Origin of the sequence: Variovorax cryoconiti (assembly GCF_051216395.1) — a bacterium.
Lineage (GTDB): Bacteria > Pseudomonadota > Gammaproteobacteria > Burkholderiales > Burkholderiaceae_C > Variovorax.
The window spans coordinates 1-422,912 of sequence record NZ_JBPJZI010000004.1; the positions used below are offsets into that span (position 1 = coordinate 1).

Annotated in this window: 421 protein-coding genes, 3 tRNA genes, 1 pseudogene and 1 riboswitch; of the genes and pseudogenes, 169 read left to right on the plus strand and 256 right to left on the minus strand. The window is 68.4% G+C overall.

Annotated features, from left to right (window positions below; genetic code table 11):
• Window positions 1-317: 317 nt before the first annotated feature.
• Both ACSFA2_RS11730 and ACSFA2_RS11735 read left to right on the plus strand, forming a co-directional pair.
• A complete protein-coding gene (locus tag ACSFA2_RS11730; protein WP_435455514.1) occupies window positions 318-2,216 on the plus strand; it encodes an ATP-binding cassette domain-containing protein in 1,899 nt (632 codons plus the stop codon).
• Between the two features lie 87 nt (window positions 2,217-2,303).
• Window positions 2,304-4,052, plus strand: a complete 1,749-nt coding sequence (locus tag ACSFA2_RS11735) for a phospholipase D family protein (RefSeq protein ID WP_435455515.1) — start codon at window positions 2,304-2,306, stop codon at window positions 4,050-4,052.
• 16 nt (window positions 4,053-4,068) lie between these two features.
• Here the strand turns inward: ACSFA2_RS11735 and ACSFA2_RS11740 are convergent, their stop codons facing one another.
• Together ACSFA2_RS11740 and ACSFA2_RS11745 are read right to left on the minus strand one after the other, a co-directional pair.
• A complete protein-coding gene (locus tag ACSFA2_RS11740; protein WP_435455516.1) occupies window positions 4,069-5,301 on the minus strand; it encodes a DUF445 domain-containing protein in 1,233 nt (410 codons plus the stop codon).
• 16 nt (window positions 5,302-5,317) lie between these two features.
• Window positions 5,318-6,550 (minus strand): M20/M25/M40 family metallo-hydrolase, encoded by a 1,233-nt coding sequence (locus ACSFA2_RS11745; protein ID WP_435455517.1) that lies wholly within the window; start codon window positions 6,548-6,550, stop codon window positions 5,318-5,320.
• Between the two features lie 101 nt (window positions 6,551-6,651).
• Here ACSFA2_RS11745 and ACSFA2_RS11750 point away from each other — a divergent pair, with 101 nt between their 5' ends.
• Genes ACSFA2_RS11750 through ACSFA2_RS11760 form a run of 3 tightly spaced genes read left to right on the plus strand, consistent with a single transcriptional unit; the run spans window position 6,652 to window position 10,228 of the window.
• Window positions 6,652-7,878: a glycerophosphodiester phosphodiesterase gene (locus ACSFA2_RS11750; protein ID WP_435455518.1), complete on the plus strand. Its 1,227-nt coding sequence runs from the start codon at window positions 6,652-6,654 to the stop codon at window positions 7,876-7,878.
• 56 nt (window positions 7,879-7,934) lie between these two features.
• Window positions 7,935-9,137 carry a M20 aminoacylase family protein gene (locus ACSFA2_RS11755; protein ID WP_435455519.1) on the plus strand — a complete coding sequence of 401 codons (1,203 nt, stop codon included), beginning with the start codon at window positions 7,935-7,937 and terminating at the stop codon, window positions 9,135-9,137.
• Window positions 9,134-10,228 (plus strand): M14 family metallopeptidase, encoded by a 1,095-nt coding sequence (locus ACSFA2_RS11760; RefSeq protein WP_435455520.1) that lies wholly within the window; start codon window positions 9,134-9,136, stop codon window positions 10,226-10,228. Before ACSFA2_RS11755 ends, ACSFA2_RS11760 begins: the two co-directional genes overlap by 4 nt.
• Window positions 10,229-10,237: 9 nt before the next feature.
• Here ACSFA2_RS11760 and ACSFA2_RS11765 read toward each other — a convergent pair whose 3' ends face one another.
• Window positions 10,238-11,011, minus strand: coding sequence for a type III pantothenate kinase (locus ACSFA2_RS11765; RefSeq protein WP_435455521.1), 774 nt, complete (start codon window positions 11,009-11,011; stop codon window positions 10,238-10,240).
• A 129-nt stretch (window positions 11,012-11,140) separates the two neighbouring features.
• Here ACSFA2_RS11765 and lysM point away from each other — a divergent pair, with 129 nt between their 5' ends.
• Window positions 11,141-11,611, plus strand: a complete 471-nt coding sequence (lysM, locus tag ACSFA2_RS11770) for a peptidoglycan-binding protein LysM (RefSeq protein ID WP_435455522.1) — start codon at window positions 11,141-11,143, stop codon at window positions 11,609-11,611.
• Between the two features lie 15 nt (window positions 11,612-11,626).
• Here lysM and ACSFA2_RS11775 read toward each other — a convergent pair whose 3' ends face one another.
• The gene (locus ACSFA2_RS11775; protein WP_435455523.1) at window positions 11,627-12,049 is read right to left on the minus strand and encodes a rhodanese-like domain-containing protein; all 423 of its coding nucleotides are present in this window, start codon (window positions 12,047-12,049) and stop codon (window positions 11,627-11,629) included.
• Between the two features lie 177 nt (window positions 12,050-12,226).
• Here ACSFA2_RS11775 and ACSFA2_RS11780 point away from each other — a divergent pair, with 177 nt between their 5' ends.
• The 9 genes from ACSFA2_RS11780 to ACSFA2_RS11820 all read left to right on the plus strand — a co-directional run bounded on the left by ACSFA2_RS11780 (window position 12,227) and on the right by ACSFA2_RS11820 (window position 22,473).
• Complete coding sequence (locus ACSFA2_RS11780) at window positions 12,227-13,339, plus strand: TRAP transporter substrate-binding protein (RefSeq protein WP_435455524.1); 1,113 nt, start codon at window positions 12,227-12,229, stop codon at window positions 13,337-13,339.
• 80 nt (window positions 13,340-13,419) lie between these two features.
• Window positions 13,420-14,040, plus strand: coding sequence for a TRAP transporter small permease subunit (locus tag ACSFA2_RS11785; protein ID WP_435455525.1), 621 nt, complete (start codon window positions 13,420-13,422; stop codon window positions 14,038-14,040).
• Window positions 14,037-15,989: a TRAP transporter large permease gene (locus ACSFA2_RS11790; RefSeq protein WP_435455526.1), complete on the plus strand. Its 1,953-nt coding sequence runs from the start codon at window positions 14,037-14,039 to the stop codon at window positions 15,987-15,989. The genes ACSFA2_RS11785 and ACSFA2_RS11790 overlap by 4 nt, the downstream gene beginning before the upstream one ends.
• 66 nt (window positions 15,990-16,055) lie before the next feature.
• Window positions 16,056-17,420, plus strand: a complete 1,365-nt coding sequence (gene gorA, locus ACSFA2_RS11795) for a glutathione-disulfide reductase (RefSeq protein WP_435455527.1) — start codon at window positions 16,056-16,058, stop codon at window positions 17,418-17,420.
• A gap of 40 nt (window positions 17,421-17,460) precedes the next feature.
• Window positions 17,461-18,945: an AMP nucleosidase gene (locus tag ACSFA2_RS11800; RefSeq protein ID WP_435455528.1), complete on the plus strand. Its 1,485-nt coding sequence runs from the start codon at window positions 17,461-17,463 to the stop codon at window positions 18,943-18,945.
• A gap of 136 nt (window positions 18,946-19,081) precedes the next feature.
• Window positions 19,082-19,639, plus strand: a complete 558-nt coding sequence (locus ACSFA2_RS11805) for a biliverdin-producing heme oxygenase (RefSeq protein ID WP_435455529.1) — start codon at window positions 19,082-19,084, stop codon at window positions 19,637-19,639.
• Window positions 19,636-21,873: an ATP-binding protein gene (locus ACSFA2_RS11810; RefSeq protein WP_435455530.1), complete on the plus strand. Its 2,238-nt coding sequence runs from the start codon at window positions 19,636-19,638 to the stop codon at window positions 21,871-21,873. Before ACSFA2_RS11805 ends, ACSFA2_RS11810 begins: the two co-directional genes overlap by 4 nt.
• Complete coding sequence (locus ACSFA2_RS11815; RefSeq protein ID WP_435455531.1) at window positions 21,870-22,229, plus strand: translation initiation factor Sui1; 360 nt, start codon at window positions 21,870-21,872, stop codon at window positions 22,227-22,229. Before ACSFA2_RS11810 ends, ACSFA2_RS11815 begins: the two co-directional genes overlap by 4 nt.
• 10 nt (window positions 22,230-22,239) lie before the next feature.
• Window positions 22,240-22,473 carry a DUF3820 family protein gene (locus ACSFA2_RS11820; RefSeq protein WP_435455532.1) on the plus strand — a complete coding sequence of 78 codons (234 nt, stop codon included), beginning with the start codon at window positions 22,240-22,242 and terminating at the stop codon, window positions 22,471-22,473.
• On the opposite strand, the gene ACSFA2_RS11825 is transcribed toward ACSFA2_RS11820, so the two are convergent.
• Window positions 22,464-23,729, minus strand: a complete 1,266-nt coding sequence (locus tag ACSFA2_RS11825; RefSeq protein ID WP_435455533.1) for a D-amino acid dehydrogenase — start codon at window positions 23,727-23,729, stop codon at window positions 22,464-22,466. The two genes, ACSFA2_RS11820 and ACSFA2_RS11825, sit on opposite strands and share 10 nt — an antisense overlap.
• Window positions 23,730-23,878: 149 nt before the next feature.
• Between ACSFA2_RS11825 and ACSFA2_RS11830 the strand changes: the two genes are divergently transcribed.
• Entirely contained in the window at window positions 23,879-24,829 is a 951-nt protein-coding gene (locus ACSFA2_RS11830) for an ATP-binding cassette domain-containing protein (RefSeq protein ID WP_435455882.1), read from the plus strand.
• Between the two features lie 46 nt (window positions 24,830-24,875).
• Window positions 24,876-25,637, plus strand: a complete 762-nt coding sequence (locus ACSFA2_RS11835; protein ID WP_435455883.1) for an ABC transporter permease — start codon at window positions 24,876-24,878, stop codon at window positions 25,635-25,637.
• 3 nt (window positions 25,638-25,640) lie between these two features.
• Here the strand turns inward: ACSFA2_RS11835 and ACSFA2_RS11840 are convergent, their stop codons facing one another.
• Complete coding sequence (locus tag ACSFA2_RS11840; RefSeq protein WP_435455534.1) at window positions 25,641-26,894, minus strand: DEAD/DEAH box helicase; 1,254 nt, start codon at window positions 26,892-26,894, stop codon at window positions 25,641-25,643.
• A 304-nt stretch (window positions 26,895-27,198) separates the two neighbouring features.
• On the opposite strand from ACSFA2_RS11840, the gene ACSFA2_RS11845 reads away from it, so the two are divergent.
• The 3 genes from ACSFA2_RS11845 (at window position 27,199) to ACSFA2_RS11855 (ending at window position 29,819) form a co-directional block, all read left to right on the plus strand.
• Window positions 27,199-27,621 carry an RNA recognition motif domain-containing protein gene (locus ACSFA2_RS11845; protein WP_435448880.1) on the plus strand — a complete coding sequence of 141 codons (423 nt, stop codon included), beginning with the start codon at window positions 27,199-27,201 and terminating at the stop codon, window positions 27,619-27,621.
• Between the two features lie 184 nt (window positions 27,622-27,805).
• Complete coding sequence (locus ACSFA2_RS11850) at window positions 27,806-28,294, plus strand: tripartite tricarboxylate transporter TctB family protein (RefSeq protein WP_435455535.1); 489 nt, start codon at window positions 27,806-27,808, stop codon at window positions 28,292-28,294.
• Between the two features lie 13 nt (window positions 28,295-28,307).
• Window positions 28,308-29,819 (plus strand): tripartite tricarboxylate transporter permease, encoded by a 1,512-nt coding sequence (locus ACSFA2_RS11855; RefSeq protein ID WP_435455536.1) that lies wholly within the window; start codon window positions 28,308-28,310, stop codon window positions 29,817-29,819.
• A 60-nt stretch (window positions 29,820-29,879) separates the two neighbouring features.
• Here ACSFA2_RS11855 and purT read toward each other — a convergent pair whose 3' ends face one another.
• Complete coding sequence (gene purT, locus ACSFA2_RS11860) at window positions 29,880-31,085, minus strand: formate-dependent phosphoribosylglycinamide formyltransferase (protein ID WP_435455537.1); 1,206 nt, start codon at window positions 31,083-31,085, stop codon at window positions 29,880-29,882.
• 167 nt (window positions 31,086-31,252) lie between these two features.
• Between purT and ACSFA2_RS11865 the strand changes: the two genes are divergently transcribed.
• The 5 genes from ACSFA2_RS11865 (at window position 31,253) to ACSFA2_RS11885 (ending at window position 35,130) form a co-directional block, all read left to right on the plus strand.
• The gene (locus ACSFA2_RS11865; RefSeq protein ID WP_435455538.1) at window positions 31,253-32,101 is read left to right on the plus strand and encodes a 3-hydroxybutyryl-CoA dehydrogenase; all 849 of its coding nucleotides are present in this window, start codon (window positions 31,253-31,255) and stop codon (window positions 32,099-32,101) included.
• Window positions 32,102-32,161: 60 nt separating this feature from the next.
• Window positions 32,162-32,977 (plus strand): crotonase/enoyl-CoA hydratase family protein, encoded by an 816-nt coding sequence (locus ACSFA2_RS11870; protein WP_435455539.1) that lies wholly within the window; start codon window positions 32,162-32,164, stop codon window positions 32,975-32,977.
• An 81-nt stretch (window positions 32,978-33,058) separates the two neighbouring features.
• Window positions 33,059-33,508 carry a MarR family winged helix-turn-helix transcriptional regulator gene (locus ACSFA2_RS11875; protein ID WP_435455540.1) on the plus strand — a complete coding sequence of 150 codons (450 nt, stop codon included), beginning with the start codon at window positions 33,059-33,061 and terminating at the stop codon, window positions 33,506-33,508.
• 58 nt (window positions 33,509-33,566) lie between these two features.
• On the plus strand, window positions 33,567-33,992 hold the full coding sequence (locus ACSFA2_RS11880; RefSeq protein WP_435455541.1) for an organic hydroperoxide resistance protein: 426 nt from the start codon (window positions 33,567-33,569) through the stop codon (window positions 33,990-33,992).
• Window positions 33,993-34,095: 103 nt separating this feature from the next.
• Complete coding sequence (locus tag ACSFA2_RS11885; RefSeq protein ID WP_435455542.1) at window positions 34,096-35,130, plus strand: serine/threonine protein kinase; 1,035 nt, start codon at window positions 34,096-34,098, stop codon at window positions 35,128-35,130.
• Window positions 35,131-35,187: 57 nt separating this feature from the next.
• Here the strand turns inward: ACSFA2_RS11885 and hpaH are convergent, their stop codons facing one another.
• From hpaH to ACSFA2_RS11910, 5 genes are read right to left on the minus strand one after another with little or no spacing between them, the layout of a single operon-like run.
• Window positions 35,188-36,000, minus strand: coding sequence for a 2-oxo-hept-4-ene-1,7-dioate hydratase (hpaH, locus tag ACSFA2_RS11890; protein ID WP_435455543.1), 813 nt, complete (start codon window positions 35,998-36,000; stop codon window positions 35,188-35,190).
• Complete coding sequence (locus ACSFA2_RS11895) at window positions 35,997-36,884, minus strand: fumarylacetoacetate hydrolase family protein (protein WP_435455544.1); 888 nt, start codon at window positions 36,882-36,884, stop codon at window positions 35,997-35,999. The genes hpaH and ACSFA2_RS11895 overlap by 4 nt, the downstream gene beginning before the upstream one ends.
• The gene (locus tag ACSFA2_RS11900) at window positions 36,881-37,768 is read right to left on the minus strand and encodes an amidohydrolase family protein (RefSeq protein ID WP_435455545.1); all 888 of its coding nucleotides are present in this window, start codon (window positions 37,766-37,768) and stop codon (window positions 36,881-36,883) included. Before ACSFA2_RS11900 ends, ACSFA2_RS11895 begins: the two co-directional genes overlap by 4 nt.
• Before the next feature lie 25 nt (window positions 37,769-37,793).
• A complete protein-coding gene (locus ACSFA2_RS11905; RefSeq protein WP_435455546.1) occupies window positions 37,794-38,216 on the minus strand; it encodes a RidA family protein in 423 nt (140 codons plus the stop codon).
• Window positions 38,213-39,190 carry a Bug family tripartite tricarboxylate transporter substrate binding protein gene (locus ACSFA2_RS11910; RefSeq protein ID WP_435455547.1) on the minus strand — a complete coding sequence of 326 codons (978 nt, stop codon included), beginning with the start codon at window positions 39,188-39,190 and terminating at the stop codon, window positions 38,213-38,215. Before ACSFA2_RS11910 ends, ACSFA2_RS11905 begins: the two co-directional genes overlap by 4 nt.
• 198 nt (window positions 39,191-39,388) lie before the next feature.
• Between ACSFA2_RS11910 and ACSFA2_RS11915 the strand changes: the two genes are divergently transcribed.
• Together ACSFA2_RS11915 and ACSFA2_RS11920 are read left to right on the plus strand one after the other, a co-directional pair.
• Window positions 39,389-40,024, plus strand: coding sequence for a flavin reductase family protein (locus ACSFA2_RS11915; protein ID WP_435455548.1), 636 nt, complete (start codon window positions 39,389-39,391; stop codon window positions 40,022-40,024).
• Window positions 40,005-40,823, plus strand: a complete 819-nt coding sequence (locus ACSFA2_RS11920; protein WP_435455549.1) for an IclR family transcriptional regulator — start codon at window positions 40,005-40,007, stop codon at window positions 40,821-40,823. The genes ACSFA2_RS11915 and ACSFA2_RS11920 overlap by 20 nt, the downstream gene beginning before the upstream one ends.
• A 54-nt stretch (window positions 40,824-40,877) precedes the next feature.
• On the opposite strand, the gene ACSFA2_RS11925 is transcribed toward ACSFA2_RS11920, so the two are convergent.
• The 3 genes from ACSFA2_RS11925 to htpG are packed head-to-tail and all read right to left on the minus strand — an operon-like array spanning window position 40,878 to window position 43,638.
• Window positions 40,878-41,093 (minus strand): 4-oxalocrotonate tautomerase, encoded by a 216-nt coding sequence (locus ACSFA2_RS11925; RefSeq protein WP_435455550.1) that lies wholly within the window; start codon window positions 41,091-41,093, stop codon window positions 40,878-40,880.
• A 57-nt stretch (window positions 41,094-41,150) separates the two neighbouring features.
• Window positions 41,151-41,546: a hypothetical protein gene (locus ACSFA2_RS11930; RefSeq protein ID WP_435455551.1), complete on the minus strand. Its 396-nt coding sequence runs from the start codon at window positions 41,544-41,546 to the stop codon at window positions 41,151-41,153.
• A gap of 55 nt (window positions 41,547-41,601) precedes the next feature.
• Window positions 41,602-43,638, minus strand: a complete 2,037-nt coding sequence (gene htpG / locus ACSFA2_RS11935) for a molecular chaperone HtpG (protein WP_435455552.1) — start codon at window positions 43,636-43,638, stop codon at window positions 41,602-41,604.
• Window positions 43,639-43,839: 201 nt separating this feature from the next.
• On the opposite strand from htpG, the gene aqpZ reads away from it, so the two are divergent.
• Window positions 43,840-44,538, plus strand: a complete 699-nt coding sequence (aqpZ, locus tag ACSFA2_RS11940; RefSeq protein WP_435455553.1) for an aquaporin Z — start codon at window positions 43,840-43,842, stop codon at window positions 44,536-44,538.
• Between the two features lie 24 nt (window positions 44,539-44,562).
• Here aqpZ and ACSFA2_RS11945 read toward each other — a convergent pair whose 3' ends face one another.
• A complete protein-coding gene (locus tag ACSFA2_RS11945) occupies window positions 44,563-45,384 on the minus strand; it encodes a pseudouridine synthase (protein WP_435455554.1) in 822 nt (273 codons plus the stop codon).
• An 85-nt stretch (window positions 45,385-45,469) separates the two neighbouring features.
• Between ACSFA2_RS11945 and ACSFA2_RS11950 the strand changes: the two genes are divergently transcribed.
• Complete coding sequence (locus ACSFA2_RS11950) at window positions 45,470-46,540, plus strand: bifunctional nicotinamide-nucleotide adenylyltransferase/Nudix hydroxylase (protein WP_435455555.1); 1,071 nt, start codon at window positions 45,470-45,472, stop codon at window positions 46,538-46,540.
• A 67-nt stretch (window positions 46,541-46,607) separates the two neighbouring features.
• Window positions 46,608-48,053, plus strand: coding sequence for a nicotinate phosphoribosyltransferase (locus ACSFA2_RS11955; protein ID WP_435455556.1), 1,446 nt, complete (start codon window positions 46,608-46,610; stop codon window positions 48,051-48,053).
• A gap of 38 nt (window positions 48,054-48,091) precedes the next feature.
• On the opposite strand, the gene ACSFA2_RS11960 is transcribed toward ACSFA2_RS11955, so the two are convergent.
• The 4 genes from ACSFA2_RS11960 to ACSFA2_RS11975 all read right to left on the minus strand — a co-directional run bounded on the left by ACSFA2_RS11960 (window position 48,092) and on the right by ACSFA2_RS11975 (window position 51,605).
• Entirely contained in the window at window positions 48,092-48,319 is a 228-nt protein-coding gene (locus ACSFA2_RS11960) for a DUF3606 domain-containing protein (protein WP_435455557.1), read from the minus strand.
• 209 nt (window positions 48,320-48,528) lie between these two features.
• A complete protein-coding gene (locus ACSFA2_RS11965; RefSeq protein ID WP_435455558.1) occupies window positions 48,529-48,873 on the minus strand; it encodes a hypothetical protein in 345 nt (114 codons plus the stop codon).
• 117 nt (window positions 48,874-48,990) lie between these two features.
• A complete protein-coding gene (locus ACSFA2_RS11970) occupies window positions 48,991-50,589 on the minus strand; it encodes a gamma-glutamyltransferase family protein (RefSeq protein WP_435455559.1) in 1,599 nt (532 codons plus the stop codon).
• 35 nt (window positions 50,590-50,624) lie between these two features.
• A complete protein-coding gene (locus ACSFA2_RS11975) occupies window positions 50,625-51,605 on the minus strand; it encodes a Bug family tripartite tricarboxylate transporter substrate binding protein (RefSeq protein ID WP_435455560.1) in 981 nt (326 codons plus the stop codon).
• On the opposite strand from ACSFA2_RS11975, the gene ACSFA2_RS11980 reads away from it, so the two are divergent.
• A complete protein-coding gene (locus ACSFA2_RS11980) occupies window positions 51,493-51,744 on the plus strand; it encodes a hypothetical protein (RefSeq protein WP_435455895.1) in 252 nt (83 codons plus the stop codon). The two genes, ACSFA2_RS11975 and ACSFA2_RS11980, sit on opposite strands and share 113 nt — an antisense overlap.
• A gap of 58 nt (window positions 51,745-51,802) precedes the next feature.
• On the opposite strand, the gene ACSFA2_RS11985 is transcribed toward ACSFA2_RS11980, so the two are convergent.
• Window positions 51,803-52,486: a GntR family transcriptional regulator gene (locus ACSFA2_RS11985; protein ID WP_435455561.1), complete on the minus strand. Its 684-nt coding sequence runs from the start codon at window positions 52,484-52,486 to the stop codon at window positions 51,803-51,805.
• Between the two features lie 115 nt (window positions 52,487-52,601).
• Entirely contained in the window at window positions 52,602-53,321 is a 720-nt protein-coding gene (locus ACSFA2_RS11990; protein ID WP_435455562.1) for a Crp/Fnr family transcriptional regulator, read from the minus strand.
• Between the two features lie 57 nt (window positions 53,322-53,378).
• On the opposite strand from ACSFA2_RS11990, the gene ACSFA2_RS11995 reads away from it, so the two are divergent.
• From ACSFA2_RS11995 to ACSFA2_RS12005, 3 genes are all read left to right on the plus strand, one after another.
• Entirely contained in the window at window positions 53,379-55,028 is a 1,650-nt protein-coding gene (locus ACSFA2_RS11995; protein WP_435455563.1) for an adenylate/guanylate cyclase domain-containing protein, read from the plus strand.
• 108 nt (window positions 55,029-55,136) lie between these two features.
• Window positions 55,137-55,598, plus strand: coding sequence for a DUF4148 domain-containing protein (locus ACSFA2_RS12000; RefSeq protein ID WP_435455564.1), 462 nt, complete (start codon window positions 55,137-55,139; stop codon window positions 55,596-55,598).
• Window positions 55,599-55,601: 3 nt separating this feature from the next.
• The gene (locus ACSFA2_RS12005; RefSeq protein WP_435455565.1) at window positions 55,602-56,015 is read left to right on the plus strand and encodes a DoxX family protein; all 414 of its coding nucleotides are present in this window, start codon (window positions 55,602-55,604) and stop codon (window positions 56,013-56,015) included.
• Window positions 56,016-56,034: 19 nt separating this feature from the next.
• Here the strand turns inward: ACSFA2_RS12005 and kdpE are convergent, their stop codons facing one another.
• Genes kdpE through ACSFA2_RS12040 form a run of 7 tightly spaced genes read right to left on the minus strand, consistent with a single transcriptional unit; the run spans window position 56,035 to window position 64,260 of the window.
• Window positions 56,035-56,739: a two-component system response regulator KdpE gene (kdpE, locus tag ACSFA2_RS12010; protein ID WP_435455566.1), complete on the minus strand. Its 705-nt coding sequence runs from the start codon at window positions 56,737-56,739 to the stop codon at window positions 56,035-56,037.
• A 4-nt stretch (window positions 56,740-56,743) separates the two neighbouring features.
• Complete coding sequence (locus ACSFA2_RS12015; RefSeq protein ID WP_435455567.1) at window positions 56,744-59,521, minus strand: DUF4118 domain-containing protein; 2,778 nt, start codon at window positions 59,519-59,521, stop codon at window positions 56,744-56,746.
• Between the two features lie 9 nt (window positions 59,522-59,530).
• On the minus strand, window positions 59,531-60,103 hold the full coding sequence (kdpC, locus tag ACSFA2_RS12020) for a potassium-transporting ATPase subunit KdpC (protein ID WP_435455568.1): 573 nt from the start codon (window positions 60,101-60,103) through the stop codon (window positions 59,531-59,533).
• A gap of 10 nt (window positions 60,104-60,113) precedes the next feature.
• Window positions 60,114-62,213 (minus strand): potassium-transporting ATPase subunit KdpB, encoded by a 2,100-nt coding sequence (gene kdpB, locus ACSFA2_RS12025; RefSeq protein WP_435455569.1) that lies wholly within the window; start codon window positions 62,211-62,213, stop codon window positions 60,114-60,116.
• 10 nt (window positions 62,214-62,223) lie between these two features.
• On the minus strand, window positions 62,224-64,026 hold the full coding sequence (kdpA, locus tag ACSFA2_RS12030) for a potassium-transporting ATPase subunit KdpA (RefSeq protein ID WP_435455570.1): 1,803 nt from the start codon (window positions 64,024-64,026) through the stop codon (window positions 62,224-62,226).
• 1 nt (window position 64,027) lies between these two features.
• Window positions 64,028-64,126 carry a K(+)-transporting ATPase subunit F gene (gene kdpF, locus ACSFA2_RS12035; protein WP_262073316.1) on the minus strand — a complete coding sequence of 33 codons (99 nt, stop codon included), beginning with the start codon at window positions 64,124-64,126 and terminating at the stop codon, window positions 64,028-64,030.
• Window positions 64,123-64,260 (minus strand): hypothetical protein, encoded by a 138-nt coding sequence (locus ACSFA2_RS12040; protein WP_435455571.1) that lies wholly within the window; start codon window positions 64,258-64,260, stop codon window positions 64,123-64,125. Before ACSFA2_RS12040 ends, kdpF begins: the two co-directional genes overlap by 4 nt.
• A 157-nt stretch (window positions 64,261-64,417) precedes the next feature.
• On the opposite strand from ACSFA2_RS12040, the gene ACSFA2_RS12045 reads away from it, so the two are divergent.
• Complete coding sequence (locus ACSFA2_RS12045; protein WP_435455572.1) at window positions 64,418-64,879, plus strand: GNAT family N-acetyltransferase; 462 nt, start codon at window positions 64,418-64,420, stop codon at window positions 64,877-64,879.
• A gap of 6 nt (window positions 64,880-64,885) precedes the next feature.
• Here ACSFA2_RS12045 and ACSFA2_RS12050 read toward each other — a convergent pair whose 3' ends face one another.
• Both ACSFA2_RS12050 and ACSFA2_RS12055 read right to left on the minus strand, forming a co-directional pair.
• Window positions 64,886-65,278 (minus strand): DUF4189 domain-containing protein, encoded by a 393-nt coding sequence (locus ACSFA2_RS12050; RefSeq protein WP_435455573.1) that lies wholly within the window; start codon window positions 65,276-65,278, stop codon window positions 64,886-64,888.
• Window positions 65,279-65,365: 87 nt separating this feature from the next.
• Window positions 65,366-66,109, minus strand: coding sequence for a response regulator (locus ACSFA2_RS12055; protein WP_435455574.1), 744 nt, complete (start codon window positions 66,107-66,109; stop codon window positions 65,366-65,368).
• A gap of 167 nt (window positions 66,110-66,276) precedes the next feature.
• Here ACSFA2_RS12055 and ACSFA2_RS12060 point away from each other — a divergent pair, with 167 nt between their 5' ends.
• Window positions 66,277-66,630, plus strand: a complete 354-nt coding sequence (locus ACSFA2_RS12060) for a response regulator transcription factor (protein WP_435455575.1) — start codon at window positions 66,277-66,279, stop codon at window positions 66,628-66,630.
• An 18-nt stretch (window positions 66,631-66,648) separates the two neighbouring features.
• Here the strand turns inward: ACSFA2_RS12060 and ACSFA2_RS12065 are convergent, their stop codons facing one another.
• On the minus strand, window positions 66,649-67,266 hold the full coding sequence (locus tag ACSFA2_RS12065; RefSeq protein WP_435455576.1) for a TetR/AcrR family transcriptional regulator: 618 nt from the start codon (window positions 67,264-67,266) through the stop codon (window positions 66,649-66,651).
• A 50-nt stretch (window positions 67,267-67,316) separates the two neighbouring features.
• Complete coding sequence (locus ACSFA2_RS12070; protein ID WP_435455577.1) at window positions 67,317-73,769, minus strand: AAA family ATPase; 6,453 nt, start codon at window positions 73,767-73,769, stop codon at window positions 67,317-67,319.
• A gap of 391 nt (window positions 73,770-74,160) precedes the next feature.
• Here ACSFA2_RS12070 and ACSFA2_RS12075 point away from each other — a divergent pair, with 391 nt between their 5' ends.
• The 3 genes from ACSFA2_RS12075 to ACSFA2_RS12085 are packed head-to-tail and all read left to right on the plus strand — an operon-like array spanning window position 74,161 to window position 76,270.
• On the plus strand, window positions 74,161-74,982 hold the full coding sequence (locus tag ACSFA2_RS12075; protein ID WP_435455884.1) for an alpha/beta fold hydrolase: 822 nt from the start codon (window positions 74,161-74,163) through the stop codon (window positions 74,980-74,982).
• A gap of 19 nt (window positions 74,983-75,001) precedes the next feature.
• Window positions 75,002-75,697 carry a dienelactone hydrolase family protein gene (locus ACSFA2_RS12080; protein ID WP_435455578.1) on the plus strand — a complete coding sequence of 232 codons (696 nt, stop codon included), beginning with the start codon at window positions 75,002-75,004 and terminating at the stop codon, window positions 75,695-75,697.
• Between the two features lie 57 nt (window positions 75,698-75,754).
• Entirely contained in the window at window positions 75,755-76,270 is a 516-nt protein-coding gene (locus ACSFA2_RS12085; protein WP_435455579.1) for a hypothetical protein, read from the plus strand.
• Here ACSFA2_RS12085 and ACSFA2_RS12090 read toward each other — a convergent pair.
• From ACSFA2_RS12090 to ACSFA2_RS12110, 5 genes are all read right to left on the minus strand, one after another.
• On the minus strand, window positions 76,260-77,579 hold the full coding sequence (locus tag ACSFA2_RS12090) for a hybrid sensor histidine kinase/response regulator (RefSeq protein ID WP_435455580.1): 1,320 nt from the start codon (window positions 77,577-77,579) through the stop codon (window positions 76,260-76,262). The genes ACSFA2_RS12085 and ACSFA2_RS12090 overlap by 11 nt on opposite strands.
• A gap of 1 nt (window position 77,580) precedes the next feature.
• On the minus strand, window positions 77,581-79,050 hold the full coding sequence (locus tag ACSFA2_RS12095) for an RAD55 family ATPase (RefSeq protein WP_435455581.1): 1,470 nt from the start codon (window positions 79,048-79,050) through the stop codon (window positions 77,581-77,583).
• Window positions 79,047-79,463, minus strand: coding sequence for a hypothetical protein (locus ACSFA2_RS12100; RefSeq protein WP_435455582.1), 417 nt, complete (start codon window positions 79,461-79,463; stop codon window positions 79,047-79,049). The genes ACSFA2_RS12095 and ACSFA2_RS12100 overlap by 4 nt, the downstream gene beginning before the upstream one ends.
• Before the next feature lie 212 nt (window positions 79,464-79,675).
• Window positions 79,676-81,142, minus strand: coding sequence for an NAD-dependent succinate-semialdehyde dehydrogenase (locus tag ACSFA2_RS12105; protein WP_435455583.1), 1,467 nt, complete (start codon window positions 81,140-81,142; stop codon window positions 79,676-79,678).
• Window positions 81,139-82,407 carry a 4-aminobutyrate--2-oxoglutarate transaminase gene (locus tag ACSFA2_RS12110; RefSeq protein ID WP_435455584.1) on the minus strand — a complete coding sequence of 423 codons (1,269 nt, stop codon included), beginning with the start codon at window positions 82,405-82,407 and terminating at the stop codon, window positions 81,139-81,141. Before ACSFA2_RS12110 ends, ACSFA2_RS12105 begins: the two co-directional genes overlap by 4 nt.
• Before the next feature lie 130 nt (window positions 82,408-82,537).
• Here ACSFA2_RS12110 and pdxR point away from each other — a divergent pair, with 130 nt between their 5' ends.
• Window positions 82,538-84,061 carry a MocR-like pyridoxine biosynthesis transcription factor PdxR gene (gene pdxR, locus ACSFA2_RS12115; RefSeq protein WP_435455585.1) on the plus strand — a complete coding sequence of 508 codons (1,524 nt, stop codon included), beginning with the start codon at window positions 82,538-82,540 and terminating at the stop codon, window positions 84,059-84,061.
• 81 nt (window positions 84,062-84,142) lie between these two features.
• Here pdxR and ACSFA2_RS12120 read toward each other — a convergent pair whose 3' ends face one another.
• From ACSFA2_RS12120 to ACSFA2_RS12140, 5 genes are read right to left on the minus strand one after another with little or no spacing between them, the layout of a single operon-like run.
• On the minus strand, window positions 84,143-84,856 hold the full coding sequence (locus tag ACSFA2_RS12120; protein WP_435455586.1) for an HD domain-containing protein: 714 nt from the start codon (window positions 84,854-84,856) through the stop codon (window positions 84,143-84,145).
• Between the two features lie 5 nt (window positions 84,857-84,861).
• On the minus strand, window positions 84,862-85,317 hold the full coding sequence (locus ACSFA2_RS12125; protein ID WP_435455587.1) for a carboxymuconolactone decarboxylase family protein: 456 nt from the start codon (window positions 85,315-85,317) through the stop codon (window positions 84,862-84,864).
• Window positions 85,318-85,340: 23 nt separating this feature from the next.
• A complete protein-coding gene (locus tag ACSFA2_RS12130; RefSeq protein WP_435455588.1) occupies window positions 85,341-85,763 on the minus strand; it encodes a cupin domain-containing protein in 423 nt (140 codons plus the stop codon).
• The gene (locus ACSFA2_RS12135; protein WP_435455589.1) at window positions 85,760-86,470 is read right to left on the minus strand and encodes a nitroreductase; all 711 of its coding nucleotides are present in this window, start codon (window positions 86,468-86,470) and stop codon (window positions 85,760-85,762) included. Before ACSFA2_RS12135 ends, ACSFA2_RS12130 begins: the two co-directional genes overlap by 4 nt.
• Window positions 86,471-86,473: 3 nt before the next feature.
• Window positions 86,474-87,022, minus strand: a complete 549-nt coding sequence (locus tag ACSFA2_RS12140) for a 4-hydroxylaminobenzoate lyase (RefSeq protein WP_435455590.1) — start codon at window positions 87,020-87,022, stop codon at window positions 86,474-86,476.
• 112 nt (window positions 87,023-87,134) lie between these two features.
• On the opposite strand from ACSFA2_RS12140, the gene ACSFA2_RS12145 reads away from it, so the two are divergent.
• Window positions 87,135-88,160: a LysR family transcriptional regulator gene (locus ACSFA2_RS12145; RefSeq protein ID WP_435455591.1), complete on the plus strand. Its 1,026-nt coding sequence runs from the start codon at window positions 87,135-87,137 to the stop codon at window positions 88,158-88,160.
• A gap of 133 nt (window positions 88,161-88,293) precedes the next feature.
• Window positions 88,294-89,601, plus strand: coding sequence for an ArgE/DapE family deacylase (locus tag ACSFA2_RS12150; RefSeq protein WP_435455592.1), 1,308 nt, complete (start codon window positions 88,294-88,296; stop codon window positions 89,599-89,601).
• Window positions 89,602-89,620: 19 nt separating this feature from the next.
• On the opposite strand, the gene ACSFA2_RS12155 is transcribed toward ACSFA2_RS12150, so the two are convergent.
• The 5 genes from ACSFA2_RS12155 to ACSFA2_RS12175 are packed head-to-tail and all read right to left on the minus strand — an operon-like array spanning window position 89,621 to window position 94,393.
• On the minus strand, window positions 89,621-90,304 hold the full coding sequence (locus ACSFA2_RS12155; RefSeq protein ID WP_435455593.1) for a GntR family transcriptional regulator: 684 nt from the start codon (window positions 90,302-90,304) through the stop codon (window positions 89,621-89,623).
• A 47-nt stretch (window positions 90,305-90,351) separates the two neighbouring features.
• On the minus strand, window positions 90,352-91,332 hold the full coding sequence (locus ACSFA2_RS12160; protein WP_435455594.1) for a tripartite tricarboxylate transporter substrate binding protein: 981 nt from the start codon (window positions 91,330-91,332) through the stop codon (window positions 90,352-90,354).
• A gap of 48 nt (window positions 91,333-91,380) precedes the next feature.
• On the minus strand, window positions 91,381-92,364 hold the full coding sequence (locus tag ACSFA2_RS12165; RefSeq protein WP_435455595.1) for a zinc-binding dehydrogenase: 984 nt from the start codon (window positions 92,362-92,364) through the stop codon (window positions 91,381-91,383).
• Between the two features lie 34 nt (window positions 92,365-92,398).
• The gene (locus tag ACSFA2_RS12170; RefSeq protein ID WP_435455596.1) at window positions 92,399-93,202 is read right to left on the minus strand and encodes an enoyl-CoA hydratase; all 804 of its coding nucleotides are present in this window, start codon (window positions 93,200-93,202) and stop codon (window positions 92,399-92,401) included.
• Window positions 93,203-94,393 (minus strand): CaiB/BaiF CoA transferase family protein, encoded by a 1,191-nt coding sequence (locus ACSFA2_RS12175; protein WP_435455597.1) that lies wholly within the window; start codon window positions 94,391-94,393, stop codon window positions 93,203-93,205.
• Window positions 94,394-94,582: 189 nt separating this feature from the next.
• Between ACSFA2_RS12175 and ACSFA2_RS12180 the strand changes: the two genes are divergently transcribed.
• The 4 genes from ACSFA2_RS12180 to ACSFA2_RS12195 are packed head-to-tail and all read left to right on the plus strand — an operon-like array spanning window position 94,583 to window position 98,784.
• Window positions 94,583-95,554 (plus strand): Bug family tripartite tricarboxylate transporter substrate binding protein, encoded by a 972-nt coding sequence (locus ACSFA2_RS12180; RefSeq protein WP_435455598.1) that lies wholly within the window; start codon window positions 94,583-94,585, stop codon window positions 95,552-95,554.
• Window positions 95,555-95,603: 49 nt separating this feature from the next.
• Window positions 95,604-96,974 carry an MmgE/PrpD family protein gene (locus tag ACSFA2_RS12185; RefSeq protein ID WP_435455599.1) on the plus strand — a complete coding sequence of 457 codons (1,371 nt, stop codon included), beginning with the start codon at window positions 95,604-95,606 and terminating at the stop codon, window positions 96,972-96,974.
• Window positions 96,971-97,798 (plus strand): ABC transporter substrate-binding protein, encoded by an 828-nt coding sequence (locus ACSFA2_RS12190; RefSeq protein WP_435455600.1) that lies wholly within the window; start codon window positions 96,971-96,973, stop codon window positions 97,796-97,798. Before ACSFA2_RS12185 ends, ACSFA2_RS12190 begins: the two co-directional genes overlap by 4 nt.
• A gap of 17 nt (window positions 97,799-97,815) precedes the next feature.
• Window positions 97,816-98,784 carry an MBL fold metallo-hydrolase gene (locus ACSFA2_RS12195; RefSeq protein ID WP_435455601.1) on the plus strand — a complete coding sequence of 323 codons (969 nt, stop codon included), beginning with the start codon at window positions 97,816-97,818 and terminating at the stop codon, window positions 98,782-98,784.
• 25 nt (window positions 98,785-98,809) lie between these two features.
• Here the strand turns inward: ACSFA2_RS12195 and ACSFA2_RS12200 are convergent, their stop codons facing one another.
• The gene (locus ACSFA2_RS12200) at window positions 98,810-99,616 is read right to left on the minus strand and encodes an AraC family transcriptional regulator (RefSeq protein WP_435455602.1); all 807 of its coding nucleotides are present in this window, start codon (window positions 99,614-99,616) and stop codon (window positions 98,810-98,812) included.
• 221 nt (window positions 99,617-99,837) lie between these two features.
• On the opposite strand from ACSFA2_RS12200, the gene ACSFA2_RS12205 reads away from it, so the two are divergent.
• From ACSFA2_RS12205 to ACSFA2_RS12235, 7 genes are all read left to right on the plus strand, one after another.
• Window positions 99,838-101,439: an ABC transporter substrate-binding protein gene (locus ACSFA2_RS12205; RefSeq protein ID WP_435455603.1), complete on the plus strand. Its 1,602-nt coding sequence runs from the start codon at window positions 99,838-99,840 to the stop codon at window positions 101,437-101,439.
• A 12-nt stretch (window positions 101,440-101,451) separates the two neighbouring features.
• Window positions 101,452-102,441, plus strand: a complete 990-nt coding sequence (locus tag ACSFA2_RS12210) for an ABC transporter permease (RefSeq protein ID WP_435455604.1) — start codon at window positions 101,452-101,454, stop codon at window positions 102,439-102,441.
• A gap of 16 nt (window positions 102,442-102,457) precedes the next feature.
• Window positions 102,458-103,288 (plus strand): ABC transporter permease, encoded by an 831-nt coding sequence (locus ACSFA2_RS12215; RefSeq protein ID WP_435455605.1) that lies wholly within the window; start codon window positions 102,458-102,460, stop codon window positions 103,286-103,288.
• Complete coding sequence (locus ACSFA2_RS12220; protein ID WP_435455606.1) at window positions 103,285-104,934, plus strand: ABC transporter ATP-binding protein; 1,650 nt, start codon at window positions 103,285-103,287, stop codon at window positions 104,932-104,934. The genes ACSFA2_RS12215 and ACSFA2_RS12220 overlap by 4 nt, the downstream gene beginning before the upstream one ends.
• A 123-nt stretch (window positions 104,935-105,057) precedes the next feature.
• The gene (locus ACSFA2_RS12225; protein ID WP_435455607.1) at window positions 105,058-105,993 is read left to right on the plus strand and encodes a 2-hydroxyacid dehydrogenase; all 936 of its coding nucleotides are present in this window, start codon (window positions 105,058-105,060) and stop codon (window positions 105,991-105,993) included.
• A 44-nt stretch (window positions 105,994-106,037) separates the two neighbouring features.
• On the plus strand, window positions 106,038-107,024 hold the full coding sequence (locus ACSFA2_RS12230) for an alpha/beta hydrolase (protein ID WP_435455608.1): 987 nt from the start codon (window positions 106,038-106,040) through the stop codon (window positions 107,022-107,024).
• Between the two features lie 49 nt (window positions 107,025-107,073).
• A complete protein-coding gene (locus ACSFA2_RS12235) occupies window positions 107,074-107,796 on the plus strand; it encodes a class II aldolase/adducin family protein (RefSeq protein WP_435455609.1) in 723 nt (240 codons plus the stop codon).
• Window positions 107,797-107,868: 72 nt separating this feature from the next.
• On the opposite strand, the gene ACSFA2_RS12240 is transcribed toward ACSFA2_RS12235, so the two are convergent.
• The 8 genes from ACSFA2_RS12240 to ACSFA2_RS12275 all read right to left on the minus strand — a co-directional run bounded on the left by ACSFA2_RS12240 (window position 107,869) and on the right by ACSFA2_RS12275 (window position 115,003).
• A tRNA-Gly gene (locus ACSFA2_RS12240) sits at window positions 107,869-107,944 on the minus strand.
• A 14-nt stretch (window positions 107,945-107,958) separates the two neighbouring features.
• Window positions 107,959-108,732, minus strand: coding sequence for a hypothetical protein (locus tag ACSFA2_RS12245; RefSeq protein WP_435455610.1), 774 nt, complete (start codon window positions 108,730-108,732; stop codon window positions 107,959-107,961).
• Window positions 108,733-108,810: 78 nt separating this feature from the next.
• Window positions 108,811-109,704 (minus strand): ABC transporter permease, encoded by an 894-nt coding sequence (locus tag ACSFA2_RS12250; RefSeq protein ID WP_435455611.1) that lies wholly within the window; start codon window positions 109,702-109,704, stop codon window positions 108,811-108,813.
• A gap of 2 nt (window positions 109,705-109,706) precedes the next feature.
• Window positions 109,707-110,648, minus strand: a complete 942-nt coding sequence (locus tag ACSFA2_RS12255; RefSeq protein ID WP_435455612.1) for an ABC transporter permease — start codon at window positions 110,646-110,648, stop codon at window positions 109,707-109,709.
• A 17-nt stretch (window positions 110,649-110,665) separates the two neighbouring features.
• Window positions 110,666-112,198 carry an ABC transporter substrate-binding protein gene (locus ACSFA2_RS12260; RefSeq protein ID WP_435455613.1) on the minus strand — a complete coding sequence of 511 codons (1,533 nt, stop codon included), beginning with the start codon at window positions 112,196-112,198 and terminating at the stop codon, window positions 110,666-110,668.
• The gene (locus tag ACSFA2_RS12265) at window positions 112,185-113,282 is read right to left on the minus strand and encodes an ABC transporter ATP-binding protein (RefSeq protein ID WP_435455614.1); all 1,098 of its coding nucleotides are present in this window, start codon (window positions 113,280-113,282) and stop codon (window positions 112,185-112,187) included. The genes ACSFA2_RS12260 and ACSFA2_RS12265 overlap by 14 nt, the downstream gene beginning before the upstream one ends.
• Window positions 113,279-114,292 (minus strand): ABC transporter ATP-binding protein, encoded by a 1,014-nt coding sequence (locus tag ACSFA2_RS12270; RefSeq protein WP_435455615.1) that lies wholly within the window; start codon window positions 114,290-114,292, stop codon window positions 113,279-113,281. The genes ACSFA2_RS12265 and ACSFA2_RS12270 overlap by 4 nt, the downstream gene beginning before the upstream one ends.
• 3 nt (window positions 114,293-114,295) lie before the next feature.
• Entirely contained in the window at window positions 114,296-115,003 is a 708-nt protein-coding gene (locus ACSFA2_RS12275) for a DUF1028 domain-containing protein (RefSeq protein WP_435455616.1), read from the minus strand.
• Between the two features lie 222 nt (window positions 115,004-115,225).
• Here ACSFA2_RS12275 and ACSFA2_RS12280 point away from each other — a divergent pair, with 222 nt between their 5' ends.
• Window positions 115,226-115,645: a hypothetical protein gene (locus ACSFA2_RS12280; protein ID WP_435455617.1), complete on the plus strand. Its 420-nt coding sequence runs from the start codon at window positions 115,226-115,228 to the stop codon at window positions 115,643-115,645.
• On the opposite strand, the gene ACSFA2_RS12285 is transcribed toward ACSFA2_RS12280, so the two are convergent.
• The 6 genes from ACSFA2_RS12285 to ACSFA2_RS12310 form a co-directional block, all read right to left on the minus strand.
• Window positions 115,642-117,000: a sensor histidine kinase gene (locus tag ACSFA2_RS12285; RefSeq protein ID WP_435455618.1), complete on the minus strand. Its 1,359-nt coding sequence runs from the start codon at window positions 116,998-117,000 to the stop codon at window positions 115,642-115,644. The two genes, ACSFA2_RS12280 and ACSFA2_RS12285, sit on opposite strands and share 4 nt — an antisense overlap.
• Entirely contained in the window at window positions 116,990-117,676 is a 687-nt protein-coding gene (locus ACSFA2_RS12290) for a response regulator transcription factor (protein ID WP_435455619.1), read from the minus strand. Before ACSFA2_RS12290 ends, ACSFA2_RS12285 begins: the two co-directional genes overlap by 11 nt.
• A 19-nt stretch (window positions 117,677-117,695) precedes the next feature.
• Window positions 117,696-118,472, minus strand: a complete 777-nt coding sequence (locus ACSFA2_RS12295) for a MipA/OmpV family protein (protein ID WP_435455620.1) — start codon at window positions 118,470-118,472, stop codon at window positions 117,696-117,698.
• A 202-nt stretch (window positions 118,473-118,674) separates the two neighbouring features.
• Window positions 118,675-118,932, minus strand: a complete 258-nt coding sequence (locus ACSFA2_RS12300) for a hypothetical protein (protein WP_435455621.1) — start codon at window positions 118,930-118,932, stop codon at window positions 118,675-118,677.
• 9 nt (window positions 118,933-118,941) lie between these two features.
• Window positions 118,942-119,718 (minus strand): SDR family NAD(P)-dependent oxidoreductase, encoded by a 777-nt coding sequence (locus ACSFA2_RS12305; protein ID WP_435455622.1) that lies wholly within the window; start codon window positions 119,716-119,718, stop codon window positions 118,942-118,944.
• A complete protein-coding gene (locus ACSFA2_RS12310) occupies window positions 119,715-120,482 on the minus strand; it encodes a Crp/Fnr family transcriptional regulator (protein ID WP_435455623.1) in 768 nt (255 codons plus the stop codon). The genes ACSFA2_RS12305 and ACSFA2_RS12310 overlap by 4 nt, the downstream gene beginning before the upstream one ends.
• A gap of 85 nt (window positions 120,483-120,567) precedes the next feature.
• On the opposite strand from ACSFA2_RS12310, the gene ACSFA2_RS12315 reads away from it, so the two are divergent.
• The 8 genes from ACSFA2_RS12315 (at window position 120,568) to ACSFA2_RS12350 (ending at window position 129,502) form a co-directional block, all read left to right on the plus strand.
• Entirely contained in the window at window positions 120,568-122,547 is a 1,980-nt protein-coding gene (locus ACSFA2_RS12315; RefSeq protein ID WP_435455624.1) for an AMP-dependent synthetase/ligase, read from the plus strand.
• Entirely contained in the window at window positions 122,544-123,341 is a 798-nt protein-coding gene (locus tag ACSFA2_RS12320) for an ABC transporter ATP-binding protein (protein WP_140840838.1), read from the plus strand. Before ACSFA2_RS12315 ends, ACSFA2_RS12320 begins: the two co-directional genes overlap by 4 nt.
• Before the next feature lie 2 nt (window positions 123,342-123,343).
• Entirely contained in the window at window positions 123,344-124,273 is a 930-nt protein-coding gene (locus ACSFA2_RS12325) for a branched-chain amino acid ABC transporter permease (RefSeq protein ID WP_435455625.1), read from the plus strand.
• Between the two features lie 13 nt (window positions 124,274-124,286).
• On the plus strand, window positions 124,287-125,351 hold the full coding sequence (locus tag ACSFA2_RS12330; RefSeq protein WP_435455626.1) for a branched-chain amino acid ABC transporter permease: 1,065 nt from the start codon (window positions 124,287-124,289) through the stop codon (window positions 125,349-125,351).
• Window positions 125,352-125,406: 55 nt separating this feature from the next.
• Window positions 125,407-126,723 carry an ABC transporter substrate-binding protein gene (locus ACSFA2_RS12335; RefSeq protein ID WP_435455627.1) on the plus strand — a complete coding sequence of 439 codons (1,317 nt, stop codon included), beginning with the start codon at window positions 125,407-125,409 and terminating at the stop codon, window positions 126,721-126,723.
• A gap of 84 nt (window positions 126,724-126,807) precedes the next feature.
• Complete coding sequence (locus ACSFA2_RS12340; protein WP_435455628.1) at window positions 126,808-127,620, plus strand: ABC transporter ATP-binding protein; 813 nt, start codon at window positions 126,808-126,810, stop codon at window positions 127,618-127,620.
• The gene (locus tag ACSFA2_RS12345; RefSeq protein ID WP_435455629.1) at window positions 127,617-128,861 is read left to right on the plus strand and encodes a phenylacetate--CoA ligase family protein; all 1,245 of its coding nucleotides are present in this window, start codon (window positions 127,617-127,619) and stop codon (window positions 128,859-128,861) included. The genes ACSFA2_RS12340 and ACSFA2_RS12345 overlap by 4 nt, the downstream gene beginning before the upstream one ends.
• A 47-nt stretch (window positions 128,862-128,908) precedes the next feature.
• Window positions 128,909-129,502, plus strand: coding sequence for a GNAT family N-acetyltransferase (locus ACSFA2_RS12350; RefSeq protein WP_435455630.1), 594 nt, complete (start codon window positions 128,909-128,911; stop codon window positions 129,500-129,502).
• 65 nt (window positions 129,503-129,567) lie between these two features.
• Here the strand turns inward: ACSFA2_RS12350 and ACSFA2_RS12355 are convergent, their stop codons facing one another.
• Window positions 129,568-129,960 carry a VOC family protein gene (locus tag ACSFA2_RS12355; RefSeq protein WP_435455631.1) on the minus strand — a complete coding sequence of 131 codons (393 nt, stop codon included), beginning with the start codon at window positions 129,958-129,960 and terminating at the stop codon, window positions 129,568-129,570.
• A gap of 228 nt (window positions 129,961-130,188) precedes the next feature.
• On the opposite strand from ACSFA2_RS12355, the gene ACSFA2_RS12360 reads away from it, so the two are divergent.
• Both ACSFA2_RS12360 and map read left to right on the plus strand, forming a co-directional pair.
• Complete coding sequence (locus ACSFA2_RS12360) at window positions 130,189-130,443, plus strand: ParD-like family protein (RefSeq protein WP_435455632.1); 255 nt, start codon at window positions 130,189-130,191, stop codon at window positions 130,441-130,443.
• Window positions 130,443-131,234 (plus strand): type I methionyl aminopeptidase, encoded by a 792-nt coding sequence (gene map, locus ACSFA2_RS12365; protein WP_435455633.1) that lies wholly within the window; start codon window positions 130,443-130,445, stop codon window positions 131,232-131,234. Before ACSFA2_RS12360 ends, map begins: the two co-directional genes overlap by 1 nt.
• A 3-nt stretch (window positions 131,235-131,237) precedes the next feature.
• Here the strand turns inward: map and ACSFA2_RS12370 are convergent, their stop codons facing one another.
• Window positions 131,238-131,867, minus strand: a complete 630-nt coding sequence (locus ACSFA2_RS12370; RefSeq protein ID WP_435455634.1) for a pyridoxamine 5'-phosphate oxidase family protein — start codon at window positions 131,865-131,867, stop codon at window positions 131,238-131,240.
• Between the two features lie 102 nt (window positions 131,868-131,969).
• Here ACSFA2_RS12370 and ACSFA2_RS12375 point away from each other — a divergent pair, with 102 nt between their 5' ends.
• Window positions 131,970-132,890 carry a LysR family transcriptional regulator gene (locus ACSFA2_RS12375; protein WP_435455635.1) on the plus strand — a complete coding sequence of 307 codons (921 nt, stop codon included), beginning with the start codon at window positions 131,970-131,972 and terminating at the stop codon, window positions 132,888-132,890.
• Here the strand turns inward: ACSFA2_RS12375 and ACSFA2_RS12380 are convergent.
• A complete protein-coding gene (locus ACSFA2_RS12380) occupies window positions 132,811-134,082 on the minus strand; it encodes a glycosyltransferase (RefSeq protein ID WP_435455636.1) in 1,272 nt (423 codons plus the stop codon). The two genes, ACSFA2_RS12375 and ACSFA2_RS12380, sit on opposite strands and share 80 nt — an antisense overlap.
• An 89-nt stretch (window positions 134,083-134,171) precedes the next feature.
• Here ACSFA2_RS12380 and ACSFA2_RS12385 point away from each other — a divergent pair, with 89 nt between their 5' ends.
• Window positions 134,172-135,515: a cytosine deaminase gene (locus ACSFA2_RS12385; RefSeq protein WP_435455637.1), complete on the plus strand. Its 1,344-nt coding sequence runs from the start codon at window positions 134,172-134,174 to the stop codon at window positions 135,513-135,515.
• Window position 135,516: 1 nt separating this feature from the next.
• On the opposite strand, the gene ACSFA2_RS12390 is transcribed toward ACSFA2_RS12385, so the two are convergent.
• Window positions 135,517-136,512, minus strand: a complete 996-nt coding sequence (locus ACSFA2_RS12390) for an SDR family oxidoreductase (protein WP_435455638.1) — start codon at window positions 136,510-136,512, stop codon at window positions 135,517-135,519.
• 190 nt (window positions 136,513-136,702) lie between these two features.
• Here ACSFA2_RS12390 and ACSFA2_RS12395 point away from each other — a divergent pair, with 190 nt between their 5' ends.
• The 4 genes from ACSFA2_RS12395 to ACSFA2_RS12410 all read left to right on the plus strand — a co-directional run bounded on the left by ACSFA2_RS12395 (window position 136,703) and on the right by ACSFA2_RS12410 (window position 140,999).
• Entirely contained in the window at window positions 136,703-137,680 is a 978-nt protein-coding gene (locus ACSFA2_RS12395) for a tripartite tricarboxylate transporter substrate-binding protein (RefSeq protein WP_435455639.1), read from the plus strand.
• Between the two features lie 202 nt (window positions 137,681-137,882).
• Window positions 137,883-138,935, plus strand: coding sequence for a thiamine pyrophosphate-dependent dehydrogenase E1 component subunit alpha (locus ACSFA2_RS12400; protein WP_435455885.1), 1,053 nt, complete (start codon window positions 137,883-137,885; stop codon window positions 138,933-138,935).
• Complete coding sequence (locus ACSFA2_RS12405; protein WP_435455640.1) at window positions 138,926-139,903, plus strand: alpha-ketoacid dehydrogenase subunit beta; 978 nt, start codon at window positions 138,926-138,928, stop codon at window positions 139,901-139,903. Before ACSFA2_RS12400 ends, ACSFA2_RS12405 begins: the two co-directional genes overlap by 10 nt.
• 79 nt (window positions 139,904-139,982) lie before the next feature.
• Window positions 139,983-140,999, plus strand: a complete 1,017-nt coding sequence (locus tag ACSFA2_RS12410) for a Bug family tripartite tricarboxylate transporter substrate binding protein (RefSeq protein ID WP_435455641.1) — start codon at window positions 139,983-139,985, stop codon at window positions 140,997-140,999.
• A gap of 13 nt (window positions 141,000-141,012) precedes the next feature.
• Here the strand turns inward: ACSFA2_RS12410 and ACSFA2_RS12415 are convergent, their stop codons facing one another.
• Both ACSFA2_RS12415 and ACSFA2_RS12420 read right to left on the minus strand, forming a co-directional pair.
• The gene (locus tag ACSFA2_RS12415) at window positions 141,013-141,339 is read right to left on the minus strand and encodes a DUF1840 domain-containing protein (protein ID WP_435455642.1); all 327 of its coding nucleotides are present in this window, start codon (window positions 141,337-141,339) and stop codon (window positions 141,013-141,015) included.
• 5 nt (window positions 141,340-141,344) lie between these two features.
• Window positions 141,345-142,610 carry a class I SAM-dependent methyltransferase gene (locus ACSFA2_RS12420; protein WP_435455643.1) on the minus strand — a complete coding sequence of 422 codons (1,266 nt, stop codon included), beginning with the start codon at window positions 142,608-142,610 and terminating at the stop codon, window positions 141,345-141,347.
• Window positions 142,611-142,709: 99 nt separating this feature from the next.
• Between ACSFA2_RS12420 and ACSFA2_RS12425 the strand changes: the two genes are divergently transcribed.
• From ACSFA2_RS12425 to ACSFA2_RS12450, 6 genes are read left to right on the plus strand one after another with little or no spacing between them, the layout of a single operon-like run.
• Window positions 142,710-145,061, plus strand: coding sequence for a bifunctional salicylyl-CoA 5-hydroxylase/oxidoreductase (locus tag ACSFA2_RS12425; RefSeq protein ID WP_435455644.1), 2,352 nt, complete (start codon window positions 142,710-142,712; stop codon window positions 145,059-145,061).
• Window positions 145,062-145,544 carry a MarR family winged helix-turn-helix transcriptional regulator gene (locus ACSFA2_RS12430; RefSeq protein WP_435455645.1) on the plus strand — a complete coding sequence of 161 codons (483 nt, stop codon included), beginning with the start codon at window positions 145,062-145,064 and terminating at the stop codon, window positions 145,542-145,544.
• Window positions 145,541-146,395 (plus strand): enoyl-CoA hydratase family protein, encoded by an 855-nt coding sequence (locus ACSFA2_RS12435; RefSeq protein WP_435455646.1) that lies wholly within the window; start codon window positions 145,541-145,543, stop codon window positions 146,393-146,395. Before ACSFA2_RS12430 ends, ACSFA2_RS12435 begins: the two co-directional genes overlap by 4 nt.
• A gap of 2 nt (window positions 146,396-146,397) precedes the next feature.
• Entirely contained in the window at window positions 146,398-147,585 is a 1,188-nt protein-coding gene (locus ACSFA2_RS12440; RefSeq protein WP_435455647.1) for an acyl-CoA dehydrogenase family protein, read from the plus strand.
• 3 nt (window positions 147,586-147,588) lie between these two features.
• On the plus strand, window positions 147,589-149,199 hold the full coding sequence (locus ACSFA2_RS12445; RefSeq protein ID WP_435455648.1) for an AMP-binding protein: 1,611 nt from the start codon (window positions 147,589-147,591) through the stop codon (window positions 149,197-149,199).
• Window positions 149,196-149,594: a RidA family protein gene (locus tag ACSFA2_RS12450; protein ID WP_140840873.1), complete on the plus strand. Its 399-nt coding sequence runs from the start codon at window positions 149,196-149,198 to the stop codon at window positions 149,592-149,594. The genes ACSFA2_RS12445 and ACSFA2_RS12450 overlap by 4 nt, the downstream gene beginning before the upstream one ends.
• A 134-nt stretch (window positions 149,595-149,728) precedes the next feature.
• Here the strand turns inward: ACSFA2_RS12450 and ACSFA2_RS12455 are convergent.
• The 18 genes from ACSFA2_RS12455 to rplN all read right to left on the minus strand — a co-directional run bounded on the left by ACSFA2_RS12455 (window position 149,729) and on the right by rplN (window position 158,574).
• Window positions 149,729-149,805, minus strand: a tRNA-Met gene (locus ACSFA2_RS12455).
• 18 nt (window positions 149,806-149,823) lie between these two features.
• The gene (gene rplQ / locus ACSFA2_RS12460) at window positions 149,824-150,225 is read right to left on the minus strand and encodes a 50S ribosomal protein L17 (protein WP_286646968.1); all 402 of its coding nucleotides are present in this window, start codon (window positions 150,223-150,225) and stop codon (window positions 149,824-149,826) included.
• Window positions 150,226-150,308: 83 nt separating this feature from the next.
• Window positions 150,309-151,298 carry a DNA-directed RNA polymerase subunit alpha gene (locus ACSFA2_RS12465; RefSeq protein ID WP_435455649.1) on the minus strand — a complete coding sequence of 330 codons (990 nt, stop codon included), beginning with the start codon at window positions 151,296-151,298 and terminating at the stop codon, window positions 150,309-150,311.
• Between the two features lie 128 nt (window positions 151,299-151,426).
• The gene (gene rpsD, locus ACSFA2_RS12470; RefSeq protein WP_140840879.1) at window positions 151,427-152,050 is read right to left on the minus strand and encodes a 30S ribosomal protein S4; all 624 of its coding nucleotides are present in this window, start codon (window positions 152,048-152,050) and stop codon (window positions 151,427-151,429) included.
• A 129-nt stretch (window positions 152,051-152,179) separates the two neighbouring features.
• Window positions 152,180-152,584, minus strand: coding sequence for a 30S ribosomal protein S11 (gene rpsK / locus ACSFA2_RS12475; RefSeq protein WP_009124825.1), 405 nt, complete (start codon window positions 152,582-152,584; stop codon window positions 152,180-152,182).
• Window positions 152,585-152,597: 13 nt separating this feature from the next.
• The gene (gene rpsM, locus ACSFA2_RS12480) at window positions 152,598-152,963 is read right to left on the minus strand and encodes a 30S ribosomal protein S13 (RefSeq protein ID WP_013544105.1); all 366 of its coding nucleotides are present in this window, start codon (window positions 152,961-152,963) and stop codon (window positions 152,598-152,600) included.
• 22 nt (window positions 152,964-152,985) lie between these two features.
• Window positions 152,986-153,099, minus strand: a complete 114-nt coding sequence (gene rpmJ / locus ACSFA2_RS12485; RefSeq protein WP_068641696.1) for a 50S ribosomal protein L36 — start codon at window positions 153,097-153,099, stop codon at window positions 152,986-152,988.
• Window positions 153,100-153,136: 37 nt separating this feature from the next.
• Window positions 153,137-154,447, minus strand: a complete 1,311-nt coding sequence (gene secY / locus ACSFA2_RS12490; protein WP_286646969.1) for a preprotein translocase subunit SecY — start codon at window positions 154,445-154,447, stop codon at window positions 153,137-153,139.
• Window positions 154,448-154,472: 25 nt separating this feature from the next.
• The gene (gene rplO / locus ACSFA2_RS12495) at window positions 154,473-154,904 is read right to left on the minus strand and encodes a 50S ribosomal protein L15 (RefSeq protein WP_262073261.1); all 432 of its coding nucleotides are present in this window, start codon (window positions 154,902-154,904) and stop codon (window positions 154,473-154,475) included.
• Window positions 154,905-154,915: 11 nt separating this feature from the next.
• Window positions 154,916-155,104 (minus strand): 50S ribosomal protein L30, encoded by a 189-nt coding sequence (gene rpmD, locus ACSFA2_RS12500; RefSeq protein WP_435452352.1) that lies wholly within the window; start codon window positions 155,102-155,104, stop codon window positions 154,916-154,918.
• 14 nt (window positions 155,105-155,118) lie between these two features.
• The gene (gene rpsE, locus ACSFA2_RS12505; protein WP_183028316.1) at window positions 155,119-155,637 is read right to left on the minus strand and encodes a 30S ribosomal protein S5; all 519 of its coding nucleotides are present in this window, start codon (window positions 155,635-155,637) and stop codon (window positions 155,119-155,121) included.
• Window positions 155,638-155,655: 18 nt separating this feature from the next.
• The gene (gene rplR / locus ACSFA2_RS12510; protein WP_262073592.1) at window positions 155,656-156,021 is read right to left on the minus strand and encodes a 50S ribosomal protein L18; all 366 of its coding nucleotides are present in this window, start codon (window positions 156,019-156,021) and stop codon (window positions 155,656-155,658) included.
• Window positions 156,022-156,035: 14 nt separating this feature from the next.
• Window positions 156,036-156,569 (minus strand): 50S ribosomal protein L6, encoded by a 534-nt coding sequence (gene rplF, locus ACSFA2_RS12515; RefSeq protein WP_435455650.1) that lies wholly within the window; start codon window positions 156,567-156,569, stop codon window positions 156,036-156,038.
• A 24-nt stretch (window positions 156,570-156,593) separates the two neighbouring features.
• The gene (gene rpsH / locus ACSFA2_RS12520; protein ID WP_192194037.1) at window positions 156,594-156,989 is read right to left on the minus strand and encodes a 30S ribosomal protein S8; all 396 of its coding nucleotides are present in this window, start codon (window positions 156,987-156,989) and stop codon (window positions 156,594-156,596) included.
• A gap of 20 nt (window positions 156,990-157,009) precedes the next feature.
• Window positions 157,010-157,315 (minus strand): 30S ribosomal protein S14, encoded by a 306-nt coding sequence (gene rpsN / locus ACSFA2_RS12525; RefSeq protein ID WP_093436359.1) that lies wholly within the window; start codon window positions 157,313-157,315, stop codon window positions 157,010-157,012.
• A gap of 8 nt (window positions 157,316-157,323) precedes the next feature.
• Entirely contained in the window at window positions 157,324-157,863 is a 540-nt protein-coding gene (gene rplE, locus ACSFA2_RS12530; RefSeq protein WP_286646972.1) for a 50S ribosomal protein L5, read from the minus strand.
• Between the two features lie 11 nt (window positions 157,864-157,874).
• Window positions 157,875-158,192 (minus strand): 50S ribosomal protein L24, encoded by a 318-nt coding sequence (gene rplX / locus ACSFA2_RS12535; RefSeq protein ID WP_435455651.1) that lies wholly within the window; start codon window positions 158,190-158,192, stop codon window positions 157,875-157,877.
• A 13-nt stretch (window positions 158,193-158,205) separates the two neighbouring features.
• Window positions 158,206-158,574 carry a 50S ribosomal protein L14 gene (gene rplN / locus ACSFA2_RS12540; RefSeq protein WP_262073256.1) on the minus strand — a complete coding sequence of 123 codons (369 nt, stop codon included), beginning with the start codon at window positions 158,572-158,574 and terminating at the stop codon, window positions 158,206-158,208.
• Between the two features lie 253 nt (window positions 158,575-158,827).
• Here rplN and proC point away from each other — a divergent pair, with 253 nt between their 5' ends.
• Window positions 158,828-159,664 carry a pyrroline-5-carboxylate reductase gene (gene proC / locus ACSFA2_RS12545; RefSeq protein ID WP_435455652.1) on the plus strand — a complete coding sequence of 279 codons (837 nt, stop codon included), beginning with the start codon at window positions 158,828-158,830 and terminating at the stop codon, window positions 159,662-159,664.
• 9 nt (window positions 159,665-159,673) lie between these two features.
• Here proC and ubiA read toward each other — a convergent pair whose 3' ends face one another.
• The 5 genes from ubiA to ACSFA2_RS12570 all read right to left on the minus strand — a co-directional run bounded on the left by ubiA (window position 159,674) and on the right by ACSFA2_RS12570 (window position 165,486).
• Window positions 159,674-160,567 carry a 4-hydroxybenzoate octaprenyltransferase gene (gene ubiA / locus ACSFA2_RS12550; RefSeq protein WP_435455653.1) on the minus strand — a complete coding sequence of 298 codons (894 nt, stop codon included), beginning with the start codon at window positions 160,565-160,567 and terminating at the stop codon, window positions 159,674-159,676.
• A 72-nt stretch (window positions 160,568-160,639) separates the two neighbouring features.
• Window positions 160,640-161,245 carry a Dps family protein gene (locus tag ACSFA2_RS12555; protein ID WP_435455654.1) on the minus strand — a complete coding sequence of 202 codons (606 nt, stop codon included), beginning with the start codon at window positions 161,243-161,245 and terminating at the stop codon, window positions 160,640-160,642.
• Window positions 161,246-161,382: 137 nt separating this feature from the next.
• Complete coding sequence (locus tag ACSFA2_RS12560) at window positions 161,383-162,348, minus strand: LysR substrate-binding domain-containing protein (protein ID WP_435455655.1); 966 nt, start codon at window positions 162,346-162,348, stop codon at window positions 161,383-161,385.
• Window positions 162,349-162,388: 40 nt separating this feature from the next.
• On the minus strand, window positions 162,389-164,497 hold the full coding sequence (gene recG, locus ACSFA2_RS12565; protein ID WP_435455656.1) for an ATP-dependent DNA helicase RecG: 2,109 nt from the start codon (window positions 164,495-164,497) through the stop codon (window positions 162,389-162,391).
• A gap of 2 nt (window positions 164,498-164,499) precedes the next feature.
• Window positions 164,500-165,486: a TIGR01777 family oxidoreductase gene (locus ACSFA2_RS12570; protein WP_435455657.1), complete on the minus strand. Its 987-nt coding sequence runs from the start codon at window positions 165,484-165,486 to the stop codon at window positions 164,500-164,502.
• 122 nt (window positions 165,487-165,608) lie between these two features.
• Here ACSFA2_RS12570 and queA point away from each other — a divergent pair, with 122 nt between their 5' ends.
• Window positions 165,609-166,649: a tRNA preQ1(34) S-adenosylmethionine ribosyltransferase-isomerase QueA gene (queA, locus tag ACSFA2_RS12575; RefSeq protein WP_435455658.1), complete on the plus strand. Its 1,041-nt coding sequence runs from the start codon at window positions 165,609-165,611 to the stop codon at window positions 166,647-166,649.
• A 5-nt stretch (window positions 166,650-166,654) separates the two neighbouring features.
• A complete protein-coding gene (gene tgt / locus ACSFA2_RS12580; RefSeq protein WP_435455659.1) occupies window positions 166,655-167,827 on the plus strand; it encodes a tRNA guanosine(34) transglycosylase Tgt in 1,173 nt (390 codons plus the stop codon).
• A gap of 15 nt (window positions 167,828-167,842) precedes the next feature.
• On the opposite strand, the gene ACSFA2_RS12585 is transcribed toward tgt, so the two are convergent.
• From ACSFA2_RS12585 to ACSFA2_RS12625, 9 genes are all read right to left on the minus strand, one after another.
• Complete coding sequence (locus tag ACSFA2_RS12585) at window positions 167,843-168,217, minus strand: hypothetical protein (protein WP_435455660.1); 375 nt, start codon at window positions 168,215-168,217, stop codon at window positions 167,843-167,845.
• Between the two features lie 139 nt (window positions 168,218-168,356).
• Window positions 168,357-168,737, minus strand: a complete 381-nt coding sequence (locus ACSFA2_RS12590; protein WP_435455661.1) for a DUF3597 domain-containing protein — start codon at window positions 168,735-168,737, stop codon at window positions 168,357-168,359.
• Window positions 168,738-168,801: 64 nt separating this feature from the next.
• A complete protein-coding gene (locus tag ACSFA2_RS12595) occupies window positions 168,802-169,884 on the minus strand; it encodes a serine endopeptidase (RefSeq protein ID WP_435455662.1) in 1,083 nt (360 codons plus the stop codon).
• A gap of 18 nt (window positions 169,885-169,902) precedes the next feature.
• Window positions 169,903-170,715 carry a DUF2145 domain-containing protein gene (locus tag ACSFA2_RS12600; protein ID WP_435455886.1) on the minus strand — a complete coding sequence of 271 codons (813 nt, stop codon included), beginning with the start codon at window positions 170,713-170,715 and terminating at the stop codon, window positions 169,903-169,905.
• A gap of 77 nt (window positions 170,716-170,792) precedes the next feature.
• Window positions 170,793-171,230 (minus strand): hypothetical protein, encoded by a 438-nt coding sequence (locus ACSFA2_RS12605; protein ID WP_435455663.1) that lies wholly within the window; start codon window positions 171,228-171,230, stop codon window positions 170,793-170,795.
• Window positions 171,231-171,265: 35 nt separating this feature from the next.
• Window positions 171,266-171,751, minus strand: coding sequence for a YiaA/YiaB family inner membrane protein (locus ACSFA2_RS12610; RefSeq protein ID WP_435455664.1), 486 nt, complete (start codon window positions 171,749-171,751; stop codon window positions 171,266-171,268).
• 128 nt (window positions 171,752-171,879) lie between these two features.
• The gene (locus ACSFA2_RS12615) at window positions 171,880-172,548 is read right to left on the minus strand and encodes a phosphatase PAP2 family protein (protein ID WP_435455665.1); all 669 of its coding nucleotides are present in this window, start codon (window positions 172,546-172,548) and stop codon (window positions 171,880-171,882) included.
• Complete coding sequence (locus ACSFA2_RS12620; RefSeq protein ID WP_435455666.1) at window positions 172,548-174,485, minus strand: MFS transporter; 1,938 nt, start codon at window positions 174,483-174,485, stop codon at window positions 172,548-172,550. Before ACSFA2_RS12620 ends, ACSFA2_RS12615 begins: the two co-directional genes overlap by 1 nt.
• The gene (locus tag ACSFA2_RS12625) at window positions 174,482-175,366 is read right to left on the minus strand and encodes a hypothetical protein (RefSeq protein WP_435455667.1); all 885 of its coding nucleotides are present in this window, start codon (window positions 175,364-175,366) and stop codon (window positions 174,482-174,484) included. Before ACSFA2_RS12625 ends, ACSFA2_RS12620 begins: the two co-directional genes overlap by 4 nt.
• Before the next feature lie 128 nt (window positions 175,367-175,494).
• Between ACSFA2_RS12625 and ACSFA2_RS12630 the strand changes: the two genes are divergently transcribed.
• Window positions 175,495-176,262 (plus strand): helix-turn-helix domain-containing protein, encoded by a 768-nt coding sequence (locus ACSFA2_RS12630; protein ID WP_435455668.1) that lies wholly within the window; start codon window positions 175,495-175,497, stop codon window positions 176,260-176,262.
• 162 nt (window positions 176,263-176,424) lie between these two features.
• Window positions 176,425-176,532: riboswitch (glycine riboswitch) on the plus strand.
• Between the two features lie 81 nt (window positions 176,533-176,613).
• A complete protein-coding gene (locus ACSFA2_RS12635) occupies window positions 176,614-177,840 on the plus strand; it encodes an FAD-dependent oxidoreductase (RefSeq protein ID WP_435455669.1) in 1,227 nt (408 codons plus the stop codon).
• Here ACSFA2_RS12635 and ACSFA2_RS12640 read toward each other — a convergent pair.
• Genes ACSFA2_RS12640 through ACSFA2_RS12650 form a run of 3 tightly spaced genes read right to left on the minus strand, consistent with a single transcriptional unit; the run spans window position 177,837 to window position 180,387 of the window.
• On the minus strand, window positions 177,837-179,099 hold the full coding sequence (locus tag ACSFA2_RS12640; RefSeq protein WP_435455670.1) for an FIST signal transduction protein: 1,263 nt from the start codon (window positions 179,097-179,099) through the stop codon (window positions 177,837-177,839). The genes ACSFA2_RS12635 and ACSFA2_RS12640 overlap by 4 nt on opposite strands.
• Window positions 179,100-179,139: 40 nt before the next feature.
• A complete protein-coding gene (locus ACSFA2_RS12645) occupies window positions 179,140-179,835 on the minus strand; it encodes a PhaM family polyhydroxyalkanoate granule multifunctional regulatory protein (RefSeq protein WP_435455671.1) in 696 nt (231 codons plus the stop codon).
• Window positions 179,836-179,895: 60 nt separating this feature from the next.
• Window positions 179,896-180,387 (minus strand): copper chaperone PCu(A)C, encoded by a 492-nt coding sequence (locus ACSFA2_RS12650; RefSeq protein WP_435455672.1) that lies wholly within the window; start codon window positions 180,385-180,387, stop codon window positions 179,896-179,898.
• Between the two features lie 171 nt (window positions 180,388-180,558).
• Here ACSFA2_RS12650 and ACSFA2_RS12655 point away from each other — a divergent pair, with 171 nt between their 5' ends.
• Both ACSFA2_RS12655 and ACSFA2_RS12660 read left to right on the plus strand, forming a co-directional pair.
• Complete coding sequence (locus ACSFA2_RS12655; RefSeq protein ID WP_435455673.1) at window positions 180,559-181,158, plus strand: MarC family protein; 600 nt, start codon at window positions 180,559-180,561, stop codon at window positions 181,156-181,158.
• On the plus strand, window positions 181,155-182,324 hold the full coding sequence (locus ACSFA2_RS12660) for a toxin-antitoxin system YwqK family antitoxin (RefSeq protein ID WP_435455674.1): 1,170 nt from the start codon (window positions 181,155-181,157) through the stop codon (window positions 182,322-182,324). Before ACSFA2_RS12655 ends, ACSFA2_RS12660 begins: the two co-directional genes overlap by 4 nt.
• A 15-nt stretch (window positions 182,325-182,339) precedes the next feature.
• Here the strand turns inward: ACSFA2_RS12660 and ACSFA2_RS12665 are convergent, their stop codons facing one another.
• Complete coding sequence (locus ACSFA2_RS12665) at window positions 182,340-183,410, minus strand: fumarylacetoacetate hydrolase family protein (protein ID WP_435455675.1); 1,071 nt, start codon at window positions 183,408-183,410, stop codon at window positions 182,340-182,342.
• A 101-nt stretch (window positions 183,411-183,511) separates the two neighbouring features.
• Between ACSFA2_RS12665 and ACSFA2_RS12670 the strand changes: the two genes are divergently transcribed.
• The 3 genes from ACSFA2_RS12670 (at window position 183,512) to ACSFA2_RS12680 (ending at window position 185,864) form a co-directional block, all read left to right on the plus strand.
• Window positions 183,512-184,639, plus strand: a complete 1,128-nt coding sequence (locus ACSFA2_RS12670; protein ID WP_435455676.1) for a DUF3108 domain-containing protein — start codon at window positions 183,512-183,514, stop codon at window positions 184,637-184,639.
• Between the two features lie 74 nt (window positions 184,640-184,713).
• Window positions 184,714-185,025, plus strand: a complete 312-nt coding sequence (locus ACSFA2_RS12675) for a BTH_I0359 family protein (RefSeq protein ID WP_435455677.1) — start codon at window positions 184,714-184,716, stop codon at window positions 185,023-185,025.
• A gap of 14 nt (window positions 185,026-185,039) precedes the next feature.
• Window positions 185,040-185,864: a ChaN family lipoprotein gene (locus tag ACSFA2_RS12680; protein ID WP_435455678.1), complete on the plus strand. Its 825-nt coding sequence runs from the start codon at window positions 185,040-185,042 to the stop codon at window positions 185,862-185,864.
• Here ACSFA2_RS12680 and aptA (ACSFA2_RS12685) read toward each other — a convergent pair.
• The gene (gene aptA, locus ACSFA2_RS12685) at window positions 185,848-187,182 is read right to left on the minus strand and encodes an omega-aminotransferase AptA (RefSeq protein WP_435455679.1); all 1,335 of its coding nucleotides are present in this window, start codon (window positions 187,180-187,182) and stop codon (window positions 185,848-185,850) included. The two genes, ACSFA2_RS12680 and aptA (ACSFA2_RS12685), sit on opposite strands and share 17 nt — an antisense overlap.
• A 94-nt stretch (window positions 187,183-187,276) precedes the next feature.
• On the opposite strand from aptA (ACSFA2_RS12685), the gene purU reads away from it, so the two are divergent.
• From purU to ACSFA2_RS12705, 4 genes are read left to right on the plus strand one after another with little or no spacing between them, the layout of a single operon-like run.
• A complete protein-coding gene (gene purU, locus ACSFA2_RS12690) occupies window positions 187,277-188,122 on the plus strand; it encodes a formyltetrahydrofolate deformylase (RefSeq protein WP_435455680.1) in 846 nt (281 codons plus the stop codon).
• Window positions 188,123-188,166: 44 nt separating this feature from the next.
• Complete coding sequence (locus ACSFA2_RS12695; RefSeq protein WP_435455681.1) at window positions 188,167-189,669, plus strand: FAD-linked oxidase C-terminal domain-containing protein; 1,503 nt, start codon at window positions 188,167-188,169, stop codon at window positions 189,667-189,669.
• A 12-nt stretch (window positions 189,670-189,681) separates the two neighbouring features.
• Complete coding sequence (locus tag ACSFA2_RS12700; RefSeq protein ID WP_435455682.1) at window positions 189,682-190,026, plus strand: CidA/LrgA family protein; 345 nt, start codon at window positions 189,682-189,684, stop codon at window positions 190,024-190,026.
• 4 nt (window positions 190,027-190,030) lie between these two features.
• On the plus strand, window positions 190,031-190,756 hold the full coding sequence (locus ACSFA2_RS12705; protein WP_286647004.1) for an LrgB family protein: 726 nt from the start codon (window positions 190,031-190,033) through the stop codon (window positions 190,754-190,756).
• 107 nt (window positions 190,757-190,863) lie between these two features.
• Here the strand turns inward: ACSFA2_RS12705 and ACSFA2_RS12710 are convergent, their stop codons facing one another.
• The gene (locus ACSFA2_RS12710) at window positions 190,864-191,238 is read right to left on the minus strand and encodes a YXWGXW repeat-containing protein (protein WP_435455683.1); all 375 of its coding nucleotides are present in this window, start codon (window positions 191,236-191,238) and stop codon (window positions 190,864-190,866) included.
• Between the two features lie 195 nt (window positions 191,239-191,433).
• Between ACSFA2_RS12710 and ACSFA2_RS12715 the strand changes: the two genes are divergently transcribed.
• The 3 genes from ACSFA2_RS12715 to ACSFA2_RS12725 all read left to right on the plus strand — a co-directional run bounded on the left by ACSFA2_RS12715 (window position 191,434) and on the right by ACSFA2_RS12725 (window position 193,550).
• On the plus strand, window positions 191,434-192,069 hold the full coding sequence (locus tag ACSFA2_RS12715; RefSeq protein WP_435455684.1) for a TetR/AcrR family transcriptional regulator: 636 nt from the start codon (window positions 191,434-191,436) through the stop codon (window positions 192,067-192,069).
• 63 nt (window positions 192,070-192,132) lie between these two features.
• Window positions 192,133-193,044: an arginase gene (gene rocF / locus ACSFA2_RS12720; RefSeq protein ID WP_435455685.1), complete on the plus strand. Its 912-nt coding sequence runs from the start codon at window positions 192,133-192,135 to the stop codon at window positions 193,042-193,044.
• Window positions 193,045-193,148: 104 nt separating this feature from the next.
• Window positions 193,149-193,550 (plus strand): response regulator, encoded by a 402-nt coding sequence (locus tag ACSFA2_RS12725; RefSeq protein WP_435455686.1) that lies wholly within the window; start codon window positions 193,149-193,151, stop codon window positions 193,548-193,550.
• Window positions 193,551-193,565: 15 nt separating this feature from the next.
• On the opposite strand, the gene ACSFA2_RS12730 is transcribed toward ACSFA2_RS12725, so the two are convergent.
• Both ACSFA2_RS12730 and ACSFA2_RS12735 read right to left on the minus strand, forming a co-directional pair.
• Entirely contained in the window at window positions 193,566-194,288 is a 723-nt protein-coding gene (locus ACSFA2_RS12730; protein WP_435455687.1) for a DUF2242 domain-containing protein, read from the minus strand.
• An 88-nt stretch (window positions 194,289-194,376) separates the two neighbouring features.
• Window positions 194,377-195,651 carry a Glu/Leu/Phe/Val family dehydrogenase gene (locus ACSFA2_RS12735; RefSeq protein WP_435455688.1) on the minus strand — a complete coding sequence of 425 codons (1,275 nt, stop codon included), beginning with the start codon at window positions 195,649-195,651 and terminating at the stop codon, window positions 194,377-194,379.
• Between the two features lie 194 nt (window positions 195,652-195,845).
• Here ACSFA2_RS12735 and ACSFA2_RS12740 point away from each other — a divergent pair, with 194 nt between their 5' ends.
• Window positions 195,846-196,700, plus strand: coding sequence for an IclR family transcriptional regulator (locus ACSFA2_RS12740; RefSeq protein ID WP_435455689.1), 855 nt, complete (start codon window positions 195,846-195,848; stop codon window positions 196,698-196,700).
• A gap of 23 nt (window positions 196,701-196,723) precedes the next feature.
• On the opposite strand, the gene ACSFA2_RS12745 is transcribed toward ACSFA2_RS12740, so the two are convergent.
• The 7 genes from ACSFA2_RS12745 to ACSFA2_RS12775 form a co-directional block, all read right to left on the minus strand.
• The gene (locus tag ACSFA2_RS12745; RefSeq protein ID WP_435455690.1) at window positions 196,724-197,884 is read right to left on the minus strand and encodes an alpha-hydroxy acid oxidase; all 1,161 of its coding nucleotides are present in this window, start codon (window positions 197,882-197,884) and stop codon (window positions 196,724-196,726) included.
• A gap of 18 nt (window positions 197,885-197,902) precedes the next feature.
• Entirely contained in the window at window positions 197,903-198,805 is a 903-nt protein-coding gene (gene dapA / locus ACSFA2_RS12750) for a 4-hydroxy-tetrahydrodipicolinate synthase (RefSeq protein ID WP_435455691.1), read from the minus strand.
• A gap of 40 nt (window positions 198,806-198,845) precedes the next feature.
• Window positions 198,846-200,633, minus strand: coding sequence for an ABC transporter permease subunit (locus ACSFA2_RS12755; RefSeq protein ID WP_435455692.1), 1,788 nt, complete (start codon window positions 200,631-200,633; stop codon window positions 198,846-198,848).
• Between the two features lie 3 nt (window positions 200,634-200,636).
• Window positions 200,637-201,725 carry an ABC transporter ATP-binding protein gene (locus ACSFA2_RS12760; protein ID WP_435455693.1) on the minus strand — a complete coding sequence of 363 codons (1,089 nt, stop codon included), beginning with the start codon at window positions 201,723-201,725 and terminating at the stop codon, window positions 200,637-200,639.
• A 34-nt stretch (window positions 201,726-201,759) separates the two neighbouring features.
• The gene (locus ACSFA2_RS12765; RefSeq protein ID WP_435455694.1) at window positions 201,760-202,845 is read right to left on the minus strand and encodes an ABC transporter substrate-binding protein; all 1,086 of its coding nucleotides are present in this window, start codon (window positions 202,843-202,845) and stop codon (window positions 201,760-201,762) included.
• Between the two features lie 48 nt (window positions 202,846-202,893).
• Window positions 202,894-204,333: an FAD-binding oxidoreductase gene (locus tag ACSFA2_RS12770; protein ID WP_435455695.1), complete on the minus strand. Its 1,440-nt coding sequence runs from the start codon at window positions 204,331-204,333 to the stop codon at window positions 202,894-202,896.
• A gap of 200 nt (window positions 204,334-204,533) precedes the next feature.
• Complete coding sequence (locus tag ACSFA2_RS12775; protein ID WP_435455696.1) at window positions 204,534-207,497, minus strand: L-glutamate gamma-semialdehyde dehydrogenase; 2,964 nt, start codon at window positions 207,495-207,497, stop codon at window positions 204,534-204,536.
• Window positions 207,498-207,591: 94 nt separating this feature from the next.
• On the opposite strand from ACSFA2_RS12775, the gene ACSFA2_RS12780 reads away from it, so the two are divergent.
• The gene (locus ACSFA2_RS12780; RefSeq protein ID WP_435455697.1) at window positions 207,592-208,071 is read left to right on the plus strand and encodes an Lrp/AsnC ligand binding domain-containing protein; all 480 of its coding nucleotides are present in this window, start codon (window positions 207,592-207,594) and stop codon (window positions 208,069-208,071) included.
• 2 nt (window positions 208,072-208,073) lie between these two features.
• Here ACSFA2_RS12780 and ACSFA2_RS12785 read toward each other — a convergent pair whose 3' ends face one another.
• Window positions 208,074-208,985, minus strand: a complete 912-nt coding sequence (locus ACSFA2_RS12785; protein WP_435455698.1) for a LysR family transcriptional regulator — start codon at window positions 208,983-208,985, stop codon at window positions 208,074-208,076.
• A 149-nt stretch (window positions 208,986-209,134) separates the two neighbouring features.
• On the opposite strand from ACSFA2_RS12785, the gene ACSFA2_RS12790 reads away from it, so the two are divergent.
• On the plus strand, window positions 209,135-209,851 hold the full coding sequence (locus tag ACSFA2_RS12790; protein ID WP_435455699.1) for an SDR family NAD(P)-dependent oxidoreductase: 717 nt from the start codon (window positions 209,135-209,137) through the stop codon (window positions 209,849-209,851).
• Window positions 209,852-209,857: 6 nt separating this feature from the next.
• The gene (locus ACSFA2_RS12795; RefSeq protein WP_435455700.1) at window positions 209,858-210,142 is read left to right on the plus strand and encodes a tautomerase family protein; all 285 of its coding nucleotides are present in this window, start codon (window positions 209,858-209,860) and stop codon (window positions 210,140-210,142) included.
• Here the strand turns inward: ACSFA2_RS12795 and ACSFA2_RS12800 are convergent.
• Complete coding sequence (locus tag ACSFA2_RS12800; protein WP_435455701.1) at window positions 210,065-210,751, minus strand: YggS family pyridoxal phosphate-dependent enzyme; 687 nt, start codon at window positions 210,749-210,751, stop codon at window positions 210,065-210,067. The genes ACSFA2_RS12795 and ACSFA2_RS12800 overlap by 78 nt on opposite strands.
• 39 nt (window positions 210,752-210,790) lie before the next feature.
• Between ACSFA2_RS12800 and ACSFA2_RS12805 the strand changes: the two genes are divergently transcribed.
• From ACSFA2_RS12805 to ACSFA2_RS12820, 4 genes are all read left to right on the plus strand, one after another.
• A complete protein-coding gene (locus ACSFA2_RS12805) occupies window positions 210,791-211,834 on the plus strand; it encodes a type IV pilus twitching motility protein PilT (RefSeq protein WP_262073217.1) in 1,044 nt (347 codons plus the stop codon).
• Window positions 211,835-211,998: 164 nt separating this feature from the next.
• Window positions 211,999-213,135, plus strand: coding sequence for a PilT/PilU family type 4a pilus ATPase (locus ACSFA2_RS12810; RefSeq protein WP_435455702.1), 1,137 nt, complete (start codon window positions 211,999-212,001; stop codon window positions 213,133-213,135).
• A 41-nt stretch (window positions 213,136-213,176) separates the two neighbouring features.
• Window positions 213,177-213,875, plus strand: a complete 699-nt coding sequence (pdeM, locus tag ACSFA2_RS12815; protein ID WP_435455703.1) for a ligase-associated DNA damage response endonuclease PdeM — start codon at window positions 213,177-213,179, stop codon at window positions 213,873-213,875.
• Complete coding sequence (locus ACSFA2_RS12820; protein ID WP_435455704.1) at window positions 213,872-214,555, plus strand: Crp/Fnr family transcriptional regulator; 684 nt, start codon at window positions 213,872-213,874, stop codon at window positions 214,553-214,555. The genes pdeM and ACSFA2_RS12820 overlap by 4 nt, the downstream gene beginning before the upstream one ends.
• Window positions 214,556-214,560: 5 nt before the next feature.
• Here ACSFA2_RS12820 and ACSFA2_RS12825 read toward each other — a convergent pair whose 3' ends face one another.
• From ACSFA2_RS12825 to ACSFA2_RS12835, 3 genes are read right to left on the minus strand one after another with little or no spacing between them, the layout of a single operon-like run.
• Window positions 214,561-215,079, minus strand: a complete 519-nt coding sequence (locus ACSFA2_RS12825) for a TPM domain-containing protein (RefSeq protein WP_435455705.1) — start codon at window positions 215,077-215,079, stop codon at window positions 214,561-214,563.
• A 2-nt stretch (window positions 215,080-215,081) separates the two neighbouring features.
• Window positions 215,082-215,999 (minus strand): TPM domain-containing protein, encoded by a 918-nt coding sequence (locus ACSFA2_RS12830; protein WP_435455706.1) that lies wholly within the window; start codon window positions 215,997-215,999, stop codon window positions 215,082-215,084.
• Window positions 216,000-216,009: 10 nt separating this feature from the next.
• The gene (locus ACSFA2_RS12835) at window positions 216,010-216,612 is read right to left on the minus strand and encodes a LemA family protein (RefSeq protein WP_435455707.1); all 603 of its coding nucleotides are present in this window, start codon (window positions 216,610-216,612) and stop codon (window positions 216,010-216,012) included.
• A gap of 128 nt (window positions 216,613-216,740) precedes the next feature.
• Between ACSFA2_RS12835 and ACSFA2_RS12840 the strand changes: the two genes are divergently transcribed.
• From ACSFA2_RS12840 to ACSFA2_RS12850, 3 genes are read left to right on the plus strand one after another with little or no spacing between them, the layout of a single operon-like run.
• The gene (locus ACSFA2_RS12840) at window positions 216,741-217,193 is read left to right on the plus strand and encodes a YybH family protein (RefSeq protein WP_286647029.1); all 453 of its coding nucleotides are present in this window, start codon (window positions 216,741-216,743) and stop codon (window positions 217,191-217,193) included.
• Window positions 217,194-217,203: 10 nt separating this feature from the next.
• Window positions 217,204-218,169, plus strand: coding sequence for a YheT family hydrolase (locus ACSFA2_RS12845; protein ID WP_435455708.1), 966 nt, complete (start codon window positions 217,204-217,206; stop codon window positions 218,167-218,169).
• A 21-nt stretch (window positions 218,170-218,190) separates the two neighbouring features.
• Window positions 218,191-218,721 (plus strand): DUF2946 family protein, encoded by a 531-nt coding sequence (locus ACSFA2_RS12850; protein ID WP_435455709.1) that lies wholly within the window; start codon window positions 218,191-218,193, stop codon window positions 218,719-218,721.
• Window positions 218,722-218,782: 61 nt separating this feature from the next.
• Here ACSFA2_RS12850 and ACSFA2_RS12855 read toward each other — a convergent pair whose 3' ends face one another.
• From ACSFA2_RS12855 to ACSFA2_RS12870, 4 genes are all read right to left on the minus strand, one after another.
• The gene (locus ACSFA2_RS12855) at window positions 218,783-219,391 is read right to left on the minus strand and encodes a c-type cytochrome (protein WP_435455710.1); all 609 of its coding nucleotides are present in this window, start codon (window positions 219,389-219,391) and stop codon (window positions 218,783-218,785) included.
• A 109-nt stretch (window positions 219,392-219,500) separates the two neighbouring features.
• Complete coding sequence (locus ACSFA2_RS12860; protein ID WP_435455711.1) at window positions 219,501-220,931, minus strand: efflux transporter outer membrane subunit; 1,431 nt, start codon at window positions 220,929-220,931, stop codon at window positions 219,501-219,503.
• The gene (locus tag ACSFA2_RS12865) at window positions 220,924-224,082 is read right to left on the minus strand and encodes an efflux RND transporter permease subunit (RefSeq protein WP_435455712.1); all 3,159 of its coding nucleotides are present in this window, start codon (window positions 224,080-224,082) and stop codon (window positions 220,924-220,926) included. The genes ACSFA2_RS12860 and ACSFA2_RS12865 overlap by 8 nt, the downstream gene beginning before the upstream one ends.
• A gap of 15 nt (window positions 224,083-224,097) precedes the next feature.
• Window positions 224,098-225,396, minus strand: a complete 1,299-nt coding sequence (locus ACSFA2_RS12870; protein WP_435455713.1) for an efflux RND transporter periplasmic adaptor subunit — start codon at window positions 225,394-225,396, stop codon at window positions 224,098-224,100.
• A gap of 161 nt (window positions 225,397-225,557) precedes the next feature.
• On the opposite strand from ACSFA2_RS12870, the gene ACSFA2_RS12875 reads away from it, so the two are divergent.
• Window positions 225,558-226,223, plus strand: coding sequence for a TetR family transcriptional regulator (locus ACSFA2_RS12875; RefSeq protein ID WP_435455714.1), 666 nt, complete (start codon window positions 225,558-225,560; stop codon window positions 226,221-226,223).
• 42 nt (window positions 226,224-226,265) lie between these two features.
• A tRNA-Arg gene (locus ACSFA2_RS12880) sits at window positions 226,266-226,340 on the plus strand.
• A 63-nt stretch (window positions 226,341-226,403) separates the two neighbouring features.
• On the opposite strand, the gene rsmI is transcribed toward ACSFA2_RS12880, so the two are convergent.
• A complete protein-coding gene (gene rsmI, locus ACSFA2_RS12885; protein ID WP_435455715.1) occupies window positions 226,404-227,336 on the minus strand; it encodes a 16S rRNA (cytidine(1402)-2'-O)-methyltransferase in 933 nt (310 codons plus the stop codon).
• On the opposite strand from rsmI, the gene ACSFA2_RS12890 reads away from it, so the two are divergent.
• From ACSFA2_RS12890 to ACSFA2_RS12900, 3 genes are all read left to right on the plus strand, one after another.
• Window positions 227,336-227,740, plus strand: coding sequence for a YraN family protein (locus tag ACSFA2_RS12890; protein ID WP_435455716.1), 405 nt, complete (start codon window positions 227,336-227,338; stop codon window positions 227,738-227,740). The genes rsmI and ACSFA2_RS12890 overlap by 1 nt on opposite strands.
• Before the next feature lie 62 nt (window positions 227,741-227,802).
• A complete protein-coding gene (locus ACSFA2_RS12895) occupies window positions 227,803-228,402 on the plus strand; it encodes an SIS domain-containing protein (protein ID WP_435455717.1) in 600 nt (199 codons plus the stop codon).
• Window positions 228,399-229,124: a BON domain-containing protein gene (locus ACSFA2_RS12900; RefSeq protein WP_435455718.1), complete on the plus strand. Its 726-nt coding sequence runs from the start codon at window positions 228,399-228,401 to the stop codon at window positions 229,122-229,124. The genes ACSFA2_RS12895 and ACSFA2_RS12900 overlap by 4 nt, the downstream gene beginning before the upstream one ends.
• A gap of 29 nt (window positions 229,125-229,153) precedes the next feature.
• Here the strand turns inward: ACSFA2_RS12900 and ACSFA2_RS12905 are convergent, their stop codons facing one another.
• From ACSFA2_RS12905 to ACSFA2_RS12925, 5 genes are all read right to left on the minus strand, one after another.
• Window positions 229,154-230,056 carry an NAD(P)-dependent oxidoreductase gene (locus tag ACSFA2_RS12905; RefSeq protein ID WP_435455719.1) on the minus strand — a complete coding sequence of 301 codons (903 nt, stop codon included), beginning with the start codon at window positions 230,054-230,056 and terminating at the stop codon, window positions 229,154-229,156.
• 57 nt (window positions 230,057-230,113) lie between these two features.
• Window positions 230,114-230,419 (minus strand): NIPSNAP family protein, encoded by a 306-nt coding sequence (locus ACSFA2_RS12910; RefSeq protein WP_435455720.1) that lies wholly within the window; start codon window positions 230,417-230,419, stop codon window positions 230,114-230,116.
• Between the two features lie 104 nt (window positions 230,420-230,523).
• Complete coding sequence (locus ACSFA2_RS12915; protein ID WP_435455721.1) at window positions 230,524-233,166, minus strand: ligase-associated DNA damage response DEXH box helicase; 2,643 nt, start codon at window positions 233,164-233,166, stop codon at window positions 230,524-230,526.
• Window positions 233,163-234,824 carry an ATP-dependent DNA ligase gene (locus tag ACSFA2_RS12920; protein ID WP_435455722.1) on the minus strand — a complete coding sequence of 554 codons (1,662 nt, stop codon included), beginning with the start codon at window positions 234,822-234,824 and terminating at the stop codon, window positions 233,163-233,165. Before ACSFA2_RS12920 ends, ACSFA2_RS12915 begins: the two co-directional genes overlap by 4 nt.
• Complete coding sequence (locus ACSFA2_RS12925) at window positions 234,821-235,876, minus strand: ligase-associated DNA damage response exonuclease (RefSeq protein WP_435455723.1); 1,056 nt, start codon at window positions 235,874-235,876, stop codon at window positions 234,821-234,823. Before ACSFA2_RS12925 ends, ACSFA2_RS12920 begins: the two co-directional genes overlap by 4 nt.
• Window positions 235,877-236,080: 204 nt before the next feature.
• Here ACSFA2_RS12925 and ACSFA2_RS12930 point away from each other — a divergent pair, with 204 nt between their 5' ends.
• The 16 genes from ACSFA2_RS12930 to ubiM all read left to right on the plus strand — a co-directional run bounded on the left by ACSFA2_RS12930 (window position 236,081) and on the right by ubiM (window position 252,520).
• Entirely contained in the window at window positions 236,081-238,099 is a 2,019-nt protein-coding gene (locus ACSFA2_RS12930; protein WP_435455724.1) for a sensor domain-containing diguanylate cyclase, read from the plus strand.
• 92 nt (window positions 238,100-238,191) lie between these two features.
• On the plus strand, window positions 238,192-239,172 hold the full coding sequence (locus ACSFA2_RS12935; RefSeq protein WP_435455725.1) for a tripartite tricarboxylate transporter substrate-binding protein: 981 nt from the start codon (window positions 238,192-238,194) through the stop codon (window positions 239,170-239,172).
• A 2-nt stretch (window positions 239,173-239,174) separates the two neighbouring features.
• On the plus strand, window positions 239,175-240,443 hold the full coding sequence (locus tag ACSFA2_RS12940) for a 3-isopropylmalate dehydratase large subunit (protein ID WP_435455726.1): 1,269 nt from the start codon (window positions 239,175-239,177) through the stop codon (window positions 240,441-240,443).
• Window positions 240,440-240,970 carry a LeuD/DmdB family oxidoreductase small subunit gene (locus tag ACSFA2_RS12945; RefSeq protein ID WP_435455727.1) on the plus strand — a complete coding sequence of 177 codons (531 nt, stop codon included), beginning with the start codon at window positions 240,440-240,442 and terminating at the stop codon, window positions 240,968-240,970. Before ACSFA2_RS12940 ends, ACSFA2_RS12945 begins: the two co-directional genes overlap by 4 nt.
• Complete coding sequence (locus ACSFA2_RS12950; protein ID WP_435455728.1) at window positions 240,967-241,821, plus strand: isocitrate lyase/PEP mutase family protein; 855 nt, start codon at window positions 240,967-240,969, stop codon at window positions 241,819-241,821. The genes ACSFA2_RS12945 and ACSFA2_RS12950 overlap by 4 nt, the downstream gene beginning before the upstream one ends.
• Before the next feature lie 56 nt (window positions 241,822-241,877).
• Window positions 241,878-242,699, plus strand: a complete 822-nt coding sequence (locus ACSFA2_RS12955) for a GntR family transcriptional regulator (RefSeq protein WP_435455729.1) — start codon at window positions 241,878-241,880, stop codon at window positions 242,697-242,699.
• A gap of 46 nt (window positions 242,700-242,745) precedes the next feature.
• On the plus strand, window positions 242,746-243,651 hold the full coding sequence (locus ACSFA2_RS12960) for a LysR family transcriptional regulator (protein ID WP_435455730.1): 906 nt from the start codon (window positions 242,746-242,748) through the stop codon (window positions 243,649-243,651).
• A gap of 115 nt (window positions 243,652-243,766) precedes the next feature.
• Window positions 243,767-244,951, plus strand: a complete 1,185-nt coding sequence (gene atzD, locus ACSFA2_RS12965) for a cyanuric acid amidohydrolase (protein WP_435455731.1) — start codon at window positions 243,767-243,769, stop codon at window positions 244,949-244,951.
• 58 nt (window positions 244,952-245,009) lie between these two features.
• Window positions 245,010-246,416 carry an amidase gene (locus tag ACSFA2_RS12970; protein ID WP_435455732.1) on the plus strand — a complete coding sequence of 469 codons (1,407 nt, stop codon included), beginning with the start codon at window positions 245,010-245,012 and terminating at the stop codon, window positions 246,414-246,416.
• Window positions 246,413-247,633 (plus strand): FAD-dependent oxidoreductase, encoded by a 1,221-nt coding sequence (locus ACSFA2_RS12975; RefSeq protein WP_435455733.1) that lies wholly within the window; start codon window positions 246,413-246,415, stop codon window positions 247,631-247,633. Before ACSFA2_RS12970 ends, ACSFA2_RS12975 begins: the two co-directional genes overlap by 4 nt.
• Window positions 247,630-248,148 carry a VOC family protein gene (locus ACSFA2_RS12980; protein ID WP_435455734.1) on the plus strand — a complete coding sequence of 173 codons (519 nt, stop codon included), beginning with the start codon at window positions 247,630-247,632 and terminating at the stop codon, window positions 248,146-248,148. The genes ACSFA2_RS12975 and ACSFA2_RS12980 overlap by 4 nt, the downstream gene beginning before the upstream one ends.
• 6 nt (window positions 248,149-248,154) lie before the next feature.
• Window positions 248,155-249,156 (plus strand): ABC transporter substrate-binding protein, encoded by a 1,002-nt coding sequence (locus ACSFA2_RS12985; RefSeq protein ID WP_435455735.1) that lies wholly within the window; start codon window positions 248,155-248,157, stop codon window positions 249,154-249,156.
• On the plus strand, window positions 249,156-249,998 hold the full coding sequence (locus ACSFA2_RS12990) for an ABC transporter ATP-binding protein (RefSeq protein ID WP_435455736.1): 843 nt from the start codon (window positions 249,156-249,158) through the stop codon (window positions 249,996-249,998). The genes ACSFA2_RS12985 and ACSFA2_RS12990 overlap by 1 nt, the downstream gene beginning before the upstream one ends.
• Window positions 249,995-250,765: an ABC transporter permease gene (locus ACSFA2_RS12995; RefSeq protein ID WP_435455737.1), complete on the plus strand. Its 771-nt coding sequence runs from the start codon at window positions 249,995-249,997 to the stop codon at window positions 250,763-250,765. Before ACSFA2_RS12990 ends, ACSFA2_RS12995 begins: the two co-directional genes overlap by 4 nt.
• Before the next feature lie 4 nt (window positions 250,766-250,769).
• Window positions 250,770-251,159, plus strand: coding sequence for an oxalurate catabolism protein HpxZ (hpxZ, locus tag ACSFA2_RS13000; RefSeq protein WP_435455738.1), 390 nt, complete (start codon window positions 250,770-250,772; stop codon window positions 251,157-251,159).
• Between the two features lie 95 nt (window positions 251,160-251,254).
• Window positions 251,255-252,520 carry a 5-demethoxyubiquinol-8 5-hydroxylase UbiM gene (gene ubiM, locus ACSFA2_RS13005; RefSeq protein ID WP_435455739.1) on the plus strand — a complete coding sequence of 422 codons (1,266 nt, stop codon included), beginning with the start codon at window positions 251,255-251,257 and terminating at the stop codon, window positions 252,518-252,520.
• Here ubiM and ACSFA2_RS13010 read toward each other — a convergent pair.
• The 14 genes from ACSFA2_RS13010 to ACSFA2_RS13075 all read right to left on the minus strand — a co-directional run bounded on the left by ACSFA2_RS13010 (window position 252,501) and on the right by ACSFA2_RS13075 (window position 265,815).
• Window positions 252,501-253,628 (minus strand): Gfo/Idh/MocA family protein, encoded by a 1,128-nt coding sequence (locus ACSFA2_RS13010; protein WP_435455887.1) that lies wholly within the window; start codon window positions 253,626-253,628, stop codon window positions 252,501-252,503. The two genes, ubiM and ACSFA2_RS13010, sit on opposite strands and share 20 nt — an antisense overlap.
• Before the next feature lie 40 nt (window positions 253,629-253,668).
• Complete coding sequence (locus ACSFA2_RS13015) at window positions 253,669-254,631, minus strand: substrate-binding domain-containing protein (RefSeq protein WP_435455740.1); 963 nt, start codon at window positions 254,629-254,631, stop codon at window positions 253,669-253,671.
• A gap of 43 nt (window positions 254,632-254,674) precedes the next feature.
• A complete protein-coding gene (locus ACSFA2_RS13020; protein WP_435455741.1) occupies window positions 254,675-255,682 on the minus strand; it encodes an ABC transporter permease in 1,008 nt (335 codons plus the stop codon).
• Window positions 255,663-257,180, minus strand: coding sequence for a sugar ABC transporter ATP-binding protein (locus tag ACSFA2_RS13025; protein ID WP_435455742.1), 1,518 nt, complete (start codon window positions 257,178-257,180; stop codon window positions 255,663-255,665). Before ACSFA2_RS13025 ends, ACSFA2_RS13020 begins: the two co-directional genes overlap by 20 nt.
• Entirely contained in the window at window positions 257,177-258,346 is a 1,170-nt protein-coding gene (locus ACSFA2_RS13030; RefSeq protein ID WP_435455888.1) for an ROK family protein, read from the minus strand. The genes ACSFA2_RS13025 and ACSFA2_RS13030 overlap by 4 nt, the downstream gene beginning before the upstream one ends.
• A gap of 226 nt (window positions 258,347-258,572) precedes the next feature.
• Window positions 258,573-258,992 (minus strand): F0F1 ATP synthase subunit epsilon, encoded by a 420-nt coding sequence (locus tag ACSFA2_RS13035; RefSeq protein ID WP_435455743.1) that lies wholly within the window; start codon window positions 258,990-258,992, stop codon window positions 258,573-258,575.
• Between the two features lie 130 nt (window positions 258,993-259,122).
• Window positions 259,123-260,538 carry a F0F1 ATP synthase subunit beta gene (atpD, locus tag ACSFA2_RS13040; RefSeq protein WP_435455744.1) on the minus strand — a complete coding sequence of 472 codons (1,416 nt, stop codon included), beginning with the start codon at window positions 260,536-260,538 and terminating at the stop codon, window positions 259,123-259,125.
• Between the two features lie 46 nt (window positions 260,539-260,584).
• Window positions 260,585-261,460 (minus strand): F0F1 ATP synthase subunit gamma, encoded by an 876-nt coding sequence (gene atpG, locus ACSFA2_RS13045; protein WP_435455745.1) that lies wholly within the window; start codon window positions 261,458-261,460, stop codon window positions 260,585-260,587.
• A gap of 32 nt (window positions 261,461-261,492) precedes the next feature.
• Complete coding sequence (gene atpA, locus ACSFA2_RS13050) at window positions 261,493-263,046, minus strand: F0F1 ATP synthase subunit alpha (protein WP_435455746.1); 1,554 nt, start codon at window positions 263,044-263,046, stop codon at window positions 261,493-261,495.
• 45 nt (window positions 263,047-263,091) lie between these two features.
• Window positions 263,092-263,622: a F0F1 ATP synthase subunit delta gene (locus ACSFA2_RS13055; RefSeq protein ID WP_435455747.1), complete on the minus strand. Its 531-nt coding sequence runs from the start codon at window positions 263,620-263,622 to the stop codon at window positions 263,092-263,094.
• Between the two features lie 7 nt (window positions 263,623-263,629).
• Window positions 263,630-264,100: a F0F1 ATP synthase subunit B gene (locus ACSFA2_RS13060; protein WP_435455748.1), complete on the minus strand. Its 471-nt coding sequence runs from the start codon at window positions 264,098-264,100 to the stop codon at window positions 263,630-263,632.
• A 33-nt stretch (window positions 264,101-264,133) separates the two neighbouring features.
• Complete coding sequence (atpE, locus tag ACSFA2_RS13065; protein ID WP_140844704.1) at window positions 264,134-264,403, minus strand: F0F1 ATP synthase subunit C; 270 nt, start codon at window positions 264,401-264,403, stop codon at window positions 264,134-264,136.
• Between the two features lie 64 nt (window positions 264,404-264,467).
• A complete protein-coding gene (gene atpB / locus ACSFA2_RS13070) occupies window positions 264,468-265,346 on the minus strand; it encodes a F0F1 ATP synthase subunit A (protein ID WP_435455749.1) in 879 nt (292 codons plus the stop codon).
• 22 nt (window positions 265,347-265,368) lie between these two features.
• Window positions 265,369-265,815: an ATP synthase subunit I gene (locus ACSFA2_RS13075; protein WP_435455750.1), complete on the minus strand. Its 447-nt coding sequence runs from the start codon at window positions 265,813-265,815 to the stop codon at window positions 265,369-265,371.
• Window positions 265,816-265,980: 165 nt separating this feature from the next.
• Here ACSFA2_RS13075 and ACSFA2_RS13080 point away from each other — a divergent pair, with 165 nt between their 5' ends.
• The 5 genes from ACSFA2_RS13080 to ACSFA2_RS13100 all read left to right on the plus strand — a co-directional run bounded on the left by ACSFA2_RS13080 (window position 265,981) and on the right by ACSFA2_RS13100 (window position 269,710).
• Entirely contained in the window at window positions 265,981-266,283 is a 303-nt protein-coding gene (locus ACSFA2_RS13080; RefSeq protein ID WP_435455751.1) for a YbeD family protein, read from the plus strand.
• Window positions 266,284-266,291: 8 nt separating this feature from the next.
• Window positions 266,292-267,053, plus strand: coding sequence for a lipoyl(octanoyl) transferase LipB (lipB, locus tag ACSFA2_RS13085; RefSeq protein ID WP_435455889.1), 762 nt, complete (start codon window positions 266,292-266,294; stop codon window positions 267,051-267,053).
• 8 nt (window positions 267,054-267,061) lie between these two features.
• Window positions 267,062-268,042 carry a lipoyl synthase gene (gene lipA, locus ACSFA2_RS13090; protein ID WP_435455752.1) on the plus strand — a complete coding sequence of 327 codons (981 nt, stop codon included), beginning with the start codon at window positions 267,062-267,064 and terminating at the stop codon, window positions 268,040-268,042.
• Between the two features lie 10 nt (window positions 268,043-268,052).
• A complete protein-coding gene (locus tag ACSFA2_RS13095) occupies window positions 268,053-268,742 on the plus strand; it encodes an AraC family transcriptional regulator (protein ID WP_435455753.1) in 690 nt (229 codons plus the stop codon).
• A 65-nt stretch (window positions 268,743-268,807) separates the two neighbouring features.
• On the plus strand, window positions 268,808-269,710 hold the full coding sequence (locus ACSFA2_RS13100; protein ID WP_435455754.1) for a DMT family transporter: 903 nt from the start codon (window positions 268,808-268,810) through the stop codon (window positions 269,708-269,710).
• On the opposite strand, the pseudogene ACSFA2_RS13105 reads toward ACSFA2_RS13100, so the two are convergent.
• The 9 genes and pseudogenes from ACSFA2_RS13105 to ACSFA2_RS13145 form a co-directional block, all read right to left on the minus strand.
• Window positions 269,674-271,008, minus strand: a pseudogene (locus ACSFA2_RS13105) (sensor histidine kinase); the annotation flags it as partial. The gene ACSFA2_RS13100 and the pseudogene ACSFA2_RS13105 sit on opposite strands and share 37 nt — an antisense overlap.
• Entirely contained in the window at window positions 271,005-271,685 is a 681-nt protein-coding gene (locus ACSFA2_RS13110; RefSeq protein ID WP_435455890.1) for a response regulator transcription factor, read from the minus strand. The pseudogene ACSFA2_RS13105 and the gene ACSFA2_RS13110, both read right to left, overlap by 4 nt.
• An 87-nt stretch (window positions 271,686-271,772) precedes the next feature.
• A complete protein-coding gene (locus ACSFA2_RS13115; protein WP_435455755.1) occupies window positions 271,773-272,228 on the minus strand; it encodes a Spy/CpxP family protein refolding chaperone in 456 nt (151 codons plus the stop codon).
• A gap of 41 nt (window positions 272,229-272,269) precedes the next feature.
• Complete coding sequence (locus ACSFA2_RS13120; protein ID WP_435455756.1) at window positions 272,270-272,632, minus strand: DUF4148 domain-containing protein; 363 nt, start codon at window positions 272,630-272,632, stop codon at window positions 272,270-272,272.
• A gap of 126 nt (window positions 272,633-272,758) precedes the next feature.
• On the minus strand, window positions 272,759-274,558 hold the full coding sequence (gene ptsP / locus ACSFA2_RS13125; protein ID WP_435455757.1) for a phosphoenolpyruvate--protein phosphotransferase: 1,800 nt from the start codon (window positions 274,556-274,558) through the stop codon (window positions 272,759-272,761).
• A 106-nt stretch (window positions 274,559-274,664) separates the two neighbouring features.
• On the minus strand, window positions 274,665-274,934 hold the full coding sequence (locus ACSFA2_RS13130; protein ID WP_435455758.1) for an HPr family phosphocarrier protein: 270 nt from the start codon (window positions 274,932-274,934) through the stop codon (window positions 274,665-274,667).
• Window positions 274,903-275,358 carry a PTS sugar transporter subunit IIA gene (locus tag ACSFA2_RS13135; RefSeq protein ID WP_286647078.1) on the minus strand — a complete coding sequence of 152 codons (456 nt, stop codon included), beginning with the start codon at window positions 275,356-275,358 and terminating at the stop codon, window positions 274,903-274,905. The genes ACSFA2_RS13130 and ACSFA2_RS13135 overlap by 32 nt, the downstream gene beginning before the upstream one ends.
• Before the next feature lie 70 nt (window positions 275,359-275,428).
• A complete protein-coding gene (locus ACSFA2_RS13140) occupies window positions 275,429-275,953 on the minus strand; it encodes a hypothetical protein (RefSeq protein ID WP_435455759.1) in 525 nt (174 codons plus the stop codon).
• Window positions 275,954-276,003: 50 nt separating this feature from the next.
• Entirely contained in the window at window positions 276,004-276,708 is a 705-nt protein-coding gene (locus ACSFA2_RS13145) for a DUF4197 domain-containing protein (protein ID WP_435455760.1), read from the minus strand.
• Window positions 276,709-276,721: 13 nt separating this feature from the next.
• Between ACSFA2_RS13145 and ACSFA2_RS13150 the strand changes: the two genes are divergently transcribed.
• Window positions 276,722-277,219 (plus strand): TlpA disulfide reductase family protein, encoded by a 498-nt coding sequence (locus ACSFA2_RS13150; protein ID WP_262073163.1) that lies wholly within the window; start codon window positions 276,722-276,724, stop codon window positions 277,217-277,219.
• A gap of 63 nt (window positions 277,220-277,282) precedes the next feature.
• Here the strand turns inward: ACSFA2_RS13150 and ACSFA2_RS13155 are convergent, their stop codons facing one another.
• Window positions 277,283-277,738, minus strand: coding sequence for a c-type cytochrome (locus ACSFA2_RS13155; protein WP_435455761.1), 456 nt, complete (start codon window positions 277,736-277,738; stop codon window positions 277,283-277,285).
• Between the two features lie 146 nt (window positions 277,739-277,884).
• On the opposite strand from ACSFA2_RS13155, the gene ACSFA2_RS13160 reads away from it, so the two are divergent.
• Together ACSFA2_RS13160 and ACSFA2_RS13165 are read left to right on the plus strand one after the other, a co-directional pair.
• Window positions 277,885-278,589, plus strand: a complete 705-nt coding sequence (locus ACSFA2_RS13160) for a cytochrome b/b6 domain-containing protein (RefSeq protein ID WP_435455762.1) — start codon at window positions 277,885-277,887, stop codon at window positions 278,587-278,589.
• On the plus strand, window positions 278,586-279,164 hold the full coding sequence (locus ACSFA2_RS13165; protein ID WP_435455763.1) for a GNAT family N-acetyltransferase: 579 nt from the start codon (window positions 278,586-278,588) through the stop codon (window positions 279,162-279,164). Before ACSFA2_RS13160 ends, ACSFA2_RS13165 begins: the two co-directional genes overlap by 4 nt.
• 13 nt (window positions 279,165-279,177) lie before the next feature.
• Here ACSFA2_RS13165 and ACSFA2_RS13170 read toward each other — a convergent pair whose 3' ends face one another.
• The 23 genes from ACSFA2_RS13170 to ACSFA2_RS13280 all read right to left on the minus strand — a co-directional run bounded on the left by ACSFA2_RS13170 (window position 279,178) and on the right by ACSFA2_RS13280 (window position 296,045).
• A complete protein-coding gene (locus ACSFA2_RS13170; RefSeq protein WP_286647085.1) occupies window positions 279,178-279,684 on the minus strand; it encodes a peroxiredoxin in 507 nt (168 codons plus the stop codon).
• 74 nt (window positions 279,685-279,758) lie between these two features.
• Window positions 279,759-280,028, minus strand: a complete 270-nt coding sequence (gene rpsQ / locus ACSFA2_RS13175; protein ID WP_262073158.1) for a 30S ribosomal protein S17 — start codon at window positions 280,026-280,028, stop codon at window positions 279,759-279,761.
• A 9-nt stretch (window positions 280,029-280,037) separates the two neighbouring features.
• The gene (gene rpmC, locus ACSFA2_RS13180) at window positions 280,038-280,244 is read right to left on the minus strand and encodes a 50S ribosomal protein L29 (protein WP_140844756.1); all 207 of its coding nucleotides are present in this window, start codon (window positions 280,242-280,244) and stop codon (window positions 280,038-280,040) included.
• 62 nt (window positions 280,245-280,306) lie between these two features.
• Window positions 280,307-280,723 carry a 50S ribosomal protein L16 gene (gene rplP / locus ACSFA2_RS13185; RefSeq protein WP_262073157.1) on the minus strand — a complete coding sequence of 139 codons (417 nt, stop codon included), beginning with the start codon at window positions 280,721-280,723 and terminating at the stop codon, window positions 280,307-280,309.
• Window positions 280,724-280,775: 52 nt separating this feature from the next.
• Window positions 280,776-281,699: a 30S ribosomal protein S3 gene (gene rpsC, locus ACSFA2_RS13190; protein WP_262073583.1), complete on the minus strand. Its 924-nt coding sequence runs from the start codon at window positions 281,697-281,699 to the stop codon at window positions 280,776-280,778.
• A gap of 13 nt (window positions 281,700-281,712) precedes the next feature.
• Entirely contained in the window at window positions 281,713-282,045 is a 333-nt protein-coding gene (gene rplV, locus ACSFA2_RS13195; RefSeq protein WP_007838134.1) for a 50S ribosomal protein L22, read from the minus strand.
• Window positions 282,046-282,054: 9 nt separating this feature from the next.
• The gene (rpsS, locus tag ACSFA2_RS13200) at window positions 282,055-282,333 is read right to left on the minus strand and encodes a 30S ribosomal protein S19 (RefSeq protein WP_007838132.1); all 279 of its coding nucleotides are present in this window, start codon (window positions 282,331-282,333) and stop codon (window positions 282,055-282,057) included.
• An 11-nt stretch (window positions 282,334-282,344) separates the two neighbouring features.
• Window positions 282,345-283,169 (minus strand): 50S ribosomal protein L2, encoded by an 825-nt coding sequence (gene rplB, locus ACSFA2_RS13205; protein WP_435452465.1) that lies wholly within the window; start codon window positions 283,167-283,169, stop codon window positions 282,345-282,347.
• A 2-nt stretch (window positions 283,170-283,171) separates the two neighbouring features.
• A complete protein-coding gene (gene rplW / locus ACSFA2_RS13210; protein WP_286647087.1) occupies window positions 283,172-283,510 on the minus strand; it encodes a 50S ribosomal protein L23 in 339 nt (112 codons plus the stop codon).
• The gene (gene rplD, locus ACSFA2_RS13215; protein ID WP_140844740.1) at window positions 283,507-284,127 is read right to left on the minus strand and encodes a 50S ribosomal protein L4; all 621 of its coding nucleotides are present in this window, start codon (window positions 284,125-284,127) and stop codon (window positions 283,507-283,509) included. Before rplD ends, rplW begins: the two co-directional genes overlap by 4 nt.
• Window positions 284,127-284,807 carry a 50S ribosomal protein L3 gene (gene rplC, locus ACSFA2_RS13220; RefSeq protein ID WP_435455891.1) on the minus strand — a complete coding sequence of 227 codons (681 nt, stop codon included), beginning with the start codon at window positions 284,805-284,807 and terminating at the stop codon, window positions 284,127-284,129. Before rplC ends, rplD begins: the two co-directional genes overlap by 1 nt.
• A 194-nt stretch (window positions 284,808-285,001) precedes the next feature.
• Window positions 285,002-285,547, minus strand: coding sequence for a hypothetical protein (locus tag ACSFA2_RS13225; protein WP_435455764.1), 546 nt, complete (start codon window positions 285,545-285,547; stop codon window positions 285,002-285,004).
• 11 nt (window positions 285,548-285,558) lie between these two features.
• Entirely contained in the window at window positions 285,559-287,130 is a 1,572-nt protein-coding gene (locus ACSFA2_RS13230; RefSeq protein ID WP_435455765.1) for a hypothetical protein, read from the minus strand.
• 138 nt (window positions 287,131-287,268) lie between these two features.
• Window positions 287,269-287,583 (minus strand): 30S ribosomal protein S10, encoded by a 315-nt coding sequence (gene rpsJ, locus ACSFA2_RS13235; protein ID WP_028250951.1) that lies wholly within the window; start codon window positions 287,581-287,583, stop codon window positions 287,269-287,271.
• Between the two features lie 21 nt (window positions 287,584-287,604).
• Entirely contained in the window at window positions 287,605-288,798 is a 1,194-nt protein-coding gene (gene tuf, locus ACSFA2_RS13240; RefSeq protein ID WP_435455414.1) for an elongation factor Tu, read from the minus strand.
• 140 nt (window positions 288,799-288,938) lie between these two features.
• Window positions 288,939-291,038 (minus strand): elongation factor G, encoded by a 2,100-nt coding sequence (gene fusA / locus ACSFA2_RS13245; protein ID WP_435455766.1) that lies wholly within the window; start codon window positions 291,036-291,038, stop codon window positions 288,939-288,941.
• A gap of 84 nt (window positions 291,039-291,122) precedes the next feature.
• Window positions 291,123-291,596, minus strand: coding sequence for a 30S ribosomal protein S7 (rpsG, locus tag ACSFA2_RS13250; RefSeq protein WP_114968651.1), 474 nt, complete (start codon window positions 291,594-291,596; stop codon window positions 291,123-291,125).
• 147 nt (window positions 291,597-291,743) lie between these two features.
• A complete protein-coding gene (rpsL, locus tag ACSFA2_RS13255; RefSeq protein WP_013543948.1) occupies window positions 291,744-292,121 on the minus strand; it encodes a 30S ribosomal protein S12 in 378 nt (125 codons plus the stop codon).
• Window positions 292,122-292,258: 137 nt separating this feature from the next.
• On the minus strand, window positions 292,259-293,428 hold the full coding sequence (locus ACSFA2_RS13260) for a D-alanyl-D-alanine carboxypeptidase family protein (protein WP_435455767.1): 1,170 nt from the start codon (window positions 293,426-293,428) through the stop codon (window positions 292,259-292,261).
• A gap of 21 nt (window positions 293,429-293,449) precedes the next feature.
• Window positions 293,450-294,082, minus strand: a complete 633-nt coding sequence (locus ACSFA2_RS13265) for an alpha/beta hydrolase (protein ID WP_435455768.1) — start codon at window positions 294,080-294,082, stop codon at window positions 293,450-293,452.
• Between the two features lie 19 nt (window positions 294,083-294,101).
• Entirely contained in the window at window positions 294,102-294,464 is a 363-nt protein-coding gene (locus tag ACSFA2_RS13270) for a (2Fe-2S) ferredoxin domain-containing protein (protein ID WP_286647096.1), read from the minus strand.
• 9 nt (window positions 294,465-294,473) lie between these two features.
• The gene (locus ACSFA2_RS13275; RefSeq protein WP_435455769.1) at window positions 294,474-295,586 is read right to left on the minus strand and encodes a VanZ family protein; all 1,113 of its coding nucleotides are present in this window, start codon (window positions 295,584-295,586) and stop codon (window positions 294,474-294,476) included.
• A gap of 30 nt (window positions 295,587-295,616) precedes the next feature.
• Complete coding sequence (locus tag ACSFA2_RS13280) at window positions 295,617-296,045, minus strand: CopD family protein (protein WP_435455770.1); 429 nt, start codon at window positions 296,043-296,045, stop codon at window positions 295,617-295,619.
• 339 nt (window positions 296,046-296,384) lie between these two features.
• On the opposite strand from ACSFA2_RS13280, the gene hemB reads away from it, so the two are divergent.
• Both hemB and ACSFA2_RS13290 read left to right on the plus strand, forming a co-directional pair.
• Window positions 296,385-297,392 (plus strand): porphobilinogen synthase, encoded by a 1,008-nt coding sequence (gene hemB / locus ACSFA2_RS13285; RefSeq protein WP_435455771.1) that lies wholly within the window; start codon window positions 296,385-296,387, stop codon window positions 297,390-297,392.
• A 13-nt stretch (window positions 297,393-297,405) separates the two neighbouring features.
• The gene (locus ACSFA2_RS13290) at window positions 297,406-298,545 is read left to right on the plus strand and encodes a magnesium transporter CorA family protein (protein WP_435455772.1); all 1,140 of its coding nucleotides are present in this window, start codon (window positions 297,406-297,408) and stop codon (window positions 298,543-298,545) included.
• A gap of 95 nt (window positions 298,546-298,640) precedes the next feature.
• Here the strand turns inward: ACSFA2_RS13290 and ACSFA2_RS13295 are convergent, their stop codons facing one another.
• Entirely contained in the window at window positions 298,641-298,988 is a 348-nt protein-coding gene (locus ACSFA2_RS13295) for a hypothetical protein (RefSeq protein WP_435455773.1), read from the minus strand.
• Between the two features lie 169 nt (window positions 298,989-299,157).
• Between ACSFA2_RS13295 and ACSFA2_RS13300 the strand changes: the two genes are divergently transcribed.
• Window positions 299,158-300,063, plus strand: coding sequence for a LysR family transcriptional regulator (locus ACSFA2_RS13300; RefSeq protein WP_435455774.1), 906 nt, complete (start codon window positions 299,158-299,160; stop codon window positions 300,061-300,063).
• A 3-nt stretch (window positions 300,064-300,066) separates the two neighbouring features.
• On the opposite strand, the gene ACSFA2_RS13305 is transcribed toward ACSFA2_RS13300, so the two are convergent.
• A complete protein-coding gene (locus ACSFA2_RS13305; protein WP_435455775.1) occupies window positions 300,067-300,750 on the minus strand; it encodes a dienelactone hydrolase family protein in 684 nt (227 codons plus the stop codon).
• A 28-nt stretch (window positions 300,751-300,778) separates the two neighbouring features.
• A complete protein-coding gene (locus tag ACSFA2_RS13310) occupies window positions 300,779-301,387 on the minus strand; it encodes a 2-hydroxychromene-2-carboxylate isomerase (RefSeq protein WP_435455776.1) in 609 nt (202 codons plus the stop codon).
• Between the two features lie 85 nt (window positions 301,388-301,472).
• Here ACSFA2_RS13310 and ACSFA2_RS13315 point away from each other — a divergent pair, with 85 nt between their 5' ends.
• Together ACSFA2_RS13315 and ACSFA2_RS13320 are read left to right on the plus strand one after the other, a co-directional pair.
• On the plus strand, window positions 301,473-302,222 hold the full coding sequence (locus ACSFA2_RS13315) for an SDR family oxidoreductase (protein WP_435455777.1): 750 nt from the start codon (window positions 301,473-301,475) through the stop codon (window positions 302,220-302,222).
• Between the two features lie 14 nt (window positions 302,223-302,236).
• The gene (locus tag ACSFA2_RS13320) at window positions 302,237-302,872 is read left to right on the plus strand and encodes a MarC family protein (protein ID WP_435455892.1); all 636 of its coding nucleotides are present in this window, start codon (window positions 302,237-302,239) and stop codon (window positions 302,870-302,872) included.
• Between the two features lie 21 nt (window positions 302,873-302,893).
• On the opposite strand, the gene ACSFA2_RS13325 is transcribed toward ACSFA2_RS13320, so the two are convergent.
• From ACSFA2_RS13325 to ACSFA2_RS13345, 5 genes are all read right to left on the minus strand, one after another.
• Window positions 302,894-303,535: an ABC-type transport auxiliary lipoprotein family protein gene (locus tag ACSFA2_RS13325; RefSeq protein ID WP_435455778.1), complete on the minus strand. Its 642-nt coding sequence runs from the start codon at window positions 303,533-303,535 to the stop codon at window positions 302,894-302,896.
• Between the two features lie 5 nt (window positions 303,536-303,540).
• Window positions 303,541-304,530, minus strand: a complete 990-nt coding sequence (locus ACSFA2_RS13330) for an MlaD family protein (RefSeq protein ID WP_435455779.1) — start codon at window positions 304,528-304,530, stop codon at window positions 303,541-303,543.
• Window positions 304,531-304,535: 5 nt separating this feature from the next.
• On the minus strand, window positions 304,536-305,357 hold the full coding sequence (locus ACSFA2_RS13335) for an ABC transporter ATP-binding protein (protein WP_435455780.1): 822 nt from the start codon (window positions 305,355-305,357) through the stop codon (window positions 304,536-304,538).
• Window positions 305,354-306,526: an MlaE family ABC transporter permease gene (locus ACSFA2_RS13340; protein ID WP_435455781.1), complete on the minus strand. Its 1,173-nt coding sequence runs from the start codon at window positions 306,524-306,526 to the stop codon at window positions 305,354-305,356. Before ACSFA2_RS13340 ends, ACSFA2_RS13335 begins: the two co-directional genes overlap by 4 nt.
• A gap of 70 nt (window positions 306,527-306,596) precedes the next feature.
• The gene (locus ACSFA2_RS13345; protein ID WP_435455782.1) at window positions 306,597-307,556 is read right to left on the minus strand and encodes a LysR family transcriptional regulator; all 960 of its coding nucleotides are present in this window, start codon (window positions 307,554-307,556) and stop codon (window positions 306,597-306,599) included.
• Window positions 307,557-307,665: 109 nt separating this feature from the next.
• Here ACSFA2_RS13345 and ACSFA2_RS13350 point away from each other — a divergent pair, with 109 nt between their 5' ends.
• Window positions 307,666-309,177, plus strand: coding sequence for a CoA-acylating methylmalonate-semialdehyde dehydrogenase (locus tag ACSFA2_RS13350; protein WP_435455783.1), 1,512 nt, complete (start codon window positions 307,666-307,668; stop codon window positions 309,175-309,177).
• A gap of 336 nt (window positions 309,178-309,513) precedes the next feature.
• On the opposite strand, the gene ACSFA2_RS13355 is transcribed toward ACSFA2_RS13350, so the two are convergent.
• The 7 genes from ACSFA2_RS13355 to ACSFA2_RS13385 are packed head-to-tail and all read right to left on the minus strand — an operon-like array spanning window position 309,514 to window position 317,250.
• On the minus strand, window positions 309,514-310,986 hold the full coding sequence (locus ACSFA2_RS13355) for an amidase (protein WP_435455784.1): 1,473 nt from the start codon (window positions 310,984-310,986) through the stop codon (window positions 309,514-309,516).
• A 30-nt stretch (window positions 310,987-311,016) separates the two neighbouring features.
• Complete coding sequence (locus tag ACSFA2_RS13360) at window positions 311,017-311,358, minus strand: AzlD domain-containing protein (protein WP_435455785.1); 342 nt, start codon at window positions 311,356-311,358, stop codon at window positions 311,017-311,019.
• Window positions 311,358-312,104, minus strand: coding sequence for an AzlC family ABC transporter permease (locus ACSFA2_RS13365; protein ID WP_435455786.1), 747 nt, complete (start codon window positions 312,102-312,104; stop codon window positions 311,358-311,360). The genes ACSFA2_RS13360 and ACSFA2_RS13365 overlap by 1 nt, the downstream gene beginning before the upstream one ends.
• Window positions 312,101-313,744 carry a dipeptide ABC transporter ATP-binding protein gene (locus ACSFA2_RS13370; protein ID WP_435455787.1) on the minus strand — a complete coding sequence of 548 codons (1,644 nt, stop codon included), beginning with the start codon at window positions 313,742-313,744 and terminating at the stop codon, window positions 312,101-312,103. The genes ACSFA2_RS13365 and ACSFA2_RS13370 overlap by 4 nt, the downstream gene beginning before the upstream one ends.
• 21 nt (window positions 313,745-313,765) lie before the next feature.
• Entirely contained in the window at window positions 313,766-314,638 is an 873-nt protein-coding gene (locus tag ACSFA2_RS13375) for an ABC transporter permease (protein ID WP_435455788.1), read from the minus strand.
• A gap of 2 nt (window positions 314,639-314,640) precedes the next feature.
• Window positions 314,641-315,582 carry an ABC transporter permease gene (locus tag ACSFA2_RS13380; RefSeq protein ID WP_435455789.1) on the minus strand — a complete coding sequence of 314 codons (942 nt, stop codon included), beginning with the start codon at window positions 315,580-315,582 and terminating at the stop codon, window positions 314,641-314,643.
• A 51-nt stretch (window positions 315,583-315,633) separates the two neighbouring features.
• Window positions 315,634-317,250, minus strand: coding sequence for an ABC transporter substrate-binding protein (locus ACSFA2_RS13385; protein ID WP_435455790.1), 1,617 nt, complete (start codon window positions 317,248-317,250; stop codon window positions 315,634-315,636).
• A 182-nt stretch (window positions 317,251-317,432) separates the two neighbouring features.
• Here ACSFA2_RS13385 and ACSFA2_RS13390 point away from each other — a divergent pair, with 182 nt between their 5' ends.
• On the plus strand, window positions 317,433-318,863 hold the full coding sequence (locus ACSFA2_RS13390; RefSeq protein ID WP_435455791.1) for an aminotransferase-like domain-containing protein: 1,431 nt from the start codon (window positions 317,433-317,435) through the stop codon (window positions 318,861-318,863).
• Window positions 318,864-318,884: 21 nt separating this feature from the next.
• Here the strand turns inward: ACSFA2_RS13390 and ACSFA2_RS13395 are convergent, their stop codons facing one another.
• Complete coding sequence (locus ACSFA2_RS13395) at window positions 318,885-319,838, minus strand: LysR family transcriptional regulator (protein WP_435455792.1); 954 nt, start codon at window positions 319,836-319,838, stop codon at window positions 318,885-318,887.
• 100 nt (window positions 319,839-319,938) lie between these two features.
• On the opposite strand from ACSFA2_RS13395, the gene aptA (ACSFA2_RS13400) reads away from it, so the two are divergent.
• Together aptA (ACSFA2_RS13400) and ACSFA2_RS13405 are read left to right on the plus strand one after the other, a co-directional pair.
• Complete coding sequence (gene aptA, locus ACSFA2_RS13400) at window positions 319,939-321,291, plus strand: omega-aminotransferase AptA (protein ID WP_435455793.1); 1,353 nt, start codon at window positions 319,939-319,941, stop codon at window positions 321,289-321,291.
• 102 nt (window positions 321,292-321,393) lie between these two features.
• Window positions 321,394-323,034, plus strand: coding sequence for a GMC family oxidoreductase (locus ACSFA2_RS13405; protein WP_435455794.1), 1,641 nt, complete (start codon window positions 321,394-321,396; stop codon window positions 323,032-323,034).
• A 531-nt stretch (window positions 323,035-323,565) separates the two neighbouring features.
• Here ACSFA2_RS13405 and ACSFA2_RS13410 read toward each other — a convergent pair.
• The 7 genes from ACSFA2_RS13410 to ACSFA2_RS13440 all read right to left on the minus strand — a co-directional run bounded on the left by ACSFA2_RS13410 (window position 323,566) and on the right by ACSFA2_RS13440 (window position 330,348).
• A complete protein-coding gene (locus tag ACSFA2_RS13410) occupies window positions 323,566-324,642 on the minus strand; it encodes an ABC transporter substrate-binding protein (RefSeq protein WP_435455795.1) in 1,077 nt (358 codons plus the stop codon).
• A 44-nt stretch (window positions 324,643-324,686) separates the two neighbouring features.
• The gene (locus ACSFA2_RS13415) at window positions 324,687-325,829 is read right to left on the minus strand and encodes an NAD(P)/FAD-dependent oxidoreductase (RefSeq protein ID WP_435455796.1); all 1,143 of its coding nucleotides are present in this window, start codon (window positions 325,827-325,829) and stop codon (window positions 324,687-324,689) included.
• A complete protein-coding gene (locus tag ACSFA2_RS13420; RefSeq protein WP_435455797.1) occupies window positions 325,826-327,229 on the minus strand; it encodes an FAD/NAD(P)-dependent oxidoreductase in 1,404 nt (467 codons plus the stop codon). Before ACSFA2_RS13420 ends, ACSFA2_RS13415 begins: the two co-directional genes overlap by 4 nt.
• Complete coding sequence (locus ACSFA2_RS13425; protein WP_435455798.1) at window positions 327,226-327,531, minus strand: (2Fe-2S)-binding protein; 306 nt, start codon at window positions 327,529-327,531, stop codon at window positions 327,226-327,228. The genes ACSFA2_RS13420 and ACSFA2_RS13425 overlap by 4 nt, the downstream gene beginning before the upstream one ends.
• On the minus strand, window positions 327,528-328,325 hold the full coding sequence (locus ACSFA2_RS13430) for an ABC transporter permease (protein WP_435455799.1): 798 nt from the start codon (window positions 328,323-328,325) through the stop codon (window positions 327,528-327,530). The genes ACSFA2_RS13425 and ACSFA2_RS13430 overlap by 4 nt, the downstream gene beginning before the upstream one ends.
• Window positions 328,326-328,417: 92 nt before the next feature.
• The gene (locus ACSFA2_RS13435; protein WP_435455800.1) at window positions 328,418-329,278 is read right to left on the minus strand and encodes an ABC transporter permease; all 861 of its coding nucleotides are present in this window, start codon (window positions 329,276-329,278) and stop codon (window positions 328,418-328,420) included.
• Window positions 329,275-330,348 (minus strand): ABC transporter ATP-binding protein, encoded by a 1,074-nt coding sequence (locus ACSFA2_RS13440; protein WP_435455801.1) that lies wholly within the window; start codon window positions 330,346-330,348, stop codon window positions 329,275-329,277. Before ACSFA2_RS13440 ends, ACSFA2_RS13435 begins: the two co-directional genes overlap by 4 nt.
• A gap of 188 nt (window positions 330,349-330,536) precedes the next feature.
• On the opposite strand from ACSFA2_RS13440, the gene ACSFA2_RS13445 reads away from it, so the two are divergent.
• Window positions 330,537-331,394: an IclR family transcriptional regulator gene (locus ACSFA2_RS13445; RefSeq protein ID WP_435455802.1), complete on the plus strand. Its 858-nt coding sequence runs from the start codon at window positions 330,537-330,539 to the stop codon at window positions 331,392-331,394.
• Here the strand turns inward: ACSFA2_RS13445 and ACSFA2_RS13450 are convergent.
• Window positions 331,294-332,295: a LysR family transcriptional regulator gene (locus tag ACSFA2_RS13450; RefSeq protein WP_435455803.1), complete on the minus strand. Its 1,002-nt coding sequence runs from the start codon at window positions 332,293-332,295 to the stop codon at window positions 331,294-331,296. The two genes, ACSFA2_RS13445 and ACSFA2_RS13450, sit on opposite strands and share 101 nt — an antisense overlap.
• A gap of 175 nt (window positions 332,296-332,470) precedes the next feature.
• On the opposite strand from ACSFA2_RS13450, the gene amaB reads away from it, so the two are divergent.
• From amaB to ACSFA2_RS13470, 4 genes are all read left to right on the plus strand, one after another.
• Window positions 332,471-334,012 carry an L-piperidine-6-carboxylate dehydrogenase gene (gene amaB, locus ACSFA2_RS13455; protein ID WP_435455804.1) on the plus strand — a complete coding sequence of 514 codons (1,542 nt, stop codon included), beginning with the start codon at window positions 332,471-332,473 and terminating at the stop codon, window positions 334,010-334,012.
• A gap of 12 nt (window positions 334,013-334,024) precedes the next feature.
• Window positions 334,025-335,236, plus strand: a complete 1,212-nt coding sequence (locus ACSFA2_RS13460) for a pyridoxal phosphate-dependent aminotransferase (RefSeq protein ID WP_435455806.1) — start codon at window positions 334,025-334,027, stop codon at window positions 335,234-335,236.
• Window positions 335,237-335,261: 25 nt separating this feature from the next.
• Window positions 335,262-336,935, plus strand: a complete 1,674-nt coding sequence (locus ACSFA2_RS13465) for a thiamine pyrophosphate-binding protein (RefSeq protein ID WP_435455807.1) — start codon at window positions 335,262-335,264, stop codon at window positions 336,933-336,935.
• Between the two features lie 400 nt (window positions 336,936-337,335).
• A complete protein-coding gene (locus ACSFA2_RS13470) occupies window positions 337,336-337,539 on the plus strand; it encodes a hypothetical protein (protein WP_435455808.1) in 204 nt (67 codons plus the stop codon).
• Window positions 337,540-337,542: 3 nt separating this feature from the next.
• Here the strand turns inward: ACSFA2_RS13470 and mrdA are convergent, their stop codons facing one another.
• From mrdA to ACSFA2_RS13490, 4 genes are read right to left on the minus strand one after another with little or no spacing between them, the layout of a single operon-like run.
• Window positions 337,543-339,516, minus strand: a complete 1,974-nt coding sequence (gene mrdA, locus ACSFA2_RS13475) for a penicillin-binding protein 2 (protein ID WP_435455809.1) — start codon at window positions 339,514-339,516, stop codon at window positions 337,543-337,545.
• A gap of 54 nt (window positions 339,517-339,570) precedes the next feature.
• Window positions 339,571-340,092, minus strand: coding sequence for a rod shape-determining protein MreD (mreD, locus tag ACSFA2_RS13480; RefSeq protein ID WP_435455810.1), 522 nt, complete (start codon window positions 340,090-340,092; stop codon window positions 339,571-339,573).
• Entirely contained in the window at window positions 340,089-341,084 is a 996-nt protein-coding gene (gene mreC / locus ACSFA2_RS13485) for a rod shape-determining protein MreC (protein WP_435455811.1), read from the minus strand. The genes mreD and mreC overlap by 4 nt, the downstream gene beginning before the upstream one ends.
• Before the next feature lie 15 nt (window positions 341,085-341,099).
• Window positions 341,100-342,143, minus strand: a complete 1,044-nt coding sequence (locus tag ACSFA2_RS13490; RefSeq protein ID WP_435455812.1) for a rod shape-determining protein — start codon at window positions 342,141-342,143, stop codon at window positions 341,100-341,102.
• Window positions 342,144-342,356: 213 nt separating this feature from the next.
• On the opposite strand from ACSFA2_RS13490, the gene gatC reads away from it, so the two are divergent.
• From gatC to gatB, 3 genes are read left to right on the plus strand one after another with little or no spacing between them, the layout of a single operon-like run.
• The gene (gatC, locus tag ACSFA2_RS13495) at window positions 342,357-342,656 is read left to right on the plus strand and encodes an Asp-tRNA(Asn)/Glu-tRNA(Gln) amidotransferase subunit GatC (protein ID WP_435455813.1); all 300 of its coding nucleotides are present in this window, start codon (window positions 342,357-342,359) and stop codon (window positions 342,654-342,656) included.
• Window positions 342,653-344,143 (plus strand): Asp-tRNA(Asn)/Glu-tRNA(Gln) amidotransferase subunit GatA, encoded by a 1,491-nt coding sequence (gatA, locus tag ACSFA2_RS13500; protein WP_435455814.1) that lies wholly within the window; start codon window positions 342,653-342,655, stop codon window positions 344,141-344,143. The genes gatC and gatA overlap by 4 nt, the downstream gene beginning before the upstream one ends.
• A gap of 11 nt (window positions 344,144-344,154) precedes the next feature.
• On the plus strand, window positions 344,155-345,678 hold the full coding sequence (gatB, locus tag ACSFA2_RS13505; RefSeq protein ID WP_435455815.1) for an Asp-tRNA(Asn)/Glu-tRNA(Gln) amidotransferase subunit GatB: 1,524 nt from the start codon (window positions 344,155-344,157) through the stop codon (window positions 345,676-345,678).
• 6 nt (window positions 345,679-345,684) lie between these two features.
• On the opposite strand, the gene ACSFA2_RS13510 is transcribed toward gatB, so the two are convergent.
• Both ACSFA2_RS13510 and pyrE read right to left on the minus strand, forming a co-directional pair.
• On the minus strand, window positions 345,685-346,344 hold the full coding sequence (locus ACSFA2_RS13510) for a DUF4124 domain-containing protein (RefSeq protein ID WP_435455816.1): 660 nt from the start codon (window positions 346,342-346,344) through the stop codon (window positions 345,685-345,687).
• A 24-nt stretch (window positions 346,345-346,368) separates the two neighbouring features.
• A complete protein-coding gene (gene pyrE / locus ACSFA2_RS13515) occupies window positions 346,369-347,052 on the minus strand; it encodes an orotate phosphoribosyltransferase (protein ID WP_435455817.1) in 684 nt (227 codons plus the stop codon).
• Window positions 347,053-347,064: 12 nt separating this feature from the next.
• Here pyrE and ACSFA2_RS13520 point away from each other — a divergent pair, with 12 nt between their 5' ends.
• Window positions 347,065-347,868: an exodeoxyribonuclease III gene (locus ACSFA2_RS13520; RefSeq protein ID WP_435455818.1), complete on the plus strand. Its 804-nt coding sequence runs from the start codon at window positions 347,065-347,067 to the stop codon at window positions 347,866-347,868.
• Window positions 347,869-347,880: 12 nt separating this feature from the next.
• Here ACSFA2_RS13520 and ACSFA2_RS13525 read toward each other — a convergent pair whose 3' ends face one another.
• Genes ACSFA2_RS13525 through ACSFA2_RS13560 form a run of 8 tightly spaced genes read right to left on the minus strand, consistent with a single transcriptional unit; the run spans window position 347,881 to window position 355,355 of the window.
• Complete coding sequence (locus ACSFA2_RS13525) at window positions 347,881-348,306, minus strand: DUF3830 family protein (RefSeq protein WP_435455819.1); 426 nt, start codon at window positions 348,304-348,306, stop codon at window positions 347,881-347,883.
• A gap of 45 nt (window positions 348,307-348,351) precedes the next feature.
• On the minus strand, window positions 348,352-349,134 hold the full coding sequence (locus tag ACSFA2_RS13530; protein WP_435455820.1) for an ABC transporter permease: 783 nt from the start codon (window positions 349,132-349,134) through the stop codon (window positions 348,352-348,354).
• Window positions 349,131-350,009, minus strand: coding sequence for an ABC transporter ATP-binding protein (locus ACSFA2_RS13535; RefSeq protein WP_435455821.1), 879 nt, complete (start codon window positions 350,007-350,009; stop codon window positions 349,131-349,133). The genes ACSFA2_RS13530 and ACSFA2_RS13535 overlap by 4 nt, the downstream gene beginning before the upstream one ends.
• Window positions 350,010-350,032: 23 nt before the next feature.
• Window positions 350,033-351,151: a cyanuric acid amidohydrolase gene (atzD, locus tag ACSFA2_RS13540; RefSeq protein ID WP_435455822.1), complete on the minus strand. Its 1,119-nt coding sequence runs from the start codon at window positions 351,149-351,151 to the stop codon at window positions 350,033-350,035.
• Window positions 351,148-352,617: a dihydroorotase gene (locus ACSFA2_RS13545; RefSeq protein ID WP_435455823.1), complete on the minus strand. Its 1,470-nt coding sequence runs from the start codon at window positions 352,615-352,617 to the stop codon at window positions 351,148-351,150. Before ACSFA2_RS13545 ends, atzD (ACSFA2_RS13540) begins: the two co-directional genes overlap by 4 nt.
• Before the next feature lie 10 nt (window positions 352,618-352,627).
• Window positions 352,628-353,419, minus strand: a complete 792-nt coding sequence (locus ACSFA2_RS13550; protein WP_435455824.1) for an SDR family NAD(P)-dependent oxidoreductase — start codon at window positions 353,417-353,419, stop codon at window positions 352,628-352,630.
• A gap of 31 nt (window positions 353,420-353,450) precedes the next feature.
• Complete coding sequence (locus ACSFA2_RS13555; protein ID WP_435455825.1) at window positions 353,451-354,485, minus strand: ABC transporter substrate-binding protein; 1,035 nt, start codon at window positions 354,483-354,485, stop codon at window positions 353,451-353,453.
• A 3-nt stretch (window positions 354,486-354,488) separates the two neighbouring features.
• Window positions 354,489-355,355 (minus strand): cysteine hydrolase family protein, encoded by an 867-nt coding sequence (locus tag ACSFA2_RS13560; protein WP_435455826.1) that lies wholly within the window; start codon window positions 355,353-355,355, stop codon window positions 354,489-354,491.
• 118 nt (window positions 355,356-355,473) lie between these two features.
• Between ACSFA2_RS13560 and ACSFA2_RS13565 the strand changes: the two genes are divergently transcribed.
• Window positions 355,474-356,367: a LysR family transcriptional regulator gene (locus tag ACSFA2_RS13565; protein WP_435455827.1), complete on the plus strand. Its 894-nt coding sequence runs from the start codon at window positions 355,474-355,476 to the stop codon at window positions 356,365-356,367.
• 10 nt (window positions 356,368-356,377) lie between these two features.
• Here the strand turns inward: ACSFA2_RS13565 and ACSFA2_RS13570 are convergent, their stop codons facing one another.
• The 17 genes from ACSFA2_RS13570 to ACSFA2_RS13650 all read right to left on the minus strand — a co-directional run bounded on the left by ACSFA2_RS13570 (window position 356,378) and on the right by ACSFA2_RS13650 (window position 374,194).
• A complete protein-coding gene (locus ACSFA2_RS13570) occupies window positions 356,378-357,445 on the minus strand; it encodes a porin (protein ID WP_435455828.1) in 1,068 nt (355 codons plus the stop codon).
• Between the two features lie 167 nt (window positions 357,446-357,612).
• Window positions 357,613-358,344, minus strand: a complete 732-nt coding sequence (locus ACSFA2_RS13575) for a GntR family transcriptional regulator (protein ID WP_435455829.1) — start codon at window positions 358,342-358,344, stop codon at window positions 357,613-357,615.
• Between the two features lie 10 nt (window positions 358,345-358,354).
• Window positions 358,355-359,020, minus strand: coding sequence for a cysteine hydrolase family protein (locus ACSFA2_RS13580; protein ID WP_435455830.1), 666 nt, complete (start codon window positions 359,018-359,020; stop codon window positions 358,355-358,357).
• A gap of 154 nt (window positions 359,021-359,174) precedes the next feature.
• Window positions 359,175-360,776, minus strand: a complete 1,602-nt coding sequence (locus ACSFA2_RS13585; RefSeq protein ID WP_435455831.1) for an ABC transporter ATP-binding protein — start codon at window positions 360,774-360,776, stop codon at window positions 359,175-359,177.
• A gap of 22 nt (window positions 360,777-360,798) precedes the next feature.
• A complete protein-coding gene (gene biuH / locus ACSFA2_RS13590; protein ID WP_435455832.1) occupies window positions 360,799-361,485 on the minus strand; it encodes a biuret amidohydrolase in 687 nt (228 codons plus the stop codon).
• Window positions 361,482-362,567 (minus strand): formamidase, encoded by a 1,086-nt coding sequence (locus tag ACSFA2_RS13595; protein WP_435455833.1) that lies wholly within the window; start codon window positions 362,565-362,567, stop codon window positions 361,482-361,484. Before ACSFA2_RS13595 ends, biuH begins: the two co-directional genes overlap by 4 nt.
• A 255-nt stretch (window positions 362,568-362,822) precedes the next feature.
• Window positions 362,823-363,743 carry an ABC transporter permease gene (locus tag ACSFA2_RS13600; protein WP_435455834.1) on the minus strand — a complete coding sequence of 307 codons (921 nt, stop codon included), beginning with the start codon at window positions 363,741-363,743 and terminating at the stop codon, window positions 362,823-362,825.
• Complete coding sequence (locus ACSFA2_RS13605) at window positions 363,740-364,819, minus strand: ABC transporter permease (RefSeq protein WP_435455835.1); 1,080 nt, start codon at window positions 364,817-364,819, stop codon at window positions 363,740-363,742. The genes ACSFA2_RS13600 and ACSFA2_RS13605 overlap by 4 nt, the downstream gene beginning before the upstream one ends.
• A gap of 10 nt (window positions 364,820-364,829) precedes the next feature.
• Window positions 364,830-365,945, minus strand: coding sequence for a BMP family ABC transporter substrate-binding protein (locus tag ACSFA2_RS13610; RefSeq protein ID WP_435455836.1), 1,116 nt, complete (start codon window positions 365,943-365,945; stop codon window positions 364,830-364,832).
• 64 nt (window positions 365,946-366,009) lie between these two features.
• The gene (locus ACSFA2_RS13615) at window positions 366,010-367,041 is read right to left on the minus strand and encodes a Bug family tripartite tricarboxylate transporter substrate binding protein (protein WP_435455837.1); all 1,032 of its coding nucleotides are present in this window, start codon (window positions 367,039-367,041) and stop codon (window positions 366,010-366,012) included.
• 71 nt (window positions 367,042-367,112) lie between these two features.
• A complete protein-coding gene (locus ACSFA2_RS13620; RefSeq protein ID WP_435455838.1) occupies window positions 367,113-368,540 on the minus strand; it encodes an AtzE family amidohydrolase in 1,428 nt (475 codons plus the stop codon).
• Complete coding sequence (locus ACSFA2_RS13625) at window positions 368,537-368,743, minus strand: DUF4089 domain-containing protein (protein ID WP_435455839.1); 207 nt, start codon at window positions 368,741-368,743, stop codon at window positions 368,537-368,539. The genes ACSFA2_RS13620 and ACSFA2_RS13625 overlap by 4 nt, the downstream gene beginning before the upstream one ends.
• Before the next feature lie 24 nt (window positions 368,744-368,767).
• The gene (locus ACSFA2_RS13630; RefSeq protein WP_435455840.1) at window positions 368,768-369,589 is read right to left on the minus strand and encodes an ABC transporter ATP-binding protein; all 822 of its coding nucleotides are present in this window, start codon (window positions 369,587-369,589) and stop codon (window positions 368,768-368,770) included.
• On the minus strand, window positions 369,586-370,428 hold the full coding sequence (locus tag ACSFA2_RS13635) for an ABC transporter permease (RefSeq protein WP_435455841.1): 843 nt from the start codon (window positions 370,426-370,428) through the stop codon (window positions 369,586-369,588). Before ACSFA2_RS13635 ends, ACSFA2_RS13630 begins: the two co-directional genes overlap by 4 nt.
• A gap of 3 nt (window positions 370,429-370,431) precedes the next feature.
• Window positions 370,432-371,448: an ABC transporter substrate-binding protein gene (locus ACSFA2_RS13640; RefSeq protein WP_435455842.1), complete on the minus strand. Its 1,017-nt coding sequence runs from the start codon at window positions 371,446-371,448 to the stop codon at window positions 370,432-370,434.
• Window positions 371,449-371,500: 52 nt separating this feature from the next.
• Complete coding sequence (gene atzF / locus ACSFA2_RS13645) at window positions 371,501-373,225, minus strand: allophanate hydrolase (protein WP_435455893.1); 1,725 nt, start codon at window positions 373,223-373,225, stop codon at window positions 371,501-371,503.
• Window positions 373,226-373,348: 123 nt separating this feature from the next.
• Window positions 373,349-374,194: a M48 family metallopeptidase gene (locus tag ACSFA2_RS13650; RefSeq protein ID WP_435455843.1), complete on the minus strand. Its 846-nt coding sequence runs from the start codon at window positions 374,192-374,194 to the stop codon at window positions 373,349-373,351.
• 37 nt (window positions 374,195-374,231) lie between these two features.
• Between ACSFA2_RS13650 and ACSFA2_RS13655 the strand changes: the two genes are divergently transcribed.
• The 8 genes from ACSFA2_RS13655 (at window position 374,232) to ACSFA2_RS13690 (ending at window position 383,658) form a co-directional block, all read left to right on the plus strand.
• Complete coding sequence (locus ACSFA2_RS13655; protein ID WP_435455844.1) at window positions 374,232-375,572, plus strand: AmpG family muropeptide MFS transporter; 1,341 nt, start codon at window positions 374,232-374,234, stop codon at window positions 375,570-375,572.
• Between the two features lie 96 nt (window positions 375,573-375,668).
• Window positions 375,669-376,889: a beta-ketoacyl-[acyl-carrier-protein] synthase family protein gene (locus ACSFA2_RS13660; protein ID WP_435455845.1), complete on the plus strand. Its 1,221-nt coding sequence runs from the start codon at window positions 375,669-375,671 to the stop codon at window positions 376,887-376,889.
• On the plus strand, window positions 376,886-377,698 hold the full coding sequence (locus ACSFA2_RS13665; RefSeq protein ID WP_435455846.1) for a beta-ketoacyl synthase chain length factor: 813 nt from the start codon (window positions 376,886-376,888) through the stop codon (window positions 377,696-377,698). Before ACSFA2_RS13660 ends, ACSFA2_RS13665 begins: the two co-directional genes overlap by 4 nt.
• Before the next feature lie 5 nt (window positions 377,699-377,703).
• The gene (locus tag ACSFA2_RS13670; protein WP_435455847.1) at window positions 377,704-379,362 is read left to right on the plus strand and encodes an NAD(P)/FAD-dependent oxidoreductase; all 1,659 of its coding nucleotides are present in this window, start codon (window positions 377,704-377,706) and stop codon (window positions 379,360-379,362) included.
• A 120-nt stretch (window positions 379,363-379,482) separates the two neighbouring features.
• Entirely contained in the window at window positions 379,483-380,205 is a 723-nt protein-coding gene (locus ACSFA2_RS13675) for a response regulator (RefSeq protein ID WP_435455848.1), read from the plus strand.
• 8 nt (window positions 380,206-380,213) lie between these two features.
• Window positions 380,214-381,392, plus strand: a complete 1,179-nt coding sequence (locus tag ACSFA2_RS13680; RefSeq protein WP_435455849.1) for an ATP-binding protein — start codon at window positions 380,214-380,216, stop codon at window positions 381,390-381,392.
• A 125-nt stretch (window positions 381,393-381,517) separates the two neighbouring features.
• Window positions 381,518-382,792, plus strand: coding sequence for an O-antigen ligase family protein (locus ACSFA2_RS13685; protein ID WP_435455850.1), 1,275 nt, complete (start codon window positions 381,518-381,520; stop codon window positions 382,790-382,792).
• Window positions 382,789-383,658, plus strand: coding sequence for a glycosyltransferase family 2 protein (locus ACSFA2_RS13690; RefSeq protein WP_435455851.1), 870 nt, complete (start codon window positions 382,789-382,791; stop codon window positions 383,656-383,658). The genes ACSFA2_RS13685 and ACSFA2_RS13690 overlap by 4 nt, the downstream gene beginning before the upstream one ends.
• A 3-nt stretch (window positions 383,659-383,661) precedes the next feature.
• Here ACSFA2_RS13690 and ACSFA2_RS13695 read toward each other — a convergent pair whose 3' ends face one another.
• The 3 genes from ACSFA2_RS13695 to ACSFA2_RS13705 are packed head-to-tail and all read right to left on the minus strand — an operon-like array spanning window position 383,662 to window position 385,632.
• Window positions 383,662-384,456 carry a glycosyltransferase family 2 protein gene (locus ACSFA2_RS13695; protein WP_435455852.1) on the minus strand — a complete coding sequence of 265 codons (795 nt, stop codon included), beginning with the start codon at window positions 384,454-384,456 and terminating at the stop codon, window positions 383,662-383,664.
• A 10-nt stretch (window positions 384,457-384,466) separates the two neighbouring features.
• Window positions 384,467-384,679 carry a zinc-finger domain-containing protein gene (locus ACSFA2_RS13700; protein ID WP_435455853.1) on the minus strand — a complete coding sequence of 71 codons (213 nt, stop codon included), beginning with the start codon at window positions 384,677-384,679 and terminating at the stop codon, window positions 384,467-384,469.
• Between the two features lie 2 nt (window positions 384,680-384,681).
• Entirely contained in the window at window positions 384,682-385,632 is a 951-nt protein-coding gene (locus ACSFA2_RS13705) for a branched-chain amino acid transaminase (protein ID WP_435455854.1), read from the minus strand.
• A gap of 132 nt (window positions 385,633-385,764) precedes the next feature.
• Between ACSFA2_RS13705 and ACSFA2_RS13710 the strand changes: the two genes are divergently transcribed.
• Window positions 385,765-386,754 (plus strand): recombination-associated protein RdgC, encoded by a 990-nt coding sequence (locus tag ACSFA2_RS13710; RefSeq protein WP_435455855.1) that lies wholly within the window; start codon window positions 385,765-385,767, stop codon window positions 386,752-386,754.
• Here the strand turns inward: ACSFA2_RS13710 and ACSFA2_RS13715 are convergent.
• Window positions 386,751-387,206 (minus strand): glycerate kinase, encoded by a 456-nt coding sequence (locus ACSFA2_RS13715; RefSeq protein ID WP_435455856.1) that lies wholly within the window; start codon window positions 387,204-387,206, stop codon window positions 386,751-386,753. The two genes, ACSFA2_RS13710 and ACSFA2_RS13715, sit on opposite strands and share 4 nt — an antisense overlap.
• A gap of 22 nt (window positions 387,207-387,228) precedes the next feature.
• Window positions 387,229-388,620, minus strand: a complete 1,392-nt coding sequence (gene radA, locus ACSFA2_RS13720; RefSeq protein ID WP_435455857.1) for a DNA repair protein RadA — start codon at window positions 388,618-388,620, stop codon at window positions 387,229-387,231.
• Between the two features lie 71 nt (window positions 388,621-388,691).
• Here radA and ACSFA2_RS13725 point away from each other — a divergent pair, with 71 nt between their 5' ends.
• The 4 genes from ACSFA2_RS13725 (at window position 388,692) to ACSFA2_RS13740 (ending at window position 392,061) form a co-directional block, all read left to right on the plus strand.
• Complete coding sequence (locus tag ACSFA2_RS13725) at window positions 388,692-389,096, plus strand: 5-carboxymethyl-2-hydroxymuconate Delta-isomerase (RefSeq protein WP_435455858.1); 405 nt, start codon at window positions 388,692-388,694, stop codon at window positions 389,094-389,096.
• A 5-nt stretch (window positions 389,097-389,101) separates the two neighbouring features.
• On the plus strand, window positions 389,102-389,917 hold the full coding sequence (gene hpaI, locus ACSFA2_RS13730) for a 4-hydroxy-2-oxoheptanedioate aldolase (RefSeq protein ID WP_435455859.1): 816 nt from the start codon (window positions 389,102-389,104) through the stop codon (window positions 389,915-389,917).
• Between the two features lie 124 nt (window positions 389,918-390,041).
• Window positions 390,042-391,031 carry a Bug family tripartite tricarboxylate transporter substrate binding protein gene (locus ACSFA2_RS13735; RefSeq protein WP_435455860.1) on the plus strand — a complete coding sequence of 330 codons (990 nt, stop codon included), beginning with the start codon at window positions 390,042-390,044 and terminating at the stop codon, window positions 391,029-391,031.
• A gap of 52 nt (window positions 391,032-391,083) precedes the next feature.
• Complete coding sequence (locus ACSFA2_RS13740) at window positions 391,084-392,061, plus strand: 2-dehydropantoate 2-reductase (RefSeq protein ID WP_435455861.1); 978 nt, start codon at window positions 391,084-391,086, stop codon at window positions 392,059-392,061.
• Between the two features lie 18 nt (window positions 392,062-392,079).
• Here the strand turns inward: ACSFA2_RS13740 and ACSFA2_RS13745 are convergent, their stop codons facing one another.
• Window positions 392,080-392,796, minus strand: coding sequence for a hypothetical protein (locus ACSFA2_RS13745; protein WP_435455862.1), 717 nt, complete (start codon window positions 392,794-392,796; stop codon window positions 392,080-392,082).
• Window positions 392,797-392,812: 16 nt separating this feature from the next.
• On the minus strand, window positions 392,813-393,919 hold the full coding sequence (gene alr, locus ACSFA2_RS13750) for an alanine racemase (protein WP_435455863.1): 1,107 nt from the start codon (window positions 393,917-393,919) through the stop codon (window positions 392,813-392,815).
• A gap of 179 nt (window positions 393,920-394,098) precedes the next feature.
• Between alr and lplT the strand changes: the two genes are divergently transcribed.
• Window positions 394,099-395,403 (plus strand): lysophospholipid transporter LplT, encoded by a 1,305-nt coding sequence (gene lplT, locus ACSFA2_RS13755; RefSeq protein WP_435455864.1) that lies wholly within the window; start codon window positions 394,099-394,101, stop codon window positions 395,401-395,403.
• Window positions 395,404-395,447: 44 nt separating this feature from the next.
• Complete coding sequence (locus tag ACSFA2_RS13760; protein ID WP_435455865.1) at window positions 395,448-395,933, plus strand: glutathione peroxidase; 486 nt, start codon at window positions 395,448-395,450, stop codon at window positions 395,931-395,933.
• Window positions 395,934-395,955: 22 nt separating this feature from the next.
• Here the strand turns inward: ACSFA2_RS13760 and ACSFA2_RS13765 are convergent, their stop codons facing one another.
• The 9 genes from ACSFA2_RS13765 to ACSFA2_RS13805 form a co-directional block, all read right to left on the minus strand.
• Window positions 395,956-396,801, minus strand: coding sequence for a DUF1266 domain-containing protein (locus tag ACSFA2_RS13765; RefSeq protein WP_435455866.1), 846 nt, complete (start codon window positions 396,799-396,801; stop codon window positions 395,956-395,958).
• 22 nt (window positions 396,802-396,823) lie between these two features.
• Entirely contained in the window at window positions 396,824-397,384 is a 561-nt protein-coding gene (locus tag ACSFA2_RS13770; RefSeq protein WP_435455867.1) for a hypothetical protein, read from the minus strand.
• Between the two features lie 25 nt (window positions 397,385-397,409).
• Window positions 397,410-397,721 (minus strand): hypothetical protein, encoded by a 312-nt coding sequence (locus tag ACSFA2_RS13775; protein WP_435455868.1) that lies wholly within the window; start codon window positions 397,719-397,721, stop codon window positions 397,410-397,412.
• 240 nt (window positions 397,722-397,961) lie between these two features.
• Window positions 397,962-398,798: an OmpA family protein gene (locus ACSFA2_RS13780; RefSeq protein ID WP_435455869.1), complete on the minus strand. Its 837-nt coding sequence runs from the start codon at window positions 398,796-398,798 to the stop codon at window positions 397,962-397,964.
• A gap of 33 nt (window positions 398,799-398,831) precedes the next feature.
• On the minus strand, window positions 398,832-403,697 hold the full coding sequence (locus tag ACSFA2_RS13785) for a YadA-like family protein (protein WP_435455870.1): 4,866 nt from the start codon (window positions 403,695-403,697) through the stop codon (window positions 398,832-398,834).
• A 345-nt stretch (window positions 403,698-404,042) separates the two neighbouring features.
• On the minus strand, window positions 404,043-404,939 hold the full coding sequence (locus ACSFA2_RS13790) for an OmpA family protein (protein ID WP_435455871.1): 897 nt from the start codon (window positions 404,937-404,939) through the stop codon (window positions 404,043-404,045).
• A 23-nt stretch (window positions 404,940-404,962) separates the two neighbouring features.
• A complete protein-coding gene (locus ACSFA2_RS13795) occupies window positions 404,963-409,033 on the minus strand; it encodes an ESPR-type extended signal peptide-containing protein (protein ID WP_435455872.1) in 4,071 nt (1,356 codons plus the stop codon).
• 371 nt (window positions 409,034-409,404) lie between these two features.
• On the minus strand, window positions 409,405-410,160 hold the full coding sequence (locus tag ACSFA2_RS13800) for an OmpA family protein (RefSeq protein WP_435455873.1): 756 nt from the start codon (window positions 410,158-410,160) through the stop codon (window positions 409,405-409,407).
• Window positions 410,161-410,185: 25 nt separating this feature from the next.
• Window positions 410,186-412,441 (minus strand): YadA family autotransporter adhesin, encoded by a 2,256-nt coding sequence (locus ACSFA2_RS13805; protein ID WP_435455874.1) that lies wholly within the window; start codon window positions 412,439-412,441, stop codon window positions 410,186-410,188.
• A gap of 306 nt (window positions 412,442-412,747) precedes the next feature.
• Between ACSFA2_RS13805 and ACSFA2_RS13810 the strand changes: the two genes are divergently transcribed.
• Complete coding sequence (locus ACSFA2_RS13810) at window positions 412,748-413,512, plus strand: response regulator transcription factor (RefSeq protein WP_435455875.1); 765 nt, start codon at window positions 412,748-412,750, stop codon at window positions 413,510-413,512.
• 19 nt (window positions 413,513-413,531) lie between these two features.
• Window positions 413,532-415,907, plus strand: a complete 2,376-nt coding sequence (locus ACSFA2_RS13815) for a CHASE2 domain-containing protein (protein ID WP_435455876.1) — start codon at window positions 413,532-413,534, stop codon at window positions 415,905-415,907.
• Here ACSFA2_RS13815 and ACSFA2_RS13820 read toward each other — a convergent pair.
• The 7 genes from ACSFA2_RS13820 to glnK form a co-directional block, all read right to left on the minus strand.
• Window positions 415,904-416,344, minus strand: a complete 441-nt coding sequence (locus ACSFA2_RS13820; protein WP_435455877.1) for a peptidase associated/transthyretin-like domain-containing protein — start codon at window positions 416,342-416,344, stop codon at window positions 415,904-415,906. The genes ACSFA2_RS13815 and ACSFA2_RS13820 overlap by 4 nt on opposite strands.
• A 63-nt stretch (window positions 416,345-416,407) precedes the next feature.
• On the minus strand, window positions 416,408-417,637 hold the full coding sequence (gene glcF, locus ACSFA2_RS13825; protein ID WP_435455878.1) for a glycolate oxidase subunit GlcF: 1,230 nt from the start codon (window positions 417,635-417,637) through the stop codon (window positions 416,408-416,410).
• Window positions 417,638-417,673: 36 nt separating this feature from the next.
• On the minus strand, window positions 417,674-418,480 hold the full coding sequence (locus ACSFA2_RS13830) for a YoaK family protein (RefSeq protein ID WP_435455879.1): 807 nt from the start codon (window positions 418,478-418,480) through the stop codon (window positions 417,674-417,676).
• A gap of 21 nt (window positions 418,481-418,501) precedes the next feature.
• Complete coding sequence (gene glcE, locus ACSFA2_RS13835) at window positions 418,502-419,614, minus strand: glycolate oxidase subunit GlcE (protein WP_435455894.1); 1,113 nt, start codon at window positions 419,612-419,614, stop codon at window positions 418,502-418,504.
• 41 nt (window positions 419,615-419,655) lie between these two features.
• On the minus strand, window positions 419,656-420,588 hold the full coding sequence (locus ACSFA2_RS13840; RefSeq protein ID WP_435455880.1) for an SMP-30/gluconolactonase/LRE family protein: 933 nt from the start codon (window positions 420,586-420,588) through the stop codon (window positions 419,656-419,658).
• A 218-nt stretch (window positions 420,589-420,806) separates the two neighbouring features.
• Window positions 420,807-422,366: an ammonium transporter gene (locus ACSFA2_RS13845; RefSeq protein ID WP_435455881.1), complete on the minus strand. Its 1,560-nt coding sequence runs from the start codon at window positions 422,364-422,366 to the stop codon at window positions 420,807-420,809.
• A 30-nt stretch (window positions 422,367-422,396) separates the two neighbouring features.
• Window positions 422,397-422,735, minus strand: a complete 339-nt coding sequence (glnK, locus tag ACSFA2_RS13850; protein WP_140844855.1) for a P-II family nitrogen regulator — start codon at window positions 422,733-422,735, stop codon at window positions 422,397-422,399.
• Window positions 422,736-422,912 lie beyond the last annotated feature (177 nt).

Here is a 422,912-nt window from a genome sequence, read left to right on the forward strand (position 1 = left end):
CGCTTTCAACTTCTTCGTTTGCCAGAACCTCAGTGAAGAGATACTGCGAATCCGTTTCAGCGGAGCCTTCGATTATGACTCGGTTTTGGCAACCTCGTCAACTTTTTTCTGGCTCTTTCTTCGCTCTGCGTGACAGGCCTTGCGGCCTGTCTTGCTGACACTCAGCATCTGCTGTGCGTGTTGAGCGAAGCCCACGAGTATATGCCAAGGTTTCGACTCGACAAGTCCCCCCGCAAGAAAATTTGAGGTTCAGCACCCGCCGCCCTATCTGGACGGCCGCTCGCCGTGCTTGGCGCCCCTTGGATAATCGGTGCCACATGGCACTCATCACACTCCTCGACGCACAACTCGCGTTCGGTCACGTCCCGCTGCTTAATCATGCGGACTTCTCTCTTCTCGCCTCGGAGCGTATCGGTCTCATCGGCCGCAATGGGGCCGGCAAGTCGTCGCTCCTCAAGATCCTGGGGGGCCTGGAGAAGACGGACGATGGCACCCTGCAGTTGCAGCAGAACCTGCGCGTCGCTTACGTGGCACAGGAGCCGGTACTGGACATGGATGCGGACGTGTTTACCGCCGCCAGTGCCGGGCTCGCACCGGTCATCGCCGTGCGGGACCTCTACCTCTCGGGTGCGGAGGGTCTGGATCTGGACGCGCTTCAGTCTCAGATCGAGGCCTTCGATGCCTGGAACTGGGAGCAGCGCGTGGAAGAGACGCTGCATCGCCTTCATCTGGACCGCGATGCGCGCGTCGGATCGCTTTCCGGCGGTACGCGCAAACGCGTGGCGCTGGCACAGGCCCTGGTGGCGGCCCCGGACGTCCTGCTGCTCGACGAGCCGACCAACCACCTGGACCTCGATTCCATCGAGTGGCTGGAAGAACTGCTGATCGACTTCAAGGGCAGCGTCATCACGATCACCCACGACCGGAGCTTTCTCGACCGCGTCGCCACCCGCATCGTCGAGCTGGACCGGGGCAAGCTGAACTCCTACCCCGGCAACTTCGCGCAATATCTCTTGCAGAAGGAAGAGCAACTCGCCCAGGAAGCGGTGATCAGCGCCAAAGCAGACAAGCTGCTGGCGCAAGAAGAGATCTGGATCCGCAAGGGCGTGGAAGCCCGCCGCACCCGGAGCCAGAGCCGCATCGGCCGCCTGGAGGCACTGCGTGCCAGCCGCTCCGCGCGGCGCGAGGTACAGGGCAGCGTCAACATGGACGTGGCCAGCGGCCAGTCGAGCGGCAAGATCGTCGCCGAACTCACCGAAGCGACCAAATCCTTCGGGCCGAAGACCGTGATCCGCAACTTCAGCGGCACCATCCTGCGCGGCGACAAGATCGGCCTGCTCGGCCCCAACGGCGCGGGCAAGACCACCCTGCTGAAGCTCATCCTCGGCCAGCTCGAACCCGACAGCGGCAAGATCCGCCGCGGCACCAACCTGCAGGTCGCCTATTTCGACCAGATGCGCGAGGCGCTGAATCTCGACGCCACGCTGGAAGACTTCATCAGCCCCGGCAGCGAGTGGATCGAGATCGGCAAGCAGCGCAAGCATGTGAAGAGCTACCTGGGCGACTTCCTCTTCTCCCCGGCCCGTGCCAACTCGCCCGTGCGCTCCCTCAGCGGCGGCGAGCGCAACCGGCTGCTGCTGGCCCGCCTCTTCGCGCGGCCGGCCAACGTGCTGGTGCTCGACGAGCCCACCAACGACCTGGACATCGACACCCTCGAGCTGCTCGAAGACCTGCTCCAAAGCTACGACGGCACCGTGTTCCTGGTCAGCCATGACCGGACCTTTCTGGACAACGTCGTGACCAGCACCATCGCCTACGAGGGCGACGGCCACTGGCGCGAGTACGAAGGCAGCGTGCAGGACTGGCTCACCCAGTCCAAGCGCGCCCGCGAGATCGCCGAGCAGCGCGCGGCTGCCGCACCGCCTGTAGCGGCCGCGCCGGTGCCGGCAATGCCCGCGGCGGCCGACACCCGCCCCGTCGCCGCCCGCAAGAAGCTCAGCTACAAGGAGCAGCGCGAACTCGATGCGCTGCCGACCACCATCGCCGCGCTGGAAGAAGAGCAGCAACGCATCAACGAGACGCTGGCGCTCGATGGCGGCGCCATCTACGCGAGCGACGCGACCCACGCCGCGGCGCTGGCCGAGCGCCACGCCCGCATCGACGAGGAACTGCTCGCTGCGCTCGAACGGCAGGAAGCGCTCGGCGCCACGCGCTGAAAGCCGGCGCATCGTCGGCTGCCGTCCGACGATGGCGGCGGGCGGCTTGCGCTATACCCACAGCCTCTCCACAGCCGAACCCACCGCATGCCGTCTTCTCGCGCCTTCACTCGCCACCTTCGCACCGGCGCACTGGCGCTGCTGCTTCCGCTGTTCCTGGCGGTGGGCTGCGCCCAACTGCCCAAGGACGTGGAGCGCCCCGTCTCCAACGCCCTCGCCACACCGGCCGACACCCCGCTGGGCGCCCTGGTGCAGCAACGGCGCGGGGCGGAACGGGCCCGCTTCGACACGGGCTTCGTGCTTCTCAATGGACCCGCCGCCGCCTATGGCAGCCGACTCGCGCTGATCGAAGGCGCCCAGAAAACGCTCGACCTCCAGTACTACGCCATCCATGCCGACGCAAGCACCGGCCGGCTGCTGCGCGGCCTGGTCGACGCGGCCCGGCGCGGCGTGCGCGTGCGGGTGCTGCTCGACGACTTCCACAGCACCGGCCGCAATGCGCTGGTCATGCAGCTGGCCTTCGAACCGAACATCGAGATGCGCATGTTCAACCCGGTGGCCGGTGCGCGCGGCTCGTCCGTGGGGCGCATGTTCAACGCCCTCGGTGACTTCGACCGGGTGCAGCAGCGCATGCACAACAAGCTCTTCATCGCGGACAACGCCATGGGCGTGACCGGCGGCCGCAACCTGGGCGACGCCTATTTCGGCATCGCGCAGACCGGCAACTTCGTCGACGTCGACGTGCTCGCCGCCGGCCCGATCGTGCAGGACATGTCGCGCAGCTTCGACAGCTATTGGAACAACGAGCGCGCCTACCCCGTGCAGTCACTGGTCAAGCGCGAGGAACTGCTCCAGATTCGCGACCGGGTGCGCACGGCCGCCGCCGCGCAGCGCGAGCGAGCCAGCAACGCCGACGGCGCCCAACCGCCGGACGGCGAGCCGCGGCCGTCCGACGCGGGGCCGACGGACGCCCAGCGCGCCGCCGCCTGGGACGAGAAACCGCTCGACCTGCGCACGGTCACGTTCGTCTGGGCGCCGGCCGTGATGCTGGCCGACAAGCCCGCCAAGATCGCCGCCGAATCGGACAGCCCGCCGGACACATCGCCCGCCCCCGCGCTGGTGGTGACGCAGGCCCGCAGCGCCGAGGGCGCCCGCCGCCTGTCGGCGCTGGAAGACGCCTCGGCGAGCGCGGACGGCGGCGAGACCGTGGTGTCGGGCCTGCTGCAGCTGATCGACCAGGCCCAGAAAGACCTGACCATCATCTCGCCCTACTTCGTCCCCGGCCCGGACATGAAGCGCGCCTTCGCCGCCGCCCGCGCACGTGGCGTCCGGGTGCGCGTGCTGACCAACTCGCTGGCCTCCAACGACGCGCCCATCGCGCATGTCGGCTATGCGCGGCATCGCGAAGAACTGCTGCACATGGGGGTCGAGCTGTACGAAATGCGCAGCGAGCAGGCGAGCGTGGGCAGCGCCCTCGGCGCCTCCGGTGCGAGCGCCACCGGCGAATCGCGCTCGATGCTGCACTCCAAGGTGCTGGTGATGGACGGTCGGCTGCTGGTGGTCGGCTCGATGAACCTGGACCTGCGCTCGCAGCTGCAGAACACCGAGCTGGCCCTGCTGATCCGCAGCGTCGAGCTGTCGCGCGCCGCGATCGCGCAGATCGACGAGGTCGTGCAGACCGGTGCCTGGCATGTCGAGCAGGCCGATGGCGGCCTTGTCTGGCGTGCGCCACCGGGCAGCGGCCTGGCGGACGCCCGCACCGAGCCGGATACCAGCGTCGGCCTTCGCCTGCTGCTCAGGCTGGTCGGCCCGCTCGCGCCCGACGAATTGCTGTAGCTGGACGGCGCCGGCGTCAGGCCGCCAGCGCTTGCGTCACGGTGTGGATCAGCAGCCCCACCAACCCGCCCACCAGCGTGCCGTTGACGCGGATGAACTGCAGGTCGCGGCCGATGTGGCGCTCCAGTTCGTCCGTCATCTCCTCTGCGTTCCATTGCGCGACCCGCTCGACGATGTAGCGCCGGATGTCCTCGCGGTAGCGGGCGATCGCCACCGGCGCGGCCTCGGTGATCTGCTCGTTGATCCAGCGGCGGAAGGCTTCGTCTTGCTGCAGCCGCTCGCCCATGGAGCCGGCCAGCGTGGCGATGCGCCGGCGGATGGTCGAATCGTCGCGCGCCAGGTCGTCGTGCAGCCAGGCCAGCAGCGTGTCCCACAGGCCGTGCAGGTAGTCGGTGAGCGCCGGGTGCGCCAGCAGTTCGGCGCGGATCGTCTCACCGCGCGCGTAGAACTCGGGGTCCGATTTCAGGCGCTCGACGAAGTCCGCCATGAAGCCGTCGAAGCGCAGCCGCAGCGGGTGGCCCGGTTCGGCCGCCACGTCGCCCAGCGTGTGCACCAGAGCCGACACGATCTTGCGCGTCGCGGCGCGGGCGGCCACCTGGTCGAGCCCGACATAGCGCAGCGTCTTGATCTCGCGCGCGATCGCCTCGGTGATGTGCTCCTGCACCGTCTCGCCCTGCATCACCTCGGCCACCTGCGTCAGCACGTCGTCGAGCAGCGCCTGGTGCCGCCCGCCGGCGGTGAGCGCGTCCAGCGACTGGCCCAGCAGGCGCGACACGTCGACCTGCGCCAGCCCGGCGGCTGCGGCGCGCCCGACGAAGGCGCGCGCCCGCTCGTCGTCGAAGGCGCTCAGGCCGTAGCGCACCGCAGCCACCGCATGCTGGCCCAGGCGCTCGCCATGCGCGGGCGCGGCCAGCCAGTTCGCCAGGCGCGTCGCCGGGTCGAACTCGCGCAGCTTGGCCAGCACCTGCGGCGTGCTCAGGAAGTTGTCGAGGATGAAGCCGGCCAGCTTGGCGCCGATGCGGTCCTTGTTGGCCGGGATGATGGCCGTGTGCGGAATCGGCAGGCCCAGCGGATGCCGGAACAGCGCCACCACCGCGAACCAGTCGGCGATGGCGCCGACCATGGCCGCTTCGGCGAAAGCCGCGACATAACCCCAGGCCGGGTGCCGCGCCTCCAGCGCATGGGCCACGCCGTACAGCACCGCGGCGCCACACAGCAGGCCGAGCGCGACGCGCTTCATCGCGGTCATCGGAACCCGGCGCGCCTCACGGCAGGCTGCGCGTGTGGGCCAGGCCCCGCAGGAAGACCTCGCAGCGCGCCAGCTGCTCGAGCGTCACGTACTCGTCGGGCTGGTGCGCCTGGGTGATGCTGCCGGGACCGCACACCACGGTCGGGATGCCCGCGCCCTTGAACAGCCCCGCCTCGGTGCCGAAGGCCACCAGCGTGGTGCCCTGCTCGCCCGACAGGCGCTGCGCCAGCTTCGTGATCGGGTCGGTGGCCGAGCCGAGGAAGCTGGGCACCTCGCAGATCGTCTCGAAGCGGAAGCCGGTGTCGGGTGCGACCTTCTTCATCGGGCCTTCGAGCCGGCCGGCGTAGGCCAGCACTTCCTTTTGCATCTGCTGCGCGTCGGCGGTCGGCAGGTTGCGGAATTCGTAGCGGAACTCGGCATCGCGCGGCACCACGTTGTCGGCGATACCGCCGTGGAACTGGCCGACGCTGGCGGTGCTGAAAGGCACGTCGAAGCCGTCGTAACGCCGCTCGTTCTGCTCGAAGTCTTCGGCCATGTCGCGCACCTTGCCGACCACGCGGGCCGCCATCTCGATCGCATTGACCGACTGCGGCGTGAGCGACGAATGCGCCTCCTTGCCGCGCACGCAGCAGCGGTAGCGGTACACGCCCTTGTGGGCGATGGCCGGCACCATGTTGGTGGGCTCGCCGATGATGCAGGCCATCGGCTGGATGTTCTGTTCCTTCATGTCGGCGATCAGCTCGCGAACGCCGAAGCAGCCCACCTCCTCGTCGTAGCTGAAGGCGAAGTGCACCGCGAAGGGCGCGTTGCTTTCCAGGAAGGCCTCGGCGTTCGCCAGCGCCACGGCGATGAAGCCCTTCATGTCGGCGGCGCCGCGGCCGTACAGGCGCGGGCTGCCCAGGGCGGCGAGCTCGTCATGCGGGCCGGCCGGCACCGGGCCGCCGCCTTCGGAAGGCCAGTGCTGCACCATCGCCGACAGCGGGTCGATGCGCCAGTCCTGCCCATCCCAGGGCACCGTGTCGGTGTGGCCCGACAGGATGATGCCGCTGCGCTTGCCGGCGCCGAGCGTGGCGAACAGGTTCGCCTTGGTCTTGTCGGCGTTGTAGGTCAGGCGGCTGCGCACGCCGAGCGCGGCAAGCTGGTCGCGCACGAAGCCGATCAGTTCGAGGTTGCTGTTGGCGCTGACCGTGTTCATGCGCACCAGGGTCTGGGCCAGCTCGAGGCTGCGGGCGGAAAGGACAAGTGACATGCGGCCATTGTCCCCGGAAGTTCGCGCGGGCGGTCCGCCTGGCCGTCTGTCATCGGCTCGGTGTAGGCTGGCCATTCGTTCAATACCACCGGGATCACGCCATGACGCCTTCAACCCGCGACCGCCTCACACGGACCCTTCGCCCCGCCCCGTGGTGGGCCCTGTCGGTGCTTGCCACGCTCGGCCTGGCCGCGTGCACCACGCCGGGCACGCCGGCCGCCCTGCCGACGCTCGATGGCAAGCCGCCACTGGTGGTGGCGCACCGCGGCGCCTCCGGCCAGCTGCCGGAAGAGACGCTGGAAGCCTATGCCCGTGCCATCGAACTGGGCGCCGACGTGATCGAGATGGACCTGCTGTCGACCCAAGACGGCGTGCTGGTCACCCGGCACGACCCCAACCTGGCGATCAGCACCGACGTGGCCAGGCACCCGGAGTTCGCGTCGCGCAAGAAGACGATCCAGGTCGACGGCGAGACGCAGACCGGCTGGTTCGTGCAGGACTTCACCCTGGCCGAACTGCGCACCCTGGGCGCCACCTCGACCGACGCCGAGCGGCCGCAGCAGTTCAACGGCCGCTTCAAGGTGCCGACCTTCCAGGAAGTGGTCGACCTGGCCAAAGCCAAGTCGCGCGAGACCGGCCGCACCATCGCGATCTACCCCGAGACCAAGAACCCGACCTGGTTCCGCGACCTGGGCCTGCCGCTCGAGGAGAAGCTCGTCGCCATCCTGGAGGCCGCAGGCTGGAACAGCAAAAGCGCGCCGGTCTACGTGCAGTCGTTCGAGCCGGGCAGCCTCAAGCGCATGAAGGCGGCCGGCCTGAAGACCAAGCTGATCCAGCTGATCGACGGCGACGGCATCGACATGCGCACCGGCGCCATGACCTATGCGGTGCCGGTCGACCGCCCCTACGAATGGACCAAGGCGGGCGACAAGCGCAACTTCGACGTGATGGTGACGCCCGCCGGCCTGGCGGAGATCGCCACCTACGCCGACGGCATCGGCCCGTGGAAGCGCTACATCGTGAGCGTCAAGGGCACGATCGGCGCCGACGGCAAGCCGGTCGACATCAACGCCGACGGCAAGATCAACGACGCCGACGCCACCTCGACCGTGCCCACCACGCTGGTGGCCGACGCGCATCGGGCCGGCCTCTTCGTGCACCCCTTCACCTTCCGCAACGAGTCGCGCCGACTGGCCCGCGATTACCAGGGCGACCCGAAGAACGAGTACATCGCCTTCTACCGCCTGGGCGTGGACGGCGTCTTCACCGATTTCACCGACACCGCCCTGGCCGCACGGGCCGCCTGGCTGAAGGAAACCGGACGCTGAACTACCGCATGGGCACGGTCTTTGCGGGCATCGCCAGCCCCGCCTAGACTGTGCCTATGAAACTCATCGATTCGCTCGTTACCCAGGCTGCCGGCATCGCGTCGATCCGACGCGACCTGCATGCCCACCCCGAACTCTGCTTCCAGGAAGTCCGCACCGCCGACATCGTCGCGGCCAAGCTGACCGAGTGGGGCATCCCGATCCACCGCGGCCTCGGCACCACCGGCGTGGTCGGCATCGTGAAAAACGGCACCGGCACCCGCGCCATCGGCCTGCGCGCTGACATGGACGCGCTGCCGGTGACCGAGCTCAACACCTTCGCGCACGCCAGCCAGCACCAGGGCAAGATGCACGCCTGCGGCCATGACGGTCACACCGCCATGCTGCTGGCCGCGGCCCAGCACCTGGCCAAGCACCGCAACTTCGACGGCACCGTGTACCTGATCTTCCAGCCGGCGGAAGAAGGCGGCGGCGGCGCACGCGAGATGATCGCGGACGGCCTGTTCGAGAAATTTCCGATGGACGCGGTCTACGGCATGCACAACTGGCCCGGCATGAAGGCCGGCCAGTTCGCCGTGAGCCCCGGCCCGGCGATGGCGTCGAGCAACGAGTTCAAGATCACCATTCACGGCAAGGGCGGCCACGCCGCGCTGCCGCACACCGGCATCGACCCGGTGCCGGTCGCCTGCGAAATGGTGCAGGCCTTCCAGACCATCCTCACGCGCAACAAGAAGCCGACCGACACCGGCCTGATCTCGGTCACGATGATCCACGCCGGCGAGGCCACCAACGTGATCCCCGACACCTGCGAGCTGCAGGGCACGGTGCGCACCTTCTCCCTCGAGGTGCTCGACCTGATCGAGCGCCGCATGAAGCAGATCGCCGAGCACATCGGCGCGGCCCACGACACCGAGGTCGACTTCTACTTCCACCGCAACTACCCGCCGACCATCAACAGCGCCGCCGAGGCCAACTTTGCCCGCGACGTGATGGCCGGCATCGTCGGCGCCGACAACGTGCTGCCGCAGGAGGCCGCGATGACGGCGGAGGACTTCTCCTTCATGCTGCTGGCCAAGCCCGGCGCCTACGCCTTCATCGGCAACGGCGACGGCGCGCACCGCGACATGCACCACGGCGGCGGCCCGTGCACGCTGCACAACGCCAGCTACGACTTCAACGACGACCTGATCCCGCTGGGCGCGACCTGCTGGGTCGAACTGGCCGAGCAGTTCCTCAAGCCCGGCAGGACCGGCGTGTGATCGGCGTCGTCGAGGCCTTCTCGCCGAGCTACGCGCTGGCGCGCCGCAAGTTCCTGCAGGGCTGCGTCGCCGCAGGCCTCACGGTCGAGACGCACCCGCATCCGCTGAAGGGCCGCGACGGCGAAGACCTGGCGATGGACGTCGCCTACGACGGTCCGGCCGACGCGCGGCAGCTGCTCCTGGTAACCAGTGCCTGCCACGGCATCGAGGGCCATTGCGGCAGCGGCGTGCAGGTGTTTGCGCTGCACGACATCGAGTGGCGCGAGATGGCGCGCGCGTCCGGCGTGGGCGTGCTCTACGTGCACGCGCTGAATCCGCACGGCTTCTCGTACGGCCGGCGCGTGACGCAGGAGAACGTCGACCTCAACCGCAACTTCATGGACTTCACGCAGCCGCTGCCGGTCAACGCGGCCTATGCCGAGCTGCACCCCCTGCTGCTGCCCCAGGCCTGGCCGCCTTCGCCCAGGAACCAGGCCGAGATCGATGGCTGGATCGCGTCGCATGGCGTGCCGGCCTACCAGGCCGCCATCTCCGGCGGCCAGTACCAGTTCAATGACGGCCTCTTCTTCGGCGGCAAGGCGCCGACCTGGAGCAACCGCACCCTGCGGCAGGTGCTGCAAAAGCATGCGCAGAAGGCGGCGGCGCTCGCCTGGATCGACCTGCACACCGGCCTCGGCCCGAACGGGCACGGCGAGCGCATCTTCGCCGGACGCGACGACGCGGCGGCCTATGCGCGGGCGAACGCCTGGTGGGGCGGCGAGACGGCGGTGACGTCGATCTACGACGGCTCGTCCACCTCGGCGCTGCTCACCGGCCTGATGTGCGGTGCGATCGACGAGGAATGCCCGCAGGCCGCATACACCGGCATCGCGCTCGAATACGGGACGGAACCGATCCTCTCGGTGATGGGCGCGCTGCGCGCCGACCACTGGCTCCACAAGCACCCGGACGCGGCGCCGGAGCTGGCGGAAGCGATCCAGGCCCGCATGCGCGATGCGTTCTACACCGACACCGACATCTGGAAGGGCCAGGTCATCAGCCAGGCGCGCCAGGCGATGTTCCAGGCCGTGGATGGCCTGTCGAAGGCCTGAGCCTCACCGTCAGATGGCTGCCGCGCGCGCCTCGGCGATCACCAGCAGCCCGTCCATGATGAGCCCGTCGACCAGCTCGAAGGGGCTCACCATCGACGGCGCCATCTTCCAGCCGGCACCGCCGGTCATGTAGCAGGCGGGCTCCGTGCCGCAATGCGCCCTGACGTGCTGGCGCATGCGCTCAACGGCGCCGGCGATGGCATACGTGCCGCCGCTGGTGAGCGCGTCGCTGGTGTTGGTCGGGAAGTCTCGCACCTCGCCGGTCGGCACGTGCAGGCCGGCGGTGCCCGACTCCAGCGCGCGCAGCATGATGCCGTGGCCCGGCAGGATCAGGCCGCCGAGGAACTTGCCATGCACATCGATGGCCTCGACCGTGACCGCGGTGCCGATCATCACGACCACCATCGGCCGCGCCGGCCCTTGCGACAGCATGCGGTGGCGCGCGCCGATCATCGCGACCCAGCGGTCGGCGCCCAGGCGCGTGGGATGGTCGTAGCCGTTGGTCACGCCGGCTTCGGCGGCGCTCGACACCACCCAGCGCGCCGGGCAATCGAAGCGTTCGAACACCTGCTCCTCGGCGCGGCGCCGCACTGCATCGCCCGCCACCGCGCAGCCAAGCATGGCCGTGGGCGACGGCAGCTCGGACCACGCGCCTTCGGCCAGGCGCTCGATGTGGTCGAGGAATTCGGCGCCGCTTGCCAGCAGTTCGGCGCCCGGTTGCCCCGCTGCATAAAGCGCCCACTTGAGCCGCGTGTTGCCGATGTCGATGGCGAGGAAGGTCATGCCGGATTATTTGCGAGTTTGTCGGCGCGTGTGCTTACCCTTGCTTGCAAGCATGCGCCCGGCGCCTACGCCTCGGTGCGGCGGGCCTGCTTACAGTGCACCTTCATCACCACACGAAGGAGCACAACCATGGGTCTGCTGAGTTTCATCAAGGAAGCGGGAGAGAAACTGTTCGGCGGTTCGTCGGCGCACGCGGCCGAGCCGGGCGCCAACCCCGACACGGCGGCCTCGGCCGCCATCAAGACCTACATCGAGACCCAGAACCTCGGCCTCACCGAGCTGAGCGTCGCCTACGCGGGTGCTACCGGCGTGGTCACGCTGTCGGGCAAGGCACCATCGCAGGAGGCGAGCGAGAAGGCGAGTCTGGCCGCCGGCAACGTGGCGAACGTGACCAGTGTCGACAACAACCTGGTGGCGCCGGAGGCACCGCCCGCCCAGTACCACGACGTGGTGCGCGGCGACACGCTGTCAGCCATCTCGAAGAAGTACTACGGCGACGCCAACAAGTACAACGCGATCTTCGAAGCGAACAAGCCGATGCTCACGCATCCGGACAAGATCTACCCCGGCCAGAAGCTGCGCATTCCCTCGCTCAAGTAAGCCGGGCCAGCGCTTTCAGGCCTGCTTCCAGGGCAGGCCGCGAAAGCGCCACCCGCCCGTGCGGCCGCGGTGGCCGTCCGCATCGGGGTTGCCCTCGAAGCCTTCGAGGATGTTGTAGGCCTCGATGCCCAGTTCGGTCGCCCGCTTCGCAGCGGCGATCGAGCGCACGCCACTGCGGCACAGCAGCACGACCTTGCCGCCGGTCGGCACCGCGGCATGCAGGCCCTCGTCGAAGCCCGGGTTCATCGCCATGCCCGGCCACTGCTTCCACGCCAGCGCCACGGCGCCCGGCACATAGCCCACCCACTCGCGCTCGGCGTCGCTTCGGACATCGACCAGCACCGCCTGGCCGGTGGCCACCCACTGCGCGGCCTGCTCGGGGGTGATGTCGCCGGCGTAGCCGTCGGCCGGGGTGAAGGTGGCATCGGCTCGGGTCATTTCAGTCCTCAATCGTCATGGGGTTAATCGAAGCGGTCGGCATCGCTTCAGAGAAGCGAGGCATGCGTGTGACGCCTCAATTCTGGACGCTGCGTGAAAACCCTCTGCGTCACGAATCGATACATGCCAAAGATGGGCGGCCTGGATGTTCCAGACACCACAACGGAGACAAAACGCATGACCGAGCAAACACCGAATCGCCGTCGCAGTCTGTTGAAGGGCGCCGCCGTCGCGGCCGGCGCCATGGCCGCCCCGATGGTCAGCATGGCGCAGACCAGCACGCTGCGCTTCCAGAGCACCTGGCCCGCCAAGGACATCTTCCACGAGTACGCCCAGGACTTCGCCAAGAAGGTGAACGACATGGCGGGCAGCCGACTGAAGATCGAGGTGCTGCCCGCGGGCTCGGTGGTGCCGGCCTTCCAGCTGCTCGACGCGGTGGCCAAAGGCACGCTCGATGGCGGCCACGGCGTGATCGCGTACTGGTACGGCAAGAACTCGGCGCTGGCGCTCTGGGGTTCGGGCCCGGGCTTCGGCATGGACGCCAACATGGTGCTGGCCTGGCACAACTACGGCGGCGGCAAGGCGCTGATCGAGGAGGTCTACAAGAGCCTGAACCTCGACGTGGTGTCCTACCTGTACGGCCCGATGCCGACGCAGCCGCTCGGCTGGTTCAAGAAGCCGGTGGCGAAGGTCGAGGACATGAAGGGCCTCAAGTTCCGCACCGTGGGCCTGGCGGTCGACGTGTTCACCGACATGGGCACCGCCGTGAACCCGCTGCCCGGCGGCGAGATCGTGCCGGCGCTCGACCGCGGCCTGATCGACGCGGCAGAGTTCAACAATGCCTCGAGCGACCGTGTGCTGGGCTTTCCCGACGTCGCGAAGAACTGCATGTTGCAGAGCTTTCACCAGTCGGGCGAGCAGTTCGAGATCCTGTTCAACGGCCCGAAGCTCAAGGCCCTGCCGCCCGAGCTCAAGGCCATCATCGACTACGGTGTGCAGGCCGCCAGCGCCGACATGAGCTGGAAGGCGATCGAGCGCAACTCGCAGGACTACATCGAGCTCAAGAAGGCCGGCGTGAAGTTCTACAAGACGCCCGATGCGATCCTGCGCGCGCAGCTCGCGTCGTGGGACAAAACGGTGGCGAAGAAGTCGGCCGAGAACCCGCTGTTCAAGAAGGTGATCGATTCGCAGCGGGCCTTTGCCGAGCGTGCCGGCCAGTGGCAGAACGACTACACGGTCGATTTCAAGATGGCCTACAACCATTACTTCAGCAAGACGAAGAAGGCCTGAACGCACTGGCTTCTTCCCAAGGGGCGCCGCTGCCGGCGCCCCTTTTCTGTGGCTGGCCGCCCGCGCGGCGAGGGCTCTCGATGCAATCATTCCTGTTGGCGGTCGACCGTTTCTCGACCTGGATCGGCAAGACCTTCGCCTGGTGCGTGGTCCTGCTCACGCTGCTGATCAGCTGGGAGGTGTTCTCCCGCTATGCGCTCAACGAACCGCATGCGTGGGTGCTCGACGCGCAGATCATGCTGTACGGCACCCTGTTCATGACCGCTGGCGCCTACACGCTCTCGAAGAACGGCCACGTGCGGGGCGACGTGCTGTACGGCTTCTTCCGGCAGCGCACGCAGGCGATCTTCGACCTCGCGCTCTACATCCTCTTCTTTCTGCCCGGCATCGTGGCGCTGACCTGGGCCGGCTGGATCTATGCCGGTGAATCGCTGGCCATCCGCGAACAGACCTTCTCGGCCACGCCGCTGCCGCTGTACCCGTTCAAGTACGTGATTCCGCTGGCCGGCATCACGCTGCTGATCCAGGGCTTCGCCGAGATCGTGCGCTGCATCCAGTGCATCCAGACCGGCACCTGGCCTTCGCGCGAGCAGGACGTGGAGGAAGTCGACGTTGACCAGCTGAAGAAGATGGTCAACGTCGACGATGCCGAGATCCAGGCGCTCGATGCCGTGGTGGTCGCCAAGGAGGCGCAGCGATGATCCGCCGCGAATTCTGGTTCGGCCTCGGCTTCATGGCCCTCATCGTCATCGCCGTGGCGGTGCTGCTGTTGCGCGTGGAGACCATCACCGACGGCCATCTCGGCCTGCTGATGCTGTCGCTCGTGGTGGTGGCGATCATGCTCGGCTTCCCGACCGCCTTCACGCTGATGGGCATGGGGATGATCTTCACCTGGTTCGCCTACAACCGGGACATCACACGCACGCTCGACCTGATGGTGCAGGCGGCCTACAAGACCATGGCCAACGACGTGCTGATCGCGGTGCCGCTGTTCGTCTTCATGGGCTACCTGGTGGAGCGCGCCAACCTGATCGAGACGCTCTTCAAGAGCCTGCATCTCGCGATGGCCCGGCTCCCGGGCGCGCTGGCCGTAGCCACGCTGGTGACCTGCACCATCTTCGCCACGGCCACCGGCATCGTCGGCGCGGTGGTCACGCTGATGGGGCTGCTGGCGCTGCCGGCCATGCTGCGCGCGGGCTACAGCATTCCGCTGGCCGCGGGCGCCATCACGGCGGGCGGTTGCCTCGGCATCCTGATTCCGCCCTCGGTGCTGTTGATCGTCTATGGCGCCACGGCGGGCGTGTCGGTGGTGCAGCTCTATGCGGGTGCCTTCTTCCCCGGCCTGATGCTGGCGTCGCTCTACGTGGTGTACGTGATCATCGTCGCCAAGCTCAAGCCGGCCTGGGCGCCGCCGCTCTCCGCAGCAGACCGCATGGTGCCGCTGCCGCCGCTCACCCGTCGGCTCACCGCCGATTCGGGCGCGCACGCGCTGGCCGCACTGATGTCGGCCTTGAAGGGCAAGCGCAATGCCGACGTGCCCACCGGGCACCTGCTGCGCCAGCTCGGCATCGTGCTGCTGCCCGGCCTGCTGTTCGCCCTGCTGGCGGTGACCAGCTACCGCGCCGTGACCACCGTCAATGCCGAAGCGGTCTACGACATCCAGGAAATCGGCGCCTCCCGCAGCAACAACAGCGACGCCGACAGCGGCGGACTGGCGGAGCCCCCCGTTGAGTCGGGCGGGCTCGCGGAGCCACCGTCCGAAGGCGGCGGCCTGGCCGAGCCGCCGGTCGACAGCGGCGGCGCCGTGCAGGAGCCGCCCGGCGCAGCGCCAGCGCCGACAGCCGCGCCCGTCGCTGCGACCGCGGCCGACAGCACCCCGGCTGCCGCCACGCAGCGCCCGGCGCCGACCTGGTGGTGGGTCTGCTTCGCGGTGGCTGGCGCGCTGACGACGCTGTTCTATCTGTTCCTCAGCTTCGCGCGGCTCGAGATCTTCAAGATGCTGCTGGCGTCGTTCTTCCCGCTGATGATCCTGATCCTCTCGGTGCTCGGCTCGATCGTGCTCGGGCTGGCGACCCCCACCGAGGCCGCTGCGATGGGCGCACTCGGTGGCTTCCTGCTGGCCGCGGCCTACCGGCGGCTCACGATGAACGTGCTGAAGGAGTCGGTGTTCCTCACTGCCAAGACCTCGGCCATGGTCTGCTGGCTGTTCGTCGGCTCGGCCATCTTCTCGGCCGCGTTCGCGCTGCTCGGCGGGCAGGCGCTGGTGGAGGAGTGGGTGCTGGGCATGAACCTCAGCAAGGTGCAGTTCCTGATCCTGAGCCAGGTGATCATCTTCGTGCTGGGCTGGCCGCTGGAGTGGACCGAGATCATCGTGATCTTCATGCCGATCTTCATTCCGCTGCTGGACAACTTCGGGGTCGACCCGCTGTTCTTCGGCCTGCTGGTGGCGCTGAACCTGCAGACGGCGTTTCTGTCGCCACCAGTGGCGATGGCCGCCTTCTACCTGAAAGGGGTGAGTCCGCCGCATGTGACGCTGAACCAGATCTTCCTGGGCATGCTGCCGTTCATGGGCATCCAGGTGCTGGCGATCGTGCTGCTTTACATCTGGCCGCAGATCGGGCTCTGGCTGCCGCAGTTGCTGTACAAATAAACAAGGCGCTGCGGGCGTCGAGCGCGTGCCACCTTGCCCGGCTACAGTCGACGCAAGGAACACGACATGCCCACATACGACTTCGATCTCTTCGTCATCGGCGGCGGCAGCGGCGGCGTGCGCGCCGCGCGCATGGCGGCCCAGCGCGGCGCGCGCGTGGCACTGGCGGAGGCCGCCGAACTGGGCGGCACCTGCGTCAACGTGGGCTGCATCCCCAAGAAGCTCTACAGCTACGCGGCCGGCTATGCCGAGGCCTTCGAGGAGGCGCCGGGCTACGGCTGGCAGCTCGGCGAGGCGCGCTTCGACTGGGACGTGCTGAAGGCGAACCGTGCCCGCGAGATCCACCGCCTGAACGGCATCTATGGCGGGCTGCTCGACGCGGCCGGCGTCACGCTCGTCACCGGCTGGGCGCACCTCGAGGATGCGCACACGGTGAAGGTCGGCACGTCGCGCCACACCGCGCGCCGCATCCTCGTGGCGACGGGCGGTCGCCCCTTCGTCCCCGACCTGCCGGGCCGCGCGCACGTGCAGGTGTCCGACGCGATGTTCGACCTGCCGACCTTCCCGAAACGGCTCGTCATCGTGGGCGGCGGCTACATCGCCTGCGAGTTCGCGTCCATCTTCAACGGGCTCGGTGCCCAGGTGACGCTGGTGCAGCGCCAGGCGCACCTGCTGAACAGCTTCGACGAGGACGTGCGCGTGTTCCTGGCGCGCGAGATGGGCAAGGCGGGCGTCGACATCCGGCTCAACGCCGAGGTCGCCTCCGTCGCGCCCAGCCGCGGCAAGGACGCGCCGCTCGCCGTGATGCTGTCGCGCGGCCAGCAGCTGGAAGCTGACACCGTGCTCTACGCCACCGGCCGCGTGCCCAACACCGAGGGGCTGTGCCTGGAGGCCGCCGGCGTCGCGCTGGACGAGCGCGGCGCGGTGAAGGTCGACGCACACTACCGCAGCAGCGTGCCCTCGGTCTACGCGCTGGGCGACGTGTCGACCAAGCTGCAACTCACCCCGGTCGCGCTGGCCGAGGCGATGGCCGTGGTCGATGCGCTCTTCGGCGACGGCAAGCGCAAAGTGGACTACGACTATGTGCCCACCGCCGTCTTCACGCACCCGAACGTCGGCACCTGCGGACTGACCGAGGCCGAGGCGCGCAAGAAGTACGGCAAGGTCACGCTCTTCAGCAGCGAGTTCAAGACGCTGCGCCATACGCTCTCGGGCCGCGACGAGCGCACCTTTTTGAAGCTGATCGTCGATGCCGCCAGCGACCGGGTCGTCGGGCTGCACATGGTCGGCCCCGAGGCCGGCGAGGTGGTGCAAGGCTTTGCGGTCGCGATGCGCGCCGGCGCGACCAAGGCGCACTTCGACACGACCATCGGCATCCACCCGACGGTGGCCGAGGAGTTCGTCACCATGCGGCAGCCGATGCCGGGCTGAGCGCCATCGGCGCGCCCTCGGCGCACTGCACAATGGCGCCATGCCCTACATGCCGCCATTCGTCGCCCCCGCCCGCTTCACCGATGCTGCCGCCGCGCTGGCACAGGTGCAGAAGATCTACCAGCAGGCATTGGCGCACCTGCGGGACTCGATGCTGCGCTTCGTGGCGGGCGAAACACTGCCGGGCCGGGTGCGCGCCTGCTACCCCTTCGTGCGGGTGCACACGCACACCGTCTCGCGCCAGAGCCCGCCGACCACCGCCGGCCTGAGCTACGGCTTCGTCGCGGGGCCGGGCCGCTACGAGACCACGCTGACGCGGCCCGACCTGTTCCACCGCTACTACCTGGAGCAGTTTCGCCTGCTGCTGGAGAACCATGGCGTCGAGCTCGAGATCGGCACGGCGACGCAGCCGATTCCCATTCACTTCTCCTTCGCCGAGAACGACCACATCGAGGGCACGATGAACGCCGAGCGCCGCGCCCTGATGCGCGACGTGTTCGACCTGCCCGACCTGGCCGCGATGGACGACGGCATCGCCAACGGCACCTACGAGCCGAAGGCGGGCGAGCCGCAGCCGCTGGCGCTCTTCACCGGCGCACGGGTGGACTACTCGCTGCACCGGCTGCGCCACTACACGGGCACGGCGCCGGAGTGGTTCCAGAACTTCGTGCTGTTCACCAACTACCAGTTCTACATCGACGAGTTCGTGGCGCTCGGCCACAAGGAAATGGCGAACCCCGACAGCCCCTACGTCGCCTTCATCGAGCCGGGCAACGTCACCACCTACCGCAGCGGCTACGACGGCCCCGAAGGGGGCATCGCGCCGCCGCGGCTGCCGCAGATGCCGGCCTACCACCTGGTGCGCGAAGACCGCGCCGGCATCACGATGGTGAACATCGGCGTCGGCCCGTCGAACGCCAAGACCATCACCGACCACATTGCCGTGCTGCGCCCGCACGCCTGGATGATGCTGGGCCACTGCGCGGGCCTGCGCAACAGCCAGCAGCTGGGCGACTACGTGCTGGCCCACGCCTACGTGCGCGAGGACCATGTGCTCGACGAGGAACTGCCGCTGTGGGTGCCGATCCCGGCGCTGGCCGAGATCCAGCTGGCGCTGGAGAAGGCGGTGGAAGAGGTCACGCAGATCAGCGGCCCCGACCTGAAGACCATCATGCGCACCGGCACCGTGGCCAGCACCGACAACCGCAACTGGGAGTTGCTGCCGCAGAACGAGCCGCAGCGCCGCTTCAGCCAGAGCCGTGCCGTGGCGCTCGACATGGAAAGCGCGACCATCGCGGCCAACGGCTTCCGCTTCCGGGTGCCCTACGGCACGTTGCTGTGCGTGTCCGACAAGCCGCTGCACGGCGAGATCAAGCTGCCGGGCATGGCCAACCATTTCTACCGCGAGCGGGTCGAGCAGCACCTGCGCATCGGCATGAAGGCCATCGAGATCCTGCGCGCCGAAGGCTCGAGCCGGCTGCACAGCCGCAAGCTGCGCAGCTTCGCGGAAGTCGCGTTCCAATAAAAACACTGCCGCTTTTGCACGGTGAGCCGGTGTCTTTTGACATATCGGCGTAGGCTATCGTTCCTGGGCGGTGGGCGCTGTTGGCTCTGGCTCCAACGATCGCCGCGCTCACCCTTCACCCCTTCAGTCCACGCCCTTGGAATCCGACATCCTCGATGCCCTGCGTCAGGCCACCGCCCCCCTGCACGCGCAGGTGGATCGGTGCCTGCCGCTCGCGCGAGCGTCGCCGAGCCTGGCGGACTACCGGTCGCACCTTCGCGTGCTGAATGACTGGCTGCAGCAGCTGGCGCGCATCGAGCCCGCACCGCCGGCATTGGACTCGCACCGCGAACAGCTGGCCGGCGATCTGAACGCCTGCGAGGCGCTGCTGCCGCCCCACGAGCGGACACCCACCCTGCACATGCCACGCACGCCACGCAGCCCGGCGTTCGTGTGGGGCGTCTCGTACGTCCTCGAAGGCTCGCGCCTGGGCGGCCGCGTGCTGTACCGCCAGCTCGCCGAGCGCCTGGCGCCGCATCCGCTGAACTACCTGCAGGGCGCTGGCGACCAGACCGGCGCGCACTGGAAGGCCTTCATCGCGCAGCTGCGTGCACAAGCACTCGGGCCGGCCGAGATGCGCAGCGCCTGCGACGGTGCCGTCCACGCCTTCGAGACGCTGTTGGCCTGCCACCGCGAGACGGAGCGCCTTCAATGAGCGCGACGCTGCCGATCAACCTCGACAACTGCGCCCGCGAGCCGATCCATATCCCGGGGCGGATCCAGTCGCATGGCGCGATGCTGGCACTGGGCACCGACCGCCGCGTGGTCCACGTCAGCACCAACCTGCGCGCGCTGCTCGGCGCCTCGGCACCTGCGGTGGGCGATGCGTTCAGCGCATTGCATTTCGAGGGCGACGAGGCCGTCCACGACGCCCTCAACGAACTGCTCGACGGCACGGACGCGACCGACGGCGTGCCCGCCAGCAGCGAGGTGCGGCTCAACGGCCAGGTGTTCGACCTGGTGGTGCACCACAGCGGCGGGTTGGCGGTCGCCGAGTTCGAGCTGCGCCCCGCAGGTGCCGATGTGAAAGCCGATTTCGCCCTGAAGGCGCACCGCGCCATGGAGCGGCTCAAGCGCCAGAAGTCGATCGCGAGCCTGATGGATTTCGCCGTCGGCGCGGTGCGCCAGCTGACCGGCTTCGACCGCGTGATGGGCTACCGCTTCCGCCATGACGACAGCGGCGACGTGGTCGCCGAAGACCGCGCCGAGACGCTCGAGCCCTTCCTGGGCCGCCGCTATCCGGCCAGCGACATCCCGGCGCAGGCGCGGCGGCTCTACGTGGTCAACACGCTGCGGCTGATCGCCGACGTGCATGCAGCGCCGGTGCCGGTCGAACAGGCGCCGGACGTCCAGCGCCCGCTGGACATGAGCCACAGCGTGCTGCGCAGCGTGTCGCCGATCCACATCGAGTACCTGCAGAACATGGGCGTGGGCGCGTCGATGAGCATCTCGATCGTCGTCAGCGGCCAGCTCTGGGGCATGCTGGCCTGTCACCACATGGGGCCGCTGCAGGTGCCGTATTCGGTGCGCATGGCCTGCGACGTGCTGGCGCAGATCCTCGCGGCGCATGTGCAGAGCCTGGCGGCCGGCGAGCAGGCACGGCGCAGCGCCGACGCGGCGGAACTGCGTACCCGCCTGATCGAAGCGGCCCTGCATGCCGACGACACCGCGTCGGCGCTGGTCGACAAGGCGAAGGACCTGATCGTCGCCTTCCAGGCGCAGGCGGCGATCATCGCGGAGGAGTCGAAGCTGCATGTCGAAGGCGACGTGCCGCACGACTTCGCCGTCCAGCTCATCGCGTGGCTCGACGCGGCGCAGGCGCCGGCCGGCCACCTGCTGTCGACCGCGTCGCTCAAGCAGCTCGCGCCCGCGCTGGCCGGTGGCCCGGGGGTCTGGTGCGGGGTGCTGGCGCTGTCCTTCGACCCCGCCGCCCACGGCTGGCTCGTGCTGCTGCGCAAGGAACAGATCGAGACCATCGACTGGGGCGGCCACCCCGAGAAGACCTACAGGGTCGGCCCGCTCGGCCCGCGCCTCACGCCGCGCGGCTCGTTCGATGTCTGGCGGGAGACGGTGCGCGACACCTCGGTGCCGTGGGACGCCAACGACCTCGAGTTCGGCCGCCGCCTGCTGGACGAACTGCTGCGCGCCCGCTCCGCACGCCTGGCCGAGATCGCACGCGGCCGCACCGAGCTGATGGCCATGCTGGGCCACGACCTGCGCGACCCGCTGCAGTCGATCGCCATGGCCGCGCGCCTGCTCGGCAAGGAGGCCGAGCGCGACGGCGTCGGCGCCAGCACCGGCAGCCGCATGGGCCAGCGCATCCAGGCGTCGAGCACGCGCATGGCGCGGATGATCGGGCAGGTGCTCGACATGTCGCGGCTGCAGGCCGGCAGCGGCGTCGAAATCCGGCACGGCGAGGTGGACCTGACCCTGTTGCTCGACGACCTCCTCGACGAGATGCGCCTGGCGCACCCTGGCGTCAACGTGGCACGCGAGGCGCCGGACCGCCTGATGGCGCAGGTCGACGGCGACCGCATGGCACAGGTCTTCACCAACCTCGTGAGCAACGCCCGTCACCACGGCGCCCCCGGCGCGGCGATCCGCGTGCAGCTCGCCGCGCACGGCGGCCAGGCGATGTTCGAGGTGAGCAACGTCAGCCCGCCGATCCCGGCCGATGTCGAGCCGCAGCTGTTCAACGCCTTCAAGCGGCGCGACCATGCCAACCCGCGCAACCGCAGTGGCCTGGGCCTGGGGCTGTACATCGCGCATGCCATCGTCCAAGCGCATGGCGGCACCATCGTCTACCGCTACGCCGAGCCCTGCGTTGTCTTCAGCGTGCGGGTGCCGCTGGCGCCTGCCGCCCCCGACCTGTCCTCCTCCGCCGCATGACACCCGCATCCTCCAGCCGCCTGGTCTATTCCACCGACAAAGGCCGCGTGTGCCCCGACTGCCGGCAGGCGGCCGCCGACTGCCGCTGCAAGGCCATGGCCGCGGCGCCGAAGGGCGATGGCATCGTGCGCGTGTCGCTCGACACCAAGGGCCGCAAGGGCAAGGGCGTGACGCTGGTGCGCGGCGTGCCGCTCGCGGCCGATGCGCTGACCGCACTCGCCAAGCAGCTCAAGGCGAACTGCGGTTCGGGCGGCACGGTGAAAGACGGCGTGATCGAGATCCAGGGCGACCACCGCGATACCGTGGTCGCCGCGCTGCAGAAGCAGGGCCTGACGGTCAAGCGCGCAGGCGGGTAGGCTCGGTGCGATGAACCCGGAAGACCTCCAGCGCCTCGTCACCCTGCAGATGCCCTTCGGCAAGTACAAGGGCACGCTGATCGCCGACCTGCCCGGCAACTACCTCACCTGGTTCGCCCGCGAGGGCTTTCCCAAGGGCGAGATCGGCCGGCTGCTGCAGCTGATGCACGAGATCGACCACAACGGCCTGAAGCCGCTGCTCGCGCCGCTGCGCAACGGCAGCGCCGGCGCCGCTCAGCGGTAGGCGTTCGGGTAGCGCGCCACGGTCAGGCCATCCATGTCGATGGCCGCCGGCTGGCCGGACATCACGTCGGCGATCACGCGCCCGGTGCCGGCAGCCATCGTCCAACCCAGCGTGCCGTGGCCGGTCGCCAGGAACAGGTTGGGAAAGCGCGTGGCGCCGAGGATGGGGGTGCCGTCGGGCGTCATCGGACGCAGGCCGCACCAGAACTCGGCGCGCGACAGGTCACCGCCGCCCGGGAACAAATCGGACACCACATGCGCCAGCGTCTGGCGGCGCGCCTCGTGCAGCTTGAGCGTGTAGCCCGCGAGCTCGGCGGTGCCGCCGACGCGTATGCGGTCGCCCAGGCGCGTGACCGCGACCTTGTGCGTCTCGTCCATCACGGTCGATTCGGGCGCGCCGGCCGCATCGACGATGGGCACGGTGATCGAGTAGCCCTTGACCGGGTAGACCGGGATGCGGATGCCCACGTCCTTGAGCAGCAGCGGCGAATGGCTGCCGAGCGCGACCAGGTACGCGTCGGCCTTCAACGTGCCGGCATCGGTCACGACGCCGTCGATGGACGCCACCGTGCCGTCGAACCGGCGGATCTGCACGCCGTAGCGAAAGCGCACGCCCAGGTCGGCCGCCATCGCCGCCAGCCGCTGGGTGAACTTGAAGCAGTCGCCGGTCTCGTCACCCGGCAGCAGCAGGCCGCCGACGAACTTCTCGCGCACCGCGGCGAGCGCGGGCTCGTGCCGGATGCAGCCGTCGCGGTCGAGCAGTTCGAAGGGCACGCCGTCGCGCTGCAGCACGGCGATGTCGGCGGCGGTGCCGTCGAGCTGCGCCTGCGTGCGAAAGAGTTGCAGCGTGCCCTGCATGCGCTCGTCGTAGCGGATGCCGGTCTGCGCCCGCAGCGCCTTCAGGCAATCGCGGCTGTACTCGGCCAGCCGCACCATGCGGCTCTTGTTGATGTCGTAGCGGGCGCTGGTGCAGTTGCGCAGCATCGAGAACCCCCAGCGGACCAGCGCCAGGTCGAGCTGCGGGCGGATCACCAGCGGGCGGTGGTGCATCAGCAGCCACTTAACCGCCTTCAGTGGCACGCCGGGCCCAGCCCAGGGCGACGAATAGCCGGGCGACACCTCGCCGGCATTGCCGTAGCTGGTCTCCATCGCCGCGGCGGGCTGGCGGTCGACCACCGTCACCTCGTGCCCCGCCAGCGCCAGCTGGTAGGCCGAACTCACCCCGATGACACCGCTGCCCAGAACCAGAACCTTCATGCCACCCGCTCCTCGTGTGTTGTCGGCGCGCCGGATCGGCGCGTCCTTTTCATGCATCTCGTGCCATGGGCTGGCTGCAAGGAATGGGCCCGGTCTCCGTCCCCGTACGCGCGCATGGCTGACGCAGCATGCCGCCGGCTTCGCCCACAATGCGGCCGGTGAGCATCGCACCCCTCCTTCAGGTCCGGCACCTGCGCAAGCGCTATGGAGAGACAACCGTCGTCGACGACCTGTCCTTCGAGATCGCGCCCGGCGAATGCCTCGGTGTCATCGGCCCCAACGGCGCCGGCAAGACGACCACCCTGCGCATGTGCCTGGGCCTCACGACGCCCGATGACGGCGACATCAGCTACTTCGGCGGCGGTGGCGCGCTGCAGATGCCGCGCGATGCCCTGGCCATCAAGGCGCAGCTCGGCGTGGTGACCCAGTTCGACACGCTCGACCCCGATTTCAGCTGCGCCGAGAACCTGATGGTCTACGGCCGCTACTTCGGCTTTCGCCGTGCAGAGATCGCGCCACGCATCCCCGAACTGCTGGAATTCGCCGCGCTCACGCACAAGGCGGCCGCCAAACCGGGCGAGCTGTCGGGTGGCATGAAGCGACGGCTGTCGCTGGCGCGCGCGCTGGTCAACGACCCCAGGCTGCTGATGCTCGACGAGCCCACCACCGGGCTCGACCCGCAGGCGCGCCACCTGATGTGGGAGCGGCTGCAGGTGCTGCTGCAGCGCGGCAAGTCGATCCTGCTGACCACGCACTTCATGGACGAGGCCGAGCGCCTGTGCACGCGCTTGCTGGTGCTCGACCACGGCCGCAAGATCGCCGAGGGCCGGCCGCGCGACCTGATCGCCGAGCACCTCGAGCCCGACGTGGTCGAGGTCTACGGCAACGGCGCGCTCGAACTGGCCGGCGCGCCCGACCTGGCACCGCTGGCCGCCCGCATCGAGGTCAGCGGCGAGACGGTGTTCTTCTACACGCAGGACGCGCGGCGGCTGCTCGACGCATTGACGCAGCGTGGCGGGCTGCGCACCTTCCATCGCCCGGCCAACCTGGAAGACCTGTTCCTGAAGCTCACCGGGAGGCAGATTCGTGAAGACGGCTGAAGCGACGCATTCCACGCCCTCTGTCTGGCGCCCCCCCACGCTCTCGATGCGCTGGTGGCCGGTGTTTCTGCGGAACTGGCTGGTGTGGCGCAAGCTGGCGATCCCCAGCCTCATCGGCAACATCGCCGAGCCGCTGATCTGGCTGGTGGCCTTCGGCTACGGCATGGGCGCGCTGGTCGGCCAGGTCGAGGTCAACGGCACCAAGGTGCCCTACATCCTGTTCCTCGCGAGTGGTTCGATCTGCATGAGCGCGATGAACGCCGCGAGCTTCGAGGCCCTGTACTCGGCCTTCTCGCGCATGCACGTGCAGAAGACCTGGGACGGCATCATGAACGCGCCCATCGGGCTCGACGACGTGGTGCTGGCCGAGATGCTGTGGGCCGCCTTCAAGGCGATCTTCACGGTGACGGCGATCCTGGCCGTGATGCTCGCATTGGGCATCAGCCACAGTCCCAAGCTGGTCGTCGCGTGGGCAGTGCTGGTGGGTTCGGGCATCACCTTCTCGTCGATCGCGCTGATCTTCAACGCGCTCGCCAAGGGCTACGACTTCTTCACCTACTACTTCACGCTCTTCATGACGCCCATGATGTTCCTGTCGGGCGTGTTCTTCCCGCTGGATCAGTTGCCGGGCTTCGTGCGAACCCTGGCGGCCTGGCTGCCGTTGACCAACGCCGTCGCGCTGGTGCGCCCGCTCTTCATGGACCAGTGGCCGAGCGACGCGCTGCGCCACGGGCTCGTGCTGGCCGTCTATGCGGTGGTCGCGTTCTGGGTCGCGCTGGCGCTGACGCGGCGCCGCTTCAGGGCCTGACGCTCAAGAGGACTTGCCGGCGGCGGCCGCGCGCAGCTTGTCCTTCTTGCTCGGGCGCTTGCCCTTGATGCCCCCGTTGCCCGACGGCGCCACGGCCCCCGGCGCCAGTTCGGCCGGCGGCGCGGGCTCGAAACCGGCGATCTGCTCGCGCGGCACCTTTGCGCCCTGGCGCTTCTCGATCAGGCGGAAGTGCGCCTCGGTCTCGGCGCTGACGAAGCTGACCGCCACACCGCTTTCGCCGGCACGGCCGGTGCGCCCGATGCGATGCACATGGTCGACCGCCGAGCGCGGCAGGTCGTAGTTCACCACCGCCGGCAACTGGACCACGTCGATGCCGCGCGCCGCCAGGTCGGTGGCGACCACCACCTGCACGCGGGAAGCCTTGAAGTCGGTCAGCACCTGGCTGCGCTTGCCCTGGCTCAACACGCCATGGAAGGGCTCGGCCTCCAGCCCGGTCTTGCGCAGCTTGTCGGCCACGATCTCGGCCGCATGCTTGGTCGCGACGAAGACCAGCACACGCGGCCAGGCCTCGTCCTTCACCAGCTTGGCGAGCAGTTGCGTGCGGCGCGACGGGTCGACTTCGATGGCGCGCTGGGCGATGTCGGGGGCGGTTTCGGGCTCGGCCGGCACGTCGATGCGCAGCGGGTCGCGCAGCGCCGAGGTGGCCAATGCGGCAATCGCCGGCGGGAAGGTCGCCGAGAACAGCAGCGTCTGCCGCCGCTCCGGCAGTTGCTCGAGGATGCGCCCCAGCTCTTCGGAAAAGCCCAGGTCGAGCAGCCGATCGGCCTCGTCCAGCACCAGCGTCGCCACGCTGCCCAGCCGCAGCGCGTTGTGGGCGATCAGGTCGATCAGCCGGCCCGGCGTGGCGACCACCAGGTCGGCCCCGCCTCGCAAACCCATGAGTTGCGGATTGATGGAGACGCCCCCGAAAACCACTGCAATGCGCAGCGCTTCGGGCAGGCCGCTGGTCAGTTCCCGCAGGGTTTCGCCCACCTGTTGCGCCAGTTCGCGCGTGGGAACGAGCACCAACGCACGCGGATGGCGTGTTTTTTCGTGGTGACGATCCAACAATCCCTGCAGCAATGGAAGGGCATACGCTGCCGTCTTCCCGGAACCCGTCTGCGCCGACGCCAGGACGTCGCGCCCCGCCAGCACCGCCGGGATGGCCTCGCGCTGGATCGGTGTGGGCACGGCATAACCCCGTCCGGCAGCGGCTTGCGCCAGAGGAGAAATGAGGCCCAAGGCAGTGAATGGCATGCGGCGAAACGATCGAGATGAGGCAGAAAAAAGGCGGGCGCACAGCGCGCCGCGGCAGCCGGGAAGGATAGCCAGCGCCCTCGCCGCGAACGGTTACCGACAGCCGCTCCGCACTTTATTCACGTGTAACGAAAGCTTTTTCCCTAAAAGGGCTGGAGTGAACGACAATGCGTGAGCGTTCCAGACGGGCATCCGTCGGGACGTGAACGGTGATAGGTCAGTTTCGCGCCACAGCGCTTTTCAGTCAGTTGTGATTCTGGGACTCCATCGCTTTGTTATTTTGGTTTGAATTAGGAGTCCCTCCATGGGCAAAAAACTGTACGTAGGCAATCTGTCCTACTCCATCCGCGACAACGATCTGGAACAAGCCTTCGGCGAGTTCGGTGCTGTGACCAGCGCCAAGGTCATGATGGAACGCGAAACCGGCCGCTCCAAGGGCTTCGGCTTCGTGGAAATGGGCACCGACGCTGAAGCGCTGGCTGCCATTGAAGGCCTGAACGGCCACTCCCTCGACGGCCGTGCACTCACCGTGAACGAAGCCCGTCCGATGGAACCCCGTCCTGCTGGCGGCGGCTTCGGCGGCGGTCGCAGTGGCGGCGGCGGTGGTGGCGGCTACGGCGGCGGTGGTGGTGGCGGCGGTTACGGCGGCGGCGGCGGTGGCCGTAGCGGCGGTGGCGGCGGTGGTGGTTACGGCGGCGGTGGCGGCGGTGGCCGCGGCGGCTACTAAGCCCTCTCGCACCTCACAAGAAAAGGCTCCTTCGGGAGCCTTTTTTGCGTTCCGATTGCCTCTCTTTTAAGCAGCCTATCGGATACCCGTACGAGGCGCTACGCGTTACTGCTTAGCCTCGTCGTCAGCCAGAAGTCAGGCGCAACCAACGACCCTCACGCCTCCAATTCACGGGGTCGAGACAATGGGAATCAAGAGTCAGGCTGACTTCTTTTCGGGGGTCATGTTCACTGCCGTCGGCGCCACCTTCGCGGTCGGCGCCACCACTTACAACATCGGGGATGGCGCCCGCATGGGGCCCGGGTACTTCCCGCTCATGCTGGGCATTCTGCTGGCCGTGCTGGGTTTGCTGATCATCTTCCAGGCACTGGTTGTCGAGACGGCCGACGGCGGAAAGATCGGCAAGTGGGCCTGGAAGCCGCTGTTCTTCGTGATCGCCGCCAACGTCGCCTTCGGCGTGCTGCTGGGCGGCCTGCCGAGCATCGGCCTGCCGGCCATGGGGCTGATCATCGCGATCTACGCGCTCACCATCATCGCGAGCCTTGCCGGCGAGCATTTCAAGCTGCGCGACGTGCTGGTGCTCGCCACCATCCTCGCCGTGGGCAGCTACATCGCGTTCATCTGGGCCCTCAAGCTGCAGATCCAGGTCTGGCCGACCTTCATTTCGGGCTGAGGAGACACACGACATGGAACTGTTCCACAACCTGGCGATCGGCTTCGGCGTCGCCTTTACCTTCACCAACCTGCTGTACTGCCTGGTCGGTTGCATCCTGGGCACGCTGATCGGCGTGCTCCCCGGCATCGGCCCGGTCGCGACCATCGCAATGCTGCTGCCCGCCACGTACGCGCTGCCACCTGTGTCGGCGCTGATCATGCTGGCCGGCATCTACTACGGCGCGCAGTACGGCGGCTCGACCACCGCCATCCTGGTGAACCTGCCGGGCGAATCGTCGTCGGTGGTCACCTGCATCGACGGCTACCAGATGGCGCGGCAAGGCCGGGCGGGCCCTGCGCTCGCCGCCGCCGGCCTGGGCTCCTTCTTCGCCGGTTGCGTCGGCACGCTCATCCTTGCCGCCTTCGCGCCACCGCTGACGGAACTGGCCTTCAAGTTCGGCCCCGCCGAGTACTTCTCGCTGATGACGCTGGGCCTGATCGGCGCGGTGGTGCTGGCCTCGGGCTCGCTGCTCAAGGCGGTCGCGATGATCGTGCTGGGCCTGCTGCTGGGCATCGTCGGCACCGACGTGAACTCCGGCGTGGCGCGCTTCAGCTTCGACATCCCCGAACTCACCGACGGCATCGGCTTCGTGGTGATCGCCATGGGCGTGTTCGGCTACGGCGAAATCATCGGCAACCTGTCGCAGCCCGATGACGAGCGCGAGGTGTTCACCGCCAACGTGAAGGGCCTGTTCCCCACGAAGGACGACTTCAAGCGCATGGCCCCAGCCGTGCTGCGCGGCACCGCACTCGGTTCGGCCCTGGGCATCCTGCCAGGCGGCGGCGCCTTGCTGGCAGCCTTCGCGGCCTACGCGCTCGAGAAGAAGATCAAGATGAGCCCCGGCGAAGTGCCTTTCGGCAAGGGCAACATCCGCGGCGTGGCATCGCCCGAGTCGGCCAACAACGCCGGTGCGCAGACCTCCTTCATCCCGCTGCTGACGCTGGGCATTCCGCCCAATGCCGTGATGGCGCTGATGGTCGGCGCGATGACCATCCACAACATCCAGCCCGGCCCGCAGGTCATGACCAGCAACCCGGAACTGTTCTGGGGCCTGATCGCCTCGATGTGGATCGGCAACGCCATGCTGGTGATCCTGAACCTGCCGCTGATCGGCATGTGGATCAAGCTGCTGACGGTGCCCTACAAGTTCCTGTTCCCGGCCATCGTGCTGTTCTGTGCGGTCGGCGTGTACTCGACCAACAACAACACCTTCGACGTATGGATGGTCGCCATCTTCGGCGTGATCGGCTATATCTTCCTGAAGCTCAAGACCGAGCCCGCCCCGCTGCTGCTGGGCTTCATCCTCGGGCCGATGATGGAAGAGAACCTGCGCCGCGCGCTGCTGCTGTCGCGCGGCACCTGGAGCGTGTTCGTCACGCGGCCGCTGTCGGCCGGCCTACTGGTGGCGGCGTGCCTGCTGCTGGGCATCGTGCTGCTGCCGTCGATCAAGGCGAAGCGCGAGGAAGCGTTTGTAGAGGAGTAAGTTCTTCGCGCCAAAAAGAAAGCCGCCCTCGGGCGGCTTTCTGCTTTTGGGCGCCGTGCTCTATGCCGTGCGGGGCTTCACGCGCGAGGCGGCTTCCTTGGCGTTGGTGCGCGCGGTGTCGATGTCGGCCGCATGCGCCAGCGCCACGCCCATGCGGCGCTTGACGAAGCTCTCAGGCTTGCCGAAGAGGCGGATGTCCACGCCGTGCACCTGCAGCGCCTCGGCCACGCCGTCGAAGACGATGCCGGTGGCGTCGACGCCGCCGTAGATCACGGCGCTGGCGCCGGCGCTCTTGAGCGTGGTGTCCACAGGTAGACCGAGGATGGCGCGGGCATGCAGCTCGAACTCGTTCTGCCACTGCGTCGCCATCGTCACCATGCCGGTGTCATGCGGGCGCGGGCTGACTTCGCTGAACCAGACCTCTTCGCCCTTCACGAAGAGCTCGACGCCGAACAGGCCCTGGCCACCGAGGTCGTCGGTCACCGCCTTGGCGATCTGCTGGGCCTTCTTCAGCGCCACCGGCGACATCGGGTGCGGCTGCCAGCTCTCGACATAGTCGCCGCTGACCTGCACGTGCCCGATGGGCTCGCAAAACTGCGTTTGCACAGCGGCTTTGCCGTCGAGCGCGCGCACGGTCAGCAGCGTGATCTCGTAGTCGAAGTCGATGAAGCCTTCGACGATCACGCGGCCATGGCTCACACGGCCGCCGGCCATCGCATAGTCCCACGCCTTCTTCACGTCGGCCGGGCCGTCGATCTTGCTCTGACCCTTGCCGGAGCTGCTCATCACCGGCTTGACGATGCACGGATAACCGATGCCGGCATCGATCGCCGCCTGCAATTCTTCCAGCGAATCGCAGAACTTGTACGGACTCGTCGGCACGCCCAGCGTCTCGGCCGCCAGGCGGCGAATGCCTTCTCGGTCCATCGTGAGGCGCGCCGCGCGGGCGGTCGGAATCACGCGCACGGTGCCGGCGTCTTCCAGCGCCTGCAGCATCGGCGTGGCGATGGCCTCGATCTCCGGCACCACCAGATGCGGCTTCTCGGCCTCGATCAGCGCCTTGAGCTGCGCCGGGTCGCTCATCGTGATGGTGCGCGCGTGGTGCGCGACCTGCTGGCCCGGCGCGTTCTCGTAGCGGTCGACCGCGATGGTCTCCACGCCCAGTCGCTGCAGCGCAATCAGTACCTCCTTGCCGAGCTCGCCGGAGCCGAGCAGCATCACGCGGGTGGCGTGGGGGGACAGGGGGGTGCCGAGGGGGGTCGTCATGAAAAGCGCTCCGAGGGGACTGGAAAACCGGGCACTTTAATCCACCCGCCCCGCCACCTGCGTTGTCGGCTGCGGCACAACGTTTGCACGCCGCGCTGCGACACAATGTCCGGCATCGTGCGGGTACGCCCGCCCTCCCCATTTCCATTCCCTGCAAGGAGCATTTCATGCACATTCAAACCGTCGGCATCATCGGGGCCGGAACCATGGGCAACGGCATCGCGCAGGCCTGCGCGGTCGCCGGCGTGAAGGTCGTGATGGTCGACATCGCGCAAGCCGCCGTCGACAAGGGCCTGGCCACCGTGAGCGGCAGCCTCGACCGGCTGATCAAGAAGGAAAAGCTGACGGCCGAGCAGAAGAGCACGGCACTGGCGCTGATCCAGGGCTCGACGAACTACGAGGACCTGAAGGGCGCGCAACTGGTGATCGAAGCCGCCACCGAAAATTACGAGCTCAAGCTGAAGATCCTCAAGCAGGTCGATGCGCTGCTCGCGCCCGAGGTGATCATCGCGTCGAACACCTCGTCGATCTCGATCACCAAGCTGGCCGCCGCCACCTCGCGCGCCGACCGCTTCATCGGCATGCACTTCTTCAACCCGGTGCCGATGATGGCGCTGGTGGAGATCATCCGCGGCTACCTCACGAGCGACGCCACGCACGACGCGGTGAAGGCGCTGTCGGTGACGCTGGGCAAGTCGCCGATCACCGTGAAGAACGCGCCGGGTTTCGTGGTCAACCGCATCCTGGTGCCGATGATCAACGAGGCCTTCTTCGTGCTGTCCGAAGGCATCGCGACGGCCGAAGACATCGACGCCGGCATGAAGCTCGGTACCAACCAGCCGATCGGCCCGCTGGCCCTGGCCGACATGATCGGCCTGGACGTGTGCCTGGCGGTGATGGACGTGTACCTCGAGGAGTACGGCGACTCCAAGTACCGCCCCTGCCCGCTGCTGAAGGAAATGGTCGCGGCCGGCCAGCTCGGCCGCAAGACCGGCCGCGGCGTCTATACCTATTAAGTGCCACGCGGGCACATCCGCCCGCCGCCCGGCGCGACAGAACAACAACGGAGACAACCGATGACCCCTTCCGCCCCCACGCCGCCACCCGAAGGCTGCATCAACACGCAGGTGCTCGACCACGTGCTGCTGATCGGCATCAACCGCCCCGCCAAGCGCAACGGCTGGACGCCGCGCATGTTCCGCGAACTGGCCGAGGCCTACACGCGGCTTGATGACGACCCCGCCCTGCGCGTGGGTGTGCTGCATGCGCTGGGCGACCACTTCACCGCCGGGCTCGACCTGCCGTCGTTCAGCGAGCTGATGAAGCGCGGCGAGAAGGCCTATCCGCTGGGGCTGGTCGAGCCCAACGACCTCGGCACGCCGGGCTACCGCCGCCGCACCAAGCCGATGGTGGTCGCGGTCAAGGGCATCTGCTTTACCGTTGGCATCGAGCTGATGCTGGCCGCCGACATCGTGGTCGCGGCCGACGACTGCCGCTTCTCGCAGCTCGAGGTGCAGCGCGGGATCATGGCCACCGGCGGCGCCACGCTGCGGATGGCCGAGCGCGCCGGACTCGGCAACGCGATGCTGCACCTGCTGACCGCGGACGAGTTCGACAGTGCCGAGGCGCTGCGCCTGCACTTCGTCCAGAAGGTGGTGCGCGCGGGTGAGGAGCTCGATGCCGCACTGGCCATCGCGCAGCGGATCGCCGCACAGGCGCCGCTCGCGGTCGTCGCCACCCGGCTGAACACGCTGCGTGCCGTCGAGCACGGGCCGCTGGCCGCGATGGCCGAGTTCATCGAGACGCAGCAGCGCCTCGCCCGCAGCGACGACGCGGCCGAGGGCGTGCGTGCCTTCGTCGAACGACGCGCCGCCCGCTTCACCGGCCACTGAGCCTCCCCGACCCTGATCCATACAGGGTCATGCACTGCACCTCAATTGCACGCAATTCAATTGCTCACTATCATTCAGCCCATGCGCTCCGCACCCACCCCCGACGAACTGCTCAAGCTGGACAACCAGCTGTGCTTCGCCGTGTATTCCGCCTCCCTCGCGATGACGCGTCTCTACAAGCCGCTGCTCGAGAAGCTGTCGCTCACCTACCCCCAGTACCTCGTGATGCTGGCCTTGTGGGAAACCGATGGCCCGACGGTGTCGGAACTCGGTGATCGCCTCTCGCTCGACTCCGGCACGCTGACGCCGCTGCTCAAGCGGCTGGAGGCGAACGGCCTGGTGGCGCGGCTGCGCGACGTGGCGGACGAGCGCCGCGTGCACATCACCCTGACATCGGCGGGCCGCAAGCTGAAGGCACGGGCGGCAGACGTTCCGGCCTGCCTGCTGGCCGCGAGCCAGTGTTCGCTCGACGAACTCGCCGGCCTCACGAAGCAGTTGCAGACCCTGCGCGACCGCGTGCGGGCCGCCTGACGATTTTTCTCCGCCTCATCGAAGGCATTTCTTTTCCCTCCACTCCAAAGGAACGACCATGACCACGAAACTCGACAAGGTTCTCTACACCGCCGAAGCCCACACCGTGGGCGGCCGCGACGGCGCCGGCAAGACCAGCGACGGCGTGCTCGACGTGCAGCTGAGCTCGCCCGGTTCGGGCAAGCCGGGCACCAACCCCGAGCAGTTGTTCGCGGTCGGCTACGCCGCCTGCTTCATCGGCGCAATGAAGGCGGTCGGCCCGAAGGTCGGCGTGAAGGTGCCCGATGACGTCGCGATCGACTCGAAGGTCTCGCTCGGCCCGACGAACGGCGGCGCCGCCTACGGCATCAGCGTGCAGCTGGCCATCACGCTGCCCGGCCTCGACGCCGAACAGAAGCAGAAGCTGGTCGACACCGCCCACCAGGTGTGCCCGTACTCGAACGCCACCCGCGGCAACATCGACGTCGAGATCACGATCGCCTGATCGATCCCGTCCGATGAAGGGCGGCGCAGCCTCGCGGCTGTGCCGCCCTTTTCTCATGGCGCTCATTGCACGATGCGGTTCGGTGCGCGCCGACAATCGCGCCATGACATCTTCAAGCGCGCCGGCGAACACCCATCCCTACGAGAGCCTCACGCCCGACGTGGTGCTCGACGCGCTGGCCACGCTCGACCTGCACGGCGACGGCCGACTCACGGCCCTCAACTCCTACGAGAACCGGGTCTACCAGGTCTTCCTCGACCAGCCTGCAGCCTACCCGTCGGTGGTCGTCAAGTTCTACCGGCCGGGGCGCTGGACCTCGGCCGAGATCCTCGAAGAACATGCCTTCTCGCTCGAACTCGCCGCCGCCGACGTGCCCGCCGTGCCGCCGATCGAAGTGCATGGCAGCACACTGCACCACCACGACGGCTTCGCCTTCAGCGTGAGCCCGTACCGTGGCGGTCGCTCGCCGGAGCTGGATGACTTCGAGGTGCTCGAATGGGTCGGCCGCTTCCTCGCGCGCATCCACACCATCGGCGCGGCGCGGCCCTTCGCGGCGAGGCCGACCCTCGACCTGCAGAGCTTCGGCATCGCCTCGCGCGACTGGCTTCTGGGCAACGAGAAAATCCCGCTCGACGTGCAGCGCGAATGGGAGAAGGCCTGCAACGAGGCGCTCGACCGCATCGCCGCGACGGCGTTGTCACCCACCTCCACCGACGCGACGTTGCGCAAGCTGCGCCTGCATGGCGACGTGCACCCCGGCAACATCCTGTGGACACCGACCGACCGGCCCGAGGGCGGCCCGCACTTCGTCGACCTCGACGACGCGCGCACCGGCTACGCGGTGCAGGACCTGTGGATGCTGCTGTCGGGCGACCGTGCCCAGCGCACCGGCCAGCTGAGCGGCCTGCTCGACGGCTACGAGCAGTTCCGATCCTTCGACCGCCGCGAGCTCGCGCTCATCGAGCCGCTGCGCACGCTGCGACTCATCCACTACAGCGCCTGGCTGGCGCGCCGCTGGGAAGACCCGATCTTCCCGATCAACTTCCCGTGGTTCGGCACCAGCGACTACTGGAAGGGCCAGATCCAGATGCTGCAGGACCAGTGCGAGTCGATGGACGAGGAACCGCTGTACGCGTAGCACGGCAGGCAACCATGCGCGCTCCTGAAGTGATCGAAGCGCGCGGACACACGGCGCTCAGCCGAAGTGGCAGGACACGGTGCCGAACTCGCCGTAGTCGGCCACGATGGTGTCGCCCTTCACCACTTCGATCGGCCGGATGAACGAGCCCGCAAGAATCACCTGCCCCGGCTGCAGCGTGACGCCGAAGCGGTGCAGCCGGTTGGCCAGCCACGCCACGCCGTAGCCCGGGTGGTTGAGCACGCCGGCGGCCAGCCCCGTCTCCTCGACCTCGCCGTTGCGGCTCACGATGGCACCGATGCGCCGCATGTCGGCATCGATCACCGCCGGCTTGAAGGGCCGGCCACCCAGCACCAGCGCCGCGTTGGCCGCGTTGTCGGAGATGGTGTCGAACACGTTGCGGGTGCGCTTCGTTTCGGGGTCGATGCGCTGGATGCGCGCGTCGAGGATCTCCAGCGCGGGCGTGACGTAGGCCGTGGCGTCGAGCACGTCGAACAGCGTGCAGTCAGGGCCCGACAGCGGCCTGGCGAGCACGAAGGCCAGCTCGGCCTCGATCTTCAGCTGCAGGAAGCGCTCCGACGGAATCACCGCGCCGTCGCGATAGAACATGTCGTCGAGCAGCGTGCCGTAGTCGGGCTCGGCGATGTTCACCGCGCGCTGCATGGCCTTCGACGTGAGGCCGATCTTGTGCCCCTTCACCGTCCGGCCGTTGCGCAGCTTGAGCTGCATCCAGGCGTGCTGGATCGCGTAGGCGTCGTCGATCGTCATGTCGGGGTAATCGAGCGAGAACTGCCGGCAGGCGACGCGCGTGCGCTCGGCCTCTTCGAGCCGCTCGGCGGCCTGGGCCAGGGTGTTCTGGTCGAGACTCATGCCGTCACCTCTTCAGCCTTCACGACGTTGCGCAGCACGCCCACGCCACTCACCTCGACCTCGACCACGTCGCCCGGCTGCAGGAACTTCGGCGGATCGAAGCGGATGCCCGCGCCGATCGGCGTACCCGTCGCGATGATGTCGCCCGGCTCCAGCGTGGTGAAGGTCGAGAGGTAGCCGACGAGGTAGGCGAAGTCGAACATCAGGTTCGCCGTGGTGTCGTCCTGCCGCGGTTCGCCGTTCACGCGCGTCTGCACGCGCAGGGCGCCGTAGCCGTTGGGAAACTCGTCGGCGGTGGCGATCCACGGGCCGATGGCACCGGACGCGTTCCAGTTCTTGCCCTGCGTCACGTTGAACTTGGCGTGGTGCACCCAGTCGCGGATGGTGCCTTCGTTCATGCAGGTGAGGCCGGCGATGCAGGCCAGCGCGTCATCGCCCTTCACGCGGCGCGCGCGGCGGCCGATGACGATGGCGATCTCGCCCTCGTAGTCGAGCTGTGTCGATTCGAGCGGCTGCTGCAGCGCTTCGCCATGGCCCACGAAGGACTCGGCCACGCGCATGAAGATGCTTGGGTACTTGGGCAGGTCGCTGCCGTCCTTGTACTCGGCGTTGCGGTGCGCGTAGTTCACGCCGATGCAGAAGATGCGGCGCGGCCGAGCGATGGGTGTCTCGACGCGCACATCGGCCAGCGCGTGGTCGGGTGCGGCGCCCTCGGCGGCCGCACGGGCCTGTGCCAGCGCGGCGTCCCCGCCTTCGAGCAGTGCGGCAACGGATGCGAACGCCGGCAAGCGGCGGCCGAGGTCGACGACACCGTCGCCGTTTCTGTCGTCGATAAGGCAGCCCCAGTGCGAGGCCCCGCCGTGGAGGTAGCTGATGAGTTTCATGCGGTCTCGAATCCGAAGAAGCGGGCGGGGTTGTCGACGAGGATCTTCTGCCGCGTGGCGGCGTCGGGCGCAAAGCGATAGAGCAGTTCGAGCAGAGCGCCTTCGTTGGGCGGCTGCTTGACCGACACCGGGTGCGGCCAGTCGCTGCCCCACACGCAGCGGTCGGGGGCAGCATCGATCAGGCGCTGCGCCAGCGGCACCACGTCGCCCCACGGCGCGCCGGCCTTCGAGATCTTTTCGGACAGCGACAGCATCACCCAGAAGTTGCCGCGCTGGAACAGTTCGAGGATGCGCACCAGGCTCGGGTCGGCGTCGCCGCGCGACGGATCGGCCCGGCCCATGTGGTCGAGCAGCACCGGCACGTCGAGCGACTCGAAGGTCGCGAGCTGCTCGGCGATGCCGTTGGGCTCCGGCTGCACCTTGACGTACCAGCCCAGCTCCTTGACGCGGGCGAAGGCGCGTTCCTGCTCGGCCGCCGTCAGGCTGATGCCCAGGCCGCCGCGCGTGAAGCGCGCGCCACGCACACCGGCGTCGTGCAGCTTGTGCAGGTAGGCGTCGTCGCGCTCGGTCAGCACCGCCGCGTTGGCACAGGCCATGTAACGGCGCGGGCCGCCGGCGTTGAGTCCGTCGAGCGCATCGAGCACCACGGTGTGGTCGGCGCCGTAGGTCGTGGCCTGGACGATCACGCCGCGCGCGATGCCTAGCGTGGCGTGGAGCTTCTTCGCGACCTGCCAGGTCGCAGTCGGCATCTCGTAGGCCGCATTGGGCCGCACCGGGTATTGCTCCCGGGGCCCGAAGACGTGGAACTGGCTGTCGCATGCCAGTGCCGGCGGCAACGGCACCGGCGCGCGCGGATGGGGGTCGAAGGGAAGGTAGTCGGGCATGGGGTCGTGGGGCGGTCGGTAGGGATCAGGCGATCCAGGCGGTGAAGCTGCACTCGATCAGCTTCCCCATGTCGAGCTCGGGCGCGATGATCGCGTGGCGTGCGGGCCGCGAGGCGGCATCGGGGAACATCTCGAGCCAGGGCACGTTGAGCGCGGGGCGCTGGCTGCGGTCCTTCATCCAGACGGTGAGCTTCACGATGTCCTGCGTGCTGCCGCCCGCGGCTTCGACGATGCGGCGCACGTTGTCGAGCATGAAGCGGCACTGCGCCTCGATGGTGTCGGCCGGCTTGCCGGTGGCCGGGTCGTTGCCCTGGATGCTGCCGCTCTCGAGCAGCGGGCCGATGCGGCAACCCGCCGGGATCGGGTTCTTGTGGCTGAAGCCCTCGACATAGACGCTGGTGCGGGCGGCCGGTGCGGCGCGCCCCAGGGATGTGGTGGCGGTGCTCATTCGGAGGAGATGTTGGCTTGCTTGATGACCGGCATCCACCGCGCGTCTTCCTTCGCGAGGAACTGGGTGAACTGCTTGGGCGTGCTGCCGCGAGCCTCGGCGCCGAGCGTTTCGAACTTGGCCTGCACGGCCTTGTCGGCCAGGATCTTCTGCAAGGCTTCGGAGAAGCGGGCCAGGATGTCCGGCGGGGTGCCGACAGGCGCCAGGATGCCGGTGAAGGTCTCGGCTTCAAAGCCCTTGAAGCCGGACTCCTGAAGGGTCGGCACGTCCGGCATCGACGGCACGCGTTTGGCCGACGTGACGGCGAGCGCGCGCGTACGGCCCTGCTGGATGAACGGTTGCGCCACCGAGAGCTGGTCGAAGTTGAACTGCACCTGCCCGCCCAGCAGGTCGGTGGTCGCCGGGGCGTTGCCCTTGTAGTGCACGGTCAGCCACTTGGCGCCGCTCTCTTTCTGCAGGTACTCGCTCACCAGGTGGTTGGTAGTGCCGGCGCCGGGCGACGCCATCGTCAGGGCGCTGCCCGGCTTCTTGGCGGCGGCGATGAACTCGCCGATCGTCTTGTACGGCGTGCCGGCGTTCACCTGCAGCACCAGCGGCGTGAACGACACCGAGCTGACGGGCGCGAAGTCCTTCTTCCAGTCGTAGGCGTTGCGCTTGAAGATGGTCGGCGAGAACAGGATCGGCCCGTTCGCCCCCATGAAGAAGGTGTAGCCGTCCGGTGCGGCCTTGGCGACGAACTCGCCGGCGATCATGCCGCCGGCGCCGGGACGGTTGTCGACCAGGAAAGGCTGCTTGAAGATGGCCTGCAACTGCTCGCTGACGATGCGGGCGGCGCCGTCGACGTTGCCGCCCGGCGGGTAGGGCAGCACGAGCTTCACGGGTTTGTCGGGCCAGTTGCTCTGCGCGATGGCGGGCAGAACGGCGAGAGCCGCACAGGCGGCGATGGCGAGGGTGCCGAGGGTCTTCTTGAACATATGTCTCCTGCTCTTGCGCCGGCACCGCAAGTGGCTGCGGTTTCATCGGCGACCCGTTCACTTTAAGAAGGGGCCGCCCGATGCTGCAATGCAATATGTCCAGACTGTTCCGTATCATGGACGTTTTGCCAAAGTGCACCACCCGCGCGCCAGAGCGCTCCCGACAATCGGGGCTCAGCCACCACGGAAGGCCCTCCCATGTTTCTCGATGCCGGCGACCTGTCGCCCGAAGCCACCTACCGCCTGATGAGCGGCATCGTCGTGCCCCGCCCGATCGCCTGGATCACCACCGTCTCCGAAGACGGCGTGGTGAACCTCGCGCCCTTCTCCTGCTTCACCTTCGTGTCGAACAAGCCGCCGATGCTGGGCGTGAACATCGGGCGCAAGGCCGGCCAGCGCAAGGACACTGGAGCCAACATCCATGCAATGCGTGAGTTCGTGGTGAACATCGGCGACGCCTCGCAGATGGTGGCCATCCACGAGAGCAGCGCCGAGCACGCGCCCGACGTGAGCGAGACCGAGCTGCTGGGCCTGGGCACCCTGCCGTGCCAGACCGTGCGTGTGCCGCGCCTGGCCGACGCGCCGGTCAGCATGGAATGCAAGCTCGAGCGCGTGATCGCCTTCGGCCAGACCGGCGCCGAGTTCATCGTCGGCGAGGTCACGGCCTTTCACCTGCGCGATGGGCTGCTGCACGACGGCAAGGTCGACACCCGCGCCCTGAACCCGGTCTGCCGCATCGGCGGACCGAACTACGCGACGCTCGGCGAGATCGTCACGCTGCGCGGCATGCAGCAAACGGCCAAGACGGTGATGGATGGCGGCAGCGGCGGATAAAGACACGGCCGCCACCGCCGGCGCCCAGAGCGTGCGCCGCGCGCTCGCCGTGCTGCGCGTGCTCGCCACCGGCCAGGAGCGCGGCGTGCGCCTGACCGACGTGGTGAGCCACACCGGCCTGAACCGCCCGACGGTGCACCGCATCCTGCGCGTGCTGGTGGAAGAAGGCGCCGTCGAGCAGGACCCCGCCACGCGCCGCTACCTGATCGGCGGCGAGGTCTCGCTGCTCGGGCTCGCGCGCTCGACCCGCTTCCCGATCCGCGCGATTGCCGAACCGCACCTGCGGCACCTCAGCGAGATCCTCGGCGACACGGCCTTCCTCACCATCCGCAACGGCGCCGACTCGGTGTGCATCGACCGCCGGCCCGGCAGCTTTCCGGTCAAGGTGCTGTCGATCGAGATCGGCGCGCGGCGGCCGCTCGGCGTGGGCGTGAGCGGCCTGGTGCTGCTCGCTGCGTTGCCGGCCGAGGAAGCGAACGAGGTGGTGCGGCGCAATGCGCGCCGGCTGCAGGCGCTGCACGTCGACCCGGCCGACCTGCTGGCGCGCGCAGCGCGCACCCGCGCCCAGGGCTATGCCTACGCACCGGTGGGTGTGGTGCCGGGCTCGCGGGCGGTGGCGGTGCCGGTCTGCGTGGCCGACGGCCGCACCGTCGCCGGGTTGGCGATCGCCACCATCACCGAGCGCCTGCCCGACGAGCGCGTGCCGACGGTGGTCGCGCACATGAAGGAACGGGCCGCGCTGATCGGCGCGCAGGCCGCTGAACTCGCACGGCGCAAGAGCAGTCGCAACGGCGGCTGAAACAGAGGGAAGACCCTGCAAGCGTCCATGATATGGACGCATGCGGGAGAAAGATCAGGGCTTCGGGCCGGCAGGCGGCGCAGCGGCCCGGTCGCTGGCCAGCACGCCGGCCGTCGCCCAGTCGTGCTTGGGCACGTCGAAGAACATCACGTCCACCGCATCGGCAGGCGTGCCGAGCGTCTTCATGGTGGCTTCGGTCAACGCGGCGGCCAGCGCGCGCTTCTGCTCGACCGTGCGGCCCTCGAACAGTTCGACGCGGATGAGAGGCATGGGTTCTCCTGGGATGAAAACCGTGACTATGCGCGAAACGCGCACGCACCGCAGGCCTCAGGGCAGGACCGGCGCCGGTGCCGGCGGTGGCGCCACGGCGGTCGGCGGTGCGTTCGGGTCGTGCAGCAGCACGCTCTGCCCGACCCCCACGCCCACCGACGCGCCGCCGCCCACACCCGTGCTGGCACCCACGCCCGCGCCGCCATAGACCTGCCCGCGGGTGTTCACACCGACGCCTGCACCGACCGGGCCCCAGCCGGTGCCGAGCCCCAGGCTCGGCCCGCCCGAGCCGACGCCCACCCCGAGCGACAGGCCCGGGAACAGCGGGATGCCGATGCCCACACCGACGCCGCTGCCGCCGGAGGCGCAGCCCGCCAAGGCCAGCACGGCAAGGAAAACGCCGCCGCGCGAAGCGGCGGCGAGGGTCGTGGAAAGGCGGTGGTTCTTTGTCATGGTGTCGGTCGCTCCCTGGTGATGTGCCATCGAAGCGGCCGACCGGCCCCTTCGCTCAGACCAGCAGCGCGTTGACGCGCCGCACGTAGGCGGCCGGATCTTCCGGCAGGCCGCCTTCGGCCAGCAAGGCCTGGTCGAACAGGATGTTCGCCAGGTCCTCGAAATGTGCCGAACCCTCCAGCTTTTTCACCAGCGGGTGCTCGGCATTGACTTCGAGCACCGGCTTGAGTTCCGGTGCCGGCTGGCCGGCCTGCTTGAGCATGCGGGCCAGCTGCGTGCTCATGCCGCCGTCCTGCACCACCAGGCAGGCGGGCGAGTCGACCAGGCGCGTGGTCACGCGCACGTCCTGGGCCTTGTCCTTGAGGGCTTCCTTGAGCCGATCGAGCACCGGCTTGAAGGTCTCGGCCGCTTCCTCGGCGGCCTTCTTCTCGGCCTCGTCCTGGAGCGTGCCCAGGTCGACCGCACCCTTGGCCACGCTCTGCAGCGGCGTGCCGTCGAAATCCTGCAGGTAGTTCAGCGCCCATTCGTCGACGCGGTCGGTCATCAGCAGCACCTCGATGCCCTTCTTCTTGAAGAGCTCGAGCTGCGGGCTGTTCTTGGCGGCGGCCAGCGAGTCGGCGGTGATGTAGTAGATGGCCTCCTGGCCTTCCTTCATGCGCGCCTTGTAGTCGGCGAAGCCGACGCTCACGGTGTCGGTGGTGGTCGAGGCGAAGCGCAGCAGCTTGGCGATGCGCTCGCGGTTGCCGTGGTCCTCGCCCAGCCCTTCCTTGAGCACCGCGCCGAACTCGGCGTAGAACTTCGCGTACTTGCCCGCGTCCTCGTCGGCCGCGAACTCGGCCGCGGCTTCAGCGGCCGGCACGGCGTCGTTCTTGTCGACCACGTCGGTGACCTCGGTCGGCTCGGGCGCCGGCACTGATTCGCCGGAGCCCACGTCGATCTTGCCGGCCGCGCTGTCGGCCGCGGCCTTCTGCTTCCTGGCCAGGTCTTCCAGCATCGACAGCACGCGCTTGGTGCTGCCCTCGCGGATCGCCTTCACGTCGCGGCTTTCCTGCAGCAGCTCGCGGCTCACGTTGAGCGGCAGGTCGGCCGAGTCGATCACGCCCTTGACGAAGCGCAGGTAGCCGGGCATCAACGCCTCGGCGTCGTCCATGATGAAGACACGTTTGACGTAGAGCTTCACGCCCGCCGTCTTCTCGCGGTTCCACAGGTCCATCGGCGCCTTGGCCGGGATGTAGAGCAACTGCGTGTACTCGGTGCTGCCTTCGACGCGGTTGTGGCTCCAGGCGAGCGGGTCTTCGTAGTCGTGGCTGATGGTCTTGTAGAACTCGGCGTACTGCTCGGCGCTGATGTCCTTCTTGGCCCGCGTCCACAGCGCGCTGGCCTTGTTCACCGGCTCCCATTCGCCGGTCTTGACCATGTCGCCGGGCTGATCGTTCTCGCCTTCCTTCCACTCCTCTTTCTCCATGAGGATCGGCAGCGAGATGTGGTCGGAGTACTTGCCGATGACCTGCTTGAGCTTCCAGGCGTTGAGGTATTCCTCGGCATCGTCCCGCAGGTGCAGCGTGACGCTGGTGCCGCGCTGCGCACGCTCGATGTCGTCGACCTCGAAGTCGCCCGCGCCACCGCTGGCCCAGCGCACGCCCTGGTCCGCCGGCACGCCGGCGCGGCGCGATTCGACCGTGATGCGGTCGGCCACGATGAAGCCCGAATAGAAGCCCACGCCGAACTGGCCGATGAGCTGGGCATCGGCCTTCTGGTCGCCGCTCAGCTTGCTCATGAAATCCTTGGTGCCGCTCTTGGCGATGGTGCCCAGGTTGTCGATGGCTTCCTGCTTCGACAGGCCGATGCCGTTGTCGGCGATGGTGAGCGTGCGGGCGGTCTTGTCGAAGGACACGCGCACTTCGAGGCTGGGCGCGTCCTCGTACAGCGCGGGGTTGTCGATGCCTTCGAAGCGCAGCTTGTCGCAGGCGTCCGAGGCGTTGGAAATCAGTTCACGCAGGAAGATTTCCTTGTTCGAGTAGAGCGAGTGCGTGACGAGGTGCAGCAGCTGGGCCACTTCGGCCTGGAATGGGAGTTTGGTCGTTGCAGTCATGGTTCTCTGGGATCGAAAAAAGAAACGGGAGGCGCACAGCCCCATCGCGACATGTGGCCGGGACCGCCATTTTCAACTGTTGCAACGTGAAGAGATACCGGATGGCGCAATCCGTTTCTCCGTAAGGCGCCGTGCCCTTCCTAGAATCCGCCGCGCAGGGTTCAGCCCGGCATTCATGTCACGGAAACAGGGAGAGAAAAAATGGAAATCAGCAACATCAAGAAATGGTCCGCCGAGTTCGTCGGCACCTTCTGGCTCACGTTCGGTGGATGCGGGAGCGCGGTGCTCGCCGCCGCCTTTCCGCAACTGGGCATCGGCTTCGCCGGCGTCGCCCTGGCCTTCGGGCTCACCGTGCTTACCGGCGCCTACGCGCTCGGCCCGATCTCGGGCGGGCACTTCAACCCGGCCGTATCGGTGGGCCTCGTGGTCGGCGGGCGCTTCAAGGCATCGGCGCTGCCCGGGTACGTCATCGCCCAGGTGCTCGGCGCCATCGTGGCGGCCGGCGTGCTGTACCTGATCGCCACCGGCAAGCCCGGTGCCGAGGTGGGCGGCTTCGCCACCAACGGCTATGGTGAGCACTCGCCCGGCAAGTTCAACATGGCGGCGGCGCTCATCACCGAGGTGGTGCTTACCGCCGTTTTCCTGATCGTCATCCTCGGCGCGACGGCCAAGCGTGCGGCGGCCGGCTTCGGCGGCCTGGCGATCGGCCTGTGCCTCACGTTGATCCACCTGATCTCGATCCCGGTGACCAACACCTCGGTCAACCCGGCCCGCAGCACCGGGCCGGCGCTGTTCGGCCCGTCGTACGCCGTGTCGGAGCTGTGGCTGTTCTGGGTAGCGCCGATCGCCGGCGCCGTGATTGGCGCACTGATCTACAACGTGCTGCTGAAAGACGAGTGAACGCTGGCGGCGCGGGGGGCGCCGTCAGAATTTCTCGTGGGCGCCCAGGTAGCGCCACTGCCCGGCCGGCAGGCTGCCCAGCACCACGCGCCCGATGCGGATGCGCTTCAAGCCCACCACCTTGAGCCCGACCTGCTCGCACATGCGGCGGATCTGCCGCTTCTTGCCTTCGGTCAGCACGAAGCGCAGCTGCTCGGGGTTCTGCCAGTCGACGCGCGCGGGCTTCAGCGGCTGGCCGTCGAGGCTCAGACCATGGCGCAGGCGCGCGAGCATCGCGGGCGGGAAGACCGCCTGCACATTGGTCGTGACGGGATCGTCGTCGTCGATACGCACCAGTTGCCCCAGCGGCGCCGGCTTGTTCGGACCGTGGTAAGCCACGCGCACCAGGTATTCCTTCTCGATGCCCGAGTCCTCGCCGATGAGCTGGCGTGCGACGCGGCCGTCCTGCGTCAGCACCAGCAGCCCGACCGAATCGATGTCCAGCCGCCCGGCCGGCGCCAGGCCGCGCAACTGCGGCGGCGAGAAGCGGTTCGTGCTGGGGTCTTCGCGCCAATGCGTGCGCGGGTTGATGAGCATCACCGCCGGCTCGTGGCCGTCCTCGGCCTGGCCGCTCACGTAACCCATCGGCTTGTGCAGCAGGATGGTCACCTGCTGGGCCTGATGGCCGTGCGCCTTCTTGTCAACCTCGACCTTGTCGGCCGGCGTCACCTTCACGCCCATCTCGGCCGGCTGGCCGTTGACCTTGACCCAGCCCTGCGCGATCCAGTCGTCGGCCTCGCGGCGCGAGCAGATGCCGAGCTCGGCCATGCGTTTGTTGAGGCGGACGGGTTCGGCGGACGTGGTCATGAAAAAGACGTTGAAGGAACGGAGGCGGGCTGCTATTCTGGCGCTACGCCGCAGGTTGACTGCGGCCATTTTGGGGGATTCCCAAGTGAGCACACGCAAGTACCCGTACGCGGTCGTCATCGGCCGTTTCCAGCCGGTCCATTTCGGTCACCAGCGACTCATCGAAGAGGCATTGCGCGCTGCAGAGCGCGTGATCGTCGTCGTCGGGTCCGACCGCAAGCCCCGCAGCTTCAAGAACCCCTTCACCTTCGACGAGCGCGAGCGCATGGTGCGCGCATCGCTGCGCAGCAATGAGCAGATGCGCGTGAGCGTCGTCGGCGTGGGCGACTCGCCCTACAACGACCAGCTCTGGATCGCATCGATCCAGTCGGCGGTCGACCGACTGATCCAGCAGGACGGCGCCGTGGCCGCACAGACCCCGGTCGCGCTCATCGGCCATCTGAAGGACGCGTCGAGCTACTACCTGCGCCTGTTCCCCACCTGGGAGTTCATCGGGCTCGATGGGGTCGAGAGCATCCATGCGACCGATGTGCGCAGCCTCTACTTCGACCCCGAGAACCGCGGTCAGCTGTCGCGTGCCGACCTGCCCGACGGCACCGCCGCCTTCCTCGATCAGTTCGCCGGCACCGACGACTACGCGGCCCTGTGCGACGAGCGTGTCTTCCTGGCCGACTACAAGACCAAGTACCGCTACGCCGGCAGCGACTTCCCGCCGATCTACACCACCGTCGATGCGGTGGTGGTCGAGGCCGGCCACATCCTGCTGGTGCAGCGCAAGTTCCATCCGGGCAAGGGCACGTGGGCGCTGCCCGGTGGCTTCGTCGGCCAGCACGAGCGGCTGCAGGACGCGGCCATCCGCGAGCTGAAGGAAGAGACACGCCTGAAAGTACCGGTGCCGGTGCTGCACGGCAGCATGAAGGCCAGCCACGTGTTCGATGCGCCCGACCGCTCGCAGCGTGGCCGCACGATCACGCACGGCTTCTTCTTCGAGCTCTCCCACAACCAGTGGACCGGCCTGTCGGACGTGCGTGCCGCCGACGACGCGGCCGCGGTGCGCTGGGTGCCGATCGCCGAGTTCCTCGACATGCAGGAGCGCATGTACGAAGACCACTTCTTCATCGCCAACCATTTCCTTGGCGGCCTGGGCAAGAACTAGAAACCCCAGACCATTTCTGCAAGAACGGGCCCTGGTTGACGGGGCCCACGTGAAAGGAGCTTTCACCATGACCCGCAGCACCTCCCCTTCTCCCCTCGGCAGCAACCTGCTGCTGCGCACCGACTCGTACAAGGTGTCGCACTGGATGCAGTACCCGCCCGGCACGCAGACGGTCTTCAGCTACATCGAATCGCGCGGCGGCGCCTTCAGCCATTCCCTCTTCTTCGGCCTGCAGGCCTACCTGCGCGAATACCTCTCCACCCCCGTCACGGTCGCCGACGTCGACGAAGCGGCCGCGCTGATGGCGGTGCACGGCGAGCCCTTCAACCGCGAAGGCTGGATGCGCCTCATCGAGAAGCACGGCGGCTTCATGCCGGTGCGCATCCGCGCCGTGCCCGAAGGCAGCGTGGTGCCGGTGCACAACGTGCTCGCCACCATCGAGAACACCGACCCAGAATTCTTCTGGATCACCAGCTTTCTCGAGACCGAACTGCTGCGTGCCATCTGGTACCCGACCACGGTGGCCACGCTGTCGGGCGCGGCCAAGGCCACGCTGCTGCGCTACCTCGAAGCGACCTGCGACGACCCGCAAGGGCAGATCGCCTTCAAGCTGCACGACTTCGGCGCGCGCGGCGTGTCGAGCCTCGAATCGGCCGCGCTGGGTGGCATGGCGCACCTGGTCAATTTCCTCGGCACCGACACGATCGTCGCGCTGGTCGCGGCACGCCGCTACTACGACTGCGACGTGGCGGGCTTCTCGATTCCTGCGGCCGAGCACAGCACCATCACCGGGTGGGGCCGCGACCAGGAATCGGCGGCCTACCGCAACATGGTCGAGCAGTTCGGCAAGCCCGGCGCCGTGTTCGCGGTGGTGAGCGACAGCTACGACATCTTCAACGCCTGCGACCGGATCTGGGGCACCGAGCTGAAGGACCTGGTGGTGCAGTCCGGCGCCACGCTGGTGGTGCGGCCAGACTCCGGCGACCCGGCCGAGACGGTGCTCAAGGTCGCGCAGATCCTGGCCGCACGCTTCGGCACCACGACCAACGCCAAGGGCTACCGGGTGCTCAACAACGTGCGCATCATCCAGGGCGACGGCATCAACCTCGACGCGTTGCGGCTGTGCCTGTCGAATCTTTATCACAACGGCTTTTCGGCCGAGAACATCGCCTTCGGCATGGGCGGCGGACTGCTGCAACAGGTCAATCGCGACACCATGCAGTGGGCGATGAAGTGCTCGGCGATGCAGGTCGACGGGCAATGGCGCGACGTCTACAAGTCACCGGTGGGTGACCCTGGCAAGGCGTCCAAGAAGGGCCGGCTCACGCTGGTGCGCAATGCCGACGGCGCGATCGAAACGGTGCGTGCGGAGGCACTGCGAGACAGCCAGGACGATCTGCTCGAGACCGTGTTCGAAAACGGCACGGTGCTCAGCAACGTCGGCTTCGAGGCGGTACGTGAACGCGCGGCGGCGGGGGCACGTGCGCTGATCATCTCGCGCGCACCGCTGTAGCGCGTGTTCAGCGCGGGGTGCGTTCGCCGGCCGGACGTTCAGATCTGCTCCGTCTCCTGCAGCGCTTCGACAGGCCGGCTCGCGACGCGTGGAATGCCGAGGTAGCGGCACACCGCCTGCGTCGAGTCGCCGGCCGCGCCGACGGCGGCACGCAGACGCGTTTCGGTCACCGCCAGTGCACGCGTCCAGTAGCGAACCTCGCGCGGCTCGCCCAGATTGATCCAGCCCGTATCGCGGGGGCTGCGGGTTTCGAAATTGGGGGCCATCACCATGTCTCCTAGGGGTTCCTTGATCGCCCCGACACGGTGCGCCTGCACATCAATTGGTGCGACAGGACGGTGCAGATCGCCGATGCAGGACAGGTCCGACAGTGCGCGCAGCGCGGCGAAGCCGTCGCGCTTGCCAATGCACCGACAGGCCGGCCACCGCCAGCGGGATGAAGACACTGCCCAGGGCACACAGGGCGCGCAGCACATCAACCCCCATGGGCCACTCCGCAGCGCTGCAGATGGGCGCGCCAGGAGGTGAGCGCTCCGATCTCGCCGTCCGGCACGCAGGCCAGCACCCCGTGCAGGACTTCTGCGTAGCGCGACAGCGGCAGGCGCACCATGAGCCGCACGCGCGGCGCCGCATGCGCGCTGGCCGCGCTGGCGTGCAGCAGCGGTTCGCAGCGCAGCACGCCCACCCCCTCGCACGCCGCCAGCGCCCGCCGGACGCGGCAGGCATCGACCGAGGCGACCGTGACATCGAGCACGTGGAAGGTCGTCTCGCGGACGGCGGGGGTGGCACCGGGAGGTTCCCGGTAGGCGGCATAGGCCATGGCATTCCTGCTGGAAATGAACAGGAAGCCAGTGTCTGAAAGCGCCCGTCAAAACGGTGCAAAGCCTCCGGGCAGCGGCGTAAAGACGGCGTCAATGCGAGGCGCCAGCGCGCGCTGTCAGCAGCCGACGGCCTGCCCGTCGCGCCGGTGGTCGGAGCCGGCTGCGTACACGATGTCATTCCCATCGGGGCCGGAAGGCAGGCGCTGCGCGAGTTGCGCGGAACCGAAAAGCAGGTTGCCCGGCGCCGTCTTGTCGGGCGCGTGGCCCAGCGCCCGCAGACCCTCGACCACCGCATCGGAGACGGTCGGCTCGACCGTCAGCGTGGCGGCGTCGTTGATGCGCCAGCGCGGCGCGTCGGAGCAGGCCTGCGGGTTGAGGTCTTCGACGACATGCCGCAGCACCATCTGGACATGGCCCTGCGCCTGCATGTTGCCGCCCATCACGCCAAAGGCCATCACGGGCTGGTCGTCCTTGGTCAGAAAGGCTGGAATGATGCTGTGCTGCGGGCGCTTGTTGCCCGCCACCTCGTTCACATGGCCGGGCGTGGTGACGAAGCCCGAGCCGCGGTTGTGCAGCGCGATGCCGGTGCCCGGCACGACCAGGCCCGAGCCGAAGCCGCGGTAGTTCGACTGGATGTACGACACCATCCGGCCCTCGGCGTCGGCGGTGCACAGGTACACGGTGCCACCCACCGGCGGCGCGCCGGCGGCGTAGCGCCCGGCGCGCTTCGGGTCGATCAGGCGCGCGCGTTCGCGCAGGTAGGCGGGGGCTAGCAGTTGCGCCGACGTGAGGCGCATGTGCGCCGGATCGCCCACATGGGTCTGCAGGTCGGCGAAGGCCAGGCGCATGGCTTCGATCTCCAGGTGCATGCGCGCCGCGGAGCCGATGGCCGTGTCGTCGTAGGGCAGGTGCTCCAGGATGCCCAGCGCCATCAGCGCCGCGATGCCCTGCCCGTTCGGCGGGATCTCATGCACCTGGTGGCCGCGGAAGCCGACGCTGATCGGCTCGACCCACTCGCTGCGGTGCGCCGCCAGATCGGCCAGGCCCAGCGCCGCGCCATGCGACGCGGCGAAGGCGCTGATCTCGCGCGCCAGCCGGCCGGTGTAGAACGACTCGCCCCGCGTGCGTGCGATCTCTTCGAGCGTGTCGGCCTGCTGCGCGAAACGCCAGACCTCGCCCGCGGCGGGTGCGCGGCCGCGCGGCATGAAGGCGTCGAAGCCGGGGTAGGTGTGCAGGTCGCGGACGGACTCGGCCCACTGCCCGGCGATGACCGGGCTCACGGGGAAGCCGTCGCGCGCATGGCGGATCGCGTCGACGAACAGGTCGTCGAAAGGCAGCGCGCCGAAGCGCTCCGACAGCGCCGCCCAGCCCGCCACCTGGCCCGGCACGGTGACCGTGTCCCAGCCGCGAGCCGGCATGGCGTCCAGGCCCTTGAAGCGCGCGGCGTCCCAGCCCGCAGGCGAGCGGCCCGAGGCATTGAGGCCGTGCAGCTGGCCGCCGTCCCACACCAGCGCGAAGCCGTCGCCGCCGATGCCGTTCATGACCGGCTCGACCACGGTCAGCGTGATGGCCGCCGCCAGCGCGGCATCGATGGCGTTGCCGCCGCGGGCGAAGGCCGCCGCACCGGCCTGCGCGGCCAGTGGCTGCGAGGTCGCGACGACGTTGCGCGCCAGCACCGGCTGCCGGCCGGACGGATGGGGAAGGGACCAGTTCATGGATCGTTGGGGGAGGGACAAAAGTGGATGGGGCGCTACTGCATGGTCATGCCGGACTGCTTGACCAGCCGTTCGGTCTTGACCAGTTCCTTGGCGATGACCGACTCGAATTCCTTGCGGCCGCCCACGGCGGGCTCCGCGCCGGCGGCGGCGAACTTCAGCTTGAAGTCCGGGTCCTTCATCAGCTTGGTCAGCGATGCATCGAGCTTGTCGAGGATGGGCTTGGGCGTGCCCTGCGGCGCCACGATGCCGTACCAGACCACCACGTCGAAGTCGGGGTAGCCCTGCTCGGCGATCGTGGGGATGCTGGGTGCGATCAGCGAGCGCTGCGGACTGGTCACGCCCAGCGCGCGCAGCTTGCCGTCGGCGACGAAGGGCATGCTGGTCACGATGGTGTCGAAGAACATCGACACCTCGCCGCTCACCACCGCCGGCAGCGCCTGCGCCGCGCCCTTGTACGGCACGTGGAGGATGTCGATGCCCGCCACGGCGCGCAGCATTTCGCCGGCCAGGTGCGAGGTGGTGCCGGCGCCGAAGGACGCATAGGTCAGCTTGCCGGGGTTGGCTTTGGCGTAGGCCACCATTTCCTGCACCGTCTTGAACGGCATCGCCGGGTTCACCACCAGCATGTTGGGCGTATAGGCGACCAGCGCGACCTTCTCGAAGGCTTCGGGGCTGTAGTTGAGCTTCTTGAAGGTGAAGCGGTTCGTCACCATCGACGCCGGACCGGACATCAGCAGCGTGTAGCCGTCGGCCGGCGCGCGGGCCGCCAGCTCGCTGCCGATCAGCGTGGCCGCGCCGGGCTTGTTGTCGACGACGAAGCTCTGCTGCAGGTCGGTCGTCAGGCCGTTGGCGATCAGGCGGGTCAGCTGGTCGGTGCCGCCACCGGCACCGAAGGGGACGATGATCTTCACGGGTTGGGTGGGCCAGGGGGTGGCCGGCGTCTGGGCCATGCCGTGGGACGCGAAAACCGCCGCCAGGAGCGCGACGCAGCGTTGGAGCGAGCGCAATGTCATTGCATACCTCTTGCAGATTGTGGATAAAAAGACATCGACAATTTCGCAATTAGCATGCCTGAATCAATACCTCGAATTGCTGCAATTTCGGAAATACGGAATTGGCACGCGAACCCGCAGGCCGTTTGCACTGAATTGAACGGGGCGCATGAATCGGTGCGCTTTTGACGGCCCGATTGCGTGCGCGGAAGACGGCGCTACGCGTTCTTGGGCGCGTCCGGCGCCATGAATTTCTCGAGGCTGGCGATGGTTCGCTCGGCATGCTGGCGCAGCACCCTCTCGACTTCTTCCGCCGGCCCGGCCCGCAGCGCGTCGATGATGTAGCCATGGGCGCTGCGCGAGCGGTTGGGACGGTCGGACTTTTCCAGCCACAGCCGCATGTGTGGCTCGACCACCGAATGCAGCGATGAAATCTGCCGCATCAGGCGCGGGTTGTGGCTCAGCGAGCACAGGTATTCATGGAATTGACGGTGCAGCGACACCCATTCCTGGACATCGTCCTCGGCCAATTCCATTTGCCGGATCAGGTCCTCCAGCACCGCAATGTGCTTTTCCTGAATCGCGCTGAAAGCGACCCGCGCGGCCAGGCCTTCCAGCACGGCGCGCATCTGGAACACCTCGACCATTTCGGTGGTCGACAATTTGCGCACCACCGCCCCGCGGTGCGGCCGGATGTCGACCAGGCCCTCGGTCGCCAGGCGGCGGAAAGCCTCGCGCACCGGCATGCGGCTGGTGCCGATCTCGGTGGCGATCTCCTCGGGAATCAGCCGGTCGCCCGCCCGGTACTGCCCGCTGCGGATGCGCTGGATGATGTGGCTGTAGGCCTCTTCCTCGGCGGTGAACGACGGCGTCAGGCCGGTCAGGCGGTGGATGTCCGTCATGCGCAACCTCCGGCCCACGGCTCGACCAAACCATGCTGAATGTAACTTTGTATCCACATATACGTGGATGGAGTCTAGGTGGGTTGGCGTGCCGGCGCAAGCCTTCGGGGGGCGCTTAAGAAGAAGCGACGTCGCCGCGCGCGTTCGCCACAGCGCGCGCCAGATGCTGCACGTCAGCCACGACCAGGGCCTTGCCGTCCTTCTGCAGCACACCCCGGCGCACCAGCGCGTTCAGCTCGCGCGTGACCTGTTCGCGGTTGGTGCTGATCTGGCTGGCCAGCGCCGCGTGCTTGGGCGACGGCTCCAGCCGGGCACGGTTGTCCGTCACGCCGGCGGCCTGCGCCATGCGCAGCAGCTCGGCCTGCAGGCGCTGGGGCACCTCGAGCGTGCTGAGGTCGATGATGCGTTCGGACAACTGGCGCACCAGCGACGCCAGCCGGAGCATCACGCGCTCGGCCAGCAGCGGCTCCTCGCGCAGCAGCGTGCGGAAGTCGGCCGGCGCCAGGCTGGCCAGCACGCTGGGCTGCAGCGTGAGCACGTCGGCCGAGCGCGGCCCGCCGTCGATGGCCGCCAGTTCACCGAACAGCTCGCCCTCGCCGCAGTCGCGGAAGGTGACCTGGCGGCCGCTGACGGCGTAGGTGGTGATGCGCACGCGCCCCGACACGATGAAGTAGACGTCGCCCTCGTCCTGCGCCCGCAGCACCAGCGGCTGGTCGGCCTCGACGCTCTGCCAGCGGCAGGCCTGCGCGACGCGGTCGAGCCGGTCGTCGGGCAGCGCGTCGAACAGGGCGACCCGGCGCAGCGCAAGGGAAGAACGGACGGTGGGGTGGGACATGCGGAAGGGGCGCCAGGGCGCGCGGATTATGCTCGGGCGCCCCTTCGAGCCGCCTGCATGCCCGTCCGTTCCCCGCCCCGCCTCACCCTGCCCACACGGCGCAACCTGCGGTGGACCAGCGGCCTGATCCTGCTGGGCTACGTCACCGGCCATCTGCTCAACCATGCGCTGGGCCTGGTGTCGCTGGCCTTCGCCGAAGCGGTGCTGCGGGCGGTGCACGGCTTCTGGCACAGCCTGCCGGGCACGCTGCTGCTGTACGGCGCGGCTGCCACGCACCTGGCGCTGGCGCTGCAGGGCGTGTGGGAGCGCCGCAGCCTGCGCATGCCGCCGATCGAGGCGGTGCGGCTGCTGCTGGGCTTCTCGTTGCCGCTGCTGCTCGCAGCGCACCTGAGCGCCATGCGCTGGGCCTACGAAGTCTTCGCGCTGCAGCCGTCGTATGCGCGGGTGGTGCGTGGGCTGTGGAGCGTCGGCGGAGCGAGTGGCCAGTTCGCACTGATGGCCGCCGCCTGGGCGCATGGTTGCCTCGGCGTGCACCTGGCGCTGCGGGCACAGGCCGACTACCGGCGGCATTCGCACCTGCTGCTGGTCGCGGCGGTGCTGCTGCCGGTGCTGGCCGCGGCCGGTTTCCTCGGCATGGGACGCGAACTGCAATGGTCGGGCACGGTGCCGCCGCAGGTGCCCACGCCAGCGCAGGGCGTGGCGATCGACCGGGCCGAACGCCACATCGAACTCTTCTACGGCCTGCTGCTGCTCGCCGTGTTCGCGGCGCGCGGATTGCGCCTGCGCCGCGAGCGCCGGCCGGGCGCGTCGATCGCGCTGCGCTACCCCGGGCGCAGCGTGCACGTGCCGCGCGGCTGGAGCGTGCTCGAAGCCAGCCGCGCGCACGGCATCGCGCACCTGTCGGTGTGCGGCGGCCGGGCGCGCTGCTCGACCTGCCGCGTGCGCGTGAGCGGCCCCGCAGAACACCTGGACGCGCCGGGCCGCGACGAGCGCCGCACGCTGGCCCGTGTGCGCGCACCGGCCGACGTGCGCCTGGCCTGCCAGTTGCGGCCGCAGGGCGACCTCGCGGTCACACCGCTGTTCGAAACCGGCGCCGCCGCGCAGCCCGCCCGCTTCGGCCGCGAGCGCGACGTGGCGATCCTCTTCGTCGACCTGCGTCGCTGGTCGGGCCTGTCGGAGAACCAGTGGCCCTTCGACCTGGCCTACCTGCTGGAGCGCTACTTCGCCACCGTCGGTGCCGCGGTGCGCGACAGCGGTGGCGTGCCCAACCAGTTCATCGGCGACAGCGTGATGGCGATCTTCGGGCTCGACGTCGACCTGCCCACGGCCTGCCGCCAGGCCATGGATGCCGCCGCGCTGATCGGCGAGCGCATGGACGCCTGGGGCGACGGCTTCGAGGCGCAGTTCGGCCATCGGCTCGACTTCGGCATGGGCCTGCACGCCGGGCGCACTGCCGTCGGTGAGGTCGGTTACCTCGAGACGACCACCTTCACCGCCGTGGGCGAGGTGGTCAACACCGCGAGCCGGCTGCAGGACCATTCGAAGGCGGCCGATGCGCGGCTGGTGGTGTCGGTGTTCGCGGCACGGCAGGCCGGCATGGCCGACCGGTTCGGCGCGGCACACACGGTTCGGCTGCGCGGCCGCGCCGAAGCGCTCGAGGTGCTGCACGTGCCGCGCCCCGCACGAGCCGGCCCCACGGTGACCTGAGGAAAAACGTGCGCCAGCGCACATCGCGCGGACGCACCGGCGAAGAGACTTCATCGGCCAGCCATCGCCGCCCTCGGCGACGGCAACCACCACGAAAGGATCTTCACCATGCAAGCCAAGCAACTCCTCGCCCTCACCGCCCTGGTCGCTGCCGCCGTCACGGCCGGCACCGCCGCCGCGCAGACCGTCCCGGCCGAAGCCTGGGTCGGCACGCCGATCACCGCCACCGGCGCCGTGAATCGCGCCGACGTCGCGGCCGACCTGCAGCGCAACGCGCGCGTCGCTGCGGCAGCGCCCGAAGCCTGGGTCGGCACGCAGGCCTCGGCCGGCATCGCCGCCGGCTCGCTCAGCCGCGCCGAGGTGCAGGCCGATCTGAACCTGTGGCGCCGCGCCGGCCTGGAAACGGCCTCGCTGGCCGACACGAACGACAGCACCAGCCCGGCCCATGCCAAGCAGGTCGCCGCCTACCAGCGCGCCCGCCAGAGCGGCGTCTACACCGCTGAACTGCAACGTGTGCAAGGTGCTACCGGCAGCGCCGCCGCCGGCCAAGCCACGCCCGCGGCGCAGTAAGCGATGGACACCGCACGCACCGACGCACTCGGCAAACTGCTGCTTCGCATCACCCTCGGCGGCCTGCTGCTCGTGCACGGCCTGTGGAAGATCTTCAACGGCGCCGACGGCATCTACCGCATGGTCGGCGCCGCCGGCCTGCCGACCGCCATCGGCCACCTCGTCTACGTCGGCGAGGTGCTCGCACCGTTGCTGGTGCTGGTCGGCCTGTTCGCCCGGCCAGCCGCGCTGGTGATCGCCTTCCACATGGTCGTGGCGCTGCTGCTGGCCCACACCAGCCAGTTCTTCACGCTGTCCAAGAGCGGCGGCTGGGCGCTGGAGCTGCAGGCCTTCTTCCTGCTGAGCGCCCTGGTCATCGCGCTGCAGGGCGCCGGCCCGCTGCGCGTGGGCAAGCCCGCCACCCACTGGTGGCAGTGAGCCCGGCGCCTGCGCCGCGTCAAGGCACCAGCCGGTAGCCCACGGCCGTTTCGGTCAGCAGGTGCTTCGGCTGGGCCGGGTCGGCCTCGAGCTTCTGCCGCAGGTGGCCCATGTAGATGCGCAGGTAGTGGCTCTGTTCCGAATGCGAGGGGCCCCACACCTCGCGCAGCAACTGCCGCTGCGTGATCACCCGGCCCGCGTTCGCCACCAGCACGCCGAGCAACCGGTACTCGGTGGGCGTGAGATGCACCTCGGCGCCCGCGCGCCGCACCAGCCGCGCGGCGCGGTCGACCTCGATCTCGCCGAAGCGGAACAGCGGCTCGCCCACCTCGGCATTCGCCCCGTTGCCCGCCGCCGCGCGCGGCCGGCGCAGGTTGGCCCGCACGCGCGCCAGCAACTCGCCGGTGCCGAAGGGCTTGGTCAGGTAGTCGTCGGCACCGGCGTCGAGCGCGGCGATCTTGTCGGCCTCGTCGATGCGCGCTGACAGCACGATGATCGGCACCGCTGACCAGCCGCGCACGTCGCGGATCAGGCCCACGCCGTCGCCGTCAGGCAGGCCCAGGTCGAGCACCAACAGGTCGGGTTGGCGCGTGCCGGCTGCGGCCAGGCCGTCGCGCAGGGTGCCGGCCTCGTGCACCAGCCAGCCTTCGGACTCCAGCGCGCCGCGCACGAAACGGCGGATCTGCGGTTCGTCCTCGATGACGATGGCAACAGGTGGGGACATGGCTTCAAGAAGGTAGGTCGTCGTCGGCCTCGGCCGATGCGGGAGGTGTTCGGCGCGGCAGCGTGACCGTGAATTCTGCGCCGCCGCCCGAAGCGTTGGCGGCCGTGATGTCGCCGCCGTGCGCGCCGACGATGGCCTTGCAGATCGCAAGCCCCAACCCGACGCCCGGCGTGGCCGACTCGGTCTGCCCGCGCGTGAACTTGTCGAACAGCAACTGCTCGCGGCCGCGCAGCGCCGCCGGCAGCCCCGGGCCGTGGTCGCGCACCGACAGCACCAGCGCATCCGCCGTCGCCTGCGCGCCCACGACGATGGGCGGCGCGCCGTACTTGGCCGCGTTCTCCAGCAGATTGACCAGCACACGCTCGATCAGCACCGCGTCGAACTCGACCAGCGGCAGCGCCGGCGCGAGCGCGGTCTGCACCACGCGACCGCCCAGCGCCGGGCCCGCCGAGCGGATGGCCGCGCCGACCACCTCCTCCACCGATTGCCAGTCGCGCCGCAGGCTCACGGCACCGCCCGCGCCGCCCGCTTCGAGCCGCGCCATGTCGAGCAGGTTGTTGACCAGCGCATGCAGCGCGCGGGCCTGCGCGACGATGGCCTGCGCGGTCTCGCCGCGCTCGCTGGATTCACCCGGCCCGGCCGTCTGCAGCGACTCGGCCAGGCCGATGAGCGCGGTCAGCGGTGTGCGCACGTCGTGCGAGATCGCGCCCAGCAGCGTGTTGCGCAGACGTTCCGATTCCATCTCGACCACGGCCTGCTGCGCCACCTCGACGTAATGCACCCGCTCCAGCGCGATGGCGATCTGCCGCGCCAAGGTTTCCAGTTGCTGCGCCTGTTCGGGGATCAGCAGCCAGCGCGGCTGCGCGGGCTCCAGCGCAAGGACACCGCGGACCCGCATCGGCGCCTTCAATGGCACGTAGTGCCAGGGCTGCGCGGCCAGCGTGGCGGTGGCGAGACCGGCCGGCTGGCCCTGGCGGAAGGCCCAGTCGGCCACGCTGGCATCGAAGCCGGGCGGCGGCGATGCGGGCATGACGAGGCGATCGTTCGCGTCGGTCACCAGCACCAGCGCATGGCCGCCGAAGTGGCCCCGCACCGCCGCCGCGCCGAGTTCGACGACCTGCGCGCTTTCGAGCGCGGCCGACAGCTCGCGCGTGAGTTCGAACAAGGACTGCGCGCGCCGCTCGCGGCTGGTCGACACGCCCGCCGCGAAGCGCAGGCCGGCGGTCAGTTGCCCGACCAGCAGACCGACGCCCAGCATCACCGCGAAGGTGACGACGTACTGCACGTCGCTCACCGCGAACGAGAGCCGCGGCGAGACGAAGAAGAAATCGAAGGCCGCGACGTTGAGCAACGCCGCCAGGGCCGCCGGCCCGCGGCCGAAGCGCATCGCGATGCCAACCACGCCCAGCAGGAACAGCATGACGATGTTCACCTGCTCGAGCACGCCCGAGAGCGGCGTCGCGACCAGCGTGACGGCCACGCCCATGGCCGCGGCCCACAGGTAGCCAGGCCAGCGCGCGTGCGGCCGGTCGGCGTCGTCGGGGATGCCGTCACCGGTCGCCACGTCGCGTGCCGCACCGAGCAAGGTGCGGCCCAGGCGACGTGAGCTTTCCGAACGCGCCGTCTCGACGATGTCGATCGCCGGCTCCAGCCGCGCCAGCTCGCGCGTGAGCGAAGCCGACGGCCACCACCGGCGCCAGCCCGCCACCGGCTCCGCACGTCCCACCACCAGCGTCGCGCAGTTCAACCGCTGCGCCTGCGCGACGAGCGCCTGCGCCACGTCGGCGCCGGTGAGCACCGCGGTCGCCGCGCCCAACTCTTCCGCCAGCTTGAGCACGGCCAGGATCCGGTCGCGCTGCGCGGCCGGCAGGCGCTGCAGCGCCGGCGTCTCGACGTACGCGGCATGCCAGCGCACATTGAGCTGGCCGGCCAGCCGCGCCGCGGTGCGCACCGTCTGCGCCGCACCCTCGTGCGGGCCGACGCAGGCGAGGATCGCGCCCGAGGTGTTCCAGGCCTGCGGGCCGCCTGCGCCATTCTTGCCGTTCGGGCCGGACTGCTCCACCCGCCAGCCGCGCACGTCGTCTTCCACGTGCTCGGCCGTCCGGCGCAAGGCGATCTCGCGCAGCGCGATCAGGTTGCCCTTGCGAAAGAAGTTCTGCGCCGCGCGCTCGGCCTGCTGCGGCAGGTAGACCTTGCCGGCCGCCAGGCGCGCGGTGAGTTCGTCGGGCGTGACGTCGACCAGCACCACCTCGTCGGCCTCGTCGAGCACGGTGTCGGGCACCGTCTCGTGCACCCGCACGCCGGTGATCGCGCCGACGGTGCCGTTGAGGCTCTCGAGATGCTGCACGTTCAGCGCCGACCAGACATCGATGCCGGCGGCCAGCAGTTCCTGCACGTCCTGCCAGCGCTTGGCATGGCGCGAGCCCGGCGCGTTGGAATGCGCGAGCTCGTCGACCAGCAGCACCGCCGGTTGGCGGGCCAGCGCCGCGTCGAGATCGAACTCGGCCAGCGTGCGGCCGCGGTAGGCGATGTCGCGCAGCGGCAGGCGGGCCAGCCCCGTCAGCAGCGCGGCCGTTTCGCTGCGGCCGTGCGTCTCGACCACGCCGATGAGCACGTCGCGGCCGGCCGCGCGTTCGCGCTGTGCGGCGGTGAGCATCGCCCAGGTCTTGCCGACGCCGGCACTCGCGCCGAAGTAGATGCGCAGACGCCCGCGCCGGGCGCGGGCGTCGTCGCTGCGCATCTGCGCGAGCAGCGCGTCGGGGTCGGGGCGGGGGACGTCCATGCGGGGGTTTTACTTCATGGCGTCGAGCGCGAGGTTGAGCGCCAGCACGTTCACGCGCGGCTCGCCGAGGAAGCCGCCGAAGGGCGCTTCGGTGTGGCGTGCGATCAGCGCGTTGACCTGGTCGACCGGCACACCACGCACGCGTGCGACCCGCGGCGCCTGGTAGGCGGCCGCAGCCGGGCTGATGTCCGGGTCCAGCCCGCTGGCCGAGGTGGTGACCAGGTCGACCGGCACCGGCGCCGTGTTGCCCGGGTCGGCCGCACGCAGCGCCTCGACCCGGCCCTTGACCGCATCGACCAACGCCGGGTTCAGCGGCCCCTGGTTGGAGCCGCTCGACGCGGCGGCGTTGTACGCCATCGGCGCGGTAGCGGATGGGCGGCCCCAGAAGTGCTTCGGGTCCGAGAAGCTCTGGCCGATCAGCCGCGAGCCGACGACCTGGCCATCGCGTTCGATCAGGCTGCCGGCCGCCTGGTCGGGGAACACCGCCTTGGCAGCGCCGGTAACGGCCAGGGGGTAGAGCAGCCCGGTGAGCGCGCTCAACAGCACGAAGAGCACGAGGGCGGGACGAAGAATGGTTTTCATGGTGTCTCTTTCAGACGAGGTGCACGGCGACCAGCAGCCAGTCGATCAGCTTGATGCCGATGAAGGGCACGACCAGGCCACCGAGGCCATAGATGGCGAGGTTGCGCCGAAGCAGCGCGGCGGCGCCGACGGGCCGGTAGCGCACGCCCTTCAGTGCCAGCGGGATCAGGAACACGATCACCAGCGCGTTGAAGATCACCGCGCTCAGGATGGCCGACGACGGGCTGGCCAGCTGCATGACGTTGAGCGCACCGAGCTGCGGGTAGGTCGACACGAAGATCGCCGGGATGATCGCGAAGTACTTCGCCACGTCGTTGGCGATCGAGAAGGTGGTGAGCGAGCCGCGCGTCATCAGCAGCGCCTTGCCGGTCTCGACCACCTCGAGCAGCTTGGTCGGGTTGGAGTCGAGGTCGACCATGTTGCCGGCCTCCTTCGCGGCCTGCGTGCCGCTGCCCATCGCCACCGCCACGTCGGCCTGCGCCAGCGCGGGGGCGTCGTTGGTGCCGTCGCCGGTCATCGCCACCAGGCGGCCTTCGGCCTGGTACTTTCGGATCAGCGCCAGCTTGTCTTCGGGCGTGGCCTCGGCCAGGAAGTCGTCGACGCCCGCCTCGGCCGCGATGGCGGCGGCGGTGAGCTTGTTGTCGCCGGTGATCATCACCGTCTTGATGCCCATGGCGCGCAGTTCGGCGAAGCGCGACTGGATGCCGGTCTTGACAATGTCCTTGAGCTCGACAACGCCGAGCACGCGATTGCCTTCGGCCACGGCCAGCGGCGTGCTGCCGCGGCGCGCGACTTCGTCGGCGACGCGCAGCACCTCGGGCGCCATGTGGCCGCCCAGCGCCTCGACATGCTTGCGCACCGCTTCGACGGCGCCTTTGCGCAGCAGGATCGCGTCGGCGTCGAGGCTGTTGGCAGCGGCCGGCAGGTCGACGCCGCTCATGCGCGTCTGCGCCGTGAAGGGCACGAAGCCCGCACCCGCGACGGCGCTGTCGTCGGTACCACCGCGGCGGGCCAGCTCGACGATGCTGCGGCCTTCGGGGGTCTCGTCGGGCAGCGAGGCCAGCAGCGCGGCGCGCGACAGGCGATCGGCCGTCACGCCCGGTGCCGCCATGAAGGCGCTGGCCTGGCGGTTGCCGTGCGTGATGGTGCCGGTCTTGTCGAGCAGCAGCACGTCGACGTCGCCGGCGGCTTCCACCGCGCGGCCCGAGGTGGCGATCACGTTGGCCTGCATCATGCGGCTCATGCCGGCCACGCCCACGGCCGACAGCAGGCCGCCGATGGTGGTCGGGATCAGGCACACCAGCAGCGCGACCAGCGCGGTCAACGACACCACCGAGCCCGTGCCCATCGCGCTCACGCTGAACACCGAGAACGGCAGCAGCGTGACAGTCACCATCAGGAAGACGATGGTCAGTGCGACCAGCAGGATGGTCAGCGCGATCTCGTTGGGCGTCTTGTGGCGCTTGGCGGCCTCGACCATGCCGATCATGCGGTCGAGGAAGGATTCGCCCGGGTTCACCGAGATGCGCACCACCAGCCAGTCCGACAGCACGCGGGTGCCGCCAGTCACGGCCGAGAAATCGCCGCCCGACTCGCGCACCACCGGTGCCGATTCGCCGGTGATGGCGCTTTCGTCGACCGAGGCCACGCCTTCGATGACTTCGCCGTCGAGCGGGATCACGTCGCCCGTCTCGACCAGCACGACGTCGCCCTTGCGGAGGTTCGGCGCCTGCTCGGGAAGGAAGGTCGATCCATGGAACGGCTCCTTGAGCTTCTTGGCCCAGGTGTCCTTGCGCAGCCCGCGCAGCGACGCCGCCTGCGCCTTGCTGCGGCCTTCGGCCAGCGCTTCGGCGAAGTTGGCGAACAGCACCGTGAACCACAGCCAGATGGTGATGGCCAGCACGAAGGCCGGCGGCATGCCCGTGTCACCGGGGAAGCTCAGCGCATGCACCCAGAGCAGCGTCGTGAGGATGCTGCCGATGTAGACGATGAACATCACCGGGTTGCGCCATTGCACCCGCGGGCTCAGCTTGGCGACGGCGCCCCACAACGCGGGCCTGACCAGCGCCATGTCGAAGAGCGAAAGGGAATTTGCAGTTTTCGAGGTCATGGTGCGACCCTCACTTCCAGAGCATCAAGTGCTCGACGACCGGACCCAGCGCGAGCGAGGGCACGTAATTGAGCAGGCCGACCAGCAGCACGGTGCCCACCAGCAGCACGACGAACAGCGGGCCGTGCGTGGGCATGGTGCCGGCCGTGACCGGCAGGCGTTTCTTGGCGGCCAGCGCGCCGGCGATGGCGAGCACCGGCACGATCATCCCGAAGCGGCCGATCCACACGGCCACGCCGAGCAGCGCGTTGTAGAACGGGGTGTTGGCCGACAGGCCCGCGAAGGCGCTGCCGTTGTTGTTGCCGGCCGAGGTCAAGGCGTAGAGGATTTCCGAGAAGCCGTGCGCGCCGGGGTTGGCGATGCCCGCCTTGCCCCCGCCCATGCTCACCGCCAGCGCCGTGCCCGCCAGCACGATGATCGGCGTGATCAGGATGGCGATCGAGGTCAGCTTCATCTCGTGCACCTCGATCTTCTTGCCGAGATACTCGGGTGTGCGGCCGATCATCAGGCCGGCGATGAACACCGCCAGGATCGCGAAGATCAGCATGCCGTAGAGCCCGCTGCCGACACCACCGAAGACCACCTCGCCCAGCTGCATCAGCACGATCGGCACCATGCCGCCCAGCGGCGTGAACGAATCGTGCATGGCGTTCACCGCACCGCACGAGGCCGCCGTGGTGATGGCCGCGAACAGCGCCGACGCGGTGATGCCGAAGCGCGTTTCCTTGCCTTCCATGTTGCCGCCGGCCTGCAGCGCGGACGCCATCTGGTCGACGCCCAGCGGCTGCAGCAAGGGGTTGCCCGCCTGCTCGGCCGGGATGATGACGACCACCGCGGCGACGAACAGCACCGTCATCGCGGCCAGCACCGCCCAGCCCTGGCGCAGGTCGCCGACCACGCGGCCGAAGGCGAAGCACAGCGCCACCGGGATCAGCAGGATCGCCAGCATCTGCATGAAGTTCGAGAGCGCCGTCGGGTTCTCGTAGGGGTGCGCGGAGTTGGCGTTGAAGAAGCCGCCACCGTTGGTGCCGAGCATCTTGATCGCCTCCTGCGACGCGACCGGGCCCATGGCCAGCGTCTGTGTCGTGGTGCTGGCGTCTTCCATCACCGGCGCACCGGACGCATCCTTCAGCGGCTGACCGTCGGCATCGTTCTTCGGCTGCTGGTAGGCGAGCGTCTCGACCGTGGTTACGGTCTTGTACGCGTCGAAGTTCTGGATCACGCCCTGGCCGGCGAAGAAGATCGCCAGCACGAAGGAGATCGGCAGCAGCAGCCAGGCGGTGATGCGTGTGATGTCGACCCAGAAGTTACCGACCGATCCCTGGCCATCGGTGCTGCGCGCAGCGAAGCCGCGGGCCAGCGCGAAGGCCACCGCGATGCCCGTGGCAGCCGACAGGAAGTTCTGCACCGTGAGGCCGAGCATCTGCGTGAGATAGCTCATGGTCGCCTCGCCGGCGTAGCCTTGCCAGTTGGTGTTGGTGACGAAGCTCACCGCCGTGTTGAACGACGAGTCGGGCGACACCGCGGCCATGCCGGCCGGGTTGAGCGGCAGCAGGGCCTGCAGGCGTTGCAGGCCATAGACGGCCAAGGCGCCGATGGCGTTGAAGGCCAGCAGCGCGAAGGCGTAGGTGCGCCAGTGCATCGACTCACCGGGCGCGACGCCCGCGAGCTTGAAGAGTGGCATCTCGACCCGCTGCATCCAGCGCGGCAGGCGGCCGTCGCACAGCGCGGCGATGAAGCGGCCGAGCGGCCAGCCCAGCACGACCAGCACGAGCAGCAGCAGGACCAGCAGGCCCCAGGCAGAAGTGGTCATGTCAGAACTCCTCCGCGCAGATCAGTGCGAAGACGAGGTACGCGAAGAGGATGACGGCGATCAGGCCGCCCGCGCCGTAGAGCACGTCGAGGCTGATCACGGCCGTGCTCCCGATGACGACGCTGCCTGCGTCTTTTCCCGGCCCTTCGGCGACGCGAGCTTGTTCAGCCCCACCACCATCTCGGCAACGGCTACCCACAACACGGCGACCGCCGCGATCCATACGATGTCCATCTGTCACTCCTCTGATCGAGACACGGCCGTGAGTCTCGACAAAGGCCCGTAAAAACGGGGAACAGAGGCGGCGCGGTGCCGTAAAGAAGGCGTAAAAATGGGCGGACGGCTGCGCAGCCGCGCCTCTCCACCACCGACGATCAAACCGGAAACTCTCGTGCCTTCTCCCCTCCGCATCCGCCCCATCGCAGACGCCGACTTTGCGGCCTGGAAACCGCTCTGGGACGGCTACAACACTTTCTACGGACGCAGCGGCGAGACGGCCCTGCCCGAAGCGATCACCCGTGCCACCTGGTCACGCTTTCTCGACCCGCAGGAACCGATGCACGCGCGGGTCGCGGAAAGCGCCGACGGCGTGATCGGCCTGGTGCACTTTCTCTTTCACCGCAGCACGATCCAGCTGAACCCGACCTGCTACCTGCAAGACCTCTTCACGGTGGAGGCCGCACGCGGCCAGGGCGTGGCCCGCGCGCTCATCGAGGAGGTCTACCGCAGTGCCGCCGAGGCCGGCGCCGGGCGGGTGTACTGGCAGACGCACGAAACGAACCACACGGCCATGCGGCTCTACGACCAGGTGGCTGACAAGTCGGGCTTCCTGGTCTACCGCAAGCTGCTGTGACCGCGCTCAGGGCAGCGAGCAGACGCTGACCGCGAGCTTGCAGGGTTCGGTCGGCAGGTGGCCGTCGCATTGCGACACCGCGGCCTGGCCGGCCGCCTTTCGGTCCGGCCCGACGGCCGTGCCCCATTCGCCGAAATTGCCGGTGGCCAGCGCCGCGCAGCTGCGGTCGAAGTAGACGCGCACCTCGCAACGCGTCGAGCGTTCGGCGGCGCCCTCGCACTGGGCACGCGCCAAGCGCTCGGCGGCGGCGCGGCTGGCCTGGTTGAACGAATAGCCGTAGCCGCCGGGACGCGCGGCGATCGCGCCCCAGCTGGGCGCGGCGGCCGACGCGGGCGTTGCGCAAAAATGCAGGCAGGCGAATGCCAGCAGTGCTTGCTTCGTGTACTTCAGGAAATCCATGACGCCGAAGGTTAGCCGCTCGACGGCCGGCACCTTGTAAGCCTTGGGGCCTGTTGACGCTATTTCCGGGAATAGCGTCAACAGGCCCTAATCGCGCACCACGTCCACTGCGGCCTTGAAGACGTAGCCTGCGCCGCGCTCGGTGACGATGAGCGTCGGCGCGCGCGGGTCGGCTTCCATCTTGCGGCGCAGCCGGCCGACCTGCACGTCGACCGAGCGGTCGTACACCTCGGCGTTGTGCAGGCGCGAGAGGTCGAGCAACTGCTCGCGCGCCAGCACGCGCTGGGGCGCCGACAGGAAGGCGATCAGCAGGTTGAACTCGCCGTTGCGCAGCGGCACGGTACGGCCGTCGGGCGCGGCCAGGCGGCGCAGGCGCAGGTTCAGGTCCCAGCCGGCGAAGCGGTAGGCGCGGATGTTGGCCACCGTGTCGGCCAGCGTCTCGTGCATGCGGGTGCGGCGCAGTAGTGCACGGATGCGCGCCAGCAGCACGCGCGGCGAGAAGGGTTTGGTGAGGTAGTCGTCGGCGCCGAGCTCGAGGCCCATCACGCGGTCGGCATCGTCCTGGCGGCCGGTGAGGATGATGATCGGCAGCTTGGACGTGGCCCGCAGCTTGCGCGCGATGTCCATGCCGTCCTCGCCCTTGAGGCGCAGGTCCAGCAGCACCAGGTCGACCGCCTCGCGCGCCAGCACCTTCGACATCTCCTGCTCGTCCGGCACCGCCGTGACGCGCATGTCGTAGTCGCCCAGGTAGGTGGTGATGAGGTCGCGCACGGACGGGTCGTCGTCCACGGCGAGGACGTGCGTCGAACCGGTCTCGCCACTCTCATGCATGGCTCATTTTCCCTCAGCCTCGAACGATTTCACGCCGATTCTGTGTCCGATGACACATCGGGCCATCCGTCGGGCATGCAAAGTGGTCGCGGGCGGTTTTCAATGGCACCACAACACGCGCACCGGCCAAGCCCCCAGCGCCCCATCGGAAAGAGACAGTCGCCACCGTGCCCCATGCCTACCGTATCGCCATCGTCGAGAGCGACGACCTCATGCGCCAGTTGATCGTGCAGTGGTTGACGGAGGCCGGCCACGCGGTGACGGTCGCTCAGCCCGACACGCTGGCCGACCTGCAGGTCGATCTGGTCATCGCCAACGTGTCCAGCCCGCGTTCGGCGGCACCGCTGGTGCGCCGACTGAAGGCGCTGCAGCATGTGCCGCTGATCCTGCTCTCGGCCCGCCTGGGCCGCGGCCAGGGCGCGTCGGCGCCGCTGATCGGCCTGCTCGGCGCCACCGCCGTGCTGCCCAAGCCCTTCACCCACGGCGAGCTGATGCGGGCGGTCGAGACGGCGATGGCCTGACGGGGGCGGGGCGCACGGTCAGCGCGGCGCGGCGCCGCCCAGGAACATGTCGACCGCACGCTCGACCATCGCCGTGATCTGCCGCGCCGACAGCGGCGTCGGGTTCTGCTGGTACAGCCGCAGGTCGGTCTCGGACCTCACAAGTCCCAGGAAGTGCAGCGCCATGACATGCGGATCGGCGCGACGCACTTCGCCACGCTCCATCGCCTTCTTCAGCAGGATCGCGAGCGCCTTGACGCTCTCGCGCGGGCCGGCCTCGTAGAACAACTCGCCGACCGGCGAACGGCCGGCCTCCGCAACCACCATGCGATAGACCGCGAGGGCGCAGGTGTCGTTGGTCAGCACCATCAGCATCCGTTCCCCGAAGCCGACCAGCACGTCGGCGATGGGCAAGGGCACCTCCGGTTCGCGCTGGATTTCTTCCACGGCCTCGCACAGATGCGAGGTGGCCCAGCACCGGACCACCGCGCCGAACAACGCCTCCTTGGACGGGAAGTAGCGGTAGAGCGTGGCCTTGGAGCCTTGCAGACGGGTGGCCAGTTCGTTCATGGAGGCGCCTTCGAAACCGAACTCCTGGAACAGCTGACTCGCCGCTTCCACGATGGCCGTGCGACGCGCTTCGGTCAGTACCTTCATGGCGCTTTCATTTTTTTGACGAAACCCAACTGTACTTTTTTGTTCACGGCTCAGGTGCCGGTGCCCAGCACGCGCGCCAGCGCGCTCGCCAGCTCGTGCCGGGCCACGGGCTTGCCGAGCACCGCATCGGCCCCGGCCTCGCGCGCACGCCGCACCACCGCGGCACCGAGGTAGCCGCTGACCAGCACCACCGGCACGCTCGGCCGCACCTGGCGCAGGGCGCGGATCAGCTCGGCGCCGGACAGGCCCGGCATGCGTTCGTCGGTCAGCACCGCGTCGAAGCGGTCCGGGTGTGCTGTGAAGGCGGCCAACGCCTCCTCGCTCGACGTGAAGCCGACCGGCACATACCCCAGACCGGTGAGCGTATCGGTGGCCAGGCGCACCAGCGCCTCCTCGTCGTCGACCACCAGCACCTGTTCGTGCGCACCGCGCGGCAGCACGTGCGGTGCGCCGTCGACCGGCAGCGGCATGTCGTCGATGCGCGGCAGGTACACGGTGAAGGTGCTGCCCTCGCCGAGTGCGGTGCGCACGTCGAGCGCGCCGCCGAACTCCGACACGATGCCGTGCACCAGCGACAGGCCCAGCCCGGTGCCCGAGCCCACGTCCTTGGTGGTGAAGAAGGGGTCGAAGATGCGCGCGAGGTTCTCCGGGCCGATGCCCGCGCCGGTGTCGGCCACCGACAGCACCAGGTACTCGCCCGGCGCCAGCGTGCCGGTGCTCGCGACCTGCGGCAGCGCGAGCCGCTGCGGCGCCAGGCCGATGCACAGCGTGCCGCCGCCGGGCATGGCCTGCAGCGCGTTGGTGGCCAGGTTCATCAGCACCTGGTGCATCTGCGTCGCATCGCCGCGGATGGCCGCAGCGCCGGCGCGCAGATCGGCCTGCACGCGCACCCCGTCGGGCAGCCCGGCCGACAGCAGGTTGAGCGCCTCCTGCACCACGCCTTCGACGTGCACCGGCACGCGCTCGGTCAGGCCGCTGCGGCTGAAGGCCAGGATGCGCTCGACCAGCGCGCGGCCGCGCTCGCCGGCGGTCAGGATGAACTCGATGTCGCGCCGGGTGCGGCTGCCCGCGCGCGTGCCGCGCAGCGCCATCTCGCCGAAGCCGAGGATGGCGCCGAGGATGTTGTTGAAGTCGTGCGCGATGCCGCCGGCCAGCGTGCCCACCGCCTCCAACCGCTGGGTCTGCTGCAGCGCCGCCTCGGCCCGCTTCTGCAGGTCGATGTCGCTGACCGATCCAGCGAGCCGCGTCGCGCGGCCATTGGCATCGCGCACGCACACCCCGCGGATGCGCAGCCAGCGGTAGACGCCGTCGGGGTGCAGCATGCGCCACTCGCCGTCGCAGGTGGGCAGGCGGCCTTCGAGGTAGCCGAAGATCTTCTCGCTGCGCACCGGCACGTCGTCGGGATGGATCTTCACCAGCATCATCCATTCCCAGCGCGTGCGCATCGTCGGCCCCAGCTCGATGCCGTAGAGGCGCTGGGCCTGCTCCGACATGAACATCTGGTCGCTCAGGATGTCCCAGTCGTAGATGCCGTCGTTGGCGCCCGCCACGGCCAGCGCGAAGCGTTCTTCCGATTCGCGCAGCGCGGCCTCGGCCATGCGGCGCTCGGTGATGTCGGTCGAGATGCCGCTCACGCGCTGCACCTGCCCGTCGGAGATCAGCACGCCGCGCTCGTGGATCCAGCGCACCGCACCGTCGGGCCGCACCACGCGGAACTCCGCGCTCCATGGCGCGTGCGCGCCGCTGCCGATCCAGTCGCCGAAGGTCTCGCCGATGCGGCCGCGGTCCGCCGGGTGGATGCTGTCGATCCACAGGTGCGGCTCGCGGTAGAGGTCTTCCACCTTGCGGCCCCAGATGCGCTCGAAGCTCGGGCTCGCGTAGACCACGCGCTCGGGCACGAGCTCGGTGATCCAGATCACGTCGGGCGTGGCGTCGGCCATGCGGCGAAAGCGCAGCTCGCTGTCCTGCAGCGCGGCCTGCACGCGCGCATTCTCGCGCTCGGCCACGCGGCGCTCGTGGTTCTCGCGCGCCAGGTCGGCGTAGAGCCGCGCGTTCTCCAGGGAGATCGCCGCCTGTGAAGCCATCACCTCCAGCAGGCTCAGCCGCTCGGGCGTGAAGACGCGTGGCGCCAGGTTGTTCTCGAGGTACAGCAGGCCGAGCAGCTGGCCCTGCCGCACCAGCGGCAGCGCCAGCACCGAGCGGCGGCCGGCGCGCTCGTCCCGCCGGTCGGCGCCCTGCGGCGTCAGCACCGGCGCCACCGATGCGTCGTCGAGCAGCATGCGCTTGCGGGTGCGCACCACGTGTTGCAGCATGGTGGTGGGCATGTCGTGCGCGGCCAGCGCCGTGCGACGGAAGTCGACCACCACGCCTTCGCCGTCCCGGCGTGTGTGCGCCTCGGCTTCGACGCGCCAGGCTTCGCCGTCGGACAGCACCAGCAGGCCGCGCTGCGCGCCGGCATGCCCGATGGCCGCGGTCAGCAGCGTGTCGATGAGGCGGTCGAGCACGATCTCGCCCGACAGCGCCTGCGACACGCGGATCATTGCGGCGAGGTCGATGCGCTCGGCCGAGAGCTCGAAGTCCGGCGACACGTCGCTGCCCGTCACCGGCTCGTGCCGCAGGAAGGCGAAGGTCTGCTCCAGCTGCCGCACCTTGGCGTCGGCGCCCCAGCGCAGGTAGGCATGCCGCGCGCTGCGCAGGTAGGTCTCGCTCACGGTGGCCAGGCCTTCGCCGGCGTGGAAGCGGGCCGCGAGTTCGCTGGCGATGGCTTCGTTCTGCAGCAGGCCCTGCGTACGCGCCAGGTCGGTGGCGCGCTGGTAGAGCCGGCCGGCGTCGAGCGTGCGGCCTTCCAGGCGCGCGATCTCGGCGTCGAGCAGCGCCACCTTGTCGGCGAAGGTGGCGGGCGCATGGCTGCCCCAGCCGGCGAGCTGGTCGCGGTAGCCACGCAGGCGCTGCGGCCGGTCGACCACGCGCACGGCCTCCTCGTCGGGCAGGCCGGCCAGGGCCAGACCAGCGAAGTACGGCTGGTTCGCGCACTGCACGTGCACCGCCGACCAGAGCCAGCCTTCGGCGCGCAGCGACGCGTCCCAGGCGCGTTCGGGCCGGCCGGCGATGAAGAAGGACTGGGCGCGCAGCAGCCAGTGCCAGAAGACCATCGTGGGCATGCGGCCGGGGCCGAGCGCGGCTTCGAACGCCGCGGTGTCGAAGCCGTCGCCGTCCCAGTTCTTGATGCTGGTTGTATGGCCGCGCAGCGCGTGCACGAAGCGCTGCTGCGACAGCAGCTCGTCCACCACGTCGCGAAAGCCCGCCTTGCGCACGAAGGCCAGGCCGGTGTCGATGTCGCGCGCCACCGCGTCGAGCGGATGGCCGCGCAGCAGCAGGTCGTTCACCACGTGGTGGCAGGCAAAACAGGCCACGGCCATGTCGCCCTGCGCGGCCGCCGTGCTGAAGGTGGCACGCGCCAGCCGCACCGCGACCTCCAGCGGGCGCGTCCAGCCGCTGGCGATCTCCAGCGAGAACAGGCTCTTGGCCTCGTAGGCGCCGAAGCCGTGGCGCGCCACCAGCGTCTGCGACAGCTGGGCCAGGCGCAGGCCGTCGTCGTGCCGGCCGTAGAAGCGGCCCAGCAGGATGCCGAACCAGGCGAAGCCCTGCGCCGAGCCGGGCGTGATGCCGTGCGCCAGGCTCAGCCGCACCATGTGGCACAGGTGGACGAAGGCCAGACGCTCGTCGGTGAAGCAGGCCGGCGCGAAGAGTTCCGACAGCACGGCCATCGCCGCCTCGACATCGCGGTCGACCGCACGCGGCAGTTCGCTGAGCGATGCGATGGGACGGTCGCCCAGGCGCATCAGCACGTCGGCGTAGGCCGCGTCGCGCTGCGCATCGCTCGGGTGCGGCACCAGGTCGATGCCGAAGTCGGCCAGGCACTCGATCGCCTCGGCCACCGCGCGGGCGTAGTCCGAACACAGCACGTGCATCACCACGCGCAGGCGGTACACCGCCGCCCGCTCGCCCCGGGTACGGGCGCGCGGCAGCAGCGCGGCCAGGCGCAGGTCGGCCTGCGTGGTGAGGCCGGCGAGCAGTTCGCAGTCGCTGCACACCAGGTGCAGCTCGAAGCTCATTGCATGGCGGCGCTGCCAGGACGCGTCGGTCAGCAGCGCGATGCCGGCGCCGAGATAGCCGAGCGCGGAGCCGTAGGCCGCGGCCCGCCGCGCGCGGTGCGCAGCCATCAGGTTGAGTTCGGCCGCCTGCTCGCGCTCCGTCTGGCGCGTCATGGCGCCGGCGCCGCGGTTGAGCTGGTCGACGATGTCGAAGACCGCGGCGATGCGCGCATCCGGCGACGGCATGGCAGCCAGCATGCGCCGCGCGATCTGCAGGTGGTGCCGCGGCCGTGCGGCGGGCGCGATCTGCGCGTACGCCGCCTCGCGCACCTTGTCGTGCTGGAAGACCCAGAGGCTCTGGCGCTGCAGCAGCAAGCCGGCCGCGACCGCCGGATGCAGCAGTGCGGGCAGCGCGTCGGCGTCGCAGGACGCGGCGGTCGCGAGCGCCGCGGTCTCGGCCTGCACGCCGAGGCAGGCCAGCTGCTGCAGCACGGCGCGCGTGGCGGCCGGCAGCCGCCGCAGCTTCTGCGCCATCAGCGCGACCACGCCGTCGGCGCCCGGGTCGACCTCGGCCAGCGCGTCGATACGCGCCATGTCCCAGGTCCAGCGCGCCGTCGACGCGTCGTAGTGCAGCAGCTGCTCGTCGGCCAGTTCGGTGATGAACTGGCCCGTGAAGAAAGGGTTGCCGCCGGTGCGCTCGTGCACCCGCCGCGCCAGCGCGACGACCCGGTGCGTGTCCGTGCGCAGCGTGTCGGCCACCAGCCAGCCGATGTCTGCCACGTCGAGCGGGCGCAGCGCGATCTCGCTGACCGGTGCGCCGTCGCCGCGCATCGCGTCGAGCCGCGCCAGCACACCCGGTGCATCGGCCGGGGCGGCGTCACCGGCGCCATCGCCATCGCCGTCGCGGCAGGCACCGACCAGCAGCAGGTGCGCGCCCTCGGGGGCCGCGAGCAATTGCGCCAGCAGGTCGCTGGTGGCCCGGTCGGCCCACTGCAGGTCGTCGAGGAACAGCACCAGCGGATGCGCGCGCTGCGCGAAGACCTGCAGGAAGCGCCGGAACACCTGGTGGAAGCGGGCCTGCGCATCCTGCGACGAGGGCTCCGGCCCCTCGGGCTGCGGGCCGATCAGCGTTTCCAGCTGCGGCAGCAGCCCGGCGATGAAGTGGCCGTGCGGCTCGACCGCGGTGCGCAGCGCCGCCTGCCACACGGCGCGTTCGGGCTCGGGGCGCCCGAGCACCATGCCCAGCAGGCCCTGCAGCGCCTGCGACAGCGTGGCCAGCGGCACGTCGCGCGTGTACTGGTCGAACTTGCCCGACGCGAACAGCCCGCCCGAACCGAGCAGTGCGCGCTGCAGCTCCCGCACCATCGACGACTTGCCGATGCCCGCGGGCCCGTGCACCAGCACCAGTTCGACCCGGCCCTGGTCTGCCACGCGGTCGAAGGCGGCGCGCAGCGCGGCCACCTCGCGCTCGCGGCCGTAGAGGCGTTCGGGCACCAGCAGTTGCCGCGGCACGTCGGCGGTGCCGAGCACGAAGTCGTCGAGCGCGCCCTGGCGCTCCCAGTCCGACAGGCAGCGCCGCAGGTCGAGCTCCAGCCCCGCGGCGGTCTGGTAGCGGTCCTCTGCGGCCTTGGCCAGCAGCTTCATGACGATGCGCGACAGCGTATGCGGCAGGCTGGGCACGCGCACCCCCGGCGCCACCGGCTGCTGCGCGAGGTGCGCGTGCATCAGCGCGGCCGGGTCGGTCGCCTGGAAGGGCGCGACGCCGGTCAGCATCTCGTAGAAGGTGGCGCCCAGCGCGTACAGGTCGCTGCGCGCGTCGACCGAGCGGTTCATGCGGCCGGTCTGCTCGGGCGCCATGTAGCGCAGCGTGCCGGCGATGATGTCCGAGGCGGCCGCGCTGGCCTGTTCGCGCGGCAGCGCCGAGGCCAGGCCGAAGCCGGTGAGCCAGGCCCGCGCGGCCGCCACGTCGACGAAGAAATGGCCGGGCTGGATGTCCTTGTGGATCAGGCCGCGCGCATGCAGCTGCCCGAGCGCCGCAGCCATGCCGACGGCCACGCGCAGCGCCGCGCGCACCGGCCACGGCCCGCCCATGCGGCGCGACAGCAGCTCGCCGCCCGGGTCGCTGAGCGTGAGCGCAGGGTGCTCGGCGTCGAGGTCAAGGTGGATCGGCCGCGCGGCCCAGCCGTCGTCGAGCCGCTCGCGCAGCGCGTACTCGTGGCGCAGCCGCTCGCGCAGCGCGGCGCCGGGGCGGGCCGCGACGGTGCGCAGGATCAGCACCGACGCGCCGCCGCCGGAGGCGGTGCGCCGCGCCAGCTGCAGCTGGGCGTCGCTGCGCAGCGTGCGGTCGACCAGGCGGCCGAGCGGTTGCGCCCCGCCGGCGGTCACGCCGGCGCGCTGCAGATCTGCCATCGTCCGTCCAGCATGTGTGAGGTTCCTTGCGCCATTCGATCGGGACGGCTCGCCCGCATTGGAGTGCGCCCGTCCGCCCGGCATTGTGACCAGCCGGCGACCCTCTTCGACAGTTGACACATGCCACGACGGCCTGGCAGCCCTGCATCGGCGGTGCCTGCCTCCAAAGGTCGATGCGCCGGCGCGCTGTTCGAGTTCCCATCGAACGCGCCATGCATCAGGAGTCTCCGTGAACGAATTACCCCCCACCTTTCTCGCCGATCTGTCGCGTCGCCAGCTGCTGCTGGCGGGCGGCGCAGCGGCCGTGACCGCCGCCCTGGCCCTGCCGGGCTGCGCCGCAGGTGGCAGCCCCTTCTCATCCTCCCAACCGCTCTCCAAAGGAAACCAACCCATGCCCACCATCACCACCAAAGACGGCACCCAGATCTACTACAAGGACTGGGGCACCGGCCAGCCCCTCGTGTTCTCGCACGGCTGGCCGCTCTCGGCCGACGACTGGGACATCCAGATGCTGTACTTCCTCCAGAAGGGCTACCGCGTGATCGCGCACGACCGCCGCGGCCATGGCCGTTCGACGCAGACCTGGACCGGCAACGACATGGACACCTATGCCGACGACCTGGCCGCGCTGACCGAGGCGCTCGACCTGAAGAACGCGATCCACATCGGCCACTCCACCGGCGGCGGCGAAGTCGCCCACTACATCGGACGCCACGGCACCAAGCGCGTCGCCAAGGCCGTGCTGATCAGTGCCGTGCCGCCGATCATGGTGAAGACCGCGGCCAACCCGGGCGGCCTGCCGATCGAGGTGTTTGACGGCATCCGCGCCGGCGTGGCCGGCAACCGCTCGCAGTTCTACATGGACCTCACGATGCCCTTCTACGGTTACAACCGGCCGAATGCCAAGGTGTCCGAAGGCATGCGCACCGAATGGTGGCGCCAGGGCATGGCCGGCGGCGTGAAGGCGCACTACGACTGCGTCAAGGCCTTTTCTGAAACCGACTTCACCGAAGACCTGAAGAAGATCGACGTGCCGACCCTCGTGATGCATGGCGACGACGACCAGATCGTGCCCTACCAGGACGCGGGCGTGCTGTCGGCCAAGCTGGTGAAAGGCTCGACGCTCAAGATCTACCCGGGCTACCCGCACGGCATGTTCAAGACGCACGCAGACGTCATCAACGCCGACCTGCTGAGCTTCATCAAGGGCTGAGCCCGCAAAGGAGACCGCGATGAACAGCGTGACCATCACCACGCCGGACGGCGACTTCGCGGCCTACGTGGCACGACCGGCAGCGGGCGCGAAGCCCGTGCCCGCCATCGTGGTCTGCCAGGAGATCTTCGGCATCAACGCCGACCTGCGCGCCACCTGCGACGAGCTGGCGGCGCAGGGCTTCATCGCCCTGTGCCCCGACCTGTTCTGGCGCCTCGAACCGGGGCTGGACCTGTCGCCGGACACCGACTGGCCGCGGGCCCTGGCGCTCTACCAGGCCTACGACCTGGACGCCGGCGTGCGCGACGTGGCCGCCACGCTCGAGGCCGCGCGGCACCTGCCGGGTGCGTCGGGCAAGGTCGGGCTCATGGGCTACTGCCTCGGCGGCCTGATGACCTACCTCACGGCCGCGCGCTCGACGCTCGACGCGGCGGTGGCGTACTACGGCGGCCGCACGAACGAGTTTCTGGCCGAGGCGCCAGCGCTGACCGCGCCGCTGCTGATGCACCTGGGCGAGGACGACGAGTTCATCGACAAGCCCGCACAGCAGGCCATCGTCGATGCGCTGGCCGGCAAGCCGAACGTCGAGGTCTACCGCTACCCCGGCTGCATGCACGCGTTTGCGCGGCACGGGGGCACGCACTACGATGCGGCGGCCGCACAGCTGGCCAACGTCCGCACGCACGATTTTTTCAAGACCCGGCTGCAGGCATGACCTGAGCGCAGCAGCCGAGCATCCGCAGCTTCGACCCACCACCCCCAGGAGAAGACCATGTTCGGATTGACAACGCTCGGTGCGATTCACACCGCCATCAGCCTCGTGGCGCTTGCCGCCGGCATCGCTTCCATCCTGCGCTCCGGCGAGATCGCGGCGGGCAGCACGCTCGCGCGCGTGTACGTGTGGGCCACCGTGCTCACCTGCCTCACCGGCTTCGGCATCTTCCAGCGCGGTGGATTCGGCGCACCGCACGTGCTGGGCATCGTCACGCTGGCGGTGCTGGGCATCGCGGCGCTGGCCGGCAGCGGGCGACTCTTCGGCGGCGCGGCGCGCTACGTGGCGACCATCGCCTATTCGACCACCCTGTTCTTCCACATGATCCCGGGCCTGACCGAGACCTTCACCCGTTTTCCGCTGGGCGCACCCTTCTTCTCCAGCCCGGAAGACCCGGCGCTGCAGAAGGCCGTGGGCGTGTGCTTCGTGCTGCTGGTGATCGGCTGCGTCCTGCAGGTCCGGCGCCTGCGCTCACGCCGCACGACGTCGCTTCCCGGCGCCGGCCTCATCGGCTGATCGCAGCGCTGCATCCCGCGGCACCGTTCGTGCGTCTCGCGGCGAAGTGTTGCTGGACCAACGCGAGGATGGCGTCGAAATCAGCGGGCTTCGCCACATGGCAGTCGAAGCCCGACGCCAGCGTTCTGGCCCGGTCGGCGGGGGAGTCATAGCCCGTGAGCGCGATCAGGAGCGGTTCGAGGTCGTCCTCGTTCTTCTCCAGACGCATGCGTTTTCCGACCTCGTAACCGCTCATGCCGGGAAGGCCGATGTCGCACAGCACGACCTGCGACCGCTGCTTCGCAAAGGCGGTCAGGGCGGTGAGCCCGTCGCGGGCGACTTCCACGTCGTGGCCGGACACCTGCAGCAGCAGGGCGAGCATGTCGCCCGCATCCTGGTTGTCGTCGACGACCAGGACGCGCGCGGGGACGAAGCCGAGCGCGCTCGTGTGCGCCGGGGCCGGCTCGGCGACGTGGTCGATTCGCGGGAGCACGACCGTGAATTCGGTGCCTCGACCGATCCCGTCGCTGTGCACCGAGATCGTCCCGCCGTGCAGTTCCACCATGCTGCGCACCACGGCAAGTCCGACACCCAGGCCGCCATGGCTGCGGCTCAGCGAGCGCTCCTCCTGTGTGAAGAGGTCGAAGATGCCCTCGATCGCCTCTTCGGCAATGCCACCGCCGTTGTCCTTCAGGCGCAGCACCACGGAAGCGCCGTCCTGCCAAACGCTCAGGTCGATGGCGCCATCGTCGGGCGTGTACTTGCTCGCGTTGTGCAACAGGTTCCCGACGACCTGCGCCAGGCGCGTGGGGTCGCCGTTCACATAGAGGGGGAATGGAGGCAGTGTCAGCGTGAGCGTCTGATGCTGAGAGTCGATGAGGAAACGGGTCGTCTCGACGGCTGCATCCACGAACTCGGTCACAGAGGTCGGCCTCCGGCGCAAGGTGACTTTGCCGCTGGTCACGCGCGACGCATCGAGCAGATCGTCCAGCAGGCGCGCCATGTGCGCCACCTGCCGGCCGACAATGTCGCTGATCGCCTTGACGCGCGGGTCGACCGGCTCGAGCCGCTCCAGCAGCGCCGCGGCACTGCGGATGGGCGCCAGGGGATTGCGCAGTTCGTGCGCCAGCATCGCGATGAACTCGTCCTGCTGCCGCTTGGCACGCTTGGCGGCCTCGCCGAGCTGCTCGGCGGTGAGGGTCGCGTGAACGAGGTGCGCGTTGGCTTCCTGCAGGTCCTGCAAGCGACGCTCGGCCAGCGCCTGCAGACTCGGCGCCCGATCATTGCTGGCACCGGGTTCGCGCTGAGCGTCACGGGGCCGGTGGTTCATCTCAGTCTCCGGTGCCGATCGGCCGGGGGTGCCCTGTCAGCATGGCGTCCATGGCGGGGATCGGCCCACCGATCACCAGACCGGCATCGGTGATCTCGTAGGGCCGAAGATCGTGGCTGTGGGCGCTGTTGCGCACCTTCACCACGCCCATGACCCGCTTGAGCTGGCCCTTGAGTTCGACGTAGCGCTGCACGATGATCGCGTCGGTCAGAAAAGCCGTGCCGTACGGGCTGAAGCGAAGGTCGGTGTATCGATCTTCCAGTTCGGAAATCAGCAGCACCGCCACGCCCAGGCCCGTGAGCACCGCGATCATGCGATGCATCGACTCCTGGAAATCGGCCCGAAAGGTCGGTGCCAGGGCCAGCTCGAAACCGGAGAGGGAATCGATCACCACCCGGGTGGCACCGGTACGTCCGATCATCTCCGTCAGCGCATACAGCGTTTCGTCGATGGACAGGTCCAGCGCGCGCGTGTCGATCACGCCGACCTGCCCGTTGGCGATCAGTTCGTCCAGCTTGACCTTGTGCGAGCGTGCCGGACTCTTCTCGAACGCGGCGAGGACACCCTTTTCGCCGGCCCGTGCCCCCTCGGCCAGGAACGCCGCCGCGAGTTGCGACTTGCCCGACCCCGACGGGCCGGCGACCAGCAGCGAGTAGCCGGCCGGCAGCCCGCCGCCCATGAGCTCGTCGAGCAGCGGAACGCCCATCGACAGCCGGGCGGGCACCGTGCTCTGCCTGCCGGGGTTGTCGGGCGGCATGTGGCCGCTGGTGATCGTGCGGGGAAAGATGTGCACGCCGTCGCTGCTGATGCGGAAGGTGTGCAGCCCCGGAATCGTGGCGTGTCCGCGCATCTTCATGATCTGGATCTTGCGCACCATCGAGTTGCGCTCGACGCTCTGGGCCATCCACAGGATGCCGTCGGCCACGGTGAAGATGGGGTTGGCTTCCGCCTCGAGGGCGACGTACTCGCCAATCAGGAAGGTGGTGGCCTGCCAGGTGGTCAGCAGCATCCCGAGCCGTTGAATGAATCGCTGAAGATCGAGTTCGTCCTTGCCGACACCCCGTGCAGCCTGCACGACCGATCGGAAGGAGTCGACCATCACCAGGGAGGGCTCGAAGCGCTCCACCTCTTCCACGATCCGCGCGAGCACCTGGTCGTAGTCCCCGGACACCAGTTCATCGGCCAGGTTGATGAAGCGGATCGAATCGTTGACCTTGGCCGCATCGAAGAAGCTGTACTGCTGCTGGTAGCGCAGCATCTTCAGCGGCGGCTCTCCCAGCACGGTGAAGAAGATGGCACGGCGCTCAGGGTTGGCGAGCGCGAACATGATCTGGTGCGCGAGCGTGGTCTTGCCCGAACCAGGCGCCCCGGCGATCAGGTTGAAAGAGAATTCTGCAAGCCCTCCGGTCAGGAGCGCATCGAGGCCCGGGACGCCAGTGGGCAGGCGCTGGATGACAACCTTGTCAATCATTGAAGGCTCTCCTGAGAAGTGAGTTCGGCATCGGGCAGATTCCAGGCGGAATGCAGCATGCGGCGAGTCAAGGGCTGCCCGATCAGGGAGATGAGGTGATCGACCAGGGTGAGAAGCAGGAATTCGCCCGCCGCGCGGCAGCCCGCGGGCGGACGCGCCGCCAGGTCGTCGCGCAACGCGTCGAGTGTCTTGTCGGTGATGACCGCTGCCGACACCAGGGTCCAGCCGACCGTGGTGCGCGTGCGATGCACGGCATGGGCAATCAGCGAGGAAGCCGCCTGCACGCCCACCACCATGGTGAGTTCTGCATGCAGGGACTTCAGCGCGCCAATGATGGACCGCGCAACATCGGCAGATGGCGCGCCGTCGCCGGCACACTGCGAAATCACTCGCTTGACTATTTCGCTTGGCATGGCCCTCCGGCTCAGGGTGTGAAGTGCTCTAGTGCCTGTCCCAGGCAACTGCCATGGAGCATGGTACTGCCAAGCTTTCGAACGGGACCGGGGCTCGAACGGAACCGGGGTGCCTCGACACTACAGCATTTCCACCGGTCCGGTCGTAGGCATTCTGGCCGCATCCGGAGCCATGGAAGCAGATCAGGTGCCGCGGGTCGCAACCGGTGGCGTCAGTCCTGCAGGCAGAGGTACTTGAGCTCGAGGTAGTCCTCGATGCCGTGGCGCGAGCCCTCGCGGCCCAGGCCCGACTGCTTGACGCCGCCGAAGGGCGCGACCTCGTTCGAGATCAGGCCGGTGTTGATGCCGACCATGCCGGTCTCGAGCTGTTCGCTCACGCGCCAGATGCGGCGGCGGTCTTCGGTGAAGAGGTAGGCCGCCAGGCCGAACTCGGTGGCATTGGCCATCGCGATGGCTTCTGCCTCGGTCTCGAAGCGGAAGATCGGCGCCAGCGGGCCGAAGGTTTCTTCGCGCGCCACGCGCATCGCCTGCGTCACGCCGGTGATCACGGTCGGGGTGAAGAAGGTGCCGCCCAGCGCGTGCGCCTGGCCACCGGTGCAGACCTGGGCGCCCTGCGTCAGGGCGTCGTCGATGTGCTGGCGCACCTTGGCGACCGCGCGCGCGTCGATCAGCGGGCCCTGCGTCACGCCGGCTTCGAGGCCGTTGCCCACGGGCATGGCCTCGACCGCCTGCACCAGCCGTTCGACCAGCGCGTCGTGGATGCCGGCCTGCACGTAGATGCGGTTGGCGCACACGCAGGTCTGGCCGGCGTTGCGGAATTTCGACGCGACGATCCCCTGCACGGCCGTCTCGAGATCGGCGTCGTCGAAGACGATCAGCGGCGCATTGCCGCCGAGTTCGAGCGACAGCTTCTTGATCGTCGGCGCGCACTGCTGCATGAGAATGCGGCCGACGCCGGTGGAGCCGGTGAAGCTGAGCTTGCGCACCACGTCGCTTGCGCACAGCGCGCCACCGATGGCGGGTGCATCGCCGGTCACGATCTGCAGCACGCCGGGCGGGAGGCCGGCCTCGATGGCGAGCACGCCGAGCGCAAAGGCGCTCAGCGGCGTGAGCTCGGCCGGCTTGACGACGATGGTGCAGCCCGCGGCCAACGCGGGGCCGACCTTGCGCGTGATCATCGCGGCCGGGAAGTTCCACGGCGTGATGGCGGCGCACACGCCGATGGGTTGCTTCAGCACCACGATGCGCTGGCCGGCGCGCTGCGGCTGCAGCACCTCGCCGTCGACGCGCTTGGCTTCTTCGGCGAACCACTCGAGGAAGGACGCCGCATAGGCGATCTCGCCCCTGGCCTCGGCCAGCGGCTTGCCCTGCTCGAGCGTCATCAGGCGGCCGAGGTCGTCCTGGTGCGCGAGCATCAGGTCGGCCCAGCGGCGCAACACCTGGGCACGGTCGCGCGCGGTGCGGGCGCGCCAGGCGGGCAACGCGGCCGCGGCGCCGGCGATGGCGCGCCCGGTTTCGGCGCGGCCCATGTGCGGCACGGTGGCGATGGCCTGGCCGGTCGCCGGATCGGTCACGTCGACGGTGCGGCCCCCGTCGGCCTGCACCCATTCGCCGTCGATGAGGCCGGCCTGTTTCACCAGGTCGGCACGTGCGAGGCCGAAATCGAATGTTGTGCTCATGCCTTCAGCGCCTCGTCGATGATGTCCAGCGCGCGGTCGAACTGCGCATCGGGAATGGTCAGCGGGTACAGGAAGCGGATCACGTTGCCGTACATGCCGCAGTTCAGCAGCAGCAGGCCCTGTTCCATCGCCCTGGCCTGCACGCGCTTGACCGCGTCGGCATCGTGCGCGCCGGTGGCCGGGTCGCGCAATTCAATGGCGACCATCGAGCCCTGGGCACGCACGTCGGCGATGGCCTGGTTCGATTCCTTCGCGGCCAGCAGGCGCGCGACCAGCTTGGCGCCCAGCGCGGCCGAGCGTTCGCACAGCTTCTCGTCGGCGATCACGTCCAGCACGGCGAGCGCCGAGGCCACCGCCAGCGGGTTGCCGGCGTAGGTGCCGCCCAGGCCGCCGGGTGCAGGCGCGTCCATGATGGCGGCGCGGCCGGCCACGGCCGACAGCGGCATGCCGCCAGCCAGGCTCTTGGCCATGGTGATCAGGTCGGGCTCGACGCCGTGGTGCTGCATCGAGAACAGCTTGCCGGTGCGCGCGAAGCCACTCTGCACTTCGTCGGCGATGAAGACGATGCCGTGCGCATCGCACAGCGCGCGCAGGCCCTTTATCAGCGCGGTCGGCGCGACGTTGAAGCCGCCTTCGCCCTGCACCGGTTCGATGACGATCGCGGCCACGCGCTGCGGGTCGATGTCGGTCTTGAAGAGCTTGGCCAATGCGGCCAGCGCGTCGTCCGCGCTCACGCCTTCGATGGCGCTCGGGAAGGGCACATGGAACACGTCGGCCGGGAAGGGACCGAAGCCGATCTTGTACGGCGCCACCTTGCCGGTCATGGCCAGCGTCATCAGCGTGCGGCCGTGGAAGGCGCCGCCGAAGGTGACGACGCCGGCGCGGCCGGTGTGGGCGCGGGCGATCTTCACCGCGTTTTCCAGCGCTTCGGCGCCGGTGGTGAAGAAGGCGGTCTTCACCGGGCCGCTGATGGGCACCAGCTGGTTCAGGCGCTCGGCCAGCGTGACCACGCTCTCATAAGGAACGATCTGGTAGGCCGTGTGCGTGAACTGCTTGAGTTGCGCCGCGATGGCGGCTTCGATGCGCGGGTGGCGGTGGCCGGTGTTGACCACCGCAATGCCGGCGGCGAAGTCGATGTATTCGCGGCCTTCCACGTCCCACAGGGTCGCGTTCTCGGCGCGCTGGGCATAGAAGTCGCACATCACGCCCACGCCGCGGGGTGTGGCGGCGAGGCGGCGGGTCTGGAGTTCGCTGTTGCGGGTCATGGTCGGGTCCGGTGAAAGGTGGGTCGGGCAGCAGAGGGAAAGCGTGATTGAATGGCGGATTGGCTCTATCGAAAAGATCCGCTTCGTGCGATTGAATGGAGCCAATTCAAACCCACCGTTTTATCCGCCCATGAAGTCCATCTGCGCCGACCTCGTTCTGCAGCGCCTCGCGCCCGACACCGCAGCCGCGCTCAACCGGCAGCTCTACGAGTGCCTCCGCGAAGCCATCCTGGACGGCAGCCTGCCGCCTTCGAGCCCCCTGCCCGCCTCGCGCGACCTGGCGCGCGAGATCGCCATGTCGCGCAACACGGTGCTGCACGCCTATGCGCAGCTGCAGGCCGAGGGCTATGTGCATTCGCGCGTGGGCAGCGGGACCTTCGTGGCAGAGACCGCGCCCGACAGCTTCCTCAGCGCCGGCCGCCCGCTGGCCGCAGCGGCCGTCGACAGCGCGCCCGTGCGGCTGTCGAAACGCGCGCAGGCGCTGCTGGCCAACGCCTCGGCCGCGCCCATGCAATGGGGCGCCTTCATGCCCGGGGTGCCCGACGTCACGCAGTTCCCGCACCGCACCTTCAGCCGCATCCTCACGCGGCTGTGGCGCGCTCCGGCGCCGGAGCTGCTGACCTACGCCACCGGCGGCGGCCACCCCGCGCTGCGCGCCGCCATCGCCGAGCATCTGCGGGTGGCGCGTTCGGTGCGCTGCGCGCCCGACCAGATCCTGGTGACCGAAGGCGTGCACCAGGCCATCGACCTGTCGCTGCGCATGCTGGTCGACCCGCGCGACACGGTGTGGGTCGAAGAGCCCGGCTACTGGGGCTTTCACAAGGTGCTGCAGATGGACGCGGCCCGCGTGCGCCCGCTGCAGGTCGAGACCGCCGACGACGGCCCCGACTGCCGCACGACGGGCTGGCCGCGCGGCGGCAAGGCGCCGCGGCTCATCTTCGTCACGCCTTCGCACCAGTACCCGCTGGGCGCGGTGATGAGCCTGGCGCGGCGGCGCGAGCTGCTTGAGCACGCGCGCGCCGTGGGCGGCTGGATCGTCGAGGACGACTACGACAGCGAATTCCGTTTCGCCGGACGGCCCATCCCCGCCATGCAGGGGCTGGAGGCCGACAGCCCGGTGATCTACATCGGCACCTTCAGCAAGACGCTGTTCCCCGGCCTGCGCGTGGGCTACATGGTGCTGCCGCGCGCGCTGGCACCGGCCTTTCGCACGGCCCATGCCGACCTGTACCGCGAGGGCCACGCCATCACGCAGCAGGCGCTGGCCGAGCTGATCACCGAGGGCCACTACGCCGCGCACATCCGCCGCATGCGGGTGCTCTATGCGCGCCGGCGCGCGCTGCTCGTCGGGCTCATCACCGAGCACCTGGGCAGCGAGTTTCTGCACCCGCAGGCCAGCAATGCGGGGCTGCACCTGGTGCTGCGCCTTCCCGACGGCTGCGACGACGCGGCCATCGCCGCCGCGGCCGAGGCGCAGGGCGTGCTCACGCGACCGCTGTCGGCCTACTACCAGCGCAGCGGCCCTCGCCGCGGGTTGCTGCTGGGCTACGCCTGCGTGCAGGAGGCGCACATCGCGCCGGCGTTCGCGGTGGTGGTGCACTGCCTGCGGGCGGCGGGGATTGGACCGGAAGTGGACATGCGCAACGGATCCTGAGCGGCAGGCGCTCCGCACAGACGGCCAAGACTCGGCATTCGTGCAGCGTGCGGCCTCAACCGCATGCGCCCACCCTCGCCGTCATCGACGGGTGTGACCACGGTCTCCCGTGCCATGCGCAGATCCACAGCCCGCCGGGTGGTCACAGCTTTCGCTGCGTGTCCACGGCGAAGAGAGAATGACGGTGCACAGGTTGATCGGCTGAAATCCCGGATCCTTGAATGCCAGAAAGTCATCGTTGAAGGTGCCGAAGGTGCTGTCGGGGCGGTGCTTCATGCCCTGATAGAAGGCATCGATGATTCCATGCTGAAAGTCAGCCTCTCTCGGAAAGGCGGCGATCACGCCCTCGCGCTGCGCATCCGTGAATTGCTCGTAGCCGCGGCCAGCCACATCCATGCCGGCACCCGCCTGCAGCAGTGCGATCTCCGGGCGCATGAACTGCGGGATGCCAGGCGTTGTATGGAGAGCGACAGCGTTCCAGACCGTCTCGATGTCGCTCGGGGAGATGCCGTGCCCCTGAAGAAAATCACGTGCCGCATTCGCGCCGTCGACCTCGAAACGCAGCTGGCTGCTTTCATAGCGCGCAGTCAGCCCAAGGTCGTGAAACATCGATGCCGTGTAAAGCAGCTCGGCATCGAAGGTCAATCCGCGACGGACACCCGTCAAGCCAGCCCAGTAGAAAACCCGGACCGAATGGTGAAAGAGCAAGGCGCTTTCCGTGTCTCGGATGAACTCTGTTGCTTCGCGCGCGATCTTGCTGTCCGGGATACGCACGCCTGAGATTTCCTTGAGCATCGTGCTTACTCCGACGCGAGTGCTTGCGGGGTGTTGCGGAAACTGATCGCCATGCGGTTGTAGGCATTCATGAGTCCGATGGCAATGGTGAGATCCACCAGTTCGCGCTCGCCGAGGACGGCACGCGCGACCTCGTAGTCGCTGTCGGGAACGCCGGTTTCCGCGACGCGGGTGACCGACTCTGCCCAGGCCAGGGCGGCACGTTCCCGCTCGTCGAAAAGAGGACCTGCTTCCCTCCACGCTTGCAGCAGCGCCAGTTTTTCGATGGCCTGCCCCTTCTTCAACAGGTCACGCGTGTGCATGTCCAGGCAGTAGGCGCAGTTGTTGATCTGCGAAACACGCAAATACACGAGATCGATCAGCACAGGCGACAGGCTGCTTTGCGCGATGTAGCCGTACACGTTGCCGAGTGCCTTGATGCCGGCGGGGGCGATTTGGTTGTAGTCGAGACGCTTGCTCATGGTCGTACTTTCTGAAGATCAGCTCATTCGGTGGAGCTGGTGAGTGCTGTGTCGTCGCTGTCCACCACGAAGACGGCCAGCAGCTTCGCCGGGCGGGTCTTGCTTGCGTTCCGGCTGACCGGATGTCTCGCGCCGGGAGGCTCATAGAAGCTTTGCCCCGCCCGAAGAATCTGCCTTCGGCCATCGTTGACCTGGGATTCGATGGCACCCGCGATCACGTAGCCATAGATGAAAGCAGACTTCGCATGCACATGCGCCGGGGAAGCGCCCCCCGGCGGGTAGTCGACCACCACGGCGATCAGCGACTTGCCGGGAATGTTGGGAATCGCTTGTTTGAGTGCCGGCGTGACCCTTTCCGTCGACGCGTGCGCGCTGGCAGGGGTGGGAGCGAGGGCGCCGATGGCGCATGCCGTGACAGCGGCGACCGCAAGCCAGGAGGTCGTCATGCTGGGAACCCGATCAGCCGCGCGAAATCCTGGACGCGCTCGCGTGGCATCTTGGTCTGGTTCACCTGCGCCACCGGATCGCCATATCCCATGGACATGCCAAAGGCGGTCACTTCGTCCGATGCCATGTGCAGGTGCGAGGCGAGCAGGTCATGGAACGGCGCGAACGCGACCTGCGGGCAGGTGTCGATGCCACGCGCCTTCGCTGCGATCATCACGTTCTGCGCAAACAGGCCGAGATCGATCCAGCTGTGCGACTTCAGTCTGCGATCGATGCTGAAGATGAGCCCGACCGGTGCGCCAAAGAATGCATAGTTCCGTTCGGTCTGGCGCGTGCGCGCCGGAATGTCGTTGCGATCGATTCCGAGCGAAGCGTAATAGCGCCCTCCGAAGTCCGCGAGCCTCGCGCGGAACACCTCCGGCAACGGCTCGGGAAAGTGCGCAGGTGCGGCTGCGGTGCCGGCTCGGGAAGCGGAGATCAGGGCGTCGGCCAGTTCGTCCTTGATCTCTCCGCTGACCACGTACACCCGCCAAGGCTGGATGTTGGCGCCGCTCGGGGCGCAGGCCGCATCTTCCAGAATCTCTTCCACGAGTTCCCGGCGCAGCGGCTGCGCCGTGAAGGCCCGAACCGCGCGACGCGAACGCACGACGGTGGCGACGCATCGTGTGATCGCCGCCTGGGGCCATGGAGTGGTTGTCGGGGCCATGGGTTACTCCTGCGGTGCGTCGTGGTACGAGATCCGGCCGGAGGGCAGGAAGAACAGCGCGATGACTGCGCCGCCTCTTGCTTCCGGATAGTGGTGACTGCCAGGCGCCGGAGCGGTCCAGCCAGCGCTGCACCAGCCATTGGGTCCGTTCAGGGCGGCACCCGGCGTCAATGGCACGACCAGGTTGAACTCGCCGTAGGGATGGCCGTGGTATTGCCCGCGGAATCGGCGGTCGGAATGGCCTTGCTTGTTTCCGGTGCTGTCCATGTACACAGCCGTGATGCTGAAGTAGCAGGTGCGCTCGGTGGGCTCCGCGATGCGGCTGCGGCGATAGGCGGGGCCATCGACCTGGACATTTGCAGCCCAGCCGTCCGCCACGCCGATCCTCACCCAGCAAGCCAGGGTCTGGTAGAGCTCGCTGTCGGGTCCGTACGTCTGGTTCAACCAGTGCTCGACCGCGGTGCCTGTGGTCATGTCCTTCACTTCCTCGAGGAAGTGAATGCAGCGCGCGATCAGCGCCTCCTGTTCTTTGACGGGGGTGTCGAGCATCATGGTTTCGTCTCCTGCTGAATGACTGGACGCGATGATGGGCGATCCCTGAAATGAATGGAACTGATGTATTTGCAGTTCCATAATGCACACGATTCATTGAAGGATCGAGGTCATGAGCATCGGTCGTGTGGACCTGAACCTGTTGAAGGTGTTCGATGCGGTTTACGAGGACCGCAATCTGCTCCTGGCCGGCAGGCGCCTGAATCTGACGCCATCGGCGATCAGTCATGCGCTGCGCAGACTGCGTGAGCTTGTCGGCGACGAACTCTTCATGCGAACCGGCAAGGGCATGGTGCCCACGGGCCGGGCCATCGCGATGGCGCCGGGCCTGCGGGATTCACTGCGCAGCATCGAGGTCGTTCTGGGTGTGGCGCCGTTTTCTCCCGAAAAGTCCAAGCGACGCTTCGTCCTGGCGGCGAACGATCACCTGACGGCCGTGATCGTCGCGCCGTTGTCCCGTGAACTGCAGAAGCTCGCTCCGGCGGTAGATCTCGTCATTCGACCCGCCACACGGCTGGACTTGGCCGAGCAGATCGACCTGGGGCGCATCGACCTGGCCATCGGCATCTTTTCCCAGGTTCCACCCCGCCTGAACGCACGGACGCTGATGTCCCAGGGAGAGGCCATCCTGATGCGCAAGGGACACCCCGCTTCCCGCCGGAAGCTCGCGCTTCGCGACTTGGCGAAGTACCCCCTGGCCACGCTGTCCGTCGGCGGAGAAGAAGAAGGGGCAGTGGGGGGCTTCATTGTCGAGCGCGGCCTCGCACGCCAGTCGGAAATGTTCGACAGGCAGGCGCTGGAGAAGGCGCTCCTTGAAGTGAAGGAGGTGCCGCGTCTGAGAGTCACCGTCCCGCACACGCTCGCCATTCCAGCGCTGCTGCGCGACACCGACATGCTCTCCATCGTGCCCGCATCCTTGGCCGTCGCTCTGACGAAGAGCGGTGATCTGATCCGCCGGCAACCGCCGTACGCCGCGGGAGCGTCGACCATCCGTGCCGTCTGGCATGGCCGCGACGAGCAGGACGTGGGCCACGCCTGGATGCGCGAACGGGTGGTGCAGACAGCGCGGATGGTCGAGGCGGCCGTCGCGAAATCGATGGCCGGACCGCAAGCTCCTGTGCGACTGCGCCCGCGCTGAGCGCTGTTGGCGCGCCACCCGCCGCGCTCCTTCGCTGAAGCGGCATCCTTGCCGTCCCACAAAGGCGCGCTTTCGACAGTGCGCGGCCCGTTTCGAACACTCCTCACCCCGGCCCGGTGAAAGAATGCTTCCCATGCAAGCAACCACCCCCGAAGTCGTGGCGGACGAAGCCGCCATCGCCGCCGCCGCCCATGCCCTGCGGGGCGAGGCCGTCGCCATGCTGAGCGAACTGGTCACGCACCCGTCGCTGCTCGGCCACGAGCAGAGCGCGCAGACCTTCATGGCGAAGGCCTTCGCCGGCCTCGGCCTGCAGGTGGACGAATTCCAGATCGACGAAGAGAAGCTGAAGGCCCACCCGGGCTACTCGCCCTCGATCGTCTCGTACGAGGGCCGCACCAACGTGGTCGGCATCCACCGGCCGGGCGGCCCGTTCAAGGGCAACTCGCTGATCTTCAACGGCCACATCGACGTGGTGCCCACCGGCGCCGAGGTGCTGTGGACCGACGCGCCCTTCTCCGGCAAGGTCGACGGGGACCGGCTGTACGGCCGCGGCGCATCGGACATGAAGGCGGGCATCGTGGCCTACACGATGGCCTTCCAGGCGCTGAAGTCGCTGGGGCTCGAACCCGCGTCGCCGGTGTACTTCCAGTCGGTGATCGAGGAGGAATGCACCGGCAACGGCGCGCTCGCCTGCCTGGTGGAAGGCTACCGCGCCGACGCGGCCGTCATCCCCGAGCCGATCGCCGAGAACGGCGTCATGACCTGCCAGATGGGCGTGCTGTGGCTGGCCATCGAGGTGCTGGGCAAGCCGGTGCACGCCTCGGTCGCGCAGACCGGCGTGGGCGCCATCGACTTCACGATGTACCTCTTCGGCGAGTTGAAGAAGCTCGAAGCCAAGTGGAACGCGCCGAGCGCGCGCTACCGCAGCTACGCGCACCACAACCACCCGGTGAACTTCAACCTGGGGAAGATCAGCGGCGGCGAGTGGGCCTCGTCGGTGCCCTCGGCCTGCCGCGCCGACGTGCGCATCGGCTTCTACCCCGACATGAAGGTCGCCGAGGCCAAGCAGCAGGTCGAGGCCGTGCTGGCCGCCGCCTACGAAGCCCACCCGGCCCATGCGGCGCTGAGCTACAAGCTCGTCTACGAAGGCTTTCAGGCCGACGGCTGCCATGTGCCGGACGACGCGCCCATCGTCGTCGCCATCTCGCAGTGCCACCAGGACGTGGTCGGCCAGACGCTGGTGCCGACCGCCTTCACCGGCACGACGGACACCAAGTTCTTCAACCTCTACGGCGAGACGCCCGCCATCTGCTACGGCCCCTCGGGCGGCGCCAACATCCACGGCATCGACGAGTGGGTGTCGATCGACAGCCTGATGCAGACGACCGCGGTGCTGGCGGTGTTCATGGCGCGCTGGTGCGGCGTCAACCAGCGGGCCTGAGCTGCTGAACGGCTGCGCCTCAGCGCGGCGCCGTGGGCACGGCGCCCTCGAAGTTGGCCAGGAGCCGCGCCCGCCCGGCATGCACGTGCCGCTCGGCCGCGGCCTTCGCCTTGGCGGGGTTCGACGCGACGATGGCCTCGAAGATGGCGCGATGCTCCACGTTCGATCGGCGCATGTTGCCCGGCACGTTGAAATACTTGCGCCGCACCAGGTGCAGTTCCTTCACGTAGTCGTCGTAGGCCTGGTGCGCCCGCTGGTTGTTCGAGATGATCAGGATCAGCGCGTGGAACTGCAGGTTCAACTCGTAGTAGCGGGTGCCGTCCTCGGCGTCGGTGGCCGCGTCCATGGCCGCCAGCAGGGCCTCGAACCGCTTCTTGTGTTCTTCGGTGAAGTGTTCGCAGGCGCGGTCGGCCGCGTAGCCGAACACCAGCGCGCGCAGTTCGTAGATCTCGAGCATCTCGCGCAGCGACAGCTGCCGCACGAACACCCCGCGGTTGGCCACGGCCGTGACGATGCCCAGCCCCGCCAGCACCTTGATCGCCTCGCGGATCGGCCCCCGGCTGGTGCCCATGCGCAGGGCCAGCGCCGCCTCGTTGAGGCGGTCGCCCGGCTGGAACTCGCCCGTGTAGATGAGCTGCTTGAGCTCGTTCACGATGGTGTGCGAGAGACCGGCGCCGCGGGGGTTGGTAGAGGGAGTCGACATGGGCAAATCCTAACGTCAGTGCCCACCTGCCCTGGCGGCCGGTCCGGTCATTCGACCTTGACGTTCGCGCTCTTGACCAGCTTGACCCAGAACTTGCCGTCCTCTGCCAGGAAGGCATTGAAGGCCTCCGGCGATGGCGACACCGACACCTCGGTGCCGTCGCGCGCCAGCGACGCCTTGACCGAAGGCTGCTGCATCGCGGCGACGGTCGCGTCGTAGATCTTCTTGAGCACGGGCGCGGGCGTGTTGGCGGGCGCGAACATGCCGTACCAGAACTCGAGCTGGTAGTCGGGCAAGCCGGCTTCCTTCATGCCCGGCAGCCCGGGCACCAGCGCCGAGCGCTCGCGGGTGCTGACGGCCAGCGCCTTGAGCCGGCCGCCGGTCGCCATGGGCAGCACCGACGGGGAGGTCCCGAAGGTCAGCTGCGTGTCGCCCGCCATCACCGACTGGATGGCCAGGCTGCCGCCGCGGAAGGGGATGTGCGTCATCTCCACGCCAGTGACCTGGCTGAACAGCGCCGCGCCCAGGTGCGGGGCCGAGCCGTTGCCCGAGGTCGAGTAGTTGAGCTTGCCGGGATCCTTCTTCGCCGCCGCGATGAGATCGGCGACGGAATTGATCCCGGTGGCCGGATGCACCGCCAGCACCAGCGGCGAGGTGGTCATCTTCGTGACGGCGGCCAGGTCGCGCGCGGTGTACGGCAGCTTGGGGTTGAGCGCCGGGTTGACCGAGATGCTGCTCGGGCTGGCGATGAGCAGCGTATAGCCGTCGGCCGGCGCCTTGGCGACGATGTCGGCGGCGATGCTGGAACCGTTGCCCGGCTTGTTGTCGATCACCACCGGCTGGCCGAGCGCCTTGCCGAAGGCGTCGCTCATGGCGCGCGCCACGTAGTCGGCCGCCCCGCCGGGCGCGAAACCGACGACCAGCCGGATCGGCTTGCTCGGGTACTCCGCCGGCTGCGCCCCGGCCGGCATGGCGGTGCCCAGGCACAGGCCGAGCACCAGGGCGATCTTCTTGTGGGAGTTGTTCATTCGCTTGTCTCCTTTCGTTGTTGTCGTCTGCCGCGGCCTGCCGGCGATTCAGGTCGCGGCGGGTGGCCGCAGCACGATCTTTCCGACGTGGCCGCCCGCCTCCATGCGGGCCTTGGCCTCGGGCAGCTGTGCGAAGTCGAAGACCTGGTCGATCTGCGGCACGAGGCGCCCCGCCGCCACATGCGGCATGACGTCGGCCACGAAGCCGGGGACGGCGGCGGCGCGCTGCGCCTTGCTGCGCAGCTTGTTCGACACGCCGAAGAGCGTGAGCCGCTTCGAGTGCAGCGCCGCCAGGTCGAGCTCGGCATGCACCACGCCGTCGACATAACCGACGGTGGCCAGCCGGCCCTCGAAGGCCATGGCGCGGATGTTCTCGGGAAAGACGGTGCCGCCCACGGTGTTGATGACCAGGTCGGCGCCATGCTGGCCCGTCGCCTCCATCACCGCCGCCGCGAAGTCCGGTGCGCGCGTGGCGATGCCGATGTCGAGCCCGAGCGGCTTGAGCCGCGCCAGCTTGTCGGCCGAGCCCGAGGTGCCGATGACCTTCGCGCCCAGCACCTTGGCCAGCTGCAGCGACGCCACGCCGACACCGGACGACACGCCGTTGATCAGCACCCATTCACCGGGCTGGATCTGGCCGCGCAGCACCAGCATGTCGTACGCCACGAGGAAGGTCAGCGCGATGCTGGCACCCTCTTCCCACGACAGGCCTTCGGGCATCGCCATGGCCTCGGCGTCTTCCATCAATGCGTATTCCGCGAAGGCGCCCGCGCAGCGACCGAAGACACGATCGCCGGCCCTGAAGCGCGTGACCGCGTCCCCCACGCCGACGACCTCGCCGGCGCCCTCGCCGCCGATCGCCTTCCAGCTGCCGGCCGCCGTCAGGCCGTGGCCCGACACGAACTCACCGCGGTTGAGCGACGCGGCCGCGATACGCACCAGGATCTGCTGCGGGCCGGGCGTCGGCACGGGCGTGTCGCGCACCTCCAGCACGGTGGCGTCGTCGGTCATCTGCATCCAGTAGGCCTGCATGGTGTCTTTCGGTTCGGTCGGGAGGGGTTGGCGGTCAGCGGCCCGTGAAGACCGGCTTGCGCTTCTGCATGAAGGCGGTGCGGCCTTCGGTGTAGTCGGCGCTCTCGAAGCAGCCGCGGATCAGCGAGGTGCACAGGTCCCGGTCGAGCTCGGGCGAAGGCTTGAGGATCTCGCGCGTGATGGCCTTGGCCGCGGCCACCGTGAGCGGCGCGTTCTCGGCGAGCGCGCCGGTGTATTCGGCCAGCAGTGCGTCCAGCCCCTCGGGCGGCGCGATGCGCGAGATGAGGCCCAGCGCCTTCGCCTCGTCCGGGCCGATGCGGCGGGCGGTGAAGAACAGGTCCTTCGCGGCACCGGGGCCGATGAGGTCGACCAGGTTCTTCATCGCCGAGAAGCGGTAACCCAGGCCGAGGCGCGCGGCCGGGATCGCGAACACCGCGTCGCTCGCCGCGATGCGGATGTCGCAGCTGATCGCCACGTTCACGCCGCCGCCGATGCAGTAGCCGCGGATGCAGGCCAGCGTCGGCTTGGGGAAGTCGTGGATGCTCATCAGCGCCTCTTCGGCCATCGCCTCGTAGCGCGTGACGGCATCCCTGGCAGCGCGCATGTCCTCGAACTGCGTGATGTCGGCGCCCGAGACGAAGGCCTTCTCGCCGGCACCGGAGAACACGACCAGGCGCACGCGCTCGTCGGTCTCGGCGACGCGCAGCAGCGGCGGCACCGCCTCCCACATGTCGACCGACAGCGCGTTGTGGCGCACCGGGTTGTTGAAGCGGATGTGCAGGGTGCTGGCGTCGAGCCAGGTCTGCACGCGGTCGGTGGTGGAGGTGTAGGTGGGCATTCAAAAAACTCCGGTGGCCTTCATGCGGCCGAGATCATCCGCGCCGATGCCCAGCTCGCGAAGCACTTCCTCGGTGTGTTCGCCGCGCAGCGGGGCGGCGCGCGTGATGGTGCTGGGCGTGCGTTCGAGCTGCATCGGCTGGCCGACCAGCCGCTGCGGTCCGAGCCGGGCCGACACCACGTCCTTGACCATGCCCAGGTGCTCGATCTGCGGCTCCGCGAAGACTTCACGCATGTCGCTGATGAGGCCGCAGGCCACGCCGCCGTCGTTGAACTGCGCGATCCAGTGGCTGCGGTCGTGCGCGGCAAGACGCTGGTTGATCTCGGCATTGAGCGCATCGCGGTTCACCGAGCGCGACGGCTTGTCGTGGTAGCGCGGGTCGTCGATCCACTCGGGGGCGCCGAGGATGTGGCAGAAGCGCTCCCAGATCTTCGAGCCGAAGACGGCGATGTTCAGGTAGCCGTCGCGCGCCTTGTAGACGCCGGTCGGGATGCTGGTCGGGTGGAAGTTGCCGGCCTGCGTGCCGACCTCGCCGTCGATGAGGTAGCGCGCGGTCTGGAAATCCATCATGTAGACCATCGACTCGAGCAGCGAGGTGTGCAGAAACTGCCCGCGGCCCGACACCTCGCGCTCGAGCAGCGCCACCAGGATGCCCTGCGCCGCGAAGATGCCTGCGCACAGGTCGGCGATCGGGATGCCCACGCGCACCGGCCCGTCACCCTGCAGGCCGGTGACCGACATCAGCCCGCCCATGCCCTGCGCAATCTGGTCGAAGCCCGGGCGCTTGGCGAGCGGGCCGGTCTGGCCGAAACCCGAGATGCTGGCGTAGACCAGGCGGGGGTTGTCGGCGGCCAGGGTCTCGTAGTCGATGCCGAGACGGAATTTCACGTCGGGCCGGAAGTTCTCGACCACCACGTCGGCGCCGGCGATCAGGCGCTTCAGGGTCTCGATGCCTTCGAACTCCTTGAGGTTGAGCGTGATCGAGCGCTTGTTGCGGTGCGTGTACTGGTAGTCGGAGCCGTCCTGCCCGCCGAGCGTGTCGTCGCCGCGCATGTGTTCGGGCATCTGCACCTGGATCACGTCGGCGCCCCAGTCGGCCAGCTGGCGGCAGGCCGTGGGGCCGGCGCGCACCTGGCTCAGGTCGATGACGCGGAAGCGCTGCAGGGCGGAAGAGGCGGGCAAGTGCGGCATGAAAGGGGCAAGGTGGCGAAGCGACGGGCGGCTCCGGATGCCGGCCATTGTTCGGATCGACCACCTAAAGTGTCAACACTTTCAAGATAATCGCAAACCCTTATCGCACAGAGATCGACACTCGTGCAGCATCCACAGGCTTCGAAACGACGGCATCGCTGCATGCCGCGCACCCCCCAGGAGACCGCCATGCAACGCCGCACCTTCGCCTTTGCGATTCCCCCCGCCCTGCTCGGACTGCACGGGGTCGCCACCGCCCAGGACTTTCCGAACAAGCCGATCCGCTACATCGTTCCGGTGGCCGCCGGCGGCGGCAGCGACATGGTCGGCCGCACCGTGACCGAGCGCTGGGGCAAGCTGCTGGCCCAGACCTTCGTGGTCGACAACCAGGGCGGTGGCGGCGGCGTGATCGCCTCGCAGAACACGGCACGCGCGCCGGCCGACGGCTACACGCTGATGCAGGGCTACGTCGCCACGCACGGCACCAGCCCGGCCACGCGCAAGCTGCCCTACGACGCGGTCAAGGACTTCACGCCGATCGGGATGATCGGCGGCACGCCCAACGTACTGGTCGTCAACGTCGACGTGCCGGCCAAGGACTTCCAGCAGTTCGTCGCCTATGCGAAGTCGAACCCCGGCAAGGTGAGCTACGGCTCTGCCGGTGCGGGTTCGCTGACGCACCTGACGATGGAACTCTTCAAGCAGCAGACCGACACGCAGATGACGCACGTACCCTACCGCGGCATCGCGCCGGCCTTCACCGACCTGATGGGCAACCAGACGCAGGCGATGTTCCCGGGGCTCGCCGCCGCCATGCCGCACATCAAGTCGGGCCGCGCCCGGCCGCTGGCCGTGACGGGCAAGACGCGCCATCCACAGCTCAAGGACGTGCCCACGCTCGAGGAGCTCGGGCTCAAGGGCTTCGACGCGATGCAGTGGTACGGCGTGGTCGGCCCGGCCGGCATGCCGGCCGATGTGGTGAAGCGGCTCAACGACACCCTCAACGCCGTGCTCAAGGCGCCGGACCTCAGCGAGAAGCTGTCGGTCGAGGCGGTCGAGCCGATGCCGATGACCCCGAAGCAGTTCGGCGACTACATCCGCGCCGACCTCGCGCGCTGGACGCAACTGGCGCGCGACCGCAAGATCGAACTCGACACCTGAGGCCACGCGCTCCCCGTCTCCCTTTTTCCTTCCCACCTCAGACCTCACCATGGCACGCAACACCCAGGTCCCCGCCGACCACAACGCCCCGCCCATCACCCGCATCCTGGCCGAGTACGTGGCCAACCATCCGTCGCGCGGCTGGAGCGACGCGGTGGATCGCGAGGCGCACCGCACCTTCCTCAACTGGCTGGGCTGCGCCGTCGGTGCCGCCCACCACGAAGCGGCCGACGCAGCGCTGGCCGCCGTGCAGACGCTGCAGCCGGCACCGCAGGCCACCATCCTCGGGCGCGCCGAGAAGGTCGACATCGCGAGCGCGGCGCTGCTCAACGGCATCACCTCGCACACCTTCGACTTCGACGACACGCACCTCAAGACGATCATCCATCCGGCCGGCCCGGTCGCATCGGCGGTGCTCGCGCTGGCCGAGCACACCGGCGCCAGCGGGCGCGCGGTGCTCGACGCGCTGGTGCTGGGCATCGACGTCGCCTGCCGCCTGGGCAACACCGTCTACCCCGAGCACTACGACCGCGGCTGGCACATCACCGGCACCACCGGCATGTTCGGCGCGGCGGCCGCCTGCGCGCGGCTGCTGGGCCTGAACGCCGACCAGACGCAGATGGCGCTGGGCATCGCGGCGTCGCAACCGGTCGGCCTGCGCGAGCAGTTCGGCACCATGACCAAGCCCTTCCACCCCGGCGGCGCCGCCCGCGCCGGCCTGATGTCCGCGTTGATGGCCAAGCACGGCTACACGGCCAGCGCGAAGGCCATCGAGGCGCCGCGCGGCTGGGCCCAGGTGTCGTCGACCAAGTACGCGTGGAACGAGGTCACCGACGAACTGGGCGAGCGTTTCGAGATCTCCTTCAACAGCTACAAGCCCTTCGCCTGCGGCATCGTGATCCACCCGAGCATCGACGCCTGCGTACAGCTGCGCGAGCGCGGCGTGCAACCCGAACAGGTCGAGCGCATCGAGCTCAAGGTGCATTCGCTGGTGCTCGAACTCACCGGCAAGAAGGAGCCGGCCGACGGCCTGAGCGCCAAGTTCAGCGTGTACCACGGCTGCGCTGCGGGCCTGGTCTTCGGGCGCGCCGCGGAAGAGGAATTCGCCGACGACATCGTCAACCGCCCCGACGTGGTCGCGCTGCGCCGCAAGGTGGTCGCGACCGTCGACGACAGCATCGACGAAGCCAGCGCCGACGTGACGGCAGTGCTCACCGATGGCCGCCGCGAGCACGTGTTCGTCGAGCACGCGATCGGCTCGCTGCAGCGCCCCATGAGCGACGCCGACCTGGAGCGCAAGTTCCACGGCATGTCCGACGCGGTCATCGGCGCCGAGGCGACCGACCGCCTGCTGAAGGCCTGCTGGGCATTGGCCGACGCGACGGACGTGCGCAGCCTCACCGCACTGGCACGGCCATGAGCACGAACCCTTCACCGTTTTCCACGGGGCGGCGCCAGCTCTGCGCGGCCGGCGCGCTGCTCCTGGCCGGTTGTGCCAGCACCGCCACCCCACCGCCCGCCGACGCCATCGCCCAACTCGGCAGCACCGGCACGTTGCGCGCCGCCATCAACTTCGGCAACCCGATCCTGGCGAACCGCGGCCCGGCGGGCGAGCCGACCGGCGTCTCGGTCGACCTGGCGCGCGAGGCGGCGCGCCGGCTCGGCCTGCCGATCGAACTCGTGCCCTTCAACTCCGCCGGTGCGGTGGTCGAGGCGGTCAAGGCACGCCAGGTCGACCTGGCCTTCGTCGCCATCGACCCGGTGCGCGCGGCCGACACCGAGTACACGGCACCCTACGTGATCATCGAAGGCGCCTACCTGGTCCGCAACGGCTCCGCGCTGCAGCGCAACGAGGACGTCGACCGCCCCGGCACGCGCGTGGTGGTCGGCCGCGGCAGCGCCTACGACCTGTTCCTCACACGGGAGATCAAGGCCGCCACGCTGGTGCGGGCGCCCACCTCGCCGGCCGTGACCGACATGTTCCTGGCGCAGAACCTCGACGTGGCGGCCGGCGTGCGGCAGCAGCTGGAGGCCGACGCGAAGCGCGTCGGCGGCGTGCGGATGCTGCCGGGCCGCTTCATGGTCATCGAGCAGGCCATGGGCGTGCCCAAGGGCCGCACGGCGGCACAGGCCTGGCTCAGCCGCTACATTGAAGAGATGAAGGCCACCGGCTTCGTGGCGCAGTCCCTGCAACGGCACGCCATCGAAGGCGCTGCCGTGGCCCCGCCTCGCAGCATCCCTTGAACCACGAAAGGACGTCCATGAAGTTGAAGCGTTCCCATGCACTCGCCGCCGTCGCGCTGGCCACCACCCTGGCCCTGCCGGCCGTCGCGCAGACCGTGAAAGTGACGTCGCTCGGCGGCATCGACGGGGAGTTCTGCCCGCAGGACCGTGCACTGGTCTTCGAAGACCCCAACGGCACCCGCATCCTGTACGACCCGGGCCGCACCGTGGCGGGCGCCGCCGACCCGCGGCTGGGCAAGATCGACATCATCCTGGTGAGCCACATGCATGGCGACCACGTCGGCAATGCGCACAACAAGGCGCCGAATTCTGGCAGCTGCGAGAGCCCCGACATGTCGGTCTCGGCCATGCCCAACTCGAGCGCGGTCAACATCGCGCTGGCCAAGAAGTCGAAGATCGTGACGGGCAGCGAGATGCCGCCCTTCTTCGCGGCCAAGCTCAAGGCCAACGGCGGCAACCCGGCGGATTCGATCCTGGCGCGCTTCGGCGGCAGCGTGTCGCTCGGCGGCGTGCGCATCGCCACGGTGAGCGCGCAGCACAGCAACGGCGTCGACCCCGACTACATCGGCGGCGACCTCGGCAAGGCCATGAAGGACGCGGGCATCGCCGGCGACGTCGGCCTGGCCACGGGCTTCGTGCTGCGCTTCAGCAACGGGCTCGTCGCCTACCTGTCGGGCGACACCGGCATCGTGGCCGACCAGGAACGGGTGGTGCGCGACTACTACAAGGCGAAGCTCGCGGTCATGAACATGGGCGACGGCTTCACCACCGGGCCGGCCGAATCGGCCTTCGTGATCAACGAACTGGTCAAGCCGGCGTCGGTGATCGCCTCCCATGCCAACGAGGTCGGCACGGTCAATGGCAAGGCCCGGCCGGGCAGCAAGACCGAGGCCTTCGTGAAGGCGGTGAAGGTGCCCGTGCACATCCCGCTGTCGGGCGTGACCATGGCCTTCGACGCGGCCGGCACCTGCACCGCCGGCTGCTGACGCCGGCCGGTCCCCTTCCGCCGCATCACTCGATGTCGCAGCGCCCCAGGTAGTGCTTGGGCGTCTTGCCCATCACGCGGCGGAACATGGCGGTGAAGGCGCTGGGGCTCTCGTAGCCCAGGTCCATCGCCACGGTGGTGACGGCGGTGCCCATCGAGAGGCGCCGCAGCGCTTCCATCAGGCGCAGTTGCTGGCGCCACATCGTGAAGGTGATGCCGGTCTCGTCGCGGAACAGCCGCGTGAGCGTGCGGCGACCCAAGGCCCCGAAACGCGCCCAGTCCTCGAGGTCGCCTTCGCGGCCCGGGTCGGCCAGCAGCGCCTTGCAGATGCGCAGCAGGCGCGGGTCGTTGGGCATGGGCACATGCAGCGGCACCTTGGGCGCCGCGCAGATCTCGTCGAGGATGAGCCGCATCACGCGGCCGTCGCGCCCCGCCTCGTCGTACAGCAGCGGGATGTCGATGGCCTCGATGATGAGCTGGCGCATCAGCGGCGACACCTCGATCACGCAGCACTCGTCGGGCAGGTCGGGCGACGCATCGGGCTGGATGTAGAGCGAGCGGTTCGACACGGGCTGGCCGCGCGCGTGCATTTCATGCTCGATGCCGCCGGGCACCCACACGGCACGGTTGGGCGGCACCAGCCAGGCGCCTTCCTGAGTGTGCAGCGTGAACATGCCCTTGACCGCATAGGCCAGCTGCGCGCGCGGGTGCGAGTGGCGCGGGACGATCATCGACGGCTCGGGATCGTGCTCCACGATGATCATGGAGACCGGTCGCGGGATGTCCTGGTAATCGACGGCGAGCTGGCTGCGGACGGGATTCGGACTGTGCATCACGGTTCTTTCGCACGCAAGAAATGCGCCAAAACAGGACGGCCGACTCTGGGGCGCGCCACCGAAAAGGTCAAGTCGCCGCCACGATGGCCCGCACGAAACAGAACTCGGCTCGAACCGTGCAAACAGCACAGGGGGGCGTCCCTACACTGAATTCGCCTTTCGACGGACACCGCACTGCCAGTGCACAGCCCCCTCTCCTTCTCTCCCAAGGACACCTCATGAAGAAGCGCGAATTCCACAAGTTGTTGCTAGCGGGCGGCGCCCTGGGCCTGGCCGAATTTCCACTGGGCCTGACGCAGGCTTTCGCCCAGGGAACGGGCGGCGTCAAGGGCGGCACGCTCAACTCCATCGTCCAGCCCGAACCGCCCATTTTGAACCTGGCGGTGAGCCAGCTCACGCCGACGCAGATGGTGTCGGGCAAGATCTTCCTGAGCCTCTTGACCTACGACGTCAACTTGAAGCCGATGCCCAGCCTGGCCAAGAGCTGGACCATCTCGCCCGACGGCAAGACCTACACCTTCAACCTCGAGCCCAAGGCCAAGTGGCACGACGGCAAGCCGCTGACGGCCGAGGACGTGGTCTACACGGCGATGGAATTCCTGCCGCTCACGCACCCGCGCGCCAAGGCGATCTTCGGCCGCTGCGAATCGATCACCGCACCCGACGCCCACACCGTGGTCTTCAAGCTCAAGGAGCCCTTCGGCCCCTTCATCGGCGCCTTCGACATCTCGAACCTGCCGGTCATGCCCAAGCACATCTACGCCGGCACCGACGTGGTCAAGAACCCGGCCAACCTGAACCCGATCGGCTCGGGCCCCTTCAAGCTGAAGGAATGGGTGCGCGGCTCGCACATCCACCTGGTGCGCAACGACGACTACTTCAAGCCCGGCCTGCCCTACCTGGACGCCATCATCTACCGCGTGGTGCCCGACGGTGCCTCGCGCGCCCTGGCGCTGGAGAACGGCACGGTGCAGCTCACGCAATGGACCGACCTGGAGCTGTTCGACGCCCAGCGCCTCTCCAAGAAGCCGAACCTGGCCGTCACGACCAAGGGCTACGAGTACTTCGCGCCCATCATGTGGCTGGAGATCAACAACCGCAATGCGCCGCTGAACGACAAGCGCTTCCGCAAGGCGGTGATGCACGCGATCGACCGCACGTTCATCAAGGACAAGATCCTCTACGGCTTCGGCAAGGTCGCGACCGGCCCGGTCAACTCGAAGACGAAGTTCTACGAGCCGAACGTCACGACCTACGACTTCTCGATCGCCAAGGCCAAGGCGCTGCTCGACGAGATGGGCCTCAAGCCCGACGCCAAGGGCGTGCGCACCACCGTGCGCCTGCCGGTATCGCCCTACGGTGAGATGGTGCAGCGCACCTGCGAATACATCCGCCAGTCGCTCGCCAAGGTGGGCATCGCGGTGGTGCTGGAGTCGACCGACCCGGGCAGCTACACGCAGCGCATCAGCAACTGGGACTTCGACATGAACCTGTCGTGGCTGTACCAGTTCGGGGACCCGGCCCTGGGCGTGACGCGCAACTATGTGTCGAGCAACATCCGCAAGATCCTCTTCACGAACACCGAAGGCTACGTGAACCCGCAGGTCGACAAGCTGGCCGACGAGGCCGCCGTGGCAGTGGAGGATGCGAAGCGCCAGGCGCTCTACAGCGAGATGCAGAAGATCATCGTGGACGAGGTGCCGATCGCCTGGCTGGTCGAGATGGAGTTCCCGACGATCTACGACAAGCGTCTGCAGAACCTGGTGACGAGCGCCATCGGCATCCACGAGAGCTTCGACACGGTCTACTTCAAGGGCTGAGCACCGGCCACCATGAATCTTCAATGGCTCAAAGGCCTGGGCGCACTCGGTGTGCGCCTGGGCAAGATGGTGGCGGTCATCCTGCTGATCGCCATCTTCAATTTCATGCTGGTGCGCGCGGCGCCCGGCGACCCGGCACTCGTGATGGCGGGCCAGTCCGGCGCCACCGACGAGGCCTTCCTCAAGCGCGTGCGTGCCGAATACGGCCTCGACCAGCCGATGCCCACGCAGCTCGCCACCTACCTGGGCAAGGTGGTGCGGCTCGACCTGGGCTATTCGCACCGGCAGCAACGCACCGTGCTCAGCGCCATCCTCGAGCGCCTGCCCGCCACGCTGCTGCTGACCCTCTCGGCCTTCGCCATCTCGCTCGTGGGCGGCGTGGTGCTCGGCAGCCTGGCCGGTGTGCGCGCCGGCAAGCTGTCCGACACGCTCATCAGCCTGCTCGCGCTGGTGATCTATGCGACGCCCGTCTTCTGGCTCGGCCTGATGCTGGTGCTGCTTTTTTCCGTGCAGCTGGGCTGGCTGCCGGCCTTCGGCTACGAAACCATCGGCGTGACGATGAGCACCTGGGCCGGCATCGTGGACAAGCTCAAGCACCTGGCGCTGCCCGCCTTCACGCTGGGCATGCTGTACCTGGCCATCTATGCGCGGCTGATGCGCTCGTCCATCATCGAAGTGAGCCACCAGGACTACGTGAAGACCGCGCGCGCCAAGGGCGCCTCGGACAGCCGCATCCTGTGGCGCCACATGCTGCGCAACGCGCTGCTGCCGGTGGTGACCATGGCCGGCGTGCAGGCCGGCACGCTGATCGGCGGCTCGGTCGTGATCGAGACCGTGTTCGCCTGGCCGGGCCTCGGCCGCCTCACCTACGACGCCGTGCTGCAGCGCGACTACCAGGTGATGCTGGGCGTGTTCCTGGTGCTGTCGGTGCTGGTGATCTTCTTCAACTGGCTGACCGATCTGCTCTACCGGGTGATCGACCCTCGCATCAAGGCCGCATGACAAGGCCGACCACGCGATGAAACAAATCTTCAAATCCTTCCTGCGCCATCCGAGCGGCATGCTCGGCCTGGTGATCCTGGTCGCGGTGATCGTGCTGGCCGTGACGGCGCCGATCTTCTTCCCGGGCGACCCCTGGGACACGGTGGCCGCACCGTTCACGCCGCCGCAGACCGACGGCATGCTGCTGGGCAGCGACAGCCTGGGCCGCGACATCGCCTCGGGCATCGCACACGGCACGCGCGTGTCGCTCATGATCGGCATCACGTCGACGCTGGTCGCGCTGATCATCGGCGTGGTCGTCGGCGCGCTGTCGGGCTACGTGGGCGGCCGCGTCGGCGAGTGGCTGATGCGCTTCACCGAGCTGTTCCAGACCATTCCGGCCTTCATGCTGTGCATCCTGCTGGTGGCGATCCTGCAACCGTCGATCAGCAACATCGTGATCGCCATCGCGCTGGTGAGCTGGCCGCAGGTGGCGCGCCTCACGCGGGGCGAATTCCTTGCGCTGAAGGAGCGCGAGTTCGTGCAGGCTGCACGCTGCCAGGGCGAGTCGCCGCTGTCGCTGATCGTGCGCTACATCCTGCCGAACGCGCTGTCACCGATCATCGTGGCGGGCTCGCTGGCGATCGCCAGCGCGATCCTGATCGAGAGCGCGCTGAGCTTCATGGGCCTGGGCGACCCCAACCTCATGAGCTGGGGTTTCATGATCGGCGCCGCCCGCACCATGCTGCGTCAGGCCTGGTGGATGAGCTTCTTCCCCGGCGTCGCCATCCTGCTCACCGTGCTGGCCATCAACCTGGTCGGCGAAGGACTCAACGACGTGCTGAATCCGAGGATCTCGCGCCAATGACCGCCTCGAATTCATCCTCTCCGCTGCTGTCGATCCAGGACCTGTCGATCGTCCTGCCGAGCTCGGGCGACCGCGCCTACGCGGTGGAGCGCCTGTCGCTGGACATCGCCGAGAACGAGATCGTCTGCCTGGTCGGCGAATCGGGCTCGGGCAAGTCGATGACGGCGCACGCCATCCTCGGCCTGCTGCCGCCGCGCGTGACCATCGACGCCCAGAGCCGCGTGCTGCTCGAAGGCACCGACCTCACGAAGCTCGACGACGCCGCCATGCGCAAGCTGCGCGGCGAGCGCATCGCGATGGTGTTCCAGGAGCCGATGAGTGCGCTCAACCCGCTGCAGCGCATCGGCGCCCAGGTGGCCGAGGCGCTGCAGCTGCACAACACGGCCGGCCTGAGTGCCACGGCCATCGAGGAGCGCTGCATCGCGATCATCGACGCGGTGGGTTTGCCGTCGCCGAAACAGATCGTGCGCAGCTACCCCTTCCAGCTCTCGGGCGGCCAGCGCCAGCGCGTGATGATCGCGATGGCCCTGCTCAACAACCCGCGGCTGCTGCTGGCCGACGAGCCGACCACCGCGCTCGACGTGACCACGCAGCGCCAGATCCTCGACCTGATCCAGACGCTGCAGGCCGAACGCAAGATGGGCGTGCTCTTCATCACCCACGACTTCGGCGTGGTGGCGGACATTGCCGACCGCGTGGTGGTGATGCGCCACGGCCGCGTGGTCGAGCAGGGCACGCGCGACGCGGTGCTGCGCAACCCGCAGCACGCGTACACGCAGGCGCTGATCGCCGCGGTGCCCGGGCGCCATGCGCGCAGCACGGCGCTGTCCGGCAAGACGGCCGAGCCGCTGCTGAAGATCGAGCAGTTGAGGAAGACCTTTGTCTCGAAGTCGGGCCTGTTCTCACCGCCGCGCACGGTGGTGGCGGCCGACGGCATCGACCTGGCGATCCAGGACGGCGAAACAGTGTCGGTGGTCGGCGAATCGGGCTCGGGCAAGTCGACGCTGGGCCGCATGGTGATGCGCCTGATCGAGCCCGACAGCGGCACCATCACCTTCGCCGGCCAGCCGGTGCTGGGGCAGGACGCGGCGGCGCTGCGCGCGTACCGCAAGCAGGTGCAGATCATCTTCCAGGACCCCTTCGCTTCGCTCAATCCGCGGCAGAAGGTGGGCGATGCGATCGCGCGCGGGCCGATGATCTACGGCGCTTCGCGCGCCGAAGCGCTCAAGGCCGCGGCGGCGCTGCTCGATCGCGTGGGGCTTGGCGCCTCGGCCGTGAACCGCTTCCCGCACGAGTTCTCGGGCGGCCAGCGCCAGCGCATCTCGATCGCACGCGCACTGGCGCTCAAGCCGCGCCTGCTGATCGCCGACGAGGCGGTGTCGGCGCTCGACGTGTCGATCCAGTCGCAGGTGCTCGCGCTGCTGGCCGAACTCAAGGCCGAGCTGGGCCTGACCATGATGTTCATCACCCACGACCTGCGCGTGGCCGCCGAGATCTCGAATTCGGTGGTGGTGATGCAGAAGGGCCGGATCGTCGAGCGCGGCGCACCAGGGCAGCTCTTCAGCAACCCGCAGCATGCGTACACGCGCACGCTGCTGGGCGCGATGCCGGGGCTGGACTTCTTCGAACACAGGCTGGCGGCATGAGCATGGCAACCACGGCCAGAATATCGTGCGCGTCGCGTCGCCTTCGAGGACCGCGAGCGCGAACACCGACCTGACCACGCTGCCGGCGTACCACGCGCTGGCCCAACATCTGATATCCGTTTCATGACCGCTCCTACCGTCGTCGCCCTCCTGAGCCACACCGCCAAGCTCGATTTCCTGCGCCCCATGCTGGTGGCGGCCAACCCGTCGCTCGACGTCGTCACCTGGCCCGATCCGCGCTGCTTCGACGCCGAAGTGGCGGTGTGCTGGAACTCCCCGCCCGGCGTCTACGCGAAGATGCCCAGGCTCCGCCTGGTGCACAGCATCGCCGCTGGCGTCGACAACGTCGTCGCCGAGCAGGACGTGAGCGCCTTGCCGGTCTGCCGCGTGGTCGACCCGATGCTGGCCGAGGGCATGCTGCAGTTCGTGCTGTGGGGCGTGCTGCACTTCCACCGCAAGCTCGACCAGGCGATGGCCAGCCAGCGCATCCAGCAATGGAAGCGGCCGCTGCAGACGCCCGCGTCGTCGTGCCGCGTCGGGCTGATGGGCATGGGCGAACTCGGCGGCCACATCGCCAGCCGCCTGCCCTTGCTGGGCTACCCGGTGAGCGGCTGGGCGCGCACGCCGCGCGAGATTCCCGACGTGACGATGTTCAGCGGCGACGCCGGCTACCTCGACTTCCTCGCGCAGACCGACGTGCTGGTGTGCCTGCTGCCGCTCACGGCGCAGACGCGCGGCATCCTCGGCGAACGCACCTTCTCGGCGCTGCCGAAGGGCGCGGCGCTGATCCACGTCGGCCGGGGCGAGCACCTGGTCGAGGACGACCTGGTCGCGGCGCTCGGCAGCGGCCAGTTGCGCGGCGCCATCGTCGACGTGTACGAGAAGGAACCGCTGCCCGCCGACCACCCGCTGTGGACCACACCGGGCCTGGTCGTCACGCCGCACATGGCGACCATGGCCACCTACGACGTCGTGGTGCAGCAGGTGGTGCGCAACATCGCGCAGATGCACGAAGGCGCGCCCTATATCAACCAGGTCGACATGGCGCGCGGGTACTGACGCAGCCCGAACCTCCCGAATCTTCACTCGCCACACCCACCAACATGAGCCATCTCGACCCTGCCTTCGCCGCCTCGACCCAAGGCGCCAAGCCGGCGCCGCTCGACCCGCAAGTCCAGCGCTTCGTCCAGCGGATGTCGGCGGACGCGTCGAAGTTTCCGCGCCGCGACACGGTGTCGATCGCCGAAGGCCGCGCCATCGCCGAGCAGGTGCGCGCACCCTGGGCGGCCGGCGGCCCGGTGATGAAGCGCACCACCGAACAGATGGTGCCCACGCGCCACGGCGAGGTGTTGATCCGCACCTACGAGCCGAAGGAACGCCGCATGCCCGGCGCCTTCTTCTACATCCACGGCGGCGGCTTCGTGCTGTTCAGCATCGACACGCACGACCGGCTGATGCGCGAGTACGCCGAGCGTGCCGGCATCGTGGTGATCGGCATCAACTACACGCGCGCGCCGGAAGCGAAGTTCCCGCAGCCGATCGAGGAGTGCATCGACACGGTGCGCTGGCTCATCGACCACGCAGCCGACGTCGGCTTCGATGCGAAGCAGTTCTTCATTGGCGGCGACTCGGCCGGCGGCAACCTGTCGCTGTGCACCGCGATGCATTTCCGCGACCTGGGCAACAGCCCGATCCGCGGCATGGTGCTCAACTACGCGGGCTGCAGCACCGACCTGTACCAGGACTCGGTGGTGCGCTACGGCGCGGGCGACTACGGCCTGTCGCTGCACATGATGGTGTGGTTCTACCGGAACTACCTGGGCCGCAAGGCCGACTACACCGACCCCCGCATGAACCTGCTGGACGCCGACCTGCACGGCATTCCGCCGGCCTTCCTGGTCATCGCCGAATGCGATCCGTTGTACGACGGCCAGATCGAGATGATCGACACGATGAAGGCCGCCGGCGTCGATGTCGACGCGAAGGTCTACGAGGGCACGGTGCACAGCTTCCTCGAAGCCGTCTCGATCGCCGATGTGGCGAGCGTGGCCTTCGACGACACGGTGCGCTGGCTGCAGCAGCACGCTTGACCCCGCCGCCTCGCATGCACCCCCATAAAAGTACACGGAGCCACCTGACATGACCCACCTCACCGACGCCGAAATCCAGACACGCCGCGACCTCGCGTCGCTCTACCGACTGGTCGCTCATTTCAAGATGACCGACCTGATCGACACGCACATCAGCGCGCGCATTCCAGGCACGCCGGACCACTTCCTCATCAACCGCTACGGCGTGCTGTTCCACGAGATGCGGCCGGAAGACCTGGTGAAGATCGACCCGACCGGCGCGGCGGTCGAGGCCAAGGACACGACGGCACCGGTGAACGCCGCCGGCTTCACCATCCACTCGGCCGTGCACATGGCGCGGCACGACCTGGCCTGCGTGATCCATACGCACACGGCCGACGGCATCGGCGTCTCGTGCCAGGAAGAGGGCCTGCTGCCCATTTCGCAGCACGCCCTGAAGTTCTACGGCCACCTCGCGTACCATGACTACGAAGGCATCGCGCTCGACCTCGGTGAGCGCGACCGCCTGGTCGCCAGCCTGGGCCCGCACCGCGCCATGATCCTGCGCAACCACGGCCTGCTGGCCGCGGGCCGCACGATTGCCGAGGCCTTCCTCAACATCTACTTCCTGGAGCGCGCCTGCCAGGCGCAGACGAAGGCGCTCGGCGGCGGGCAGAAGATCATCTACCCGCCCGTGGCCGTGCGCGAACGGACCGCCGACCAGTTCAACCGCGAGGAAGGCCTGGAACATGCGCAGATGGCGTGGGAATCGGCGCTGCGGCTGATCGCCTGAGCCCAGCCCGGTGCTGGGCGGGCCCGGAAACGAAAAAGGCCACCGGGTGCGGTGGCCTTTTCGATTCGAATGTGGAGCGGGATAAGAGACTCGAACTCTCGACCTATACCTTGGCAAGGTATCGCTCTACCAACTGAGCTAATCCCGCATTCAAGCCTTCGATTATAGCCCAGAAATCGGGCCACCGGAATGCGGTTCGGTGGCTGGTGCGTCGTCGGCGCTTCCGTGGTGCAGGCCCAGGCCCATGCCGGCCGCTGCACCCGCGCCACCACCGCCGCCCTGCCCCCCGCCACGCCCGCCGGCCGCTCCCGACGACTTCGAGGCCGCCCCTCCGCGGGCACTGGACCCGGCCACGCGCACCGGCCCCTGCTTGGGGATCGACAGGTCGCCGGGGATGGCCTCGAGGTCGAGCACATCCCGGATGAACGTGCGCAACGACTTCACCAGTTCTGCGGTCTCGATGGCGCGGCCCGCCACCATGTCGTTGGCCGCCTGCACCGCCAATTCGACCTGCACCTGCGTGCCCAGAAGAATCACGTCGGACAGCGCGGCCTCGACCGCATCGCGGATTCGACGGCGCCGGTCCGTCCCCGTGACGCCGCCTCCCGCGCTGGCGTCGGACGGCGGTGAATCGGCGCCGGCAGCGACCTCGGCCCGTGCCAGCGCAGCGTCGGCCGCATCGGCCTTGATCCGAAGTTCGCGCAGGTGGCTCGGGTCGACCGCCAGGTCGCCCGTGAAGGAGCCGCCCAGCGTCTTGTAGGCGGCGATGAGCGTCTTCAGCCGCTCGTTGATCTGGCGGTTCTGGCGCTCGCGGCGCTGCTGGACGCCGTGCATGACCAGCAGGCGGATGCCCACCGCCACCACCGACACGACGATGAGCCCCAGCAGGGTGGAGATCACGCCTTGCCAGGAACTGAAATCAATGGCGTTGCGCATGGTCAGACCATAACGGCCTGTTCGACCCGGGCGGGTCAGCCAATCCTGACTTTACATACGCGACAAGTGGGCGGGCGCTCAGCGCTGCCGCGGGTCCAGCGCGTCGCGCAGGCCGTCGCCCAGCAGGTTGAAGGACAGCACCAACAGGAAGATCGACAGCCCCGGCCAGATCGCCATCCACGGTGCGTTGTCGATGAAGTTCTTGGCTGTGTTGAGCATGCTGCCCCAGCTCGGTGCCGGCGGCTGCTGGCCCAGGCCGAGGAAAGACAGGCTGGCTTCGGCGATGACGGCCGAGGCGATGGCCAGCGTCGACTGCACCATCACCGGCGCCGTGACGTTGGGCAGCACGTGGCGCAGCGCGATGCGCAGCGGCGAATTGCCGACGGCGCGCGCGGCCTCGATGTAATCCTCGACCTTCACGTTGAGCACCTGCGCACGCGTGAGCCGCACGAAGATCGGTGTCGCCGACACGCCGATGGCGATCATCGCGTTGGTCAGGCTCGGGCCGAGGAAGGCAGCCAGCGCAATGGCGAGGATGAGGAAGGGGCAGGCCAGGAAGGCGTCGGTGATGCGCGAGATCAGGCTGTCAACGAAGCCGCCGAGAAAGCCTGCGGCCAGGCCGATCGGCACGCCCAGCATCAGCGAGATCGATACCGACACCACGCCGGCCAGCAGCGAGGCGCGCGTGCCCCAGATGACGCGCGACAGCACGTCGCGCCCGATCTCGTCGGTGCCGAACCAGTGCTCGGCGCTCGGGGCCTTGCGGATCGCGCTCCAGCTGGTGGCGATCGGGTCCTGCGGCGCGATCCACGGCGCGAACACGGCGAGCGCAACGAAGACCAGCACCACGGCCAGGCCGAGCAGCGCGCCACGGCGGCGCCGCAGCCGGCGCCAGGCGCGACGCCACGGGCCCGCAGGCTGCACCGGTGCGCGCGACGCAGTCGAAGGAAAAGAAGGAAGAACGGCCGACATGTTCAGCGCCTGAGCCTTGGGTTGACCAGAAAGTAAGCCATATCGGCCAGGAGATTCAGCAGGATGTACGCGCTGGCCGTGACCAGCACCACGCCCTGCACCACCGAGTAGTCGCGGTTGAAGACCGAGTCGACGATCAGCTTGCCGAAGCCCGGGATGGTGAACACTTGCTCGGTGAGCACCGCGCCCGACAGCAGCGTGCCGAGCTCCAGCGCGCCCAGCGTGATGATGGGCGTGAGCGCGTTGCGCAGCGCGTGCTTGAGCACCACCGTGCGCTCGCTCAGCCCCTTGGCGCGCGCGGTGCGCACGTAGTCGGCCGACAGCACCTGCAGCATCGCGCTGCGCGTGTGGCGCATCAGCACCGCGGCGATGGCGTTGCCCAGCACGAAGGCCGGCATGATCATCGCGGCCAGGTTGGCGCCCAGGTCTTCGAAGGGGCTCACGTAGCCCGACGCCGGCAGCCAGCCCAGCTGCACCGAGAACAGCAGGATCATCAGGATGCCGAGCCAGAAGTTGGGCGTCGACAGCCCCCACAGCGCGAACACGTTGGCCGCGTAGTCCCAAGGCGTGCCGCGCCCCACCGCCGAGACGATGCCCGCCGGAATGCCGATGACCAGCGCGATCGCGAAGGCCAGCAGCGCGAGCTCGAGCGTGACCGGCAGCTTCTGCAGCACCAGCTCGGTCACCGGCTGCTGGCTGCGGATCGACTCGCCCAGGTCGCCGCGCAGCACCCCGCCGACCCAGTACGCATAACGCACCGGCAGCGGCTCGTCGAGGTGCAGCTTGGTGCGCAGATAGGCGATGACGGTCGGGTCCTGGTCCTCGCCCGCGAGGATCTTCGCCGGATCGCCGGGCAGCAGCTGCTGCAACCCGAAGATCAGCATCGATACGAAGATCAGCGTCGGCACCAGGGTGGCGATGCGCTTGACGAGGTACTCAAACATCGGAGCCGGTCAGCAGGTCACGGTGCCATCGACAGGCCGCTCACGCGCAGCAGGCCGTCGGGGATGTTGCGCACGCCGGTGAGCTTGGGGTTGTAGGCCCACAGCCAGTTGCGGTGGTAGAGGTAGACGATGGGGCGTTCCTTCGTCACCCGCGCCGCGATCTGCTCGAAGACCTTCTTGCGCTCGGCCGGCTCGCGCAGCGAGCGCGACTGGTCGAGCAGCTTGTCGGTCTCGGCATCGCAGTAGCCGGTGTAGTTCAGCGGCTGCTTGCAGCCATGGAAGCTGAACAGGTTGCCGTCCGGGTCGGCACGGCCGCTCCACGACAGCACCAGCGCCTCGAAGTCGCCCTTGTCGGCCATGTTCAGCGAGGTCGCGAATTCGGTCGACTGGATCTTCACGTCGAAGCCGGCCTCGCGCGTCATGGCCTGCACCACCAGCGCGATGCGCTGCGCGTCGGACGTGGTCGGCGTCACCAGCGTGAAGCTCGGGTTGGGCACGCCGGCTTCCTTCAGCAGCGCCTTGGCGCGCGCGATGTCGCGCTTGGGCAGCGGCACGTTCTTCGCGTAATAGGCATTGCCCGGCGCGACCCACTGGTTGCCGGCCGTGGCCTCGTTGTCCATCACGACCTGCACCAGGCCCTGGCGATCGAGCGAGAGCTCGAAGGCTTCGCGAATGCGCGGGTCGCGTGCCAGCACGCTGGTCTTGGCCTTATCGCCCTTGGCCAGGTTCACCGTGATGCCCTGGTAGCCGATCTCGGTGATGCGCGAGGTCTTGAGCTTCTTCTCGGCCAGGATCTTCTCCATGTCGCTCGGCGCCACGCGCTCGATGAAGTCGAGCTGGCCCGAACGCAGGTTGGCCAGGCGCACGGTCGCGTCGGGTATCGGCGTGTAGACCACCTTGTCGAAGTGGATCGCGTCCTTGTTCCAGTACTGCGCATAGCGCTCGAGCACGATGCGGTCCTGCGCGATGCGCTCGGTGAACTTGAATGGGCCCGAGCACACCGGCTTGGTGCCGAACTTGTCGCCGGCCGCTTGCGCCGCCTTGGGCGACACCATCATCCCGGCGCGGTCTGCCAGTTGCGCGAGCAGCGGCGAGAACGGTGCCGACAGGTTGAGCCGCACCGTGGCCGCATCGATCACGTCGACGCTCGCCACCGGCGCGAGTTCGCCGCGACGCGCCGAGCCGGGCAGGTTCTTGTGGCGCTCGATGTTGAACTTGACCGCCGCCGCATCGAACTTCTCGCCATCGTGGAAGGTGACGCCGGGGCGCAGCTTCATCGTGAGCGCCTTGCTGTCGGCCGACCACTCATAGGCGGTGGCCAGCTGCGGCACGATATTGAGCTTGTCGTCGATGTCCAGCAGCTTGTCGCACAGCCCGCTGAACACGATGCGGCCGACGAAGCTGCGGGCCAGCGAGGGGTCGAGCACGTCGGGGTCTTCGGCCAGGCCGACGCGCAGCGTCTGGGCCTGCGCGGTCATCGGCACCAGCGGCAACAGCGGGGCCAGCGCGAGCAGCAGCGCCGGCAGGAAGGTGGGTTTAACGCGTTTCATGGGCGAGGTCTCCAGGAGAAGAAGGAACGACGAAGGCGGACTGCAGCCGTTCGAGCCGGCGTTGCAAGGGGGTGGGGGCGGCGCGGGCGGGCAGCACGGCCGGCGGCGAGATCTCGCGCCAGAAGTGGCAGGCCACCGACTGCGCGCCGGTGTCTTCGAGCTGCGGCGCCTGCTGCGAACACAGTTCGCGCGCATGCGGGCAGCGGGTGTGGAAGTGGCACCCCGTGGGCGGGTTCATCGGGCTGGGCACGTCGCCGGCCAGCACCATGCGCTCGCGCCGCACGCCGGGCTCGGGCAACGGGATGGCCGACAGCAGCGCCTGCGTGTACGGGTGCCGCGGTGCCGCGAAGAGAGAACGCTTGTCGCCGATCTCGACGATGCGGCCGAGGTACATCACGGCGATGCGCGTGGCGATGTGCTTGACTACCGCGAGGTCGTGCGCGATGAACATGTAGGCCAGCCCGTAGCGCCGCTGCAGGTCCTGCAACAGGTTCACCACCTGCGCCTGCACCGACACGTCGAGGGCGGACACGGCCTCGTCACAGACGATCAGCTTGGGCTCGACCGCCAGCGCCCGCGCGATGCCGATGCGCTGGCGCTGCCCGCCCGAGAACTCGTGCGCGTAGCGCTGCGCATGCTCGGGCGCCAGGCCCACGGTGTGCAGCAACTCGGCCACGCGCTCGCGATGTCGCCCCGTGTGCAGGCCGTGCAGCATCAGCGGTTCGGCCAGCGTCTGGCCCACCGTCATGCGCGGGTTCAGCGACGCGTACGGGTCCTGGAAGATGATCTGCATCTCGCGCCGACGGGCGCGCAGCGCGACGGCATCAAGCGTGCCGAGGAGCTTGCCGTCAAGGCGCACGTCGCCGACGGTCGGCTCGATCAGCCGCAGCACCAGCCGGCCCAGCGTCGACTTGCCGCAGCCCGATTCGCCGACCACGCCCAGCGTCTCGCCGCGTTCAATCCGCAGGTCGACGCCATCGACCGCGCGCACCGCGCCTTTCACGCGACCGAGCAGGCCGCGGCGCACCGGGAAGTGCTTGACCAGGCCGTCGACCTGCAGCAGGGGTGTCGTCGCTTCGCTCACGCAGCCACCGCCTCGGCGGCGTGCGCCATCAACACGTCGGGGTCGAGCGGCGCACGCCAGCAGGCGGAGCGATGCTGCGGCGCGACCTCGGTCAACACCGGGTCGTCTTCGCGGCACTTCGCGATGGCGAAGGGGCAGCGCTCCGCAAAGCTGCAGCCCGGCGGCCGACGCAGCGGGCTGGGCACCTGGCCCTCGATGGAAGCGAGGCGCGTGCGCTCGCCGTCGAGACGCGGGATCGAGCCCAGCAGGCCGATCGTGTACGGATGCTGCGGCGCGTCGAACAGCGCCTGCACCGGCGCCTGCTCCACCACACGGCCGGCGTACATCACGACCACTTCGTCCGCCACCTCGGCCACCACGCCCAGATCGTGCGTGATGAGGATGATGGCCGTGCCCGTCTCCTGCTGCAGCTCGCGCATCAGCTCGAGGATCTGCGCCTGGATGGTCACGTCCAGCGCGGTGGTGGGCTCGTCGGCGATCAGCAGGCGCGGATCGCAGGCCAGCGCCATCGCGATCATGGCGCGCTGGCGCATGCCGCCCGAGAGCTTGTGCGGGTGCTCGTGAAAACGCTGCTCGGGCGCCGGGATGCGCACCTTGCGCAGCATGGCGATGGCGCGCTCGGCGGCCTCGGCCCGGCCGATGCGCCGGTGCCGCATCAGCCCTTCGACGATCTGCTCGCCGATGGTGAAGACCGGGTTCAGCGAGGACATCGGCTCCTGGAAGATCATCGCCATGCCGTTGCCGCGCAGGTCCTGCATGTCGCGCTTGGACGCGCCGACCAGCTCGCGGCCCTCGAACACGATCGACCCGCCGCGGATGCGGCCGGGCGGGTTCGGCACCAGGCCCATGATCGACAGCGAGGTCACGCTCTTGCCGCACCCCGATTCGCCGACGATGGCCAGCGTGCGGCCGGCATCCACCGAAAAGCTGACGCCGTCGACCGCCGGGAATTCGCCATCGTCGGTCGTGAAATGCGTGCGCAGGTCGCGCACTTCGAGCAGGGCCGTCATGGGTCAGCGGGGTGTGGCGTGAAAGCGCTCGATGCGCGCTTCGATCTCGGCGCGGTCGATCACGCCGACGGGGTCGTGGCGGCCGGCCAGGCAGGCCATGAAGGGCTGGTAGCGCGTCAGGCTCGTGCGGTAGAGGCGCTGCAGTTCGATGATCGGCTCGGCGTGGTCGTCGACGCGCAGATCGAGCTGCGGGTAGTCCTCGTCCGTGTGGATGCGCAAGGCCGCGGCCTGCTTGCCGCGCTTGTCGCCGCCGGCCGCCTCGCCCGCCGCCATGGCGGCCAGCAGCCGTTCGGCCAGCGGCAGGCCCGCCGTGTCGCGGTACGCCTGGGCGGTCGCCTCGATCACCTGTGGGCCGGCGAGCATGTTGCCGGCGACGCTGAAGTCGTCGCCGATCAGGTGGCCGCACCAGTCGACACAGTGGTCGCCCGTCCACGCCACGGCCGGACCCGTGGCCGGGAGCACTTGCAGCTGGCGTTGCGCGCGCCCGGCGTCGGCCGATGTCAAGGCCTCGACGACTTCGGCGGCCGGACGACCGCCGCTCAGCAGGTCGAGGCCGGCGGGCCCGTACAGGGGGTTCATCAGCGCCTGCGTGGCGATGGCGCCGACGCCGCGCCGCGTGTGGACGCACAGCGCGCCGACGGCAAAGAAGCGGCTGGCGATCGCCACGCCGACATGCCCACGCGCGTCGCGGGCGAGGATCGACCAGGTCATCGCGCTCGGCGAACCGTCAGCCCCGGCCGGCTCATCGAGCCCGTCGCTTTTGCTGCAATGGCATATGTCTCTGGACGCATCGTGCACTCGTGGTGAAAAAACACGATCTTGTGTGCAAGAGCTGTGCCAAGCGCCTTGCCGCGCCCCCCCGGCATCGCCGCCTCGAGACAGACCGTCCGCCGAGCGATATGCTTCGCGGCTTCGCGACTGCGGAGGGTTCAGATGCTTCCCACGGTCATGGCGCTCATGGCGACCGTCGTCCTGCTCGTCTGGATGGGGTTCTTCATGATGGGCTCGCTGCCCCTGCTGGTGCTCAAGCACGACACCCCGCTGGACGCGCGCTTCATCCGGGGCCTGTTCGACGTCTACTACCTGGCCGTGATGCCGACCGCGAGCGCGGCAGCACTCAGCTATGCCTGGACCGGCAGACCGTTTTTCGCGCTGGGCATGGCCTGCATCGCGGCGCTGGCGTTCGCATTGCGCCGCTGGTTCATCATCCCGCGCATGGACGCCCTGCGCGGGACGGCCCCGGCCACCGACGCCGCAATCCTCCAGTTTCGCCGGCTTCACATCGCCGGGATGGTGCTCAACGTGGCGCAGCTCGCCGCCGTGGCCTGGGCGTTGACGCGGCTGGGTCTCTAACCCGGTACTGGCGCCGCGAAGTCGACGCGGAACGCCGTGCCAGGCGGGCGCACCGCATCGCCCACGCTCAGGCGCCAGCCATGCGCCATTGCGATCTCCTCGCAGATGGCCAGGCCCAGGCCGGCGCCTTCATGGGTGCTGCCCGGGCCACGCCAGAAGCGGGTGAAGAGTTTGGGCTTGTCGTCCTTAGCGATGCGCGGACCCGGATTGCGCACGCACAGGCCGCCCGCATCCAGGCGCACGGTCACGGTGTCGCCGGGCGCCGTGTGCTGGATCGCGTTCTCGACCAGGTTCTTGACGAGGATGAACAGCGCGCTGCCATCGGCCTGAAGGGGCACGGGCGCGGGCGGCGGCAGGTGGTCGACGTGCACGCCGTGGCGTTCGCCCAGGCGCGCCAGGTACGACACGGCGTCGGCCACGACGGTCGAGGCATCGCAGTCCTCGAAGGCGTAGTTGCGGGTTTCGCTGACCTCGGCCAGGTGCAGCAGCTGGTGCACCTGTCGCGCCATCAGGTCGACGTCCTTGAGCAGGTGCTCGCGGCCCGGCTGCGCAGCGATCTCGATTTCGGCCCGGATCAGCGCCAGCGGCGTCTTCAGCTCGTGCGCCGCCGATGCGAGAAATTCCTGCTGCACCCGGTAGCCCTTCTCGAGCCGCTCCAGCGCACTGTTGAAGGCGTCGATGAGCGGCGTCAGTTCGCTGGGCAAGCGCTGCGCGTCGAGCCGCGCCGTGAGGTTGCGCGGTGCGATGCCTGCCGCCACCGCGGAAGCGTCCCGCAGCGGCCGCAGGACGCGGCGCGACGTCCACAGCACGAGCAGGCAGAAGAAGAACACGCCCAGCACCATCGCGCCCACACCGGCCATGAGGGCGATCTTTCCGCCGTTGGTCACCAACAGCGAGACCATCCGTTCGCTGCGCGCGACCTGAACGATGTAGGTCTGGCCGTGTTGTCGCACGGTGGTGGTCAAGACGCGCAGCTTGACGCGGTCGATCGTCGTGCTGCTGTAGTGCGCCGCCGTATCGAGGGGCTCACGCTGCAGCGCCGTCAACGCAGGGCCGGCGGGCGACGCGAGCAGGGTGGCGCCCTGCGCATCCATCACGCGGTAGGCGACGTCCTTGGCCAGCCCGTCGTACATGTGGACGATCTTCTCCGGGAGTTCGACCGCCACCAGGCGGTCTGCCGCGTCGAAGACCATGCCTTCTTCCAGCCGCTCCACGTGGCTCGTGAGATCGTCGCGCACCAGCGAAGCGGCTGGCAGCGACATCACCACGGCGACGCCGGCCCCGATCACCGCCATCACGAGCAGCAGCGAGCCGACCGAGATGGTCAGCAGCTGGACCGTGAGGCTACGGGGCAACCGAAGCGGTGCGAAGCGCATAGCCGTGTCCCCGGACATTGACGATCTGCAGCGCGCTGCCGATGGCCAGCAGCTTCTTGCGCAGGCGATGCAGCGCGACATCCAGCGCGTTGGGCGTGACCGCCTCACCCAGGCCCCAGGCCGCGTTCTCGATGACGCTGCGGCGCACGATCAGGCCGGCGGCGCGCACCAGGCTCAGCATGATCTGGAGTTCCGCCGGTGCCAGCGAGATCGTTTCGTCGCCACAGGCCATGCAGGCGGCCTCCGGCCTCACCTGCAGGTCGGCGTAGGCCGGCGCCAGGCTGCGCAGCGCCGCGGGCCGGCGCATCAGCGCACGCACGCGCGCGACCAGCTCTTCCATCGCAAAGGGCTTGGGCAGGTAGTCGTCGGCGCCAGCCTCGAGCCCGGCCACGCGGTCGTGCAGCGCATCGCGCGCGGTGAGCATCAGGCAGGGCACGCGATGGCCGCCCTGCCGAAGGCGCTTGACCAGGTCGAGCCCGTCGCCGTCGGGCAGGCCGCGGTCGACCACCGCCACGGCATAGCCGCCGGCCATCAGTGCCGTGGCGGCCGAGTCGGCGCGGCCGAAGGTGTCGACCTCGATGCCCGAAGCCGCCAAGGCGCGGGCGATCAGTTCGCCCAGACGCGCATGGTCCTCGACCAGGGCCACACGGTTCATCGGCAGGGTTCTCGCGGCTTCAGAAGCGGTAAAGATAGCCGATGGCGACGGCCGGAACGGTCTTCTTGTCGACCAGCGGGCTGTCCTTGATCTCCTTGCCCAGCGTCGTGGCACTGAGGTCGAGGAAGAGCGACTGGTGCGCGTCGAGCACGTACGCCGTGCGCAGGCCGGCCTGGAAATTGACCGTCGACTTGCCGTCGTACGCGGCGCGCGACGCCGTGGCTTCGGCGCCGGTCACGCCGTAGTAGTAGTTGACGTACTTCTTATCGGCCCACAGCACCGACGCGCGCGGCGTGAAGACGAAGCGGCCGGCCGTGAAGCTGCGCTCGATGCCCAGCCGGGCCTGCGTGCCCTTGCTGTTGCCCGACACGTCGCCCAGCACCTCGAGCGACAGCTTGGCGAAGTCGGCGTTCCAGGTGGCGGCGCCGCCGACCCAGAAGCCGGCCTTGCGCTCGTCCATGCCGTAGAGGATGGGCGCGTCGTCGGCCTTGTAGCCATCGGCAAGCGCGTACTTGCCGCGCAGCGCGAAGGTGAACTGCTCGGTCTTGGCGAATTTCCAGTCGGCGGTCAGACCCGAGAGACGGAAGTACTCGCTGTCGTAGGTCAGCAGTGGCAGCAGCCGCTTGTTGTTGTCGATGCCGGTGTAGGGCAGGCGCTCGACGCCAGCGCCGATACCGAGTCCCCAGACACCGGGGGTTCCGGGTTTCCATTCCTGGGCAGCGACCGCGAAAGACACAGAGAGGGTGCACAGCGACAAGGCAAGGGGTGCGCAGCGGCGCAGGGATGGCAAGGGCATGGAATATCCAGGGGAAATGACAGAGGGCCGCATGGTCGCGGCGCCGGACTTACTGACGCCTTACCGGGCTTTCCGGTCGCGCCGGGATGGCGCACGGGGGAACGAAGGGCACACCACATCAACGCGAACATGCAAGGCTCCGGAACTCAAACCGGCATGCTCGGGCGGGCCGTCTTACCCCCGACTTACCGGCCGCCGCCTTTCAGTCCGGGACGAACTTCGCCTTGAACTTGGCCTCGTCGGCCGCGTCCTCGAAGGTGGCGAGCTGGCCAGCCTTGTTGTCCGCGATCCGATGGGCCGCGAACAGGCTGTAGCGGCCCTTCAGGTAGTAGCTCTCCATCTCGATGAACATGTACGGGTAGGGCACGAACACCTGGTGTGCGAACACCACCCGGTGCAGGTTGCGCGGGTTGGGAAAGAGCTTGTACTCCCCCGTGCTGATGGCTTGGGCGGTGGCCATGGCGCGCGCTCAGGCGGGGTCGCGCACGTCGGCGGTCGGCTTGCTGCCGAAGTCCGCGCGCGCGAGGTAGGCCAGCACCTTGCCGGCGGCCGTCGCGGGCGAATCGAGCAGGCCGTCGGCCTTGAGCTTCTCGAAGCGGCCGCGGTCGGGGAACAGCGCCGCATCGGTGCCGCGCATGGCGATCTGCATGTCGGTGTCGATCACACCGGGCGCGAGCGAGACGATCTTCGCGCCGTTGGAGCGCAGCGCCTCTTCCAGCGCGACGGCGCGCGAGAAGTGGTCCATGCCGGCCTTGGCGGCGCAGTACGGGGCCTGGCTGGCCATCGCGTTGCGGCCCAGGCCCGACGAGATGTTCAGCACCTTGCGCACGCCGCGCCAGTCGGCCGTGGCGCGCAGGAAGGCGGCCGTCAGCAGCAGCGGCGCTTCGAGGCCGATGCGCAGCGACTGCACGAGGTCGGTGGCGTCGGCCTTCTCGAGCGGGCCCAGGCGGCCGACCGTGCCGGCGTTGTTGATCAGCGTGACGCTGTCGAAGGCCGGTGCGTCCTGCTCCTTCAGCCAGGCGCCGACGCGCTCGGCGGCGGCTTCGGGTGCGGCCAGGTCGAAAGACCACTGCAGCAGCGTGGCACCGCCGGCCTTGGCTTTGTCGGCCAGTGCGTCGTCGGTCTTGCGCGAGATGCACACGAGCGTGTGGCCGGCGTCGAGCAGTTGCTCGGCCATGGCACGGCCCATGCCGCGGGAGGCGCCGGTGAGGAGGGTGAGATGCGTGGTGCTGTGCGACGTGCTCATTGCGTTTTGTCCTGAGGGAGAGAGGAGGAGGAAGTGGAATTCGGTGTGATCGCGCTGCTGCGCAGGGCCGCGAGGTCGAGCACGCGCAGGCCGCCGTACTCGACCTGGATCATGCCTTGTGCCTCGAGCGTGCGCAGCGCCTCGTTCACGCGCTGGCGCGACAGGCCGATCAGGTAGGCCAGCTCCTGCTGCGTGATGCGCAGCAGCTCGCCCACGCCGGGGAACAGCACCGGGTTGAACAACGCCGCCAGGTTGCGCGCCACACGCACGTCGGGGTTGTTCTGCCGGTCGGCCTCGCGCGCGGCGATGAACTGGCCGAGCCGCTCGTTGAGCTGGTTCATGACGAAGCGGTTGAAGCCGATGGAATGGTCGAGCAGCCAGTGGAAGTCGTCGATCGGCAGACCGGCCACCACACTGCGGCGCAGCGCCTGGATGTTGTAGCGGTAGGGCTCGCGCTTCATCGCCGTGCCCTCGCCGAACCAACCGCCGGGCGGCAGGCCGCTGTAGGTCATCGAGGTGCCGTCGGCGTTGTCGTTGCTCATCTTGAGCAGGCCTTCGACCACGCCGAACCAGTACGTCGGCGAGCCGCCGATGCGGCAGACCAGGTCGCCCGGCTCCGCCTCGCCGACCACCAGGGCGGCCTCGGTGCGGCGGCGCTCGGTAGCGCTCAGGGCGTCGAGCCAGGGGATGTTGCGCAGTTCGTCCGGCCGCGCGGCGCGGGCACGGTCACGGATGGCGTTGCGCCCGCGATCGGCATGAACCATCGGGAAAGTCCGGGGGAGTGGTGACCCTAGGATTGTCGTTGGAACGACAACTTGGCGTCAAAGCGAAGCCTACAGTCCGCCCATCGTGAACCTTCGCACACCGGTCCCCCCTGCCGCCGACACCTTTCCTCGCCTGCTGCTCGCTCACGCGGCACAGCAGCCCGACGCGCCGGCGGTGCGCGAAAAAGATCTCGGCATCTGGCAGACCTGGACCTGGGCCGACGCTGCACAGGCCGTGCGCGAGATGGCCTGCGGCCTGGCGAGCCTGGGCTTCAGACCCTTCGACAACCTGGCCATCGTCGGCGCCAACCGGCCGCACCTGTACATGGCGGTGGTCGCGGCGCAGAGCCTGCGCGGCGTGCCGGTGCCGCTCTACCAGGACGCGGTCGCGGCAGAGATGGTCTTCATGCTGGGCGATGCCTCGATCGAGTTCGTGATTGCCGAAGACCAGGAGCAGGTCGACAAGCTGCTCGAGTGCCGCGAACTGCAGCAGGCGGAGGGCCAGGCCCACGCCGTCCGCCACATCATCTACGACGACCCGCGCGGCCTGCGCCACTACACGCAGCCGGGGTTGATGAGCTTCGAGCAGCTGCGCGAACGCGGGCGCGCCTTCGAAGCCCTGAACCGCGGGTTCTACGACGCGGCCGTGGCCAGCGGTGTGAGCACCGATGTCGGCGTGATCCTCTACACCTCCGGCACCACCGGTCGGCCCAAGGGCGTGTGCCAGACGCATGCGAGCTTCATCGCGGCGGGCCACGGCGGCGTGGTCACCGACAGGCTCGGCCCGGGCGACAACATCATGAGCTACCTGCCGATGGCGTGGGTGGGCGACCACCTGTTCTCGGTGGCGCAATGGCTGGTCGGCGGCTTCACGCTCAACTGCCCCGAGTCGGCCGCCACCGTGATGAACGACATGCGCGAGATCGGCCCGAGCTACTACTTCGGCCCGCCGCGCACCTTCGAGGGGCTGCTGACCGCCGTGTCGATCCGCATGGAAGACGCGGCTGCCCCCAAGCGCTGGCTGTATGCGAAGGCCATGGCGCTGGCGCAGCGCGTGGGCGCCGACATCCTGAACGGCGCGCCGGTGGGCGCCCTCGACCGCTTCAAGTACGCGCTGGGCAACCTGTTCATCTACGGACCGCTGCGCAACGTGCTGGGCATGAGCCGCATCCGCGTGGCCTACACGGCGGGCGCGGCCATCGGGCCGGACCTGTTCCGCTTCTACCGCTCCATCGGCGTCAACCTCAAGCAGTTCTACGGCCAGACCGAGACCTGCGCCTACGTCTGCCTGCAGCAGGACGGCAAGGTCAAGCTGCAGACGGTCGGCACCGCGGCGCCGGGCATGGAACTGCGCATCGCCGACAACGGCGAGGTGCTGGTGCGCGGCGTGTCGGTGCTCAAGGAGTACTACAAGCGCCCCGACGCCACGGCCGAGGTGCTCGATGCCGACGGCTACTTCCACACCGGCGACGCCGGCGTGCTCGACAGCGAAGGCCACCTGCGCATCATCGACCGCGCCAAGGACGTCGGCCGCCTGCACGGCGGCGCGATGTTCGCGCCCAACTACATCGAGAACAAGCTGAAGTTCTTCCCGCAGATCAAGGAAGCCGTGTGCTTCGGCGATGCGCGCGACCAGGTCTGCGCCTTCATCAACATCGACTACGAAGCGGTCGGCAACTGGGCCGAGCGGCGCGGCCTGGCTTACGGCGGCTATGTCGACCTGGCGGGCAAGCCCGAGGTGCTGACGCTGATCGCGGACTGCGTGCAGAAGGTGAATGCCGACCTGGCCGCCGAGACCGGCATGGCCGACACGCAGATCGCCCGCTTCCTGGTGCTGCACAAGGAGCTCGACCCCGACGACGACGAGATGACCCGCACGCGCAAGGTGCGGCGCGGCTTCGTCGCGCAGAAATACGCGGTGCTGGTCGATGCACTGTACGACGGCAAGGCCGCGCAGTTCATCGAGACGCAGGTGAAGTTCGAGGACGGCCGCACCGGCTCGGTCAGCGCGACGCTGCCGATCGTCGATGCGAAGCGTTATCCCGAAGTGAAGGCCGCTGCATGAGCGATCGAAAAACCGGCGACGTCATCCTCGACGTCCAGAACATCAGCCTGAGCTTTGGCGGCGTGAAAGCGCTGACGGACATCAGCTTCGACGTGCGCGAGCACGAGGTGCGCGCCATCATCGGCCCGAACGGCGCGGGCAAGAGCTCGATGCTCAACTGCATCAATGGCGTGTACCAGCCGCAGCAGGGCTCCATCACCTTCCGCGGCCAGGTCTTCAAGCACATGAACTCTCGCCAAGTGGCGCAGATGGGCGTGGCGCGAACGTTCCAGAACCTCGCGCTCTTCAAGGGCATGAGCGCGCTCGACAACATCATGACGGGCCGCAACCTGCAGATGAAGAGCGGCCTGCTCGCGCAAGCTTTCCGCAATCCCTTCGGCTGGGGCTCGGCAGAACGCGAGGAGTTGCAGCAGCGCGAGTTCGTCGAACGCATCATCGACTTCCTCGAGATCCAGGCCTTTCGCAAGACGCCGGTGGGCCAGCTGCCCTACGGCCTGCAGAAGCGCGTCGACCTCGGCCGCGCGCTGGCGATGGAGCCGCAGGTGCTGCTGCTCGACGAGCCGATGGCCGGCATGAACGTGGAAGAAAAGCAGGACATGAGTCGCTTCATCCTCGACGTGAACGACGAGTTCGGCACGACCATCGTCCTGATCGAGCACGACATGGGCGTGGTGATGGACATCTCCGACCGCGTGGTGGTGCTCGACTACGGCAAGAAGATCGGCGACGGCACGCCCGATGAAGTCCGCAACAACGAAGACGTGATCCGGGCATACCTGGGCGTGGAACATTGACCATGGGCTTTTTCCTCGAAACCCTGTTCGGCGGCCTGATGGTCGGCATGCTGTACGCGCTGGTCGCGCTCGGCTTCGTGCTGATCTTCAAGGCTTCCGGCGTCTTCAACTTCGCGCAGGGCGCGATGGTGCTGTTCGCCGCGCTGGCCATGGCGCGCTTCTCGGAATGGTTCCCGCAGTGGTTCCATTTCGACAACAAGCTGCTGGCGAACGTGCTCGGCTTCATCGCGGCCGCGCTGTGCATGGTGGTGGTGGCCTGGGCGGTCGAGCGCTTCGCGCTGCGGCGACTGGTCAACCAGGAAGGCATCACGCTCTTGATGGCGACGCTGGGCATCGCCAACGTGCTCGACGGCGGCGGCCAGCTGATCTTCGGCAGCGCCACCTACAAGATCGACATCGGCATGCCGAAAGACCCGATGCTGGTGCTGGAGAACGTGTTCGAAGGTGGCCTGCTGCTCAACAAGGAAGACCTGTACGCCGCGGTCGCTGCGGCGGCGCTGGTCGCGCTGCTCACCCTCTTCTTCCAGAAGACCCGCACCGGCCGCGCGCTCCGTGCGGTGGCCGACGACCACCAGGCGGCGCAATCGATCGGCATCCCGCTCGGGCGCATCTGGGTCATCGTGTGGTCGGTGGGCGGGCTCGTCGCACTGGTGGCCGGGATCATCTGGGGCAGCAAGCTGGGCGTGCAGTACTCGATCTCGCTGGTGGCGCTGAAGGCCTTCCCTGTCGTGATCCTTGGCGGGCTCACCTCGGTGCCGGGCGCGATCCTGGGCGGTCTGATCATCGGCGTGGGAGAGAAGCTCTCCGAGATCTACCTCGGCCCGTATGTGGGCGGCGGCATCGAGAACTGGTTCGCCTACGTGCTCGCACTCGCCGTGCTGCTGATTCGTCCACAAGGACTGTTCGGCGACAAGATCATCGACCGCGTCTGAAGCAACCGACACCATGTTCTACAGAGAAAACGGTCAATTCAAGAGCAGCTACCGCGCGGACCTGGCGCTGTTCCCGATCGCGCAGGACCGCTGGGCCATGCTGGCGCTGGCGGCGATCTGCTTCGTCGCGGTGCCGATGCTCGTGAGCGACTACGCCTTCCGCGCGGTGCTCATTCCCTTCCTCATCCTCGCGCTGGCAGCCATCGGCCTCAACGTCCTGGTGGGCTACTGCGGCCAGATCTCGCTGGGCACTGGCGCCTTCATGGCCGTGGGTGCCTACGCGGCCTACAACCTGCAGGTGCGCATCGACGGCATGCCGCTGGTGCTGTCGATCCTCGGCGGCGGGGTGGCGGCGATGGCGTTGGGTGTTGTCTTCGGCATTCCGAGCCTGCGCATCCGCGGGCTGTACCTGGCGGTGGCGACGCTGGCCGCGCAGTTCTTCATCGACTGGTTTACCAACCGCGTGAAGTGGGTGACCAACGACTCGCCTTCGGGCTCGGTGGGCGTGCGCTCGTTGCAGATGCTGGGCTATGAGTTCAGTACCCCGGTGCAGAAGTACCTGCTGTGCCTGTGCTTCGTGGTGGTGTTCGGCATGCTCGCGAAGAACCTGGTGCGCGGCGCCATCGGCCGCGAATGGATGGCGATGCGCGACATGGACGTGGCGGCCGCCGTCATCGGCATCCGGCCGGTCTACGCCAAGCTGACGGCCTTCGCGGTCAGCAGCTTCATCGTCGGCGTGGCCGGTGCGCTGTGGGGCTTCGTGCACCTCGGTGCGTGGGAGCCGGCGGCCTTCGGCATCGAGAAGTCGTTTCAGCTGCTGTTCATGATCATCATCGGCGGGCTGGGGTCGATCGCCGGCTGCTTCTTCGGCGCGGCGTTCATCGTGCTGCTGCCGCTCTTGCTGAACTACGTGCCGCACTGGCTCGGTCTGCCGATCTCGACGGCGACGGCGTCGCACCTGGAACACATGATCTTCGGCGCGCTGATCGTGTTCTTCCTGATCGTCGAGCCGCACGGCCTGGCGCGGCTGTGGTCGACCGCGCGGCAGAAGCTGCGGCTCTGGCCCTTCCCACACTGATCCCCCATTGATTTCCGTTCCCGCACACACCGTGCTCATTACAAGGAGACAAGCCATGCAATTCAGGAATCTCGCACGCACCGCGGCGCTCGCCGCTGCGGGGCTTTCGATGGTCGTCGCAGGCACGCTCGCGCAGGCCCAGCCGGCCGAGCAGTTCGTGCCGCTCTTGGTCTACCGCACCGGTCAGTTCGCGCCGCTGGGCATCCCCTGGGCCGACGGCAAGCAGGACTACCTGAAGCTGGTGAACGCGCGCGACGGCGGCGTCAACGGCGTGAAGCTGACCTTCGAGGAATGCGAATTCGCGTACGACGCGGCCAAGGGGGTGGAGTGCTACGAACGCCTGAAGGGCAAGGGCACGGGCGCCTCGGGCTTCGACACGCAATCGACCGGCGTGACCTTCGCGGTGAGCGACAAGGCCATCGTCGACAAGATCCCGGTGGAGACGACCGGCTACGGCCTCTCGCAATCGGCCGACGGCACGGTGTTCGAGTGGAACTTCCCGCTGTTGGGCACCTACTGGACCGCGGCCGACGTGATGATGCAGGACATCGGGAAGAAGGAAAAAGGCAACCTCAAGGGCAAGAAGATCGCGCTGGTCTACCACGACTCGCCCTACGGCAAGGAACCGATCGCGCTGCTGCAGAAGCGGGCCGCCGCGCAGGGCTTCGAGCTGGCGCTGTTCCCGGTCACGCCGCCCGGCGTGGAGCAGAAATCGGTGTGGCTGCAGATCCGCCAGCAGAAGCCCGACTACGTGCTGTTCTGGTCGGCCGGCGTGATGACGCCCGCCGGCATCCGCGAGGCCCAGGCCAGCGGCTACCCGCGCGAGAAGATCTATGCGGTGTGGTGGGCCGGCTCCGACCACGACGTGAAGGACATCGGCGCCGGCGCCAAGGGCTACAACGCGATCACCATCCACAACAGTGCGGCCAAGGACAAGGTGCACGACGAGCTCAAGAAGGCCGTGTACGACAAGGGCCAGGGGACAGGACCGGCCGACAGCATCGGCTCGCTGGCCCACACCCGCGGCATGATGATTTCGATGCTGCAGGTGGAAGCCATCCGCGCCGCGCAGGAGAAGTACGGCAAGGGCAAGTCGCTCACGCCCGAGCAGGTGCGCTGGGGCTTCGAGAACCTGAACCTCACGGCCGACAAGCTCAAGGCACTGGGCTTCGGCGAGATCATGCGGCCGGTGAAGACCTCGTGCGCCAACCACATGGGTGATGACTGGGCGCGCATCGTCCAGTGGGACGGCAGCAAGTGGGAGATCAAGCCCGACTGGTACCAGTCCGACAAGAGCTTCATCGACCCGCTGGTGAAGGAGTACGCGGCCAAGTACGCGAAGGACAAGAACATCAAGCCGCGGACCTGCTGATCGGCCTCTTGCGTGCCGGCTCGCGAGAGCCGGCATGCGAAAGGCTCGCCGCATCGGCGCCTTTCGCATGCTTCGGACACCACCATGAGCGAACCCAACATCCTTCTCAACGTCAACGGCATCGAGGTCATCTACAACCACGTGATCCTGGTGCTCAAGGGCGTGTCGCTGACAGTGCCCGAAGGCGGCATCGTGGCGCTGCTCGGCGGCAACGGCGCGGGCAAGACCACCACGCTGCGCGCCGTGAGCAACCTGCTCGCGGGCGAACGTGGCGCGGTGACCAAGGGCACGATCGAGCTGCGCGGCGAACGCATCGAGGCGCTCACGCCCTCGGCGCTGGTGCAACGCGGCCTGGTGCAGGTGATGGAAGGCCGCCACTGCTTTGCGCACCTCTCCATCGAGGACAACCTGCTGACCGGCGCCTACACACGCACCGACGGCAAGGCCGCGGTGGCCCAGACGCTGGAGAAGGTCTACGCCTATTTCCCGCGGCTGAAGACGCGGCGCACCTCGCAGGCGGCCTACACCTCGGGCGGCGAGCAGCAGATGTGCGCCATCGGCCGCGCGCTGATGGCCAACCCGACGATGGTGCTGCTCGACGAGCCGTCGATGGGCCTGGCGCCGCAGATCGTCGAGGAGGTCTTCGCCATCGTGAAGGACCTCAACGAGAAAGAGCGCGTGACCTTTCTGCTGGCCGAGCAGAACACCAACATGGCGCTGCGCTTCGCGGACTACGGCTACATCCTCGAGAACGGCCGCATCGTGATGGACGGCGAAGCGAAGAGCCTGCGCGAGAACGAGGATGTCAAGGAGTTCTACCTGGGTGTCGGCGGTGGCGACCGAAAGAGCTTCAAGGACGTGAAGAGCTACAAGCGCAGGAAACGGTGGTTGGCATGAGCGACTTCTACGACCGACTCGAAGTGCGCGACCCGGCCGAGCGCGAGGCCGATCTGCTGGCAGCGCTGCCCAAGCAATTGGTGCATGCGCAGACGGCAGCGCCGGCCTTCGCCGAGATCCTCTCGGGCATCGATTGCGCCGCTGTCACCAACCGCGAGGCGCTCGCGCGTCTGCCGGTCACGCGCAAGTCGGAACTGCTGGAGCGCCAGAAGCAGCAGCGCGCGAGCGATCCCTTCGGCGGCTTCAGCGCCACGGTGCGCGGCCCGGCGATGCTGCGCGTGTTCGCCAGCCCCGGCACCATCTACGAGCCTGAGGGCGCAAGCCGCGACTACTGGCGCACGGCACGCGCGTTGTACGCCGCGGGCTTTCGCAGCGGCGACCTGCTGCACAACAGCTTCAGCTACCACATGACGCCGGCCGGCGCGATTCTGGAAAGCGGTGCGCACGCGTTGGGCTGCACCGTGTTCCCCGGCGGCACCGGGCAAACGGAGCAACAACTCGACGCCATGGTCGAGCTGCGGCCCGATGGCTACATCGGCACGCCGAGCTTCCTGCGCATCCTGCTGGAGAAGGCCGCGGCGTCGAACCTGCCACTCCCCAGCCTGACCCGCGCGCTGCTGTCGGGCGAAGCCTTCCCGCCGAGCCTGCGCGACTGGTTGGCCGAGCGCGGCATCGACGGCAAGCAGTGCTACGCCACCGCCGACCTGGGCCTGATCGCCTACGAAACCAGCGCGCGCGAAGGGCTGGTGCTCGACGAGGGCGTGCTGCTGGAGATCGTGCGCCCCGGCACCGGCGACCCGGTCCCCGACGGCGAGGTCGGTGAAGTGGTCGTGACCACCTTCAACCGCGACTACCCGCTGGTGCGCTTCGGCACCGGCGACCTGTCGGCGGTGCTGCCGGGCCCCTGCCCCACGGGCCGCACCAATACCCGCATCAAGGGCTGGATGGGCCGCGCCGATCAGACGACCAAGGTGCGCGGCATGTTCGTGCACCCGGGCCAGGTCGCCAACGTGGTCAAGCGCTTCCCAGAGATCGTGCGTGCTCGCCTGGTGGTGGAAGGCGAGATGGCCGAAGACCGCATGACGCTGAAGGTGGAAGCCGCCGCGCAGGAGGGCCTTGCGCCGCGCATCGCCGACGCGGTGCGAGAGCTGACCAAACTGCGCTGCGCAGTCGAACTGCTGACGCCGGGCATGCTGCCCAACGACGGCAAGGTGATCGAGGACGCGCGCAGCTACAAGTAGGCGCGACGCCGGGCAGCATGAACGTGCTGGCGCGTAAGAATCGCGGCATGCCAACGAACGATGTCGCACCAGAGAGCTCAACGCCGCGGGAGACGGCACGCCTGATCCTGCGCCCATGGCTGGAGCGCGACCGCACGCCGTTCGCCACCCTGTCCGCAGATCCAGAGGTCATGAAGCATCTGCTGCCCTTCGCTTCGCCATCGGCTGCCGATGCCTGGATCGATCGCCAGCAAGCGCATCTCGAGACGCATGGCTTCTGCTTCTGGGCGCTCGAATGGAAGGAGACCGGCGAGTTCATCGGTGCGGCGGGCCTGCTGCGGGTCGGCTACGAGGCGCACTTCGCGCCGGCGGTCGAAGTCGGGTGGCGAATCGTTCGCCGGTTCTGGGGCCGGGGACTGGCCCCCGAGGCCGCGAAGAGCGCCATCGATTTCGGCTTCGAGCACCTCGGACTTCAGGAGATTGTGGCCAACACAGTGCCCGCGAACACGAGCTCGCGCCGCGTGATGGAGAAGCTCGGCATGTCGAGCGATGCGGCGGATGATTTCGACCATCCCCTGGTGCCCATCGAGAATCCGCTGCGACACCAGGTGCTGTACCGGCTGCCGCGGGACCGTTGGGCAGAACTGGACAGCAAGCCCTGAGACCGTTGGACAGCGCTGGGCGCCATCCGCAAGCAGTCAGCGCCGTCTACGCTCCATCGCCGTGGTCAGGCCGCGCGCTCTCGGACCTGAAAGACATTGCCCTCGGGGTCGTATCCATCACAGGCTCTGAAACCGCGAGCCTCCCACTCTTTGCCTTTTGGTTTGACGTTTCCCCCGAGTTCCGCGGCTTTCTCGCGTGCCTGTCCGATGCCCGCGACCGGCAGACATACCTTGATGGGGGTCTCCTCGCGAACCTGTGGCGGCTCGGCGATATGGATCTGAGCGGAGATCGCTTTCGGAATGCCGTGAATGACCACTTGAAAGCCCTCTTGATCGAGCACGATGTGGTCTTTGTCCTGGTGAACCACCGTCATCTCTGCGACCGCCTGATAAAAGTTGGCGAGCCTCGGAACGCTCTTGGCAAATATGACGACGCTTGGCTTTGGTCGTGTAGTCATCTCCACACTCTCTTGCTGCTGAAACTAAGTTGATGGACTGCGATGTTTGGCGATCGACCAGGCCCAGAACGCGGTAAGTCACTCAGCCGCCTCACCGTCACCCAGGTCCCAGCGTTACTTCCGCAGAAGGAAGCTCGCATTTGTAGCAGAGCTGACCGCCAACGACCCGGAGGCTAACGGCCACATGAAACGCATATACTTCATATACGTTTCATACAAAGGCCTTCGATGGGTATCGTCAAGATTTCAGACCTGATGCACGAGAACCTGCGCGTCGCGGGGAATGCCCTCAGCCGGTCGATCAATGCGCAGGCGGAGCACTGGATGCGGGTCGGCATGCTGACCGAGATGCATCCGGAACTGGACCACCGCGAGATCTGTCAGCTGTTGATACGGGCTGAACTCGCGGGGGGGCTGGACATCACCATGGCGGCCACGCCCCAGCCGGGCAAAGCCCGCGCGGCCGTGACGAGAAAGCACTGATGGCGCACGGCGTGCCCATCCAATCCGCCGAGCAACTGGAGATGGCGCGGCGGGCCGGCCAGCTTGCCGCGGAAGTCCTCGGCATGATCGCGCCCCACGTCGTGCCGGGCGTGAGCACGGAGACGCTCGACCGGATCTGCCATGACCACATCGTGAATGTGCAAGGCGCCATTCCGGCCAACGTGGGATACCACGGTTATCCCAAGACCATCCTTACCTCCGTCAACCAGGTGGTGTGCCACGGCATCCCGTCTGCGACCAAGATCCTGAAGAAGGGTGACATCGTCAACATCGATGTCGCGGTCATGAAGGATGGCTGGTTCGGCGACACCAGCCGCATGTACTTCGTCGGCGAGCCCAGCACCCTGGCGCGGCGTCTGGTGGAGACGACCTACGAAGCCCTGCTGGCCGCCATTCGGCAGGTGAAGCCCGGCGCGACGCTGGGCGATGTGGGCCATGCCATCCAGTCGGTCGCGCAACGCGAAGACTTCAGCGTGGTGCGCGAATACTGTGGGCACGGCATCGGGCAGATCTACCACGACGAGCCGCAGGTGCTGCACTACGGGCGGCGCGGGGAAGGCCTCCGGCTCGAGGCGGGGATGGTTTTCACCATCGAGCCGATGCTCAACGCGGGCCAGCGCGAGACCCGTCAATTGCCGGATGGGTGGACGGTCGTGACCAAGGACCGCTCCCTCTCCGCGCAGTGGGAGCACATGGTCGCGGTCACGCCCGAGGGCTATGAGGTGCTGACGCCGTGGCCGGGCGGCACGGGTGCGTACGCGCCGGTCTGACGCTCAACGGGCCTCCTGGCCTTGGGGCCGCGCACGCAGCGCATCGACCTCCGCTTGCAGGGCCTCCAGCCTTTCGCGGAGTGGGCGAACCGCCTCGGTGACCTGCTCCTGCGTGAAGCGCGGCGTGATGTGCTGCGGGCAGTTCCAGTCGAAGGCCTCCAGCCGCACGCGAAAGATGCGCTCGAGCTTGGCTTTGTAGCCCGGCACCGTGACCAGCTCGGTGAGGGCAGGGTCGGCGTCCAGCGCCACGGCTTCGATGTGCGCGTAGATCTTCAGGCGCGCGCGATGGGCATAGTCCATCAGGAACAAGCTCGCGCGGTCGGTGGCCGCGAGGTTGCCCGTGCTGATGTACTGGCGGTTGCCGCGGTAGTCGGCGAAGGCCAGCGTCCGGTCGTCGACCATTTTGAGAAAGCCGCGCGGCCCGCCGCGGTGCTGAACGTAGGGCCATCCCGTTTCCGACACCGTGGCCAGGTAGAAGCTGTCGCGCTCGGCGATGAAGGCGGCCTCGTTCTCGGTGAAGCGGTCGAAGTCGCGGTGTCCCTTGAAGTCCTGCCACAGGTGCTCGGCGCCCATCGACGCTTGCGCCGCCTGCACGCTGGGTGTCGATGCGATGTCCATGAAACCGTATGCCATGCCAACCTCCAATCGGTGAAGGCTTGATGGTGCACTCTTCCATCTAATTGGATAATCCACCAGTTTCAAGAAACTCTCTACCGAATTTCGGAAGGATGATCGATGGACCGCCTGGAGGCCATGTCGATGCTGGTGTCGGTCACCGAGACGGGCAGCCTGTCAGCGGCGGCGCGTGGGTTGCGGGTCCCGCTGGCCACGCTCAGCCGCAAGATTTCGGAGCTCGAGGCGCGGCTGGGTGCGCGGTTGCTGATCCGCACCACGCGCAAGCTCACGCTGACCGATGCCGGCGTGGCCTACGTCGCCGCGGCCCGCCGCATCCTCGAACAGGTCGAGGATGCCGAGCGCACGGCCGCCGGTGAATTCACCGAGCCCAAGGGCGAACTGGTCGTGACCGCGCCCATCATGTTCGGCCGCCTCCACGTGCTGCCCATCGTGGCCGAATTCCTGGCGGCCTTCCCCGCGATCGACGTTCGCCTCACCCTGTCCGACCGCCAGGTGAACCTGGTCGGCGACCACATCGACATGGCCGTGCGCATCGGCCAGCTGCCGGACAGTTCGATGGTGGCGACCGCCATCGGCACGATGCGGATGGTGACCTGTGCCAGCCCGGCGCTGCTCGCGGCGCACGGCGTGCCGAAGGCGCCGGCCGATCTGCTTGGCTTCGCGTGCGTGGCGGTCGACACGCCCCTGCCCTCGCCGTCCTGGCGCTTCCGACACCCGCGCACGGGAGCGGCCATCGATGTACCCATCCGCCCCCGTCTGGCCGTGACGACGACGGAGGCGGCGGCCGATGCAGCGAGCCTGTCCGTCGGCGTGACGCGTCTGTTGCACTACCAGGCCGTCGACGCCATCGCGCGCGGCGCGCTTCGGATCGTTCTGGAAGCCTACGAACCGGAGCCTGCGCCTGTCCACCTCGTGCATGTCTCGCGCGGGCAGATGCCGCTCAAGATGCGCCGGTTTCTCGATGTCGCGGCGCCTCGCCTGCGACAGGCGATCGAGGACGGCCAGTTGCCCTCCGCGTGAGGGCGTCGGCTACTTCGCGCAGCAGCCGCGCGGCATGGTCGGTGTCAGCATCGGCCCAGGAAAAATTGGCGTCGGGGTAGTGGCCCATCCAGTCGCGGTAGCGCACCAGGCCGGCGCGCACGCCGTGGTAGCTCGCGAAGTCCGGGCCGTACTCGGTGTTGGCCGACCAGTGCGTGGCGACCACCGGCGTGCCCATCTCGAGAAATTCGCGGATGTTCAGGCCGTAGGCCTCGGCGCGGTGCAACGACAGATAGACGTCGGCCATCCGTTGGAACGCGACCTGCTCGGCATCGGAGAAGTCCTGCTGCACCAGGCGGATGTTGCCGGCCGCGCCGATCATCTCGCGCAGCTCATGCTCGACCACCCGCGTCGCAGACGAGCAGCGCATCTTGATCAGCAGCACATGCTCGGCGCTGTCGCCGAAGGCCTTCTGCCAAGCCTCGACGTGGGCCCAGGGGTTCTTGCGTTCCGGACACATCTTGATGTCCATGATCGCGATGCCAAGGAACGCGGTGGCGGGCACATCGAACGCGGCGCGGTCGGCCGCCGACACCGAGAGGTCGACCGTGACGTGGTGCGGCACCACGACCACGGGCAACGCCGAGGCGCTGCGGATCGCGGCCTGCGAAAAGGCAGAGGGCGTCCAGACCTCGTCGACGATGCGCAGCGCAAAGCGCCAGGCACGCGGGAAGACCTCGTTCTCCCAGGCCCAAAGGCCGGTGCGGTGAGCCCCGGCGAGCTGCTCGGGGCTGAACAGCCGGAGCGCACGCCGATAGCGATTCGGCTGGCACAGCAGATAGAGGCGTGACACCGTGCCCAGATCATGGCCACCGACTGCAGGCATGCCGGCAGGCTGCGGCGACAAACTGAGCAGGACCAGGCCGGGATGGCGACGCTGCAGCCGCATGGCTTCGTAGTGCGCGGCCCGAGACAGCCCGGTCTTGCCGCCGAAATCCCCGACGGCCACCACGCAGCCCTGGTCTTCGGCCAGCAAGAGCGTCGCCGGATCGCGGCGGTAGGGCTCCGACGCGCGCCAGTTGGCGAGCCCCAGACGCCAGCGCTTGAGCGGTTGGCCGAGCCGGTGCGCGAGCAGTCCGGCCGTCCATCGCCGCAGCGTGCGCGGGAAGCGGCGGAAGGCCAATGGCGAAAGCGGGACGGGAAACAGCGGGTCAGGGTCGAGGGAGGGCATCAAGGCGTGGCGTGCGAGCGGCGGAGCGCGATCCTACCCGCCCGCTCATCCGAAGACGGGCAGCACCGAGCGCCTTCGGCCATACTTTTCCCATGACCCATTCCTTCTTCCAGCCGCCCGCGCAAGACGCCTATGTACTGCGCAACGTGCGCGCCCCGCGCTGCCTGCTCAAGGCCGATCTGCCCGTGGTCGAGCCGCGCAGCGATGGCGACCTGGCCGCCGTCGACCTGCGCATTGCGCACGGCCGCATCGACACCATCGCACCGGCGGGCACCTTCGGCGCGGACAGCGGCCCTGACCTCGACGCCTCGATGGTGCTGCCCGGCATGGTCGACGTGCACACCCACCTCGACAAGGGCCACATCTGGCCGCGCCAGCCCAACCCGACCGGCGACGGAGCCGGCGCCGGTGCGGCGACCGCGCGCGACCGCACGGCCCGCTGGCATGCCGAAGACGTGCGTCGCCGCATGGACTTCGGCCTGCGCACCGCCTACGCCAAGGGCGTGGTCGCGATCCGCACGCACCTCGACTCGCTGGCGCCGCAGGCATCGATCTCGTTCCCGGTATTTCGCGAGATGCGCGAGCGCTGGGCCGGGCGCATCGAGCTGCAGGCTTCCTCCATCGCGCCGCTCAACATCTTTCTGACCGACGAGGGCCGGCAACTGGCCGACATCGTGGCCGCGAGCGGCGGGCGGCTGGGCTGCGTCACCAAGTCGATGACCTACCCCGCCGACACCATGCCGCCCGACCTGGACGAGGCGCTGGTGCGCGTGTTCCAGCTCGCAGCGGAGCGCGGGCTCGACCTCGACCTGCATGTCGACGAGTCGACCGACCCGGCGGCGCGCGCGCTGATTCGCGTCGCGCGCACGGCCATCGCGCAGAAATTCAAGGGCCGCATCCTGTGCGGCCACGTCACCTCGCTGGCACTGCAGACCGACGACTTCATCGACGAGACGATCGCGGCCTGCCAGGAAGCCGGCATCGACATCGTGAGTCTGCCCACCGTCAACATGTACCTGCAGGACCGCAGCCCCGAAGCGCGCACCCCGCGCTGGCGCGGCGTGACGGTGCTGCACGAGATGAAGTCGCGCGGCCTGCGCGTGGCGGTGGCCGGCGACAACTGCCGCGACCCGTTCTATGCCTACGGCGACCACGACATGCTCGACACCTTCACGCAGGCCGTGAAGATCCTGCACCTGGACCATCCGCTGGGCGACTGGATCCGTGCCGCGACCGAAACGCCGGCGGCCATCATGGGCCTCGAGCGCGGCACGCTCAAGGTCGGCGGGCCGGCCGACTTGCTGGTGCTCAAGGCGCGCAGCTATTCGGAGATGCTGGCCCGCACGCAGTTCGACCGCACCGTGATCCGCGCAGGGCGCGCCATCGACACCACGCTGCCCGATTACCGCGAGCTCGACGCGCTGATGGCGGTATGAGTCAGATGGCCGAGACGCTGCCCGTCACCGGCAGCACGATGCCGGTGATGTAGCCCGCGCACACCGGCGAGGCAAGGAACACATACGCCGGCGACAGCTCCTCGGGCTGCGCCACGCGCTTGAAGTCGGTTTCCTTGCCGAACTTCCGCACGTCCGCCGCCTTCTTGTCGGCGGGGTTGAGCGGCGTCCACACCGGCCCCGGTGCCACCGCGTTCACACGGATGCCGCGGTCGATCACGTTCAGCGCCAGCGCCTTGGTGAAGGCATGGATCGCGCCCTTGGTGGCGGAGTAGTCGATGAGGTTCTTGCTGCCCTGCAGGCCGGTGCGCGAGCCCGTGTTGATGATCGACGCGCCGTTCTTCATGTGCGGCAAGGCCGCCCGCGCCATGCGCATGTAGCCGCCGATATTGGTCTGCAGGGTGAGGTCCATGCGTTCGTCGCTGATGTCTTCCAGCGCATCGGCATGCATCTGGAAGGCCGCGTTGTTCACCAGCACGTCGAGCCGGCCGAAGGCCTTGACGGTGCGCTCGACCGCGCGCTGGCAGAAGGCGGACTTGCGCACGTCGCCGGCGATCAGCAGGCAGCGCCGGCCCTCCGCCTCGATGGCAGCCTGGGTTTCCTCGGCGTCGGCCTTCTCCGCGCTCAGGAAGACGATCGCCACGTCGGCGCCCTCGCGTGCGAACAGCACCGCCACGGCACGGCCGATGCCCGAGTCGCCGCCGGTCACGAGGGCGCTCATGCCGGCGAGCTTGCCGCTGCCCTGGTAGCCGGGCGCCGTGTAGCGCGGCCGCAGCGTCATGTCCTTCTCCCGGCCGGGCTTGGCCAGCTTCTGGCCGGTCAGCGTTTCGGGCTGCACGCGAGCGCCGGCCTGCACGGCCTTGGTCTTCTTGCGCGACGCGGGTGCAGCGCGGTCCCGTGCGTCCTGGCTGCGCTGAATGGCGCGGTGGGTGTCGACGAGCGAACGGGTGCTTGTCTTCGAGGCGGGGGTGCGGGCCATGCGGCGACTCCTGGACTGGAAAAGGAAAAAACGATGCTTCTGCCACCGCGTGTGCCGTGCTGTCGTCCAATGCCGCGCGCAACCGGCGAAATGGGCACAAATGCCCGTCGACCAAGGGCTTTTCGGGATTCGTCAGCGTGTGTTCAGCCGATAAGATCGCGCCCTTTCGACCCTCCGGAGTGTTTGCACCATGAAGAAATTGCTCGCCCTGACCGCACTCGCCGCGATTGCCACGGGCGCCCTGGCCCAGGACTTCCCGGGCGGCAAGCCCATCACGATCGTGGTGCCCTTCGCAGCCGGCGGCCCGACCGACCGGGTGGCGCGCGACCTGGCCGAAGCGCTGCGCAAGCCGCTCGACGGTGTCAGCGTGGTGATCGACAACACGGCCGGCGCCGGCAGCACCATCGGCAACGCCAAGGTGGCCCGCGCCAAGAACGACGGCTACACCCTGCTGCTCACGCACGTCGGCATGGCCACGACCCCGGTGCTGTACCGCAAGCTGCCCTACAACTACGAGACCGACTTCGAGTACCTGGGCATGATCAACGACGTGCCCATGACCATCATCGGCAAGCCGCAGCTCGAAGCGAAGAACTTCAAGGAAATGCGCGAGTGGATCGGCAAGAACCCGGGCAAGGTCAACCTGGGCAATGCCGGCATCGGCTCGGCCTCGCATCTGTGCGGCCTGCTGTTCCAGAACGAGCTCAAGACCGAGATGACCACCGTGCCGTACAAGGGCACCGCGCCGGCCATCGCCGACCTGCTGGGCGGCCAGATCGACCTGCTGTGCGACCAGACCACCAACACCACGAGCCAGATCGAGGCCAAGAAGGTCAAGCCCTACGCCGTGACCACGCTCAAGCGCCTGACCACCCCGGCGCTCAAGGACATCCCCACGGCCGACGAGTCGGGCCTCAAGGGCTTCCAGGTGACGATCTGGCACGGCCTGTATGCGCCCAAGGGCACGCCTGCGCCGGTGCTCAAGAAGCTGAACGACGCCCTGAAGGTCGCGCTGAAGGACCCGGAATTCATCAAGAAGGAAGAAGGCCTGGGCGCGGTCGTGGTGACCGACAACCGCGTCGAGCCGGCCGAGCACAAGAAGTTCGTGATGTCCGAAGTCGCGCGCTTCGGCCCGGTCATCAAGGCCGCAGGCGCGTACGCGGACTGATCGCAAGCGCCGTCGCAACGAGCCGCCGCGCCTTCGGGCCCGGCGGCTTTTTTTCGCCCGCGTTCCGGGTTACTCCGCGCAGACCGTCCGGGGTGCGCCGTCTACGATTCCGGCCACGAAAAGCATGCGCCTCGCGTGCGCCGGAGCCCCATTGGATTCGCACTTTCCCGACCCTGGGCGCGCGCTCGCGCTCTACCGCACCATGGCGCGCATCCGCGCCTTCGAGAACGCCGCCGAGATCGCCAGCCAGGGCGGCGTCAGCGCGTACGGCCAGCAGGCCACCGGCAGCGTGCGGGTGCGCGGCCCGCTGCACCTGTCGACCGGGCAGGAGGCCGTGCCCGCCGGCGTGTGCGTCCACCTCAAGCCGGCCGACTACCTCACCTCGACGCATCGCGGCCATGGCCATACGCTGGCCAAGGGCGCCGACCTGGGCCGCATGATGGCCGAGCTCTTCGGCAAGGCGACCGGCTTCAACGGCGGCAAGGGCGGCTCGATGCACATCGCCGATTTCTCGGTCGGCATGCTGGGCGCCAACGGCGTGGTGGCGGCCGGCCTGCCGATCGCCGTCGGTGCGGCGCATGCGCAGAAACTTCAGAAGGCGGCGCTGGGCCGCTCCCGAGCCGCCTTGCCCCCCTCGGGGGGCGGCGCCGGCGAGCCGGCGCCAGGGGGCCCCGTTGATCAGGACGCCATCACCGTGTGCTTCTTCGGCGACGGTGCCATCAACCGCGGGCCCTTTCTCGAATCGCTCAACTGGGCGCAGGTGTATGGCCTGCCGGTGCTCTTCGTCTGCGAGGACAACCGCTGGAGCGCCACCACGGCGAGCGGGCCGATGACGGCCGGCGACGGCGCCTCGGCGCGCGCCGAGGCGCTCGGCATCGCCGCGACGCAGGTCGACGGCAACGACGTGTTTGCGGTGCACGCCGCCGCGGCGCGACTGGTGGACACGGTGCGCAGCGGCAGCGGTCCGCGCCTGCTGCACGCGCTGACCTATCGGGTGAAAGGCCACGTGTCGGTCGACCCCGCGGCCTACCGCAACCCGACCGAGCTGGCCGCGGCGCTGGACACCGACCCGATCGCCCGGGCGCGTGCCGCCTGCCTGCGCGCGGGCATCGCGTCCGCAACCCTCGATGCCACCGACGCCGATGCGCATGCGGAGGTCGAGGCCGCGCTGGCCGCGGCTGGTGCCGCGCCGTGGCCCGACGCCGCGGCCGCCTTCACCGACGTGCAGACCACCGGAGCCGGCCAATGGCGCTGAACGACCACCGGGCCATCGAGATGAGCTATGCCGAAGCCGCCGCGCTGGCGGTGCAGCGCGAGATGGAAGCCGACCCGAACGTGGTGGTGATCGGTGAGGACGTCGGCCGCGGCGGCATCTTCGGCCAGTACAAGGGCCTGCAGCAGCGCTTTGGCGACCAGCGCGTGATCGACACGCCGATCAGCGAGGCGGCGATCATGGGCGCCGGCGTCGGCATGGCACTGGCCGGCCTGCGTCCGGTGGTCGAGATGCGCGTGGTCGACTTCGCGCTGTGCGGCATGGACGAGCTGGTCAACCAGGCCGCCAAGAACCGCTTCATGTTCGGCGGCCAGGGCCGCGTGCCGCTGGTCGCGCGCATGCCGGGCGGCATCTGGGACGCCTCGGCGGCGCAGCATTCGCAGTCGCTCGAGGCCTGGTTCGCGCACATGCCGGGGCTGGTGGTGGTGAGCCCGTCGACGCCGCAGGACAACCACAGCCTGTTGCGCGCGGCGATGCAGTGCGGCGACCCGGTGGTCTACATCGAGCACAAGGCGCTGTGGGGCCTGCGCGGGCCGGTCGACGAGAGCGTCGCGGTCCCGCTGGGACAGGCCGCACGACTGCGCGAAGGCAACGCGCTGACGCTGGTGAGCTGGGGCAAGCAGGTGCACGCCTGCGCCGAGGCCTGCGACGCCCTGGCGGACCAGGGCATCGCCGTCGACCTGATCGACCTGCGCACGCTGTGGCCGTGGGACCGCGAGACGGTGCTCGAATCCTGCGGCCGGACGCAGCGCCTGCTGGTGGTGCACGAGGCGGTACAGGCGGCCGGCTTCGGCGCCGAGATCGCCGCGGCGGCGGCCGAGGCCACCGGCTGTCGCATCGCACGGCTCGGCGCACCGCGCATTCCGGTCGGCTACGCGGCGGTGCTGGAGGCGCAGTCGCGCGTCGGCGCCGAGGCGATCTCGGCGGCGGCGCGCCGGCTGGTCGACTGAGGTTATCGGCATCGCGGCGCTTTTCTGAACGGGGGTTTTACCTGCGACACCGCGCCGGTGTTCGCGGTACAACCCCGGGATGAACTTTTCCACCCGTCGCTCCCGCCGCGCCGTCCTTTCCGCTACGGCGGCCGGCGCCCTTCTCCTGCTGTCCGCGCCGACCTGGGCGCAGGGCGCCTGGCCCAACAAGCCGGTGCGCATCGTCGTGCCTTTCGCGGCCGGCGGCACCACCGACATCCTCGCGCGCGCGATGGCGCCCGAACTCTCGAAGGCGCTCGGTCAGCAGTTCATCGTCGACAACCGCGCGGGCGCCGGCGGCAACGTGGGCAGCGACATCGTCGCCAAGTCGCCGAACGACGGCTACACGCTGCTGATGGGCACCGTGGGCACGCACGGCATCAACCGCGCGCTGTACCCCAAGCTGCCCTTCGACCCGATCAAGGACTTCGTGCCGATCACGCTGGTGGCCGCCGTGCCGAACGTGATGGAGATGAACACCGAGAAGGCGAAGGAACTGAACATCCACAATGTGCAGGACTTCATCAAGTACGCCAAGGCCAACCCGGGCAAGCTGAACATGGCGTCGAGCGGCAGCGGCACCTCGATCCACCTGGCCGGCGAACTGTTCAAGAGCATGACGGGCAGCTTCATGACGCACATCCCGTACAAGGGCTCGGGCCCTGCCCTGATGGACATGGTCGGCGGCAACGCCGACGTGATGTTCGACAACCTGCCGTCGTCGATGCAGCAGATCAAGGGCGGCAAGCTGGTGGCGCTGGCCGTGACCAGTTCGAAGCGATCGCCTGCCCTGCCCAACGTGCCGACGGTGGAAGAAGCCGGCGGCCCTCAGCTCAAGGGCTTCGAGGCCAGCTCATGGTTCGGCCTGCTGGCGCCGGCCGGCACCCCGCCCGAGATCGTGAACCGCATCCAGCAGGAAGTGGCCAAGTCGCTCGGCACCCCGGCGATGCAGGAAAAGCTGCTGGCGCAGGGCGCCATCCCCAGCGGGAACTCACCCGCCGAGTTCGCCAAGCACATCGAGCGCGAGCACGCGAAGTGGGCGAAGGTGGTGAAGGACTCCGGCGCGAAAGTGGACTGAGCGCGGACTGGGGCTAGACGCCCCAGACGACGTCCTTGCCTTCGGCGGCGGAGCGCTTGAGCATGTCGATCAGCGGGGCGGCCCGCTGATGCAGCGCGACATGCTCGCGCTCGGCGGTCTCTTCATGGTTCTCGGCAGCGAACGCATCGCCGTTGTGGCGGTGCTGTTCGTGCTCGCGGCCGACCGCGGCGGCGAGGGCCGAGAGTGCTGCGGGGATCTGCTCGCTGGTGATGATGCCTTGGGCACCCGGCGCCTTGCCGATGATGTCCAGCAACTGGCGCGCGTTGGGTTCGAGCATCACGACATCGGCGGTGGCCTGCGATTTGAAGCGGTAGAGCATGTTGTTTACTTGTAGATGAAGTCTCGGGCGAAAGGGTACACCGATTGCGCACCGCGCATCGGTCCCTTGACCACATCGCCATCCGGTCGCGTGGCCAGCATCTGGTGCAGCGAGATCCACCCCCGCTCGAAACTCATCGCCGAGCCGGCCAGGTACAGCCGGTAGGCGCGCAGGATGCGCTCGGCACGCGCGTCGTCGCCGCTGGTGCGGCGGAGCACGGCGCGGGCCTCGTCGAGCTGCGCTTCCAGCGCGTCGGACCAGGCCCAGAGCGTGCGCGCGTAGTGCGGCCGCAGGTTCTCGGTGTCGACCATCTCCAGCCCGGCGCCGGCCATGTCGCGCAGCACATGGGTCACGTGCAGCAACTCGCCGCCCGGGAAGATGTACTTTTCGATGAAGTCGCCCATGCCGGCGCCCAGTTGCTGGTAGTCGAGCCGACCGGAGGTGATGCCATGATTCATGACCAGGCCGCCGGGGGCCAGCAGCCCGTAGATCTGCTGGAAGTAGGTCGGCATGTTGGTGCGGCCGACGTGCTCGAACATCCCGATCGACGAGATCTTGTCGAAAGGCTGCGCCGGGTCGAGCGCACGGTAGTCGCGCAGCTCGACCCGCACCCGCCCCTGCAGGCCCTTGTCCTCGATGAGCCGCGTGACGTGCGCATGCTGGTTCTTCGACAGCGTGATGCCGGTGGCGTCCACGCCGTATTGCTCGGCCGCCCACAGCAGCAGGCCGCCCCAGCCGGAGCCGATGTCGAGGAAGCGCTCGCCGGGCGCAAGCATGAGCTTGCGGCAGATGTGGTCGAGCTTGGCCTCCTGGGCCTGCGCCAGCGTCAGATCGGGCGTGCGGTAGTAGGCGCAGGAGTACACGCGCCGCGCATCGAGCCAGAGCGCATAGAAATCGTCGGAGACGTCGTAGTGGAACTCGATCTGCGCGGCGTCCTTGCCCAGCGTGTGCGAACCGCGGGACTTGGCCCGGCGCATCATGCGCGACCACCAGCTGGTGTCCGTCTCGACCGGGTTGCCGGGCAGGAGGCCGGCGGCGGCATCGGTCAGGTCGCGCATGGCGCCTTCGATCTGCACCCGCCCCTCGACGTAGGCCTCGCCGATCGCCCCGACCTGTCGCGCGGCCAGCTTGGCGAGCGAGGTCCAGTCGGTGAAGGCCAGCGTCACCCGGGAGCCGGGCTGCGACACGGTCCTGCCGTCAGGCAGCTGAAGCGCGATGGGAACCGGCAGCGACGCCAGTTGCGATTCGATTTTGGGTATCAGGCTGGCCATGTCGATGATTTTTCCCACCACCGTGACGCCCGTCAACCGGCCAGCCGGATGACCCTGTACCCATTGACACCAGAATGTTTATGTCTAAACTATTTATTCATGAACATCCTCGCACCTGGACTCCAGCGCATCCTCTGTATCGGTGGCGGCCCCGCGGGGTTGTATTTCGCCCTGCTGATGAAGGCGCGGCACCCGCAGCTCGAGATCACCGTGGTCGAGCGCAACCGCCCGTTCGACACCTTCGGCTGGGGCGTGGTGCTGAGCGACCAGACGCTGGCCAACCTCCAGGTGGCCGAAGCCGGCACGGCCCGGATGATCGGCGAGTCTTTCCACCATTGGGACGATATCCAGGTCTTCTTCAAGGGCGGGCAGGTACGCTCCGGCGGCCACGGCTTCTGCGGCATCGGTCGCAAGCGCCTGCTGAACATCCTGCAGGAGCGTTGCCTCGAACTGGGCGTGAACCTGGTGTTCGAAACCGACGCTACCGACGACCAGGCCCTGGCCGCGCAGTACCAGGCCGACCTGGTGATCGCCAGCGACGGCCTCAACAGCCGCATCCGCACGCGCTACGCCGAGGTCTACCAGCCCGACATCGACCTGCGCAAATGCCGCTTCGTCTGGCTCGGCACGCACCAGACCTTCGACGCCTTCACCTTCGCCTTCGAAGAAACCGAGCACGGCTGGTTCCAGGCGCACGCCTATCAGTTCGACGACACGACCTCGACCTTCATCATCGAGACGCCGGAAGAAGTCTGGAAGGCCCACGGCCTCGACCAGATGGAGCAGCCCGAAGCGGTCGCTTTCTGCGAGAAGCTGTTCGCCCAGTACCTGGGTGGCCATTCGCTCATCAGCAATGCGTCGCACCTGCGCGGCTCGGCCAACTGGATCCGCTTCCCGCGCGTGATCTGCAAGCACTGGACGCACCGCGTCGACATCGCGGGCAAGACCGTCCCGGTGGTGCTGATGGGCGACGCGGCCCACACCGCGCACTTCTCGATCGGCTCGGGCACCAAGCTGGCGCTCGAAGACGCGATCGACCTGGCCGACGAGTTCGGCCACGGCGGCAGCATCGACGAGGTGCTGACCGGCTACGAGGCGCGCCGCAGCGTCGAGGTGCTGAAGATTCAGAACGCCGCGCGCAATTCGACCGAGTGGTTCGAGAACGTCTCGCGCTACACCGGCATGCAGATCGAGCAGTTCGCCTATTCGATGCTCACGCGCAGCCAGCGCATCAGCCACGAGAACCTGCGGCTGCGCGATGCGAAATGGCTGGGCGGCTACGAGAAGTGGCTGGCCGGCGGTAAGCAGATCCCGCCGATGCTCACGCCGTTCAAGGTGCGCGGGCTCGCGCTCAAGAACCGCATCCTGGTCTCGCCGATGGCGACCTACAGCGCGGTCGACGGCGTGCCGCAGGACTTTCACCTGGTGCACCTGGGCGCACGCGCCATGGGCGGCGCCGCACTGGTCTTCGTCGAGATGACCAGCCCCACGCCCGAAGGCCGCATCACGCCGGCATGCCCCGGCCTGTACACCGACGAGCAAGGGATGGCCTTCAAGCGCATCGTGGACTTCGTGCACACGCAGAGCAGCGCGAAGATCGGCATGCAGCTGGGTCACAGCGGCCCCAAGGGTTCGACGCAGGTCGGCTGGGAAGGCACCGACGAGCCGCTGCCCACCGGCAACTGGCCGCTGATGGCCGCGAGCGCCCTGGCCTATGGCGCGCAGAACCAGACACCGGCCGCGATGACGCGTGCCGACATGGAACGGCTGCGCGACCAGTTCGTGGCGTCGACGAAGCGCTCCGCCGACGCGGGCTTCGACTGGCTCGAGTTGCACTGCGCGCACGGCTACGTGCTCGCGTCCTTCCTCAGCGCGCTCACCAACCAGCGCACCGACGAGTACGGCGGCGACATCGCGGCCCGCGCGCGCTACCCGCTCGAAGTGTTCGCGGCCATGCGCGCCGCCTGGCCGCAAGAGCGCCCGATGAGCGTGCGCATCTCGGCACACGACTGGGCACCCGGCGGCAACACCGACGACGACGCGGTCGCGATCGCGCGCCTGTTCAAGGCCGCGGGTTGCGACTTCATCGACGTGTCGTCCGGCCAGACCACGCGCGACGCCAAGCCGATCTACGGCCGCATGTACCAGACGCCCTTCGCCGACCGCATCCGCAACGAGGTGGGCATCGCGACCATCGCCGTCGGTGCGATCACCGACGCCGACCAGGCCAACAGCATCATCGCGGCCGGCCGAGCCGACCTGTGCGCCGTGGCCCGTCCGCACCTGGCCGACCCGGCCTGGACGCTGCACGAAGCCGCCAAGCTGCAGAGCCGCTACGTCGACTGGCCCAAGCAATACACGGCAGGCCGCGACCAGATGTACCGCGAGATCGCCAAGCAGCAGGCGATGGCGGCGGTGCCGGTGAACGTCGCGAACGAAGAGGAGCGCTGAATGGACCTCGAAGCCCGCGCCCACAGCGAACACCCCGATGAGTTGCGGCTGTGGCTGCGGCTGCTCACCTGCACGCAGCTCATCGAGAAGGAAGTGCGCAACGGCCTGCGCGAGCAGTTCGCGACCACGCTGCCGCGCTTCGACCTGATGGCGCAGCTCGAGCGCTCGCCCGAAGGCCTGAAGATGAACGAGCTGTCGCGCCGCATGATGGTGACCGGCGGCAACGTGACCGGCATCACCGACCAGCTGGTGGCCGAAGAACTGGTCGAGCGCGTCAATGTCGAAGGTGACCGGCGCGCCTGGCGCGTTCGCCTCACCGTGCGCGGCCGCAAGCTCTTCCATGAGATGGCGCAGCAGCACGAGGCCTGGATCGTCGAGGCCTTCGCCGGGCTCAACGCCAAGGAGATCTCGCAGCTTCACAAGCTGCTCGGCAAGGTCAAGCAGCACACCACCCCCTTCACGACAACGACGGAGACGGCATGAAGCATTACATCGGCGCGGGCAATCCCATGCATGGGCAATTCGAGGCGAAGGCCGGCTACACGGCCACGCACTTCCAGTGGTCGTACGAAGACGGCGTGGGCACCGTCACGCTCAACCGGCCCGAGCGCAAGAACCCGCTGACCTTCCAGTCGTACGCCGAACTGCGCGACCTGTTCCGTGCCCTGCACTTCGCAACCGACGTGAAGGCGGTGGTCGTCACCGGCGCCGGCGGCAACTTCTGCTCGGGCGGCGACGTGCACGAGATCATCGGCCCGCTCACGAAGATGAGCATGCCGGAGATGCTGGAGTTCACCCGCATGACCGGCGACCTGGTGAAGGCGATCCGTCAGTGCCCGCAACCGATCATCGGCGCGATCGATGGCATCTGCGCTGGTGCCGGCGCGATGATCGCGCTGGCCTGCGACATCCGCTACGGCACGCCGGCCGCGCGCACCGCCTTCCTGTTCACGCGCGTCGGCCTGGCCGGTGCGGACATGGGTGCCTGCGCCCTGCTGCCGCGCATGATCGGCCAGGGCCGCGCATCGGAGCTGCTTTTCAGTGGCCGCGCGATGACGGCGGACGAAGGTCTGGCCTGGGGCTTCTTCAATGCATTGCACGACAGCGACGCGGTGCTCGGCGCGGCGACGAAGATGGCACGCGAGCTCGCGGCCGGCCCGACCTTCGCGCACGGCATGACCAAGACGATGCTGTCGCAGGAATGGTCGATGACCATCGAGCAGGCGATCGAAGCCGAGGCGCAGGCCCAGGCGATCTGCATGCAGACGGCCGACTTCACGCGCGCCTACGAGGCCTTCGCGGCCAAGCAGAAGCCGGTCTTCGGCGGGGACTGAACATGTCAGCCTCCAAGGTCGACCCTTCGACGGCGCATCTCGCGCTGCCCTTCTTCGACGACACGCACCGCGAACTCGCGCGCGGCCTGCTGCCGTGGGCCGCATCGCAGAACGTGGATGAACGCGACGACCGCGCCGCCTGCCGCGACTGGGTCAAACGCCTCGGCGACGGCGGCTGGCTGCGCTACTGCGTGCCCGCCGCGTTCGGCGGTGCGCTCGAACGCCTGGACTCGCGCGCGCTCGTGCTGCTGCGCGAGACCCTCGCCTTCCACTCGCCACTGGCCGACTTCGCCTTCGCGATGCAGGGCCTGGGCAGCGGTGCGATCACGCTGGCAGGCAGTGCGTCGCAACAAGCCGAATACCTGAGTGCGGTGGCGCGCGGCGACAAGATCGCCGCCTTCGCACTGAGCGAACCCGACGCCGGCTCCGACGTCGGCGCGATGGCGATGCAGGCCGTCGACACCGGCACGGGCTGGCGGTTCGACGGTGCGAAGACGTGGATCAGCAACGGCGGCATCGCCGACTTCTACTGCGTGTTCGCGAAGACCGACGCCGATGCGGGCACGCGCGGCATCACGGCCTTCATCGTCGACGCCAATGCCCAGGGTCTCGATGCGAGCGAGCACATCCAGGTGATGGCACCGCATCCGCTCGCGACGCTGCGCTTTGGTGCCTGCGAGGTGCCACACGGTGCACAGCTGGGCGAACTGAACGGCGGCTTCAAGCTCGCGATGCGCACGCTCGACATCTTTCGTGCATCGGTGGCGGCGGCCGCACTCGGCATGGCACGGCGCGCATTGAGCGAAGCCATCACACACGCGAAGTCGCGTCGCATGTTCGGCCACACCTTGGCCGACTTCCAGCTCACGCAGGCGAAGCTCGGCGACATGGCCGCACTCATCGACAGCGCCGCCTTGCTGACCTATCGCGCGGCATGGATGCGTGACGAAGGCGAACGCACCGGCCGGCCCTTCGGCGACTACACCGCAGCCGCGGCGATGGCCAAGATGTGCGCCACCGAAAACGCGCAGCGCGTGATCGACATGGCGTTGCAGATGCACGGCGGCAGCGGCGTGCAAGTGGGCACGAAAGTTGAGAGTCTCTACCGCGACATCCGCGCGCTTCGCATCTACGAAGGCGCCACGGAAGTCCAGCAATTGATCATCGGCAAATCCGTCCTGCGGGAGTAGACCTTGAGCGCACAAATCGACCGTTTCGTCCACGACGGACTTCCACCCCCGGAGCTGTTGCCGGTCTTCCGCTACGACCTGCCCGAGCTGCAGTTGCCCGACCAGCTGAACCTGGTCGAGGAGCTGCTCGACAAGGCCGCGGCGAAGGGCTTCGCCGACAAGCCGATGCTGCGCTCACCCACGCGCACGCTCACCTATGCGCAGGCCGCGGTGGAAGTGAACCGCATGGCACAGGTGCTGACGGACGACCTCGGCCTGGTGCCGGGCAACCGCGTGCTCCTGCGCGGTGGCAACTCGATCCCGATGGCGCTGGCGTGGCTGGCGGTGGTGAAGGCCGGCCTCATTGCCGTGGCGACGATGCCGCTGCTGCGTGCGCGCGAACTGGGCGACATCATCGACAAGGCGAAGCCGGCGGTCGCGTTGTGCGAAGCCAAGCTCATCGATGAAATGCTGATCTCGCAGCAGGCGAACCCGGTGCTCCGAAAGGTGCTCGCATTCAAGTCCGACGCACCCGATGCACTCGAGGCGCTGGCTGCAAAAAAAAGCGACGTCTTCGCCGCGTGCCCCACTGCCGCGGACGACATCGCGCTGCTCGCCTTCACCTCGGGCACCACCGGCAAGCCCAAGGCGCCGGCCACGACGCACCGCGACGTGCTCGCGATGTGCGAGACCTGGCCGCGCCACATCCTGAAGGCGACCAGCGACGACATCGTGATGGGCTCGCCGCCGCTCGCCTTCACCTTCGGTCTTGGCGGCCTGCTGGTCTACCCGATGTGGGCCGGCTCGTCGATCTACTACCCCGACATCCCGTACACGCCGGAAGGCATGGTCAAGCTGATCAACGAGACCGGCGCGACCATCGTCTACACCGCGCCCACTTTCTACCGACAGATGGCGCCCTTCGCGAAGCAGCATGGCGTACCGACACTGCGCATCACCGTGAGCGCAGGCGAGGCGCTGCCTGACGCCACGCGCCAGTTGTGGAAGGACGCGACCGGCATCGAGATGCTCGACGGCATCGGCGGCACCGAGGTGTTCCACATCTACATCTCGGCCGCCGGCCATGAGGTCAAGCGCGGCGCCATCGGCAAAGCCGTGCCGGGCTTCGTCGCGAAGGTGGTCGACGACGACGGCAACGAGGTGCCGCGCGGCACCGTCGGCAAGCTGGCGATCCAGGGCCCGGTGGGCTGCCGCTACTTCGACGACACGCGCCAGACCGCCTACGTGAAGAACGGCTGGAACTACCCCGGCGATGCCTTCAGCCAGGACGACGACGGCTACTTCTTCTACCAGTCACGCGCCGACGACATGATCATCACCGCCGGCTACAACGTCGGCGGCCCGGAGGTCGAGGACGCGCTGCTGCAGCACCCGGCCGTGGCCGAATGCGGCGTGATCGGCAAACCCGACGACGACCGCGGCATGATCGTCAAGGCCTACTGCGTGCTCAAGCCCGGCCACACCGGCGACGCGGCCCTGTGCAAGGCGCTGCAGGACCACGTCAAGGCCACCATCGCCCCTTACAAATACCCGCGCGAGATCGAATTCGTCGACGTGCTGCCCCGCACCGAGACCGGCAAGCTCCAGCGCTTCAAACTGAGACAGACACCATGATGAACAAGCTTCTTCAACCCGCCGGCTGGTTGCCGCCCAAGGGCTATGCCAACGGCATCGCCGCGCGCGGCACGCAGATCTTCGTGGGCGGCCAGATCGGCTGGAACGGCCAACAGCAGTTCGAGACCGACGACTTCATCGCCCAGTGCGGGCAGGCGTTGCGCAACATCGCCGAAGTGCTGCGCGAGGCCGGTGCCGGGCCGGAGCACATGGTGCGCATGACCTGGTACATCACCGACCGCGACGAGTACAACGCACGTCTGAGCGAGTTGGGACCGGTCTACCGCGATGCAATGGGCAGGAATTTCCCGGCCATGACCTGCGTTCAGGTGGCAGCGCTGGTGGAGGCGCGTGCCAAGGTCGAGATCGAAGTCACGGCGGTGCTGCCGGACTGAGCCGAACAACGTCGACAGAAAAGGGGCCTCGGCCCCTTTTCTTTGGCCTTTTGCCGTTGCGCAGGCCAATATTTTTTGGCGATATTCGTCGCCAACAACAAAAAGGCCCTGTTCAAAAACAGGGCCTTTCAATTTGGTTGCGCGAGCAAGATTTGAACTTGCGACCTTTGGGTTATGAGCCCAACGAGCTACCAGGCTGCTCCATCGCGCGGCAAGATGGAATTATAGCTTATTCTGAAGCGGTCTGCTCATCGGCAGCCACTTCTTTTACTTCGGGACGGTCGACCAGTTCGACGAGCGCCATCGGAGCATTGTCGCCCACGCGGAAGCCCATCTTCAGGATACGCGTGTAGCCGCCCGGACGCGTGTTGTAACGCGGGCCGAGTTCGGCGAAGAGCTTGACGACGCTGTCGCGGCTACGCAGGCGGTCGAAGGCCAGACGCTTGTTGGCGAGCGTGGGCTTCTTGGCCAGCGTGATCATCGGTTCGATGACGCGGCGCAGTTCCTTGGCCTTGGGGACCGTGGTCTTGATGACTTCGTGCTCGATGAGCGAGTTCATCATGTTCTGCAGCATCGCGAGCCGGTGCGAGCTGGTGCGGTTGAGTTTGCGGAGGCCGTGACCGTGACGCATGGTGATGTTCCTTTGAGGTTTTTAATAAAGGCAGCCGTGTCAGGTACTGCCCTTCGCGAATGAACGCTTCGGATTGACTTCGATTAACGCTTGTCGAGACCGGCCGGCGGCCAGCTTTCGAGCTTCATGCCCAAGGTGAGGCCGCGCGATGCGAGGACTTCCTTGATTTCGTTGAGCGACTTGCGACCCAGGTTGGGGGTCTTGAGCAGCTCGTTCTCGGTGCGCTGGATCAGGTCACCGATGTAGTAGATGTTCTCGGCCTTCAGGCAGTTCGCCGAACGAACCGTGAGTTCGAGCTCGTCGACCGGGCGCAGCAGGATCGGATCGAACTGCTGTGCGCTGCGCGGTGCCGGTGCATCGAACGCGGCGAGTTCGCCACCTTCGAGCTGTGCGAACACGGCGAGCTGTTCCACCAGGATCTTGGCCGAGGCACGGACCGCGTCTTCGGCAGTGATGGCGCCGTTGGTCTCGATCTCGATGAGCAGCTTGTCCAGGTCGGTACGCTGCTCGACGCGCGCGCTCTCGACGATGTAGCTCACGCGCTTGACGGGCGAGAACGACGCATCGAGAACGATGCGGCCGATCGACTTGGTCGGTTCGTCCGCATAACGACGCATCGTGCCGGGCACGTAGCCACGACCCTTCTCGACCTTGATCTGCATGTCCAGCTTGCCGCCTTGCGACAGATGGGCGATGACGTGGTCAGGGTTGATGATCTCGACGTCGTGCGGCGTCTGGATGTCGGAGGCCAGCACGGGGCCTTCGCCGTCCTTGCGCAGGCTCAGCGTGACTTCATCGCGGTTGTGGAGCTTGAACACCACGCCCTTGAGGTTCAGCAGGATGTTGACGACGTCTTCCTGGACGCCATCGATCGACGAGTACTCGTGGAGCACGCCGGCGATCGTCACTTCGGTAGCCGAATAACCGACCATCGACGACAGCAGCACGCGACGCAGCGCGTTGCCGAGCGTGTGGCCGTAGCCGCGCTCGAAAGGCTCGAGCGTGACCTTTGCCTTGTTGGCGGCCAGTTGCTCGACCTGGATGGTCTTGGGTTTCAGCAGGGTGGTTTGCATGCAGACTTCCTCTCAATACCCCCGGTTCGTTACACCGGTAAGGCTGGTGAAGCGCCCGGCGCGCGTGCAGAGCGCGCCAGGAACGGGATCAACAAAAACAACTCGCGCCAACAGGCGCAAGCAAGGGATCAACGCGAATAGAGTTCGACGATCAACGATTCGTTGATGTCGGCGGCGAATTCGTCGCGATCCGGAACCTTCTTGAAGGTGCCTTCGGCCTTGTCGGCGTTCACTTCCACCCAGGCCGGCATGCCGACTTGTGCAGCCAGCTGCAGCGCTTCGGCGATGCGGGTCTGCTTCTTGGACTTGTCGCGCACGGCGATCACGTCACCGGTCTTGACCAGGTACGACGCGATGTTGACCGACTGACCGTTCACCGTGATGGCACGGTGCGACACGAGCTGGCGTGCCTCGGCGCGGGTCGAGCCGAAGCCCATGCGATAGACCACGTTGTCCAGGCGCGATTCGAGGATGAACAGCAGGTTGGCGCCGGTGTTGCCACGGCGACGATCGGCTTCCTCGAAGTAGCGGCGGAATTGCTTCTCGAGCACGCCGTACATGCGCTTGACCTTCTGCTTTTCACGCAGTTGCAGGCCGAAGTCAGAGGTGCGCTGACCCGACGTACGACCGTGTTGGCCGGGCTTGGAGTCGAACTTCGACTTGTCCTGGATCGAGCGACGGGCGCTCTTGAGGAACAGGTCGGTGCCTTCACGGCGGGAGAGTTTGGCCTTGGGGCCGAGGTAGCGTGCCACGTGATCTTCCTTTGTGTCATCTGCTGCAGCGGTGATCTGCAGGAGCCATCAGCGGCGTGCCGATGGCGGTGGGCTTGTGAAAACAAAATGCGCAGCCGCCGTGAAGCGGACTGCGCGGTGCGTCGGAGCTTAGATCCGACGACGTTTCTGCGGACGGCAACCGTTGTGCGGAACCGGGGTCACGTCGGCAATGGAATTGATCCGGATGCCGAGCGCCGCCAGGGCGCGCACCGACGACTCACGACCCGGGCCGGGGCCCTTGATCTCGACGTCGAGGTTCTTGATGCCTTGTTCGACAGCAGCACGGCCGGCCACTTCCGACGCCACCTGGGCAGCGAAAGGCGTCGACTTGCGCGAGCCCTTGAAGCCCTGGCCACCCGACGAGGCCCACGACAGGGCGTTGCCCTGGCGGTCCGTGATCGTGATGATCGTGTTGTTGAACGAGGCGTGCACGTGAGCGATCCCGTCCGCAACGTTCTTGCGAACCTTCTTGCGAACGCGCTGTGCGGCGTTATTGGCAGGAGCTTTAGCCATGCTGTTTCAATCCTTATTTCTTCAGGGACTGCGCGGCCTTGCGCGGACCCTTGCGGGTACGGGCATTGGTGCGCGTGCGCTGGCCGCGCATCGGCAGGCCACGGCGATGGCGGAAGCCGCGATAGCAGCCGATGTCCATCAATCGCTTGATGTTCATCGTCGTCTCGCGACGCAGGTCGCCTTCGATGGTGAAGAGAGCGATCTGGTCGCGGATCTTTTCGAGATCGGCGTCGGTCAGATCCTTGATCTTCTTCGAATACTCGATGCCGCTCGCTTCGCAGATTTGACGGGCGCGGGTGCGACCGATACCGAAGATGGCGGTCAGGCCGATCTCAGCGTGCTTGTGCGGCGGAATGTTAATGCCAGCAATACGTGCCATGTGCGTCCTCTAATACTCTCAATCAACCCTGGCGCTGCTTATGGCGCGGGTCGGAACAGATCACACGCACCACACCCTTGCGGCGGATGATCTTGCAATTGCGGCAGATGGTCTTGACCGAAGCCGAAACTCTCATATGACTCTCCTAAAACGTGTTCGTGTTGCAGCAGTGCTCAAGATGTCTTGAAGTTGGCCTTCTTGAGCAGCGATTCGTATTGCTGCGACATCATGTAGTTCTGTACTTGGGCCATGAAGTCCATCGTGACGACCACGATGATCAACAGGGAGGTGCCGCCGAAATAGAACGGCACGTTGTATTTGAGGATCAGGAACTCCGGCAGCAGGCAGACGAAGGTGATGTACACCGCGCCGGCCAACGTCAGGCGAACCAGGATCTTGTCGATGTAGCGCGCCGTCTGGTCACCCGGACGAATGCCCGGAATGAACGCCCCGCTCTTCTTCAGGTTGTCGGCCGTTTCCTTGCTGTTGAACACGAGGGCCGTGTAGAAGAAGCAGAAGAAGACGATCGCAGCCGCGTAGAGCATCACATAGATCGGCTGACCCGGTGTGAGCGCGCCAGCAATGTCCTTGATCCAGCGCATGCTGTCACCGGTGCTGAACCAGCCCACCACGGTGGCCGGCAGCAGAATGATCGACGATGCGAAGATCGGCGGAATCACGCCAGCCATGTTCAGCTTCAGCGGCAGATGCGACGACTGACCGCCATACACCTTGTTGCCCACCTGGCGCCGCGCATAGTTCACGAGGATCTTGCGCTGACCGCGTTCGACGAACACCACGAAATAGGTCACCAGGACCACGACCGCGATGATGAACAAGGCGATGACCGGGTTCATGGCACCGGTGGTCACCAGCGAAGCCAGGCCACCGATGGCGTTTGGCAGACCGGCCGCGATGCCCGCAAAGATCAGGATCGAGATGCCGTTGCCCAGACCGCGTTCGGTGATCTGCTCACCGAGCCACATCAGGAACATCGAACCCGCCGTCAGGCTGACCATGGCGGTGATCCGGAAGCCGAAGCCCGGGGTGATCACCAGACCGGCCGACGATTCGAGTGCGACAGCGATGCTGAAGGACTGGAACAGCGCCAAACCCAGCGCGCCATAACGCGTGTACTGCGTGATCTTGCGACGACCCGACTCGCCTTCCTTCTTCAATTGCTCGAAGCTCGGAAGCACGTAAGTCATCAACTGCATGATGATCGACGCCGAGATGTACGGCATGATGCCCAGCGCGAACACGGTGAAGCGCGACAGCGCACCGCCCGAGAACATGTTGAACAGGCTCAGGATGCCGCCCTGCTGGCCCTGGAACAACTGCGCCAGCTGGTCCGGGTTGATGCCCGGCACAGGGATGTGCGCGCCGATCCGGTAGACCACGAGCGCGAGCAGCAAGAAGACCAGCCGGCGACGGAGGTCACCGAACTTGCCTGTCTTTGCGAGCGTTGCCGCGTTAGTTGCCACGGGGATCTTCTTTCAGTCCGGTCTTTTAGGCGACGCTGCCGCCGGCAGCTTCGATCGCAGCCTTGGCGCCGGCGGTCGCGCCGATGCCCGTCAGCTTGACGGCCTTGGTCAGTTCGCCGGTCTTGATGACCTTGACGACCTTGATCATGTGCGAGACCAGGCCAGCCTGCTTGAGCGTCAGCATGTCGACTTCGGCGGCGCCGAGGACTTCGAGCGACGTCAACGTGACTTCAGCGTTGTACTTGAGCGATTGCGACTTGAAGCCGCGCTTGGGCAGACGGCGCTGCAGCGGCATTTGACCGCCTTCGAAGCCCACCTTATGGAAGCCGCCCGCACGGGACTTCTGACCCTTGTGACCGCGACCCGCGGTCTTGCCGATGCCGGAGCCGATACCGCGGCCGACGCGACGCTTCGCGTGCTTGGCGCCGGCGGCCGGCTTGATGCCATTGAGTTCCATATCAGTCTCTCTTACAGAACTTTGACCAGATAACTGATCTTGTTGATCATGCCGCGCACGGCGGGCGTGTCCTGCAGCTCGCTCACGCTGTTGAGCTTGCGCAGGCCGAGGCCACGCACGGTCGCGCGATGCGACTCCTTGGTGCCGATCGGGCTCTTCACGAGCTGCACCTTGACGGTGGTTTGTTCTTGCGTCGTCATGTCGATGCTCCTGTTCAGGCGAACAGCTCTTCGACCGTCAGACCGCGCTTGGCAGCAACGGCAGACGCGGTCGTCGAGTTCTTCAGGCCGTCCAGCGTGGCACGGACCATGTTGTAGGGGTTCGACGAACCATGGCTCTTGGCCACGATGTCGGTGATGCCCAGGACTTCGAACACGGCGCGCATCGGGCCGCCGGCGATGATGCCGGTACCCTTCGGGGCGGGGATCATGACGACCGAAGCGGCGCCATGGTGACCCGTCACGCGGTGATGCAGCGTGCCGTTCTTGATCGAGATCTGGAACAGGTTGCGGCGTGCTTCTTCCATGGCCTTCTGCACGGCTGCCGGCACTTCCTTCGACTTGCCCTTGCCCATGCCGACCTTGCCGTCGCCATCGCCGACCACGGTGAGTGCGGCGAAACCGAGGATACGACCACCCTTCACCACCTTGGTGACACGGTTGATCGCGATCATCTTCTCGCGCAAACCGTCTTCAGGGCCTTCGTTCTGCGTTCTTGCTTGAATCTTTGCCATTTTGAATCTCGTGTCCGGTTAGAACTGCAGGCCGGCTTCGCGGGCGGCCTCGGCCAGCGCCTTGACGCGGCCGTGGTAGGCGAAACCAGCGCGGTCGAAGGCGACCTTCTCGACACCGGCAGCCTTCGCCTTTTCAGCGATGCGCTTGCCGATGGCGGTGGCTGCAGCGGCGTTGCCGCCCTTGCCCGAACCGCCCAGCGCCGTGCGAACTTCGGCTTCGGCCGTCGATGCAGTGGCGATCACCTTGGTGCCGTCGTCGGAAATGACGGTGGCATAGATGTGCAGGTTGGTGCGGTTCACCGTCAGACGCGCAACGCCTTGCGTCGCGATCCGGATGCGGGTCTGACGCGAGCGGCGCAGACGTTGTGCTTTTTTGGTCAACATCATTTTGCTGCCCCTTACTTCTTCTTGGTCTCTTTGATCACGATCTTCTCGTCCGAATAACGGATGCCCTTGCCCTTGTAAGGCTCAGGCGGACGAACAGCGCGGATCTCAGCGGCGATTTGACCAACGCGCTGACGGTCAGCACCCTTGATCACGATTTCGGTCGGGGTCGCAGTGGCCACCGTGATGCCCTGGGGCATCTCGATGTTGACCGGGTGCGAGTAACCGACTTGCAGGTTCAACTTGTTGTTCGAGGCCGCAGCCTTGAAGCCGACGCCGACGAGGTTGAGCTTCTTCTCGAAGCCCTTCGTCACGCCGACGACCATGTTGTTGACGAGCTGACGGAACGTGCCGCTCATCGCGTTGGCTTCACGCGATTCGTTGGCGGGCTCGAAGCTCAGCTTGCCGTCCTTGTTGACGACATTGACCAGGGCATTGCGCGTCAGCGCGAGCGTGCCGCCCGCGCCCTTCACGTTGATCTGGTCGTCCTTGATCGACACATCCACACCTGCGGGGATGGCGACCGGCATTTTTCCGACTCGGGACATTTCAGTGACTCCTCAATGTCTCGGTTAGGCGACGTAGCACAGGACTTCGCCACCGACACCGGTAGCGCGCGCCTTGCGGTCGGTCATCACGCCCTGGGGGGTCGTGACGATCGCGACGCCGAGGCCGTTCTGGACTTGCGGGATGGCTGCGCTGGCCTTGTAGACGCGCAGGCCGGGGCGGCTCACGCGTTCGATGCGCTCGATGACCGGGCGGCCAGCGTAGTACTTCAGCGTGATGACGAGCTCGGACTTGCCGGCTTCGGTCTTGACTTCGAAACCGTCGATGTAGCCTTCGTCCTTGAGGACTTGTGCGATCGCGGCCTTCACCTTGGAAGACGGGATCGACACGGTGGGCTTCGCCACCATCTGCGCGTTACGGATACGCGTCAGCAGGTCGGCAATGGGATCACTCATGCTCATGTTGTTTGCTCCTGCCTGGCTTACCAGCTGGCCTTGGTGACACCGGGGATGTCGCCAGCGAAAGCCAGTTCACGGATCTTGGCGCGGGCCAGACCGAATTGACGGAAAGTACCGCGGGGGCGACCAGTGATGGCGCAACGGTTGCGCTGACGCGTGGGGTTCGCGTTGCGCGGGAGCTTCTGCAGGCCCAGACGGGCAGCAGCGCGCTCTTCGTCGCTCTTCTTCAGGTCGTTCGAGGCGGCCTTCAGTTCGGCGTGCTTTGCAGCGAACTTGGCGACCAGTTTGTCGCGCTTGAGTTCGCGTTGGATCAGGGATTGTTTAGCCACGGTTCGCCTCAGTTCTTGAACGGGAAACGGAAACCAGCGAGAAGCGCCTTGGCTTCTTCGTCGGTCTTGGCCGTCGTCGTGATGCTGATGTTGAGACCGCGCAGGGCATCGACCTTGTCGTATTCGATCTCGGGGAAAATGATCTGCTCTTTCACGCCGATGTTGTAGTTGCCGCGGCCGTCGAAGGCGCGACCCGAGATCCCGCGGAAGTCACGAACGCGCGGCAGGGCCACGGTCACGAAACGGTCCAGGAACTCATACATCTGCACGCCACGCAGCGTGACCATGCAGCCGATCGGCTGCATTTCGCGGATCTTGAAACCGGCGATGGCCTTCTTCGACTTGGTGACGACCGGCTTCTGGCCGGCGATCTTGGTGAGGTCGCCGACGGCATTGTCGAGAACCTTCTTGTCGGCGACTGCTTCACCCACACCCATGTTGAGCGTGATCTTGGTCAGACGCGGAACCTGCATTGGCGACTTGTAGCCGAACTTCTCGGTCAGGTCCTTCGCGATCTTGTCGCGGTAGATTTGTTGGAGACGTGCCATGTGAGTACCCCTTAGGCGATCTTGATTTCGTCGCCGCTGGACTTGAAGACGCGAACGCGCTTGCCGTCCGCGACCTTGATGCCCACGCGATCGGCCTTGCCGGTCGCGGCATTGAAGATCGCCACGTTCGATTGGTGGATGGGCATGGTCTTTTCGACGATGCCACCGGTCGTACCCTTGAGCGGGTTCGGCTTGGCGTGCTTCTTGACGATGTTGACGCCGTCGACGATCAGGTACGAGTCGTCGGTGCGCAGCGAGACCATGCCGCGCTTGCCCTTGTCGCGCCCGGCCAACACGATGACCTGGTCGCCTTTGCGAATCTTGTTCATGGCGTAGTTGTCCTTACAGAACTTCGGGAGCCAGCGAGACGATCTTCATGAACTTCTCGGTACGCAGTTCGCGCGTCACGGGTCCGAAGATGCGGGTGCCGATCGGCTCCAGCTTGGCGTTGAGCAGCACGGCGGCATTGCCGTCGAACTTGACGAGCGAGCCGTCTGCACGACGGATGCCCTTGGCGGTACGCACCACGACGGCGCTGTAGATCTCGCCCTTCTTGACACGCCCGCGAGGAGCGCATTCCTTGATGCTGACCTTGATGACGTCGCCCACGCTGGCATAGCGCCGCTTGGAGCCACCGAGCACCTTGATACACAGGACGGATTTCGCGCCCGTGTTGTCGGCCACGTCGAGCCGGGATTCAGTTTGGATCATTGCTAGTAGTTCCCAACTTGTACCGAGCAGAACCTCATGGCGCTGCGCGATCAGTCTTGGGCCCGTCGTCCGCACCCCAAACCACTTGGGATGCATCCGTCTGGGCGGAATGCTTCGCCTTTTTGAAGCGAAGCCCGCGATTGTTGCAGCCCTTTCCAGGCTTGTCAACTACCCCTGTGCAAACAGATCGGGGGAGCCGGCGGAGCGACAATCCCGGCTCGCCCGTCCCGACACCCTCATCCGCCACGTCGCCATGCCCGAACTCACCCCTGCCGCCCTGCCCGCCATCGCCTTCATCGGGGGGGGCAACATGGCCAGCGCCATCCTGGGCGGCCTGCTCCGGCAGGGCTTGCCGACCACCTCGGTGGAGGTGGTCGAGCCGTTCGAAGAAGCGCGCGCCCGGTTGACCCGCGACTTCGGCATCACGCCGCAACCCAGTGCCAGCGCCGCACTGGAGCGCTGCCAGGTCGTGGTCTGGGCCGTCAAGCCGCAGACCTTCGCCGACGCGACCCGCCCCGTGCGCGAACGGACCCCGGACGCGCTGCACCTGAGCGTGGCCGCCGGCATTCCGTCGGACAGCATCGCGGGCTGGCTGGGCACCGACAACGTCGTGCGCGCCATGCCCAACACGCCCGCACTCGTCGGCCAGGGGATGAGCGGCCTGTTCGCCCGGCCCGCCGTGACCGCCGTCGGACGGCGCCTGGTCGAACAGGTGCTGGCGCCGACCGGGCAGCTGCTGTGGGTCGACACCGAAGGCGCGCTCGATGCCGTCACGGCCGTTTCCGGCTCGGGCCCGGCCTATGTCTTCTATTTCATCGAAGCGATGACCGAGGCCGGCATCGAGATGGGCCTGCCGCCGGCACAGGCCCAGCAACTGGCCATCGGCACCTTCACCGGCGCGTCGGCACTGGCACAGGCCTCCACCGAACCACCGTCGGTGCTGCGCGAGCGCGTGACGTCCAAGGGCGGCACCACCTATGCGGCCCTGAACGCGATGGAGGCCGCGGGCGTCAAGGCGCAATTCAAGACCGCGATCCGCGCCGCGGAGCAGCGTGCACGCGAGCTGGCGGTGGAGTTCGGCCGCGCCTGAGGCCTGGGTTCAGCGGATCGCGTAGTCCGCCACGATGCCGGCGAAGACGGCGAACCCGACCCAGTGGTTCAACCGGAAGGCCTGGAAGCAGCCTTCGCGGGTGCGATGGCGGATCAGGCGCCAGTGCCAGGCGACCTGCACCGCCGCCGCGGCCAGACCCAGCGCGAAAGCGACGTCCAACCCGGCGCGGAAGCCGACCACGCCCCACAGCATCAGAAACAGGGCATAGCAGAGCATCACGGCCGCCACATCGAAGCGCCCGAAGGTGATGGCCGAGGTCTTCATCCCGATCTTCAGGTCGTCGTCGCGGTCGACCATGGCGTACTCGGTGTCGTAGGCCAGTACCCAGCCCAGGTTGCCCAGCAGCAGCAACCAGCCGACGCCCGGCACCCGCGTGAACGCCTCCGACGCGGGCACCGCCGCGCCGCCCGCGGCACAGAAGGCCATCGGAATGCCGATCGAGAACGCGACGCCCAACACCGCCTGCGGCAGCGAGACGAAGCGCTTGGCGAAAGGGTAGGCCAGCGTCACCGCCAGGCCGATGAACGCCCAGACGATCACGGCCGCATTGGTGGTCAGCGCCAGCCCAAAGGCGATCAGCGCCAGCACGGCGCCGAGACCGAGCGCTTGCTTCACCGAGATGGCGCCGCTGGTCACCGGCCGCTGAGCGGTGCGCTTGACGTGCCGGTCGAAGTCGCGGTCGGCCACGTCGTTGACGCAGCAACCGGCGCTGCGCATGAGCACCGTGCCTCCCACGAAGATGGCCAGCAGATGCCAGCCGGGCCAGCCGCCCGCGGCGAACCACAGCGCCCCCAGCGTCGGCCACAGCAGCAGCAGCCAGCCGGCGGGCCGGTTCCACCGGATCAGATCCAAGTACAGCGCGAGGCGCCCGCCAGCCTTCACGGAAGCTCCAGAAACGAAAAGAGCGGCATTGTGCCGCTCCTGGTCGCGACGGGCCTGCGCCCCCGCGCGAACTTATTCTTCCAGCAGCGAGCGCAGCATCCACGCCGTCTGGTCGTGCACCGTGCAGCGCGCGGTCAGCATGTCTGCGGTCGGATCGTCGCCGGCCTCTTCGGCCACCGGGATGAACTCGCGGGCGATGCGGGACACGGTCTCGTGCCCCTTCACGAGGATGCGCACCATCTCCATGGCCTTGGGCGGCACCGGCGGCACGTCGGGCACCGTCGCGATCTTGCTGAATTCGGCGTACGAGCCCGGCGCGTAGTGGCCCAGGGCGCGGATGCGCTCGGCGATGACGTCGGTCGAGGTCCACAGCTCGGTGTACTGGCCCATGAACATGGCGTGCAGGGAGTTGAAGTGCGGGCCCGTCACATTCCAGTGGAAGTTGTGCGTGGTCAGGTACAGCGTGTACGTGTCGGCCAGCACGCGGCTCAGGCCTTCGGCGATCGCCGCGCGGTCCTGGCGGTCGATGCCGATGTTGATGATCGGCGCGTTGCGGCTGCCCGACTCCTGGGCCACGCGGGCACCGCCCTTCGTGGGCACCTTCCCGGCACCCGCTGCCGGTGCGGACGTGATCGGGGACTTGGTCTTTTTCTGGGGCTTGTTGGGTGCTTTGGCCATGACGACGATTTCCTCGATGGATTGAATAGGGAGACGTTGGCGACTTTAGGAGCCCGCGGGCTGCGTCGCAACAGCGAGACTCTATCGCAGCCATTGCCCGCGCCGCACGCGTGGCACAGGCAACCGCCACGCCTCACTCAGGACAGGCGTTTGACCCCAGGCAATTCGCAGGCGTAGACCGCATTGCGCAGCGCCGCGATCGCCTCGTAGCGCGTGAAGCTCCGGCGCCAGGCCAGCACCACACGTCGCATCGGCGGTTCGCGCCCTTCGCCGTCATGGACGGGCAGGTAGCGCACCATTGGCTCAGGCTCCTTGCGGCCGCGGGCCTTGGGCTTGAGCGCCTCGGCCGGCACCGACAGCCGCGGCACCAGCGTCACGCCCATGCCCGAGGCCACCATGTGCTTGATGGTTTCCAGCGACGAGCCTTCGAAGCTCTTGCGGATGCCCTCGGCGTTGCTCGAGAAACGTGCGAATTCGGGGCACACCTCGAGCACGTGATCGCGGAAGCAATGGCCGGCGCCCAGCAACAGCATCGTCTCGTTCTTGAGCTCGTCCGAGCTGATCGACTCGCGCACCGCCAGCGGGTGGCTCGTCGGCAACACCGCGACGAAGGGCTCGTCGTAGAGCGGCGCCACCGCCAGGCCGGTGTCCGGGAAGGGCTCGGCCATGATGGCGCAATCGATCTCGCCGGCCCGCAGCATCTCGAGCAGCTTGACGGTGAAGTTCTCCTGCAGCATCAGCGGCATCTGCGGCGTGCGCGCGATGTTCTGGCGCACCAGGTCGGGCAGCAGATACGGCCCGATCGTGTAGATGATGCCGAGGTTCAACGCGCCCGCCAGCGGGTCCTTGCCGCGCTTGGCGATCTCCTTGATGCTGGCCGCCTGGTCGAGCACGCTCTGCGCCTGCTGCACGATCTGCTCGCCCAGCGGCGTGACCGTCACTTCGCCGGCACTGCGCTCGAAGAGCTTGACTTCGAGCTCTTCCTCGAGCTTCTTGATCGCCACCGACAAGGTCGGCTGCGAGACGTAGCAGGCGTCCGCCGCCTTGCCGAAATGGCGCTCCCGGGCGACCGCGACGATGTATTTGAGTTCGGTGAGGGTCACCGCGTCGATTATGCGCAAGACCCCTTGCCCGCGGATCGGGCTAGGCTTTCAGGTACTCGGCCTTGCTCCCGAGCCAGCGGTCGACGTGCTTCTGCGCGAGTTCCGGATGCCGGTCGAGCATCTGCGGCGCCAGCTCGCGCGCCCAGTCGAGCAGCAACGCGTCGTCGGTGAGGTCCGCGAAGCGCAGCAGCGGGGCACCCGACTGCTTGGCGCCCAGGAATTCGCCCGGGCCGCGGATTTCCAGGTCGCGCCGTGCGATCTCGAAGCCGTCGCCGGTTTCCGCCATCGCCTTGAGCCGCGCCCGCGCCGTCTCGCCCACGCGCCCGCCTTCGTTCGGCGCGTAGAGCAGCACGCAGGCCGACGCCGCGGCACCGCGCCCGACGCGCCCGCGCAACTGGTGCAGCTGCGACAGGCCGAAGCGCTCTGCATGCTCGATCACCATCAGCGACGCATTGGGCACGTCGACGCCGACCTCGATCACCGTCGTGCTCACCAGCACATGCACCTCGTTGGCCGTGAAGCGCGCCATCACGTCCTGCTTCTCGGCCGTCGGCATGCGCGAGTGCAGCAGGCCGACCTGCACCGCATCGCCCAGCATGCCGGCGAGTTCGTCGCGCGTTTCGGTGGCGTTGCGCAAGTCGACCGCCTCGCTTTCCTCGATCAGCGGGCACACCCAGTACACCTGCCGGCCCTGCGCCAGCTGGTGTCGGATGCGGTCGATGACTTCGTCACGCCGGTGCTCGGCCACCAGCTTGGTGACGATGGGCGTGCGGCCGGGCGGCAGTTCGTCGAGGGTGGAGACATCGAGGTCGGCGTAGTAGCTCATGGCGAGCGTTCGCGGGATGGGGGTGGCGCTCATCATCAGCAGATGGGGCTCCAGATCGCCCCCCGCTTTCTCCCGCAACGCCAGCCGTTGTGCGACGCCGAAGCGGTGCTGCTCATCGATGACGGCCAGCGCCAGGCGCTTGAAGCGCACCTTCTCGGAGATCACGGCATGCGTGCCGATCACCAGCGCCGCCTCGCCGCTCTCGACGGCGGCGGCCATCGCGTCGCGCTCCTTCTTCTTCTGGCTGCCGGTGAGCCAGGCCACGCGCAGGCCGCGCTCGGCCAGCAGCGGGTCGAGCCAGCCGATCAGCTTGCCGAAGTGCTGCGCGGCGAGGATCTCGGTCGGCGCCATCAACGCGCACTGGAAGCCGGCGTCGATGCAGCGCGCCGCCGCGAGCGCGGCGACCACCGTCTTGCCCGACCCGACATCGCCCTGCAGCAGGCGGTGCATCGGCGCCGTGCGCGCCAGGTCGTGGGTGATCTCCTCGCCCACGCGCTGCTGCGCGCCGGTGAGCGCGAAAGGCAGCGCCGCCAGAAGGCGCGCATGCAGCGACTCCGGTGCCGACGACGGCGCCAGCACCGGCGCGCGTTGCGCCGCCCGCTCGCGCCGCGCCTGCAGTTGCGACAACTGCTGCGCCAGCAGTTCTTCAGCCTTCAGGCGCTGCCAGGCCGGGTGGCTGCGGTCTTCCAGCGCGGCGATCGACACGTCGGGCGTCGGGTAGTGCAGGAAGTTCAGCGCATCCCGCAGCGGCCAGGCCCCGCGCAAGCCGATCTGCGCAGGCACCGTCTCGTCGAGCACGGCGCGCGCCAGGCCGGCGCGCACTTCGCGCCGCAGCACCGGCTGCGCGAGGCCGGCGATGGTCGAGTAGACCGGCGTCAGCGCATCGGGCAGCACGGTGCCGGCCGCCTTCACCGTCGGATGCATCATCTGCCGCCCGAGGAAGCCGCCGCGCACCTCGCCCCGCACGCGCACCCGGGCGCCGACCGCCAACTGCTTCTGCTGCGACGGATAGAAATTGAAGAAGCGCAGCTGGCAGGTGTCGCTGCCGTCGTCCACCGTCACGACGAGCTGGCGGCGCGGCCGGAAGCTCACCTCGCTCTCGGTCACCACCGCCTCGATCTGGCCCAGGTCACCGTCGCGCAGGTCGGCCAGGCGGACGAGGCGGGTCTCGTCCTCGTAGCGCATGGGCAGGTAGAGCGCGAAGTCGATGTCGCGCAGCAGGCCGAGCTTGCGCAGCGCGCGCTGCACCAGGCTCGGGCCAGCGCCGGGAGGGCCTACCGGCCTCGACGGATCGGGCGTGGGCGATGACGGCTTGCGGGGCACGTTCAGCAGAGGTCCTGCAGCGCGCTGCGCGCATCGGGGAAACGGAAGCGGAAGCCGGTGTCGGTCAGCCGTTTCGGCGCCACGCGCTGGCCTTCGAGCAGCACATCGGCCTGCTCGCCGAGCGCGAGTCGCACCGGAGCCGCCGGCACGGGCAGCCAGAGCGGCCGGTGCAGCACCTGGGCGGCGGTGCGCATGAAGTCTTCCTGCGCCAGGGCCTCGGGCGCTGTGAAGTTCCAGGCCTGCGGTTCGGCGGGCGCGCCTGGGGTCGCCGCGACATGCCACACATGGGCCATGGCGCCCAGCAGATCCTGCAGGTGGATCCACGACACCCACTGCCGGCCGGTGCCGAGACGGCCGCCGACGCCCATCTTCACCGGCAGCAGAAGCCCCGGCAGCGCACCGCCATGCCCCAGCACCAGGCCGAAGCGCAGGCAGGCGACCCGCACGCCATGCGCGGCAGCGGCATGCGCCGACGCCTCCCACGCCTGGCACAGGCGCGACATGAAGATGGCCTGCGGCGGACTCGACTCGGTGAGTTCCGACGCATCGCCCTGCGGCTGCACGCCGTAGTAGCCGATGGCCGAACCGGACAGCATCAGCCATGGCTTGACCGGTCGGCGGGCGATCCACGCGACCAGCGCGTCGGTCAGCCCCGCGCGGCTCGCAAGCAATGCGGTCTGCCGCGCAGCCGTCCAGCGCAGGCCGACGATGCGCGCGCCGGCCAGGTTGACCACCACGTCGACCGCAGGCGTCGCAGGGATTTCGTCGAGCTGCCGAACGCAGCGCACGGTCGCGCCGAAGCGCCGGGCGGCGGCCGCCACATCGCGTGTCCACACGGTGACGGTGTGGCCGTCGGCCCGCAGCGCCGCGACCAGATGGCGGCCGACGAAGCCGGTGCCGCCGGTGACCAGCACATGCTGCGGCGCATCGCCGAAGCGTGGTGCCGCCAGGCCCGCGGCATCGGGGTTCGGAACGGGTGGCGTGGTCATGCACCGATTCTGCCGCGCCGCCCTGTCGCGCATCCGGCCTTTTCTGCCATGGGAGAATCCTGCCCGCACTTCTGTCCCTCCCCCCGCCTCCTTGGCACGGGCCCGTCCGGCCCTCAAGCACCATGCGCGCCTTCACGCTTTCCGATTTCGATTTCGTCCTGCCGCCCGATCTGGTCGCGCAGCACCCCGCCACCGAACGCACCTCGTCGCGCCTGCTCGACGGCACCGGCGACGCACCGGCCGACCGCATCTTCCGCGACCTGCCCGACCTGCTGCGCAGCGGCGACCTGCTGGTCTTCAACGACACCCGCGTGGTCAAGGCGCGGCTCTTCGGCGAGAAGCCGACCGGCGGCAAACTCGAGCTGCTGGTTGAGCGCGTCCTCACCGGCAACGAGGCCGTCTGCCACATGAAGGTCAGCAAGAAGCCGCCCGTCGGCACCACGCTGCGGATGGTCGGCGGCTTCACCGCCACGCTGCTCGGCCGCTGGCCGGAAGAAGACGGCGCCCTCTTCCGCTTCGCCTTCGCCAGCCCGGCCGGCGAGGACCCGTACGCACTGATGGCGCGCTGTGGCCACGTGCCATTGCCGCCGTACATCGAGCACACCGACTCGGCCGAAGACGAAAGCCGCTACCAGACCGTGTTCGCACGCGTGCCCGGCGCCGTGGCCGCGCCGACCGCGGCGCTGCACTTCGACGAAGGCCTGCTGGCGCAGCTCGAAGCGCGCGGCGTGCAGCGCGCGAGCGTCACGCTGCATGTCGGCGCCGGCACCTTCCAGCCGGTGAAGACCGAGAACATCGCCGAGCACACGATGCACGCCGAGCGCTACGAGGTGCCCGAAGCGACGCAGCGCGCCATCGCCGACTGCAAGGCACGCGGCGGCCGCGTGGTCGCCGTCGGCACGACGACCGTGCGCACGCTCGAGTCGTGGGCCAAGAGCGGCGAGGCGTCGGGCGACACGCGCATCTTCATCACCCCGGGCTTCGCGTTCGAACACGTCGACGTGTTGATCACCAACTTCCACCTGCCCAAAAGCACGCTGATGATGCTGGTGAGTGCCCTGGCCGGCTACGAGCGCGTGATGGCGCTGTACGCCCACGCCATCGCGCACCGCTACCGCTTCTTCAGCTACGGCGACGCCATGCTGCTGGCACGACAGGACTGAACCTCATGCTGAACTTCGAACTGCTCACCACCGACCCAACCAGCCACGCGCGCCGCGGCACGCTGACGCTCAACCACGGCAAGGTGCAGACGCCCATCTTCATGCCCGTGGGCACCTACGGCACCGTCAAGGGCGTGATGCCGCGCAGCCTCGAAGAGATGGGCGCGCAGATCATCCTGGGCAACACCTTCCACCTGTGGATGCGCCCCGGCCTGGACGTGATGGCGAGCTTCGGTGGCCTGCACCAGTTCGAGAAGTGGGACAAGCCGATCCTCACCGACTCGGGCGGCTTCCAGGTGTGGTCGCTGGGCGCGATGCGCAAGATCAGCGAGGAAGGCGTGAAGTTCGCGTCGCCGGTCAACGGCGACAAGCTCTTCCTCACGCCGGAGGTCTCGATGCAGATCCAGACCATCCTCAACAGCGACATCGTCATGCAGTTCGACGAATGCACGCCCTACGACACCAGCGGCCACATCACGACCGAGGCCGAGGCGCGCACGTCGATGGAACTGAGCCTGCGCTGGGCGGCACGCTGCAAGACCGAGTTCCAGAAACTGGAGAACCCGAACGCGCTGTTCGGCATCGTGCAGGGCGGCATGTTCGAGAACCTGCGCGAGGAATCGCTGGCCGCGCTGGTCGAGATGGACTTCCCAGGCTATGCGATTGGGGGGGTCAGTGTGGGCGAGCCCAAGGCCGAGATGCTGCACATCATGGGCCACACGCCGCACCGGTTGCCGGCCGACAAGCCGCGCTACCTGATGGGCGTGGGCACGCCCGAAGACCTGGTGCAGGGCGTCGCCGACGGCGTGGACATGTTCGACTGCGTGATGCCCACCCGCAATGCGCGCAACGGCACGATGTTCACCCGCTTCGGCGACCTGAAGATGCGCAACGCGCGCCACAAGATGGACCCGCAGCCGGTCGACCCGAGCTGCACCTGCCACGCCTGCGCAGGCACCTCGGGCGTCAGCTGGAACGACGGCGGCCGCGAAGGCTTCAGCCGCGCCTACCTGCACCACCTCGACCGCTGCGGCGAGATGCTCGGCCCGATGCTGTGCACCATCCACAACCTGCACTACTACCTGAACCTGATGCGCGAGATCCGCGAGGCGCTCGACGCCGGGCACTTCGCCGAGTTCCGGCAGCAGTTCAAGTCGGACCGCGCCCGCGGCGTGTGAACGGGTCGGCGGCGGCTATTTAGGGGTGGCGAGGAAAGGCTTGATCGGCAGCGGCGTGCTGTAGGGCTCGATGCGCAGCAGATCGCTTTTGAACACCGCGATCTGCCGCAGCGGCGCCTGCACCAGCGCACCGTCCGCCTCCTTGGCGGAGGCATATTGCCAAAGCGTGACCTGGCCCTTCTCGGCCAGCAGTGCGGCCAGCCGCTGCACCGCGGGCTCGCCGCCCCGGCCGAGCTGCTCGACGTCGACACCGACGACGATGTCGTCGCGCGGCGAGACGATCTTGAACAGCTTCACGCCGGCAGTGGCTTCGCCGTGCGCGGTCAGCGCCCAGGCGCTCGCCGAGACGAGGACGAGCCGCACCACGGCACGGCTGTAGGAAAAGGACATCGCAGGATCCCGTCGCATGGAAAGCCGGCAAGCGTAGGCGCGCACGCACGCGCTGCCCATTCGACGGAAGCCATACGCCGCTCGGCCCAGGCGCAAAAAAGCCCGTCGGCGACGGGCTTCGGGTGCAGGCGGGGGCGACTCAGTCGCGCAGTTCTGCCGGCAAGGTACCGCCGTTCGCGGCGATGCGGGTCATCACCTGTTTGTGCAGACCGATGTTCCACTCGGCCGAACCCGGCTCGCCATCGCTGTAGAGGATTTCGCCGGCCAGTTCCTTGCGCGCGGCAAGGCTGCTGTCCAGGCCGAGCAACTTGAGCAGATCGACGATCGACGTGCGCCAGTTCAGACCGGCAGCCCCCGGCATCGCATCCAGGATGGCCGGGACGTCGCCCAGCGGGATCGAGGGTGGCGGTGCCGGCGCCGCGGGCGCGCTGGCCGTAGGTGCAGGCGCCGGGGCGGCCTGGACTTCAGCCGCGTTGGCCGACGGAAAAATCTTGGAAAAAATCTTGCCGAAAATGCTCATGGGTACTCCTTGAATATCAGACTGGTTCTGTGAAACGCGGCGCCGGGCGCCGCACGAGCTTCTATCACGCAGGCAACGCGCCAGTCACTGTTGGCGGGTCCGAAAGTGTTTGCGTTTGTGCCGACGTGCCGCATGCGTGGCAGAACTTCGAGAAGGCGCTCTTGCGCGCATCGCAGGCGCCGCAGTGGTCGAACAGGCCGATGCCGCAGTGCGGGCAGAAGTCGATCGCCGGGTTTTTCAGGTCGACCGGCCGCTCGCAACCGGGGCACACGCTCTTGGCCAGGCGCGCCAGCGCAGTGTCGTAGCTCAACTCCTCGCGCCGCACGATGTCGGGCTGCGCCTCGGCCAGCTTCTGGCGCGCCAGGTAGCGGTTGAGCGCGACGATCGCATAACGCCCGACCAGCACCGTCAGCACGATGCCCACCACGTAGCGCACGTAGCCGCCGTAGCTCGGCAGGTAGGGCACCAGCTCGACGAAGAAGGCGAACAGCGCGAAGAAGATGAAGCCCCAGACGAAGGGCCAGTAGGTGCTCTTGCGCTTCTTCACGAAGAGCCAGCCGCCGATGAGCAGCAGGGGCAGCGTGAGCGCCAGCCGGTAGCCGAACACCCGCAGCTCGACGCGGCGGTATTCGGCACGCAGCTTCTCCTGCGCGTCGGCCTCCAGCACGGCGAGCTTCTGCTGCGCCGCCTCCTGCGCCTGGCGGGCATCGAGCGCGACCTGCTGCTGCGCGTCGACTTTCTGCTGCGCCTCGTCCTCCTTCGCCTTCAGTCCGTCGAGCGCACGGGTCCGCGCGATGAGTTCGGCGTCCTGGTCGGGCTGGGCGGTGGCACGGCGCGTCGCGACCCAGTTGCCGAAGGTCTCGCGGGCCGTGTGGCTGGCCTGCTGGGCGACCGACAGCTTCAGTTCGGCCTGCTCCAGCTCGCGGGCGGCCTGGCGTTCGGTGCGCTCGGCTTCGCGCACGCCGGCGCGCAAGGGCTCCGCCGCCGCGCGGTCGATGAAGTCGTCGAGTTGCAGGGCCCGTTCGACCTGCGGCAGGTCGCCCACCAGCGTGCCGCCGAGCCCGATCAGGAAGCTGGCGAACACCACCGCCACCAGCCACAGCCCGCGTCGAAACCATTTCTCCGAAAGTCGCAGAGATTTGCTCATGAATTCCTCCTCGTTGATCTACAGCCCGAGTGTGACCGGCGCCGCACCCAGCCCGCTGCGCTGCAGCCAGGCGAACACCGAATCGGCCGTGACGGTCTCGATGCGGTCGGAAAAGCGCTTGTCGTTCGGATGGTCGTCGAACGCGACGTTGGCCTTGCTCATGCGGCCGCCCAGCCGCGTGAGCGGGCCGAGCTTGAGCGTGGTCGGCGTGTAGCCCTTCAAGCGCAGCCACGCCTGCGCCTGGCCGCGGTCGGTGATGGTCGACGGCGCCATGGCCAGCGCCAGCGTCTCGATCACCCACTGGTTCGACTGCTGGTACCTGTCGGCCCAGGCATAGCTCACCAGGCTGTAGGCCGGCGTGTGCAGGCGCCCGATGCCATCGACCGGGGCCACGCCCAGCAGCGCGGACAGTTGCGCCTGCACGGCCGGTGTGGGCACCGACCACGCCGCCTCGTAGCGCCACGGGTCGTCGAGGAAGAACTCGCCCAGGCCCTGGCGATAGAGACCGGCCACGGCGGTGCCGCACTGGTTGAGCTTGTGCGCCACGCGCCACGGGCCGGCGTCGGTTTTGTAGGCGATGCCGACATGCGACCAGCGCAGCCCGTACTTGCCGAGATCCTGCCCGGCGCGCGCCAGCAGCACCACGCGCGCGCCGCTGGCGTCCAGCGCCTGCGCCGTGCGTTCGGCCAAGGTCAGGCCCTGCTGCACCTGCTGCGCCGTCGGACGCGCCGGCTCGCACGAGCGGCCCGCGTGCGATTCGGTCGGGAAGAGGAACAGCCCGGCCAGCACGACCGCCGCCACGAGCAGCGCGGTGCGCAGCGCCATCCGCATGCGCCAGGGCCAGCGCGCCGCCTTCACCGGGCGCCCGAAGTCGTCGTACCGGCCGAAGTTGGTGGGTGCGCGCGGGTTCACATCAGCCTCTCGTTGTGCAGCAGCGCGCGGCCGATGGTGTTGGGAATGAAGGCGATCATCTCGCCCGCGGCCGACAGCACGACACCGCTGCCGATCACGCCCACCGTGACGACGGTGCCGACCGCGATCGCGCTGCCCTGCGCGGCAGCGCCGGCGAGGTGAACACTGGCGCGGGCGCCGTCCGACGCGCGCGCCAGCAGGTAGACCGTGCCCTCGGCCGAGGCCTCGACCGCCACCACCGTGAGCGCCGCGCCGCCCACCGACAGGGCGACCGGCACGGCCACCACGGCACTGGCGGTGGCGCCCGCCACCGAGGCGGTGCCGACCACCGACGCCACCGGCAGCAGCGACAGGGCGGCAGAGGCTTCGCTCTGCGCCTGCGCCGAGAACACGGTGCAGGCGGCCAGCAGGGAAACGACAAACATCTTCTTCATGGGAGTGCTCCTGGGAAAGAGGGGGATGTCGCGCGTCATTCCGCGGCGCTGTCGGCGGCTCGCGCTTCGCGGCGGCCTTGCAGGCGGGCCTCGGCCAGGTCGGCCTCGTGGCGGTCGCGCAGCGTCTTGGCCAGGGTGAACGCTGCGCTGATGAGGAACAGCCAGCTCACGCCAAGGAAGGCCTTGTAGGTCTCGTGGATCTCCATGCGCAGCAGGCCCCAGCCGGTCAGCGCCATGGCCGTGAGGAAGCCGCCCCACACCACCAGCTTCCACATCGGCGTGTCGCCGGCGGAGCGGGACGCGCCGTGCTGGTTGTCGCGCACGAACTTCGCCAGCACGAACGCCGCCGACAGGCAGAACACGTAGCCCATCACCATGAAGGCGCGGTCGAGCGCCGCCCCGGGCAGCCAGCCCAGGCCGATGGCGCAGAGCGACACGGCGATGCCGAAGGAGGTCCAGACCTGGAACTGCCAGGCCCGCGTATCGCGCTGAAGGGAGACGGTGGCGGGAAGGTTTTGCATGAGAGCCTCGCGGCGTTGTGAAGGTGATCGGATGATCGACCTCAGCTTGCCGAAAAGGCGCATATCAATGCACCAGACCTCCTATGCAACGCCACCGGTACCGAATTTCGATACCGATGCGGCAGAACTCACATCCGCTGGAGGTCGTCCCGGGTGTAGGGGCGCTCGATGCCGGCCAGCCGGACGGCGATGGCTTCGAGCAGGTCCTGCGTGGGCGCCGGCGCGCCCGGCGTCTGGAACGCCAGCGGCAGCAACAGCCCGAGCAGCATCACCGGCCAGGGCGCCCGGGGTGCCGGCTGGCGGCGCACCAGCCACAGGAACGCGAGGCAGATCGCGATGCCCAGCAGCAGGCCCGCCGCCACTTCCGACACCGAGTGCGCGAAGATCGCCAGGCGCGAGGCGCCGATGGCCGCGCCCAGGGCCCAGCCGGCCGCCACCGCCACGCGGCGCACGGCGGGCGACCGCCGCGCCGCGACCATCCAGAGGGCCACCGACCACACGCTGGTGCTGATCGCCGTGTGGCCGCTGAACCCGGTGAAGTTGAAACGCGCGCTGCCGAGGCCCCAACCCATGAAGGCCAGCTTCGACGCCACGATCAGCGCGCCGCCGACACCGAAGGCCAGGCTCCAGCTGAAGGCGGTCCAGCGTCCGCCACCGGGCGACAGCCACAGCAGCAGCACGATCAGCACCGACGCCGGCAGCAGCAGGCCGCTGTCGCCCAGCCAGGTGAAGGCGTGCCAGTACGCCGGCGGCACCGCGCCGAGAGCGCCCCAGAAAGCGTCGCGCAGCCCCGCCATCAATTGGCGAGGAGCCCGCTCACGCGCGACTGAAGCGACTCGGGCTGCACCTCGGGCCCGGGCACGGCGGGGCCGACATGCAGACCCACGCGGCTGAACAGCCCGCGGCGGAAGGGCCGCACCATCGCGACGTTCTGGCCGTCGCGCCGCTCGATGCGGCTGAAGAAGGAGCCCCACAGGTTGGTGAGCGCCATCGGGATCACGGGCGGGTCGATGCCCTCTTCACGCGCAGCCGCGAGGATCTTCATCACGCCGCCCTTGAAGGGCTGCAGCGTGCCGTCGCGGGTGATGGCGCCCTCGGGGAAGATGGCAAGCAGGTCGCCCTCGCGCAGCACGTCGACCGCCTGCGCAAAGGCGCGCTCGTAGGCAACGGGGTCGTCCTTCTGCGGCGCGATCGGGATCGCCTTGGCCAGCCTGAAGAGCCCGCCCAGCACCGGCACGCGGAAGATGCGGTGGTCCATGATGAAGCGGATCGGCCGCGGGCTGGCCGCCATCAGCAGCACCGCGTCGATGAAGCTCACGTGGTTGCACACCAGCACCGCCGCGCCCTCGGTCGGGATGTGCTCGTCGCCGCGGATGCGGAAGCGGTAGATGAAGTGCGACAGCAGCCAGGACACGAAGCGCAGCAGGTATTCCGGCACCAGCATGAAGATGTAGAAGGCCACCACCGCGTTGGCGATGCCGGTGAACAGGAATATCTGCGGGATGGTGAAGCCGGCCTTGAGCAACGCGCCGGCGATGACCGAGCTGGCGATCATGAAGAGCGCGTTGAGGATGTTGTTCGCCGCGATGATGCGGGCGCGGTGCGTCGGCTGGCTGCGCAGCTGGATCAGCGCGTACATCGGCACGCTGTAGAGCCCGGCGAAGAGCGACAGCAGGCCGAGGTCGGCCATCACGCGCCAGTGCGCCGCCTGCGCCACGAACGCGCCCAGGCCCATCTCCGGCACCGCGGGCAGGCCGCGCGAGGCGAAGTACAGATCGATCGCGAACACGCTCATGCCGATGGCGCCGAGCGGCACCAGGCCGATCTCGACCTGGCGGCGGCTCAATGTTTCGCACAGCAGCGACCCGATGCCGATGCCGATCGAGAACACCACCAAGAGCAGCGAGGCGACCTGCTCGTTGCCGTGCAGCACCTCCTTGGCGAAGCTCGGGAACTGGCTCAGGAAGACGGCGCCGAAGAACCACATCCACGAGATGCCCAGCAGCGAGCGGAACACCACGATGTTGCCGTGCGCCAGCGTGAGGTTGCGCCAGGTTTCGCTGAAGGGGTTCCAGTTGATGACCAGGCCCGGGTCGGTGGCGGGCGCCGGGGGAATCGCCTGCGCCACGCCGCGCCCCACCAGCGCCAGCCCCACGCACGCCGCTGCCACCGTCGTGTGGCCGACGCCCGGCAGCGCCACCAGCAGGCCACCGGCCACCTGCCCGAGCAGGATGGCGACGAAGGTGCCCATCTCGACCATGCCGTTGCCGCCGGTGAGCTCGCGCGCGTCGAGCACCTGCGGCAGGTAGGCGAACTTGACCGGGCCGAACAGCGTGGAATGCAGCCCCATGAGGAACACGCAGCCCAGCAGCACCACCGCATCGGCCCGCACGAAACCCCAGGCAGCGATCGCCATGATGGCGATCTCGAGGTTCTTGACGACGCGAATCATCTTCGTCTTGTCGAACTTGTCGGTCAGCTGCCCGGCGGTGGCCGAGAACAGCAGGAAGGGCAGGATGAACAGTGCGCCGATCGCCAGGCCCGCCATGGCCGGCGGCATCCAGCTCAGCTGGAGCTGGTAGGTCACCATCACGGTGAAGGCAAACTTGAAGAGGTTGTCGTTGGCCGCGCCGGCGAACTGCGTCCAGAAGAAGGGGGCGAAGCGCCGCTGGCCCAGCAGGGCGAACTGGTTCGCGTGGACGTCGGTCGAAGCAGCAGCGGCGGGTGTTGTCATTCGAATGTCCCTGTCGGGGCTCCTCGGACCGTCATGGCAGTGGCGCGTGGATTGTGCCGCAGGGCCCGGCAGGTCAGCCCGTCGACCGCCTGCAACACCGGCCAGGCCGCGCAGGCCGCGACCAGGTGCTTGAGCGTGTGGCCCGAGACGACCTGCCCGGTCGCCTCGAAGATCCAGTGATCGCCCAGCTCAAGGACTTTGGCCACGGCATAGAAGAAGATGACCGCACCGAGCCTGAGGCCCATCGCGCCCGGCACCGGCCGCAGCAGGGCGAGCCCCAGCACCAGCGCCATGCCGCCGAACTGGACCACGGCCCATGGCAGCACATCGCCACGCTCGTGGTAGACCGTCACTGCCATCAGACCGCCTGCGAAGGCGACGCAGGCGGCCGGCCAGCCGGCGCGCAGGCTCACCCGCTCGCACACCGCCAGGCCGAGGATGCCGGCGAAGGCGATCGCCATGCCGGCGCGGTCGGCCGCGAGCCGCAGCGCGTCGGGTTGCAGGTGATAGAAGACCGAACCGGCCGCGGTGAAGATCAAGCCCGCGAAGAACAGCCAGGCGCAGTCCAGCGCGGCGGTCGAGCGCAGGCGCTCGTGCAGGGTGTCGAAGCGCCGCAGCCGCCACAGGCCCCAGAGGCCGAAGGCCGCGAAGGGCAGGTTGCTCAGCACGTCCATCGCGAAAGGCAGGCCGCGCCAGGCGCGCGCATCCGCAAAACCGGCACCTGCCGCTGAGGGGTCCGGCACGGCCGGCCCCAAGCAGGCGATCAGCACGAAGGCCGCGACGAGCCAGAGCAGCGCGCGCTCACGCCCCTCCAGCGGCGGGAGCTGCGGCGCCAGGCGTTGGAACAGCGGCCAGGTCGGAAAGCGCTTGGATCGGTTCATGGGGGACTCCGGTGGTGCGGTGGGAGCGGAATCTAGTTGCCACCGGCACAATTTGGCATCGAAAATCGATACGGTCTGTCAATCCAAGCCGACCGGTATCGAAAATCAGTACCAAGGACCCGTTTCCCATGAGCACCACCGTCGACCTCGTCCAGGCCGTGAAGAACGAACTCAAAAGCGCCCGCATGACCTACGCCGACCTGGCGCGCGGTCTGGGCATGGCCGAATCCAGCGTCAAGCGGATGCTTGCCAAGGGCGACATGCCACTCAGCCGGGTCGACGCGATCTGCCGGGCGCTCAAGATCGACTTCGCCGAACTGGCCCGCCGCGTGGCCGACGCCCAGCCGCTGCTGCGCGAGTTGACGCAGGAGCAGGAGAAGGCGGTGGTGCGCGACAAGAAGCTGCTGCTGGTGGCGATCAACGTGCTGAGCCAGTGGACGCTGGAGCAGATCGTGGCGGCCTACCGCATCACCGAGGCCGAGTGCATCACCTGCCTGGTGCAGCTCGATCGCATCGGCATCATCGAGCTGCGACCGCTCAACCGCTACCGGCTCAAGCTGGCCAAGACCTTCCGCTGGCGGCCGCACGGCCCGGTGATGGACTTCTTTCGCGAGAACGTGGTGCTCGACTACTACCGCGGTGGCTTCGACGGCCCGGCCGAGGGCCTGCTGCTGGTGCACGGCTCGATCAGCCGGGCGCTGGCGCCGTCCTTCCTCGAGCGGCTGCAGCGGGTGGCGCAGGATTTCGCGCAGCAGCATCAGACCGATCAGAAGCTATCGCCCAACGACCGCGAGGGCTACACCCTGCTGCTGGGCATGCGCAACTGGGAGTTCGAGGCCTTCACCCGCTTGCGCCGCAGCGACGCCAAACCCGCCAAGACGGGTCGAGAACCCTGAAAACAACACCCGACCATAGGCCGAATGGCCAGTCGCGCCAAATTGTCAACAAGGGTAAACTCTAGGCCTGCAGGAGAGCGGGTGTTCCCACCCCACCGTACGCGCAAACTCCCATGAACGCCGAGGTGAACCGCATTGCCGGTTCGATGACTGCGTCTATTGATCTAGCCGTCTGGAGAGCCATCGCCCTGGCGCGATGCACCGAAGGAGCAACCCCGCCGCACGTCGCTGCGGGCGAATCTCTCAGGTACCAAGGACAGAGGGAGCGGCAACCCGAACCCCGGATGCGACCAGCGGCCACATGGCTTGTCGTGCATCCGCCGTTTGTGCCATCCCACAAGGATTTGGACCATGCGCGTGATTGTTCTGGGCGGCGGGCTGCTTGGCGTCGCGTCGGCCTACTACCTCCAGCAACTCGGCCACGAGGTGACCGTGATCGACCGCCACGGCACGCCCGCGGCCAAGGTCCGGGGCCTGGTCGACACGCCCACGCCTGCCGGCCCCCTGCCCGCCCAACGTCCCGGCACCTTGTGGCGCTCCGCGTTCGAGCGCGTGCGCAACCGCGTGCATGGCTGGACCGGCTACCTGACCGGCACTGCCCATCGGCCCACGGAACGCATGGAACACCTGGCGCGCCTGGGCGCCTACAGCCGTGAAAGCGTGCGTGCGCTGGGTCGCGAGGCGGGCGTGACGCAGTCGCCGCAAGGCGCAGGCTGGATGCGGATCTACACCGACGCCGAGGCCTTCGCGCAATTCGCGCGCAGCGTGCCGCGCCTCCATGCGCTGGGCTGTGTGCTGCACCTGCTTTCGGCGGACGAGGCCCTGCGCATCGAGCCCTCACTCGAACCCCTGCGCGGCCAACTCGCCGGTGCCGCCTTCACGCGCGAAGGCACGTCGTCCGACGCCGCCGGTTTCGTCGGCAGCGCCATCTTCATGTGCCGTGCCGCCGGGGTTCACTTCCTCATGAACCACACGGTGACCCGGTTGCATGCGCGCGAGGGCCGGATCGACCACGTGGAACTGCGCAACGCCGACGACGAACGCACCACGCTGCGGGCCGACGCTTATGTGATGGCGCTGGGCAGCGGCAGCGCACCGCTGGCGCAGGAACTGGGCGTGCCGCTGCGGCTGCGGCTGGTCCACGAGCATTCGGTGCTGCTGCCGCTGAAGAACCCGGCACGGGCCCCGCAGGTCATGCTGCAGGACCTGGGCAGCCGGCTGCGCCTGCAGCGCGTCACGACGCCGGACGGCGACCGCCTGCGGGTATGGACGACGGTGCGGGCCGGGAGCGCCGCTGCCGCGCTGCGCGACGACGTGCGGCTGGCGCGCATGCTCGCGCGGGTCGAGACCTTGCTCCCCGGCCTGGTCGATACGCGCGGCGCGGTGCTGACCACCACCCCCTATGCACGCAGTGCCAGCGGCCTGCCGCTGATCGGCCGCACCCGCATGCGCAACCTGTTCCTGAACGTCGCACCGGGCGCACCCGGCTGGATCCACGCCTGCGGCGCCGGCAAGTCGATCGCCCGCATCGTCAGCGGGATGTCGCCCGAGGTCGAATTTGCCTTCGCGAAGGGCTAGGCGACGAAGACGGTCAGCACGCCGGTGTAGCCGTACACGTGGTGGCGGGCGATCTCGCCGGCCGCGAAGAAGCCGACGAGCGGCACGTCGCCCAGCGCATGCCGCACGATCTGCATCTCGGCATTGGGGGCGCCGAAGTGCGGCCCGCCCCGGCCCGAGCAGCTGACATACACCGCACCGGCCACCCGGCGCGCCGGATGCGGCGCCGCCTCGGCTTCGCCGGCGGCCACCGCGCGTGCGGTCGCCAGCGTCTGCTCCTCGGGCTCGAGTTCCTCGCGGATCTCGGCGCAGATGCGCATCAGGTCGGCCCGCGCGGCCTGCGCGTTGCGCCGGCAGAAACTCATGCGCATGCCGGCTTCGGCCACGTCGGCGATCGCGATGCCGCGGCGCGTCGGGTCGAGCCCGATGATGTGGCGCACCAGCACGTCGGCCCCGAGGTCGCCGGTGCGGCGGATGCCGTCGCTGCCCGCGTCGACCAGGCCCACCAGCGTCGCGCGCACCGCTTCGATCGCGGCCTGCGGCTCGTCGAGCGACACCTGCAGCTCGGCCAGCAGCACGTCGAGCGCCGGCTCGCCGTCGAGCGTGAGCAGCAGGTTGCCGTCGGCCTCGGTGATCTCGCGTTCGCGCGACACCGGCTGGCAGCCCTGCGTGACGCGCGACACCAGCCGCACGCCTTCGCCGAACAGCACGCCCGACATGCCCCCCGAGAAAACGCCGCCGGCCGCGCCGTGGCCACGGATGTTGCCGTTGCCCCCGATCGCGAACTGCAGCGATTCGTCGCGCCCCGACGAGAGGCCGCCGAACAGGTAGCCGGTGTCGGTGCGACCGGCCATCTCGCCCACCAGTTCGGCGAGCTCGTGCGTGCGCGGGTCGGCATGGACCAGCGCCGTATGCGCCTCGAAGCCGGCCATCTCGGAACTGCCCAGCGGCGCCACGCCGGAGAACACGCGGTACTGGTCGCTGGGCAGCGCGCACAGCATCAGGCTGAGTGCGGGCTCGTCGAAGTACTCGGCGTTGTTGGCCGCCACGCCGACGGCGACGGTGCCGGACCAGTCGGTCACCTCCGGCAGTTCGGCGCTGAGGTGGTCGAGGATCTCCTGCGCGTCGTCCGCGTAGTGGTCGGTGATGTAGAGCAGGCCCAGCGTCGGCGCGGAGGCGTAGTCGGGCAGCGCCATCTGCGCGCGCACCTGGGCCAGGGCGAGGCCGGCCGCCATGAGCCATTGCGGATGGGTGGCGTGGCCGGTGGGAAAGAGTTTCATGCGCGGGGTCCGGAATGTTCGGGAGGGGCGCAAGGCGGCGTCATCGGCTCCGTGAGCGCGATGCGGCCGGCGTCTTGCGCGCGGTGGTCTTGGTGGTCTTCTTCGCTGCGGCCTTCTTCGCCGTGGTGCGCTTCGCGGCGGCCGGCCGGGCGGCCGGTGCGCCAGCCGCGCCAGGCATCTTCAGCTGTCCGGCGTCCTCCACGGCGGTCTGGGCGATCTGCTGGAACTGTTGCGTGAGCGCGTTCCACCACTGCAGCGGGTCGACCACGCCGGGCTTGGCCGCGGTGCTCTTGCCGATCTTGGGCACGGACTCGGCCGGCGACGGTTCGGCCTCGGCCTGTTCGGGAGCGGCCGCCTCGGCGGGTGCGCTCGGCGGTGCCGGCGGGGGTTCCACCGGCTCCGCAACGGCAGCCGTGCGGGTAAAGGCCTTCGCCAGGTCTTCCATCTGCACGTTCATGCCGCGCAGGGTCGACAGCGTCATCTTCTGCACCTCGAGCGCCTGGATGGTCGCCTTGAGCGCATGGCCGTTCTGCTCGAGCCAGTACTGCACCGTCTTGAGTTCCTGGATGCGCTTGTCGACCTCTTCGACCGACAGCGTCGGGGCCACCCAGTTCGACAGGCTGGGCAGGCCGGGAACGGCGCCGCCGCCCGGGTTCGCGCCGCCGGCGAGGTTCTTCAGGAAGTCGAAGCCCGGGACAAACTGGCTGAAGGCGAAAGGGGATGTCGCATCGTTCATGGGTGTCTCCGGCTGTGGGCTCGCCAGCTTACTCCAGGGTGCCCGCAGCGCCGTCGGCGATCAGTGCTTGTGCATGTGCGCCGGGGCCGCGCCGGCGGGCGCCGCCGAGCGCACCGGCGCGTTCAGCGACAGCGTGCTCTTCGCGCCCTGCGCATCCTGGAACTGCAGCGTCAGCGGGACCGTCGTGTCCTTGGCGATCGGCTGCTTCAGGTCCATCAGCATCAGGTGGTAACCGCCGGGCTTGAGCTCGACCGTCTTGTGCTCCGGCAGGTCGAGGCCGGCGACGGCGCGCATGCGCATGGTGTCGCCTTCCATCTTCATCTCGTGCACCTCGGCCACGGCGGCAACCGGCGTCGTGACGCCGACCAGGCGCAGGCCGGCGTGCGACGTGAGCTTCATGAAGGCGCCGGTGCCGCTCTGGCCCGGCACGGCGGCGCGGACCCAGGCGTCCTGCACCTCGACCGGCGCGGCCGGTTGGGCAAGTGTCGACACGCCCGTGGCGGCGAGCGCCATGCACAGCGCGGCGCGGCGCAGCGAGGGGAAGAAAGTCATGCAGGTCTCCAGGAATTCAGAAGGCAGACGGTCCGAGTCGAAGGCGCTGCGCGAGTTCAACCAAGCCGTCTCGTGGTGGGCCGCCAAAGTCTATCGGCACCGGCGACAACGCCCGCGCGACTGATAATCCGCCGCATGAAATGCATCCCGCACCGCACCTGAGCGCCTGCCGTGACCTACACCTTCGCCTCCGCCACGGTCTTGCTGCTGCTCATCTGCGACCCGCTGGGCAACATCCCCATCTTCGCCAACGCGCTGCGGCACGTGGCGCCCGAGCGGCGCGCGGGCGTGATCCTGCGCGAGGTGCTGATCGCCTTCGTGCTGTTGCTGGCCTTCATGTTCGTCGGCGACAGCTTCCTGCGCGTGATGGGGCTGTCGGGCCTGTCGCTGCAGATCGCGGGGGCGGTGGTGCTCTTTCTCATCGCGCTGCGCATGATCTTCCCGAACCACACCGCCTACGAGAGCACCGACACGCGCGAGCCGCTGATCGTGCCGCTCGCCATTCCCGCCCTGGCCGGCCCGTCGGCGCTGGCCACCGTGATGCTGCTGGTGTCGCAGGCGCCGGAACGTCGGCTCGAATGGATCGCCGCGCTCAGCGTGACCATGGCCGTCTGCGCGCTGGTGCTGGTGCTGTCCGACCGCATCCAGCGCCTGATCGGCGACCGGGTGGTGCTGGCGCTCGAACGGCTGATGGGGCTGATCCTGGTGGCGGTCGCGGTGGAGATGATGATCCGCGGCCTCAAGTCGCTGGCACTGGAGATGGGCCGATGAGCACGCGCGGCTTCGTGGCCCGCGCGGCCGTCCTGCTGCTGGCGCTGTCCGGCGCCGCCGCGCATGCCGTGCAGGACTGCGAGCTCAACGGCGAGCGCGTCAACCCGGCCAACGGCAACACGACGCAGGGCAAGACCGGCGTGATGCGCTGCAAGGACCGCGACAGCGGCGAACTGCAGCGCGAGCAGGAGCTGCGCAACGGCGTCTTCATGGGCGCGGTGCGCTACTACGACCGCGGCAAGCTGGCCAAGGAACACAGCGTGAACGCCAAGGGCAACCTGCACGGCCGCGCCCGCGAGTTCTACCCCGACGGCCAGCTGCTGCGCGAGGCGACCTACGACGACGGGCACGAGCTCGGCCTGGTGCGCAGCTTTCACCCCAACGGCCAGTTGCGCCGGGTCGCGTTCTACGGCGATCCGGGCGGCGAGCGCGCGTCGGCCGAGTTCACGCCGACGGGCCAGCTGTCGGCGCTGCGCTGCGCCGACAAGGCGGTGCTCGCGCCGGCGGCGGACGATGCGCGGCTGTGCGGCTTCAGCGGCAGCACGCCATCGCAGGTCGAGCTGTTCGACGCCAAGGGCGGCCTGCGCGCACGCCTGGCCTTCGCGGCCGGCAAGCGGGTGCGCAGCGAGCGCCTCTACGACAACGGCAAGCCCGAATCGATCGACGAGCTCGCGGGCAACCAACGCGTCGAGCAGCGCTTCTCGTCCGAAGGCGTCAAGCGCTACGAGTTGGCGGCGCTGGTGGTCGAGCGCGGCAGCGTGAAGCAGCGCGAGGCCGAGTACTCGGAGCGCGGGTCGCTGGTGCGCGAGCAGCGCTGGAACCCGGCCGGCGCGGCGCTCAGCGACAACAGCTTCTACCTCAACGGCCAGCCGCGCAGCACCACCGTCTACAGCGGCGAGGGCCTGGCGCGCGTGGCCGACATCACTGAATTCCACGACAACGGCCAGCGCGCCGCACAGGGCCGATTCAGCGCCCCCGCACCGCGCGGCCGCCTGCTGCCGGTGGGCCTGCACCGTCGCTTCGACGAAGCGGGCCGCCTGCAGAGCGAGTCGGCCTACGACGACAAGGGCCGCGTCATGCGCGAGCGCACCTGGGACGCCCACGGCCAGCCCGACCGCGACGACGAGGTGTTCCCGGACGGCTCGCGGCGGGCGTACGCGAAGTAGGCACCACCGGCGGCGTCAGTGCTCGGCGTCGGCCTGCGCCTTCAGCGCGCTCGCTGCTGCCGCCGCCGCCCGCTCCCGCCCACCCGGCGCCACGATCTCCTGGTCGATCGCGCCGAAGAGCGAGCGGCCGTCCAGGCCCTTCATCTCGATGCGGATGGTGTCGCCGTAGCGCATGAACTCGGTGCTCGGCTGGCCGTCCTGGATGGTTTCGATGCAGCGCTTTTCGGCGATGCAGGAGTAGCCCTTGGGCCATTCCATGCGGCCATTCTTTTCCACGCCCTTGTTGCTCACGGTGCCGCTGCCGACGATGCTGCCGGCGCGCACGTTGCGGGTCTTGGCGACATGGGCGATGAGCTGACCGAAGTGGAAGGTCATCTCCTCGCCGGCGTCGCACAGGCCGACCTTGCGGCCGTTCCAGCTGCTCTGCAGCGGCAGGTGGACGCGGCCTTCGCGCCACGCGTCGCCCAATTCGTCGAGGGTGACAGCCACGGGGCTGAAGGCGGTGGCGGGCTTGCTCTGGAAGAAGCCGAAGCCCTTGGCCAGTTCGGCGGGGATGAGGTTGCGCAGGCTGACGTCGTTCACCAGCATCACCAGGCGGATGCCGTCGAGCGCCTGCTCGGGCGTGACGCCCATGCGCACGTCGCCGGTGACCACCGCGATCTCGGCCTCGAAGTCGATGCCCATCGATTCGCTCGGCACCACCACGTCGTCCATGGGGCCGATGAAGTCGTCGCTGCCGCCCTGGTACATCAGCGGGTCGGTGTAGAAGCTTTCGGGCACCTCGGCGTTGCGGGCCTTGCGCACCAGTTCCACATGGTTGAGGTACGCCGAGCCGTCGGCCCACTGGTAGGCGCGCGGCAGCGGCGCCATGCACTGGGCGGGGTCAAAGGGGAAGGCGTGGCGCGCGCGGCCGGTGTTGAGCTCGTCGTACAGGTCCTGCAGCTGCGGGCTCATGAAGCCCCAGTCGTCGAGCACCTGCTGCAGCCGACTGGCGATGCCGGTGGCGTAGTGGGCGAGCGTGAGGTCGCGCGAGACGACGACCAGCTGGCCGTCGCGCGAGCCGTCCTTGAGGGTGGCGAGTTTCATGGGAACGGCGGTGCCGGCGGGGGCATCGCAACTAAACTGGTTGAACGGGCGGCAGTGTACCGAGGTGAACCTCCGGCACGCGGCCCGATCCACCTCCGACCATGACGACCGCCCTCCTCCCGCCCCCCGGTGCTGCGCCGCCGGAGCGCCCGCCCTGGCGCACGCTGGCCGCGGTGGCGGCGCTCGTCGTCGCGGCGCATCTGGCGCTGCTGGGCTGGGTGTCGGGCGCGATGCGGCGACCGAGCACGGCCCCGGTCGAGACCTTCATCACGCGGACGATCGTGGTCACGCCGCCCGCGCCGCCGGTGGTGGAGGCGCCGAAGCCGCCACCGCCAAAGCTGGCCGTGACGCCGAAGCCGAAACTACCGCCCAAACCCCGCCCGGCGCCGCCCGCGCCGGCACCCGCCGCCGAGCCGCAGCCCGCCACGATGGCCGAGGCACCGGCTGCACCGGCCGAACCCGACAGCACCGCGACGGCGACCGGGGCGGGCGACGCCGGCCCGGCCCAGGCACCCGCGCCCGACCCGGCGGCAAGCGCGCCGCCCGCAGCATCCGCCGCGACCGAAGCTCCCGCCATCGCCAAGCTGCCCGGTTCGGTCCGGCTGAAGTTCTCGGCCACCGGCCAGCTCGGATCGGCGCCGATGAACCTTTTCGGCGAGCTCGAATGGAAGCAGGACGGGCAGGCCTACGACGCGCGCCTGTCGATGGGCGCGCTCTTCGTCACGCTGCGCTCGCAGCACAGTCAGGGCGTGATCGGCCCGGGCGGCATCGAGCCGACGCGCTTTTCCGACAGCCGCAAGGCCGAGGTGGCATCGCACTTCGTGCGCGACAAGGGCCTGGTCGTGTTCAGCAACAACACGCCGCCGGTCGCCCTCATGCCCGGCGCGCAGGACCGCCTGAGCGTGATGCTGCAGCTGGGCGCGCTGATGGCCGGTGACCCGGCGCGCTACACGACCGACGGGGCGATCGCCATCCAGACCGTGGGCACGCGCGACGCCGACCTCTGGATCTTCAAGATCGGCGAGGAAGAGCAACTGCACCTGCCGGCCGGCGATTTCGTCGCCCGCAAGCTGACCCGCAACGCGCGCAAGCCCTACGACGACACCGTCGAGCTCTGGCTGGCGCCAGCCCTGGGGTATCTCCCGGTACGGTTCAAATTGACACAGGCGAACGGCGACTTCGCCGACATGCGTTTGCGCGAACAACTGCCGGCCGGCGGGCCGAATTGAGGGGTCAATGCCCTTTCGCGCACAGAAACTGCGATGCTTCTTGAAACTGGCGCGTTGATTGCTATCTAACACCCATGAACGCCATCGACATCCTCACCGGCCCCGCCATGAACATGCTGTACGACTCCGAATCGTTCGTCGTCGTGCATGTGCAGCCCACCGAGGGCGACGCCCCCATCGAGCCGCACCTGCCGGTGCTGGCCCGGCACGGCTTCGAGATCGTCGACAAGCGCTCGGGCAAAGAGGTGTACCTCGACGGCTCCTGGGCCGAACTGTTCCAGCAGCAGATCTCGGCCTGGCAACTCAACACCCCGACGCAGGAAGAGGTCGAGGACACGCTCGAGGGCTACGCCGAACTGGCGCACACCCCGGTGCTGGTCCACTGACCCGGCACGCGGCCATGCCTGATCCGCGTCTGGCCGCACACCATTTCGCCCTTCTCGTCTGCTTGGCCGCCCTCGCCGGTTGCGCGGCGGCACCGCCCGCGGCCGACGCACCGGTGGCTCGCCGCATCGCCGCGCTGCTGCCGGCCGATGCGGTGCTGATCGGCGAACAGCACGATGCACCCGAACACCACGTCATCGAGCGCGAAGCCGTCGAGGCGCTGGTCGCGCGCGGCCGGCTGGCCGCGCTGACGCTGGAAATGGCCGACGAAGGCAACGGCACCGGCCACCTGCCGGCCGACGCCACCGAGGCGCAGGTGCAAACCGCGCTGAGCTGGAACGACAAGGCATGGCCTTGGGGCCACTACGGCCCGGCGGTGATGGCTGCGGTGCGCGCCGGCGTGCCGGTGACAGGCGCCAACCTGCCGCGAGCGCGGATGAAGGACGCGATGGCCGACGTGTCGCTCGACGCGCAACTGAGCGACAGCGCCCGTCGGGCGCAGCAGAAGGCCGTGCGCGAGGGCCACTGCAACCTGCTGCCCGAATCGCAGATCGGGCCGATGACGCGCATCCAGATCGCCCGTGACCGCGCCATGGCGCAGGCCATCGTCAAGGCGCGGCAGCCGGGCAAGACGGTGCTGCTGATCGCCGGGGCCGGCCATGTGCTGCGGCCGCTGGGCGTGCCGCAGCATCTGCCGAGCGACATGAAGTTGGCGAGCGTGCAGTTGCTGGCCACGGCGTCAGCGACGCCGGAGGGCCCGACCAGCGACTACGACATCATCTGGTCGACGCCCCCGCTGCCGCCGCAGGACTACTGCGCAGGCGTCAAGCGGCCTTCTTGATCGAATCGGCCAGCGTGTTGACCAGCGTGTCGATGTGCGACTTCTCGACGATGTAGGGCGGCGCGATCACGATCACGTCGCCAGCGGGCCGCACCAGCGCACCCTTGTGGAAGCAGTCCACGAAGATGTCGTAGGCCCGCTTGCCGGGTGCGCCGGCCATCGGCGCGAGTTCCACCGCGGCGGCCAGGCCCAGGCTGCGGATGCCGATCACGTTGGGCAGCCCCTTGAACGCGCTGTGGAAGGCATTGCCCAGGACCGGGCCCATCTCGCCGGCGCGCGAGAAGAGCTGCTCCTTCTGGAACAGCTCGAGCGTGGCGATGGCCGCGGCCGCCGCCACCGGGTGGCCCGAGTAGGTGTAGCCGTGGAAGAACTCGACCACGTGCTCGGGCGCGTCGGTCTTCATCATCGCGTCGTACAGCTTGTCACGGCAGATCACGCCGCCCATCGGGATCACGCCGTTGGTGACCGCCTTGGCGAAGTTCAGCATGTCGGGCACCACGCCGTAGAAATCGGCGCCAAAGTTCGTGCCCAGGCGGCCGAAGCCGGTGATGACCTCGTCGAAGATCAGCAGGATGCCGTGCTTGTCGCAGATCTCGCGCAGGCGCTTGAGGTAGCCCTGCGGCGGCACGTACCAGCCGGCCGAACCGGCGATCGGCTCCACGATGATGGCCGCCACGTTGCTCGGGTCGTGCAACGGGAGGATGCGCTGTTCCAGTTCCAGCAGCGGGTCTTCGGCCCACACCGGCTCCTGGTTGTGGATGTAGGCATGGTTCACCGGGTCGTGGATGAAGCGCATGTGGTCGACGCGCGGCAGGAAGGCCGTGCCGAAGGTCTTGCGGTTGCCCGGAATGCCGCCCACCGACATGCCGCCGAAGCCCACGCCGTGGTAGCCCTTCTCGCGGCCGATGAACACGTTGCGGTGTCCTTCGCCACGGGCGCGGTGGTAGGCCAGCGCCACCTTCAGCGAGGTGTCGGCGGCTTCCGAGCCGGAGTTGCAGAACAGCACCTTGTTCAGGTCGCCCGGCGCCATGGCCGCGATCATCTCGGCGGCCTTGAAAGCCTTGTCGTTGCTGACCTGGAAGGCCGTCGCGTAGTCGAGCGTGTCGAGCTGCTTCTTGATCGCTTCGTTGATGGGCTTGCGGTTGTGGCCCGCGCCCACGCACCACAGCGACGAGATGCCGTCGACGACCTTCTTGCCGTCGTGCGTGGTGAACTCCATGCCGTCGGCGGCCGTGAACACGCGCGGGTCCTTGCGGAAGGCACGGTTGGGGGTGAAGGGCAACCACTGGTTGTCCATGTTGAAGTCGGGGATGGCCATGGGTCGCTCCTCTGCTGAACGGACACGAAGAAAGGGAGGGGTCATTCTGGCACTTCGACCGCAGTGCGGCAGGGCTGCGACAATCTGCGCCCTTATGAGCGCGTACATTCTGACCCTTTCCTGCCCGGACCGCACCGGCATCGTTCACGCCGTCTCGGGCTTCCTGCTCGAGCGCGGCGGCAACATCGAAGAAGCGGCGCAGTACAACGACCACGGCACCGGCCTGTTCTTCATGCGGGTGCGCTTCGCCTGCACGGCGCACGGCCGCGATGCCCTCGCCAAGGAGCTGGGCGAGCTGGCCCAGGGCTTCGGCATGGACTGGAAGCTGCACGACGCCGCCCAGCCGGTGAAGACCGTGATCCTGGTCAGCAAGGAAGGCCACTGCCTCAACGACCTGCTGTTCCGCTGGAAGAGCGGCCTGCTGGCCATCGACGTGCGCGCCATCGTGTCGAACCACCGCGATTTCTACCAGCTGGCCGCCAGCTACAACGTGCCCTTCCACCACATCCCGGTGACGGCCGCGACCAAGCCGCAGGCCGAGGCGAAGCAGCTGGAGATCATCGAAGCCGAAGGCTCCGAACTGGTGGTGCTGGCGCGCTACATGCAGGTGCTGAGCAACGACCTGTGCGCCCAACTGGCCGGCCGCGCCATCAACATCCACCACTCGTTCCTGCCCAGCTTCAAGGGCGCCAAGCCCTACTACCAGGCGCACGACCGCGGCGTGAAGCTGATCGGCGCCACGGCCCACTACGTGACGGCCGACCTCGACGAAGGCCCGATCATCGAGCAGGACGTGGCCCGCGCCGACCACACCGACACGGTCGAAGACCTGACGGCCCGCGGCCGCGACACCGAAAGCCAGGTGCTGGCCCGTGCCGTCAAGTGGCACAGCGAACGCCGGGTGCTGATGAACGGGCACAAGACGGTCATCTTCAAGTAGCCGCTGGCCGCCCATCCGGCCTGGATTCGGCTTAGAGTGACGCCATGAACGCGCCCACCACGCCCAGCCAGCACGACCTGATGCAGCGCAGCGAACGCCAGTCGCAGATCGTGCGCGCCCTGCAGGCCCACCTGCCCGCCCATGCGCTGATCTGGCAGTCGGAGGACACCACGCCCTACGAATGCGACGGCCTCACGGCCTACCGGCAACGACCGCTGGTGGTGGCCCTGCCCGAGACCGAAGCGCAGGTGGCAGCGGTGCTCAAGACCTGCCACGGCCTCGGCGTGCCGGTGGTGGCGCGCGGCGCGGGCACCGGGCTGTCGGGCGGCGCGATGCCGCATGCGATGGGCGTGACGCTGTCGCTCGCCAAGTTCAACCGCATCCTGAAAATCGATCCTTACGCCCGCACCGCCGTCGTGCAGTGCGGCGTGCGCAATCTCGCCATCAGCGAGGCGGCCGCGCCCTTCAACCTCTACTACGCGCCCGACCCGTCGAGCCAGATCGCCTGCACCATCGGCGGCAACGTGGCCGAGAACTCCGGCGGCGTGCACTGCCTGAAGTACGGCCTGACGCTGCACAACGTGCTGCGCGTGCGCGGCTTCACGGCCGACGGCGAGGCGATCGAGTTCGGCAGCGAGGCGCTCGACTGCGCCGGGCTCGACCTGCTCGCGCTGGTCATCGGCAGCGAAGGCATGCTGGCTGTCACCACCGAGGTCACCGTCAAGCTGGTGCCCAAGCCGCAGCTGGCGCGCTGCATCATGGCCAGCTTCGACGATGTGCGCAAAGCCGGCGACGCGGTGGCCGCGGTGATCGCGGCCGGCATCATCCCGGCCGGGCTCGAGATGATGGACAAGCCCATGACGGCTGCCGTCGAGGACTTCGTGAAAGCCGGCTACGACCTCGACGCCGCCGCCATCCTGCTGTGCGAATCCGACGGCACGATCGAAGAGGTCGAGGAAGAGATCGGCCGCATGACCGCCGTGCTGCGCCGGTGCGGCGCCACCGCCATCGCCTGCAGCGAGAACGAGGACGAGCGCCTGAAGTTCTGGAGCGGCCGCAAGAACGCGTTCCCCGCGTCGGGCCGCATCAGCCCCGACTACATGTGCCTCGACTCCACCATCCCGCGCAAGCGGCTGGCCGACATCCTGCTGGCGATCCAGCAGATGGAGATCAAATACAACCTGCGCTGCTGCAACGTGTTCCACGCGGGCGACGGCAACCTGCACCCGCTGGTGCTGTTCGATGCCAACGACCCCGACGAGCTGCACCGCTGCGAGCTCTTCGGCGCCGACATCCTCGAGACCAGCGTCGCCATGGGCGGCACGGTGTCGGGCGAGCACGGCGTGGGGGTCGAAAAGCTCAACAGCATGTGCGTGCAGTTCACCGCGGCCGAGAACGAGCAGATGTTCGGCGTGAAGCGCGCCTTCGACCCCGAAGGCATGCTCAACCCCGGCAAGGTGATCCCGACCCTGCAGCGCTGCGCCGAGTACGGCAAGCAGGTGGTGCGCGGCGGTCGCCTGCCGCACCCGGACCTGCCGCGCTTCTAGCGCCTCTGCCGCATGAAGGGCTTGCGCGGTCTGGCGTGGTTGCTGGTGTTCCAGTCGATCGGCGAGGTGCTCTCGCGCGGCTTCTCGCTGCCACTGCCCGGGCCGGTGCTGGGCCTGATCCTGCTGGTGCCGGCGCTGCGCTTCGCGCTCGTGCGCGAGCCGGTCGCCGACTGCGCGGACTTCCTGCTCTCGCACCTCTCGCTGCTCTTCATCCCGGTGGGCGTGGGCGTGATGACGCACCTGGCGCTGCTGTCGCAGTACGGCGGACGCATGCTGGTGGTGATCGCCCTGTCGACCTGGATCGGCCTGGCCGTCACCGCGCTGGTGCTCTACTGGCCGGACCGGAAAGCCGCCTGACGCCATGCCGCACTTCGTCCAGCTCTGGGTCTACCTTTCTGCGTCGCCGCTGTTCGGACTGACGGCCACGCTGGTGGTGTACCTGCTCGCGCAGGCGGCGTATGTGCGCCTGGGCCATGCGCCCTGGGCCAACCCGGTGCTGTGGTCGATCGTGACGATCGCAGGTGGCCTCACGCTGACGAAGGTCGACTACCCGACCTACTTCGCCGGCGCGCAGTTCATCCACTTCCTCCTGGGGCCGGCGGTCGTCGCGCTGGGCTGGCCGCTGTGGCAGCGCCGCGTCGAATTGCGTGCGCGCTTCGGCCGCGTGCTGCTCGCGGCCCTGCTCGGCGGTGCGGCGGCGGGCGGTTCGGCAGTGGCGCTGGGCTGGGCCGTCGGGCTGCCGCACGACGTGGTGATGTCGCTGGCGCCCAAGTCGGTGACGGCGCCGGTGGCCATGGGCATCGCCGAGAAGATCGGGGGCATCCCGGCGCTGTCGGCGGTCTTCGCGGTGCTGACCGGCTTGATCGGCGCCCTGTCGGGCAAGTACCTGTTCGACGCGCTGCGCATCCGCACCACGCACGCCGGCTGGCGGGCGCGCGGCTTCGCGCTGGGCACCGCGGCGCACGGCATCGGCGCGGCACGCGCGCTGCAGGTGAACGCCGATGCCGGCGCCTATGCCGGTCTGGCGCTCGGCCTGCAGGTCGTGCTTGCCGCCCTGCTGCTGCCGCTGGTCTTCCGGCTTTTCTGACCCGAGCCGGTCATTGCCAGGGCACCCGCGGAACTGGCTTAGCCAGGCCGCTGGGTGCGCCCCCTTAAGGGGGAGGCGCCGCAGGCGCTTCGGGGGTGGGTTTCATTTCAGTTGCGGTTGGGGTTGTTCGGGCGCCGGTCGGCCCGGTTGGGCACACCGTCGCCGTCGCGGTCCCAGCCGCCGCGGGCGTATTCCCAACGGCCACCGCGATCACGCCACTCCGGCGCACGGTAGACATGACCAGGGCGCGCCCGCACGTACTCGCCGCGCACCCACACGTAGCGGCCGCCACGTGCCTCGTAGTGGCCCGGCGCCCAGACATAGCCGCGGCGCGGCGGCGGCACACGTTCGGCGCGCGGCGGCGGCGGGGCGGTCTGGATGAAGATGGACGGCTGCGCCTGGGCGGCGGTCGGCAGCGTCATCGCACCAAGCGGCAGCAGCACGGCGGCGCAGGTCGCGAGGGAGAGCGTGAGTTTTTTCATGATGGAATCTCCGGGTCTCTGGAATGAAGGAAGTTCCATGCTGCGCCTGCCGTGTGAAGACGATGTAAGCCACTCGCGAAATCTTGTGTAGCGCTGTATCGCCGCGACGTGGGGAAGATCAGGGTTTGCGATAGCGTCCGACGCTTGTCACGGCCCAGGGCGCCACCAACAATCCTACCCTTAGGTAGAACAACAATGACAGCACAGCCCTCCCGCTCCACGTCCAAAACCACGGGCCGCCAGCGGGCCGCCACCGACGCGACCGACCTGCAGCGCGAGCGCATCCTGCAAGCCGCGACCACGCTTTTCGCCGAGCAGGGCTATGCCGCCACCACGATGGCGCAGATCGTGCGCAAGCTCGGCGTGACCAAGCCCTTTGTCTACTACTACTTCCGCGACAAGCAGGAGATCTTCGAGCGGTTGTCGTGGCGGCCTGCCGTCGATTGCTTCACGGCCATGGACTTCCCGGCGGACGACACGCGCCCGGCGCGCGCGAAGGTGACCGAAGGCATCGAACGGCTGATCCGCGCCACCATCGCGCACCACCCTTGCGCCGTGTTCCCGTACCGAGAGCCGCAGGCTTACCGCCCGGCCTATCGCGCGGCGCAGAAGAAGCTGGCACGCCATTTCTACGACAAGCTGTGCGCCTTGCTCGAGGAAGGCCGGCGCGATGGCGACTTCGACTTCGACGACACGATGGTCACCGCGCTGGCAGCCTGCAGCCTGCCGGGCTTTCTCTACACCTGGTACCGGCCCGGCGGGCGTCTCACGGCAGAAGAGACCGTGGCAGCCCTGTCCAAGCTCGCCTGGCGCGTGCTCGGCCTGCGCTGAAGCTCTTGCTCTGAGGCGCTTTTCCCACACACGGCGACACGCCTTGTAGGCATCATGGCGTCCATGATCCAGACCGTCGAACTCATCGGTGCACCGACCGACATCGGTGCCAGCGTGCGCGGCGCCGGCATGGGACCGGACGCGCTGCGCGTGGCCGACCTGCCCGGCACCCTCGCGCGACTCGGCTTCGAGGTGGTCGACGCGGGCAACCTGGCCGGCCCGGCAACGCCGTGGAGCGCGCCGTCGGACGGTCTGCGGCATCTCGACGAAGCCGTCGCCTGGAACCGCGCGGTGTACGACGCGGTCGACACCGCGCTCGGCGCCGGCCGGTTGCCGCTGATGATGGGCGGCGACCACAGCCTGGCGATCGGCTCCATCAGCGCGGTCGCCTGGCATGCACGGCAACGCGGCCAGAAGCTGCGGGTGCTGTGGCTCGATGCGCACACCGACGTCAACACCCACGGCACCAGCCCGAGCGGCAACATCCACGGCATGCCGGTCTCCTGCCTGCTCGGGCATGGGCCGGCGGCGCTCACCGGCTGGAGCGGCGAGCGTGCCGCCCTCGGCCCCGAGGCGATCCGCTTCATCGGCATCCGCAGCGTCGACGCCGAGGAGAAGCAGGCCATCCGCGCGCTCGGCCTCACCGTGTTCGACATGCGCCACCTCGACGAGCACGGCATGCGCAACACGATGACCGAGGCGCTGCAGGACGTGGACGACGACACGCACCTGCACGTGAGCTTCGACCTCGACTGCCTGGACCCGGCCGACGCGCCGGGCGTGGGCACGGCGGTGCGCGGCGGCCCCACCTACCGCGAAATGCAGCTGTGCATGGAAATGGCGGCCGACACCGGCCGGCTCGGCTCGCTCGACGTGGTCGAACTCAACCCGGCGCTCGATGTGCGCAACCGCACGGCCGAAGTGGCGGTGGAGTTGATCGAGAGCCTGCTGGGCAAATCGACGTTGGCGCGCTGATCGCGGGGGGTGCTTCAGCGGCCTTCCTACGTGCGAAAGCGACCCGACGGAAGCCTGCGACGACCGCCTGCGCGTAAAGTGGACCTTTCCCAGACCTCCGTGACATGCAATCTTCTGCGCCCCCCACCTCCGCCCCGGCCGACACCGACGCCGTTTCAGGCCTGCGGATCCTGGTGGTCGAGGACGACCCGGCCACGCTGTCCGCCATGGTCGACATGCTGGAGTTGCTGGGGCATTGGGTGGCGGGCGTGAAAAGCGCCGAGGTCGCACGCGACCGCTTCCTCGACGGTGCCTTCGACGTCCTGTTGACCGATATCGGGTTGCCGGCCCTTTCGGGCCTGGATCTGGTGGAAATCTTGCAGGCGCAGCACAAGCTGCGCGTCATCTTCGCCACCGGCCAGCCGCGCCCGGCGAAGCCGATCCCCGGCACGGTCTGGCTGCAGAAACCCTTCGGTGTGGACGAGTTGCAGGCGGCGCTGCGGGGCATCGAACGGCCGGCCGGCTGAGCGCCGGGTCGACGCTCAACCGCGGTTCGGGCTCGGCTCCACGGGCGTACCGACCGGCACGGGGGGTGGGCTCAAAGGCACCGTGACGGGCGCGCTCTGCGGCACCACCGGGGTGATGACCGCCGGCCCGGGCATCGACACCGGGGGCGAAGGCTCTTCCACCTTTTCGTCGACGGCGCCGGGCACCAGGTAGCGGTCGAGCAGCGCGTAGAAGCGGTCGTAGAAGCGTTCGTCGGTGAGCGTCTCGCTGGCCACCTTCACCATCGCGTCGTCGCTGGACGAAAACGGCAGCGACAGCGAGCCGATGACCCCCACGCCCACGCTGGCCGCGTTGTTCGTTTTCTTGATGCCGTAGCGGTCCTGCAGGGCGGTGACGAAGGCGATGCTTTTGCGCTGGCCCTTCGCTGCCGACTGGTCGCGTGCGCAGACCACCCGGAATTCGACCTCGACATGCACCTCGCTGGCCGGCTGGAAGTTCTTGCGGCCGGTCACCAGGTCCGGGTTGGCGGCCGTGATCAGGTAGCCCTGGCTCAGCAGCGCCCGGCGCGCGGCCTCGCAGGTCTGCGCCTCGGTGGCGGCATACCCACGCGCATGGGTGGTGGTCGAATCGAATTCCTCGGGGTCGTAGACGACGCGCTTGGACGTACCGGCGCAGCCGGCCAGGACCAGGAGGACGAGGGCGGCCGCGAGGCGGCCGGAAGCGAAGCGGGAGGAGAGGCGGAAAGAGTGAGGCGACATCGGCGTGGAATGCTACCCGGTGAAGGCCGGCCCGCGGTCAGAGCCGTTTCGCCGCCCGATGTTCCCGCGACCGCGCGCGCGACGGCGTTCAGGGATACAGGCCGCGTTCCTGGCGCGCCATCAGGATGCGCTCGCAGGCCACCGCGTAGGTGGCGGTGCGCAGCGTGATCTTGTGCTTGTCGGCCGTGTCCCAGATGTGGTTGAGCGCATTCATCATGATGCGGTCCAGGCGCACGTTGATCTCGTCCTCGTCCCAGAAGAAGGACGAGAAGTCCTGCACCCATTCGAAGTAGCTCACCGTCACGCCGCCGGCGTTGCAGATCACGTCGGGCACCACCAGCACGCCGCGTTCGGCCAGGATGTCGTCGGCCTCGGGCACGGTCGGGCCGTTGGCCCCTTCCAGCACCAGCTTGGCATGGGTCTTCTTGGCGCGCTCCGCCGTGATCTGGCCTTCGAGCGCCGCAGGAATGAGGATGTCGCAGGCGACGTCCCAGAACTGCTCGTTCGGGACCTTGTCGCCACCTTCGAAGCCGGCCGCACCGGCCGGCGTGCGCGAGATCGGGATGAGCGTCTCGAGGTCCAGCCCGTGCTCGTTGACGACCGTGCCGGTGTGGTCCTGCACCGCGACGATCTTCGCGCCCGCTTCGGCGAAGAGCTCGGCCGCGACCGAGCCCACGTTGCCGAAGCCCTGCACCGCGATGCGTGCGCCGCGCAGGTCGAGGCCGAGCCGGCGCGCCGCCTCGCGCCCGGTGACGAACACGCCGCGACCGGTGGCCTTGACGCGGCCGAGCGAGCCGCCCAGGTGCAGCGGCTTGCCGGTGACGACGCCGGTGGACGTGCCGCCGGTGTTCATCGAATAGGTGTCCATCATCCAGGCCATGATCTGGCCGTTGGTGTTCACGTCGGGCGCCGGGATGTCGGTGTGCGGGCCGATGATGATGCCGATCTCGCTGGTGTAGCGGCGCGTGACCTTCTCCAGCTCTTTCTGCGACAGCTTCTTCGGGTCGACGCGGATGCCGCCCTTGGCGCCGCCGTAGGGCAGGTTCACTGCCGCGGTCTTGACCGTCATCCAGGCCGACAACGCCATCACTTCTTCCAGCGTGACGTCGGGATGGAAGCGCACGCCGCCCTTGCCCGGGCCGCGGCTCATGTTGTGCTGCACGCGGTAGCCCTCGTAATGCGCGATGCGGCCGTCGTCCATCTCGATCGGCACGTCGACGATCAGCGCGCGCTTGGGCCGCTTGAGCGTCTCGGCCCACTTGGCCAGGTCGCCCAGGTACGGCACCACGCGGTCGACTTGCTGCAGGTAGGTGCCCCACGGACTGTTGGGCGTGGGATGGACAAAGGACAGTTTCTCGCTCATGGAAGACCCCTCGGTGGATGGACTGGACGGACGATAGCCGCCGCCCGGCGCCGTGCCAAGGGTTATGCGCCGCTCGGGCGCCTCTATGCACAAGTCGTCACGTGCCGCCGGTCGGCGCTCTCGGCTAAACTCGTTTTTCCCCCGCTGCGGCTTTGGCGGCACGCACCGCGAACCCGGGACCTTTGGACCACCACATGCCAGCGACTCCAGGCGCCCGAGTGCCGCCCCGATCCGACGACGCCAGCGCCGCCCCTGCCGCCAAGAAGGCGCCCCGGACCTCCTCGCTGTTCATCGGATCGACCGAAAAATCGTTCCAGGTGCTGCAGGCCTTCAACGGCTCGCAGCGTCACATGACGCTGGCCGACATCGCGCGCGCCGCCGAGTTGGACCGCAGCGCGACGCAACGCGTGGTCTACACGCTCGAACAGCTGGGCTACCTGCGCCGCATCCCCGAGTCGCGCCACTACGGCTTGACCGCCAAGGTGCTGCAGCTGTCGTACAACTACCTGCGCGCCAACGAACTGATCGACAAGGCCTCGCCCTACCTGCTGGAGATCAGCCGCACGCTGGGCGAGACGGCCAACCTGCATGAGCTCGACGGCATCGACATCGTGTTCGTGGCGCGCTTCCACGGCCAGCATCTGGTGAACATCGACTTCAATGTGGGCGCGCGGCTGCCGGCCTATTTCACCGCGTCGGGCAACGCCATCCTGACGCGCTTCTCGTACGAGGAGCGGGTGGCGATCCTGGAGCGCACGCCGCTGGTGCAGATCACGCCCTTCACCGAGATCGACCCCCAGCGGCTGCTGGCGCGGGTGCAATCGATGGCCGAGAAGGGCTATGCGGTCATGGCCAACGAAAACGTGCTCGGCGACATCTCCGTCGCCGCACCGATCACCGACCACCGCGGATTGGCGGTGGCGGCCATCAACATCTCGGTGCCGACCACGCGCTGGACCGTGGCCCGCGTCGAGAAGGAGCTGGCGCCCCATGTGCAGGTGGCCGCGACCTCGATCTCGAAGGCGAAGTTCGGCGCGTATGCCGGTTAGAACGCGGGGCAACGCACGTCGGGCTACAGCCGCGCGAGCCGCGCCCGGTGGTCCGCCGAGAGCGCGTCGGTGTCGAGGTCGGCCGCACGCGGCACGCCGAGCAGGCGCAGCGTGATCTCGAACTCGTCGCGCAACATCTGCAGCACGTCGGCCACGCCCTGCGGCCCCTGCGCCGCCAGGCCGTAGAGCGGCGCACGCCCGAGCAGCACCGCCTTGGCACCCAGGGCACGGGCCTTGGCGATGTCGCTGCCGCGGCGGATGCCGCCGTCGACGAGGACATCGAGCCCGCTGCCGACGGCGTCGACCACCTCGGGCAGGATTTCCAGCGGACTCGGCGCGCTCTCGAGCTGCCGTCCACCGTGGTTGGACAGGATCACGCCGTCGACGCCATGGCGCCGCGCGGTGCGGGCATCGTCCGTCGACAGCACGCCCTTGAGCAGCACCGGGCCTTCCCAATGCTTGCGCAGCCACGCCACCGCGGACCAGTCGAGCGACATGTCCATCTGACGGCTCATGGCGGCGGCCTGCGCCTGCAGCTCGGCCTTCACACCCGCGCTGCGCGCGAGGTTGACCAGCTGGGGCGAGCCGCCCTGGCGCAGCATGCGGGCGCACCAGCGCGGGTGCGTGGCCAGGTCGAGCAGCAGCTTCGGCGTCACGCGCAGCGGCATGCGGAAGCCGTTGCGCACGTCATGGTCGCGCTTGCCGTGGACCATGGTGTCGACGGTGAGCATCAGCGTCGTGAAGCCGAGGCCGCGCGCGCGCCGCATCATGTCTTCCGCGATGCGGCGGTCCTGCTGGACATAGAGCTGCAGCCATAGCTCGCCATCGGTCGCTTCGCGGACGCTCTCGAGCAGCGAGGTCGACGCGGTCGACATCGCGAAGGGCAGGCCCGCCGCATGGGCTGCGCGGGCCAGCACCTCTTCCGCGCGCGGCCAGTAGAGGCCGTTCAACCCCGTCGGCCCGACCACCGCCGGCATCGCGAGCGTCTGGCCGAACACCTGCACCGAGGGGTCGATGCGGGTCACGTCCTGCAACACGCGGGGCTGGAAGATCAGTTGCTCGTACGCGGCGCGGTTGCGCGACAACGTGCCCCCGTCCTCCGCACCGCCGTCGAGGTAGTCGAAAGCGAAGCGCGACAGGCGGCGACGCGCCAGCGCGCGGTAGTCCTTGACGGCGGGCAGCACCGGGCGCCTCTCAGCCGTTCAGCCCAGGCCTTCGGTGCGCGCGAGCTGCCGCGCGACCTCGACGCGCAGGCGCGCCTGGAGGTCCGCAGCCGGCGCCACCAGCGGCGCGAGCATGCCCGGCGCATCGACGCCGATCAGGTCCATCACCGACTTCATCGGGCCCGGGTTGGTTTCGGCGAAGGCCATGTCCATCAGCGGGATCAGGGCGCGGTGCGCGGCCAGCGCTTCCGCGGTGCGCCCGGCGACAGCCAGTTCGTAGATGGCACGCCAGGCCCGCGGCAGCATGGTCGCCGTCACGACGATGCCGCCGCGCGCGCCGGCGGCGAGATGCAGCGGGAACAGCGAGTCTTCGCCGCTCAGCACTGCAAAGCTCGGGTCCACGCCCGCCACCACGCGCAGGAAGTGGTACATGTCCGTGTTGCAGGCCTTCATGCCGATGATGCGTTCGTGCCGCGACAGTTCGTGCAGCACTTCGGGCTGGATCGCGACGCGCGTGCGGTACGGGATCTCGTAGATCAGGATCGGCAGCGGCGACTCATCGGCGAAGCGCAGGAAGTAGTCGCGCACGCCCGCCTGCGTGGGGTTGGTGTAGTAGGGCGTCACGACCATCAGCGCATCGACGCCGGCATCGGCGAAGGCGCGGCCCGAATCCATCGCGTCGTGGTAGCCCGGGTCGAGCACGCCCGGCACCACCGGCACGCGGCCGCCCACCGCCTCCACGCACAGTGCCGCCATCCTGGCGCGCTCGGCACGCGACAGCGCGCCGTATTCGCCGGTGCCGCCGAGCGGCACCAGGCCGTCGATGCCCTGCTGGAGCAGGTAGGCGATCAGCGTGCGCGTGGCCGCGACATCGATGCTGTCGTCGGCGTGGACGGGGGTGGGGATGGCGGGCAGTACGCCGCGCAGACGGGTCGCGTCCATGGGAGATCCTTGAGGAGTGTCGAGAGAGAAGAGAAAGCGTTCAGCGGGCCAGGCTGCGTCGCCGCAACCGGTCGGCCACGCCGATGAGCACGGCGACGAAGACGAAGAGACAGGTCGAGACGGCCGCGATGACCGGCGAGATCTGCAGCGTGACCTCGTCCCAGAACTGCTTGGGCAGCGTCGAGTTCAGGCCTCCCGAGGCGAACAGCGAGATGGTGAGTTCGTCGAACGAGGTCGCGAAGGCGAACAGGAAGGACGACATCAGGCCCGCCATCAGGATCGGGAAGGTCACGTAGCGCAGCGTCTGCAGCGGCCGTGCACCGAGGCTTTGCGCGGCCAGGTCGAGCCGCGTGTCGTAGTTGCGCAGCACGGCCATCATGGTCATCACCACATAGGGCACCGAGATCACGGTGTGGCCGAGGATGAGCCCCAGCGAGGTGCCGACCAGGCCGACCTTGGCGAACAGGTAGAACATGCCGACGGCGATGATCATGCGCGGCACGATGATCGGCGACAGCACGAAGGCCAGCAGGAACGACTTGCCACGCATCTGCGAACGCGCCAACAGGAACGCCATCGGCGTGCCGATGAGCATCGACAGCACGCCGGCACCGGCGCCGACGATCAGCGAGCGCGTGAGCGCCTGCATCCACAGCGGCGACGCGAACATCTGCTGGTACCACTGCAGCGAGAAGCCGCGCGGCGGCCAGTTGAGGCCCGAGTTGCCGGCGAAGGACAGCGGGATCATCAGCACCGTCGGGATGCTGAGAAAGCCAAGCAGCACCAGCACCACCATCAGCATGCCGCGCGACTGGCCCGGCTCGCTGGCGTGCGCGCGGCGGCGGCGCGGCACGAGGCGCGCGAGCGCATCGCTGGCCTTGCCCAGTGCAGTGAGGATCGCCTCGCCGGCCGCGTGCGACCAGCCCGAGGCCGCCACCGGCCGGGCGCGGTCCGACGCGCTGCCCGTCATCGTCGACAGGCCCAGCAGCCGGTCGTAGAGCGCGAAGACGGCCAGCACCACGATCAGCAGGGCGACAGACACCGCACCGGCGAAGCCCCAGTTCAGCGTCTGCTGCACCTGGTCGATGATGATCTGCGTGATCATGGTTTCGCGGCGGCCGCCCAGGAGCGCCGGGAAGATGAAGAAGCCGATGGCGGTGACAAACACCATGATGGCGGCCGCGGCCACGCCAGGCAGCGAGAGCGGGAAGTACACGCGCCAGAACGCGGAACCCGGCCGTGCGCCCAGCGTGAGCGCGGCGCGCGGCAGGTTGCGGTCGATGTTCTCCATCACCGAGAGCATCGTGAGCACGGCCAGCGGCATCAGCGCATGCACCATGCCGACGAGTGTGCTGCCGAAGCTGTAGAGCAGGCTCATCGGCGCATCGACGATGCCCAGTGCCAGCAGCAGCTGGTTGACCACGCCGTTGCGGCCCAGCAGCACGATCCAGGCGAAGGCGCGCACCAGGAAACTGCTCCAGAACGACAGCAGCACCCAGAACAGCAGCCGCCCCTTCTTCTGCTGCGGCAACGACGAGATGAGGTAGGCCACCGGGTAGCCGGCGAGCACCGAGAAGAAGGTGGTCCAGAGCGAGATCTTCAGTGTGATCAGCAGCACGTTGAGGTACACCGACGACGCGAAGAGTTGCCGGTACGACGCGAGGCTCAGCGCGCCGTCCTTGTAGAAGCTCAGGAGCAGCAGCTGCGCCACCGGGTAGACGAGCAGCGCCAGCAGCAGGAGCAGCATCGGCGCCGCCAGCAGCAGGTTGCGGCGCAGCGCGCGCCCGGCGGGACGCCTGGAAGCGACGGGATGAACAGCCGAGGACATCGCCTACTCCGCGATGGCGACCGCGTCGGCCGCCTGCCAGTGCAGAGAAAGCGTTTCACCGACGCGGTAGCGGGTGCTCTGCTGCGAAGTCGGGAAGGCGACGGTGATCGGCGCCTCGCCGGCGAAGGGCGCCTGCAGGTACAGCTTGGTGAGGCTGCCGGTAATCATCACGTCGAGCACCTGCGCCGACAGCGCAGGCACATCGGGCACGGCGTGCTGCACGCCCAGGTTCTGCGGCCGCACCAGCACCCGCACCTTGTGGCCTGGCGCCGGCAAGGGGCCGTGCACGGCGGCACCCGCCTGCACGCGGCCGCCGTCGAGCGTCACCTGCACAACGTCAGCGTTCGTGCCGGTGACGGTCGCCTCGAACAGGTTCGACTCGCCGAGGAAGTCGGCCACGAAGAGCGTGCGCGGGCGGAAGTACAGGTCGGCCGGCGTGCCGAGTTGCTCGATGCAGCCGCCGTTCATCAGGCAGATGCGGTCGGACATGGTCATCGCCTCTTCCTGGTCGTGCGTGACGTAGACGATGGTCGTGCCCAGCTCGCGGTGGATGCGCTTGATCTCCATCTGCATGTGGTCACGCAGCTTCTTGTCGAGCGCGCCGAGCGGCTCGTCCATCAGGATGATGGCTGGCCGATACACCATGCATCGCGCCAGCGCGATGCGCTGCTGCTGCCCGCCCGAGAGCTCCTTCGGAAAGCGCTGTGCCACGTGCGGCAGGCGCACCATCTCCAGCGCCTCCTGCGCCTGCTTGCGCGCCTCTGCCGGCTTCACGCCGCGCATCTTCAGCGGGAAGGCGATGTTGTCTTCCACCGTCATGTGGGGGAAGAGCGCGTAGTTCTGGAACACCATGCCGATGTCGCGCTCGTACGGCGCGCCGTAGGTCACGTCGACACCATTGATCAACATCGTCCCGCTGTCGGGCTGCGAGAGCCCGGCGATCAGGCTCAGCAACGTCGTCTTGCCGGAACCCGACGGCCCGAGCAGCGTGAGGAACTCGCCGTTGGCGACCTCCAGGTCGGTGGGCGCGAGGGCGGTGACGTCGCCGTAGCGCTTGCACAGGCCGGAGATGGTCAGATTGGACGAAGGCATGGTGTGGACTAGAAGAACGATCGATGCGAAATGGTCAGGCCAGCACCCAGCCGTTGAAGCGCTCGATGACGGCGGCCTGGTTGTCGAGCCAGTAGCGCGCGTTGATCTGCACGCCGCTCTTCATGTTCTCGGGGCTGGTCGGGCTGTTCTTCGCGATCTCGGGCTTCACGTAGTTGAAGGCCTCGGGCTGCGTGAAGCCGGCGGCGAAGAACTCGGCCTGCACCGCCTGGCGCTTCGGGTCGGACGCGAAGCGGATGAACTCGCGGCAGGCGTCGGCGTTGGGCGTGCCCGCGAGGATCGACCAGTTGTCGACGCCCCAGAGGTTCTGGTTCCAGACGATCGTCACGTCGGCGCCCTTGCCGATGGCCTGCTGCGGCCGCGACACCCAGGTGGCGACCATGTCGACCTCGTTCGACATCAGCATCTGCTCGACCTGTGCGCCGGAGTTCCACCAGACGTCGACCTTCGACTTGACCTTGTCCAGGCTGGCGAAGGCACGGTCGAGGTTGGCCGGGTAGACCTGGCCGGGCGCCACGCCGTCGGCCATCAGGGCTTCCTCGATGGTGTCGAAGGGGTGCTTGCGCAGCGAGCGGCGGCCGGGGAAGTCCTTCGTGTTCCAGAAGTCGGCCCACGAATTGGGCGCCTTGCGGCCCTTGAACGCCGCGTTGCGGTAGGCCAGCACGGTGCTGTACACATTGGTGCCCACGCCATAGGGCGACATGTACTGCGCCGGGATTTTCGCGACGTTCGGGTCGGATTCGACACCGTGCTTCTCCAGGTAGACCTTGGGGCCGCTGGTCAGGATGAGGATCGCCGGCTGGCTGATCTTCGCCATGTCCCAGGTGTAGTTGCCGGTCTCGACCATGCTCTTGATCTGCGCGGTGGGCTCGGCATTGGCCTGCACCGGCACGACCTCGATGCCGGTCTTGGCGGTGAAGGGCTTGTAGAACGCGGCCGCGTAGGCCTGGCTGTAGATGCCGCCGTCGTCACGCACCACGATGCGCTTGCTGGCGGCGCGTGCCGGCGTCCAGATCGTGGGCGCGGCAAGGGCGACGATGCCGCTCGCAGCCGCTTTCAGGGCGTTGCGACGGGACGGTTTGCTGGGGGGCAGGGTGTGCATGACGAACTCCTTCGGTGAAAGAAAGGGAAGCAGGGACGGGGACGGGAATCAGGGGGCACGGGGCGGCGGCGCCTCGGGCACCAGGCGGCCCGGGTTGAACAGGTTCTGCGGGTCGATCGCCTGCTTCATGCGGCGCATCAGGCCGAGCTCGACCGGCGACTTGTAGTGCGCCATCTCGTTCAGCAGCGTGCGGCCGACGCCATGCTCCGCGCTGAAGGTGCCGTGCAGGCTGTGCGCCACGTCGTTCACGCTGTGGCGGATGCGCTGGGCCATCGCCTCGGGGTCGGCCACGGCCTCCCATTCGGCGAAGGTGAAGAAGGGGATGAAGTGCACGTTGCCGTCACCCAGGTGTGCCACGATGACGATCGGAAGGCCGGGCACGATGGCGTGCACTGCGGCGGTCGCACGCTCGATGAACGCGGGCACCGACGACACCGGCACGGCGCTGTCGGTGGTCAGGCCCACGCCGGCCTTCTTGTTGGCTTCGGAGACGCTGTGCCGGATCTCCCACATCGCCGCGCGCTGCGCGCCGCTGCTGGCCAGCACCCCGTCGAACAGCAGTTCCTGTTCGGCCGCCTGCCCGAGCACCTGTTCGAGCGTGGCCTGCAGCGCCTCCTGCGCGCTGGTGTCGGACAGCTCGATGAGCACATGCCACGGATGCAATGCCGACAGCGGGTTACGCCGGCTGGGCAGTTGCTCGATGACGATGCGCAACTGGTTCGCATCGATCATCTCGAAGGCCGAGAGGCTGGCGCCGCAGGCCGACTGGAACATGCCCAACAGTTGCAGCGCCGCCGCCGGCGTGCGCGGCGCCACCCAGGCGACGGCGTGCGAGGTCGGCAGCGGATGCAGCTTGAGCGTGGCCGCCGTGACGATGCCCATCGTGCCTTCGGCGCCGATGAACAGGTGCTTCAGGTCGATGCCCGTGTTGTTCTTGCGCAGGGTGTAGAGCCCGTCCCAGACGGTGCCATCGGGCAGCACCACTTCGAGGCCCAGCACGTTGTCGCGCGTGTTGCCGTAGCGCAGCACGCCGGTGCCGCCGGCATTGGTCGCGATGGTGCCGCCGATCTGGCAGGAGCCCTCGGCGCCCAGGCTGATCGGGTACAGGCGCCCCTGCGCGGCCGCGGCCTCCTGCACGGCGGCCAGCACGCAGCCGGCCTCGACTTCCATGGAGTTGTTGGCCGCATCGACGTTGCGCACGCGCCGCATGCGGGCGAGGTTCACGATGACCGGCGCCACGCCTTCGGTGCCCGGCACCGCGCCACCGCAGAGGCTGGTGTTGCCGCCTTGCGGCAGCACGGGCACGCCGTGCGCCACGCACAGGCGCACGACAGCGGCGACCTGCGCCGTGCTCGACGGCTGCACCACGCACGCCGCCGGGCCGCGGTAGCGACCGCGCCAGTCCTCGGTGAAACCGGCCACGTCGTCGTCCGTCGTGAGGACCGCGCCGGACCCGAGGAGATCGATCAGCTGTTCGTTCAAGGTCATCTTTGCACCATTTGGGTGAGGGCCATGCGGCCCGCGACTGCTTGGATTCAGTGTACGCAAACCCCATGCCAATGAATTGCATAGTGCACTCTTCAATTGATATGAGATTACTTTCAGGGAAAGCACTGAGCCCGGCCTGCGGCGGAAACGCCACAGGGCCGGGCCCAGGGAACCGATCTGCGCGTCGCGCAGGCAGGATGTCAGTGCGTGGCGGCGAGCAGCGCCGCGTTGCCGCCGGCCGCCGCGGTGTTGATGGTCAGCGTCTGTTCGGCGCAGAAGCGGTAGAGGTAGTGCGGGCCGCCCGCCTTCGGCCCGGTGCCGCTGAGCCCTTCGCCGCCGAAGGGCTGCACCCCGACCACCGCCCCGATGGTGTTGCGGTTGACGTAGACGTTGCCGATGTGCGCCTGCGCGGCCATGGCCAGCGCACGCGAGTCGATGCGCGTCTGGATGCCGAAGGTCAGGCCGTAGCCGAGTGCATTGATGCGCTCGACCACCGCGACCGGGTCGCCCGACCAGCGCACGATCTGCAGCACCGGGCCGAAGATTTCGTTGCGCACGTGCTCGACCGATGGCACCTCGAAGGCCTGGGGTGCGATGAAGTTCGGCATGGGTGCTGTCCCTGGCGCCGCCACCGGCGACGCGACGATCGGCCGGCCGTGCACCGCCAGCGCGTCGATGGCGCGCGCCACGTTGTCGAAGGCCTCGGCGTCGATCAGCGGGCCGACATCGGTGGCCAGCAGCGCCGGGTCGCCGCCGGCCAGTTCGGCCACCGCACCGCCGATCATCTCGATCACGCCATCGGCGATGCCTTCGTGCACGCACAGCAGGCGCAACGCCGAACAGCGCTGGCCGGCCGAGCGGAAGGCGCTCTGCACCACGGCATCGATCACCTGCTCGGGCAGCGCGCTCGAGTCGACCACCATCGCGTTGATGCCGCCGGTCTCGGCGATGAGCGGGACGATCGGGCCGTCCTTCGCGGCCAGGGCACGGTGGATGATCTTCGCCACCTGGGTCGAGCCGGTGAAGACGACACCGGCCACGCCGGGTGCGGCGACCAGCGCGGCGCCGACCGTCTCACCCGGGCCGTGCAGCAGTTGCAGTGCATCGGCGGGCACACCAGCCGCGTGCAGCAGCTTGACGGCTTCGAGCGCGACGCCCGGCGTCTGTTCCGCCGGCTTGGCCAGCACCGTGTTGCCGGTGGCGAGCGCGGCCGCGACCTGGCCCATGAAGATCGCCAGCGGGAAGTTCCAGGGGCTGATGCAAACCCACGGTCCACGCGCGACGAGGCGCAGTTCGTTCGATTCACCCGTCGGTCCTGGCAACGCCACCGGCTGCATGATCCGCTCGGCCTCGTCGGCGTAGTAGCGCAGGAAGTCGACGGCCTCCCGCACCTCGGCGATGGCGTCGCCCCAGGTTTTGAAGGCCTCCTTCACCAGCAGCGCGCAGAAGCGCGGGAGTTCCGCCTGCAACGCATCGGCCGCGTGGCGCAACCGGGCCGCGCGCTGGGCGACGGGCGTGCCGCGCCATGCCGGCAACGCACGCATCGACAAGGCCACGACGTGCTCGGCGCGCGCTGCATCGAACAGCGGCACCACGGGCACGGGCGTGTTCGCCAACGCCGCCAGCAACGGCGCGCGCATCGTGGCCACGGCCAGGTCGAGGCCTTCGCTGTTGCGCCGCACCGGTGCCGCCCCGTAAAGCAACGGCGGCAAAGGCAGCGACGACACCGCCGACGCATGCAGCGGCGAGGCCAGCAACTGGTCGACCGGCACGCCGTCGTCGCCGAGCTGGTTCACGAAGGAGGAGTTGGCGCCGTTCTCCAGCAGCCGGCGCACAAGGTAGGCCAGCAGGTCCTTGTGCTGCCCGACCGGTGCATAGACGCGCACATGCGCGGTCGTCGCCTTCATGACCTCGCGGTACACGCCCTCGCCCATGCCGTGCAGGCGCTGCAACTCGAACCCTTGCGAGCCGGCCATCTGCAGGATCGCGGCGATGGTTCCGGCGTTGTGCGTGGCGAATTGCGGGTAGATCGCATCGGGCGCGGCCAGCATGGCGCGCGCGCAGGCGAGGTAGCTCACGTCGCTGTGGTGCTTGTGCGTGAACACGGGATAGTGCGGCAGGCCGAGTTCCTGCGCGCGCTTGATCTCGGCGTCCCAGTAGGCGCCCTTGACCAGGCGGCACATCAGCCGCAGCCCGTGGCGGCGCGCAATGGCCACGACCTCGTCGATGAGTTCGAGTGCGCGCGTCTGATACGCCTGCATCGCCAGGCCGAAGCCGCGCCATTGCGGCTTCTCGGCTGCGATCCGCGCCGCCAGCGCCTCGAAGACCTCCAGCGAAAGTTCGAGCCGGTCGACCTCCTCCGCGTCGATCGTGAGGTTGAGGTTGGCGTCGGCCGCCAGTGCGCAGAGCTGCCACACGCGCGGCACCAGCTCGCCCATCACGCGCTCGCGTTGCGCGTCTTCGTAGCGCGGATGCAGGGCGCTCAGCTTGATCGAGATGCCGTCGTTGTGCTCGGGCGCGCGCGCGGCGTCCGACTGGGAGCCGATGGCGCGGATCGCGTCGGCGTAGCTCTGCAGGTAGCGCTGCGCGTCGGCCTCGGTGCGGGCGCCCTCGCCCAGCATGTCGTAGCTGAAGCACAGCGCCGGCTGCTTCTTCTGCGCGCTGCGCGCCTCGCCCATGGCTTCGCGGATGGTCTGGCCGAGCACGAACTGACGGCCCAGCAGTTGCACCGCGCGCAGCGTCGCGGCCACCACGGTGCGCGAGCCCAGGCGCGCCAGCAGGCCGGGGGGATGGTCGCTCTCGGGCAGGAAGCGCTTGGACAGCGCGATGGCCGAGGACGACAGCCGCGCCAGCGTGGAGTCGGCCGCGCCGTCGAAGTCGGCCCGGCCGAGCTGGTCGGCGGTCAGCGCGATCGCGGTTTCGGCGTCGGGCACACGCAGCAGCGCCTCGGCCAGCCGCATCAGCGCCAGGCCTTCGGCGCTGGAGATCGGGTATTCGCGCAGCAGGCTTTCCATCGCCCAGAAGGGCGGCGGGTTGTTCCGCACGGCCTGGACCCAGGGCGCCGCATGCACGGCGGCCTGGTGCCAGTCGAGCGCGCCTTCGAGGACGGCGAGACGGTGGGCGACGACGTCGGTTTCGGGGCGGTAGGGGATCGGCAGGCGCATGGGAAAACTCCAGGAGGGGTGGTTGCGATCGTGCCGCCAGCTTGGACGAGTTATTCACCAAATTTCATGCCGTCCGCTGGATAATCGGCGCCGAATGAGCAGCGACCTACCCGGACTCGACCGTATCGACATGAAAATCCTGAAGGTTCTTCAGGAAGACGGCCGCCTGTCCAACCTCAAGCTCGCCGAGACCGTGGCGCTGTCGCCCACCGCCGTGCTGGCGCGCGTGCAGCGCCTCACGCGCGAGGGCTACATCCAGGGCTACGAGGCGCGGCTCGACCCGCACAAGCTGGGGCGAGGATTCACCGTCTTCGTCGAGGTGCTGCTCGACCGCACCACGCCCAACGTGTTCGACGCCTTCAAGGCGGCGGTGCAGGTGCGCGACGAGATCATGGAATGCCACATGGTGGCCGGCGGCTTCGACTACCTGCTCAAGACCCGCATGGCCGACATGGCGGCGTACCGGGATTTCGCGGGCACCGTGCTGTGGCAACTGCCCGGCGTGCGCGAGACGCGGACCTACGCGGTGATGGAAGAGGTGAAGAGCAGCGCGCGGATTCCGCTGCCTGGCTGAGGCTACGCGGCGCGCTGGGCGAGCAGATAGTCGACGAACACGCGCACCCGCAACGGCACGAAGCGCCGGTGCGGATACAACAGGCTGTGGGGCCGCGACCGCCCGCCGAAGTCCTTCAGGAGCTCGACCAGCCGACCCGTGCGCAGGTCCTCCTCGACCACGAAGCGATAGGCCTGGAACACACCCGCGCCGTGGCGCGCCAGCGTGGCGCCGGCGACCACATCGTCCGAGCATGCATAGCCACCGGTGGTCTGCAGTTCGAGGTCCTGGCCCTCCTGCCGGAACAGCCACGGGATGGGGCGCCCGCTGCTGGGCAATTCGAACTGGACGCACTCGTGGGCCCGTAGGTCATCGAGGGTCAACGGCGTTCCGTGGCGCCGCAGGTAGTCGGGCGATGCGACCACGACCAGCGGCGTGTCCTCCAGGTGCCGCGCCACCAGTGTGGAGTCGCCCGTCGCCCGCGCCCGTATCGCCAGGTCGTAGCCCTCTTCCGCGAAGTCGATGTTGCGGTTGCTGACGTTGACCTCGACCTTCACGTCGGGGTGGCGCTCGCGGAAGGCCGGCAGCAGGGGCAGCAGGCGGTAGTGGCCATAGGTGGTCGGGGCGCTGATGCGCAGCAGCCCGGAGGGCGCGGCCTGGTGGCCCGTGACTTCACGTTCGGCTTCGACCAGCTGGTTCAGGGCCTGCCGGCATTGCTCGAAGTACGCGCGCCCCGCCTCGGTCAGGCGCATCTGGCGGGTGGTCCGTGTGAAGAGACGCACGCCGAGCCGCTCTTCGAGCCGCGAGACCGAACGGCTGACGGCCGCAGGCGTGACCGAGGCGGTCGCCGCTGCCGCCGTGAAGCTGCCTTGCTCCGCGGCGAGGCAGAACAGCTCGATGCTGCCCAGCATCACGTCGTCGAACTGCCGGTTCATGGGGTGCGGCTCGCTTGATTCATTACATCATGTACGCATAGATGTTCGGTGAACCTACTTTAATCGACAAAAGAACATCAATAAAGTCGATGCAACAGATCCAGCAACCCGCCACGGTCTGCATGTCATCCCTTGAAAGGACCTTCCTCATGACTTCCAACGCTTCCCAAGTCGCCGTCATCACAGGCGCCTCCAGCGGCATCGGCGCAGCACTCGTCCAGGCGTATCGCAAGGCCGGCTTCCGGGTCGTCGCCAACTCGCGGTCGATCGGCCCCAGCGCGGATCCGGACATCCTCGCGATCGCGGGCGACGTTGCCGAGCGCGCCACGGCCGAGCGGATCTTCAGCGAGGGCGTGGCGCGCTTCGGCCGCATCGACACGCTGGTCAACAACGCCGGCATCTTCACGGCCAAGCCGTTCACCGCATTCACCGGCGAGGACTGGGCGGCGAACATCGGCACCAACCTCGCGAGCTTCTTCCACATCAGCCAGCTGGCCGTGAAGCGGATGGAAGCCCAGGGGTCGGGCCACATCGTCCAGATCACGACGAGCCTGGCCGACCAGCCGATCAACGGCGTGCCGTCGGTCCTGGCGTCGCTGACCAAGGGCGGCCTGAACGCCGCCACCAAGTCGCTGGCCATCGAGTACGCGTCGCGCGGCATTCGCGTGAATGCGGTCGCGCCCGGCATCGTCAAGACGCCGATGCATCCGCCTGAAACCCACGCGACGCTCAGTGGCCTGCATCCGCTGGGCCGCATGGCCGACATCGAGGAAATCGTCGACGCGGTGCTGTTCCTCGAGAACGCCAAGTTCGTGACGGGCGAGATCCTTCACGTCGACGGCGGGCAGGCCGCCGGCCACTGGTGATCCGCCATGCCCTACATCAAGATCGAGATCACGCGCGAAGGCGTGACCCAGGAACAGAAGCAGCAGCTGATCGCGGGCGCGACGGAGCTGATGGTGCGGGTGCTCGACAAGGACCCGGCCAGCACCTTCGTCGTGATCGACGAAGTGGATCTGGACAACTGGGGCGTGGGCGGCCGTCCGGTCGTCGAATGGCGCCGAGAGCAGGCCGCGGCGCTAGCGCTGGCCGAAGATCGCCGTGCCCACGCGGACCAGGGTGCTGCCCGCGGCGACCGCGGCTTCGAGATCGGCTGACATCCCCAGCGACAGGGTGTCGAGTTCGATGCCGGCCGCGCGGATCTCCTCGAAAACGGCCGTCGCGCGCAGGAACAAGGCCCGCTGCGCGTCGAAATCGGGGGCCGGTTCCGGGATCGCCATCAGCCCGCGCAAGCGCAACCGTGGCAATGACGCCACGGCCTGCGCCAGCGCCAGCGCCTCGTCGGCCGACACGCCCGACTTGTTGGCGCCGCCGTCGACGTTGACCTGCAGGCAGACCTGCAGCGGCGGCAAACCGTCCGGCCGCTGGTCCGACAGTCGCTCGGCAATCTTCAGCCGGTCGATGCTGTGCACCCAGTCGAAGTGCTCGGCCACCACGCGCGTCTTGTTGCTCTGCAGAGGGCCGATGCAGTGCCAGACGAGCTGCGCACGCAGGTCGGCCAGGGCTTCGATCTTGGCCACGCCTTCCTGCACGTAGTTCTCGCCGAAGGCGGTCTGGCCCGCCACCAGCGCCTCGCGCACCGCCTCGGCCGGGAAGGTTTTGGAGACGGCCAGCAACTGCACCGCCGTCGGGTCACGGTCGGCCGCCGCGCAGGCCGTCACGATCCGTGTGCGAACTTGGTGGAGGTTGGCGGCAATCATCGTCATAATCATCCAAAGCGTATCAAAACGTCACCGAGGGTCTTCGTGGACATCACCCAACTGCTGGCATTCAGCGTCAAGAACAAGGCATCCGACCTGCACCTCTCGTCGGGGCTGCCGCCCATGATCCGGGTGCACGGCGACGTGCGGCGCATCAACGTCGATGCGCTCGACCACAAGGCGGTGCACGCCATGGTGTACGACATCATGAGCGACACCCACCGCAAGCACTACGAAGAATTCCTGGAGGTCGACTTCTCCTTCGAGATCGACGGCCTGGCCCGCTTCCGCGTGAACGCCTTCAACCAGGCACGCGGTGCGGCGGCGGTGTTCCGGACGATTCCCTCGAAGATCCTCACGCTCGAGCAGCTCAACGCCCCCAAGATCTTCGGCGACCTGGCGCTCAAGCCGCGCGGCCTGGTGCTGGTGACCGGCCCGACCGGCTCGGGCAAGTCGACCACGCTGGCAGCGATGGTGAACTACCTCAACGAGACCGAGTACGGCCACATCCTGACGGTCGAAGACCCGATCGAATTCGTGCACGAGTCCAAGAAGTGCCTGATCAACCAGCGCGAAGTCGGCCCGATGACGCTGAGCTTTGCCAACGCGCTTCGCTCCGCCCTGCGCGAGGATCCGGACGCGATCCTGGTGGGCGAAATGCGCGACCTGGAAACCATCCGCCTCGCAATGACCGCCGCCGAAACCGGCCACCTGGTGTTCGGCACGCTGCACACCTCGTCGGCCGCCAAGACCATCGACCGGATCATCGACGTGTTCCCGGGCGAAGAGAAGGAAATGATCCGCGCGATGCTGTCGGAGTCGCTGCAGGCCGTGATCTCGCAGACGCTGTGCAAGACCAAGGACGGCCAGGGCCGCGTGGCGGCGCACGAGATCATGCTGGGCACCTCGGCCATCCGCAACCTGATCCGCGAGGGCAAGGTGGCGCAGATGTATTCGTCGATCCAGACCGGCAGCGGCCAGGGCATGCAGACGCTCGACCAGAACCTGACCGACCTGGTGCGCCGCGGCGTCATCAGCGCCGCCGAAGCGCGCGGCAAGGCCAAGATCCCCGAAAACTTCCCAGGCTAGCTATGCTCGCCCCCAGGCTGCGCGCACTGCGTGTCGCTCCGCCCTCCCCCTACCGGGGGCAACGCCAGCGGCCGGGCGAAGCCCGTTCCGCGGCGTTCCTGGCATAAAACCTTCCGCGTCCTTGGCAGGCGCCAACCCTTTCAGCTCAGACAGGCAGGTACTTCATGGAACGCGATCAGGCCAGTCAGTTCATCAACGATCTGCTCAAGCTCATGGTGAGCCGCAATGGCAGCGACCTGTTCATCACCGCGGACTTCCCGCCGGCGATCAAGGTCGACGGCAAGATCACCAAGGTGTCGGGCCAGTCGCTGGGCATGCAGCACACGGTGGCGCTGACGCGCTCGATCATGAACGACCGCCAAGTGGCGGAGTTCGAGCGCACGAAGGAATGCAACTTCGCGATCTCGCCCACCGGCATCGGCCGCTTCCGCGTCAACGCCTTCGTGCAGCAGGGCAAGATCGGCATGGTGCTGCGGACCATCCCCGCCGTGCTGCCGACCATCGACGGGCTGGGCATGCCGCAGATCCTCAAGGACGTGTCGATGACCAAGCGCGGCCTGACCATCCTGGTGGGTGCGACCGGCTCGGGCAAGTCGACCACGCTGGCGGCGATGGTCGACTGGCGCAACGAGAATTCCTTCGGCCACATCGTGACGGTCGAAGACCCGATCGAGTTCGTGCACCCGCACAAGAACTGTGTGGTGACGCAGCGCGAAGTGGGCATCGACACCGACAGCTGGGAAGCGGCGCTGAAGAACACGCTGCGCCAGGCGCCCGACGTCATCTTGATGGGCGAAATCCGCGACCGCGAGACGATGGAGCACGCGGTGGCCTTCGCGGAAACCGGCCACCTGTGCATGGCCACGCTGCATGCCAACAGCGCCAACCAGGCGCTCGACCGCATCATCAACTTCTTCCCCGAGGAACGCCGCGCGCAACTGCTGATGGACCTGTCGCTCAACCTGCGCGCGCTGGTCTCGCAGCGGCTGATCCCCACGCAAGACGGCCTGGGCCGCATCGCCGCGGTCGAGGTGCTGCTGAACACGCCGCTGATCTCCGACATGATCTTCAAGGGCGAGGTCGGCGAGATCAAGGAGATCATGAAGAAAAGCCGCAACCTCGGCATGCAGACCTTCGACCAGGCGCTGTTCGACCTGTTCGAGTGCAACGCGATCAGCTTCGAGGATGCGATCCGCAACGCCGACTCGGCCAACGACCTGCGCCTGCAGATCAAGCTCAACAGCCAGCGCGCCCGCTCGACCGACCTTTCCGCGGGCACCGAGCACTTCGCGATCGTCTGAGGGCCAGCACCGTGTTCCGGGACTTCTGGGACACTCTCTCGGTGCCTTCCGTCGTTTCCACCGCCTGCCCCGTCGACTGGGCGGGCGAATCCCTCGAACTGCTTCCCGAACGCGCCCTGTGGTGGCCCGCACGGCGCACACTCTTCATCGCCGATCTGCACATCGGCAAGGCCGCGACCTACCGTGCGCTGGGCCAGCCGGTGCCGGGCGGAACCACGCAGGAAAACCTCGACCGTCTCGACGCACTGATCGCGCGGCATGCACCGTCCGCGCTGGTCTTCCTCGGCGATTTCCTGCACGCGGCGCAGGCCCGCACGCCGCAGGTGCTGGCCGCGCTGGAGGCCTGGCGCGACGCGCACGATGGGCTGGGCATGACGCTGGTGCGCGGCAACCACGACAGCCGCGCCGGCGACCCGCCGGCCGCGCTGGGCATCGCGGTGGTCGACGAGCCGCACCTGCTCGGCCCCTTCGCCTGCTGCCACCACCCGCAGACGCATCCGACGCATTTCGTGCTGGCCGGCCACCTGCATCCCGTCTGCCGCCTGCAGGGCCGGGGCCGCGACCGGCTGCGGCTGCCCTGCTTCGTGCAGGAAGGCGGCCAGGCGATCCTGCCGGCCTTCGGCGAATTCACCGGCGGCTGGCAGGTGCCGGCGGCGCCCGGCCGGCGCTTCTACGGCGTCGGTGGCGACGCGGTGTGGGCGCTGCCCGAAGCGGCGAGCGCCGGAGGTGTCGGGCGATGAACAACGGACGGAACCCCGCCACCAGCCTGCGCGACCAGGCGGCGCTGATGCTCATGCGCGCCTCGCCGGTGGCCGAGCTCGACTTCCATGACGCGGGCCTGGTGATCGACGCCATGCAGCCGGTCTTCGTCGAGGCCGGCACCGTCTTCATCGAGGAAGGCCAGACCGATGGCAACGAGTTCATGGCGCTGCTGATCGAAGGCCAGGTGCGCGCCGAAAACGCCACTGGCGCGCCGGGCGAAGACATGGTGATCTCGCTCATCGGCGCGGGCAGCCTGATCGGCGAAATGGGGCTGATCGACGGCGCGCCGCGTTCGGCCACCTGCACGGCACTCACCGACCTGAAGCTCGCCATCCTCTCGCGCGAGGCGCTGCGCGGGCTGGTCGAAGTGCAGCCGGCCGTCGCGACGCGGCTGCTGCTGACCGTCGCCGGGCTGCTGGGCGTGCGGGTGCGCGAGAACAACCGGCGCCTGCGCACCCTGTCGCAGGTGGCCAAAGCCATGCAGCGCGAACTCGACGCCACGCACGCCATCAACCGCCGGCTGCTGCGCGAGCACGACGGTGTGGACGCGCCCCCCAGCGTCAACGCGGCGCTGCTGCCGCCCGGCCTGCCCGCGCTGGACTCGGGCTTCGACACCGACCTGGCGCCGTCGAACTTCGGGCCGCTCGACGGGCGCTGAGCCCCTCAGATCACGACGGGCGCGTCCGGCAGCTCGTTGCGGTCGGGCTCGCCCTCGGCGCGCGGGAAATGCGCCATCTGCAGCGCCGACACCTCTTCCAGCGCCTGCGTCAGTCCGTCCTCGAAGCGGCCGTCCCGAAAGGCCGCGCCCATGCGCTGCGCCATCGCGCGCCAGGCCTGGGCGTCGACGTGGCGGTCGATGCCGCGGTCGGCCACGATTTCGATCGCGTGCTCGGCCAGCAGCAGGTAGATCAGCACGCCGTTGTTCTGCTCGGTGTCCCAGACGCGCAGCTTGCCGAACAGCATGATCGCCCGTTCGCGCGCCGGCGCATCGCGCCAGAGATAGCTGGTGGGCAGCCCCGCCTCGATGCACAGGCGGATCTCGCCGGTGTGGCGACGTTCGCTGGCGGCCACGCGGGCCTGCAGCCGGTCGAGCACCTCCGGCGGCAGCACGCGCCGCACGGCCGCTTCGTCGGCCGAGCGATGGCGCCAGAGCCGGCCCAGTTTGGCAAGAAGTGACGCCATGGCTACCAGTCCCCCGAGGCGCCGCCGCCTCCGAAATCGCCGCCCCCGCCGGAGCTGAAGCCGCCGCCCGAAGACGAACCGCCGCTCCACCCGCCGCCGCCACCGCCCGTGCTCCAGCCCCCGCCGAAGCCACCGCCCCGGCGACCGCCGCCGACCATCGCACCGGCGCCCGCCATCAGCGTGACGACCAGCGCCGCGATGCCGGCGATGGCGGCGACGAGCACCGTCGCCGTGATCGCCATGGCGACCCCGCCGACGCCCAACGCCATCACGAAGGGCGCCAGCTTGGCGCCGAAGATGCGGCGCGCGATCGGCGCACCGACGACGACCGCGAAGAACAGAAAGATCGCCAGGCTCTCCCAGTCGAAGCCGAAACCGCCGGAGCGCGCGTCGTCGCGGCGCTCGACCTCGGGCAGCGCCTCGCCGGAGATACGGGCGATCAGCTGGTCGGCCGCGGCATCCAGCCCGCCGGCGAAGTCGTTGTCGCGAAAGCGCGGCTTCATCGTGTCGTCGATGATCTGCGCCGCGGCGATGTCGGGCAGCGCGCCCTCGAGCGTCTTGGCGACCTCGATGCGCATCTTGCGGTCGTCCTTGGCGACGATCAGCAGCACGCCGTCGCCGACCGCGCGGCGGCCGATCTTCCACGCGTTCGCGACGCGGTTGGCGTAGCTGGCGATGTCCTCGGGCTGCGTGGTGGGCACCATCAGCACCACGAGCTGGCTGCCCTTCTGCTGCTCGAAGGCGGCCAGCTTGGCGTCGAGCGCCTGGGTCTGCGCCGCGTCGAGCGTGCCGGTCTGGTCGATCACCCGGGCCGTGAGCGCCGGCACCGGCAACAGCGCCTGCGCGTGTGCGTCGCCGAACAGGCACAGCACCAGCGCGAACAGCCCTGCGAGATGCCGCACCAGCCGCGCCGCGTTCATGGGGCGCAACTCACTTCTTCGGCGCGCCGAAATCGACCGTGGGCGGCGTGGAGATCTGCGCCTCGTTCTGCACGCTGAAGTTCGGCTTGGGGTCGTAGCTGAAGATCTTCGCCGTGATGTTGGTCGGGAAGCTGCGCGCGAGCACGTTGTACTCCTGCACCGTCTGGATGTAGCGGTTGCGCGCCACGGTGATGCGGTTCTCGGTGCCCTCCAGCGTCACGCGCAGGTCGCGGAAGGCCTGGTTGGCCTTGAGGTTGGGGTACTGCTCCGACACCACCAGCAAACGGGACAGCGCCGACGACAGCTCGCCCTGCGCCTGCTGGAACTTGGCGAAGGCGGCCGGGTCGTTGAGCGTCTCGGGCGTGACCTGCACCGACGTGGCCTTGGCGCGCGCCTCGATCACGCGGGTCAGCGTCTCCTGCTCGAAGTTCGCTTCGCCCTTGACGGTCGCGACGATGTTCGGCACGAGATCGGCGCGGCGCTGGTACTGGTTGAGCACCTCGCTCCAGGCCGACTTGCTGGCCTCGTCGAGCGACTGGAACTGGTTGTAGCCGCAGCCGGTGAGCAGGCTGAGCGACAGCGCCGCGAGGAGGGTCAGAAGCCAGCGTTTCATGGTGATTTTCCCTTGGTCGTTCGATGCCGGGCGGCGTGACGACGCGGCAGCCGGCGGGGTGGGCGGCAAGCATAGCCCAGCGGACATGCGGCACAGGCAAAATCCCATCTCCTCCTACATCTGCACCCATGTCCACCAAGACCAAGCTCCGCGCCGCAGCCGTCGGCGGCACCGCCGACGATGTCGAGACCGCCTTCTACGAAGCGCTGCAACGCGGCGACATCGAAGCCCTCATGGCCTGCTGGGCCGACGACGACGAGGTGTTCTGCGTGCACCCCGGCGGCCCGCGGCTGGTGGGCACGGGCGCCATCCGCGCGGCCTTCGAGCAGATGTTCGCCAACGGCGCCATCCACGCCCGGCCCGCACGGGTGCGCAAGGTCGAGTCGCTGGCCAGCGCCGTGCACAACGTGCTCGAACGCGTCGAGGTGCTGACCGCCCAAGGCCCGCACCATGCCTTCGTGCTGGCCACCAACGTCTATCACAAGACCGCCCAGGGCTGGCACCTGGTGGCGCACCATGCCAGCCCCGGCAGCGCGCACGAGCCCGACGACGACAACGACGCGCGCCAGACCCTGCACTGACCCCGAACCCATGCGCTACGTCGCCCCGCGCTGGCTGCCCGGCGGCAACCTGCAGACGATCTGGCCGGCGCTGTATGCGCGCCGCACCGACGGGCCGCCGCCCACCTACCGGCGCGAGCGCTGGCCCACACCCGATGGCGACTTCGTCGATGTCGATGTCGTCGATGCGGCGATGCCGTCTGCGCCACTGCTGGTGCTCTTCCACGGCCTCGAAGGCTCGTCGCGCAGCCATTACGCGGAAGCCTTCGCCGCCTTCGCGAACGCACGCGGCTGGGGTTTCGCGGTGCCGCACTTTCGTGGCTGCAGCGGCGAGATCAATCTCGCGCCGCGGGCCTACCACTCGGGCGATTTCGAGGAGGTCGACTGGATCCTCGCGCGCTTTGCCGCGCAGCACCCCGGCCCGATGCTGGCGGCCGGCGTCTCGCTCGGCGGCAATGCGCTGCTGCGCTGGGCCGAAGAAGCTGGTGCCCAGGCCGCGCGCCGGGTGCGCGCGGTGGCGTCGATCTCGGCACCGCTCGACCTCGCGGCCGGCGGCGCAGCCATCGGGCGCGGCTTCAACCGGCTGGTCTACACCCGCATGTTCCTGGCGACCATGAAGCCCAAGGCGCTGGCCAAGCTGGCGCAGCACCCCGGCCTGTTCGACCGCAACGCGCTGCTGGCGGCCCGCGACCTGTACGCCTTCGACAACGTGTTCACCGCGCCGCTGCACGGCTTCCGGGATGTCGACGACTACTGGTCGCGCGGATCGTCCAAGCCGCACCTCGCCGACATCCGCGTGCCGACACTGGTGGTCAACGCGCTGAACGACCCCTTCGTGCCCGGCGCCAGCCTGCCGCGGCAGGCGGAGGTCGGCGCGCACGTCACGCTGTGGCAGCCGGCGCACGGCGGGCACGTCGGCTTCCCGCTCGGCCTGCCGCCCGGCCACGTGCGCGGCCTGCCGGCGCAGGTGGGCGATTGGCTGACGCAGTATGTCTAGGCCGACGCGCAGAATCGGCGCATGGACGACATCGTCAAACAAGCCCTCGCGAAGTGGCCCAACGTGCCGCACTGCCACGGCTGGCTCGGCCTCGACGCGCGCGGCAACTGGTACATGCGGGACGACCGCACGCAGGCGGCCGGGCCTTTCCCAGCGTCGAAGGGCTCGCTGCTGCGACACGACAAGCTGATCGATTTCATCCAGCGCAACTACGAGCACGACGAGGCCGGGCAGTGGTTCTTCCAGAACGGGCCACAGCGCGTGTATGTCGAGCTTGAGGCCGCCCCCTGGGTCTGGCGCGTGGCCGAGGACTTCTCGGTGTCGTCGCACGCCGGCACGCCGACGACCATCGACGCCTGCCTGCTGGACGAAGCCGGCCGCGTGTACCTGGCGACGCCGCTGGGGCTGGGCCTGGTGCACACGCAGGATGTGGGCCTGGCCGCCGATGCCATCGAGCAGGGCCGCTGGCCGTCACCCGAAGAAGTCCAGGCCATCGACCTGCCGCTGCGCTTCGGTCACGTGCTGAGCCCGGCAGCGCACCAGGCGACCTGAACGGGCGGCACCATGAGAAAAGCCGGCATGCAGCCGGCTTCGGAGAGGAGCGGCTCGCCGCTTACTTGCTGGCGGCCGGGGCTGCTGCAGATGCCGCACCGTCGGCCGGTGCAGCCGCCGCGGCAGGGCGGTCGGGCACCGGGAAGGTCGCGCCGCCCGCATTGGCCATGTAGACCACCGCACGGCCGATCTCGAGGTCTTCAAAGTCGCCGCCGCCTTGCGGCGGCATCGCGCCCTTGCCCTTGAGGGCGTGTTCGAGCAGCATGGCGTAACCCTGGCCGATGCGCGGCCCCCAGGCCGCCGCGTCGTTCAGATGCGGTGCGCCCGGGATGCCCGGGGCGCCATGGCAGGCAACGCACTGCGCCTTGAAGACGGCATCGCCCGCGGCCAGCGCGCGGTTGGCGTCGCGGATCTCGATCGCGCCGACCTTCTTCAGGCGATCGGCCAGCTCGCGGTCGCGCGCGTCCTTCGACACCCCGTAGAGCGCCATGTTGTCGCCCTCGGCCGTGCCCGAAGGCCGGGTGCCCGACACCACGAAGGCCACGAGGCCCACGATGATGGCGATGGGCGCGATGAACGAGAAAAAAACCGCCAGCAGGAGCTGCTTGGGGTTCTTGATCGGGCCGGTGTGGGCTTCTTCTGTGGCCTGGTAATGCGGGTCTGCGCTCATGGCGTCCTCAATATCGGGGGCTTCGCGGGGGGCTTCGAACCAACCGGCGATTATAGGGAGCAGCCCCGGCACACCGGCCGGGGCTTTGCGCCATGCAGTCCCGCCTGCGTCAGCGGGGGGTCCAGCCGCCGCCCAGCGCCCTGTACAGCAGCACCTGGTTCTGCAGCTGCAGCAGGCGCGTCTGCACCGCCGCCTGTTGCGCGGCGAACAGCGAGCGCTGCGCGTCGAGCAGGTCGAGCGCACTGGCGATGCCGTTGCGGTAGCGCAGGTCCGACAGCTTGAAGCGCACGCCCTCGGCGTCGGCCTGCGCGCGCAGGGCACGCACCTGTTCGCCCAGCGTGGCCCGTCCGGCGAGCGCGTCGGCGACTTCGCTGAACGCCGTCTGGATCGATTTCTCGTACTGCGCCACCGCGATCTGCTGGCCGGCGCGTGCCGCGTCGAGCGTGGCCTGGTTCGCGCCCGCGTTGAAGATCGGCAACGTGATCGACGGTGCGAAGGACCACGCCTTGGTGCCCTTGTCAAACAGGTTGGAGAACTCGCTGCTGGCGGTCCCGACGCTGGTGGTGAGCGAGATCCGAGGGAAGAAGTTCGCCCGGGCCGCACCGATGCTGGCATTGGCCGCGATCAGCTGCTGTTCGGCGGCGCGGATGTCCGGGCGCTCGATCAGCAGGTCCGACGGCAGCCCGGCCGGCAGGTCGCGCATCGGCGCCGCGGCATCGAGCCGCAGGGCGCCGCTCGCCAGGGCCTGGGCAGGCACCGGCGCACCGAGCAGCAGCGCCAGGGCGTTCTCGTCCTGTGCACGCAGCCGCTGCTGCTGCGCATAGGTGGCGCGCGCATTCTCGGCCTGCGAGTTGGCCAGCTGGTAGTCGATCTCCGACACCACGCCGTTGTCGAAGCGCAGCTTGGTCAGCCGCACCGATTCCTCGCGCGTGTCGAGCGTCTGGCGCGTGAGTTCGAGCAGTTCGTCGTCGGCGATGAGCGTGAGCCAGCCGTTGGCGACCGAGGCGATCAGGCTGATCTGCGCCGCCTTGCGCGACTCTTCGGTCGACAGGTACTGCGCCAGGGCCTGCTCCTTCAGGCTGCCGATGCGACCGAAGAAGTCGAGCTCCCAGGCCGTGATGCCGAGGTTGACCGAATAGTTCGAGCTCACGCTGCCGCCCAGGCCGAAGGCCTGGAGCGCGTTGGGGCTGGAGCGTGAACCGCTGGCCGACACGCCGACCGCCGGGAACAGCGCCGAGCGCTGGATCTGGAACTGCGCGCGCGCCTGCTCGATGTTGAGCACCGACACCCGCAGGTCGCGGTTGTTGGCGAGCGCCGTCTGGATCAACCCCTGCAGGCGCGGATCGGCGAAGTAGTCCTGCCACGGCACCGTGGCCGCGGCCGGACCGGCCGGCTGTGCGGGGTCGCTGGGGAAGGTCGTCGGCACCGGGGCGGCCGGCCGCTCGTAGGTCGGAATGAGCGAGCAGCCGGCCAGCAAGGCAGCGGCAGCCACCGCGGTCATCGCGCTCGAGGCGCCGCGAAAGTTGAATCGCTTAGTCATGGGTGGGCTCGATTCCTGCGGCCGCGGCGTGGCGCCGGTCCGCCTCTTGTTGACGCTCGCTGCCCTTGAACAGGGTGCGCACGACAACGAAAAACACGGGCACGAAGAACACCGCGAGCACGGTGCCGGTGATCATGCCGCCGATGACGCCGGTACCGATGGCACGCTGGCTGGCCGAACCGGCCCCGGAAGCGATCGCCAATGGCACCACGCCCAGGCCGAAGGCCAGCGACGTCATGATGATCGGCCGGAACCGAAGGTGGGCCGCCGTCAGCGCGGCCTGGACCACGCCCATGCCTTGCGCCTGCAGGTCCTTGGCGAACTCCACGATCAGAATCGCGTTCTTCGCCGACAGGCCGATGATGGTGATCAGGCCGACCTGGAAGTAGACGTCGTTCGAGTACGACCGCAGCATCGTCGCCAGCAGCACGCCGATCACGCCGAGTGGCACCACGAGGACGACCGACAACGGGATCGACCAGCTTTCGTACAGTGCTGCCAGGCACAGGAACACCGCCAGGATCGCGAAGCCGTAGAGGATCATGGCCTGGGAACCCGCGAGCTTTTCCTCACGCGACTGGCCGGTCCATTCGAAGCCGAAGCCCGCCGGCAGTTGCGCTGCAAGCTTTTCCATCTCGGCCATCGCGTCGCCCGAACTCGAGCCCGGCGCCGCGGAGCCGGTGATGCGCACGGCCGGGTAGCCGTTATAGCGCACCGTCTGCTGTGCACCGTTGGCCCAGCGCGTCGAGGCGAAGGTCGACAGCGGCACCGGGTTGCCCTGCGTGTTGGTCGCGTTGAGCTTGAGCAGGTCGTCGGGCTGCATGCGCGCTGGCGCGTCGGCCTGCACCACCACCCGCTGCAGGCGGCCCTGGTTCGGGAAGTCGTTGATGTAGCTCGAACCCAAGGCGGTCGACAGCGTGGTGTTGATCGCATCGAAGGTCACGCCCAGCGCACTCGCCTTGTCGCGGTCGATGTCGATCTGCAGCTGTGGCGCGTCTTCCAGGCCGTCCGGCCGGACCTGCACGAGCAGCTTGCTCTTGCCCGCCATGCCCAGCATCTGGTTGCGTGCGTTGATCAGCGCTTCGTGGCCGGCGCCGCTGCGGTCCTGCAGCCGGAAGGTGAAGCCGCTGGCGTTGCCCAGCTCGGGAATGGGCGGTGGGCTCAGCGGATAGATGAAGGCATCGCGAATGCCAGACAGCGCACCGAAGGCGCGGCCGGCCAACGCGTCAGCCCCTTGGCCGGCGCCCTTGCGCTCGTCCCAGTCCTTGAGCGTCACGAACGCCAGACCGGAGTTCTGACCCTGGCCCGAGAAACTGAAACCCAGCACGCCCACCATGCTCTGCACTTCGGGTTGCTTGAGCATGAAGCCTTCGACCTGCTTCATCACCGACAGCGTGCGCTCCTGCGTCGCACCCGGCGGCAGCTGCACGTTCACGATGATGTTGCCCTGGTCTTCCTGGGGCAGGAAGGAGGTGGGCAGACCGCGGAACAGCACCACCACCGCACCGACGATGGCCACGTAGATGATCAGGTAGCGCGCGGCGCGCTTGAGCAGCCGCGCCACCACGCCTTCATAGCCCTTGGCCGTGCGCGTGAAGCCCCGGTTGAACCAGCCGAAGAAGCCCTTCTTCTCGTGGTGGCCACCCTTCTCCACCGGTTTGAGCAGCGTGGCGCACAGCGCCGGCGTGAGCGACAGCGCCATGAAGGCCGAGAAGGCGATCGACGTCACCATCACCGCCGAGAACTGGCGGTAGATGTTGCCAGTCGAACCCGCGAAGAAGGCCAGCGGCACGAACACCGAGATCAGCACCACGGTCACGCCGATGATGGCGCCCGAAATCTGCTGCATCGCCTTGCGCGTCGCTTCGAGCGGGCCCAGGCCCTCCTCGGTCATGATGCGCTCGACGTTCTCGACCACCACGATGGCATCGTCCACCACGATGCCGATCACCAGCACCATGCCGAACATGGTCAGCACGTTGATCGAGAAGCCCAGCGCGGAGAGAACCGCGAAGGTGCCCAGCAAGGCGATCGGCACCACGATGGTCGGGATGATCGTGTAGCGCCAGTTCTGCAGGAACAGGAACATCACGACGAACACCAGCGCCACCGCCTCGAACAGCGTCTTGACCACTTCGGTGATCGAGATGCTCACGAAGCGCGAGCTGTCGTAGGGAATGCTCCACTTCACGCCCTTGGGGAAGAACTTGGACAGCTCTTCCATCTTGGCGCGGACCGCCTTGGCCGATTGCAGCGCGTTGCCGCTGGGCGCGAGCTGCACGCCCATGCCGACGGCCGGCTGGCCGTCCAGGCGGGCCGAGGTGGCGTAGCTCTGGCCACCGAGTTCGATGCGTGCCACGTCCTTGAGCCGCACGGCCGAGCCATCGGTGTTGGCCCGCAGCACGATGTTGCCGAACTGGTCCACCGTGTTGAGCTGGCCGCGGACCACCACGGTGGCCGCAATGGCCTGGCCGGTGATGTTGGGCAGGTCGCCGATCGAGCCGGACGACACCTGCGCGTTCTGCGCGCGGATGGCCGCGTTCACATCGCCCGGCGACAGGTTGAAGCCCTGCAGCTTGGCCGGATCGATCCACACACGCATCGCGCGCTCGGTGCCGAACAGCTGCGCCTGGCCGATGCCCGGCACACGCTGCAGTTCAGGCAGCACGTTGCGCGACGCGTAGTCGCCCAGCGCGACCGGATCGATCGCAGGATCGTCCGAAGACAGGATGGTGAACAGCAGGAAGTTGTTGCGCGACTTGTCGACGCGCACGCCCTGCTGCGTCACAGAGGCCGGCAGACGCGGCGTGGCGCGTGCCAGGCGGTTCTGCACGTCGACCTGTGCCAGGTCGGGGTTGGTGCCGGTCTCGAAGGTCACGGTGATCGTGCCGGTACCGTCGGCTTGCGCCACCGACTCCATGTAGATCAGGCCCTGCGCACCGTTCATCTCGCGCTCGATGACCGACAGCACGCTGTCTTCCAGGGTCTGCGCGGACGCGCCCGGGTACGCCGTGTTGATGACGATGGCCGGTGGCGCGACCGGCGGGTATTGCGAGATCGGCAGCTGCGTGATCGACACGGCGCCCATCACGATGACAAACAGCGCGATCACCCACGCGAAGATGGGGCGATCGATGAAGAATTTAGCCATGCGGGCGGGCTCCTCTTACTGCTTGGCGGCCGAGGCCGGTGCGGCCGGTGCCGAAGCGGCAGAACCCGGTGCAGCCGGTGCAGCCGGTGCAGCCGGCGCTGCAGCCGAGGCGCTCGGTGGCGTCCACGGCACGGCCTTCACGGGCGTGCCGGGCGGCAGCATCTGCAGCTTCTGGAAGCCGTCGACCATCACCTGCTCGCCGGCCTTGAGGCCGTCCATCACCACCCACTGGTTGTTCTTGGCGGCACCGACCTTCACGGTGCGCTTGCTCAGCTTGCCGTCGGCGCCGACGACGGTGACCGTGTCGCCCTGCTGCGTGCGCGTCACGGCCTGCTGCGGCAGCGTGATGGCGTTGCTCACCTGGGCTTGTTCGATGCGCACGCGCACGTACAGGCCGGGCAGCAACTCGCCCTTGGGGTTGGGCAGCTCGGCGCGCAGCGTGATCTGGCCGGTGGTCGCGTCGACCGTGAGGTCGGAGAACAACAGCTTGCCCGGCGTCGGGTATTCACCGCCACCTTCGAGCACCACGCGCACGCTGGCGGCGTCGGCGCCATCCGCACGCTTGAACTGGCCCGCGGCCATGGCGCTGCGCAGCTTCATCACGTCGTTGGCCGACTGGGTGAAGTTCACGTACAGCGGGTTGATCTGCTGGATCACGGCGAGCGCCGTGGTTTCGCCCTGACCCACCAGGGCGCCTTCGGTCACGAGCGCGCGACCGATGCGGCCCGAGATGGGCGCGGTCACGGCGGCGTAGCCGAGATTGATGTTGGCGGTGGTCACCGAGGCGCGGGCCACGCCCACGTCGGCTTCGGCGGCCTTCTGCGATGCCACGGCGTTCGCGTATTCCTGCTTGCTCACCGCATTGGCCTCGACCAGCGGCTTGTAGCGGTCGGCCAGCGCCTTGGCCTGCACTGCATTGGCTTCGGCACGCGCCAGGCTGGCCTGCGCGCTGCGCGAGGCGGCGGCATACGGTGCCGAATCGATGCGGAACAGCGGCTGGCCGGCCTTCACGTCGCTGCCTTCGCGGAACAGCCGCTCCTGCAGGATGCCGGCGGCACGGGCGCGGACCTCGGCGATGCGCGAGGCTTCGAGGCGGCCCGGCAGTTCGGTGACCAGGCCCACGTCGGTCGGCGTCGCGACCACCACACCCACTTCGGGCGACGGCGCCGCGCCACCGGGCGCGCCCCCCGCAGCCGCGGGCTCCTTGCCTTTACCGCACGCCGTCAGTGCGACGGCGGCCACCACGGCCATACCGACCGCTGCGAAGCGCCACGAAGACAGGGAAGGACGTGAAGAGACATGCGATTGCGGCATGTGATTCCTTTGAAGCAAAAGAGGGGGACGACGTGCGATGCCCTTGATCGCCATCAAGGGCAAGTGGTCAGCTGGGTCATCGAAAGTCGGCGAGTTTACATACATTCGTGCATGTATAGTCCACCGACCTCGTGACCCGAGTGATTTTTTCAGGAGACACATTGGCCCGCCACACGAAGGAAGAGGCTCTCGCCACACGCCACCGGCTGCTCGACGCGGCCGAGGTGCTGTTCCAGGCGCAGGGCGTTTCTCAGACCTCGCTGCAGCAGATCGCCCAACAGGCGGGTGCGACGCGGGGCGCCATCTATTGGCACTTCAAGGACAAGGCCGACCTCTTCAACGCGATGATGGAACGCGTCACCCTGCCCCTCGAGGCGGCGGTGCAGGCGACCGGCCAGAGCGAGGCCGACCCGCTGCGCGAGGTCGAACGGGTGCTGGTGGCGGCGCTCAAGCTGATGACCACCGACCCGCAAGTGCGCCGCGTCTTCGAAGTGGCGACGCACAAGGTCGAGTACACGCAGGAGATGCAGTCGGTGCAGCAGCGCCACCTCGACGCGCGCAGCGCCTGCGTGGCTGACTTCGAGCGTGCGCTGCGCCTGGCCGCGCGCCGCCAGCATGTCCGCCTCGCGGTGCCCGCGGCCGTGGCCGCACAAGGGTTGCATGCCCTGGTAAGCGGGCTGATCCAGAACTGGCTGCTGGACCCCGATGCCTTCGAGCTCGTGCAGACCGGGCGGCGCACCTTCGGCGTGTATGTCGCGGGCCTGGGCTTCGCATTGCCGCGCGCATCCGCCGAGCTTCAGGCCGCGCCGTGTCCACTGGCCGCGTGATGGGCGATAATCGGCGGCTCGCGGTCTGATCCGCGAGGCTCTCTCGCTGTATTTCAACGGATAGAATTCGGCCCTCCGAAGGCTGAGATCCAGGTTCGATTCCTGGCGGCGGGACCACATACGAAGGCCGGAAGCTTGCAAAAGCTTCCGGCCTTTTTCGTGGACAAAGCGTCGAGAGCGCTAGCCGCCGTCGCGCAGACGCAGCGCCGTGTCGTACAGCGCGTTCTTCGGCGCGCCAGTGATGTCGGCCGCCAGCTTCACCGCGCCCTTGAGCGGCAGTTCGGCCAGCAGCAGGCGCAGCACGCGCTCCGCCTCGGCGCCGTCGTCGGCGGCCACCGCCACCGGGTGCAGCACCAGCGCGAATTCGCCACGTGTGCGGTCGCGGCCGGCGGCGAACCAGTCGGGCAAGGCGCTGGCTGCGACCGTGGCGATCTCCTCGAATTGCTTGGTGAGTTCACGGCCGATGGTGACGCGGCGATCGCCCAGCACGGCCAGCGCGCGGGCCAGCGCCTCGATGCGGTGCGGCGCTTCGAGCAGTACGACGCTGCGCGGCTCGCGTGCAAACACCTGCACCGCCGCATCGCGCTCGCCGGCCTTGCTGGGCGGAAAGCCCGCGAAGACGAAGGCGCTGCGTTCGTCACCGCCTTCGGCCACCAGGCCGGCTGCGGCAATGAGCGTGATGACGCTGCTGGCGCCCGGCAAAGGCAGTACCCGGTGGCCGGCGGCGCGCACCGCGGCCGCCAGCCGCGCGCCGGGGTCGCTCACGCCGGGCGTGCCGGCGTCGCTCACGTAGGCGATGCGCTCACCTTGCGCCAGGCGCGCGACCACGGCCTCTGCGGCCTCGGCTTCGTTGTGCTGGTGCACGGCGAGCAGCTGCGCGCCGGGCCGGTCGATGCCGTAGGCGCGCAGCATGCCCTGCGTGTGGCGCGTGTCCTCGCAGGCGACGACGTCGACGATGGCCAGCACATGCAAGGCGCGCAGCGTGATGTCGGCGAGGTTGCCGATCGGCGTGGCGACGACGTAGAGCGTGCCCTGCGGATAATGCTGGGCACCCGCGGCATCGCGCGCGGCCGACAGGGCGGCGCCGAAAGAGGCGGGAGCGAGAGCATTCAATGGGACTTCTCCAGAACAACGACAAGACGACAGGGAGCACGACGACCAAGCAGCGCGGCGACGCGGCGGAAGACGCCGCGCTGGCGCATCTGCAGAAGGCCGGCCTGCGTCTGATCGCGCGCAATTATCGAACCCCCGGCCGCGGCGGCGGCGAGATCGACCTGATCGTGCGCGACCCGCGCGACGGCACGGTGGTCTTCGTCGAGGTGCGCCAGCGCACAAGCCGCAGCCATGGCGGGGCCGGCGGCAGCATCACCGGCGTGAAGCAGCGCCGCATCGTGTTCGCCGCACGGCACTACCTGATGACGCTGCGCACCCCCCCGCCCTGCCGCTTCGACGTGGTGCTGGTCGAGCCCGAGGGCATTCAGTGGCTGGTCGCCGCCTTCGATGCGGGAACTGGTTGAACCCCGGCACGCTCCACGCATCACACCTTTTGTTTCATCACCCCCAGTTATCATCGCCGCCCATGCTTGAGCAACGGATCCAGCAGCACTTCATCGACAGCGCCGACCTCAAATACCAGGCAGGCCCGGTGCTCAGCAAACCCATCGGCCAGGCCATGCAGGCGCTGCTGGCCTGCGTGACCAGCGGCGGCAAGATCCTGGCCTGCGGCGCCGGCGTGTCCGGCCTGCTGGCGGCGCAGTTCGCCGCCCAGTTCGTCGGCCGTTTCGAGCGTGACCGCCCCGAGCTCGCTGCCATCGCCCTGCCCGGCGACGCCACCGACCCCGCCGCCGACACGGCCGAAGCCAGCGACGGCGACCGCTTCGCGCGGCAGGTGCGGGCACTCGGCCAGACCGGCGACGTGCTGCTCGCGCTGAGTGTGAGCGGCCAGTCGGCCGCGGTGCTCGCCGCCGTCGAAGCCGCCCATGCGCGCGACATGACGGTGGTGGCCCTGCTGGGCGCCCACGGCGGTGCGATCGGACGCGCACTGCGCGAGACCGATGTCCAGGTTTCCGTGCCGCACGAACGTGCGTTGCGCATCCACGAAGTCCACCTGCTCGCACTGCATTGCCTGTGCGACGGCGTGGACGCCCAGTTACTCGGAGAACAGGAAGCATCCACATGACGACCTCATCGACCCACCGCCTCGTGCTGACCCTTACCGCCGCGGCTGCGCTGGCCACGGCCCTTTCGGCGTGCGTGCCGCTGGTGGTGGGCGGCGCCGCCGTCGGCGCCGGCCTGATGGCCACCGACCGCCGCACCTCCGGCGCACAGCTGGACGACCAGGCGATCGAACTGCGCGGCGCTTCGCGCATCCGCGAGATCGCCAACGACCAGATGTACGTGAGCGTCACCAGCTTCAACCGCCAGATGCTGCTGACCGGCACGGTCGCCAACGAGGCCGACCGCCGCCGGGTCGATGCGGCCGTGCAGGGCATCGACAACGTGCGCTCCGTCGTCAACGAGGTGCAGGTGGGCGAGGCGCGGTCGTTCCAGGTGCGCTCCAACGACACCTTCATCACCGGCAAGGTCAAGGCCTCGCTGCTCGATGCCAAGGATGTCTTCGCGACCTCGTTCAAGGTGACCACCGAGAACGGCGTGGTCTACCTGATGGGCCTGGCCACGCGGCGCGAAGTCGACCGTGCCACCGACATCGCGCGCGGCGTGAGCGGCGTGCAGAAGGTGGTGCGCGTGGTCGAGGTGGTGAGCGAAGCCGAACTCGCCGGCCAACTGCGCCAGGGCGGCACGGCGGCCCCCGCACCGAGCGGCTCACGCGTGCCGCTGCCGCCGATGGAACCGCTGCCGGCCACGCCTTCCGGTGGCGCGACCGCCACGCCGATCCGCTGAACGAAACAAGCGCCCCGCGGGGCGCTTGTTTATTTGAGTCTCGTGATGAGGCTCGACGTGTCGTAGCGCGCGCCGCCGGCCTGCTGCACGTCGGCATAGAACTGGTCGACCAGCGCCGTCACCGGCAGCCGCGCGCCGTTGCGCTTGGCCTCGTCCAGCACCAGGCCCAGGTCCTTGCGCATCCAGTCGACCGCGAAGCCGTAGTCGAACTTGCCGTCGATCATGGTCTTGCCGCGGTTTTCCATCTGCCAGCTCTGGGCTGCGCCCTTGCTAATGACGCCGAGCACGGCTTCCATGTCCAGGCCCGCGCGCATGCCGAAGGCGATGGCTTCCGACAGGCCCTGCACCAGGCCGGCGATGCAGATCTGGTTGACCATCTTGGCCAGCTGGCCCGCGCCGCTCTCGCCCAGCAGCGTGACCGCGCGCGAGAAGGCCATGGCGATCGGCTTGACCGCGTCGAAGGTGGCGCTGTCGCCGCCGCACATCACCGTCAGCAAGCCGTTCTGCGCACCGGCCTGGCCGCCGGACACGGGGGCGTCGATGAACTGCAGGCCCTGGTCCAGCGCAATCTTCGACAGCTCCCGCGCCACGTCGGCCGACGCCGTGGTGTGGTCGACGAACACCGCGCCCTTGGCCATGCCGGCCAAGGCGCCATCGTCGCCCAGCACCACGGAACGCAGGTCGTCGTCGTTGCCGACGCAGCAGAACACGATCTCCGCGTTGGCCGCGGCCTCGCGTGGCGTGGGCGCGCTCTTGCCACCGAATTCGGCGGCCCAGGCGGCCGACTTGGCGGCGGAGCGGTTGTAGACCGTCACGCGGTGGCCGGCCTTGGCCAGGTGGCCGGCCATGGGGAAGCCCATCACGCCCAGGCCGAGGAAGGCCACCTGGCGCGAGGGAACGGAGTCGTAGGTTTTGGGGTTGAGGCTGCTCATGCGCGGCAGCTTAAACGACAGACGCGTCTCTCGCCAATGGCCGTGGCCGCAGCCCCGTCACTCGAACACGGGGCGGAAGAAGGTGCGCTCGTAGCTCAGGAAACAGCGCGTCTCGGCACCGTACGCGAACGCGTCCTTGCATTCCTGGTCGTCGAAGGACTGGATCCGGTACATCTCGTACGCCGCCAGCGACGGGAACGAGAAGGAGGCCAGCGCGATGTTGCTGGCGCCTTCCGACGGCAGCAGGTAGCCGTGGTGGATACCGCCGAACTTCCGCACCAGCGGGATCCAGAGCCGGGCGTAGTGCTCGAACTCGGGGAGCCGGGTCGGATCGAGCACGTAGCGAAGATGACAGGTGATCATGAACGGGCCTCCTGGGCGTTGGCATGCCGCGAGGGTTCGCCACGCATGCGCTCGTCAGCGTGGCTGGGAGCTCGGCGATTCTGAAGGCAAACATGCCCGTTTGTTCACAGCGGCGGCAGCGGTCGCGACGGCTTGCGCTCGCGCCGCGGCCCGCGGGGCGCGCCCGGCGCACCGCCGCGTCCGATGGCGCCTTCCTGTCCGAAGGCCATGCCCGCCTTGACGTCCTCCACACCGCCGACCGGCACCGCCCCGCCGGCCGCCTTCTCCAGCTGCTCGACCATGCGCGCGATGCGGTCGGCCACGCTTTCGTTGCTGAGCTTCTCGCGGAAGCGCTCGACCATCAGCGGAAAGGCGAAGGGCGTCGGTCGCGTCAGCGGCTGCACCACCAGGGCCTGCGCGTTCATGCGCACCAGGCTCGCGCGCAGGCGGCCGATCTCCAGCTCCTGCGCCAGCAGCTCCTGCTCCGCCTGCAGCAGCAGCCGGTTGGCGGGGTCGTACTTGCGGAAGACCTCCCAGAACAGCGAGGACGAGGCCTGCAGCTGCTTGTTGCTGCGCTTCTCGCCGGGGTAGCCCTGGAAGATCAGGCCCGACACCCGCGCGATCTCGCGAAAGCGCCGCTGCGCCAGTTCGCTGGCGTTGAGGCTTTCGAGCACCTCGTGCAGCAGCGCCGCATCGGCGTCGTGGTGCGCGATGGCGTCCTGCGCCTTCGCATCGTGGCCGGCACGCAGCACCTGCGGCAGCAGCACGGGCCAGTCGACTTCGGTGGCGCAGAGCAGCTCGAAGCCATAGTCGTTCACCGCGATCGAGAAGGTGCGCGGCGCGTGTTGCGCGACACGCCAGGCGATCAGGTTGGCCAGCCCAAGATGCACATGGCGGCCGGCGAAGGGGTAGAGAAACAGGTGCCAGCCTTCGCGCGTCTTCAGCACCTCGGCCAGCAGCGTCTGCGGCGTGGGCAGCGCGGACCATTGCTGCTGGATCTCGAGCAGCGGCCGCACGCACTGCAGCTCGGGTGTGTCGTAGCGGCCCTCGCCGGCCAGCGCGAGCTGCTGCACCACCGCATCGGCCAGCGTGGTCGACAGCGGCATGCGCCCGCCGTTCCAGCGCGGCACCGCCGCCCGCTTGCCGCTGGCACGCCGCACCCACGCCGTCATCTCGCGGATGCGCACCAGCTCCAGCATGCGGCCGCCGAACAGGAAGCAGTCGCCGGGTTTCATGCGCGCCGCGAAGCTCTCTTCGACGCTGCCGATCTTCGCGCCGCCGACGTACTGCACCGCCATGCTCGCGTCGCTCACGATGGTGCCGATGTTCATGCGGTGCCTGCGCGCCAGCCGCGCATCGGGCACGCGCCAGACACCCTCTGCGTCGGGCACCGCGCGCTGGTAGTCGGGGTAGGCCGCGAGCGACGGGCCGCCCTGCCGCACGAAGGCCAGGCACCAGTCCCAGCTGTCGCGCGACAGCTTGGCGTACGCCGCCGTGCCGCGCACCTCCGCGTACAGGTCCTCCGGCACGAAGCCGCCGCCCAGCGCCACCGTGACCAGGTGCTGCACCAGCACGTCCAGCGGTTGCTCGGGTGTGCTGCGCGCCTCGATGTGGCCAGCCGCGATGGCGTCGCGCGCCGCGGCACCTTCCACCATCTCGATGCTGTGCGTCGGCACCAGGGTGATGCGCGACGGCCGCCCCGGCGCGTGGCCGGATCGCCCGGCGCGCTGCAGCAGCCGCGCGACACCCTTGGGCGAGCCGATCTGCAGCACGCGCTCCACCGGCAGGAAGTCGACGCCGAGGTCGAGGCTCGACGTGCACACCACCGCTCGCAGTTCGCCACTCTTGAGGCCCGCCTCGACCCACTCGCGCACCGCGCGGTCCAAGGAGCCGTGGTGCAGCGCGATCAGCCCGGCCCACTCGGGCTTCGCTTCGAGGATCGCCTGGTACCAGATCTCCGACTGCGAGCGCGTGTTGGTGAAGACCAGCGTGGTGCTGCTCGACGCGATCTCCTCGACCACCTGCGGCAGCATCGTGAGCCCGAGGTGCCCACCCCATGGAAAGCGCTCGGCGCGGCCGGGCAGCAACGAATCGATGACCAGCTTCTTGGGCACCTGGCCCTGCACCAGCGTGCCATCGTCCCGGCCGAGCAGGGTGCGCATCGCCTGATCAAGGTTGCCCAGCGTCGCGGACATGCCCCACACGCACAGCGCGGGGTTCCAGCGCTTCAATCGCGCGAGCGCGAGCTGCACCTGCACGCCGCGCTTGTTGCCCAGCAGCTCGTGCCACTCGTCGACCACCACCATCTTCACCGTGCCCAGCACCTCGGCCGCATCGGCGCGCGACAGCAGCACCGACAGGCTCTCGGGCGTGGTGACGAGCACGGTGGGCAGGCGCGCGTTCTGCGCGCTGCGCTCGCCGCTCGACGTGTCGCCACTGCGCGCGCCGGCGGACCAGTCGGGGGCGAGGGTTTCAAGCGGTTGCTGCAGGGCGCGCAATGTGTCGGACGCGAGCGCGCGCATCGGCGTGATCCACAGCACGGTGAGCGGTGGCGCCAGCTTCTTCGCGCCGGCGCGCACGGCCGGCTTCGGCGCCGTCGCGAAGGCCTTGAGCGTGCCGAGCCACACCGCGTAGGTCTTGCCCGCGCCGGTGGTCGCATGCAGCATGCCCGAGCGTCCGTCCCCGACGGCCTTCCACACCTCGCGCTGAAAGGCGAAGGGCTTCCAGCCACGGCCCGCGAACCAGGCGACAAGGTCGGCAAGCTTCATGCCGCGGCCGGCAGCAGCGCCGCCAGCGTCTCCAGCGTGTCGGCCTCCCCCACCGGCTTGTCCTCCCGCCACCGCAGCATCCGTGGAAAGCGCACGGCGATGCCGCTCTTGTGCCGCGTGCTCTTCGCGATGCCTTCGAAGCCGAGCTCGAAGACCAGCGTCGGCTTGACGCTGCGCACCGGGCCGAAGCTTTCGATGGTGGTCTTGCGAATCACCGCGTCCACGCGGCCCATCTCGAGATCGGTGAGGCCGGAGTAGGCCTTCGCGAAGGGCACGAGCTTGCGGTCGGCCTGCCCGGGTGGCCCGTCCCACACGGCGAAGGTGTAGTCGCTGTAGAGGCTGGCGCGGCGGCCGTGGCCGCGCTGCGCATAGATGAGCACGGCGTCGATGCTCAGCGGGTCGATCTTCCACTTCCACCAGGTGCCGACGTCCTTGGTGCGGCCGACGCCGTAGTGCGCGTGGCGTTGCTTGAGCATCATCCCTTCGACACCCATGGCGCGCGCCGCCTCGCGCTGGCGTGACAGATCGGCCCAGCTGTCGCCAGTGAGCATCGGGCTGGCGATGAGCTGCGGGTGCTGCACCTGCGTGACCAGGTCGTCCATTCGTGCGCGGCGCTCTTGCTGCGGCATGGCGCGCAGGTCGCGGCCCTGCCATTCGAGGAGGTCGTAGCCGAGCAGCACGACCGGAATGTCGCGCAGCAACTTGGGACCGAGCGTCTTGCGGCCGATCCGGCGCTGCAGTTCGGCGAAGGGCTGCACGCGGTCTTCTCTCCACACCACGATCTCGCCGTCGAGCACGGTGCCGTCGGGCAGCGCCTCGCCCATGGTCGCGAGTTCGGGGAAGCGGTCGGTCACCAGCTCTTCGCCGCGCGACCACAGCGACACCGCGCCGCCGCGCTTCACCAGCTGTGCGCGGATGCCGTCCCACTTCCATTCGACGATCCAGTCGGCGGGCGGGCCGAGCAGCACATCGAACTGTTCGACCGGCTGGTTGAACGGATGCGCGAGGAAGAACGGGTACGGCTGGCCGCTGGTCTTCTGGTTGAGCTCGCTGTCGTTCTCCGCGCCGACGAGCACCTCGTAGTCGGCCGCGCTGGGCTGCCCGCTGATGTGCGTGTAGCCCATCAACCGCTGCGCCACGCGCTTGGGGTCGAGCCCGCCGACCGCGGCGAGTGCCTGCGTCACCTGCAGCCGCGACACGCCGACGCGGAAGCTGCCGGTCATGAGCTTGAAGTAGACGAGGCGTTCGTCGACCGCGAGCTGCCGCCACTGCGAACGCAGCGTGTCGGCGAGTGCCTCGGGCGCTGTCTTGCCGACATTTCGCAGCGGCAACAGGTGCTGCTCGACCCACGTCGCGAGGCCGAGGTCGTGCGACTCGGTTGGCGGCGGCAACAGCAGCGAGATGGTCTCGGCCAGGTCGCCGACGGCTTCGTAGCTCTCGTCGAACAACCACTCGGGCAGGCCGGCCGCCTCCTGCGCGAGCAAGCGCAGCAGCTTGGTCGGCACCAGTTGCCGCGGCTTGCCACCGGCGAGGAAATACACCGCCCAGGCAGCGTCTTCGGGCGCGGCCGCCTGCAGGTAGCGCTGCAGGGCGGCCTGCTTGGCGAGGCTCGATGTGGTGGCATCGAGTTCGCGGTAAAGGGCGGCGAAGGCTCTCATGACGCGGCGTCGGGCGCCGCTTCGACATCGGCCGGCGCGGGCTTGGCGTCGCCCTGGTCGGCCACGTCCTCGTCGCCGTACTCCGTCTTGAAGCCCTGCGCCTCCAGCCCGTTCTCGATGAGCCAGCGCACCAGCACCGCGACGCTGCCATGCGTGACGAACACGCGCTCGGCGCCCGTGCCGGCGATGGCCTTCTGCAGGCCGGGCCAGTCGGCGTGGTCGCTCATCACGAAGCCGCGGTCGACGCCGCGCCGGCGCCGCGTGCCGCGCAGCTGCATCCAGCCGCTGGCGAAGGCATCGGCGTAGGCGCCGAAGCGGCGCATCCACGGCGTGCCCTGGGCCGAGGGCGGGGCCAGCACCAGCGCGCGCTTGAGCATCTGCGCGTCGACGCCGGGGTCGCTCACGCGCAGGGTCGGCGGCAGCGCGACGCCGGCGGCGCGGTACACCGCATTCAGCGGCTCGACCGCGCCGTGCACCACGATCGGCCCGATGCCGGCATCGACGCCATGCAAGATGCGCTGCGCCTTGCCGAAGGCATAGCAGAACAGCACCGACGCGCGGCCCTCGTCGGCATTGCGGCGCCACCAGTCGTTGATCTCCGCGAACAGCACCGCCTGCGTGGGCCAGCGGTAGATCGGCAGGCCGAAGGTCGACTCGGTGATGAAGGTGTCGCACGGCACCGGTTCGAAGGGCGGGCAGGTGCCGTCGGGCTCGGTCTTGTAGTCGCCCGATGCGACCCACACGCGTCCGCCGTGTTCGAGCCGCACCTGCGCCGAGCCGAGCACATGGCCGGCCGGATGCAGCGAGATGCGCACGCCGTGGTGCGCGATGGCTTCGCCGTAGGGCAGCGTCTGCAGCGTGATGTCGGCGCCGAGCCGCGTGCGCAGCGTGCCTTCGCTGTCGGTGTGCGCCAGATAGTGGCCGTGGCCCACGCGCGCGTGGTCGGAATGCGCATGCGTGATGACGGCACGCGCCACCGGTCGCCAGGGGTCGATGTAGAAGTCGCCGGGCGGGCAGTAGAGGCCTTCGGGGCGGGCGACGACGAGGTCCATGGTGTCCATGCTAGCCCGCAGCCTGCCGGAAAGCAGACGCTCGCCAGCGCGTTCTCGCGTGTGGCTTGGCCTACACAGGTGCCAGGTGCTTTTCGCCAGGAGCCGTCGAGACACGCGACAATGGCTCCGACCTGCCCCACCCACCGAATTCCTGTCTGGAACGCCCGGCCCGCGCCGGGTGAAATTTTGCCCCAACGACTGCCCATGACCGGCCGCGACTTCCACTGGCCCGCAGCCTTCGGCTCCCTCAAGCTGCGCATCACCGTGGGCGGAATCGCAGCGCTGGTGGTGGGCATCGGGCTGATCACGGCGCTGCTGGTGATGCGGGCCCAGCGCGACACGCTCAACACGCAGCTGGTGCGCGAGTCGAGCGAGACGGTGCGCACGGCGGGGCTGCTGTCGCGCCAGATGGTCGAGCTGCAGCGCGCGCTGGCGAGCGTCGCACCGCAGTTCGGCAGCATCGCGGCGGACGACCATGGCGCGGTGATGCGCCTGATCGATTCGCAACAGGTGCTGCGGCAGCTCTTCACCAACCTGTTCGCGGCATCCGCCGATGGGCGGGTGCTGGTCACCGCCGACAAGCGGCAGGTGTACCTCCCGGTGTCGCTCAACATCGCCGACCGCGACTACTTCCAGCAGACCGTGCGCGAGCACCGGGCGATCATCTCCGACGCCATACCGGGCCGCGTGAGTGGCCAGCCGCAGATCTTCATGACGCAGCCGGCACGCGATGCGTCGGGAGCGACCATGATCCTGGGCGGCTCGCTGCGGCTGAACACACGCGACCTGCTCGACGGCCTGGTCGAGGACGATGCCGGCGATGCTGCCGCGCTGGTCGTCGTGACCGACCAGACCGGCCGCGTGCTGGCCCACCCGAACCGTGACCGCCTGCTGACGCTGCTGAGCAGCGAACCGCGCCTGGCGCAGGCGTTCGCGGCCTGGCAGGCGATCGGCGCCCCGGTCGAACCGACGGGCATCCGCCTGCCGCAGCGCGGCGAACTGGTCAGCGCGGCGGGTGTGCCGGGGCCGGACTGGATGGTCTGGCGCGTGCGCGCCGAAGCAGACGTGCTGGCGCCGCTGCGCGCCGCCCGCGCCGACGCGATCCTCGGTGCGGTGGTGCTCCTGGCGCTGCTGTCGCCGCTGCTCTTCGTGACGCTCTGGCGCGCCTTGCGGCCGCTGACGCTGCTCGAACACCGAGCGCAGCATCTGTTCGACGGCTCGCTGCAGCCGGAGGCCGGCTGGCCACGCGAACGCGGCGAGATCGGGCGCCTCGGCGACGTGCTGCGCCGGGTGGGCCTGGATCGGCTCACGCTCGAGGCGCAGAACGCCAAGACCATGCGCAAGCTGAATTTGGTGATGAGCGCCGCGCCGGTGGGCATCGCCTTCACGCGCGACGACCGCTTCGAGCTCGTCAGCGCCGAACTCTGCCGCCTGGTCGCCGCGACGACGCAGGACCTGCTCGGCCAACCGCTGCGCACGCTGTTCGCATCCGACGAAGACCATGGCGCCTTCCTCGCGCGCGAGCGTTCGGACTTCCGCGCACTGCAGCCCTACACCGGCGAATGGCAGCTGCTGCGGCACGACGGCTCGAAGTTCTGGGCCGCCCTGCGCACCAAGCCGGTCGACCTGGCCGACCGCACCCTCGGCACCATCTGGATCGTCAGCGACATCGAAGACCAGCGCGCCGTGCGCCAGCAGCTCGAGTGGTCGGCCACGCACGACGCACTCACCGGCCTGGCCAACCGCGAGGCCTTCGAGCGGCAGGCACAGCGGCTGGTCGAGACGCGACCCGATTCGCTGCCGGCCGCGCTGGTCTTCCTCGACCTCGACCGCTTCAAACCGGTGAACGATACCGCCGGCCACCTGGTCGGTGACCTGATGCTGCTGACGGTAGCGACCGCCATCACCACACGCGTGCGCGCCGGCGACCTCGTGGCCCGCATGGGCGGCGACGAGTTCGCGCTGCTGCTCGAAGATTGCCCGCACGACATGGCGATGCGCATTGCCGACGACGTGCGCCGCGCCGTCACCGAGGTCGTGGTGCCCTCGACGCACGGCCCGCTGAGCGTCGGTGCCAGCGTCGGCGTGGCGGCGCTGCAGGCGAACATCGCGACGGTGAACGACTGGCTGCAGGCCGCCGACGCCGCCTGCTATGCGGCGAAGGCGGCCGGCCGCGACACGGTGCGGGGTGCGCTGTTCGAGGAACAGGCCCGCGACCGCTGAGCCGCCGGTCCGGTCCACAGGACCACCTGGTTCCATTGAAGCGCGTGGCGCAGGCTCCTAAAGTGCAGGTACTGCACGACAACGGAGACACGATGACGAAGAAAACCAACGCAGCGCGCACCCGCGCGGCCGCCCTGTTCCTGGGCCTGGCCGGCGCCCTGGCCGCACCCCTGGCCTTTGCGCAGGACAACAAGCCCATCACCATCGTCGTCGGCAGCCCCGCCGGCGGCACCACCGACACGCTGGCCCGCGTGATCGGCCGGGCGATGGGCGAGACCCTGCAACGCCCGGTGCTGGTCGAGAACCGCGCCGGTGCCGGCGGCAACATCGCGGCCGCCTACGTGGCCAAGGCACCGGCCGACGGCAGCACGCTGCTGATGAGCTTCACCGGCCACACGATCAACGCCACGCTCTACAAGAACCTGCCCTTCGATCCGGTGAAGGACTTCACGCCCATCACCATGGTCGCGCGCGTGCCCAGCGTGCTGGTGGCGCGCAAGGACGTGCCCTTCGACGACATGGCGGGCCTCATCGCCTATGCGAAGAAAAACCCGGGCAAGCTGAGTTTCGCCATCGGCGCACAGGGCTCGTCGCTGCACCTGGCGAGCGAGCAGTTCAAGATGATGACCGGCACCGACATCCTGAACGTGCCCTACAAGGGCACCGGCCCGGCGCTCACCGACACCCTGGCCGGCACGGTCGACCTGATGTTCGCCAGCACGGTCAACGTGCTGCCGCATCGGCAGAACCCCGCGATCAAATTCCTCGGCGTGAGCAGCACCGCGCCGCTGCCGCAGTTCGCCAAGGTGCCGGTGATCGGTAACACGGTGAAGGGCTTCGAGTCGAGCGCCTGGTTCGGCCTGTTCGGCCCGGCCAAGATGCCGCCGGCCGTGACCGACAAGCTCTACGCTGCGGTGAAGAAGGCGCTGGAAAGCCCCTCGTACAAGGAGCGCATGGACACCGAAGCCGCCACCGCCGCCGACATGACGCCGCAGGCCTTCACCACCTTCGTCGCGCAGGACGTGCAACGCTGGGCGAAGATCATCAAGGCCTCGGGCGCCTCGGTGGAATGAGCATGCAGCCACAGACACTGGCGCAGAAGCTGGTTGCGCGCGCGGCCGGTGTCGGCGCGGTGACGCCGGGCGAGATCGTCACCTGCCGGGTCGACCTGGCCATGATGCACGACTCGGGCGGCCCGCGCCGCGTGAAGCCGATGCTCCAGAAGCTCGGCGCCAAGGTGTGGGACCCCGACAAGGTGGTCGTCATCACCGACCACTACGTGCCGGCGCACGACGCCGACAGCCGCGCCATCGTGCAGATCGCGCGCGACTGGGTGAAGGACGTGGGCATCACCCGCTTTCACGACACCGAGGGCATCTGCCACGTGGTGCTGCCGCAGAAGGGCCACCTGCGCCCCGGCCTGTTCGCGGTCGGCGGCGACAGCCATTCGCCCACCGGCGGCGCCTTCGGGGCCTACATGTTCGGCGTGGGCGCGACCGAGATGTTCGGCGTGCTGGTGACCGGCGAAATCTGGCTCAAGGTGCCGCACACCATCCGCATGCACTGGGACGGCCGGCTCGCGCCGGGCGTGTCGGCCAAGGACATGATGCTGCACCTGTGCGGCCGCTTTGGCATGGATGGCGGCCAGTACCAGGCGGTCGAGTACGCGGGCCCGGCGGTGCGCGCGCTGTCGATGCAGGAGCGCATGACGCTGTCGAACATGACGGCCGAGCTCGGCGGCCAGGCCGGCCTCGTCGCGCCCGACGCGGTGACGGCCGAATGGCTCGCAGGTGTCGGCGTGCACGACGTCGACACCGCGCCCTGGCACACGGACGACGGCGCCGCGCTGCTGGCCGACCATCGCCTCGATGCCTCCGCGCTCGCGCCGCAGGTGGCCGCGCCGCACAGCCCGGCGCAGTCGCAGGTGGTGGGCGTGTTCGCGGGCACCGTGGTCGACATCGCCTACGTCGGCGCCTGCACCGGCGCCAAGCTCGACGACCTGCGCATGGCTGCGCAGGTGCTGCGCGGCCAGCGCGTGGCCAAGGGCGTGCGCTTGATGGTGGCACCCGCCAGCGCCGCCGACCAGGCACAGGCCGCCGCCGAGGGCACGCTGGGCGCGCTGCTGGACGCCGGTGCCGAACTGCTGCCCAACGCCTGCGGTGCCTGCGCCGGCTACGGCGCCAATGTCTTCGGCGAGAACACCGTGGCCATCAGCACCACGGCGCGCAACTTCAAGGGGCGCATGGGCGCGGACTCGTCGCAGGTCTACCTGGCCTCGCCCTTCACCGTGGCCGCATCGGCCATCGCGGGGCGCATCGTCGATGCGCGGGAGATGCTGGCATGACGACACCATCGAGCGGCCGCGCCTGGGTCTTCGGCGACGACCTCAACACCGACCTGCTGGCGCCGGGGCGCTACATGAAGTTCGGCGTGGACGAGATCGCCAAACACTGCCTCGAATCGATCTCGCCGGCATTCGCCGCCACCGTGCGGCCGGGCGACATCGTCGTGGCCGGGCGCAACTTCGGCGCGGGCTCGTCGCGCGAACAGGCGGTCGAGGTGCTGCGACACCTGGGCGTGGCCGGCGTGGTGGCGGTGTCGTACGCGGGCCTCTACTACCGCAACGGCTTCAACCTCGGCCTGCCGCTGCTGGTGTGCGCCGAGGCGCCGAGCCTGGTCGACGGCGCATCGCTCGCGCTCGACCTCGACGCCGCGCAGCTGCATGACACCGCCACCGGCCGCACGTTGCAGTGCGAAGCGGTGCCGGCCCATCTGATTGCGATGGTGCGCGACGGCGGCCTGGTGCCGCATCTTCAGCAGCGCCTCGCGCGCGGCGACATCGCCGCCCAACGAACCTCCTCCCCCCCATGACCCTCCGCACACGCCTCCAATCACCGAGCATCGTCACGGCCCCTGGCGTCTACGACGCGCTCTCCGCCCTGCTGGTCGAACAGGCCGGCTTCGAGGCCGCCTACCTGTCGGGTGCCAGCATCGCCTACACGCGTTTCGGCCGGCCCGACATCGGCCTGCTCTCGCTCGACGACGTGGTGGCCGTGACAGGCCACATCCGCGAGCGCACCGCCCTGCAGCTGATCGTCGATGCCGACACCGGCTTCGGCAACGCGCTGAACGTGCGCCGCACGGTGCAGCTGCTCGAGCGGGCCGGCGCCTCGGCCATCCAGCTCGAGGACCAGACCCTGCCCAAGCGCTGCGGCCACCTCGACGGCAAGACGATCGTGCCGGCGGCCGAGATGGCCGGGAAGATCCGCGCCGCGGTCGACGCGCGTCGCAACGCCGACACGCTGATCATCGCTCGCACCGACGCCGTCGCTGTCGAAGGCCTCGAGCCCGCGCTGGAACGCGCCGAGCGCTACGCCGAGGCCGGCGCCGACGTGCTGTTCGTCGAGGCGCTGCGCAGCAAGGAAGACATGGCCGCCGCCCTGGCACGCCTGTCGCATCGCGCGCCGATGCTGGCCAACATGGTCGAGGGCGGCAAGACACCGGTGCTGCCGTCGGCCGAGCTGCAGTCGCTGGGCTACCGCATCGCCATCTTCCCGGGCGGCACGGTGCGGGCGCTGAGCTTCGCGCTGCAGGGTTACCTGCAAAGCCTGCGCGCGCACGGCACGACCACGCCGTGGCTGCCGCAGATGCTGTCCTTCGACACGCTCAACGGCGTGATCGGCACGCCCGAGATGCTGGCGCTGGGCAAGCGCTACGAATGAGCAAAGGGCGGGCGCCGATTGCCCGCCGCGGTGGCACCGCCTACATTGGCGTGGCCATGCCCGCCGGTCCCGACCACGCCCCCGCCGTTCCGCGCTTCCACCAGCTGCGGCTGATCCTGCGCGAGCGGCTCAAGAGCGGCATGTACGAGCGCGGCCTGCCGCTGCCCGGCGAGCGCCTGCTGGCCGAAGAGTTCGGCGTGGCGCGCGTCACCGTTCGCTCCGCGCTGGCGCGGCTCGAGGAAGAAGGGCTGGTGGTGCGGCTGCGCGGCAAGGGCACGCTGCCGGCGGCGCAGGCCGAGCCGCCGCGCCACCTGAAGCTGCGCGGCGGCCTGCTCGACAACATCGTGAACATGGGCCTGCGCACCAAGGTCACGGTGCTCGAATGGCGGCTGGTGCAGGCGCCGTCGCCGGTCAGCACGGCGCTCCAACTTGCGTCCGGTGCGCGGGTGCTGAAGGTGGTGCGCATCCGCAAGTTCAAGGGCCAGCCGATCGCCTACACCGAGGTCTTCCTGCCGGCCGACCTGGCCGACGCGGTGGCACGCAGCACGCTGCAGGACATGCCGATGCTGGTCGCGCTCGAACGCCATGGCGTGCAGGTCGAGGCCGCGGAGCAGACCATGGGCGCCGCACTGGCCGACCTGCACGTGGCCAAGGCGCTCAAGCTGGCGCCCGGTGTGCCGCTGCTGCGGGTGTCGCGCGTGGTGCGCGACAGCACGGGGCGGCCGGTGCAATTCCTCATCGGCCTCTACCACCCGGAGCGCTACGAGTACCACATGCAACTCTCGCGCGTGGGCGGGCCGACCAAGGTGTGGATCGACAGCGACCGCCTGCCGGAAGGCGCCGAGGCGCCCCGGTCGGCGCAGCCCCACCCCCTGTGAAACAATCTTCGGCACCCGTCGCGGCCTGACGACGGAACGCCCACCCATGCTCCACCCGCCCCGCCATTTCGTCTACCTCGACGCCGTCGCACGGGCCGGTTCGATCCGCAAAGCGGCCGAGAAGCTGCACGTGGCGTCGACCGCGCTCAACCGGAAGATCCTCGAGATCGAGTCCGACGTGGGCACGCCGCTGTTCGAGCGGCTGCCGCGCGGCGTGCGGCTCACGTCGGCCGGCGAGGTGCTGATCGCGGCAGTCCGGCGCAGCATGGCCGACATGCGCTCGGCCGAATCGCAGATCGAGCAGCTGCGCGGCCTGGTGCGCGGCACCGTGCGCATCGGCTGCGCCGAATCGGTCGCCGTCGACCTGATCCCCGACACCATCGCGCAGTACCAGCAGACGCACCCGGGCGTGCAGTTCCAGATCGCCGCGGGCGTGACCGGCGTGCTGGTGGCGGCGCTCCTGGCCGACGACGTGGAGCTGATCCTGGTGCACGACCCGGTGCCCTCGGACGCACTGCGCGTCATCGCCGCCGTTCCCCAGCCGCTGTGCGCGATGCTGCGGCCCGACCACCCGCTGGCCGGCCGCGAAACACTGCGCCTGGCCGACTGCCAGACCTACACCGTGGCGCTGGGCGACCGGTCCTTCGGCAGCCGGCGCCTGCTCGACGCGCTGATGGCGCGTTCGCACATGACGCTGCAGGTGGCGCTGGAGGCCAGCACGGTGCAGACGCTGAAGGAATTCACCCTGCGCACCGGCGCCATCAGCTTCCAGTTCCAGATCGGCACGCAGAACGAGGCGCGACGCGGCGCGCTGGTGGCAATTCCGCTGACCGACCGGACGCTCACCAACAGCCAGCTGGTGCTGATGTCGCGCGCCGGCCGCACGCTGCCGATCGCCACGCTGTCCTTCATGGAAGCGCTGGTGAACCGGTTGGCCGCACTCCCGGGCTGAGCGCGCCGACAACGCATGAGTGCACACAAAATGTGTGCAGTGCGAGAGAAACTATGCGCTGGAAGTTTGCAGGGGCGCTGCCCATACTGGGTGCATCTGTTGCATTGCAGCATCCATGGACGCCCTGCTAACCCCTTCTCCCGCCGCCCCCGACCGTGCCGACCCTGCGATCGACACGCGCCCCACGCTGCGCGTGCAACGCCTGGGCATGGCCCACCCCGGCGACCTGTCGGCGCTGGCCGCGCTGCTCGACGCCGGCACGCTGCGGGCCGCCGACATCGTGGCCGTGATCGGCAAGACCGAGGGCAACGGCGGCGTCAACGACTTCACCCGCGGCTACTTCACGCAGACGCTGATGGCGCTGCTGGCCGAGCGCACCGGTCGCCCGGCCGCGACGCTGCTGCGCGAGCTGCCCTGCATTCTTTCCGGCGGCACCGAGGGCGTGCTGAGCCCGCACTACGTGGTGTTCTCGCGCAGCGGTCGGCCGGATGCGCCGGGGAACGAGGCCTGTGGCTCCGGCGCGCTCGCCATTGGTACCGCCGTGAGCGCGCCGCTGGCCGCGCAGCACGTGGGCCGCTGGGCCCACGTCGAATCGGTGGCCGACGCGGTGCGCGCGGCCATGCGCGACGCCGGCATCGCGCGTGCCGAAGACATCGCCTTCGTGCAGGTCAAGTGCCCGTGCGTGACCGCCGCACGCGCCCAGGCGGCGGCTGCGGCGGGCCACACGGTGCTCACGGCCGATGCCAACCGCTCGATGGCCACGGCCCGTGCGGCCGGCGCCTTCGGCGTCGCCATCGCCCTGGGCGAACTGCCCGACGACGCGGCGCTCGAAGCCGCGATGCTCACCGACTTCAGCCGCTTCTCGGCGCGCGCCAGCGTGTCGTCCGGCGTCGAGGTCGAAGCCAACGAGGTGATCGTGCTGGGCCACAGCCCGCAGTGGCAAGGCGACCTGCGCATGGCCTGTGCGCCGATGCGCGACGCCCTCGACCTGGGCGCCGTGGCACAGGCGCTGCGCCCGCTGGGCCTGGTCGCCGAACCGCAGCTGAGCGAGGCCGACGCAGCGCGCGTGGCCGCCGTCTTCGTCAAGTGCGAACCCGACCGCCGCGGCCGCGTGCGCGGTGCGCGCCACACCATGCTCGACGACACCGACATCAACGCCCAGCGCCACATCCGCGGCGCGGTGGGCGGGCTGGTGGCCGGCGTGCTGGGCGACGGGCGCATCTTCGTGTCCGGCGGCGCGGAGCACCAGGGCCCCGACGGCGGCGGGCTGGTCGCCGTGATCGCGCGAGGCATGACATGAGCGCCGCCCGGCCGCCCGAAGGCGCGCAGCACCGCAGCCCGCAGGGCGGAGGTTGCCGATGACCGCCCCCTGGCAGCTCGACATCGGCGCGCTGGCGCAGGCCTATGCCGCCCGCACGCTCTCACCGGTCGAGGCGCTGGGCAGCGTGCTGGCGCGGCTCGACGCGGTGAACCCGAAGATCAACGCCGTGATCGCGCGCGACGACAGCGCCGCCTACGCTGCGGCGCGCGAGAGCGAACGCCGCTGGCTGCGCGGTGCGCCGCTGTCGGCGCTCGACGGCGTGCCGATCAGTGTGAAGGACAACATCCCCGTGGCCGGCATGCCCTGCCGCTGGGGCAGCGCGCTGTACCCGGCGCATGCGCAGCTGCGCGACGAATCGCCGGCGCAGCGGCTGCGCGACGCCGGTGCGCTGCTGTTCGCCAAGACCAACGTGCCGGAGTTCACGCTGCAGGGCTACACCGACAACCTCGTGTTCGGCACGACGCGCAACCCGTGGAACACCGCGCTCACGCCCGGCGGCTCGAGCGGCGGTGCCGTCGCGGCCGTGGCGGCGGGCATCGGCCCGGCGGCGCTGGCGACCGACGGCGGCGGCTCGATCCGCCGGCCGGCCGCCTACACCGGCCTGGTCGGCCTGAAGCCCTCGTGGGGCACGGTGCCGCGCGCGCACGGCCTGCCCGAGATGCTGCCGGGCCTGGAGGTGATCGGCCCCATCGCCCGCAGCACGGCCGACCTGGTGCGTGTGCTGCAGGTGATCGCGCCGACCCTGCGCCACCTCGACCCGCTCGCGCTGCCCGCGCCGCAGCCGTTGCGCATCGCGCACTGGTCGCGCATCGCCGGGGGTCCGGTCGACCCGGTCATCGACCAGCGCATGGCCGCCGTCGCGGCCCAACTGCGCGGCATGGGCCACCACGTGACGGCGGCCGACGCCCCGGCCGCGGTGCATGTGTTCAACCGCCTCGCCTGGCCGGTGCTGAGCGCGACGGGCCTGGCCGCCGTGCTGCACGACAGCACGCCGAAGGACGATGCGCGCATGACGCCCACCCTGGCCGCGATGCTGGTCACCGGCCGTTCGCTGCGCGCGGTCGACCTGTTCAATGCGCAAGTCCACCAGCACGCGCTGCGCGACGCGATGGACCATGTCTTCGAGGACGTCGACCTGGTGCTCACGCCGGCCTGCGCCGCCATGCCGTGGCCCGCCGAGCAGAGCCATCCGACCCACATAGCCGGCCAACGCGTCGACCCGCGCGGCCACGCGGTGTTCACCGCCTTCGTCAACGGCGCCGGCCTGCCCGCGCTGGCGCTGCCGGCCGCGCCGTCGGCCGACGGCCTGCCGATCGGCTTCCAGCTGATCGGCCCGCAGGGCAGCGACGCGCTGCTGTGCGCGCTCGGCCTGGCCTTCGAGCGGCAGCAGCCGCAGGCTCGCCGCTGGCCGCTCCCGTCCCTTCCCGAAAGTCAACCCGCATGAAGATCGTGATCATCGGCGCCGGCGTGGCCGGTGCCATCCTGGCGCGGCGCCTGGCCCTGTTGCCCGGCGTGGAGCTGCACTGCCTCGAACGCGTGAGCCCCGAGGACCATTCGGAAGCCGGCACCGGCCTCAACGTCGGCCCCAACGCCATCAAGGCGCTGCGCCTGTGCGACCCGGCGCTGGCCGCCGAGGTCGAAGCCGCCAGCCTGCCCTGGCAACGCTGGCAGGTGTCGCTGACCGACGGCACGGTGCTGCTCGACCTGCCGATCGCACAGGTGGCCGACAACCCGGGCATCCGCATCCGCTGGTCGGAGCTGTACCGCGTGCTGCGCGCCGGTGCGGGCCCGGCGATCCGCTACGGCTGCGAGATCGACGCCCTCGGCCCGAGCGCCAACGACGCCACCCGGACCACCGTGCGCTACACGCAGGACGGCGCGCAGCACACCCTCGACGACATCGACCTGCTGGTGGGCACCGACGGCCGCTACTCGGCCACGCGCGCCGCCTTCTCGGGCCTGCCCGAGCCGCGCCACGTGGGCGTGGCGATCGTGCGCACGCTGGTGCCCGACACCAGCGGCGGCCTCATCGACGACTACGGCCAATGGTTCAACGGGCCGCACCGGCTGCTGGCCTTCCGCGTGCCGCCGGGCCACGTGTACATCGCCGCCACCTTCCCGATCGAGCCCGGTGCGCCCATCGACGACGCCTGGAACACCGAAGCCGTATTGCGCGCCGCCTACCGGCCCGCGAGCGGGGTCTTCAGCGCAGAGGCCCAGTGGCTGATGGACGCGCTGTGCGCCAACCTCGCACAGACGCACTGGGCGCGCATGCAGGAATCGGACGTGCGCTTCGCCGAGCCGGTGCGCCAGGTGATGTACCTCGGCGACAGCGCGCACGGCATGGCGCCGACGCTGGGCCAGGGCGCGACGCAGTCGATGGAAGATGCCTGCGCGGCCGCGATGATCCTCGCGCGGGAGATTGGCGCCGACCGCCTGTCGCCGCGCGACTGGCTCGCGCAGGTCGAGGCCGCGCGGGGCGAACGCATCCGCTTCGCGATGGCGCTGTCGATCGCCGCGACCGACACCATGCTCGCCGGCTCGGACCCCATCGAGGGCACGCGCTGGAAGACCGAGCCGGGCTTCCTCGACGACCTGTCGGCGCTGTTCCGCGACGTGGCGCTCGACGCCTCGGCCATATCACGGAAGGAGAGTGCATGAACGCCGCCATCACCCACGGCCTGTTCCACCTCGCGATCAAGACCGCGAACCTCGCCGCCACGCGTGCCTTCTGGGTCGGCGTGATCGGCCTGCGCGAGATCGCCCGCCCCGACTTCGGCTACCCCGGCGCCTGGCTCGCCTGCGGCCAACCCGGTGGCCAGGCCATCATCCATGTGTACGCCGGTGGCCCGGCGCTGGGCAACGCGGGCCTGGTGCCGAGCGGCAGCGGCGCCATCGACCATGTGTCGCTCGCCTGCTCGGGCTACCACGCGTACGTCGCGCGCTTTCGCGCGGCGCAGCTCGACTGGCGCGAGTTCCTGGTGCCCGGCACCACGCTGTGGCAGCTCTTCGTCTACGACCCGAGCGGCGTGCAGATCGAGCTCACCTTCGAAGGCGCGGTCGAGGCCGGTGCGCCGCCCGACATGTCGGCGCCGCGCGTGTACCGCGCCGGGCAGAGCTTCTTCGACCCGCATTCCTATCCCACCCTTTCATCGCCTCTCAATCTTCCGGAGTAACCCACGATGTCGCGTCCCGTCCTTCTTTCCGCTCCCCTGCGCGCCGGCCGCCTGATCGCCGGCGCGCTCGCGCTCGCCGCCGCCACGCTCTGCATGCCGGCCGCTGCGGCCGACAAGATCAAGGTCGGTGTGTTCCCTTCGAGCGCCGCGCTGCCCTTCTACGTCGCCATGAACCGCGGCTACTTCAAGGACGCCGACCTCGAGATCGAGGAAGTGCCCATGACCAGCCACCCGCTGACGGTGCAGGCGCTGGTGTCCAACGGCATCGACGCGGCCGTGAACCTGGTGACGCTCGAAGGCGCCAACATGGAAGCGCGCCGGCCCAACACGCTGAAGTACATCTCGCTCAACGGCCAGAATTCGCAGCACGTGATCGAGCAGTTCGTGGTCAAGGCCGACAGCCCGGCCAAGTCGCTGAAGGACTTCAAGAACGGCTTCAAGCTGTTCTCGGCGCCCGGCCCCGCCAACATCGGCGCGGCGCGCGCGGTGCTCAAGAAGGTGGGCCTGGTCGAAGGCAAGGACTTCACGATCCAGGAGCAACAGATCGGCGTGCACGTCGGCGCGCTGCAGTCGGGCAACTTCGACGGCGGCTACACGCTGGAGCCGTCGGCCACGATCATGGTGGCGCAGAAGGTCGGCAAGCGCGTCGAGACCGGCGTGATCTCGACCTACCTGCTGGGCAACAAGAGCGCCTCGGCCTTCGCTGCCGGCGCCGTGATGTCGGGCAAGTTCATGGCCGACAAGCCCGACGTGGCCAAGCGCTTCGCCGCGGCGTGGGCCCGCGGCGTGAAGGAAGCGCAGGCCGACAGCAGCGCGCGCGGCTACCTGGTGCAGGGCATGAAGGTGCCACCGGAACTGGCCGCCACCGTGCCGCTGCCGCGCATCGTGATGGTCAAGGACATGAGCGCCGCCGACGTGGGCGATTTCCAGAAATTCCTCGACATCGGCACCGAGCTGGGCGTGGTCAAGGAGAAGATCGACGGCAAGACGCTGGTCCGTTCGTTCTGATGCGCGTGATGGATTCGAACCAGCCGATCGGGGCCGCATTGCCCGACACCGCGAGCGGCGACAAGTCGCATCGCTGGTACCCGGAGGGCACGCACATCACCATCCGCGGCCTGACCAAGCGCTTTCAGGACGCGACCATCTACGACGACTTCGACCTCGACATCCCGAAGGGCAAGATCGTCTCGGTGTTCGGCCCCAACGGCTGCGGTAAAAGTACGCTGATCAACATGATCTCGGGCATCCTGCCCTACGACGCCGGGCAGATCCTGTTCGAGGGCAAGGAGGCGCGCGACACGCGCATCGGCTACGTCTTCCAGAACTACCGCGAAGCGGTGTTCCCGTGGATGCGCGCCATCGACAACATCCGCTACCCCCTGCAGTACCTGGACATCGCCAAGGGCGAGCGGCAGGCGCGGCTCGACCGGCTGGTGGAGAGCTTCGAGGTGAAGTTCGACCTCAACCGCTATCCGTACCAGATGTCCGGCGGCCAGCAGCAGCTGGTGTCGATCATGCGGGCGCTGGTGGTCGACCCCGAAGTGCTGTTCCTCGACGAACCGTTTTCCGCGCTCGACTACGAGATGGTCATGTTCCTGCGCGAGCGCCTGCAGAAGGTGCTCACCGAACGGCAGACCACCACCATGCTGGTGTCGCACGACCTCGACGAAGCCGTGCTGCTGGCCGACGAGGTGCTGCTGCTGACCAAGCGGCCCACGCGCGTGGCCGAGAACCTGCCCTTCGACGTGCCGCGCCCGCGCACCGCCGACACCACGCTCAGCCCGGCCTTCATCGCCACCAAGACCCGCGCGCTGGAGATCTTCCAGCGGGAGGTGCGCAAGCCATGATCGCGATCTCCGAACGCACCGCCGCCCGCCTGCGCCCGCTCGTCGGCATGGCGGTGCTGATCGGCCTGTGGGCCTTCGTGCACGCCACGCGCGCGGTCGACCCGGTGCTGCTGCCGTCGCCGATGGAGGCGCTCGCCGCCTTCTGGAACGGCATCGCGCACGGCACGCTGTGGGGCGACTTCTACAAGACCATCGTGCGCACGCTCAGCTCCTTCGGGCTGGCGCTGGTCATCTCCGTACCGCTGGGCATCGTGCTGGGCTCGAACGAGAAGATCTACCAGTCGATCGAGTTCGCCATCGACTTCTTCCGCTCGACGCCGGCCTCGGCGATGTTCCCGCTCTTCCTCGTGCTGTTCGGCGTGGGTGAGGCGACCAAGATCGCGGTGGCGGCCTTCGGCGCGGCGCTGGCGATTCTCTTCAACGTGGCCTATGGCGTGATGAGCGCACGCAAGCAGCGCCAGCTCGCGGCCAAGGTGATGGGCGCGCCGCGCTGGCGGGTGCTGACCGACGTGATCCTGCTGGAGTCGATGCCGCAGGTGTTCGTGGGCATGCGCTCGGGCGTGTCGATCGCGCTGGTGATCGTGATCGTGGCCGAGATGTTCATCGGCTCGACCGACGGGCTGGGCCAGCGCATCATGAACGCGCAGACCATCTTCGACATGCCCGACATGTACGCTTCGATCTTCGCGGCCGGCTTGCTCGGCTATGTGATGAACCTCGTGTTCCTGATGGCGGAGCGTCGCTTCGTGCATTGGGGTGGAAAGTAAGACCGTGACCGTTGCCCTCTCCGATATCAACCTGCCCGCCGTGCTCGAAGAAGTGACGGCCGCCTTCGCCGAATACCAGCACGCGCTCGTCACCAACGACGTGGCCGTGCTCGACCGGCTCTTCTTCGACTCGCCGCACACGCTGCGCTACGGCGCGGGCGAGAACCTGTACGGCTACGACGCGATCCGCGCCTTCCGCCAGGCCCGCCCCGCGGTGAACCTGGAACGCGAAGTGACCGTCACGGCGATCACGAGCTACGGCCAGGACCTGGCCGTGACCAACATCGAGTTCAAGCGTGCCGGCAGCGACCGCATCGGCCGCCAGAGCCAGACCTGGGTGCGCCTGCCCGAGGGCTGGCGCGTGGTGTCGGCGCATGTCAGCCTGATGTCTTGAGCAGGCATCGCGCGCCGCAGGGCGCTTGACGCCCGTCAACGACGGCGCCCAGGCGTGGCCCGCACAATGCCACGGTCAACACTTCGAGGCGCGCGATGCAACAGCCCCTGGACAGCGATGTCCTCGTCATCGGTGCCGGCCCGGCCGGGCTGGCACTGGCCATTTCATTGGGGCAGGCCGGCCTTTCGGTCATCGTGCTCGACGCGCAGGCGTGCACCGCGCTGTCGGCACCGAAGGACGATGGCCGCGAGATCGCGCTCACGCACGACAGCGTCGCGCTGCTGAAGCGGCTCGGCATCTGGCCGCGGCTCGCGGTGCACGAGATCGGCGTCATCCGCGAAGCGCAGGTGCACGACGGTGGCCACGCCCGCGCCCTGCTGGACTTCAACGCACGACGCGAGGGGCGTGGCGACGGCACCGACGCCGACGTGCTGGGCTGGATCGTGCCCAACCATGCGCTGCGGCGCGCGAGCTTCGAGGTGGCGAGCGCCGTGCCGACGCTGCGCATCGTCTGCGACATTCGGGCCTCGCAGGTGCGCACCTTGCCGACCCACGCCGAGGTCTTCTTCGAAACCGTGCCCTCGCCCACCGGCGAGTGCCTGCGCGCCCGGCTGCTGGTGGCCGCCGACAGCCGTTTCTCGACCACGCGCCGCCAGCTCGGCATCGGTGCCGATCTGCACGACTTCGGCCGCACGATGGTGGTCTGCCGCATGCAGCACGCGCGGCCGCATGGCGAGGTGGCGCACGAGTGCTTCGGCTACGAACGCACGCTGGCCGTGCTGCCGCTGTCGGGCGATGCGTCGTCGGTCGTGCTGACGGCCGATGCGGGCGCGGCCGCAGAGTTGATGGCACTGCCCCCGACGGATTTCACCGCGCTGGTCCAGCGCCAGTTCCACGACCGGCTCGGCCGCATGGCGATGGCCGGCGAGCGCCATGCCTACCCGCTGGTCGCGACCTATGCGCACCGCTTTTGCAGCATGCGCAGTGCGCTCGTCGGCGATGCCGCGGTGGGCATGCACCCGGTGACGGCGCACGGCTACAACCTCGGCCTGCGGGGCGTGGGCACGCTGGCCGCCCTGGTGGTGCCGGCGCATCGTGCGGGCCAGGACATCGGTGCCGCCCCGCTACTCGCCGCCTACGAAGCCACGCACCGCCGGCAGACCCGGTGGATCTACCACGGCACCCATGCGGTCGCAAAGCTCTACGCCGACAACCGCGCGCCGCTTCGGCTGCTGCGGCAACTGGTGCTCGAGGGCGCGCAACGCTTTCCGCCGCTGAAGGCGGCGATCACGCGGCAACTGACAGGCCACGGGCCCCTCGGCGAGGCGGCCTGGGCGGCGCCTACCAGTCCGTCCACTTAGCGGCGCTGGCGGCCGAGGCGACCGTGCGCTCGATGAAGCGCACGCCGCGCGCGCCATCTTCCACGCGCGGATAGTCGGCGGCGAGCGGGTCCGCCGCGACGCCGTCGAGCCGCGCCCGGATGTCCGCCACCACGCCCGCATAGACGTTGGCGAAGGCCTCGATGAAACCTTCGGGGTGGCCGCTGGGCAGACGGCTGGCGCGCCGTGCCGATGCATGCAGCCACGGCGAGCCGCGCGTGAGGATGCGCTTGGGCCCCTCGGCCGGGAAATGCACCAGCTCGCTCGGCTGCTCCTGCCGCCAGTCGAGCGTGCCCTGCGTCCCGGTCACGCGCAGGCGCAGGTCGTTCTCGAGGCCGGTGTTGATCTGCGAGGCCACCAGCACGCCGCGCGCGCCGTTGGAAAAGCGCAGCAGCACATTGGCATCGTCGTCGAGCGCACGGCCGGGCACCAGCGCGCCGAGGTCGGCGCAGAGGCGCTCGATGGCGAGGCCGGTGACGGTCGCGATCAGGTTCTCCGCATGCGTGCCGATGTCGCCGATGGCGCCGGCCGCCCCGCTGCGCGCCGGGTCGGTGCGCCAGCCGGCCTGCTTGTTGCCGCTCGCCTCCAGCGGCGCCGCGAGCCAGCCCTGGCTGTACTCGACGATGACCTTGCGCACCTCACCGATCTCGCCCGCGCGCACCATCGCGCGCGCCTGGCGGACCATCGGGTAGCCGCCGTAGTTGTAGGTCACGCCGAAGACCGTGCCCTGCGCGGCCACCGCCGCGACCAGCGCGTCGGCCTCGGCGCGTGTGTGCACCAGCGGCTTGTCGCACACGACGTGGAAGCCGGCTTCCACGAAGGCCTGGGCCACCGGGAAATGCACATGGTTCGGCGTGACGATCACGACGAAGTCGATGCGCTCATGCGCCGGACGCTTCGCCTCGTCGGCCAGCAGCGCCTGCCAGTCGCCATGGTTGCGGTCGTCCGCCAGGAACAGGTCGCGGCCCGAAGCGCGCGCCTTCTCGGCGTTCGACGACAGCGCACCGGCCACCAGCTCGCACTGGCCGTCGAGCGCGATGGCATGGCGGTGCACCGCGCCGATGAAGGCGTCGCGGCCGCCGCCGACCATGGCGTAGCGCAGCTTGCGCGAAGCGTTGTCCGCAGTCACATCAGAACGGCGAGTTGGGGAAGTAGAAGTCCTTGGCGTTGTCCTTCGTGATCAGGACCGACGGGATGATCGTGGTGGCCGGCAGCTTCTCGCCCTTCAGGCGCGCCTCGGCGGTGAGCTTGATCGCGTCGTAGATGAACTTGGGCGAATAGCTCACGTCGGCGTCGATCATCTTGTTCTTGCCGTCCATGATGGTCTTGACCATGCCCTTGGCGCCCGCGCCGCCGAACACGATCTTGATGTCGTCGCGCTTGGCCTGCTCGATGGCCTTGAGCACGCCCACGGCCATGTCGTCGTCGGCCGCCCAGATCGCATCGATCTGCTTGAAGCGCGTGAGGTAGTCCTGCGTCACCTTGAAGGCGTCGTCGCGGTTCCAGTTGGCGTACTTGGCATCGAGCAGCTTCACGTCGGGGTGGTTCTTGAGCACCGCGTTGAAGGCGTCCATGCGCTCGTTGTCCAGCGTGGTCGCGATGCCGCGCAGCGCCACCACATTGCCCTTGCCGCCTAGCTTCTTCACGATGTACTCGGCCGGGATCTTGCCGAAGGCGGTGTTGTCGCCAGCGACGTAGGCGTCCTGCGCGCTGGTGTCGGTCAGGCCGCGGTCGACCACCGTCACGTAGGCGCCCTTGGCCTTCACCTGCGCCACCGGCTTGGTCAGCGCAGCCGACTCGAACGGAAAGATCACGAGGGCGTTGATCTTGGTGACCGTGGTGAAGTCCTGCAGCTGGTTGGCCTGCTCGGGCGCGCCGCTGGCGGTCTTGATCGTGATCTTCAGGTCCTTGTGCTCCTTCTCCAGGTCCTTCTTCGCCTGGTTGGCCCAGTAGTTGATGCCGCCCATGAAGCTGTGGGTGGCGGCCGGGATCGAGACGCCGAGGTTGACCTTCTCGGCGGCGAGGGCCGGCACGCTGGCAAGCGCTGCTGCGGCCACAGCCGTGAGGGCGAGGCGTCGGGTGATATGGATCATGCTGCTTGTCTCCTTGTGGTTGGATGGAACGGGAACGGAAAGCTCAACGTCGGCCGCGTTGAAGGAACGCGACGATGATGATCACGAAGCCCTGCACCGCCGCGTTCAGGTACACGCTGATGATGCTGGTGAGGTTCAGGATGTTGCTGATGACCGAGAGCAGGATCGCGCCGATCACCGTGCCGGTGATGCTGCCCGCGCCGCCCTTGAGCGCGGTGCCGCCGACGATCACGGCCGCGATGGCTTCGAGCTCCCACAGCAGGCCGGTGGTCGGTGATGCCGAGCCCAGGCGCGGCACGTAGAGCAGCGTCGCGATGCCGACGCACACGCCGAGCAGCACGTAGGTCAGGATCTTCACGCGGTCGACGTCCACTGCGGCGTAGCGCGCCACCTGCTCGTTCGAGCCGATGGCCTGCACGTAGCGGCCGTAGGCGGTGCGGTTGAGGATCACGCCGCCGATCACCGCGACGACGAAGAAGACCCACACCGGCACCGGGATGCCCGCGAGGCTCGCGTAGTAGACCGGCGCGTAGAGGTCCGACAGGTCGTTGTCGAGCGTGAGCGCGCCACCATCGGCGAAGTAGGTGAGGTAGGCGCGGAAGATGCCGAGCGTGCCCAGCGTCACGATGAAGGGCTCGATGCGGCCCTTGGTGATGAGCAGGCCGTGCGCCAGCCCGAACATCGCGCCCAGCACCACCGCGAGCGTGGCGCCGAGCATCACCGCCATCAGCGGCGAGCCGGTGGCGGGCCCGGCCCAGTTGATGAACATGATCACGCTGCCGGCGATGAGCGCGGCCATCGAGCCGACCGACAGGTCGATGCCGCCCGAGATGATCACGAAGCACATGCCCACCGCGATGATGCCGATGAAGGCGGTGCGGGTGAGCACGTTCATCGCGTTGTCGGCCGTGGCGAAGTCGCCGTTGAGCAGCGTGCCGGCGATGCACAGCAGCACCAGGCCGATGACCGGGCCGATGCCGTGCAGGCGCGCGGCCCAGCCGGGTCGGCTCTCGGCGCGGTGCGTGGCCGCCTCAGGCGTTGGCGTGTTCATGGGCGGTTCCTGTGGCATGGGCGATGAGTTGTTCTTCGGTGAGATGGTCGGCGTCAAGCGTGGTCACGAGCCGGCCGGCGCGCATCACCGCGACACGGTGGCACAGGCCGATCAGCTCCATCAGTTCGGACGAGACGACGATCACGGCGAGCCCTTCGCGGGCGAGCCGCTGGATCAGGAAATAGATGTCGCGCTTGGCCCCGATGTCGACGCCGCGGGTGGGCTCGTCGAGCACCACGACCTTCGGTTGCGGCTGCAGCACCTTGGCGAGTGCGAGCTTCTGCTGGTTGCCGCCCGACAGGGACGACGCGTGCACGTCGAGCGAGCCGGTGCGGATGCCGTAGTCCTTCACGGCCTCGGCCAGCGCGGCGCGCTCGGCGGCGGGCCGCAGCCACGGCGTCGCGTAGCGCTCCAGCGCCATCAGCGTGAGGTTCTGGCGCAGGCCGAAGTGCACGTGTAGCCCCTTGCCCTTGCGGTCTTCGCTCAGGTAGGAGAAGCCGTGCTTGGCGGCATCGCGCGGGTTGCGCCAGCCCTTGTTGTTCGGCACTGCGCGCCCGAGCATCTCGACGTGGCCACTCGCCGGGCGCAGACCCATCAGCCCTTCGAACAGCTCGGTACGGCCCGCACCCACCAGGCCGGCGAAGCCGAGGATCTCGCCGGGACGCACTTCGAAGCTCGCGCCGTGTGCCCAGCCGGGGACGTTGAAGTCGTGCACCTTCATGGCGGGCGCCACGTCGCGCACGACGGCATCGCGCGGCGGGTAAAGGTCGGTCAGTTCGCGACCGACCATCCGATTCGCCATCTCGTGGCGGGTGATGTGCGCCGTGGGCGAGCGCATGACGAAGCGGCCGTCGCGCATCACGATCACGTCGTCGGTCACGCGCTCGACCTCGTCGAGCTTGTGCGAGATGTAGACGATGGTCACGCCCTCGGCGCGTAGCTGGGCGATCAGCTTGAAGAGGCGCTCGGTCTCGCCCGGCGTGAGCGTGGCGGTCGGCTCGTCCATGATGAGAAGCCGCGCGCGGCGCGCGATGGCCTTGGCGATCTCGACCAGCTGCTTCTCGGCGACGATGAGCCGGCGGACCTTGGTCTTCGGGTCGATCCGCAAGCCGACCTGGGCCAGCGCGGCGGCAGCGTCGCGCTCCATCGCCGCATCGTCGAGCAGCCAGCCTTTCTTCTTTTCATGGCCCAGGAAGATGTTCTGCGCCACGCTCAGGTCGTCGGCCAGGTTGAACTCCTGGTGGATCAGCACGATGCCCAGCGCCTCGGCGTCGCGCGAGCTGGCGAACTGCTGCGGCGCGCCGTCGATGCGCAGGGTGCCGCCGCTCGGCCGCTCGTAGCCCGCGAGGATCTTCATCAGCGTGGACTTGCCCGCGCCGTTCTCGCCCAGCAGGCCGTAGACCCGGCCGGGCGCAAGCGAGAAGCTCACGCCGTGCAGCACCTGCACCGGCCCGAAGGCCTTCTCGATGGCGTCGAAGTCGACGGCCAGTCCGTTCATGGTGCGACCCCTTTTACCTTCAGCGTTTCCTGCATGGCCAGCACGCCCGCGCCGATGATGCCGGCCTGCGCGCCCAGCGGCGTGTACTGGATCTCCAGGTGCCGCGTCGACAGCGCCAGCGAGCGCTGGTACACGCTCTGGCGCACCGCCGCGAGGAACAGCGGGCCGATGTGCGTGATGCCGCCGCCGATGAAGACGTGCGACGGGTTGAAGAAGTTCACCACCGACGCCAGCATCTGGCCAAGCAGGTTGCCGGCGCGCTGGATGATGGCGTTGGCCGCGGCGTCGCCGGCCCGGCCGGCATGGGACACGTCGAGCGCGTCGAGCCGGCCCTGCGCGCGCAGACGCTCCGCGAGCATCGTGCTCTCGCCCGCCTCCGCCGCCTGAACGGCCATGCGCGCGATCGCCGGACCGGCGGCCATCATCTCGACGCAGCCGACGTTGCCGCAGTGGCAGCGCGGGCCTTCCTGGTCGACGCAGATGTGGCCTACGTCGCCGGCCGAACCGGCCGCGCCGCGGTACACCTCGCCGTGGCAGACGATGCCGCAGCCGATGCCGGTGCCCACCTTGATGACGAGGAAGTTGGAGAGCGTGCGCTTGAGGCGCCAGAGCTCGCCCAGCGCCATCAGGTTGACGTCGTTGTCGACGAAGACCGGCGCCGCATAGTCCTCGCGCAGCGCCTCGCGGATCGAGAAGCCGTCCCAGGCGGGCATGAGCGGCGGGTTGACGAGCTGGCCGATCTGGAAGTTCACCGGTCCGGGAACGCCGATGCCGATGCCCATCACCTTCGACGCGTCGAGCCCGCACTGCACGAGCAGCTCGCGCATGAGCACCCGCACCCGCGCCAGCACGACGCCGGGCCCCTGCAGCACATCGGCCGCTTCCGAACACTGGGCCAGCGGCTGCAGGTCGGGGCCGAGCACGGCGAGGTCGAGGCTGGTGGCGCCGATGTCGATGCCCACCAGCACGCCGAGCGAGCCATTGATCTGCAGGTTTTCGGCGCGGCGGCCGCCCGAGGAGCGCTGCAAGCCGGCTTCCGCCAGCAGGCCCTGGTCGACCAGGCCGGCGATCAGCGCATTCGCCTTGCTCTTGGAGAAGCCGAGCTGTTCGGCCATGCCATGGCGCGAGCCGCCCGTCGACCAGAAGGTCGTCTCGAGCAGCTGCATTTCGTCGGCCGTCAGGCCGCGCCAGCGTTCCATGCGTTGTCTCCGTCTCTCGCGCGCTCGGCAACGGATGGCCAAGGCGGAAGCCGGATACTAGAGAGAGGGCTTCAGCCAGACAAGGCTTAACTTCGACCATTTACAGGCCAAACCGTCCACCTATTCATTCAGCTTCGACCGCGCCAATGAAAAAGCCGCCCGAGGGCGGCTTCATCGCAAACGGCGAACCGCCTTACCTCTTCTGACGGTACTTGCGCAGCGCAGCGATCTGCGCGGCCATCACGGCCAGTTCCGACTGCGCCATCGCGATGTCGATGTCGCTCTTGGCGTTCTTCAGCGCTTCCTCGGCGGCGGCCTTGGCGGCGTTGGCCTTCTCGTCGTCGAGGTCCTTGCCGCGGATCGCGGTGTCGGACAGCACGGTGACGGTGTGGGGCTGCACCTCGAGGATGCCACCGGCCACGAAGACGAACTCTTCGCCGCCGTCGGCCATCTCGATGCGCACGGCACCCGGGCGGATGCGCGTAATCAGCGGCGTGTGGCGCGGGTAGATGCCGAGCTCGCCGGCTTCACCGGGCAGCGCGACGAAGCGTGCTTCGCCCGAGAAGATCGACTCTTCCGCGCTGACGACGTCGACGTGAATGGTGTTTGCCATGTTTTTTCCTTTGCCGTTCTAAAGAGAACTTCGTAGAGCAAGCAGTCGGCCGTCTGGTAAGGCGCCGCGCAGAGCCGTACACGAAGTACGGCGAGCACGGCAACGAAGCCAGGCGGTCGAATGCGCCGCTTTACGCGACCTTTTTGGCTTTTTCGAAGGCTTCGTCGATCGTCCCGACCATGTAGAACGCCTGTTCCGGCAGGTGGTCGCACTCGCCTTCCACGATCATCTTGAAACCACGGATGGTTTCGGTCAGCGGAACGTACTTGCCCGGCGAACCCGTGAACACCTCGGCCACGTGGAAGGGCTGCGACAGGAAACGCTGGATCTTGCGGGCGCGGGCCACGGCCAGCTTGTCGTCCGGTGCCAGTTCGTCCATGCCCAGAATGGCGATGATGTCGCGCAGTTCCTTGTAGCGCTGCAGCGTGCCTTGCACGGCGCGGGCCACGTTGTAGTGCTCTTCACCGACGACGGCCGGCGACAGCTGGCGCGAGGTCGAGTCCAGCGGGTCCACGGCCGGGTAGATGCCCAGCGATGCGATTTCACGCGACAAGGCGACGGTCGAGTCCAAGTGGGCGAAGGTGGTGGCAGGCGACGGATCGGTGTAGTCGTCGGCTGGCACGTAGACGGCCTGGATCGAGGTGATCGAGCCGACCTTGGTCGACGTGATCCGCTCTTGCAGGCGGCCCATTTCCTCGGCCAGCGTCGGCTGGTAGCCCACGGCGGAAGGCATGCGACCCAGCAGTGCCGACACTTCGGTCCCGGCCAGCGTGTAGCGGTAGATGTTGTCCACGAAGAACAGCACGTCCTTGCCTTCGTCGCGGAACGACTCGGCAATGGTCAGGCCGGTCAGCGCGACGCGCAGACGGTTGCCCGGGGGTTCGTTCATCTGGCCGTAGACCATGGCCACCTTCGAGTCCTCGAGGTTCTCGAGGTTCACGACGCCGGAGTCGGCCATCTCATGATAGAAGTCGTTGCCCTCGCGGGTCCGCTCGCCCACACCGGCGAACACCGACACGCCCGAGTGAGCCTTCGCGATGTTGTTGATGAGTTCCATCATGTTCACGGTCTTGCCCACGCCGGCACCGCCGAACAGGCCGACCTTGCCGCCCTTGGCGAACGGGCACACCAGGTCGATCACCTTGATGCCGGTTTCCAGCAGCTCCTGCGACGGCGACAGGTCGTCGTACGCGGGCGCCTTGCGGTGGATCGAGGCGGTGAGTTCCTGGCTGACCGGGCCGCGCTCGTCGATGGGCGCGCCGAGCACGTCCATGATGCGGCCGAGCGTGGCCTTGCCCACGGGCACGGTGATCGGTGCGTGGGTGTTGGTGACCATCAGGCCGCGGCGCAGGCCGTCGGACGAACCGAGCGCGATGGTTCGCACCACGCCGTCGCCGAGCTGCTGCTGCACTTCGAGTGTCAGCGCGCTGCCTTCGAACTTCAGGGCGTCATAGATCTTGGGCATCTGGTTGCGCGGGAATTCCACGTCGACCACGGCACCGATACATTGAACGATCTTGCCTTGCACTGCATTGGCTTGAGCCATCATCTGCTCCAATTAATTTTTGAATCTGGTTGACGTCGAGACTGGCTCAGACGCCGGCGGCCGCCGCAGCGCCCGACACGATTTCCGACAGCTCTTTGGTGATGCCGGCCTGGCGGGTCTTGTTGTAGATCAGCTTGAGTTCGCCGATCACGTTGCCCGCGTTGTCCGTGGCCGCCTTCATGGCCACCATGCGGGCCGACTGCTCGGACGCCATGTTTTCCGCCACGGCCTGGTAGACCAGCGATTCCACGTAGCGCACCAGCAGCTCGTCGATCACGCTGGGCGCGTCGGGCTCGTAGATGTAGTCCCACGCGTGCTGGCCAGCCTCGCCCTTCAACGACTCCGACGCGAGCGGCAGCAGCTGCTCGACCACCGACTCCTGGCGCATCGTGTTGATGAACCGGGTGTAGCAGAGGTAGACCGCGTTGACCTTGCCTTCGGCATAGGCGTCGAGCAGCACCTTGACGGGGCCGATCAGCTTGTCGAGGTGCGGCTTGTCGCCCAGGTGCGTGGCGTGGGACACCACGCGCGCGCCGATGCGGTTGAGGAAGCTCAGGCCCTTGTTGCCGATCGCCACCGCCTCGACGGTCACGCCGGCGGCCTGCTCCTCGCGCAGCTTGACCGTCAACGCGCGCAGCACGTTGGTGTTCATGCCGCCGCACAGACCCTTGTCGGTCGTCACCAGGATGTAGCCCGCCGCCTTCGCTTCGTTCGTCTTCATGAACGCGTGCGTGTACTCCGGGTTGGCCTGGCCGAGATGCGCCGCGATGTTGCGGATCTTCTCGCTGTACGGACGGGCGGCGCGCATGCGCTCCTGCGCCTTGCGCATCTTCGACGCGGCCACCATTTCCATGGCCTTGGTGATCTTCTTGGTGTTCTCCACCGATTTGATCTTGCCGCGGATTTCCTTGCCGGCTGCCATAGATGCTCCTTAAGCCTTGCTGTCGATCGCCATCAGGCGAAGGACTTCTTGAACGTCGTGATTGCGGCCGTGAGTTCTGCTTCGGCGTCCTTGTCGAGCGCCTTGGCCTTTTCGACCTTGTCGAGCAGTGCCGCGTGGCTGGTCTTCAGGAACTGGTGCAGGCCGTGTTCGAAGGCCAGGACCTTCTTCACTTCCAGGTCGTCCATGAAGCCCTTGTTCACCGCGAACAGCGTGGCGCCCATCAGCGAGATGGGCAGCGGGCTGTACTGCGCCTGCTTGAGCAGTTCGGTCACGCGGGCACCGCGGTCGAGCTGCTTGCGGGTGGCTTCGTCCAGGTCGGAAGCGAACTGCGCGAACGCAGCCAGTTCACGGTACTGGGCCAGGTCGGTACGGATACCGCCCGACAGGCTCTTGATGATCTTCGTCTGAGCGGCCGAGCCCACGCGCGACACCGAGATACCGGCGTTGATGGCGGGACGGATGCCGGCGTTGAACAGGTTGGTTTCCAGGAAGATCTGGCCGTCGGTGATCGAGATCACGTTGGTCGGCACGAAGGCGGACACGTCGCCGGCTTGCGTCTCGATGATCGGCAGTGCCGTCAGCGAACCGGTCTTGCCCTTGACTTCACCCTTGGTGAAGGCTTCGACGTAGTCGGCATTCACGCGGGCTGCGCGTTCGAGCAGACGGCTGTGGAGATAGAACACGTCGCCGGGGTAGGCTTCGCGGCCTGGCGGGCGGCGCAGCAGCAGCGAGACCTGGCGGTAGGCCACGGCTTGCTTGGACAGGTCGTCGTACACGATCAGGGCGTCTTCGCCGCGGTCGCGGAAGTACTCGCCCATCGTGCAGCCCGAGTAGGCCGACACGTACTGCATCGCAGCCGATTCCGACGCCGAAGCCGCGACCACGATCGTGTAGTCCATGGCACCGGCTTGTTCCAGTGCGCGCACCACGTTCTTGATCGACGAGGCCTTCTGGCCGATCGCGACGTAGACACAGGTCACGCCCTGACCCTTCTGGTTGATGATCGCGTCGATGGCCACGGCGGTCTTGCCGGTCTGGCGGTCGCCGATGATCAGCTCGCGCTGGCCGCGGCCGATCGGCACCATGGAGTCGATCGACTTCAGGCCGGTCTGCAGCGGCTGGTCGACGGACTTCCGTGCGATCACGCCCGGTGCGACCTTCTCGATCACGTCGGTCATCTTGGCGTTGATCGGACCCTTGCCGTCGATCGGCTGGCCCAGTGCGTTCACCACGCGGCCGATGAGCTCGGGGCCGACCGGCACTTCCAGGATGCGGCCCGTGCACTTCACGGTGTCGCCTTCGGAGATGTGCTCGTACTCGCCCAGGATCACGGCGCCGACCGAGTCGCGCTCGAGGTTCAGGGCCAGGCCGTACGACGGCGTGCCGTCGGCGGTGGGCGTGAATTCGAGCATTTCGCCCTGCATCGCGTCCGACAGGCCGTGCACGCGCACGATGCCGTCGGTCACCGACACCACGGTGCCCTGGTTGCGAATGTCAGCGCTGACGCCAAGGCCCTCGATGCGGCTCTTGATCAGTTCGGAAATCTCTGCGGGATTGAGTTGCATGACTCTTTCCTTCTTTCAATAAATGGGGCCAACCGCCTCGCCGCATCAAGCGGTGAGCGCTGCTTTCATTTGCTCGAGACGCGCCTTGACGGACGTGTCGAGGACTTCATCGCCCACCACGGCACGGATGCCACCGATGAGCGACGGGTCGAGTTCGACCCGCGTGTTCAGCTTGCGGCCGAAGCGGCGTTCCAGCGACTCGGAAACGGTCTTGAGACCGGCCCCGTCGATCGGGAAGGCGCTGTAGACCACGGCATCGGACGCGCCGCGCTGGGCGTTCTTCAGCAGATTGAACTGGACGGCGACCTCGGGCAGCGCGGCCAGACGACCGTTGTCGATCACGGTGCGCAGGAAGTTCTGGCCGGCAGCCGGAAGGCCGTTGGACACGAACCCCGACACCAGGTCGAACACCTGTTCAGGCGCGACCTTCGGGTCGGCAGCGAACTGCAGCAACTGCGGGTTGCCGGCAACGGCGGCGAGCTGGTCGAGCCAGCCGGCCGTGCCGTCGAGGTCGCTTGCCGATGCCTTGTACAGCGCTTCGGCGTAAGGACGGGCGATGGTGGCGAGTTCGGCCATGTCGTCCTCAGAGCTCGGTCTTCAGGCGGTCGAGCAGTTCGGCGTGGACGCCGGCATTGACTTCCTTGCGGAGAATCTGCTCGGCACCCTTGACGGCCAGCGCGGCGACCTGCTCGCGCAGAACCTCGCGGGCACGCACCGATTGCTGTTCGGCTTCGGCCTGCGCAGCTGCCACGATCTTGTTGGCTTCCACGGTGGCACGGCCCTTGGCCTCGTCGACGATCTGCTGGGCGCGGCGCTCGGCGTCGGCCAGCAGGTTGGTCGTCTCGTTGCGGGACTTCACCAGTTCCTGCTCGACGCGCTGATTGGCAGAAGCGAGTTCCGCCTTGGCCTTTTCGGCGGCCGCCAGGCCCGCGGCGATCTTTTGTGCGCGTTCATCCAGCGCCTTCGCAATGGGCGGCCACACGAATTTCATCGTGAACAGCACCAGCAGCAGGAAGACGATGGCCTGAACGAACAGGGTCGCGTTGATACTCACGGCAACACCTTTCTTGAGTGGCGTTGAACGGGATTACTTCGGCAGGTTGGCCAGGAAGGTCGCGGCGAACGGGTTGGCGAAGGCGAACAGCAGGGCGATGGCCACACCGATCAGGAAGGCAGCGTCGATCAGACCGGCCAAGATGAACATCTTGGTTTGGAGGTCGTTCATGAGCTCGGGTTGGCGTGCCGACGATTCGAGGAACTTGCCGCCCATCAGTGCGATGCCGATGGACGCACCGATCGCGCCGAGACCGACGATCAAACCACATGCCAGAGCGACGAGACCGAGAATGTTTGCCATGATGACTCCTTAGATTACAGATGAAAGCGAAAAGAAAAAACGAAAGCGAGAAGGGTAACCAGGCCTAGTGGCCCTCATGCGCCTGACCCAGGTAGATGAGTGTCAGCATCATGAAAATGAATGCCTGCAGCGTGATCACCAGGATGTGGAAGATCGCCCAGACGGTTCCGGCAATGATGTGCCCGACAGGCAGCAGCACTCCCGAGAACGAAGCTGCCATCGCACCACCCATGAGTGCGATCAGCATGAAGACGAGTTCGCCGGCATACATGTTGCCGAACAGCCGCATGCCGTGCGAGACGGTCTTGGCAAGGTATTCGATGACCTGCATCAGCAGGTTGATGGGCCACAGCACCGGGTGCGCACCGAAAGGCGCGGTGATGAGCTCATGGCCCCAGCCGCCCAGGCCCTTGACCTTGATGCCATAGAACAGGCACAGCAGCAGCACGGAGGTCGACAGGCCGAGCGTGGTCGAGAGGTCGGCGGTCGGCACGACGCGCATGTAGGCGTGATGCGGGTCGTGGCCCGCCGCGTCGAACGCCTGCGCCCAGAGCGCCGGAAACAGGTCGACCGGCAGCATGTCCATGGCGTTCAGCAGGAAGATCCAGACGAACACGGTCAGCGCCAGCGGCGCGATGAACTTGCGGCTCTGCGCGTTGTGCACGTTGGCCTTGGCCTGGCTGTCGACCATTTCCACGAGGATTTCGACCGCGGCCTGGAAACGGCCGGGCACGCCCGAGGTGGCCTTGCGCGCGGCGAGCCACAGCACGAAGCAGCCGATCGCGCCGACCAGCAGCGCCCACAGCACCGAGTCGAGGTTGATGACGCCGAAGTCGACGATGGCCTTTTGGGTCACCGGCTCGAGGCTCCAGTTCACCTGCCAATGCTGCAAATGGTGAACGATGTATTCACTCGCGGTCGGTGCGTGTCCTTCTGCGGCCATCTTTCAGCGTCTCTTTAAAGAATCAAATCCGGTTCAACAATCTGGGCCGCACCACGAGGGCGACCCAGTACATCTTCATCGCTGCCACGATGCCAGCCAGCATCGCCAGCCAACTCAGGTCGCCGATCACCCAGGGTGCCGCCGCCAGAAAGGCCACGGTCAACGCCAGCTTGATCAGCTCCCAGACAAAAAACCTCAGCATGGCGGCCGACGGATGCCCCGCCTGCGTGCCCCTCATCGCACCCCGGACAAACAAAGCCGCCGGGATCGCCACTGCCAATGCCCCGTAAAGTGCCGACACGCCGGCCACCGGCCGACCCGTCCAAGCCCACGCGATGCCTGCCACGATCAATCCTGCGACCACTTGGGCCACGATCACCCACCAGGGCGAAGGTTCGGGATTGGCATCGCGCAGCTGCTGCGCCTGTTCGGCGGTGAGCGGCTTGAAATCGGCGTCTTCGACATCCATCTCCGACTCTGGCGTGCTTGTTGTCATGGTTGTGTGCACTGCCGGTGGCCGAAGGCTGCCTAAAATTTACAAAGCCATTGATTATAAGTAAAAACCCCTTGCATTCCGCCATGACCAAGCACATCAACGGGGAACTTCAACTGCTTGACACCATCACCGACGACCATGACGACTCCAGCTCCGACGCCTGACACCCCGACCGACATCCGCAAGGAGTCGCTGATCGAGTACCCCTCCCTGTTCCCGATCAAGGTGATGGGCGCCAAGGTCGATGGCTTCGTCCACGCCGTCACGCAGATCGCCGAGAAGTTCGACCCGCAGTTCGACGCCAGCACGATCGAACTGCGCACCAGCAAGGAAGGCAACTACCTGGGCGTGACCGTCACCGTGACCGCCACCAGCCGTGAGCAGCTCGACGACCTCTACCGTACCCTGTCGTCGCATCCGATGGTGAAGGTGGTGCTTTGACCCTGGCCGTGCGGCCCACGCTGGCGGCGACGCTGCTCGGCCACGTCGAGTACCTCGAAACCTACGACGCGATGCGCCGCTTTGCCGCCGAGCGCGGCGAACACACCCCCGACGTGCTGTGGATGTGCGAGCACCCACCGGTCTTCACGCAGGGCCTGGCCGGCAAGGCAGACCATCTGCTGAATCCCGGCGCGATCCCGGTCGTCCAGACCGACCGTGGCGGGCAGGTGACGTACCACGGCCCGGGGCAGGTCGTGGCCTATCCGCTGCTCGACCTGCGCCGCACCGGCTACTTCGTGAAGGAGTACGTCTACCGGCTTGAGGAATCGGTGATCGGCACGCTGGCGCACTTTGGCGTTACGGGGCACCGCGTGGCCGGGTCGCCCGGTATTTACGTGCGGCTGGACGACCCGTTTTCCCATGCGGCGCTGACACGCCCCCACGCTCCGCCGCTGCGCGGGTCGCTGCCCCCCGAGGGGGCTGATTCGCCTTGGGGCGGCCCGGCGGCGAATCCCGGCCCGTTCTCCCCGGCCGACGCGTTCCGCGGCCTCGGCAAGATCGCCGCGCTGGGCATCAAGGTGGCGCGCCACGGCACGTACCACGGCGTGTCCTTCAATGTCGCGATGGACCTGGAACCCTTCTCGCGCATCAACCCTTGCGGCTATGCCGGGCTGCGAACGGTCGACCTTTCTACAATCGGGGTCCACACCACCTGGGAAGAAGCCGCGCACGTGCTGAGCCAGAAGCTCGTCACCTACCTGGCGCCTTGAGAGCCCCTATGAGCAGCACCGAAGTCGTCCGCGAGGCGCAAAGCGCCGAAAACTACAACCCGCTCGCCAAGCAGAAGGCGGCGGCGAAGCTGTCGCGCATCCCGGTCAAGGTGGTGCAGGGCGAGATGCTCAAGAAGCCCGAGTGGATCCGCGTGAAGGCCGGCTCGCCGACCACGCGCTTCTACGAGATCAAGCAGATCCTGCGCGAGAACAACCTGCACACGGTGTGCGAGGAAGCCTCGTGCCCCAACATCGGCGAGTGCTTCGGCAAGGGCACGGCCACGTTCATGATCATGGGCGACAAATGCACCCGCCGTTGCCCGTTCTGCGATGTCGGCCACGGCCGGCCCGACCCGCTCGACCCCGACGAGCCGCTGAACCTGGCACGCACCATTGCCAAGCTGCGCCTGAAGTACGTGGTGATCACCAGCGTCGACCGCGACGACCTGCGTGACGGCGGCAGCGGCCACTTCGTCGAGTGCATCCGCAACATTCGCGAGCTCTCGCCGACGACGCAGATCGAGATCCTGGTGCCCGACTTCCGCGGCCGTGACGACCGCGCGCTGGAGATCCTCAAGGCCGCACCGCCGGACGTGATGAACCACAACCTGGAAACCGCGCCGCGCCTCTACAAGGAAGCACGCCCCGGCAGCGACTACCAGTTCAGCCTGAACCTGCTCAAGAAGTTCAAGGCGCTGCACCCGAGCGTGCCGACCAAGAGCGGCATCATGGTCGGCCTGGGCGAGACCGACGACGAGATCCTGCAGATCATGCGCGACATGCGCGCGCACGACATCGACATGCTGACCATCGGCCAGTACCTGTCGCCGTCGAACTCGCACCTGCCGGTCAAGCGCTACGTGCACCCGGACACCTTCAAGATGTTCGAGGAAGAAGCCTACAAGATGGGCTTCACGCACGCGGCCGTGGGCGCGATGGTGCGCTCGAGCTACCACGCCGACGAACAGGCGCACGCCGCCGGCGTCTGAGGCGCGCGCCATGGCCGCCGGTGGCACCTTGACGCTGCGCCACTACGGCGCATCGCACGGCAGCCATGCACACGACCACTTCCAGGTGCTGATCGGCCTGGATGGCGTGCTCGAACTCGAGGTCGAAGGACGCGGCCGACGCATCGCCGCCGGTGACGGCTGCGTGATCCCGCCGGGCGAGCACCACGACTTCGGCGCCGACGGCAGCAGCCGGTGCCTGGTGCTCGACAGCACCCTGAGCGCCTGGCAGCAGCATGCCGGGCAGGCCACGCCGTCGCCCCAGGCGCGCGCCCTCGCGCAATGCCTCGCCCGGAGCGTGACGCAGGACCACCCGCTGGCCACGCTCTACGGGCCCCTGCTGCTGCTCGAGGCCTGGCACGGCACGCCGACACCGCGCAGCGCACGGCGCCCGATCGACTGGGCCGCGCTCGCCGCCTGGATCGCCACCCGGCACGGCGCACCGCTCGACGTCGCCACGCTGGCGGCGCGCTGCTGCCTCAGTGCCAGCCAGTTCAACGCGCGCTGCCGCGACGAGATGGGCACGAGTGCGATGCACTGGCTGCGCGGTCTCCGCCTGGCGCAGGCGCGCACGTTGCGCGCCGCCGGCACCAGCGTCGCCGAGACGGCCCGCCGCACCGGCTACCGTTCGCCCTCGGCGCTCACCGCCGCCCTGCGTCGCCAGGCACAGCCCGACGGCTGAACCGAGGCGCGTTGCGCGACGATGCGCCGTCGCCACGCGACGACCGGCCGCTCTAAGCTCGGCGCATGTCCCCCGCCACCCTGCTCGCACTCGGCGCCATCGCCTTCTGGGCCACGCTCGCCTCGCTGGGCACCGCACTCTCGCACGTGCCGCCCTTCCTCCTGACCGGGCTGGCCCTGGCGATCGGCAGCGTGCTGAGCCTGCCGCACCTGCTGCGCGATCGCCGCGCCTGGGCCGTGCCGCCGCGCACGCTCGCGCTCGGCATCTACGGGCTGTTCGGCTTTCACTTCCTGCTGTTCATCGCGCTGCGGAACGCACCGCCGGTCGAAGCGAATCTGGTGAACTACCTGTGGCCGCTCTTCATGGTGGTGCTGGCGCCAGTGCTGCTGAAGGGCGTGACGCTGCGGCCGCTGCATGTGGTCGCTGCGCTGCTCGGCTTCGCCGGCGCAGCCATCGCCATCCTCGGCGCGCGCGGCGACGGCGTGACGATGGGCGCCACGCCCGCGTACTGGGGTTTCGTGCCGGCGCTGGGCTCGGCTTTCATCTGGGCCAGCTATTCGCTGTGGACGCAGCGGGTGCCCGCCTTTCCGACGGCGGCGATCGGCCTGTTCGGGCTGGTGTCCGGACTGCTGGCGCTGGGCTGCCACGCCGTGCTGGAACCGTCGGTGGCCCTGAGCCCGCGCGACATCGTGCTGATCGTGCTGTGCGGACTCGGCCCGCTCGGCGCCGCCTTCTACCTGTGGGACATGGCCCTCAAGCGCGGGGATGCGCGGCAGATCGGCATCCTGAGCTACCTCACGCCGCTGGCGTCGACCGGTCTGCTGCTGGCGCTGACTGGCCGACCGCTGTCATGGACGATCGCGCTGGCCGCACTGATGATCATCTCGGCCGCCGTGATCGGCACGCGGGCCGCTGACGCGCCGTCGGGCGGCAGGCGCACGTCGATGGCGAGCCCCGGCCGCGCCTGACGCACCTGCAGCGTGCCGCCATGCGCCTCCACCACCAGCCGGCACAGGTACATGCCGAGTCCGACGCCGCCGGTGGCGCGTTGCCGCGCGCTGTCGGCGCGGAAGAAGGGCTCGGTGAGGTGCGCCAGCTGCGCATCGTCGACGCCCGGGCCGAAGTCGCGCACGTCGAGCACGACGCCACCATCGGCGGCCGGCCGCAGGCTCAGCACCGGGGGCTGCGTGGCCTCTGCGCCGTAGCGCTGCGCGTTGTCCAGCAGGTTGCGCACCAGGAGCCGCATGCGCGTGCGGTCGAGCGCCAGCGTCGGCAAGTTCTCTGCCAGATCGAGCCGCACCATCGCCACGCCCGGCATCTCGCCCGCGGTGTCGCGGACCAGCGCGGCCAGGTCGACCGGCTCGCGGTGCAGTGCCGTGTGCGGACCGGCCAGGCGCTCGCTTTCGAGCAGGTCGGTGATCAGGTCGCGCATCTCGTTCAGGTCGCGCAGCAGCGCGTCACGCTCGACCGCGCCCTCGTCGGTGGCGGGCAGCAGCTCGGCATTGAGCCGCGCGCGGGTGAGCGGCGAGCGCAACTCGTGGCTCAGCGCCAGCAGCAGCGCGCGCTTGGCGTCGAGCATGCCGCGGATGTCATGCGCCATCGTGTTGATGCGCTGCGCCAGATCGCCCAGCTCATCGCGCCGCCGCAGCGGAATGGGCTGGTCGAAGTCGCCACGGCCGAAGCGTTCGGCGCCGATGCGAATGTCGTCGAGCGGGCGCAGCAGCTTGAGCACATAACCATAGGCGGCCAGGATCAGCGCGAGCAGCAACGCCAGCGTCAGCCAGCCGATGCCGTGCGGCTTGTCCTGCCACGGCGAGGCGCCCAGGCCGAAGGTGACGACATGGCCGTCTGCCGTGCTGCGGCGAAACCAGGCGTCGCGCGGCTCCCCTTCGCCGTCATCGCCCGTCGTCTGTCGGTCGCGCCTGTCGGGCCGATCGGACCACCTGCCGCGGCGGTCCTTGTCGGGGTGCGAGTCCCACTGCACCGTCGGCCCGTCGATGCGGATCGTGATCGGCAGCCGGGCGACCAGTGCCTGCGCACGCGCGATGTCGGGCGGGCTGCCGATCTCGGCCACCAGGCGGTCGGTGTAGTCGACCAGCAGCGGCTTGGCCGCATCGCGCCAGCCGGTCGTGAAGACGCGTTGCATGCCGCCCAGGAACACGACGCCCATGGCCAGCGCCAGCAGCACGAACACGGTGATGAGCCGCAGCCGCAGCGAATGCTTCCAACGGTGGCGCCAGCGTCGCTCGGCGTGCACCCGGCTCATGGGGCGACAGCCAGCGCGTAGCCTGCGTTGCGCAGCGTCTTGATGCAGTCGAGCGGCTCGAGCTTCTTGCGCAGACGGCTGATCACGATGTCGACGGCACGCGTGTAGAGCTCGGCCTCCTGGCCACGCAGCTGGTTCAGGATGTCGTCGCGGTTCCACACTTTGCCCGGCTGCCGCGCGAGCAGCGCCAGCAGTTCGAACTCGGTGCCGGTGAGCTCCACCCGCTCGCCCTGGCGCAGCACCTCGCGCCGGTCGAGGTCGACCACGAGGCCGTCGAACACCAGGCGCTGCGGCGTCGCCGCCGGCACCGCGGATTTGCGCCGGCGCCGCAGGATGGTCTGCACGCGCGCCACGAGTTCGCGCGGCTCGAAGGGCTTGGGCAGGTAGTCGTCGGCACCGAGCTCGAGCCCGACCACGCGGTCCATCACGTCACCCCGGGCCGTGAGCATGACGATGGGAATGTCGCTCTCGCCGCGGATCGCGCGGCACAGCGCGAAGCCGTCCATCTCGGGCAGCATCACGTCGAGGATGGCGGCGTCGTAGTGCGCGGCCCGCAACTTGGCCAGCCCTTCGCTTGGCCGCGTCGCACTGTCGAGCACGCAGTCGAAGCGCGCGAAGTAGGTGGCCAGCGGCGCGGCCAGGTGTTCGTCGTCGTCGATCAGCAGGATGCGGGACATGAGCGGATTGTGCCTAGCGACGCCGGCCCAGAGCAGGCCGGCGATCAGGCCCGCGGGCATCGGCGCGACGCGACGCATGCGGGCGCCTCAACCATGCCGGCCCCAACGGCGTCCGCGCTCCATGAAGTCGCGCACCTGCTGCTGTTGCGCGGGCCGCAGGTGGTCGAAGAAGTCGGCGGCGGCGGCGATGACCTCGGGGCTGCCGGTGCGCAGGGCCGCTGTCTTCTCCTCCACCAGCCGCGTGGCGCTGGCCTGATCGAACGCGTTGCCCGCGAACAGCGCCTTGAACTGCGCACGCGGGTCGCCGCTGCCACGCAGGGCCGCGCGCTGCGCCTGCAGCTTGTCGGCCAACACGTCGAGCTTCTGCTTCTGCGAGGCGTCGAGGTCGAGCTTGCTGCCGACCCGTTCGACCATGCGCGCGCGGAGTTCGGCCGGATCGCCATGCCCCCAACCATGGCGCTGGGCGGCACAGCCGGCGATGCTGCCGACGACCAGGGCGCCGCCGAAGAGGCCGACGAGGCTGCGTTGAATCCATGTCTTCATGATGCGATTTCCGTGGTGATCGAGTGATGGGACGAGGGCGTTCACAGGCTGCCGCCAGCGCGGCGCTCCGCGCGCACATCCAGCGGATGCGGCTGGGTGGGCACCACGCGGCTGTTGACGCGCGAGCCCGCGCTCACGTTCTGGTCGGGTGCCGCAGCGGCACGCACGGCCTCGACCCGCGCCGCGGCACGGTCCTGCGACACGCCGAGCGGCTCCGCGCCACGCGAGCCACGCACCACGTTCTGGTCGGGTGCGTGGGCGGTGCGCAGGGCGTCGTGCATCACGTCGGCGCGGCTCCGATCCCGAGGCGCCGCCAGCACCCCTTGGTAGGTCTCGGCCTGAGCGGCCGCGGTGCCGAGCAGCGCGATGGCGGAGATGGCGAGGAAGGTCTGGCGAACGGTCATGTCGGGCTCCTGGTCTCAAGGAAGTGAAGGAGCCTCGATGGTGCGATCCGCGCCCGGCGAAGTCCTTTCGCCGCCGTATCGGCGTGTTTCGTTTTATTGCGACGCCTGCGGCGCGCCGGACGCGGTTCAGCGCGGGGCGCTGAGCAGGGCGGCCGGATCCTCGGCCTCGAGCACGCTCTGCGCCCAAGGCACGAGCTTGGCCGCGTCGGCGCGCAACACTTCCTGCTTGACCGCGAGGATCTGCGACGGGTGCATCGAGAAGCTGCGCAGCCCCAGGCCGAGCAGCAGGCGCGTGAACGTCACGTCACCGGCCATCTCACCGCACACGCTCACGCCCTTGCCCTGACGGCGACATTCGGCGATGGTGTCGGCCACCAGGCGCAGCACGGCCGGGTGCGCCGGGTCGTACAGGTGGGCCACCGCTTCGTCGGCGCGGTCGATGGCCAGCGTGTACTGGATCAGGTCGTTGGTGCCGATCGACAGGAAGTCGAAGTGTTTGAGGAAGGTCCGCAGCGTCAACGCGGCGGCCGGAATCTCGATCATGGCGCCGAGCTTCACCACGCCATACACCGCACCGCGCCGGTCGAGCTGCGCGCGCGCCTCGTCGATGAGCGCGAGCGTCTGGCGGATCTCGCTGGCGTGCGCCAGCATGGGGATGAGCAGGTGAATCTCGCCATGGGCTGCCGCCCGCAGGATGGCCCGCAGCTGGGTCAGGAACATGGCAGGGTCGGCCAGGCTCCAGCGGATGGCACGCAGCCCGAGGGCCGGGTTCAGGTGCTCCTGCCGGGCGGCCTTGCCGTCGAGCGGCTTGTCGGCGCCGACGTCGATGGTGCGGATGGTCACGGGCATGCCCTGCATGCCCTCGACCGCGCGCCGGTAGGCCTGGTACTGCTCCTCCTCGTCGGGCAGGCGCGTGAGCTGCTGCGCCTCGCGCGCCATGAAGAGGAATTCGCTGCGAAAGAGGCCGACACCGACCGCGCCGGCCTTGACCGCCCCCAGGGTGTCTTCGGGCATCTCGATGTTGGCGAGCAGGTCGACGCGCTCACCGTCGAGCGTGACGGCCGGCTTGTGGCGCAGGCGCGTGAGGCGGCCGCGCTCGAGTTCGCCCTGGCGTTGCTTGAAGCCGTACTCGGCCAGGATGATGGGCGACGGGTCGACGATCACCACACCGGCGTCGCCGTCGATGATCACCCAGTCGTCCTGGCGCACCAGCTGGCTCGCGGTGCGGGCGCCGACCACCGCCGGGATGTCCATGCTGCGCGCGACGATGGCGGTGTGCGAGGTGCGGCCGCCCACATCGGTCACGAAGCCGGCGAACACGCTCTTCTTGAACTGCAGCATGTCGGCCGGCGACAGGTCGTGCGCGATCAGCACCAGCGGGGCATCGACGCCTTCGCCGCTGGTCGGGTCGTGGTGCTCGTCGTCGGCCGCTGCGCGCCTGCGCTTGGGCGGCGTCGGCGCCAGCACGGCCGCGGTGCCCTTCATGCGATGCAGCATGCGCTCGACGACCTGCTCCAGGTCGGCCTTGCGCTCGCGCAGGTACTCGTCCTCCATCTCGTCGAACTGGCGCGCGATCAGCTCAAGTTGCGTGGTAAGCGCCCATTCGGCGTTGTAGAGGCGCTCGGTGATCCAGTGCTTGACGCCGTCGCTGAGCGCTTCGTCCTGCAGCAGCATCTGGTGCACCTCGAGCAGCGCGGCCAGTTCGTGCGGCGCCTCGCTCGGGCCCATCAATGCGACGCTGGCCTGCAGCTTGGTCAGCTCATCGGCGACGGCGTTGCGCGCGCTGCGCACGCGCTGGATCTCGGTCTCGACCTGCTCCGGCTTGATGAAGTAGTGCGCGACATCGATGCGGCTCGACACCACCAGCACCGCACGCCCGATGGCGATGCCGCGGGCCACCGGAAGGCCGTGGACCGCGAACGTCATGGCATGAGGCGCGCGGGCAACGGCCGGCCGGCGCCGGACCGCCCCAAGCCGGCCGCGCCCCCTCGGGGGGCAGCGACGACACGCAGTGCGGAGCGTGGGGGCAACATCACTCGCCCTCGCCGAACTTGTCGTTCATGAGCTGCACCAGCGCATCCATCGCTGGCTGTTCCTGGTCGCCGTTCGTCTCGAGTTCGACGGTCGTGCCGATGCCGGCGGCCAGCATCATCACGCCCATGATGCTCTTGGCATTGACGCGGCGATCGCCGCGGGCCAGCCAGACTTCGCACGGAAAGCTGCCGGCGAGCTTGGTGAGCTTGGCCGACGCGCGCGCGTGCAGGCCCAGCTTATTGCTGATGGTCACGGATGTCTTGATCACTGTGCTTTCTTCTCGCCTGGTTCTGAGGAGCGGAAACCGCGACTTGCATGACGCCGGCGGTGCCCCCGGCCATGGCCCGCTGCACCAGCGCGTCGAGCGGCTCGTTGCGATAGCTCACCGCGCGCAGCAGCATGGGCAGGTTGACGCCGGCCACCAGCCGCGAGCGTGCCCCGTCGACCAGCTTCTGGGCCACGTTGCAGGGCGTTGCACCGAACACGTCGGCCAGCACGAGCACCTGCGAGCGCGGTGTGCGCAGTGCCATCTCGAGCGTGATGCGCGCGGCCGCCAGCGTTTCTTCGGGCGACACGTTGGGCAGCACGTCGAGCGCCGCGATGTGGCGTTCGCAGTCGGGGAACACATGCAGCGCACACTGACGCAGCGCCTGGGCGAGCGGAGCGTGGGCAATGATGAAGATGCTGTTCATGCGGCGCGGAGAGTCGGACATCGATTATGCGGGCCGTCCGGGGAAGTCGAGGAACGATCAGTGACGACGTTCACGGCAGGCGCAGCCCTTCGTCGAAGGTGGTCACCGCGTCCGCGGACGACGGCTGGCCGAGCACCGTGGCCTGGTAGAGCGAGACGCCACCAGCGCGCGACTGCGCAAACCACAGCAGGTGCGCCTGGGCCTTGCCGCGGCCATCGAGGCGAACCGGTGCCGGCTGCAGCGCCGCGCGCGGGAGCGTGGCCTGCGTTTCGGTGGGCTGCACATCGGCCAGTTGCGCGCGCGTGGCGGCGCGCCATGCGATCAGCCAGGCCTCGGCCTGGGCCGCGTCCGCGGCCCGCGCGTGCGCCACGGCGAAGGTCGCACCGCCGGCCTCGCAGCCAACCACTTCCACGTCGACCGACGCCGTGCCCAGCGGCAAGGCACGGGTGGCGCGGTCGGGCTTGCAGGGCAGCATGACGACCAGGCCGGCGTCGCCGACCGGCACCTCACGCCAGTTGAAGGTCGGGCTGCACGCCGCCGAAACGGCGGCAACGAGGAAAGCGGCCATCTGGCCGGCACGGGAGGGGATGCGCATCGGGCGGCGATTATCGAGCCGACGGGCCGACCCGGCCGTCGCGTGCGTTCTCAACGGATGGCGCCGAACACCTTCTGCAGGATCGCGCTGCCGCTGCCGACCGGGTCCTGGCGGATCTTGCGTTCTTCCTCGCCGATCATGAGGTACAGGCCGTCGAGTGACTTGCCCGTGACATAGCCCTGGAGGTTGGCGTCCTCCTTCTTCACCAGGCCGAAGCCCGCGGCCTTGCCGGCGAACTTGTTGTACTTCTCGGCGAGCTTCACCTTCACGGTGGCAGCGCTCACGATGGGCAGGAAGCGCTCGGTCAGCGGTGCACGCGTCTTCTCGGCAAAGAATTGCGTCACCGAGTTGTCGCCACCGGTGAGGATGCCTTTCGCGTCGGTCACGCTCATGGTGCGCACGGCGTTGAGCAGCAGGTCCTTCGCGGCGGGCACCGCCTGCTCGGCGGCGCGGTTCATGGCCGTCACCAGTTCGTCGATACGGCTGCCCTGGCCCATCATGCGCAGCACTTTCGAGCCGTCTTCCAGATAGCCGGGCAGGGGAATGCGCACCTTGGGATTGCCGAGGAAGCCGTCGGGACGGCCCAGCAAGCTCACGGCCACCGTGGCGCCCTTCTCCAGCGCGGCCTTGACGCCGCCCGAGGCATCGGCGGCACTGAGGTCGCCCAGCGACAACGCGTGAGCGCGCTGCGTGGCGAGCAATACCAGAGAGGCCGGCACGGCCAGGCAGGCGGAACTAAAATTGCGGCGCTTCATCGATCCATCTCCCATGAAAAAAATCATCCCTGTCGCCGCCCTTGCGATCGCCCTGGCCGCCGGCGCAGGCGTCTACCTGAACACCGGCGTCTCGGCCGCGCCGGCATCGACCTTCGTCCTGCTCGATGGCAGCAAGAAGACCACCGATGATCTCAAAGGCAAGGTGACGCTGGTGAATTTCTGGGCCACCAGCTGCGTGACCTGCGTGGGCGAGATGCCCAAGGTGATCGCCACCTACGACAAGTACAAGGCACAAGGCTACGACACCTTGGCTGTGGCCATGAGCTACGACCCGCCGAGCTACGTGGTGAACTTCGCGGAAACCCGCAAGCTGCCCTTCAAGGTGGCGATCGACAACACCGGCGCGGTCGCCAAGGCCTGGGGCGACGTGGCCCTCACGCCGACAACCTACATCGTCAACAAGCGCGGCGAGATCGTGAAGCGTTATGTGGGCGAGCCCGATTTCGCCGAGCTGCACAAGCTGATCGAGAAGCTGCTGGCCGAGGCCTGAGCGACGCAGACCCCGGAAAAAAAGGCACCGCAAGGTGCCTTTTTCGTGGGCGATCGCCGCGGATCAACGCGCCCTGAAGCTGTCGTGGCACGCCTTGCACGACGCGCCGGCCGGGCCGATGGCCGCCTTGATGGCATCCAGGCTGCCGGTCTTGGCCGCCGCGGCCAGCTTGACCATCTCACCCTGCGCCTTGCCGGCCAGGTCCTGAAACTTCGCTTGTTCTGTCCAGACTTCCGGGCGCGCCTTGCCACCCTCGGTGCCGGGGCCGAACGCCGGCCACGGCTGCTTGATGAGTTCGGCCACGCGGGCGGCGCTCTCGTCGGCCACCTTGGCGTTGAAGTCGTCGCGGCCCGACGCCATGTCGGCGACCCGCTTGAAGTTCTGCTGCAGTTCCTTCAACGTGGCCTGACGGAACTTGATCGCGTCCTCGGGCTTGTCGAACTTCTGTGGCTGGGCCAGGGCAGGCAGCGCCGAGACGGCCAGCGTCACGGCACACGCGAGGGTGGCAAGGCGAATCATGGGTTTCCTTTGCATCGTGGGGGTGACGCCGCGGCGCGGCGCCGAGGGCAGTTTAGGGGCGCACGTGCGATGAACGCCAGGCGAGGGAATTTCCGCTCGCAAGGCGGATTTGCTAATCTGCGCCTTCCGCAGCCCTCCATGCCTCGATGACGCCTCCCGCCCCCTCCCCCGCGACGCCGCACGCCGGCATGGCGCGCACGCGCATCTGGGATTTGCCGACCCGGCTGTTCCACGGGTTGCTGGCCTTGACGGTCACCGGTGTCCTGGTCACCGGCTGGACCGGCGTGATGGACTGGCATTTCCGCCTGGGCTATGCGGTGCTGGCGCTGCTGCTGTTCCGGCTCGTGTGGGGCTTCGTCGGTGGACGCTGGTCGCGCTTCGCGGCCTTCATCCACGGCCCGCGCTCGGTCGGGGCCTACCTGCGGGGCCAGGCGCATCCGGACCACCTCATCGGCCACAGCCCGCTGGGCGCGCTCTCGGTCTTCGCGATGCTGGCCGTTTTGGTCCTCCAGGTCGCGACCGGCCTTGTGGCCGATGACGCGATCACCTACGCCGGGCCATTCGCGCACACCGTGTCGGGGGCGATGAGCGGCCTCGCGACCGGTTGGCACGCCGAATGGGGCAAGTGGGTCGTGATCGCGCTCATCGTGCTGCACCTGGCGGCGGTGCTGTACTACGCCGTGGTGCGCCGCCACCGGCTCGTCGCACCGATGATCACGGGCGACAAGTTTTTTCCGTCGACCACGCCGGTGGTGCCCAGCCGCGACGGTGCCGGCTCGCGCTGGCTGGCCCTGGCCCTGTTCGCCGGTTGCATTGCCGTGGCCGTCTGGATCAGCACGATTCGCCCATGAGCTTCTCGCCCTCCCGCCCTCTCCCGCTGGCCGGCTCGCCCGACATCGTGCTGCTCACGCCGGACGACCCGACAGCGCTCGCGGCCACGCGATCGATCTTCCTGGAGTACGCGGCGGGGCTCGGCATCGACCTGTGCTTCCAGAACTTCGACGACGAACTGGTGCGCCTCCCCGGTGACTACGCCGAGCCTCGAGGCGCGCTCTTGCTGGCGCTGGTCGATGCCGGTGCGCACGAGGCACCCGGTACGCCGGCGCTGACCTTGTCGGACGGCCGGGCCGCCCATGTGGCAGGTTGCTGCGCCTTGCGGCCGCTCGACACCGCCGACTACCCGAATGCCGCGGAGATGAAACGGCTCTACGTTCGCCCGGGTTTCCGCGGCCTGGGGCTAGGGCGCCGCCTGGCCGAATCCATCCTCGATGCGGGCCGTGCCGCCGGCTATGCGTGCGTCCTGCTGGACACGCTGGACGACATGGAATCCGCACGGGCGCTGTACGAAGACCTCGGCTTCACCGAGGTGCCGCCCTACTATCACAACCCGATCGCGGGCTCGCACTACCTCAAGGTCGAGCTGTAGCGCGAGCGCGGGCTCAGCCCTTGGCTTGGGCCAGCAGCGTCTCGGCGTTGCTGACCTCGAACTTGCCGGGCGCCTCGACGTTGAGCGAAGCCACCTTGCCGTCCTTCACCAGCATCGAGTAGCGGTTGCTGCGCAGACCCATGCCGCGGCCGGTGAGGTCGAGCGTCAGGCCGGTCGCCTTGGCGAAGTCGGCGCTGCCGTCGGCCAGCATGCGGACCTTGGTGCCGGTCTTCTGGTCGCGTGCCCAGGCCCCCATCACGAAGGCGTCGTTGACGCTCAGGCACCAGATCTCGTCGACGCCGGCCGCCTTGAAGTCGTCGAAGTGCTGCACGTAGCCGGGCACGTGCTTGGCCGAGCAGGTGGGCGTGAACGCGCCGGGCAGCGCGAACACGGCGATCGTCTTGCCGGCCGCTGCCTTGGTGACGTCCACGGCGTTCGGCCCGATGCTGCAGCCCTCGCCTTCAACTTCCGAATACTCCATGAGGGTGACCGAGGGGAGGGAATCGCCGACTTTGATCATGATGAAAATGCTCCAGACAAAAAAGAAAACGGCCCACATTGTGGGCCGTTTCCGGGGTGGCTGTGTGCCGGGGATCAGACCAGGGCGGCCTTCTCGACCAAGCGGGTCACGACCCAGTTCTTGGTCTTCGAGATCGGCCGGCTTTCGGTGATCTCGATGGTGTCGCCCAGGTGGTACTCGCCCTTTTCGTCATGGGCGTGGTACTTGCTCGTCTTGGCCACGATCTTGCCGTAGAGCTCGTGCTTCACACGACGCTCGACCAGCACGGTCACGGTCTTCTCACGCTTGTCGCTCACGACCTTGCCGATCAAGGTGCGCTTGAGGGATTTTTTAGCTTCCGTCATGTTTGCTCCTTACTTGGCGGCGGTCTCTTGCGACTTCTGCGCAAGAATGGTCTTGGCGCGAGCGATGTCGCGACGTGTCACGCGCAGCGTCGAGGTGTTCGACAGCTGTTGCGTGGCCTTCTGCATGCGCAGGCCGAAATGGGCCTTCTGCAGATCCTTGATTTCGGTTGCGAGGCCCGCGACGTCTTTTTCGCGCAGCGTTGCAGCCTTCGACACCTTGACCGGCTTGGCCGCGGCGTCCTTCTTCTTACGTGTTGCCATGAGTGTTCTCTCCTCGATCAGGTGCCGAGCTGGCGCGCGACGAAGGTGGTACGCAGCGGCAGCTTGGCAGCAGCCAGGCGGAACGCTTCGCGGGCGAGTTCTTCGGGCACGCCGACGATCTCGAACACGATCTTGCCGGGCTGAATTTCGGCCACGTAGTACTCGGGGTTGCCCTTGCCGTTACCCATCCGCACTTCAGCGGGCTTGGTCGAAATCGGCTTGTCGGGGAACACGCGGATCCAGATGCGGCCACCGCGCTTCACGTGACGCGAGATCGCGCGACGAGCCGCTTCGAGTTGGCGCGCGGTCAGACGGCCGCGGTCGGTGCATTTCAGGCCGAAGTCGCCGAAGGCGACCGAATTGCCCGTGGTCGCAACACCAGTGTTGCGGCCCTTTTGTTCCTTGCGGAACTTTCTACGTGCAGGTTGCAGCATGTTTTCTTACTCCGTGATGACCCCAGGCGCTTGCGCGCCCGGGAGCGACCGATTACTCGGTCTTGGCACCGTCAGCTGCTGCAGCTGGCGCGGCTTTGCGGACGCGCTTAACGGCGGGTTTCGGGGCGTCTGCACCCGGTGCGGCTGCACCGGTGGCTTCTGCGGGCTTGTCGCTGCCATCGGCCGGCGCGGTGTTGCCACCGATCGGGCCACGGGCACCGGCGCGCGGGCCAGGACCACGACGGTCCGAACCCGGACGGTCGCCACCCGGGCGGCCATCGCGACGCGGACCGCGGGGGCGGCGCTCGTCGTCAGGACGCGGCGTTTCGACGGCCGGCAGGTCGTTGCGACCCAGCGTGTCGCCCTTGTAGACCCAGACCTTGACGCCGATGACGCCGTACGTGGTCTTGGCTTCCGAGGTGCCGTAGTCGATGTCGGCGCGCAGGGTGTGAAGCGGCACGCGACCTTCGCGGTACCACTCGCAACGGGCGATTTCGATGCCGTTCAGGCGGCCCGACGACATGATCTTGATGCCCTGGGCACCCAGACGCATGGCGTTCTGCATCGCACGCTTCATGGCGCGGCGGAACATGATCCGCTTTTCGAGCTGCTGCGTGATGCTGTCGGCGATCAGCTTGGCATCGATTTCGGGCTTGCGCACTTCTTCGATGTTCACTGCGACCGGCACACCCAGCTGCCTGCCGAGTTCGCGCTTGAGGTTCTCGATGTCTTCGCCCTTCTTGCCGATCACGACGCCCGGACGTGCCGAGTAGATCGTGATGCGTGCATTCTTGGCGGGACGCTCGATCATCACGCGGGAAACCGACGCGTTCTTGAGCTTCTTCTTCAGGTACTCGCGCACCTTGATGTCCTCCGCCAGCATGCCGGCGAAGTCCTTGTTGCTGGCATACCAGCGGCTGGACCAGTTACGGCTGACCGCAAGGCGGAAGCCAGTGGGGTGGATTTTTTGTCCCATAGTCTTCCGGCCTTTAGTTGCCAACCGTCACGTACACATGGCACGTGGGCTTGCTGATGCGGTTGCCGCGGCCCTTGGCGCGGGCGGTGAAGCGCTTGAGCGTGGCACCTTGTTCGACGTAGATGGTCTTGACCTTCAATTCGTCGATGTCGGCACCGTCGTTGTGCTCGGCGTTGGCAATCGCCGACTCGAGCACCTTCTTGATGATCACAGCGGCCTTTTTCTGCGTGAACTGCAGAACGTTGAGCGCTTGATCGACCTTCTTGCCGCGGATGAGGTCAGCGACCAGACGGCCCTTGTCGACCGACAGGCGGACACCGCGGAGGACTGCACGTGTTTCAGACATGGTCGTTCCTTACTTCTTCTGGACTTTCTTGTCCGCGGGGTGCCCCTTGAACGTGCGCGTGAGCGCAAATTCGCCGAGCTTGTGGCCGACCATCTGGTCGGTGATGTACACGGGCACGTGCTGCTTGCCGTTGTGCACGGCAATGGTCAGACCGATGAACTCGGGCAGAACCATCGAGCGACGCGACCAGGTCTTGATCGGCTTCTTGTCCTTGGTCGTCACAGCCTTGTCGGCCTTGGCCACCAGATGGTGGTCGACGAAAGGACCCTTCTTGAGAGAGCGAGTCATGTGCTATCCCCTTATTTCTTGCGACGCGACACGATGAAGACCTGCGTGCGCTTGTTGTTACGGGTGCGATAGCCCTTGGTGAGATTGCCCCACGGGTCGACCGGATGACGGCCTTCGCCGGTCTTGCCCTCGCCACCACCGTGCGGGTGGTCGACCGGGTTCATCACCACACCGCGAACGGTCGGGCGAATACCCATGTGACGCTTCGCACCGGCCTTGCCCAGACGGCGCAGGCTGTGCTCTTCGTTGGCGACTTCGCCGATCGTGGCGCGGCACTCGACGTGCACGCGGCGCACTTCACCCGAGCGCATGCGCACCTGGGCATAGACGCCTTCGCGTGCCAGCAGCGTGGCCGACGTACCGGCCGAGCGTGCGATCTGCGCGCCCTTGCCGGGTTGCAGTTCGATGCAATGGATGGTCGAACCCACCGGGATGTTACGGATCGGCAGCGTGTTGCCGGCACGGATCGGGGCTTCCGAACCGCTCAGCAGCGTGGCACCGGCTTCCAGACCGCGCGGGGCGATGATGTAGCGGCGCTCGCCGTCGGCGTAGCACACCAGTGCGATGTGGGCGGTGCGGTTCGGGTCGTACTCGATGCGTTCGACCTTGGCCGGGATGCCGTCCTTGTTGCGCACGAAATCAACCACGCGGTAATGGTGCTTGTGACCACCGCCGCGATGGCGAATCGTGATGTGACCGTTGTTGTTCCGGCCGGCAGCCTGGAACTGCGGCTCGAGCAACGGAGCGTGCGGTGCACCCTTGTACAGGTGGTCCCGCGAGATCTTCACTGCGCCGCGTTGACCCGGCGAAGTGGGCTTGATCTTGATGACTGCCATGATTAAGCGCCTTCCCCGACGAGGTTGAGCTCTTGACCCGGCTTCAGCGTGACATAGGCCTTGCGAACATTGTCGCGGCGGCCGATGGACTTGCCAAAGCGCTTGGTCTTGCCCTTGGTGTTGAGCACGGACACGCCCTGGACTTCGACCTTGAACATCAGTTCAACAGCGGCCTTGATCTCGGGCTTGGTGGCGTCCTGCAGCACCTTGAAAGTAACGGCATTCGACTTCTCGCCGACCATCGTGGCCTTTTCGGACACGATCGGTGCGACCAGCACGGCCATCAGGCGACCTTCAGCGAACTGAGTCCGGAAGGCAGGCGTAGGATTCATGCGGCTCATGCGAACATCTCCTTGAGCTTGTCGACGGCGCCCTTGGTGACGATCACCTTCTTGTAATGCACCAGCGACACCGGATCGGCGTAACGCGGCTCGACGACGAGCACGTTCACCAGGTTGCGCGAGGCGAGGTACAGGTTCTCGTCGACTTCTTCGGCGATCACCAGGACCGACGCGAGGTTCATCGCCTTGAACTTGTCAGCCAGCGGCTTGGTCTTGGGCGAATCGACCTTGATCGAATCGACCACGGCCAGACGGCCTTCACGAGCGAGTTGCGAGAGGATGGCGGCCATGCCGGCGCGGTACATCTTCTTGTTGATCTTCTGCGTGAAGTTTTCGTCGGGCATGTTCGGGAAAATGCGGCCGCCGCCACGCCACAGGGGCGAGGACGTCATACCGGCACGGGCGCGGCCCGTTCCCTTTTGCTTGAAAGGCTTCTTGGTCGAGTGATGGACCTGTTCGCGGTCCTTCTGGGCGCGCGTGCCTTGGCGGGCATTGGCCTGGAATGCAACGACGATCTGGTGAACCAGGTCTTCGTTGTAGTCACGGCCGAACACGGTTTCGGGGACGTCGAATTTCGACGCGGCCTGGCCTTGTTCGTTCAGGAGTTCGAGTTGCATTACTTCGCTCCTTCGGCCGCTTGCGGCTTGGCCTTGATCGCGGGACGCACGGTGACGAAGCCACCCTTCGAACCCGGAATGGCGCCCTTGATGAGCAGCAGTTGACGGGCTTCGTCAATGCGGATCACGTCGAGGTTCTGCGTGGTCACGGTGACGTCGCCGAGGTGGCCCGTCATGCGCTTGCCCGGGAACACACGGCCCGGATCCTGCGCCATACCGATGGAACCCGGCACGTTGTGCGAACGGCTGTTACCGTGCGACGCGCGCTGCGAGCTCATGTTGTGACGCTTGATGGTGCCAGCGAAGCCCTTGCCGATGGACGTGCCCTGCACGTCCACCTTCTGGCCGACCGCAAACACGCTGCCTGCGGCGATCACGCCACCGGCCTTGTGCTGACCGGCCGTATCGGCGGTCACGCGGAATTCCTGGATGATTTCACCGGCTTCGACACCCGCCTTGGCGAGGTGGCCTGCTGCCGGCTTGGTCACGCGCGATGCTTTGCGCGAGCCAAACGTCACCTGAAGGGCAACGTAGCCGTCGGTTTCTTCCGACTTGATCTGGGTCACACGGTTGTTGGACACATCCACCACCGTGACAGGGACTGCATCCCCGTCATCGGTGAAGAGACGCATCATCCCCACCTTGCGGCCCAGCAACCCGAGGGAGTTGCTCAGACTCATATGTTTTCTCCAAAAATGGAAGTCTCCCTTCGCCGCTGCCACTTCAATTGGCGACAGCGTTGGCTGACCCTGTTAAAGAGGACCAGCCACGAAGGAAGGTTGATAAAGTCCGACCGCATTGCACCTGTGGAGGCGCAAAACGGGCAGAGCCGGCGATTATAGCCTGCGCCGGCGCGACAGCACAAGGCCCCGGGTCAGGGAACCGGAACGATCAGGATCTTGTCGCCGGCCGGCGTCGACTTGAGTTCGCCGCCGGCCTTGGAGGCCGCCGGCCTGCCGACCTGGACCGGCACCGAATTGGCGCTGGTCGAGCCGCCCTGTGTGGTGAAGACGTTGAGGTAGGCCAGGCCATCAGCGGTCGGCGTGACGGGCACCGTCATCGTCGGTGCAGGCTGGCCGGCTGCGAGCGGAAGCCTCGACAGGTAGGCGGAGGGCAACGACAGTCCGGTGTCGGCCGTGAAGCGGACGCTCGCCCCCGAGGGATCGGTGACGCCGACGAAGCTCAGGGTGATCGGCAGCGCCTCGCCCAGACGCGGGGTACCGTCGATACGGAACTGCACCTCGATGCCGGAGCCATTCGCCTTGCGGGGTGCGACGGCCTTCAGGGCGGCCGGGACGGCGCCGGCTTGCCGGGCGTGCCCCGGACCGGCACTGTCGGCACAGGCTGGCGTGGCAACGGTCACTGCCAGCAAGACCAGCAGGGCGAGACGCGGATGGGCGAAGGATGACTGGGCGCTCATGGCCACACTCCTCAGGTGATCGAGACGTTGAAACATGCAGTGGTCGCATTGAAGTCCTGGATCACCAGGACACTTTCGCCTGCCGGCAGGTTCAGGGTGGCGTCTTCCATGGCGGGCAACAGGGCCTCACTCGCACCGATCACCCCGCCCTGGTAGACCACGAAGTTGGGGTCGGTGGTGCCCGGACCGGAAACGATGATGCGGTGGCTGCCGGCACTCGCCAGGGTGAAGCGGACGTACGCGAAATTGCCAAGCTTGTTGGCGGACCCGGCCTGGTTGGTCACGCAGGCCTGCGTTGCCGTCGTGCCGTAGAGCGGCGTGGCGAGTGCCACACCGCCATTGTTGGTTTCCAGCGCTCCAAAGGGATCGTTGGTCGAGGAACTGATGGATTGGCCGGCCAGCAGGTTCGCCAGCGTGCTCGCCTGGGAGGGCGCGGCCACGGCGAAGGCGGCCGCGAACGGGTGGATGGAGGTCACCGGCAAACCGCTCTTGAACGGCCCGGTCATGGTCGCGTGAATGGCGCCGAAGCCGGCGGCCCGCTCCAGGTTCCAGAAGATGGCCTGCATCGACTGCTCGTTGAACCACCCCCGATTCGTGGCCGGGGCGGCGCTCAGATCGAGCGAGAAGCCGCCAGCCTGACCGACGTCGCCCGAATCGCTGTACGTGGAGCGGCCCAAGGCGATGCCGGACCACGCATTGCCCCAACCTTCCGAAAAAGCCAGGCGGCGGTCGAGCAAATCTCCGGGGCCGTGCGCCCCGCCCGGCGAATCATCGCGGCTGAAAGCGGACTGGTAGTAGTGGCCCCATTCGTGGGCCACCACCGACGCGTCGTACTCATCGGTGTCGACGTCGGCCCGACCGAGAACGTAGATGGCGCGTGTGCCGTTGCTTTCCGAGCGAAAGAACGTGGTGCCAATCTGTCCGAGTGCCGGGTCACCCGGCGATGGAACGTTGTTGACGCTCCAGTAGACGCGCAACGCGGGGAAGTTCAGCGCGGGGGCAACGGACACGACCTTGTTGACCGCCACATACACCGTGTCGAGCAGCGCAAAGGGGCCGGCGGCGCGCGTGCTCGCATAGGCGCTGCCGCTCCAGCCGGACGGCGCATGGATATCGCGCTGGAGGGATGCCGCGCTGCCGCTGCCGAAGGCGGCCGACTGAATGCTGTAGATCGCGCCAGAAGCGGTGTTGTCGCGCACCGTCACGTCCCAGCTCGGTGCGCCGCTGCGCTGAAGCTGCGCACGCACACGGATCTGCACCGTCGTGTTCACCGGAACCGACAAGGCATAAGCGCCCGCTTCGCTCGTGGTGCCGCTCGCCAGCACCCGGCTGCCATTGTCGGTCACGGCCTCGACGAGCGCGCCCCGGATCGGCTTGGCGCTGATGGCGCTGTAGTCGAGCCGACCGCTGCTTGCATTCGGCACCGAGTCGAAGGTCGCGAGACCTTGGATCGCGACCGTGCCGTCGGTCGAAGCCGGCCCGCTCGCGGGCGCGGTCTCACCGCCGCCCCCACCGCCGCCGCATGCGGCAAGCGCCGCGACGCAAAGCACCAGGCACACCCGGGACAACCACTTTCGACCCATGTAGAACTCCTTGAGCCGGTGGCGCCATTCGCTACCCGCTCTTCGGAGAATGCCACAGCTGCATGGCCCGAAGCGCACAAAAAAAGGCCCGTCGGCATGGCTGCCGACGGGCCTTGACGCATGCAGAAGTCGAAAGACTTACTGCAGCTTGATCTCGACGTCGACGCCAGCCGGCAGGTCGAGCTTCATCAGCGCGTCCACGGTCTTGTCGGTCGGGTCAACGATGTCCATCAGGCGCTGGTGCGTGCGGATCTCGAACTGGTCGCGCGACGTCTTGTTGACGTGCGGCGAACGCAGGATGTCGAAACGCTTCATGCGCGTCGGCAGGGGCACGGGGCCCTTGACGATGGCGCCGGTGCGCTTGGCAGTGTCGACGATCTCGGCAGCCGACTGGTCGATCAGCTTGTAGTCGAACGCCTTCAGGCGGATGCGGATCTTTTGCTTGGTAGCCATGGTGATTCCTTTGCGTCCGGCTTAGATGTCGAGGATCTTGGCCACGACGCCCGAACCCACGGTACGGCCGCCTTCGCGGATGGCGAAGCGCAGGCCTTCTTCCATGGCGATCGGGTTGATCAGCTTCACGGTGATGCTCACGTTGTCGCCAGGCATGACCATTTCCTTGTCCGCAGGCAGCTCGATCGCGCCGGTCACGTCCGTCGTGCGGAAGTAGAACTGCGGGCGGTAGTTGTTGAAGAACGGCGTGTGACGGCCGCCTTCGTCCTTGCTCAGCACATACACCTCGGCGGTGAAGTGCACGTGCGGCTTGATCGAACCGGGCTTGCACAGCACCTGGCCGCGCTCGACGTCTTCGCGCTTGGTGCCGCGCAGCAGCACACCCACGTTGTCGCCAGCTTGACCTTGGTCCAGCAGCTTGCGGAACATTTCCACGCCGGTGCAGGTGGTCTTGACGGTCGGGCGGATGCCGACGATCTCGATTTCCTCGCCGACCTTGATGATGCCGCGCTCGACGGCACCGGTCACCACCGTGCCGCGACCCGAGATCGAGAACACGTCTTCCACCGGCATCAGGAACGCGCCGTCGATGGCACGCTCGGGCGTCGGGATGTAGGTGTCCAGCGCGTCGGCCAGCTTCATGATGGCTTGCTCACCCAGCGGGCCCTTGTCGCCTTCCAGGGCGAGCTTGGCCGAGCCGTGGATGATGGGGGTGGCGTCGCCCGGGAATTCGTACTTGTCCAGCAGCTCGCGCACTTCCATTTCAACCAGCTCGAGCAGCTCGGCGTCGTCGACCATGTCGCACTTGTTCAGGAACACGATGATGTAGCCCACACCCACCTGGCGTGCCAGCAGGATGTGTTCACGGGTCTGGGGCATCGGGCCGTCGGCGGCCGAGCACACCAGGATGGCGCCGTCCATCTGGGCAGCGCCGGTGATCATGTTCTTCACATAGTCGGCGTGGCCGGGGCAGTCCACGTGCGCGTAGTGGCGGTTGGCCGTTTCGTACTCGACGTGCGCGGTGTTGATCGTGATGCCGCGGGCCTTTTCTTCAGGCGCCGCGTCGATCTGGTCGTACGCCTTGGCTTCGCCGCCGAACTTGGCCGACAGAACCGTTGCGATCGCCGCCGTCAGCGTGGTCTTGCCATGGTCGACGTGACCGATCGTGCCCACGTTCACGTGCGGCTTGGTGCGGGTGAATTTACCTTTTGCCATTTTCAATCCTTAGAAAGAGCAGTCCCGTGTATTGGTTTTATGTCTGCATCCGATTGCTGGTTCGCCCCGCACGGGAACAGGGCGGCACCGGATCGCAGACAGGAAGGGCCGCGCACTGCGCGGCCCCACATTCTTGAAACTTACTTGGCGCGAGAAGCGACGATCGCCTCGGCCACGTTGCGGGGAGCTTCCGCGTAGTGCTTGAACTCCATCGTGTACGTGGCGCGGCCTTGCGACATCGAACGCAGCGTGGTCGAGTAGCCGAACATTTCCGACAGCGGCACTTCAGCCTTGATGGCCTTGCCGCCACCCATCATGTCTTCCATGCCTTGCACCATGCCGCGACGGCTGGACAGATCGCCCATCACGTTGCCGGCGTAGTCTTCAGGCGTTTCGACTTCCACGGCCATCATCGGCTCGAGGATCACCGGGCTGGCCTTGCGGCAGCCTTCCTTGAAGCCGAAAATCGCAGCCATCTTGAACGCCATTTCGTTCGAGTCCACGTCGTGGTACGAACCAAAGTGCAGCGTGACCTTGACGTCGACGACCGGGTAGCCGGCCAGCACGCCCTGGTTCAGCGCCTCGATCACGCCCTTCTCGACCGCGGGAATGTACTCGCGAGGAACCACGCCGCCCTTGATGGCGTCGACGAACTCGAAACCCTTGCCCGGCTCTTGCGGCTCGACCTTGAGCACGACGTGGCCATACTGACCCTTACCGCCCGACTGGCGAACGAACTTGCCTTCAGCATCTTCGACGGTCTTGCGGATCGTTTCGCGGTAAGCCACCTGCGGCTTGCCCACGTTGGCTTCCACGCCGAACTCGCGCTTCATGCGGTCCACGATGATTTCCAGATGCAGTTCGCCCATGCCGGCGATGATGGTCTGGCCCGACTCTTCGTCGGTCTTCACGCGGAAGGACGGATCTTCCTGCGCCAGACGCTGCAATGCGATGCCCATCTTTTCCTGGTCGACCTTGGTCTTGGGCTCGACCGCTTGCGAGATCACCGATTCCGGGAACACCATGCGCTCGAGCGTCAGGATCGAGGTCGGATCGCACAAGGTTTCACCCGTGGTCACTTCCTTCAAACCAATGCAGGCGGCAATGTCGCCAGCGCGAATTTCGTTGACTTCCACGCGGTTGTTGGCGTGCATCTGCACGATCCGGCCAATGCGCTCTTTCTTGCCGCGCACCGGGTTGTAGACGCTGTCGCCCTTGGTCAACACGCCCGAATAGACGCGCACGAAGGTCAACTGGCCCACGAACGGGTCGGTCATCAGCTTGAACGCCAGCGCCGAGAACTTTTCGCTGTCGTCGGCCTTGCGGGTCGTCGGGACCTCGTCTTCATCCATGCCCTTGACCGGCGGAATGTCGGTCGGTGCGGGCATGTATTCGACGACGGCGTCGAGCATGGCTTGGACGCCCTTGTTCTTGAACGCCGAGCCGCACAGCATCGGCTGGATTTCGCCGGCGATGGTGCGCTGACGGATGCCGGCCTTGATCTCGAGTTCGGTCAGGGCCTCGCCCTCGAGGTACTTGTTCATCAGCTCTTCGCTCGACTCGGCAGCGGCCTCCACCAGCTTCTCGCGGTATTCGGCGCACACGTCGGCGAGGTCGGCAGGAATTTCACCGTACTTGAAGGTCACGCCCTTGTCGTCGTCCCAGATGATCGACTTCATCTTGACGAGGTCGACGATGCCTTGGAAGCGGTCTTCGGCGCCGATCGGGATCTGGATCACGACCGGGTTGGCCTTCAGGCGGTCGACCATCATCTGGCGCACGCGCAGGAAGTCGGCGCCGGTGCGGTCCATCTTGTTGACGAACGCGAGACGCGGAACCTTGTACTTGTTGGCCTGGCGCCAGACGGTTTCCGACTGGGGCTGCACGCCGCCGACGGCGTCGTACACCATCACGGCGCCGTCGAGCACCCGCATCGAGCGCTCGACTTCAATCGTGAAGTCCACGTGGCCGGGGGTGTCGATGATGTTGATGCGGTGTTCGTCGAACGTACCGGCCATGCCCTTCCAGAAGCAGGTGGTGGCAGCCGAGGTGATCGTGATGCCACGCTCCTGCTCCTGCTCCATCCAGTCCATCGTGGCAGCGCCGTCGTGCACTTCGCCGATCTTGTGGTTCACGCCCGTGTAAAAAAGGATGCGCTCGGTCGTCGTGGTTTTGCCAGCGTCGATGTGCGCCGAGATACCGATGTTGCGGTAGCGCTCGATAGGGGTATTGCGTGCCATGAAAATTTACTCCGTTAACGGATGAAAGCCCGCCCACCACACGGTAGGTCGGGCTTCCAGCCTGTCTGATTGAGGGACGGTCTTTTAGAAGCGGAAGTGGCTGAAGGCCTTGTTGGCCTCGGCCATGCGGTGCACTTCATCGCGCTTCTTCATGGCACCGCCACGGCCTTCCGTGGCTTCCATGAGTTCGTTGGCCAGACGCAGGGCCATCGACTTTTCGCCACGCTTGCGGGCGGCTTCCTTGATCCAGCGCATCGACAGCGCCAGACGGCGCACCGGGCGCACTTCGACAGGCACCTGGTAGTTCGCGCCACCGACGCGGCGCGACTTCACTTCGACCATCGGCTTCACATTGTTGATGGCCATCGTGAAGGCTTCCACCGGGTCCTTGCCCGGGTTCTTCTTCTCGATCTGCTCGAGCGCACCATAAATGATGCGTTCGGCCACAGCCTTCTTGCCGCCTTCCATGATCACGTTCATGAATTTGGACAGCTCGACATTGCCGAACTTCGGGTCCGGCAGGATTTCACGTTTGGGGACTTCGCGACGACGTGGCATGTTACTAACCTCTTTGCTTCAGTTGGCACCGTTTGCGGTACCGCGAGAGCCAACAAGAACTCTCACTTACTCGACCCGATAGTGGGTCACTTCGTTCGATGTGCCCGCCAAGGCAACCGAACACCGTTGAATCGACAGAAAGAAGGCTTAAGCCTTCTTGGGGCGCTTCGCGCCGTACTTGGAACGCGACTGCTTGCGGTCTTTCACGCCTTGCAAGTCGAGCGAACCGCGCACGATGTGGTAACGAACACCGGGCAAGTCCTTGACACGACCGCCACGAACCAGCACCACGCTGTGTTCCTGCAGGTTGTGGCCTTCGCCGCCGATGTAGGAGATGACTTCGAAACCGTTGGTCAGGCGCACCTTGGCGACCTTGCGCAGCGCGGAATTCGGCTTCTTAGGCGTCGTGGTGTAGACGCGGGTGCAGACACCGCGACGTTGCGGCGAGTTCTGCATGGCAGGGCTCTTCGAATTGATCTTCTCGACCGTTCGACCCTGACGCACCAGTTGATTGATGGTTGGCATGAATGAATAAGTCCCAAAACATCCCGGCACTGACCCTCATCGTGACATGAGGAACCGGGGAATGACGAAAACGTGAAACCCTTCGGAAATTTCCGAAAAGCCTGCGAGTATAGCAGGCCGCCCAGGTCTTGGGCGTTTTACTTGATCCAGAGACGGATGGCGTCCCAGGCCCGGCCCAGGATGCCGGCCTGCTCCACCGGCTCCAGCACCACCAGCGGCACCTCGGCGACCGGCTCGTCGCCCAGCAGGACCTTGAGCGAACCGACGGCCTGGTTCTTCGCGAACGGCGCCACCAGCGGGTCGGGGCGCGCGACCTGCGTCTTGATCTTGCTGGCCGAACCGGCCGGCACCGACACCACGATCGCCTCCGGACGGCCCAGCTTGACGGTGTCGACCTTGCCCTTCCACACCGCCGGCGTGGCCGCAGGCTGGTTGGCATCGAACAGCTTGACGGCGTCGAAGGCCGTGTAGCCCCAGTTCAGCAGTTTCTGCGATTCGTTGGCGCGCACGTTCTCGCTGGACGCACCCAGCACGATCGACAGCAGCCGGCGGCCACCGGCCAGGTTCGGGAAGTCGCGCTTGGCCGTCACGATCATGCAGTAGCCGGCGGCGTCGGTGTGGCCGGTCTTCAGGCCGTCGACGGTCGGGTCGCGGAACAGCAGCAGGTTGCGGTTGGTGTCGTTGGTCGACGGCGTACCCGGGTAGCGGTACTTCTTGATGGCGTAGTAGTGCACGTACTCCGGAAAGTCGTGCATCAGCCGCGTGGCCAGGATGCTCAGGTCGCGCGCCGTCGTGGTGTGGCCCGGCACCGTGAGGCCTTCGGGATTCTTGTACGCCGTGTTCTTCATGCCGAGGGCCTTGGCCTGCTCGTTCATGAGTTCGATGAAATGCTCGGCGGTACCGCCCACGCCCTCGGCGAGCGCCATGGTGGCGTCGTTGCCCGACTGGACGATCATCCCCTTGACGAGGTCGTCGACCGGCACCTGCATCTTCGGGTCGATGAACATGCGCGAGCCCGGCATCTTCCAGGCACGCGCGCTCACGGGCAGCGTCTGGGTGAGGTTGATCTTCTTGGATTTGAGCGCATCGAAGACCAGGTAGGCCGACATCAGCTTGGTCAGCGAGGCCGGCTCGACCGGGCTGTCGATGTCCTTCTGCGCCAGCATCTGGTTGGCCGTGACGTCGAGCAGGAGGTAGCTGCGGGCGGCGACTTCGGGCGGCACCGGCACCTGCGCCGAAGCCAGCAGGCAGAACGATGCGGCGGCGGCCAGCACCAGCGCGCGGAGCGCGTCAGAGATACGTGTCATGGGAGATGGGAAGACTGCAGATCAGGCCGCGCGCAGATGGCGGGCCACGAGATTTTTCAAGAGCGGCAATTGTCCGTGAAAGAAATGGCCGCCCCCGGGAACGACTGTGACAGGAAGTGACTGCGGGCGCGCCCAATCCATCACCGCCGACAGGGCCACCGTGTCGTCGGCCTCGCCGTGCACGACCAGTGTGCGCTCGAGCGCGCCCTCGGGCAGCGGCGGCGGCACGACGCGCGCCACGCTGGTCCCCACGAGCACCACCTGCTGCACCTCGCGCGCCGCCCACAGCGCCTGCAGCGCATTCACCGTCACGAAGCCGCCGAAGGAAAAGCCCGCCACGGCGACCGGCCCGTCGGGCGCAACCTGCGCCAGCACCGCCGCGAAGTCCTCGGTCTCGCCGCGCCCTTCGTCGTGCGTGCCTTCGCTGGCGCCAACGCCGCGGAAGTTGAAGCGCACCGCGGTCCAGCCGCTCGCCACGAAGGCGCGGGCCAGCGTCTGCACGACCTTGTTGTCCATGGTCCCGCCGAAGAGCGGGTGCGGATGGGCGATCACGGCGACGCCACGCGATGCGGCGCCGCCGGGCGGCAGGTCGCGCTGGGCGTCGATGACGCCCGCCGCGCCTTCCAGGCGAAGTTTCTCGGTCTGCGAATTCATCACGGATGCAGGGTCGGGTTCAGCGGCCCACGTCGGGCGGCAGCAACAAGCGTTCGACCACCTGCCCGTTCTTCAGGTGCGAATCGACGATCTCGTCGATGTCGTCCGCATCCACGAAGGTGTACCAGACCGCTTCCGGGTAGACGACCGCCACCGGCCCGCCGGCGCAGCGGTCGAGGCAACCCGCCTTGTTGACGCGCACCTTGCCGACACCGGCCAGGCCCGCCTCCTTCACCTTCGACTTGCAGCGGTCGAAGCCCTCCTGTGCGTTGTGCTTGGCGCAGGCGTCCTCGCCGTTCTTGCGTTCGTTCAGGCAGAAGAAGATGTGGCGTTCGTAGTAGCCGGGCATGCCGGACGTGCCGGCCGAGGTGGAAGAAGGCATCGACCGATTCTAGGTTTGGCGCGTGCGCCGCGACAGCGCCGCCAGCACGTAGCCCAGCGTCGCGAAGGGCCACAGCCAGCCCAGCCATTGCGCCAGCCCGTGGAAGCGGATGAAACGCCCCTGCTCCCAGGTGGCCAGCGTCTGCGCGAAATAGGCGCTCTCGGGCGCCTGGTTGAGCAGGCTCAGGTGCAGCACCAGTGCCACCAGCAGCAACGCGGCGCAGAGCCGCCGCGGCGCTCCGAGCAGCAGCACGCCCACGACCACCGCCGCGGCGATGCCGACCTGCACCGGCAGGCTCAGCCAGGCCCACGTGTGCTCCGGGCCCCAGCTCAGCGCCGCCGACAGCGCACTGGCCGCGACACCGGCCGCCAGGATCGCCGGCATCAGCAGCGCACGCCGCGCCACCGATCGTGTGACCAGAAAACCCAGCAGGCACGGCACCAGCGCGCCCAGCATGACGCACAGCAGCTCGACGGCCGGCACCAGCGGCTGCAGCTCGAATTCGCGCAGGGGCATCCAGTCGAGGAAGGGCGTGTCGATCAGCCACTCGGCGATCGCCGCCTCGAGCCGCTCGAACACCTGGCCCAGCCCGAAAGTCACCGCCGCCGGAAAGAGCAGCGCCACGGGCCAGAGCGCCAGCAGCACCAGACCACCGCGCGCGTCGTCGACGAACCAGTACGAGCGCGCGCGGCTCCATCGGGCCACCGCACCGATGCGCTCGAGGCCGGCGGCCAGCACCGCACCGGCGAAAGCGCCGAGCGCATTCAGGCCGAGGTCGACGTTCGACGGGATGCGTGCCGGCAGATAGCTCTGCAACGTTTCCATCGCGAAGGCGATCGCGCTGCCGGCCAGCCCGGCGCGCAGCACCGCCTGCCAGCCGCCGGCCTCCGCGCGCGTGCGCAGCACGGCCAGCGCCATGAGAAAACCCAGCGGGACATAGCCCGCCACGTTGATGCCGAAGTCGAACCCGGTCCAGTACTTGGGCCATGGCGCCCACAGGTAGGACCACGGCGCGATGCCCTGGTCGCGCCAGTCAGCGAACGGATAGAGGCTCGCGTAGACGATCAGTGCCGCATAGGCCAGTGCGAGCGGCAGCGCGGCGGACTTGTGCGGCGTGTTCACCGGGCGATGAGGACGGTGGGCCGTAACGCGTCAGAACGGCTTGACGACAACCAGCACGACGATGGCCAGCAGCAGCAGCACCGGCACTTCGTTGAACCACCGGTACCAGCGGTGGCTGCGCCGGTCGGTGCCGGCTGCGAGCTTGCGCAGGATCACGCCGCAGCCGTGGTGGTAGCCGATCACGACCAGCACCAGCGCCAGCTTGGCGTGCATCCAACCGTTGCCCGGACCACGTCCGATTCCGTAGCCCATCCACAGCCAGACGCCGAAGACCAGCGCCGGGACGGCCAGGAACGTGGTGAAACGCAGCAGCTTGCGCGCCATGAGCAGCAAGCGGGCGCGCTCGGCTTCCGAGCCGGGCGGCACCATGGCGAGATTCACGAAGATGCGCGGAAGATAGAAGAGCCCGGCAAACCAGCTGGCAATGAAGACGATGTGCAGCGATTTGATCCAGAGCATGGCGGCAGTTTAGAGCGTGCCGGCCCACCGGGCGGCGGGTACCACGCGGCGCAGAACCGGACAAAAAAAAGCCCGGCGTTAGAAACGCCGGGCTGGGAAGCCCTTTTGCTGTCACACATCAAGGCACCCGCTCAGGGAGGAAAAGCGGGGAGCGGCAAGCCGCCCGAGATGGAATTTAACAAAGCAAAATCACCGTATCAAGCAAATGGTTAACTTTTTCTGACATTTGCACACTTTGCCCGACAGGACGGCCCGGCCCGCCCGCCCGCCCGCCCGCCGCCCGCTCTCCGCCAACGCTGGCACAGCGACGGGTAAGGCACATCGTGCACAATTTTCCACATGACCCTCCCCGCCCCCTTCCCCGCCGGCCGGCCGCGCCGCCTTCGCCGTGACAGCTTCACGCGCAATCTGGTCCGCGAGCACGCGCTCACCGCGCACGACCTGATCTATCCCGTGTTCGTGCAGGAAGGGCAGAACAAGCGCGATGCGGTGGCCTCGATGCCGGGCGTCGAGCGCTTCAGCCTCGACACCCTGCTGCCGGTGGCCGAGGAATGCGTGGCACTGGGCATCCCGGTGATGGCGCTGTTCCCGGTGATCGACGGGTCGCGGAAGACCCCGGCCGGCGACGAAGCCTTCAATCCCGACGGTCTGATCCCACGCGTCGTGGCGGCGCTGAAAGCACGCTTTCCCGAACTGGGCGTGATGACCGACGTGGCGCTCGACCCCTACACCAGCCACGGCCAGGACGGCCTGCTCGACGACACCGGCTACGTGCTCAACGACGTGACGGTCGAGGTGCTGGTGAAGCAGGCGCTGACGCAGGCCGAGGCCGGCGTCGACATCGTCGCGCCCAGCGACATGATGGACGGCCGCATCGGCGCGGTGCGCGACGCGCTCGAGGCCCATGGCCACATCCACACGCGGATCATGGCGTACAGCGCCAAGTACGCGAGCGCCTTTTACGGCCCGTTCCGCGACGCGGTCGGCTCCGCCAGCAACCTCGGCAAGAGCAACAAGAAGGTCTACCAGATGGACCCGGGCAACAGCGATGAGGCCCTGCGCGAAGTCGGCATCGACATCGCCGAAGGCGCCGACATGGTGATGGTCAAGCCCGGCATGCCCTACCTGGACATCGTGCGCCGGGTGAAGGACGAGTTCCGCGTGCCCACCTTCGCCTACCAGGTGAGCGGCGAGTACGCGATGCTCAAGGCCGCCGCGCAGAACGGCTGGCTCGACCACGATGCGGTGATGCTCGAAAGCCTGCTGGCCTTCAAGCGCGCGGGCGCCGATGGGGTGCTGACCTATTTCGCGCGCGACGCCGCCCGGCTTCTGAAACAGCAGCGCTGAAGCCACCCTTCCCGTGCGAATTTTCGAGATCACCGGCTCGCAGGTCGCCGAGCACGACGCCCTGGCCCCGCTGACGCTGCCCGGCGCCTGCCAGAACGGCTACCTGTGGCTCTCGCTCACGCGCGACGAGTTCCGTGCGTCGCTCGCCGATGTGCAAGGCATCCTGCAGACGCTGTGCGGCACGCAGCTGGTCGACCTGCACGTGAGCGACCTGCTCAACGACCAGTTGCCCTCGCACTACGACTACACCTCGCAGTACGACGTGCTCGTGTTCCGCCGACTGGCTGCTGCGGCCCAGCGTGCCGTGCCGTCGGCCGGCGAAGCGCCGACGGCACGCAGCGGCCCGCCCGTGCTTCGCCGGGTCGACACCCGGCCGGTCGGGTTCGCGGTGTTCGATCGGGTGCTGGTGTCGGTGCATCCGGAAGACGGCGCGGTGCGCGACGTCTACGCGGCCAAGCTGATGGCCGCCGCACGCAGCGACCGCGGCGACGCCGCAGCACCGGCCCTCGACGTGCGCGCCACCAGTGCGCGCGTTCCCACCGGCCCGGCCGACCTGATGTTGCGCGTGCTGAACCAGATCGTCGACGCGTACCTCGACCTGCGGCGCGAACTGACGCGCCAGCTCGACCACTGGCAGGCCGAGCTGATCGATCCGCGCAGCCGCTTCACCAATTGGGGCGCACTGATGGATGCGCGCCAGTCGCTGCACCACCTCGACGAGATCTGCGAAGACCAGCGTTCGGCCGTGCAGGACTGGATCGACGCGATGGAAACGCTGCCGACGCCCGAACTGCCCGCCGACATACGAGAGCGCGAACTGATCATGGTGCGCAGCCGCGACGTGCTCGAGCACATCGAGCGCGTGGTTCACCACGTGCGCCGGCTGGAGCAGAACGCCGAGACCGCCGTGCAGATGCACTTCAGCGTGCAGAGCCACCGCGCCAACGACATCATGCGGGTGCTGACGGTGCTCACCGCCATCTTCCTGCCGCTCAACCTGATCGCCGGCATCTTCGGGATGAACTTCGAATTCATCCCGCTGGTGCACAAGGCCGACGGCTTCTGGATCGCGATGGGCTCGATGGGCTTCATCGCGGTGGCACTGGTCGTGCTGTTCTGGCGCAAGCGCTACCTGGCGCGCACCGCCCGCTGAGCCCGCACGCAAAAAGGCCGGGCGGTGCGACGCACCGTCCGGCCTTTTTGTCGAAGGTCTGAATCAACCACGGCCGCTGGGTGCGGCCGCAGCGATCACAGGCCGGCGCGCTTGGTTGCCAGCGAACCGTTCGTGTACTCGGCAGGCACCGTGCTGTTCACGAAGGACTTGCGGTCCAGGTTCTGGTTGGCGGCATTGGCGGCTGCCACGGCTTCGGCAGCGACGGCCGAGCGGCTGGCGGGCGACGGCAGGGCCGGCGCCACCTTCGAGCTGCGGTTGATGTTCTGGTCGGGTGCGTTCGCAGCGGCGACGGCTTCTGCGTCGACAGCGGCACGGCTCTTGACCGACACCACTTGCTGGACGCCGCTATAGGTTTCGGCCTGGGCGCCGGCGGCGGCGAGAAGGGTCAGGGCAGCAGCGGCGATGATTTGAGCGGTCTTCATGGGTCGTTTCCTCGGATGTTGTTCAAAGATCGGGCTGGCTTCTGGCGGCTGGCCCGTGGGACGAATTCTCGAAGGAAAATGCGGGGCAAGCCTTGAGAAAAATGAACCACGGTGTTCATGAATACGAAACAATCGGACGCGCTGCATCCCAGCCTTTACCCCGCACACCATGGACAGCTTCGACCTTCTGAAGACCTTCCGCGAAGTCGCGACACTCGGTAGCTTTTCGCGTGCGGCCAAGCGGCTCGACATGTCGAAGGCGACCGTCAGCAAGTACGTCGCCGAACTCGAGACACGCTTCGGCGTGCGGCTGCTCAACCGCTCGACGCGCTCGGTGAGCCTGACCGACGCCGGCGCGTTGCTGCTCGAACGCAGCACGCCCGTGATGGAGATGGTGGCGCTCACGCAGGCCGAGATCCAGGAGCACGCGAGCCGGCCCACCGGCCGCCTGCGCATCTCGGCCCCGCACGGCATGGGCCAGGGCGACCTGCCCACGCTGCTGGCGCAGTTCATGGGCTACTACCCCGACGTCAGCATCAGCCTGCACCTGAGCAACCGCACGGTCGACATGGCCGAGGAAGCGATCGACGTCGCCTTGCGCTTCGGGCCCATCGCCGACGACAACCTGATCGTGCGCAAGCTGCTGCAGATGCCGCTGGTGGTGTGTGCGTCGCCGCTGTACTGGAAGAAGCACGGCATGCCCGAGCACCCGTCCGATCTGGCCGGCCACGACGCCTTGACGCATTCGCGCCTGGGCACGCATCCGCAATGGCGCTTCGATGTGGAAGGCAAGCCGCTGGACGTGTCGGTCAAGAGCCGCATGGACGCCACCGAGGCCGGGCCGCTGATCGAGGTGGCGCTGCACGGCTTCGGCGTGATCTACATGCCGGCGCTGCTGGTGCAGCCGCACATCGACCGCGGCGAACTGGTGCCGGCGCTCCAGCCCTATGTGCGCAGCGACATGTGGCTGTCGGCCGCGTACCTGCAACGGCGCCACAACAGCGCCGCGCTGAAGGCCCTGCTCGACTTCCTGCAGACCCGCATCGGGGCCCGCGCCAAGGCGGTCAAGAAATAAGCATCAACCGATGTGCTTGGCGAAGAAGGCCAGGGTGCGTTCCTTCGCCAGCGTGGCGGCAGCCGCGTCGTACGAGCCGCGCTGGTCGCAGTTGAAGCCGTGATCGGCTTCGTAGATGTGCACCTCGACTTCCGGCTGCGCCTTCTTGAAGGCCTCGACCGACTCGAGCGAGATCCAGTGGTCCTTGCTGCCGAAGTGCGCGAGCACCGGCACCTTCGGGCTGCGGGCCGATTCCTCGGGCGTGGTCATGCCGCCGCCGTAGTAGGGTGCGGCTGCCGCGATGCCCGAGACCTCCGCGGCCGAGCGCCAGGTCAGCAGGCCGCCCCAGCAGTAGCCGACGATGCCGACCTTGCCCGCCTTCGCGGCGTACGCGACCGCCGCCTGCACGTCCTGCAGCACGCCGGGCGCGGGCAGCGCCTCGACCGCGGCCTTGAGCGCCGAGCCGGCCTGCATGTCGTCGCCGGTGTAGCCGAGTTCGACGCCGGGCTTCACGCGGTGGAAGGTCGCCGGTGCCACGGCCAGGTAGCCCGCGGCCGCATAGCCGTCGGCCACCGAGCGGATGTGCGAGTTGACGCCGAAGATCTCCTGCAGCACGACGATGGCGCCCTTGGGCTGACCCGCGGGTTCCGCCACGTAGGCGGGGAAGGTGAAGCCGTCTTTGGCGATGAGATCGATGAATTGACCCATGGTCGTTGCTCCTGTTGGATTGAGGGAATCAGTGGGTCTTGCCTTGCAGCGCGCGTTCGACGAAGTGGAGCCGGTCCTGGCCCCAGAACAGTTCGCCGTCGATCGCGTACGTGGGGGCGCCGAACACCTGCGCGTCGATGGCTTCCTGCGTGAAGGCCTCGTAGCGCTCCTGCACGGCCTGGCTCTGCGACTGCTCGACCCGCTGGCTCGGCAGGCCGCATTCGACGGCGATCGCCGACAGCACCTTCGGGTCGGCGATGTTGCGCTCCTGCACCCACACGGCCGCGAAGATCGCGCCGCAGACCTGCATCGCCGCGTCGACGCCGTCCTGCATGTCGACCGCGATGATGAGCTTGGACGCATCGTCGCCCGACACCGGGAAAAAGCGCGGCTTGACGTTCATCGGCAGGCCCAGGTGCTGCGAGAAGCGCGCCATCTCGACCAGTCGGTAGGCCTGGCGCTGCGGCGCACGCTTGCCCAGCGGCAGGCCGCCCGAGACCGGAAACACCGCGCCGAAGTCGACCGGCCGCACCCGCACGGTGGCGCCGGCTGCGTTCGCGATGGCGGCGAAGCGGTCGTGTCCGAGGTAGGTCCAGGGACTCTGCGGGGTGAAGTAATAGTCGACGGTACGGGGCATGGATGTCTCCAGGAAGGCGGCGATGATGTAATCGCGCCGGGGCGCTTTTTTAACCCACGCACGGCTTTCGTGCAGGAGGCGGGAATTGAACCAGCAGATCCTTCTGATCACGGGCGGCGGTCGCGGCATCGGTGCTGCCGTTGCCCTGCTCGCCGCACGTCGCGGCTATGCCGTGGCGGTCAACTACGCGAGCAACTCGCTGGCCGCCGACGACGTGGTCCGCACCATCCGCTCTGCCGGCGGCACCGCCATCGCCGTGCAGGCCGACGTGGGCGACGAAGCCCAGGTGCTGGCGATGTTCGAGACCGTCGACGCCAAGCTCGGCCGGCTCACCGCGCTGGTCAACAACGCCGGCGTGGTCGATGTGCAGGCCCGCGTCGACGAGATGAGCGTGGCCCGGCTCGAACGGATGTTCCGCATCAACGTGATCGGCAGCTTCGTCTGCGCCCGCGAAGCGGTGCGGCGCATGAGCACCAAACATGGCGGCAGCGGCGGTGCCATCGTCAACATCTCCAGCGCGGCGTCGCGGCTCGGCTCGCCCGGCTTGTATGTCGACTACGCTGCCAGCAAGGGCGCGATCGACACCTTCACCGTCGGCCTCGCCAAGGAAGTGGCCGACGAAGGCATCCGCGTGAACGCGGTGCGCCCCGGCCTGATCGCCACCGACATCCACGCCTCCGGCGGCATGCCCGAGCGCGCCGCCGCGCTGGCACCCAGCGTGCCGATGAAGCGCGTCGGCAACGCCGAGGAGATCGCCGGCGCCGTGCTGTGGCTGCTCTCGCCGGAGGCCAGCTACACCACCATGGCACTGGTCGACGTCAGCGGGGGACGCTGATGGCCAGTCCCACGATGGACCTGATCAAGCCGCTGATCACGCTGCTGGCCATCGTGAACCCGCTGGCCATCGTCCCCTTCTTCATCCACTACACGCAGGAATACAACGAGCGCCAACGGCGCCGCACCGCGTGGATCTCGGCCTTCAGCGCCTTCGTGGTGATCGCCATCAGCGCGCTGCTCGGCCTGCAGCTGCTCGGCTTCTTCGGCATCTCGATCGCCAGCTTCCAGGTCGGCGGCGGCATGCTGCTGCTCATCAGCTCGCTCAACATGCTCAACGCGCAGCCGGCCGAGGCCAAGACCAACAAGGAAGAGATCCGCGCGACCGAGGTCAAGGCCTCGCTGGGCGCATCGATCGCCGTCGTGCCGCTGACCATCCCGCTGCTGACCGGGCCGGCCACCATGTCGACGGTGGTGATCTACGCCGAGAAGACGCAGCACCTCTGGGAGCTGGCCGTGCTGGTCGGCTACGGCGTGGTGATCGGGCTGGCGACCGGCATCGCCTTCTCGCTGGCCGAACCGATCGCGCGGGTGCTGGGCAAGACCGGCATCAACGTGATGACGCGGCTGATGGGCCTGATCCTCGCCGCGCTGGCGGTCGAGGTGATGGCCGACGGGCTGGGCAAGCTGTTCCCGATCCTCGGGCGCTAGCCGCCGCGCGGCGCATCGGCGTCAACGGACCTGGTCGAGCCAGGCCACCAGCTCGGCGATGGCCGCATCGCTGGCCGCGGCCAGCGCCCGCACGCCGCCGGACGCATCGGCCGTGGGCGCCGGGCGCCGCACCATGAAGCTGCGCTGCGCCAGCACGCTGTCGCCGCCGGCGCTGCTCTGGATCAGCGTGGCGCGCAGCCGCACCAGGCCATCGCTCTGCGCCGGCGCCTCGAAATAGTGGCTGAACTCGTCGAGCGACACGCGCAGCGTGCGTGGCACGCGGCCGGCCGTGCGCGCCAGCGTCGCGCTCTCTTCGCGGCTGAGCACCGTGCGGCGCTGGGCCAGGGCTTCGCGCAGGCGCTGGTAGACCAGCTGGTTGGGGGCCACGCTCCAGCGCGACTGGCCGTAGGGCCGCAGTTCATTCGGGTCGGCGTAGGCCAGGCGGTAGAGGATCTGCGTGCCTTCGAGGCGCGCGCTCGCGTCGACCTCGGCCAGCGCCAGCGTCGGCAGCGGTGCCGCGTCGGCCGACGCGGGTGCGGCCAGCACCGGGCCGAAGTCGTAGAGCATGGCGCGCGCGGGGCGGTCGGGCAGCGCGCTGCAGCCCGCCAGCACGACGGCAACGAGCACGGCCGCGCAGGCCGGCAGAAGGGAACGTGTGGGCATGGTCATCACCTCGAAGGACGTGCGGCCGCGGCCGGTGCGGAAAAGCCCGGCTCGCCCGGGCCGGCGACGGCACCGCCGTTGCCGAACAACAGCGACTGCGGGTTGTCGTTGATGCCATCGGCCGCACGACCGAGGCGGCGCACTGCGCCCGCCGTGTCGTCGGCCACGCGGTTGATCCGCGGCAGCGTCGCCATGTTGAAGCTGTCCACCGCCTGCGACAGCGCCTTGGTGCCGTCGCCCAGCCGGTCGATCGGGCCGTCGGGCGCGTTGAGCCGGTTGGCGGTCGTGTTCAGGTTGTTGGCCACGCGCGAGATGTCGCCGGCGGCCGTCTTGACGCTGCCCATCGTGTCGCGCGTGCGGTCGATCAGCGGCGGCAACGCGGTGAGCGCGGGGTTCAGGCCCGTCTTGACGGTGTTGTCGAGCTGCTTGGTCAGCTGGTTCGCGCTCGCCGCGGCCTGCGCGATGTTCTCCAGCGCGTCGGCGATGCGCTTCTGGTTGGTGTCGTCCAGCAGCGTGTTGACCCGGCTCGTGACCTGCTCGACCTGTTTGAGGATCACCTCGCCGCGGTCCTGCAGCTGTGCCAGCACCGAGGGCTTGAGCGGGATGCGCGGCGGGTTGGCCTCGTCGGGCGCCAGCGCCACCTGCGACTCGCCCTTGTCGTCGATCGCGATGAAGGCCAGGCCGGTCACGCCCTGGTAGCTCAGCGTGGCGAAGCTCGACTGCGTCAGCGGCACGCGCTGATCGACGGTGATGCGCACCCGCACGTTCCCTTTGACCTTCGGATCGAAGTCGATGGCCGTGACCTTGCCCACCGCGATGCCGCGGTAGCGCACCATCGCCTGCGGCTGCAGGCCGCTCACCGCGTCGCGGGTCGAGAGTTCGTAGGTGTTGCGCACCGTGTCGTCGCGCGTGAGCCAGACCACCAACGCGACGAGCACGGCGACCAGGCCGAGCACGAAGGCGCCGGCGGCGAGGGCATGGGCCTTGTTTTCCATGGGGTCTACCTTTCGGCCGGCGCATCGCCGGCGGGGGTGTCGTGCAGGGCTTCCACGGCGCGCTTTCCGCGCCCGCCCAGAAAGTAGTCGTGGATGAACGGGTGCTCGTAGGCCATCACCTCACGCGGCCGCCCCGAGACGATGACGCGCTGGTCGGCCAGCACCGCGATGCGCGTGGAGAGGTCGAACAGCGTGTCCAGGTCGTGCGTGACCATCACCACCGTCAGGCCCAGCTCGCGGTGCAGGCTGCGCAGCAGGTCGCAGAAGCTGTCGGAAGCGGCGGGGTCGAGGCCGGCGGTCGGCTCGTCGAGCAGCAGCAGCGGCGCGTCCATGATGAGCGCGCGCGCCAGGGCCACGCGCTTGATCATGCCGCCCGACAGGTCCGACGGGCTGCGGTTGGCATGCTCGGGCTTCAGGCCCACCATCTGCAGCTTGACCAGCGCTGCGTCGCGGATCAGGTCGTCGGGCAGCAGGCGCAGTTCGCGCAGCGGGAAGGCGATGTTCTCGAGCACGCTGAAGGCCGAGAACAGCGCGCCGTGCTGGAACAGCATGCCGACCTTCGCCGCATCGCGCGCGCCCAGCTGGCCCGGCCGCTGGCCGAGCACCGTCACTTCGCCGCGCGTCGGATGTTCGAGCCCGAGGATCTGGCGCAGCAGCACCGTCTTGCCGGTGCCCGAGCCACCGACCAGCGACAGCACCTCGCCGCGGCGGATCGACAGGTCGAGGTCGCGGTGCACCACCTGCTCGCCGTCGGGCGACTTGAAGGTCGTCCACAGCTTGCGGATGTCGACCACCACCGGCGCGTCGGCTGCGGGCACGTCGATCATCGGAAGCCCACGCTGCGGAACAACACGGCGAACAGCGCGTCGACCAGGATCACGACGGTGATCGAGGTCACGACCGACGAGGTCGTGCCGCGCCCCAGGCTCTCGGTGTTGGGTTGGACCTTCATGCCGAAGTAGCAGCCCACCAGCGCGATGAGGATGCCGAACACCGCCGACTTGCCGAGGGACAGCCACAGGTTCGACAGCGGCACCGCGCGCGGCAGCGCCTGCATGAAGTACGCAGGCGACAGGTCGAGCGTGAGGTTGGCCGCGACCATGCCGCCGGCGAGCGCCGCCATCGACGTCCACATGCTGATGAGCGGCATGGCGATGGCCAGCGCCAGCACCCGCGGCATCACCAGCCGGTAGCCGTGCGGGATGCCCATGACGCGCATGGCGTCGAGTTCCTCGGTCACCCGCATCACGCCGATCTGCGCCGTGATGGCCGAGCCCGAGCGGCCGGCCACCAGCACCGCAGCCAGCACCGGCCCGAGTTCGCGGATCAGCGACAGGCCCAGGATGTTGACCATGAAGGCCTCCGCACCGAAGTTGCGCAACTGGTTCGACATGAGATAGGCCAGCACCACGCCGATCAACGCCCCCACCAGCGCGGTGATCGGCAGCGCGGTGGTGCCGAATTGGTAGAGCTGCCCCGACAGGTCGCGCCAGGGCGCGCGGTGCGGTGCGCGGACCAAGGTGCCGATGTCCAGCACGAGCTGGCCGATCATCCGCAGGAGGTCGCGCGCCACCGCGAGGGCGCGCGGGCCGTGGTGGGCATAGGCCTTGAGACGATCGGCCAGCGTGGGACTGGCCTCGGGCGGCGGCGCGCAAGTGAACGTCGCCACGTGCTCGAGCACCGCCTTGTGCGGCGGGTCCATCTCGATGCGTTGGGGCCAGGCACCACCCCAGTGCTTCCACAGCACCTGGGCGCCGATGTGGTCGAGCTGCTCGATGGGACGCAGGTCCCAGGCGACATCGCCGTTCGGCAGCGCGTGCAGGCTGTCGGCGAGGACGGTCCAGTCCCGGCGCGACGAGAAGGCCAGGGCCGTCCACTGGCCTTCCGCCACCACCGCGCCTTCCCCGCCGCGCGCCACGCGGGGCGGTGCACGCACCGGCTCGTTCGGCGCAGCGGCGAGCGTGGTGGGCGCAGTGTTCGGCGCAGGCAGTGGCATGGAGGCAGTCTGTTCCGGGAGGCTCGTTGGTGGTGGCGCGTCATCCTAACCGGAGGGTATGACGCGCCCGTCAAGGGTCGACGCCGAAACCGTCGGCCAGCGAGGTGCGCAGCCAGGCGACGAAGGCCGCCACCGCGCGCGGCACATGGCTCGCGTAGGGGCGAATGGCATACAGGCGCTCCCCGAAGGCACCGACCGGCGTCCACTGCGGCAGCACCTCGACCAGCTTGCCCGCGCGCAGCGCCGCCTGCGCGCTGAAGTCCGGCAGCAGCGCGATGCCCAGCCCCGCCAGGGCCGCGTCGCGCAGCGCCTCGCTGTTGTTGGCGGCCAGCGGGCCCGACACCGGCACCGTGACGCGCTGGCCATCGCTGCCCGCACTCCCCGCGCGGCCGGCGCGCCGCTCCAGGTGCCAGGTCGGCGTGTCCTGCGCCCGCGGGTAGTGCAGGCAGTCGTGCGCGGCCAGCGCGGCCGGCGAATCGGGCGTGCCGCGGCGGCGCAGGTAGCCGCGGCTGGCCGCCAGCACCGAGCGGGTCGGGCACAGCACCCAGGCGACGTGCGTGTCCGGCGGCGCGGCGGTGTGGCGGATCGCGAGGTCGAAGCCCTCCATCGCCAGCGAGCTGAGCCGGTCCGACAGGTCGAGCTCGATGCGCACCTCGGGGTAGGTGCGCAGGAAGTCCGCCAGCCGCGGCACCAGCTGCTGGCGCGCGAAGGCGACCGGCGCCGTCACGCGCACCCGCCCACGCGGCACGCCGGCCAGGTCGCGCACGCCGGCGAAGCTGTGGGCAATCTGCTCGAAGTTCGGGCGCATCTCGTCGACCAGCCGCTGCCCGGCTTCGGTGAGCCGCACGCTGCGCGTGGTGCGCTGCACCAGCGGCACGCCCGCCGCCTGTTCCAGCTCGGCGATGCGCTGGCTCATCGCCGCCTTGCTCACGCCCAGGCGCTGCGCCGCGGCCGTGTAGCTGCCCTGCTGCGCCAGCACGGTGAGCGCGTGCAGGTGGGTCCAGAGCGCTTCGATCTTTCGGGAGTCCATGGCTCGATTGTTCACCATATCGAACAATCAGTTAAGCCGGAGGCGGCTTGGCGCCAGGGTGCCGCGTGCCTAAACTGCCCGCATCCCTCCTCGCACACGAGACACCACCATGACCATCGCCTCCATCGACCACTACATCCACGGCCGCGCCGTGGCCAACGGATCCGGCCGCAGCCAGGACGTGACCAACCCCGCCAGCGGCAAGGTCACCGGCAAGGTCGGCCTGGCCGACAAGGCGGCGGTCGACGCCGCCGTGGCAGCCGCGCAAGCCGCCTTCCCGGCCTGGGCCGACACGCCGCCGATCCGCCGCGCCCGCGTGATGTTCAAGTTCCTGCAATTGCTCAACGAGCACAAGGACGAACTGGCCCACCTGATCACCGCCGAGCACGGCAAGGTCTTCACCGACGCACAGGGCGAGGTCAGCCGCGGCATCGACATCGTCGAGTTCGCCTGCGGCATTCCGCAGCTGCTCAAGGGCGACTTCACCGACCAGGTGAGCACGGGCATCGACAACTGGACGCTGCGCCAGCCGCTTGGCGTGGTCGCCGGCATCACGCCGTTCAACTTCCCGGTGATGGTGCCGATGTGGATGTTCCCGGTGGCCATCGCCGCGGGCAACACCTTCATCCTGAAGCCGAGCCCGACCGACCCGAGCGCCTCGCTGAAGATGGCCGAGCTGCTGAAGCAGGCCGGCCTGCCGGACGGCGTGTTCAACGTGGTGCAGGGCGACAAGGTCGCAGTCGATGCGCTGCTCGAGCACCCCGACGTCAAGGCCGTGAGCTTCGTCGGCTCCACCCCGATCGCCAACTACATCTACGAGACCGGCGCCCGCCACGGCAAGCGCGTGCAGGCCCTGGGCGGCGCGAAGAACCACATGGTCGTGATGCCCGACGCCGATATCGACCAGGCGGTCGATGCGCTGATCGGCGCGGGCTACGGCTCGGCCGGCGAGCGCTGCATGGCGATCTCGGTGGCGGTGCTGGTGGGCGACGTGGCCGACCGCCTGCTGCCCAAGCTGATCGAGCGCACCAAGACGCTGAAGGTGCTCGACGGCGAGAACCTGGACGCCGAGATGGGCCCGATCGTCACGCGTGCCGCGCATGAACGCATCACCGGCTATATCGACCTGGGCGTGACGGAAGGCGCCAAGCTGCTGGTCGACGGCCGCCAGTTCGACGGCGCCAAGGCCGGCACCGGTTGCGACGACGGCTACTGGATGGGCGGCACGCTGTTCGACCATGTCACGCCCGAGATGCGCATCTACAAGGAAGAGATCTTCGGCCCGGTGCTGGGTTGCGTGCGCGTCGGCGACCTGAAGGAAGCGGTGGACCTCATCAACGCGCACGAGTTCGGCAACGGTGTGTCGTGCTTCACCCGCGACGGCAACGTGGCGCGCGAGTTCGGCCGCCGCATCCAGGTCGGCATGGTCGGCATCAACGTCCCAATCCCGGTGCCGATGGCGTGGCACGGTTTCGGCGGCTGGAAGCGTTCGCTGTTCGGCGACATGCACGCGTATGGCGAAGAAGGCGTGCGCTTCTATACGAAGCAGAAGTCGATCATGCAGCGCTGGCCGGAGAGCATCGGCAAGGGTGCTGAGTTCGTGATGCCGACGGCGAAGTAACTCGACGGCTTCCATGTAAAACGCCGCGGGCCTTTGTTGGTCCGCGGCGTTTTCCTTTGGGGCGCCGATGTTCAGGGTGGGCTCGAGGGCGATGGGTGACTCCTTCCGCTCATGTCCCCCGGCTTCGCCTCCTCCTTTACTTCACTGCAGGAGTCACCCACCACCCTCGGCCTGGACGCGCTGTGTCGTGCAGCGTGATCAACCACCGCCGTCACTAGGCTCAGGTCGGTGCGGTGTACTGCGCAGTGAGGTAAAGGAGGAGACCGCAGGCCGGGGGACACGAACGGAGCAGTGCACCGCGTCGGCATGAGCCCGGCGCGCGGCGTCTCAGCAAGTTCAAGCCCCGGTCACATGCACCCCAGGCCGCAGCCCCGCGTTCCACTTGCCGCCAATGGCCCGCTCGATCTGCGCCGCCAGTTGCAGCAGCAGCCCGTCATTCGCCTGACGCGCCTGCGCCTGGATGCCCAGCGGCAATCCGTTCTCCTGCGCGGCCAGCGGCAGCGAGATGCCCGGCATGCCGCACAGGTTGGCGAGCGGCGTGTATGCGAAGTTCTGCCACAGGTTGGCGAACCAGTCGTAGACCGATGGCGTGTCGCTGGTGGTGAGGTACTCCGGCGTGCCGACCTTGACCGTCGGCAGCGCGGTGATCGGCGTGAGGATGATGTCCCAGTCCTCGAAGAAATTTCCGAAGGCGCGCGAGGTGGTGTTGAACACCGCCTGCATCTTCGAGCGCTCGGTGTACGAGGTGTCGAGGCCGGCTTCCCAGATCTTGATGTTGATCGGCTCCAGCAGCTCGGCCGGCGGGCGCTCGTGGCCCAGGCGCGCGATCTGGCCGGCGATGACCTGCGCGAAGTTGCTGATGTAGCAGGTCGTCTGCGCCGCGAAGGCGGTCTGGAAGTCGACCTTCGGCAGCGCCCATTCGACATGGTGGCCCAGTCCTTCGAGGAAGCGGCCGACGCGCTCCAGTTCGGCCACGAAATGCGGCGTGGCGCGGTAGTCGCCCCACTCGTGCGACAGCGCGATGCGCAGGCGGCCCGGGTCCTTCTTGATGAGTTCGCTGTACGGCTCGGCCGGCGACCAGAAGGGCATGAACTCGCCGGGCGCGCCGCCGCGGCACTGGTCGACGAAGGCTGCGGTGTCGCGCACCGTGCGGCTGTGGCAGCCCTGGATCGAGACGAGGCCGGACAGGTCCGACAGGTTCGGTGCGAGCGAGAACACGCCGCGCGACACCTTCAGCCCGATGTTGCCGTTGGCCCCGGCCGGGATGCGGATCGAGCCGCCGCCGTCGGTGGCATGTGACATCGGCAGCACGCCCGCCGCCACGATGGCCGCCGTGCCGGCCGACGAGCCGTAGGTGGTGTAGGCCGTGTCCCACGGGTTGCGCGTCGTGTAGAGCGTGTTCTCCGCCGAGCTGCACACGCCGAACTCGGGCGTGGTGGTGCGGCCCATGATGTTCAGGCCCGCCTGACGGATCTTGCCGGTGAGGAAGCTGTCCTCGGCCGGACGGTGGCCCTGCATCAGCAGCGAGCCGAATTCCTGCAGCCGGCCCTTGAGCGTCGGGCCCAGGTCCTTCATCAGGTAGGGCACGCCGGCGAAGGTGCCGTCGATGTTCGTTTCGTTGCCCACCGGGTCGGCCACCGCGTCGTCGAAGACCTCGACCACGGCATTCAGCGAGCCATCGACCTTGGCGATGGCCGCCTTCGCCTGCGCCGCCAGCTCAGCGGGGCTCACCTCGCCCTTGCGCACCCGTTCGGCCAGCGCCGTCGCATCGTGATCCGCCCATTCGGACCAGCTCATTGCCATCGTCATTTCAGTTTCCGTTTCTCTTCAGTTGTCGAATCAAGGCCAGCCCAGTCCCAGCCTCAGCACCATGAGCGTAGCCGTCCCGACCAGGATCGTCCCGGTCACGTCGTTTCGCCGAGCCAGCCAGTACAGCAATGCCGCGGCCACGGCGAACAGGCGCGCATCGCGCCAATCGGCCAGCAGGTGGCCGTTGCTCAGGAAGACCTCGGGCACGACCATGGCCAGCAGCGCTGCCACGGGCGCATGCCGCAGGCCTTGTAGCAGCCAGGCCGGCAAGCGCGGCTCGCTGTTGGACAGCAGGAAGAAGCTGCGCGTGAGCACCGTCACCGCCACCAGCGCGAGCACGGCCAGCCACGCATGCGTCGTGTACCACGACATCAGCGCACGCCCCAACGCTTGTCGGCCCACAGCCCCGCGACGAAGGCGGTGGCGATGGCCGCGACGACATTCAGCCCCATGGGCAGCGAGGCCGTGGCCAGCGCGACCGCGCCCGCCGCCAGCGCCGAGCAGCGCACTGCGCGGTCCGTGAGCATGGGCAGCGCCAATGCCAGCAGCGCCAGCACGCCGATGAAGCGCAGGCCCCACGCCGCCGGAATCGCGTCGGCCAGGAAGATGCCGGCGAGCGAGGCCACGTGCCAGGCGGCCCAGTTGGTAAGCGCCAGCCCCAGGAAGTAGCCCTGCTGCGCCGTCGTCGTGCGGCCGTCGGGCGCAGGCACGGGATAGCGCTGGACGAACTGCGCATACACCGGGTCGCCCGCCAGGTACGAGAACAGCACGCGATGGAACCGGCTGTGCCCGCCGAAGTAGCGACGCCAGTGCACGCTGAAGACGACGAAGCGCAGGTTGAGCACGCCCGCGGTCGCGGCGATCACCCACAGCGGCGCGCCCGCGGCGATCAGCGGCAGGCAGGCCAGCTGCGACGCGCTGGCGAAGACCAGCAGCGACACGCCCAGCACCAGGCCGAGACCGAGGCCGCTCTTGGCCATCGCCACGCCGGCGACCAGCCCCATGGCCACGGTGCCCAGCGCGGCGCCGGCGATGTCGCGCCGGCCGGCCGCGAAGGCGGCACGCCAGGCCGGGTCGGCCCGCGCCGTGCGCCAGGCGGCGACGCTCGGCAGGTTCATGCGCCAGCGAGTTCCGCGCGCGGCGCGGCGGCGAGCAGCCGGCGCGTGTAGTCCTCGGCCGGTGCGCCGAACACCCGGCCGGTCGCGCCCTCTTCCACGATGCGGCCCTGGCTCATCACGATCACGCGGTCGCACAGTTGGGCCGCGACGCGCAGGTCGTGCGTGATGAAGAGGATGCCCAGCCCGAGGTCGCGCTGGATCTCGCGCAGCAGGTCGAGGATCTGCGCCTGCACCGACACGTCGAGTGCCGACACCGCCTCGTCGGCCACCAGCACCTGCGGCTGGCAGGCGATGGCACGGGCGATCGCCAGGCGCTGGCGCTGACCACCGGAGAACTGGTGCGGGTAGCGGTCGAGCGCGGTGCGCGGCAGCTGGATGCGGTCCATCAGCTCTTCGGCGGTGCGGCGCGCATGCAGCCGGTCCATGCCGAAGTTCATCGCGCCTTCGACCATCGACGAGCCCACGGTGCGCCGCGGGTTGAGCGAACGGTTCGGGTCCTGGAACACCACCTGGATGCGCGAGCGCAGCGGGCGCAGTCGGCCTTCGGGCAGCGATTCGACCGCGGCATCGCCCCAGCGGATCGACCCCGCGCTGGGGTCGATCAGCCGGATCATGCAGCGCGCGAAGGTCGACTTGCCCGAGCCCGATTCGCCGACCACGCCCACCGTCTCGCCGCGGTGCACGGCGACGCTCGCATCGCGCAGCGCGTCGGTGTGCCTGGCGCGCCCCATCCAGTCGCGCCGCGTGTAGACCTTGCCGACGCCGGTGCCGACCAGCAGCGGCGCGCCGCCGGGCAGCGTGCGCGGCGCAGGCGGCGTCATGCCGGGCACGGCGTCGAGCAGCATGCGCGTGTACGCCTCGCGCGGCCGGCGCAGCACCTGTTCGCACGGGCCCTGCTCCACCAGCGCGCCGCGGTGCATCACCATCACGTCGTCGGCGATCTCGGCGACCACGCCCATGTCGTGCGTGATGAACAGCACCGCGCTGCCCTGCTCGGCCTGCAGTTCGGCGATGAGCTTGAGGATCTCGGCCTGGGTGGTCACGTCGAGCGCCGTGGTCGGCTCGTCGCAGATCAAGAGGCGCGGCTTCAGGATGATCGCCATCGCGATCACGATGCGCTGGCGCTGTCCACCGGAGAGCTGGTGCGGGAAACTCGCGAAGATGCGCGCCGGCTCGGGCAGGCGCACGCGCTCGAAGATTTCGAGGATGCGGGCCTTGCGCTGCGCGGCGTTCCAGTCGGTGTGCGTGCGCAGCAGCTCGTCGACCTGCTCGCCGCAGCCGAGCACCGGGTTGAGCGCGGTCATCGGCTCCTGGAACACCATGCCCATGACGGTGCCGCGCAGCTGGCGCAGGCGCTTGTCAGCGACGAAGCGGCCCTGGTCGACCAGCGTCTCGCCCGACAGCACCACATCACCCCGGGTGACCGTCAGCCCCTTGGCCAGCAGCCCCATCACAGTGGTGGCCAGCACCGACTTGCCGGAGCCGGATTCGCCGACGATGCAGAGCGTGCGCCCGGCTTCGATGCGCAGGTCGAGGCGCTCGATGGCGTGCGGACGGTCGGCGTCAGACGGCAGCGCGACCTGCAGGCCGCGCACTTCGAGGATGGTGTCGCGGGGCGTGGAATCGTTCGTGGCGTTCATGGCAGACAAGGAATGGGACGCTCAGACGCGCTTGGAGAATTTGGGGTCGAGCACGTCGCGCAGCCCGTCGCCCAGCAGGTTGATCGCCAGCACCGTCGGCACCAGGAACAGCGCGGGGAACAGCACGTTGCCGGGGCTCTGCGAGAACTGCACCCGGCCTTCGGCCATGATGTTTCCCCAGGTCGGCACGTCCGACGGCAGACCCAGGCCGAGGAAGCTCAGGATGGCCTCGGTCAGCACGGCCGATGCGGCGATGAAGGTGCCCTGCACAATCAGCGGCGCCAGCGCGTTGGGCAGGATGTCGCGCCACAGGATGGTGACGTCGGGCGTGGCCAGCGCACGCGCGGCCTCGACGAAGGGCTCGTCGCGCAGGCTCATCACCAGCGCGCGCACCAGCCGCGTGACGCGCGGCACCTCGGGCACCGCGATCGCGAGGATCACGGTCGACAGGTTGGCGCCCAGCATGGCCACCAGGGTGATCGCGAGCAGCACGGCGGGGATGGCCATGACGCCATCCATCACGCGCATCAGCACCGCGTCGACCGCGCGGAAATAACCGGCCAGCATGCCCAGCACGCAGCCGAAGGCGATGGCGACGAAGGCGGTGAACAGCCCGACCATCATCGACACACGGGTGCCGTACAGCACGCGGCTCCACACGTCGCGGCCCACGCTGTCGCTGCCCATCCAGAAGGTGTGGGCGATCTGGCTGCCGTCGGGCATCGTCACCTGGCCGGCGGTGCCGGCGTCGACCGAGATGAAGCTCGGGTCCATCGCCGACGGGTCGAAGGTGCCGAGCCAGGGCGCGCACACGCCCATCAGTGCCAGCACCACGAGCACGACGACGCCGCCACGCACGGCGCTGTTGCGCCAGAGTCTTTGGAGGTTGCTCATGATCAGTAACGGATGCGCGGGTCGAGGAAGAGATAACTGATGTCGACCAGCAGATTGACGCCGATGTAGACCAGCGCGAAGAACAGCACCACGCCCTGGAGCACCGGGAAGTCGCGGTTGAGCACCGCATCGACCGTGAGCTGGCCCAGGCCGGGAATGGCGAACACCGTCTCGGTGACGACCACGCCGCCGAGCAGCAGCGCGGCGCTCACGCCGATCACGGTGACCACCGGCACGGCCGCATTGCGCAGCGCGTGGTGCTTGAGCACCTCGAGCTCGGTGATGCCCTTGGCGCGCGCGGTGCGGATGTAGTCTTCCGTCAACGCCTCGCTCACGGCGGCGCGGGTCACGCGCGACAGCAGCGCCACGTAGGTGATGGCGAGCGTGAGGCAGGGCAGCACCAGTTGCCGCATCCACGGCCACACGCCTTCGCCGATGCGCTTGTAGCCCTGCACCGGAAACCACTGCAGCTTCATCGCCAGCAGGTAGATCAGCACATAGCCGATGACGAACACCGGCACCGAGAAGCCGACCACCGAGAAGGACATGACGATCTTGTCCAGCCAGCCGCCCATGCGCCACGCCGCCAGCGTGCCCAGCGGCAGCGCGATGGCCACGGCCAGCAGCAGCGTGCCGGCGGCCAGCGAGAGCGTGGGCTCCATGCGCTGGCCGATCAGTTCGGTCACCGGCTTGTTGAGGAAGAAGGAGAAGCCCAGGTCGCCGTGCAGCACGCCGCTGCCCCAGATGGCGAACTGCGTCCACAGCGGCTTGGTCAGGCCCAGCTGCACGCGGATGCGGTCCAGGTCTTCGTTGGTGGCGCTGTTGCCGCCGATGACGGCGGCGGGGTCGCCCGGCGTGAGCCGGACGATCATGAAGATGGCGATGGCCACGACCAGCAGCACCGGAAGCGTGGCGAGCAGGCGCTTGCCCAGGAAGTTCAGCATGAAAGGTTCCGCGAGGTGACGGCGAACGCGGGGCCGCCGCCCCGCGTGGGCTTATTGCTTCTTGATGTTCCAGTACACCTGCGCACCGGCGGGCACGAGGCCGCTGATGGTCTTGCGCACGGCGGCCGGCTGGTTGTACTGGCCGACCGGCACGTGGGTCGCGGTCTCGAAGGCGCGCAGCTGCGCGGCGGTCGCCAGCTTCTTCTTCTCGGCGTCGGTCTTGGCCTGGGCAAACTGGGCCTTGATCTCCTCGAGCTTCGGATCGCTCTGCCAGCCGAACCAGCCCTTGTCGCCGGTGGCGTTCATCATCGCCATGGTGATCGGGTTCAGGATGTCCGAAGCGGTCCACGAGGTCATGAAGGCGCTCCAGCCGCCGGCCGAGGGCGCGTCCTTCTTGGCGCGGCGCGCGACCAGCGTCGACCAGTCCATGGCCTGCATGTCGACCTTGAAGCCGGCCTGCTCGAGCTGCTGCTTGGCCACCAGCGGCAGCTTGCCGATGGTCGCGTTGTCGGTCGGGCGCATCAGCACCACGGGCTCGCCCTTGTAGCCGGCTTCGGCCAACAGCGCCTTGGCCTTGGCCGGGTTGGCGATGCCGGTGTAGTCGCCGGTCTGCTCCGACTCGAACAGCGTGCCGCAGGGGAACATGCTCTTGCAGTAGCGCGTCAGGCCCGGTGTGCCGACCTGGGTACGCAGGAAGGCTTCCTGGCCGAGCGCCAGCATGGCGGCGCGGCGCACCTTCTCGTTGTCGAAGGGCGGCTGCAGGAAGTTGAAGCGCAGGATGAACTGGTTGCCAGCGGGCTGCGCATCGACCAGCTGGATGTCGGGGTGGGTGCGCAGCGTGGCGTACTGCTCGAAGGCCGGCTGCTCGAGGATGTCGGCTTCGCCGTTGAGCAGCGCGTTCATCTGGGTCTGCGCGTCACGGATGAGCAGCCATTCGACGCGGTCGACGTACACGTTCTTGCCACCCGCCGTGCCCGAAGGCGCTTCGGCACGCGGCTTGTAGCGCGTGTTCTTGGTGAACACTGCACGTTCGCCGGGGCGGAACTCGTCGGCCTTGAAAACGTAGGGGCCGGAGCCGACGGTTTCCTTGATCTGCGTGTCGCCGGGGGTGTCGGCGATGCGCTTGGGCATGATGAAGGGCACGTTCGACGACGGCTTGCCCAGCGCTTCGAGCACCAGGCCGAAGGGCTCCTTGAGCACGAACACGAAGGTCTTCGCGTCGGGCGTCTCGTAGCGCTCCATGTTCTTGGCGAGCTGCGCACCGAAGGTGTCGCGGCTGGCCCAGCGCTTGACGGAGGCGACCACGTCTTCGCTGGTCACCGGCTTGCCGTCGTGGAACTCCAGGCCGTCGCGCAGCGTGAAGCTCCAGGTCTTGCTGTCGGCGGAGACCTTCCACTTGTCGACCATCTGCGGCTTGACGTGGCCTTCGAGGTCGGTGGCGAACAGCGTGTCGTAGACCATGTAGCCGAAGTTGCGCGTGACGTAGGCCGTGGTCCAGATCGGGTCGAGCACCGTGATGTTGGTGCTCGGGATGATCTTGAGGGTGCTGGTCTGCGCCATGGCCGGGGCCATGACCGCGCCCGCGAGCAAGGCGGTGGCGGCCCACTTCGTGACACGGCGCGACAGGAAACCGGTGGGGCGGACGGGCCCGAAAGAGCGTTGCTGCATGGACGTTGGGGGGATTCAGGTTGATGAGCGCAGCCTGCCCATCCGGGCTGGCGTGCTCCGCATTGGGAGCGAAATCGCCTGAAACGCATATGTACAGTTCTGTTTTCTGTTGCAGAACAGTTGAGGCAATATCACCCGATTGGGGCCACGCCTCGCACACAAACCGTGCATCGACCACCGCCATGATCGCCATCGACCCGACCCTTTCGACCCCGCTGGTGCGCCAGGTCTACGACGCCTTGCTGCGCGACATCTCGTCGAGCGCCATGACAGCGGGCGACAAGCTGCCCTCGGTCCGTGGGCTCGCGGCATCGTGCGGCGTGAGCACCATGACAGTGACCAACGCCTACCAGCGCCTGGTGGCCGAAGGCCATGTCGAAGCGCGCAGTGCCAGCGGCTACTACGTCGCGGCGGCCGAGCGCTCGGGCACGCGGCGCAAGCCCTTTGCCGGCCGCACCTCGGTCGATTCGCTGTGGCTGCTCAAGCATGTGTACGAAGACGACCGCAGCCTGCTGAACGCCGGCTGCGGCTGGGTGCCGCCGGAGCTGCTCCACACCGAAGGCGTGCGGCGCGCGCTGGCCGCGCTCTCGCGCAAGTCGGCCGCGGGCCTGGCGAACTACGGCAACCCGTACGGCTACCTGCCACTGCGCCAGCAGATCCAGGTGCTGCTGGCGCAGAAGGGCATCGAGGCGCCGCCGCACCAGATCGTGCTGACGCACGGTGCGTCGCAGGCGCTGATCCTCGCGGCGCGCTGCCTGCTGCAGCCGCACGACGTGGTGCTGGTCGACGAGCCCAGCTCGACCAACCTGTTCGCCATGCTGCGGTCGCTCGACCTGAAGCTCGTGGGCATCGAGCGCACCGCGCAAGGCCCCGACCTCGAGGCGTTGCGCACCTTGGCGCAACGGCACCGCGCCAAGGCCTTCTTCACGACCGCCAACCTGCACAACCCCACCGGCAGCCAGTGCAGCCCGGCGGTCGCCTACCAGTTGCTGCGGCTGGCGGAGGAGCTGGACTTCCACATCGTCGACAACGACACGATGTCCGGCCTGGAGCCGCCCGGCGCCACGTCGCTGGCCAGCCTCGACCGGCTCCAGCGCGTGATCCACATCGGCAGCTTCTCCAAGACGGTGTCGCCCAGCCTGCGCGTGGGCTTCGTGGCCTGCAGCGAGGAATTCGCCGAGAAGCTCATCCTGCACAAGATGGTCAACAGCCTCACGACCTCGGAGCTCAACGAGAAGCTGATGCACGGCGTGCTGGCCGAAGGAAAGTTCCGCGCCCACCTGACGCGCCTGGCCGGGCAACTGCGCGCGGCGCAAGAGAAGGTCTGCGACGGGCTGGAAGCGGCCGGCATGCAGCTCTTCCTGCGGCCGACGGGCGGGCCCTTTCTCTGGGCGCGCTTCGAGCGCGACGATGTCGACATGCGCGCGCTCGCGCAACGCGCCATCGCCGAGGGCTTCCTGCTGGCGCCGGGCGACCTGTTCCGCACCGACCTGCGGCCGACGCCGTGGCTGCGCTTCAACGTGGGCTATGCCGACGATGCGCGGCTCTACCGTTACCTCGCAGCGGAAGGCGGGCGCTCCCGCTCCCGCTCGCGGCGGACGCCGGCGCGCTAAAGCATCTGCCCGCGCCGACGCTCAACCGGCCTCGTGCGCCGCCACCAGGCAGTCCTGAAACAGCTGCGCCGCACGCGACGGCGCCGGCGAACGCCGCAGCAAGCTGACGAAGCGGCAGGCATAGCGGAAGCGCTTGGGCGCCACCGCCTGCATCAACCCGTCCTGCTCGAAGCCCTTGGCGTAGTGATCGGGCAGGAAGCCCAGGTACTGGCCCGACAGCACCAGCATCGCGATCGCCTCCTGGTCGAAGCCGGTGGCCTTGCGCACCAGCCGCGCGCGGTGGCTGAGCTCCATGTTGGGCGAGTGGAAGCCCAGGCCGGCGAAGGCATGCGCGCGCAGCTTTTCCCACGTGAGGCCGGCATGCGCCGCGCCGAACAGCGGGTGCCGCGCACCGCAATACAGCAGCATCGTCTCGCCGAACAGATCGGCATAGGCCAGCGTCTTCGAGCTGCGATGCGCCGGGATGATGCCGACCTGGAAGGGGCCGTCGATCACGCCGCGCTCGATGGCGTTGATGGAGCCGACGTGGATGTTCAGCCGCACCTCGGGCGCGCGCGTCGCGAAGCGCGCGATGGCGTCGCCCACGCGCGCCTGCGGGTTGCTCGCGGTCTTGTCGAACACCGCCACGTCGAGCTGCCCGCCCATGCGGTGGTGGATGTCGTCGATGCTGCTGCGGAAGGCCTCGACCGAGGCCAGCAGGCGCAGCGTCTCGTCGTAGACGCGCTGCCCCTCCGGCGTGAGCGCGAAGCCCGCGCGCCCGCGCCGGCACAGCACCAGGCCCATGCGCGTCTCCAGGTCCTTGACGTGGCGGCTCACGGTGGAGGTGCCGATGTTGAGCTCCAGCTCGGCCGCCGCCATGCCGCCGCATTCGACGACGCTCTTGAACACCTTGAGCAGGCGCAGGTCCATGTCGCTCAGCTGGCCAAGCAAGGCGCGTGATTTTTCGAGAGGTTTCTGGGGTGGCTTTACTTGCATGGATGCTCAAGTGAACTTCGATATTGCGCCATTTTCAGGAATAAGCGCGCGACGAACAATCCGGCGAGCCGATTCATCCCATTCACCCAACGCCGCGCCCATGACCACCCTCACCGCTCCGACCCCGCCTGCCGCCTCCCGCACCGATGCCGCCTGGCTCGACGCGCACTGGATGCCCTTCACCGGCAACCGCAACTTCAAGGCCGACCCGCGCATGGTGGTGGAAGCCAAGGGTGCCTACTTCACCGACGACAGCGGCCGCAAGGTGTTCGACGGCCTGTCGGGCCTGTGGTGCACCGGCCTCGGCCACGGCCGACCCGAGATCACCGAAGCGGTGAGCCGCCAGATCGCCAAGCTCGACTACGCGCCGGCCTTCCAGTTCGGTCACCCGGCCTCGTTCGAGCTGGCCAACAAACTGAAGGAACTCACGCCCGCCGGCCTGGACCACGTCTTTTTCACCGGCTCGGGCTCTGAAGCCGCCGACACCTCGCTCAAGATGGCACGCGCCTACTGGCGCGCCAAGGGCCAGGCCAGCAAGACGCGCCTGATCGGCCGCGAGAAGGGCTACCACGGGGTGAACTTCGGCGGCATCTCGGTGGGCGGCATCGGCGGCAACCGCAAGCTGTTCGGCCAGGCCGTGGAAGCCGACCACCTGCCGCACACCGTGCTGCCCGGCAACACCTTCGTGCGCGGCATGCCGACCGAAGGCGCGCACCTGGCCGACCGTCTGCTCGACCTGATCGCGCTGCACGATGCATCGAACATCGCCGCCGTGATCGTCGAGCCGATGTCCGGCTCGGCCGGCGTGATCGTGCCGCCCGCGGGCTACCTGCAGCGCCTGCGCGACATCTGCACCGCGCACAACATCCTGCTGATCTTCGACGAGGTCATCACCGGCTTCGGTCGCATGGGCGCCATGACCGGCGCCGATGCCTTCGGCGTGACGCCGGACATCATGAACGTCGCCAAGCAGGTGACCAACGGCGCGCAGCCGCTGGGCGCCGTGATCGCCAGCAAGGAGATCTACGACACCTTCATGGCGGCCGGCGGACCGGACTACATGGTCGAGTTCCCGCACGGCTACACCTACTCGGCCCACCCGGTGGCCTGCGCCGCCGGCATCGCGGCGCTCGACGTGCTGACGAGCGAAGACATGGTCGGCCGCGTGCGCGCGCTGGCGCCGCACTTCGAGAACGCGGTGCACAGCCTGAAGGGCAGCCAGCATGTCGCCGACATCCGCAACTTCGGCTTGGCCGCGGGCATCACGCTCTCACCCGTGCCCGGCGAGCCGGCCAAGCGCCCGTACGAAGTGGCGATGGCCTGCTGGAAGAAAGGCTTCTACGTGCGCTACGGCGGCGACACCATCCAGCTCGCACCGCCCTTCATCGCCGAGAAGGCCGAGATCGACCGCATGATCAACGCCCTGGGCGACGCGCTCGCCGAGGTGGCCTGAGCGCCCATGACGTAAGCATCGCGCCAGCGATTGCCCCCTAAACTGCAAAGCCCGAGGCCCGGACACACCGGCCCGGGCTTTCTTTGTTTTGGAGACAACGCGTTGAGCGACACCACATTCGACTACATCGTCATCGGCGGCGGCACGGCCGGCGCGCTGATGTGCAACCGGCTTTCGGCGGACAAGCGCAAGCGCGTGCTGCTGATCGAGGCCGGCCGCAAGGACGACTACCACTGGATCCACATCCCGGTCGGCTACCTCTACTGCATCGGCAACCCGCGCACCGACTGGCTCTACAGCACCGAGCCCGACCCGGGCCTCAACGGCCGCACGCTGCGCTACCCGCGCGGCAAGACGCTGGGCGGCAGTTCCAGCATCAACGGGATGATCTACATGCGCGGCCAATCGCGCGACTACGACCAGTGGGCGCAGCTCACCGGCGATGACGCCTGGAAATGGGAGCACGTGCTGCCGGCCTTCAAGCAGCACGAAGACCACTACCTCGGCGCCGACGAGATGCACGGCGCCGGCGGCGAGTGGCGGGTGGAGAAGCAGCGCCTGCGCTGGGACATCCTCGACGCCTTCGCGCAGGCCGCGCAGGAAGCCGGCATCCCGCATTCCACCGACTTCAACCGCGGCAGCAACGAAGGCGTGGGCTACTTCCAGGTCAACCAGAAGAACGGCTGGCGCTGGAACACGGCCAAGGCCTTCCTGCGGCCGACCTGCTACGGCCGCCCCAACTTCGAGATGTGGACCGGCGCGCAGGTGGCGAAGCTGATCGTCGAGACGCAGCCCGACGGCTCCCAGCGCTGCACCGGCGCGCAGGTATGGGACGGCCAGGAGATGGTGACCGCGCACGCCACCGCCGAGGTGCTGCTGTGCGCCGGCAGCATCGGCTCGCCGCAGACGCTGCAGCTCTCGGGCGTCGGCCCGGCCGACCTGCTGCGCGAACGCGGCATCGACGTGGTCGCCGACCTGCCCGGCGTCGGCGCCAACCTGCAGGACCATCTGCAGATCCGTGCGGTGTTCAAGATCGACGGGGCGCCGACGCTCAACGTGCTGGCGTCGTCGATGATGGGCAAGGCGAAGATCGGGCTCGAGTACCTGATGAAGCGCAGCGGCCCGATGAGCATGGCGCCGTCGCAGCTCGGCGCCTTCACGCGCAGTTCGCCCGACCACGAATGGCCGAACCTCGAGTACCACGTGCAGCCGCTGTCGCTCGACGCCTTCGGCGACCCGCTGCATGCCTTCCCGGCCTTCACCGCGAGCGTGTGCAACCTGAACCCGACCAGCCGCGGCTCGGTGCGCATCAAGAGCGCGCGCTTCGAGGACGCACCGGCGATCGCGCCCAACTACCTGAGCACCGACGAGGATCGCAAGGTCGCGGCCGATTCATTGCGCGTGACGCGTCGCATCGCGGCGCAGCCGGCGTTGTCCAGGTACAAGCCAGTGGAATGGAAGCCAGGGCCGCAGTACGAGAGCGACGACGATCTGGCGCGTCTGGCCGGTGACATCGCGACCACGATCTTTCATCCGGTGGGCACCACGAAGATGGGCGCTGACGGGGACCCGATGGCGGTGCTGGATTCGCGCTTGCGGGTGCGGGATGGGCGGGGCGGGTTGATCGCGGGGCTGCGCGTCGTGGATGCCGGCGCGATGCCGACGATCACGAGTGGGAACACGAACAGTCCGACGTTGATGATGGCGGAGAAGGCGGCGGGGTGGGTGCTGGGGGACGCGTAGGTCTTTGTGGGCGTTTGCGGCGTCCGCCCGGCAGGCGGTGCGGGCCGGTCGACCCCGGTGCGCCGGCCGCTTCGCGGCTTCCCTGCGGTGCTCGCGCCATCGGCTGCGTCGCAGAACTCGCTGCGCTCACTTCGTTCTCTTCGCTCAAACAGCTGCGACGAGTCAGTGGTTGAAGCGCGCTGCGCGCGCAGCCGATGGCGCTGCGCTCCTCAGCGACGCACAGGGGATCGCCCGGCCCGCACCGCCTGCCGGGCTTGGTGGATGCGCGACGACTGCGCTCGCCGAGAAGGATGCACCACGATCGGGTCCACGTCGGTGGGCGGTATGTCTTTGGGCGGCTGTTGAGGCTCCGGCGAGCACCGCAGGGGCAGGCGGATCAGGGCCGCGCGTGTTTGAGCGCAGCGAGTTTGCGCGGACCCCGCCTGACGCGAGGAGCAGCAGCGAAGCCCGAAGGGCCGGAGACGGCTGCCGCCCAAAGGCATACCGCCCGCCGACGCCCCCACGCCCACAGCTATCAGCCCATGAAAACGATCACCGCTCGATCGTCTTATTCCACCGCGCATTCCAAGCCGGCCGGTTCGCATTGATGCTGTCCCAATCCACCGTGATCGCCGTCTTCATATAGCCGTTGATCGCGGCCACCTGCGCGACGCCCTCCCCCACGACCGGTGCCTTGGGGTTGGTCGGGATCTGGCTGCCGTACTGCAGCACGTTCGCTTGCGCCAGCGGCGACAGCAGGAACTCGGTCAGCTTCTGCGCCAGCTCGGGCTCGCTGTTGTTCGCGATCACGCACTGGCCGACGATCAGCACCACAGAGCCCTCCTTCGGGTTCGCGTACTCGACCGGAATGCCCTTGGTCTTCATCGCTGCCACGGCCGTGGGGGTCAGCGGGAAGATCGCCGCCTCGTTGGTCTGGACCATCTCGGAGAGCTTGGCCGAACTCGGGATGTACTCCAGCACGTTCGGCCCGATCGTGGTCGGCCAGGCCTTGAAGCCGGGTTCGACGTTCTTCTCGCTGCCGCCCTGGATGCGGTTGAACATCAGGAAGCCGTGCAGGCCGAAGGACGATGCCGAGGCCGACTGGAACACCACCTTGCCCTTGTACTTCGGGTCGGCCAAGTCCATCCACGAGGTCGGCGCGGCCCAGCCCTTTTCCTTGAACATCTTCGCGTTGTAGGCCAGGCCGGTCATGCCCAGGCTCACGCCGCTGGCCATGTCGCCCTTGAAGCGCGCGGCCGGGTAGATCTCGTTGAGCGCGGCGCTCGGGCGCTGCTTCTCGCACAGGCCCATGCCGATGGCGCGCGCCATGATGCCGTCGTCGAGGAACATCACGTGCATCTGCGGACGGTCCTTGTTGGCCTGCGCCTTGGCCAGGATGTCGGACGAGGTGCCGGGCACCACCACTACCTTGACGTTGTTGGCCTTCTCGAAGGCCGGGAAAACGTACTGCGTGTACGCCTTCTCGAAGGTGCCGCCGTTCATGCCGATGTAGATCGTCTTGGTCTGCGCGCCGGCCATGCCGCTGGCGGCCAGGGCGGCGGCGGCCACCGCGGTGAAGACGGCGCGGCGCAGGGCCGCGGACGGGGGGGCGATGCGGTAGGTGGACATGGCTTTCCTTTCGGTGGGTGAAGGGGATGCTGAGGGGAAACGGATCAATGCGCGAGCGCGGGCTCGGTGACGGGTGCGTTGGCGAAACGGCCGATGCCGAAGGCGTCGATGGGCGTGGTGCTGCGGCCATCGCTCACCAGTTCGGCCAGCACCTCGCCGACGGCGGGCCCGATCTGGAAGCCGGCACCGGCAAAGCCGAAGCCGTGGAACAGCCCGGTCGTCGTGCGGCTCGGGCCGATCACCGGCTGGCGGTCGGGCAGGTAGCCTTCGGTGCCGCTCCAGGTGCGAATGAAATGGGCGTGACGCAGCACGGGCAGCAGCTCGATCGCCTGCGTGGCGAGCGCGGCCATCGAAGCGCGGTCGGACCGCGCGCGGTCGGCATCGAGCGCACGGCCCGGTCCGCCGCCGAGCACCAGGTTGCCGCGCGCGACCTGGCGGCAGTACACGCTGCCGCCTTCGACGCCCAGGCTCCAGTGCATGAAGAAGGGCAGCGGCTCGGTGACCGCCATGGCCGGGTGGCCGGAGTGCATCGGCACCGCGTCGCCGAACTGTTCGGCGATGGTGTTGGCCCAGGCGCCGGCGCAGTTGAGCAGCACCTGCGACTTCACTTGCAGCGCGTTGCCAGCGCGCAGATGGAAGAACTGGCCATCGTGCGCGATCTCGTCGACGCGGGTGCGCTCGTGAATGTCGGCGCCGGCGCGGCGGGCCGCCAGGGCGAAGGCCGGCGACACCAGGCGCGGATTGGCCTGGCCATCTTCCATGCAGAGCGAACCACCCACGGCCTTGCCGCCGAGCCATGGGCACTGTTCGCGCAGCCGCGCACCGGAGAGGATGTCGATACCGAGATCGAAGTCGCGCGCGCTGTCGCGGTAGGCCTCGAGTGCGACCAGATCGGCCTCGCTGCGCGCGATCTTGAAATGGCCCGAGCGGATGTACTCGCCATCGGTGCCGAGCAATTCGGGCAGCCGCCCCCAGATCGCATGCGCGCGCTGCGCCAGCGGCAACTGGCTGATCGGCCGGCCCTGGCGACGCACACCACCGTAGTTCACGCCGCTGGAGCGCGAACCGCACAGGTCGCGCTCCAGCAGCACCACGCGCAGCCCCATGCGACGCAAGGCCAGTGCGGCCGAGCTGCCGACGATGCCACCGCCGACGATGGCGACGTCGGTCACGATGCGCTGCGTCATGCCGCCACCTCCTCGTGCGCCGCGCTCGGCGCATGCACCAGATGGATCGGGATCGGCTTGATCGGCGCCTGCCCACGGAAGCGGCCGACCTGCGCCACCGGCTGTCCCGTGGCGTGCGCGAGGATTTCCGCCGCCGCCACGCCGCACATGCGGCCCTGGCACCGGCCCATGCCGACGCGCGTCAAGGCCTTGAGTCGGTTCATCTCGTCGGCCCCGCTGTCGGCGATGCGGCGGCGCAGTTCCCCGGCCGTGACGTTCTCGCAGCGGCAGACGACGAGTTCGTCGGGCGCCTGCGCGGCCCAGTCGGTGGGAAAGGGAAAGGCGCGCTCGAGGCCGGTGCGGAAGCCCATGAGCTTGTCGAGCTTCTGCTGCAGCACGTCGGCACGCTGCGCATCGACCGTCACGGCGTGGTCGGCCAGCAGTGTGAGTGCTGCGAGTTCACCCGCCCACTCGGCCGCATCGGCCCCCATGATGCCGGCGCCATCGCCCGCGAGGTACACGCCCGGCACGCTGGAGCGGCCGGCCGCATCGCGCTCAGGCAGGTGCGCGCGATGCATCGGCGCGAAGGCGAAGCGGCAGCCCAGCAGGTCGGCCAGCTGGGTTTCAGAACGCAGCGCATAGCCGAAGCCGACGGCGTCGCAATCGAGTGAACGTTCGCGGTCGCCTTCGGCCCAGACGACCGAGCGCACGCGCTCGTCGCCCGGCATGCGAACCAGCCGCACGCCGTTGTGCAGCGCCACACCATGCGCGCGCAGCCAGGCGACGTAGTACATGCCCTTCGCCAACACCGCAGGCTGCCGCAGCATCGCCGGCACGGCCGCGAGCTGATCGGCGAAGCGCGCCGTGTCCAGCACCGCCGCCACCTCGACGCCGGCCTTCGCGTACTGGTACGCCACCAGGTAGAGCAGCGGCCCGGTGCCCGCGAACACCACGCGCGATCCGATGGCGCAGCCCTGGAACTTGAGCGCCACCTGCGCGCCGCCGAGCGTGTACACGCCGGGCAGCGTCCAGCCCGGCACGGGCAGCACGCGGTCGGTGGCGCCGGTGGCGACGATGAGCTGCCGGTAGGGCACGGTGCGCGTGGTCTGCGTGGGGCCGTGCAGCACGTCGAGCTGGTGGTCCTGCACGTTCCACACGAGGCTGTCGGGGCGGTGGTCGATGCGGTCCTGCAGGCCGTCGATCGCCGCGTGCACGGCGTTGGCGCGGGCGGCTTCGGTGCCGTAGAGCGCTTGCGGGGTGCGCTTGAAATGCGCGGGCGGGCGGCGGTAGATCTGGCCGCCGGCACGCGCGGCCTCGTCGATCACGATCGGCCGCAGGCCATGCGCGGCCAGCGTCTGCGCGGCGCGAATGCCGGCCGGGCCGGCGCCGACGATCACGGGCTGCAACGCCGTCGTCGTCATGCGGCCACTCCGCCACTCAACAGCGCCATGCCGGGCACGATGAAGGTCGAGCAGGCGCGCAGCCGCGCGCCGTTGGCGGTGGCGATCCAGCAGTCCTGACAGGCGCCCATCATGCAGAAGCCGGCACGCGGCTCACCGCTGAATTCGTTGCGGCGCAATTGCGCGCTCTGCGTGAGCACGGCGGTCAGCACCGTGTCGCCTTCCAGCGCCTGAACCGGCCGGCCGTCGAGCGTGAACGACACCGCCGCGCGCTGCGTTTCGGCGACACGGTGCAGCAGCGGTTGCACGACGACAGCCGTCACCGATGACCTCCCACCAGCACCCGGTCGAGGCCATAGAGCCGGTCGAGCACGATCATCGCGACGGCCGTGACCGCCACCATCAGCGCCGACACCGCCGCCATCAGCGGATCGATCGACTCGGTCGCGTACATGTACATGCGCACCGGCAGCGTCACCGTGCTCGGCGAGGTGACGAAGATCGACATGGTCACTTCGTCGAAGCTGTTGATGAAGGCCAGCAGCCAGCCGCCCGTGACGCCCGGCAGGATCATCGGCAGCGTGATGCGCTTGAACACCGTCGCCTGGCTCGCGCCCAGCGACAGCGCGGCCTGCTCGGCGCTGCGGTCGAAGCCGACCAGCGCGGCCACCACCAGGCGCAGCGTGTAGGGCGTGACGATCAGCGCGTGCGCGAAGATCAGGAAGCCGAAGCTGCCGGTGCCGCCGACCAGCGCGAAGGTCCGCAGCAGCGCGACGCCCAGCACCAGGTGCGGAATGATCAGCGGCGACAGGAACAGCGCGTTGAGGAAGTCGCGCCCCGGAAAGGCGTAGCGCGTGATCGCCATGCCGGCCGGCACCGCGAGCAGCGTCGCGATGGTCGCGGAGGCGAGCGCCAGCCACAGGCTGTTCCAGAAGGACTGCATGAAGTCCGAATGCTCGAACACCGCGCGGAACCAGCGCAGAGAGAACTCGGTGGTCGGCAGCGTGAGCGTGTTCTCGGGCGTGAAGGCCACCACGCAGACGACCACCAGGGGCGCCAGCATGAAGGCGATGACGAGCGCGTTGAACGCGAGGGCGAGGGGGCCGTTCTTGGTCATGAGGCCTCCCGCCGGGCCGCCCCAAGGGAGGCCTGCGCCCCCTCGGGGGGCAGCGAATACACGAAGTGATGGAGCGTGGGGGTCATAGTTATTTAGCCCAACGACTTCTTGTAACGGCCTTCGACGAGGCGGTTGTAGCTCAGCATGACGACCAGGTTCGCCACCAGCAGCACCAGCGCCACGGCAGCACCGAGCGGCCAGTTCAGCTCGTGCAGGTACTCGTCGTACACCACCGTGGCAACCATCTTCAGGCGACGTCCGCCGAGCAGGCCGGGAATGGCGAAGGAGCTGGCCGCAAGGCCAAAGACGATCAGGCTGCCCGACAAAATGCCGGGCATGACCTGCGGCAGCACGATGCGCCGCAGCGTGGTGAAGGGCGTGGCGCCGAGCGACAGGGCCGCGTTCTCCACGCCGGCGTCGAGCTTCTGCAGCGAGGTCCACACCGGGATCACCATGAAGGGCAGCATCACGTGCACCAGCGCGATGACGATGGCCGTCTCGGTGTAGAGGATCTTGACCGGGCCGAGGCCGAAGACGCCGAGCAGTCCGTTGACCAGGCCCTCGGGGCCGAGCAGCATGCTCCAGCCGAAGGCGCGCACCACCACCGACACCAGCAGCGGCGCGAGCACCACCAGCAGCAGGATCGAGCGCCACGGGTTGCGCATGCGGCTGAGCACATAGGCCTCGGGCGTGCCGATCAGCACGCAGATCAGCGCGACCAGCGCCGAGATCCAGAAGGTGCGCCAGAAGATGCCGTAGTAGTAGGAGTCGGTGAAGAGGTGGATGTAGTGGTCGAGCGTGAACTCGCCGCTCTTCACGCCCAGCGCCGGGTCGTAGACGTTGAACGACAGCACCGCGGTGAGCCCCAGCGGCACCAGCAGCAGCACGGTGAACAGCGCCAGCGCCGGGGCCGAGAGCCACCAGGGCGTGGACTTCCTGGCAAGCGCGCTCATGCAACCGCCGCCGCGATGTCGTCCGCCGGCAGCAGGCGCGTGCAGTGGTCGGGCCAGTCGATGCCGGCGGCCTGGCCTTCGTCGAGCGCATCGCGGCCGTCGTTGGGGCTCAGCACCATGATGTCGCCGACCGGCGTGCCCACGCGGTAGAGCCACTGGCTGCCGAGGAAGAAACGCTCGCCGACCACGCCCTGCAGCCGGCCGCTGCCCGCGGCGACGAGTTGCGCCTTCTCGGGCCGCACGCTCAGCAGCACGGCGGCGCCGGGGCGGAAGCCCGCATCGTCCACGTCGACCGCGAGCGGGCCGATCTCGACGCGCGTGCGGCTGCCGACCGACACGACCCGGCCTTCCAGCAGGTTCGCCTTGCCGACGAAGGTCGAGATGAATCGGGTGCGCGGGTGCTCGTACACGCGGTGCGGATGATCGATCTGCGTGGCGCGGCCGCCTTCCATCACGACCACGCGGTCGCTGATGGACATCGCCTCGCTCTGGTCGTGCGTGACCATGATGGTGGTGGTGCCGACCTTGCGCTGGATCTGGCGCAGCTCGAACTGCATTTCCTCGCGCAGCTTGGCGTCGAGGTTGGACAGCGGCTCGTCGAGCAGCAGCACCGGCGGCTCGATCACCAGCGCGCGGGCCAGGGCGACGCGCTGACGCTGGCCGCCGGAGAGTTCGCGCGGGTACTTCCTGGCGTGCACCTCGAGGTGGACCAGCGCCAGCGCCTGCGCGACGCGCTCCTGCCGTTCGGCCTTGGGCATCTTGCGCATCTCGAGGCCGAAGCTCACGTTGTCGGCCACCGTCATGTGCGGGAACAGCGCATAGGTCTGGAACACGATGCCCAGGCCGCGGGTGTTGGCCTTGGCGGTCGTGATGTCCTTGCCGTCGAGTTCGATGCGCCCGCTGCTCACCGCCTCGAAGCCGGCCACCATCTGCAGCGTGGTGGTCTTGCCGCAACCCGAGGGGCCGAGCAGCGAGACGAACTCGCCCTTCTCCACGGTCAGGTTCATGGCCGACACGGCGCAGGTCGTGCCGTAGTACTTGGTCACGCCGGTGAGTTGAAGAAATGACATGGACGGCCTTTCATCGAATCGGGGGAGCCGCCACAGGGACTGAATCCCGATGGCGTTCGAACCAATCTATTGCAATAACCGAACCAGAACACTCGTGGTATTCCATTAAACGGAAGTTATCTATGTTTTATTCCATTCATCGGAATACTTGAGATAAACTGAGGCAAAGAGATTCCGCAGGACCCACCATGACGACGACTTCCACCCCCACCGGGGGCGTGCCCCGGGCCTTCCTGGTGATCCGCGCCCTGGCCGAACTGCAGGCCGAAGGCGGCCGCGTGACCCAGATCGCACGAAATGTGGGCCTGACCCAGGCCACCACGCACCGTTTGCTGCAATCGCTGGTGGTCGAGGGCGTGGTCGAGCAGGACGAGCGCAGCAAGCTCTACCGGCTCAGCATCGACTTCTTCGCCCTCGCCGCGAAGGCCGGCGACGGCGGCGGGCTGCGCGCCCTGTGCCGGCCCGCCCTGCTGCGCCTGAGCGCCAGCCTGGGCGACAGCATCTTCCTGCTGGTGCGCAGCGGCTTCGACGCCGTCTGCCTCGACCGCAGCGAAGGCCCCTTCCCCATCCGCTCCTTCTCCGGCGACATCGGCGGGCGCATCGCGCTGGGCGTGGGCCAGGGCGCGCTGGCGATCCTGGCCTTCCTGCCGGAGACCGAGCGCGAGGAGGTCATCCGCTTCAACCTCTCGCGGGTGCGCGAGTACGGCGTGTACGACGAGGTCTACCTGCGCACCGAGATCGAGAAGGTGCGCCAGCAGGGCTACGCCGGCCGCAACACCGGCCTGCTCGAAGGCATGGCCGGCGTGGCGGTGCCGATCTGCGACCGCGAGGGCCGCGCCGTGGCCGCGCTGAGCGTGGGCACCATCGCCGACCGGCTCAACGCCGACCGCATGCCCACGGTGGTCGAACTGCTCAAGCGCGAGGCGGCCGCCATCGGCCCGCGCATCAACCCTTTCGACGCGACGCTGCGCCGGCCGACGCAGAGCCTGGCGAGCTCGCCGGCCGCGCAGAAGATCGAGCTGCCACAGGCCCCTTCGGCGGATTGATCGCCGCCGCGTCGGCCTGCGCCTCGCCGACGATCCAGTCGCGGAAGGCCAGCAGCAGCGGCACCTGCGCGCGCGACTCGGGGTAGACCAGGTAATAGGCGTCGTCGCTGGTCAGCGCCTGGGGGAACAGCACGGTCAGCGCGCCGGCAGCGATCTCGGCTTCGACCAGAAAGCTGGGCAGCAGCGCCGCGCCGAGGCCCGACACCGCCGCCTGCGCGATCATTGCGAACTGCTCGAAGCGCGGCCCGCGCAGGGCCGGTGCGCCGGCCACGCCGACCTGCTCGAACCATTCCGCCCATTGGGTCGGCCGGGTGCTCTGCTGCAGCAGCACGACCGCCGCCAGGTCTTCCGGCTGCCGAATGGCATGGCGTTCGGCGAAGGCCGGGCTGCAGACCGGCACCACCGCCTCGTGCATCAGATAGGCGCAGGCCGCGCCGGCCCAGTGCGGCGCGCCGAAGTGGATGGCGGCGTCGAAGGGCTCCTGCGCGAAGTCGAAAGGCTCGGAGCGGGCGGCGAAATTCACCGTGACCTCCGGGTGCCGCGCGACGAAGCCGCCCAGTCGCGGGATCAACCACCGCGTGCCCAGCGTGGGCAGCACCGCCAGGTTGAGCAGGCCGCCGCCGGCCGACGCCATCACCTTCTGGCTGGCGCCCGACAGCTGCTGCAGCACCGCACGCACGTCGGCCGCATAGACGCGGCCGATGTCGGTGAGCACGATGCGCTGGCGCACGCGGTGGAAGAGCGCGATGCCCAATTGCTGCTCGAGCTGGCGGATCTGCCGCGACACCGCGCTCTGCGTGAGGTGCAGCTCGTCCGCCGCGCGCGAGATGCTGTGGTGCCGCGCGGCCGCTTCGAAAGCGAGCAGGTCGGCGATGGGCGGGAGGAAGGATTTTCTGAACATCGTCATTCGGAGGGGGAATGAAGCAGCGGCTCGATCCCCATCCTCTTACAAGCATCAGGCGCACATTCTGCCGACTTCATTCGCCCTCAGCATCAACTCGTTCCACATTTTCGCTATGCAAGCCGGCCGCGGTGGCGGACAGTGTCGCCATCGTCTTTCCCAGCCGGACCCCGCCATGCCCAACGCCTCCACCCCTTCCTCCCTGCCGACCGAAGTCGCCGAACTGCTGCAACGCCTCGGCGTGCCGCGCGACGCCACTACCGGTGGCTCGCTGCCGGTGCGCTCGCCGGTCACCGGCGAACAGATCGCGGCCGTCGCCGAGACGTCCACCGCCCAGGCCAGCGAGGCCATCGGCCGCGCCCACGCCGCGTACCTGACTTGGCGCAACGTCCCGGCACCGCGCCGCGGCGAACTGGTGCGCCTGCTCGGCGAAGAACTGCGCCTGCACAAGGCCGACCTCGGCCGGCTGGTGACGCTCGAAGTCGGCAAGGTCCCGTCCGAAGGCGCCGGCGAGGTGCAGGAAATGATCGACATCTGCGACTTCGCGGTCGGCCTGTCGCGCCAGCTCTACGGCCTGACGATCGCGACCGAACGCGCCGAACACCGGATGATGGAAACCTGGCATCCGCTGGGCGTGGTCGGCGTGATCTCCGCCTTCAACTTCCCGGTGGCGGTGTGGTCGTGGAACGCGGCGCTGGCGCTGGTCTGCGGTGATTCGGTGGTGTGGAAGCCGTCCGAGAAGACGCCGCTGACCGCGCTCGCCACGCACGCCATCGCCCAGCGCGCCATCGCCCGCTTCGGCGCGGACGCGCCCGAGGGCCTGCTCGAACTGCTGATCGGCCAGCGCGACATCGGCGAAGTGCTGGTCGACGACCACCGCGTGCCGGTGCTTTCGGCCACCGGCTCGACCGCCATGGGCCGCCAGGTGGCGCCCAAGCTGGCCGCGCGCTTCGCCCGCGCCATCCTCGAACTGGGCGGCAACAACGCGGCCATCGTGTCGCCGTCGGCCGACCTGGACCTCGCGCTGCGCGGCATCGCCTTCGCGGCCATGGGCACGGCCGGCCAGCGCTGCACCACGCTGCGCCGCCTGTTCGTGCACGACAGCGTGTACGACGCGCTGGTGCCCAAGCTGGCCAAGGTCTATGGCAACGTGCAGGTCGGCGACCCGCGCGAGGCCGGCACGCTGGTCGGCCCGCTGATCGACCGCGCTGCCTTCGACGGCATGCAGAAGGCCCTCGGCGAATGCCGCGAGCTGGGCGCGACGGTGCACGGCGGCCAGCGCGTCGACGGCATCGGCACGCCAGACGCCTACTACGCGCGCCCGGCGCTGGTCGAACTGAGCGCGCACGCCGGTCCGGCACTGCGCGAGACCTTCGCGCCCATCCTCTACGTCGTGCGCTATTCGTCCTTCGACGAAGCCATCGAATGGCACAACGCGGTGGGCGCGGGCCTGTCGTCGTCGATCTTCACGCTCGACATGCGCGAGGCCGAACGCTTCATGTCGGCGGCGGGCTCGGACTGCGGCATCGCCAACGTGAACATCGGCCCGAGCGGCGCGGAGATCGGCGGCGCCTTCGGTGGCGAGAAGGAAACCGGCGGCGGGCGCGAAGCCGGCTCCGACGCCTGGAAGGCCTACATGCGCCGCGCCACCAACACCATCAACTACTCGACCACCCTGCCGCTGGCGCAAGGCGTGACCTTCGACATCGCGGGCTGAGAAGCTGTGAGCGTGACGACCGCTTTCGTGCCCGCACAGCGCGTGCGCGCCATCGGCGTGTCCGAGATCCTGCGCATCACCGACCATGCGAATGCGCTCAAACGCGCCGGCCGGCCGGTGATCGTGCTGGGCGCCGGCGAGCCGGACTTCGACACGCCGCAGAACGTGCTCGACGCTGCGATGCGCGCCATCGGCCGCGGCGAGACGCGCTACACGGTGCTCGACGGCAGCCCGGCCATGAAGGCCGCGGTGCAGCACAAGTTCCAGCGCGACAACGGGCTGGACTTCGCGCTCGACGAGATCACCGTGAGCGCCGGCGCCAAGCAGGTCATCTTCAACGCGATGATGGCCAGCCTGAACCCGGGCGATGAAGTCATCCTGCCGGCGCCCTACTGGACCTCGTACGCCGACATCGTGCAGATCTGCGGCGGCGTGCCGGTGTCGGTCGCGTGCACCGAGGCGAACGGCTTCCGGCTCGACGCCGCGCAGCTCGAAGCGGCCATCACGCCGCGCACGCGCTGGCTCTTTCTGAACTCGCCGTCGAACCCGAGCGGTGCGGCCTACAGCGCGGCGCAGCTCGCGCCCCTGTGCGAGGTGCTGCTGCGGCATCCGTCGGTGTGGGTGCTGGCGGACGACATCTACGAACACATCCTCTACGACGGGCTGGCGTTCGCCACGCCGGTGGCTGTCGAGCCGCGGCTGCGCGATCGCACGCTGACGGTGAACGGCGTGTCGAAGGCCTACGCGATGACCGGCTGGCGTGTCGGCTACGGGGCCGGGCCGCGCGCGCTGATCGCGGCCATGGCCGTGGTGCAGAGCCAGACGACCTCGTGCCCCTCGTCGATCAGCCAGGCCGCGGCCATCGAGGCGCTGACCGGGCCGCAGGACGTGGTCGCGACGCGCTGCGCGGACTTCCAGGCGCGGCGCGACGTCGTGGTGGCCGCACTGAACGGCGCGCCCGGCCTGCATTGCCGCGTGCCCGAGGGTGCCTTCTATACGTACGCCAGCTGCGCCGGCGTGCTCGGCAAGCACACGCGCGGCGGCACACGGCTGCAGACCGACAGCGATTTCTGCCGCTACCTGCTGCAGGATGTCGAGGTGGCGGTGGTGCCGGGCAGCGTGTTCGGGCTGGCGCCTTACTTCCGCATCTCGTATGCAACCTCGATGGCGCAACTGGAAGAAGCCTGCGCACGCATCACCGCGGCCTGTGCTGCGCTCGAGTGACCCCATTGATTTCATCGGAACCCACATGACCTCACCCCGCACCGGCGGCCAGATCCTGGTCGACCAACTCATCACCCACGGCGTCGAGCAGCTGTTCTGCGTGCCCGGCGAAAGCTTCCTGGCCGTGCTCGACGCACTGCACGACGCCTCGATCGCCGTGACCGTGTGCCGCCAGGAAGGCGGCGCGGCCATGATGGCCGAGGCGCAGGGCAAGCTCACCGGCAAGCCGGGCGTCTGCTTCGTCACGCGCGGCCCCGGCGCGACCAACGCGTCGGCCGGCGTGCACATCGCGCACCAGGATTCCACGCCGCTGCTGCTCTTCGTCGGCCAGGTGGCGCGCGACGCGCTCGGCCGCGAGGCCTTCCAGGAACTGGACTACGGCGCAGTGTTCGGCACCATGGCCAAGTGGGTCGTGCAGATCGACGACCCGGCGCGCGTGCCCGAACTCATCTCGCGCGCCTTCCATGTCGCGACCTCGGGCCGGCCCGGCCCGGTGGTGATCGCGCTGCCGGAAGACATGCTGACCGAAGCCGCCACGGTGGCCGATGCCCTGCCGTACGCCGTCACGGAAACGCACCCGGGCGCGGCGCAGATCGCCGAGCTGCAGCAGCGCATCGAGGCGGCCGAGCGGCCGGTCGTGATCCTCGGCGGCAGCCGCTGGTCCGACGCGGCGGTGCAGCAGTTCGCCGGCTTCGCCGAGGCCTTCGCGCTGCCGGTGTACTGCTCGTTCCGGCGCCAGATGCTGTTCAGCGCCAAGCACCCGTCGTATGGCGGCGACCTCGGGCTGGGCGCGAACCCGAAGCTGCTGCAGGCCATCCGTGCATCGGACCTGGTGCTGCTGATCGGCGGGCGCCTGTCGGAGGTGCCCTCGCAGGGCTACGAGCTGATCGGCATCCCGACGCCGCAGCAGGCGCTGGTGCACGTGAACGCCGACGCCGACGAGCTGGGCAAGCTGTACCGCGCCACGCAGGCGATCCACGCGACGCCGCAGGCCTTCGCGGCGGCGGTCGCGTCGCTGCGGCCCTCGGCGCCGCCGACATGGGCGGCGGCCACGGCCCAGGCGCACCAGGACTTCCTGGCCTGGAGCGATCCGGCGCCGATCCGCATTCCCGGCCCGCTGCAGATGGGCGAGGTCATGACACACCTGCGCGAGGTGTTGCCGGCCGACACCATCTTCTGCAACGGCGCGGGCAACTTCGCCACCTGGGTGCACCGCTTCTGGCCCTTCACCACCTTCGCCAGCCAGCTGGCGCCCACCAGCGGCTCGATGGGCTACGGCCTGCCGGCCGGCGTGGGCGGCAAGCGCCTGTGCCCGCAGCGCGAAGTGGTGGTGTTCGCCGGCGACGGCGACTTCCTGATGCACGGCCAGGAATTCGCGACCGCGGTGCAGTACGGCTTGGCCGTCATCGTGGTGCTGCTCGACAACGCGATGTACGGCACGATCCGCATGCACCAGGAGAAGCACTACCCCGGGCGCGTCAGTGCCACGCAGCTGAAGAACCCCGACTTCCGCGGCTACGCCGAGGTGTTCGGCGGCCATGGCGAGCGCGTGACCACGACGGAAGAGTTCGGCCCTGCGCTGGCGCGCGCACGGGCCAGCGGCAAGCCGGCCATCCTGCATTGCCTGCTCGACCCGGAAGCCATCACGCCCGGCAGCACCTTGCAGAGCATCCGCAAGGCCGCGCTCGCGGCAAGCTGAGATCGAGCCCTCTCACGTCTCGATACATTTTGGGCCGGGCGAAGCTTCTGGTAACGGGTTAGTCCTAATGCACTGCCGCGGTGCGCACTCTAAAGTCGCGCCACTCGCAAACGGGCATGCCCGTCCCGCGGGGTGCCGAGGAGACATAGCTTTCGCCCAGAACTCGAAGAACCCGAGACAACAGGCTTCCACAGAGAAGCCGCACAAACGAAAAAGACGCCGCTGGACGGCGTCTTTTTTTTGGCCTGGCCGGAATGCGGTCGCGAAAGAGCGGCTTCATTGTGGTGCGCCACACACAGTTGCACGGGCCACACCTGGAAACACGACGAAGTTCACGGAAACTTTTTCCCGTGGGACGAGCGTCAGGCGGAAGATCGGCAGACCCCCTCAAGGAGCTGCGATGCCCGCCCACACACCCACCTACCGCACTGCCGATGCGTCGGCGGCCACGTGGCGCCAGCGCATCGCGCAAGCCATGGGACGCCGCAGGACGTCTTCCCGCGCTGCCTCATCTACCCTGCAGATTCCCGTCGCACGTCCGTCCGCCGACGCCTTCGAGCGCATGGACCTTGACCAGCGCGTTCGCCAGCTCGGGGAGTGGTGACGCTCAGGGCGCCGTAGCCGGCGTGTTCGCAGGCACCGGCGGCCACGCCACCTCGCTCGCCACACGGGGCTTGCCGATCGGCACCGTCGCCTTGCCCACCCGGACCGCTGCCATGTCGGCCTCGCTCGGGTACTGGTCCATCAACCAGTAGTCCATCACCCGCCGCGCGATCGGCGCGGCTGCACCGGCGCCCCAACCGGCGTTCTCCACGATCACCGCCAGCGCGATCTTCGGGTCGTTGGCCGGCGCGAAGCCCATGAAGAGCGCGTGGTCGCGCTGGTGCTCCTCGAGGGCCTTGGCGTTGTACTTGGTGTTCTGGGCTTGCGTCACGGCCTGCGCCGTGCCGGTCTTGCCGGCAGCCTGGTAGCCCGCCCCGGCGAACACACCGCGCGCCGTGCCGCTGGTGACGACGCTCACCAGACCTTCGCGCACGACGGCCACGTTGGCCGGCTTGAAGCCCAGGTCCTCCGCGGGCGGCTGGATCACCGACTTGATCTGGCCCGTGACCGTGTCTCGGGTGGCGAGCACCACGTGCGGCCGGTGCCGCACGCCGCCGTCGGCCACGATCGACGCGGCCTGGGCCAGCTGCAGCATGGTGAAGGTGTTGTAGCCCTGGCCGATGCCCAGCGAGATGGTTTCGCCGGCGTACCACTTCTTCTGCTCGGGCCGCTTGTAGGCGTTGCGCTTCCACTCGGTGCTGGGCAGCACGCCGCGCAGTTCACCGCCCAGGTCGATGCCCGTGATCTGGCCGAAACCCAGCGGCTTCATGAAGTCGTGGATCTTATCGACGCCCATCTCGTTGGCCAGCGAGTAGTAGTAGATGTTGCTCGACAGCTGGATCGAGCGGCGCATGTCGACGCCACCGATGTTGCCTTCGGGGCTGCCGAAGCGGTGCCCGCCGAAGTTGAAGTAGCCCGGGTCGTTGACCACGACGTTCGGCCCGCGCGAACCGGTCTCGAGCGCGGCCAGCGCCATGAAGGGCTTGTACGTCGAGCCCGGCGGGTAGGTGCCGCGCAGCGCGCGGTTGAGCAGCGGCTTGTCGAGCGACTCGCTCAGCTCCTTCCAGCTCTCGGTGTCGATGCCCTCAACGAACAGGTTGGGGTCGAAGGTCGGCTTGCTGACGAAGGCCAGCACCTCGCCGGTTTTGGGGTTGAACGCCACCAGCGCGCCGCGGCGATCGCCGTACATGTCCTCAATCAGCTTTTGCAGCTTGATGTCGAGCGACAGCATCACGGTGTCGCCCGGCGTCGACGGGTGGCTGGCCAGCCGCCGCACCGCGCGTCCCCCGGCCGAGGTTTCCATCTGCTCCACGCCGGTCAGCCCGTGCAAGGTCTTTTCGTAGCTTTGCTCCACGCCAAGCTTGCCGATGTAGTCGGTGCCCTTGTAGTTGGACACCTCTTCCTCCGGCCAGTCTTCCATCGCTTCCTTCTCGCGCTGGTTGATGCGGCCGATGTAGCCGAGCACATGGCTCGCCGTCTCGCCGTAGGGGTAGTTGCGGAACAGCCGCGCCTTGATTTCGACGCCCGGGAAGCGGTAGCGCTGCGCCGCGAAACGGGCGACCTCCTCGTCGGACAGGCGCGTGCGGATGGGCACCGAATCGAAACTGCGCGAGTCCTCGCGCAGGCGCTTGAAGCGGCGACGGTCGCGCGGCGTGACGTCGACCACCTCGGCCAGTGCGTCGATGGTCTCGTCCACCTTGCCGGCCTTCGACGGCGTGATCTCCAGCGTGTAGGCCGAGTAGTTCGACGCCAGCACGACGCCGTTGCGGTCGAGGATCAGCCCACGGTTGGGCACCACCGGCAACACGGCCGTGCGATTGCTCTCGGCCTGCTCGGCCAGGTCGACGTGCCGCACCACCTGCAGGTAGACCAGCCGCGAGCACAGCAGCCCGAAGGCGGTGAGCACCACCAGGCCGATGACGATCACCCGCCGCTTGAAGCGGGCGAGGTCGGCGGCGACGTTTCTTATCTCGGTCATGCGGGACGCAGACTACGCGCGCAGCGTGCGCGAAGCAAGTTCACAGGGGCCAGGTCACAGCGGCCGGTTGGCATCGGGTTCGGGCGTGCGCCGCTGCGGCGCCAGCAGGATGACGCTGATGAGCGGCCACAGGGCCGCTTCGATCACCGGTGCGATCAGCAGCGACCAGCCCGGGAACACCCCGCCGCCGATCATGCGGATGGCCAGCTCGATCAGGTGCGACACGGCGAACAGCGGCAGCACCTGCGGCGCCTGCGACAGCACCGGGTACCAGAGCAGCCGCCGGTGCAACATGATCGCAAAGAAGCCCAGCGTGGTGTACGACAGCGCATGCTGCCCGAGCATGGCCGACTGGTGCACGTCCATGCACAGGCCGAAGACGAAGGCCGCGCCGATACCGATCCGTGTGGGCTGGTGCACGCTCCAGAACACGATCGCCAGCGCCAGCAGGTCGGGCGTCCAGGCCGCGCGGCCCAGCGGCACCATGTCGAACAGCAGCGCGACGATCAGGCTGGCCCAGATGAAGACCGGGTTGACGGGCAGCAGGAGCTGCTGCTGGCCGGGACGCATGATCATGGCGTGCGCCCTTCTCGGCGAGCAGCGGGTTTTGCCTCGGAGGCCGCGGGTGTCTTCGGCTTGATGTCGGCGTTCTTCTTGACGCTGGCGGCCGACGCCGCCGCCGATGCAGCCGCGGCCGAGCGCATCGACGCTGCACTGCCGATCGGTGCCAGCACCAGCACATAGCGCGCCGCCGTCACCTGCGCGAGCGGCAGGCAGTAGATGCGGGCGAAGCCGGAATCGGCACGGCGTTCGATGCGTTCGATCTTCGCCACCGGCAGCCCCGGCGGGTAGACGCCGTCGACACCACTGGTCGCGAGCAAGTCACCCTCCTGCAGATCGGCGTTGGCAGCCATGAAGCGCAGTTCGAGCCCGCCGCCGTGCGCACTGGCGTCGCCGAAGGCCACGCTGCGTGCACCGGTGCGCGTGTTCTGCACCGGGATGGCAAGGTCGCGGTCGATCACCAGGGTGACTTCGCTGCTGAAAGGCAGCACCTGCGTCACCTGGCCGATCACGCCGCGCTCGTCGATCACCGGCGAGCCGGGGGCGATGCCGCTGGACAGGCCCTGGTCGATGACGACCTTGCGGGTGTACGGGTCGGCCGCGTCGTAGAGCACCTCGGCCGCGCGGCCCGGCGTCTGCGTCGTCTGCCGCAGTTCGAGCAGCGAGCGCAGCCGTTCGTTTTCCTTGGCCAGGCTGTCGGCCTGGCCCGCACGCTCGGCCTGCAGCGTCAGCGCGCGGCGTGCCTCGGCCTCGTGGCGCTGGGCCGCCTGCAGGTCTTCGAGGTAGGTGCCGCCTTGAGCGAACAGCTGCACCGGCTTGAGCGCCAGCCACTGGAAGGGATAGAGCACCACACCGACCGCGGCACGCACCGGCTGCATCAGGTGGAAGCGCGCATCGGCCACCATCAGGAACACGGCGAGTGCGCTGAAGAAGATCAGCTTGCTGAGCGCCGACGGTCCCTGGTGGAAGAGCGGTGGCGCGGAGCGATCCAGCGTGCCGAGCGGCATACGCGACCGCCGGGGTTATTCCGAGGTGAAGATGCTGCCGAGGCGGTCCATGCGCTCGAGCGCGATGCCGCAGCCGCGCACCACGCAGGTCAGCGGGTCTTCGGCGACCAGCACCGGCAGACCGGTTTCCTCGGCCAGCAGCCGGTCGAGGTCGCGCAGCAGGGCGCCGCCACCCGTGAGCATCATGCCGCGCTCGGCGATGTCGGCACCCAGCTCGGGTGGCGTCTGCTCCAGCGCATTCTTCACGGCCGAGACGATGTTGTTGAGCGGGTCGGTCAGCGCTTCCAGCACTTCGTTGCTGCTGATGGTGAAGCTGCGCGGCACGCCCTCGCTGAGGTTGCGGCCCTTGACTTCCATCTCCTTGACCTCGGAGCCCGGGAAGGCCGAGCCGATGGTCTTCTTGATGACTTCGGCCGTCGGCTCGCCGATCAGCATGCCGTAGTTGCGGCGGATGTAGTTGATGATGGCCTCGTCGAAGCGGTCGCCGCCGACGCGGACGCTGCCCTTGTAGACCATGCCGCCCAGCGAGATCACGCCCACTTCGGTGGTTCCGCCGCCGATGTCGACCACCATCGAGCCCGACGCTTCCGACACCGGCAGGCCGGCACCGATGGCCGCGGCCATGGGTTCTTCGATGAGGTAGACCGAGGTGGCGCCTGCCGCTTCGGCCGCGTCCTTGATGGCACGGCGCTCGACCTGGGTCGAGCCGCAGGGCACGCAGATGATGATGCGCGGGCTGGGCGCGAGCATCGAGCGCGGGTGCACCATCTTGATGAACTGCTTGATCATCTGCTCGGTGATCACGAAGTCGGCAATGACGCCATCCTTCATCGGGCGGATCGCCTCGATGTTGCCGGGCACCTTGCCCAGCATGGCCTTGGCTTCGCGGCCGACGGCCTGGATCACCTTCTTGCCGTGGGGGCCGCCTTCGTGGCGAATGGCCACGACGGAAGGCTCGTCAAGGACGATGCCCTTGCCGCGAGCGAAGATCAGGGTATTGGCAGTGCCGAGGTCGATGGCGAGGTCGGTCGAAAAGTACCGACGGAAAGCTCCAAACATGTGGAATTCCTCTGGAGCACGGCATGCGCATCGGCAGGTCGTCGCTCTATTTTTTGGGTCGTCTGAAGGGATGGATTGATGGTTTTTGCAGCAAAAGCCGGCGCGTTCGCGGGGGTTGCGGCAAAGGCGGGATAATACCCGAATCCCCTGGACTTCCTTCGTTTTCGCCCCCCGGCGGGGCCGGTTTCGACACCGTTTCGTCCTCATTTCCGAATGTCACTCACCTCCACCGATATCGCCCGCATTGCCACGCTGGCACGCCTCCAGCTGGCACCCGAAGAAAGCACGCGGCTGCAGGGCCAGATCAACGGCTTCTTCGACCTGGTCGAAAAGATGCGCGCCGTCGACACCACCGGCCTAGAGCCGCTGGCCCACCCCGTGGCCGCCATCGAAGACATCACGCTGCGCCTGCGCGACGACGTGGTGAGCGAGCCGAACAACCGCGACGCCAACCAGAAGAGCGCCCCCGCCGTCGAGCGCGGCCTGTTCCTCGTGCCGAAGGTGATCGAATGAGTGCGGACCTGCATCAACTGGGCGTGGCCGGGCTGGCCAAGGCGCTCGCCGCGCGCGAGGTCTCGGCGGTCGAAGCGGCGCAACATTTCCTGCAACGCATCGATGCGCACCAGGCGCTCGGCGCCTTCGTGGCGGTCGATGCCGACGTGACGCTGGCGCAGGCCCGGGCCGCCGACGCGCAGATTGCACAGGGCAACGCACCGGCGCTGGCCGGCGTGCCGATCGCGCACAAGGACATCTTCGTCACGACCGACTTCCCGACCACCGCCGGCTCGCGCATGCTGGCGGGCTACCGCTCGCCTTTCGACGCGACCGTGGTGCGGCGCCTGGCCGAGGCCGGCGCCGTGACGCTGGGCAAGCTCAGCTGCGACGAGTTCGCCATGGGCTCGGCCAACGAGAACGTCGCCGTGCCCGCCGTGGGCTCCGACGCCGTCGTGCCCGTGCGCAACCCGTGGGACACCGGCCGCGTGCCGGGCGGCTCCTCCGGCGGCAGCGCGGCCGCCGTAGCGGCACGCCTGGCGCCCGCTGCCACCGGCACCGACACCGGCGGCTCGATCCGCCAGCCCGCGTCCTTCTGCGGCATCACCGGCATCAAGCCGACCTACGGCCGCGCCTCGCGCTACGGCATGGTCGCCTTCGCGTCCAGCCTCGACCAAGCCGGCGCGATGGCCCGTTCGGCCGAAGACTGCGCGCTGCTGCTGTCGGCCATGTGCGGCCCCGACCTGGACCGCGACTCGACCTCGATCGACCGGCCGGCCGAAGACTGTTCGCGCACGTTGACCGGCTCGCTGGAGGGCCTGCGCATCGGCGTGCCGAAGGAGTTCTTCGGCGAGGGCGTAGCCCCCGGCGTGCGCGCCGCGGTCGATGCGGCCCTGGCCGAGTACGAGAAGCTGGGCGCCAAGCGCGTGGCCGTCACGCTGCCGCGCACCGAGCTGTCGATCCCCGTGTACTACATCCTCGCGGCGGCCGAAGCGTCGAGCAACCTGAGCCGCTTCGACGGCGTCAAGTTCGGCCACCGGGCCGCGCAGTACAAGGACCTGGCCGACATGTACGGCAAGACCCGCGAAGAAGGCTTCGGCGACGAGGTCAAGCGCCGCATCATGATCGGCACCTACGTGCTGAGCCACGGCTACTACGACGCCTACTACCTGCAGGCGCAGAAGGTGCGCCGGATGATCGCCGACGACTTCCAGCAGGCCTTCCAGGACTGCGACGTGATCGCCGGCCCGGCCGCACCGACCGTGGCCTGGAAGCTCGGCGCGCACGGCGACGACCCGGTCGCCGACTACCTGGCCGACATCTTCACCCTCCCCGCCTCGCTGGCCGGCCTGCCCGGCATGAGCCTGCCTGCGGGCTTCGGCGAAGACGGCATGCCGGTCGGCCTGCAGCTGATCGGCAACTACTTCGCCGAGGCGAAGCTGCTGAATGCGGCGCACCGCTTCCAGCAGGCCACCGACTGGCATGCACGCGCACCGCAAGGCATTTGAAGGCATCCGAGATGAGCGACCCCGTGAACACATTCGAAGCGCAGCAAGCAGGCCGCCCGACCGGCCCGCTGGTGCAGGGCTATGAAGTCATCATCGGCTTCGAGACGCACGCGCAGTTGTCGACCGCCAGCAAGATCTTCAGCCGCGCCTCGACGGCCTTCGGCGCCGAGCCCAACACGCAGGCCTGCGCCGTCGACCTGGCGCTGCCGGGCACGCTGCCGGTGATGAACAAGGGCGCGGTCGAACGCGCCATCAAGCTGGGCCTGGCGCTGGGCTCGACCATCGCGCCGCGCAGCGTCTTCGCGCGCAAGAACTATTTCTACCCCGACCTGCCCAAGGGCTACCAGATCTCGCAGTTCGAGATCCCGGTGGTGCAGGGCGGCGCCGTGAGCTTCTTCGTCGGCGACGAAGCCAAGACCGTGCGGCTGGTGCGCGCGCACCTGGAAGAAGACGCCGGCAAGTCGCTGCACGAGGACTTCATCGGCCAGTCGGGCATCGACCTGAACCGCGCCGGCACGCCGCTGCTCGAGATCGTGACCGAACCCGACATGCGCTCCACCGCCGAGGCCGTGGCCTATGCGAAGGAGCTGCACAAGATCGTGACCTGGATCGGCATCTGCGACGGCAACATGCAGGAAGGCAGCTTCCGCTGCGACGCCAACGTGTCGGTGCGCAAGCCCGGTGCCAAGCTGGGCACGCGCCGCGAGATCAAGAACCTGAACAGCTTCAAGTTCATGCAGCAGGCGATCGACTACGAGATCCGCTGGCAGATCGAGGAGATCGAGGACGGCCGCGCGATCCAGCAGGCGACCGTGCTGTTCGACCCCGACACCGGCGAGACCCGCGCGATGCGCACCAAGGAAGACGCGGCCGACTACCGCTACTTCCCCGACCCGGACCTGCCGCCGCTGGCGATCGCGCAGGAGTGGATCGAGCGGGTGCGTGGCGAGATGCCTGAATTGCCGGGCAAGATGGCCCAGCGCTTCATGACCGACTATCAGCTATCCGAGTACGACGCCAGTGCACTGACGCAAAGCGTCGCAACGGCTGCGTACTTCGAGAGCGCTGTAGCGGCACTGCGTGCGACGAACCCGGCTAAGGCGAGCGAATCGCACTATGCCAAGACGGTGGCGAACTGGATCACGGGTGAGATGGCTCGCCGCTTGAATGCGCAGGAGATCGCTATCGAAGCCGCTCCGGTGACGACTGCACTGCTCGCGCAGCTTGTCACACGCATCAGCGACGGCACCATCTCCAACGCCGCCGCACGCCAGGTCTTCGACGCCCTGTGGACCGGCGAAGCGAGCGACGTCGATGCCGTGATCGAAGCCAAGGGCCTCAAGCAGATGAGCGACGCCGGCGCCCTCGAAGCCATCATCGACGGCGTGCTCGCCACCAACGAAAAGAACATCGCCGAGTACCGCGCCGGCAAGGACAAGGCCTTCAACGCGCTGGTCGGTCAGGTCATGAAGGCCAGCCAGGGCAAGGCCAACCCGGCGCAGGTCAATGCGCTGCTCAAGAGCAAGCTCGGCTGAACGGCCTCAGCGGCCGGCGCCGCCAGCCGCGTTCGCCGTCCACAGCGGCTTGAGCCGCGCGCGCTCTTCGTCGAAGCGCGCGTTCACGCGCTTCTTCTCGTCTTCCTGGGCTGCAACGAAGCGGTTCTGGATCGCCACGCTCTGCTCGCTGTCGTCGAGCTTGCGGCGCAACGACGGTGGGGCCTTGCTCAGGTCCTTCTTGTAGAACTCCATCTCGTCGTCGATGCCCTGGCGCTCCTTGGCCAGTTCGCCAAGACGCTTGCGGGCGGCGTCGATCACCGCGTCGATCTGCAGCATGGCCTCCGACCGCTCGCGCTCGTGCGCTGTCGGGTTGGGGTAGCGCATCAGCAGGGCGCGCTCGCGCCGTCGCTCCTCGCTCAGCCGCGACGCCTGCATCGCCGCCTGCCGCGCGCGCTCTTCGCGCTCGGCCTGCTCGCGCGGGGTGTAGGTGGGTTCGAGGGTGCGGCGCACGGTGCCGCTCGGGCCGAACTCGCGCTGTTCGCGGTCGGCGCAATCGGCGATCGGCCGGTCGGCGGTGATGGTCCGCCCGCGGCTGTCGGTACAGCTGTAGATGCCGGGCGATGCCGTCGGCCCCTGCGCCGAAGCGGAGGCTGCCAGTGCACACAGCGACCAGGTCGCCAAGAAGGTTCGGTTCGGCAGCAGCATCCGTTCTCCCGTGACGGTCCAACTTCAGACGGCGCCGTAGCGCTGGCGGTACGCCAGCACCTTGTCGCGGTGGGCGTCGAGTTCGCCGCCGCCGCGTTCGGCCAGGTACTTTAGCAAGTCGTCCAGATTGGCGATCGACAGCACCTGCATCCCCAACTGGTTCTGCACGTATTGCACGGCGCTGTGGGCCACATCCACGCCGTCTTCCGTCGCCATCTCCTGTCGGTCCAGGGCGATGACGACCGCGTGCGGCGTGGCGCCGGCCTGGCGGATGGTCGCGATCGATTCGCGCACCGCCGTGCCGGCCGACATCACGTCGTCGACGATCAGCACGCGGCCCTGCAGCCTGGCGCCGACCAGGGTGCCGCCTTCGCCGTGGGCCTTGGCTTCCTTGCGGTTGTAGGCGAAGGGCACGTTGCGCCCGCGCCGGGCGAGTTCGGCGGCCAGCACCGCGCCCAGGGGAATGCCCTTGTAGGCCGGGCCGAAGAGCATGTCGAACTCCAGGCCGCTGTCGATCAGGCGCTCTGCATAGAATTCCGCCAGCCGCAACATCTTGGCACCGTCGTCGAACAGGCCGGCATTGAAGAAGTAGGGACTGAGCCGTCCGGCCTTGGTCTTGAACTCGCCGAATCGCAGCACGCCGGCGTCGAGCGCGAACTGCACGAAATCCAGCGCGAGCCTGTCGCCCGCCCCCTTCACCTCAGCCATCGGGAATTCCTTTTGTTCAAACTGACCAGCCTCAACCTCAATGGCCTGCGCTCGGCCGCCACCAAGGGCGTGGCCGACTGGGTGGCCGAACTGGCGCCGGATTGTATTTGCATGCAGGAGATCCGGGTCCAGGCCAGCGACATCGAAGGCCGCTTCGAAGAGATGGCCGGCCTCCAGGGCCACTTCCATTTTGCGGAGAAGAAGGGCTACGCCGGTACTGCGATCTACACGAAGCATGCGCCCAGCGAGGTCGTGGTCGGATGGGGCGACGCCGAGTTCGACGCCGAGGGCCGCTACCTCGAACTTCGCTTCGACACGCCCGCACGCAAGCTGTCGATCATCAGTTGCTACTTCCCGAGCGGCTCGTCCGGCGAGGAGCGCCAAGCCGCCAAGTTCCGCTTCCTCAAGGGCTTCTTCCCGCACCTGAATGCGCTCAAGCGCGAACGCGAGTTCATCCTGTGCGGCGACATCAACATCGCCCACCAGGAGATCGACCTGAAGAACTTCAAGGGAAACATGAAGAACAGCGGCTTCCTGCCCGAGGAGCGCGCCTGGATGACGCGCCTGCTCGACGCCGGCACCGGCGGCGCGGGCCTGATCGACGTCTACCGCCAACTCAAACCCGACACCACGGGCGAGGCCTACACCTGGTGGAGCAACCGCGGGCAGGCCTATGCGAAGAACGTGGGGTGGCGGTTGGACTATCACCTGGCCACGCCGGCACTGGGCGCGCTGGCGCGGCACGAGTCGATCTACAAGACCGTGAAGTTCAGCGACCACGCGCCGATCACGGTGGATTACGAGTTCACGCTGTAGGCGCGTGCCGGCTCAGGCTAGTTCGAACACCACCTCCTGCGCGCCTTCCCACAGCACCTTCACGCCGAGCGCGCGCAGGTTCTCCTTGCCTTCGACGATGGTGAGGAAGTGGTTGCCGGCCAGTTGGCCCATCTTGCTGGCGAAGCTGCAGGCGCCGTAGGCCAGGATGATTTCCGTCTCGCTGTAGCCACCGGGGTAGAACAGGATGTCGCCGACCGACGGGTGGCTGGTGTGGTTCTCGAAGCCCACCGGCGTGCCGTCGTTCTCCAGCTTGAATTCGCCCAGCGGCACCCAGCAGCCTTCGCCGCTCCAGCGCACGTGGATGAGCTTCTGGCGGTAGGGCAGCAGCTTGGCGAAGGCGGCCACGGTGAGCGGCGCGTCGGGGTGGGTTTCGGCGATGAAGTCATAGCCGCCGGCGGTGATCTTGAGTCGGGTCATGGATGGATTGTCGAGGCAAAAAAGTACGGGCAGGTGCGATGGCACTCAGCCCATCGCCAGGTCGGTCTTGCGCTGCGACCAGCCGGTCACGCGCTGCTCGACGAGGGACGAGATGCCGTACAGCACCACGCCCATCGCCGCCAGCAGGAAGAGCCCTGCGAACACCATCGGTACGTCGAAATTGCCACTGGCGATCATCATCACGGTGCCGATGCCCTTGTTGGACGCCACCGTCTCGGCCAGTACGGTGCCGACGAAGGACAGCGTGATCGCGATCTTGAGCGAAGCGAAGAGGTAGGGCATGGCGCGTGGCAGGCCGACGTTCCACAGGATGTCGCGCTTGCGGGCGCCGAGCACGCGCAGCACGTCTTCCAGCTCCGGCTCGGTGCTGGCGAGGCCCGTGGCCACATTCACCACCACCGGGAAGATGCTGATCACCATCGACGTGAGGATGGCCGGCACCGTGCCCGCGCCGAACCACACGACGAAGAGCGGCACCACCGCCACCTTCGGGATGCTGGAGAAGCCGACCAGCAGCGGGTAGGTCACGTCGTAGGCCAGCTTCGACGAGCCGATGCCGACACCGATCACGATGCCGGCGAGCACGCCGAACGCGAAGCCGACGAAGGTGGTGTACAGCGTCTGCAGCGCATGCGGCCAGAGGAGCGGCATCTTCTCGAACAGCACGGCCGCGATCTGGCTCGGCCGCGGCAGGATCAAGTCGGACACGCCGAAGGCGAGGCAGACCACTTCCCACAGCACGAAGAAGCCGATGAGCGCAGCGGCGGACAGCACGCGCTGGCGCACGACCGGGGACATCGCGTTCATGCCGCCACCTCTTCGATCGAAGGCCTTGCCAACGCAGGCGGGGTGGCATCGCCGTCGCGCCGGGCCTCGGCGATGCGCATGCGCAGCTGCTGCACCAGCGTCGCGAACTCGGGCGCGTAGCTGCTCTCCAGCGTGCGCGGCCGGGCGAAGCCGACGTCGCGCGTCTCCAGAATGCGGCCGGGGCGCGAACTCATCACGCAGATGCGGTTGGCCAGGTAGGCCGATTCGCGCAGGTCGTGCGTCACCAGCAGCACCGTGGGGCGGCGCGCCATCCAGAGCGATTGCATGATGTCCCACAGCTCCTCGCGCGTGAACTGGTCGAGCGCGCCGAAAGGCTCGTCGAGCAGCAGCAGTTCGGGCTCGTGCACCAGCGCACGGCACAGCGACGCGCGCTGCAGCATGCCCCCCGACAGCTGCCACGGCCGCTTGTCGCCGAAGCCCTTGAGGCCGACCTGCGCGAGCAGCGCGTCGACGCGGTCCCGGTACTCGCCCTTTTTCTTCTTCGCGAAGTCCTGGCGGAAGGGCTGGACGATCTTCAGCGGGATCATCACGTTCTCGCGGATCGTGAGCCAGGGCAGCATCGTCGGGTTCTGGAAGGCCAGGCCGATGCGCAGGCGTGGCGCCTGCGCGGCATGCGCGCCCGACGGCTGGGTGCCGACCGCGCCGACCTCTCGCCCGCCCGCGATCACCGCGCCGGACGTGGGCTTGAGCAGCCCAGCCACCAGCTTGAGGATGGTCGACTTGCCGCAGCCGCTCGGCCCCACCAGCGCGACAAAGTCGCCCTCGGCGATGCCCAGCGTGGTGTGGTCGAGCGCGATGGTGCCGCCGCCGTAGCGCAGCATCACGTCGGACAGTTGGATGAAGCTCTGGCTCATGGTGTCTTTCGGAAAGGGTTCGCTCAGGAAGAAGGCATGCGCACGATGGCCGCCACCGGCCCGCCGCCCGGCGGCCCCTGGTGTTCGGCGCCGCCCGACACATAGAGCGCGGTGCGCCCCACGACCGACGCGAGCACGCCGCCCACGGCCGCGCGCGCGTGGCGGGTCGAGTTGATGTCGGAGTCGTTGAGCATGGTGTGGCGCGCGCCGCGCACGCGGCCGTCGGGGCTGGCCTCGGCCTTGGCCAGCAGGTTGACCAGGCGCGACGCGATGGCATCGGCATCGCGTTCCGCATCGAGCCCGAAGTGCGTGCGCAGCAGCGTGCGCACGCCCGTCGCATCGACCGCGTCGCGCATCACCGTGTGGCCGATGCGGAAGGCCGATGCGCTGCCTTGCGCCTCGCCCAGCACGATGACGACGTTGCCTTCGAGCTCGATGCCGGCCGACACCGATGCGCGCGCCGAATGCAGCGCGGCGTCGTGCAACACCGCCGCGTCACTCAGGCGCTCGGGCGCGATCTCGCCCAGCGCCAGGCCCACGCCCAGCGCCGAGGCGCCGCGCGAATAACCCATCGATTCGTAGGTGTCGCGCGTGACCGGCTCGGCGCCGCGCTGCAGCGCGTCGTCGACCTTGGCCGAGGTGAGCAGCGGGCATTTCACCTGCGCGAAATGCACGTCGGCCGCGTCGGCGATGCCGGCGTCACGCATCGCGTCGCGCACCGCCGCGGCAGTCGCCTCCACCTGCGCCATGCGGCCCATTTCTTCGGGCACGAAGTCGCGCGTGTGGGCGATGCCGACGACCAGGCGCTTCTCGCCGTGCATCGCTTCGGACTCGACCGTCTCACGCGTGAACACCGTGAAGTGCGGCGACAGCACGCCCTCGGTGCCGCCGGACATCACCAGCGCGACGCGTGCGTGCACGGCCTCGGCTGTGCAGCCCAGGTGCGGCGCGAGGAAATGGCACCAGGCGGTGGCCGCGAAGTCGCGCGTGTGGTCGTTGACGCAGCCATTGCCTTCGGTCTTGCCCATCACCGCGACGATGTGGCGCGGGTCGATGTCGCCCGCGTCGATCAGCGCCTGCACGCCGCTCAGGTCACCGGGTCCGCGGCACGCGACCACATGCACGCCGACCTTCTGGCTCACGACGCGCTCCAGTCCACCTCGCCCACCGGCACGGCGGTGCGCGGCACGCCGGGCGGCGTCTCGAGGATGGCGCTGCTGTAGTGCTCGGTGTTGCGCGGCTTCGCCGTTGGCATCTGCTGCACGGTCTTCACCGAACGGCCCCAACCCACGGCGTCGGTCACCAGCTTGCCGTCGCGCATCACGAATCGGCCCCGCAGCAGCGTGTGCAGCGGGTAGCCCTTCACGGGGCGGCCGTTCCAGGGGGATATCTTGCTGATGCTCTGCAGCTTGTTCTGCGACAGGATGCCGGCGCGTTCCATGTCGACGAAGGCGATGTCGGCATGCGCGCCCGGCGCAATCACGCCCTTGGGGCCGTAGATACCCCAGGCCTTGGCCGGTGCGACCGCACTCCAGCGCACGTAGTCCATCAGCGAGGCGCGGCCGCGGTTCACCTCGGTGAGCATCAACGGCATCTGCGTCTCGACGCCGGGGAAGCCGCAGTCGCAGTCCCAGATGCTTTCGCGCGTCTTTTCTTCCGGCGCGTGCGGTGCATGGTCGGTGGCGATCATGTCGAGCGTGCCGTCCATCAGCGCGTCCCACAGCGGCTGGTTGTGGCGCGCCTCGCGGATCGGCGGGTTGAGCCGCATCACGCCGCCGAGCTTCAACATGTGGTCGGTGTTGAGCAGCAGGTACTGCGGGCAGGTTTCTGCCGTCACGTCGACGCCGCGGCGCTTGGCTTCGCGCAGCAGGAAGAGCGAATCGGCCGCGCTGTGGTGCGCGATGTGCACGCGCGCGCCGGTCCATTCGGCCAGCGTCAGCACCCGGCCGATGGCCTCGATCTCGGCCACGGCCGGGCGTGCGGCCAGATGCGCCATCGCATCGATGCGGCCGGCGTCCTGCATCTTCTTCTGGCGGCGAAACAGGATCGACGAGTTCTCCGCATGCACCACCGTGCGGATGCCCAGCGGCGCCAGCTTCTCGAAGCCTTCGAGCAGGGCGCCGTCCGTCGGTGCCGGCAGGTTGCCGAAGGTGTTGCCGACGAAGGCCTTGAAGCTGGTCACGCCGGCGTCGAGCAGTTCCTCGAGCCGGTCGACGGTGTCGTCGCCCAAGAGACCGTGGATGCCGAAGTCGCAGTACGACGCCTCCGCCGCCTTCTGCTTCATGCGCAGCGCCTCGAGGGTGCCGGTGGCCGGGTTGGTGTTGGGCATCTCGAAGACGGTGGTCACGCCGCCCATCGCGGCGGCCGCCGAGCCGGTCTTCCAGGTTTCCTTGTTCGGATAGCCCGGGTCGCGGAAGTGCACGTGGCTGTCGATGGCACCGGGCAGCAGGTACAAGCCGTCGGCGCGCATCTCTTCGCGCGCGGGCGGCATGGTGTCGTCGTGGCCGACGGCGACGATCAGTTCGCCAGAGATCGCCACGGAGGCTTCGATGATCTGGTCCGGCGAGACGATGCGCGCACCGCGGATGACGAGGTCGACTTCTTTCATGTGGCGCTCCTTACAGTGCGGCCCAGCCGCCGTCGACAGGGAGGTCGACACCGGTGATCTGCTTCGAAACTTCGCTCGCCATGAACAGGCAGGCGTTGGCCACGTCGATGTCGGTCGACACGCGCTTGAGCGCGTAGTCCGCGGCGTGGCGCGTCATCGCCTCTTCGAGCGTGATGCCCAGCTTGTCGGCCATGTTGGCGCACACCTTCTCGCGAAAGCGCGGGCCGTCGACCATGCCGGGCGCCACGTTGTTCACGTTGATGTTGTAGGGGCCGGCTTCGAGCGCGAAGCTCTTGGTGATGCCGCGCAGGCCCCACTTCGAGGCCGAGTAGGCCGTTCGCCCTGCCCGGCCGCGCAGGCCGAAGGTGCCGCCGACGTTCACGACCTTGCCGCTGCGGCGCTCGATCATCGACGGCAGCACCGCATGGATGGTGTTGAAGCAACCGGTCATGTTCAGTTCGACGATCTCGTTGAACTCATCGGTCGTCGTTTCCCAACCGGTCTTGCCGATGGGACCGGAGCCGCCAGCCACGTTGACCAGCACGTCGATGCGGCCGAAGGCCTTCAGCGCCGACGCGGCGAGCGCCTCGGTCTGCTCGGACTTCGTGAGGTCGCAGGGCACGACGATGGCTTCGGCACCGAGTGCGCGGGCTTGCTCGGCCACAGGTTCGATCGCGGCGACGTCGCGCCCGGCGAGCACCAGCCTGGCGCCTTCGCGTGCGAAGGCCAGCGTGATCGCGGCGCCCATGCCCTTGGCCGGGCCGGTGATCAGCGTCACCTTGTCTTTGAGTTGCAGGTCCATGGAGAGTCTCTCGTGGTTCGGACGTTGGGAATCAGGGAGCGGTGGTGGTGGAAGGCCGGTCGGCACGCGCGGGCATGAAGCTGCGGTCGAACACTTCCTTGGTCTCAGGCACGCGCGGCAGCTGGTTGGCGTCGGCGACGATGGCGATGTTCTTTTTCAGGCGCTCCTCGTCGACATCGCCCAGGCCGAGCCGGGCGATTTCGGGGTGGCTCATGTCGTTCTTGAGCGTGGCGAGCAGCTTTTCCTTCTCGACCTCGCGCTTGAGCAGCGGCTCGCGCTTCATGACGGCGTCCATGCCGACCTCGGGATTCGCGATGACTTCCTTGACCGCGCGGTTCAGCGCCTTCACGAAGCCCTGCACCGCCTTCGGGTTCTCCTTGACGAAGCTGCGCGCGAAGAACACGGTGTTGGAATACAGGTCCATGCCGTGGTCGCCATAGCGGATGAAGCGCAGGTCCTTCGCCGGGTCCAGGCCCATGCCCTTGGCGGCGAAGCTCACGGTGGTCACGTAGCCGAAGCCGGCATCGATCTGCCCGCGCACCAGCATCTGCTCGCGCAGGTTGGGCGCCATGTTGGTGATGGTCACCTTGCTCGCGTCGATCTTCGCGATCTTGGCGAAGGCCGGGAACAGCTTGAGCGCGCCGTCGTTGGCCGGGCCGCCGATGGTCTTGCCTTCGAGGTCCTTTGGCGTCTTGATCGGGCTGTCGCTCTTCACCACCAGCGCGAAGGGCGGCGTGTTGTAGAGCATGTACACGCCCACGGGCGCATCGGCCGGGCGCTTCGACGCCAGGTCGATCAACGCGTTCATGTCGCCGAAGCCGGCCTGGTAGGCACCGGCCGCGACCTTGGGGATGGAGGCGGCCGAGCCTTCGCCCTGGTCGATCGTGACGTCGAGGCCTTCTTCCTTGAAGTAGCCCTTGTCCTGCGCGAGGAAGAACCAGGCCTGCGCGCCTTCGTACTTCCAGTTGAGCACCATCTTGATCGGCACCTGGGCCGACGCCGTCGTGGTAGCCAGCGCCAGCGCGAGACCGCAGGCGGACAGCAGCGGGGAGGAAAAGAATTTCATGGGTCAGGACTCCTGGGGTTGGGATGAAGAGGAACGGGACGAAGGCAGCGCGCGCATCAGCGACGCAGCGCTGGCCACGAAGCCGTGCAGCAACTGCACGATGTAGAGCACGCCCTTGCTGACGTAGGCGGGCGACGGCGTGCTGCAGGCGTCTCGCAGCAGCACGCAGTCGTAGCCGAGAAAGGCACCGTCCTGCAGCGTCGAGAACACGCAGCGGTCGGTGTTGATGCCAGCGAAGAGCAGCGTGGTGATGCCCTGGTTGCGCAGCACGCTGTCGAGCTCGTTGTCCCAGAAGCCCGAGAGCCGGTGCTTGTGGACCGTGAGGTCGCCGGGCGCGACGGCGAGCTCGTCAATCACCTGCGCACCCCAGCTGCCCTGCACCAACGACGGGCCATGGTCGATCGGCGAGGCCTCGGCATAACCCACGCCGTCGGCCGAGCGCTTGCCCTTGAAATGGATGGTCGGCGAGAGGTTCGCCCGGTCCGCACGGATGCCCCAGTTGAGCCACACCAGCGCACCGCCGGCCTGGCGCCAGGCCGGCAACAGCTTCTGCAGCACCGGGATCGGCTGGCGCGCCGCCCTGATGCCCAGACCCTTCTGCGCGAACCAGCCTTCGGGGTGGCAGAAGTCGTTCTGCATGTCGACCACGATCAGCGCCGTGCGTGCGAGGTCGATCTCGACCGGCTGCGGCGCCGCATCGGCGATGAGCACAGGCCGCGGCTTGCGCGCCTTGCGCACGAGACTGACGCGCGGGTCGGCCTCGCCGCCCTGCAATTGCCACGCGTTGTGCACCGCCGGGCCGATAGATGCCGCGATGTCGGGCGTCGTCGGCGCCAACTTGGGGCGTGGGGAGCGCGAAGGAGCTTTCATGCCGAAAGCCATGCACCCGACGTGCCAAAGACCGCTCTGCTTTGGCGCTTTATCGCGTCATCACCGTTGCCGAAACGGCACCATTTCCCGCGGCACGATCGTTGCAAGATCCCTCCACATGAACCATCTGCGCCTGCTGCGCTACGTCGACGAAGTGGCCCGCGTGGGCTCGATCCGCCAGGCGGCCGAACGGCTGCACGTGGCGCCCTCGGCGGTCAACCGCCGCATCCAGGACATCGAGGAAGAACTCGGCACGCCGATCTTCGAGCGGCTGCCGCGCGGCATGCGCCTGACCGCGGCGGGCGAGCTGTTCGTGCGCTACATCCGAGACCGCAGCGCGGAGCTCGACCGCGTGCGCTCGGAAATCGAGGAACTGCAAAGCCTGCGCCGCGGCACGGTGCGGCTGGTGGCCAGCCAGGCGCTGGCCCCGCGCTTTCTGCCGGCGGCCATCGCCGATTTCCGCAAGACCCATCCGCTGGTGGCGTTCGAGGCACGTATCGGCGACCACGTGCAGGCGGCCGACGCGTTGCGCGGCCTCGAGACCGAATTGGCCATCGTCTTCAACCTTGCGCCCGAGCCGGACCTCGACCGCATGGCCGTGGTCGAACAGAAGCTGATGGCCGTGATGCACGCGAAGCATCCACTGGCCCGCACACCGGGCCTGCGGCTGCGCCATTGTGTGGACTACCCGGTGGTGCTGCCCAACCGCGACACGGGCGGGCGCCAATTGCTGGAGCGCTTTCTCGCACGCAGCTCGATCCGCTTCCAGCCGATGGTGGAGAGCAACAGCTTCGAGTTCCTGCGCGGCTGCCTGGACGATCGGGCGTCGATCTCGTTCCAGATGGCGGTCGGCACCGCGCTGAACGACCCAAACATCGTCGCGCGCGAGATCGAGGACCGCGGCTTCCCCCGCGGCGAACTGGTGCTCGCGAACCTGCGCGGGCGCCAGTTGCCGGTGATCGCCTATGCGTTTGCCGAATTTCTGCGCGAGCGCCTCGCGGCGCTCGGCTGAAGGCAGCCGATCAGAAGCTGTGGCGAATGCCGAACTCGTAGCCCGTCACGTTGCGGCCCGCCGCGATCGTCGGGCTGGCCAGCGAGGACGACGACACGGTGAGGCCGCGGTTGGCGCGGTCGTCGTTGTCGACGCGCGCGACCGTGGCGTAGAGCTGGGTGCGCTTGGACAGGTTGTAGCCGTAGCCCAGCGCAAAGCGGTTCGAGTCCGCGTCCGAGATGTCCTTGCGCTTGTACATGCTGTAGGCCGCGCGGATCTCGCCGGCACCCACCGGCACGGTCGCGCCGATTTCGTACAGATCGATCCTGCGGCCGTTGCCGCGTTCGGAAGCGATCAGCACCATCGGCTTGACGAAGCCGAAGTTGTACGACGCGCCGACGTTGGTCGCGCGGTAGTCGATCTCGGTCGTCGTCGTGCCGCCGCGCACTTCGCCATAGCCCAGCGCCACGTTCAGCGGGCCCGCGCCGTAGCCGAGGCGAAAGCCCATGCTGTTGCGCAACGTGTCGTTGGTGACGCCCGGCGACTTGATCTGTTCGCCGAAGGCGTACTGCACTTGGCCATAGAAGCCGCCGAGCGTGGCCGGCAGCAGGTAGTTGATGCTGTTGCTGGCGCGCTTGGGCGCGCTGCCTTCGGCCGTGCCGGCGGCCGAGGTGGCGCTGCCGACGAGGTTGGAACCGTTCACGCCGCCGACACCGACGTCGCCGAAGGGGTCGAAGGTTTCGATGTTCAGGTACGCGGGCGCCTTGTCGCGGCCCAGGCGCAGTTCGCCGAAGTCGTTGCTCGAGACGCTCACGGTGGAGCGGCGCTCGAACGCATAGCCGCTGCTGTTGCCGTTGTCCACGGCGAGGCCGCCTTCGAGCCAGAAGCCGGCCGCGAGACCGCCACCCAGGTCTTCCGTGCCGCGAAAGCCCAGCCGGCTGCTGGACACGCCGCCGCTGGCCAGGCCGGTGACCTTGCTGTTGCCGCTGGAGATGTGGGCGACGGACGTATCGAGCACGCCGAAGAGGGTGACGGTGGACTGGGCGAATGCGCCCGCTGCGGCGGTCAGTGCCGCAACGGCGACGAGTGTCTTTTTCATGGAGAGGATCTCTTCGAGGATGAGGGATCACCGGCACGACGCAGGCATGTGGCCCATCGCTAGCCGGCGGGCTCCGCGTCGTTGCGGGGCGCCGTCGCTCATTAGAAAAACACTCTGTGACACCCCCGGGAAGCCCGCACGTTCCCGTGGGTGATTGCCGGCTGCGCTTACCGGCTGCTGCTTTGTCCGCTACGACGCGCGAGGTGCACCTGGTGCAGCGTGATCTTGCGCACCTCAGCCTGGCTGGTCTCGATGTGCGCACGCAGCAGCATCGCAGCCTGGTCGCCGCGGTTGGCGCGCACGGCCTTGAGGATCTTCGCGTGCTCGTCGTAGGTGGCGTCGATGCGCGGCTGCTTGGTGAAGTCGAGCCGGCGGATGATGCGGATGCGATCGGTCACGTCGCGGTGCACGCGAGCCATCTCGGCATTGCCGGCCGCGGCCACCAGCGCGCAGTGAAAGTCCTCGTCCCACAGGCCGACCTGCACGGTGTCACTGCTGCGCTGCGCGGCCGGCACGAGCCAGATGCCGGCGAGCGCGCCGAGCATGCCGCGGTCAACGTGGCGATCGGTTTCGCACAGGCGGTGCACGGCCGTCGTCTCCAGGATCATGCGCAGGTCGTAGAACTGCTCGAACTGGTCGAAGTCGAAGGGCAGCACGCGCCAGCCGCTGCGGAACAGCACTTCGACGAAACCTTCCTGCTGCAGCCGGAACAACGCCTGCCGCACCGGCGTGCGCGACACGCCGAGGCGCTCGCTGATTTCGTTCTCGGTGAAACGGTCGCCGGGGACGAGTTTGAATTCGGAGATGTCGCGCTTGAGCTGCGCGTAGACCTCGTCGGCGCGCGTGCGGAACACGGCGGCGTCGGGTTCGGGGGTCGAGGTGGGAGCGAGGGCGGACACGGGGTCGATGTTAGCCCTTGAGCGCGGCCAGCAACTGCGCGCTCGGCGCCGTCCATCCGACGATGGCGCCCTGCGCGCGGATCATCTCGATGGCGGCCGCCTTGAAGGCGGGGAAGTAGCTCTCGGTACAGTCCTCGAGCAGCAGGCCGTCGTAGCCGCGGTCGTTGGCCTCACGCATGCTGGTCTGCACGCACACCTCGGTCGTCACGCCGCCGAACAGCAGGTGCGTGATCCCGCGCGCCTGCAGCTTCTCGTGCAGACCGGTCGCATAGAACATGCCCTTGCCGGGCTTGTCGATGACCCACTCACCGGCGACGGGCGCGAGCGCGTCGATGATCTGGTTGCCAGGTTCACCCCTCACGAGGATGCGGCCCATCGGGCCCTCGTCGCCGATACGCAATGTCGGGCTGCCGCGGTTCAGCTTGGCGGGTGGGCAGTCCGACAGATCGGGCTGGTGCGCCTCGCGCGTGTGCACCACCAGCCCACCGGCCACGCGCCACGACTGCAGCACCTTCCGCGTCGCCGGCACGATGGCTTCGAGCAGCGACACGTCATTGCCCAGGGTTTCGCCGAATCCACCGGGTTCGATGAAGTCGCGCTGCATGTCGATGAGGACCAGCGCGGTCTTCTGCAGGTCGAAGTCGTAGGGGAAGGGTTGGGCTTGGTCTATGCGCATGTCTTGCTTTCAGCGTTTGGATGCGTGACCTGCGCGGGGCGTCGTGGACGCGATCGTTGGACATCCCTCTTCGGCGAGCGCAGCGATTGCGCCACCCCAAGCCCGGCCCGCACCGCCTGCCGGGCGCTCGCCCCAAAGACAGCAAGGGAACACATCAATGATGCCCCCCACCCATATGCGCCCCCAACTCATGCCGTTCCGCCGTCGCCGCAGGCGTCTCGAACACCACGCGCCCCTCGCTCATCACGACGATGCGGTCCGACAGCTCCAGCAGCTCGTCAAGGTCTTCGCTGATCAGCAGCACCGCCCCGCCCTTCTCCCGCACTTGCACGATGCGCGAATGGATTTCCGCGACGGCTGCGAAGTCGAGACCGAACACCGGGTTGGCGGCGATCAGCACGTTGATGTCTCCGGCCAGCTCGCGTGCCAGCACGGCCCGCTGCACGTTGCCGCCCGACAGGCTGCGAATCGGTGCGCCCTCGCCCTGCGTCTTCACGCCGTACTCGGCGATCCATTCGCGGGCACGGCTGCGCCATGTCGGGAAGTTGAGCAGCCCGCCGCGCGCGAGCGGCACCTGGTCGAAGTCACGCAGCGCCATGTTCTCGGCCACGCTCAGGTCGCCGACGCAGGCGTTGCGCAAGGGCTCTTCGGGCAGGCTGCGCACCTTGAGTTCGCGGTTCTCGCTGCGGGTGGCGGCGTAGGGCTGGCCCATCACGGTGACCTTGCCCGACAGGCGCGCACGCTGGCCGACCAGCGCTTCGACCAGTTCGCGTTGGCCGTTGCCCGACACGCCGGCCACGCCGAGGATCTCGCCCGCCTTCACCGACAGGCTCAGGTCATGCACGGCCAGCGTGCCGCGGTCGCCCATGGCCTGCAGGCGGTCGACGTTCAACGCGATGGGCGCATCGGCGGCCACGGCCTTCATGGTGTGCAGCGCGCGGCCGGTGATGGCTTCGGCCGGCGCCACATCGCCTTCGGAAGGCACTGGCACGCCGCCACCCATCATCGCCGCGGCCAGCAGTGCCGGCGTGGTCTCCGCCACCTGGCAATGGTGCACCGCCTTGCCGCGCCGCAGCACAGTCACGCTGTCGGCGTACGCCATCACCTCGCGAAACTTGTGCGTGATGATGAGCACGGTGCACATGCCGCTCTTGGCGAAGTCGCGCACATGGCCCAGCACCTCGTCGGCTTCCTGTGGCGTGAGCACCGACGTGGGCTCGTCCAGGATGAGCAGGCGCGGGCGCAGGTACAGCTGCTTGAGCAGTTCGAGCTTCTGCTTCTCGCCGGCGGCCAGGGACGAGGGCGTCACGTCGAGGTCCAAGCTGAAGGGCGTGGTCGCGAGAAAGGCTTCCAGCTCGGCGCGCTTCTTCTTCCAGTCGATCAACGCGGGCGTCTTGCCACCAGCGAGCAGCAGGTTCTCGGCCACCGTCATGCCAGGCGCCAGCGTGAAGTGCTGGTAGACCATGCCGATGCCGAGCGCGCGCGCGACGATCGGGTTGGCGATGTCCTGCTCGCGCCCGTCGATCAGGATGCTGCCCTCCTCCGCGCGCTGGAAGCCGGCGACGCACTTCACCAGCGTGCTCTTGCCCGCGCCGTTCTCGCCGAGCAGCGCGTGCACCGTGCCGGGCTCGACATGCATCGTCACGCTGTCCATCGCGGTGAACGCGCCGAAGCGCTTGGTGAGCTGGTAGGTGTCGAGCGCGAGCGCGCCAGTGGTGGCGGACAAGGCACCGATGGGGGTAGCGACAGCGTTCATGAACTCGGTCCTTGCATGAGGCTCAGGCCAGGGCGGCCAGCAGTGCTGCGGAATCGGCATGCGCGCCGAACACGCCCCCCTGCATCGTGATCATCTTCAGCGCCGCGAGGTGGTTGCCGTGGTCGGTCGCGGCCGTGCAGTCCGACAGCAGCAGGCATTCGAAGCCGCGGTCGTTGGCGTCGCGCATCGTCGTGTGCACGCACACGTCCGTCGTGATGCCGGCGAGGATCAGGTTCTCGATGCCGCGTGTGCGCAGGATCAGTTCGAGGTCGGTCGCGTAGAACGAGCCCTTGCCGGGCTTGTCGATCACCACCTCGTCGGGCAGCGGCACCAGCGTGGGAATGATCTCCCAGCCCGGCTCACCGCGCACCAGGATGCGCCCGCACGGCCCGTCGTCGCCGATGCCCACGCCGTTCGCGCCGATCTGCCGCGAGCGCCAGCGCTTGTTGGCCGGCAGGTCGGCCAGGTCGGGCCGATGGCCTTCGCGCGTGTGGAGGATGTGGAAGCCCAGTTCGCGCAGGCGCGCCATCGTCTTGCGGATCGGCTCGATGGGCGCCTGCACCAGCGACAGGTCGTAGCCCATCACGTCGACGTAACCGCCCTTGCCGCAGAAGTCGGTCTGCATGTCGATGACGACGAGCGCGGTGTTCTCCGGACGCAGGTCGCCGTTGTAAGGCCACGCGTAGGGTTGGGCTTGGACAGTTGTCATGCGCCGGTGGCCTTGCGGTGCGAGGAGTCGGGTTGATCCGGAATGTCGGGCACGCTCTTCGGCACCTGCGGCACCAGCGGGTGCGACTCGGGGCCTTTGTACGCGCGCAGCGGCGCCGTGAATCCGCACGAGGTGCCATCGACCACCTTCACCTGGTCGCTCCACGGCAGCTTGTACTGGCCTGACGCCATGTCCTGCATGTAGGTGTACGGAAAGTCCTGCGCGCCGCCCTTCACCGCCACGTAGCCGCGGTGGTAGAGCTGGTAGATGTTGTTCTCCACGCCCCAGCCGGTACGGGCCTCGCGCAGCAGGTCGGGCCGCAGCTCGCAGGTGATGATCTCGTCGACGCGGCCGCCGCCTTCGACCATCACGGTGCCGTCGAAGCTGCAGAACATGCCCTCGCCCATCGAGTCGAAGGTGCCGTCGCTGCCGCACATGCAAACGCTCGCCGTGTAGGCCAGGTTGCAGAAGGCGTTCGCCTGGTTGGTGATCTTCCAGGCGTGGCGGATGGGTGCGGTGTAGCCGGCCGTACGGATGATGATTTCCGCGCCCTTGTACGCGGCCTCGCGCGCCATCTCGGGCAGCATGCCGTCGTGGCAGATGATGAGCGCGAGCTTGCTGCCGTTGGGTCCGTCGCACACCGGGATGCCGAGGTTGCCCGGCTCCCACGGCTCGACCGGCACCCACGGATGCATCTTGCGGTAGTACAGGCGGATGGCGCCCATGTCGTCGATGACGAGGCCGCTGTTGTACGGGTTGCCGCCGGGGTTGGCTTCCATGATGGAGAAGCAGCCCCAGATCGTGTTGTCGATGCAGGCCTTGCGGAAGGCCGCGACCTCGGGGCCGTCGAGCGTGCACATGATGTCCGGCGAGGTGTCCATCGACAGGCCGTGCAGCGAATATTCCGGGAACACGACCAGGTCCATCGTGCCCTGGTTGCGCCGCGCCTTGCCGACGAGTTCGACGATGCGTGCCGTCTGCGCCGCAAGCTCGTCGGGCGTGCGCACCACGGGCAGTTGGCATTGCACGAGGCCGATGACGACGCCGTTCGCCGATTTGTTCAGACCACCGAAACCGCTCATTCGCTTGTCTCCTTGCAGTTCGTGTTTGCTGGCATACGGCGGTGGAAATTCGATGGGGGCGCGTGCCGAGGCCACCGGGTATTCCCCTCCGCGAATGTCCCCCGGCCTGCGGCCGAAGGCTGACGGCGGGGGACATTCGCGGAGGGAAGTACGCCGTCGGCGTGATCCCGCCCCGGTCCCACGCCTCGACCAGCACGGCGGCGCCGCTCGATGAAGATCGACTGAAGCACTGCGACAAGAACGAACATGGTGCGCTTACCTCGTCGACGAAAGCTCACCCGGGCTGCCGATCGCGACACTGCCCGGCTTGCAGGTGAATACCAGGATGACCAGCGTCAGCACGTAGGGCACCGTGTTGAACAGGTGGTAGCCCCAGCCGACACCGATCGATTGCAACGCCGGGCCGATCGCGCCCGCGCCGCCGAAGAGGAAGGCAGCACCCACGCAGCGCAGCGGGCTCCAGCGCGCGAAGATCACCAGCGCCACGGCGATCAGGCCCTGCCCGCTGGAGATGCCTTCGTTCCAGCTGCCGGGATAGAAGAGCGTGAGCGACGCGCCACCCAGCCCGGCGATGAAGCCGCCGGCCGTGGTCGCCGCGATCCGGATGCCCGACACCGAATAACCCAGTGCACGCGTCGCATTGGCCGAGTCTCCCGCCATGCGCACCAGCAGGCCGGCGCGGGTGCGCGCGAAGCCCCAGTACATCAGCCCCGCCAGCACGATGCCGACGGGCACCAGCGCATTCACCTGTAACGCCGACTGCACCACCGTGTTGTCGCTCCAGAACCCGAGCGGAATGGCCGGCAACTGCGGTGCCTGCGGCTGGATCAGCGGCTTGCCCAGATAGAACGCGAGCCCGGTGCCCAGCAGCATCAGCGCGATGCCGGTCGCCACGTCGTTCACGCGGTCGAGCGAGCACAACAGGCCGTGCAGCAGCGCGAGCACCGCCCCCGCCGCCGCGCCGATCAGTACGCCGAGCCAGGCCGAGTCGGTGAGGTAGGCGCCGCCGAAAGCCGCCATGGCCGACAGCACCAGCACGCCTTCGAGGCCGAGGTTGATGCGGCCCGATTTCTCGGTGAGGCATTCGCCCAGGCTCACGAACAGGAAGGGGGCGCCGACGCGCAGCGCGCCGCCGACGATGCCGGCCACGAGAGCGATCCACTGGTCGGCGGTCATGCGACCTCCTTGGTCAGCTTGGGCTGCACCGCACGCGGCATGCGGTTCTTCAGCAGCGTCTTCCAGTCGACCATGCGCAGCCCCTCGCTCGCCAGAATGAGCACGAAGGCGATGCCCTGAAGCACCAGCACCGACGCATCGGGCAAGCCAAGCCTTCGTTGCAACAAGCTGCCCGCCGCGCCGAAGCCGCCGAACAGGATCGCGACGGGAATGATCGCGATGGGATTGTGCCGCGCGATGAAGGACACCAGGATGCCCGCGTAGCCGTAGCCCGCGATGAGCGAGGCATTCGCATTGGTGTGCACCGCCGCCACCTCGACCGCGCCCGCCACGCCGGCACAGGCGCCGCCGACGCCGCAGGCCACCAGGATGAGTTGCGTGGCCGGCAGGCCGACCAGTTGCGCCGTGCGCGGGTTGCCGCCCACCACGCGCACCGAGAAGCCCGATGCGGTCGCGCGCAGCCACAGCCCGAGCCCGATGCAGGCCACGATGCCGATCGCCAGCCCCCAGTGCACGTCCGACCCCGCGATGCCGCCGATGCCCAGCCCGTCGGGCAGCGAGCGCGTCGACGGCTTGTTCAGGCTGGCCGGGTCGCGCAGCGCGCCTTCGACCAGGTGCTTGAAGATGCCGATCGCGATGTAGGCCAGCAGCAGGCTGCTGATCGTTTCGTTGATGCCGCGGTACTGCCGCAGCCAGCCCGCCCCCATGATCCACAGCGCGCCCGCCACCGCGCCGGCGATGCAGATCGCGACCGTGCCGACGATGTTGCCCGGCAGCGGAATCGCGTAAGGCAGCGCGGCGCACGCGAGTCCCCCGAGCACCACCGCGCCCTCGCCGCCGATGATGACCAACCCCGCGCGCGCCGGGATGGCCACGCACAGCGCAGTGAGCATCAGCGGTGCGGCGCGCTGCAACGTGTTCTGCCACGAGAACCAGTCGCCGAAGGCGCCCTTGAAGAGCGTGACCCACACGTCCACCGGGCTCACGCCGGCGAACCACACGAGCACCCCGAACACGAGCAGCGCCGCCGCGATGGCGAAGGCCGGCAGGGCGATTTCCTTCAGCGCGTTGCGCATGGCCGTGCGCTCAGATGGAACCGAGAACGCCTTCGACCAGGTAATTCATCTTCTCGAGCTCGAGGTCGGTCTGCTTGAGCGACTTGCCGGCCGGCACCACGACCGCGCCCTTGTTGTCCTTGATGCCGTCCTTGAAGATGTCGAAGCTGCCCGCGATCATCTGGGCCTTGATGCCGTCGGCCTGCTTCTTCGCGGCGTCGGTCACGGCCGGGCCGTAGGCGGACATCTTCACGTAGCCCTCCTTGAGGCCGCCGCGCAGGAAGTTGGGGTGCGGCTTGCCGGCCTGGGCCGCGTCGATGATGGTCTTGTAGGCGGTGAGCCAGTTCCACTCGGCGCCCGTGAGGTAGGCCTGCGGTGCCAGCTTGGCCTGGCTCGCGTGGTAGCCGCAGACCATCTTGCCGCGCTTGGCGGCCGTCTCGACCACCACCTTGGGGCCGTCGACGTGCATGGTGAACACGTCGCAGCCCTGGTCGGCCAGGCTGTTGGTGGCTTCGGCTTCCTTCACGGCCATCGACCAGTCGCCGGTGAAGATCACGCTGCAGGTGATGCCGGGCTTGACCGAGCGCGCGCCCAGCGTGAAGGCGTTGATGTTGCGCAGCACCTGCGGGATCGGCTTGGCCGCGACGAAGGCGATCTTGTTGCTTTTCGTCATGTGCGCGGCGATCACGCCGTTCAAGTACTGGCACTCGTCGATGTAGCCGAAGAAGCTGCCGACGTTCTTCGGGTGCTTGCCTTCGGTCCACATGCCGCCGCAGTGCGAGAAGCGCACGTCGGGGTTCTTCGGCGCGAGCGCCAGGATGTGCGGGTCGAAGTAGCCGAAGGACGTGGGGAACAGCAGCTTGGCGCCGTCCTGCGAAATCATGCCGGTCATGGTCTTCTGCACGGCCGCGGTCTCGGGCACGTTCTCTTCCTCGACCACCTTCACGCCGGGCATCTTCTTCACCTCGGCCGCGGCCTGTGCGTGCGCCTGGTTGTAGCCGTAGTCGTCGCGCGGGCCGACGTAGATCACGCCGACGGTCAGCGGCTTGGCCTGCGCACTGGCCAGGGCGCTCCAGCCGCCCAGCGTGCCGGCGGCGCCCAGGGCGGCGATGGATTTGAGGGAGTCGCGGCGATTGATCTGGCTCATGGGTGGGCTCCGGTGGGAATGAACGGATGGGTCGTGGAAGGAAAAGGAAAGCGGCGCGGCGCGCTCACTCGGCGCGCGCGCCGGTGGCCTTGGCGATGACGGCCCAGCGCTGCGAATCGGTGCGCACCGCGTCCGACAGCGCCTTGGCCGACAGGTACTGGATCTCGGCGCCGCGCTGCCACATCTGGCCGCGCAGTCGCGGGTCGGCGGTGGCGGCCTGCACGTCGGCCTCGACCTTGCGGACGACGGCGTCGGGCGTGCCCGCGGGCAGGAAGAGGCCGTACCACTGGTCGGCCGCGAAGCCCGGGTAGCCGAAGCTCGCGACGGTCGGCACGCCGGGCAGGCGCGTCGTCGGTTGGGCACCGGTGACGGCCAGCACGCGCAGCTTGCCGCCCTCGATCAGCGGCAGGGCCGACACGATGATGTCGAACATCACCTGCGTTCGTCCGGCGATCAGGTCGGGCAGCGCCTGCGCACTGCCGCGGTAGGGCACGTGCGTCATCTTGAGCTTGGTTTCGGACAGGAACCACTCGGCCGTGAGGTGCGGCAGCGAGCCGCTGCCGTTGGACGCGTAGCTCAGCTCACCCGGGTGCGCCTTGGCGTAGGCGATGAGGTCGGGGAAGGTCTTGAAGGGCGAATCGACCGGCACCACCACGACCAGCGGCGATGTGGCGAAGCCGGCCACCGGCACCAGGTCCTTGATCGGGTCGTAGCCCAGCTTGGGGTAGATGTGCGGCGCGATGGTCACGCCGGCCGGGATGCCCATCACCAGCGTGTAGCCGTCGGGCGCACTCCTGGCGCCGGCTTCGGTGCCGATGGTCGAGCCCGCGCCGATGCGGTTCTCGAAGACCACGGGCTGCTTCCAGGTGGTCGACAGCGCGGTGCCGATGGCGCGGCCGGCGTAGTCGGTCGCGCCGCCCGCCGGGAACGGGATCACCATCTTCAAGGCATGGCTCGGGTACGCGGCGGGCTGTGCGATGCCGACACCGACCTGCCCGAGCAGCGGCGCGAGCGCGGCCGCCTTGAGTACGCGTCGACGCGACAGCGCATCGCGGCACGAGGAAGACTCGACGGAGGCGGAACGCGGCAAGGTCATCGGCTTGTTCTTTCTTGGATACAAGACGGTGTGCATAAAGTGTGCCTGCGCCCGTCGGCTTGCGTACGCTTTCAGGCGAGTGCGGCGACGGGGGCCTGCACGACGCCCGCGGCCTCCAGCGTCGCAGCCACGCGCAACGCCAGGTCCTCGCGCCATGGTGCAGCGATCACCTGCACACCGATCGGCAGGCTGGCGTGTGCGCCCCACACCGGAACGGCGCACACCGGCAAGCCGATGCACGAGATCGGTTGGGTCAGCACCCCCATGTTGGGGCGCACCGGCAGGCGCTGGCCGTTGAGCTCGAACCATTCGGCGCCGATGGGCGTCGCGGCGCAGGGCGTCGACGGGGCCAACAGGATGTCGAAGCGCTCGAACAGCTTGGCGGCCTGCTCGGCATAGAGGCGCCGCACACGCTGCGCGCGCGCCACCCACGCCGCCGGAATGAGCGCGCCGGCCAGGAAGCGGTCGCGCGACAGGGGCTCGAAATCCTGCGGGCGCCGACGCAGGTCGTGCAGATGCAGTGCGGCGCCTTCGGCGTTGGTGATGAGAAAGGCGGCCGCGCGGCCGGCTTCGACCATCGGCAGCTCGCCGGTCTTGCTGGCGCCGAGCGCCTCGGCCACGCGGTCGACCGCGCTCAGCGCCTCGGGTTGCGCGCGCTCGCGGAAGTAGCCGCCCAGCACGCCGATGCGCAGGCCACGCGTGCCATGCGCCAGCTGCGCCACGGCGGGCTCGACGGCACGCTGCGCGCAGCCCGGGTCGAGCGGCGCGTGCGTTTCGGGCCCCTGCATCGCGTCGTAGGCCAGCGCCAGGTCGCGCACCGACCGCGCGAAAGGTCCGAGGTGGTCGAGGCTGGAGATGAAGGGGTAGCTGCCGGTGCGCGGCAGCCGGCCGAAGGTAGGCTTGAGGCCGAAGATGCCGCACAGCGAGGCCGGCACGCGGATCGAGCCGTTGGTGTCGGAGCCCAGCGTGAGCGGCACCTGCCCGGCGGCCACCGCCGCGGCCGAACCGCCCGACGAGCCGCCCGCGATGCGTGTCAGGTCGTGCGGGTTGTGGGCCGGACCGACGTGGCTGTTCTCGGTGGTGAAGCCGTAGGCGTACTCGTCCATGTTGAGCGCGCCGACCAGCACCGCGCCGGCGCTTTCGAGCCGGCGCACCAGCGCGGCGTCGCTGCGTGCCGGCGTGCTGTCGCGCTCGATCTTCGAACCGGCCAGCGTCTGCAGGCCGGCGATGTCGAACAGGTTCTTCACCGCGAAGGGCACGCCGAGCAGCGGCAGCTCGCGGGTGCGATGCCCGTTCGACGAGGCCAGCGACGCATCGACCTGGCCGGCGCGGCGCAGCGCACGTTCGCGCACCACGTCGGTGAAGGCGTTGACGCGGCCGTCGGTGCCCGCGATGCGGTCGAGGCTGGCCTGCACCAGCGCGACTGCGCTCACGGCGCCACTGCGGACGGCATCGGCCATCGCCGCGCCGTCTTTCAACAAGAGTGCATCGGCGCTCATGCCTCTTTCTCCTTGGGCGCCACCGGCACGAAGCTCACCGCCGATTCGGCATGCGGATCGAGCGGCACGGCGTCCACCACAGCCGCCATCTCGGCGGCCAGCGCGAAGAAGCGCAGCACGCCGGGGCGGTGGTCGGGCCGCAGGTTCAGGTCGAGCGCGGCGGCCGCCGCGTCGACATAGGCTTCGGTCTGGGCGGGGGTCATGGGCGGCTCCTTCTGCGGATGCGGTCAGCGGCGCACTTCGCGCTGGAAGATCTCCAGGCTCAGCTTCTTCATGGCCACGAAGCTGGCCGAGCTCAGCGTCTCCAGCGTGCGCGGGCGCGCGTCGCCGTACTTCAGGATCTCCGCGACCTTGGTCGGCCGCTTGGTCAGCAGCAGCACCTCGTCGGCCAGGTACACGGCCTCTTCCAGGTCGTGCGACACCAGCAGCATGGTGGTGCCGGTCTGGATGAACACCTCCTGCAGCTTCTCGCGGATGAAGAGCGTCATCTCGAAATCGAGCGCCGAGAAGGGCTCGTCCAGGAACAGCACCTCGGGGTTGGGTGCCAGCGCCCGCATGATCGACGCGGTCTGCTGCTGACCGCCCGAGAGTTCGTAGGGGAAGCGCTTGAGGTCGAACTTCACGTCGAAGGACGCCACCAGTTCTTCCATGCGGCGATCGACCTCCGCCTTGCTCTTGCCTTCCAGCTTCAGTGGATACGCGATGTTGTCGATGGTGCGCATCCACGGGAACATCGCCTCGCGGTAGTTCTGGAACACGTAGCCGATCTTGGTGTCCTTGAGCGACTTGCCGTCGAACAGGATCTCGCCGCTGTCGATGGGCACGAGCCCCGCGATCATGTTGATCAGCGTCGACTTGCCGCAGCCGTTGGGCCCGAAGACCGAGACGATCTTGTGCTTGGGGATGTCGAGGTCGAAGTTCTCGTACAGCGGCCAGCCCGCGAAGTACTTCGTGAGGCCGCGGATGGTGATGTGCGTGCCGGCCGGGCCGGGCTGGAACGCGGGGGTGGGCACGTCGGCGTACACCGGGCCGTTGAGGACTGCGCTCATCTTCCACTCCAATGCACGATGCGGCGCTCGGCCACGAGAAAGAGGATATTGAGCGCATAGCCCAACGCACCCGCCGCAAGGATGGCCGCGTACATGCTCTTCACGTTGAGCACCTGCTGCGCATTGATGATGCGGTTGCCCAGGCCCGCGTCGGAGCCGATGAACATCTCGGCCACGATCACGATGACCAGGGCCATCGACACCGCCGAGCGCAGCCCGACGAAGCTGGGCTGCAGGCTCTCCCAGATCAGCACGTCCTTGAAGACCTGCCAACGCGAAGCGCCCATCACCTTGGCCGCCATCACGCGCTGCTTGCGCGCGTTGATGACGCCATAGGCGCTGTTGAAGATCACGATGAGGAAGGCACCGAAGGCCGCGATGGCGACCTTGTTGATGTCCGACACGCCGAAGATCAAGAGGAACAGCGGGATGAGTGCGGACGACGGCGTGGAGCGGAAGAAGTCGATCAGGAACTCCACGCTGCGATACACCCGCTCGTTGCTGCCCAACAGCACGCCCAGCGGCACGCCGACGACGGCGGCGATCAGGAAGGCCTGCACCGTGCGCCACACCGTCACCGCGAAGTCGGTGAGCAGCGGGCCACCGGCCAGGCCGGTGATCAGCGTGGTGATGGTGTCCGCCGGTGCCGGCAGCAGGATCGGCTTGATGAAGCCGAGCCGCACGACCAAATCCCACAGGATGAAGAGCACCACCGGCCCGATGAAGGGCAGCAGCTTGTCCCACAGCGGCGGCTTGGGCACCGCGCTGGCGGCGCCGTTCGCAGGTGGCGACCAGGGCTTGGTGGCGGCCCCGGCGGGCGCGACGGAGGTGTCGGCCATGGTTCAGGCCTTGTAGAGAAGTGCGTCCACCGGCACCTTCTTCTCGAAAATGCCCTTCTCGGTGAACAGGTCGTAGAACTTCTGGAAGTAGGCGACGTCGCTCGGCTTGAACTCGTTGTAGAGCATGTACGACGCGAGCGGCACTTCGGCGGTCAGCGCGCCTTCGATGGCGGTGTAGCCCTTCATGAACTGGCGGGCCTCGTCGGGCTTCGTGCGCACCAGTTCGACGCCGCGCGCATAGGCCGCGATGTACTTCTTCGCCACCTCGGGGTTCTTCTTGATGAACTCGGTGGTCAGGCTGGCCGCGCCACCGTGCCACGGCGCCATCGGGTCGCCCAGGATGTACTTGGCGACCACGCCGGCTTCGATGACGCGCGTGGTGCCGTTCATGCGGCCGATGGTGCCGGTCGGCTCCAGCGTGTAGCAGGCGTCGACCTGGCCCGCGACCAGGGCGGCGACGTGCTGGCCGATGGGCAGCTCGGTCACCGTGGCACCGGTGGCGCCGGCGCGCTCCAGCATGGTCTTGCACAGCGTCACGTTCTGGATGCCGGGGCCCGAGGCGACCTTCTTGCCCTTGAGGTCGGCCATCGTCTTGATGGGGCTGTCCTTGGCGGTGATGAACTCGTCGAGCACGAACTTGGCATTGCTCGGGTTGGTGCAGAAGATCTTGAAGAGACCCGGCTGCGCGATCTCGCCGATGGCGAGGTTGGCCGAGCCGGTGCCGTTGGCGCTGCCGTCGGAGCGGCCCGACAGCATCGCTTCCATCACCTGCTGCGCGCCAGCGAACTTGAGCGGCTCGACATCGAGGCCGGCTTCCTTGAAGTAGCCCTTGTCGACCGCGGCGAAGAAGGGCAGGCCCGCGGCCACCGGCCAGAAGCCGACGCGGATCTTGGGCGTGGCCTGGGCCAGCACCAGCGAGGGTGCGGCGAGCACGGCGATGCCCGCGGCGCCGGCCTGCAGCACATGGCGGCGCGAGGGCGTGGCGGCGACCGCTGCGAATGACTTGTCCTGAGATCCCATGAGTCCGACTCCTGCGTAAAGGTTGAAGCGAAAGAAAACCCGAAAGCCGCGCTCAGGCGAGCGCCGCCTGACGTGATGCGATGTACGAGCGCCAGCCGCCGTGGTGCGTGATGTCCTCGGCGCCGTCGAGCGCGATCGATTCGCAGACGAAGCCCTGCACGCTGCTGCCGTCTTCCAGCGTCAGCGTGCCGATGCCCAGCGGCGCGGGGATCAATGCGACGAAGGAGCCGTAGGCGGTGGCGGGCATCGCCCACACCTCGACGACGAGCCCGGCGCCACCCGCGGGCACGCGCACCATGCCGGGCTTGGGCGGCACGGTGCCGGGCAGTGCGTAGAGGCGGTACTGCGGGGCGGTCTTCGTTTCACGCAGCAGCGTGGCGCCGCGCTCGGTCAGCTGGCCGTTGAGCGGCATGCCCGACAGGTGCGCGCCGACGACGGCGACCTTCACGGTGGCGGCGGGCGTGAGCATCGGCAGCGCGACGGGTGCCGGCATCGGTGCGCCCGTTGCACCGAGCGTGAGTCCGGTGGCGTGGTGGAGCCGCTGACCGAGCTCGGCCAGCTGGAAGTCGCTGGCGCAGGGGCCGATCAGCGTCAGGCCGAAGGGTAGGCCGTCACTGCGCAGGCAGGTCGGCACCGAGAGCGCCGCGTAGTCGAGCAGGTTGACGAAGTTGGTGTACGCGCCGAGGTTCTGGTTGAGCGCGACCGGGTCGGCCCGCATCGCCTCGATGGTGTAGTGCGTGGGCGCGGTCGGCACCACCAGGAGGTCGATGTCTTTCCACATCGGTGCGGCCTGTTGCGCCAGCGCCCGCAGCTTCGTCTGCGCATCCACGAAGTCGGCCGCGCTGTAGCTGCGGCCCTTGGCCAGGATGCTGCGCACCGGCTCGATCACCTCGTCCTCGTTCGCGTCGAAGAAGGTGCGCACCGCCGCGTAGCGCTCGGCCACCAGCGCGCTGTCGTAGAGCAGCGCCGCAGCTTCGGCGAGCGGGGCGTAGTCGATCGGCACGCGCGTGGCGCCCAACGCTTCGAGCTGCGCGAGCGAGCGCTCGAAGGCCGCGGCCGAATCGGCGTCGCCGAAGAACTCGAGCGTCGATGGCACGCCGACGCGCAGGCGCGAGGGCAATGGCGTGGTGATGGGCGTGAGCGCGCGTGAGTACGGGTCGGCCGCGTCATGCCCCATGGCGACGGTCAGCACGCGCGCCGCGAGTTCGACGGTGCGCGCGAAGATCGACACACAGTCGACGCTCTGCGCCGCCGGCAGCACGCCGCGCGTGCTGATCAAACCCTTGGTCGGCTTGAGGCCCACGATGTTGTTGAGCCCCGCCGGCACGCGGCCGGAGCCGGCCGTGTCGGTGCCGAGCGCGAAGTCGACCTCGCCCGTGGCTACCACCCGCGCCGAGCCGGAGCTGGAGCCGCCCGACACGTAACGCGCGTCGAAGCTGTTGGGCACCGCGCCGTACGGCGAGCGCGTGCCGTTCAGGCCGCAGGCGAACTGGTCGAGGTTGGTCTTGCCGACCAGCACCGCACCGGCGTCGAGCAGGCGCTGCACCACATGGGCGTGGGCGGCCGCGTCGCGGGCGAAGGCCGGGCAGGCCGCGGTGGTCGGCAGGCCGGCCACGTCGATGTTGTCCTTGACCGCGAAGCGCAGCCCGGCGAGCGGGCCATGGGCCGCGGCGCCGGGAGAGGCGATCGGCGGGTCGATCCGCGTGATCCAGGCGGCCGCACCGGGGTTGGCGTCGAGCCCTTCATCGGTCGGCAGCGAAGTCGTCGTATGCACCATCATCAAGCATCCTGTCTTGTGTACATGATGAGATGCAAGCGGCGTGCCAACGCCTGCCAGGACTCAGGGAGCCCTGGCAGGTCGGATTCGGTGCGTCAGAAAAAGGATAGGTGCAAGCGCGGCTCAGCCTCGCCGGGCTGCGCGGTACAGGCCGTCGACCTTGCCGAGGTTGGCTTCGAGGATGCGGATGCGGTCGGTGCCGCTGGGGTGGGTCGAGAGGAAGCTCAGGCCGCCCTGGTTCTTCGAGGCGGTGGCCATCTTCTTCCACAGCGTCACCGAAGCGCGCGGGTCGTAGCCTGCCCGCGCCGCAAGTTCGAGTCCGACCAGATCGGCGTCGGTCTCGTCGCCGCGGCTGAACTTGAGCGACAGCAACTGCGTGCCGGCACGCGCCGCCATGTCGCCCATCTGACCCAGGCCGAGCAGTTGCGCCGTGATCGACAGCGCCGCGCCGGTGCCGGCGCTCTTGGCCAGGCGCGCGCGGGCGTGCTCGCGCAGCGCGTGCGCCATCTCGTGGCCCATCACCATCGCGACCTCGTCGTCGCTGAGCTTGAGCTGGTCGAGGATGCCCGTGTAGAAGGCGATCTTGCCGCCCGGCAGGCAGAAGGCGTTGATCTGCTGGCTGCCGATCAAATTGATCTGCCACTTCCATTGCGCGGCGCGTGCGTTCCACGGGCCGACGAAGGGAATGAGGCGCGCAGCGATGGTGCGCAACCGCTGCAGCTGCGGGTGGCTGTCGGGCGCCAGCGCGCCCTTGGCCTTGGCCTGCTGGAGGAGCTGGCCGTACTGCTGCACGCCGGCCTGCTCGATGCTGTCGGCGGGCACCAGGTTGCGCGCGACCGAGGCCTTGCCCACCTCGACCTGCGCCAACGCGGGTGTGACTGCCGAAGTGACGGCGGCAGCCCCCGCCAACGCCAGGAAAGCCCGGCGCGCCTGCCAGGGACCGATGGAAAACTCGCAGCGTGTGCACATGCGGGAATAATAAGCAGCCACCCCGATCGCCCGCGCAATGTCCCCACCCTCGGCTGCCGAAGCCTCCCCCACCGCCCTGCCTGCAGCACCGTTGTCCTGGCGCGATGCGCTCAAGGTGTACCTCGAACCCGCGACGCTGCGCATGCTGGCGCTGGGCTTCTCGGCCGGGCTGCCGCTGCTGCTGGTGCTGGGCACGCTCAGCTTCCGCCTGCGCGAAGCCGGCGTGACGCGCAGCGAGATCGGCTACCTGAGCTGGGTCGGCCTGGTCTACGCCTTCAAGTGGGCCTGGGCGCCGCTGGTCGACCGGCTGCCCATCCCGCTGCTCACCCGGCGCATGGGCCGCCGCCGCAGCTGGCTGCTGCTGGCGCAGGCGCTGGTCGTCGGCGGGCTGGTCGGCATGGCGATGGCCGACCCGCGCGGCGGCCTGGCGCCGCTGGTGTGGTGCGCGCTGCTGGTGGCCTTCGGCTCGGCCACGCAGGACATCGCACTGGACGCCTTCCGCATCGAATCGGCCGAGACGCGCAAGCAGGCCGCGCTGGCCGCCGCCTACCAGACCGGCTACCGGCTGGCGATGATCTGGGCCGGCGCCGGCGTGCTGTCGATCGCCGCGTGGACCGAGATCACCGGCGCCAGCGGCTACCAGAACGCCGGCTGGAAGGCCGCCTACCTGGTGATGGCCGCCTCGATGGCGGTCGGCGTGGTCACGGTGCTGCTGTCGTCGGAGCCCGCCCAACAGCTGATGCCCCGGGCGCGCAACGCCGCCGAATGGCTCAAGAATGTGCTGGTCGAGCCCTTCGCAGACTTCGTCCGCCGCTACAAGTGGCAGGCGGTGCTGATCCTGTCGCTGATCGCCATCTACCGCATCAGCGACGTGGTGATGGGCATCATGGCCAACCCCTTCTACGTCGACATGGGCTTCAGCAAGGAAGAGGTGGCGGCGGTCAGCAAGGTGTTCGGCGTGGTGATGACGCTGGTCGGCGCCTTCGTGGGCGGCATCCTGTCGATGCGCTTCGGCGTGATGCGCGTGCTGATGCTGGGCGCGGTGCTCAGCGCGGCCAGCAACCTGCTCTTCGCCTGGCTGGCCGCGCACGGCCATGACATGACGATGCTGGTGCTGGTGGTGTCGGCCGACAACCTGGCCGGTGGCATCGCGTCGGCCGCTTTCATCGCCTACCTGTCGAGTCTGACCAACATCAGCTACTCGGCCACGCAGTACGCGCTGTTCAGCTCGCTGATGCTGCTGCTGCCCAAGTTCCTGGCGGGCTACTCCGGCGTGTTCGTCGATGCCTACGGCTACGTGCCCTTCTTCGTGGGCACGGCGCTGCTGGGCCTGCCGGTGCTGGTGCTGGTGGCGCTGGCGGCACGCGGGCAGCGCTGAGCGCCGGCGATTGCGGGATGCCGGCCGACGCGGGCGTCTGCGGCCGGCTGCTAGTCTGTGGCATTGTTCGCGCTTCGCCACTCCTCATTCACCACCGTGCCGTCTCGCATCCCCCCTCTCCAGATCAGCGCCTACACCGCGACTTCGGCCGTCGGCGTGGGCAAGGCGTCGCTGCTCGACGCCCTTGAAACCTCGCGCAGCGGCCTGCGGGCCAACGACTTCGGCGACGTGCCCGCCAGCGGCGCGCGCCTCGCGACCTGGATCGGCCGCGTGGCGGGGGTCGAAGACGTGCGCCTGCCCGACGCACTGGCCGCCTGGGACTGCCGCAACAACCGGCTGGCCTGGATGGGCCTGCAGGCCGACGGTTTCATGGATGCGGTGGCGGCGGCGCGCGCGAAGTACGGGCGGTCGCGCATCGCGGTGATCCTCGGCACGTCGACGTCGAGCATCGGCGAGACCGAAGATTCCTACACGCACCTGACCGCCGACGGCCGCTTCCCGCCCGGGCAGGAGCGCCCGCTGGTGCACACGCCGCATTCGCTGGGCATGTTCGTGCAGGCCGCGCTGGGCCTGGAGGGGCCGTCGGAGACGATCTCGACCGCCTGCTCGTCGAGCGGCAAGGTCTTCGCGTCGGCCGAGCGGCTGATCCGCCTGGGCCTGATCGACGCGGCCGTGGTCGGCGGTGTCGACACGCTCTGCGGCAGCGTGCTGTACGGCTTCAATTCGCTGGAGCTGGTGTCGCCCCAGCCGTGCAAGCCCTTCGACGCCACGCGCGACGGCATCAGCCTGGGCGAGGCCGCAGGCTTCGCCTTGGTGGAGCGTGCCGAGGCCACCACAGCCGACGGGCTCTACCTGCTGGGCTACGGCGAGGCGAGCGACGCACACCACATGTCGACGCCGCACCCGCAGGGCCTGGGCGCCGAGCGGGCGCTCGACGACGCGCTGGCCCGCGCCGGCCTGACGACCGACGCGGTCGACTACATCAACATGCACGGCACGGCCAGCACCAAGAACGACGAGGTCGAGGGCGCCTTGGTCACCCGGCGTTTCCCTGAAAGCACACATGCCAGCTCGACCAAGGGCTTCACCGGCCACACGCTGGGTGCCGCCGGCATCGTCGAGGCGGCCATCAGCCTGCTGTCGCTGGAGACCGGCCTGATGCCGGGCACCGTGAACACCACGCAGCTCGACACCGACTGCGGCCCGCAGATCAAGCTCGAACCCGCGCGCGGCGACGTGAAGGTGGCGCTGTCCAACTCCTTCGGCTTCGGCGGCAACAACTGCTCGCTGGTGTTCGGCAAGGGAGCGCAGGCATGAACGCCCCTGTGAAGACCCCGACGCTGTACATCGAAGGCCCGGCCTTCTGGGCGCCGACGCTCCCCGGCTGGGACATCGCCCGCGCCGCCTTCACTGGCACCGGCGCGCCGGTCGACCCGCCGGCCAAGCGGCCGTCGCCGCAAGTGCTGGCCCCGGCCGAGCGCCGCCGCGCACCCGACACCGTGGCGCTGGCGCTCGAGGTCGCGTCCAACGCCATCGCCGCGTCCGGCCGCGACGCCAAGGACCTGCCCTGCATCTTCGCGTCGGCGCATGGCGACCTGGGCATCAACGACTACATGTGCAGCGTGCTGGCCAGCGACCCGACGGTGCTGTCGCCGATCAAGTTCCACAACTCGGTGCACAACGCCGCGGTCGGCTACTGGACCATCGGCGTGGGCTGCATGGCGGCCAGCAATTCGGTCGCCGCCTACGAGACGACCTTCGCGTCGGCCCTGCTCGAAGCCGCGGCGCAGTGCGCGGCCGACGACCAGCCGGTGCTGCTGGTGGGCTACGACATGCCAGCCGTGGGCGCGCTCGCGTCGGTCACGCGCAGCCGCGGCCTGCTCGCGGTGGCGCTGGTGATCGCGCCGCAGCGCACCGAGCGCACCGTGGCGGCATTCGACTGGTCGCTGCTGCCCGGCGCATCGCAACCGATCGCGCCGCGCTCGGAGGCCGCCCAGGCGCTGGCCACCAACGCCATGGCCGACGCGCTGCCGCTGTTCGAAGCGCTGGCGGCAGGCCGCAGCGAGACGCTGGCGATGCCGCTGTCGGCACGCCTGTCGCTGCAACTCCAACTCACACAAGGCTGAAGCCGATGACGATCGCCACGACAACGCACGAACAACAGCACGACGTGGTGATCATGGGCGGCGGCCTGGCCGGGCTCACCCTGGCGCTGCAGCTCAAGAAGCGCTTTCCCGACATCGACGTGCTGGTGCTCGAGCGCCGCGCCCACCCGGTGCCGCATGCGGCGCACAAGGTGGGCGAGTCGTCGGTGGAGATCGGCGCCCACTACTTCGACACGGTGCTGGGCCTGGAGCCGCACATGCATGGCGAACAGCTGCGCAAGTTCGGCTTTCGCTTCTTCTTCAGCGAAGGCCGGCGCGACATCGACCGGGTCACCGAGATCGGCGCCAGCCGCTACCTGTCGGTGCCCAGCTACCAGATCGACCGCGGCATCTTCGAGAACTACCTGGCCGAAGAGGCGGCGCGCCGCGGCGTGAAGTTCACCGACCACGCGATGGTGCGGCAGATCGACCTGGCCGACGACGCACAAGGCCTGCACCGCCTGAGCTGGACACAGGACGGGCAGACGAACGTCATTGCCGCGCGCTGGATCGTCGACGCCTGCGGCCGCGCCGGCCTGCTCAAACGCAAGCTGGGCCTGGCCCAGCCGAACGCGCACGACGCGCATGCGGTGTGGTTCCGCATCGGCGAGCGCATCACGCTCGACGACTGGAGCGACGACCCCGAATGGCGCGCCCGCTGCACGCCGCAGGCGCGCTGGCTGTCGACCAACCACCTGGTCGGCGCGGGCTACTGGGTGTGGCTGATTCCGCTGGCCTCGGGCTCGCATTCGGTCGGCATCGTGGCCGACCCGCGCTACCACGCGCTCGACACCATGGACAGCTTCGAGAAGGCGATGGACTGGTTCGCGCAATACCAGCCGCGCCTGTTCGACGAACTCGACGGCAAGCGGCACCTGCTGCAGGACTTCGCCTTCTTCAAGAACTTCTCGTACGGCTGCAAGCAGGTGTTCTCGGGCCAGCGCTGGGCGCTGACCGGCGAGGCCGGGCTTTTCCTCGACCCCTTCTATTCGCCGGGCAGCGACTTCATCGCGATTGCGAACACCTACATCACCGACCTGATCGGCCACGACCGCGCCGGCCATTCGGTGGAAGCGCGGGCCCAGCTCTACGACCAGATCTACCACTCGTTCTACGAGAGCACCCTGGCGCTCTACCAGGACCAGTACGGCCTCTTCGGCGATCCCGAGGTGCTGCCGGTGAAGGTCATCTGGGACTACAGCTACTACTGGGGCGTGCTCTCGCAGATCTTCTTCCACGACCGCCTGACCGACCTGGCGTTGCTCGGCAGCCTGAAAGATGAGCTGCAGCACTGCCAGCGGCTGAACATCGCGGTGCAGGCGCTGCTGCGCGCGTGGTCGGCCTCGAGCGAGAAGCGCAACGTCGCGCAGATGCTCGACCACGCCGCGCTGCCCTGGTTCGCCGAACTCAACCGCAGCCTCACGGACACGCTGGACGACGCGCAGTTCAGCGAGCGCATCCATGCGTCGGTCGCGCTGCTGCGCCAGCTGGCCCTGGAGATCCATGCGCGCGCGCTGGCCTGCGACCCTGCACTGGACGACGGCGACCTGCGGGCGCTGCTGGCCCAGCACTGGCCGGCGAACGCAGCCGTCGACTGCACCATGCTGTTCGACGCGATGTCCGGGGACACTGCGGAATCGGTTTGAGCCGGGCCGCGGGTGCCGCCCTCTCCTTCGATAGCGGGCAGGCGCTTTGACACGCGCAGGACGGGCCGTTTACTTTAACTTTACGGAGCATTCAAGCCGCCTTGGCGGCGCCGACCCATCATGGCTGCAATGAGCACTCCCCAGATCCTGATGATCGAAGACGACGCCCGCCTCGCGCAGATGGTGAGCGAGTACCTGACGAAGTCGGGTTTCGGCGTGGCGCACGCGGCCGACGGCCAAGCCGGTCTGGAACAGGTGCAGCAGCACATGCCCGACCTGGTCATCCTCGACCTGATGCTGCCGGACATTGACGGCCTCGAAGTCTGCCGCCGCATCCGGTCGCTGCCCGGTGCCCTGGCGAAGGTGTCGATCCTCATGCTCACGGCCAAGGGCGATCCGATGGACCGCATCATCGGCCTGGAGATCGGCGCCGACGACTACCTGCCCAAGCCCTTCGAGCCGCGCGAGCTGCTGGCGCGCATCCGCGCCGTGCTGCGCCGCCGCGGCGACAACACCAGCGAGGCGGCGGCCGCGACGATGATGCGTTTCGGCACGCTCGAGATCGACCGCAACGCGCGCACCGTCACCGTCGGCGGCGCGCTGGCCGACCTCACGTCCTACCAGTTCGACCTGCTCGTCGCCATGGCCGAGCGCGCTGGCCGTGTTCTCACGCGCGACCAGATCATGGAAGCCGTACGCGGCCGCGAGCTCGAGGCCTTCGACCGCTCGATCGACGTGCACATGGGCCGCATCCGCGCCGCCATCGAGGCCGACGCCAAGAACCCCAAGCGCATCCTCACCGTGCGCGGCGTGGGCTACGTGTTCGCCAAGCAGCAGGACTGACGCCACCGATGATCCAGCTGTTCACGCGCCACCTCTACGTCCGCATCTGGCTGGCCGTGCTGGCCGGTGTGGCGGTGGTCACCTTCGCGGCCGGCTGGGCCTGGCAGATGGCCGACGAGCAGCGCTCCGCTCCGCTGCCGCGCGAGGTGGTGCTGCGCGACACCCAGGACCGCATGATCGGCACCGGCACGTCGCTGCGCACCAGCCGCCCGGGCGAGGCGCTCGAATTCACCATCTCGCTGAAGGACGGCCAGGTGTTCCAGATGCAGTTCGGCCCGCGCCAGGACCGCCAGGGCGGCCCGCCACCGTGGGTGCGTCCGCAGACCGGCTTTTTCTGGCTGCTCGGCCTGGTCGGGCTGGCGACGGCCATCGGCCTGTTCCCGATCGTGCGGCGCCTGACGCAGCGCCTGGAAACCCTGCAGCGTGGCGTGCAGCGCTGGGGCGACGGCGACCTGTCGGCGCGCGTGCCCGAAGACGGGCAGGACGAGGTGGCCGACCTGTCGATCCGCTTCAATTCGGCGGCGGCCCGCGTCGAGACCCTGGTGCGCTCGCACAAGTCGCTGCTGGCCAATGCCTCGCACGAGCTGCGCTCCCCGCTCACGCGCATCCGCATGGGGCTGGAGCTGATGGGCGAGCGGCCGAGCCAGGCGGCGCGTGACGAGATCTCGCGCAACATCGGCGAGCTCGACCAGCTCATCGACGAGATCCTGCTGTCGAGCCGGCTCGACGCCAGCGAAGCCGACCTGGGCACGATCGAGACGGTCGACCTGATCGGCCTGGCCGCCGAAGAGGGCGTGCGTGTCAATGCGGAACTCGACCTGGTCGAAGGCACCGACAGCGCCACGCTGCAGGTGCAGGGCGTGTCGCGCCTGCTGCGCCGCGCCATCCGCAACTTGCTGGAGAACGCGCGGCGCTACGGAGCGGGCACGATTGAGCTGCGCCTGGAGTCCGACGGGCGCTGGGCCCGCGTCCGCGTCGAAGACCGCGGCCCGGGCGTGCCGCCCGCCCTGCGCGAGCGCATCTTCGAACCGTTCTACCGCCTGCCCGGCGCGAGCGAGCGCGAAGGCGGCGTGGGCCTGGGCCTGGCCCTGGTCAAGTCGATCGCCGAGCGGCATGCCGGCAGCGTGCGCTGCGAAGACCGGCCCGGCGGCGGGGCGAGCTTCGTGATCGAGCTGCCGCGGACTTGAATACCGAGCGTTGGAGCCACCGCAGACAGCGCCTGGGCGCGGGCTAAGATCAATGCCCCAACGATCTGGCCCGACACGCATCGGGCACGCACCGCGGCATGTCCTTGCCCTCGTCACCACCCTTCATGACCTCCGCGCCCGCCCGATGGGTTGAAACCGCCCGCGATGCGCTGCTTGTTTCCGGGCGCTGGTTCGCGGTCTTGAGTCTTTTTGCCGTCTCCCTCAACAAGCCGGCGACCAACATCCTCCTCGCGCTGAGCCTGGTCTGCGCGCTGCTCGGCAGCCAGACGCGCGCGCGTTGGATCGCGTCGGCACGGCACCCGGTCGTCATCGGCGCGCTGGTGTGGTGGGCGGTGATGGTGCTCAGCGGCCTGCACGCCTGGGCCGCGGGCCATGCCAGCCTCCTCACCGGTACGCCGGTCTGGGCGCTGTGGTATCCGCTCATCCTCGGCACCCTGCTCACCGACACGGCCTGGCGCCGTCGCGGCTTGGTCGCTTTCGCGGTGGCGGTGGCGCTGGTGCTGCTGATTTCGTGCGGCCAGTTCATCGGCATCTTTCCTCAGCGGGATGTCGCCCTCGCCCTACCGGCGATGCGCAACACCGTCTTCAAGGAATACACGCAGCAGGGCCTGACCTTCCTCATGCTGGCGTCGATGGCGGTGGCCCTCGCCCTGGTCGCACAGCGGCCGAAGCAAAGGATGCTCGCCTGTGCGTTGGCGCTGCTGACGCTCGTCAACGTGGTGTTCATCCTGAAGAGCCGCACCACCTACATCACGTTGGTGCCGCTGATCGTCTACTGGGCGTGGCGCCTGTTCGGGCGGCGGGGCGCCGGGTGGCGCGCCGTCGCCGCGACGGGCGTGCTGCTGCTGGCCATCGCCGCGCTCTCGTGGGCGGTGCAGCCGGTGCGCGAACGGTTGCTGCAGTCGGTCACCCAGGAAGTCACGCGCTATGCGACGCAGCGCGAACCAACCTCGATGGGCATCCGGCTCGAGCTATGGCGCCGCACGCTGCCACTCATCGAGGATGCGCCCGTTTTCGGCCATGGCCTGGGCCAGTGGCAGCCGCTCTACCGCGCAGCCATCGAGAACCTGCCGCAGTTCGATGCGTTCCTGATGGGCCATCCGCACCAGGAAATGCTGCTGATCTGGACCGAACAGGGCACCGTGGGCCTGCTCGTGTACCTGGCGCTGCTGGTGGCCCTGGCGCGCTACATCCGTCGGCTCGATGCGCCCTACCGCGACATCTACGCCGGCGTCCTGCTCATCTACGTCACGGCCGGGCTCGCCAACGGGCTCTGGGCCGACTTCACGCACCGGCATGTCTTCATCCTGCTGCTTGCCTGCATCCCGCTCGCGCCGGCGATGAAGCAGGCTGCCCGCATCGCCCGCACCGAAGCATGAGCATCGAGACAGATCTCGTCACCGTCGTCTGCGTGACCTACAAGAGCCATGCACTCATCGAGCACCTGGCCTCGGTACTGGCGCCCTTCCAGCACGTGGTGGTCGTCGACAACGCCAGCGGCGACGGCACGGTCGACGCCGTGCGGCAGCATCTGCCGCGCGCCACGCTGGTCGAACGCGCCGAGAACGGCGGCTTCGGCACCGGCAACAACGACGCGATGCGCCATGTGCGCACGCCCTATGCGCTGCTGCTCAACCCCGACTGTTCGCTGGACGTGCCCGACCTGCTCACGCTGCTGGCCACGCTGCAGCGCTACACCACGGCCGGCGTGGTCGCGCCCCAGAGCTGGCTGGCCGACGGCAGCGCCCAGATGTGCTTTCGTCAGGCGTTCTACGAGCCCCGGCTCCGCTCGCCCTACCGCGTGCCGGACGGCACCTGTTCGGCCAAGTGGCTGCATGGCTGCTGCCTGCTGGTGCGAACGGCGGCCTACCACGCAATCGGCGGCTTCGACGAACGCTTCTTCCTCTACTACGAAGACGACGACCTGTGCCTGCGGCTTCGCCAGGCGGGCTTCGACTGCCTGTTCGAACCGGCGGCCAACGCGCAGCACATCGGCGGCGCCTCGTCCACGCCCAGCTGGAAGACGAGCTTTCGCAAGCACTACCACTACGCGCGCTCCCGGCACCTGGCGATCCGCAAGTACCTGGGCGTCGGTGCCGCCCGGCGCTACCTGCTCAAGACGATGGTGGGCGGACCGCCGGCGGCCTTGCTCTATGGCCTGCTGCTGCAGTCCAAGCACGCCTTGAAGTGGGCCGCCTGGAGCTGTTCGGCCTGGGCTTCGGCTTTCGCGCCGCGCAGCAAGTAGCCGTCAGCGGCCTTCGGTCTGGGTCAACTGGTCGCGGTCGAAGCGCATCGCGGCATAGCGGAAAAAGCTCTCCAACGACACGAAGACGCAGTACAGGAAGCCCGCGGCGCCGCACAGGAAGCCCAGGTGCAGCACGTAGAGCCGCACGAACATCGACAGCCCCGAGGCGAGGCCGCGCAGCACGCCACCGCGCTTGCCGCGTTGGGCCCGCTTGGCGGCGCCGAGCATCGTGTACTGGGTGAGCTTGACGAGGCTGCTGCGCACCGTCTCGCGCGAATGGTGCAGCAGCGGGTTCCGGAACACATGACGGGGCAGCCCGGGCTCGCTGAGCTTGGCTTCTTCGTGCACCACGCCCTCGTAGCTCAGCAACGTGGAGCGCCTGAACAGTCGCTCCGGCTTGGCCTGGGACCGGAAGTACTTCAGCTCCTGCCCGAAGGCGACTAGCCGCCAGCGAATGCACCACACGCCGACGGCACCCGACGCGACGACCGCTTGCAGCTCAGCCTTCAACTCGCGTGTGATGGTCTCGTCGGCATCCAGAAAGAACAGGTAGTCGCTGTCGGCATGCGCGAGCAACCGCGTGCGCTGCACACCGAAGCCCTGCCAGTCGGGGTACGCGACGACCGTGGCGCCGGCCGCCTGGGCGCGTGCGACCGTGTCGTCGGTGCTGCCGCTGTCGACCACCAGCAGTTGGTCGGCAAAGGCGGCGCTGCGCAGGCAGGCCTCGATGCGATGCGCCTCGTTCTTGGCGAGGACGCCGATGGTCAGCGTCGGGCGGGCGCGGGTCGCCTCAGGCACGCGCGCAGGCTCAGTGGCCGTGGCCGACGGCTTCGCCGGCCTTGAGCCGGTACACCGTGCCGCAGTACGGGCACTTGGCTTCGCCTGAACGCGCCACGTCGAGGTAGACCTTCGGGTGGCTGTTCCAGAGCTTCATGTCCGCCTTGGGGTTGGGGCAGAACACACCGCCCTGGGGGTTCAGGTCGGCGGCGAGCAATTCGACGGCTGCTTGGATGGTGGCCATGATCAGACTTTCGTAAGCCAGTGGGCGTACTTGGGGTTCTTGCCATTCACGATGTCGAAGAAGGCAGACTGGATCTTCTCGGTGACCGGGCCGCGCGAGCCGCCATCGCCGCGGTTGCCGATCTCGATGCGGTCGAGCTCACGGATGGGCGTCACTTCGGCGGCGGTGCCGGTGAAGAAGGCTTCGTCGGCGATGTAGACCTCGTCGCGCGTGATGCGCTTCTGCACGAGTTCGATGCCGAGGTCCTTGCAGATGTGCAGGATGGTGTTGCGGGTGATGCCGTTGAGCGCACCGGCCGACAGATCGGGCGTGTAGACCACGCCGTCCTTCACCACGAAGACGTTCTCGCCGGCGCCTTCGGAGACGAAGCCGCTGGCGTCGAGCAGCAGCGCCTCGTCGTAGCCGTCGTCCAGCGCTTCCATGTTGGCCAGGATCGAGTTGGTGTAGTTGCTGACCGCCTTGGCCTGCGTCATCGTGATGTTCACGTGGTGGCGCGTGTAGCTCGAGGTCTTCACGCGGATGCCGCGCCTCATGCCTTCCTCGCCGAGGTAGGCGCCCCAGGCCCAGGCCGCGACCATGGCGTGAATCCTGTTGCCGCGCGGGCTCACGCCCAGCTTCTCGGAGCCGATCCAGACCAAAGGACGCAGGTAGCAGCTTTCCAGCTGGTTCTCGCGCACGACCTGCTTTTGCGCTTCGTTGAGCTCTTCCTTGCTGAAGGGCAGCGTCATGCGCAGGATCTTCGCGCTGTTGAAGAGGCGGTCGGTGTGCTCCTGCAGGCGGAAGATCGCGGTGCCGTCGACCGTCTTGTACGCCCGCACGCCCTCGAAGGCGCCGCAGCCGTAGTGCAGGGTGTGGGTCAGGACGTGGATCTTGGCATCGCGCCAGTCGACCAGCTGGCCGTCCATCCAGATCTTGCCGTCACGGTCTTCCAGCGAGGGGGGGAGCACGCTCATGTTGTTTGTCCTTCGGGGGAAAGGGCACCTCCGAGGGGAGATGTCGCAAAAGCTTTCGATTTTACGGCGGCGGGCGCGGTCGGGTTCCCGCGACAATGGCCGGCTTTGCCAATCCGTCCGTAAAGGGATTTCGTGTCCGTATTCAAGAACGTCATCGTCTACCGCATCGAAGGCGGCTGGTCCCCCTCGCTGACCGAGGCCGAGGCCGCGCTCGACAAGTTCCGTTTCGCGCCGTGCACCCCGTCGCAGGAGAAGTCCACCGGCTGGACCGAACCGCGCGGGCAGGACCACGGCCCGCTGGTCGAATCCGTCGGCGGCCAGTGGGTGCTCGAATTCATGATCGAGGCCAAGACGCTGCCCGGCTCGGTGGTGCGCCGCAAGGTCGATGAGCGCTGCGTGCAGATCGAGGCCGCCACCGGCCGCAAGCCCGGCAAGAAGGAAAAGCGCGACCTGAAGGAAGACATCACGCAGGAGCTGCTGCCGATGGCCTTCACCCGGCATGCGCGCGTGGCGGTGTGGATCGACCCCAAGGAACACCGGCTGGTGATCAATGCCACCAACGCGGCGCGTGCCGACGAGGTGGTGACCAGCCTGGTGAAGTCGTTCGAGGGCTTCGCCGTGACGCAGGTCAACACGCACATCGAACCGGCCACCGCCATGTCGGGCTGGCTGTCGAGCCAGGAACCACCGGCAGGCTTCACCATCGACCGCGAGTGCGAGCTGAAAGCCACCGACGAATCGAAGTCGGTGGTGCGCTACGCCAAGCACCCGCTCGACATCGAGGAAGTCAAGCAGCACATCGCCGCCGGCAAGCGCCCGACGCGCCTGGCGATGACCTGGGAAGACCGCGTGTCCTTCGAGCTGAGCGAGACCATGCAACTGCGCAAGATCGTGTTCCTCGAAGGCACGGACGACGCGAAGGACGGCAAGAAGGAAGACAACTTCGACGCCGACGTGGCGATCGCCACCGGCGAGCTCGGCGAGCTGATGCCGGCGCTGCTCGATGCGCTCGGCGGAGAGGCCGCCTTCACGGCGGCGGTGGCCGAGCCGGCGCAGCCAGTTGCATCGGCCGTTGCATCGACGCCGACCGATGCCGACGCCGAAGAAGGCGCGCCCTTCTAGGCCGCAGGCGGCGTACCGCCGTCATGCAGCGCGGCGGGTGCTGCGTCGGGCTCCGCCGGTGGCCGCGTCATCGCCCAGCTCTGCAGCTTGCCGTTGAGAAACACCGCCTCGACGTACGACTGGCCGCCATCGGTCCAGCGGTAGGTCTCGGGCTGCTGGTCCTTCGGCGTCTTGAGTTCGCCCAGCGAGCGCGTCATGGCCACGACATGCAGCAGCGTCACGTTCGGCTTGAGCTTGGCGTTGAGCATCACCGCGCTCGCCACGTAGCCGATCGGCCGTTCGGCCGCGCGCTTGAGCACCTGCATCGTGCGGGTGAAGTGCAGCAGCAGGAACATCACGATGCCGGTGCACGCCACGGCGACCCCGCTCCAGCCGAAGCTGCGGTAGGCCAGGCCGAGCAGCAGAAGGCCGGTCAGCGGAACGAAGACTTTCTGAAAATTCATGGGCCGCATTGTCGCCGCGACGGGGAACGGCTCAGTCCAGCCGGCGCACGATGTCCAGGGCCTCTTCCACGCGCTCGACGGCATGGATGGTCAACCCCTCGATCTCCTTGCTGCCCTTCTTCGGCGCATTGGCCTTGGGCACCACGGCCACGCTGAAGCCGAGCTTGGCGGCTTCCTTCAGCCGCTCCTGCCCGCGCGGCGCAGGCCGCACCTCGCCGGCCAGACCGACTTCACCGAAGGCGATGAAACCCTTGGGCAGCGGCTTGCCGCGCAAGCTCGAGGTGATCGACAGCATCACCGCCAGGTCGGCTGCCGGCTCGGTGATGCGCACGCCGCCCACCGCGTTGACGAACACGTCCTGGTCCATGCAGGCCACGCCGGCATGACGATGCAGCACCGCCAGCAGCATCGCGAGGCGGTCGCGGTCGAGGCCGACCGACAGGCGCCGCGGGCTCGGCCCGCCGTTGTCGACCAGCGCCTGGATCTCGACCAGCATCGGCCGCGTGCCTTCGAGCGTGACCATGACCACGCTGCCGGGCACCGGCTCGCTGTGCTGGCTCAGGAAGATCGCGCTGGGGTTGCTCACGCCCTTCAGGCCGCGCTCGGTCATGGCGAACACGCCGATCTCGTTGACCGCGCCGAAGCGGTTCTTGATGGCGCGCACCAGGCGGAAGCTCGAATGCGTGTCGCCCTCGAAGTACAGCACCGTGTCGACCATGTGCTCCAGCACACGCGGGCCGGCCAGCGCGCCCTCCTTCGTGACGTGGCCGACCAGCACGATCGCGGTGCCGCTGGCCTTGGCGAAGCGCGTGAGGTGCGCCGCGCATTCGCGCACCTGCGCGACCGAGCCGGGCGCCGAGGTGAGCTGGTCCGAATACACCGTCTGGATCGAGTCGATGACCGCGATGGCCGGCCGGTGCGCGTCGAGCGTGGCGATGATCTTCTCCAGCTGGATCTCGGGCAGCACCTGCACCTGCGAGCGCTCCAGCCCGAGCCGGCGCGAACGCAGCGCGACCTGCGCGCCGCTCTCTTCGCCGGTGACGTACAGCGCGTTGTGCCCGGCACGCTGCAACGCGTCGACCGCCTGCAGCAGCAGCGTCGACTTGCCGATGCCCGGGTCGCCGCCGATCAGCGTCACGCCGCCGGGCACCACGCCGCCGCCCCACACGCGGTCGAGCTCGTCGATGCCGGTGGGCGTGCGGTCGACATCGCTCGCCTCGATCTCCGACAGCACCGCCAGGTCGGCGGTGCCGCCGAGCGCCGCAAATTGCGTGCCGAAGCGGTTGTTGGCGGCGCCGCCGGCGGGTTGCGCCACCTGTTCGACGAGCGTGTTCCAGGCGTTGCAGGCAGGGCACTTGCCCAGCCACTTGGCGCTGGTGCCGCCGCATTCGGTGCAGACGTAGTTGGTTTTTTCCTTGGCCATTGCACGAGTGTAGGGAGCGGCGCGGCCCGCGTTGAATAATCGGCCCTCCAACAGAACGAACGGAGACCGTCGTGCCCCATCTCGTGATCCTCTGCACGCCCAACGTGGCCGCAGACACCGACATGAACGCCCTGTGCCGCACGCTGTGCGACACCCTGCTCGCCCAGCGCGACGACGCCGGCAAGCAGGTCTTCCCGACCGGCGGCACGCGCGTGCTGGCCTACCCGGCCGCGCACTATGCGGTGGCCGACGGCTCGGGCGATCACGGCTTCGTCTACCTGAACCTGCGCATGGCGGCCGGGCGATCGGACGCCACCAAGCAGCGCATCGGCGACGCCGTGCTGGCCGCGGCCAAGGCGCATTTCGACCCGGTCTTCGAGCGTCGCCACTTCGGCCTCACGTTGCAGATCGACGAAAACCCCGGCATGGTCTACGACGGCAAGCACAACAACCTCATGCCCCTCTTCCCCGCCTGAACGCCATGCAAACACCCCACAACACCTTCAAGACCGCCATGCAGAACGGCCCCGCCCAGATCGGCCTGTGGGTCGGCCTGGCCGACGGCTATGCCGCCGAGATCCTCGCCGGCGTCGGCTACGACTGGCTGCTGATCGACGGCGAGCACGCGCCCAACGACGTGCGCTCGGTGCTGGCGCAGCTGCAGGCCATCTCGAGCGCCTGGGCCGCGCTGCCGCACCGCACGCAGCCCGTGGTGCGGTTGCCGGTCGGCGAGACGGCACTGATCAAGCAGTACCTCGACATCGGGGCGCAGACGCTGCTGATTCCGATGGTCGACACCGCCGAGCAGGCCGCGCAGCTGGCGCAAGCCATGCGCTACCCGCCCGAGGGCATCCGCGGCATGGGCAGCGCCCTGGCGCGGGCCTCGCGCTGGCAGGCGCACCCGAACTACATCCACGAAGCCAACGCGCAGGCCTGCCTGCTGGTGCAGGCCGAGACGGTGGAGGCGATGAAGAACCTCGACGCCATCGCCGCCACGCCGGGTGTCGACGGCGTCTTCATCGGCCCGGCCGACCTGTCGGCCTCGATGGGCTTCTCAGGCCAGCCGAACCACCCGGACGTGCAGGCGGCCATCGCCGACGGCATCGCGCGCATCCTGAAGGCGGGCAAGGCGCCGGGCATCCTGGCGACGACCGAGGAGCAGGCGCGCAAGTGGCTGGCCGCAGGCGCGCGCTTCGTGGCGGTGGGGGTCGACACCGTGGTGCTGACGGCGGCGGCCAAGGCGCTGCTGGCGCGCTACAAGCCGGGCGCGGGCGCGCCGACGGCGAACGGCTACTGAAAAAGGCCCCCGAACGTGGCGTAAACGCGGGGGTGCCGAGGTCCTTCCTGCTGGAAAAATACGCGGTCCTGCGCGCCCGCGTTGCGGCGCGCCGCGAACGATTCATCCATCGGAGACAGACCTCATGCACATCACCCGCCGCCACCTGCTGCAAACCACCGGCGCCTCGGCCCTGCTGGCCGGCATCGGCCAGCAGGCCTTCGCCCAGGCCCAGCTCGAGACCACCACCATCGTCACCGGCTTTGCGGCCGGCGGCACGTCCGACACGATCTGCCGCCGCCTGGCGCAGAAGATCAGCCCCGAGTTCTCGAAAGTGGCCGTGGTCGAGAACCGCACCGGCGCGGGCGGCCAGATCGCCATCGGCTACATCAAGGGCCGGCCGGCCGACGGCTCGGCGATCCTGCAGACGCCGACGTCGATGCTCACCATCTACCCGCACATCTACAAGAAGCTGCCGTACGACCCGCAGACCGACCTGACGCCGGTGTCGCTGGGCTGCGTGTTCGACTTCGGCTTCGCGGTCGGGCCGTCGGTGCCGGCCAGCGTGAAGACGGTGCCCGAGTTCCTGGCCTGGGCCAAGGCCAACCCGGCCGGCGCGAACTTCGGTTCGCCGGCCGCCGGCTCGACGCCGCACTTCATCGGCGCGCTGCTCGGCAAGAGCGGCGGCGTGGAGCTCAAGCACGCGGCCTACCGCGGCACGCAGCCCGCCATGCTCGACCTGCTGGGCGGCAACATCTCGGCGGTGTCGGGCCCGATCGGCGACATCACGCAGCATCTGCCCAGCGGCAAGGTGCGCATCCTGGGCGTGTCGGGTGCCAAGCGCAGCCGCTTCGCGCCGGACGTGCCGACCTACGGCGAGCAGGGCATCGCCAACATGGCGCACAGCGAATGGTTCGCCTTCTTCCTGCCGGCCAAGGCCTCCCCGGAGCTGGTGGCGCGCCTGAACACGGCCATGAAGAACGCGCTGGCCTCCAAGGACGTGATCGACGGCCTGGGCACCTTCGGGCTGGAAGCGATGTCGTCGACGCCGACCGAACTGGCCGACCTCATCAAGAAGGACACGGCCAAGTGGGGCCCGATCGTCAAGGAAGTCGGCTTCACGGCCGAAGGCTGATGCGCCACAGATGCTGCGCGGCGCTGCCGCGCGTTCTGGCACCATCGCGCCCATGAACATCTGCATCTACGGCGCCGGCGCGATCGGCGGATGGATCGGTGCTGCCTTCGCGCAGGCCGGCCAGCAACTCAACGTGGTGGCCCGCGGTGCCACGCTCGACGCCTTGCGGCGCGACGGCCTGGTGCTGCTGCGCGGCGACCAGCGCACACAGGTGCCGGTGAACGCGGTCGACGACCCGGCCGCGCTCGGCGTGCAGGACGTGGTCGTCATCGCCGTGAAGGCGCCGTCGCTGGCGGCCGTGGCTGCGCGCATCGCGCCGCTGATCGGCCCCGACACACTCGTGCTCACGGCCATGAACGGCGTGCCGTGGTGGTTCCTCGACGGCGGCTTCGGCGGCGCGTTGGCCGGCACGCGGCTGCAGGCGATCGACCCCGACGGCGCGATCGCGGCCGCCATCCCGGCGCGTCAGGTGGTCGGCGGCGTGGTGCATGCGAGCTGCGCGCTCGACGCACCCGGTGTGGTGCGTCATCACTTCGGCAACGGGCTGATCGTGGGCACGCCCTCCGGCGAGGCGAGCGAGCGCGTGGACGCGCTGGTCGCACTGCTGGTGCGCGGCGGCATCGAGGCGCGTGTGTCACCGCAGATCCAGAAGGACGTCTGGTACAAGCTCTGGGGCAACATGACGGTCAACCCGATCAGCGCGCTGACCGGCGTGACCACCGACCTGATCCTGGCCGACGACGAGGTGCGCGGCTTCATCTCGGCGGTGATGCTCGAGGCCAAGGAGATCGGCGCACGCATCGGCATCCCGATCGCGGAGATGCCCGAGGACCGCCACGTGGTGACGCGCAAGCTCGGCGCCTTCAAGACCTCGATGCTGCAGGACGTGGAGGCCGGTCGGCCGGTCGAACTCGACGCATTGGTGACCGTGGTGCACGAACTCGGCCAGCGCACCGGCGTACCGACACCCTTTACCGCCGCCCTGCTGGGACTGGCGCGCCTGCGCACGCGGCAGCTCGGGCTGTACTGACCGGCAGACGTTGCGCTGCTAGCGGTGCAGCAACATCCGCACCGCCTGCGGCAGCGAGTTCACCTGCGGCATGAAGCGGTCGATGACGGCGCCGAGCAGCACGGCACACAGCAACGCCCCCAACAGGGGCTTCCAGGTGAGCCTGACCGCGACGGTGAGCCAGCCTTCGCGCGCCACGCGCACGGCGGCGCGCGCCGACACGTACGAGAACGCGATCTCGACCGCCACGGCCAGCAACGCATCCCATCCGAAATAGAGCAGCGCCAGGGCGCCCGCACCCGTCACCAGCGCGAGGCCGATCAGGAAGATGGCGACCACCGGCACCACGATGACGGCACCCTCGTCGGCACTGGCTGCTGCTTCGAACGCGCCGCCTGCGATGTCGCCGATCGCGGAGGCATCGCCCGCCTCGACGGGCGCAGAGTGGTTCGACATGACGTCGAGCACGTCAGGGATGTCCGGATCGACGTCGGTGCGCCCCTCGACCAGCCGCTGCGCCCACCAGCGCAGCAGGCCCAGGTAGCCGAGGTACCCGACGCCGAGCGTGACGGCGTAGCGCAGCGCCAGCGAGTCGTTGCCGGCCCGCATCTGCAGCGTCGACACGGCCCACATCAGCAGCAGCGTGCAGGTGCCCAGCAACAGGCCGTGGGTGCGCAGGCTGTGGCGCCGGTGCAGGTCGCGCTCGAAGGCGCTTTCCCAGAGCCGCACCGAGCGCCAGTTGGAAAGAACCTTCATGGGTGGTGCGGCGTGCTCAGTCGCCCAGCACCACCGGCACGCGCGGCGCGACCGCGCACATCAGCTCGTAGCCGACGGTGCCGGCGGCGCGCGCGACCTCGTCGACCGGCAGCAGCGCATCGCCGTTCGACGCGCGGCCCCACAGCGTGACCTCGCTGCCGAAGCCGACCGAACGCCCGGCCGCCTGCAGCGGCGTGAGGTCGACGGTGACCATGTCCATGCTGACGCGGCCGACCAGCCGTGTGCGCACGCCGTCGACCAGCACCGGCGTGCCGGTCGGTGCGTGGCGCGGGTAGCCGTCGGCGTAGCCCACCGCTGCGACGCCGATCGTCATCGCCGCCTCGGCGACGAAGTGCGAGCCGTAGCCGACGGTCGCACCGGGCTGCAGTTCCTGCGTGCCGATGAGCCGCGTCGAGAGCGTCATGCCCGGCTGCAGTTGCCAGTGCGCGCTGTCGTGCTCGGGAAAGTCGGGGACGCCACCGTAGAGGACGATGCCGGGACGTACCCAGTCGATGCGCGTCTCGGGGGCGTGGCGCAGCACGGCGGCGCTGTTGGCGATGGAGCGCTCGCCCGGCAGGTCCTGCGTGGCGCGGTGGAAGGCGGCCAGCGCATCGGCGATGCCGCGCGGCCCGTCGGCATCGCTGAAGTGCGTCATCAGCGAAATCTCGTCGACCTGCGGCAGCGCGTTGAGCCGCGTCCAGGCGGCGCGGTAGCGCTCGGGCGCAAAGCCCAGGCGGTTCATGCCGGAGTTCATCTTGAGGAAGACGCGGTGCGGCACCTGCGTCTTGTGCGCAGCGAGCATGTCGATCTGCGCGTCGCAATGCACCGAATGCCAGAGGCCCAGGCGCGAACAGAGCTCCAGGTCGCGCGCTTCGAACACGCCTTCGAGCAGCAGGATCGGCCCGCGCCAGCCGAGGGCACGCACACGCTCGGCCTCGGCCAGGTCGAGCAGCGCGAAGCCGTCGGCGCCGCGGAACGCATCGAAGACGCGCTCGATGCCGTGGCCATAGGCGTTCGCCTTGACGACGGCCCAGACGCGTGAGTCGAGCGCCGAGCGACGCACGCGCTCCAGGTTGTGGCGCAGCGCGCCGGCATGGATGGTGGCGAGGATGGGGCGGGGCACGAAAACAGGACCTCTCGGAGAGATGGAAAACCCCTGGGGCCCTGGGGGGCGCCGTCGTGGGGGCACGCCATTTTGGCATTCCACCCCCATGCTATAACCGCGCATTCGCCGCTAGGGCGACGTCTTTTTTCTACCGCACCACCACATCGCCAGTCCCACCCTGGCCAGCCAGCCCATCGATGAAGCGCGGTTTCTACACCATCATGTCGGCCCAGTTCTTTTCGTCACTGGCCGACAACGCGCTTTTCGTCGCGGCCGTTGAACTGATGCGGTCCTCCGGCGCTCCCGAATGGCAGCGGGCGGCATTGGTGCCGATCTTCACGCTCTTCTATGTGGCGCTCGCCCCGCTGGTGGGCGCCTTCGCCGACGCCTACCCCAAGGGACGCGTCATGTTCATCAGCAACTTCATCAAGGTGGCCGGCTGCCTGATGATGCTGTTCGGCTCGCACCCGCTGCTGGCCTACGCCATCGTCGGCCTGGGCGCGGCGGCCTACTCGCCGGCCAAGTACGGCATCCTCACCGAGCTGCTGCCGGCGTCGCAGCTGGTCAAGGCCAACGGCTGGATCGAGGGCCTCACCATCGCGTCGATCATCCTGGGCATCGTGCTGGGGGGCCAACTGGTGGGCCACGCGGTGTCGAGCCACCTGCTGGCCTGGGACATGCCGTACATCGACACCGGCATCAATACCCCGCCGGAAGCGGCCATCGGCGCACTGATCTTCGTCTACATGCTGGCCGCGTGGTTCAACACGCGCATCCCGCACACCGGCGTGGAGATGCGCCCACTGCGTGCCAATCCGCAGCACGGCTTCGCGCGCAACATGATCGCGCTGCTGCCCGACTTCTGGCACTGCAACGCCCGTCTGTGGCGCGACAAGCTGGGCCAGATCTCGCTGGCGACCACCACGCTGTTCTGGGGCGCGGGCGGCAACCTCAAGTACATCGTGCTGGCGTGGGCATCGCTCGCGCTGGGCTACAACACGGCGCAGGCGTCCTCGCTGACCGGCGTGGTCGCCATCGGCACGGCCGTCGGTGCGGTGGTGGCGTCGATGAAGATGCGCCTGGACATGGCGACACGCGTGATCCCACTGGGCATCAGCATGGGCGTGCTGGTCATCGGCATGAACTTCATCGGCAACATCTGGGTGGCCGTCCCCTTCCTGATTCTGCTGGGCGGGCTGGGCGGCTTCCTGGTGGTGCCCATGAACGCGCTGCTGCAGCACCGCGGCCACAACCTGATGGGCGCGGGCCGGTCGATCGCGGTGCAGAACTTCAATGAGCAGGCCTGCATCCTGATCCTCGGTGCGTTCTACAGCGCATGCACCGGCCTCGGCCTGTCGGCGTACACGGCCATCACCGCCTTCGGCGTGGTGGTCGCGGGCTTCATGTGGATCATCAAGCGCTGGCACGAGAACAACCTGCGCAGGTACCCCGAAGAAGTCGAGCACCTGCTGTCGATCGCGCGCAGCGACAAGCACCACTGAGCGCCGCCGACGGCGCGACCTTCTTCAACCCCCGAGGAACGCCGATGGCATCGATCTACGACTTCAGCGCGCAGGCCATCGACGGCCACGCCATCTCGCTGGCCGACTACCGCGGCCGCGTGCTGCTCATCGTGAACACGGCCAGCCAGTGCGGGTTCACGCCGCAGTTCGCCGGGCTCGAAGAACTGCACCAGCGTTATGCCGCCGAGGGCTTGAGCATCCTCGGCTTTCCATCGAACCAGTTCGGCGGGCAGGACCCGGGCAGCAACGACGAGATCGGCGCCTTCTGCACGAAAAACTATGGCGTCAGCTTCCAGATGATGCAGAAGGTCGAGGTCAAGGGCAGTGATGCCGCGCCGCTCTACCGATGGCTCGTCCAGGAGAAGCCGGGGTTGCTCGGCAGCACCGTCATCAAGTGGAACTTCACCAAGTTCCTGGTCGGCCGCGACGGGCTGGTGATCAAGCGCTACGCGCCGCTCGACACGCCGGCGTCGCTGGCCAAGGACATCGAGGCAGCGCTGCGCGGCTGAGCGCGCCGCGCTCCGTCAGCGGTCAGCGGAGCGGATCGAAGGCCGTGGTCGGCATTCCGACGGCGAGCAGGCTGCTCACCAGGTCGACGTCTGGCGCATGCGGGGGTGCGGTCCAGTCGGCGGCACGTGCCAGCAGCGAGCGCCGCGCCGCGAGCAACACCGTGTGACTGCGCGCAATGTGGTACCAGTCGCCGATGTCGTCCAGATCGAGTACGCCACGCACCCCCATGCCGACGAGGGCCGACAGCGAGTAGTCCTTCCAGGACGTGTAGCGCATGCGCGCCATCGGCTGAAGGCGATCGAGCGCGCGCCAGACGGACTCACGGGACGCGTAGCCCAGTGTGAAGCCGAGCCGCAGCAGGTAGGCCACCTGCTGGACATCCCACGCCACCAAGCCGAGGTGCTGGTCGCGGATCTCGCCGGGCTTCACGATGCCAGCGTGGGCCGACAGGAAGACGAGCACATCGCGCAGCGATCGGTACGCCGCGGTGTCGACAGGCTCGCCGATTTGCCAGGCCTCGAAGGCCTCCGCTTCCTCCGACGACACCGCCCCCAGTGCGCGAAGCCGCGTGTCGATCACCCGCTGGAAGTCGCGTGCAGACCGCACGTTCCAGTACCGCGCGAGGAGGTCGCGGATATGCCGACGAGGCAGTGTGCTCGCCAACTGGTTGAAGTCATCGTGCTCGAGCAGCGCCAGGTTGGCGCTGAGAAGAAGCCCGAAGAGCTGATGCGCCGCGATCGCCTCGGTGGGCGCGAACGCGATGCCGCGGGCCCAGCTCGCATTGCTCCAGCCCATCCGCACGCCGACGATGGTGCACAGAAGGGCCAGCCAGATGGCGAGGGCGGCAATCCAGATATCCATGCTCATCTCCCCTTGGCAGACGGTGCCGTCACGGGTACACCACTTCCTTCGTCACGCTGACGCAGCCGCCCGCGATCCGGATCAGGTAGACATGGTGCGTCGGGCTGTAGGGAATGACGGCGATCTGCTCGCCCAGACGTTCCAGCCCCTGGGTGTAGCGCAGCTCTTCCAGCGCAACGTCCTGGCACGACTTGCGCCACACATCGACCTTGTCGTAGCTCAGGTCGCAACCACCACGGAGGGTCGGTGCGAAGGTCGCGCTCACGAGGCTCGTCGCTTCCGCGTCCTTGCGCTCGATCGCCACGCCCAGCGTCGCGGCATCCGGCGCCGCTGGGTGGGTCATGACGATCGCAGCGTGGCTGCCCGTGGTGCCGGTCAGCGCCGGTCCGAAGCGCCGGGTGGCGTCGAGGCAGGTCTGCACGCCGAGGCGCCCGGCCAGGCGGGCCACGGTGCCGACCGACGCGGCGGCGTCCTGCGGCTGGGCGAGCGCAGGCAAGGCGAAGGCCACGGACGCCGCGATGAGCACCGCGCCGAAGCCGGTGAGATGCCAACGCGCTGCGGCAATGCCTATCCCCGATGAAATACGCATGAAAAGATTCCGTCCGGCTGACGACTCAGGACACGGCCTGGACGTCGGTCACTGCCCTTTGCGGATCGATCGCGACGGATTCCACGCCAACAGTCAGCGCTACAGCAGCGCTGGTGTCGGCGTGGAAGTACAGCGTCGGCGTGACAGCAAAGGGTTGCAGTGCGCCCGGGGGTTGGCGCACCGTGATGGCATCTTGGTGGCGGGTGTCGTCGGTCGAGCGTGCCCTGCGGAGCGGCTGGACCGAGACGGTGTGAGCGGCGCGCGCGAGACGGGATGCTGCAGACCACACCGCGTGATCTTCGATGCTCCCGCCCGCCCCGTGCTGCATCCCGTCCATGGCATATACCTTGTGTGTTCTAAAAAAACCGCGCAACGTCTGAGCGTCTTGGCGCGCGGTTTAACTCCCTGATGGGGACGGATGGTGTCGGCAAGAGAGGCCTCGCAGCAGCGTTGGCGAGGTTCTGCGAGATTTGGGACGCATTTCGTTCTCAAAGTGCAAACTATTCGGCAACAAAGATTCAAAAATGCGTCCCGCGCAGACGATCGGCGCCGGCGCGCTGAGCCTGGCTCAGGACATCTACTGCACGCTGATGTCGACGCGGCGATTGGGCGCCAGGCAGGCGATCAGCGCATTCCGGTTCGCCTGGGCGCACTGCACCTTCGGCGCCGTCTCGCCCAGGCCCTGCACCTGGATGCCGCGCGCGGGTACGCCGGCCTTCACCAGGTAATCGCGCACCGTGGCCGCACGGGCCAGCGACAGTCGCTGGTTGTAACTCGACGACCCGAGCCGATCGGTGTGGCCGGTGATGTCGATGCGATCCACGCCCTGGGCGCCACGCAGGCTGGCGGCGAGTGCGTCGAGCTCCCGGCGTCCCTGCGGCAGCAGGTCGCTCGTGGCCGAACCGTCAAAGGCGAAGAGTGCGTCGGCCGACAGCTCTACGCGCTTGGGCACCGGGGGTACCACCACGCGCTCCACCGGCGCAGGCGGCATCGGCGCAGCCGCGACCTTGAGCATGTCGGCGCAATCCGTCGGCAGCCAGTGGAAGCTCTGCGCCACCACGTTCTTGTCGAAGATCGCCTTGTACTGACAGGTCTTGATGCCGGTCGGCGTGCGGAAGTGGAAGATGTAGTCCCACTCGCGCACTGCACCCAACCCCTCGCTGAAATGGGGCCGCCCGACAAAGTCGTAGAGCTGGTCCTTCGTCACGCCCGGTGCGATGCGGCGCAGGTTGTCGAGGTTGGGGAAGGTGCCCTCCTTGAACCAGGCGTCCTTCTGGGCCGGGAAAACGACCTCGCCGGCCACGCCCTCGTCCGAAATTTTCTTGCTCACCCTCGAGGTGCCGCAGGCCTGCAGGGCCAGCAGTGCCGCGATGCCCACGGCCACGCCGGTGCGTTGAATCATCTTGTGTGTCATGTTCGTTCCTGTTGATGGTTCGTGGTGCTGCGCTTACCAGTGGAAGCCCGCGCCGGCGCCCACGCCGAACTTGCTGCGCGAATTGCCCGTGGCGCTGAATTTCACGACCCAGCGGCCGTTGTCCGACAGCTTCGAGACACCGAGCGCGATGCCCGCCTCACCGTCGTAGCCACCCACGCCGACCGACACCATGCTCTTGCCCGGGATGTAGGCCTGCGGCAGGTTCGCCATGGCGATGGCGCTGGCCGTCCCGGCGCTGGCCTGCTTGGCGGTCTTGCGCAGATCGCCGCTCAACTGGTTGAAGCGCTGGTCGGTGTATTGCTTGCCCCCCTCCAGCCCCGCATTGAGCTGGTTGACGTTGACGGCATCGGTGCCGGCCACACCCTCGGCCACGTTGTGCACGGTGACCGGACCCGTGGTGTTGCTGCCGCCCATGGTCACGCTGTTGTAGTTGGTCGTGCCGTCCACGTTGGTGTCGTACTTCACCGTGCCCTGGTCGATCTGCGTGACCTGCCCCTGCACCGCCTTCAGCTGGCTCACGTTGACCGCGTCGCTGTCGACCGTGCCCGCCGCCACGCCGGTGATCTGGCGGAACTGCCCGCTGGCCGCATCGCCCACCGACACCGCCGCCAGCGTGCTGGTGGTCGCGCCGATCGCCGTGCGCTGCTCGGTCGTGGCCGTCGGCGGGATGTAGCCCGCCACGCCGGATGCCGTGCTTGCCACCGAGCCTGCGCCCAGTGCCACGCCGCCAGCCTGCGTCACATTGCTGCCCGCACCGAGGGCCACGCCCTGCACCGCGTTCGCCGAGGCCTGCGTCCCCAGGGCCACCGCGTCGGCCGCGCCTGAGGTCGATGCCTGGCCGATGGCGATGCCCCCCGGCGCACTCGCCTGGACGGTCGCCCCGTTGCCCATGCCGATGCCGTTGTTGCCGTTGACCACCGTCTGCGGTCCGATAGCGACGGAATCCATGCCAACCGCCAGCGAATCAATAGCGCTGGAGTTGGCATGGAAGTACATCGTCGGCGTGACAGCAAAGGATTGCAGTGCGCCCGAGAGTTGGCGCACCGTGACGGCGTCTTGTTGTTCGGTCCCGTCGGCCACGTTGGTGATCTGGCGGTAGCTCGTCGCGTTGCCCACCGACACCGCGCCCAGCAGCGTGCGGTCGGTCGTGTTGTAGTGAATGAGCGAGCTGCCCGCGGGGATGTCGCCCTGCGTGCCGGCAACGGCGCGGTCGGACACCGCGCCCGAGCCCAGCGCGACGCCGCCTTCGACGGACGCATTGGCCTCAAAGCCCTGCGCCACGCTGTTGAGCGCACTGGCGGTTGCCCCGCTGCCCGCGGCGAGGGAGCTTTCGCCCGAGGCGGTCGCTTGACGACCCAACGCGGTGGCACGGTACGCCGAAGCCACAGAATTCACACCGACCGCCGTCGCGCTGCGTGCCGAGGCGGTGGTGTTGTAGCCCAAGGCCGTGGAATAGGCGTCGCCCGTCGCTTTCGCGATCATGCCGAGGGCGACGTTGTACGCGCCGGTTGACGAAGAGGCGTCACCGATGGTGATGGCACCATTGCCAGCCGAGTTGGATGCAAAGCCGATCGCAATACCGAGCCGGACCGAGGCCGTACCGCCAATGGCGATGGTGTTCTGCGCCAGCGACTGAGCGCCGGCGCCGATGGCAACCATGCCGCCATTGATGGCGTTGGCGTTCGTGCCGATCGCCACGCCGTTCTGCGAGTTGGTGGTGGCACCGTAGCCCGCGGCATAGCTGTTGTTGCCCGACGCCACGGCGTTCTTGCCAGAAGCGATCGCATCTACGCCCGTGGCCCCGTCGTTGTTTTCGTTGCCGCCTCCGGTCGAATTGACGCTGTAGTACTTGGTCTTGTTCGCCGCCACGGTCGCATCGAGTGCTTTCAACTGCGACACGTTCACTGCATCGGAGTCGGCCGTACCCGCTGCCACGCCATTGATCTGGCGGAACTGGCCGTTGGCCGCATCGCCGACCGAGACCGCGCCCAGGGTGCTGGTCGTCGCGGCGATGGCCGCAGTTTGTGCGGCATCGGCGCCCGCCGGCACATAGCCCGCCACTCCTGCTGCTGTATTGGCTACGGATCTGGAACCCAGCGCAACACCATCAGCCACGGAGGCGTTGGCCGACAGGCCCAAGGCCAGGGCCGCATTCGCGCTCGCCGCCGAGGAGGCGCCGATCGCGATCGTGTCGTCACTGATCGCCCGCGCTTGCGTACCGCCGTTGAGGTGATCGCCACCCATCGAGATCGACCGCGTGCCGCTGGCGATCGAGCGGCCCAGCGCCACACTGGAATTTCCGGCGGCGATGGCATTCGGACCGGCCGCCGTGGCCCAGTTGCCCGAGGCATTGGCATACGAACCGAAGGCCTGCGATCCGATGCCCGACGCAACCGTCGAGTACCCGCCCACGGCCGTCGAGGTGTTGCCTGTAGCGGACGTATAGCTGCCCAGTGCGGTGCTGTTACCGCCGGACGATATGGAGTTCACCCCCAGCGCATAACTGTCCGTCTGCGATGCAGCCGCCCCGTTACCCATGGCAATGGCGCTCCGACCCGTCGCCGTTGCATTGATGCCTGCAGCAATCGCATTCGCGCCCGTGGCCCCCTCGTTGTTCTCGTTGCCGCCGCCAGTCGAATTGACGCTGTAGTACTTGGTCTTGTTCGCAGCCACCGTGACCGACAGGTCCTCGATCGCCGTGTTGGTCGCATAGAGCTGCGAGCCGTTGATTGCATCGGTGCTGGTCGCACTGAGGCGGCCCGCGGCCACGTTCGTGATCTGGCGCTCTGCACCCACGTCGCCAACGCTGACCACGCTGGTGGGGCTGGTGCCGGCGAAGGTATAGGCCGTCCCCCGGATGGTCGTCCCGGCCGTGGGGCTGGCAGCGCCCTCGACCGAGTTCTTGCCCAGCGCCACGCCGCCGGCCAGCGTTGCATTCGCGCCGTCGCCCAGCGCCGTGCCGCCCGCACTGGCAGAAGCGCCGGCGCCAAGGGCAACGGATGCAGTGGCTGTGGCACCGGTGCCGATCGCAATGGTGTTGATGCCGCTGCTCACGCTGTTCTTGCCGATCGCGATGGCGCCGGTGTTGCTGGCCAAAGCGGACGTGCCGAGCGCAAGGCTGTCCTCGCCCGAGGCTGTGGCGGCCTTGCCCATGGCGATCGCGGCGATGCCCGAGCTCACCGACTCGCCACCGATGGCGATGGCATCGTCGGCACTGGCGACTGCGCCGGCGACCCCGTTGACGCCCAGCGCCGTGGCACCCACGCCTGTGGCTTGCGCACCCTGAACGACCGGCGTGTAGAAGTCATATCGGCCACTGCCGATGGCGGTGGCGTAGTTGGCATTGGCGTTGGTCAGCGCGCCAATTGCAGTCGAGGCATAGGTTCCGCTCGAGTTCGAAAGCGTTCCCATGGCGAGCGTGTTCTGGCCATTGGCGACAGCATCACGCCCCAGCGCGATGGACTGGAACCCGGTAGCTTGGACCGCCGCCCCGATACCGATGGCGCTATCGCCGGCTACGCTGGAGGCACCGATCGTGACGGCAGCACCGCCGCTGATCGTGGACGCGTTTTGACCAATAGCGACCGATGCGCCGAACGCACCGCTGGAGACCGCATTCGCGCCGATCGCGATATTGCCGTTCCCGTTGTTGCTGAGCGCCTGCGCGTTAAGGCCGAGCGCAATACCGCCGCCATTGTGATTGCCGTCATTGGTATAGTTTTCCGACACGATCGCTCCGTGACCGATGGCGGTATCGTTGGTGCCGCTCGCCTGAGCGGCAGTACCCATGGCGATGGCGTTACCGCCGAGCAGCCCAAGGGTTTGGGAGCCATTGCCCATCACCAGGTCGCCCGAACCCCGGGCAACATTGCCGGTTCCCATTGCGATGGAGTTTCCACCTAAAGCTTGAGCGTGGTAGCCAACCGCGATGTCATTGGTGTTTGAAGTCAGCGCCTCTCGCCCGATCGCGACGCTGAAGGCGCCATTGGCATCGGATTCAACGCCGAGGGCCACGGAGTTGCTGCCTTGCGCAGACGCGGCGGCGCCGACCGCCGTCGACACGATCCCGCCGGCGTTCGTATGATCCCCCAGCGCTACGCCCCCTTGGCCAACCGATGTGGCGCCTTCGCCGACTGCGACACCCAACCACCCCGTCGTGGCGCTCTGGCCGACCGCCACACCATCGGAACCTGCGGAGGCAAAGGATCCCACCGCGACGGACTGACCCGTCGAGAAAGACTGATCGCCGATCGCAATGCTGCCGTAGCTGGCGCCACTGCCGAGCGCTTGCGCATTCCGACCGATCGCCACTGAACCGACCCAACGCGCCACTGAATCGGCGCCGATCGCTACCTGTCCATTGTCGGCAAGCCCGCCGCTGCCCTGGCCGCTGAAGCTGCCACGCCCGATGGCGATGCTGTCGACGGACGTCGCCTGTGCGCCCGCACCAAAGGCCAGCGCGTTGGCGGCCGAAGCCGTGGTGGTCTGCGAGCCGATGGCGACTGCATTGATGCCACTCGCGCGGGCGTCAATGTTGGTGGTACCGGCTGTCGCCGCCGTCGCGCTGACGTCAGTGATGAGCGCCATGCCGCCGCCGGCCGTTTGGCCCATGCAGGTCCAGCTCGCCGTGGTGCCCACCGCGACGGGCGTCTGGCTCACACACACGTTCGCCGGCCCGGCCGTGCCCGTGGTCGTGGCCGAGCCCGGAACGGCGGAAGCCGCCGCGCGGCTGTCCGTCGAAGCGCCAAAGGCCGCCAGCATGCACACCAGCGCGACAGCCGATGATGCGCTGCGCTTGCCTCGACTCGCCGATAGCTCCGACGTCGCCACCCAGGCGCCCAGCGCCTCATTCCAGATCGATCGATAGGTTCTGTTCATGTTCTCTCCCCTGTTGACGTTTCGATTGAAGGCCTCAGCGCAACGTCGTTTTGTTGCTGTGGGCCCGGCTCCCTGTCACGGAGGCGGATGGTGTCGAGGACGAGGAGGGCACGGCCGCAGATGCGAGATTTCGCGAGATTCGTGATGCATTTCGTAGCAAAAATGCAAACTAGTTCGCAACAAAGGTTCACCGTTGTGTCCACGGTGCGTGCTCGCCTGCCGGCGATCGGCTAGGCGGACAATGCGCGCCCGTTGCGGCGCATCGGCGCGCTTCACCGCTTGAAAAAGGCACGGCCCGCCTGAAGCCAGGCGGGCCGTGTGAGGGGCTTGGAAGCGCCCTGCGCCCTATCGCAGACCGACGACGTCGATCTCGACCCGACGGTCTGGCTGCAGGCAGGCGATCAGCTCGGGCGTCCGGGCGGTGCCGGCGCAATGGGCCACCGGCTGCCGCTCGCCCTGGCCTTCGGCGCGCACGCGCGCGGCGTCGACACCGTTCTGCACCAGCAGGTGCCGCACGGTCTGCGCGCGTGCCAGCGACAGCGCCTCGTTGTAAGCGGCGGAACCGAGCCGATCGGTGTGACCGGTGACCACCACCTGGTCGTAGGCCTGCCCACGCAGGGCGGCTGCGAGTCTCTCGACGCGTTGCCGGCCGTCGGGCAGCAGGTCGCCTTCGGCGCTGCGGTCGAAGCGGAACAGGCCGTCGGCACCCAGCGTGGTCTTCGCTGCCACCACGGGCGGTGGCAGCACGACAGGCGGCGTCGGCTTGGCCGCAACCACCGCGGGCGCCAGCAGGTCCGCGCAGCCGGGGCCCTTCCAGTACATGCCGTTCGTCAGCACGTCGGCGTTGAAGCGCATCATGTACTGGCAGGTGATGTACTCGGGGCCGGCGCCGGTGCGGAAGTGAAAGATGTAGTTCCACTCGCGCACGCCGCCCAGGCCTTCGCTGAAATGCGGAAAACTCAGCAGCTCGCGCACCTGGTCCTTGCCCATGCCGGTGCGCATGGCGCGCAGGGCCTCGAGGCTCGGAAAGCTCCCTTGCTGCCATTTGGCCGAGCTCAGCGCCGGGAAGTCCGCGTCCTTCGGCGCTGCCGGGTTGTCGACGGCAGCGCGCGTCTGCATCTCGGGCGTGATGGTGTGGCTCGGCGCGGCGCAACCGATGGTCACGATCGCCGACACACAGGCCGCGATGAGCGGAAGCGCGTAGCCGACAACAGGGGTCTTGTTTTGAAGAATCGTTTTCATGATGGATGCAATCCGTGTCGTGATCAGTTGAAAACCCACTCGGCGCCGACCGTGGCACCAATGCCGGCACGGCTGGTGGCGAGGCCGCCGGTGAGGCTCCAGGCGTTGTTGTCGGAGGTGCGCCGGAAGCTGATGCCCACTGCGCCTTCGCCCTTGAAGGCGCCGACGCCGATGCGCATGACGGTCTTGCCCGGGACATAGCTCGCCGGCATCTGCAGCGCCATCGCCGAGGCAACGCCGGCGTAGGCGTTCTTGGCGACGCCGTCAATGCGGTTGTTGACCGAATCGATGCGGCTGTTCAGGTTGTTGTTGACGGCGTTCAGTTGGTTCACATTGACCGCGTCGGTGCCAGCCACCCCCGGTGCCACGTTGTGGATGCTGACGGGGCCGGTCGTGTTGTTGCCGCCCAGGGTCACGCTGTTGTAGTTGACCGAGCCGTCGACGTTGGTGTCGTATTTCACCGAGCCCTGGTCGATCTGCGTGACCTGGCCCTGCACCGCCTTGAGCTGGCTCACGTTGACCGCGTCGCTGTCCACCGAGCCCGCCGCCACGCCGGTGATCTGGCGGAACTGCCCGCTGGCCGCATCGCCCACCGACACCGCCGCCAGCGTGCTGGTGGTCGCGCCGATCGCGGTGCGCTGCTCGGCCGTGGCCGTCGGCGGGATGTAGCCCGCCACGCCGGATGCCGTGCTTGCCACCGAGCCTGCGCCCAGCGCCACGCCACCGACCTGCGTCACGCTGCTGCCCCGGCCGACCGCCACACCCTGCACGGCCGCCGCCGAGGCGCCGGTGCCGACGGCGATCGAATCCGCCAGGTGCGAGGTCGCTGCCTGGCCGATCGCGATGCCGCCCGGTGCCATCTGCTGCACGATGGCGCCGTTGCCGATGCCCACGCCGTTGTCGCCGTTGACCACCGTCTGCGGGCCGACCGCGATCGATTCGGCACCTGCGGCAACCGAATCGATGGCCGCCGAGTTCGCATGGAAGTACTTGGTCGGCGTGGTCGAGAACGCGCTGAGCGCACCGGTCAGCTGGCGGACCGTGACCGCATCGCTCGACGCGGTGCCATCGGCCACGTTGATGATCTGCCGGTAGCCAGTGGCGTTGCCCACGGACACGGCGCCGAGCAGCGTCTTGTCGGTGGTGTTGTAGGGCACGCTGATGCTGCCGCCTTCCGGTGTCAGCGCGACGGGGATGGAGCCTTGCACCGGCGCAATCGCCCGATCGGAGATCGATCCACTCCCCAAAGCGACGCCATCGGCGACCGAGGCCGTCGACAACGCACCCAGCGCGAGACTCGATGCCGCCAGCGCCTGCGCTTCATCGCCGATCGCCGCCGAGCTCAAACCCGCCGCATAGGCATTGGCGCCATACGCCGCCGCATTGCCGCCGATCGCCCCAGCATTGAAGCCGGTCGCCGTGCCGCCGATGGCGCTGACGAAGCTGCCATTGCCGATCGCCGTCCCTTGGCCTGCGGTGCTCTGGGAGCCCGAGCCCATCGAAATCGCATTCTCGGCGCTGGCGGTCGAACCCGCGCCCAAGGCGAGTGCGTTCTGCGCAGAGGCCGCGGCCCCACTGCCGACGGCGACCGCATTGCCAGCCCCGCTGGCGGTGGCGCCGAGTCCCATGGCGACGCCAGCGTCGGCACTGGTCGATGCGTTCTTGCCTGCGGCGATCCCGTCGACGCCAGTGGCGCCGTCGTTGGCCTCGTTGCCGCCACCGACCGAATTGACGTGGTAGTACTTGGTCTTGTTCGCCGCCACGGTGATCGACAGATCCTCGATCGCCGTGTTAGTCGCATACAGCTGCGAGCCGTTGATCGCATCGGTGCTGGTCGCGCTGATGCGCCCGGCCGCCACGTTGGTGACGGTGCGCTCCGCACCGACGCTGCCCACGCTCACCGTGCTGGTCGGTGCCGTCCCGGCGAAGTTGTAGGTCGTGCCACGGATGGTCGTGCTCGCCGTGCCCACGGCTGCAGCCGTGGTGGAGCCGGTACCCAGCGCAACGTCGTTGGTGAAGTTGGCCACCGCATTGGAACCAATGGCCGTGGCACCGTCGTGCAGCGACGAGCTGCCAGCACCCAACGCGACCGTGTTGTTGAAGGCGGTGAGCGCAGCCGAGTTGTTGGCCGAATTGCCCAGAGCCACGTTGTTGCTGCCTTGCGCATACTGCAGGGCACCGCCGCCCATGGCCACGTTGCGGTCGCCCTCCACACCGTACATGGCGCCGTTGCCCACGCCGGTGTTGTAGTCGCCGGTGCTTGCCAGGCCGGAGGCGAAGCCGACCGAGGTGTTGCCCAGGCCACTCTGACTGCGTCCGGCATCACCGCCGATGAAGACACCCTGCCCGGTCGACGCGGAGCCCAGGCCTGCCAGCGAGCCGATCGTCACGTCCCGATCGCCGGACGCCGTGGCGTTGTCGCCCATGGCAATGCTGCTGGCCGCGTTGGCGGTCGACTGCGGTCCGACGGCGATGCTCTCCGCGCCGACCGCATTGCTGTCCGCTGCGGCCGAATTGGCGTGGAAGTATTTGATGCCGCCACCGATGTTGATGTTTTCGATGGCGACGTTGGTGGCGTACAACTGGCTGCCATTGATCGCGTCGGTGCTGGTGGCGCTGATGCGGCCCGCGGCGACATTGGTGATCTGGCGCTCGGCTCCGACAGCACCGACGCTGACCACGCTGGTCGGCGCAGTGCCGGCAAAGGCATAGGTCGTTCCTCGGATGGTCGTCCCGGCTGTCGGGTTGGCGGTGCCCTCGACCGAGTTCTTGCCCAGCGCGACGCCGCCGGCGACGGTTGCGTTGGCACCATCGCCCAACGCCGTGCCCCCTGCGCTGGCGGATGCGCCGGCGCCCATGGCGACCGATGCGGTGGCGGTGGCCCCGGTTCCGATGGCAATCGTGTCGACGCCGCTGCTCGTGCTGTCCTTGCCGATCGCGATGGCGCCTGTGTTGCTGGCCTCGGCGGCATCGCCCAACGCCAGCGACGACGCGCCGCTCGCGACGGCCGACTTGCCGACGGCTGTTGCCGATGCGGTCGATGCCTTCGCGTCCGTACCGATGGAGATCGTGTCGTTCGCATTCACGGCCTGTCCTGCACGCAGCCCCATCGCCACGTTGCCGGTGCCGACCACGTTGATGCCAGCCGACGTGCCGACAGCGGTGTTGTCGGTGCCGTTGACCTGTGCACCGGCGTCGGCGCCGACGGCGGTGTTGAAGGTACCGGTGACCGGCGTCCCGTCTTCGTACGTGCTCATGCCATCGGCGTAGGTGATGGTGCGCGCCACCCCCTGGATGGCACGGCCGGCGTTGGCACCGATGGCGGTGTTCACGCCCGCTCGCATGTTCTGGCCGGCGCGAAAGCCGATGGCCGTGTTCGAAGAGTACGAGCCGAGTGCGGTGCCGGTCCAGTTCTGACCGGCCCGCGAGCCGATGGCCGTGTTGTAGTCGCCAACGATGCTCTGCATCGTGAACGCCCCGATGGCGGTGTTGACGCTGCCCTGAATGCCCGATGCCACGTCGCGACCGACGCCGACGTTGTCGGTGCCCTGGGTGCCCAGGCCGGCCTGGTAGCCGAACATCAGGTTGCCGTAGCCCACGATGCCCTGGCCGGCACGCAGGCCGATGGCGACGCCCCCGCCTTGCGACGAAAGCGCGCCGGCGCTGGCGCCGACGAAGACGTTGGGCTCGGCCCCCGCACCCAAGGGAATGGACCCGCTCCCGGCCTGCGCGCCGATCGACACGTCATTGACGTTCACCACCGCAGCGGACACGCCAACGGCGATGCTGTTCACCGTGCTGGCTTTGGCGTCGCAGCCGACCGCGATGCCCTGCAGGCCGCTCACGGTGGCGGGCGCGGCGCAGCCGAAGTCGGAGGCCGCGGTGCCGTTCATGCCGGCGTTGACCACGCCACTGCCCGCGGCCTGAGCAAAGACGACGGACAGCGGCATCAGCGCGCCGACCGCCAGGCCCACAGCCGCCTTCTTGATGGCCCGCTTGCTGCGCGCCGACTTGCCGCGACCGGACTGCAGTTCGGACGTGGCTACCCAAGCGCCGAGCGCCTCGTTCCAGATTGATCGATACGTCTTGTTCATGTCTTTCCCCCTTGTGTGCGCTTGCGAATGAATGGATTTGCAGCGGATGCCCATGCACCCTTGATGGCGGGCGCGATGGTCGCGGGGGGAGATGCACGGACGCGTCGGTTGCGACATTTCGCGAGGAACTGCCGCCAACAAACCAACCGGACGTTACTTATTGCGCGATGGCACAGGCTCGTTGGCCGAGTCTCTTGTGCTCCTCCCCGGGGCGAGCGGTCCGCAGCCGCTCGCCTGTTCTCAGGCTCAGGTGTGTTGGTTGTCGCCTCTCATCAGGGTTCGGTGCTGACGTCGATGTCCACGCGCCGATTGCGTTGCAGGCAACGCACGAGCTCCGGCGTTGCCACGGTGCCGGGGCACGTGACCACTGGCTACCGCTCGCCCGCGCCGCTCGCACGGATCGACGTCGGCGCGATGCCCTCTTTCACCAGGAGGTCACGCACGGTGTTGGCGCGGGCCAGGGACAACGTATCGTTGTGGGCCCCGGAACCCAGCCGATCGGTGTGGCCGACGATGGTGATCGACACACGTTGCACGCCACTCTGGCGCAGCTCGGACGCCAGCCGCTGGATCTTGCGTTGCCCTTCCGGCAGCAGGTCTGGCGAGTGGCCGCCGTCGAAGCGGAACAGCCCGTCTGCAGAGAAGCTGAGCTTCTTTGGCGAGATCGGTACCGACACGGGGGCCGGCATGGATGCCGCGATCACCGGCGCCGGCGGCGGGTTCACCAGGGCTTCGCAGTTCGGGCCCTTCCAGTGGAAGTCCTGCGCGCGCACGTCCTTGTCGAAATGGACCATGTACTGGCAGGTGATGAACTCGGGGCCCTTGCCGGTGCGGAAGTTGACGATGTAATTCCACTCGCGCGGCCCGAACAGGCCTTCGCCGAAGTGCGGGTAGCTGATGAGCTCGCGCACCTGGTTCTTGGTCATGCCCGGCGCGATGCGGCGCAGTTGCGCCACGTCGACGAAGGTGCCGCCCTGGAGCCAGGCCTTGTCCATGTCGGGAAAGTCCACGCGATGGTTGGCATCCAGCATTGACGGCACGGTGCCCGACGGGCTGGGCGTCGGCGCGCCACAGGCGGCCAGCACCAGCGTACAGACGGCGAGAGAGAGAAGAGCGTGATGCTTCATATGGATTCTCCGGGTGCGCTGTCGATCAGTCGAATGAAAGACCGAAGCCGACGCGAACGATGGCCTTGCTCCCGCCAGATCCCCAGCCGACGCCTGCATGCAGGGTGGTCTGCCCGCTGTCCGAACGCTTGAGCAGGTTGAAGCCGACGCCGGCCTGGCCGTTGTAGCCCGCCACTGCGCCGCTCACGTGGTAACGGCCCGGCTCCACCGGCGTCACGACCGCCATGGCGGCCGACGCGGCGATGCCCCCGGAAAGCATCCTGGTGTTGGCGCTGACCTGGTCGGCCAGGTTGTCGATGCGGCTGTTGAGCTTGCTGGTGGCGCCGTTCAACTGGTTGACGTTGACGGCGTCCGTGCCTTCCACGCCGGCTGCCACGTTGTGCACCGTCACCGGCCCGGTGGTGTTGCTGCCCCCCATGGTCACGCTGTTGTAGTTGGTGGTGCCGTCGGTCTTGGTGTCGTACTTCACCGTGCCCTGGTCGATCTGCGCGACCTGGCCCTGCACCGCCTTGAGCTGGCTCACGTTGACCGCGTCGCTGTCGACCGTGCCCGCCGCCACGCCGGTGATCTGGCGGAACTGCCCGCTGGCCGCATCGCCCACCGACACCGCCGCCAGCGTGCCGGTGGTCGCGCCGATCGCCGTGCGCTGCTCGGCGGTCGCCGAGGGCGGGATGTAGCCCGCTACGCCGGCCGCGGTCGATGCCACCGAGCCTGCGCCCAGGGCCACGCCACCGGCCTGCGTCACGCTGCTGCCCGCGCCGATCGCCACGCCCTGCACCGCGTTCGCCGAGGCCTGCGTGCCCAGGGCCACGGCATCGGCCGCGCCCGAGGTCGATGCCTGGCCGATGGCGATGCCCCCCGGTGCGCTGGCCTGCACGGTCGCGCCGTTGCCCATGCCGATGCCGTTGTTGCCGTTGACGATGGTCTGCGGACCGATGGCGATGGAATCCTCGCCCACCGCGGCCGAGTCGGTCCTGGTGGAGTTGGCGTGGAAGTACTTGGTCGGCGTGGTCGAGAACGCGCTGAGCGCTCCGGTCAGTTGGCGCACCGTGACAGCGTCCTGCTGTTCGGTCCCGTCGGCCACGTTGGTGATCTGGCGGTAGCTCGTCGCGTTGCCCACCGACACCGCACCCAGCAGCGTCCTGTCGGTCGTGTTGTAGGGCACGACGAAGTCGGTGCCCGCGGGGATCGTCCCTTGCGTGCCGCCGATCGCGCGGTCGGACACCGAGCCGGCGCCCAGCGCGATCGAGCCCTGTACCGTGGCGCCGGCGTTGGTACCGATGGCAACCGCATCGTCCGCCGCCGGTGTCGCAGTGGCTCCGACTGCCACGGTCCGGCTGGCCACAATGGCGTTGCCGGCCAGCAATCCGATCGCGACGTTGTCGACGCCGAGGACCGAGCGCCCGGCGTAGTTGCCGAAGGCGGCGTTGTTGTTGCCGATCACGGATTCGCCCGCGTTGCCACCGACGGCGGTGTTGGAGTCGCCATGGGCGTTGCGCCCGGCATTCATGCCGATGGCGATGTTGCGCCAGCCGGAAGAGTTGCGCCCAGACTCTCCACCCACGTAAAGACCTTGAACACCGGACACATCGCGTCCTGAGTTGGCGCCGATATTGATCTGTCCGAAGTGGTTGAAGCTGCCGTACGTGGCATCGCCTGCGGCTTTGACGGCCACGCCGGTCAGACCGGCGAAGGTGCCGACGGAATACTCGTAGTGGCCGACGGCGCTGGCATAGTCACCCAGCGCGACGCTGTAGTTGCCGGTGGCCAGCGACTGGTTGCCGATGGCGGTTGCGGCCTGACCGCTGGCCGTGGCCGCGTTGCCCATCGCCACGGTCAGCGGCGCACTCGCGATGGCGCGCGGCCCCGCGGCCAGCGACTCTGCACCGGTCGCCCCGCTGTTGGCCAGCGTGGAATTGCCGATCGCCGCCGAGTTGACGTGGAAATAGGGCGTCTCATCCACGCTGACCCACTGTCCGCTCTTCCAGACGGCCATGCCGGCCTGCAGGCCGTTGACGCCAGCGCTGGGATTCGTGTTGTAGACCATCATCCCCTCCACCGGCTGATTGCCGTTGAGGGTCCAGGTCGCCCTGTCGGTCAGTGCCACGCGCGGCAGGAACACGCCGCGGTTGGTACTTTCAAGTTCGAGCAGGGACCCCGGGTTGATGCTGGCCGGGTTGTTACCAATCTTCACCTGGGCCTGCGCCGCGCCGCCGACAAGCAGCAGGACGGCTGCAGCGCCAAAAACCTCACTCCAGATCAACCAATAACTTTTTTTCATGATTCCACCTCCCTTTGTCCATGCCGGATAAAAGGCCAGATGCAACGTCATTTGGTTGCGTTGGGCCCGACTTCCTACGAGGGGACGGATGGTGTCGGGGCCGACGTTATGGCGACAGAATCTGCGAGTTTTTGCGAGATTTGACGTCGATCTTGGTATAAAACTGTTACTTAATTGGCGCAATGTCACCCTGAAGTTACAATTTGAACGGGGGGCGTTCGTCGAAGATGCTGCGAGAGTTCGCGGGAAGGCTCAGATTCGGCGACATTTGCCGCGGAAACTCTTGAGATGTAGGACATTCCACGCATGCGAATCGCAGTACTCGAAGACGACACCCATCAACGGGTGCATGTGATCAGGGCCCTCAATCAACAGATGGCACTGCCGGAGGAGCACATCACGATCGTTCCCTTCGACAAGGGTGAGGCGCTGCGCCGGGCCTTGCGACTCGACACCTTCGACCTGCTGATCCTTGATTGGACGGTGCCCGACCTCGACGGCATCGACCTGCTTCGCTGGCTGCGCGATTACCAGAAGGACGACACCCCCGTGCTGATGCTCAGTGTTCACGGCTCCGAGCGGCAGATCGCCGAAGCGCTTGATCAAGGAGCGAACGACTACGTGGTCAAGCCCTTTCGGACGCTCGAGCTGTGCGCCCGTGTCCGAAGGTTGCTCAAGCAGCGCAGCGATACGACGCAGGCGAACGCGGTCAAGCAGACGCCTTTGCAGGAACGCTACGGCGCGTGGCTGTTTGACCGCGGCCTGCTGGTGGTGGAGATTGCGTCGCCGTCGGGCGGAATTCCCGAGCGTTGCGAGGTCACCGACCGGGAATTTCGAATGGCGTTGGCCTTGTTTCGGCACATTGGCCAGCCGGTGTCGCGCTCGTACCTGCTCGAACAGGGCAGCCACCGTGGCGAAACCTTGTCGTCACGTGCCCTGGACAGTCATATTTATCGATTGCGCAGCAAGCTCGGTCTTCATCCCTCGAACGGCATTCAACTCCAGACGGTGTATGGGCAGGGCTATCGGCTCGAGTGGGTTCGCGCGCCTGTGACGCCCACCCCGTCTTGAGACGACGAAGCCTCCACCGATGCGCCGCCGTTTCCTGATCGAGTGGCTGCTCATCGCCGCGCTGCTGCCGCTGGCCCTGCTGTGGGCCAACGATCGCCCCGGCCTGGGCGATGTCAACCGCCTGCTCTACGACCAGATCCTGCGGAGGGACGAGCGGGCGGCACCCTCGCCCGAGATCGTGATCATCGGCATCGACGAGCGCAGCATCGCGGCGCTCGGGCCCTGGCCATGGTCCCGCACCGTGCACACGCAGCTTCTGGAACAACTGGCGCCCCATGCACCGCGCAGCGTGCTGTTCAATGTGTTCTTCGACACGGCAGGCCCACCGGAAGACGACGCCGGGTTGGCCGCCGCCATGACCAAGCTGCCGGTCTATCTGCCGATGAACTTCGGCGTGCTGCCGACGGGCACGCCCAAGCTGGCGCCCCTCGCCGTCGGTTACAGCGAACCCGTCCCCGTCCTGGCCGCGGCGGCCCGGGGCCTGGGCCACGTCAATGCCAGCGCCGACAGCGACGATCGTGTCCGGACGCTGTTCCGCTATGAAGGTACCTCGGCACGACTGGCGCCCTATGTCGGCGTGCTGATCGCGTCGGGCGCGCAGGACGCGGCGCCGGCACAGCCGGCCTTCGAACCCAACGGCCAGTGGACACGGCTGTCGCGCTTCGGCTTCCGCCTGGCCGGGCCGGCGGGCAGCTACCGCACGGTGTCCTATGTGGACGTGCTCCTGGGCACCGTGCCGCCAGAGACCTTTCGCGGGAAGAACCTGCTGGTGGGCGCGGTGGAGGACTCGCGGCTCGACGATCAGCTGGCCGTGACCGGCATGGGCGCGCGGGGCGCCGCGCTGCCCGGGGTGGAGGTGCACGCCAACGCCCTCGACGTGCTGATGCAGGGCCGGACCATCGAGTTTCCGGGCATGCGCACGGTGTGGCTCTGGATCGCGCTGCCGCTGTGGGCGGCACTGGCGTTTTTCCTCGTGCTCGCGCGGCATGCGGCCATCGGCGCGCTGGTGCTCGGTGCGATCACGGCGGGCCTGGGTATTGTCGCCCTGCACGAGGCCCGTACCGCGCTGCCGATCGCCACGCCGCTCGCCGGTATCGCGTCCGCCTATGTGATGTGGAGCTGGCGGCGCCTGGCGGCGTTGATGCAGTTCTTCCGCCAGCGCGTCGACGCGCTGAACGCCGTGCCCGCCGGCGCGTTCGAGCCGGCACCGGTCGCCCGGGCGGTGGCCATGGATTCGCTCGAGCAGCGCACCCATTCGCTCGACCGGGCCATCGACCGCCTGGTGACGTTGCAGTCGACGCTCAGCGACAGTCTGGCGCTGATGCCGGTCGCGGTGCTGATCTGCCGCGGCGATGGCCTGATCGGCCAGGCCAACGCTGCAGCACGTGCGCTGCTGACGCCATCCAGCTGGGGCCGCGTCGCCCCTGAAGGTCAAGGCGATACGCTGGCCGGACGCCAACTGTTCAGCCTGCTGGCACCCCTGACGCGCCTCGACATCGTCGACGGACCACCTGCCGCCGTGTCGGCGTTGCCCTTGCTGTGGCGCGAGGCCGCGACCGGCGAGTACACGACGGGTGTCGGCTCGGTCTTCCGCGCGCAGGCGGTGCGTATTGGCAAGGGCGGGGCGGGCCCTGTGTCGGAGCGCTGGATCGTGGTGCTGCGCGACCTCACCCGCGAGCGCCAGGCGGAGCGCGAACGCGCCGCGCTGTTCTCGTTCTTCTCGCATGATCTGCGCGCGCCGCAGGTGTCGATCCTGAGCCTGCTCGAACTGCATGCATCCGGCGATTCGGCCATGGCCGCACGCGATCTGAACGCGGCCGTCGCGCGTGAAGCGCAGCGCACGCTCGCCATGGCCGACAGCTTCATGACGATGCTCGAGGCCGACTCCACCGACTATCGCATCATGGCCGTGTCGATCGCGAGCGTGACGATGGATGCGCTCGATGCCGTGTGGGCCTACGCGCAGAAAAGCGGTGTAACCCTGCGCGAGCGGCTGAACGACGACGACGCCTTCGTGCTGGCCGACGGCGCGCTGTTGATGCGCGCGCTGCGCAACCTGCTCGACAACGCGATCCGCCACAGCCCGCGCGGCAGCCAGATCGACGTCTGCGTGGCCACCGTGTGCTCGCCAGACCTGCAGTCTTCCGAGGTCTTGCTGTCGATCCGCGATGAAGGCGCCGGGATGGACAGCGAACGCCTGTCACGCGTGCGTGAAGCGGGTCACCGCCGAACCGGCTCCGGCCAGGCGCACGGCTGGGGCCTGGGGCTGGCCGTGGTCAACACCGTGGTGTCGCGACATGGCGGCTGGATCGACGTGACGAGCAGCCCGGGCGCCGGCACGCAGTTCATGATCGGGCTGCCGCAATGCGCGCCCGAGACGACGTTGCCCGCCTAGAAACGGAAGTCGAGCGTCTTCGGCGCGCCGCCCACGGTCACGGTCTGGCGCTTGCTCATGCCGTCGGTGACCACTTCCACGGTGTAGTTGCCGGCGGGCAGGTTCAGCAGACACACGGGCCCGCCCGCCCGCAGAGTCACCGGCGCCCCGCCCGCGCCGGTCAATGTCACCGCCACATCCGCCAGGTAGGCGCCGTCGGCGCGCGCGAACAGCAGCGAGAGCGGGTGCGACTTCATCGCCGCGCGCATGGCGGTGGACTCGTCCACGCCGATCCCGCCGCAGGCATAGCGGACCGGGCCCTCGCTGCGCATCTCGGGCACGGCCCCCTGCGCCTGCACGAGCGTGAGTGCGCTCGCCCCGACACAGGCCAAGGCGACACACGATTGAACGACCAGCAGACGGCGGGGTGACATGCGGAACTCCTCGAACTTGAACATGCCGGCACCATGCCGCACGGCCCGACCCACCTGCGTCGGCCGATGACGGTTCCGGCTGTCCGATCAGGCCGCCGTCAGCGCCGCGTCCAGCAGCTCGATCCAGTGCCGCACTGGCGTGTCGCTGCCGCTTTGCAGATGCGTGATGCAGCCGATGTTGGCCGACACGATGGTCGTCGGCTGCAACTGGTTCAAGTGCTCCAGCTTGCGGTCGCGCAGCGGGTAGGCCAGCGCGGGCTGCAGCACCGAATAGGTGCCGGCCGAGCCGCAGCACAGGTGCGCTTCGTTCTTCGCGACCTGCATGTCGAAGCCCAGCGCACGCAGATTCACCTCGACCCCGCCGCGCAGCTTCTGGCCGTGTTGCAGCGTGCACGGCGGGTGGTAGGCCACGACGCCGGCGGGCGCCCTGACGCGCGGCTTGAGTGTGGGCACCAGGTCCGGCAGCAGTTCGCTCAGGTCGCGTGTCAGGTCGCTGATACGCTTGGCCTTCAGCGCGTAGGCCGGGTCGTCCTTGAAGAGGTGACCGTAGTCGCGCACCGTGACGCCGCAGCCGGAGGCGTTCATCACGATGGCTTCCACGTCGTCGCGCTCGGCATGCGGCCACCACGCATCGATGTTGGCCCGCATGTGCGCCTTGCCGCCTTCGTGGTCGTTGAGGTGGAACTTCACCGCCCCGCAGCAGCCGGCTTCCGGCGCGATCACGGTCTGGATGCCCGCGGCATCGAGCACCCGCGCGGTCGCGCTGTTGATGTTGGGCATCATCGACGGCTGCACGCAGCCCGCGAGCATCAGCACCTTGCGCGCATGCGTGCGCGTCGGCCAGGCGCCGGCGTCCTGCCGGGCCGGCACCTTGGCGCGCAGCTTCTCGGGCAACAGGCCGCGCACCGACTGGCCGAGCTTCATCGCCGGCGCGAAGAGCGGCGAGGTCAGCCCTTCCTTGAGCAGCCAGCGCGTGGCCGATTCCATTGCCGGTCGCGGCACCTTCTCGTCGACGATCCGGCGGCCGATGTCGACCAGGTGGCCGTACTGCACCCCGCTCGGGCAGGTGGTCTCGCAGTTGCGGCAGGTCAGGCAGCGGTCGAGGTGCAGCTGCGTGGCGCGGGTGGGCGGCTGGCCCTCGAGCACCTGCTTCATCAGGTAGATGCGGCCGCGCGGGCCGTCGAGCTCGTCGCCGAGCAGCTGGTAGGTCGGGCAGGTGGCAGTACAGAAGCCGCAGTGCACGCACTTGCGCAGGATGGCTTCGGCTTCGCGGCCGTCCGCCGTGCCCTGGAATTCGGGGGCCAGTTGGGTTTGCATCGTGGGTTGTCTCGTTCTGCGTCGATTGTGAGCGCCCTACGGGCCGGACGGTGGCGCGCGTCGTCCGAAGCGCCGCGCGGCAGAGCCGAGCAGCAGTTGCAGGTAGACCGAACGCCGCAGGTCCCGCCGGAAGGGCGGCAGCGACAGCGCCAGCAACAGCGCGGCCAGCGGCACCACCCAGACGAAGCCGATGTACTTGAACCCGGTGGCGCCGACGATGCCGCCGACGATGAACATGCCGATCAGCCCACCGTAGAAGCGCAGCGCCACGCGGTTGGCCCGCACCCGCTGTTCGGGCGGCGTCAGACGATGGTTGCGATAGACGAGCCGGCCGAGCTCCAGGCCCAGGTCGGTGACGTGCCCCGTCATGTGCGTGGTGCGCATCTTGCCGTGCGACATCGCCGAGCTCAGCGCGTTCTGCAGGCCCATGATGTACGACAGCAGCAGGACGGTCAGCGGCACGGCGAAGGGCGTCGGCCAGGTGAGCGTGATGGCGCCGAGCAGGCCGAAGACCAGCAGCAGCGCGGCCTCGAGCATGAGCGGCAGCGCGAAGGCGCTGCGCAGATGGTGGCGCTGGGCCCAGTGCACGATCACGGCGGTGGTCGCGGCGCCGGTGATGAAGGCCAGCAGCGCGCCCAGCGCACCGAGCAGAAGCGCCACGTTGCCCAGCACCAGCCCGTCGGCCACCTGCGAGGCGAAGCCCGACATGTGCGAGGTGTACATGTGAACCACCAGCAGCCCTCCCGCATTCACCGCACCGGCATTGAAGGCCAGCAGCAGACCGAAGATCCGGTCGACCGAGGCGGTGCGATGCTGGCCGGTGAGATGGAGCAGGCGGCGCATGGCGGCGGTGCGGGGCTCCGGCTAGCCGAGCGCGGGCTCGGCGCGGTAGAGGTGGCCGCGGTTGAAGATGCCGGCCGGGTCGAACTCGCGCTGCAGCGCATGGTGGATGCGCGCGAGCGGTGGTGCGAGCGCATCGAAGCGCGGCACCGCCGGGTCGTGCCGTGCCGCGCGGAACAGCGTGGCGTGACCGCCGGCCGCCCGCGCCGCCGCACGCAGGCGCGCGCCCGCGCCGACCGGCGCGAAGTACCAGCGCTGGCCGCCGTGCCATTCGACGAGCGGCTGGCTGCCGAGCGCCAGCACCGGCGCGCTCTGCGGCACCGAGAGGCGCCAGAGGTCGTGGCCTGCCGGCGCATCGGCGAACCAGGGCAGGCGCTGATCGCGGCAGGCGTCCCAGTCAGCCTGCACGTCGCCCTGTCGTTCGCCGCCCAGGTGCGCACAGGCGGCTTCCACCGCCGCCACGGCACCGCGGAGGCGCAGGTACAGCACGCCGTCACCGGCCTCGGGCACCCAGCAGCTCGCGTTGAGCGGCAGTGGCCGCCCACCCCAGCCGTTGAGCAGTTCGAGCGCCTCGGCCTGGCCGCAGGCGAAGCGCAGCGTGGCCTCGGCCGGCGGCATCGGCAGCACCTTGAGGCTCACCTCCGTGATCAGGCCCAGCACGCCCAGCGATCCGGCCAGCACGCGCGAGACGTCGTAGCCCGCGACGTTCTTCATCACCTGGCCGCCGAAGCTCAGCAGTTCGCCGCGGCCGTTGAGCAGCGTGGCGCCCAGCACGTAGTCGCGCACCGCGCCGACGCTGGCGCGTGCCGGGCCCGACAGGCCGGCGGCAACCATGCCGCCGACCGTGCCGCCCTCCGTGCCAGGTGTTTCGAAGTGCGGCGGCTCGAAGGGCAGGCACTGCCCCTTCTCGGCCAGCACGGCTTCGAGCCCGGCCAGCGGCGTGCCGGCCTGCGCCGTGACCACCAGTTCGCTCGGCTCGTAGCTCGTGATGCCTGACAACGCCCGGGTGTCGAGCACGTCGTCGTCGACCGGCTCGCCATAGAAGTCCTTGGTGCCACCGCCCCGGATGCGCAGCGGCGTGCCGGCGGCGGTGGCGGCGCGGATGCGCTCCGCAAGGGCGTGAAGCTCGGGGTTCATGCGGTCGATGGTACTGCCGTGCTGCCCGCCGCCGGTGCGCATCAGTCCTCGAAGAAGTTCACCGGCAGGCCGGCCGTCGCCACGCGGGTGTGGAACACACTGCCCGACAGCGGCAGGCGCGCGCGCTCGGCGTCGCTGCGGCCCTTGGCTGCAGAGGTGACGAAGAGCGTGCGCAAGTCGGCACCGCCGAAGCAGGGCATCGTGGGGCACTGCGCGGGCAGCGCCAGGGCCTCGACCCGCGCGCCGGACGGATCGAAGCGCAGCACTTGCGCGCCTTCGAACATCGCCACCCAGTAGTGGCCGTCGGCCGACAGGGTCGCGCCGTCGGGCCGGCCGTCGTAGCGCAGACCGGACTCGGGCGCCCAGCCGTCGGGCTTGGGGTCGAAGCGCGCGAAGACCCGTTCGCCCGACAGCGCGTTGGCCGCCGCGTCCCAATCCCAGGCGCGTACCGCATGCGACGCGGTGTCGGCCCAGTAGAGCGTGCGGGCATCGGTCGAGAAGGCCAGGCCGTTGGCGGTCGTGGCCTCGTTCGCCATCTGCGTGAAGACGGGTGACCGGCCGTCGCGCGCGGCACGGGCATCGAGGCAGAACAGCGCCGCGTTGGCGCGGTCCTTGGCCTCGTTGATCGTGCCGGCCCAGAAGCGGCCCTGCGCATCGCACTTGCCGTCGTTGAAGCGCATGGTCCGCGTGTCGTGCCCGGCGCGCACCAGCAGGCGCAACTCGCCTCCCCATTCGCGGGCGCGATAGATGCCGTCGCGCAACGCCAGCACCAGGCCGCCGCTGCGCGCGGGGGCCATGCAGCCGGGCTCGCTGGGCAATGGCCAGCGCTCGATGCGCATCGCGCTGCCATCGCCACGGGTGCGCAGCACCGTGCGCGCGGGGATGTCCAGCCAGTAGAGGGCCTGTTCGCCGGGATGCCAGAAAGGCGATTCGCCGAGTTGGCAGGTGCTGTCGTCGAGGGGGGTCCAGTTCATGGCGTTCATTGTGGGGCGCGCCGGACAAAAAAAAGCCCGCGGTGCCGAAGCACTGCGGGCTGAACATCCAAAGGAGACTCTCGCTGAAAACTCGTTCGTCTATTCGTTCTTTCATCCCTGCCAGGAACACCGCGGAACCGGCTTTGCCGGGCCGCTGGTGTTGCCCCCTTGAGGGGGAAGGGCCAGGCGACACGCAGTGCGCCAGGCTCTCCGGGGGGTTACCTGTTGTAGGCGGTTTCGCCGTGGGCGGAGATGTCGAGGCCTTCGCGCTCTTCTTCTTCCGTCACACGCAGGCCGACGGTCAGATCGGCGATCTTGAAGGCGATGAAGGACACCACGCCCGACCACACGATGGTCAGCAGCACGCCCTTGAGCTGGATCCAGACCTGGGCGCCGATGCCGTTGGAGGTGACCGATGCCGTGACCCAGTCGCCCACGAGGCCCGGGCCGCCGAGGGCCTGCGTGTTGAACACGCCGGTCAGCAGCGCGCCGACGATACCGCCGACACCGTGCACGCCGAACACGTCCAGCGAGTCGTCCGCACCCAGCAGCTTCTTGAGACCATTGACGCCCCAGAGGCAGGCGAAGCCGGCGATGAAGCCGATGATGATCGCGCCCATCAGGCCGACGTTGCCGGCGGCCGGGGTGATGGCCACGAGGCCGGCGACGGCACCCGACGCTGCACCCAGCATCGATGCCTTGCCGCGCATCATCGCTTCACCGATGCACCATGCGAGCACCGCAGCGGCGGTGGCCGAGAAGGTGTTCATGAAGGCGAGCACGGCGCTGGTGCCGGCTTCCAGGGCCGAACCGGCGTTGAAGCCGAACCAGCCCACCCACAGCAGCGAGGCACCGACCATCGTCAGCGTCAGCGAATGCGGCGTGAAGGCTTCCTTGCCGTAGCCGATGCGCTTGCCGATCACGTAGGCACCGACCAGGCCGGCGACGGCTGCGTTGATGTGCACGACGGTACCGCCGGCGAAGTCGAGCGCACCCCATTGCCAGATCAGGCCGGCCTTGGCGTTCATGCCGTCCACCACGTTGGCGGCGGTGTAGGCGTCAGGACCCATCCAGAACCAGACCATGTGCGCCAGCGGCGCGTAGCTGAAGGTGAACCAGATGACCATGAACACCAGCACGCCCGAGAACTTGGCGCGTTCGGCGAAGGCACCGACGATCAGGCAGCAGGTGATGCCGGCGAAGGTGGCCTGGAAGGCGGCGAACAGCAGCTCGGGGATGTAGACACCCTTGCTGAAGGTCGCGCCCGGCGCGAAGGTGCCGGTGGCCGCATCGAAGACGCCCTTCATGAAGAGCCGGTCGAAGCCGCCGATGAAGGCGTTCCCCTCGGTGAACGCCAGGCTGTAGCCGTAGATCAGCCAGAGCACCACGATCATCGAGAAGGTAACCATCACCTGCATGAGCACCGACAGCATGTTCTTGCTGCGGACCAGGCCGCCGTAGAACAGCGCGAGGCCGGGGATCGTCATTATGATCACGAGCAGCGTGGACAGCATCATCCAGCTGGTGTCACCCTTGTTGAACGACGGCGCTGCGGCGGCAGGCGCAGCAGCAGCGTCGGCAGCGGGCGCGGCAGCAGCAGGGGCTGCGGCCGTCGCAGCGGCGGGGGCCGGTGCGGCCGCGGGCGTCGCGGCGGCCGGTGCGGAGGCCGACGTGGCGCCGGCTTCCTGGGCGTTCGGCGTGGGTGTCTGTGCGAAACCGGTCACCCCGGCGGTGAGCACGCTCAGGCCGAGCGCGAGTGAGACAAGCAGTTTTTTCATGTCAATTGTTCTTTCGTGCCTCGATACGGGTCAGAGTGCCTCGCGGCCGGTTTCGCCGGTGCGGATGCGCACCACTTGTTCCAGGTTGTAGACGAAGATCTTGCCGTCGCCGATCTTGCCGGTGCGGGCAGCGCCCTCGACCGCTTCGATCACGCGTTCGACCAGTTCGTCGGCCACGGCCGCTTCGATCTTGACCTTCGGCAGGAAGTCGACCACGTACTCCGCGCCGCGGTAGAGCTCGGTGTGGCCCTTCTGGCGACCGAAGCCCTTGACTTCCGTCACGGTGATCCCCTGGACACCGATCGTCGACAGTGCTTCGCGCACCTCGTCGAGTTTGAATGGTTTGATGATGGCTGTGACCAGCTTCATGGCGTTTCTCCTAGAGATGAAATGGGTCGGCGCGGCAGCATGGGCCGCGCCTTTGTTCTTTACAGCGTCTTGCTGAGCGTGACGATGCCACGCGCCTTGTTCACGAAGCCGTAGAAGTCTTTCTTGTTGGCGCCCTGCACGCCGCCGTACAGCGCCACGCCGCTGCCGAAGTCGTAC

What these genes read in the sequence shown, in the direction of transcription:
- ACSFA2_RS11730 (WP_435455514.1), top strand. Translation starts at nt 318, where the DNA reads ATGGCACTCATCACACTCCTCGACGCACAACTCGCGTTCGGTCACGTC.
- ACSFA2_RS11735 (WP_435455515.1), top strand. Translation starts at nt 2,304, where the DNA reads ATGCCGTCTTCTCGCGCCTTCACTCGCCACCTTCGCACCGGCGCACTG.
- ACSFA2_RS11740 (WP_435455516.1), bottom strand. Translation starts at nt 5,301, where the DNA reads ATGACCGCGATGAAGCGCGTCGCGCTCGGCCTGCTGTGTGGCGCCGCG.
- ACSFA2_RS11745 (WP_435455517.1), bottom strand. Translation starts at nt 6,550, where the DNA reads ATGTCACTTGTCCTTTCCGCCCGCAGCCTCGAGCTGGCCCAGACCCTG.
- ACSFA2_RS11750 (WP_435455518.1), top strand. Translation starts at nt 6,652, where the DNA reads ATGACGCCTTCAACCCGCGACCGCCTCACACGGACCCTTCGCCCCGCC.
- ACSFA2_RS11755 (WP_435455519.1), top strand. Translation starts at nt 7,935, where the DNA reads ATGAAACTCATCGATTCGCTCGTTACCCAGGCTGCCGGCATCGCGTCG.
- ACSFA2_RS11765 (WP_435455521.1), bottom strand. Translation starts at nt 11,011, where the DNA reads ATGACCTTCCTCGCCATCGACATCGGCAACACGCGGCTCAAGTGGGCG.
- lysM (WP_435455522.1), top strand. Translation starts at nt 11,141, where the DNA reads ATGGGTCTGCTGAGTTTCATCAAGGAAGCGGGAGAGAAACTGTTCGGC.
- ACSFA2_RS11775 (WP_435455523.1), bottom strand. Translation starts at nt 12,049, where the DNA reads ATGACCCGAGCCGATGCCACCTTCACCCCGGCCGACGGCTACGCCGGC.
- ACSFA2_RS11780 (WP_435455524.1), top strand. Translation starts at nt 12,227, where the DNA reads ATGACCGAGCAAACACCGAATCGCCGTCGCAGTCTGTTGAAGGGCGCC.
- ACSFA2_RS11785 (WP_435455525.1), top strand. Translation starts at nt 13,420, where the DNA reads ATGCAATCATTCCTGTTGGCGGTCGACCGTTTCTCGACCTGGATCGGC.
- ACSFA2_RS11790 (WP_435455526.1), top strand. Translation starts at nt 14,037, where the DNA reads ATGATCCGCCGCGAATTCTGGTTCGGCCTCGGCTTCATGGCCCTCATC.
- gorA (WP_435455527.1), top strand. Translation starts at nt 16,056, where the DNA reads ATGCCCACATACGACTTCGATCTCTTCGTCATCGGCGGCGGCAGCGGC.
- ACSFA2_RS11800 (WP_435455528.1), top strand. Translation starts at nt 17,461, where the DNA reads ATGCCCTACATGCCGCCATTCGTCGCCCCCGCCCGCTTCACCGATGCT.
- ACSFA2_RS11810 (WP_435455530.1), top strand. Translation starts at nt 19,636, where the DNA reads ATGAGCGCGACGCTGCCGATCAACCTCGACAACTGCGCCCGCGAGCCG.
- ACSFA2_RS11815 (WP_435455531.1), top strand. Translation starts at nt 21,870, where the DNA reads ATGACACCCGCATCCTCCAGCCGCCTGGTCTATTCCACCGACAAAGGC.
- ACSFA2_RS11820 (WP_435455532.1), top strand. Translation starts at nt 22,240, where the DNA reads ATGAACCCGGAAGACCTCCAGCGCCTCGTCACCCTGCAGATGCCCTTC.
- ACSFA2_RS11825 (WP_435455533.1), bottom strand. Translation starts at nt 23,729, where the DNA reads ATGAAGGTTCTGGTTCTGGGCAGCGGTGTCATCGGGGTGAGTTCGGCC.
- ACSFA2_RS11830 (WP_435455882.1), top strand. Translation starts at nt 23,879, where the DNA reads ATGCGGCCGGTGAGCATCGCACCCCTCCTTCAGGTCCGGCACCTGCGC.
- ACSFA2_RS11835 (WP_435455883.1), top strand. Translation starts at nt 24,876, where the DNA reads ATGCGCTGGTGGCCGGTGTTTCTGCGGAACTGGCTGGTGTGGCGCAAG.
- ACSFA2_RS11840 (WP_435455534.1), bottom strand. Translation starts at nt 26,894, where the DNA reads ATGCCATTCACTGCCTTGGGCCTCATTTCTCCTCTGGCGCAAGCCGCT.
- ACSFA2_RS11845 (WP_435448880.1), top strand. Translation starts at nt 27,199, where the DNA reads ATGGGCAAAAAACTGTACGTAGGCAATCTGTCCTACTCCATCCGCGAC.
- ACSFA2_RS11850 (WP_435455535.1), top strand. Translation starts at nt 27,806, where the DNA reads ATGGGAATCAAGAGTCAGGCTGACTTCTTTTCGGGGGTCATGTTCACT.
- ACSFA2_RS11855 (WP_435455536.1), top strand. Translation starts at nt 28,308, where the DNA reads ATGGAACTGTTCCACAACCTGGCGATCGGCTTCGGCGTCGCCTTTACC.
- purT (WP_435455537.1), bottom strand. Translation starts at nt 31,085, where the DNA reads ATGACGACCCCCCTCGGCACCCCCCTGTCCCCCCACGCCACCCGCGTG.
- ACSFA2_RS11865 (WP_435455538.1), top strand. Translation starts at nt 31,253, where the DNA reads ATGCACATTCAAACCGTCGGCATCATCGGGGCCGGAACCATGGGCAAC.
- ACSFA2_RS11870 (WP_435455539.1), top strand. Translation starts at nt 32,162, where the DNA reads ATGACCCCTTCCGCCCCCACGCCGCCACCCGAAGGCTGCATCAACACG.
- ACSFA2_RS11875 (WP_435455540.1), top strand. Translation starts at nt 33,059, where the DNA reads ATGCGCTCCGCACCCACCCCCGACGAACTGCTCAAGCTGGACAACCAG.
- ACSFA2_RS11880 (WP_435455541.1), top strand. Translation starts at nt 33,567, where the DNA reads ATGACCACGAAACTCGACAAGGTTCTCTACACCGCCGAAGCCCACACC.
- ACSFA2_RS11885 (WP_435455542.1), top strand. Translation starts at nt 34,096, where the DNA reads ATGACATCTTCAAGCGCGCCGGCGAACACCCATCCCTACGAGAGCCTC.
- hpaH (WP_435455543.1), bottom strand. Translation starts at nt 36,000, where the DNA reads ATGAGTCTCGACCAGAACACCCTGGCCCAGGCCGCCGAGCGGCTCGAA.
- ACSFA2_RS11895 (WP_435455544.1), bottom strand. Translation starts at nt 36,884, where the DNA reads ATGAAACTCATCAGCTACCTCCACGGCGGGGCCTCGCACTGGGGCTGC.
- ACSFA2_RS11900 (WP_435455545.1), bottom strand. Translation starts at nt 37,768, where the DNA reads ATGCCCGACTACCTTCCCTTCGACCCCCATCCGCGCGCGCCGGTGCCG.
- ACSFA2_RS11905 (WP_435455546.1), bottom strand. Translation starts at nt 38,216, where the DNA reads ATGAGCACCGCCACCACATCCCTGGGGCGCGCCGCACCGGCCGCCCGC.
- ACSFA2_RS11910 (WP_435455547.1), bottom strand. Translation starts at nt 39,190, where the DNA reads ATGTTCAAGAAGACCCTCGGCACCCTCGCCATCGCCGCCTGTGCGGCT.
- ACSFA2_RS11915 (WP_435455548.1), top strand. Translation starts at nt 39,389, where the DNA reads ATGTTTCTCGATGCCGGCGACCTGTCGCCCGAAGCCACCTACCGCCTG.
- ACSFA2_RS11920 (WP_435455549.1), top strand. Translation starts at nt 40,005, where the DNA reads ATGGCGGCAGCGGCGGATAAAGACACGGCCGCCACCGCCGGCGCCCAG.
- ACSFA2_RS11925 (WP_435455550.1), bottom strand. Translation starts at nt 41,093, where the DNA reads ATGCCTCTCATCCGCGTCGAACTGTTCGAGGGCCGCACGGTCGAGCAG.
- ACSFA2_RS11930 (WP_435455551.1), bottom strand. Translation starts at nt 41,546, where the DNA reads ATGACAAAGAACCACCGCCTTTCCACGACCCTCGCCGCCGCTTCGCGC.
- htpG (WP_435455552.1), bottom strand. Translation starts at nt 43,638, where the DNA reads ATGACTGCAACGACCAAACTCCCATTCCAGGCCGAAGTGGCCCAGCTG.
- aqpZ (WP_435455553.1), top strand. Translation starts at nt 43,840, where the DNA reads ATGGAAATCAGCAACATCAAGAAATGGTCCGCCGAGTTCGTCGGCACC.
- ACSFA2_RS11945 (WP_435455554.1), bottom strand. Translation starts at nt 45,384, where the DNA reads ATGACCACGTCCGCCGAACCCGTCCGCCTCAACAAACGCATGGCCGAG.
- ACSFA2_RS11955 (WP_435455556.1), top strand. Translation starts at nt 46,608, where the DNA reads ATGACCCGCAGCACCTCCCCTTCTCCCCTCGGCAGCAACCTGCTGCTG.
- ACSFA2_RS11960 (WP_435455557.1), bottom strand. Translation starts at nt 48,319, where the DNA reads ATGGCCCCCAATTTCGAAACCCGCAGCCCCCGCGATACGGGCTGGATC.
- ACSFA2_RS11965 (WP_435455558.1), bottom strand. Translation starts at nt 48,873, where the DNA reads ATGGCCTATGCCGCCTACCGGGAACCTCCCGGTGCCACCCCCGCCGTC.
- ACSFA2_RS11970 (WP_435455559.1), bottom strand. Translation starts at nt 50,589, where the DNA reads ATGAACTGGTCCCTTCCCCATCCGTCCGGCCGGCAGCCGGTGCTGGCG.
- ACSFA2_RS11980 (WP_435455895.1), top strand. Translation starts at nt 51,493, where the DNA reads ATGATCTTCACGGGTTGGGTGGGCCAGGGGGTGGCCGGCGTCTGGGCC.
- ACSFA2_RS11975 (WP_435455560.1), bottom strand. Translation starts at nt 51,605, where the DNA reads ATGACATTGCGCTCGCTCCAACGCTGCGTCGCGCTCCTGGCGGCGGTT.
- ACSFA2_RS11985 (WP_435455561.1), bottom strand. Translation starts at nt 52,486, where the DNA reads ATGACGGACATCCACCGCCTGACCGGCCTGACGCCGTCGTTCACCGCC.
- ACSFA2_RS11990 (WP_435455562.1), bottom strand. Translation starts at nt 53,321, where the DNA reads ATGTCCCACCCCACCGTCCGTTCTTCCCTTGCGCTGCGCCGGGTCGCC.
- ACSFA2_RS11995 (WP_435455563.1), top strand. Translation starts at nt 53,379, where the DNA reads ATGCCCGTCCGTTCCCCGCCCCGCCTCACCCTGCCCACACGGCGCAAC.
- ACSFA2_RS12000 (WP_435455564.1), top strand. Translation starts at nt 55,137, where the DNA reads ATGCAAGCCAAGCAACTCCTCGCCCTCACCGCCCTGGTCGCTGCCGCC.
- ACSFA2_RS12005 (WP_435455565.1), top strand. Translation starts at nt 55,602, where the DNA reads ATGGACACCGCACGCACCGACGCACTCGGCAAACTGCTGCTTCGCATC.
- kdpE (WP_435455566.1), bottom strand. Translation starts at nt 56,739, where the DNA reads ATGTCCCCACCTGTTGCCATCGTCATCGAGGACGAACCGCAGATCCGC.
- ACSFA2_RS12015 (WP_435455567.1), bottom strand. Translation starts at nt 59,521, where the DNA reads ATGGACGTCCCCCGCCCCGACCCCGACGCGCTGCTCGCGCAGATGCGC.
- kdpC (WP_435455568.1), bottom strand. Translation starts at nt 60,103, where the DNA reads ATGAAAACCATTCTTCGTCCCGCCCTCGTGCTCTTCGTGCTGTTGAGC.
- kdpB (WP_435455569.1), bottom strand. Translation starts at nt 62,213, where the DNA reads ATGACCTCGAAAACTGCAAATTCCCTTTCGCTCTTCGACATGGCGCTG.
- kdpA (WP_435455570.1), bottom strand. Translation starts at nt 64,026, where the DNA reads ATGACCACTTCTGCCTGGGGCCTGCTGGTCCTGCTGCTGCTCGTGCTG.
- ACSFA2_RS12040 (WP_435455571.1), bottom strand. Translation starts at nt 64,260, where the DNA reads ATGGACATCGTATGGATCGCGGCGGTCGCCGTGTTGTGGGTAGCCGTT.
- ACSFA2_RS12050 (WP_435455573.1), bottom strand. Translation starts at nt 65,278, where the DNA reads ATGGATTTCCTGAAGTACACGAAGCAAGCACTGCTGGCATTCGCCTGC.
- ACSFA2_RS12055 (WP_435455574.1), bottom strand. Translation starts at nt 66,109, where the DNA reads ATGCATGAGAGTGGCGAGACCGGTTCGACGCACGTCCTCGCCGTGGAC.
- ACSFA2_RS12065 (WP_435455576.1), bottom strand. Translation starts at nt 67,266, where the DNA reads ATGAAGGTACTGACCGAAGCGCGTCGCACGGCCATCGTGGAAGCGGCG.
- ACSFA2_RS12070 (WP_435455577.1), bottom strand. Translation starts at nt 73,769, where the DNA reads ATGGCAGATCTGCAGCGCGCCGGCGTGACCGCCGGCGGGGCGCAACCG.
- ACSFA2_RS12075 (WP_435455884.1), top strand. Translation starts at nt 74,161, where the DNA reads ATGCCCACCATCACCACCAAAGACGGCACCCAGATCTACTACAAGGAC.
- ACSFA2_RS12080 (WP_435455578.1), top strand. Translation starts at nt 75,002, where the DNA reads ATGAACAGCGTGACCATCACCACGCCGGACGGCGACTTCGCGGCCTAC.
- ACSFA2_RS12085 (WP_435455579.1), top strand. Translation starts at nt 75,755, where the DNA reads ATGTTCGGATTGACAACGCTCGGTGCGATTCACACCGCCATCAGCCTC.
- ACSFA2_RS12090 (WP_435455580.1), bottom strand. Translation starts at nt 77,579, where the DNA reads ATGAACCACCGGCCCCGTGACGCTCAGCGCGAACCCGGTGCCAGCAAT.
- ACSFA2_RS12095 (WP_435455581.1), bottom strand. Translation starts at nt 79,050, where the DNA reads ATGATTGACAAGGTTGTCATCCAGCGCCTGCCCACTGGCGTCCCGGGC.
- ACSFA2_RS12100 (WP_435455582.1), bottom strand. Translation starts at nt 79,463, where the DNA reads ATGCCAAGCGAAATAGTCAAGCGAGTGATTTCGCAGTGTGCCGGCGAC.
- ACSFA2_RS12105 (WP_435455583.1), bottom strand. Translation starts at nt 81,142, where the DNA reads ATGAGCACAACATTCGATTTCGGCCTCGCACGTGCCGACCTGGTGAAA.
- ACSFA2_RS12110 (WP_435455584.1), bottom strand. Translation starts at nt 82,407, where the DNA reads ATGACCCGCAACAGCGAACTCCAGACCCGCCGCCTCGCCGCCACACCC.
- pdxR (WP_435455585.1), top strand. Translation starts at nt 82,538, where the DNA reads ATGAAGTCCATCTGCGCCGACCTCGTTCTGCAGCGCCTCGCGCCCGAC.
- ACSFA2_RS12120 (WP_435455586.1), bottom strand. Translation starts at nt 84,856, where the DNA reads ATGCTCAAGGAAATCTCAGGCGTGCGTATCCCGGACAGCAAGATCGCG.
- ACSFA2_RS12125 (WP_435455587.1), bottom strand. Translation starts at nt 85,317, where the DNA reads ATGAGCAAGCGTCTCGACTACAACCAAATCGCCCCCGCCGGCATCAAG.
- ACSFA2_RS12130 (WP_435455588.1), bottom strand. Translation starts at nt 85,763, where the DNA reads ATGACGACCTCCTGGCTTGCGGTCGCCGCTGTCACGGCATGCGCCATC.
- ACSFA2_RS12135 (WP_435455589.1), bottom strand. Translation starts at nt 86,470, where the DNA reads ATGGCCCCGACAACCACTCCATGGCCCCAGGCGGCGATCACACGATGC.
- ACSFA2_RS12140 (WP_435455590.1), bottom strand. Translation starts at nt 87,022, where the DNA reads ATGATGCTCGACACCCCCGTCAAAGAACAGGAGGCGCTGATCGCGCGC.
- ACSFA2_RS12145 (WP_435455591.1), top strand. Translation starts at nt 87,135, where the DNA reads ATGAGCATCGGTCGTGTGGACCTGAACCTGTTGAAGGTGTTCGATGCG.
- ACSFA2_RS12150 (WP_435455592.1), top strand. Translation starts at nt 88,294, where the DNA reads ATGCAAGCAACCACCCCCGAAGTCGTGGCGGACGAAGCCGCCATCGCC.
- ACSFA2_RS12155 (WP_435455593.1), bottom strand. Translation starts at nt 90,304, where the DNA reads ATGTCGACTCCCTCTACCAACCCCCGCGGCGCCGGTCTCTCGCACACC.
- ACSFA2_RS12160 (WP_435455594.1), bottom strand. Translation starts at nt 91,332, where the DNA reads ATGAACAACTCCCACAAGAAGATCGCCCTGGTGCTCGGCCTGTGCCTG.
- ACSFA2_RS12165 (WP_435455595.1), bottom strand. Translation starts at nt 92,364, where the DNA reads ATGCAGGCCTACTGGATGCAGATGACCGACGACGCCACCGTGCTGGAG.
- ACSFA2_RS12170 (WP_435455596.1), bottom strand. Translation starts at nt 93,202, where the DNA reads ATGCCCACCTACACCTCCACCACCGACCGCGTGCAGACCTGGCTCGAC.
- ACSFA2_RS12175 (WP_435455597.1), bottom strand. Translation starts at nt 94,393, where the DNA reads ATGCCGCACTTGCCCGCCTCTTCCGCCCTGCAGCGCTTCCGCGTCATC.
- ACSFA2_RS12180 (WP_435455598.1), top strand. Translation starts at nt 94,583, where the DNA reads ATGCAACGCCGCACCTTCGCCTTTGCGATTCCCCCCGCCCTGCTCGGA.
- ACSFA2_RS12185 (WP_435455599.1), top strand. Translation starts at nt 95,604, where the DNA reads ATGGCACGCAACACCCAGGTCCCCGCCGACCACAACGCCCCGCCCATC.
- ACSFA2_RS12190 (WP_435455600.1), top strand. Translation starts at nt 96,971, where the DNA reads ATGAGCACGAACCCTTCACCGTTTTCCACGGGGCGGCGCCAGCTCTGC.
- ACSFA2_RS12195 (WP_435455601.1), top strand. Translation starts at nt 97,816, where the DNA reads ATGAAGTTGAAGCGTTCCCATGCACTCGCCGCCGTCGCGCTGGCCACC.
- ACSFA2_RS12200 (WP_435455602.1), bottom strand. Translation starts at nt 99,616, where the DNA reads ATGCACAGTCCGAATCCCGTCCGCAGCCAGCTCGCCGTCGATTACCAG.
- ACSFA2_RS12205 (WP_435455603.1), top strand. Translation starts at nt 99,838, where the DNA reads ATGAAGAAGCGCGAATTCCACAAGTTGTTGCTAGCGGGCGGCGCCCTG.
- ACSFA2_RS12210 (WP_435455604.1), top strand. Translation starts at nt 101,452, where the DNA reads ATGAATCTTCAATGGCTCAAAGGCCTGGGCGCACTCGGTGTGCGCCTG.
- ACSFA2_RS12215 (WP_435455605.1), top strand. Translation starts at nt 102,458, where the DNA reads ATGAAACAAATCTTCAAATCCTTCCTGCGCCATCCGAGCGGCATGCTC.
- ACSFA2_RS12220 (WP_435455606.1), top strand. Translation starts at nt 103,285, where the DNA reads ATGACCGCCTCGAATTCATCCTCTCCGCTGCTGTCGATCCAGGACCTG.
- ACSFA2_RS12225 (WP_435455607.1), top strand. Translation starts at nt 105,058, where the DNA reads ATGACCGCTCCTACCGTCGTCGCCCTCCTGAGCCACACCGCCAAGCTC.
- ACSFA2_RS12230 (WP_435455608.1), top strand. Translation starts at nt 106,038, where the DNA reads ATGAGCCATCTCGACCCTGCCTTCGCCGCCTCGACCCAAGGCGCCAAG.
- ACSFA2_RS12235 (WP_435455609.1), top strand. Translation starts at nt 107,074, where the DNA reads ATGACCCACCTCACCGACGCCGAAATCCAGACACGCCGCGACCTCGCG.
- ACSFA2_RS12245 (WP_435455610.1), bottom strand. Translation starts at nt 108,732, where the DNA reads ATGCGCAACGCCATTGATTTCAGTTCCTGGCAAGGCGTGATCTCCACC.
- ACSFA2_RS12250 (WP_435455611.1), bottom strand. Translation starts at nt 109,704, where the DNA reads ATGTCGGCCGTTCTTCCTTCTTTTCCTTCGACTGCGTCGCGCGCACCG.
- ACSFA2_RS12255 (WP_435455612.1), bottom strand. Translation starts at nt 110,648, where the DNA reads ATGTTTGAGTACCTCGTCAAGCGCATCGCCACCCTGGTGCCGACGCTG.
- ACSFA2_RS12260 (WP_435455613.1), bottom strand. Translation starts at nt 112,198, where the DNA reads ATGAAACGCGTTAAACCCACCTTCCTGCCGGCGCTGCTGCTCGCGCTG.
- ACSFA2_RS12270 (WP_435455615.1), bottom strand. Translation starts at nt 114,292, where the DNA reads ATGACGGCCCTGCTCGAAGTGCGCGACCTGCGCACGCATTTCACGACC.
- ACSFA2_RS12275 (WP_435455616.1), bottom strand. Translation starts at nt 115,003, where the DNA reads ATGACCTGGTCGATCCTCGCCCGCGACGCGCGTGGGCATGTCGGCGTG.
- ACSFA2_RS12280 (WP_435455617.1), top strand. Translation starts at nt 115,226, where the DNA reads ATGCTTCCCACGGTCATGGCGCTCATGGCGACCGTCGTCCTGCTCGTC.
- ACSFA2_RS12290 (WP_435455619.1), bottom strand. Translation starts at nt 117,676, where the DNA reads ATGAACCGTGTGGCCCTGGTCGAGGACCATGCGCGTCTGGGCGAACTG.
- ACSFA2_RS12295 (WP_435455620.1), bottom strand. Translation starts at nt 118,472, where the DNA reads ATGCCCTTGCCATCCCTGCGCCGCTGCGCACCCCTTGCCTTGTCGCTG.
- ACSFA2_RS12300 (WP_435455621.1), bottom strand. Translation starts at nt 118,932, where the DNA reads ATGGCCACCGCCCAAGCCATCAGCACGGGGGAGTACAAGCTCTTTCCC.
- ACSFA2_RS12305 (WP_435455622.1), bottom strand. Translation starts at nt 119,718, where the DNA reads ATGAGCACGTCGCACAGCACCACGCATCTCACCCTCCTCACCGGCGCC.
- ACSFA2_RS12310 (WP_435455623.1), bottom strand. Translation starts at nt 120,482, where the DNA reads ATGGTTCATGCCGATCGCGGGCGCAACGCCATCCGTGACCGTGCCCGC.
- ACSFA2_RS12320 (WP_140840838.1), top strand. Translation starts at nt 122,544, where the DNA reads ATGAGCGATCGAAAAACCGGCGACGTCATCCTCGACGTCCAGAACATC.
- ACSFA2_RS12325 (WP_435455625.1), top strand. Translation starts at nt 123,344, where the DNA reads ATGGGCTTTTTCCTCGAAACCCTGTTCGGCGGCCTGATGGTCGGCATG.
- ACSFA2_RS12330 (WP_435455626.1), top strand. Translation starts at nt 124,287, where the DNA reads ATGTTCTACAGAGAAAACGGTCAATTCAAGAGCAGCTACCGCGCGGAC.
- ACSFA2_RS12335 (WP_435455627.1), top strand. Translation starts at nt 125,407, where the DNA reads ATGCAATTCAGGAATCTCGCACGCACCGCGGCGCTCGCCGCTGCGGGG.
- ACSFA2_RS12340 (WP_435455628.1), top strand. Translation starts at nt 126,808, where the DNA reads ATGAGCGAACCCAACATCCTTCTCAACGTCAACGGCATCGAGGTCATC.
- ACSFA2_RS12345 (WP_435455629.1), top strand. Translation starts at nt 127,617, where the DNA reads ATGAGCGACTTCTACGACCGACTCGAAGTGCGCGACCCGGCCGAGCGC.
- ACSFA2_RS12350 (WP_435455630.1), top strand. Translation starts at nt 128,909, where the DNA reads ATGCCAACGAACGATGTCGCACCAGAGAGCTCAACGCCGCGGGAGACG.
- ACSFA2_RS12355 (WP_435455631.1), bottom strand. Translation starts at nt 129,960, where the DNA reads ATGACTACACGACCAAAGCCAAGCGTCGTCATATTTGCCAAGAGCGTT.
- ACSFA2_RS12360 (WP_435455632.1), top strand. Translation starts at nt 130,189, where the DNA reads ATGGGTATCGTCAAGATTTCAGACCTGATGCACGAGAACCTGCGCGTC.
- map (WP_435455633.1), top strand. Translation starts at nt 130,443, where the DNA reads ATGGCGCACGGCGTGCCCATCCAATCCGCCGAGCAACTGGAGATGGCG.
- ACSFA2_RS12370 (WP_435455634.1), bottom strand. Translation starts at nt 131,867, where the DNA reads ATGGCATACGGTTTCATGGACATCGCATCGACACCCAGCGTGCAGGCG.
- ACSFA2_RS12375 (WP_435455635.1), top strand. Translation starts at nt 131,970, where the DNA reads ATGGACCGCCTGGAGGCCATGTCGATGCTGGTGTCGGTCACCGAGACG.
- ACSFA2_RS12385 (WP_435455637.1), top strand. Translation starts at nt 134,172, where the DNA reads ATGACCCATTCCTTCTTCCAGCCGCCCGCGCAAGACGCCTATGTACTG.
- ACSFA2_RS12390 (WP_435455638.1), bottom strand. Translation starts at nt 136,512, where the DNA reads ATGGCCCGCACCCCCGCCTCGAAGACAAGCACCCGTTCGCTCGTCGAC.
- ACSFA2_RS12395 (WP_435455639.1), top strand. Translation starts at nt 136,703, where the DNA reads ATGAAGAAATTGCTCGCCCTGACCGCACTCGCCGCGATTGCCACGGGC.
- ACSFA2_RS12400 (WP_435455885.1), top strand. Translation starts at nt 137,883, where the DNA reads ATGGCGCGCATCCGCGCCTTCGAGAACGCCGCCGAGATCGCCAGCCAG.
- ACSFA2_RS12405 (WP_435455640.1), top strand. Translation starts at nt 138,926, where the DNA reads ATGGCGCTGAACGACCACCGGGCCATCGAGATGAGCTATGCCGAAGCC.
- ACSFA2_RS12410 (WP_435455641.1), top strand. Translation starts at nt 139,983, where the DNA reads ATGAACTTTTCCACCCGTCGCTCCCGCCGCGCCGTCCTTTCCGCTACG.
- ACSFA2_RS12415 (WP_435455642.1), bottom strand. Translation starts at nt 141,339, where the DNA reads ATGCTCTACCGCTTCAAATCGCAGGCCACCGCCGATGTCGTGATGCTC.
- ACSFA2_RS12420 (WP_435455643.1), bottom strand. Translation starts at nt 142,610, where the DNA reads ATGGCCAGCCTGATACCCAAAATCGAATCGCAACTGGCGTCGCTGCCG.
- ACSFA2_RS12425 (WP_435455644.1), top strand. Translation starts at nt 142,710, where the DNA reads ATGAACATCCTCGCACCTGGACTCCAGCGCATCCTCTGTATCGGTGGC.
- ACSFA2_RS12430 (WP_435455645.1), top strand. Translation starts at nt 145,062, where the DNA reads ATGGACCTCGAAGCCCGCGCCCACAGCGAACACCCCGATGAGTTGCGG.
- ACSFA2_RS12435 (WP_435455646.1), top strand. Translation starts at nt 145,541, where the DNA reads ATGAAGCATTACATCGGCGCGGGCAATCCCATGCATGGGCAATTCGAG.
- ACSFA2_RS12440 (WP_435455647.1), top strand. Translation starts at nt 146,398, where the DNA reads ATGTCAGCCTCCAAGGTCGACCCTTCGACGGCGCATCTCGCGCTGCCC.
- ACSFA2_RS12450 (WP_140840873.1), top strand. Translation starts at nt 149,196, where the DNA reads ATGATGAACAAGCTTCTTCAACCCGCCGGCTGGTTGCCGCCCAAGGGC.
- rplQ (WP_286646968.1), bottom strand. Translation starts at nt 150,225, where the DNA reads ATGCGTCACGGTCACGGCCTCCGCAAACTCAACCGCACCAGCTCGCAC.
- ACSFA2_RS12465 (WP_435455649.1), bottom strand. Translation starts at nt 151,298, where the DNA reads ATGCAAACCACCCTGCTGAAACCCAAGACCATCCAGGTCGAGCAACTG.
- rpsK (WP_009124825.1), bottom strand. Translation starts at nt 152,584, where the DNA reads ATGGCTAAAGCTCCTGCCAATAACGCCGCACAGCGCGTTCGCAAGAAG.
- rpsM (WP_013544105.1), bottom strand. Translation starts at nt 152,963, where the DNA reads ATGGCACGTATTGCTGGCATTAACATTCCGCCGCACAAGCACGCTGAG.
- rpmJ (WP_068641696.1), bottom strand. Translation starts at nt 153,099, where the DNA reads ATGAGAGTTTCGGCTTCGGTCAAGACCATCTGCCGCAATTGCAAGATC.
- rplO (WP_262073261.1), bottom strand. Translation starts at nt 154,904, where the DNA reads ATGGAACTCAATGGCATCAAGCCGGCCGCCGGCGCCAAGCACGCGAAG.
- rpmD (WP_435452352.1), bottom strand. Translation starts at nt 155,104, where the DNA reads ATGACGACGCAAGAACAAACCACCGTCAAGGTGCAGCTCGTGAAGAGC.
- rpsE (WP_183028316.1), bottom strand. Translation starts at nt 155,637, where the DNA reads ATGGCAAAGATTCAAGCAAGAACGCAGAACGAAGGCCCTGAAGACGGT.
- rplR (WP_262073592.1), bottom strand. Translation starts at nt 156,021, where the DNA reads ATGTTGACCAAAAAAGCACAACGTCTGCGCCGCTCGCGTCAGACCCGC.
- rplF (WP_435455650.1), bottom strand. Translation starts at nt 156,569, where the DNA reads ATGTCCCGAGTCGGAAAAATGCCGGTCGCCATCCCCGCAGGTGTGGAT.
- rpsH (WP_192194037.1), bottom strand. Translation starts at nt 156,989, where the DNA reads ATGAGCATGAGTGATCCCATTGCCGACCTGCTGACGCGTATCCGTAAC.
- rplE (WP_286646972.1), bottom strand. Translation starts at nt 157,863, where the DNA reads ATGGCACGTCTCCAACAAATCTACCGCGACAAGATCGCGAAGGACCTG.
- rplX (WP_435455651.1), bottom strand. Translation starts at nt 158,192, where the DNA reads ATGAACAAGATTCGCAAAGGCGACCAGGTCATCGTGTTGGCCGGGCGC.
- rplN (WP_262073256.1), bottom strand. Translation starts at nt 158,574, where the DNA reads ATGATCCAAACTGAATCCCGGCTCGACGTGGCCGACAACACGGGCGCG.
- proC (WP_435455652.1), top strand. Translation starts at nt 158,828, where the DNA reads ATGCCCGAACTCACCCCTGCCGCCCTGCCCGCCATCGCCTTCATCGGG.
- ACSFA2_RS12555 (WP_435455654.1), bottom strand. Translation starts at nt 161,245, where the DNA reads ATGGCCAAAGCACCCAACAAGCCCCAGAAAAAGACCAAGTCCCCGATC.
- ACSFA2_RS12570 (WP_435455657.1), bottom strand. Translation starts at nt 165,486, where the DNA reads ATGACCACGCCACCCGTTCCGAACCCCGATGCCGCGGGCCTGGCGGCA.
- queA (WP_435455658.1), top strand. Translation starts at nt 165,609, where the DNA reads ATGCGCGCCTTCACGCTTTCCGATTTCGATTTCGTCCTGCCGCCCGAT.
- tgt (WP_435455659.1), top strand. Translation starts at nt 166,655, where the DNA reads ATGCTGAACTTCGAACTGCTCACCACCGACCCAACCAGCCACGCGCGC.
- ACSFA2_RS12585 (WP_435455660.1), bottom strand. Translation starts at nt 168,217, where the DNA reads ATGTCCTTTTCCTACAGCCGTGCCGTGGTGCGGCTCGTCCTCGTCTCG.
- ACSFA2_RS12590 (WP_435455661.1), bottom strand. Translation starts at nt 168,737, where the DNA reads ATGAGCATTTTCGGCAAGATTTTTTCCAAGATTTTTCCGTCGGCCAAC.
- ACSFA2_RS12595 (WP_435455662.1), bottom strand. Translation starts at nt 169,884, where the DNA reads ATGAGCAAATCTCTGCGACTTTCGGAGAAATGGTTTCGACGCGGGCTG.
- ACSFA2_RS12600 (WP_435455886.1), bottom strand. Translation starts at nt 170,715, where the DNA reads ATGCGGATGGCGCTGCGCACCGCGCTGCTCGTGGCGGCGGTCGTGCTG.
- ACSFA2_RS12605 (WP_435455663.1), bottom strand. Translation starts at nt 171,230, where the DNA reads ATGAAGAAGATGTTTGTCGTTTCCCTGCTGGCCGCCTGCACCGTGTTC.
- ACSFA2_RS12610 (WP_435455664.1), bottom strand. Translation starts at nt 171,751, where the DNA reads ATGCAAAACCTTCCCGCCACCGTCTCCCTTCAGCGCGATACGCGGGCC.
- ACSFA2_RS12615 (WP_435455665.1), bottom strand. Translation starts at nt 172,548, where the DNA reads ATGGCGGGGCTGCGCGACGCTTTCTGGGGCGCTCTCGGCGCGGTGCCG.
- ACSFA2_RS12620 (WP_435455666.1), bottom strand. Translation starts at nt 174,485, where the DNA reads ATGACAACACCCGCCGCTGCTGCTTCGACCGACGTCCACGCGAACCAG.
- ACSFA2_RS12625 (WP_435455667.1), bottom strand. Translation starts at nt 175,366, where the DNA reads ATGAACCGATCCAAGCGCTTTCCGACCTGGCCGCTGTTCCAACGCCTG.
- ACSFA2_RS12630 (WP_435455668.1), top strand. Translation starts at nt 175,495, where the DNA reads ATGAGCACCACCGTCGACCTCGTCCAGGCCGTGAAGAACGAACTCAAA.
- ACSFA2_RS12635 (WP_435455669.1), top strand. Translation starts at nt 176,614, where the DNA reads ATGCGCGTGATTGTTCTGGGCGGCGGGCTGCTTGGCGTCGCGTCGGCC.
- ACSFA2_RS12640 (WP_435455670.1), bottom strand. Translation starts at nt 179,099, where the DNA reads ATGAAACTCTTTCCCACCGGCCACGCCACCCATCCGCAATGGCTCATG.
- ACSFA2_RS12645 (WP_435455671.1), bottom strand. Translation starts at nt 179,835, where the DNA reads ATGAACGATGCGACATCCCCTTTCGCCTTCAGCCAGTTTGTCCCGGGC.
- ACSFA2_RS12650 (WP_435455672.1), bottom strand. Translation starts at nt 180,387, where the DNA reads ATGACTTTCTTCCCCTCGCTGCGCCGCGCCGCGCTGTGCATGGCGCTC.
- ACSFA2_RS12660 (WP_435455674.1), top strand. Translation starts at nt 181,155, where the DNA reads ATGAGCACGCGCGGCTTCGTGGCCCGCGCGGCCGTCCTGCTGCTGGCG.
- ACSFA2_RS12665 (WP_435455675.1), bottom strand. Translation starts at nt 183,410, where the DNA reads ATGAAACTCGCCACCCTCAAGGACGGCTCGCGCGACGGCCAGCTGGTC.
- ACSFA2_RS12670 (WP_435455676.1), top strand. Translation starts at nt 183,512, where the DNA reads ATGACGACCGCCCTCCTCCCGCCCCCCGGTGCTGCGCCGCCGGAGCGC.
- ACSFA2_RS12675 (WP_435455677.1), top strand. Translation starts at nt 184,714, where the DNA reads ATGAACGCCATCGACATCCTCACCGGCCCCGCCATGAACATGCTGTAC.
- ACSFA2_RS12680 (WP_435455678.1), top strand. Translation starts at nt 185,040, where the DNA reads ATGCCTGATCCGCGTCTGGCCGCACACCATTTCGCCCTTCTCGTCTGC.
- aptA (WP_435455679.1), bottom strand. Translation starts at nt 187,182, where the DNA reads ATGGCCATCCCCGACTTCAACATGGACAACCAGTGGTTGCCCTTCACC.
- purU (WP_435455680.1), top strand. Translation starts at nt 187,277, where the DNA reads ATGAGCGCGTACATTCTGACCCTTTCCTGCCCGGACCGCACCGGCATC.
- ACSFA2_RS12695 (WP_435455681.1), top strand. Translation starts at nt 188,167, where the DNA reads ATGAACGCGCCCACCACGCCCAGCCAGCACGACCTGATGCAGCGCAGC.
- ACSFA2_RS12700 (WP_435455682.1), top strand. Translation starts at nt 189,682, where the DNA reads ATGAAGGGCTTGCGCGGTCTGGCGTGGTTGCTGGTGTTCCAGTCGATC.
- ACSFA2_RS12705 (WP_286647004.1), top strand. Translation starts at nt 190,031, where the DNA reads ATGCCGCACTTCGTCCAGCTCTGGGTCTACCTTTCTGCGTCGCCGCTG.
- ACSFA2_RS12710 (WP_435455683.1), bottom strand. Translation starts at nt 191,238, where the DNA reads ATGAAAAAACTCACGCTCTCCCTCGCGACCTGCGCCGCCGTGCTGCTG.
- ACSFA2_RS12715 (WP_435455684.1), top strand. Translation starts at nt 191,434, where the DNA reads ATGACAGCACAGCCCTCCCGCTCCACGTCCAAAACCACGGGCCGCCAG.
- rocF (WP_435455685.1), top strand. Translation starts at nt 192,133, where the DNA reads ATGATCCAGACCGTCGAACTCATCGGTGCACCGACCGACATCGGTGCC.
- ACSFA2_RS12725 (WP_435455686.1), top strand. Translation starts at nt 193,149, where the DNA reads ATGCAATCTTCTGCGCCCCCCACCTCCGCCCCGGCCGACACCGACGCC.
- ACSFA2_RS12730 (WP_435455687.1), bottom strand. Translation starts at nt 194,288, where the DNA reads ATGTCGCCTCACTCTTTCCGCCTCTCCTCCCGCTTCGCTTCCGGCCGC.
- ACSFA2_RS12735 (WP_435455688.1), bottom strand. Translation starts at nt 195,651, where the DNA reads ATGAGCGAGAAACTGTCCTTTGTCCATCCCACGCCCAACAGTCCGTGG.
- ACSFA2_RS12740 (WP_435455689.1), top strand. Translation starts at nt 195,846, where the DNA reads ATGCCAGCGACTCCAGGCGCCCGAGTGCCGCCCCGATCCGACGACGCC.
- dapA (WP_435455691.1), bottom strand. Translation starts at nt 198,805, where the DNA reads ATGGACGCGACCCGTCTGCGCGGCGTACTGCCCGCCATCCCCACCCCC.
- ACSFA2_RS12755 (WP_435455692.1), bottom strand. Translation starts at nt 200,633, where the DNA reads ATGTCCTCGGCTGTTCATCCCGTCGCTTCCAGGCGTCCCGCCGGGCGC.
- ACSFA2_RS12760 (WP_435455693.1), bottom strand. Translation starts at nt 201,725, where the DNA reads ATGCCTTCGTCCAATCTGACCATCTCCGGCCTGTGCAAGCGCTACGGC.
- ACSFA2_RS12765 (WP_435455694.1), bottom strand. Translation starts at nt 202,845, where the DNA reads ATGCACACCCTGCCCCCCAGCAAACCGTCCCGTCGCAACGCCCTGAAA.
- ACSFA2_RS12770 (WP_435455695.1), bottom strand. Translation starts at nt 204,333, where the DNA reads ATGACCTTGAACGAACAGCTGATCGATCTCCTCGGGTCCGGCGCGGTC.
- ACSFA2_RS12775 (WP_435455696.1), bottom strand. Translation starts at nt 207,497, where the DNA reads ATGCGCCTGCCGATCCCCTACCGCCCCGAAACCGACGTCGTCGCCCAC.
- ACSFA2_RS12780 (WP_435455697.1), top strand. Translation starts at nt 207,592, where the DNA reads ATGAGCAGCGACCTACCCGGACTCGACCGTATCGACATGAAAATCCTG.
- ACSFA2_RS12785 (WP_435455698.1), bottom strand. Translation starts at nt 208,985, where the DNA reads ATGAACCGGCAGTTCGACGACGTGATGCTGGGCAGCATCGAGCTGTTC.
- ACSFA2_RS12790 (WP_435455699.1), top strand. Translation starts at nt 209,135, where the DNA reads ATGACTTCCAACGCTTCCCAAGTCGCCGTCATCACAGGCGCCTCCAGC.
- ACSFA2_RS12795 (WP_435455700.1), top strand. Translation starts at nt 209,858, where the DNA reads ATGCCCTACATCAAGATCGAGATCACGCGCGAAGGCGTGACCCAGGAA.
- ACSFA2_RS12800 (WP_435455701.1), bottom strand. Translation starts at nt 210,751, where the DNA reads ATGACGATGATTGCCGCCAACCTCCACCAAGTTCGCACACGGATCGTG.
- ACSFA2_RS12810 (WP_435455702.1), top strand. Translation starts at nt 211,999, where the DNA reads ATGGAACGCGATCAGGCCAGTCAGTTCATCAACGATCTGCTCAAGCTC.
- ACSFA2_RS12820 (WP_435455704.1), top strand. Translation starts at nt 213,872, where the DNA reads ATGAACAACGGACGGAACCCCGCCACCAGCCTGCGCGACCAGGCGGCG.
- ACSFA2_RS12825 (WP_435455705.1), bottom strand. Translation starts at nt 215,079, where the DNA reads ATGGCGTCACTTCTTGCCAAACTGGGCCGGCTCTGGCGCCATCGCTCG.
- ACSFA2_RS12830 (WP_435455706.1), bottom strand. Translation starts at nt 215,999, where the DNA reads ATGAACGCGGCGCGGCTGGTGCGGCATCTCGCAGGGCTGTTCGCGCTG.
- ACSFA2_RS12835 (WP_435455707.1), bottom strand. Translation starts at nt 216,612, where the DNA reads ATGAAACGCTGGCTTCTGACCCTCCTCGCGGCGCTGTCGCTCAGCCTG.
- ACSFA2_RS12840 (WP_286647029.1), top strand. Translation starts at nt 216,741, where the DNA reads ATGTCCACCAAGACCAAGCTCCGCGCCGCAGCCGTCGGCGGCACCGCC.
- ACSFA2_RS12845 (WP_435455708.1), top strand. Translation starts at nt 217,204, where the DNA reads ATGCGCTACGTCGCCCCGCGCTGGCTGCCCGGCGGCAACCTGCAGACG.
- ACSFA2_RS12850 (WP_435455709.1), top strand. Translation starts at nt 218,191, where the DNA reads ATGGACGACATCGTCAAACAAGCCCTCGCGAAGTGGCCCAACGTGCCG.
- ACSFA2_RS12855 (WP_435455710.1), bottom strand. Translation starts at nt 219,391, where the DNA reads ATGAGCGCAGACCCGCATTACCAGGCCACAGAAGAAGCCCACACCGGC.
- ACSFA2_RS12860 (WP_435455711.1), bottom strand. Translation starts at nt 220,931, where the DNA reads ATGACTAAGCGATTCAACTTTCGCGGCGCCTCGAGCGCGATGACCGCG.
- ACSFA2_RS12865 (WP_435455712.1), bottom strand. Translation starts at nt 224,082, where the DNA reads ATGGCTAAATTCTTCATCGATCGCCCCATCTTCGCGTGGGTGATCGCG.
- ACSFA2_RS12870 (WP_435455713.1), bottom strand. Translation starts at nt 225,396, where the DNA reads ATGCCGCAATCGCATGTCTCTTCACGTCCTTCCCTGTCTTCGTGGCGC.
- ACSFA2_RS12890 (WP_435455716.1), top strand. Translation starts at nt 227,336, where the DNA reads ATGGGACTTCTCCAGAACAACGACAAGACGACAGGGAGCACGACGACC.
- ACSFA2_RS12895 (WP_435455717.1), top strand. Translation starts at nt 227,803, where the DNA reads ATGCTTGAGCAACGGATCCAGCAGCACTTCATCGACAGCGCCGACCTC.
- ACSFA2_RS12900 (WP_435455718.1), top strand. Translation starts at nt 228,399, where the DNA reads ATGACGACCTCATCGACCCACCGCCTCGTGCTGACCCTTACCGCCGCG.
- ACSFA2_RS12905 (WP_435455719.1), bottom strand. Translation starts at nt 230,056, where the DNA reads ATGAGCAGCCTCAACCCCAAAACCTACGACTCCGTTCCCTCGCGCCAG.
- ACSFA2_RS12910 (WP_435455720.1), bottom strand. Translation starts at nt 230,419, where the DNA reads ATGATCACCTGTCATCTTCGCTACGTGCTCGATCCGACCCGGCTCCCC.
- ACSFA2_RS12915 (WP_435455721.1), bottom strand. Translation starts at nt 233,166, where the DNA reads ATGAAGCTTGCCGACCTTGTCGCCTGGTTCGCGGGCCGTGGCTGGAAG.
- ACSFA2_RS12920 (WP_435455722.1), bottom strand. Translation starts at nt 234,824, where the DNA reads ATGAGAGCCTTCGCCGCCCTTTACCGCGAACTCGATGCCACCACATCG.
- ACSFA2_RS12925 (WP_435455723.1), bottom strand. Translation starts at nt 235,876, where the DNA reads ATGGACCTCGTCGTCGCCCGCCCCGAAGGCCTCTACTGCCCGCCCGGC.
- ACSFA2_RS12930 (WP_435455724.1), top strand. Translation starts at nt 236,081, where the DNA reads ATGACCGGCCGCGACTTCCACTGGCCCGCAGCCTTCGGCTCCCTCAAG.
- ACSFA2_RS12935 (WP_435455725.1), top strand. Translation starts at nt 238,192, where the DNA reads ATGACGAAGAAAACCAACGCAGCGCGCACCCGCGCGGCCGCCCTGTTC.
- ACSFA2_RS12940 (WP_435455726.1), top strand. Translation starts at nt 239,175, where the DNA reads ATGCAGCCACAGACACTGGCGCAGAAGCTGGTTGCGCGCGCGGCCGGT.
- ACSFA2_RS12945 (WP_435455727.1), top strand. Translation starts at nt 240,440, where the DNA reads ATGACGACACCATCGAGCGGCCGCGCCTGGGTCTTCGGCGACGACCTC.
- ACSFA2_RS12950 (WP_435455728.1), top strand. Translation starts at nt 240,967, where the DNA reads ATGACCCTCCGCACACGCCTCCAATCACCGAGCATCGTCACGGCCCCT.
- ACSFA2_RS12955 (WP_435455729.1), top strand. Translation starts at nt 241,878, where the DNA reads ATGCCCGCCGGTCCCGACCACGCCCCCGCCGTTCCGCGCTTCCACCAG.
- ACSFA2_RS12960 (WP_435455730.1), top strand. Translation starts at nt 242,746, where the DNA reads ATGCTCCACCCGCCCCGCCATTTCGTCTACCTCGACGCCGTCGCACGG.
- atzD (WP_435455731.1), top strand. Translation starts at nt 243,767, where the DNA reads ATGGACGCCCTGCTAACCCCTTCTCCCGCCGCCCCCGACCGTGCCGAC.
- ACSFA2_RS12970 (WP_435455732.1), top strand. Translation starts at nt 245,010, where the DNA reads ATGACCGCCCCCTGGCAGCTCGACATCGGCGCGCTGGCGCAGGCCTAT.
- ACSFA2_RS12975 (WP_435455733.1), top strand. Translation starts at nt 246,413, where the DNA reads ATGAAGATCGTGATCATCGGCGCCGGCGTGGCCGGTGCCATCCTGGCG.
- ACSFA2_RS12980 (WP_435455734.1), top strand. Translation starts at nt 247,630, where the DNA reads ATGAACGCCGCCATCACCCACGGCCTGTTCCACCTCGCGATCAAGACC.
- ACSFA2_RS12985 (WP_435455735.1), top strand. Translation starts at nt 248,155, where the DNA reads ATGTCGCGTCCCGTCCTTCTTTCCGCTCCCCTGCGCGCCGGCCGCCTG.
- ACSFA2_RS12990 (WP_435455736.1), top strand. Translation starts at nt 249,156, where the DNA reads ATGCGCGTGATGGATTCGAACCAGCCGATCGGGGCCGCATTGCCCGAC.
- ACSFA2_RS12995 (WP_435455737.1), top strand. Translation starts at nt 249,995, where the DNA reads ATGATCGCGATCTCCGAACGCACCGCCGCCCGCCTGCGCCCGCTCGTC.
- ubiM (WP_435455739.1), top strand. Translation starts at nt 251,255, where the DNA reads ATGCAACAGCCCCTGGACAGCGATGTCCTCGTCATCGGTGCCGGCCCG.
- ACSFA2_RS13010 (WP_435455887.1), bottom strand. Translation starts at nt 253,628, where the DNA reads ATGGTCGGCGGCGGCCGCGACGCCTTCATCGGCGCGGTGCACCGCCAT.
- ACSFA2_RS13015 (WP_435455740.1), bottom strand. Translation starts at nt 254,631, where the DNA reads ATGATCCATATCACCCGACGCCTCGCCCTCACGGCTGTGGCCGCAGCA.
- ACSFA2_RS13020 (WP_435455741.1), bottom strand. Translation starts at nt 255,682, where the DNA reads ATGAACACGCCAACGCCTGAGGCGGCCACGCACCGCGCCGAGAGCCGA.
- ACSFA2_RS13025 (WP_435455742.1), bottom strand. Translation starts at nt 257,180, where the DNA reads ATGAACGGACTGGCCGTCGACTTCGACGCCATCGAGAAGGCCTTCGGG.
- ACSFA2_RS13030 (WP_435455888.1), bottom strand. Translation starts at nt 258,346, where the DNA reads ATGCAGCTGCTCGAGACGACCTTCTGGTCGACGGGCGGCTCGCGCCAT.
- ACSFA2_RS13035 (WP_435455743.1), bottom strand. Translation starts at nt 258,992, where the DNA reads ATGGCAAACACCATTCACGTCGACGTCGTCAGCGCGGAAGAGTCGATC.
- atpD (WP_435455744.1), bottom strand. Translation starts at nt 260,538, where the DNA reads ATGGCTCAAGCCAATGCAGTGCAAGGCAAGATCGTTCAATGTATCGGT.
- atpG (WP_435455745.1), bottom strand. Translation starts at nt 261,460, where the DNA reads ATGGCAGCCGGCAAGGAAATCCGCGGCAAGATCAAATCGGTGGAGAAC.
- atpA (WP_435455746.1), bottom strand. Translation starts at nt 263,046, where the DNA reads ATGCAACTCAATCCCGCAGAGATTTCCGAACTGATCAAGAGCCGCATC.
- ACSFA2_RS13055 (WP_435455747.1), bottom strand. Translation starts at nt 263,622, where the DNA reads ATGGCCGAACTCGCCACCATCGCCCGTCCTTACGCCGAAGCGCTGTAC.
- atpE (WP_140844704.1), bottom strand. Translation starts at nt 264,403, where the DNA reads ATGGCAAACATTCTCGGTCTCGTCGCTCTGGCATGTGGTTTGATCGTC.
- atpB (WP_435455749.1), bottom strand. Translation starts at nt 265,346, where the DNA reads ATGGCCGCAGAAGGACACGCACCGACCGCGAGTGAATACATCGTTCAC.
- ACSFA2_RS13075 (WP_435455750.1), bottom strand. Translation starts at nt 265,815, where the DNA reads ATGGATGTCGAAGACGCCGATTTCAAGCCGCTCACCGCCGAACAGGCG.
- ACSFA2_RS13080 (WP_435455751.1), top strand. Translation starts at nt 265,981, where the DNA reads ATGACGACTCCAGCTCCGACGCCTGACACCCCGACCGACATCCGCAAG.
- lipA (WP_435455752.1), top strand. Translation starts at nt 267,062, where the DNA reads ATGAGCAGCACCGAAGTCGTCCGCGAGGCGCAAAGCGCCGAAAACTAC.
- ACSFA2_RS13095 (WP_435455753.1), top strand. Translation starts at nt 268,053, where the DNA reads ATGGCCGCCGGTGGCACCTTGACGCTGCGCCACTACGGCGCATCGCAC.
- ACSFA2_RS13100 (WP_435455754.1), top strand. Translation starts at nt 268,808, where the DNA reads ATGTCCCCCGCCACCCTGCTCGCACTCGGCGCCATCGCCTTCTGGGCC.
- ACSFA2_RS13110 (WP_435455890.1), bottom strand. Translation starts at nt 271,685, where the DNA reads ATGTCCCGCATCCTGCTGATCGACGACGACGAACACCTGGCCGCGCCG.
- ACSFA2_RS13115 (WP_435455755.1), bottom strand. Translation starts at nt 272,228, where the DNA reads ATGAAGACATGGATTCAACGCAGCCTCGTCGGCCTCTTCGGCGGCGCC.
- ACSFA2_RS13120 (WP_435455756.1), bottom strand. Translation starts at nt 272,632, where the DNA reads ATGACCGTTCGCCAGACCTTCCTCGCCATCTCCGCCATCGCGCTGCTC.
- ptsP (WP_435455757.1), bottom strand. Translation starts at nt 274,558, where the DNA reads ATGACGTTCGCGGTCCACGGCCTTCCGGTGGCCCGCGGCATCGCCATC.
- ACSFA2_RS13135 (WP_286647078.1), bottom strand. Translation starts at nt 275,358, where the DNA reads ATGAACAGCATCTTCATCATTGCCCACGCTCCGCTCGCCCAGGCGCTG.
- ACSFA2_RS13140 (WP_435455759.1), bottom strand. Translation starts at nt 275,953, where the DNA reads ATGCGCATCCCCTCCCGTGCCGGCCAGATGGCCGCTTTCCTCGTTGCC.
- ACSFA2_RS13145 (WP_435455760.1), bottom strand. Translation starts at nt 276,708, where the DNA reads ATGAAGCGCCGCAATTTTAGTTCCGCCTGCCTGGCCGTGCCGGCCTCT.
- ACSFA2_RS13150 (WP_262073163.1), top strand. Translation starts at nt 276,722, where the DNA reads ATGAAAAAAATCATCCCTGTCGCCGCCCTTGCGATCGCCCTGGCCGCC.
- ACSFA2_RS13155 (WP_435455761.1), bottom strand. Translation starts at nt 277,738, where the DNA reads ATGATTCGCCTTGCCACCCTCGCGTGTGCCGTGACGCTGGCCGTCTCG.
- ACSFA2_RS13160 (WP_435455762.1), top strand. Translation starts at nt 277,885, where the DNA reads ATGACGCCTCCCGCCCCCTCCCCCGCGACGCCGCACGCCGGCATGGCG.
- ACSFA2_RS13165 (WP_435455763.1), top strand. Translation starts at nt 278,586, where the DNA reads ATGAGCTTCTCGCCCTCCCGCCCTCTCCCGCTGGCCGGCTCGCCCGAC.
- ACSFA2_RS13170 (WP_286647085.1), bottom strand. Translation starts at nt 279,684, where the DNA reads ATGATCAAAGTCGGCGATTCCCTCCCCTCGGTCACCCTCATGGAGTAT.
- rpsQ (WP_262073158.1), bottom strand. Translation starts at nt 280,028, where the DNA reads ATGACGGAAGCTAAAAAATCCCTCAAGCGCACCTTGATCGGCAAGGTC.
- rplP (WP_262073157.1), bottom strand. Translation starts at nt 280,723, where the DNA reads ATGCTGCAACCTGCACGTAGAAAGTTCCGCAAGGAACAAAAGGGCCGC.
- rpsC (WP_262073583.1), bottom strand. Translation starts at nt 281,699, where the DNA reads ATGGGACAAAAAATCCACCCCACTGGCTTCCGCCTTGCGGTCAGCCGT.
- rplV (WP_007838134.1), bottom strand. Translation starts at nt 282,045, where the DNA reads ATGTCTGAAACACGTGCAGTCCTCCGCGGTGTCCGCCTGTCGGTCGAC.
- rpsS (WP_007838132.1), bottom strand. Translation starts at nt 282,333, where the DNA reads ATGACTCGCTCTCTCAAGAAGGGTCCTTTCGTCGACCACCATCTGGTG.
- rplB (WP_435452465.1), bottom strand. Translation starts at nt 283,169, where the DNA reads ATGGCAGTCATCAAGATCAAGCCCACTTCGCCGGGTCAACGCGGCGCA.
- rplW (WP_286647087.1), bottom strand. Translation starts at nt 283,510, where the DNA reads ATGAGCCGCATGAATCCTACGCCTGCCTTCCGGACTCAGTTCGCTGAA.
- rplD (WP_140844740.1), bottom strand. Translation starts at nt 284,127, where the DNA reads ATGCAACTCGAACTCCTGAACGAACAAGGCCAGGCCGCGTCGAAATTC.
- rplC (WP_435455891.1), bottom strand. Translation starts at nt 284,807, where the DNA reads ATGAGTCTGAGCAACTCCCTCGGGTTGCTGGGCCGCAAGGTGGGGATG.
- ACSFA2_RS13225 (WP_435455764.1), bottom strand. Translation starts at nt 285,547, where the DNA reads ATGAGCGCCCAGTCATCCTTCGCCCATCCGCGTCTCGCCCTGCTGGTC.
- ACSFA2_RS13230 (WP_435455765.1), bottom strand. Translation starts at nt 287,130, where the DNA reads ATGGGTCGAAAGTGGTTGTCCCGGGTGTGCCTGGTGCTTTGCGTCGCG.
- rpsJ (WP_028250951.1), bottom strand. Translation starts at nt 287,583, where the DNA reads ATGGCTACCAAGCAAAAGATCCGCATCCGCCTGAAGGCGTTCGACTAC.
- tuf (WP_435455414.1), bottom strand. Translation starts at nt 288,798, where the DNA reads ATGGCAAAAGGTAAATTCACCCGCACCAAGCCGCACGTGAACGTGGGC.
- fusA (WP_435455766.1), bottom strand. Translation starts at nt 291,038, where the DNA reads ATGGCACGCAATACCCCTATCGAGCGCTACCGCAACATCGGTATCTCG.
- rpsG (WP_114968651.1), bottom strand. Translation starts at nt 291,596, where the DNA reads ATGCCACGTCGTCGCGAAGTCCCCAAACGTGAAATCCTGCCGGACCCG.
- rpsL (WP_013543948.1), bottom strand. Translation starts at nt 292,121, where the DNA reads ATGCCAACCATCAATCAACTGGTGCGTCAGGGTCGAACGGTCGAGAAG.
- ACSFA2_RS13260 (WP_435455767.1), bottom strand. Translation starts at nt 293,428, where the DNA reads ATGACACGTATCTCTGACGCGCTCCGCGCGCTGGTGCTGGCCGCCGCC.
- ACSFA2_RS13265 (WP_435455768.1), bottom strand. Translation starts at nt 294,082, where the DNA reads ATGAATTCGCAGACCGAGAAACTTCGCCTGGAAGGCGCGGCGGGCGTC.
- ACSFA2_RS13270 (WP_286647096.1), bottom strand. Translation starts at nt 294,464, where the DNA reads ATGCCTTCTTCCACCTCGGCCGGCACGTCCGGCATGCCCGGCTACTAC.
- ACSFA2_RS13280 (WP_435455770.1), bottom strand. Translation starts at nt 296,045, where the DNA reads ATGCTCTGGATCAAATCGCTGCACATCGTCTTCATTGCCAGCTGGTTT.
- hemB (WP_435455771.1), top strand. Translation starts at nt 296,385, where the DNA reads ATGACCCTCCCCGCCCCCTTCCCCGCCGGCCGGCCGCGCCGCCTTCGC.
- ACSFA2_RS13295 (WP_435455773.1), bottom strand. Translation starts at nt 298,988, where the DNA reads ATGAAGACCGCTCAAATCATCGCCGCTGCTGCCCTGACCCTTCTCGCC.
- ACSFA2_RS13300 (WP_435455774.1), top strand. Translation starts at nt 299,158, where the DNA reads ATGGACAGCTTCGACCTTCTGAAGACCTTCCGCGAAGTCGCGACACTC.
- ACSFA2_RS13305 (WP_435455775.1), bottom strand. Translation starts at nt 300,750, where the DNA reads ATGGGTCAATTCATCGATCTCATCGCCAAAGACGGCTTCACCTTCCCC.
- ACSFA2_RS13310 (WP_435455776.1), bottom strand. Translation starts at nt 301,387, where the DNA reads ATGCCCCGTACCGTCGACTATTACTTCACCCCGCAGAGTCCCTGGACC.
- ACSFA2_RS13320 (WP_435455892.1), top strand. Translation starts at nt 302,237, where the DNA reads ATGGACCTGATCAAGCCGCTGATCACGCTGCTGGCCATCGTGAACCCG.
- ACSFA2_RS13325 (WP_435455778.1), bottom strand. Translation starts at nt 303,535, where the DNA reads ATGCCCACACGTTCCCTTCTGCCGGCCTGCGCGGCCGTGCTCGTTGCC.
- ACSFA2_RS13330 (WP_435455779.1), bottom strand. Translation starts at nt 304,530, where the DNA reads ATGGAAAACAAGGCCCATGCCCTCGCCGCCGGCGCCTTCGTGCTCGGC.
- ACSFA2_RS13335 (WP_435455780.1), bottom strand. Translation starts at nt 305,357, where the DNA reads ATGATCGACGTGCCCGCAGCCGACGCGCCGGTGGTGGTCGACATCCGC.
- ACSFA2_RS13340 (WP_435455781.1), bottom strand. Translation starts at nt 306,526, where the DNA reads ATGCCACTGCCTGCGCCGAACACTGCGCCCACCACGCTCGCCGCTGCG.
- ACSFA2_RS13345 (WP_435455782.1), bottom strand. Translation starts at nt 307,556, where the DNA reads ATGGACTCCCGAAAGATCGAAGCGCTCTGGACCCACCTGCACGCGCTC.
- ACSFA2_RS13350 (WP_435455783.1), top strand. Translation starts at nt 307,666, where the DNA reads ATGACCATCGCCTCCATCGACCACTACATCCACGGCCGCGCCGTGGCC.
- ACSFA2_RS13355 (WP_435455784.1), bottom strand. Translation starts at nt 310,986, where the DNA reads ATGACGATGGCAATGAGCTGGTCCGAATGGGCGGATCACGATGCGACG.
- ACSFA2_RS13360 (WP_435455785.1), bottom strand. Translation starts at nt 311,358, where the DNA reads ATGTCGTGGTACACGACGCATGCGTGGCTGGCCGTGCTCGCGCTGGTG.
- ACSFA2_RS13365 (WP_435455786.1), bottom strand. Translation starts at nt 312,104, where the DNA reads ATGAACCTGCCGAGCGTCGCCGCCTGGCGCACGGCGCGGGCCGACCCG.
- ACSFA2_RS13370 (WP_435455787.1), bottom strand. Translation starts at nt 313,744, where the DNA reads ATGAACGCCACGAACGATTCCACGCCCCGCGACACCATCCTCGAAGTG.
- ACSFA2_RS13375 (WP_435455788.1), bottom strand. Translation starts at nt 314,638, where the DNA reads ATGAGCAACCTCCAAAGACTCTGGCGCAACAGCGCCGTGCGTGGCGGC.
- ACSFA2_RS13380 (WP_435455789.1), bottom strand. Translation starts at nt 315,582, where the DNA reads ATGCTGAACTTCCTGGGCAAGCGCCTGCTCGCCACGCTTCCGGTGCTG.
- ACSFA2_RS13385 (WP_435455790.1), bottom strand. Translation starts at nt 317,250, where the DNA reads ATGCAGCAACGCTCTTTCGGGCCCGTCCGCCCCACCGGTTTCCTGTCG.
- ACSFA2_RS13390 (WP_435455791.1), top strand. Translation starts at nt 317,433, where the DNA reads ATGATCGCCATCGACCCGACCCTTTCGACCCCGCTGGTGCGCCAGGTC.
- ACSFA2_RS13395 (WP_435455792.1), bottom strand. Translation starts at nt 319,838, where the DNA reads ATGCAAGTAAAGCCACCCCAGAAACCTCTCGAAAAATCACGCGCCTTG.
- aptA (WP_435455793.1), top strand. Translation starts at nt 319,939, where the DNA reads ATGACCACCCTCACCGCTCCGACCCCGCCTGCCGCCTCCCGCACCGAT.
- ACSFA2_RS13410 (WP_435455795.1), bottom strand. Translation starts at nt 324,642, where the DNA reads ATGTCCACCTACCGCATCGCCCCCCCGTCCGCGGCCCTGCGCCGCGCC.
- ACSFA2_RS13415 (WP_435455796.1), bottom strand. Translation starts at nt 325,829, where the DNA reads ATGACGCAGCGCATCGTGACCGACGTCGCCATCGTCGGCGGTGGCATC.
- ACSFA2_RS13420 (WP_435455797.1), bottom strand. Translation starts at nt 327,229, where the DNA reads ATGACGACGACGGCGTTGCAGCCCGTGATCGTCGGCGCCGGCCCGGCC.
- ACSFA2_RS13430 (WP_435455799.1), bottom strand. Translation starts at nt 328,325, where the DNA reads ATGACCAAGAACGGCCCCCTCGCCCTCGCGTTCAACGCGCTCGTCATC.
- ACSFA2_RS13435 (WP_435455800.1), bottom strand. Translation starts at nt 329,278, where the DNA reads ATGAGCGCGCTTGCCAGGAAGTCCACGCCCTGGTGGCTCTCGGCCCCG.
- ACSFA2_RS13440 (WP_435455801.1), bottom strand. Translation starts at nt 330,348, where the DNA reads ATGTCATTTCTTCAACTCACCGGCGTGACCAAGTACTACGGCACGACC.
- ACSFA2_RS13445 (WP_435455802.1), top strand. Translation starts at nt 330,537, where the DNA reads ATGACGACGACTTCCACCCCCACCGGGGGCGTGCCCCGGGCCTTCCTG.
- ACSFA2_RS13450 (WP_435455803.1), bottom strand. Translation starts at nt 332,295, where the DNA reads ATGTTCAGAAAATCCTTCCTCCCGCCCATCGCCGACCTGCTCGCTTTC.
- amaB (WP_435455804.1), top strand. Translation starts at nt 332,471, where the DNA reads ATGCCCAACGCCTCCACCCCTTCCTCCCTGCCGACCGAAGTCGCCGAA.
- ACSFA2_RS13465 (WP_435455807.1), top strand. Translation starts at nt 335,262, where the DNA reads ATGACCTCACCCCGCACCGGCGGCCAGATCCTGGTCGACCAACTCATC.
- ACSFA2_RS13470 (WP_435455808.1), top strand. Translation starts at nt 337,336, where the DNA reads ATGCCCGCCCACACACCCACCTACCGCACTGCCGATGCGTCGGCGGCC.
- mrdA (WP_435455809.1), bottom strand. Translation starts at nt 339,516, where the DNA reads ATGACCGAGATAAGAAACGTCGCCGCCGACCTCGCCCGCTTCAAGCGG.
- mreD (WP_435455810.1), bottom strand. Translation starts at nt 340,092, where the DNA reads ATGATCATGCGTCCCGGCCAGCAGCAGCTCCTGCTGCCCGTCAACCCG.
- mreC (WP_435455811.1), bottom strand. Translation starts at nt 341,084, where the DNA reads ATGCCGCTCGGCACGCTGGATCGCTCCGCGCCACCGCTCTTCCACCAG.
- ACSFA2_RS13490 (WP_435455812.1), bottom strand. Translation starts at nt 342,143, where the DNA reads ATGTTTGGAGCTTTCCGTCGGTACTTTTCGACCGACCTCGCCATCGAC.
- gatC (WP_435455813.1), top strand. Translation starts at nt 342,357, where the DNA reads ATGTCACTCACCTCCACCGATATCGCCCGCATTGCCACGCTGGCACGC.
- gatA (WP_435455814.1), top strand. Translation starts at nt 342,653, where the DNA reads ATGAGTGCGGACCTGCATCAACTGGGCGTGGCCGGGCTGGCCAAGGCG.
- gatB (WP_435455815.1), top strand. Translation starts at nt 344,155, where the DNA reads ATGAGCGACCCCGTGAACACATTCGAAGCGCAGCAAGCAGGCCGCCCG.
- ACSFA2_RS13510 (WP_435455816.1), bottom strand. Translation starts at nt 346,344, where the DNA reads ATGCTGCTGCCGAACCGAACCTTCTTGGCGACCTGGTCGCTGTGTGCA.
- pyrE (WP_435455817.1), bottom strand. Translation starts at nt 347,052, where the DNA reads ATGGCTGAGGTGAAGGGGGCGGGCGACAGGCTCGCGCTGGATTTCGTG.
- ACSFA2_RS13525 (WP_435455819.1), bottom strand. Translation starts at nt 348,306, where the DNA reads ATGACCCGACTCAAGATCACCGCCGGCGGCTATGACTTCATCGCCGAA.
- ACSFA2_RS13530 (WP_435455820.1), bottom strand. Translation starts at nt 349,134, where the DNA reads ATGAACGCGATGTCCCCGGTCGTGCGCCAGCGCGTGCTGTCCGCCGCT.
- ACSFA2_RS13535 (WP_435455821.1), bottom strand. Translation starts at nt 350,009, where the DNA reads ATGAGCCAGAGCTTCATCCAACTGTCCGACGTGATGCTGCGCTACGGC.
- ACSFA2_RS13545 (WP_435455823.1), bottom strand. Translation starts at nt 352,617, where the DNA reads ATGAAAGAAGTCGACCTCGTCATCCGCGGTGCGCGCATCGTCTCGCCG.
- ACSFA2_RS13550 (WP_435455824.1), bottom strand. Translation starts at nt 353,419, where the DNA reads ATGGACCTGCAACTCAAAGACAAGGTGACGCTGATCACCGGCCCGGCC.
- ACSFA2_RS13555 (WP_435455825.1), bottom strand. Translation starts at nt 354,485, where the DNA reads ATGAAATTCTTTTCCTCCCCGCTGCTGTCCGCCTGCGGTCTCGCGCTG.
- ACSFA2_RS13560 (WP_435455826.1), bottom strand. Translation starts at nt 355,355, where the DNA reads ATGAAAGCTCCTTCGCGCTCCCCACGCCCCAAGTTGGCGCCGACGACG.
- ACSFA2_RS13565 (WP_435455827.1), top strand. Translation starts at nt 355,474, where the DNA reads ATGAACCATCTGCGCCTGCTGCGCTACGTCGACGAAGTGGCCCGCGTG.
- ACSFA2_RS13570 (WP_435455828.1), bottom strand. Translation starts at nt 357,445, where the DNA reads ATGAAAAAGACACTCGTCGCCGTTGCGGCACTGACCGCCGCAGCGGGC.
- ACSFA2_RS13580 (WP_435455830.1), bottom strand. Translation starts at nt 359,020, where the DNA reads ATGCGCATAGACCAAGCCCAACCCTTCCCCTACGACTTCGACCTGCAG.
- ACSFA2_RS13585 (WP_435455831.1), bottom strand. Translation starts at nt 360,776, where the DNA reads ATGAACGCTGTCGCTACCCCCATCGGTGCCTTGTCCGCCACCACTGGC.
- biuH (WP_435455832.1), bottom strand. Translation starts at nt 361,485, where the DNA reads ATGACAACTGTCCAAGCCCAACCCTACGCGTGGCCTTACAACGGCGAC.
- ACSFA2_RS13595 (WP_435455833.1), bottom strand. Translation starts at nt 362,567, where the DNA reads ATGAGCGGTTTCGGTGGTCTGAACAAATCGGCGAACGGCGTCGTCATC.
- ACSFA2_RS13600 (WP_435455834.1), bottom strand. Translation starts at nt 363,743, where the DNA reads ATGACCGCCGACCAGTGGATCGCTCTCGTGGCCGGCATCGTCGGCGGC.
- ACSFA2_RS13605 (WP_435455835.1), bottom strand. Translation starts at nt 364,819, where the DNA reads ATGCGCAACGCGCTGAAGGAAATCGCCCTGCCGGCCTTCGCCATCGCG.
- ACSFA2_RS13610 (WP_435455836.1), bottom strand. Translation starts at nt 365,945, where the DNA reads ATGAGCCAGATCAATCGCCGCGACTCCCTCAAATCCATCGCCGCCCTG.
- ACSFA2_RS13615 (WP_435455837.1), bottom strand. Translation starts at nt 367,041, where the DNA reads ATGACCTTGCCGCGTTCCGCCTCCGTCGAGTCTTCCTCGTGCCGCGAT.
- ACSFA2_RS13620 (WP_435455838.1), bottom strand. Translation starts at nt 368,540, where the DNA reads ATGAGCGCCGATGCACTCTTGTTGAAAGACGGCGCGGCGATGGCCGAT.
- ACSFA2_RS13625 (WP_435455839.1), bottom strand. Translation starts at nt 368,743, where the DNA reads ATGACCCCCGCCCAGACCGAAGCCTATGTCGACGCGGCGGCCGCCGCG.
- ACSFA2_RS13630 (WP_435455840.1), bottom strand. Translation starts at nt 369,589, where the DNA reads ATGAGCGCAGTCCTCAACGGCCCGGTGTACGCCGACGTGCCCACCCCC.
- ACSFA2_RS13635 (WP_435455841.1), bottom strand. Translation starts at nt 370,428, where the DNA reads ATGGCCGACACCTCCGTCGCGCCCGCCGGGGCCGCCACCAAGCCCTGG.
- ACSFA2_RS13640 (WP_435455842.1), bottom strand. Translation starts at nt 371,448, where the DNA reads ATGGGATCTCAGGACAAGTCATTCGCAGCGGTCGCCGCCACGCCCTCG.
- atzF (WP_435455893.1), bottom strand. Translation starts at nt 373,225, where the DNA reads ATGGTGCATACGACGACTTCGCTGCCGACCGATGAAGGGCTCGACGCC.
- ACSFA2_RS13650 (WP_435455843.1), bottom strand. Translation starts at nt 374,194, where the DNA reads ATGTGCACACGCTGCGAGTTTTCCATCGGTCCCTGGCAGGCGCGCCGG.
- ACSFA2_RS13655 (WP_435455844.1), top strand. Translation starts at nt 374,232, where the DNA reads ATGTCCCCACCCTCGGCTGCCGAAGCCTCCCCCACCGCCCTGCCTGCA.
- ACSFA2_RS13665 (WP_435455846.1), top strand. Translation starts at nt 376,886, where the DNA reads ATGAACGCCCCTGTGAAGACCCCGACGCTGTACATCGAAGGCCCGGCC.
- ACSFA2_RS13670 (WP_435455847.1), top strand. Translation starts at nt 377,704, where the DNA reads ATGACGATCGCCACGACAACGCACGAACAACAGCACGACGTGGTGATC.
- ACSFA2_RS13675 (WP_435455848.1), top strand. Translation starts at nt 379,483, where the DNA reads ATGGCTGCAATGAGCACTCCCCAGATCCTGATGATCGAAGACGACGCC.
- ACSFA2_RS13680 (WP_435455849.1), top strand. Translation starts at nt 380,214, where the DNA reads ATGATCCAGCTGTTCACGCGCCACCTCTACGTCCGCATCTGGCTGGCC.
- ACSFA2_RS13685 (WP_435455850.1), top strand. Translation starts at nt 381,518, where the DNA reads ATGACCTCCGCGCCCGCCCGATGGGTTGAAACCGCCCGCGATGCGCTG.
- ACSFA2_RS13690 (WP_435455851.1), top strand. Translation starts at nt 382,789, where the DNA reads ATGAGCATCGAGACAGATCTCGTCACCGTCGTCTGCGTGACCTACAAG.
- ACSFA2_RS13700 (WP_435455853.1), bottom strand. Translation starts at nt 384,679, where the DNA reads ATGGCCACCATCCAAGCAGCCGTCGAATTGCTCGCCGCCGACCTGAAC.
- ACSFA2_RS13705 (WP_435455854.1), bottom strand. Translation starts at nt 385,632, where the DNA reads ATGAGCGTGCTCCCCCCCTCGCTGGAAGACCGTGACGGCAAGATCTGG.
- ACSFA2_RS13715 (WP_435455856.1), bottom strand. Translation starts at nt 387,206, where the DNA reads ATGCGGCCCATGAATTTTCAGAAAGTCTTCGTTCCGCTGACCGGCCTT.
- radA (WP_435455857.1), bottom strand. Translation starts at nt 388,620, where the DNA reads ATGGCCAAGGAAAAAACCAACTACGTCTGCACCGAATGCGGCGGCACC.
- hpaI (WP_435455859.1), top strand. Translation starts at nt 389,102, where the DNA reads ATGCAAACACCCCACAACACCTTCAAGACCGCCATGCAGAACGGCCCC.
- ACSFA2_RS13735 (WP_435455860.1), top strand. Translation starts at nt 390,042, where the DNA reads ATGCACATCACCCGCCGCCACCTGCTGCAAACCACCGGCGCCTCGGCC.
- ACSFA2_RS13740 (WP_435455861.1), top strand. Translation starts at nt 391,084, where the DNA reads ATGAACATCTGCATCTACGGCGCCGGCGCGATCGGCGGATGGATCGGT.
- ACSFA2_RS13745 (WP_435455862.1), bottom strand. Translation starts at nt 392,796, where the DNA reads ATGAAGGTTCTTTCCAACTGGCGCTCGGTGCGGCTCTGGGAAAGCGCC.
- lplT (WP_435455864.1), top strand. Translation starts at nt 394,099, where the DNA reads ATGAAGCGCGGTTTCTACACCATCATGTCGGCCCAGTTCTTTTCGTCA.
- ACSFA2_RS13760 (WP_435455865.1), top strand. Translation starts at nt 395,448, where the DNA reads ATGGCATCGATCTACGACTTCAGCGCGCAGGCCATCGACGGCCACGCC.
- ACSFA2_RS13765 (WP_435455866.1), bottom strand. Translation starts at nt 396,801, where the DNA reads ATGAGCATGGATATCTGGATTGCCGCCCTCGCCATCTGGCTGGCCCTT.
- ACSFA2_RS13770 (WP_435455867.1), bottom strand. Translation starts at nt 397,384, where the DNA reads ATGCGTATTTCATCGGGGATAGGCATTGCCGCAGCGCGTTGGCATCTC.
- ACSFA2_RS13775 (WP_435455868.1), bottom strand. Translation starts at nt 397,721, where the DNA reads ATGGACGGGATGCAGCACGGGGCGGGCGGGAGCATCGAAGATCACGCG.
- ACSFA2_RS13780 (WP_435455869.1), bottom strand. Translation starts at nt 398,798, where the DNA reads ATGACACACAAGATGATTCAACGCACCGGCGTGGCCGTGGGCATCGCG.
- ACSFA2_RS13785 (WP_435455870.1), bottom strand. Translation starts at nt 403,697, where the DNA reads ATGAACAGAACCTATCGATCGATCTGGAATGAGGCGCTGGGCGCCTGG.
- ACSFA2_RS13790 (WP_435455871.1), bottom strand. Translation starts at nt 404,939, where the DNA reads ATGAAAACGATTCTTCAAAACAAGACCCCTGTTGTCGGCTACGCGCTT.
- ACSFA2_RS13795 (WP_435455872.1), bottom strand. Translation starts at nt 409,033, where the DNA reads ATGAACAAGACGTATCGATCAATCTGGAACGAGGCGCTCGGCGCTTGG.
- ACSFA2_RS13800 (WP_435455873.1), bottom strand. Translation starts at nt 410,160, where the DNA reads ATGAAGCATCACGCTCTTCTCTCTCTCGCCGTCTGTACGCTGGTGCTG.
- ACSFA2_RS13805 (WP_435455874.1), bottom strand. Translation starts at nt 412,441, where the DNA reads ATGAAAAAAAGTTATTGGTTGATCTGGAGTGAGGTTTTTGGCGCTGCA.
- ACSFA2_RS13810 (WP_435455875.1), top strand. Translation starts at nt 412,748, where the DNA reads ATGCGAATCGCAGTACTCGAAGACGACACCCATCAACGGGTGCATGTG.
- ACSFA2_RS13815 (WP_435455876.1), top strand. Translation starts at nt 413,532, where the DNA reads ATGCGCCGCCGTTTCCTGATCGAGTGGCTGCTCATCGCCGCGCTGCTG.
- ACSFA2_RS13820 (WP_435455877.1), bottom strand. Translation starts at nt 416,344, where the DNA reads ATGTTCAAGTTCGAGGAGTTCCGCATGTCACCCCGCCGTCTGCTGGTC.
- glcF (WP_435455878.1), bottom strand. Translation starts at nt 417,637, where the DNA reads ATGCAAACCCAACTGGCCCCCGAATTCCAGGGCACGGCGGACGGCCGC.
- ACSFA2_RS13830 (WP_435455879.1), bottom strand. Translation starts at nt 418,480, where the DNA reads ATGCGCCGCCTGCTCCATCTCACCGGCCAGCATCGCACCGCCTCGGTC.
- glcE (WP_435455894.1), bottom strand. Translation starts at nt 419,614, where the DNA reads ATGAACCCCGAGCTTCACGCCCTTGCGGAGCGCATCCGCGCCGCCACC.
- ACSFA2_RS13840 (WP_435455880.1), bottom strand. Translation starts at nt 420,588, where the DNA reads ATGAACTGGACCCCCCTCGACGACAGCACCTGCCAACTCGGCGAATCG.
- ACSFA2_RS13845 (WP_435455881.1), bottom strand. Translation starts at nt 422,366, where the DNA reads ATGAAAAAACTGCTTGTCTCACTCGCGCTCGGCCTGAGCGTGCTCACC.
- glnK (WP_140844855.1), bottom strand. Translation starts at nt 422,735, where the DNA reads ATGAAGCTGGTCACAGCCATCATCAAACCATTCAAACTCGACGAGGTG.